The sequence below is a fragment of the Gordonia amicalis genome (assembly GCF_022059885.1).
Classification (GTDB): domain Bacteria; phylum Actinomycetota; class Actinomycetes; order Mycobacteriales; family Mycobacteriaceae; genus Gordonia; species Gordonia amicalis.
This window is the reverse complement of sequence record NZ_CP091855.1, coordinates 4,089,295-4,545,490: the sequence shown is the minus strand read 5'-3', so window position 1 is coordinate 4,545,490 and position 456,196 is coordinate 4,089,295. Positions and strand designations below refer to the sequence as shown.

The window sequence follows — 456,196 nt, the reverse complement described above, 5'->3', positions numbered from 1 at the left end:
CGATACGCTCATCCACGCCGAGTTCGGCGAAGGTGGGGGCGGTGTGGGTGTCGTCGACGATGGTCGTCTGCACGGCCGAATCGCTCATATGCGGTGGTTGCCTTTCTGGGCAGTCTCTTGCGCGCGTGTGATTCCTGCGCGCACGAGGAAAGCTCGAAAGTGCGCGCGCAAATGTCGTAGTGGCACCGGGGATCCGACCGGGCGTCGTGACACGAACTCTTGGCTCCCGCGAGAATCTCGCGAGCGGTTGTCGTCACATCCCATCGGCCGCATCCACACGCTCGCGCCGGAGAGCACGCGATGATCACGCAGCTCAGCGGGCAAGCGACGGGGGGTCCCGTCGGAGTGCACCGCAGTCGAGTGTACTTGGTGCTTCCGGAGCGGCCGCTACCATCACCTCATGGCGCATGCATCCGACCCCCTTGAGCCCATCCCGTCGTCCACGCCGGTTGCTGCGATCGAGAATCAGGACCGCGTGGTCGGGAAGCTGTTCGCGGTGCTGCTCGCCGGCGAATTCGCCGCCTTCCACCGACTCATCGAAGAGTCGGCGATGGCTCCCGATGTGCCGGGCAAGATCGCGATCGCGCGGCTGGCCGCCTCCGAGGTCGGCCACTTCGACCGGCTCGCCGAGCGCGTCGAGACGATGACCGGTCTCACCGCCGCCGAGGCCGTGGAACGCTATCGGTCGATCTTCGACCAGTACCACCGGGCCACCACCCCGAAGACCTGGTACGAGGCTCTGGTCAAGGCCTATGTCGGCGACGGGCTCGCCGCCGACTTCTACGTCGAACTGTCCGACATGCTCCCGCCCGACTCCCGCTCGGTGATGGCCGAGGTGATGGCCGAGACCGCGAACTCGGCCTTCGCCCGCGATCAGGTCCGGGCCGCGGTCGAGGCGGATCCGTCGATCAAATCGGCGCTGGTCCTCTGGGGTCGCCGTCTGCTCGGCGAGGCCATCACCCATGCGCAATGGGTGCTCGCCGCCGAGGAGGAGGTCACCGATCTGCTGTTCTCCGGGGCCTCGTCGCTGTCGGGGGTCGCTCGGTTCTTAGACGCGGTCGCGGCCAAACACGCCACGCGCATGGCCGATCTCGGACTCGACTGACCGGGCTCGCGCACCCCGCTGCTTTTCGCTGTCAGCGGAGCGGCTGTCCCGTCTGACAGCTGCTGGACTAGCCTTGTGCGGCAAGCGTTGTTGACACCGGAGGAGGGCGGCACATGGCCGTGGAAGTGAAGATCGGCATCACCGACAGCCCGCGTGAGCTGACCATCGCGACGTCGCTGACCAGCGACAAGGCCTACGCCGAGGTCGAGGCGGCACTCGGCGGCAAGCAGCAGCTGCTGGCCCTGGTGGACGAGAAGGGCGCCCGTTACCTGATCCCGGTCACCAAGATCGCCTACGTCGAGGTCGGTGCGTCGGAGAACCGTCGCGTCGGATTCGGTTCCTGACCGGACACAAGCCAACGAACAAGGGTCCTGTGCGCCCTCCGCGAATGATCGCGAGGTGCGCGCAGGACCCTTGTTCGTACGTCCGTGGTTCTCAGGCGGGACCGGGGTCGGAGTCCTCCGCCGGGGTCTCGGCGTCGTTCTGGGTCTCGGTGTTCTGGGGCGCCTGACGCGGGAAGTGGGACAGACCGCCCCAGAGGAGCGCGACGGTGGTGTCGACGGCGGTCTGCTTGTCGACGGGCCGCTTGGCCTCGAGCCAGTAGCGCGCGTTGACCTGACTGGCTCCGACGAGTCCGGAGGCGAGCATGCGCGAGCGGTACGGATCGAGTCCGGAATCGTGCATGACCAGGCCGTACACCGCATCCACACACGCCTCGGTGGCACCTTCGACGCGTCGGATGACGGCCGGATCGGAGGCGTCGGAGGAGAAGATCAGCCGGTAGCCGGAGTTGTCCTGGTCGATGAAGTCGAAGAACGCCTCCACCGCCGCACGCACACGCTTCCGGTTGTCGGTGGTGGTGCGCAGGGCGGTGTTCACATCGCTCACCAGCTTCTCGGCATGGGAGTCGACGACCGCGATGTAGAGGTCCAGCTTGGACGGGAAGTGCTGATACAGGACGGGTTTGCTCACTCCCGCGTGCACCGCGATCTCGTCCATCCCGGCGGCGTGGTAGCCGCGCTCGACGAAGATCTCACTGGCCGCGTCGAGCAACTGCATCCGCCGTGCGCTGCGCGGCAGGCGCGTACTGCGTCCGGGCACTGCGGACGCGTTGGTTGCGGTCGACATGGGCAAGATCGTACTCGGGAGACCTTCCTACGCAGTATCTGCGGTCCGCTGTGAGAAAGTTAGTCCGTGAGCCGCGCAGAGGATGGTGGCCCCGGCCTGGATCAGGGACCGGTGCGCACCAAGGATGTCGGCCCGAGATCGTCGGGACGTCCCAAGCCGGACCAGCCGCTGCGTGCGCGCTGGGACCCGACCGATGACAGCGGCCGTCCCCGCGTGGATCGCGATGCACAGCCCGAGTACAAGAAGCAGTCGGCTCTCGGCCGATTCGTCTCGACGTACGGCTGGCGCGCCTATGCCATCCCGGTTCTGACGATCCTCACGATCGCGCTGATAGTCGTGACCATCAAGGACAGCGGGAACGCCGATCTGGCACCGACCGCCGCGGTCAACCCCGACTCCGCTGCACGCAACCCGTACATCAGCACCGAGACGCGTCCGATCGGTGCCCCGACCGGCGACATCCAGGCGGCGGCACTGCCCGCCGGTACCCTCCCCCAGGGTGGCCCGTTCACCACGCAGGGCCGGCAGACCTTCCGGGTGCTGCGGGGTGCGGGCGAGAAGGTCGGCACCGGCGGCCAGGAGTACACCTACACCGTCGAGGTGGAGAACGGTCTCAACCCTCAGGACTACGGCGGCGACCCGACCTTCGCGAAGATGGTCGACACGACGCTGACCAATCCGCGCAGCTGGATCGGCGACGGACGCGTGAGCTTCCGGCGCATCGACCGCGGCGAGCCGGACCTGCGCATCACCCTGGTCTCCACCGGAACGACCCGCGAGCTGTGCGGGTACCAGATCAAGCTGGAGACCTCCTGCTTCTACCCGCCGCAGGGCCGCGTGACCCTGAACGAGGCGCGCTGGGTTCGCGGAGCATTGTCCTATGAGGGCGACGACGTCGCCTACCGGCAGTATCTCGTCAATCATGAGGTCGGGCACGGACTCGGCTACGCCGCACATGAGCCGTGCCGCGAGGACGGCGCGCTCGCGCCGGTGATGATGCAGCAGTCCTTCGGTACCGCCAACTCCGAGGTCATGGCCCTCGATCCGGACATGAAGGCCAATCGCGCGTTCGTCTGTCGTCCCAACCCCTGGCCGTTTCCCAGTCGCTGACCCACGGGAATGAGCCGGCCACCACGGTGGTTGTGCCAAGAGTCCGTGTACTCGCCGAATACTGGAGGCGTTCGTGTCGTCGCAAGGGTCGCTCACCGGGTCGTTGCCACCCCTCGTGGAGCCGGCAGCCGAACTGAGCAATGAAGAGGTGGCCCGCTACAGCCGCCACCTGATCATCCCGGACGTCGGGATGGACGGTCAGAAGCGCCTGAAGAACGCGAAGGTGCTCGTGATCGGCGCCGGCGGACTCGGCTCGCCCACGCTGCTGTATCTGGCCGCGGCGGGTGTCGGCACCATCGGCATCGTCGAATTCGACATCGTCGACGAGTCCAATCTGCAGCGCCAGGTCATCCACGGCCAGTCCGACATCGGGCGTCCGAAGGCAGAGAGCGCGCGGGACTCGATCCTCGAGATCAATCCGTACGTCACGGTGAACCTCCACGACGAGCGTCTCGAACCCGAAGGCGCTGTCGAGCTGTTCTCGCAGTACGACCTCATCCTCGACGGCACCGACAACTTCGCGACCCGCTACCTGGTCAACGACGCCGCGGTACTCGCGCACAAGCCGTACGTCTGGGGGTCGATCTACCGCTTCGAGGGTCAGGCGTCGGTGTTCTGGGAGGACGCTCCCGACGGCCGCGGCATCAACTACCGCGACCTGTATCCGCAGGCCCCGCCGCCCGGAATGGTGCCGTCGTGCGCCGAGGGCGGTGTGCTCGGCATCCTGTGCGCCTCCATCGGTTCGATCATGGGCACCGAGGCCATCAAACTCATCTGCGGTATCGGCGAGCCGCTGCTCGGCCGGCTCATGGTGTACGACGCCCTCGACATGACCTACCGCACCATCAAGATCCGCAAGGACCCCGAGGGTGAGCGCATCGCCGGCCTCATCGACTACGACGACTTCTGCGGCGTGGTGTCCAGTGAGGCATCCGACGCCGCGGCCGGATCGACGCTGACCGCCGTCGAACTCAAGCAGAAGATCGACGCGGGGGAGAAGCTCGCGATCATCGACGTACGTGAGCCGGTCGAGTGGGACATCGTCCGGATCGACGGAGCGACCCTCATCCCGAAGGGCGAGATCCTGTCGGGCGAGGGTCTGGCGAAGGTGCCGCAGGATCGTCCGACGGTCCTGTACTGCAAGACCGGCATCCGCTCGGCCGAGGCGCTCGCCGCACTCAAGCGGGCGGGCTTCGCCGACGCCACGCATCTCCAGGGCGGGGTGACCGCCTGGGCCAACCAGGTCGACAAGACGCTGCCGGTCTACTGACCGCGTCCGCGGGGGGCAGCGGTCGCCGCATCTCGGGCGCGGCACCGCGTGCCTCACCGAATCGGTCCACGGCGCTCGGTAATCTGGCCTGGTGAATACCGTCGAGCCGCCCGAACATGTGCTGAACACGTTCGGGCTCACCGCGCATCCGCCCGTCGCGATGGGCGACTCCTGGGTCGGTGGCTGGCGCGTCGGTGAGGTCGTGCTGTCGCTGGTGCCCGATCACGCGCGCGCCGCCTGGTCGGCCTCCGTCCGCGAGACGCTGTACGTCGAGGGTATGCGGATCGCACGGCCGTTCCGCGCGACCGACGGGCGCTACGTCGTCTCGGGATGGCGTGCCGACACCTACATCGCCGGGACCCCCGAGCCGCGGCACGACGAGGTCGTCCTCGTCGCCGACCGGTTGCACGAGGCCACCGCCGCACTGGAACGTCCGCGCTTCCTCCTGCAGCCCCCCGCGCCGCCGCACACCGACGTCGACGTCTTCACCGCGGCCGACCGTGCCGCGTGGGAGGACGTCCCGCTGCGGTCGGCGCGGGCCGCGGGGATGGCCGAGCCGACGGCACCCGACGGCGTGCAGAGCGTCGAGATGCTGAGAACCCTTGCGAAGCTTCGCAAGCCGGTCGACCTGCCGTCTCAGGTCGTGCACGGCGACCTGTTCGGCACCGTACTCTTCGCCGGTGCCGCCGCACCCGGCATCACCGACATCGTCCCGTACTGGCGACCGGCCCCCTGGGCGGCCGCGGTCGCGGTGGTCGACGCCCTCGCCTGGGGTGGCGCGGACACCGAACTCGTCCAGCGGTGGTCGGATCAGCCGGAGTGGCCGCAGATGATGCTGCGGGCGACCATGTTCCGGCTGGCGGTCCACGCGCTGCACCCGCGCTCCACCTCCGGCGCACTGCCCGGGTTGCAGCGGGTCGTCGAGCTGGTACGTTTGCTCGTATAACCGCAGCTCACAGCCCTGCGTCGGATCTGTCAGGGTTCTCACACCCCATCTGCGGCGAAGTGAGAACAACGTGACGGTCCGGTCACCTCGCGGAAAATCCCCGCAACACGCTCCCCACATGCTTGGTGTCAGTCGCACGACATCGGTGTCGGCGCCCGATACGACAGCCCGCTGTCGTGTCACAGATGACCGCCCGCACTGCTCGTGCAGTGACCACCAAGCATCGGAAGACGGGGACGCATGGCCTTCGCAGACCTCAGAGCACAGCTCACTCGTGACCACACCATCACCGACTGGGATCCCGAAGATCGGGTCGCCTGGGACAACGGCAACGCCGCGATCGCCAAGCGCAATCTGATCTGGTCGGTGATCTGCGAACACGTTGGCTTCTCCATCTGGTCGCTGTTCTCGGTGCTGGCCCTGTTCATGGGCCCCGAGTACGGCATCAGCATGGATCAGAAGTTCGTCATCGCCGCGACCGCGACCCTCGTCGGGTCGTGCCTGCGCATTCCCTACACCCAGGCGACCGCGAAGTTCGGTGGACGCAACTGGGCGATCTTCTCGGCCGTCGTGCTCCTCATCCCGACGGGCCTGACGATGATGCTGATGATGAACCCGGGCGAGTTCGGGTTCGGCTGGTTCCTGGCGGTCGCGGCCATCACCGGGTTCGGCGGCGGCAACTTCGCCTCCTCGATGACCAACATCAACGCCTTCTACCCGCAGCGTCTCAAGGGCTGGGCGCTCGGACTCAACGCCGGCGGCGGCAACATCGGTGTCCCGGTCGTCCAGGTCATCGGTCTGCTGGTCATCTGGCTCTTCGCCGACCAGCCCGAGATCGTCTGCGCGATCTACCTCGTGGCACTTGCCATCGCAGGTGTGGGCGCCGCGATCTACATGGACAACCTCGACCATCAGACGGCCAGCGGCAAGGCGATGATCGACTGCCTCAAGTACCGCGACACCTGGCTCATCTGCCTGCTCTACGTCGGCACCTTCGGCTCGTTCATCGGTTTCGGTTTCGCGTTCAGCCAGGTCCTCAACATCAGCTTCACCTCGGCCGGCGCTTCCAAGCCCGCCCTCGCGGCGGCCCAGATCGCCTGGATCGGACCGCTTCTGGGGTCGGTCGCACGTCCCTACGGCGGTAAGCTCGCCGACCGCATCGGGGGCGGCAAGGTGACGCTGTATTGCTTCATCGCGATGGCCGCATCGGCGTCGATCCTCGTGATCGCCGGTATGTCGGCCGATGCGAACGGCAAGGTGATCAGCGGAGGTGTCCTCGCGGCCTTCATCACCGGATTCATCTTGTTGTTCCTGCTCTCCGGGATCGCCAACGGTTCGGTGTACAAGATCATCCCGACGATCTGGGAGCACAAGGCGCAGTCGCTGTCGGGTCTGAACGCCTTCGGCAAGACCACCTGGTCGCGCAGCATGTCCGGCGCGCTCATCGGGATCGCCGGTGCGGCCGGCGGCCTCGGCGGTGTCGGCATCAACCTGGTACTGCGGTCCAGCTACAAGTCCAATCAGTCGGCCACACAGGCCTTCTGGGTGTTCCTCACCTTCTACGTGATGGCCGCGGTGGTCACCTGGTGGTTCTACGCACGGCGCCCGATCGTCGTCGGTGAGACCACCGATCTGCCGGTCGCGGACGCCGTGAGCGCCGGCACGGCCACCACCGGCGAGCCGGCCGCCAAGGAAGCGCTGGCCTGAGATCGCGCGCGGCGCAACTCGACCACCAGGCAAGGCACAGGGAGTAGACAATGAGCAGCGAGACCAACACGGGTTGCAGCACCGTCGTCGTGGTGGGTCACGGCATGGTCGGACACCGTTTCGTGCAGGAGATGCGGCAGCGTGACACCGACAACCGGTGGCGCGTCGAGATCGTCTGTGAGGAGACCGAACCGGCCTACGACCGCGTGGGTCTGTCCTCCTACGTCGGCGCATGGCAGCGGGATTCGCTGGCACTGGACGGCAACACCTACGACGGTGACGATCTCGTCGTCACCCATCTGGGTGAGGCCGTCACCGCGATCGACCGGCCGCAACGCCGCGTCGTCACGTCGTCGGGACGCGAGATCGCCTACGACGCACTCGTGCTCGCGACGGGTTCCTACGCCTTCGTACCGCCGGTCCCGGGTCACGACAACCCCAGGTGCTTCGTCTACCGCACGCTCGACGATCTCGACGACATCCGGGCGGCCGCCGACGCGGCCGGCCCGGGGGCCACGGGCGTCGTCGTCGGCGGTGGCCTGCTCGGACTCGAGGCGGCCAACGCGCTCAGGCTGATGGGTCTCAAACCGCATGTGGTCGAGTTCGCGCCGCGGCTCATGCCGATGCAGGTCGACGCCGGCGGCGGGGCGATCCTGGAGAACCTCGTCACCGACCTCGGTCTCGAGGTCCACACCGGGGTCGGCACCTCCGAGATCGCCGACGCCGAGAACGGCGGGCTGCGCGTCACGCTGTCGGACGAGTCGCTGATCGTCGCCTCGCTGGTCGTCTTCTCGGCCGGCGTCCGGCCCCGCGATCAGCTCGCCCGCGACGCCGGCCTCGCGGTCGCCGAGCGCGGCGGTGTGCTCGTCGACACCGATTGCGTCACCGACGACGAGAACATCTTCGCCATCGGCGAGGTCGCCGCGGTCGAGGGGCGCTGCTACGGGCTCGTCGCTCCCGGCTACTCGACCGCCGAAGTCGTCGCGGACCGCCTGCTCGGCGGCTCGTCGACCTTCCCCGGCGCCGACATGTCGACGAAGCTGAAGCTTCTCGGCGTCGACGTCGCGAGCTTCGGCGATGCGTTCGCGACCACCGAGAACGCCCTCGAGATCACCTACCACGACGCGGTGGCGGGCCGCTACGCCAAGATCGTCGTCAGCGACGACGCGAAGACCCTGCTCGGCGGCATCCTGGTCGGCGACGCCTCGGCCTACGCCCTGCTCAAGCCGATGGTGGGCCGGGAGATCCCCGGCGACCCGGCGGCTCTGATCGCGCCGGAGGGCGGCACCGGCGTCGGTATGGACGCGCTGCCCGACGACGCCGAGATCTGCTCCTGCAACGGGGTGTCGAAGGGGGCGATCTGCTCGGCGATCGCCGAGGGGGCCTGCGACATCGCGGCGATCAAGGGCTGCACCTCGGCCGGCACCACCTGCGGCGGTTGCCTGCCGAGCATCAAGCAGTTGCTCTCCGCGTCGGGCGTCGAGCTCAGCAAGTCGCTGTGCGACCACTTCTCCCAGTCTCGCGCCGAGTTGTTCGAGATCGTCGCGGTCACCGGCATCCGGACCTTCTCCGAGCTCATCGACCGCTACGGCACCGGGCAGGGCTGCGAGATCTGCAAGCCGACCGTCGCCTCGATCCTCGCCTCCACGTCGAGCGAGCACATCCTCGACGGCGAACAGGCCGCACTGCAGGACACCAACGACCACTTCCTCGCGAACATGCAGAAGAACGGGTCGTACTCGGTGGTGCCGCGCATGCCGGGAGGTGAGGTCACGCCCGAGCAGCTCATCGTGATCGGCGAGATCGCCCGCGACTACGGCCTGTACACCAAGATCACCGGCGGTCAGCGCATCGATCTGTTCGGCGCCCGCGTCGACCAGCTGCCCGAGATCTGGCGACGCCTCGTCGAGGCCGGGATGGAGTCCGGCCACGCCTACGGCAAGAGCCTGCGCACGGTGAAGAGCTGCGTCGGCTCCACCTGGTGCCGGTACGGCGTCCAGGACTCGGTCGGCATGGCGGTCTTCCTGGAGAAGCGATACCGGGGCCTGCGGTCGCCGCACAAGATCAAGTTCGGGGTCTCGGGATGTGCCCGCGAGTGCGCGGAGGCCCGCGGCAAGGACGTCGGCGTGATCGCCACCGAGCACGGCTGGAACCTCTACGTCGGCGGCAACGGGGGCCAGAGCCCCAAGCATGCGCAGCTGCTGGCCGGCGGAGTGGATGACGACACCCTGGTCGCTTACATTGATCGGTACCTCATGTTCTACATCCGTACCGCCGACCGACTGCAGCGCACAGCCCCGTGGCTGGAGTCTCTGGAGGGCGGTCTGGACCATCTCAAGGCGGTGGTCTGCGACGACAGCCTGGGACTCGCCGCCGAACTGGAGAACGCGATGGCCCGGCACGTCGCCGGATACCAGGACGAATGGGCAGCGGTGCTCGGCGACGAGGACAAGCTGAGGCGGTTCGTGTCGTTCGTGAACGCACCCGACGTGGTCGACCCGACCATCCGGTTCGCGGAGTACGAACGTAAGGTGCCGGTGCTGCTCGACATGCCGCAGGTACGTCCGGGGGCGGATGTGAACACCGGATCGGTCGTGGACGCGGCGCCGGTGAAGGAAGGAGTGCCGACATGACCATCGCACCAGACGAGACCGGACGGAGTTCCTTCGCTGTCGACGGGTCCGGCGCGGTCGAGGGAACCTGGGTGAGGGCCTGTTCGATCGACGACCTGATCGTCGGACGCGGGGTCGCGGTGCTCGGTCCTCGCGGAGAGCAGGCCGCGTTGTTCCGGCTGCTCGCCGCCGAGACCGACCGGGAGGCGGCACCCGGCCGCTCCCGCCTGTACGCGATCGGCAACATCGACCCGTTCGGCCGCGCCGCGGTGCTCTCGCGCGGACTCACCGGTGACCGCGCCGGCGAGCCGACGGTGGCCTCGCCGCTCGGTAAGCAGGTGTTCGCGCTGCGGACCGGTGTCTGCCTGGACGACGAGTCCGTCTCCGTGCCGAGCTACGGAGTACGCGTCGTCGAGCGGACCGTCGAGGTGTTCTTTCCCGCGTGAACGCCATCAATCATCCCGGTGACTCGACCGACAACGACCCGTTGCCCGCCGACCCGTTGCCCGCCGACCCCTTGCCACTGACCGGATTCACCATCGGTATCACCGCCGCCCGCCGGGCCGAGGAGTTCGCCGCGCTGCTGGAACGACGAGGTGCGCGGGTCGTGCAGGCGCCGACCATCCGCATCCTGCCACTGGTCGACGACACCGAACTCGAGCGGGTGACCGAGGAGATCATCGTCTCGCCGCCGCAGATCATGGTCGCAACGACCGGTATCGGGTTCCGGGGCTGGATCGAGGCGGCCGACGGCTGGGGCAGGGCCGAGGACGTGCTGCATTCGCTGTCGCAGAGCCGGTTGATCGCGCGCGGCCCCAAGGCAAAGGGAGCGATCCGCGCCGCGGGACTCCGGGAGGAGTGGTCGCCGGAGAGCGAATCCTCCTCGGAGGTGCTCGATCACCTGCTCGCCGAGGGCGTCGAAGGTGTGCGGATCGCCGTGCAGCTCCACGGCGCGACGAGCGAGTGGGAACCGCTGCCGGACTTCTGCACCGTCCTGCGCGCCGCAGGGGCCGAGGTCGTACCGATCCCGGTCTACCGCTGGAACATGCATCCGGATGTGGCGCGCATCGACAAGATGATCGCCTCGGTGCTGCGCGGCGACCTCGACGCGATCACCTTCACCAGTGCGCCGGCCGCGGCGTCGATCCTGACCCGCGCCAAGGAACTCGGGAAGCTGCAGCAGTTCGTCCACGCGTTGCGTACCGCGGTGCCGGTGATGTGTGTTGGATCGGTGACGGCCAGTCCACTGGAGGCGCTGCAGATCCCGACGACGTATCCGCGCCGGTTCCGGCTCGGTGCGCTCGCGCGCCTGATCACCGACGAACTCCCGCGCCGCACCCACGTGCTGCGTGTCGCCGGACACGACACCGCGATCCGCGGGCAGGCCGTCGTCGTCGACGGCGAACTGAAAGACCTGTCGGCGACGGGCCTGCTGCTCCTGAAACTGCTCGCGCGCAATCCCGGGCGGGTGGTGTCTCGGCAGGAGATGCTCGCTGTGCTGCCCGGCGACAGCTCCGACACCCACGCCGTCGAGGTCGCGGTCGCGCGACTCCGTGCGGCACTGGGGGATTCGAAGATGGTCCAGACCGTCGTGAAACGCGGTTACCGCCTGGCCGTCGACCTCGAGTACGACGCCGAAGACGAATGAACACATCCTGGGGAGAACACATGCGAGACAACCACGTACGGCTCCCGCACGGCGACCGCCTGCGCGACGTCAGTCCGGTGCTGGTCGCCCATGGCACCCGTAATCCGCACGGCGTCAACGTCATCGCCGAGATCGCCGAGGCCGTCAGCGCGCGGATCGGTGTGACCCGCACCGCGTTCGTCGACGTACTCGGACCCACGCCCAGTGAGGTGATCGCCGACCTCGACCGTCCGGCCGTGCTGGTGCCGGCCTTTCTGGCGTCGGGTTACCACGTCCGCAAGGACATCCCCGAACACGTCGCGCTGGCGGGCCGGTCCGACACCGTGGTGACCCGCGCGCTCGGCCCGGACCCGTCGATCGCGGCGGTGGCCCGCCTGCGGCTGGCCGAGGCCGGTTGGGAGCCGGGCGACGCGGTGGTCCTCGCGGCTGCCGGATCGTCGGACTCCAGTGCCTGCGGGCAGGTGTATCTGGCTGCGCGGCAACTGGAATCGCTGATCGGTGGGCGAGTGGAGGTCGGATTCATCGCCACTGCGCAGCCGTCGGTGCCGGAGGCGGTCGCATGTGCGCGCCGCACGGGTCGCCGCGTGGTGATCGCGAGCTACCTGCTCGCGCCGGGACTCTTCCACCAGCGTCTGGAGACCTACGGCGCCGACGCGGTGGCCGCACCTCTCGGCCCCGACCCGCGGATCGTCGACCTCATCGTCACGCGCATGCGTGCGGCGATCAGCCCGTATCGGCGCACCCCGGCCTGACGGGTCAGGGGATCTCCCACCGGCACTCGCGCAACCGGATCCGTCCGTCGTCGATCGGAACGCCCTCCGTGGCAAGTCGTTCCAGCTGACGTGTGGCGAGATGCGGTGCGGGACGACCGCTCGCGGGAACGACCCGGTGCCACGGCAGGTCGGCGGTGTCGGTGCGCATGATCCAGCCGACGATCCGCGCGCTGGACAGTCCGGCCGCGCCGGCGAGGTCGCCGTAGGTGCTCACCTGCCCGACCGGGATGGCCGCGACCAGCGCGCGGACGGTCTCCACCTGCTCCTCGGTGATCGCAGCCATCGGCGCAGGCCCTCAGAGCAGTGAGCGGATCAGGGTCGCGGTCAGTTCCGGTTCGAGGAACGGCACCATGTGCGCGCAGTCGGCGTGGTGCACCGTGACGTCGCCACCGCGTTCGCTCGCGCAGGCCTCCAGGAACGCGGGTCGGACGAACGGCGGCTGCACCTGGTCGGCGACGACGATGTGCGTCGGCACGCCCGGCGGCGGAAGTACTGCGGGCCTGGCCATTTCACTCCACGACGCGGCGGCCGCCGGGGCGCTGACCCGCCAGCCCACCCGGCCGTGCGGGCGGGGGATCAGGTGCTCGGTGAGCTCGGCCTCCATGATGTCGTCGGGAACATCCGCCCAGCCCTCGGACTTCTTGGCAGTGCGCGCGGCGTCGACGTTCGCGTAGTCCCAGTTGTCCAGACTGTCGGTGGCGACCTGGAGCGCGAACTCGGGGTCGAGGCCCTGCGCGGGATCGAGGAGGACGAGCCCCTTGACCGCATCGGGTCGGCGATTCGCCAGGTGCAGGGCGAGCGCACCGCCGAACGAGTGACCCGCGACGACGATCGGACGACCGTCGGGGACGTGTTCGTCGAGGACCGCCGACAGTGCACGTACGTGGTGCTCGATGCTCCACGGCGGACGCCACGGTGAGCGACCGTGGCCGATGAGATCGGGTGCGACGATGCGGACGCCACCCAGGTGCCGGGCCAGGGGCTCCCACCGGCGACCGTGACCGGTGAGCCCGTGGATCGCGAGAACCGTCGCGGTGCTCTCCGCCGAGCCGCCGCCGAAGACATACGTGTTGAGAGCTGTCACCCGTCCATCCTGCCGTATGCGCGGGGCCGGAGCCCGACCCACCCGCGTGACACCTCGGGGCCGACGGGGGCGTCGGTGGCACATGATTCGATGGAGCCCATGAGTCGGAAACCGGGCACCACGGCGCCACGCAGCGCCCTGCGCGCACGACTCGTCGCGGCTCCCGAGGCGGCGGACCGTCCCCGGACGTGGCCGGCGGTGATCGCGCAGGTCATCGACCCAGGCGCGAGCAATCCGGGCAGCGCGGAACAGCAGGCCTGGCGGCCGATCCGGGTCCACGGCGGACCCGGCAGCGGCAAGACGGCACTGATCGTCGACGCCGCCGTCGCGCGCCTGCTCGACCCCGCGACAGATCCGGAATCGGTGCTCGTCCTGGCGTCGAGTCGTCGTGCGGCGGTTGCGCTGCGTGAGGAGATCACCCGGCGCGTGCTCTCGGCCAACGCGGCCGGGCGGCGCGTGCTGGGCGGTGCGCTCCGCGAACCCCTCGTCCGCACCGTGCACTCCTATGCCTTCGCGATCCTGCGCCTGCAGGCGAGCGCGCACGGCAACCCGCCCCCGCGGCTCATCACCGGCTCGGAGCAGGACGTCGTGCTGCGTGAGCTGCTCGCCGGCGACATCGAGGACGGGGCGGAGTACTGGCCCGCGCATCTACGGCCGGCCCTGGGAACGGACGGTTTCGCGCAGGCCCTGCGTGACCTGATGATGCGGGCCGCCGAACGCGGCGTCGGACCGGAGGAACTCGCGGCGCTTGGCCGTGAACACAAACGCCCCGAGTGGACCGCCGCGGCCCGCGCCTACGCCCAGTACGAGCAGAACATGCTGCTGCGCGGCGCAGTCGGACTCGAGACCCCCGGTGCATCGGCGCCAGCCGTCGACGCGGCCGAGCTGATCGGTTCGGCGTTGTCGGCCTTCGCCACCGACCCGGAACTGCTGAGCGGTGAACGCCGCCGCATCCGCCACCTTCTCGTCGACGATGCGCAGCATCTGGATCCCCAGGCAGCACAGCTGATCCGGCTGGTCGGCACCGGCACCACCTCGACGATCATCGCGGCCGACACCGATCAGTCGGTCTTCGGTTTCCGCGGAGCCAGTCCGCGTTTCGCCGACGAGCTCGCCGACCCGGGCTCCGACCGTGACATCGTCCTCGAACACGACTTCCGCTCCCACCCCGACCTCGCTCGCCTGGGGCGTGCGATCGCCGCGCGGCTTCCCGGTGCGCGCCCCCACGCGTACCCGGAGCCGGTTCGGGCCGAGGGTGATGCCGACGTGCCGCGCGACGTCGCCGCGGTACGCGTCTACGGTTCGACGGCCAAGGAGGCCACCGCGATCGCCGATCTGCTCCGGCGGGCGCATCTGTTCGACGGCGTCCCGTGGTCGCAGATGGCGGTGATCGTGCGGTCGGTGTCGCTGGCGTTGCCGCCGCTCCGACGCGCGTTCCGGTCGGCCGGTGTCCCGGTCACGACACCGGCGAGCGATCTGCCGCTGCACCGGCAGCGCGCGGTGATCGCGCTGATGCTGGTGCTGCGGGTGGTGGCCGCCCGGCGCGAGGACCCGACGGCACGTGGTGAGGCGATCCCGGAGTTCGAGCTGTTCACCACCGAGGACACCCTGGCACTGCTGTCGGGTCCGGTCGGTGCCGCCGACCCCGGCGCGATGCGGCGTCTGCGGCGCGGCATCCGACGCCTCGACGAGAAGAGCGACCCGACGGCACAACCGGAGTCGCTGACCTCGCTCACCCGCGCCCTCCTCGACCCCGAACTCGGCGCACGGTACCGGCGCGCCCTCACCGAGACCGAGGCCGCCCCACTGGCACGAGTGCTCGACGTCGTGGCGGCCGGACAGCGGGCCCACGATGCCGGCCGTGGCGTCGAGGAGACGCTGTGGGCCGCATGGCAGGCCACCGGTCTGGAGCGGCGCTGGGCGGCGTCGGCGGTCCGCGGCGGTCCGGCCGGGGAGCAGGCCGACCGCGACCTCGACGCGGTGATGGCGATGTTCGAGGCGGCCGCCAACTTCGCCGACACGCTGCCCGCCGCCGGACCGGCCGGGTTCGTCCACTACCTCTCTCAGCTGCAGATCCCGCGCGACAGCCGAACCGCCACAGCGGCAACCGAATCGGTGACCGTACTGTCCACGCACGCCGCGGTGGGCCGGGAGTGGGAGGTCGTCGCGGTGGCCGGTGTCCAGGACGGTCTGTGGCCGTCGCTGCGCAGCCGGGGCGGCGTGCTCTCCACCGGCGCGCTGGTCGACATCCTCGACGGTATGGACGCCGGCGCGGTCGACACCGTCGCCCGTGGCGCCACGGCCCTGGCCGACGAGCGGCGGCTGTTCCTGGTCGCGTGCACGCGTGCGCGCAGCAGGCTGCTGGTGACGGCCGTGGAGGACGGCAGCGGCGACGCCTCGCCGTCTCGCTTTCTCACCGAACTGGCCGACCTCGTGGACGATCCCGACGAGGAGGCGCCGCAGGCCGAACTCCAGCTCGACCCGGGCGTCGACCGCGTGCTGTCGCTGCCGTCGCTGGTCGCCACGCTGCGGTCGGTGGTGATGGCCGGTGCGCACGAACCCGAACCGGATGAGCGGACGCGCGCGGCCGCCCGCCTGCTCGCCGTGCTCGCCGACTCCGACATCCCGGGTGCCCATCCGCGCGACTGGTTCGGGCTCGCCGCACCCAGCACCGACGCGCCGCTGTGGACACCGGACAACGGACCAGTCGTGCTGTCGCCGTCGAATGTCGAAGCGCTGAACCGCTGTTCGTTGCGCTGGGTGCTGGAACGCAACGGCGGCCGAGACGGCGACGGGACACCGGCGCTCACCGGCAGCCTGGTGCACACGCTGGTGCAGGCCGTCGCGGGACAGCTGGATCCGGCCGAGGTGACCGCGGCGCTACGCGGGATCTGGGACCGGGTCGACACGGGTGCGGGCTGGTATTCGGCGCGGGAACTCGAGCGTGCCGAGAACATGCTCGGCCATTTCCGCGACTGGCTGCGGATCTCGCGGGCCGACCTCGACGAGGTGGGCGTCGAATTGCCCGTCGACGCGACCATTCCCGGTGGTCCCACCGGCGAACCCGGCGAGGAGGACGCCCCCGACGTGCGGCTGCGCGGCCGGGTCGACCGCCTCGAGACCGATTCGGCCGGCCGCCCGGTGGTGGTCGACGTCAAGACGTCGAAGACCCCGATCACCAAGGCCGACGCCGACGAACACGCCCAGATGGCCGCCTACCAGGTCGCGCTGGCCCACGGGGGAGTGCCGCAGTTCGGCGATGTCGCACCCGGCGGGGCGCGTCTGGTGTACGTGTCCACCGCGAACCGTAATTCCGGTGCGGCCGAACGCGTTCAGTCACCGCTGACGCCGGAGCTGCTCGACGAGTGGATCGGCGTCGTGCGCCGGGCCGCTCGGGCCAGCATCGGCCCGACCTTCACCGCGACGCCCAACCCGGGCTGCGTGCACTGCAACCTCTCGACCAGCTGCCCCGCGAAGATCCCCGGAAAGGCGGTGACCGATGACTAGCGGAACCCAGACCGGTGGACTCGCGACCGGCCGGGCGATGATCGGCGCGAAGTCGCTGGCTGCGGCGCTCGGCCTCCCGGACCCGACCCCGGAACAGGTCGCGGTGATCGAGGCGCCGGTCGAACCGATGCTCGTCGTCGCCGGTGCCGGTGCGGGCAAGACCGAGACGATGGCGTCGCGCGTGGTGTGGCTCGTCGCCAACCAGGTGGTGGCGCCCGACGAGATCCTGGGACTCACATTCACCCGCAAGGCCGCCAGTGAACTCGGTGCGCGCATCCGCCGCCGGCTGTCGATGCTGTCGGGTGCACCGGCATTGCGGACCTGGGACCCGGACGGCTCGCTGGCCGCGCGCCTGCGCGGTGCGGACCCGGAGGTCAGCACCTATCACGCGTACGCCGGCCGGCTGATCGCCGACTACGGCCTGCTCCTGCCCGTCGAACCGTCGTCGACGCTGCTCACCGAGACCGAACTCTGGCAGCTCGCGTTCTCGCTCGTGTCGTCGTGGCCGGGGGAACTGAACACCAAGAAGGTTCCGGCCTCCGTCACCGAATCCGTCCTCAAGCTGTACGGCGAGATGTCCGAACATCTCGTCGACATCGACGATCTCGCCGAGGCGGGCTCGAAGCTGTACGAGCTCATCGACACCCTGCCGAAGGGGCCGAAGCAACGCGACAAGCCGACGCAGGCGCTGCTGAAGGTCCAGGAGGTGATCGACGAACGGCGCGAACTGATCCCGATGGTCATCGCCCTCGGCGAGACGATGCGGGTTCAGTCCGCACTGGACTTCGGCAGCCAGATGTCGCTCGCCGCACGGCTCGTCGTGTCCAATCCGGAGGTCGTGGCCGCTGAGCGCACGGCGTTCCGGGCGGTCCTCCTCGACGAGTACCAGGACACCGGGCACTCGCAGCGCGTGCTGCTCTCGACCCTGTTCGGCGGCCACGATCCGTCGCGCGATGCCGTCGCCGTCACCGCGGTCGGCGATCCGATCCAGTCGATCTACGGGTGGCGCGGCGCCTCCGCGGCGAATCTGCCGCGGTTCGCCCGGGACTTCCCGCGCCCCGACGGCACGCCCGCCGAGCGCCGCGAACTCCTCACCAGCTGGCGCAATGCCGCCCAGGGCCTTCGCCTGGCCAACCAGATCTCCGAGGAACTCCGCCGCCGCGGCATCCCGGTCTCCATCCTGCGGCCCCGGCCCGACGCCCCGCGCGGCACCGCGACCCTCGCTCTCACCGAGACGGTCATCGACGAACGGAACTGGATCGCCGACGAGATCGAGACGCGCTACCGGGCGGCCGAGACCGCCGGCGAGGCACCGCCGACCACGGCGATCCTGGTGCGGCGCAACGAGGATTCCGCACCGCTGGCCGCCGAGCTGGAGAGCCGCGGCATCCCCACCGAGGTCGTCGGCATCGGCGGACTGCTGCACGTCCCGGAGATCCAGGACATCGTCGCGACCCTGCGCGTGATGGCCGACCCGATGGCCGGCACCGCGGTGATGCGGCTCCTCACCGGTGCCCGCTGGCGGTTGGGGGCCAAAGACCTTGCGGCACTCTGGCGCCGGGCCACGACCCTGGCCGCCGAGAGTTACGCCGAAGCGGGTGGGGTCGTCACCAGCCGGGAAGAGCTCGACGCCGCGCTCGACGCGGTGCTGCCCACCGAGATCGTCGACCGGGCCGGGATCGCCGACGCCGTGATCGATCCCGGTGACCCCGGCGACTACAGCCCCGAGGGATACGCCCGCATCCGGGCGTTCGGCGCCCAACTGGAATCACTTCGGCGCCGCATCGGACAGCCACTGCCCGAACTCGTCGCCGACGTGGAGAACACCATCGGCGTCGGCGTGGAAGCACAGATCCGCGCACGGCGCATGCGCGGTGCGATCACCGGCCGCGAACATCTCGACGCGTTCGCCGACTACGTGAGTCACTACGCCGACCGTCCCGGCGCCAATCTGCCTGGGCTGCTGGCGTTCCTCGACGCCGCCGAGTCCATCGAGAAAGGCCTCGAACCGGGCCGGATCGAGGTTGCCGAACAGCGCGTGCAGATCCTCACCGTGCACGCGGCCAAGGGTCTGGAGTGGGATGTCGTGGCCGTCCCCCACCTGGCGAGGGGCATCTTCCCCAGTGCCAAGGCCGACACCACCTGGCTCGGCAGCGCGCGCGAACTCCCCGCCGACCTGCGCGGTGACCTCGCGATCCCCGCCGAGTCGGCCGACGGTGCGCCCGAGGGCTTTCCGCTGCTGAAGATCGACACGGTCGGCGACCGCAAACAGCTCGAGGACGCCCTGTCCGATCACAAGGCGGCGATCGGCGAACGACGCCTCGAGGAAGACCGGCGCCTGCTCTACGTCGCCCTCACCCGTGCCCGGCACGATCTGCTGATCTCGGCCCACCACTGGTCGGAGACCGGTGACAAGCCGCGCGGCGGTTCGGATTTCTTCGACGAGCTGATGGTTGCCGTCGACGAGGCGGTCACCGACCCGGCCGTCGACTCCACCGGTCTGTCCATCGCGGTCCGCACGCCGCCGCCCGCAGAGGACGCGACCAACCCGCTCGCCGAACGCGTTGTCGCGCAGCCCTGGCCGCGCGACCCGCTCGCCGGGCGCCGCGATGCGGTGCAGGCGGCCGCCGACCTCGTCCTGGCGGCCATCGCGGACCGCGAGGCGCCCGCGCTGTTCGAGACCCCCGCCACCTCGGCCGATCCGGAGACCCTGCCGATGCCACCGGATCCGGAGGACGAGGTCGCGGCCTGGGAGGCCGAGGTGGCGGCACTTCTGGCCGAACATCATCAGGCCAACCAGGCGCTCGTCGAGGTGACGTTGCCGACGCACCTCTCGGTCAGTCAGCTCGTCGAACTGGACGCCGACGAGGCCGAGTTCGCCCGTCGGCTCCGGCGTCCGACTCCCTTCCGGCCCAACCCGATGGCACGGCGCGGCACCGCATTCCACGCCTGGGTGGAACGCTGGTTCGGCGCCACCCGGCTGCTCGACATCGACGAACTGCCCGGTGCCGCCGACGCAACAGCGAGTCCCGACGCCGACCTCGACGCCCTTCGTGACGCATTCCTCGCCTCGCGCTGGGCCAATCGCAGCCCCACCGACGTGGAGGTGCCGTTCGAGACGGTGATCGGCGGCATCGTCGTGCGCGGCCGGATCGACGCGGTCTTCGCCGAGAAGGACGGCTCGTGGACGGTCGTGGACTGGAAGACCGGCGTCGTACCCGAACCGGCGAGACGGGAGTCGCTGTTCATCCAGCTGGCCGCGTATCGGATCGCCTGGGCGCAGCTCGCCGGTGTCCCGGTGGAGAAGGTGCACGCGGCGTTCCACTACGTGCGTGACGGACACACCCTGGAGGCCGACGACCTGCCCGACGAGGCAACCATCGCCGCCAAGCTCGCCAAATGAGCTATCGCGCCCCTCCGTGGGTTACATTTCAGCGTGTGAGCGAACTCCAGGAGCGCAAACGTGGCCGTGCGTAGCCGCTTCCGCGGCCGCTTCGGATCATCCGAGCTGGCCAACCGGCCCGACCACGCGCTGGTCGGTGTCGTCCGCATCCCCGAACTGCAGCAGAGCCCCAGCCGCGCCATCGGCCGGCGGGTGCTGTGGGCAACGCTGGCGCTGCTGTTCACCTCGGTGGTCGTCTGGCTCGACCGCGAAGGTTATCGCGACGCCCAGGACAACGAACTGTCCTACCTGGATGCGCTCTACTACTCGGCGGTCACGCTGTCCACGACCGGATACGGCGACATCACGCCGATCAGCCCCTTCGCTCGATTCATCAACCTCATCATCATCACGCCGCTGCGTGTGCTGTTCCTGATCGTGTTGATCGGCACCACTCTCGAGGTGCTCACCGAACGGTCCCGACAGGCGCTCAAGATCCAGCGTTGGAGGAATACCGTGCGCAATCACACCGTCGTCATCGGTTACGGCACCAAGGGCCGCACCGCGGTCGACGCCATGCGCGGCGACGGCATCAAGCCCTCGGAGATCGTGGTCGTCGACGCCGACCCCACCGTCCTGGAGTCCGCGGCCTCCAACGGGCTGGTCACCGTCCGTGGCGACGCCACCAAGTCCGACGTGCTCCGCCTCGCCGGTGTCGCACATGCCGCGAGCATCGTCGTGGCCACCAACCGGGACGACACCGCCGTCCTCGCCACGCTCACCGCACGCGAGATCAACCCGCGGGCCAAGATCGTGGCGTCGATCCGGGAGTCGGAGAACACGCATCTGATGCGGCAGTCGGGCGCGAACTCCGTGGTGGTGTCCTCGGAGACGGCGGGACGCCTGCTCGGCATCGCGACGATGACCCCGTCGGTGGTCGAGGTGATCGAAGACCTCCTCACGCCCGACGCGGGTTACGCCATCGCCGAACGCGAGGTCGACCCGACGGAGACCGGCGGCTCGCCGGCACACACCCGTGACATCGTGCTCGGTGTCGTCCGCAACGGGGTGCTGCACCGCGTCGACGACAGCGAGGTCGAGCAGATCGAGGTCGGCGACCGCCTCCTGTACGTCCGCAAGAGCCCCGGCGACGACTAGGGCTCGCCGACCATCCAGCACCGACCACGGAAAAGGGACACACCGACGTGCAGTTCGAACTTGTCCAGCAGCCGCTGCTGTCGCGCGCGACCTTCCACCGAGCCGACGGGATCCGCGACGACACCGAGCGGATGCTGGCGGGATGGTCTTCGGCGAAGGTGCTGCTGATCGACTCCAACGGCCGGTATCCGGTCGGGGATTCCGGTGCACTGCACTGGGTTCCGGCGGCCACCGTTGCCGATGCGCCGCCGGCCGACGCGGTGATTCTCGGTGTGGTCGACGGCATCGACCGGTGGACGCGCCGGGTCGACCACATCGACGGACCCACCGACGACGCGCGCCGCGGCGCGATCCATCTGACGCCGGACGAGGCGGGCCTGCTCGTCACCGCGCTGGGAATCCTGAATTGGCATGAGACGGCGCGTCATTCACCGGTCGACGGCTCGGCCACCCAGCCGGCGCGGGGCGGTTGGGTACGTCGTAGGGTCCAATCCGGCCGGGACGAGTTCCCGCGCACCGATCCCGCGATCATCACCGTGGTGCACGACGGCGCCGACCGGATTCTGCTGGGGCGCCAGGCCGTCTGGCCCGACGGCTGGTACTCGACCCTCGCCGGCTTCGTCGAGCCGGGGGAGTCGCTCGAACAGTGCGTCCTGCGGGAGGTGCACGAAGAGGTCGGCATCGTGGTGCGTGAACCGCGCTACCTGGGCAGCCAGCCGTGGCCGTTCCCGCGGTCGCTGATGCTGGGCTTCGCCGCGATCGGCGACCCGGCCGACGAACTGGCCTTCCTCGACGGCGAGATCGGCGACGCCCAGTGGTTCCACCGTGACGAGGTGCGCGAGGCGTTGTCGCGGGATGGATGGACGCGCGCCGATTCCGGTCCGGGCGGCGAAGCGCCCCGGCTGCAGTTGCCCGGCTCGATCTCGATCGCACGCACGCTGATCGAGTCCTGGGCCCAGGGAACGCAAGCGCCGGGCCGGTAGCCCGACAGACAGAAAACCCGGGTCCGGCGAGAGCCGGGCCCGGGTGATCGGGTCACGAGATCAGACGCCGAGCTTCTTCTTGACGTCGGCGATCGAGGGGTTGGTCGCGGTCGTGCCGTCGGCATAGAGCACGGTCGGGACGACGTGATTGCCGCCGTTGACGCTGCCGACGAACTCGGCGGCATCCGGGTTCAGCTCGATGTCGATCTCCTGCCAGGGGATCCCGCTGGCCTTCAGTCCGGTCTTGAGGCGGGCGCAATAGCCGCACCACGAGGTGGTGTACATGGTCAGTTCGCCGGTGTCGGAGGTGCGGGCGCCGGCCTCGTCGTCGATCACGTTGCTCATGCACCCATAACACCACGGTCATCGGGGCTGTTCCCGGCGGCGCCGTCGTCCCCGGCGTGGGACGCGTCACGCCGGCCCCGATCGCCGGCCCCGATCGCCGGTCCGGAGTGCGTCGGTGGGTGGTGACATAGTGGACCCCGTGCGCCACCCGACCTCTTCCGCGAACCCCGATGCCCGCTCCCGCGACGCCGGTGCGGTCGAGGGCCTCGACCCCGAGCAGTCTGCGGCCGTCCTCGCGCCGCGCGGACCGGTGTGCGTGCTCGCCGGTGCGGGTACGGGTAAGACGCGCACCATCACGCGCCGTATCGCGCATCTCGTCGACACCGGTCAGGTGAATCCCGGTCAGGTCCTCGCGGTGACGTTCACCGCCCGCGCGGCGGGGGAGATGCGGACCCGGTTGCGGAGCCTCGGCGTCGGCGGCTCCACCGGCAACGTCGCCGCCCAGACTTTCCACGCCGCCGCGATGCGGCAGCTGCGATACTTCTGGCCGCGCGCCTTCGGCGATGCCCGATGGGAGCTCCTCGACAACAAGTTCCCGCTCATCTCGCGCGCCGCACGCCGCGCCGGCCTGGACACCGCGACCGACACCCTGCGCGACCTGTCCTCGGAGATCGAGTGGGCCAAGGCCACCCTGATCTCGCCGGAGAACTACGTCGAGGCGGTCGGTCGTCTCGGTCGCGAGTCACCGGCACCCCCGCAGAAGGTCGCCGCGGTGTACGCGCACTACGAGGACTCCAAGGTCTCGCCCGACGGCGACCGTCTCCTCGACTTCGACGACCTGCTCATCTACATGACCCAGATCCTGACCATCGAACTCGGTGCGGCCGACGAATTCCGTTCGCGCTACCGGTGTTTCGTCGTCGACGAGTATCAGGACGTGACGCCGGTCCAGCAGGGCCTGCTCGACGCCTGGCTCGGCGAGCGCGACGATCTGACGGTGGTCGGTGACGCCAACCAGACGATCTATACGTTCACCGGCGCCTCGCCGAACTACCTGCTGGACTTCAGCCGTCGCTTCCCGGAGGCGACGGTCGTCCGACTGGAGCGGGGCTACCGGTCCACACCCCAGGTCGTCGACCTCGCCAACCGCGTGATCGGCGCCGCCCGCGGACGCATCGCCGGCACCCGGCTCCGGCTCATCGGCCAGCGCCCACCCGGCCCGGAACCGCAGTTCGCCGAGTACGCCGACGAACCGGCCGCGGCCACGTCGATCGCGATCGAGATCAAACACCTCATCAAGTCGGGTGTCTCACCGTCCGAGGTCGCGATCCTCTACCGCGTCAACGCCCAGTCGGAGAACTACGAGCAGGCGCTGACCGAGGCCGGGATCCCGTACCAGGTACGCGGCGGTGAGGCCTTCTTCGCCCGCACCGAGGTCCGGCAGGCGATGCGTCAGATCGCCACGGTTGCCGGCCGCGAGGTCAAGCCCGGTGTCACGACCATCGACGTCGTGCGCGCGGTTCTCGGCGAACTCGGACTCACCGACGAGGAGCCGTCGGGTGCCCAGGCGCGCGCCCGCTGGGAATCGCTGAAGGCGCTGGTGCAGCTGACCGAGGACATGGTCGCGGAGAACCCCGACCTCACGCTGCCGCAGTTGTCCGCGGAACTCACCACCCGGTCCGAGGCACGCCACCCACCGACCGTGCAGGGTGTCACGCTGTCGTCGCTGCACGCGGCGAAGGGACTCGAGTGGGACGCGGTCTACCTGGTGGGGCTGACCGACGGCTCGTTGCCGATCAGTCAGGCCATCAAGGGCTCCTGGGAGGACGTCGAAGAGGAACGTCGCCTGTTCTACGTGGGCGTGACCCGTGCGCGCGAACATCTGCACCTGTCGTGGGCGCTGGCCCGCAACGAGGGGGGCCGCGCACGCCGCCGGTCGCGGTTCCTGACCGATCTCATCCCCGACGATTCGCCGGCCTCGAAGATCGCCAAGGAACGTGCCCCCCGCAAGGGACCGACCTGCCGTGTCTGCGGCTCGCGGCTGATGGATTCGACGGCGACCCTGCTCGGCCGCTGTGCCGGATGCCCGTCCGACCTCGATGAGGACCTCCTGGTCGCTCTCAAGGAGTGGCGTCGCGATCGTGCGCACGAGAAGAAGGTGCCCGCCTTCGTCGTGTTCTCCGACAAGACGCTCACCGCGATCGCCGAACAACGCCCCACCGATACCGCTGCGCTGGTGTCGATCTCGGGGATCGGCGCGCAGAAACTCGACGAGTACGGAGAGGATCTTCTTGAGCTCGTCAAAACCGCAGGTCAAAAATAGGTTGTGCGCTTTCCGGCGCACCGTTTAGTCTGGTCTCCGTCAGCACGGGTGGGAGTATTCCTGCGTCCGTCAGGGGCCCATCGCTCATGTGGGAGCCACCGAGAAGAGAAAGGAGCGGATCAGTGAACGGAAGCATCGTGAACCAGGCCGGCGTCGCCGTGCCTGCGGCCAAGCCGAATCAGGCGCACGCCGTCGTTCTGCGCGCCCGTCGCAACCGCTCCTGGCTGCCTGCCGTCTGTGCACGTCCGGTCGCTATTCGAACGATGGCACCGGCAGCGCATCCGGCTGCAGCAGCGCACGTAGCGCCGCCCGCGGCAGCCGCAGCAGCAGCCCCCGCGCCGCATGGGTTCCCCGTACCGACACGAATTCCACGGAGTTAGACCTCCGAGACATTCGGGCCACGGGCGAATCGCAGAGGCGAAACCCGTGGCCCTCTTTTTTTGTCACCCGATCAACGCCCCACCAGGGGTTCGGACCGACATCCACATCGAGGACATGGGTCACCATTTCCCAACGAGCAGATGTGGAGAAAACCAATGACTGTCGATTGCGTACTCGAGTCCTGTCCATCGGCGGACCGCGCAGCGACCGCCCGGCTCGACCTGCCCTGCCAGGTGGCCGACGCAGATCTGTGGTTCGCCGACAATCCCCGCGACCTCGAGCGTGCCAAGGCCATGTGTGCCGATTGCCCGCTGCGGACCCAGTGCCTGCAGGCGGCCCTGGATCGCGCCGAGCCCTGGGGCGTGTGGGGTGGCGAGATCTTCGAGCGCGGTGCGGTGATCGCACGCAAGCGCTCCCGTGGCCGGCCGCGGAAGAACGCGGCGGCCTGAGTCGAACCGAAAGCGACGACGCCGCGAGCACATGCTCGCGGCGTCGTCGTTCTGCGTGCTGTGGGGGATCAATCGCCCAGGCCGGGGACCCATTCCTCCATGATCGCGCGGTACGGCGCATGCGCCTCGAGCTGCGAGGCTATGCCGACACAGCCGCCGAGTACACGGAACACCATCACGAACCGCTTGGGCACGTTGAGGTTTCGCGAGGTCTTGTAGACCTCACCGCGAACGTCGGTCGCCTTGCCGGCGGCGCGCTGCATCCACTTGCGCGTGAAGTGGAACGACTCCGAGTACAGCGGGTCGACGTAGGGCCGCAGGTAGGTCTCGAGGTCGGCGCTCGTGACCTTCGACGCATGCGACGGCCGGATGAACTCGGCCTCGACCATGAGCTCCTTGAGCTCCTCGTACTTCTTGTCCCGGGCGAGCCGCAGGATCGGCCCGGTCTCCGGAGGCAGACCGCCGGGGTAGTGGCCGACGGCGCCGAAGTCGAGGACGCCGAACCGGCCGTCGTCGGCGATGAAGAAGTTGCCCGGATGCGGGTCGCCGTGGAGCAGGCCGACCCGGTAGGGCGAGCTGACCTCGAACTCGGCCATCTTCGCGGCCGCATTGTCGCGGGTCTTCTGGTCGCCGGTCGTGATGATCTTCGACAGTGCGACACCGTCGACCCATTCCGAGACCACGACCTTGGGTGCGCTGGCGATCACCTTGGGAATCAAGAAGTCCGGATGCCCGTCGTACGCCTTGGCGAAAGCCCGCTGGTTCTCGGCCTCGCCGAGGTAGTCGAGTTCGGCCTCGGTGCGATCGATGAGCTCGTCCATCATCGCCTTGACGTCGGTGCCCGGCGACAGCCGCTGCAGGAGTCCCGACATGCGCGACAACGTCTTCAGGTCGGCCTTGAGTGCGTGGTCGGCGCCCGGGTACTGCACCTTGACCGCGACCTCGCGCCCGTCGGACCAGACGCCCTTGTGGACCTGACCGATCGATGCCGACGCCGCCGGCTCGTCGGAGAACTCCTTGAAGCGCTCGCGCCAGCGGGTGCCGAGCTGCTGGTCGAGGACCTTGTGGACCTTGTCGGCCGACATCGGCGGTGCATCAGCCTGGAGCTTGGTGAGCGCCTCCCGAAACGGCTCACCGAATTCGTCGGGGATCGCGGCCTCCATGATCGACAGCGCCTGGCCGACCTTCATGGCGCCGCCCTTGAGCTCACCGAGGACCGCGAACAGCTGTTCCGCGGACTTCTCGAGGAGTTCTTGGTTGACCTCGTCCTTGTCTTTGCCGACCATGCGTTTGCCGAGCCCCGCCGCCGCACGTCCGGCCATACCGATGGGGAGAGACGCCAACTTCGCGTTGCGACGACCCTGCCCCCGAGTGATGTCGGTCATAGCATCCTTTCCGCGTCACACAATAGACGACTTGAGCCGTTCGTCTCCCACCGGACGACAATCGCAGCTCGGGTGGGGTAACCATTCTCTACGGTCCACCCGTGCGGGATCATCGCGGAACTCCAACACCTGATTCAACAGCTGCGGTTCGTGTCGTCTCGCGGCGGGGGAGGGTCGCCGCAAGCTGTTCACCAGACGTTCGATCTGGCCGTGCGCGATCGCTGCGGTCGGCCGCACGAGCGCGGGATCCGCATCGCCCGGCGCGCGGATGAGTTGCACCGCCATCATCGGCCATTCCGGATCGGCGTCGGAACGATGGTGATCGGCGCACATCAGACAACTCGAGAGTCCGGGCAGGACGAGCGGGCCGACGATGCCGACGCCGTCGCGCACGCGCACCAGCAGATGCGGGATCCGTGCCCTCGTCAGTGCGAAGACGACCCGCGGGTCGTGGACCAGGAAGTCGCTGAGGATCACCAGTCGGGTGTCGACGGTGTCGAGCGAGCCGTCGGCTCGGCGCCGCATCGTCCGGTGCACCTGCAGGCCCTGTGCGCGCAGGGAGGCGCCCAGCAGGTCCGACAACGGCCCCTGGCCGTGGATCTGAATCCGGAAGTCCGCGAGATCCGAACTGTCCGAGGACGTTTCGGCTCGGGTGTCGGAGATGGTCCGTCCGGCTGCGGCCAGGCCGTCGAGGAGCGTCCGGATCTCGTCGTCGGCGAGCCCGGCCGCCGACGCGCGACGGTTGAGCAGTTCCGGTGTGCAGGGGCGCTCCAGCAACCGCAACATCGCGGCAACCGAATGCGCCGAGATACCGGCGTCGAGCTCGATGATCACGCTGCCGGCCGGATCGATCCCCACGTGTACCCGGTTGCCCGGCCGCACCAGGATCGGTGTTCCCGGACGGATGCGCGGGACCGTGATGGACATGGCGCAACTCTGCCAGCGAAAGGACCTCGCCGGCGTCGTTCGGGCCGGTTATCCACAACATGATCGGGTTCGGCGTCGATTGTGGAGTTATGAGCCGGTCTGCCCGGGGTTCGGGCCGTCGTCCCCGGAGTCGGCGTCTCCCTGTTCGACCCCGTCCTGTTCGGCGAGCGACTTCTCGAGCTGCGCGATCGCGTCGTCGAGGTCGGTGTCCTTGTGCAGCAGACGGTCGATGAACGCCGCCGGGTTGTCCAGGTCGTCGGAGTCGGGCAGCAGGTCCGGATGCGCCCAGACACCGTCGCGGGTCGACAGATCGGTGGCCTCGAAGACCCGGCGCCACAGCTCGGACGCCTCCCGCACCTTGCGCGGGCGCAGTTCGAGACCGACGAGGGTCGCGAAGGTCTGCTCGGCGGGGCCGCCGGAGGCGCGGCGGCGACGGATGGTCTCGGTCAGCGCGCCGGTGCTCGGGATGCGGTCGCCCAGTGCTCGGGTCACCACCTGCTCCACCCAGCCCTCGATGAGCGCCAGCAGCGTCTCGAGGCGGCCGAGTGCCGCCTTCTGCTCGGGCGTGGTGGTCGGCTCGAAAGATGTCGACGAGCTGATGAGCTCCTCGAGCTTCGACGGATCGGACAGCAGTTCGGTGGGATCGATGTTCGCCGTGGCGTCGGTGATCCCGCTGAAGTCGATGCTGATCCCGCGGGCGTACTCCTCGACCGTCGACAGCAGGCGCTGACGCAGCCAGCCGACGTGGGTGAACAGGCGGACGTGCGCGGCCTCGCGGGCGGCGAGGAAGACGATGATCTCCTGTCCGGGCTGCTCGAGACCCTCGGCGAACTTCGCGATCGCCTCGGGGAGCAGCACCGCAATCCCCTCGGGAGCCAGCGGCAGGCCGATGTCGGTGGAGGTGAGCACCTCCTTGGCGAGCTGGCCGAGACCCTGGCCGAGCTGGGTCCCGAAGGCCATACCGCTCATCTGCGTCAGCATGCCCAGCATCGGGCCGGCGAACTGGGCCGCCTCGGCGGGCAGGTTGTCCTGCCAGGTGCGTGCGAGTTGTTCGGCGACCGGGTTGCACAGACCCTTCCAGGTGTCCATGGACTCCTCGAGCCACTGCACCGGGGTCCACGCGACGGTCTGGGTGACGCCGCTGGGGAAGGTCGTCGCGTCGTCGAGCCAGACGTCGGCGAGGCGCACCGCGTCGGCCGACGCGGAGATCTCCTTGTCCAGAATCGGCGTGAACGAACCGATCTGCTGGCGGGCGAGATTCATGGCGACCTGATAGTTCACCGGACCGCCGCCGCCACCGGACATGCCGGCGCCCATGCCGCTGAACATGCTGCCGAGCTGGGAGAACATCTGGCCGAGCATGTTCGGGTCGAAGTTCGACGGATCGAAGTCGCCGAAGCCCTGTCCCTGGCCGCCCATGGCGAATCCGAACGGGTTGGCCCCGCCGAAGGGGTTGCCGCCGGGGTTGTCGCCCGGCTTGTTCTGGTCACCGCTGTTCTTGTCGCGGTCGTCGTCGCCGTTGCCGGACGCCGAGAAGCCGAAGGGCAGATCACTCATATGTCCACCGTACCGCCCGGACAGGCCCCTCAACGGCGTCGGATGTTCGCCGTGCGCGTAGCGCCGCCGCACGTGCGCGGCCCGCCTTCGGGCGGTGTGGCGGCATGACGCCGGCCTGTGCGGAGCACGACGTCGACACTGTCCTCAGAGGTCGGGGCACTATCGTGTGCGGAATGAGTTCGAGCCCTCGCTTCCGCCGGATCGCCACCGCCGCGGTCAGCGCCCTGGTGTTGCTGGCGTTGCTCGTCGTCGGCACGCAGGTGCAGGTGCCCTACGCCGCTCTCGGTCCCGGACCGACGCTGAACACATTGGGCATGACGAAGGTCGAGCAGGACGGCAAGGTCGTCGAGCGCAAGGTCGTGCAGATCGACGGTGCACCCCTCGACAAGACCACCGGCAACCTGAACCTGACCACGGTGTCGGTCAGCGACGGGCTCACACTCTTCGACGCCCTGGGTTTGTGGATGTCCGGGAAATACGCACTGACCCCGCGCGACGAGGTGTATCCGCCGGACCGCAGCACCGAACAGGTACAGCAGGAGAACGCCCAGCAGATGGCGGGGTCGGAGGAGGACGCCACCGTCGCGGCCCTGCGGTTCCTGGACCGTCCCACGGTCCTGCGCATCGCCGCTGTGGGCGCCGACGGGCCGTCGGCCGACGTCCTGCGCGCCGGCGACGTGGTCACCAGGGCCGGGGGAGTCGAGGTCGAGACCAGCAAGGAACTGCGCGACGTCGTGTCGAAGAATCCGCCGGGCACGGTGCTTCCGCTGGAGATCGTGCGGCAGGGCACGCCGCAGACCGTGACCGTCACGCTCGCCCCGCATCCCGGCGACGAGAAGGCCGGATTCCTCGGGGTCACGGCCGAGGTCGCCAACGCCGACCCGTCGCTCAAGGTCACCTACACCGTCGGCGACATCGGCGGACCGTCGGCGGGCATGATGCTGGCGCTCTCGGTCGTCGACCAGTTGGGTCCCGGCGAACTGACGCACGGCAAGTTCATCGCGGGAACGGGCACGATCTCGGCCGACGGTGACGTCGGTCCGATCGGCGGCATCACCCACAAGACACGGGCGGCCCACGACGCCGGTGCGACCGTGTTCCTGGTCCCGGCCCGCAACTGCGCGGAGGCGGTCTCCGACCGTCCCGACGGACTCGAACTGGTCAAGGTCGAGACGCTCGACGGCGCGGTCGACGCCCTCGACGCGATCGGTTCGGGACGCCCGGCCCCGTCCTGCTGACGGACCGGCGGTCCACCGGTCAGGACTCCGGCGCGTCCGGGGCGAAGGTCTCGTGCAGCGCTGCCCGTAGCTCGAGCGCGAGCTGGGGATGGGTGAGCAGCTCGGGCACCTCGTCGGGCACGGGTCGAAGCCGCAGGAGCGCCAGGTCGGGCCCGTTGCGCAGCACACCGACGACCAACCGGGCGACGTCCTCGTCCGCGTGCTGATCGGCTGTCTCGGTGACCACGTACTTCGGTGTACCGTCGTCATCCGGACCCGGTGGCGTGACGACGATCTCGAGCGCCACCGCCGCCCCGGCGACCGCTGCGGGCCAGATCGCGGTGGCCAGGAATTCGTCGAGGTCGTCGCACTCCTCCTCGACGGGCGTGAAGACCGACCGGTCGTCGTCGGCGACGACGCCGGGAACGCGCTCGACGAGCAGAGACGTCGGCACGAGCGCGTACACCGCAGGCGGCTGCCCCCAGCCATCGGCATCGAGGTGATCCATGATCTCGCTCAGCGAGCTTCCGAGATCGTCGGTGGAGAAGGCTCGTGGTGTCGTCGCGTTGTCGGGCATCCGACCATCTTGCCCCGGCGGGGCGCACCCGGGAACCGTGACCAACCCCGGATCGTTGTCCCACCGCCCGAGTGTGATCGGCATCCGGGCGGTGCCAGTACAGTGGACACCACGCCCAGGCTTGCGCGTCACGCAGGGCGTTGTCCGAATTGAGAGCTTTGGAGAGTGGGTCTGGTGGGCGCTCGAGGGCCGGCAGGAATGCCGACACTGTCACGCAGGAGCAAGATCGGCATCGGACTCGGCGTTGCCGTGCTGGTCCTCTTGCTCATCGGACCACGACTGATCGGTCTTGCCACCGACTGGCTGTGGTTCCGTGATGTGGGGTACTCGAGCGTGTTCAGCACGGTCATCTGGACCCGCGTCATCCTCTTCCTGATCACGACTCTCGTCGTCGGCCTGATCATCTTCGGCGCGGTGGCCCTGGCCTACCGGTCCCGGCCGGTGTTCGTGCCCACCGCGGGACCCAACGATCCGCTCGCGCGCTACCGGACCGCCATCATGACCAAGGTCCGGTGGTTCGCCGTGGTGCCGGCCCTGATCATCGGCGCACTCGCCGGTCTCGTCGCGCAGGGTTCCTGGGCCACGGTCCAGATGTTCCTGCACGGGACCTCGTTCGGCCAGACCGATCCGCAGTTCAACCTCGACATCGGCTTCTACGCCTTCGACCTGCCGTTCTACCGGTTCGTGCTGAATCTCCTGTTCGTCGTGGTCGTCGTGGCGTTCCTCGCCAACCTGGTCACCCACTACCTCTTCGGCGGCATCCGGCTGGGCCAGGGCGGGGGTTCGGTCACGATGGCCGCCCGTATCCAGCTCGCCGTTCTGGCCGGCACCTTCTTGTTGCTCAAGGCAGCGGCCTACTGGCTCGACCGGTACAACCTGCTCTCGAGTCAGCGCAAGGCCGAGATCTTCCCGGGTGCCAGCTACACCGACATCAATGCGGTCCTGCCGTCCAAGCTCATCCTGATGGCGATCGCGATCATCTGTGCCGTCGCGTTCTTCGCCGCCATCGTGCTGCGTGATCTGCGCATCCCCGCCCTCGCAACCGTGCTGATGCTGTTCTCGGCACTGCTGATCGGTGTGGGCTGGCCGCTCACCATGGAGCAGTTCTCGGTGAAGCCGAACGCCGCCCAGAAGGAAGCCGAATACATCCAGCGGGCGATCAACTCCACGCGGGAGGCCTACGGCATCGGGCCGGACAAGGTCATCACGCAGAAGGACTGGACCGCCGAGCCCGCGAATCCCGCACTCGTCAACGGGGACACCCCGACGCTGTCGAACGTCCGCATCCTCGACCCGAACGTGGTGTCGCCGACATTCATCCAGCAGCAGCAGCGCCAGAACTTCTACGGCTTCCCGACGCAGCTCGCCGTCGACCGCTACAAGATCGACGGCGAACTGCGCGACTTCGTGGTCGCAGTGCGTGAACTCGACCCGAGCCGCTACCTCGAGAACCAGCAGAACTGGCTGAACAAGCATCTCGTCTACACCCACGGCAACGGCTTCGTCGCCGCGCCGGCGAACCGGGTCAACGAGTCGGTCGACGAGAACGACATCGACGGCGGCGGTGACCCGTTCTACTACGTCAGCGACACCACGAACTACCAGACCGAGGCGTACAAGCGCGACGCCCCGATCAAGGTGACACAGCCGCGCATCTACTTCGGTGAGCTTCTCGCAAAGATCGATCCCGACTACGCGATCGTCGGCTCCGAAGGCGGTGAGCCCCGCGAACACGACATGGGCGACGCCAAGTACACCTACCAGGGGCCCGCGGGCGTCCCGCTGAGCAACTGGTTCACCCGACTCCTCTATGCGGGCAAGTACGCGGAGCGGAACTTCCTGCTGTCGGGCGAGATCACCTCGGCGTCGAAGATCATCTACAACCGCGACCCGCGGGACCGCGTCGAGCAGATCGCGCCGTGGCTGACCGTCGACTCCAAGACCTACCCGGCGGTCATGGAGGACGGCTCGATCAAGTGGATCGTCGACGGCTACACCACGCTCGACAACTTCCCGTACTCGCAGCCGACGTCGCTGCAGAGCGCGACCGCCGACGCCCAGGACCTCAACCCCGGTCAGACCGGACGTACGCAGGTCAACAAGACCGTGTCGTACGTACGCAACTCGGTGAAGGCCACCGTCGACGCCTACACCGGTGAGGTCAAGCTGTACGAGTTCGACACCGAGGACCCCGTCCTCAAGACCTGGATGAAGGTCTTCCCGGGATCGGTCGCCTCGCGTGCCGAGTTCGACAAGCAGACCTCGTTGCGCGAGCACGTCCGGTACCCGGAGGATCTGTTCAAGATCCAGCGGGCGCTTCTGACGCGCTACCACGTCGACACCCCGGGAACGTTCTTCCAGGCGAACGACTTCTGGTCGGTGCCGTCGGACCCGACGAGCCCCGACGCCGAACAGCGTGGACTCGATCAGCCGCCGTACTACTTCGTGGCCTCGGACCCGGAGAGCAAGCAGGCGTCGTTCCAGCTCACCTCTGTCCTCACACGACTCAACCGTCCGATCCTCGGTGCTTACATCACCGTTGCCTCGGACCCGGAGAACTACGGACAGATCACCGTCAAGGAGTTGCCGGGCAACAACCAGCGGTCGGGACCGAAGCAGGCGTTCAACCCGATGAAGACCGATGGTCGAGTCGCCGAATCGCTCAAGTCCCTCGAGAACACGGCAAAGGTGACGTTCGGCAACTTGCTGACGCTGCCGGTCGGCGACAACGGGATCCTGTACGTCGTCCCGATGTATGCGCAGGCCCAGGGCGAAGAGGCCTTCCCCCGGTTGTTCCGGGTGATCACCCGGTACGAGCCGAAGGAACGAGAGGCCCGGATCGGTTATGCGCCGACGACGGCCGAGGCACTGCGCCAGGTCGGGATCACGCCGGCCGCCGGTGTGGTTCCCGGTGAACAGCAGCCCACCCAGCCGGACCGGCCTCAGCAGCAGGGCGGGACGACGAGTCCGCAGCTGCCGGCTCCTCCGCAGGGTGGTACACCCGAGCGCGATGCCGCGGTGAAGGCGATCGGAGACGCGCTCAGCGCGCTGCGCGACGCGCAGACCAAGGGCGACTTCGCCGGTTATGGCGCGGCCCTCGATCAGCTGAACAAGGCTGTGACACAGTACGAGTCACTACCGAAGCAGAACTGAACCGGGTGGATCCGATCGACGCGCCCCACACGGGGGCGTGTCGATCGGGCAGTAGTAACGATCCGAGCGTTACGTGCGTCGGGTACCGCTAGCCGCGGTACTTGCGCACGTAGCGCTCTTTTTCGTCCGCGGTGTTGTCCGGTAGCACCGGGCTGTGGTGATACCGGTGACCGATGGTGAAGAAGATCGAGACGGTCAAGCCGAACGCTGCGACCGTGACCACTGCGAACAGGACTGCGAGGCCTGTGTTGCCGGAGGCCATGTGGACCAGCCACAGTGCAGCCGACAGGAAGCCGCCGAGCGCGGATACGAATCCGATGAAGCTCATCGGATGGTTGCCGTGGCTCTCATGGTGGAAGTGGGCGGACATGGTCCCTCCTCGGTGGTGGGTCGGCCGGGTTCGGGTAGCGCCGATTCTACGCCCGAAGGTGACTCGGCTCACAGTGATGGTGGTCCGCCGACGCAGGTCAGGTACGGCGCCGTGACCTGTGCTTAACGGTCTTCCGTGACCGCGATCACTCCTATACGCCCAGTTCAGCCGCGGTTTCGGGATCGATTTGCATCGCTGACGAGCGCATGTGTAACGTGGTGTTCACCAACGCGGGGTGGAGCAGCTCGGTAGCTCGCTGGGCTCATAACCCAGAGGTCGCAGGTTCAAATCCTGTCCCCGCTACCAACACAAGAACCCCCGCCCGGGACTCCCGGGCGGGGGTTCTTGCTATGTGCTTCTCATGTGTGCGGAGCCGATGCCCGAGCGACGGCCGGCCTGGCGCGGTGCTCGAACCGCAGGTGCGTGGAGCTCGCCCGGTTGCGGGATGGGGGCCGATCCAGATCGGCCGGCACCGGTCTCCGGAGCGGACCGAGGAATTTCTTCACCGAATCTCGCGCGAATCCGCCGCGGTTGTGCATGCCGACCTCGGCGCCGATCCCCAATCACCCCTTCTGACCAGGCGATTTGACGTTGGGGACCCACGTGCGTAACTTATGTCGAGTCAGCGCGCCACGGCGCCGCCCCGGAAGGCCTGAGAGGGTCCGGCCGGGGAGTGGAGACCGGGCTTCGCGCAGACCGCCCCCGAACTTCGAGTTCGAGACTTCGTGTCTTGGATGAGGTGTGCGGGGTTGCCAGATCCCCTGAGTTCGAGAAACTTCGGATTTGCGGACTGAGGATCGGGTCTGGTAGGTTGGAAGAGTTGCCCCGGAGACGGGGTTGACGCGGAAAGTCAGAACAAGTCTGCTGGTGAAAGCCCTTGTCGGGGTGAGTATCTGGTGGGTGTGTGTTCTTTGAGAACTCGATAGTGTGATGATGAATTGTCTGATGCCAATTGTGGCATCGTGCATTCTTTATGGATGTAGATGTTTATTGTGTGTGGCGCTCGGCCCCGTCTGGGTGTCACATGTTTTTGCTAGTTTTGGATTGGTCAGGTTTTGCTTTCCTGATTGTGTTGAAACGCTGGCACCTTTTGGGTGTTGGTTTTGTTTCGCTATTTTTTCATGGAGAGTTTGATCCTGGCTCAGGACGAACGCTGGCGGCGTGCTTAACACATGCAAGTCGAACGGAAAGGCCCGCTTGCGGGTACTCGAGTGGCGAACGGGTGAGTAACACGTGGGTGATCTGCCCTGGACTCTGGGATAAGCCTGGGAAACTGGGTCTAATACCGGATATGACCTTACATCGCATGGTGTTTGGTGGAAAGCTTTTGCGGTTCAGGATGGGCCCGCGGCCTATCAGCTTGTTGGTGGGGTAATGGCCTACCAAGGCGACGACGGGTAGCCGACCTGAGAGGGTGATCGGCCACACTGGGACTGAGACACGGCCCAGACTCCTACGGGAGGCAGCAGTGGGGAATATTGCACAATGGGCGCAAGCCTGATGCAGCGACGCCGCGTGAGGGATGACGGCCTTCGGGTTGTAAACCTCTTTCACCAGGGACGAAGCGCAAGTGACGGTACCTGGAGAAGAAGCACCGGCCAACTACGTGCCAGCAGCCGCGGTAATACGTAGGGTGCGAGCGTTGTCCGGAATTACTGGGCGTAAAGAGCTCGTAGGCGGTTTGTCGCGTCGTCTGTGAAATTCTGCAACTCAATTGTAGGCGTGCAGGCGATACGGGCAGACTTGAGTACTACAGGGGAGACTGGAATTCCTGGTGTAGCGGTGAAATGCGCAGATATCAGGAGGAACACCGGTGGCGAAGGCGGGTCTCTGGGTAGTAACTGACGCTGAGGAGCGAAAGCGTGGGTAGCGAACAGGATTAGATACCCTGGTAGTCCACGCCGTAAACGGTGGGTACTAGGTGTGGGGCTCATTTCACGAGTTCCGTGCCGTAGCTAACGCATTAAGTACCCCGCCTGGGGAGTACGGCCGCAAGGCTAAAACTCAAAGGAATTGACGGGGGCCCGCACAAGCGGCGGAGCATGTGGATTAATTCGATGCAACGCGAAGAACCTTACCTGGGTTTGACATACACCAGAAAGCTATAGAGATATAGCCCCCCTTGTGGTTGGTGTACAGGTGGTGCATGGCTGTCGTCAGCTCGTGTCGTGAGATGTTGGGTTAAGTCCCGCAACGAGCGCAACCCTTGTCCTGTATTGCCAGCGGGTTATGCCGGGGACTTGCAGGAGACTGCCGGGGTCAACTCGGAGGAAGGTGGGGATGACGTCAAGTCATCATGCCCCTTATGTCCAGGGCTTCACACATGCTACAATGGCTGGTACAGAGGGCTGCGATACCGTGAGGTGGAGCGAATCCCTTAAAGCCAGTCTCAGTTCGGATTGGGGTCTGCAACTCGACCCCATGAAGTCGGAGTCGCTAGTAATCGCAGATCAGCAACGCTGCGGTGAATACGTTCCCGGGCCTTGTACACACCGCCCGTCACGTCATGAAAGTCGGTAACACCCGAAGCCGGTGGCCTAACCCCTTGTGGGAGGGAGCTGTCGAAGGTGGGATCGGCGATTGGGACGAAGTCGTAACAAGGTAGCCGTACCGGAAGGTGCGGCTGGATCACCTCCTTTCTAAGGAGCACACAACATCACGTGTTTCTGCAGGCGTATGTTCTGCGGCGCGTGTGTGTTCGAGGGTGAAACATCAGACAGGCTCACCGCTTCCACACCTGTGGAAGTTTGGGGGGTTGCTGCTGGGTCGTGAGGCCGGCGGGTTCATCGCACACTATCGGGGTTCTGAGAGAACACGCGGCATGCTTTCGGGTGTGCAACGGGTTGTCTCTGACCTAACTGTTCGGCCAATCATGCTGGTGAGGTGTCCTGTGATGGGGCGCGGAGGTGTGGGTGGTGGGATGGTGTGTGTTGTTTGAGAAGTGCATAGTGGATGCGAGCATCTTTATTTCAAATCAACAATTTTTTGTTGGTCTGTGATTTAGCAGAAAGAATGTTTTGTGTTGTCTACATTCGATCCTCGCCGAACATGATCCTTTGGGGTTGTGTGCAGCTTTCGGGTTGTGTGGTGGGGGTGGTTTGTAGGTGTTGTTGTAAGTGTGTAAGGGCGTTCGGTGGATGCCTTGGTACCAGGAGCCGATGAAGGACGTGGTAGGCCGCGATAGTCCTCGGGGAGTTGTCAAACGAGCTGTGATCCGAGGGTGTCCGAATGGGGAAACCCAGCACGAGTGATGTCGTGTTACCCACCTCTGAATGTATAGGGGGTGTGGAGGGAACGTGGGGAAGTGAAACATCTCAGTACCCATAGGAAGAGAAAACAAAAGTGATTCCGTGAGTAGTGGCGAGCGAAAGCGGATGAGGCTAAACCATGCGCATGTGATACCGGGTAGGGGTTGTGTGTGTGGTGTTGTGGGGTTCATCTTCTTCCATCTGCCTGTGGAAGCGTGAGTCAGAAAATCGTGTGTTAGGTGAAGTGGCCTGGAATGGTCTGCCGTAGACGGTGAGAGTCCGGTAGCTGAAAACACATGGTCTTGCGTGATGTTCTCCCAAGTAGCAGCGGGCTCGTGGAATCTGCTGTGAATCTGCCGGGACCACCCGGTAAGCCTGAATACTTCCTGGTGACCGATAGCGGACAAGTACCGTGAGGGAAAGGTGAAAAGTACCCCGGGAGGGGAGTGAAATAGTACCTGAAACCGGACGCTTACAATCCGTCAGAGCCTGCGCCTTCGGGGTGGGTGATGGCGTGCCTTTTGAAGAATGAGCCTGCGAGTTAGTGCTCGGTGGCGAGGTTAACCCGTGTGGGGTAGCCGTAGCGAAAGCGAGTCTGAATAGGGCGTTTGAGTCGCCGGGTCTAGACCCGAAGCGGAGTGATCTACCCATGGCCAGGGTGAAGCGACGGTAAGACGTCGTGGAGGCCCGAACCCACTTCAGTTGAAAATGGAGGGGATGAGCTGTGGGTAGGGGTGAAAGGCCAATCAAACTCCGTGATAGCTGGTTCTCCCCGAAATGCATTTAGGTGCAGCGTCACATGTTTCTTACCGGAGGTAGAGCTACTGGATGGCCGATGGGCCCCACAGGGTTACTGACGTCAGCCAAACTCCGAATGCCGGTAAGTGAGAGTGTGGCAGTGAGACTGCGGGCGATAAGGTTCGTAGTCGAGAGGGAAACAGCCCAGATCGCCGGCTAAGGCCCCTAAGCGTGTACTAAGTGGAAAAGGATGTGGGGTCGCGAAGACAACCAGGAGGTTGGCTTAGAAGCAGCCACCCTTGAAAGAGTGCGTAATAGCTCACTGGTCAAGTGATCCTGCGCCGACAATGTAGCGGGGCTCAAGTACACCGCCGAAGCCGCGGCACTCACACAATAGCCCGTTCTCCGTTTACGGATGGTGAACCAGGTGTGTGGGTGGGTAGGGGAGCGTCCTGCATCCGTGGAAGCCACAGAGTGATCTAGTGGTGGAGGGTGTGGGAGTGAGAATGCAGGCATGAGTAGCGAAAGCAGAGTGAGAAACTCTGCCGCCGAATGACCAAGGGTTCCTGGGCCAGGCTAATCCGCCCAGGGTGAGTCGGGACCTAAGGCGAGGCCGACAGGCGTAGTCGATGGACAACGGGTTGATATTCCCGTACCCGTGTATCCGCGCCCATGCTGAATCAGTTGTACTAACCATCCAGATCCCCCAGGAGCACCTTCGGGTGCCGGGTGGGGTGATGCATGGGACCTTGGCTGGTAGTAGGCAAGCGATGGGGTGACGCAGGAAGGTAGTGGGGCCAGTCAGTGGTTGTACTGGTGTAAGCCTGTAGGGCGTGTTCTAGGCAAATCCGGAACACAGTGAGCCTGAGAGGTGATGCGTAGCCGTTGCGGTGAATTCCATGATCCTATGCTGCCGAGAAAAGCCTCTAGTGAGTTGGTACACGGCCCGTACCCCAAACCAACACAGGTGGTCAGGTAGAGAATACTAAGGCGATCGAGAGAACTGTGGTTAAGGAACTCGGCAAAATGCCCCCGTAACTTCGGGAGAAGGGGGACCCATCCTGGTGACGAGATTTACTCTCTGAGCTGGTGTGGGTCGCAGAGACCAGAGAGAAGCGACTGTTTACTAAAAACACAGGTCCGTGCGAAGTCGTAAGACGATGTATACGGACTGACGCCTGCCCGGTGCTGGAAGGTTAAGAGGACCGGTTAGTTCCTTTCGGGGAGCGAAGCTGAGAATTTAAGCCCCAGTAAACGGCGGTGGTAACTATAACCATCCTAAGGTAGCGAAATTCCTTGTCGGGTAAGTTCCGACCTGCACGAATGGCGTAACGACTTCTCTGCTGTCTCAACCACAGACTCGGCGAAATTGCAGTACGAGTAAAGATGCTCGTTACGCGCGGCAGGACGAAAAGACCCCGGGACCTTCACTATAGCTTGGTATTGGTGTTCGGTTCGGTTTGTGTAGGATAGGTGGGAGACTGTGAAGTGGGCACGCCAGTGTTCATGGAGTCGTTGTTGAAATACCACTCTGATCGTATTGGACTTCTAACCTCGGACCCTGATCGGGTTCAGGGACAGTGCCTGGTGGGTAGTTTAACTGGGGCGGTTGCCTCCTAAAAGGTAACGGAGGCGCCCAAAGGTTCCCTCAGCCTGGTTGGCAATCAGGTGTTGAGTGTAAGTGCACAAGGGAGCTTGACTGTGAGACGTACATGTCGAGCAGGGACGAAAGTCGGGACTAGTGATCCGGCACCGGCAAGTGGAAGCGGTGTCGCTCAACGGATAAAAGGTACCCCGGGGATAACAGGCTGATCTTCCCCAAGAGTCCATATCGACGGGATGGTTTGGCACCTCGATGTCGGCTCGTCGCATCCTGGGGCTGGAGTAGGTCCCAAGGGTTGGGCTGTTCGCCCATTAAAGCGGCACGCGAGCTGGGTTTAGAACGTCGTGAGACAGTTCGGTCTCTATCCGCCGCGCGCGTAAGAAACTTGAGGAAACCTGTCCCTAGTACGAGAGGACCGGGACGGACGAACCTCTGGTGTGCCAGTTGTCCCGCCAGGGGCACCGCTGGTTAGCTACGTTCGGAAGGGATAACCGCTGAAAGCATCTAAGCGGGAAGCCTGTTCCAAGATGAGGTTTCTCACCCCCTTTGCGGGGTTAAGGCCCCCTACAGACCATGGGGTTGATAGGCCAGAACTGTACGCACAGCAATGTGTTCAGGTGACTGGTACTAATCGGCCGAGGACTTACCAACAACACCCACACACCACAAAAACATTCTGTTTTGGTGTGTTCGCATCCACTATGCATCTTCTGAGACAACACACGAACAAACAAACACCAGCGGTTTGTGGTTGTTTCACAATGTTACGGCGGCCATAGCGGAGGGGAAACGCCCGGCCCCATTCCGAACCCGGAAGCTAAGCCCTCCAGCGCCAATGGTACTGCACCTTAATCAGTGTGGGAGAGTAGGACACCGCCGAACACAACTTCCACTGTGGCCCTTCACGACACCGTTCGTGAAGGGCCACAGTGCATTTCAGCGCTCGCGTCGGTTCAGGACGGATGCGGCGTCCAAGCCATGAGAATGCCCCGCGACCTAGTTGTCGCGGGGCATTTCTCGTTCATGCGTCCTCAGCTGAGGTGGTGCACCTCGGCCAGGCCGTAGACCGGAGTGTCGAGGCCCTCGTACCGAGCCTTCAGCTGAAGGGCCAGGTACAGCGAGTAGTGGCGGGACTGGTGCAGATTGCCTCCGTGGAACCAGAGGCCCGGCTGCTGCGTCGGCTTCCACATGTTGCGCTGCTCGCCCTCCCACGGTCCGGGGTCCTTGGTGGTCTCCGATCCCAGTCCCCAGACCTTGCCGACGCGGTCGGCGACCTCTTGTCCCATGAGGTCGGCGGCCCAGCCGTTCATCGATCCGAATCCGGTGGCGTAAACCACGACATCGGCTTCGAGTGCGGTGCCGTCGGACAGGACCACCGCGGTCTCGGTGAGATGATCGAGCTGACCGTGGACCAGCTTGATGGTGCCGTTGGCGATGAGTTCGCTGGCGCCGACATCGATGTAGTAGCCCGAGCCGCGTCGTAGGTACTTCATGAAGAGACCCGAGTCGTCGTCCCCGAAGTCGAGCTGGAAGCCGGCCGCCTCGAGACGGTCGTAGAACTGCTTGTCCTGCTCGCGGATCTGGTTGTACACCGGCACCTGGAACTCGTGCATGATCCGGTAGGGCAGCGAGGCGAAGGTGAGATCGGCTTTCTTGGTGGTCATCCCGGAGGCGACCGCCTCCTCGCTGTAGAGGCCGCCGAGAGCGATCGACCGTAGCGAATCCGACTTCACGATGTGCGTTGACGATCGTTGCACCATCGTGGTGTCGACGCCGGTGTCGACGAGCGCCTTGCAGATGTCGTGGGCGGAGTTGTTCGACCCGATCACGACCACCTTCTTGCCCGCGTAGGCGTCGGGTCCCGGATGCCGGCTGGAGTGATGCTGTTCGCCGGCGAAGATGTCCTGACCCGGAACGGTCGGGATCGAGGGCTTACCGGACATACCGGTGGCGAGAACGAGCTGCATCGGATGAAGAGTCAGGCGTTCGCCGTCGCGGTCGAGTTCGACCGTCCAGCGTTCCTGGTCCTCGTCGTAGGTGGCCGACAGGCAGGTGGTCTTGCTCCAGTACGGCACCTCCATGACCTTGGTGTAGAACTCCAGCCAGTCGCCGATCTTGTCCTTGGGTGCGAACACCGGCCAGTTCTCCGGGAAGGGGAGGTACGGGAGGTGGTCGTACCAGACCGGGTCGTGTAGGCAGAGAGACTTGTACCGCTTGCGCCACTGATCACCGGGCCGGTCGTGACGGTCCACGACGACCGACGGCACCCCGAGTTGCCGGAGGCGTGCGCCCAGCGCGATCCCGCCCTGTCCGCCGCCGATGACGAGGACGTAGGGCTGTGCCGTGCGGCCCAGCTCGCGCTCTTCGTCGGCCTTCTTCTCGGCCCAGGATCGGGTGTCGGGATCGGAACCATGTACGGCACCCAGCACGCGGGTGGGGCCCCGGCTCTCCTCGTACCCCTTCAGCTCCTGCATGGTGGTGAGGAGCGTCCAGGCGCGATCGGTGCCGTCGGCGTCCGGGCGGATACGTAGGTGACCCTCGCAGCGTCCGACGGCGGTCTCGAAGGAGATGAAGGCCGACGCCACACCGTCGCCGTCATCGGCGGCCTCCTCGGTCGTCGCGAAGCCCGCGGGACGGGTGTCGGCCAGACGAGCAAGGAGCATGTCGGTGATCTGCTCGTGGCCTTCGACGGTCTTGATGTTCCAGGTGAACGCCGTCAGATCGCGCCAATAGCTGTCGGTGAGGAACGCAGCTGTCGCCCGACCGACGTCGAGCGAGGCCAGCGCGGCTTCGAACTCCTCCAGCCACGCGTCGATCCGCTGCTGCGGGGTCCGGCCGGTGCTGACGACCGGCTCGAGCGTCTGGGTCATGGTGTCTCCTCAACAGTTCGGGTGGTCCACCCCCGAAAGTGACGCGGACCACAGTCTTGCTGAGGACAGCAGACGCCACGCCTATCCACCGCGGCAAGGGTTGCAGCCCGTTGCGACCCGACCCCTTCTTGCATCGATTCTGTGATGTGACGCACAATCTTCGTGATGATGACTTCCGACCACGTCTCCGATCTGGAGCCTGCGGTTCAGGCCGGCGACGATCCGAGGGAGTTCGCCCACGTCCTCAGCGCCGTCCACGACGCGGCGATGTCGGGTGGGCGGATGCCGGCACGTCCGCGGGCCGTGATCGACGACTCGTGGCAGCGGCTCCGTAAGGCGGGCCTCGACCCGGACGCGGACTCTGCCGTCGAAAGACGACTGGACGTGGAAGAACTCGAGGAGCGCCGCCGCCAATCGGGGCTTGTCGAGGTCGTCGACGAACTCGCCCGCGGTCTCGACTCGCTCATCGCCGACGGCGACAACATCCTGGTGATCGCGGATGCGCGGGGTCATGTGCTGTGGCGCAGCGGGTCGTCGAGGGTGCTCAGCCGCGCCGATCAGCTGGGCTTCATCGAGGGCGCCGACTGGGCCGAGAGCTCGGTGGGCACCAATGCGATCGGCACCGCCCTGATGTCCGGCCGGTCCATCCAGGTGTTCTCCGCCGAGCACTTCGTGCGCAGCCATCACTCCTGGACGTGCTCCGGCGCGCCGATCAAGGACCCGCGCACCGGTGACGTGCTCGGCGTCGTCGACGTGAGTGGGCCGGCGGCGACGATCCATCCCACCACGCTGGCGCTCGTGCACGCCGTCGCGCGGCTTGCCGAGTCCCAGCTGCGGGAACGGCATCATCGACGTCTGGACTGCCTACGCGCGGTCGCTGCCCCGATCCTGGCCCGCTCACCGGGTCCGGCGCTGGCCGTGGACGTCGACGGCTGGGTGGCGGCTGTCGACGCGGTGTCCCCGCGAGCCCGGCTGCTGTTGCCGCGTGGCGTGGGACCCGGCCGGACCTTCTTCGGTGCGCTCGGTGAGTGCGATGTGGAGGCGCTGCCGGGCGGCTGGCTGGTTCGGGTCGCCGACGCGGTGGATGCGTCGCCGACGCGGGTGTCGATGCGCACGGTCACGACCGCTTTCGGCGGTGAGTGCGTCGCGGTCTCGGTCGAGGGAGCCAGCGGCGGATGGACCCACCGGTGTTCGCCGCGTCACGGGGACATCCTCACCCACCTCGCCCGGCATCGCAGCGGGGTCGCCGCGGCGCAGATGTCGACGCACCTCTTCGGCGTCGATGACCGGACGGTGACCGTGCGCGCCGAGATGTCGCGGCTGCGCAAGCGGTTCGGCGGTCTCCTGGTGGCGGGGCCGTATCGCTTCGCCGACGGGGTCGAGGTGCGGCTGGACGGCTGAGTGCCGAGAACCGCCCCGGAAAACCAACCGATGGGGTCGCGCCGCGCGCATACCGTCGTCGGCTGCGTCCAGGAGGGCGGATCTCCGGGGTGGATTCGTTGTTCTCCGTCAGTCGAACTCGGCCAGGACCAGCCCTCGGTCATAGGCGAAGACGATTGCTGCCGCGCGATCCCGCAGGTCGAGCTTGGTGAAGATGTGGTTCACGTGGCTCTTCACCGTCACCTGCGAAATGCCGAGTGCTGAACCGATTTCGCCATTAGTCAGCCCGCGGGCGATCAGGCGCAGGACGTCGGTCTCGCGGTCGGTCAGGTCCGGCGCGGTCGAGGTCCGTTCGCGGCCGGCACGCCGGAAGCCGTTGAGTACGCGTTCGGTGACCGCGGGATCGAGGAAGGCGCCGTCGCGGACCACAGCCCGCACCGCCCAGATCAGCGCCTCGGCAGGCGAGTCCTTCAGGATGAAACCCGCGGCCCCCGCACGCAGTGCGCCGGACAGCAGATCGTCGTCGTCGAAGGTGGTCAGCACCAGCACCGGGGGCGGTTTCCGGAGTGTCCGCAGCATCGTCGTGGCCGTGATGCCGTCGATGTTGCGCATGCGGAGATCCATCACCACGATGTCCGGCCGGTGTTCGGCCACCGCCGCGAGAACCTCTGAGCCGTCTGCACATTCGCCGACGATGTCGAAACCGTCGCGGAGTCGGAGGATGCGCCGCAGTCCGGTGCGGATCAGTTCCTGGTCGTCGACGAGCAGGACGCGGATCGATTCGGCGACCGTGTCGGTGGGACCCGTGCCCGACCTGTTGCCGGTCGTCATACGCTCAGCCCGTCGGTCATGACCCGTGCCGGCAGTGTGGCGTGGACCATCCAGGTCCCATCGTCGTGCCGGGTCTCGAGTGTGCCGCCGAGCAGAGCGGCGCGTTGTGTCATGCCGTCGATGCCGGCGCCGCCCCGATCTCTCGCCCGCCCGCCGAGGTGTGGATTCTCGATGATGATCTCGACCGAATCGTCCACGGTGACGTTCACCGTGGCCCGGTTGGCGGTCGAGTGTTTGACGACGTTGGCGAGGGACTCCTGCGTGATCCGGTACAGGGCGGCCGAGACCGGATCGGGGAGCGAGGCGAGGTCGCCGGCCACCCGGTAGGAGACGTGGACGCCCGCCTTCCGGTAGTCGTCGATCAGCGCGGCGAGATCGCGGCCACCGGGCGCTGCGGTGGGCGGCTGTGACTCGTCGGCGCCGAGTACATGCACGATGGTCCGGATCTCGGACATGGCCTGCCGGCCCTGGCGTTCGGCGTCGGTGAGGGCGTCGATTGCCTCATCGACGTCGCGATCTTGTTCCAATGCGCGCCGCGCGCCGGTGACGTTGAGCATGGTGATCGACAACGAGTGTGCGATGACATCGTGGATCTCCCGGGCGATGCGGCGGCGCTCGTCGCTGGCGGCGCGGTCGGCACGCTCGCGCAGGACGCGGGCACGGTTGTCGGACAGGCGTTTCTGGATCAGGACCATGTAGCCGATCAGCCACCCGCACGCGACACCGAGTGCGTACAGCGCCGGGGACTCCAGACCACCGAAGATCCCGAACCCCACGACCAACGCGATACACAACGCCACCACGCGTATTCCGGTGCGCAGCGAGTACATCGCGGCACCGATGGCCGCCGACAGGATCAACTGCAGGGGCGCGGCGTCGTTGGGCACCGGATCCATCAGGAAGCACAGCGTGCTCGCGAGCACGGTGAAGCACACGAAGGACGACGGCGGCACACTCAGATCGAGGACGAGAGTGACGCAGGCGAGCACGAGCCCGGCGATCACCCAGCCAGGCCGATCGAACGGGTATCGCTGCGCCACCGAGACCACCGTGACGACCACACTCGCCGACAGGATGACCGCGGGATACAGCGGCGGATAGTCCCCGCCGGCGCGTTCGACCCGACGCCGCAGTTCGGCACCGAGGTCTGCTGTGAAGCTCGTCACCGTTCCAGAATAGGTCCGCAGCCCGCTCCCACCTCCGCCCACCGATGGATTCTGACCTCCACCCACGGGCGGAGGTCAGGTCATCCCACAGCATGGCGATTCGGGGTCTTCGTCTCTATAGCGTTGTGAGCAGCACGTTTACACCACTGGCGAGAGGACGAGACGATGACGCTGCACCCCGGACGCAACGGCCCGCAATGGCTCGCGTCACCCGCTGTTCCGGAACTACACGGCCTGTCCGCGGGACGCCCGGTGGTCGTCGGCGTCTCCGGAAGCGAGGCGTCGCGTCGGGCCATCAAGACCGCCGTGCGCGCGACCGGAGGGACGTCCGACATTCTTCTGGTCTGCGCGACACGACGCAGCCGGCGAGACGAGGCCCCGACCGGACTCCACGATGCCCTCAAGGGCGAGTCCTATCTGCTGACCGGGCAGGCCACGGTCGCCGAGCAGCTGCGGACCGCGCGCGAACTCGCGATCTGGCTCGGTGCGCGGTCGGTGGAGATCGTCACCGACTTCGGCGACCCGGTGACGGTGCTGCAGCACGCTGCCGATCGCTTCGGCGCCGGGGCGGTCGTGCTGGGCACGTCCGGTCGGCGGCCCGGGTGGACGGCGAAGAGCCTTGCCCGCCGACTCGATACCGAGGTGGATCTCGTCGTCACCGACGGGAGGCTGCATCACCACCGCCGGTTCGCGACGCGTGAGGCATCGCTCCGCACCATCCGCTGGACACCGGGATGGACCGTTCCGCAACGCGGCCTCGCCTCCCGCTGAACGCTTGGGAGGAGGTGCGCATGCGCATCACCGACGAGGCACGTCTCAGGGAGATCGTCGGGCATCCGATCCTGGTGGTGGGGACCGCAAGATCCTGTACTTGTCCCCTTCGACACGCTTCTCCGCAGGCTACTCGACCGCGTCGAGCACTGAGGTGGCAACCTCGTCCGCGGGCTCCAGTGGCAGTGTGTGGTGGGTTCCGCTGCCCAACATGATGATCCGCGCATCGGGTAAGTGCTCCCGAAGTCGCGCCGCGACACGGGGAGAGTGGTGTGCCCGGCTGTCGGGCGCGAAGATCGCGGTGACGATCTTGCCGCCCTGCAGCTTCGAGGATTCCTCTCGGGACGGGCGTTTCGGAACGATCGTGGGGCCGGTGGGGTACTGCGCTCCGGCGCAGTACATCTCGGTCCACGTGCGGTCGAGGGTGGCATCGCGGGTCTCCCACGACAGGAACCGGCGTTGCCGCCGCGGAGTCGGTGCGATGAGCGTCGGCACTGCGTGGGCGAGATAGCGCAGTCGGAGGCCGCCGAAACATGAGGTCGGGTCGAGGAGGACGAGTCGCCGCACCCTCTCTCGGTGGACGCCGGTCGCGTAGGCCAGCGCGATCATCGCGCCGTACGAATGGCCCACCAGGTCAACGGATTCGACATCGAGGGCGTCGAACGTCGCGTCCAGCCAGGTCGACAGTTCGTCGGTTGTGCGCGGCCGGCCGGGCCCGGGGCGAGAGCGTCCGGCGTCGCCGATGATGTCGACGGTGAGTACCCGACGCGACTCTGCGAGGCGGCCGACCACATTCACATACGACGCGGATGTCGCGCCACCGCCCGGGAGCAGGACGATGGGCGTGCCCGGCGAGGTGCCACAGGTGTTGACCCGAGTCACCCCGTGGCCGCTCTCGACCTCGAGGGGCCGACCTCCTCCGCGTGCGATGAGGGCGTCGTAGGCGGTGAAGAACCTGGTGCCGTCAGGCGAATCGGCGAACTCCTGCATGCCACCGACGTGCGTGCGCTCATCGCCCTCCTCGACCGTTCGCGGGCAGGGGAAATCGCAACCCCCGGCTGGCTTGCCGGGCACCTGGGACTCAACAGCGCGTCGACGACGGCGTTGATCGATCGGCTGGAAGGTCGGGGCCTGGTCTCCCGGGCGCGCGACGACGCGGATCGTCGACGGGTCACGCTGTACGTCACCGACGCGGCCCAGGAGATGGGTTGGGGCTTCTTCGGTCCGCTCATCGACCGGGTCCGGGCCGTAGCCGACGACTTCTCGGCGGCCGAGCTCGACACCGTCCGCGCCTTCCTCGACCACGTCACCGCGGCGGTGGGGGAGCTGCGCAACGCCTGACCGAGCGTGGTGCGTGACCGTTCGTCGCCTGCCGGTGACCGATCGGCGCAGGTTGAGAGATCCGATTCGGTGCCGGCCATCACACCGATACCCTCTAGGGGCGGCGTGGCACATGAGGTGTCCCGCCCTACGCGCGAGAACGGCGAAAGGATGGCCATGGGCCGGTACACCGAAGCATTCACCCAGGCGGTCGACGATCGTGAAGGCTTTTGGCTCGAGGCCGCCCGGGCCGTCGACTGGACCGTGCGGCCCACTCGCGCCCTCGACGACTCGGCCGCTCCGTTCTACCGCTGGTTTCCCGACGGCGAGCTGAACACGTCGTACAACGCCCTCGACCGGCACGTGCAGGCCGGAAACGGCGACCGCACCGTACTCATCTGGGATTCGGCGATGGTCGGCGAGGTCCGCCGTTACACCTATGCCGAACTGCTCGACGAGGTCTCGCGCTTCGCAGGTGTCCTCGCCGCCCGGGGCATCGCCGCCGGCGACCGTGTCGTCATCTACATGCCGATGATCCCGGAGGCCGCGATCGCGATGCTGGCCTGCGCGCGGATCGGTGCCGTCCACTCGGTGGTCTTCGGTGGGTTCGCCGCACCCGAACTCGCCACCCGCATCGACGACGCCGAGCCGGTCGCTGTCGTCACCGCCTCCGGTGGTCTGGAGCCGGGGCGCGCGGTCGAGTACCTGCCGATGGTGGCGAGGGCGATCGAACTGTCGGCCAGTGCTCCGCAGACCGTCATCGTCAAGGACCGTCCCGAGATCAACGGCTCCGCAGCCGATCACGACGGTTGGCTGGACTGGGATTCCGCGATGGGCGACGCCCGGGCCGTCGACCCAGTGCCCGTCGCCGCGACCGATCCGCTCTACATCCTCTACACCTCCGGCACCACCGGAAAGCCCAAGGGCGTGGTCCGCGACAACGGCGGCCATGCCGTCGCGCTGACCTGGTCGATGAAGAACATCTACGGCATCTCCGCCGGTGACCTGTGGTGGACGGCGTCCGACGTCGGCTGGGTCGTCGGCCACTCCTACATCGTGTACGCGCCGCTGCTGGTCGGTGCGACGACCGTGATGTACGAGGGCAAGCCGGTCGGTACGCCGGACGCCGGTGCCTTCTGGCGCGTCATCGCCGACCACGGCGTCAAGGCACTCTTCACCGCGCCGACCGCGATCCGCGCCGTCCGCAAAGCCGACCCGAATGCCGCGGAGCTGGCGAAGTACGACGTGTCCACGCTCCAAACGTTGTTCGCTGCAGGCGAGCGGCTCGACCCGGACACCTTCACCTGGGCCTCGGAGGTTCTCGGGGTGCCGGTCGTCGACCACTGGTGGCAGACCGAGACCGGCTGGGCCATTGCGGCGAATCTTCGTGGCCTGGAACCGATGCCGATCAAGGCGGGGTCGCCGACGGTCCCCGTCCCCGGTTATCAGGTGGGCGTCGTCGACGCCGAGGGCAAGCAGGTGGGCGCGAATGAGGAGGGCAACATCGTCATCACCCTCCCGCTGCCGCCGGGGACGCTGACCGGTTTGTGGCGCGACGAGGAGCGCTACCGCAAGTCCTACCTCGCCGCCTTCGAGGGGTACTACCTGACCGGCGACAGCGGATATCTCGACTCCGACGGGTACGTGTTCGTCCTGGGACGCTCGGATGACGTGATCAACGTTGCCGGGCACCGGCTTTCGACCGGAAGTATCGAGGCGGTCGTGGCGTCGCATCCGGCGGTCGCCGAATGCGCGGTCATCGGGATCCACGACGATCTCAAAGGACAGCGCCCGAGCGGTTACGTAGTGCTGAAGTCGGGTGTCGACATCGAGGCGGACACGCTGCGGAGCGAACTGGTCGCCATGGTGCGCAACGAGATCGGCGCCGTCGCGACCTTCCGCGATGTGACGGTGGTGCCGGCGCTGCCCAAGACTCGGTCGGGCAAGATCCTGCGCAAGACGATGCGCCAGATCGCCGACCACGAGGACTACACGGTCCCGTCGACCATCGAGGACCCGGACGTCCTGACCGCGCTCGCCGAGCAGCTCAAGGGTTGACGGGCGTCACGACGTGCGCGACCGCATCCTCCGCACCGCGATAGCCCTCGTCCCGTTCGTCGGGCTGGTCGGCACGATCGTCATGACGGTGATCGATGTGCTGTCACCTGGAGGCGAACCAGGCCGGGATCTGCTCGAGAACTCGGTGCTGTGGATGATCGGCGTACAGGGCTGGATGACCGGGTGCGGTCACATGTTCTTCGGCGAGCCGATCGCGGAGTCGATCGGCTGGCCGTCGAAGACGCCGTGGCAGTGGGAGGTCGGTCTCGCCAGCCTGGCGACCGGTGTGCTGGGTGTCATCGCCTCCGGTTTCGGTGACGAGTTCACCCTGGCCACGATCATCGCGTTCTCCGTGTTCTACCTGGGTGCCGCCGTCGGACACGTGCGGGAGATGGTGACGCACCGGAACTTCAAGGCGGGCAACGCCGGACCGATCTTCTTCTTCGACGTGCTGGTGCCGGTCTATCTGATCGTGTTGTACACGGTCGTCACGTAGCGGAGACTTGTCGCGTGCATGTGGACAAGCACGACGAACTCCCCGTCGATCCCGACGAACGGCCGCTGCATCTGCGCGTGCACGCCTTGGTGTGGGTGTTCGCGGGAGGGCTGATCGGTACGGGCGTGCGGTACTGGGCAGAGGAGACATTCCCCGCAGCCGAGGGGCACTGGCCGTGGGCGACGTTCGCGGTCAACATCATCGGCGCCTTCGTACTCGGTGCGCTCCTGGAACTGCTTGCGCGGCTTGGCCATGACGAGGGCTGGCGACAGCGGGTGAGGTTGTTCGGTGGCACCGGCATCTGCGGGGCACTGACCACCTACAGCACGTTCGCACTGGAGATCTCGGAACTGACCCGCGCGTCGGCGGTGGTGACCGCCATCGCGTACGCGGCGGTCAGCGTCGTGCTCGGTCTCGGCGCGGCAGCCTGTGGGATCGCTGCCGCCTCGGGGTTCGCGGCACGACGGAGGCGGCGATGATCGCCCTCGCCGTGGTGGTGGCGGGAGCGCTCGGAGCGGTGGTGCGCTTCGTCGTCGACGGTGCGGTCAAATGGAAGTGGCCCAGCATCACCCCGTGGGGAACCTTCGTCATCAACGTGACCGGTTCGGCGCTGCTCGGTGTGCTCGCCGGTCTGGTGATCTTCCAGGGGGCTCCGCATGAACTGCAGGCCGTCGTCGGCACCGGATTCTGTGGCGGTTACACCACTTTCAGCACCGCGAGCTTCGAGGTCGTCCGCCTGGCGGAGAACCGGCAGAGGCTGGTCGCGGCCGGGTACGCCGGAATCACGCTGACCGTATCGGTCGCCGCATGTGCCGTCGGTCTGGCACTAGTCGGGGCGGCCTGAGGTCGACCGGCGCCGAACGCATTCGTCCCCGCCACCTTCGTCGAGGCGGCGGGGACGAAAAGCGCACGGTCAGAGACTCACTTGAGCTCGGCGCTGCTCTTGTTCAGCACGCGGCGGGCGATGATGAGGTTCTGGATCTGCTGGGTGCCCTCGAAGATGTCGAGGATCTTCGAGTCGCGGGCCCACTTCTCCACCAGCAGGCGCTCCGAGTACCCGAGCGTGCCGGTCAGCTCGACCACCTTGTTGGTGATGTCGGTGACGGTGCGTCCGGCCTTGGCCTTCGACATCGACGCCTCGGTCGAGTTCGGTTGCTTGTTGTCGGCCATCCAGGTGGCGCGCATCGTGTGCAGGTAGGCCGCCTCGAAGTCGGCCTCCATGCGCAGGAACTCGGCGGCCGCGGCGTGCTGGTCGGCGGCGGGACGGTCGTAGTCGACCTCGATACCGGCCTCGTCGAGAATGCGGCGCAGTTCCTCGAGAGCGGCACGCGCGACACCGACCGCCATGCCCGCGACGAGGGGCCGCGTGTTGTCGAAGGTCTGCATGACCCCGCCGAACCCCTTCTTGGTGTCCACCTCGGGGGAGCCGAGCAGGTTCTCCTTGGGGATCCGGCAGTTCTCGAACCGGATCACCGCGGTGTCGGAGACGCGGATGCCCAGCTTGTGTTCCAGCCGAACGACTTCCACCCCGGGGTGCTCACGCGGGACCACGAAGCTCTTGATCGCGGCGCGGCCCAGGCTCTTGTCGACGGTCGCCCATACGACGATGTGGGTGGCGCGCGAGCCGGCGGTCACGAAGATCTTCTCGCCGTTGATGACGTACTCGTCGCCGTCGAGGGTGGCGGTGGTGCTCACGGCCGCCGAGTCGGAGCCGAAGCTGGGCTCGGTGATGGCCATCGCGGCCCACACCTTGCCGAACCGCTCCAGCTGTTCGTCGGTGGCCACCGCGGCGATCGCCGAGTTCCCCAGACCCTGGTAGGGGATGGACAGCATGAGACCGAGGTCGCCCCAGCCTGTTTCGATCACGTTGAGCGCCGACTGCATGTTGCCGCCGTTGACCACCGCGCCCTCTTCGCGCGGCTTCGCCTTCTTCTGCTGGCTGCGACCGCCGTCGGCACCCGCGCCGGCCTGGCCGGTCTCCGAGAGACCGTCGTAGAGGCTGGCCAGGGTGTCGAGTTCGACCGGGTAATCGTGTTCGCGCAGATCGTATTTGCGCGAGATGGGTCGGAAGATCTCCGCCGCCGCCTGATGTGCCTGGTCGATGGTGACGTGCAGCTTCTTCGGGAGTTCGAGATTGATGCTCATGTCAGTTTCCTTGGGTCACAGGCGGTCTAGAGGACGACGATGCCTTCGCCGATGCCGGCGCCGCGGAGGTCGCGGTACCAGCGCTCGACCGGGTGCTCCTTGGTGAAGCCGTGTCCGCCGAGCAGCTGGACGCCGTCGAGGCCGATCTGCAGGCCCTTGTCGATGGTGAGCTTGCGGGCGAGGGCGGCTTCGCGGGCGAAGCTCAGGCCCTGCTCGGCACGTGCGGCGCCGCGCAGCGTCACGAGGCGGATCGAATCGACCTCGGTGGCGATGTTGGCGACCATGAACGCGACCGCCTGCCGGTTGGAGATCGGCTCGCCGAAGGCCTCACGCTCGTTGACGTAGGGGATGACGTAGTCGAGGACCGCGCGGGCGGTACCGGCGGCCAGTGCGGACCAGCCGAGGCGTGACAGGCGCACCACGTCGCGGTACGCGGCGAAAGCGGCGTCGCCGTCGCCGGCCAGCAGTGCCGTCTCGGGAACGGCGACGTCCTGCAGGAGCAGGCGTCCCATGCCGGCGGCGCGGACACCCATGCCGGGATCGGCTTCGACGATCAGGCCCTTGGAGTCGGACTCGACCAGGAACAGCGCGGGTTTGCCGTCGAGCTGGGCTCCGACGACGAACAACTCCGACGACCCGGCGGCCGGGACGAAGGACTTCACGCCGTTGAGGCGGTAGCCGCTGGGTACGCGGGTTGCCTTGGTGCTCAACGCGAATGCGTCGAACAGTGGCTTGGGCTCGGCGATGACGACGGCCGACTGCGGCACGTTCTCGCCGGCGAAGTCGGGCAGGTAGGTGCGCTGCTGGGAGTCGGTGCCGAAGTTGGTGAGGGTGGTGGCCACACCACTCGGCGCCAGAAGCGGGAGGGCCAGGCCCATGTCGCCGTAGGCCATCGCCTCGGCGACGAGTGCGTTGGTGACCACGCCACGCTCGGAGGCCGCACCGTCGAAGGTCTCGGGCACGTTGATCATCGTGATGCCCAGCTCGGCCGAGCGCTTGACGATGTCCTCGGGCGCCGTGGCCGCGGCATCGGCGTCGTAGGCGGCGGGGCGCAGGATCTCGGTGGCGAACTCCTTCACCGTCTCCGCGATCATCTGCTGCTCGTCGTCGGGGGTGAGGTTGAAGTAGTTCTTGGGTGCGGTGGTCAGCCGCTTGGCGTCGCCCGAGCCGCCCTGGGCGGCCTTGAACGCGCGGTTGGCCGCACCGAGGGTCTGGAAGCCGGTCTTGGTGGCCTGGTAGGCGACCCGGTTGATGGGTTCGCGGATCTTGTACTTCTCCGCGAACTCCGAGCCGGTCACCGTCGTGAGGACACGCATCGCGGTGCCGATGAAGTTGCGGGGATGCGGGTTGCGGCCGACTGCGGAGGTGTCGCGCGGTTCGGTGTGAGTTGTCATGATCACCAGCCGTTCTTCCAGTCGCCCCGGTGAGGGGCTCTGCACAGGTATTTGCGGACCGATCTTACTCGGTGGTAAGTCCAAACCTTACTCTGCAGTAAGAAGTTTGTCACCTACTTGTCCGACGCCGGCGGGGGTGTTGCGCGCTAGGCTGGCCGGGTGACCGTGGAAGCCCGCTCCGACCTGCGCTTATCGTCCACCGGCGCGCTGGGTGCGGCGGTCGTCGGACTGGCCGGTGCCGCCGCGGTGGGAGCCGCGTGCGTGTTCACCCCGGCCGGGATCGACGCCGGTCCGGGGATCTGTCCGTTCGCGATGATGACGGGCCTGCCGTGTCCGGGTTGCGGTCTCACCCGTAGCTGGGTGGCGTTCATGCACGGCGACGTCGGAGCGGCGTTTCGCTTCAACGTCTTCGGGCCGATCCTGCTCGTCCTCACCATGGTGACCGTCGCCCTCGCGACCGCAACTCTGGTGTGGCGGCGGAAGTCTCCGCTCGGGAGCTGGCGCGACCTCGTGCTGGGCCGCGCGGGTGCAGTCCTGCTGGGCGTGTGGCTGACCTACGGGTTGGCGCGCATCGTCGACGCCGCCGCGGGCTGGGGGATCTTCCCGATCGTGGTCTGAAGAAGGCAGAGTGGATGCATGCAGATCACCCACTTCGGCCACTCCTGTCTGCTCGTCGAGATCGACGGGACCAAGGTGCTCTTCGACCCGGGCAACTTCTCGCACGGTTTCGAGGGCATCAGCGGTCTCGACGCCATCCTCATCACCCATCAGCATCCCGATCACTGTGATGTCGCGAAGCTGCCCGACCTCGTCGCGGGCAACCCCGACGCCGTGCTCTACGCCGACCCGCAGACCACCGCGCAGCTCAACGGCGACGACGTCGCGGGGGAGTGGACGGCTGCCCACAGTGGTGGCCTGATCGAGATCGGTTCACTCACCGCACGATTCACCGGCGGCCGGCACGCGGTCATCCACCCGGAGATCCCGGTCGTCGACAACGTCGCCTATATTCTCGGCACCCCCGAGAACCCGGGACAGTTCATGCACCCGGGTGACTCTTTCTACATCCCGTTCGAGCGCGTCGACGTCCTCGCGCTGCCGTCGGCCGCGCCGTGGATGAAGCTCAGCGAATCCGTCGACTACCTCCGCGCGATGGCCCCGCGGGTCGCGGTGCCGATCCACCAGGCGATCCTCTCCGACGCCGGGACCGGCATCCACTACGGGCGACTGTCGGACATGAAGAACGACGCGACCGAGTTCAAGGTCCTCGACAAGGAGACCGGTACGGAGCTCTAGGGACGAAGCTCTTGGGACTGCGCTCTAGGGACGGAGCGCGGCCAGCACCTTGTCGTGGAGCAGGCCGTTGCTGGCGACGGCACTGCCGCCGGCGGGACCCGGGGTCCCGTCGAGTGCGGTGAACCGCCCGCCGGCCTCCCGGACGAGGATGTCGAGGGGAGCGAGGTCCCAGAGGGAGACCTCCGGCTCGGCGGCGACGTCGACCGCGCCCTCGGCCACCAGGCAGTAGTTGAAGAAGTCGCCGTAGCCGCGGACCCGCCACACCTGATCGGTGAGGTCGACGAAACGGTCGCGGATGCCGCGGTCGGCCCAGCCGGAGAGGCTCGAGAACGCCAGGCTCGACGCGGAGAGGTCGCCGACCCCCGACACCGAGAGCTGACGGGCGTCCTCACCGTCGAAGCACGTGTGGGCGCCGAGTCCGCCGGCGGCCCACCAGCGTCGACGCAGGGCGGGTGCCGACACCACGCCGACCGTGGGCACGCCGTCGACGAGCAGGGCGATCAGCGTGGCCCAGACCGGGACACCGCGGACGAAGTTCTTGGTGCCGTCGATGGGGTCGATGACCCATTGGCGACCGGTGAGGGTCGCGTCACCGCCGAACTCCTCACCGAGGACCGTGTCGGCGGGCCGGCGGGCGGCCAACCGTTCGCGGAGCAGCGTCTCGCAGGCGAGGTCGGCGTCGGTGACGGGTGTCAGGTCCGGTTTGTCGTCGACGCGGAGGTCGACCGCCCCGAACCGGTCCGTGGTCAGCGCATCGGCGGAATCGGCGAGCGACAGCGCGAGTTCGAGGTCGTCGTCGTAGCTCTGTGCGGTTCTGGGGTTTTTCGGACCGGAGTCGGCGGACATGCCCGGTAGGGTAGCCGTCATGCTGCTCACCGTGACGTTCACCCTGTTGCTGGCCGCGCTGGTGGTGGTGCTGGTCGTCCAGTGGCAGCGAGGCCGGAATCCGCGGGCGATGTCCCCAGGTAAGGCCTCGCAGTATGTGCAGGGCACGCTGACGGTCGTCGGCGTCTCCGACGACCAGGTCGACCCGCAGAGCACGACGGACAAGAACGGCCAGCGCTTCTACACCATCACCGGGACCATCGTCGGACCGGAGACCAACCCGACCGAGGTCTACGGAACGCTTGTGCTCGGTCCCGACGATCCGTGGCCGCAGGTGGGCGACGACCTGCCGGTGATCTACAAGCCGCAGAAGGCCGTGACGTCCTGGCAGTTCGGTGTCCTGCCCGATCCGCAGCCGCCCGCGGGACCCGGCGGCATCTGAACTGCGGGGCCTGACACTGTCTGACCCGGCCCGCGGTCGGTACTCTGGATAACCGTGCATCCCGACGTGACCGCAGACCTCGAATCCCTCGACACCACCTTGACCACCGTGGAAAAGGTGCTCGACCTCGAGGAGCTCCGTCGTCGCATCGACGAGCTGGAGATGCAGGCCTCCGATCCCGACCTGTGGAACGACCAGGACCACGCGCAGAAGGTCACCAGCGAGCTCTCGCACGCCCAGTCCGAGCTGCGCAAGGTCTCCGAACTGCGTCAGCGCCTCGACGACCTGCCCGTGCACTACGAGCTCGCCGACGCCGAAGAGGGTGACGACAAGACCGCGGCCCTGGCCGACGCCGATGCCGAGCGGGCGAGCCTGCGCGCCGACATCGAGGCCATGGAGGTCAAGACGATGCTCGCGGGTGAGTACGACTCCCGCGAGGCACTGGTCAACATCCGCTCGGGCGCCGGTGGTGTGGACGCCGCCGACTGGGCGCAGATGCTGATGCGCATGTACATCCGCTGGGCCGAGCAGAAGGGGTACGGCGTCGAGGTCTACGACACCTCCTACGCCGAAGAGGCGGGCCTCAAGTCCGCGACCTTCGCGGTCAAGGCGCCCTACATGTACGGCACCCTCTCGGTCGAGCAGGGCACCCACCGCCTCGTGCGGATCAGCCCGTTCGACAACCAGAGCCGCCGCCAGACCTCGTTCGCCGAGGTGGAGGTGCTGCCGGTGGTCGAGACCACCGACCACATCGACGTCGACGAGAACGACGTGAAGGTCGACGTCTACCGCTCGTCCGGCCCCGGTGGTCAGTCGGTCAACACCACCGACTCCGCCGTGCGCCTGACACACATCCCGACCGGCATCGTCGTGACCTGTCAGAACGAGAAGAGCCAGCTGCAGAACAAGGCGTCGGCGATGCGGGTGCTGCAGGCCAAGCTCCTCGAACGCAAGCGACTGGAGGAGCGCGCCGAACTCGACGCACTGAAGGGTGACGGCGGTTCGAGCTGGGGCAACCAGATGCGTTCCTACGTGCTGCACCCGTACCAGATGGTCAAGGACCTGCGGACCGGCGTGGAGGACAACAACCCGACCGCGGTGCTCGACGGAGAGCTCGACAAGTTCATCGAAGCCGGCATTCGCTGGCGTATGGCGTCCGCCGAAGCGTGACCGTGCAGCCGGGAGCCGCGCTGCTGGCCGCCGGGCCGTCCCCGACCGAACTCCTCATCGGCCGGGTCTATGTCTGGCTGGCCACCAACGGACTCGAGATCGTGATCTGGATCCTGGGTGCGGTCCTGTTGGCCCGCGTCATCCGGTGGTTCGCCGGCAGATATGCCACGCGGGTCGAGTCGCGCTTCTCCACCAGCGACCTCATCGTCCAGACGGAGGACGCCAAACACCGTCGGGCGCTGGTCGATGTGGTGGCGTGGACGCTGATCGTCGGCATTGCGATCGTCGTCGTCATCCACATCCTGGGCGTGTTCGGGATCCCGCTCAGCGGGCTCACCGGACCGACCGCCGTGATCGGTGCAGCCCTCGGTTTCGGCGCGCAGCGCATCGTGCAGGACATCCTGGCGGGCTTCTTCGTCGTTGCCGAGAAGCAGTACGGCTACGGCGACGTGGTGAACCTGACCGTCACCGGCAACGCCCCGGCCGAGGGAACCGTCGAGGACGTGACCCTGCGGGTGACCAAGCTCCGCACCACCGAGGGCGAGGTCATCACCGTCCCCAACGGTCAGATCATCAAGGCCACCAACCTCTCCAAGGACTGGGCCCGCGCCGTGGTCGACGTGCCGGTGCCCTCCGAGGCCGACATCGGCCTCGTCAACGACACCCTCGATCGGGTGGGCCGCGAGTTCTACGAGCTGCCGCGCTGGCACGATCTGCTGCTCGACGCGCCGTCGTCGCTCGGCGTGATCAGCCTCGAACTGGACTCGATCACCGTGCGCATGGTGACGCGGACCCTGCCGGGCAAGCAGTTCGAAGTGGGCCGCGCCCTGCGCGTCCACATCATCCGGGCGCTGGCACGGGAGGGGATCAACGTGCCCCCACGCGACGTCCAGGCGTCGAGTGGGCCGCCGGCAACGTTGGCCGACCAGGTCGCGCGTGACCGGGGCGGGGACGAGTGATGGCCGAATCCCCACAGGGCTCGTCGCCGTCGGATCCGCAGGACGGACGTCGCTTCCGGTTCCGGTGGAATCAGCACATCGGTAGGACGTCGGTACGGATCAGCACCACGATCCTGTTCGCCGTGTTCATCCTCTGCTGTGTCCTCTACGGCTACACCTCGCAGCGCTACGGCGTGGTCGCGCCGGAACCTCCTCGGCCTGCACCGAAGACGTCGCAGGTCGTCGACACACCGGTCTATGAGGAACCGGTGCCGTCGACGTTCAGCGAAACCACGTCCAGTAGACCGTCGGAGTCGTCGACCAGCGAGCCGGGCATCGACGGCGGGACCGAGGGCGGTACACGCTCCACGTCGACGCCGTCCACCACCCGCCCGACGATCCCGGGTCTGCCGGGGGTGGAGATACCGCAGTTCGGCGCGCCGACGCCGACCACGCCCGTCCCGACACGCTGAGGTCGACACAACCGCTGCCGAAGGGGCAGGTCAGGAACATTCACGGTGTGGTGTGTCGCGCCTGAACGGACTCTCAGGCGTCGTCGTTACACTGGCTCATCGTGATCAAGCTGGAGAACGTCACGATGCAGTACAAGGCATCCTCTCGGCCGGCTCTGAAGGATTTGAGCTTCGAGGTCGACAAGGGGGAGTTCGCGTTCCTCATCGGACCGTCCGGATCGGGCAAGTCGACGTTCTTCCGACTGCTGCTCAAGGAGGACCGGCCGACGAGCGGCGACGTGTATCTCGGTGAGTTCCACGTCAACAAGCTCCGGGCCCGGGACGTGCCCAAGCTGCGACAGTCGATCGGCTGTGTGTTCCAGGACTTCCGTCTGCTGCAGAAGAAGACCGTCGCCGAGAACGTCGCCTTCGCGCTCGAGGTGATCGGCCGCCCGCGGTCGACGGTCCAGCGCGTGGTGCCCGAGGTGCTCGAGTACGTCGGCCTCGAGGGCAAGCACGACCGCATGCCCAACGAGCTGTCCGGCGGCGAGATGCAGCGAGTGGCGATCGCCCGTGCCATCGTCAACCGCCCGCTCGTTCTGCTGGCCGACGAACCCACCGGAAACCTCGATCCCGAGACCAGTGAGGAGATCGTCGACGTCCTCGACCGCGTCAATCGTCGGGGCACCACGGTGGTCATGGCCACTCACGACCGGCACATCGTCGACGCGATGCGGCGCCGGGTTCTCGAATTCGACAACGGGCAGCTCGTGCGCAACGACCCGCAGGGTGTGTACGGAATCGGCTGACGGCTCGGCCCACTCCCGACACACAACAACGACCCCCAAGGACGTCTGAGCAAGCATGCGAGCGAATTTCATCATCAGCGAGGTTCTCCACGGACTCCGCCGCAACGCGACCATGACCATCGCGATGATCATCACGACGGCGATCACGCTGGGCATGTTCGGCGGCGGTCTGTTGGTGATCCAGATGGCCGACAAGAGCCAGAAGATCTTCCTCGACCGGGTGGAGATGGAGTTCTACCTCAATCCTGAGATCACCGAACGCGATCCGCAGTGTGATGCGGACCCGTGTGCGCAGTTGCGCCAGGGACTCGAGAACGAGCCCGGGGTCACCTCGGTGACGTACCTGGACAAGGACGAGGCCTACAAGCGTGCGAAGGAGATCTTCGCCAACAACCCCGACCTCGCCGAGAACATCGTCGAGGGCACGCTGCCGGCGTCGTTGCGGGTCCGCGTCTCCGACCCGGCACAGTTCGACGCCGTGCTCACCAAGTACGCGGGCCGAAAAGACATGGGCGTGGACGCTTTCAAGGACGATCGCAAACTGGTGCAACGTATCTTCAGCGTGCTCGACGGCGTGCGGAACGCGACCTTCGCGATCGCATCGGTGCTCGCGATCGCGGCGATCCTGTTGATCATCAACACCGTTCAGATCGCTGCCTTCACCAGACGGACCGAGGTGTCGATCATGCGCCTGGTGGGCGCGACGCGGTGGTACACGCAGTTGCCGTTCCTGCTGGAGGCGGTGGTGTCCGCCCTGGCCGGTTCGCTGTTGGCGATCGGTGGTCTGCTGCTCGCGAAGAAGTTCTTCTTCGACACGGCGTTGAAGGAGTTGTACGGCGTCAGCTTCTTCGCCCGCATCGAGCTGACCGACGTGCTGTTCGTGGCGCCCTGGCTGATCCTCGGCGGAATTGTGTTGGCGGGTGCGACGGCATATGTCACCCTTCGTGTGTACGTCCGTGAGTGAGCGGACCCGCTGCTGCCGTTGTGGCGCGGCCAGTACGATTACCGGTTCGACGAGGAGGTGAGTGCGCGATGCCCAGGGAAAAGGGACGCAACGTGATTGCGACGAACCGCAAGGCGCGGCACAACTACACCATCCTCGACGTCTACGAGGCCGGCATCGTCCTCGTCGGAACCGAGGTGAAGAGCCTGCGCGCCGGAAAGGCGTCGCTCGTCGACGCCTTCGCCACCATCGACGACGGTGAGGTCTGGCTGCACGCCCTGCACATCGCCGAGTACGGCCAGGGCTCGTGGACCAATCACGCGGTCCGGCGTAAGCGCAAACTGCTGATGCATCGTCGTGAGATCGACAACCTGATCGGCAAGATCCGAGACGGCAACCTCACGCTCGTGCCGCTCTCGATGTACTTCAGCGATGGTCGCGTGAAGGTCGAGCTGGCGCTGGCCCGCGGTAAGCAGGCCCACGACAAGCGTCACGACATCGCCAAGCGGACCGCGCAGCGTGAGGTCGAGCGTGAGGTCGGCCGTCGGGTGAAGGGGATGTGACCTCACCTTCGGTGAGATAGCCGTCAGGCGGCCCGGTCGAGACGAGTGCCCTCGTCCGCGGGTGCGGTCGCGGGGGCCTCGACGGCTGCCACCCGTGCGCGACGGTAGGTCCGCTCGTACTGTTCGACGTCGGCACGTCGCAGCGGGGGAGTCATCGGATCCGACGAGATGATCATGTCGTCGGAGTGCTGCTCGCTGAGTGTGATCTGCAGCCGGAAAGCAGCGATGGACAGGGCGAACAGCACTGCCACCGCCAGGCCGAACGGCCATGCCGGCGCACCGATGCCGCCGGCCAGGGACACCACGAAGAGTCCCAGGAAAAGGAATCCGAGAAGCATCACCAGGTACCCGGCGAATGCGTACGACTTCGAGCTGGATGCATTGTGCACGTCCACCAACCTCCTTGTTGAGAATTGATCGCTACATCTCATGTATCGATACACCGACTGTAGCGCTACACTATATGTAGCGCTCGATGGGCGCGTGATATTCCTGAAGCACCGGATTCGACGACGAAGGGTTCCGCGGGTGCCTGCTGACAGCGGCTCGAAGATCATCACGGCTGCGCTGGAGTTGCTGCGCGCGAAAGGTCCGGCCGGGGTGACGATCGAGGCGGTCGCAGCTCATTCCGGCGTCGCCCGCACCACCATCTATCGGCGTCACCGCAACCGGGACGAGATGCTGACCGCCGCGCTCGTCGCCGTGGGAACGCCGCCGGCCCTCGACGAGGATCTGTCCGGTGAGCAGCGACTCAGGTGGGTGGTCCGGCAGGCGGCATCCATGGTGTCCGACGGCATCGGATTCGGCGGCATGGCGGCGCTGATCACCGATGCCGATCCCGCGTTCACCGAGATCTTCCGAACCGTGCTGTCCAAGCACCGCGCCGATCTCGCCGCCGTCATCGACGACGGCAAGGGCCGTGGTCTCGTGGCGTCGACCGTGGACCCGGACGCGCTGCTCGACGGGATCGTCGGGACGCTCGTGGCCGAAAAGGCCAGGTCGGGGAGTGTGGGCGACGACTGGGAGAACCGTGTCGTCGAGCTGTACGCCCCGCTCGTGCTCAGCCGGGAATAGACTCCGCTGTCCGACTTGTTAGACTGAAGTACTCGCTGACTTCGGTCGGCGGGTTCCTCCTCGGGGCTGATCGGTTTCGACTACGTGCGTCGAGGTAGGGGAAGCGTGTCGGTGCAGGCTGGAGACCACCGTATAAGCGTCGCAGCAACCAATTAAGCGCCGATTCCAATCAGCGCGACTACGCCCTCGCTGCCTAAGTAGCGACGGCTAGTCTGTCGGCCCGGATTTTGCTCCCGAATCCGGATGCCGGCATCATCTCAGGGAGCTCACCGTCCTCGCCGGTCGCGGGCGAGGTCGGAACATCAAACAGCGACTGGGATCGTCATCTCGGCTTGTTCGCGTGACCGGGAGATCCAAGTAGAGACATAGCGGACTGCACACGGAGAAGCCCTACCAACACGACGGAGGACCCGGGTTCAATTCCCGGCAGCTCCACGGCGAAGCGCCCCACCTGTTCGCAGGTGGGGCGCTTTTGCGTACAGCGGTTGGACACGTCACTCGCAACGGCACCGTAGGATTTGCTGGTCACTTCCGCAGCCCTTCCCATGAACTCGGAAACAGCGTGGGGTCAGTTCGGGAATCTGAGCTGACCTCAAACCTCGAGTTCGGCGAAAGCCGGGTGCTGGTTCTCCGGATGCCTATCTCAGTAGTAGTGCGCTCGACCGCCCACCGCGCGCCCGGTGGCACCGAGGATCGCCAGGATCGCGCCGATCACGGCGATGATGATGCCCAGGGTCCACAGGATCGGGATGCCGAAGATGAATCCGAGAACTAGAAGGATGATTCCGAGGATGATCACCGCGCACACTCCGGGGTTCGGTGTTACAGGATGCTCGACGCTGCTGCAAGCGATTCTCACCTTACTCCCGTCACATCCGGTGGTGCGCCAAATGATGCCGGACGTCGGATCCAGGTCTGCGGGCACGTGGGCAACACCCGATTGATACGGCGGATCTCGACAGCGGGCGGTCTCGGCCGGCGGCTCAAGCCGCCGTGGCGTCGGCCAGCGCGTTCTCGCGGTGACGGCGTCGCTTGCTGATGACGCCGTGGGTCGGGCTGAACAGGAAGACGAGCAGGAACAGGATGCCTTGCACCAGAACGACCATGCCGCCGGGCGAGGTGTCCTGGTAGTACGACACGTACAGGCCGATGACGCCGCACAGTGCAGAGGTGACCGGAGCGATGATGAGCATCCGGCTGAATCGGTTGGTGAGCAGCTGCGCGGTGGCGCCGGGGATGATCAGCATCGCCACCACCAGCACGATGCCGACGACCTGCAGGGCGGTCACGGCGGTCAGGGCGAGTAGGGCGAGGAGTGCAGCGCCGAGGAGTCTCGGACTCAGACCGATGGCGAAGGCGTGCGTGGGATCGAAGGCGTAGAGAGTGAAGTCGCGGCGCTTGAGCAGGAGGATGACCGCGACGATGGCGCCGAGGATGGCGATCTGGATGAGGTCGGACGTCGAGACGCCGAGCAGATTGCCGAAGATGATGTGGTTCAGATCGGTCTGGCTCGGCGTCACCGAGATCAGGACCAGGCCGAGCGCGAACAGCGTCGTGAAGACGATGCCGATTGCGGCGTCCTCCTTCACCCGCCCGCCGTCGCGGACCGCGCCGATCATCGTCACCGCGAGGAATCCGAAGACGGCCGCGCCGATGGCGAACGGGATTCCGACGATGTAGGCGAGGACCACGCCGGGCAGCACCGCGTGGGAGACCGCGTCACCCATCAGCGACCAGCCGATGAGCACCAGCCAGCAGGACAACAGGGCGCACACCACCGACGAGATCAGCGTCGCCCACAGCGCACGCGTCATGAACGCGTAGGCGAACGGGTCGAGGAGGTAGTCGACGATGCTCACGATGCCTCTCCTTGGCGGTCGCGTTCGAGCGGGTCGAGTCCGAAGGCGCGCACGAGATTGTCGGTGGTGATGACCTCTTCCGGAGCGCCCTGGGCGACGACCCGGCGCATCAGCAGGATCGCCTCGTCGGCGAGCGTCGGCAGGACCTGCAGGTCGTGAGTGGAGACCAGGATCGTCACACCGGAGTCGGCGAGTTCACGCAGGAGTGCGGTGATCGTGGCCTCGGTGCGCTTGTCGACGCCGGCGAACGGCTCATCGAGCAGGAGGATCGACGCCTCCTGGGCGATGCCGCGGGCGACGAAGGCGCGCTTGCGTTGACCGCCGGAGAGCTGGCCGATCTGGCGGTCGGCGTAGTCGGTGAGTTCGACGCGGGCGAGTGCTGCGTCGACGGCGTCGTGGTCGGCGCGTCTGGGGCGTCGGGTGAAGCCGAGATGGCCGTAGCGGCCGGTCATCACCACATCGCGTACCGACAGCGGGAACGACCAGTCGATGTCCTCGGACTGCGGTACGTACCCGACGAGGCCGGACTTGCGGGCAGCGGTCGGGCTCTTGCCCGCGAGGGTGACCGAGCCGGTGGTCGGGGTGACCGACCCGACGATGGTCTTGAACAGTGTCGACTTTCCTGATCCGTTCATGCCGATGAGGGCGCAGACGCGGCCGGTCGGCACCCGCACCGACGCGTGATCGAGTGCGAGGATTCGCCCGTAGCGCACGGTGACGTCGTCGACCTGGATTGCCTGCGAGGTGATCATCGGTTGTCTCCCGTCAGTCCCGACACGATGGTCCGGGCGTCGTGGCGGATCAGGTCGAGGTAGGTGGGCACGGGGCCGTCGGCCTCCGAGAGGGAGTCGACGTACAGGGTGCCCCCGAAGCGGGCGTCGGTGGCGCCGACGACCTGCTGCATCGCTGCGTCGGAGACGGTCGACTCGCAGAAGACAGCCGGCACCCGGTTCTTGCGCACGAAGTCGATGGTCGCGGCGACCTGCTGCGGGGTGGCCTGCTGCTCGGCGTTGACCGGCCAGATGTAGCGCTCGGTGAGCCCGGCGTCGCGTGCGAGGTAGGAGAAGGCGCCTTCGCAGGTGACCAGTGCGCGTTCGTTGGGCGGCAGGTGGTCGAGTGCGGAGACCAGTTCGGTCTGCACCTGCTGCAACTGTTTCTTGTACGACGCGCCGTTCGCCGCGAAGATCTCGGCGCCCTCGGGGTCGAGGTCGGTGAAGGCGTCGACCAGGTTGTCGACGTAGATGCCGACGTTGACCGGACTCATCCATGCATGCGGATTCGGTTTGCCCGCATAGGCATCCGAGGCGATGTCGATCGGTGCGATGCCGTCGCCGGCCACGACGTGCTCGACGTCGAGGCCCTCGACGAACTGCCCGAACCAGGCCTCGAGGTTGAGTCCGTTGTCGACGACGAGGGAAGCCGTCGCCGTGCGTCGGACGTCGCCGGGTGTTGGTTCGTAGCCGTGTATCTCCGCGCCGGGTTTGGTGATCGACTCGACGCGGAGACGGTCGCCGGCCACGTTCGACGCGATGTCGGCGAGCACGGTGAACGTGGTCAGCACGACCTTCTCGTCGGGGAGCCGGCTGGAGAGGGTGCAGCCCGAGATGAGAATCCCGATCGCAGCGATGAGTGCGCCGACTGGCAGGAGTCGGCGGGCAGCGTTCAACTTGGGCATGCCGACACTATAGTTTCGGGCCCCCGAACTTTCTACCTGGGTGGCCCGCATACCCCGTCATCCCCGAGATCCGCCCCCGAAAAGCGCCCTGCTCAGCGCGGTGGGCGACATATCGCCGCCGGTGGGTCCACGGCGGGCGGATACCAGGGGCGGATGTCGGGGTGGATTCCAGTTGGCGTCAGATGACACCCTCTTCACGCAACTCCTCGAGCTCCCCGGTCGACAACCCCAGCAGCTCGCCGTAGACGGTCTCGTTGTCGCATCCCGGGGCCGGGGGCCCGGCGTTGCGGATGCCGCCGGGGGTTTCACTGAACTGCGGCACGACGCCGGGTCCAAGGACCGTGCGCTGCGCCCGTTCGTCGTAGTGTTCGGCGATCATGCCGCGTGCCCGCAGATGTGGGTCGGCGACCACCTCGGCGACCGTGTTGACCGGTCCCACAACGACTCCCGCGGCGCTCAGGACCTCGGTGAGCTTGTCGGGCGAATACTGCGACGACCATTCGCCGATCAGTTCGTCGAGCTCGTCCTGGTTGCGACCGCGGGCGGCGTGGTCGGCGAACCGCTCGTCGGTCGCGAGTTCGGGCCGGCCCATCGCCTGACAGAGGCGTGCGAACACCGAGTCCTGGTTGGCCGCGATGATCACATGCGTGCCCTCGCTGGTGGGGTAGAGGTTCGACGGCGCGATGCCGTCGAGGCGTGTGCCCGACGGTCCGCGCACCACGCCACCGGCGTCGTAGTCCGCGATCGCCGACTCCTGAACGGCCACACAGGATTCGATGAGCGAGGTGTCGACGACCTGGCCCTTGCCGGTCACCGAACGACGGTACAGTGCCGCCAACGCGCCCTGCGCGGCGAACATCCCGGCGAGGGTGTCACCGAGCGAAAGTGCCAGTCGCGGAGGCAATTGCCCGGGGTAACCGTTGAGATACCGTAGGCCGCTCGCCGCTTCGGCGACGGATGCGTAACCGGCACGCGTCGAATCCGGTCCGGTCTGGCCGTAGCCGGACACACGTACGACGATGATGCCCGGGTTGCGCTCGGACAGCACCTCGGGGCCGATGCCGAGGCGTTCGAGGGTGCCGGGCCGGAAATTCTCGACGACGATGTCGGCGTGGTCGGCGAGCCGGAGGAAGATCTCGCGTCCACGATCGGAGCGCAGGTCGAGGGTGATCGCCTTCTTGTTGCGGCCGTGGATCGTCCAGTAGAAGCGATGGCCGTCGACCTCGGCCTGGCCCCAGGTGCGGATCGGGTCGGGCTTGCCCGGCGGCTCGATCTTGATGACGTCGGCGCCCATGTCGCCCAGGAGTCGGGCGGCATGCGGGCCCGCGATCAGGGTGCCCAGCTCGAGTACGGTGACGCCCTCGAGCGGTCCGGTCGGCGCTGCGGGCCGGTCCGGCGCGGCAACGGTGTTGTCGGTCATGGAAGACAGTGTGGCGGGTCACAACCGGCGACGCCATCACCAGGTGACCGATTCCCGGTTGGAACGAATCGCTACCGGCGTTTCATCGTCGCCGATCTCCCGCTATGGTGTGTGTCGTCGAACACATACTCGGGGAGGCTTTGAATGGTTGAACACGCATCGGGGACCGGGCTCTTGCCCGACATCCGTCTCGCCGACATGGCGGCGGGGGTCGCGTCACTGCGCAAGGACATCGGGACCGTTCTGCGTGTGCTGCCGGAGATGCTGCCCAAGCCGCCGACGACCAAGATGTCGATCGGCAAACGCTTCCAGCAGTCCGTCGACAAGTACCCGGACCGCGACTTCCTGCGCTTCGAGGGCTCGTCGATCACCTACCGCGAGGCCAACGCCCGCGCCAACAGGCTCGCCGACTTCCTGACCCGGGAAGGCGTCGGCAAGGGCGACGTGGTGGCGGTGCTGTCGAAGAACCACCCCGACGTCGTGATCGCCATGCTCGGCATCGTCAAGATCGGCGCGATCTGCGGCATGATCAACTTCCACCAGCGCGGCGCGGTGCTCGAGCACAGCCTGGGTCTGATCGGCGCCAAGGTCGTTCTCTACCAGGAGGATCTGGTCGAGGCTCTCGACTCGGTGCCGGAGAGTGCGCGTCCGTCAAAGGAATTCACGTTCGAGAAGCTGTCGTCGCTGACCGCGCCGTGCTCGCCGGTCAACCCGGCGGCGACGGAGACCGTCGAACTCGGGTCGACCGCGATCTACATCTTCACCTCCGGGACCACCGGATATCCCAAGGCCAGCAAGATGACCCATTACCGCTGGCTGGTGGCCATGAACGGTATCGGCGGTCTCGGCATCCGTCTCCGCGGTGACGACGTGATGTACACGGCGCTGCCCTTCTACCACAACAACGCGCTCACGATCTCGCTGTCGTCGGTGCTCGCCTCGGGCGCCTGCCTCGCGATCGGCAAGCAGTTCTCTGCGTCGCGGTTCTTCGACGAACTCATCGAGAACGACGCCACCGCGTTCAGCTACATCGGTGAGCTGTGCCGGTATCTCCTTGCGCAGCCGCCGAAGCCGACCGACCGCGCACACCGCGTGCGGCTCGCCGTCGGCAACGGACTGCGCCCTGACATCTGGGACGACTTCACCGAGCGTTTCGGCATCGACCGCATCGTCGAGCTGTATGCCGCCAGCGAGGCCAACATCGGCTTCGTGAATGTCTTCGGGTTGTCGAAGACCGCCGGATTCTCGCCGCTGCCGTACATCGTCGTCGAATACGACGAAGAGACCGGCGAGCCGTTGCGCGGCGGCGACGGACGGGTCCGCAAGGTCGGCAAGGGCGGTACGGGACTGCTTCTCGCGCAGATCAACTCGCGTGTCCCGTTCGACGGTTACACCGATCCCAAGGCCACCGAGAAGAAGATCGTCCGCGACGCCCTGAAGAAGGGTGACCAGTGGTACAACAGCGGCGACGTGGTCCGCGACCAGGGTTTCAACCACATCGGGTTCGTCGACCGGATCGGTGACACCTTCCGCTGGAAGGGAGAGAACGTCGCCACCACCGAGGTCGAGGCCGTCCTCGACGCGCACGACTCCGTCGAAGAGGCCGTCGTGTTCGGCGTGCCGGTGCCCGGCGTCGACGGCAAGGCCGGCATGGCAGCCGTGAGTCTCCGCGACCGTCAGGAATTCGACGCCGCGGGGTTCGCCGCGCACGTCCGCGATGGACTGCCGAGCTACGCGGTGCCGCTGTTCGTGCGGATCGTCCCCCAACTCGAACACACGTCGACCTTCAAGAACATGCGCACCGAACTGCGCAAGCAGGCCTACGGCGAGACCGGCGACGATCCGATGTACGTGCTCTCCGGCGACACCTACGTCGAGTTCTACGCGGAGTTCGTCGAGGAACTGTCGGGGTCGCGGCGCCCGGCCTGATCGAGCGCCTCGTAAACCCACCATTGATCGCCAGATCCTCCACCCATGGGGGTGCTGGGTTTGGCGATAAATGGTGGGTTTGTGGGTTGTCAGGCCCGACGCAGCGCGGAGAGCCGTTCGCCGACGAAGTCGAGGGCGGTGCGCTGCCACAGACCGATGTGGTCGAGCATGGCGTGACCGCCGTCGGGAACGTTGATGAACTCGGCGTCGACGCCCTGAGCCGACAGCTCGTCGATACCCTTCCGGGTTCGCTTGGCGAATGTGCGTTCGTCGGCGTCGCCGTGTACCGCCACCACCCGGGCGCCGGGCTGGATGTGCCGCCAGTCGGCGAACTGCCACCACGGGGCGAGCGCCAGGACGCCGATCACCCGGCGGTCGGTCGCCAGCTGGGCGGCGACCCGGCCGCCCATCGAATGTCCGATCGCCACCACGGGTGCGCCCGGGTGTCGACGGCACATCTCGTCGAGAGCGGCGCGCGCCGGCAGCATCGGACTGTTCTCCTCGCCGTTCCAGCCGTAGACGCGGTACCGCACCTGATGCACGCGCACCGCCCGTCCGTAGCGGAACCGCAGCGACCATGTGAACGGATACATCCGCAGCGCCGACGCCTGCCACGGGGTGAACGGCTTGCGGCTGTCGTCGGTGCCGCCGGGCAGTACCAGGACGACGAGGCCCGTCGAGTCGCGTCCCGGCGAGAACAGTCTCGGGGAGAACATGGCGGGTGGACCGGGGTTCAACATGGTCTGGCAGTCCTCCAACGGCGCGTCGGCGATCGTTCCACCCTAGCGATTCGATTCCGGGTGGAATACGGATCGCCTCTCGTCAGCCGTGCTGATCGGTGTCGTCGGAGAGTCGAATTCGGCGCAGGGTGGCAGAATCGCAATATGGCACATTCCCGAGCTGGAACATTGGCCCTGCCCGAAGACCTCATCGACGTGGACGCACTCGAGCGTGCCTATTACGACAACGTCCCCGATCCCTCGGACCCGTTGCAGCAGGTCGTGTTCGGGACGTCGGGTCATCGCGGTTCGAGTTTCGACACCGCATTCAACGAGGCGCACATTGTCGCGACAACCCAGGCGATCGTCGAATACCGGCGAGGCGCCGGAATCACGGGTCCGCTGTTCATCGGTTTCGATACCCACGCTTTGTCGATTCCGGCGTGGCGGACCGCGCTGGAGGTGCTCGCCGCCAACGAGGTGTCGGTGCTCACTGCCGAGGACGACTCGTTCACCCCGACTCCAGCGGTCAGCCGCGCCATCCTGACGTTCAACAAGGAGAACCCCGGTGTGCTCTCCGACGGCATCGTGGTGACGCCGTCGCACAACCCGCCCCGCGACGGCGGATTCAAGTACAACCCGCCGACCGGGGGGCCGGCGGACACCACGATCACCTCGGCGATCGCGGCGCGCGCCAACGACCTGCTCGCCTCACGCCTCGACGGGGTCAAGCGAATCCCTTTCGAACGCGCCCGGGCGAGCGAGTACGTCCAGGACTACTCGTTCCTGCACAACTACGTCGACGGCCTCGGCGACGTCGTCGACATGAAGGCCATCCGTGACGCCGACATCCACATCGGCGCCGACCCGCTCGGCGGGGCGTCGGTCGGGTACTGGGCCCACCTCGGTCTGCGCTACAACCTGGAACACCTCACCGTCGTCAACCCCACCGTCGACCCGACGTTCTCGTTCATGACGCTCGACACCGACGGCAAGATCCGGATGGATTGCTCGTCGGCGAACGCGATGGCGTCGCTCATCTCCGCGCGCGACTCGTTTGACATCGCCACCGGCAACGACGCCGACTCCGACCGCCACGGAATCGTCACGCCCGACGCCGGCCTGATGAATCCGAACCACTACCTCGCGGTGGCCATCGACTACCTGTTCACGCATCGCCCGCAGTGGTCGGCGCAGGCCGCGGTCGGCAAGACGCTGGTGTCGTCGTCGCTGATCGACCGGGTGGTCGCCGGAATAGGGCGGCCGCTCCTGGAGGTGCCGGTCGGCTTCAAGTGGTTCGTCGACGGGCTGCTGTCCGGCCGCGTCGCCTTCGGCGGCGAGGAGAGCGCCGGGGCGTCGTTCCTGATGTTCGACGGCAGTCCGTGGTCGACCGACAAGGACGGCATCATCATGGCGCTGCTCGCCTCGGAGATCCTGGCCGTCACCGGCAAGACGCCGTCGCAGCGCTACGCCGAGCTCGCGGAGGAGTACGGCGAGACCGCATACGCACGCATCGACGCGCCCGCCTCGCGCGAGCAGAAGGCGGTGCTGTCGAGGCTGTCGCCGGAGCAGGTCAAGGCCACCGAACTCGCCGGTGAACCGATCTCCGCGATCATGACCTCCGCGCCGGGCAACGGGGCGGCGATCGGTGGCCTGAAGGTCACCACCGAGAACGCGTGGTTCGCGGCACGGCCGTCGGGAACCGAGGACGTCTACAAGATCTACGCCGAGTCCTTCAAGGGTCCCGAGCATCTCGCGCAGGTGCAGAAGGAGGCGCAGCAGGTCGTCGACGCCGCACTCGGGAGCTGATCAGCCGCCCGCGGGGACGCCGATCGCCAGGCCCACCAGGTAGGTGGCGCCGGCGGCGACGACCCCGAAGCACAGCTGACGCAGCGCGCCCCGCACGATCGGATGACGGGTCACGTAGGCGGCGACGCCACCGGCGATGAGGAGTCCGACGGCACCCACCGACAGGCCGAGGATCAGCGACGAGAAGCCGAGTAGGTAGGGGATGAGCGGCACGATGCCGCCGATCGCGAACATGATGAACGACGAGACCGCGGCCACCCACGGGGACGGCTTGTCCGAGGGGGCGACGCCCAATTCGTGGATGATGTGAACGTTGACGGCGCCGTCGGTGTCTGCGTGGATCTCGTTCGCCGCGGTGGTCGCGGTCGACTCGGTCATCCCCATGTCGGTGAGCATGTCGATGAGTTCGTCGAGCTCGCCGCATGGGTTCTTCTCGATCTCGTTGCGCTCGACAGCGACCTCGGCGTCGAGCTGCTCGTTCTGCGTCGAGACCGAGGTGAATTCGCCGAGCGCCATCGAGAACGCGCCCGCGATGAGGCCCGCGACACCCGACAACACGATGGTGTGTGCGCTCGCACCGGCGCCTCCGACACCGGCGACCAGGCTGATGTTGGTGACCAGCCCGTCCATCGCCCCGAAGGTCGCGGCTCGCACACGGCCACCTGACACGTCCGCGTGCTCATGGCTGATCGGGTTCATGTCCTCGTCGAGCTCTCTGTCCGTCACCCGCCGAGCGTAACGACGCACGTTCCGGGCCGCTCACCGACCGGGGGCATCCACTCAGCGACTTATCAGTGCGGCGCGGATATTGTCGTAACGTGAGCGAAAAGCGTAAGTCGGGAGCCTCCGTGCCCCGCGCCACCAAGTCGAAGTATCAGCCGAGCGCGCCGTCGAGCACGATGACCTACGTCCTCGGCGGGATCGCGGTCCTGGTGATCGCGGGTCTGGTCATCGGCGGCATCTGGTGGAGTGGCCGCGACAAGGGCACTGCGGACCAGTCCGCGCTCGCGTCAAGCTCGACGATGATCGTCGGACCGGAGAACGCGCCGCTGATCGATCTGTTCGAGGATCCGTTGTGTCCGGTCTGCAAGCTCTTCGAGCAGCAGTCGGGGCCGGCGATCACCGCCGCGGTCACCGAAGGCAAGCTGCGTGTGCGCTATCACACGCTCAACTTCCTGAACTCCAGATCGGCGACGGGCGACTACAGCTCGCGGGCCGCGGGTGCCCTCACGTGTGTGGCGCAGGAGCAGAACACCGACCTGTTCCTCCGGTTCCACAGCGCGCTGTTCGGCGCCCAGCCGGCCGAGGACGGCACCGGCAACATCACCAGCCCGGAACTCGCGCGCCTTGCGACGGCGCAGGGTGCGACCCCCGCCACCGCGACGTGCATCACGAACAACGAGAAGGTCGCGCAGGCGGAGGCGAACGCCACGAAGTCGACCGACGAACTGAAGAAGGCCGCCGGCCAGGTGGGCACCCCGAGCGTTCTGCACGAGGGCAAGCCCGTCGAGAACCTGCTCGACGGCACCGGCTGGCTCGACGGAATCCTGGCCGGCAAGTCCTGATCCGGGAGGGACCGGGCCCTCCATCGGGCCCGGTTCCTGCGGATTTGGTCGCCGTCATGGCAGTGGTGTAACTTTCCTAGTGCCCTTGAACAGGGTGGAACAACAAAATACGGGGCTATGGCGCAGCTGGTAGCGCACCACACTGGCAGTGTGGGGGTCAGGGGTTCGAGTCCCCTTAGCTCCACAGAAAAGAAACCCGCTCTGACCTCGGTCGGAGCGGGTTTCTTTATGTCCTAGGCGATCTCGTCGCCGCGTGAAGTGTCCTAACTCTGTCCTACCGCTTTCGAGATCGCGTCCGAAGCGGCGGCAAGTCGGTCGTCGGACACGCGCCCGTAGACCGCCTGGGTCATCCGCTCGGAGTGGCCGTGCCAGGCGGCGACGACGTCGGCAGGGACACCCGCCGCGCGCATCCGTGAGACCGAGGAGTGCCGCAGGTTGCGCAGCGTGATCGAGGGCAACCCCGCCGCCTTGCGCCGGTCGGTGAACAACCGCGTGTAGTCGCGGACCGGCAGCGGCGACCCGTCGATGCGCGAGAGCACCAGATCGGCGTCGGTCATGGGCCGACCGACCGCCATACGCTCGCGCAGGTGCGCGGTCCGCATGGCCTTGATCATCGCCAGCTCGCGCGGCGGTATCGGCAGGTCGCGCACCGAGCGCGCGTTCTTGGGATCGCCGACGATGTCGCGCCCGTTGACATCGACCCGTGCCTGTCGGATGCGGAGCGTGCCCGCGTCGAGGTCGAGGTCGGACCACCGCAGACCGCCGACCTCCTCGCGCCGCAGACCGAGCAGGGTCAGGGCGAAACACCCGGCGAGGCGGTGATCGGCTACCGAGTCGAGAAACGCCGACATCTGCGCCGGTGTCCAGATGTCACCCTCGGCCACGGCCACGATGACCTTCTGCGCGGGCGCGTCGAGGTGCTGCGCCGGATCGAAGCTGACCCACCGCATCCGCAGCGCGTGAGCCATCACGGCCTTGACCGTCACGATCGCGCGACGCTTTGTCGAGGCGGCGAGCGGTGCCCCGGCCTTGGTCGTCATCGACAGCGACCAATCGACCAGCACCTCCGGCGTGAGCTTCTGCACCGCGACCGACCCGAACGCGCGACGGGCGTAGGCCAGGCTCTCGCGGTCGGCCCGGATCGTGTTCGCCCGCGTGCTGTCGTCGGCCTCGCGCACCTTGAGCCAGTGATCGGCGACGTCGCCGAACGTGCGCTCGGACCGCGCCGCCCACGTGCGCCCGTCCCACTGCTGGCGCTGCTCGCGTACCCATGTCTGTGCGTCGGCCTTGGTGGCGAACACCTTGGTCGGGCGCACCTGTTTGCCGGTCATCGGATCGGTGCCGAGGGTCGGACGTGCGCGCCACCCCTTGCCGTTCGGTAGGCGCTTGATCGAATCATCGGCGCGGGTGCCGCGCTTGCGGGGTTGAGCGGTGTTGTCGGCGGTGCTCATCGGTTCGTGTCTCTCTGTCGGGGTTGTGGGCGGCGTGGCAGGTCGTTGGCGTCGAGGAATCCCTCGGCCTTGGCCTTAGCGAGTAGTCGGTCGGCGGTGCGGGTCGAGACCGACAACTCATCGGCGACCGTCTGGCGTACCGGCAGGCCGAGCGCGAGGGCGCGGTCGGCGACCTGCGCGGCATCCCAGACACGAGGATCGGCGTCGTCTGGCCGGGTGCGCGTCTCGGTCTGGTCGCTGGGATAGGCGAGCGCGCCGCCGACGCGGGCGATCCACTGAGCGGCGGAGTAGGCCAGGCGGCGGGCCGGGACCTCGCGCAGCGCCGCATAGTCGACCGCTGACCCGTCGTCGGCGGTCATCGTCAGCTCGGTCAGGTAGGGCTCTCGGCCTGTAGTCGAGACGCGCACGACGTAGGTGCGCGGGTGGCCGCGAAGTCGGATGCTCACGCGCTCGCCGGGTTTCGGTGTCCGGAACGGGGTTCGGCCTCCGGGCGGCGGGTCGGCATAGGTCACCGACTCCACGTCGCCTCGGTCTCGCCGTGCTCTGCTCATGTTGGCGAGTCTACAGTCTCGACATTCGCCATGCGACCCGCCACGCTAGAGACATGACCACAACAGCCAACACCAGCGCCCCGACCCTCGACAGCCTGCGCGACGGTCCGCCCACCGTGAGCATCGAGACCGCCGCCGCCTACCTCGGCGTGAGCCGCGCCTACGGCTACCGCCTGGCCAAGGCTGGACATATACCGACGATCCGCCTCGGTGCGCGGCGTCTGCGCGTCCCCGCCGCCGCGCTCTACAAGCTGCTGACCGAGGGTGAGGGCGGGGAATGATCCCCGAAGTCCATGCGCGCCCGATCGGCATCAAGCAGATGATCACCTGGCGCGGTACCCGTCAGCCAGCGGAGCTGTCCGATGACATGCCGGTGAAGTGGGACCGGCTGATTACCGAGATGGAGACCTTCACCATGGTCACCCGTTGGGGTCTGGCCAACACGTGGGGATACGTCTACGCCGAGAACTACGCCGAGGCCGTCGCGTCATTCGAGACGACCAAGCGCGCCTACGCCGAGAGCCGGGCATCGCGGCCACTGCCGAATCACGCGCCCACCGAGATACCCGAGCCGATCGTCCTCGCCGCGCTCACTCGGTAAATCCAAAGCGCACCAAAGTAATTCAATCGGCCTCGACATATGGCGCGACCCCCGGCGAGACGTCCGGGGGTCGCAAGGAAGGTCTGACCATGACCAACAAAACCGACTCCGAGTCTACCTCGGATGACGGGCAGGAAACGGCACCCGCCGTGCCCCCTCGATACGTCACCGAGGTGCTGTGCCCGCACCTGCGCCAGACGGCGCGCCGCCGCCTCGGGCAGGTCCGGGGCCGCTACGTGAACCTCGATGACCTCGACACCCTCGGCCTGCTGTCCGGGCCACGACCGACGCTCGACGAGGTCGACACGTGGTGTCACCGGGTGCTCCGGCAGGTCTCCAGTTCTACACCGAGGACCTGCCCGTTGAGGACCTGCGGGCGATCGTCACAGGGATCGACCGACGCCGCCAGGTCGCATTGTCAACGCTTCAGGACGTGGCCACCTCGACGGGGAGTGAGTACGCGGTCCTGGCCGTGAAGCGCCTGCGGGACCGCAATACCGTGGCCCGTGCCGAGACTCGACGCGGTGCGCCCGCGTTGACGCTCACAGTCGGCGATCTCCTCGGACTCGGTGCGACCGAGGCGGATCTCGACCGCCTGGCGACCGCTGACGAGAGCACCCGCGCGGCGTCGGTGATGATCGCGGAGCGATGGACCGAGGCGGACCGGACGACCACCCGCCGCCCGGTACAGCCTGCCGGTCGGATCACTCTGACCCGTGCGTCCGAGGTCACCCGCGAACACATCGACTGGCTGTGGACGACAGAACGTCTGGACCCGAACACGTGCGTCGCAGCGGCGTTGATCCCGTTGCGTGGCCTGACGCTGGTCGCAGGCCGCGAGGGAGCGGCAAAGTCGCTGTTCACGCTCTGGCTTGCGGCGCAGGTGACGCGCGGCCTGCTCCCTGGCCACTACTTCGGTCGACCGCGTGACGTGGTGATCCTGGCAACCGAGGACACCGGTCGACTATCCGGCTCCGGCTGGAGGTAGCGGGTGCCGATCTCGACCGTGTTCATATGCCCGCTCACGTCCTCGATGACGGGACCGAACTGCCGATCTCGATCGCCGACGACATCGACCAGCTCGCCGAAGTCCTGGCCACTATCGAACCGGGCGCGGTGATCCTCGACCCGTTGAAGGACTTCCTCGGCGACGGCGTGAACACCGACCGGGAGGACGAAGTCCGGCCTGCGCTGACACCGCTGCTCAAGTTGACCGAGTCACTCGATGCTCCCGTGATCGGTCTGCACCACCTGAACAAGTCCCTCAAGGGAGACTTTCTGTCTCGGCTCACGGGGTCGGGCGCGTTCAAGAACGTGGCGCGCTCGATCCTCGGTATCGCCCACGACACCGAGAACGACGTGCGGGTCTTGGAACAGAAGAAGACCAATCTCGCTGCTGCCGCACATGGAGCCATGCAAGCGCGTGTCGAGTCGGTCGACGCCACGATCGGCGGGCGCACCGAGAGCGTGGGCCGGTGGGTAATGGACGGGGTCGCCGGGCATGGGCTTGACGCCGTGCTGGCTGTGAAGGAACAGGGTGGACACTCCCCGTCGAAGTCTGACGCGGCGACAACGTTCCTGCGCGGTTACCTCGGCGACGGGCAACCGCACCTGCGCGAGGACGTCCTCGCCGCTGCTGCGGTCATTGACGCATCCGATGTCACCATCGGCCGCGCGTTCCGCAAGCTCGGCGGCGTCGCCAAGCGTGCCAGTGAACAGGGAGCGCGCACGTTCTGGAGCCTCCCGACCGCCGACGCCTCGCCCTCGCGTGGGAGCGAATCTGACCATGATCTGAGTAAGGGAGATTAGGTAATGATCTCTCTTATTCGTGCAGGTCAGAGCGTCGCGACAGTCTCGACTTACTTAGATCATGGCTTGATGCAAGTAAGCACACACGCTGACCAGCGGCGACACCGCGAACGTGCCTACTCAGATCACGTCGGCGGTCGCTCCCACGCGAGGGGTGAAGCGGCGATGAGCTGACCGAGATCGGTACCGGCTCCAGTGCCTCGGCTGGAGCGGCGGTGCCAGATGACACCAACGCACCGCTACTCCCAACGGGAGCGGCGGCACCCACCACCGAGGAGACCGCTCGACATGACCACCAAGACCACCACCCTGACCGTCGCCGAGATCGAACGCGCGATCGTGGCGGCGCTGACCGAAACCGACCCCGAGGCCAGCACCATGACCAAGTTCCTGCCGATCCGGCGCGAGCTGGAGCGGCGACCCGATGTTGCCTATGCCGCACCGGTGACCGCACTGCTCTCGCTCTGGGGACGCGGCGAGGTCGAGATCGTGATGGTTCGGGGGTCGGCCTACGTGAAGCTGGCCGACACGTTCGACCACACCCCCGACCATCCCGCTGCCGTCGCGCGCGGCGAGCACCGCCGACTGATGGCGATCTGAGATGCCCGACTACACCGACCTCGGGCACCTGACCGCCGCTGCGATCCTGGCCGGTCGGCTCGACGCTGACGGCCTGGCCGAGGTCTGCCGAGCGGTGCTCGACCTCGACCGACCCCGCGCACTGGCCATCGTCCGCCCAAACCTGTCCGTCCCCAACCCCACTGGAGAGACCTATGCCCACCCCTGACGTGCCCACCACCGACGAGCGCACCCGCGCAGCTGCGGCGCTGGAGCTGCGCCGGACCGGCCTGCCCTACTACGAGATCGCCGATCGTCTCGGCTATGCCGACGAGAGCGGCGCACGCAAGGCAGTATCGCGGCTGCTCGATCGTCGGGAGGCTGAGGGCGTGGCCGAGCTGCGGGCGGTGGAAGGTGACCGGCTCGACGCGCTCCAGTCGGCAGCGTGGGACGCGGCGGTGTCCGGCGACCTCGACGCGATCAAGACCGTGCTGTCGGTGATCGACCGCCGGTGCCGCCTGTTCGGTCTCAACGCACCGATGCCCGTCGCGGTCGCCGCCGCCGTCGGGATCTCCGATGTCGGGTGGGCCGAACAGATCGCCGGGCTGCTGAGCAAGCTGGAGACCCCCGAGGAGGTCGTCGAAGCGGTCGCGGTCAGCGGCGGCGACGCCGGGCGGCGGATCGCCGCCGTGATCCGGGATCCCCGGCTTGACGCTGACGGGCGATCGGATGTTCCCGAGGGTGAACACCTCGGATCGCCTCTCCATCGCGCGAGCGGTGTACTCAGCGCCGGAAACGCCCGCTTGAGGCCCGAGGGGTGGTCGAACATCTGACCCGAGACCTGTTGCCTGACACCACAACACCGACTCTCGTTAGGAAATAGACACCATGCCCGTCCGGACCCGTTCACTGACCGCACTCGACGCCGCACGCGCCCGACGCAAGCCCCGCCCGGCGACGCCGCCGCCGACCTACTCGCAGGCCGAGCTGCGCGAGCGGCGGCGCAAGCACCTGCCCGTCACCTACGACGGTCGGTTCGACCTCACCGAGGAGATCCGCGCAATCGTCGGCCCGCTGGCCGATCGGATCGCCACCGACCCGCACCCGCTCACGTTCGCCGTCCAGGTCGATGACGTGGTCGTCGCGGTGGCCGGGTCGGTGCGGACCCTGGCGGTGCTGCTCGCCGAGCGCGAGGCTCGCCGCCGGTGCCAGAACGTGCCGATCGGCAACCGGGGCCAGGCCGTGCGCGCGCTGGTCGCGCTCGCCGACAAGCCTGCCGATCCCGAGATCACCGACGACGACATCCGGTCGGGTCGGTGGGCGGCGATCCTGACCGAGCACGCGGCGACGTACTCCGCCGACTTGGCCGACTACCTCGCGCACGCGATCCCGCCGGGCCAGACCCGAGGGCTGCTGTCTGTGTCGGAGCACACCGAGGACGCGCTACGCGAGATCGACACCGCCGCTACCAACCTCGCGCGGCGACTGTCCTACGTCGAGAACCTGCGCGAGCAGACCAACGACACCGGCACCAGCTCGACCGAGGCCGAGGCGGCACGGCAGACCTTGGCCGATCTCGGCATCACCCCCTAGACCGTCCACCCGAGGCGGCGCGGTTCCTGTCCCGCTGCCGCAGGTGTCGAGACACCGGCCCGACTGGTTGCGGACCGGGGCCGGTGTCTCGACACCCCGACCCGAAAGGATCACCCCATGACCGACACCCTGACCTACGCAAACATCACCCCTGATGAGCGGGCGCGGCTGCACCTGGCGATGCACGAAGCGGCGCACGCGGTGGCCGGCGTTTTGCTCGGCGCGACCGATGTCCGTGCTGCGATCGGCGACGGTCGCAGCGGCGGCGTGACCCGCTGCTACGGACTGCTCCCGGATCACGAACCGCTGGTCGCGTTCGCTGGACCGTGGGCCGAAGCTCGATGGCAAGCCGGTCAGCGTCCGCAGCTGCGCGAGGTCTGGCGACACCTCGACGGGTGCGGGCGGCGCGACCGCGACCAGATCGTCTCGACGTTCGGCGCCTCGGTGCCGCCGACCAGCGATCGGGTCGAGCGGCTGCTCGACATGACCTGGCCCGCTGTCGTCTCGGTCGCCCAAGTCCTGCACAAGACCTCCGAGGCCCGATACGACGACATCTGCGCCGCGCTCGACATCCCCGACACCGACAACGCCCACCACCTGGCCGCGATCGGATCGGGAACGTGGCCGGTGCGGATCACCCGGCCTCGGCTGTCTGCCGATTAGGCTTGTCGTCGTGGGGATAGTCCCCACGACAGGTGACGTGAACTCGGGTGTCCGCCTAGTCCCGCGTCCCGGACACACAACACCGCCGCTCCCGTGAGGCCATGGGAGCGGCGGTGTTGTCTGTTCTGGCGTTCAATCAGGCTTTGTCGGTCTTCTACGGGGGCGGACAGTAGCGTTGACCCCGTGGAGATTCGAAGCGAAGAGCAACTGAACCCGGTGGCAGACGAGGTATCTGCGATCACGGCGGTGGTAAGGCCAATCCTGACGGGCGTCCTGTACGCCCTCAAGGCCGACGTTGTAGCTGAGGCAGGGGGAAGAGAGAACGTAAAGCTGAAGATGCTCCCCCGTCTGCACCGAAAAGGGGACGGCGACACAGGGATCTGCTTCGAGTACGCCGTTCACGAAGCCATCACGAGCGGACATGCGGATGTTGCCGAACGTGTGGAAGACGCCCTCAAGCTCTGCAAGGTCAAGGGTCGGTCGAACTCGATACTCTTCGGCGCAGAGAAACAAGGCTCCCAGCAGCTGATCGACACGGCAGCTGAGCTGTTGACTGACGATTCGGCACTGTTGTCCGGTTCTCGCGGACGTCCCGTCAAGCTCAAGCGTCATCTGACGTCAGCAGCGTCGGCGTTCCGCCGAAAGGGTGCGCCCAGCGGACTGCCGCAGAGCGTGAGCGGTCTTTGGCGCGCTGACCTATTCCTCGGGTCAGCCGAGTCGGACTACTGGGTCGGCACGACTGTGAAGATCAATCCCACCGCATTGACAGGAGCGAAGGGGCTGCGCGTTGGGATCGTGCCCGCTGCGCAAGGCAAGTCCGACCGTGTACGGCTCGACGAGAAACGAAACCTGGTTGTATGTCCAGTTCCCTATGACGGCAGCTTCGTTGAGGCGTTTTACCTCGGATGGGAGGTGGTTACGGCCTTCATGGCCGCAGATGCCCAGCTCCCCAAGGAAGTAGCGTTGCCGCGACCCGCCGCTCGGACGGTTGCTCGATACCTGGCCGATCGGCGAGAGTTCACGGTCCTAGACGTTGTGGACGCCCTGGCGACCCTCGCCCAACCCGAGCTATTGCGCACCCAGACCGAGAGTGCCGGGATTGTTCTGAGTGGCGGCACGTCGGATCTGGTCACGACTGGCGCAGTTGTTGCGCCGATTCCAACCGTTGAGTGAATCTTGACTGAGATGATCCGAACGCCCGTTCGTCTGTCCTAACCGTGTCCTACGACGGCAGATCACCCGCCGACACTCGGTAGACAGATCAGACCCTGAAACCGCTGGCAGATGAGACGCGGCGAGACGCGAAAGACACCCGCCAACACCCCTATTCACACTGGCAGTGTGGGGGTCAGGGGTTCGAGTCCCCTTAGCTCCACAAGAAGACACCCTTTCCGATCCGTCGGAAAGGGTGTTTTCATTTCGGAGATCGTTGCTGCCCTGCCGTCGTTCACCGCCTCGATCCCGATGACATGCCAGTCGCGTTGTCGGTCGGCCGGCCCGGATGGGAACCGGCCCCGGCGTGCCAGGCCACCCCGGCGGCGATCACCCGATACGTGCCGTCGCGTTCGAGGACGAGCTGCGCGAGTGGTTCGAGCGTACGTCGACGTCGTACCCACCCGGGGTCCGCTGCCTGCGGGTGCGCGACATAAGGTGCCCCTGTGGTCGATTCGGCTGTCATCCGGGTGAGTGCGGTGGTCCTGCGGGACACCACCGGCGCAGTCCTGACCGTGCGCAAGCGCGGCACCGCCCGATTCATGTTTCCCGGGGGCAAGCCCGAACCCGGTGAGAGTGCGCTGCAGACAGCGATCCGGGAGTGCCGGGAGGAGTTACAGCTCGAGCTCGACCCCGCCCAGCTGGAGCCGCGCGGCGATTACCGTGCTGTCGCCGCCAACGAGGACGGATTCGACGTCGAGGCGGCGGTCTTCGTCCGCTCGGCACCGGTGGACAGGGCGACGTTGAGCCCCGCGGCCGAGATCGCCGAACTGCGCTGGCAGCCGCTGGACGGTTCGGTCTTGCCGCCGGATCTCGCTCCGCTCACCGAATGTGTACTGCCCGAATCGATCTGAGCGATCGGTCCTGAACGCAGAGTCGCCACCTCCGGATCAGAAGGGCTATCTCTGGCCAGCGCGTCGATTCGGGGTCGCGATCCTGCAACTGCGCCCACGACAGGATGAATCGCACGCGTCAGTGAACGCCTGGACCGGGCGCGTCCGGATCGGCCGGCGGTTCAGCCACGGTGAACGACAAAAGCCCGGGTAGTGCTCGCTGTATGTCCTCCGGGGAGATGGTCGGTAGGCCTTCGTGCCCGTGGATGTAGCCGATACCGGCGTAGACCAAGACGCCGGACAGCAAGCGGGCCTGAACCGTGCTCATCTCGAATTCCCGCAAGATGGCCTCGACTGCCTCGAAGATCTCCGTGTCGATGTTGCGCACCGTTTCGGCGACGGTGTCGTTGCTGCGCGCCCAATTCCGGATGGCACGTTCCACCGTCAGATGATCCCTGCTGACGAGCATCGTCGACAAAGCGATCAGGCGGCCCTCGGGCGGCACCTCGGAGAGCTCGTCCAGGTCGGCGACGCGTCGACGGTTCATCTCCTGCCAGCGCGCCGCCATCGCTTCCCACAAGGCGTCGAGGTCTCTGAAGTGCCAGTAGAAGCTGCCCTTGGTGACGCCCAACGTCGTGCACAACCGCGCGATCGTGACCCCGTGCACACCGCCGGCTTCGGAGGTGACCAGCGAGAATGCGGCGTCCACCCAGTCGGTGGCGCTCAGGCGTGCGCTCCGACGGGACTCGGTCATCGGTGGGGCGATCCTCTCTGGTCGGCGCGGACGATGTTCGCAACCGAGTACACCACGGCGACCAGCGGCGGTGTTGCATTCGTGGGGTCGCTTCGGCCGGGTCGAAAGAACCATACCGATGGTATGGTTCTCTCGTTTCAAGTCCGTTCGGGTTAGGGGATCGCGTGGGGCACAGCATCAATCGTCGGCAGTTTCTCTGGAGGACAACTGCCGCCGCCACCGCGTCGGCCGCGATGGCGGGCCGCCTCGGCGCAGGCTCGTCGAGCGCCGTGCCCGTGCCTGACATCGAGCTGCCGCCCGTCAAATTGCCGACCATCTTCCACTCGCCGGAGATGGCCCCGTACGTCGACGACCTTCGCGTGCCGAGCGCAATCACCTCATCGCCGTCGCAGCCGATCGAGATCATCGCCCGCACCACCAGCAGCCGGTTCCACCGGGATCAGCCGAAGGTGCCGACGATGGCGTACAACGACGAGTCGTACCTGGGGCCGACCATCGAGGCACACGTGGGCGAGCAGACCACCGTCCACTATCGCAGCGAACTCGGCAAGCACATCTTCGCGGCGGACCTCGACACGTCACTGCACGGCGTCGCCGAGCGGTACCGCGACGAGCCGGTCACCTCGATGCATCTCCACGGCGGTGCCACCCCGCCGGAATTCGACGGCAACCCCGAACGGCTGATGCTGCCGCATCACGGCACGGCCTTGTTCGAATTCCCCAATCGTCAAGAGGCCGGGCACCTCTGGTACCACGACCATGCGATGGCGATCACGCGCGCCAACGTCTACGCCGGGCTCGCCGGGATGTACTTTCTGCGCGACGACCACGACACCGGCACGCCCCAGAACCCACTCGGGCTCCCCGCCGGCGAGTACGAGATCCCACTGATCCTGCAGGAGAAGATCTTCCGCCCCGACGGGCATCAGTCACTGCGCTCGACGCCGGTGGTCCCGCAGGGGATGTGGGAGGGAGGCGCGGTCGGCGACCGCGGGCTGGTCAACGGCAAGGTGTGGCCGAAGATGACGGTGGCTCGTGGGCTGTACCGCTTCCGGCTGATCAACGCGGCGTCGTTCTCGGTGTGGAACCTCTTCTTCTCCAACCGCATGCGGTTCTGGGTCATCGGCAACGAGGGCGGCCTGCTCAACGCTCCGGTCGCGACCCGTTCGTTCCAGGCGGCGCCCGGCGAGCGGTTCGATCTACTGGTCGACTTCGGTTCGCTCGCACCAGGAGAGACCGTCGACCTCTGCAACGACCTCGTGCCGCCATTCCAGGCGGCGATTCTGGCTGAGGTCGCCATGCCGCGGTTCTGCCGGTTCATCGCAGGTGCCGATCGCGGTCACCGACGCGGTGTGCCGACCAGATTGCGCGGCGGCCACGGACAACCCAGACCGGTACCGCCGATCGCCACGCCGACGCGAGTGCGACGGGTGAGTGTTTCACAGCCCTACGCGCTGCGCGTCCCACCGGCCATCATGTCGCTGAACAATCTGCGCTACTCGGACCCGCAGATCGAGAAGCCGCGCGCCGGTACCACCGAGCGATGGGACATCATCAACATCACGCCGGATCCTCACCCGGTGCACCTGCATCTGGTGATGTTCCGTGTACTCGGAAGGCGTCCACTGCGGACCGTCGAGTACCAGGCCGCCCATCCGCAACCGCCGCTCGGAACCCGTTGGGCACCCGATCCGAGCGATTTCTACGCGGGACCGATGCGCGGTCCGGCGGCCTGGGAAGCGGGCTGGAAGGACACCGTGCACGCCACCGGTGGGCACGTGACGTCGATCATCGTCCGCTTCCCGACGGCCGACGAACTGGGATTCGACCCCGACGCGATCTTCTCCTCCGATCCGACACAGTCCTGGACACGCCCGTCACTCGGCCAGGAGGCCGACCGGCCGGCACCGTCTGCGCACCACAACCATGCCGGTGCGACGCCTGCGCACGGAATGGTCACCAAGGATCTGCAGGGGTACGTCTGGCACTGCCACATCCTCGACCACGAGGATCACGACATGATGTTGCGTTACCGGGTGGTGCCGTGACATAGGTCGGGTGGAGTTCTTCCGGACTCGTTCGGTTACTCGGTCGTCTTCTCGGCCGGCGCTTACGACTGAAATACCAAGTGCTGCAGCGTAAACGGATTCGCCAAGATGGAGGGTCGTACGTTCGGCGACGCGGGGTCGACCCGGCGTCGCGCCGTGCCGCCAGATCCAGTGTCCGACGTTGGTGATCCAGGAGCTTCCTCGGCGGCGAGTCGAGCAGCTGGTACCCCGACCTGGTCTACGACAACCATCCGATCGACGCCCCCGCAACCCCGAAAGACGGCTACCATCTGTCGAAAGACCTGGCGGACAAGACAATCGAATTCATCCGTGACGCCAGGGTCGTCGACCCGGACAAACCGTTCTTCATGTACCTGGCCCCACAGACCGGGCACGCCCCGCACCATGTCTTCACCGAATGGGCCGACCGGTACAAGCGCAGGTTCCGACCAGGGCTACGAGGCAATCCGTGCCGAAATCCTGCAGCGGCAGAAGGATCTCGGGTTGCTACCCGAGGACACCGAGCTCTCCCCGATCAATCCGCACGGGGAACCGGCCACCACCGGGCCCGACGGACAGTCGTGGCTCCTGCCCGACACGGTGCGACCTTGGCCAGTCTGCGATAGAGATAGGATCCCCGTCAGCTGGGTATCGCGGTAGATGAACGTCTCGTCGCGGTATGGGTTGTAATGGACAACCCGCCTCACTCATGGAGGGAAACATGAGCCGCAACCTGAACATAATCACCCCAGAGCTTTCGAAGGAGGTTATCGAAGACCTGAAGCGCAAGGGATACAACCAGACGGAGATCGCGAAGATGTTCAACGTGACCCGGCAGGCTGTGTCCTGGCACCTCAAGACATACGGTGGACAGATGTCCACCCGACAGATCGTGAACGAGGCGTGGCCGTGGAAGACCAACCACGCCCATACGAAGTCGGTTGTGTATCGACGGCTACGTGATCACGGCGAGTACATGCGAACCGGTGGCAAGGGCATGAACGACGACAAGCTCAAGCGACTGAGGCGCTGGTACAAGAAGATGTGGGACGAGAATCTCGTGGTCGAGTTCGAACCAGGGATACCGCCGATCAAGGGCGTCTCGTCTGTCGGGGACTTCGCGTACCGTCCACGTGCTATCGAGGACGACGATCTACTCATCCGAGTGAACGATCACACGAACCTAACCGACGAAGGCGAGACAATCTGGTGCTGGCCACCAGACATCGAGCGCCTGATTGACATATAGAAGTGGAGACCGACCCCCATGCCACTGACCAACCTCCTGTCGACGTTGCCAGGTGTTGTGCTTCAGGGAGATCCGGAAGTTATCTATACAAACCCAGTATGGTGACTTCGACGGCTCCGAGACCGTAACCACCAGATGGAGGTTCTGACCGTGAAAGCTGTGGCAGGCGAACGCTATGTCGACCACGAGGCGCAGGTGCGCGCCTGGTTCTCGATGGATTGACCGGCGCTGCTCAGCGGCGGCGGACGATGCAGCGGAACCCGATGTGGCAGGTGGAGGTTTCCGCGCTCTCGCCCTGCCTGGCTGCGGGCCGGTAGCGCAAGCAGTAGTTCGGGGCGCAGAGGTGCGAGCCGCCCTTGATGACTCGCCGGGGATGGGCCTCGGCGCCGGGCCCGGACGCGAGCGTGCGCGGATCGGCGGGCATGCAGCATGCCGTGGCCGGGGAGCTCCCACGTCTGTTCGGATCGTGGCGGGCGGCGAAGCGGTCCGTCGTCCATTCCCAGACGTTGCCGGTCACATCCACCAGGCCGTAACCGTTGGGCCGGAAGCTGCCCACCGGGGACGTGCCGACGTACCCGTCCTCCGCGAGGTTCTGCCACGGGAACTCGCCCTGCCAGGTGTTGGCCAGGTACCGCCCCTTCGGGGTGTATTCGTCGCCCCATGCGAACCGGGCCCGATCGAGGCCGCCGCGGGCCGCGAACTCCCACTCGGACTCGGTCGGCAGCTCCTTGCCCGCCCACCGGGCGTAGGCGAGCGCGTCATAGTGGGACACGTGGGTCACCGGATGGCGTTCGCGGCCGCCGACCGTACTTCCCGGACCCTCGGGATGGCGCCAATCCGCACCCGGCACCCACGACCACCACCGGCGATAGTCGTCGAGCGGTACGCGCCGAGCGGGCGGGGTGAACACCAACGACCCGGGTACCAGCAGCGCCGGGTCGGCATCGGGATACTCGGCCGGATCGGGCGCGACCTCCGCGGTCGTGACGTGACCGGTGTCCTTCACGAAACGCCGGAACTCGGCGACCGTCACCGGATGGGTGTCCATCCAGAACCCGCCGACACCCACCTGGTGGACCGGACGCTCCTCGGGGTAGAACTCCTCCGACCCCATCCAGAACATCCCGCCCGGAATCCAGCTCATGTTCTTCGGTGCGCGGCCGGTCGACGCTGCAGATTGCACACCTCGAGTATCCCGGAACCGGCGCGTTTCGAGTGCGGTCTCGGGACACCGTGCAGGTCTTGCCCTATCGGAATCGGAATCGGATGCCGGGGCGTCCAGTGCGTGTCCGACCCAGATGGTTTCCCAAAGCGGCCCGCGGGCTCACCCGCGGCGCTTGCGGCCCCAGAGCAGGTAGACAGCCGGCGCGATGCCGGCGGTCGAGCCGAGCGACAGTCCGATGACCCAGGCACGCTTGGGGCCGTTGATCTCGTCGGCCTGCCGTCCGGCGAGGTCTCGTAGTGCCCAAACTCGCGTACCGGCATCGACCGCGGCGACCGTCACGATCGCGGCCTTCGCGGTGGGGGACAGCTCTTTCCAGCTCTTCTTCTTGCTCATGGTCGAGAGCTTAGCCGAGCCGGTCCACGCTCTCGTGTAAGTGCTTCCGGCGGAAGCGATGCGACAGTTCAGGGGCCGTCGACCCAGAACTGGCCGCCGCACATGATCGCCTTTCCGGACGGATCCTGGGCGACCTTGTCGACCGCAGGGTCGCACGGCTCGCCGAGGTTGTGAACCGATCCGTCGTTGTCTGCGTGACGCGCCCAGCGGTAACCACCGGACGCGCCCATGTAGACGCAGACCAGACTCGTTCCGTCTGCGGCGGTCCCGAAGGAACGTGCCTCCGACTCGTAACAGAAGCCGCCCTCCGTCGGAGTCGACCCGGTCGGGGTCGGTGGGGCGGTGACCGGGGGAGGCGGTGCCGGAGGTGCCGGTCGCTCCTGGGTCGGGATGTTGCTGACCGTCACCGTCACCGGAGCGGGCACCGCACGGTCCTCTCGGCTTCTCGTGACGGCGTAGACGCTGAGCGCGACGAGTACGGCCACGAGGATCACGGCGAGCGCCGCGAGAGTCCAGACGATGGGTCTGGTGCGGTCCGGTTTCATGGCGCAGACGTTAGCTCAGACACGTCCGCGCAGAATCAGATTCCAGTACAGCGAGGCCGCACAAAACGGTCGAAGCCCCGGCGCTGCGACGTATTTCGTGGGTCGACGATGGTCAGCAACGACAACACCACTGCTCCGTCCCGGTCGGATCCCGCTGACGACGACCACGTGTGCTTGTGTCCACGACAACGGGCGATGTCACCGCACGTAGCGCAGGAACACGTCGTCACCGTGCGGGACGGCATGTTTGAGCCGGAATCGACGAGGGGCGTCGAGCGGACTGAGCACTGCCGCGGCCGGGTCGGTCACCGGGTTGCCCTCGGCGGTCACCTGGGGCGCCAGGGTCACGCAGAACTCGTCGACGAGGTCGGCTTCGGACAGTTTGTCGAGCAGGCTCGGCCCGCCTTCGCAGTTGATCCGTCGCAGTCCTCGTGCACGGAGTTCGCCGATCGCGGCGGGCAGGTCGATGCCGTCGTCTCCCACGGCGATGATCTCCGCTCGGTCCCGCACCGCGGAGGTGTCCGCCTGCGCGGAGGTGATGACTATCGGTCGATGCTCCGGCGGTACGTCGAGAGACCGTTCGGGCAGTGCGCAGGACAGCGAGACGATCGCCAGTCGCGGGATGTCCGAGCTTCCCGACCCGTGAGTGCGCGAACGCAATTCGGCCAGCTCGGGGGAGAGGGTCGCGGGACCGTACTTTTCGACGCGCGCGGTCGCCGCACCGACGAGCACGACGTCCGAGAGTGCGCGGAGCGCGTGGAATAGGGCACGGTCAGCCGGTGAGGACAACGGGCCGACCTTACCGCGGAAACTCACCGAGCCGTCGATGCTCATCACCATGTTGGTGCGGAGCCCTTCGGGAAAGTCGGCGTAGAGGCGTTCGGCGAAGGCCGGGGCGTCGAAGCCCGGACCGTGCTCCTCGTTGGTCGTGTCGCTCATGCGTCGTGTCCGGGCTCGATGTGGCGGGTGTCGGCGAAGCTGACCCAGGAATCGCGCGAAGGGTCGTCGACCAACACCGCGCCGTCGATCGGCTCGACGATGTGCGCGGTGTGGTCGCCGACGTCGATGCGATCGAGAATCCGTGCGGCGAACCACATTTCCGAGTCTTCGAGGATCGGCAGACCGTGCGGGCCCGCCGACCATCGGCATCGCTCGAACTTGTCGACCTCGTCGCCCGTCTGTCCTCCGAACAGTTCGGCGAGTTCCTTATGATCGCTCGGTATCAGGTGAACCGCGAGATACTCGGCGGCCGTTGCGACGCCGTGCGTGTGATTGGCCTGGGAGATCCCGATCAGGAAGCGCCGGGGGTCGATGCTCGTCTGGGTCGCGAACCCCACGAGACATCCTGACCGTCGACCTTCGGCGACGGTCGTGATCACGAACACCGGGTAGTCGATGACCTCGACCATCTTGTCGAATGCGTCCGTGCCGGCCACACTCACCTCTTTCTCTCGCGGTACACAGTGCCTTGGTGTCGTACCCGATCGGTGTGAGTCTCAACCGCCTCGGAGCGTCGGGTTACGCGGCGTCCTTGATCTGCTGACGCTGCGCGGTGAACATCTCGGCGAGGCTGCTGGTGACCTCCGAGCTGACCGACGGCGCGCTGTCGCTGAAGGTGTTGTGGGCCACCGAGAACGACACACCGCGCTCTTCGCCGACCGCCAGGGTGCCCACCATGTGGACCTCGATGTCGGAGATGGTGAACTCGCCGGTCATCCGGAATGCCTTGTAGTCGCCACTGATCGGCAGGTTCTGCTTCTCGAGCTTGATCGCGACCGGCACGGTCTCGCCGTCCTCCTCCAGATTCAGAGTGAAGGATTGGCAGGCGGAGAGGATCTCGTCGAAGTCCTGGTAGCTTCCGTCGGCGGGCTTGGTCACGTCGACGCTGTACTCGTCGAGACCGAAGAAGACCTCTCCCGAGTCGGCGGTTTCGCTGAGCTGGCGTTCGGCGTACTCGGCGGTGGTGTCGGGGCTCTCCACCAGTCGCGCGCACTTCTCGTTGTCGACGCTGGTGCCGTCGTCCTCGTCGGACTGCTCGGTGTCCAGTGTGAATTCGCCGGTGATGTCGGGGAATTCGGCCTCCGGGAGCAGCATGGCGACGGCCGACGCGGTCGGCACCTTCGGCTCGTCGGAATTGTTGTCGCCGCCCAGTGTGAACGCCAGGACGACCGCCACGACGACGATGAGCACGAGTAGGAGTCCGCCGCCGCCGATGAACCACCACTTCTTGCCGCCGCCGGACGACGACGGGGGAGGAGGCGGTTGCTGACCGTACGGCTGTTGACCGTAGGGCTGCTGCCCGAACGGTTGTTGCTGCCCATAGGGCTGTTGCCCGTACGGCTGTTGGCCATAGGGCTGCTGCTGCGGGTACGGCTGCTGGCCATGGGGTTGCTGCTGCGGGTAGGGCTGCTGCCCATGGGGTTGCTGACCATACGGCTGCTGACCGGGCGCGGGTTGTCCACCCTGCGGGCCGAGCCGGGTGGGCTCATTCGGGTCGTAGGGACTGCCCACGATTGGCTCCTTTTCTCAGCGGAACGCGACCCATGACTCAGTGCGGTCGTCGACTCGGGGAGAGTACCGCGCGCAAAGAGGCCCACGGTGGTGTCCGAGAAAACCGGATCGTGCGGGATGGCCGAATTGTCTTCGCAGGTCATCGATGGTTCGAGGGTGGAGAACCGGGGCGGATTCAAGCGGTTTCCACGGCGTGACGAACGCCGTATTTCATGCGGTCGAATGAGAATGCCGAGGGATGCTCATCGGCGGTCGTGACGACGTGGCGATCCTCGACGGTTCGACGATGGCGACGGCGAGCAACCCCGATCGTCCGCTGGTCCCCGGCTCGTCCCCGAACTGAAGGACACGGGGGTTACTTCTGGGCATGGGATCCGTGAACCGCCGGACACCGCGTGCGTGGCTGCGTTCCACTCGGTATGCGGTGGTGGGGTACCCGGCTCGGCGCTGCCGTGCCCGTGATCGACGAGCCGGGCAGAGGAGAACGGTCTCATGGCAAGTACTCCACGCCGGTTGCTGGCCGAGTTGTTCGGCACCTTCTGGTTGGTCTTCGGCAGGTTGTGGCAGCGCGATCTTCGCGGCCAAATACGTCGCGAGCGCCGGCGACGACAGAGATACCCTGATCCAGTTGGGCATCGGGTTGCTCGGCGTCGCGTTGGCGTTCGGGCTGACGGTCGTCACGATGGCCTACGCGGTCGGGCATGTCTCGGGCGCGCACTTCAACCCGGCGATCACGCTGGGTGCGGTCATCGGCGGTCGCCTCCCGGTCAAGGATCTACCGGGCTACTGGATCGTGCAGGTCGTCGGCGGGCTCCTCGCCGGCACCCTGCTCTATGCCATCGCCAACGGCAAGCCGGGGTTCGAGGCGACCGGCAACATGGCGGCCAACGGTTACGGCGACCATTCGCCGAACAACTACAGTCTCGTCGCGGTGCTGATCGCCGAGGCGGTCCTCACCGCGTTCTTCCTGCTCGTGGTGCTCGGTGCCACCGACGGCCGGGCGCCCGCCGGATTCGGTCCGCTGGCCATCGGTCTGACGCTGACGGTGATCCACCTGGTCTCGATTCCGATCAGCAACACGTCGGTGAACCCGGCGCGTTCGACGGCGGTCGCGTTCTTCAACGGCAACGGGGCACCCGGTCAGCTGTGGTTGTTCTGGGTCGCACCGCTGCTGGGCGGCCTCATGGGCGGCATCCTGTATCCGCTGATGTTCGGCAACGGGAAGTTCGCTCTGGGCCGGGCGTCCGACGACGGACCGGCCGCCGAGCCGACCCGGAGCTGACCGCCCACGGACGGGGCCACCGGTGGTGCGACCATTGACCGATGACCGCAACTCTCGTCGCCAAGGACGTCGCGGGCGGATACGCCCACCGCGTCCTGTTCGATCATCTCGACCTCACCGTCGCGCCCGGCGATGTGGTCGGGGTGGTCGGAGCGAACGGAGCAGGCAAGACGACGCTGCTGCGCGTCCTCGCCGGTGACCTCGCACCCCTGGCCGGAACGGTCACCCGTGCACCGGCCGACGCATTCGTCGGCTGGTTGCCACAGGAGCACGAGCGGATCCCCGGGGAGACCGTTCGTGAGTACGTCGGGCGTCGTACCGGATGCACGGCTGCCACGCGGGCGATGGACGCCGCCGCCGCGGCTCTCGCGGACGACTCCGCTCCGGCCGGTGCCGACGATCCCGCCGACGTGTATGCGGTGGCCCTCGACCACTGGCTCACCACCGGTGCTGCAGACCTCGACGATCGTCTGCCGGCAGTCCTCGCCGACCTGGGCCTCGCCACCGATGTCATCGACCCGGACACCACCCCGATGACCGCGCTGTCGGGTGGCCAGGCGGCGCGCGTCGGCCTCGCGGCGCTGCTGTGCTCCCGCTTCGACATCGTGCTGCTCGACGAACCGACCAATGACCTCGACCTCGACGGCATCGCCCGCCTGGAGGATGTCGTCGCCGGTCTCCGCGGCGGCGTCGTGCTCGTCAGTCATGACCGAGAGTTCCTGGCGCGCACCGTGACCCGGGTCCTCGAGCTCGACCTCGCCCAGCACACGAACACGGTGTACGGCGGAGGTTACGAGAGTTACCTCGAGGAACGCGAAGTGGCGCGTCGGCACAAACGCGAGGAGTACGAGGAGTTCGCCGCCAAGAAGGCCGATCTGGTGGCGCGGGCGCGCACGCAACGAGAATGGTCGAGCCAAGGTGTGCGCAACGCGATGCGCAAGGCACCTGACAACGACAAGATCCGACGTCGTGCCGCCACCGAGTCCAGCGAGAAACAGGCGCAGAAGGTCCGGCAGATGGAAAGTCGGATCGCACGCCTGGACGAGGTCGCCGAACCGCGCAAGGAATGGGTCCTGGAGTTCACGATCGGCTCGGCACCCCGCTCGAGCTCTGTCGTCTCGACCCTCAACAACGCCGTTGTGCGCCAAGGTGATTTCGTGATGGGGCCGGTCTCGATCCAGGTGAACGCGGGTGAGCGCATCGGCATCACCGGGCCCAACGGCGCCGGGAAGTCGACGCTACTCCGACTGCTCCTCGGCCACCTCGAACCCGATTCGGGTTCCGCGCAGCTCGGCGCCAACGTGGCGATCGGTGAGATCGACCAGGCGCGAGGGCAATTCACCGGTACGACACCACTCGCCGACCGCTTCGCCGAACTCGTGCCCGACCACACCATGGCTGACGTCCGGACACTGCTCGCCAAGTTCGGCTTGCGCGCCGACCACGTCGACCGGGCGGTCGGCGAACTGTCACCGGGCGAGCGCACCCGCGCCGGGTTGGCGCTGCTGCAGGCCCGCGGTGTCAACGTCCTGGTGCTCGACGAGCCGACCAACCACCTCGACCTCCCGGCGATCGAACAACTCGAATCGGCCCTCGACTCCTACGACGGCGCACTGCTTCTGGTCACGCACGACCGGCGCATGCTCGCGAATGTGCGCGTCGACCGGCACTGGCACGTCGAGGGTGGACAGGTCACCGAGCGGTGACGCCGGCCCGTCACGGTCCGAAGCGCTCGTCCGGTAGTCCTGCGGCTTTGCGTGCCCGCCAGTTCTCCAGATAGGGGAGGGCTCGGTCTCGATCGAGCGCGGAGCGGACCGCCGCTGCCGGTCGGCCGAGAGCCGTCAGATCGCCGTCGTCGACGGCCCAGCCGAAGGGGAAGGGCGTTCGCGTCGTGAAGTGGGACATCCAGAGCAACACAAGGTCTCCGGGATGGGCGAGTCGCGTGTAGTGGTGACTGCCGCGCTCATGATCGTCGATCAACCAGCCGCCGTCGGTCCGGTGTGCGGTGAAGTCGGGATCGTTCAGCCACTCCCATCGACCGTGATGGTCTCGTGGAGCGGTACCGAAACCAGCTGTCTGCAGCTGTCGGGCGAGTGCTGTCGGCGTCCACGGCGCGGGGAAGAAGGACCTGATGGTCACATCGAGTTCGAGGCGGTGAAGATCGGGCCCGCTGTTTCCGCGTTCGGTGATGACAGCGTTGACGATCATGGTCGACGGGGACGGCGACCCGTCATCGATCAGCGCCAGGTGAAGCGCGAGCATCCGGGAGAACCGGCGGTGCTCGTCGGGAGAGGTGAACGGCGGCAGGGGAATGTCCGGCACACGAGGCATCCCCCAGGGCACGCCGGTCGCCTTGTGGAGCGGCGCCGCCGACCACTGCCGTCGAAGTTCATCGGAGTCCACGAACCCAGCCTAAGGCGAGTTCTTGCGTGGGCATTGACATACAACCAATCGGTTGTATGTTGGAGCTGTGGCCGAAACCACTGGCGCATCGCCAGACGACGAGGAGAGGGCCGACGCCCTGTTCCACGCGCTGTCCGATCGCACGCGCCGCGACATCATGCGACGTGTGCTCGCCGGTGAACACTCGGTCTCGGTACTCGCCGCGAAATACGACATGAGCTTCGCGGCGGTACAGAAGCACGTCGCCGTGCTCGAGAAGGCGGGCCTGCTGACCAAACGACGTCAGGGGCGCGAACAACTCGCCAGTGGCGATGTCGCCGCGGTGCGTTCGGTGGCGTCGATGCTCACCGAACTCGAACAGGTGTGGCGCGGCCGTATCGCGCGCATCGACGATCTGCTCACGCTCGAAACACCACCAACTGCAACACCATCGGAGGAATGACCAATGCCCGTCATCGATGTGACCCCGGACCTCGACGCCCGCACGATCACCATCAACGCCGAATTCGCCGCCCCCGTCGAACGCGTCTGGCAGATCTATGCCGATCCGCGCCAGCTGGAGAAGATCTGGGGTCCGCCCACCTACCCTGCGACCGTCGTCGACCACGAACTCAAGCCGGGCGGGAAGGTCACCTACTACATGACCAGTCCCGAAGGCGAGAAGTTCGGCGGCTATTGGAAAGTCGAGACGGTCGACGAGCCGCGCGGATTCACCTTCCTCGACGGATTCGCCGACGCCGACCTCAACCCGCTCACCGACATGCCCGAGTCCCGCAACGCATACACGTTCGCCGAGAAGGGTGACAAGACACTCGCCACGTATATCAGCACCTACGACTCCGCCGAAGCGCTTCAGAAGGTGCTCGACATGGGCGTCGTCGAAGGTGCTTCCAGCGCAATCAATCAGATCGACGACTTCCTGAAGGTCTGACCTCGATACGGCCTCGGCTTGCGCCTCGGCCTACTCGGCCGGCGGTGGGACGGCTCGGCTTGCGCCTCGGCCTACTCGGCCGGCGGTGGGACGGCTCGGCTTGCGCCTCGGCCTACTCGGCCGGCGGTGGGACGGGTCAGATGTTGGAGTTCAGCGCTGGGAAGCCTTCGGGCAGTTCGGCGGCCGGCGCGTCGCTGAACTGTCCGGCGTCCAGGTCCAGGCCGTGTGTGTAAGCAGCCATCGAGATCGATCCGGCCGCATGTCCGTCGACCAGCAGATCCAGTGGCGACTCCTGCGCCAGACCCGCGACGTAGAGCAGCGGCAGGTAGTGATCGGGTGTCGGCACGGAATTCTCGAAGTCGGGATGGCCGTCGAGGCTCAGGACGTGAGAGGGGTTGTCCTGCAGCACTTCGCGCGCAGCGTCGTCGAATCGGTGGGCCCAGTCGTATCCGCTGTCGGCCTTGCTGAAATCGACCGCCCGCAGGTTGTGGACGATGTTGCCGCTGCCGATGATGAGCACGCCCTGCTCCCGTAACGGCGCCAGCTTTCGGCCGAGTTCGTAGTGGTGCTCGAAGTCCTTGAAGGCGTTGAGGGACAGCTGCAGAACCGGGATCGACGCGTCCGGGAACGTGTGCACCAGAACCGACCAGGTGCCGTGGTCGATGCCCCAGCTGTCCAGGTCGAGGCCGCACCACGTGGGTTTGACCACGTCGGAGACCATCTCGGCGACGTCCGGGGCGCCGGGTGCGGGGTACTCCACGTCGAACAGGTCCTGCGGGAACCCGTAGAAGTCGTGGATGGTGCGCGGACGCGGCATGGCCGTCACTGCTGTCGCGTTGGTGTACCAGTGTGCGGAGATCACCAGGATCGCCCGCGGCTTCGGAACCGCCTGCCCCAACGCCCGCCACGCCTCGGTGTACCGGTTGCGCTCGAGTGCGTTCATCGGGTTGCCGTGTCCGATGAACGCTGTGGGCATCGTCGGTCGGGCAGTGGTCATGAAGGCCGCCTCGGGTCGCGCGGGTCGGGTCACCGACGACGGTACGCCGCCGGCCGCCGGACAGCTTCGCAACACGAAGTACCGCCATTTGTGTGCCGTGTCCGCCGAGTTCGGACTCGCGACGACGGCCGATGCCAGAAGCTGACCGTATGGCAAAGCGCTGGTCGGTGGTCGTGGCACTACTGTTGGTCGTCGTGCTCGCGGCTTGCGGGTCGTCCGGTTCGTCCTCGGATTCGCCCACCTCGGCAGCCTCCGCAGACCCGGAGAAAGCCGCGGCGATCGAGCGGATCGCCGAAGACCTGATGGCGTCGAAGCACCTCAAGGCAGTGATCGTCCGCGTGACCCAGGACGGCGACGAGGTGATCACCAAGGCGTTCGGTGAATCCCAGACCGGTATCCCGGCCACCCCCGACATGAACTTCCGCAACGGTGCCGTCGCGATCGCCTACGTCGCCGCGGTCCTCCTGCAGCTCGTCGACGAGGGCAAGGTGTCCCTCGACGACACCATCGGCAGGTGGGTTCCGGAGATCCCACACGCCGACGAGGTGACCCTCGGTCAGTTGGCGACCATGACCTCCGGATACCAGGATTACGTTCTCGGCAACGAAGCCTTCGAGAGGACTGAACTCAACAATCCCTTCAAGGCGTGGACGATCGACGAGATGCTGTCCTACGCAATGGACAAGCGGTTGCTGTACGAGCCCGGCACCAATTGGAACTACGCCCACACCAACTACGTGATCCTCGGTCTGGCGCTGCAGAAGATCACCGGCAAGCCCGTCGAAGATCTGCTCCGCGAGAGGATCTCGGAGCCGCTGGGTCTGACGAACACCGTGTCGAACCTGACCGCGACGATTCCCGAGTCGGCCCTGCACGCATACTCCTCCGAACGTCGCGGAATCCTGAATCTTCCGCCGGATACGCCCTTCTACGAGGAGACCACCGGCTGGAACCCGTCGTGGAGCATCACCCACGGTGCCATCCAGACGTCGAACATCTACGACGTCGAGGCCACCGGGCGCAAGCTCTTCGCCGGCGAGACGCTCTCGAAGGAGGGCTACGAGACGATGATCTCGACCCGCCTCCGCGGGATCGCCCGGCCGTTGTCCGGATGCGCGACGTGCCGGGAGATGAACGAGCGCTACACCTATGGGATGGGGGTGGTCCTCGCCAGGGAATGGATCGTCCAGAATCCGCTGTTCAACGGCTACGCCGCCGTGGTCGGATACCTGCCGGAGGAGAAGATCTCCATCGCCGTCGCGGTGACCTACGAAGCGGAGGCGTTCGGCCCCGACGGTTCCTACGACAACGGTGGCAACCCGATCTTCTCGCAGATCGGGGCGATGATGGCGCCCGATCACGCACCGCCGATCCCGCGGGACTGAGCGCGGTACCCGACACATCCCCTGGGAGGGGACTTGCGCTCAGGCTGAACTCAAGGGTGTCGCCGACCCCGCATCGGTTCGTAGCGTCGGCCCCGTGGCCGACCAGACCCTGAGTATCAGCGCGCCCGGCGTACATGTGCCCGGCGAATCCGATTCAGCGGATTCGACATCCGCACGCGCCACGACGAAGAGTCGGCGACTGTACACGCTGATCCGGGCGTTGTCGCCGGTCGCTGTTCTCGTCCTGTGGCAGGTGGGCAGTGCGCTCGGCATCATCCCGCAGGAGCGTCTCCCCGCGCCGTCGTTGATCGCCGAGGCCGGGTGGGAGGTGCTGTCCAACGGTCAGCTTCTCGACGCCATCGCCGCGTCCGCGCAGCGTGTCGCCATCGGTCTCGCGATCGGTGTCCTGGTCGGAGTCGGACTCGGTCTGCTCGTCGGGTTGAGCCGTTACGCCGACTCCATCGTCGACCCCAACATGCAGGCCATCCGGGCGCTTCCGCTGTTCGGCCTGATCCCGCTGTTCATCCTCTGGTTCGGCATCGGGGAGATGCCCAAGGTCTTGCTGGTCGCCCTCGGTGCGCTGTTCCCGCTGTACCTCAACACCTCGGCCGCCATCCGGCAGATCGACCCCCGGCTCGTGGAAACCGCACGGGTGCTGGGGTTCTCGCGGGCCACCACCGTACGCGACCTCATCATCCCGGGTGCGATGCCGCAGATCCTCGTCGGCCTCCGCCAGGCTCTCGCGATCGCGTGGCTCAGTCTCATCGTCGCCGAGCAGATCGCCGCCACCTCCGGGTTGGGCCATCTGATCAACAACGCACGCGACTTTCTCCGCACGGACATCATCTTCTTCGGCCTGATCGTCTATGCCGCACTGGGTTTGATCACCGACGCCATCGTGCGCGCCCTCGAGCGCCACACGACCCGGTACCAGAACCGTTGACATGCAACGCACCGCCCCGTCCGTCACCAGCCCGACCAGGAGAGGGTCACCCATGACCGCCATCGCCACCCGCGACCTCGAGGTCACCGTGCCCACCGCCCACGACGAGGTGCGCACGTACGCCGCCGAGGTCGAGAACGCCGGCCTCGCTTACGGCGACAACCCGGTCCTGCGCGACGTGACCCTCCGCGTCGGCGCGCACGAGATCGTCGCGCTCATCGGCCGCAGCGGCAGCGGTAAGTCGACCTTGTTGCGCTTGCTCGCCGGTCTGTCACAGACCGAATCCGGCAGTGTCCGCACCGCGGGCTTCCCGGCGGTGTCGTTCCAAGAGCCACGACTGTTCCCCTGGCGCACCGTGCTGCAGAACGTCGCCTTCGGCCTTGTCCGGGAGAAGGTCGGCAGATCCGAGGCCAGGGAACGCGCCCGCAAGACCCTCGACGAGGTCGGCCTGCACGACAAGACCGGTGCCTGGCCGGCGCAACTGTCCGGTGGTCAGGCACAACGCGTTTCGCTCGCCCGCGCACTGGTCGCACGTCCGCAACTCCTCCTGCTCGACGAACCGTTCGGCGCGCTCGACGCGCTCACGCGGCGCACCATGCACGAACTCCTGATCTCGCTATGGCGCGACAACCAGTTCGGCGCACTGCTCGTCACACATGACGTCGACGAGGCGCTGCGCCTCGCCGATCGGGTCGTCGTGCTGGCCGACGGCCGGATCGTGGAGGACATCGCCGTCCCCAACCCGCGCGCCGGTGCCACCGGGGCCGACGACTCCGACGAGGCCGTCGACCCGGAGATCCCACGCCTGCGTGCCGAACTCCTCACCGCGCTCGGCGTCGCCGACCCTGCGCGTTGACACCCCGCTCCACCTCTCTCGCCCAGTTCAGCCCACACCGAAAGCGCCCACCTCCATGAGAATGACCGACGTTCCCGCACGCTCGCCTCGGACCAGGTCCTCGCGACGTCGCGCCCTGACCGCCGTGTTGGCCGCTGCCGCACTCACATTGGGTCTCGCCGGCTGTGTCCAGCGCGACGATGCCGCCGACTCCGTCGCCGATGAGACCGTCGAGGTCTCCTCGCTGCAGGATCTGACACTCCACGTCGGCGACCAGAAGGGCGGCACCGCGGCGCTTCTGCGCGCGTCCGATGAGCTCGAGAAGCTGCCGTTCACGGTGGACTTCTCCACCTTCACCTCCGGGCCGCCGCAGATCGAGGCGGCCACCGCGGGCAAGATCGACTTCGCCGTCGCCGGCAACACCCCGCCCATCTTCGGCGCCGCGTCGAACGCGAAGGTCAAGGTGGTGGCGGCGTTCTCGAACAATGCGAGCGGCGATGCGATTTTGATCCCCGGCGACTCGACCCTCACCTCGGTCGCCGACCTCGCCGGCAAGAAGGTCGCCGTCGCCAAGGGCAGCTCGGCGCACGGACACCTGTTGCTGCAGCTGAACAAGGCGAATCTGACCCTCGGTCCCGGCAAGGACGTCGAACCGGTGTTCCTGCAGCCCGCAGATGCGCTGTCCGCGTTCACCTCCGGCAACGTCGACGCCTGGGCCATCTGGGACCCCTACACCGCGATCGTGCAACTCGAGAACAATCCGAAGACCCTCGTGACCGCAGAGGGGGTGTCGAACGGCTACGGATTCGGCATCGCCGGTGACCAGGCACTGGCCGATCCGCGACGCAATACCGCGGTACGCGAACTGGTGGCCGGTATCGCACGCGCCGGCAACTGGGCCAAGGCCAATCCCGATGTGTGGGCGGAGAAGTACTCCGCCGACATCGGCATCGATCCGCGCGCCGGCAAGGTCGCTCAGGGTCGGAGCCTGCGACCGGCGATCCCGCTCGACGAAGGTGTCGTCGAATCCCAGCAAAAGCTGGCCGACGCCTTTGCCGAGTCGGATCAGCTGCAGGGCGAGGTCGACTTCGCCACCTTCGTCGACAACCGTTACGACGGGGCGCTGACGGAGTACTTCGCGCAGCCCGCGTCCTGACCGAAGTTCTCGACATCATCCGGCACGACCCACCCGAATGGAAGGGAAGTCTGATCGATGAGCCATTTCCACTGGTTCCTGCCCACCGCCGGTGACAGCCGCGGGATCGTCGGGGCGTCGCACGCCTCGGCCACCAAGCGGCACCCGCCGGGATACCGCGCGCCGGAGTTGCCGTATCTGATCGACGTCGCGCGCACCGCGGACCGACTCGGCTACGAGAGCGTGCTGACCCCGACCGGAACCTGGTGCGAGGACGCCTGGCTCACCACCGCCGCGGCGATCACCCACACCGAACGACTCTCGTTCCTGGTCGCCTTCCGCCCCGGACTCATCTCGCCGACCCTGGCGGCACAACAGGCCGCCACGCTGCAGCGATTCTCCGGCGGCCGGGTGGCGGTGAACATCGTGACCGGTGGCGACGAGGTCGAACAGCGCCGGTTCGGCGACTGGGTCGACCACGACCGCCGGTATGCGCGCACCGACGAGTTCCTGCAGATCGTCGAGCGGCTGTGGACGGGGGAGACGGTCGACTTCGACGGCGAGTTCTACAAGATCGCCGGGGCGTTCCTGCCGGACCCGCCCGAGACGAAGCCGCGGGTGTACTTCGGCGGCTCGTCGGACCCGGCGCTGACCGTCGCCGCGGCTCGCGCCGAGGTGTACCTGACCTGGGGTGAACCCCCGGCAGTGGCAGGGGCGAAGATCGCCGAGGTCGCACGACGAGCCGCCGCGGTGGGACGGATCCTGGAATACGGTGTGCGCCTGCACGTCATCGCGCGGGAGACGTCCGAGGAGGCGTGGCGAGTCGCCGACACGCTGCTGCAGGGGATCACCGACGAGGAGATCTCGACCGCCTTCGCGTTGCACTCGGGTTCGGATTCGACGGGCCAGCGTCGGATGGCCGAGCTCCACGGCGGGCGGCGCGATGCTCTCGAGATCCATCCGGGACTCTGGGCGGGTGTCGGACTGATCCGCGGGGGAGCGGGCACCGCGCTCGTGGGCAGCTACGACGACGTCGCGTCGCTGATCCGTGAATACGAGGCGCAGGGTTTCGAGCACTTCATCCTGTCGGGCTACCCGCACGTCGAGGAGGCCCACTGGTTCGCCGAGGGCGTTCTCCCCGCGATCCGGGAGAGGGTCGACGCGCTGGCATGACGGCGGTGGCGTCATGCCACGATGTTTCGCATGATTCTCGCCGAGTCCGCGTCCACGGACACCTCAGTGATCGTGTCGCTGTTCTGGATCGTGCTCATCGCGGCGGTGTCGCCGCTGTTGTCGAGGCTGTCCCGCGGCTACGTTCCCGACGCCGTGCTGCTGCTGGTGCTCGGGATCGTGATCGGCCCGCACGCGCTGGACTGGGCCGACCGCACGGGCATCGACATGCTCAGCCAGCTCGGCCTGGGCATGCTGTTCCTCCTGGCCGGTTACGAACTCGACCCGAAGCTGTTGAGCGGCAGGCCTGGTCGCGTCGCGCAGCTGTCCTGGTTGGTGAGTCTCCTCATCGCCTGGGGGTCGGTGGCCCTGGTCGCCACGGTTCTCGCGCTGGGTCTGGGTGAGGCCGGCTTCACCGCCCACATCGCGATCGCGATCACCCTCACCTCGACGGCGCTCGGCACCCTGCTGCCCATCCTCAAACAAGCCGGTCTCGACGGCACCCGCCTGGGACGTGCGGTCATGGCGCACGGGGCGGTCGGCGAGCTCGGCCCGGTGCTCGCGATGTCGCTGCTGCTCACCAGCCGGAGTTTCGGCGGTGCGGTGATCGTACTGGTGCTCTTCGTGCTGGCCGCTCTGCTGATCGCGGTTGCCCCGCAGCACATCCTCGCGCGCATCCCCGGCATCGGGACGGCGATCGGTGAGATGGCCGGCGGAACCGTGCAGTTGCCGGTGCGCGTGGTGGTGCTGCTGCTCGTGTCACTCATGACGGTGGCCGCGGTCTTCGACCTCGACGTCGTGCTGGGCGCCTTCGCGGCCGGATTGATCCTGCGCCGGCTCATCGGACCCGAACACCCGCATGTCGGTAGGTCGTTGGAGGTCATCGGGTTCGGAGTCCTGATCCCGATCTTCTTCGTCACCTCGGGTATGAACATCGACGTGTCCGCGGTCGCGTCCAAGCCCGGGACGTGGGTCGTGCTGGTGCTGGCCATCGCGATCGCCCGCGGCGGTCCCGTCTGGTTCAGCGCCCGTTTCCTCGACGACGGGCACTTCCTGAGACACCCGCGCGAGCGTGGTCAGCTGGCGCTGTTCGCCGTGACCGGATTGCCGATCATCGTGGCCGTCACCGAGGTCGCGGTGTCCTCGGAACTGATCTCCGCCGCGCTCGCCTCCACACTGGTGGCCGCCGGCGCGACGACGGTCCTGCTGTTCCCGCTGGCCGCCAGGCTCATCGGGAGATCCACTCCAGCAACCGATCCGACGACCACGTCGTGACGATCCGGTCCGGGTCGATGTCGTGCTCCACGGCACGACGCGCACCCAGGACCTTGAACTCGAGCTGGCCGGGCGCGTGCGCGTCGGAATCGATCGCGAACAGACAGCCGGCTTCGAGGGCGATCTCGATCAGCTCGTCGGGCGGATCCACGCGTTCGGGTCGTGAGTTGATCTCCACGATCGTGTCGTTCGCGGCGCACGCCTCGAAGACCGCGCGAGCGTCGAAGGTCGACGGCGGTCGGTGGCCGCGTCCGCTGAGCACCCGGCGGCCGGTGCAGTGCCCCAGGACATGGACGCGAGGGTCGGACACGGCGTTGACGAGCCGGGTCGTCATCGCGTCGTGGTCCATCCGCAGGTGTGAGTGGACGGAGGCGGTCACGGTGTCGAGGCGTTCGATCATCTCGTCCGACTGATCGAGCGCGCCGTCGTCGAGGATGTCGATCTCGATTCCCCGGAGAAGTCGAAAACCATTGCCGTGCAAGCTGTTCCACTCGTCGATGGCTTCGATCTGGGAGGCCAGTCGTTCGGCACTCAACCCGTTGGCGACCGTCAGGCGCGGCGAGTGGTCGGTGATCGCCAGCCAATCGTGGCCCAGGGCCCGTGCGGCAGAGGCCATCTCGGTGATGGGGGCGCCGCCGTCGCTCCACTCGGTGTGTGCGTGGAGGTCCCCGACGACGGCGGTGACCAGATCGTCGGCGCCCTCCGGCGGGAACGGCGGATCCTCGTCCTGAAGCCGGGCGAGATAGTCGGGGACCCGGCCGTCGACGGCCTGTCCGATGACGTCCGCGGTGGTCTTCCCGATGCCCTTCACCGTGGTGAGGGATCGGCCCGATGCCCGGTCGCGCAGGTCGTCGGCGGAGAGTCGTGCCGCGGCCTGGGCGGCTCGTCGGAACGCCTCCACCCGGTACGTGCTCTCTCGTCGCTGTTCGAGAAGCCAGGAGATGCGGGTCAGCGCCTCTACCGGGTCGACCGGAGGGGTCAGCGGTTCGAGCGGCTTCACACGTGCACCGGGTCGGAGACGAGTACCGCCCGGCGCAGAAGATGCAGCCGGGCGGCCGATCGGGTCGCCGAGGAATTCCTCACGCGTGACCGGTCAGTGTGCGGCCTCGAAGGCCTCGATGATGCTCTGCGGGATGCGGCCGCGGTCGCTGAGTTCGTAGCCCTCGCGGATGGCCCACTCGCGGATCGCCTTGGTGGTCTCCTTGTTGCGTCCGCCGCCGGCAGCGGCGGTGGAGGCCGTCGCGCGCTTGGTGACCCGGCCGGTCTGACGCGAAATGTCGAGGTATTTCGCGAGCGAATCACGGAATTGCTGAGCGTGCTTCGATGAAGTGTCGAACTCGTAATTCTTACCGTCGAGTGACCACCGAACAGTTTCGTACTGATCCAAAACCTTGCCGTCGAGATCGTCGATGACCTGAACGATTTCCTTCTTCGCCATGAAACGCTTTCCCCTCGATTTGTGTCATGCGACCAAGACGGTCGTGGGAGGTCTATTAAACCTTATCCACCCGGTTTGATCTTTTCATCGGTACACAGCTTAGACCCAAACTATGAGTAGCCGCTGAGAACCCCCCCGCTTAGACCATAAAGTATCGAAAGGCCTCAGGGAAGCCGGGACGCCAGATTATTAGGGATTAGGCGCAATACTGCTGTTCGATGATCGCGTTCGGTGTGTCTCGGTCCGAGTTGTCGTCCGTGATGTCCGAGTTGTGGGCGTGATGGTCGTCGCACTCCGAGCGGATTCGCCCGTTTCTTCAGGGGAGAGTGCCACCAGATCTTCGGGTGCGCGATCGGCTGCGTAGATGGTTCGGTAACCACCGTCGGTCACCGAGAATCCGGATTTCGAACGCGATTCGAGACAGAACATGCCAATCGTCTCGATGAGGCAAGAGAATCGCGAAATGGAAATTGTGTGCCCGAAGTCGACTATTGAAGAGCGATAGAGAACCGGATAGCGATTGGCGCACGCACCATGTTGCGGACCGTCCGAACTGAGGATTGCGTAATCGGGCGCCCAGTCGCAGGATGCCGACGCCGTGGACGGAGCCTCGCGCCGCCTCGAAGGTCCGGAGTCGGCCCCGTCGTTGATACGGCAGACCAGCGACGACCGTCCGTTGGTGCCGGTCGAGCAATTGACTGATCGATCGGGTGTGGAGAAATGGAAGCCGGACGAGTCCTGTAACGGTGAATCCGCGGTCACCGAACCCTGATGAAAGCGCGAATTGTCGACTCGTGGGGCCAATGCGACCACTCGGCCGATTGTCCAATCGGGAAGATTCTGTGCCGTGTCCTCACCGGTGGTGGACGTCGTCGACGACGACTCGACCTCGGTGAGGGTGGACAGTTCGTCGGTCGGTGGAATGACGATTCGTGACGGCGTGGTGTCGGTGGGCAACGAGCAACCCGTGATCGTCACGATTGCCGCGACCGTCACGGTTGCGAATGACGCGCAGATCACACGGCCGAAGTGAGTCGGCCGCGGACGTGGGACGGGTACGGGCCGCCGTGGTCGATTTCCGTACCCTTGCATTGTGTCGACCCCCAAGATCGTTCTGTTCTACGTCTTCGTCCCGCTGCCCGATCCGGAAGCCATTCGGCTGTGGCAGCTGTCGGTGTGCGAGTCGCTCGGGCTGCGGGGCAGGATCATCGTGTCACGACACGGAATCAACAGCACCGTCGGTGGCGACATCGCCGCGGTCAAACGCTACGTCAGGACCACCCGTTCCTACCCCGGGTTCGCCGATGCCGACATCAAATGGTCGGACGGCGCCGGCGACGATTTCCCCCGCCTGAGTGTGAAGGTGCGCCCGGAGATCGTGACCTTCGGGGTTCCCGACGAGATCGTCGTCGACGAGAACGGGGTGGTCGGAGGCGGTGTCCGGCTGACGCCCGAAGAGGTCCACCGACTCGTCGACGAACGCGGTGACGAGGTCGTCTTCTTCGACGGCCGCAACGAGATCGAGGCGCAGGTCGGGCGGTTCGACGGGGCGGTGGTCACCAAGGCGCAGACCACGCGCGACTTCATCCCACTGATCGAGAGCGGTGCCTACGACCACCTCAAAGACCGTCCGGTGGTCACCTACTGCACCGGGGGCGTCCGGTGTGAGGTCCTCAGCACGGTCATGCGCAGCCGTGGATTCAACGAGGTCTATCAGCTCGACGGCGGCATCGTGCGATACGGCGAGCGGTACCGCGACGGAGGGCTCTGGAAAGGATCTCTCTACGTCTTCGACAACCGCATGAGCACGGAGTTCTCCGATCGCGCCGAGGTGCTCGGACAATGCGTCGAATGCGGGGGTTCGACGAACAACGTCGCGAATCATCCCGACCGCGAGGGTCGGGACCTCGCCGTGATCTGCCCGGCATGTCTGGCCTGAGCACGTCCCGGACGGCCCGGCCGCCGGTGCCGGTGATCGTGGTCGCCGGTTTCCTCGGGTCCGGCAAGACGACCCTGCTCAACCATCTGCTGCGCACCGCGGGAGCCACCGGTACGAGACTGGGCGTCCTGGTCAACGACTTCGGATCGGTCAACATCGATGCACTGCTGGTGTCCGCCCAGGCCGACGGTGCGGTGAGCCTGAGCAACGGATGTATGTGCTGCACGGTCGACGCTGACGGTCTCGCCGACGCGCTGACCTCCCTGGTCCGCCCGAGCGCGAAGATCGACGCGATCGTGATCGAGGCCAGCGGGATAGCCGAACCGAGATCACTCATCCGGATGGTCACCGCGGTGACGGATCCGCGGCTTCGTTATGGCGGTCTGGTCTACGTGGTCGACGCCGCGCACATCCACGCGCTGCGCGAGGAACACCCAGAGGTCGACGCGCACATGGCGATAGCCGATCTCATTCTGGTCAACAAGTCCGACCTGATCACCGGCGCGGACCTGCGAACCGTCGAAGAGATTGTCGCGCAGCTGAACCCGACCGTAGCGGCGATGGTGACCCAGGAGGCCCGGATCGACCCGGCGCTGTTGTTCGACATCGACGAGTCGGCCGGGACCGACGAACCGCGAAGCGGACAGCTCACCCTCGACGAGCTGTTGCTCGAGGAACACGACCATTCCGGTCACGACCACCTGCACGCCGGGTACGAGGCGATCACCTTTCGGAGCGATGAACCGCTCGACCCGCGTCGGCTCGCGCGGTTCCTGGAGCGACCGCCGAGCGGATGCTTCCGGATCAAGGGCATCGTGCACTTCGACCGGCCGCGGTATCGGCAGAAGTTCGTCGTACACGCTGTGGGCGGGTTCGTCCGGGTGAGCCGTGAGTCGTGGGCGCCGCGGACGCCGTCGACCGAACTGGTCGCGATCGGTCGCGGTCTCGACGCCGAGGCCGTCAACGCCGAGTTGCAGGCCGCGATCGCGCGTCCGGAGGATGCGGAGGACGAGCACGGCATTCTCGGTGTCCTGCGCCACGTGCCCGACTGAGCGCGATACCCGCGACACGTGTGGCGCGGATCATGCGACACGCCGGTCCGGATGTCACATTCGGCTAACGAAATCCGGAACGCCCAGGTAGCGCATTTCGCAAACTCCGCTCGCCCTGTTTCACTGTTAAGTCTGTGACCAGTGTGACCAATGGTGCCTAACGGGAGGAGTGAGGCGAATGACCGGAGCTGAGACGCGCGGTCGCCGCCTCGAAACGCCGATGTTCCAGAAGATGATGAAGAAGCGCATGTTGACGACCGCCTTCGCCGTGACGGCAATGGCGTCGACCGTGATGGCGTCGAACCTGGTGGTGGCGCCTGCACAGGCCGTGCCGGCCCGTGGGACCGCGCTCGCGGGGAAGACGATCTTCCTGGACCCGGGGCACCAGGCGAGTGCTGCCGGTCGGAGCCTCAGCGCGCAGGTGTCCGACGGGCGCGGCGGCAAGAAGGACTGCCAGACCACCGGGGCCACGGGGGTGAACGGGGCCGAGGAGCACACCGTCAACTGGCAGATCACCCAGCTGGTCAAGGCCGGCCTGGAAAGCCAGGGCGCCCGGGTGGTGCTGAGCCGGCCCGACGACCTCGGGTGGGGTGGCTGCGTCGACGAGCGTGCCGCCGCGGCGAGCCGGTCCGGCGCAGCGGTCGCGGTCAGCCTGCACGCCGATTCGACGAGCCGGGGAGCGGACGGCGCCAAGAAGGGCTTCCACATGATCGTGCCGTCGCTGCCGATCCCGGACGCCACCGTGAACCGCGTGCAGTCGGGTGAGGGGCGCAAGGCGTCGACCGTCATGCGCGATTCCTTCATCGCTGCCGGCTTCCCGTCGGCCAACTACGCGGGGGTGAACAACGGCATCCAGACGCGTCCGGACATCGCCGCGGTCAACCTGACCAAGGTCCCGGCCGTCTTCATCGAGATGGGCAACCTGTCCAACCCGGCCGAGGCGGCCGCCCTGGCCGGACGCGATGGCCAGCTGAAGTACGCGACGGCCATCACCGACGGCATCCTGAAATACGTCAACGGCAATGCGGCCACCGGCGCCGGACCCGCACCCTCGGTGCCGCCGGCCGACGACGCCAGCGGGCTGTCCGCGGTGATCCCGTTCGTGCAGCAGCTGCTCGCCACCGAGGAGCCCGAGGCCGTCGTCCAGTTGCTGGCCACACAGGGACAGGATGTGTCGGCGCAGGTCCTCAAGGCGATGCTCACGATTCTGTACGGCCTGTTCGACGGGAAGCTGCCGATCGGCTGAGCCCGTCCGCCTCAGGCGGCTAACCTCGGCCCCATGGGCATTCGAGATCTCCTGGTGATGGACACTCCGGTGCCGTCGTTGCGCGGACGCAAGGTACTGATCACCGGGGCGGCGAGCGGGATCGGACGCGCGACCGCCGAGGCAGCCGCCGCACGGGGTGCCGAACTGGTGCTGACCGACCTACACGCCGATCAGCTCGACGAGGTCGTCGCCGGAATCCTCCGCGCCGACGGAACCGTGCTCTACCACCTCGCCGGAGACGTCTCCGACTACGACTGGGTGGCCAACTTCGCGCGGCAGGTCGACGCCGAGGTCGGCGTGATGGACGTCGTGATGAACATCGCCGGGATCTCGGCATGGGGCACGGTGGAGAATCTCGAGCACCGCCATTGGCGATCGCTCGTCGACGTCAATCTCATGGGCCCGATCCACATCATCGAATGCTTTGTGCCGCAGATGGTCCGGCGGGGGAGTGGCGGACACATCGTCAACGTGTCGTCGGCCGCGGGGCTGCTCGCCCTGCCGTGGCACGCCGCCTACAGCGCGAGCAAGTTCGGGATCCGCGGTGTCTCCGAGGTGTTGCGGTTCGATCTGCGGCGTCACGGTATCGGGGTGTCGCTGGTGTGTCCGGGCGGTGTGGACACCCCGCTGGTCGACACCGTCGAGATCGTCGGCGTCGACCGTGCCGACCCGCGAGTCAAGGCCGCCATCAACAACTTCCACAAGGTCGCGGTGTCACCCGAGACCGCGGCCGCGGCGATCCTCAAGGGGATCCGCAAGAATCGGTTCATGGTCTACACGTCGTTCGACATACGGTTCGGATACTGGTGGGCGCGGAAGTTCGCCCTGCCCTACGAGATCGCGATGCGGGTGGCCAACGATCGTTTCGACAAGCTCGCGCGGGTCAGCGGCACGACGCTCGAGGCGCGGGCACGCGACCACCATTCGGCGCAGTGAGCCGCGTCTTCCGTAAGACGCTGCGGGGCAGCGGCCCGCCGGGCGGTCACCGGGACTTCTTCGCGGCCGAGGTCGCCGGGTTGCGCTGGCTCGCCGACTCCGGCGCACCGGTGGCGAAGGTGCTCGCGGTGAGCGAGGACGCCATCGAACTCGAGTACCTCGACACGACGCGTCCGGATCGCGAGGCCGCCCGGGCCTTCGGAGCTGCGCTGGCGGGCATGCACGACGCCGGTGCCCCGCGGTTCGGTTCGCCGCCCGCGGGTTTCGACGGCCGGCTGTTCATCGGCCGGCGCCCGCTCAGTTCGATCGAATACGACTCGTGGGGCGAGTTCTACGCGCGGGAACGCGTCGAGCCGTATCTGCGTCCGGCGCGGGAGGCCGGCAATCTGACCGCTGAGGACGAGGATGCCGTTCGCGCCGCCTGCGAGCTGGTCGCGAGCGGAGCGTTCGACGACGACGAACCCGCGGCCCGCATCCACGGCGATCTGTGGAACGGCAACGTGCTCTGGACCTCCCAGGGCGTCGTGATGATAGACCCCGCCGCACACGGGGGTCACCGGGAGACCGACCTCGCGATGCTCGCGCTCTTCGGCTGCCCGCTGCTCGACGAGATCATCGACGGCTATCAGGAGACGCACCCCTTGGTGCCCGGTTGGCAGGACAGGGTCGAGGTCCACCAACTGCACCCGCTCGCGGTGCACGCCGCCGGGCACGGACCCGGCTACGGCACCGCTCTGGGCCGGGCCGCTCGGGCGTCCGCGGCGCTCGCGCGCAGATGACGCACGCGATAATCACCCGGTGTCTGATGACGATGTGCGGAGTGGTGTGTCCGGAAGTGTTCTGATCGTGTCGGCGACCCGCGCCGAGGCGCGGCATCTGCCGGCGGGTTCACGGTTGCTCATCACCGGGATCGGCAAGGTCCGGGCGACGATGGCGTTGAGTCGCGAGCTCGCCGCCGGTGCACCGGTCCGGCAGGTGATCAACATCGGCACCGCGGGGGTGCTGCGGGACGAAGTCGTCGGTCCCGGACGCGATCTGTTCATCCCGTCATCGGTGCTCGAACACGACATCAGCAGCGCCGAACTACGCGCCATGGGCTATGAGATGACCGACCGCTGGGAACTCCCGGACGGTGACGGAACGGTGCTGGCCTCGGGGGACACCTTCGTCGCCGACCCGGTGCGGCGGGCCCAACTGGCACGCCACGCCGATCTCGTCGACATGGAGGGATGCGCGGTCGCCCATGTGAGCGCGCAGTTCGGGATCCCGTGCCGGCTCGTCAAGGCCGTCACCGACAACGCCGACGAGGGTGCGATGGAGTGGCCCGAACTGGTCGACGCCGCGGCCCGAAAGCTGGGGCACTGGATCGAACTCAACGCCGGCGGCTGACGCTCGTCGGAGACCCCGCTGGTCACGACCGGTTGAAACCGCCTGGCGCGCGCGACCGGAGGTGGCGATTCGGCGCGCGTCAGGAGCGGGTGTCGGCGACGCCTGCCGGACCGCCGTCGGTGGCCGACTCGTACGTCTGGAAACCGGACGGGGCGGGGTCGGTACGAGGCGTGTCGGCCTGACCCGAGAGCGGTGCGTCCGACGGGGTGAGGTCGGGTGCGGCGAGATCCGCCACCGTCGGGCGCGCGGTTGCCGGGGTCCGCTGGGTCCGTTCGACGGTCGCCGTACGCGTCGACGAGGCCGGGCGTTCGGAGGCGGAGCCGGGACGGGAGCGCTGGGGGCGCGACTTGCTCGACGGCGCCTTGGCGGTCTGGCCGGGGCCGGCCTGCTGGGCCGTGCTGCTCTTGGCCCGACGATGCGTCGTCGCGCGCTCGGTCGACTCGCCGGTCTTGGCGCGGTCGTTCTTGTCTCGACTCGCGCGAGTCGACGCACCGCGGGACCCCGTCGGCTTCTCGCGACCACCGGAGTTCTTGTCGTCGTCGCCGCGGGTCAGGAACCATCGGACGAGCACCATGGCCAAGGTGACGAGGAAGACCGTCAGCATCCAGGGGAAATCCGCGGCGATCGGCAACAGCACCTTGAAGATCAGGCTCTTCAGACCGGACGACGCCTGCTCGGAATTGAGGCCGTACAGCGTGACGATGCTGACGAAGAACGCGATCAGCGGCGGCTGGGCGGCAGCGGTGAACAGTGCGCGGCGACGCACGGCCAGAGCAGCGAGGACGCAGCCGACGAGATAACAGAACTTGTAGATCCCGCCGAGCGAATCGTTGCTGCCGGCGTCGATCGCCGCACCGAGGGCCGTGATCCCGGTTGCCAGGAGAACGGCACCCCACCACGGCAGACCGCGGACCGCGGGCAGCACGGACTGCTGGTCCAGGGGTACCGCCGTCTGTAGGCGTTGCGGGGAAGGCACATGGTCACGGTACCGGTTCATCGGCGGAAAACGCTCCACCCCCGGACCGTGGCGTGGACGCGGCCGCCGATGTCGTCGCAGGTGTCGCGACGGATTCGGCGGACCTGCAGGTGTCGTGGATCACGCGGGGCCGCGGCGGTTCGGCGACCTCGCCCAGGGCGTCGAGTTCGGCCAGTCGTCGTGCGGTGACGCCCAGCCGGCTCTCGACCGACCCGATCGTCGAGTTGTAGGCGTCGACGGTGCGCTGCAGCGATGTGCCGAGCGAGCCCAGATGACCGAGTACACCGGCGAGCCGTTGGTGGAGTTCCATGCCGAGGGCATGGATGACCGCGGCGTCGCGGGCCATCGCGTCGTGGCGCCAGCCGAGGGCGACGGTCCGGAGCAACGCGATGAGGGTCGTCGGAGTGGCGATCACCACATTGCGTGCGAAGCCGTACTCGAGGACCTCGGAATCGGTGCGGACGGCGGCTTCGAGGACTGCGTCGGCGGGGAGGAACAGCACCACCATCTCCGGCGTGTTCTCGAAGGCCGTCCAGTAGGACTTCGCGGACAACCGGGCGATGTGTGCGCGCAGCGCCCGGGCATGCTCGCCGATCAGACGATCCCGGGCGGCGGCCTCGGTGGACTCGGCGGCACGCAGATACGCCTCGAGGGGCACCTTGGCGTCGACGACGATGTCGCGTCCGCCCGCGAGGTGGACGACGAGGTCGGGCCGGACCGTCGCGCCGGCCTTGGTCTTGTCCGGCAGCGACACCTGGGTGCTGAAGTCACAGTGTTTGGTCATCCCGGCGAGTTCGACGACCCGTTCGAGCTGCACCTCGCCCCAGCGGCCGCGCGAGTGGGAGCTGTGCAGTGCGTTGGCGAGCTGCCGGGTCTGGTCGTTGAGCGCGACGGATGCCGCGTGGATGCCGCGAACCTGCTCGGTGAGCCCGGCGTACGCGCCGATCCGATTGGACTCGACCCGACGCAGTTCGTCGGAGAGCTGGGCGAGGGTCGCGCGTAGCGGTTCCACGATGTGCTGCACCTGGCTGCCGATCGCCGTGGACTGCCGCCGTGCCGCATCCTCGGTGGCCCACGACAACGACGACGCCACCTCGCTGCGTCCCTCGCGCAGCATCTCCACCTCGGAGCGGGCGGCCGCCACCACCCCGGCGCTGCGCGCGGCATGCGCCCACCACCCGAGCGCGATGCCGAGCAGGACGCCGAACACGAGTGACAGGGCTGCAGCGATCATGCCCCGATGGTGGCGGATGCCTCCGACAAAACGCCGTCGCCGCAGCTCCGGCTCAGTCCTCCGCTGGTGCCTCGAAGTCGAGCAGCCACCTCTTGATGTCCAGTCCGTAGCGGAAGCCACCGAGCGTTCCGTCGCTGCGCTTGACCCGGTGGCACGGCACGAAGAGTGCGGCGGCATTGCGCGCACACGCGGTCGCCGCGGCGCGGATGGCGGCCGGTTCGCCCGCGCGCTCGGCGAACTCGGTGTAGGTGACCGGCCGCCCGGGTTCGACGAGACGCAGCGCGTCCCACGCCTTGTTCAGGAAGGTGCCGCCGGAGAGCTGGACCACCTCGACCCGGGACGGCGCATCGACCTCGCCCGCGTAGTACGCCGACACCGCGTCGGTGAGTCTCCCGAGCGTCACGGAACGCTGCAGTGACTCCGGACGCAACGATCGGTGGATGAGTGCGGAGAGATAGGCGGGATCGTCGGTCCACCCGGATGCGAGGACGCGCTCCGAGTCGTCGGCGATCACGGTGAACGGACCGTTCGGGGTGTCGAGGGTGGCGTAACCGGCGGCGGTGGCAGTGCCGGGGGTGACGGGGTCGTCGGCGGCCGTGGTGTGGGCGGTCGGTCCGTCGGTGACGGTGGGGGACGGTGCAGGCATGGCGTTCCTGTCGGGTCGGGGTTCGAGTCGAATCGGTGTCGGATGGGGCGTCATCGGATCAGGCGTCATCTGGGGTCCGCTCGTCATACGTCCTCGCCGGCGCCGGCGAGGCGGTGTCGCCACAGGTGCATCGTCGCGTACGACCGCCACGGTGCCCAGTGATGTGTGTCGCGCAGATCGAGTCCCAGGTCGGCCGCGGCCCGGGCGACGACCAGGTCGTTCGCGAGCAGGACGTCGGGATCGCCCGTCACTCGCATGGTGACGATGTCGGCGGTCCAGGGGCCGATTCCGGGCAGCTCGATCAGTTGCGCACGTAGGTCAGACGCATCGACCCCGGCATGCGGTTCCACCCGACCTTCGGCGAGCGCCTCGGCGACCCCGATGACGGCGTCGATCCGGCGGCGCGGTCCGCGCAACACTTCGCGTCCGTGGGCCGCGATGGCGGCCGAGGTGGGAAAAGCCTTCGGTACCCGATCGGCGCCCGAGGTGGCACCGTCGGGCAACGCTTCGCCGAGCGCGTCGACGAGCCGGTCGATCTGATGTCGTGCGGCCGCGAGACTGACCTGCTGTCCCAGCATGGTGCGGATGATCGTCTCCGCGGGGTCGAGACTGCCCGGCACGCGGAGTCCGGGCGCGGTCTCGACGACAAGGCGGAGAGTCGGGTCGTCGGCGAGGGTCTCCGCGGCGGCGGTGATGTCGGCATCGAGGTCGAGTAGCCGACGCAGACGGTTCACCGCAGCACCGAGGTCGCGCATGTCGAGTCGGGAGAGAACGACACCGACGTGGTCGTCATGGGGTTCGATCTCGGCGATCGCCGAGCCGTGCGGGAGGTTGATGACACGCCGGAACCGCCAACCGAGGGGTGCGTCGGAGTCGTCGATGACGGTCTCGACCCCCGCTGCCGCGTGTGCGGACAGAAACCAGCGCATCCACGTCCAGCGGTAGGGCGCGCGAAACGGCAGGCGCAGGCTGACACTGCCCGGAGCCGACGGTGCTTCGGCGTGTGGTCGGTCGCGACCGTTGCGGAGTCGCCGGAGTTCGGTCGGGGTGAGTCCGAAGACGGCGCGGATCGTGTCATTGAACTGCCGGATGCTGGCGAAGCCGGCGGCGAAGGCGACGTCGGACATCGGTAGCGTCGTGCACTGGATGAGCACCCGGGCGTTGGTGGCCCGGTGCGCGCGGGCGAGCGCGAGCGGACCGGCACCCAGGTGGTCGGTGAGGACACGGTTGAGATGGCGGGGTGAGTACTTCAGCCGTGCCGCGAGACCGCCGACACCCTCACGTTCGACGACCCCGTCCGCGATCAGCCGCATCGCGCGGGCGGACATGTCGGCGTTCACATTCCACAGCGGAGAACCGGGGACGGCGTCGGGAGCACATCGCCGGCAGGCACGGTAGCCCTGTTGCTGGGCCGCGGCCGCGGTCAGCACGAACGCGACATTGTGTGGTCGCGGCGTCTGCGCGGGGCACGACGGACGGCAGTAGATCCCGGTGGTCCGGACGGTGACGAAGAACTGGCCGTCGAAACGTGCATCCCGTGCCTGGAGGGCGCGATAGCAGCGGTCGAAGTCCGGAGCCGAGCCCGGGACGGTGTGTTCGACGGAAGCTGTGGTCACCTCTCCACTCTGACATTCGGCGGGATCGACTTCTGGCGGAAATCGGACGCGACGTGTACGGCCGAATCTGTGATCTGAGTAACAGTGCTGTGGCACGATTGCGCCATGTCCACACGGTTCGATGGCCGACGGCGAAGCCGGCACGACGACCTGCCCCTCGCCGGGCTGCCCGGATGGGGCCTGGAGATGATGATGGGTCTCTACGGCCCCGAGACCATCAGACGCGCACTAACCGAAGAGGCCGAACAAGGCATCGCGCCCGTGCCGTGGGATGGTCAGCGGGCCGACGAGTCGCCGATCCGGCCGTTCGACGCGCCGGAGTCGAGATGTGTGGCCGGGACGACATCCCGCCGGTCTTCAATCAGGTTGACGCCGAACTCGAGGCGCTCAATTCGCTGATCCGCTTCATCGGACGCAAACTGCGCCGACGCTGACCGGTCGCGGCATCCCTGAGCTGTTCGCATCCGCGGCGACCGTCATCCGTCGCGTCGACTCCGCGATGTCATCGTGGTGTGTGAGGATCCACGAGTGACTGACAGCTCGGACGACCAGCGTGCAGACGACGAAGCCGGAACCGGCAGCCCGGATTCCATCTCGGTGGGTGCCGACGCCGTCCTCGGGGATGATGCCGTACTCGGCGGCGTCGAGGAGAAGGCATACCCGACGCGCGCCCAGGTGATGATGGCCGGCCTGCGATCGTGCGCGACCGTGGGTCTGCAGATCGTGCTGGTGGCAGCCGCCCTGTGGGTGCTCTTCTGGGTGCTCGGCAAGTTCTGGGTGATCCTGCTGCCGGTCCTGCTCGCGATCATCGTGTGCACCATCCTGTGGCCGCCGGTGCGCTGGATGCGTAACCACGGCGTCCCGGCCGCGGCGGCGTCGTTGTTGATGATGCTGATCGGTCTCGGTGTGCTCGGAGGTGTCATCGGTCTGATCGTGCCGTCGATCGTCGACCAGGCTCCCGAACTCGCCAACCGGGCCACCGACGGTGTGAAGCATCTCCAGGACTGGGTTCAGGGGCCGCCGCTCAACATCGAGGACGAACAGCTCGACAACATCGTCAACGCCATCACGAGCAAGTTGCAGTCGAGTGCGTCGACCATCGCCTCGGGTGTGTTCAGCGGCGTGGGCACCGCGACATCGCTGCTCGTCACCGTCTTCACCACGTTCGTGCTGGTGTTCTTCTTCCTCAAGGACGGGCCGAAGTTCGTGCCGTGGCTCGACCGCTCGGTCGGCAAGCCCTCCGGCACCCACGTCGGTGAGGTCCTGACCCGGATGTGGAACAGCCTCGGTGGATTCATCCGGACGCAGGCGGTCGTCAGCTTCGTCGACGCCGCGCTCATCGGCCTCGGCTTGTTCATCCTCGGGGTTCCGCTCGCCGGCGTGTTGGTGGTGGTCACCTTCCTCGGCGGCTTCATCCCGATCGTCGGTGCGTTCGTCGCCGGAGCGCTCGCCGTGCTCATCGCCCTCGTGTCCAACGGCCTGACCACCGCGCTCATCCTGCTCGGCGTCATCCTGGCTGTGCAGCAGCTCGAGGGCAATGTGCTGCAGCCGTGGTTGCAGGCGAAGTCGATGGATCTGCACGCCGTGATCGTGCTGCTCTCGGTGACGTTGGGCGGCACCCTGTTCGGTATCACCGGTGCCTTCCTCGCGGTGCCGGCGGTCGCGTCGCTGGCGGTGGTGTTGCGCTACCTGAACGAGCGGATCGCCGAACGCGCGGGGGAGTCGCTGGCACCCGAAGGTGCGCCCGTCACCAAGCAGGTGGGCGTCCCCGACGAGGACCCGCCGAAGGAGCCGCCGAACCCGGTCAAGGGATTGCTGGACCGGGACTGACCGCCGGGTCCACGACGAGGTCCGACGCAGCGTCGGGCCTCGCGGCCGGTGCCGATAGACTGGTCGCCCGTGAGTCTCACCCTGGGAATTGTCGGTCTGCCCAACGTCGGTAAGTCGACCCTGTTCAACGCCCTGACCCGTAACGATGTGCTGGCGGCCAACTACCCGTTCGCCACCATCGAGCCCAACGTGGGCGTGGTCGAACTGCCCGACGCGCGACTGAAGCGTCTCGCGGAGATCTTCGGCAGCGAGCGCATCCTGCCCGCCACGGTGTCGTTCGTCGACATCGCCGGCATCGTCAAGGGTGCGTCCGAGGGCGAGGGCATGGGCAACCAGTTCCTCGCCAACATCCGTGAGGCCGACGCCATCTGCCAGGTGGTCCGTGTTTTCGACGACGGTGACGTCGTGCATGTCGACGGTCGCGTCGATCCGTTCGCCGACATCGAGGTCATCGAGACCGAACTGATCCTCGCCGACATGCAGACGCTGGAGAAGGCGCTCCCGCGTCTGGAGAAGGACTCGCGCAAGAACAAGGACCTCGTCGAGACCCTCGAGGCGGCCAAGAAGGCACAGGAGATCCTCGACAGCGGAAAAACGCTGTTCTCGCAGAAGGATTCGTTCGACCTGTCTTCGGTCCGCGAGCTGCACCTGATGACGGCGAAGCCGTTCCTCTACGTGTTCAACTCCGACGAGGGCGTGCTCACCGACGACGCGAAGAAGGCCGAACTGCGCGCCGCCATCGCACCGGCCGACGCGGTGTTCCTCGACGCGAAGGTCGAGAGCGAACTCCTCGAACTCGACGAGGAGGACGCCCTGGAACTGCTCGACTCCATCGGCCAGGACGAGCCCGGCCTGACTTCGCTCGCGCGCGCCGGTTTCCACACCCTCGGCCTGCAGACCTACCTCACCGCAGGTCCGAAGGAGGCGCGCGCCTGGACGATCCGCCAGGGCGACACCGCACCCAAGGCGGCCGGCGTCATCCACACCGACTTCGAGAAGGGCTTCATCAAGGCCGAGATCGTGTCCTTCGCCGACCTCGACGAGGCCGGATCGATGGCCGCCGCCAAGGCCGCCGGCAAGGTCCGCATGGAGGGCAAGGACTACATCATGCAGGACGGCGACGTGGTGGAGTTCCGCTTCAACGTGTAGCGGCGCACCGGCTCGCCCCGACGCCTATCGTGTTGGTGTGCCCAGATTTCTCGCGATCCTCAACGGCTCGGCCGGCGACATCGACAGGGTTGGGCTGACCGAGCAGCAGCAGGCCGACTTCATGGCGGCCTGGTCGGCCTGGGCACGAGCCCATCGAACGGCTCTGATCGATCCCGGTGCCCCACTGTTCCGGAAGCGTCGAGTGACCGCCGACGGCGTCGAGGAGTTCGAGGACGCCAAGGTTGCGTACGCGGTTGTCGAGGCCGATTCCCATGACGACGCGGTCCGCATCCTGGGCGAGCACCCACACCTGACACTCTTTCGTGGCAACTCGATCGAGGTCATCGAGTGCCCGGCGGTCCTGGGCTGAATGCGCCGGCGTTTCCGACGAGAGTCCATCCGAGATGAGGAAGCTCCGACAAACCTTCTTTCCGGGTCCAACGCCCAGCTGGTTGGCATGTTTGCGCAGGTGGCAGGCTATGCTCATGGGCATGCAAACGTTCCGCTTCTTCCATGTCTGACCAGCTGCCTCCGTGCCCGGAGTGTGCTCAGGAGTTCACCCACCCGCAGGGCGCGCTCCTGGTGTGCCCGATGTGCGGGCACGAGTGGTCGGCCGATGAATCGTCGGAAGTCGACGCCGCGGCCACGACCGAGATCAAGGATTCGGTCGGCAACGCCCTTGCCGATGGTGACACCGTGACCATCGTCAAGACCGTCAAGGTCAAGGGCGGTGGCGGCGGTGTCATCAAGATCGGCACGAAGGTGCGAAACATCCGGTTGATCTCCGACGGCGTGGGCGACCACGACATCGACGCGAAGGTCCCCGATTTCGGTCAGATGCAACTGAAGTCGAGCGTGGTGAAGAAGGTTCTCTGAGCCGATACCGATCCACAGCTTCGGGGAGTTACCGTGGCCGACATGGCCATCAAACTCGAGAACATCGGGATCGCGGTCCGCGACATCGAGGCGGCGATCGCGTTCTTCACCGACCTCGGCCTCAGCGTCGTCGGCCGGGACGAGGTGAGCGGCGAATGGGCCTCCACCGCAGTCGGTCTCGACGGAAACCACGCCAAGATCGCGATGCTGCGGACACCCGACGGGCAAGGCCGGCTCGAACTGTTCGAGTACCTCCATCCCGACGCCATCGAGACGACGCCGACGCTGCCCAACGAGATCGGCATGCACCGTGTCGCGTTCTCGGTCGACGACCTCGACGCGGCGCTCGAGATCGCCGCGCGGCACGGATGTCGTCCGCTTCGCGGGGTCGCGAACTACGAGAACATCTACAAGCTCACTTACGTGCGTGGGCCCAGCGGCATCATCGTGATGCTCGCGCAGGATCTGACGAAGAGCTGACGACCACCTATGGCGACCGTCATGCAGTAGCAGGAATCGATGGCTCGACATCGCCCTGGCGCCATCTGTCTCGCGGCCGGCGTTCGACGAATGTTCATTTGGTCGGCGGTTCGAGGTCTGTCAATATAGACGCATGTCGAATCAGGACCGGCTGCCCGACGTGGCGGACGAGGCGTGTTGTACGCCGTTGGTGCAGGAGCCTCTCAGCGTCGATGCGACGGTGGAGTTGGCGCGCATGTTCAAGGCGATGGGCGATCCGGTGCGATTGCGGTTGCTGAGCCTGGTGGCCAGCCATGCCGGCGGGGAGGCCTGCGTGTGCGACATCTCGGGATCGTTCGATTTGTCCCAGCCCACCATCTCGCACCATCTCAAGGTGTTGCGGCAGGCGGGTCTGCTGGACTGTGAGCGCCGGGGCACCTGGGTGTACTACTGGGTCATTCCTGCTGCGTTGCAGCAGCTCTCGTCCATTCTGAGCTCGGCGGATCCCACCGCGGACACGTTGGTGATCGCGTGAGTACCGCATCGAACACTTCCGAGCACCCCGCGGTCGTCGGCAAACTCTCCACCCTTGACCGGTTCCTGCCGGTGTGGATCGGGGTGGCGATGGTCGCCGGCCTGCTCCTGGGCCGGTTGATCCCCGGGTTGAACGATGTGCTGTCGGCCATCTCGATCGATGGCGTCTCGTTACCCATCGCGATCGGCCTGCTGATCATGATGTATCCGGTTCTGGCGAAGGTCCGCTACGACCGCCTCGACACGGTGACCGGAGACAAGCGACTCCTCATCGGATCGCTGGTCCTGAACTGGGTCGTCGGCCCTGCGTTGATGTTCGCTCTGGCCTGGATCTTCCTCGCCGACCTGCCCGAGTACCGCACCGGTCTGATCATCGTCGGGTTGGCGCGATGCATCGCGATGGTGATCATCTGGAATGATCTGGCGTGCGGTGACCGTGAAGCAGCTGCAGTGTTGGTGGCGATCAACTCGGTGTTCCAGGTCGTGATGTTCGCCGTCCTGGGCTGGTTCTACCTCTCGGTCTTGCCGGGTTGGCTGGGTCTGGAGCAGACAACGATCGATGCGTCTCCGTGGCAGATCGCCAAATCGGTGCTGGTCTTCCTGGGCATCCCGCTGGCCGCCGGATTCCTGTCCCGATATCTGGGGGAGCGGAACAGGGGTCGCGACTGGTATGAGTCGACGTTCATTCCCAGGATCAGTCCGTGGGCGCTGTACGGGTTGCTGTTCACTATCGTGATTCTCTTTGCCCTGCAAGGTGATCAGATCACCTCCCAACCGCTCGATGTCGTCCGCATCGCGATCCCGCTGCTGGTGTACTTCGCGGTGATGTGGGGCGGCGGTTATGCATTCGGTGCGGCCATGAAACTCGGGTACGAACGCACCACGACGATGGCGTTCACTGCTGCCGGCAACAACTTCGAACTGGCCATCGCGGTCGCGATCGCCACGTATGGCGCCACTTCGGGACAGGCATTGGCCGGTGTCGTGGGCCCGTTGATCGAGGTCCCGGTCCTCGTGGGGTTGGTGTACGTCTCGCTGGCGTTGCGCAAGCGCTTCATCGCCCCGCAGAAGTCCTGAGCTTGCTCGAGGGCTCGTCCCGCACCACACGCATAACCTCCTCTCACACCGAAAAGGAAGCCACGCCATGTCTGCACCGAGACCGAGTGTGTTGTTCGTCTGCGTCCACAACGCCGGCCGTTCTCAGATGGCCGCCGGGTTTCTCACCGCGCTGGGTGGCGGTCGGGTCGAGGTTCGCTCTGCGGGTTCGGCGCCGGCGGAAGCCATCAACCCCGTGGCCGTGGAGGCCATGGCCGAGGTCGGAATCGACATCTCCGACCAAGCTCCGAAGATCCTCACCCCCGACACCGTCGAGCGCTCCGACGCGGTCATCACCATGGGCTGCGGCGACGCCTGCCCGGTGTTTCCCGGGGTCGACTACCGCGACTGGGCACTCGCAGACCCCGCCGGCCAGGGTATTGACGCGGTGCGCCCAATCCGCGATCAGATCCGATCGCTGGTGGTCGACCTGCTCGCCGAGATCGTGCCCGCCGGCACGGAACAGAGCGTGCGATGAGCACATCACGATCGGTTCTGTTCGTGTGCGTGAGCAATCGAGGTAAGTCGGTCATGGCCCAAGGCCTGTCGAGCACGTTGGGCGCCGGCGCGATCAACGCCTCCTCCGCCGGAACCGACGCCGCGATCGGCAAGCATGTCAACGACCTGTCCGCTCAGGTGCTCGCCGAAGTCGGCGTGGACATCGACGGCCATACGCCACGCCAACTCACCGACGATCTGATGCGCGACGCCGACCTCACGGTCGTGCTGGGAACGTCCGCGCAAGTCACCCCGCCAGATGGGGCCGTCGTCGAGGTCTGGGAGACCGATGAACCCTCCGCACGCGGGATCGACGGCATCGAGCGCATGCGTCTGATCCGCGACGACATCGCCGCTCGCATCACCGACCTCACCGCGCGCCTGGCCGACCACGCCTGAGCCGGCGGCGGGCACCAGCAGCACTGCTGCTCGCCGACGGGTTCGGGAGATGTCAGCAGCAGGCGGTGGACGCACTCGGTGCGGGCTCGCCGGCCTCTGGGGCACCGGCAGTGCCACAACATGCCGGCGAGTCGGTCGAATCGCCGGTCGCGCTGTCGGCCAGCAGGTTTGGGCTGGTCCCGAAGGTGTCGGAGTCGGCCAGGACGGTGTAGACCTCCCACTTCTCACCTGCCGGACCCGTCACCCAGACTTTGTCCTGGGTGGCGAAACAACACGTGGTATTGATCTCTTCCTCGGTGAAGAGGCCTTCACCGCTGAGTCGGGCGATCTCGGCGTGCACCTGATCGCTGGACTCGACTTCCACACCGAGGTGGTTGATCGTGCCGCCCTTGCCCGGGTTCTCCAACAGCACCAGCTTCAGCGGCGGCTCGGCGACCGCAAAGTTCGCGTAACCCGGCTTCCGTTTGGCCGGGGCGACATTGAACAACTTCGAGTAGAACTCGACCGCTTGATTCAGATCATCAACGTTGAGTGCGAGCTGCATACGCGACATGACTACCTCCACCTGTGCGACTTATATCGAATTACTGACGCTGTCCAGAGTGCCAACCTCTTCGACATATGTCAATGATGTGGGTAGGATGGCCGTCATGCCCAAGGCGCTCCCGGTCATCGACATGATCGACCCCATCTGCTGCGAACCGGTGTCGGCCGCACCGCTCGACGATGACGCCGCACTGGAAATCGCCTTGCGACTCAAAGCGCTCGCCGATCCGGTGCGGATCAAGCTGATGTCGATCCTGCTCACCGACGGGGCCGGCGAGGTCTGCACCTGCGACCTGGCCACCGCCGTCGGACTGTCCGAACCCACGGTCAGCCACCACCTCGGTCAACTCAAGAAAGCCGGCATGGTCCGGTCCGAGCGTCGCGGCATGAACGTCTATTACCGTGCCCACGTCGACGCACTCCAGGCGCTGTGCCAGGTGCTCGACCCGGCGTGCTGCCGTTGAAAGTCAGATGCCTGCCCCGGTGATCGGCGGGTGATCTCGCTGGTGTCGGTCGATCGTCGTCGTAGGTGTGTCGTGGCTGTGAAGGTCCCGGCGCGGTGCAGGACGGCGCAGTCCCCAGTTGCCGCCTGAGGTCCCGATCGGCAATTCTTGCCAGATGAGTTCTCCCGTCGGACCTCCCCTCCGGTCTCGATCTCTCGCATCTGATGGACACCGCCTATCGGCAGGCCCGGTCGGGTCTCGAGGAGGGTGGCATCCCGACCGGTGCGGCCTTGTTCGCCGCCGACGGGAGCCTCCTCGGTGAGGGTCGGAATCGCCGTGTCCAGCAGGATGATCCGTCGGCGCATGCGGAGACCGACGCCTTCCGTGCGGCCGGTCGGCAACGGGACTACTCGTCGACGATCATGGTGACGACCCTCGCGCCCTGCTGGTACTGCAGCGGACTGATCCGGCAGTTCGGCATCGGATCGGTGGTGATCGGCGAGAACCGTTCGTTTCAGGGCGGAGAGGACTGGCTCGCCGACCTCGGGGTGTCGGTCACGATCCTCGACGACGAACGTTGCACGGCGATGATGTCGGAGTTCATCGCGGCCAATCCCGGCCCGTGGAACGAGGACATCGGCGTCGTCGACGACGAGGCTGACCGCGCATGACCGCGATTGGCGATCCTCACCGTCGGCTGAATGCAGCCGCGAGCGCTGCCAGGCGATCGAGATCCGCGGCGAGCGCACCCCTGCGGTCTCGATGGCCTTTGATGAGGAACCAGTAGATGCGGTCGAAACCCGGTGCGACATGGAGCAAGTCGTAGGTCTGAAGGATGCCGCGGAATCGTACGCCGGGAGCTGCCTCCCTCTCGGCGCCGACCCAGTGCGCGCCCCGACACTCGTGGCTCCACTCGCCGACCCGGGTCACGTCGGAGACGATGTCGAAGACGGCCTCGGGTGGTGCGTCGGCATACGACTCGGTGCGACCCTGGTGGGCGAGACGGCGTGTCATGACGGGTTCTTCGCCTCGACGGTCACCGGGCCGATCCTCGACGCCGGACCATGCCCCCACATGAGCTCGGCCCGACGCCGGTAGGCGCGTGCGAAGCCGTGGACGAGGATGAACCTGGGTACGGCCGGCACCACGCCGTAGATCCGTTCCCGGTCTTCATCTCCCAGACCGTCGACGACCCAGTGACCCTCGCGGCCGAGTTCGGCGAATCCCTTTGGCTTGACGAAGAATTCGTGTTCGACGTCCCGGAACTCCGCGGTGCTGATCGCGGCCGCGACCACCGGCATCGCCTCGAGTTCCTCGCGTTCGAGATGGGGGAGCAGTACTTCTGACAGCCGTTCCAGCGCGTCGAGCAGGGTGTCCCGTGCCTGTGGGTCCCGACGGTAGGCGGAGGTGGCTTCGATCAACGCGTCGACGGCCGGAGCGATCCGGAGATGATCGGCTTCCATGTCGTCGAGAAGGGGTGCGGCGTCGGGGTTTCTCGACCGGACGAGTGGCCACAACCCCTTGTCCTCGCCGGTGTGATGCATGTGGAGGAAGCCCATCATCCAGGTGATGTGGTCGGCGATGGCTCGTCGGCGGGCGTCGTCGGGATAAGGCGGTGCTCCGATGACGAGGCGGGCTCGCTGCAGGTCCCGTCGTAGTGCGCTGTGCACGATGCCCATGCTTCGTGTGTCGGCGGGTTCGCGTGTGGTGATGAACATGGCCCTGTCCTCTCGATCGAAGGGCTGAAGTCAATCGGGGCCGAGTAGTCGCACGGTGGCGTCGGCGATCCAGTTCCGATAGCGGGTGTGGCTCCACCCCGCGTTGTTGACGAGCAGGTCGTAGACCTCTGTGCTGATCACCGCCCACAATCCCTCGGCTTCATCGGTGGCGAGCGTGCGTCCGGCGACAGCCTCACCCGCTGCCCGCACATCTGAACGCTGACGGCGGTACGCCTCGACGAGCCTGGATGCGAGTTCGGGGTCGAAGGAGGCGCCTTCGCGCAGCGCCCGGTACAGACCAGCGGTGCGAGCGTAGATGTCGGCGGCCAGGGCGGCTCCGGCTGCGGCACGTTCACGGCGGTCGCCCGCGGACAGCGCGGCGAACTCCGGCCGCTGGGCGAGTGCGACAGGCCGATCGTCGCCGACGACCGCCACGTCGAACGCCGTGAGGAACAGCCGTGTCTTGGAGCCGAACTTCGCATAGACCGTCTCGAAGGACACGCCTGCCTCAGCAGCGATCTCGCGCACCCCGACGGACCAGCCGCGCTCGGCGAACAGGCGAGTGGCGGCCTCGAGGATCTGCGCGCGGGTCTGCTCCGCCTGGCTCCGCCGGAGGGTCGAGTCGTAACTCCTCCGGGTGGCCGTCGCTGCGGATGCGGGCTGATCGGACGAACCCATACCCGAAGTATGCGCCTGCTTTGTTTTCAATACAAGGGTTATCAGACGAAGTCTGCGCACCACCCGTCAGGCGGTCACGGAACCTGTCCGAACGGATTGATGCCGAAAGGGAGTCGAGATCCGTCCGGCCCGCCGTCGGAGCCGCCGCCCGACTCGGGCACCGTGGTCTGCTGCTTGTCGACGATGCTGCCGAGCTTCACCTTCACGGTGCGCGCGTCCGACCCCGAGCCGACGGTGACCGGCACGGTTTCACCCGGCGCGTGCGTGAGCACCTGCGCCATCAGATCGGCATAGTCGGCGACGGGGGTGTCGCCGACCTTCGTGATCACGTCTCCGCGAGAGATACCGGCTTTCGCCGCCGGTCCGCCGTTCTCCACCGATGACACGGTCGCGCCGTCCTCGGCGCCGATTGACGACAGCGAACCCGACACGCCGAGAACGGGTTTGGTCGCCTCACCGTTCTGCAGCAGCTGGTTCGCGATGCGCTTGGCAGTGTTGATCGGGATGGCGAAACCGAGTCCGAAGGACTGAGGTCCGCCGCTGGCTGCCTGCCCGGTGTCGACGGCGGAGTTCACGGCGACCACCTGACCCTGCAGATTCACCAGGGGCCCACCGGAGTTGCCCGGGTTGATCGGGGTATCGGTCTGCAGGCCGTTGTACACCGTGACCGCCGAACCGCTTTCGTCGGCGGCGGTCACCGTGCGCGACAATGCGCTGATGATGCCAGAGGTGACGGTGTTGGTCAGGGCGTCCGGGCTGCCGACGGCCACCACCTGCTCGCCGACCTGCAGCGCGTCCGAGTCGCCGAGCACCGCGGGGGTCAGTCCCGACGCACCGTCGAGCTTGATCACGGCGAGGTCGTACGACGGCGAACTGCCGGTGATCGTCGCGGGATGCTGCTTGCCGTCGCTGGTGGTGACCGTGATCTTGCTGGCGGAGCCGGCCCCGGCGACCACGTGGTGGTTGGTCAGGACGTATCCGTCCTGCGAGAGCACGATCCCGCTGCCCACGGCGGTTCCGCGGGCCGTCTGGACCTTGATGTCCGCCGCCGACCTCGACGCCACCTGCGCCGCGTAGGTCACCGACCCCGGCTTGACGTCGGCGGCGCTCACGGTGTTCGCCGGTTGCGAGCTCAGGGTCGGCGCCGAGGGACTGCCGTGCTGGTCGAGCAGGGCGCTGCCGCCGACTCCGATCGCGCCGCCGAGCAGGCCCGCCAGCAGGGCGGTGACGACGATCGGCTTCGTCACGCCGCCGACACGCGGAGGTGGACTCGCCGCGTGCGGCGAACCCGAATGCAGGCCGTCCCAGTGGGCATGCGGCGGTGGAGGACCACCGGGTGCGCCCAGCGGTTCAGTGGGGGTGTGGTCGGGGGACTGAGGTGCGCTCACAGCACCACAGTGCCGGGGCTTCTTGAGAGTAAGGCGGTGATTTCCTGCGAGTTTCCTGACAACTGGACGAGAGTGGCGATGACAGTCCCTGCCCGGAATCATCGGGTGCAAGATCGCGCGGAGCGACCATGATCATGGACGAAAGGAGAGCCATGATCGGCACGCTGAATGACCTGGTCGACTTCGTCGACCGGCACACCGACGAGACCGTCGACGTCTCCGGCTTCGCCCGGTCCCATGGGACGACTGAGTACCACCTGCGCCGGATGTTCGCCGCGCTCGCCGGAATTCCGTTCTCGGAGTACGTGCGTCGTCGTCGGATGACGCTCGCGGCAACCGATCTGGTGAGCAGTGACACCGGCCTGTTGGACATCGCCGTGCGCTACGGCTATTCCTCGGTCGAGGCGTTCGGCCGGGCATTCCGGTCGGTCCACGGTGCGTCCCCGGCGGACGTGCGGGTCCATGGCGGTCCTTTCGCAACACAAGCCGTACTCAGGTTCCGCCTGACCGTCGAAGGGAGCCGTCCGATGGACGTCACGATCACCGACCGACCCGCATTCGTACTCGCCGGGCACGCCGCACAGGTGCCGCTCATCTACCAGGGGGTCAATCCGCACATCCAGCAACACCTCGCGTCGATCGCCCCCGAGGAGCACGCTCGACTCAAGTCGCTCAACGACACCGAACCCGTCGGCATCCTCGCCGTCACCGACCAGAGCCGGCCCGACGCCCCGGAGGGAACACCGATCACGTACCTCCATGGTGTGGCCGTGCAGCAGGATTCGACGGTTCCGCCGGATCTGTCGACCATCGCGGTGGCTCCGGGTGCGTGGGCGACCTTCCGCTCGTCCGGGCCGTTCCCGGCGACCCTCCAGGAAACCTGGGCGGCAACGGCAACCGAGTGGTTCCCGTCGAACCCCTGGCGGTTACGTCCCGGGCCGACCTTCGTGCGCTACCTCGACTTGGGCGGAACCTACGCCGACGCGGAAATCTGGATGCCGATCGAGCGGGCGTGACCTGCGCGATTCATAGCTCGGAACCGCGCTGAGCGGGTTGGAGCCATGAAACGGGACTGGTCACCAGTTGTAGTCGAGGAACTTCCCGTCGAAGGTCACGACGACCCGGTCACCGCCCGGGTCGGCGCGACGCGAGATGTCGACCTTGAAGTTGATCGCGCTCATGATCCCGTCGCCGAACTCCTCGTGGATGAGTTCCTTGAGGGCGGGACCGTAGACGTCGAGGGCCTCGTAGAAGCGATAGATGGTGGGATCACTGGTCGCGGCCTCGTCCGGGGTGCGCGTCGGTTGCTGTCGCAGGCTCTCGGCGACGCCCTCGCCGAGACCGAGCATCTCGACGACCGCCGTGGCCTTGTCCGCGGGCACCGGGTGTTTTCCGAGGAGTGCCGCCACCGTCCACACCAGCGGCGCATCGATCTTGTCGGCGATGGTCGCCCAGGTGAGTCCCTGCCGGATCCGGGCCGCGACGATGAGGTCGGCGGCGTCGGACTTCGGCATGATCGGGGTGGTCATCGTGTCTCCTCGGTCGGCGCTGATGATGGCCCGTCGACGTGTGGAACTGGCGACGTCGCCGAATCCTGTTGGCACGTCGAGGGATACCTCCACCATGCACAGTTCCCGGCGGAATTCCAAGGTGCCGCTGGAACTCTTGCCAGATTTCACACGGGCGACACCGCGCCACGAGGAAGCGGTAATCCCCGAGAAACATCACCGCACCGAATCGCCCGGGAGAGGTCGATGTAACACCAGGACGTCCCGACGACACATCGTCGACATGTGGTCTCGATTCGATGGAGGCAAGAGTCACGAATCGAAACGCTCGGGAGAATCTCTTGTCTTATGTGAATCCGTCCGAATTCGCGGTGAAGATGGTCGACGCCGGTGAGGCGAAGGTGTTCCTGTCCACCCGCGACACGATCATCCGCGCCTACATGGCGGGCGCGATCCTGGCGCTCGCGGCCGCATTCGCCGTGACTGTCACCGTCCGCACCGGAGAACCGCTGCTCGGGGCGCTGCTGTTCCCGGTCGGCTTCTGCCTCCTGTACCTGATGGGCTTCGACCTCCTCACCGGGGTGTTCACGCTCGTCCCGCTCGCACTGATCGACAAACGACGCGGTGTGACGGTCAGATCGATGTTGCGCAACTGGAGTTGGGTGTTCCTGGGGAACTTCCTGGGCGCCTTCACGGTCGCGGTGATGATGGCGGTGATCGTCACCTACGGCTTCAGCGTCGATCCTGACGAGATAGGGCAGCAGCTCGGTCACATCGGGGAGAGCCGCACCGTCGGTTACGCCGAACACGGGGCCGCGGGGATGCTGACGCTGTTCATCCGCGGGGTCCTGTGCAACTGGATGGTGTCCACCGGCGTCGTCGGGGCGATGATGTCGACGTCGTTGCCCGGCAAGGTCCTCGCCATGTGGATGCCGATCATGCTGTTCTTCTACATGGGATTCGAGCACTCGATCGTCAACATGTTCCTGTTCCCGTCCGGCTTGATGCTCGGTGGTGACTTCTCGATCGGCGACTACCTCGTCTGGAACGAGATCCCCACGGTGATCGGCAATCTCGTCGGCGGGCTCACCTTCGTCGGGCTGACGATCTACATCACCCATGCGCGCACCGCCGCCGACCGTCGGCCCGTCTCCCACGATGAGACGACCGAGGTCGACGTCGCTGCGCCCGCGGAGATCGAGGCCGTCAAGACGGTCTGACGGGAGTTCCGGTTCCCGGGGGCGTGGTCGACGACCCCGGGACCCGCTCGCCGTGGAGCGCCCGGGCGTACCAGGCCCCGAGCCCCAGCAGGATCAGGCCGGTCACGATGAAGACGAGGACCCGGAAGATCCCGTCGAGGGCGGCGAGGTCGAAGAGGAACAGTTTGGCCATCGCCGCGGCGACGAGCACCAGGCCTCCGGTGAGTGCGGCGGTGCGTTCGCCGCCGGTGCGGCGCCGGGCGAAAGCCAGTGTCGCGCCGGCGAGGACGACCCAGCAGGTGGTCGCGACGACATGGCCGCCGAGGAACCCGTCGGGACCGGCGATCAGGACCCCGGAGACCACGCTGATGGCGGTGACCGCGTACACCACGACCACGGCAGCAGCGCTGTAGGCCACGCGGGCGAGGTCGCCGGCGGTGAGTCGGGTCCACCCGACGGCGATCACGATGGCCCCCGCACCGGCGAGCAGGCTTCCGATCACGATCGACAGCGAGGCGTTCTCCTCGACGAGACGGGCCTGTGCGAGGACATAGGGCGGCATGTCGTCGAGCAGGGCCGCGAATCCGATGCCCCAGATCACGGTGCTCCCGCCCAGCAGGACCAGCGACGTCGCCGACCATGAACGGGCGACCAGAGCGGTCACCGTGGCGAGGCCCAGCATCGCGGAGACGGCCACCGGCCCGTCGAAGCACACGAGGATCGCAACGAACAGCACGACGAGCGAGGTCGCGGTCCAGATCTGCGCGACGACGTCGGGCAGCGGCCCGAGGCGTTCGGTCCGCACCACCGAGCAGATCACGGTGATGCCGATGACGAGCACGGCGACCGCGGCCTCCAGTGCGACCGCACCCGCGGTGTCCATCACCTCGCCGGCGAGCAGCACCGGAACCGTCGTCGCCGACGCCAGACCGGCGAGCACCGCACGGAAACGGGTGGTGGGCATCGCCACCAGCGCACCTGCGAAACCGAGGCCGATCACGACGAGTGTGGCACCGGCGAACTGGAATCCGGTGTGCGCGGTGTTCGTGCCGCCCAGTGCGGACAGGCCGACGACGGTGAGGGGGATGGTCGGGGCCGCCAGTCGCACCGTGTGCAACCAGATCCAGTCGCGGCGCCACTGCACCCACGCCGACGCCGCGGCGAGCACGATCATGAACGCGATCAGGGTTATGTCGAGGCCCCCGGTCAGCACCGGGCCGAGGACGATGAGGGGGACCACCACGAGGAGTCCGAGATGCTCACTGCGCCAGCGGTAGGCGAGGACCAGGCCGCCGGCGGCGACGGCGCCGGCGACCGCCAGACCCGCCACGACGGGCAGCCACTCGTAGATCTTGGTGGCCGCCAGGACGTCGAGGTACCCGGCCGCGATGCCCGTTGCGGCCGTGGCGATCGCCCCGGCCCGCCCGCCTGGCTTGCGGCGCAACCAGATCGCGGTGGAGACGAGTGCAACCGCGAACATCGCGCCGCCCGCGACACGGAACTCCGGGCGCAGGATGCCGGCCTGGGCGGCCAGCACGAGCAGGAGGGCGATGCCGATCAGCGTGACGCCCACCCCGGCGGTGGCGAGGACCTTGCCGACCAGCCCCCGCTCGGCCGCTGCCGCGACCCGTTCGGACAGCGGGCGCGCGGGCGGACGCGGCGGCCGCGGAGCGCTCGGCGGTTGCGCCACCGGGGCGTACGCGGGATGCGGCCCCGGACGCGGAACCGGACGGGCGGGCGGCCCGAAGGAAAAGCTCCCATAGTTCGGCGGACGTCCGGGTGACGACCAGGCAGTCGGCGGCTGCTGCGCCATCGGCGTGGTCATCGGCGGCGTGGTCATCGGTGGAGTTGGCGCCGGAGGCGTAGGCGCCGAAGCCACGGTCGGTGGGATGAGGGGACTCGCCTGAGCCTGTTCCGCGGACTGCTGACCGGTCTGCGCGGCGGGGTTTTCGACGATCCGCCTCAGCTCGGCGAATTCGGCTGAGACCGTGGACATCTGGCGGGCGATGGCCTCGAACTCGGTGGAGATTCGCGCGAGTGTCGCGACCCCGGGCTCGCGTCCGAACATGCTGCTGGAAGTGGTCATGCACCGACCCTGTCCGCTCGCGCTCGACGGGACATGAGTAGTGCTACTCGGCGAGGTTGAGGGTTTCGTGCGGCGGGAGACGGGGGTATGCCTCCGGCATGAACGATGTGCACGATCCCACAGACCGCGGTCGGCAGGATGTGGAGAAGAGGTGGCAGGGCGCCGCCTGGTTCCTCTTCGCGTTGATGCTGGTGACGCTGTCGTTTCCGGCCATGGCCGCGTGACGACCGATGGATTGCCGGCCGGTGAGGTGAACGCCTGGAGGTGACTCGGGAGGGCCGGCCGACGAGGCTGGGGCATGATGTCTGCCATGTCGACCCCGTCGCGTACGAGCACGCTTGCCGTCGGCACCATGGTCCTGCTCACGGCCCTCTATTTCGCGCAGGGCCTGCCGTACGGGTTCTTCAGTCAGGCGGTGCCCGTCATCCTGCGGGAGGAGGGGTACTCGCTCACACAGATCAGCGTGTACGGATTGCTGTTCGCGCCGTGGGGCCTGAAGTTCTTGTGGGCGCCGTACGTCGACCGGTACGGGACACGACGCCGCTGGCTCCTGGCGATGCAGTTGACGTCCGCGACGACCGCGCTCGTCCTGGCCTGTCTCGACCTGTCCGGGACACTCGTCTGGTTGCTCGTCGGCATCGCGGTCATCAACCTGGTCTCCGCCACCCAGGACATCGCGACCGACGGACTGGCGGTGCAGAGCCTCGGACCCCGACAACGCGGCCTGGGCAACGGGATCCAGGTGGGCGCCTACCGGGTCGGCATGATCGTCGGGGGCGGCGGATTGTTGTGGCTCTTCTCGCTCGCGGGCTGGCGCAGTCTCTTCGTCGCGATGTCGGTGCTGCTCGTGGCGCTGACGCTGCCGGTGTGGTTTCTCGCCCGTACTCCCGCGGACACGACGACGACGCCGTCGGAGGACCGGGCGCATCGTTCGCGACCGTCGCCGGCACTGCTGCTGACGGGCTGGCTCGCCAGGCTTCGACGTCCCGGAGTCCTCGTGTTCATCCTGGTCGTCGGGGCGTTCAAGTTCGGCAACTCGATGGGATCGGCACTCGTCGGGCCGTTCATGTCCGACGTCGGGCTCAGCCTGGGGCAGATCGCTCTCGTGGAAGGCGCGTTGTCCTCAGCCGGTGCGCTCGCCGGTGCGGCCCTCGGCGGTTGGCTGGCGTTCCGCTACGGCCGGCGGCCGGCACTGCTGTTCGGCGGTGTCACCCAAACCCTCAGTCTGGCGCTCTATCTGGCGGCCGCGGCGGGCGCCGGCGGGTTCTGGCTCGTGGTGACCGCGAGTCTGGCCGAACACATCCTCGGTGGGGCGGCAACCGTCGCGGTCTTCACCCTCATGATGGATGCGTGCGAGAAGGGCTACGAAGGAAGCGATTACACGCTGTTCGCCTGTGCGGTCGTCGGCGTCCAGGGTGCGGCCGGGTTCGTGGCGGGCGTCGTGGGTGATCTGTTCGGATTCCCGGCGCTGTTCGGGATTGCCCTGGTGCTCTCGGGCATCGGCGTCGTCGTGATGATCAGGGCACTCGACCGCGGCATGGGGCCCGCGTCGATCCAGGCGCTGCGGAGAGCGGGCCCGCGGATCAGCGACGACCTGGTATGAGTGTCGCCAGGGCGTCGTCGACGACCCGTTCGAGGTCGTCCCCGAGGCTGCCGGCGAGGAACTGCTGCGCCAGCTCGGCCATGGCCCCGGTGAAGACGGCCGCCCGCACCCGCCCGGTGAGCGGATCGACCTCCCGGGCGTCGGCCTCGGCGAAGGAGAGTTCGAAGAGCATCTCCTGCGTCGCGGCGCGTCGTTGCGCGAGTACGGGATTGGTGCGTGCCTCGGTGAACAGGATGCGGCCGCGACGGGGATCCTCGGAGGCGTGACCGAGGACCGCGAGCATGCCGGCGCGGGTCCGGGCACGGACGGAACGGCCGGCAGTCGTCATCGCGGCCTCGACCACCGTGCCCAGTTCGGCGGCCGTGGCGTCGTAGACGGCACCGAGGAGCTCGTCGGTGTCGGTGAAGCTCTCGTAGAAGTACCTGGTGTTGAAACCGCAGTGACGGCACACCGCGCGCACCGACAGCTCGGTCTCGGGTCCGTCGCCCCCGAAGATGTCGAAGGCCGCGGCGACGAGGATCGCTCGTCGCTCTGCGCGGCGGTCCTCCAGGGGAACGCCGGCCCACCGGGTCGGACTGGACATCGTTTCACCATAGACGGACCGCACCGGACCTGAGCCAGGTCTGGTCACATGTGTAACCAAAGCGTTAAAGTGGACACAACCGTGACCACACGGCGACCGTGCCGCACGGCGTCGCCGTATCGGCAGCCGGAGCCGGGACCAGCCCGCCCCCCGTGTGTCGGTACCGAGAAAGGACGACCGATGAACGTGCCTCTGGCGCCCGTACGATTGCCGTCGACCGAATGGGTTCCGCTGGACCTGCCGCACGAGATGCTCGGATCGTGGCTCAACGGCAAATTCGACGAGAACGTCCGCGCGAAGTTCTTCCGGGGGATGGAGTTCGAGAGTCCGGTCGGTGATCCCGGGTGGTTCGGTCCCGACAGCGCCACCTGGTACGTCCACTCGCACACGCCGGCGCTGATCTTCGGCCTGCAGTGTGCGTCGTACCTCGAGCGTCTCGACCCCAGCATCTTCTGGATGGGGATGCATCACTCCCGTCTGGTCCGGCGGCGTGAGGACGGCACCCCGACCATGTCGATAGACCCCGACGGCGCCATGGCCCGCCTCGGGCACTCCCTGGCCTTCTTCATGGGCACCGCCTATGGATCGACGGAAACCGCTGAGCGACTGGCACGTACGGTGCGCGCCATGCACCACACGATCAAGGGGGTCCGCCCGGACGGCGCCACCTACGACGCAGACGACCCGGACTGGCTGCGGTGGAACTACGCGACGGTCGTGTGGGGTATCGCCACGGCGCACGAGATCTACCATCCCCGACCCTTGCGGGGAGTCGAACTCGACCGGTACTACGGGGAATTCGTGCGCGTGGGGCATTCGCTCGGTGGCACCGACCTGCCGGCCACCAAGGCGGAGACCCTGGAATGTCTCGAGTCGTATCTGCCGCGTCTCGCCCTCACACACGGCAACGCGATGGCCACGGGCGTCAACGTGAAGAATCCTGCGCAGGCGGCAGTGGACTGGGCGATCCGCGACACCATGCCCCGGTGGGCGAAACAGTTGATCTCCTATGTGCCGCCGAATCCGCTCGAGCGTCGGGCCCGGCGTTCGGCGGTCTGGACCATCATCAACTCGGCGCACCTGTCGATGGGGGAGGCTCCGGAGTTCGCCGCCGCCCGGCGTCGCGTCGCCGGCGGTACCGATGTGCCGCACACCCTTCCGCGCTATGAACTCGGCTCCGACCCCGAGCTCAGTCGCGCAGAGGTCGAGGCCACCTTCTCCCACTAGGCTTCTCACCGGCCACCGCGCCCGCGGGCGGCACATCCTCATCGAGGTGCCGCCCTTCGCCTTTCAAAAGACCCTTGCCACAACAACATTCGCTTTCGTGAATCCGGCGTGAGCCGCACTGAAGCGGAAACAGGGAATTCATCTCACGTCACGCCGGTGTAACAAAGTCAAAATACGTTTACCCCCCATACGCCAGATCGCTACCCGAGTAGCGGCGCGTATGTCATCGGGGGGTCACCAGGCGCGCAGGTGCGCCGGGTATCTGTCACGGCCTTGCCCGAGCCGACCTGAGACGTATTGAGAAAGGCCTCCGGATGCCGTTTGATTCTTTGCCGTCCGCCGTCACCCCCACACGCCGTCGGCGGTACGGCATCCTCATCCCCGCGGCACTGTCCGCCGTCGCACTCGCGCTCAGCGCCTGTGGCAGTTCGGCCAGTGACGACTCGGCCTCCAGCGCCGAGTCCTGCGTCGACACCTCGGGCGACACCATCAAGGTCGGCTCGCTGAACTCGCTGTCGGGCACGATGGCGATCTCCGAGGTCACCGTGCGCGACTCGATCAAGCTGGCCGTCGACCAGATCAACGACGACGGAGGCGTGCTGGGCAAGCAGATCCAGCTCATCGGTGAGGACGGTGCGTCCGAGCCCACCATCTTCGCCGAGAAGGCCGAGAAGCTGATCTCGAGCGACTGTGTCGCAGCGGTGTTCGGCGGTTGGACGTCGTCGAGCCGCAAGGCCATGCTCCCGGTGTTCGAGGACAACAACTCGCTGCTGTACTACCCGGTGCAATACGAGGGACTCGAGTCGTCGAAGAACATCTTCTACACCGGCGCCACCACCAACCAGCAGATCGTGCCGGCGCTGGAGTACCTGAAGGAGAAGGGCGTCAAGTCCCTCTACCTGGTCGGCAGCGACTACGTCTTCCCGCAGACGGCCAACCGGATCATCAAGGCCTACGCCGCAGCGAACGGCATCGAGATCAAGGGCGAGGACTACACCCCGCTCGGTTCGACGGACTTCTCGACCATCGTCAACAAGGTCCGCACCGCCGACGCCGACGCCGTGTTCAACACCCTCAACGGCGACTCCAACGTGGCGTTCTTCCGTGAGTACAAGAATGTCGGACTGACCCCGCAGGCGATGCCGGTCGTGTCGGTGTCGATCGCCGAAGAAGAGGTCGGCGGCATCGGCGTGGACAACATCGAGGGCCAGCTCACCGCGTGGGACTACTACCAGACGGTCGACAACCCGGTGAACAAGTCCTTCGTCAAGGACTACAAGGACGCCTACGGTGCCAACAAGCCCACCTCGGACCCGATGGAGGCCGCCTACGTCTCGGTGTACCTGTGGAAGAACACCGTCGAGAAGGCGAAGTCCTTCGCGGTCGCCGATATCCAGAAGGCCGCCGGCGGGGTCACTTTCGACGCACCCGAGGGTCTGGTCACCATCGACGGGGAGAACCACCACATCACCAAGACCGCTCGCATCGGTGAGATCCGCGGCGACGGTCTCATCTACACGGTGTGGGATTCGGGCCAGCCGATCGAGCCGGACCCGTACCTCAAGTCCTACCCGTGGGCCGAGGGTCTCAGCAGCTGACGCGACGTGACCCGTCTCGAGCCGCGCGCTCGAGGCGGGTCACGCCTGTGCCCCTCACCGACACCCACGACGAACGGATGGTGACGTGGAAACCGTTATCGGACAGCTCTTCACCGGGCTCAGTCTCGGTTCGATCCTGTTGTTGGCAGCACTCGGCCTGTCCCTGACCTTCGGTCAGATGGGCGTGATCAACATGGCCCACGGGTCATTCATCATGGCCGGTTCCTACACCGCTTACTCGGTACAGGAATACCTGATCAGCAATGCCGGTGTGTCCCTGATCGTCTCGCTCGTCATCGGCTTCCTCGTCGGTGGTCTCATGGGTGTGCTACTCGAGGTCACCCTCATCAAACGCATGTATGACCGACCGCTCGACACCCTCCTGGTGACGTTCGGCGTCGGACTCATCCTGCAGCAGCTCGCCCGCGACATCTTCGGTGCGCCTGCGGTCGACGTGACCGCGCCGCCGTGGCTGTCGGGCGGTGTCGACATCCTCGGTGCGGTGGTTCCCAAGACCCGCCTGTTCATCATGCTGCTGGCCGTCATCGCCGTGGTCGCGATCGCCGTCACGATGAAGTACACCCCGATGGGGCGTCGCATCCGTGCCGTCGTGCAACACCGCGACCTGGCGGAGACCAGTGGGATCTCCAGCCGCACCACGGACATCACGACCTTCTTCATCGGTTCGGGACTGGCCGGCGTCGCCGGTGTGGCGCTGACCCTCATCGGTTCGACCAGTTCGAACACCGGCATGACGTACCTGATCGACGCCTTCCTCGTGGTCGTCATCGGCGGCCTGGGCCAGATCAAGGGCGCGGTCATCGCGGCCATCGCCCTGGGCATCCTGAACTCGTTCATCGAATACAACACGACCGCATCGGTGGCCAAGGTCGCCGTGTTCGTGATCATCGTGATCTTCCTGCAGATCCGCCCCCAGGGCCTGTTCACGGTCCAGTCGAGGAGTCTCGTGTGAAGGACTATTTCAGCGGTCACTGGAAGACCTACGCCGGATTTGCCGTCGCGGCGGTGCTCCTGTTCGGAGTCGCGCCGGCGGTGCTCTCCGATTTCCGGCTCAACCTGCTCGGCAAGTTCCTGTGCTTCGGCATCGTGGCCGTCGGTATCGGTCTGGCCTGGGGTCGCGGCGGCATGCTGACCCTCGGTCAGGGTGTGTACTTCGGACTCGGCGCCTACATCATGGCGATGCATCTGAAGATCGCCGACGCGGAACTCCGCGGCGACGACGTCCCGGACTTCATGCAGATCGCCGGCATTCGGGAACTGCCCGGATACTGGAAGCCGTTCGCGTCGCCGGTGGTGACGATCCTCGGCATCCTGTTCGTGCCCACCGTGATCGCCGTCCTGCTCGGCCTGGGTGTGTTCAAGCGGAAGGTGAAGGGCGCCTACTTCGCGATCCTGTCGCAGGCGCTGGCCGCGGCTTTCGCGATCCTGCTCATCGGACAGCAGAGCACCGGTGGCAGCAACGGGCTCAACCGCTTCCGCAGCTTCTTCGGTCTCGCACTCAACGACCCGGTCAACCGGCAGTTGCTGTTCTTCATCGCGGCGGGCACCCTGCTCGTGGTCGTCGCACTCACCCGGCAGCTGATGTACAGCCGCTACGGCGAGCTGCTCGTCGCCGTGCGCGACCAGGAGGAGCGCGTCCGCTTCCTGGGGTACGACCCGGCGAACGTCAAGGTCGTCGCCTACGCGATCGCGGCACTGTTCGCGAGCATCGCCGGCGCCCTGTTCGTGCCGATCGTCGGCATCATTTCGCCCGCCGACGTCGGGATCGTCCCGTCGATCGCCTTCCTCATCGGCGTCGCGATCGGTGGGCGCACCACACTGCTCGGCCCGGTCCTGGGCGCGATCGCGGTCGCGTGGGCGCAGACCAGCCTGTCGGAGAACTTCCCGTCCGGATGGACCTACGCCCAGGGCGTTCTGTTCGTCGTCGTCGTCGGCTTCTTCCCGGCCGGACTCGCCGGACTCGGCGCTGTGTTCCGGTGGCGTCGTCAGAGACCGGCCGCTCCGTCGCCCACCGGTGACATCGACGAGCACACCACCAGCAAGGTAGGAGCCTCCTCATGAGCGGAACCGAGACGAGCACGATCGAACCGGTCGCCGGTGGCAACGCCGGAATGGAGAGCGACTACCTCCAGGTGCGCGGCCTCAGCGTCGAGTTCGACGGTTTCAAGGCCGTATCCGATGTGGATCTCACACTGCTGCAAGGAGATCTGCGCTTCCTGATCGGTCCCAACGGCGCGGGCAAGACGACCATCATCGACGCGATCACCGGCCTCGTCAAACCCACCGGCTCGATTCAGAAGTCGGGTGTGGAACTCGTCGGCAAGAAGGTGCACCAGATCGCGCGTCTCGGCGTCGGCCGGACCTTCCAGACCGCCAGCGTGTTCGAGGAACTGAGCGTGCTGCAGAATCTCGACATCGCCGCCGGGGCGGGACGGTCGGTGTGGACCATGCTGCGCCGCCGGCCCGCCGAGATCCCCGAGGGAATAGCCGAAGCCCTGGAGACCATCGGCCTGCAGGACCTGCGCGACACCCCCGCCGGTGTGCTCGCGCACGGGCAGAAACAGTGGCTGGAGATCGGCATGCTGCTGGTGCAGAACGCCTCGGTGCTGCTGCTCGACGAACCGGTTGCCGGGATGAGCCACGAGGAGCGCGAGGAGACCGGAAACCTGTTGCGCCGCATCGGCGGTGAGCGGACGGTCGTGGTCGTCGAACACGACATGGACTTCATGCGGGCGTTCGCGACGTCGGTGACGGTGCTCGCCCGTGGCCAGGTGCTGGCCGAGGGCAGTGTCGCCGAGGTGCAGGCCAATCCGAAGGTCCAGGAGGTCTACCTCGGAACCGCCGCCGGCGGTGAGGAACTCGAGGAGATCGCCGCCGAATCAGCGGACGGACCCACCGCGTCGACCGAGAAGAAGGGCTGACGGGAGATGCTGAAACTCTCCGGAGTGCACGCCGGATACGGCCGGACCGAGGTGATCCACGGGGTCGACATCGAGGTCCCCACCGACGGTGTCGTCGCGGTGATGGGCCACAACGGCGCCGGCAAGACCACGCTGCTGCGTGCCGCCGTCGGCCTCGTGAAGACCACCCGGGGCTCCATCACCTTCGACGATGTCGACATCACCAAGGCTCGTCCGAGCTCGCGGGTGAAGCACGGCATCGCCTATGTCCCGCAGGGACAGCAGAGCTTCGCCCACCTGACCACCGCGGAGAACCTGCAGGTGGTGGCCGACGGTCGCAAACGTGGCAAGGAACTCGTCGCCGAGATGCTCGACATGTTCCCGGCGCTGAAAGAACTGCTCGGTCGACGTGCAGGTCTGCTGTCGGGTGGTCAGCGTCAGCAACTCGCGATCGCCCGGGCCCTCATCACCGAACCGCGCATGCTCATCCTCGACGAACCCACCGAGGGCATCCAGCCCTCGGTGGTCGCCGAGATCGAACAGACCATCACCACCCTCACCCGGCGAGGCGGGCTCGGCGTGCTGCTCGTCGAGCAGCACATCGGGTTCGCTCTCGAAGCGGCACAACAGTATTACGTGCTCGAGAGCGGCCGGGTCACGTCGTCGGGTGAGGGCGGTACGGCGGCGGAGACCACCGTCCGTGAGGCCATGACGATCTGACGAGCGTCTCTGACGGCGCGGTCATATGCCCTTCACGTTGAGCAGCTGGGTCAGCACCGCCTCGACCTCGACCAGATCACGGGCGTCGTCCATGATCTGGTCGATCGGCTTGTAGGCGGCCGGGATCTCGTCGATCCATTCCTTGCCGTGCCGGTACTCGATACCGGTCATCGCCGCGGCGAGGTCGTCGAGGGTGAACAGCTTCTTCGCCTTGGTCCGGGAGAACCGTCGTCCCGCGCCGTGCGGGGCGGAGAACAATCCCGACTCGTTTCCGCGCCCGCGCACCACATACGACTTGGTGCCCATCGACCCCGGGATCAGGCCGTACCTCCCGGCACTGGCGTCGATCGCGCCCTTCCGGGTGAGCCACACCGTCTTGCCGCCGATCTCCACGTGCTCGGTGTAGTTGTGGTGACAGTTGATCCGCCGCACCTCCACCTCGTCGGCCGGACGAAACGAGTTGTCTCCCAACCATTCGCCGAACACCGTGACGAAACGGTCCATCATCTCGGCCCGGTTCTCGAAGGCGAACCGCTGTGCCCACCGCAACTCCCGGATGTAGTCCCCGAACTCCGGTGTTCCGGCGGCGAGATGAGCAAGCTCGGGGTGGGCGAGCGGGATGTGCCGACGCCTGCACAGCTCCTGGGCGATCTTGATGTGCTTCTGCGCAATCTTGTTGCCGACGCCACGGCTGCCCGAGTGCAGGAACAACCAGATACTTCCCGAGCCGTCGCCCTCGACCTGTTCGGACAACTCGATGAAGTGGTTTCCGCCGCCGAGTGAACCCAGCTGTTCGCGCCACTTCGGGGAGTGGGACAGGTCGACGTTCTTCTCCGCTGCGGCCTTCTCCAGCTCGGCGACCCGGGACTCGGTGTGCGGGTAGAGGACGGCCTTGTTGTAGTTGCCCGGTGACAGCGGGATCGTCGACTCGACGCGACGCCGCAGGTCGGCGAGGTCGAAGCCGGCGATGTCGTCCTTGCCGATGGAGGTCTGCACGCCGATCATCCCGCAGCCGATGTCGACGCCGACCGCGGCCGGGATCACGGCGTCGATGGTCGGGATGACCGTGCCGACCGCGGATCCCTTGCCCGCGTGGGCGTCGGGCATGAGCGCGACGTGCGGATGGATGAACGGCAGTGTCGAGATCCCGTGCGCCTGCGACCGCGTCGTGTCGTCGAGGATCGAGGCGAAGCTGAGTACCTTCGGTGCGATCATCTCGGGCATTGTGTTCCCTACGAGAGATGGACCGCGATCTCCGGTCCGAGGGTGTGCGGTGCGTGGAGGGGGAGACGGTCGCCGCTCCAGAACCGGCCCGGGTCGAACCAGTTGGAGCCCTTGGTGGTGTCGAGAATGCCCATGTCGCGGTAGGTGATCGCGACGACCTCGGCGCAATACGCGGCTTCGAGGCTCACCGGCTCCGGCGCCGAGACCTCGTGCTGCCGTTGGTCACGACGTTCCCGGACCTTGCGATCGAGGTAGGGGATGCCGCGCACCAGGTCGACGGAGTTGGGGATACGACCACGGAACCATCGTCCGGCGAGACGTGCGGTGGTCGGTAACGGGGTGCCGTCGAGTCGCGCGATCACCTTGAGCAGATGGTCTTCCTGCTCCCTGGTGACCTCGGGACTGAGCTGACGAATCCAGCACGCCTGCTCGTACCGCACCATCCACTGTTCGACGGCCTCGCGCGCATCGTGCAGCTGGACGCCGCGGTGGTTCGACCCGGTCCAGACGTCGGTGAGTTTGTCGCCGAGTTCGGCGTGCCAGAGGAGCGGCGGCAGATCGTCGATGCAGACAGCCATCGCGACATGGTTCACCGGCGCGTTGGTGAGGGTGCGGATGGCGCGGTCGGGGCCTGAATCGCCGCGGAACAGCCAGACGTCGCCGGTGCGGGTGGCCTCGAGCGCTGTGGTCAGCGAGACGCCGCCGGACTCGCCGGCGAGGTCGGCGCGGCGCGGTTTTCTCCTGGTGGGCACCTCAGCAGGGTAGAGCCTCGTCGGCCCTCGCAGCCATCGGTGGCGGTGACGATCGTTCCGATGCGACTTATCCTGCCCCCATGAGGAATCTGTGGAAGTGGCTCGGCCTCGCCGGTGCCGTCGGCGTGACGACCGGCGGGGTGCTGATCGCGCGGGACCAGCGGCAGCGCAACGCCTACTCGGCCGACGATGTCCGCGAACGTCTGCATCGACGCCTGGCGGAGGCCGACACCGCAGGTGGCGGAGACGAACGATCCTGAGGACACTGGTGGGCGAGGTCGGCCCCGCGGTCGGCCGGGCAAAGCCGAACCACAGATAGGGAACACCATGAGCGACAACAGCGGATTCGGCGGCGGACCGTTCAACTTCGGCCCGGAGGACTTCGACCGGTTCGCGCGTGAGGCGGGAGAGGGCCTGCGCGACGTCTTCGGGAAGCTCTTCGAGGGTCAGGCCGGTCCCGGAGCGTTCTCGATGTTCTTCGACGAGGCGGCCCGAGGCCGCACCCGGACGCAGCCGCGTCCGGAGACAGCCGGTGAGACCGGATCGGGTGTGTGGGCCGTGTTCGTCGTCGACGAGGACGGCGGGGCCCGCGTCGAGCAGGTCTATGCCACCGAACTCGATGCGCTACGTGCCAACAAGAACAACACCGACCCGCGTCGCAAGGTGCGCTTCCTGCCGTATGGCATCGCGGTCAGTGCTCTCGACGAGGCGCTCGACGCGGAACCGGGTGACGACGAGAAATCGGACTGAGCGCGGTCGGGGAAACGCATGAGGCCGGTGAGTCCGAGGTGGACTCACCGGCCTCATGGTTTCGGTGATGCAGTCACGGCACCTGAGGCGCCGGTACTGCTATCAGAGGTTCGCGCCGCAGGTCGGCCACGCGCCGGGGCCCTGGGTGGCGAGGACGTTCTCCGCAACGCGGATCTGCTCCTCACGCGAGGCGTCTGCCGGGTTACCGGTGCCACCGTTGGCCTGCCAGGTGCTCATCGAGAACTGCAGGCCGCCGTAGTAGCCGTTGCCGGTGTTGATGGACCAGTCGCCACCGCTCTCGCACTGGGCGACAGCGTCCCAGTTGCCGGAGTCGGCCGAGGCGGTGGACGCCAGCATGCCGAACGGTGCTGCGGTGAGTGCGCCGACGACAGCGGCACGGGCGACGAGCTTGGTCGTATGCGTCTTGGTCATTCGCATGGTCTTCGTTCCTCCTATCACCACCCGGGGTTGGCAAGGTGGTTGATTTCGGACCGGGGCCGACCATACGGCTTGGTAACGTTAAGGTCACGTCATCCTCGTGACCTGCGGAATTTTGGTAACGCACGGATAACGGTGTTAGCTTTGGGGTAAAAGCCCAGCGCACCGCGGCATTCCGCGGAGGGGCGCGGAGCCCGGTGTTCGGACGCGTTCGATGACGAAGGTCACACACAAAATGTGGTGCGGACCACTTGCTCGCGGGGTGTTTGCGCGACTAGGGACGCCGTCTCACGGCGATGCGTCCACCGCCTGCAGGGGCGTAGGCGACGCCCCGCGAGAACCAGCGCTCCGCGCGGTCGTCGGTCGGGAGCAGCTCGAAGTCGCTCAGCACGGTCCGGAGCACCACGTCCATCTCCATCGTCGCGAAAGCGGCGCCGATGCAGCGCCGGGTCCCGCCGCCGAAGGGCAACCAGGCCGCTGGCGGCGCGGTGCCCAGGAAGCGGGTCGGATCGAACCGTTCCGGATTGCCGAACTCACGGCTGTCGGCGTGGAGCAGGGCGATGGAGACCATTACGTTGTATCCACGCGGGATGCGCCAGCGGCCGAGTTCGAGGTGGTCGGCGACCACGTGCCGGGCGGCGAAGTCGATGACGGGACGGCTGCGCTGGGTCTCGAGAATGGTCGCGTGCCGGTACTCGGTGCCGCCGGCGTCGACCTCGGTGACGAGTTCGGCCAGGGCGTCGGGGTGGCGACGGAGGCGTTCGAAAGCCCACGCGAGAGTCGTGCCCGTGGTCTCGTGACCCGCGGCCAGCATGGTGAGCAGCTCGTCGCCGATCTCCTCGTCGTCCATGCCCGTGCCGTCCTCATAGGTGCTGCGCAGCATGAGGGCGAGGATGTCGTCACGCTCTTCCAGGCGTGAGTCGTTGCGCGACTTGGTGATCAGGTCGCCGATGTAGGTCTTGTACTCCGCATGCATGCGGCGGTAGCGGTGGTTGGGATCGAGTGCCCGCAGGGCGTGGGGGAGATTCGGGAAGGTGGCCGCGCGCGAACCGGTGACGACCATCGGCGGGATCATCCTGCGTAGATTCTCGAGGTCCTTGCCCTGAGCGCCGAACACCGCCCGCAGGATCACGTTCAGCGTGATCCGCATCATCGGCTCCATCGAGGCGAACTCGGTCCCGTTCGGCCAGGTCGCCGCCTCGGTCCGGACCTCTTCCTCGACGATCTGCTCGTAGGTCTTCATCCGCTTGCCGTGCAGCGGCGGGGTCAGCAGTTTGCGGCGGGCGCGATGCTGCCTGCCCTCGAGGGAGAAGATCGACCCGGTGCCCAGGATGCGACCCAGGTTGGGCTGGACGTTGATGACCTTGTCGCCTGCGGTGAACAGTTCGCGCGCGAGCGCGGCGTCGGAGATGACGACGGCCGGGCCGAAGACGGGCAGTTTCACCGTGAAGGCCGAACCGTGCCGTCGGTGGAGGAGACCGAAGAAGTGTCTCCGGGAGGTGACCGCGGCGACGCCCTGCACAGCCGTCGGTAGGCGGGTGGCGGGCGGCAGGATCGCGTTGCCACTCATGACAGGTGTGCTCATCGGGAGTCGAGGCCTTCCGGAGGAGGGTGGTACGTCGGCGTACCAGTGACGGTACGCGGGGGTATCAGGCAGGGCAAGAGGCTTATGCTCGCTGCGTGAACTCGCATCTGTGGCCGGAAGGCGCGTCGTCGACGCGGGAACGGCTCCTGGCGGCGATGCTCGACTGTGTGGCCGGGTCGGGATACCGCGAGACCACCGTCGCCGATGTCGTCCGTGTGGCGCAGACCTCGCGGCGCTCCTTCTATCAGGAGTTCACCGACAAGCAGGACTGCTTTTTCACGCTGCTGCGGACCACCAACACGTTCATGATCTCCGAGATCGCGGCTGCGATAGATCGCGCAGCGACCCCGGAAGTGCAGGTGCGGCAGGCGGTTTCAGCCTATGTTCGCACCGGGGAAGGGTACCCCGGCCTCACGCTCAGCTGGATTCGCGAATTGCCGGCCCTGGGCCGGGAGGCGAAGTCGGTGAAGGACGAGGCGATGGAGGACTGGATCAGGTTGTTCGTCAGCCTGACATCCACCCCGGAGATGGTCGCCGCGGGCGTGTCGCCGATCAGCCGGGAGCGGGCGGTGTTCCTGTGGGGCGGGGTGCGCGAGCTGACCGCCGACGCCGTGGAATCGGGCGCGCCGCTGTCGGAGATCATCGAACCCGCGACAGCGGCATGCCTCGCCCTGATCAGAGCCGGCGGAAGCTAGCTGTTCTTCCCAGGGAGGTTGTGGACGGCGAGTCGCTCGATGGGTGATTTGCCGTCGATGCCTGTGTGGGGTCTGTGGTGATTGTAGTGATGAACCCAGTCCTGGTAGGTCTGGGCGCGGGCCTCGTCTGACAGGTAGGTCTGGGCGTAGGCCCATTCCTGGTTCAGCGTCCGGTTGAATCGTTCGACTTTGCCATTGGTTTGTGGTCGGTACGGACGGGTACGTTTGTGCGTGATCTCGGGACCCAGGGTTTGCTTGAAAAGGTGTGAGCGGTAGCAGGATCCGTTGTCGGTGAGTACCTGTTTGACGGTGACTCCGTGACTGTTGAAGTAGGCGTTCGCACGCGACCAGAATCCGGCGGCGGTCTCTTTACGTTCGTCGCCGAGGATCTCGGAGTAGGCCAGTCGGGTGTGGTCATCAGACGGCGTGATGAACGAAGGCGTAGCCGCGACCGTTCTTCTTGTTGTTGCGGTTACCGATCGTGCGTCCGAGTTTGCGGTGTCCGCCGCCGTTGGGGATCCGGCCGAGTTTCTTGATATCGACGTGGATCATGTCGCCGGGCTCTGGATGCTCGTAACGGCGTGGTCGAGGCCGGCGGACGACCAGGCCCGTGTTGTGGTCGAGATGCCGTAGCAGCGGCATCTGATACCGGCGTAACACCGCTCCGATGACGGTGCTGCAGGGCAGTTGGAGGTGGTAGGCGATGCGGTGTGGTCCCCAGCGGCGGGTGAAGCGCAGGTTGATGATTCGCCGTTCGCAGCGTGTGGGGGTCCGATTGGGGCTGCGGTGGGGTCGGCTGGATCGATCAGCCATCGCCGCGGGCCCGCCGTCCCGATAGCGGTCGGCCCATTTCTTGGCTGTGGTGGGCGAGCACTGGAACCGTTCGGCGGCTCGGCGGATCGACCAGCCCTCATCGATGATCACCGAAGCGAGTTTCAGACGCCCCTTTGGGGTCAGTGAGGCATTAGCGTGGGACATGAGGACCTCTTGGTAGCGGCGTGTGTTGTGGTAACCACACCGATACCGGAGGTCCTCACCTATTCACTGGCGCCACACCGTCCACAACGTCCCTGGTCATTACAGCTAGCGCCAGGCGCCGCGCAGATACTGAGGCGGATACGGCGCCTCGTCGCGGGGGAGGCCCAGTTCGTGTGCGGCGCGCTGCGGCCAGGACGGTTCGCGCAGGCGACGCGTCCGAAGAGGACGGCCGTGGGACGACGGCGACGGCCTCGGTGAGGATCAGACCGAAACCGCCGGCGGCACGGACGCCGAGGTGGGCGAGATGCCAGTCGGTGGGTACACCGTCGCCGGCGAAACAGCTGTATCGACACGTCGGCGCGAGCCAGATCCGGTTGGGGATCTCCAGGTCGCGGAGCGTCATCGGCTCGAAGAGCGCGGTACTGGTCACAGTTGGAGTCACCCGTCCCGGCGGCCGGCAATTCCCGGACGGTAGGTTGTGACTCAGGTCGCAGTGCCGGCGGCATCCGGTGCGCAGTTCCGGCCGATCGAGGTTCTCTGGGAGAGGGGTCCGCGGATGAGCGAGACGACAGACCGGGTGACGGTCGAGGTGGACGGGCCGCTGGGTGTGATCACCCTGTGCGCCGCGCGGCGTCGGAACCCGTTGTCCACCACCACGATGAAGGCCGTGACCGCGGGACTCCGCCGCTTCGACGAGAACTCCGAGGTGCGGGTCATCGTGATCCGAGCGGAAGGCCCGGCGTTCTCGGCCGGTCACGACCTCGGTGAACTCGTCGACCGCACGCTCGACGACGAACGCGCCGTCTTCGACACCTGCGCCGAGCTGATGCGGACCGTCCACGAGGTGCGCCAACCGGTGATCGCAGAGGTCGCCGGAATGGCCTTCGCCGCGGGGTGCCAGCTGGTTGCGACCTGTGATCTCGCGGTCGCCGGACGCAGCGCGACGTTCTCGACGCCCGGCGTACGGATCGGGCTGTTCTGCTCGACGCCGATGGTCGCGCTGACCCGCGCCATCGGTCGCAAGCGGGCCATGCACATGCTGCTGACCGGTGAGGCGATCGACGCCGAGACGGCCGCCGACTGGGGGCTCCTCAGCGGTGTCGTCGAGGACGACGAACTCGCCACGACGGTCCGCGAGTTGGCACTGCGGATCGCCGGGTCGAGTGCCCGGACGGTGTCCATCGGCAAACAGGCCTTCTACCGGCAGATCGAACTCGACGAGGCCTCGGCCTACAAGGAGATGTCGGAGACGATGGCGACCAATGCGATGACGTGCGATGCGCAGGAAGGGATGTCGGCGTTTCTGCAGAAGCGGACGCCCGTGTGGACCGAATAACCCACAAACCCACCACTTTTGGGCAAAGCCACCACCTTCAAGGTGGTGGCTTTGCCGATCTGTGGTGGGTTTGCGGATGCGTCAGACGCTGGTCTCCGCGGTCGCCTTGGCGAAACGCGCCAGATGGGCGTCGGCGGTATCGAATTCGTACTCGATGGCGGTGAGACGCTTGAAGAAGTGACCGATGGCCAGTTCCTCGGTCATGCCCATGCCTCCGTGCAGCTGCACCGAGTTCTGCCCGATGAAGCGTGCGGCGCGGCTGATCGTCGCCTTGGCGGCGGAGACCGCGGCGGCGCGCTCGGCGGGTTCGGCGTCGAGCGACAGGATCGCGAAGTACTGGGCGGCCACCGACTGCTCGAGCTGCAGGTGCATGTCCACCATGCGGTGCTGCAGCACCTGGAAGCTGCCGATCGGGACGCCGAACTGCTCGCGCTGCTTGGCGTATTCGACGGTGTCGGTGAAGACCTTCCGCATCAGTCCGACGGCATCGGAGACCACGGCTGCGGTGGCGGTGTCCCAGGCCTTCTCGAGCAGGTCGATGGCACCGTCGCCCGCGATGAGTGCGTCTCCGGGGAGCCGGACGTCGGTGAACGTGATGTCGGCGGCCTGCCGGTCGTCGATGGTGCGCAGCCGCTGGAGTTCGAGTCCCTGCGGCGCGCCGTCGGCGAGGTCGATGAGGAACAGCGACACACCCGCGGGGTCGTGCGGCTCGCCCGAGGTCCGGGCACTGACGATGAGGTAGTCGGCGATGGGTGCGGTGGTGACGACGGCCTTGCTGCCGTTGAGCACCCATCCCTCGCCGTCGCGGTCGGCGCTCGTCTCGATGCGCGACAGCACGCCGCCCGAACCGTCCTCCAGTGCGGCGAGCGCGCTGAGGGCCTCGCCCGCGGCGATACGACCGGCGGCTTCGAGCGCGACCGGGTTACCGGTGGAGTGCAGCAGTCCGGCACCGAGAACCACCGAGTCGACGAACGGCTCGACGACCAGGGCGTGTCCGAGTGCCTCGGTGACGACCATCAATTCCTCGGCGCCGCCGCCGAATCCGCCGATCTCCTCGGGCAGGTAGGCGCCGACGACGCCGAGGTCCTCGACGAAGGCCTTCCAGATCTTGGGCTGCCAGCCCTCGCCGACCTTCGCGGCGTCGCGGCTGACCTGCAGGTCGTAGCGTGCGTCGAGGAACTTGTTGAGTCCGTCGGACAGCAGCTGCTGTTCGGGGGTGAGTGTGAAGTCCATCAGTTTTCTCCTGTGACCCGTCAGAGACCCAGAGCCGCTTTGGCGAGGATGTTTCGTTGAATTTCGTTGCTACCCGCGTAGATCGAGCCGGCGCGGTCGTTGAAGTAGTGCAGGGGAGCGACGGCCTGCCAGGGCTCACCGCTGACGTAGCCGTCGGTGGGTGGCGTGTACTGGAAGATCGGACCACCGGGGCGGGTCGCATGCGGTTGGAAGACGCGGCCGTGCGGACCCGCGGCCTCGAGCGCCAGGGTGGTGATCTCCTGGCTCAGTTCGGTTCCCAGGATCTTCAGCATCGACGCGATCGAGCCGGGGTCCTTGCCCGACGTCATCGCGGCGAGCGCACGATACTCGAGGACCTCGAGGATCTTCGCGCGGATCTGGAGGTCGGTGAGCTTGGCCGCGAACGCCGGATTCTCCGACAGCGGGCCCCCGTCGGGTGCGGTCACCGTTGCTGCGTCACGACCGAGCTGCTCGGCCATGACCTGCAGCGCCGGGGCAGCCGCGCCGCCGCCACGCTCGAAGACGAGGAGGTATTTGGCGACGGTCCAGCCGTCGTCGATCTTGCCGAGGACGTTCTTCTTGGGGACGCGCACGCCGTCGAAGAACACCTGCGCCTGGACCTGCTCGCCCGAGGCGAAGACGAGGTTCTGGACCTCGATGCCGGGCGAGTTCATGTCGATGAGCAGGAAGGTGATGCCCTGCTGCTTGCGCTCCTGGCGCGAGGTGCGGACCAGGCAGAAGATCCAGTTGGCCTCCGAGGCGTGGGTGGTCCAGATCTTGGAGCCGGTGACGACGAGGTCGTCGCCGTCGTCGACCGCGGCCATCGACAGCGACGCGAGGTCGGAACCGGACTCGGGCTCGGAGTAGCCCTGGCAGAAGAAGACGCTGCCGTCGAGGATGCCCGGCAGGAAGAAGTTCTTCTGTCGAATGGCAATCTACCGAATGTTCGCTTCGGAGCGTAGCCCGGCTCACGATTCGCTTTCCAGTGTGACGTCCGGGGGGTCGTCCGGGAGCGGTTCCGGCTTCGACGACGACAGCAGGACATCGGCCCAGCGGGTCGCCGGATCGATGTCGATGAGCAGTGCCTTCGCCAACAGGGTGAGCGGGACCGCGAGGATCGCGCCCAGTGGCCCGATCGCCCAGGCCCAGAAGATCAGCGACAGGAACGTCAGGGTCGTCGACAGTCCGGCGGCATCTCCGACGAACTTCGGTTGGATGACCGACTGGATGATCACGTTGATGACGCTGTAGACCGCGATCACGATGAGCATCTTCACGACCCCGCCGTCGAGCAGGGCGAGGAGCGCCGGCGGGACGAGTCCGATGACGAAACCGACGTTCGGGATGTAGTTGGTGATGAACGAGAGCAGACCCCACAGGATCGGCAACGGGACCGACAGCAATGCCAGCGCGATGCTGTCGAACACGGCGACGATCAGTCCGAAGACCGTCGACACCCACAGGTAACTCCGGGTGCCCTGCGCGAAGGCGCCGAATGCGGAGGCGATGTCGGGCCGCATGTCGCGCAGATGTGTCATCCGGTCGTCGAATCCCACCGAGTCGGCCGCCATGAACAGCAACAGGGCGAGTACGAGGACGAGGGCCGACGCGACGCTGAGAGTGCCGGCCAGCACGTCGGTGACCACGTTGACGACCTTGCCGGTGTCTACGTGCGAGATCATGTCCTGGACCTTGTCCTGGCTCACGCCGTGGCTCGTCAGGAAGTCCTGGAAGCTCGTGATGATCTCGTTGAACTCCTCGTCGTAGTCGGGCAGTATCGTCGCAAGCCGGGCCACTGAGAACACCAGCGTCGCGAACAGCCCGATCAGGATGCCGTAGACGAGCACGACGGTCGTCAGGAACGCTGCCCAGCCGGGAAAGCCCTTGGTGCGCAACCATCTCGGCACCGGTTGAACGGCGACGGTCAGCATCAGCGCCAGGAACGTCGGCGCGGCGAACGACGAGACCGCCTTGATGCCCCCGACCGCGACCACCAGGCCGGCGATGGTGATCAGCACTATCGTCCCGCGGGGGAGCGTCCAGGCCGGTGGGTCGGTGCGATAGGACGGTGCCTCGGGCGGGCGCGCGGTGGTCCTGGAGCGGTTCGTGCCCCGACGTGCCATGCTCTCGCCTCACTCTCGCCCACGACGTGGGTCGTGCCCGGAGTGCGCGACCGTCATCCAGTGTTCAGTACGACGATCTGCGGCGGAGCGCTTTCCGGCGACGACTCCGCGCCTGCTCGAACTGCGCACGGGCGCGTCGGCGGGGTGTCAGCCGCGGCTTCACCCTTGAACCCGGTGCGTGGCGCCCGGAATGACGTCGCATGCGACATCATTCTGCGCTGGTTCACCGGTAGCTCCCTCACACCTCAGGGTGCGATTGTGCTCTGTCAGCGACCCTTCCACTCCGGGGTCCGCTTCATCACGAACGCCATGATGCCCTCGAGGGTGTCGCCGCTGACGATCAGCGAGTCGAGCACGTTGGTGCTCGCGCGGACCGCCTCGACGGTGTCGGTGATCGCGTCGGACTGCTCCATCGTCGTGATCGACGCGCGGACGGAGGTGGGGGAGGCGGCGAGGATCTCCTCGGCCACCCCGCGGGCGGTCTCGAGAACCTTTCCGGCCGGAGCGATCCGGCTCACCAGGCCGGCCGCGGCGGCCTCGGTGGCGGAGATCCGGCGACCGGTCAGGATCATGTCGCGGGCGAGCGCGGGCGGGATCATCCGCGGAAGACGCACCAGACCGCCTGCGGCGGCGGCCAATCCGACCTTCACCTCGGGCAGTCCGAAGGAGGCCTCCTCGTCGGCGACGATGATGTGGCAGGCCATCGCGATCTCGCAACCGCCGCCCAGCGCGAACCCGTTGACCGCGGCGATGACCGGCTTGGGCAGGCTCGCGCGCGCGGTGAGACCGGCGAATCCGTTCTTGGGCACCGACAGTGCGGCCGGGCTCGTTGTCGCGGTGAGGTCGTTGCCCGCCGAGAACGCCTTGTCGCCCTTGCCCGTCAGGATCGCCACCCACAGGTCGTCGTCGGCGAAGTAGGCGTCGAAGACCGAGTCCAGTTCGGCGTTCGCCGCCGGGTTCAGCGCGTTGCGGGCGTCGGGACGATTGATGGTCACCTCGAGCAGGTGTCCGTCACGACGGATCTCGATGTGTTCGTAGCTGTCCCGGAAGGCCGGCGCGACCGCGGGGTACTTGGCGTTCATCGCCGCCTCGGTCAGCTTGACCCGGTTGCCCTTGTCGAAGGAGCGCACCACGATCTTCGTGCCCGCGGGATCGTCAGATGTCAACAGGTGATCGAAGAACTCGTCGTCGTCGGAGTCGAGATTGGCCACGAAGCGTGCACCGAGTCCGTCCGGCGCTGCGTGGTCGATCAGGCGACCGATCACGACGCCCGTCCGCTTGCCGCTCTTGCTCGGGATGACGGTGTAGGTCTCGAGGATCGCCGGCCCGTCGGCGTCGCCGATGGTGGGAACGCTGGGCACCGCGTCGAGCCGAGCCTGGATCTGTGCGCTGTTGTCGGCACGCCAGGGCGCTGGCGTCGTAGAGTAGACACCGGCCGCATGCTTGCTCAGCACGCCGCCGTTGGCGACGACGAGACCGAAGTCGCCGGGGGACTGCCGCACGCGCGTCACGACCTCGGCGATCGCGTGCAGCGAGTAGTTGTTGCCCGGGCCGCCGAAGAACGGCAGGCCGCCGGTGACGGTGAGGCCACGCGGGTCGTCGGTGGCGAGGCCGAGGCCGTCGAGGATGTTGAAGACCGCGATCGGGAAGCAGCTGTAGATGTCGATGACGTCGATGTCGTGGAGACCCACCTCGGCGACCTCGAGTGCGTGCCGGACCGCGGCCGGTGCGGCCGGCGCGGCACCGAGGTCGGGACGGTTCAGCGAGGTGCGCTCGACGGTCTCGGCGTGACCGTGCAGGAACACCCACTTCGACGGGTCGATGCCGGCGGCCTGTGCGGCCCGGATCGACATGACGACGACGGCGGCGGACTGGTTCACCTGGTCGCGGGCGACGATGTAGCGCGTGAACGGATCGGCGACCACTCGGTTCTCGGGGGTCACGGTCACCAACTCCGCGGCGTCGCGAACAGTCGGGGCGGCTGAATGCGGATTCGCCGCGGCGACCTTCGTGAACGGAGCGAACAGCTCACCCATCGCGGCGGCGTACTCCTCGCGGCCCAGACCGGTGTTGTGCCGGCGCGCATTCTCCAGCAGCGCGTACTGCGGGATCACCGACGCGAGACCATGGCGCACCTCGGCGACGGTGATGATGCCCTTCACGCCGAATCCGCGGTCCTCGAGCTGCCCGCCGACCTCCTCGGCGAAGCTCGGACGCTCATTGTCCGGCTTCGACTGCAGATGCCGCACGGTCGACATGACCTCGGCGCCGAAGATGACGACTGCCTCGGAGTCGCCCGCCGCGATGACGCCGGCGAGCTCGGTGAGCATCGTCTGCGGGGTCTGCCCGCCGGTGACGGCCTGCACGGCGCGACGCGGGTCGGCGCCGACGCGCTTGGCGACGGCGCGCGGCATGTTGTCCGGCCGACCCAGCGGCGAGGAGGACAGGGGACTGGAGATCTCGAACGAGCGGATCGCGGCGATGGTGTCGATCGACGAGGCCAGGTCGGACGCGCCGGCGTCGTCGAAGGCGGCGGTGACGGCGCGCGCCGCGAGGTCCGCTTCACCCAGCGCCTCGTACCCGGGATCGGTCAAACGCTCGGAAGCCTGGCCGACACCGACGACGACGGGGGTGTTCGGATCGAGATCAGCGATCGAGATTGGCATACGCACACAATGGCACAAACGCGTGACAGGCGTCTCAACGTGGTCCGGCATCGGCCATACCTGCGGGTTCGGTACCCAGTCTGCCGCGGCATCGAGTGCTTGGGAACGTTGCGTTCACCGCGGTTTCAATCGTGGCCGGAGGGGCGGGAGCCGACGACACTATCGGCCGACAAGTCTGTATCGAAAGGACGTTTGATGACCGCAACCGTGCCCGCAAGCACGTCGGCCGCCGGCACAACCGACGAGCGGCTCGACGAGGTGTTCGCCCCGATCTTCGCGCGTATCGCAGAAGGCGCGGTGGCTCGTGAAGACGATCGGCGACTCGCACACGACGAGGTGTCGTGGCTGCGTGAGGCCAAGTTCGGCGCGCTGCGCGTGCCGGTCGAGCTCGGCGGGTACGGTGCCTCGGTGCGCCAGCTGTTCCGGCTGCTCATCGACCTGGCCACGGCAGAGTCGAATCTCCCGCAGGCGTTGCGCGTGCACTGGTCGTTCGTCGAGGATCAGCTCGCCGCGCTGCCCGATCACGAGGCGGAGCGCTGGCTGCGCAAGGTCGCCGAGGGCACGCTCGTCGGCAACGCCATCACCGAGCCCGGTGTCGGTGCCATCGACCGCTACCAGACCCGACTCACAGCCGACGGGGACTCGTGGCGCCTCGACGGCACCAAGTACTACAGCACCGGCAGCTTGTACTCCGACCACATCCTCGTCGCCGCGGACCAGGACGGCGAGCGCGTGTCGGTGCTCGTCGACGCCGACGCCGAGGGCGTCACCCAGCACGATGACTGGGACGGCTTCGGCCAGCGTCTGACCGCAAGCGGCACCACCGAGTTCAGCGGCGTGCAGGTGTCGGGCGATCGCATCCTCGGCCCGGGCTACGGCGTCGAGGGCCGCACCTACGCCACCTCGTACCTCCAGCTCGTGCAACTGTCGGTGCTGGCCGGTATCGCGCAGCGTGCCACCGACGACGTGAGCGAGTGGGTTCGGGAGCGCACGCGCACCTTCACCCACTCGACCGCCGACCTGCCCCGCCACGACCCGCTGGTGCAGCAGGTCATCGGCCGGCTGACGGCGGCCGCCTACTCAGCGCGCACCATCGTCCTGGACATCGCCGATCAGCTCGACCGTCTCGCCGAGACCGCCTGGCAGGACGAGAAGCTCCTCGACGAGGTCGAGTTCGACGTCGCCCGCGCCCAGGCGACCGTCATCCCGCTGGTGCTCGACGCGACCACCCAGCTGTTCGAGGTCGGTGGCGCCTCGATCACCTACGAGCGGCTGCGCCTCGACCGCCACTGGCGCAACGCGCGGGTGATCTCGGTCCACAACCCGCTGATCTTCAAACTGCAGGCCATCGGTGACCACGTCCTCAACGGCACCGAGCTGCCCTACGCGTGGAGTGCCGGCCAGAAGTAGGCGGCTACGCTGGCCCCATGCAGCGGATGGCGGCGGCGGACGCCGCGTCGTACTGGATGTCCGAGCGCATCGCCAACGACCAGTTCCTGCTGTATGGCTTTGCCACACCGGCGATTTCGCTCGACGAGTGCGCCCGGCGGCTGCTGGCGCGGGCGCGGCACGTAGACGATCTGTGCCTACGGATCCACGACGTTCCCGCCAGCGCCGACCGGCCGTACTGGGTCTCGGCCGAACCCACACCCGACCAGGTCCGCGTCGGCACCACGCCGCGGACCTGGTCGTCGTGTCTGGACACCGTCGGCGCGCTCGTTGCCGACCAGCTGGTGCCGTCCCGCGCGGCCTGGCGACTGCACCTGTTCGGTCCGGTGGCCGGTCTGCCGACCGGCGATGGCCATCCGGTCACGGGAGTCGTCGTGGTACTCCAGATCTCCCACGCGCTCGGGGACGGACGTCGGGCGTCGCAGATCGCGCGGGACCTCTTCGACGCTCCGTACCTCGAGAGCGTCGCCGGCGGTGGTGGCGTCCCCGGGCTCATCCGTGACGTCGGAACGTTCGCGCTGGGCGCGTTGCGGTTTCCGGCTGAGTTCGTCTCGACGATCCGACGCGGAATGCAGGTCGCGCAGGTTGGGGGACAGGCGAATCCGGGGAAGCCGGGTTATCCGCTGACGACGCTGAACCGCAATCCCGGGTCGCGGCGGCTCCTGCGGGTCGTCGTGCTCGACCGCGAGCGTCTCACCGCGTCCGGGTCTCCGGTCACGGTGGCGGTGTTGGTCGCGATCTCCCAGGCGCTACCGAGATATCTCGGCGACGGTTGTGAACGTCTCGGTGTGGAGCTCACCGTCGGACGATCCGACAAATCGAAGGCGCGCAACAATTTTCGCAACGTGGGGATCGATCTGCACCTCGAAGCCGACGAACCGCATGAACGTGCGCGACTCATCCGCGATGAGATCGACGCCGCCCGTGCGGCCGATGCCGATCCGGTACGAGTCGCGCAGCGGCGGGTCTCAGAAGCAACGCCGGCGATCCTCGCACACTGGGGCATCCGGGCCGTCGACCTCGACACCCGGCCGGAGACGGTCACCGGTGTCACCGTGGTGTCCTCGGTGGATCGGGGTGCCGCCGACGTCGACCTCGATGGTGGAGAGATCCTGTTCACCACGGGCTTTCCCGCGCTGTCGCCGGTGCAGGGACTCACACACGGCGTGCACGGCATCGGCGACCGCGTCGCGGTGTCGGTGACCACCAGCCCGGAGATCATGCCCGACGTCGACCGGTACATGGATTTGCTGCGGGCCGGTTTCGCCGCGCCTCGTCGCTAGGGTCCTCGACCGACCGTCTCTCCTATGTCGAGCGGCGGTGTGTTTTCCCGCTCAACCGTTTCCCTTCCGCGGTGGGATTTCCTTCCCGCGGGCGCTGGCCATTGAGCGGAAAGGAGACGACCACGCGAGAATGCCTACTTCCGAAAGTCGTTGACAAACACTCTGATCCACCGGTCATGTGCGGGAGAGATGTCGGTGGCCGCTCGTATGGTGTTGTCATGGCCTTCGAGTTCGGCACCATCGACCCCGCCGGGGAGCACCCCGACACGGGGTTCGATGTGTTCGGTCCCCTGGCCGGACTCTCGCCGGAAGCACTGATCGACTCAGCGCGGTATTCGGCGTCGATGATTGCGGTCAACACCTGCCGCACGTTGATGGCCGCCAGCCTGTTGCACGAGATCCGTACCGGGGATGCGATGCGATATCGATTGCCGTTGACCGGCACCGCGCTGGCGTGTGGGCGCATCGACCTGCACCGATTCCAGATCGCCGAGCGGCGAACCGATTTCGTCGACGATGCCACCATGCCGACCGTGGATGCCGCGTTGGCCGAGGTGATCCTGGCCCGTGACCCGATGTCGACGGCCCGGTTCACCGCACTCGTCGACAAGGTCGTCCACACCCATGCCCCAGAAGCGGTGAAGCGCCGCAACGAACATGCCGCCCGCGACCGTGGGGTGACGATCCGTCCGGACCGGTATCAGTCCGGCCGGTCTCGGATCACCGGGCATCTGCCGCACACCGATGCCGCCGCCCTGAACGCGCAGCTGTCGGCGATGGCCGCCGCCGTGCACACGCGCGATCCGCGCACCACTGCCCAGCGCCGCGCCGATGCGCTACTCGCGCTCGCTCACGGCAGACGAGCCGTGGACTGTCAATGCCGGGACTGCGTATCTGAACCTCTCGCACACGACCTCGATACCGATTCGACGGTCGGCACGACCGCCGGTGACATGCCGGTGGCCGAACCAGCTGGTGAATCCGGCACCGGCACAACGGTCGCCGCCCCTGCCGTGACCGACCCTGCCGCGATCGACACTGCTCCAACTGACTCCGGAACCGCCGCAACGACGAAGCCGACCGAGGAGTGCACGTGCTCCTGCTCCACGTGCCGTGCTCCTCGCCCGACCTATCACATCATCGGGAACCTGACGACGCTGCAGGGTCTGGACGATGATCCGGGCATGCTCGACGGTCACGGCATCATCGACGCCCACACCATGCGCCGACTCTTCGGCGACGCCATCCACACCTTCATCATGACCGGTGTTCGCACCGAACCCTCGGAGGCCGATGTCCAGGCCGCCACCGCAGCCAGCTCGTACGTGCCGAGTAAGAAGTTGCAGGCACTGGTGCGTGCCGGTGAGTTGTGTTGCACCTTCCCCGGCTGTAACCAGCCGGTGTGGACCGTCGACCTCGACCACACGCACCCGTTCGACCATCGGCACCCCGACCGTGGAGGCAAGACCACCCAGCGGAATCTCAAGCCCTTGTGCCGATTCCACCACCGCATCAAAACCTTCGGCGCCTGGCGGGATTCCCAGGACGAGTACATGGCGATCTGGTTCGAAGCGCCGACCGGCCATGTGTACCTGGGGAATCCGTACACCGGGCGAGACCTGTTCAGCTCGTTGAAAACCCAGCCGCCCGACCACCCGGCCCGGAGGCGACTCGGCGACGGCCGCGTTGCCCGCACAGCCACCCACCGCCGACAACAGGACGAATGGGACCGGAAGAACCCACCACCGTTCTGACACCGCCTGGTGGGCGGGTTTCGACGCGACGCCTCGCTTCGCTCGGTGTCGGCTCAACCGGCATGGGGTTGCGTGGTGTGGCGGGTTTCGACGCGACGCCTCGCTTCGCTCGGTGTCGGCTCAACCGGCGTGGGGTTGCGTGGTGTGGCGGGTTTCGACGCGACGCTTCGCTTCGCTCGGTGTCGGCTCAACCGGCATGGGGTTGCGTGGTGTGGCGGGTTTCGACGCGACGCCTCGCTTCGCTCGGTGTCGGCTCAACCGGCGTGGGGTTGCGTGGTGTGGAAGTTTCGTGCGTCGGCTCGTGCCTCCTGCAACGAGCAGTGGGGACTGGCTCTCAGGCGTTCGGGCGGCCGTTGGTGTCCGCGGGGGAGGCGTCGCTGTTGCCGCCGGAACCCTTGGGGCCGCGGGTGAGTCGCTTGGGCAGACGCTCGGCGAGACCGCCGAGGGGTGCCACGGTCTGATTCAGCAAGTCCACGGTTTCGGCGAGTTCGTGCACGGTGTCCTGCATGGCGATCAGGTTGGGTGCCAGCTGACCCATCACCTCGGTCAGCTCGGTGAACCGATCCAGCGGACCGCCCGGCGCGATGGCGCGCTCGACCGCGCCGCCCTCGCCGACAAGCTGGTCGAGGAGGCCCGCCTCTGCGGCGAAGCGGTCGAGGATGCCGCCCGGAGCGGTGACCTTCTCGAGCATGCCGTCGGGTGCGGTGAGTTTGTCGACGACGCCGCCCTCGGAGGTGAGACGTTCGAGGATGCCCTCGTTCTCGGTGAACTGGTCGACCACGCCGCCGGGTCGGGTGAGGCGATCGAGGGGCCCGTCCTTGGCGGTCAGGCGCATCAGGATGCCGCGGTCGTCGGCCAACTGGTCGAGCAGGCCGCCCTTGGCGGTGAGTCTCTCCAGCAGGCCGTCGGGTGCGGTCAGCCGGTCGATGACCCCGCCGGGGTTGAGTAGACGTTCCAGGGGGCCGCCCGAGGCCAGGATTCGTCCGAAGGGCCGCTCCGGACCCAGCAGTTCGGACAGCTGGTTGAGGAGCGCGAGGGGCGTACGCGCTGCATTGAGCTCGTCCTCGGCGCCGATCGCCAGGCTGATCTCATGCTGAACACTGCCCGCGGTGATCCGTGCGATCGTCACCGCGGATTCGGCTGCGGCGAGGACCACTCCGGTCACCGTGAATCCCAGCCGGAGCGGCATCTCGAGCAGCAGACGAGTCGGATTGGTCCCGGGAGGTGCGCTTGGTTCGGGCAGAGACTCCATGGTTCCCGACACTAGGCCACCGGATCGCGATCGGGGGTGAGGGTCGGGTGATTCGCGGTCAGGTGACCCACCGCGGCGCCCCTACTCCTTCGCGGCCTTCGCAGCCGCCTTGGCCGCCTTCTTGAAGTCACGGACCTTCTGCAACGAGTCGGGGTCGACGACGTCGGCGACCGACCGGTATCCCTGCTTGCTGTAGTCGCCGGCGACCTTGGTCCAGCCGGAGGGTTTCACGTCGAGCTGTTTGGCGACGAGTGCGACGAAGATCTTCGCCTTCTGCTCCCCGAATCCGGGCAGCTCACGCAACCTCTTCATGAGGTCGGCGCCACTGGTCGCCTCGGTCCAGATCTGGGCGGCGTCACCGCCGTACTGTTCGGCGACGACCTTCGCCAATGCCTGCACACGTCCGGCCATCGAGCGGCCGTACCGGTGGATGGCCGGGGGAGTGGAGCACAGATCCGCGAAGGCCTCGGGGTCTGCGTCGGCGATCTCGACCGGGTCCATCGTCCCGAAGCGGTCCCGGATCTTGGCCGGACCTGCGAAGGCCCGTTCCATCGGGAACTGCTGATCCAGCAACATCCCGACGAGCAGTGCGAACGAATCGGTCGAGAGCAGTTCGTCGGCCGCGGGTTCCTGGGCGATCTGGATCTTCGGCATGGGAACGATTCTGGCAGACGCGGTGACCGCGCGGCTCTAGACTTCCCCCATGATCAGCGGGGAGAGCGGTTCGGGGCGATGGAGATCACGTGCGGGCATCGGTGCGGTGATCGTCGGCATGGTGGCGGCGCTGATCGGCGTCGCCGGGCCGGGGAGCGCGACGGCCATCCCCGATCACACCGAACCGAACTACGTCACGACGCTGGTCTGCGACAGCGTGAACCCGTGGCCGGCGGGGACGGTGAAGATCCGGGTCGACGTGTTCAACGACATCCGCTTCCCGGCCGACGGACTGCCCGGACCCGCGATCGCACTCATCGGCACCGACCGTGCGAAACCCGTTGCGCTGGAATACACCTACGACGTCACCGTGTCGTGGCGCAATCTGCGCACCGGACGCACCGGCACGGTCTTCGTGCCCGGTCGCGGCTTCACCGTCAAGTGGCAGGTGGACATCCATCCCGGACGCGGGCCCGTCGCGTTCACGATCAGGCAGAAGCTCGGCGCGATGGCCTTCAACCCGATGGTCAATCCGCAGTACTCGTCGTGCAGCGGGCGGGCGACGGCCTGAGCCGTCCGACCGCGGTGATCAGCGTCGGCGTAGGCGTTCGGCAAGACCGCCGATCAGCAGGTACTGCGCGGCGAAATAGCTGCCGAGCACCCAGGCCTCACCCGCCATCCGGAGACGAGGATCGGTGATCAGGTGTCGGCGGTTGATGATGACCAGATCCGACAGCAGGAACGCGACACCGCCGATCCGTAGCCGCGGCTGCGGATCGGACATGGCGCTTGCCGTCGCCGACATCGTCGCGAGCGTGTTGCCGTAGGTGCCCAGCACCGGCAGCAGGGCCGGCCGATGACGTGCCAGGACGGCGGCCGATTCGCCGAGCAGGCCGACCCGGGGGAGGAGCTGCCGCGCCGACGGCCGGGCGCCTGCCCGCCACATCGTCGCGATGTAACTCAACTGGGCGCCGGCGAACAACGACGCCCCGAGGCGCAGATAGCGGTCCTTGGCGACCGGCTCGGTCTCGAACTCCTCGAGGAACATCAGCCGGTCGCCCGCCATCGAGAACGCCAGCGCGCCCGCCAATCCGGCGGTGTCGACGGCGTCGCGCCCCCGTGCCCCGGCGGCCACCCGTCCGGCGAGCAGCAGCATCGGCAGCGGTTTGGTCAGAGCCGCCGCCCGCCGGTGCCCCAGCGCGCCGGTGACCGTGGCGGCCGCCGTCGTCGCCGCATAGGCCAGATCGAACAGTCGTCGGTCCGGAGGACGGCGACCCATCATCGACTCATTTCAGGATCTTGGCGATGAAGGCGCGGATGTCGTTGTCGGACAGCTTCGCCGACTGCGCACCGTCGAGGGTGAGGTAGGTGCGGGACTGCACCTGGCGATCGGCGCGTGCCTCGTTGAGGTACTTCAGCGACAACGGTACGACGACCGAGGTGTCCTGGAGCGACTGCGTCATGATCACCGGCCTGACGAAGCCGCGGCTGGGCAGAGCGGTGGCCTCGGTGAGCAGGCTGGTCAGCTCCGTGTTCCCCGACACCGGCTTGGCGAAGAGGGAACCCATCGCGAGACCGTCGACGTCCTTGCGGAACTCGGTGATGCATTCGTTGGCCGCCTTGGCCATCCACTTCTTGCCGGTGTCGGTGAGCAGCGCGTCGACGTCCAGTCCCGGGCGCGCGTTGCGGATCGCGCTCAGCGTGTAGAGCGCATCCGCGGCGAGTCCGGAGGGGATGCTCGCCGACGACGGCCCGAGATTGGCCAGGAGCGCACCGAATTCGGCCGGGATCGACGACGCCGCCGCGCCCTTGAAGTTCAGCGAGTTACGCTGCTGGAGTTTCGGTGCGATGCGAGCCAGCGTGATCGCGGCCGCGGCACCCTGCCCCTCGCCGACGACCGCCCACGAACGCGACAGGTTGTCGGAGACGTCGCGTGAGGCGCTGACCGCGTCGACGATGTTGCGGGCGGTGGCCTCGAGGTCGTAGTACTGCGGGGTCCCCGGTGTCCCGACGCCCGCGTAATCGGTGGAGACGACCGCGTAGCCACGGCCGAGCCACCGGCTCAGTTCGGTGGTGTCGTCCTTGATCGGACGCTCCGACGGGGCGCACTTGTCGGCGATGCCACGCGAGCCGTGGGCCCATGCGACCACCGGCCAGCCGCCGGCGGGTGCCCGCCCGGCGGGCACCATCAGCACGCCGGAGGACAGGTGGGCCTTGCCGTCGGCGCCGGTGCTCCAGTAGGTGAAGTCGTTGCCGGAGACGGCGCCGGCCACCATGCGGGCACGGGCGAGGTCACGATTGGCGTGGACGGCACCCGGTGCCTGACCGGGGCCGCGGGTGTCGATCGTCCCGGCGTTGTCGTCGGCGGGGGCGCCCGTCTCCTCGTCGGCGGCGTCGGGCGTCGAGGTGCTGGTCGACGGTGTGGTCGTGGTCGGTTCCGCGACGGCCTCGGCGGCGACGCCGAAGGTGGTCAGGCCCATGGTGAGGGCTACGGCGAGGGCGACCGTGCGGGCGATGGAGGCACTCCGACGGGTTGACGAGATGCCGTGCGTGTTCATGTGTCGTCTATTCGTTCTGTGTGTGGGGGTGGGAGTGTCGTCGGTGAGTGGGGGTCTCACGCGTTGACGACGCCGACTGCCGGGAGGAACCAGCAGTTCTGCGCGCCGTTCTGCGCGGTGCCGAAGACGGCGGAGAGGATGGTGCCCTTGCCGGTCTTCACCGGGGCGAGACGCACACCCGAGAGCAGCGGCAGGGCGGCGAGTGTGGCCTGGTTGCTGACGGGCTCGAGATCGGCGAAGCCACCCTGCAGGGTGCTGGTGTTGAACCAGGCGACCTGCATGGTGCCGCCCTTGCCGGCCTTCGGGGAGGCGGGCACGAACGCGTACGCGGTCTCGCCGTTCTCCACCAGGTTCAGCTTGTCCGGGATCGAGACCCCCGGGAGCATGTCGAGCAGCGGCTTGAGCTGGGTGAGCGGATCGGTCTTCATCGGCCAGGGGCCCGCGACGGCGCCGGCGCCCGCGGTGACCAGACCCAGAGGGTTGTCGGCGGTGGGGGCGGTGCAGAACGGCGCGACGGACGGGGTCAGGGTCTGGATGCCCAGAGTCCTGAGCAGGGCGATCGGATCGGTGGCGGCCACCGGATGGGGAGCGGCGTCGGGAGCCGAGGCCGGCTGCGGCCGCGACGCGTCGAATGGCAGTGCGCCCGCGCGTCCGGAGATGTCCTGGACGGACAACTGGCCGGTACTGCCCAGGACCGCCTGCGCAGCCTGCACGGCCATTTGGTCCACGCCGGCCGACTTCAACAGACGGATTGCTCCGGCGAGTTCGGCGTCGAACGGGATGGAGTATGCGCTCAGCATGTTCGGCGGTAGCAGGGGGAGGGAGGGCGCGGCCGAGGCCGGCGCGGTCGTGGTGACCGCAGCAGCGGCAATCGCCACGCCCACGAGGCCCACACCGCAGCGCCGGATTCCGCGTCGCCCGACGAATGGACGTGTGAACCGAGACGTGATGGACATGGCACTCCTTCAAACAGCCGAACACCCCGCCACGTGTGGCGGGTGTGACAGATGGGATTCAAGTTAAAAGAGACCACGAGTGTGACGACCTGGGCAAGTCGCGAGTCCGAGCTGTGACATCCGCGCGATCGGCGAGATACCGACATTCCCGGCGACCTGGCGTTTTCGGATTTCAGTGCCTGAGACGCGCGCCACATGCTTCGTCACCGGCGGCGGCCGGTGCGTTGGGGGGCGGGCACAAAACAACGGCACCCCGGCGGTGAGCCGGGGTGCCGCTGAACGAAAGTGGACGTGCGTCAGATGATGGCGAGGCCGATCACCGGGACGATCGTGCAGGACACGACCTGCCCCTTGGTCTTGGTGGTCACGTTCCCGTGGATCGCGGAGATGACGCGGCCCTTGCCGGTCCGGGCGATGCCGGTGAAGGTGCCGGGGCCGTCCTTGACGTTGATCTTCGGGTTCCGCTTGAGCGTCGTGGTGCCGGTGCGTCCGGTGTCGACGTTGAGCCAGCTCGCGATGAGCGGCTGGGCCTCGTTGTCGATCGCGGGTCCGGTGCCGAGTGCGGTGTAGACGTAGCCGCCCTCGCCGCGCTTGGGTCCGGGTGCCGGTGCTTCCTGCGGGCCCGCGGTGACCAGTGCGCGTCCGAGGGAACCGCCGCCGGGGATGCAGCCGAGACCGAAGGTCGGGTACAGGAACTCCTGGATCTTCGGAGCGTTCGGGCCCTTCGGGATCTCGGGATCGCCCGGCTTGGTCTCGGCGGCCAGTTGACGGGCGGCCTCCTTGCGTCCGGGTTCCCCGAGGAAGTCGGCGACCGAACGCCAGATCTTGGTGACCTCGGCGGGCATCCCGGGCGTGTTGGCGAAGCTCTCGGCCTGCTGGAGGAGCTGGGCGTTGACCTTGCCATCGGGGCCGGGAGTGGCGACCGAGCCGATGATCGCCGGTGCGAACGCGCCGAGCGAGTCCAGCACGCGCTGATCGACCTTGGGAGCGGGAGCGGCCTGGGCGACGGCCGGAAGGGCGAGGCCGGCCGCGACGACGAGCGCCGATGCACTGAGGAGAAGGCGGTGGCGGCGGGTCCGGTGCGGGCTAGAGGCGGTGGAACGCAACCTCGACGGCCGTGTGAAACGCACTGGTGAGTCCTATCGGTCGTGGCGCTGCGTCGGCCGGAAAGTGCGAGCCTCGTGCGCCTCGTGGTCGTGTGGGTCGTGGTCGTGTGGGTCGCCCGGGGTCTTCAGGTTCTTCGATCATCCCACCCCGGACGTCGCGGGTCATTCTAAGCCCCTCGGCATCTGCTGTGTCCAGGCAGTCCCGTCGGCTGCGACTGTGACGTATGTGGTTATTGATGCAATTGTTACCAAAGTGGTCATGGTCGGCGGCGCATCGTGCGTTTCGGTGGCACCTGGTTGGATGTGGGGGTGGACAGGACAGGGACAGTCGGTCGCAAGGAGTCGGATGTGAACCAACTGCAGGGCGTGAACGAGCTGCAGCCCGTGGGCGGCACCGGTCGTCGGCGTGGGTGGGCGGGGATCGTCTCCCGGACGATCGCACTCACCGTCGGTGTGGGGCTGGCGTTCACGACTGCGGTGGCCTGTGCCGACGAGTCGACGGCGGGAGGTGAGGTCACTCTGCTGACCCATGAGTCCTTCGAGCTGCCCGAGTCGGTCATCGACGGCTTCCGTCAGGAGACCGGGCTCACCCTGAAGATCGTGCGTTCCGGTGATGCCGGGCAACTGGCGTCGACCGTGTCCCTGACCCCGGGCGCACCCAAGGGGGACGCGGTCTACGGCATCGACAACACCTTCGCCTCCCGGCCGATCGAGGCGGGCGCCCTGGAATCCTATGTGTCACCGCTCGCCGCCGGCGGGGCCGCCGAGTACGCGGTCCCCGGTGCGGCCGACCAGCTGACCGCCGTCGACCGCGGTGACGTCTGCCTGAACATCGACAACACCTGGTACGAGTCGCGATCGCTGACGCCGCCGGCGAGCTTCCGTGACCTGACGAAACCGGAGTACGCATCGCAGACCGTGCTGACCGATCCGGCCACCTCCTCGCCGGGCACGGCCTTCCTGCTGACGACGGTCGGGGCCCTCGGCGACGGCTGGCAGGACTACTGGAAGCAGGTCGTCGGCGGTGGCGCGACCATCGTCTCCGGCTGGGAGGTCGCCTACAACCAGTTGTTCAGCGCCGGCGAGGGCAAGGGAGACAAGCCGATCGTGCTGTCCTATGCGTCCTCGCCCGCCGCGACGCCCGGCACCAGCGCCCTGCTCGACAGTTGCTTTCCGCAGGTCGAGTACATCGGCGTCCTCAAGGGCACCCGCAACTCGACGGGGGCACGCAAGCTCGTCGACTACATGCTGAGCCCGGCAGTGCAGTCCGCGCTGCCGGAGTCGATGTATGTGTACCCGGTGCAGCGGGACGTCGCCCTGCCCGAGGGCTGGCCGGCCCGAGCGGCGGTGCCGGCGTGGATGTCATCGATGCCGCCGGCCACGATCGCGGAGAACCGCGAGAGCTGGCTCGACCAGTGGCGTGCCGCTGTCGGAAGGTGATCGCCCGGTGACCCGGGTGACGGCGCGGCCCGTGGCGCGGACGGCAACCGTCGCCGGCCGGGTGGCGCTGCGTCTGATCCCGGCGCTGTTCATCGCCGTCCTGTTCGCCTGGCCGGTCCTCGCGCTCGTCCGCCGAGCCGTGCATCTGGCCGGCGCGTCGGGCGAACGACTCGGCGATCTCCTCACGCGTACCGATGCGTGGGCGCTCCTGGGCGTGACCCTCGGGCAGGCGGCGGCGTCGACCGTGCTCGCGCTCCTCGCGGCCGCGCCGATAGCGTGGCTGTACGCCCATGTCGGTGGGCGCGCATCGGTTCTCCTCGCCGTCGCGGTGACGGTGCCGTTCGTGTTGCCGACGGTGGTGGTCGGCGTCGCCTTCCGATCGTTGCTGAGCGGCCCGCTCTCCTTCCTGCACATCCAGTCCGGGCTCGGCGCGGTGCTGGCGGCGCATGTGTTCATCAACGTCGCCGTCGTCGTGCGCGTGGTGGGTGCGGCGTGGCGGAACCTCGACCCCCGACTGCTGGAGGCTGCGCGCACGCTGGGCGCCGGACGACTGCGCGCGACGCTGACCGTCGTGATCCCCAGGCTGCTACCCGCCACAGCCGGTGCAGCCGCGTTGATCTTCCTGTTCTGTTCCACCAGTTTCGGCGTCGTGATCATCCTGGGTGCGGGACAGTTGCGCACCCTCGAGACCGAGATCTACACCCAGGCCATCGGCTACTTCCGCATCCCGGAGGCGGTGGTGTTGTCGATGGTGCAGATCGTCGTCGTGTTCGCGGCCCTGATGCTCACCCGTGTGTTCGCCGATCCCGCCGGGACCGGCTCCGCCCGTGGCGGCGCCGAGCGGCGTCGTCGGGATGCGGCGTTCGCGAACGCTCGGTTCGTGCTTCCGGCGAGGTGGTTGGTGGGCGCGTGGACGGTGCTGCTGCTCGTCGGGCCGGTCGTGGTCCTGATGGCGCGATCGGTGCGGCCGACGGCCGGGGGTGACTGGACGCTCGCCGGATACCGGGCCCTCGCCGAACCGGTCAACGGGGTCACCCCGCTGGAGAGTCTCGAGTATTCGCTGGTGTCGGCGGCGTTCGCGACCGTCATCGCCGTCGTCGTGGGCATGCTCGCCGCGGTCGCGCTCCACCGTTCCCGCGGGGTGGTCGGTGCGATCGCCTCGGCCATCTCTCTCGTCCCGCTCGGGATCAGTGCTGTCACCCTGGGTTTCGGATATCTGATCGTGCTGGCGTCGATGCCCTACGCGATCGCGGCGTCGCCCGCGATCATCCCGTGCGTGCAGGCGCTGATCGCCATCCCGATGGTCATCCGCATCATCCTGCCCGCGCTCGAGTCGGTACCGGTCCGGCTGCGGCAGGCGGCCGCGACGCTGGGCGCCCGGCCCGCCCGGGTGTTCGCGACGGTCGATCTGCCGATCATCGGCCGTTCGACGGGTGCGGCCGCCGGGTTCGCCTTCGTGATGGCGCTCGGTGAGTTCGGCGCCACCAGCTTCCTGGCCCGGGCCGACACGACGACTCTCCCGGTGCTGATCGGATCGGCTCTCAACCGGCCGGGCGCCGCCAACCTGGCGACCGCGATGGCCGCGTCGGTGGTCCTCGTCGCCGCGACCACCCTCGCCGTGCTGGTGGTCGAGGTGTTCCGGCCGCGAGCGGAGGTGCCGCTGCTGTGACCGGAACCGAACGAGACACCGCGACCGGTTCCCACGCCCTGCTGGAGATCTCCGATCTCACCGTCGCGTACGGCGGGCACACCGTGATCGACGGATTGTCCTGGCGCGTCGGGGGAGCGGGTTCCCTGGTGACCGCGGTCCTCGGCCCGTCCGGTTGCGGCAAGTCGACGCTGCTCCGCGCCGTCGCCGGGCTGGAGCAGCCGACACGCGGGGTCGTGCGCTTCGGCGGTGAGGACCTCGCCGGGGTCGAGGTACACCGTCGGGACTTCGGCGTGGTCTTCCAGGACGGGCAACTCTTCGGCGGGCGCAGCGTCGCGTCGAACATCGGCTACGGCCTGAGGATTCGTCGGTGGTCGCGCCACCGGACCGCCCAGCGCGTGACCGAACTGCTCGACGTCGTCGGTCTTCCCGGCTACGAGAAGCGTTCCGTCGACACGCTGTCCGGCGGTCAGGCGCAGCGCGTCGCACTGGCGCGTGCGCTCGCCCCGCATCCGCGGCTCCTGCTGCTCGACGAGCCGCTGGCAGCGCTCGACCGTAGGCTGAGAGATGAACTGGCGGTGGAGATCTCGGAGATCGTACGGGCGGCGGGTGTCCCCACCGTCGTCGTCACGCACGATCACGCCGAGGCCGCGACCATGGCCGACGAGATCGCGGTGATGCGCGCCGGTGCGATGGTGCAGGTCGCCACACCGTCGCTCCTGTGGCGCCGACCGGTCGACGAGTGGACGGCGCAGTTCCTCGGGGTCACCACCGTGATCGACGCGCAGCTGCGCGCCGGGGTCGCCGACACCGTGCTCGGTCCGATCGCGCTCGACCTGCCGGACGGTTCGCACCGGCTCGGCCTGCGGCCCGAGTCGGTGGCGGTCGCCAGGGCGTCCCCCGACGGCCCGGACGACGACGCGGACACGAACTCCGCCACGGTCGTGCTCGTCGCCGAACTGCCCGCGGGTCCACGCGTGCGCATCGAGACCGCGGTCGGCGAGATCGATGCCGTGGCAGACGAACCCGTCGTCATCGGCGACCGCGTGCGTATCCGTCTGGTGCCCGAGCGCGTCGCGGTGATCGGGTGAGGGCGACCCGGTGACGGAGCGCTGATGACCGACACAGCGCGGCGCGAACTGCTTCTCCCGCCCGGCCTGATGGTGCTCGGCGCGACGTCGATGTATCTCGGGGCGGCGGTCGCCGTCGGCATGTTCGACGACGTCTCGCCGTCGGCGGTGGCCTGGTTGCGCATCGCCGGCGCCGCACTGGTGCTGCTGATCTGGGTCCGGCCACCGCGGTCCGCGTGGCAGCCCTCCCGCCTCCGGTTGGCCGGTTGCTTCGGTCTGATCACGGCGGGTATGAACATCACCTTCTACGAGGCCCTCGCGCACCTGCCGATGGGCACCACCGTCGCACTGGAGTTTCTGGGACCGATCACGGTGGCGGCCTTGGGTTCTCGGACCCGCCGGGACATCGCGGCACTCGTGCTGGCGGGGCTCGGGGTGGTCCTCATCGCCGACGTCCGATGGTCGGGAACCGGTGTGGGGGTGTTGCTGGCCCTGGCCGCGGCCGCCTGCTGGGCCGGCTACATCGTGCTCGGCAAGCGGGTCGCGGCGCGTGGTGCGGGCGTCGAGGATCTCGCCACCGGTTTCGTGATCGCCGCGTTGGCAACCTCACCGCTGGCGTGGTGGGTGCTGGAGGCGGTAGCCGGTTGGGGTTCTTCCGAGGCGGTGCGCGACGGTGCGTCGGCGGCCGCGCTGATCGGCCAGGGCCTGGTGCTGGGCGTGGCGTCGACCGCCATCCCGTACGCCCTGGATCAGGTCGTGTTGCGCGGCGTGGGCCGGGCGCGGTTCGCGATCCTGCTCGCCCTGCTCCCGGTGACCGCGGCGGTGATCGGCCTGATCGTGCTCGGTCAGGTTCCCCGGCCGCTGGAGGCCGTGGGGATCGTGGCGGTCGCGCTGGCGGTCGCGGTGCGGTCGGCAGACCCCGCGGAGCGGTCGATGAACACCGACGAGATCCCGCCGAGCTGATCGTTCAGGCGGCGCGCGCCTTCTTCAGCGCCTTGCTGAGCTCCTTCTTGGTCATGTCCGAGGTGTCGAGCTTGCGCATCCGGTGGATCACCACGGGACACCGCACGCACCGCGTGGAGCTCTTGCAGCACTTCTTCTTGGGCTTCAGAGAGCCCACCTTGACCGCGTCGACCTTGCCCATGCGGCGAGGTTAGCAGGCCCTAATAATGGGTGTTCCGACGCCTGTGATCGCGGTCTCACCACATAAACCGATACTCTGTAGCGTTGAATCCCAAGGTGATCTGCACTTGTCGCCGGTCAGAGCTGTCCGCCGCGAGTCACTGAGTAGTTTCGGCTCGCGCCGAGTGCCGGCCGCCGAAGCGGTCCCCAACCACATGAAAGAGAGCCTGTGAGCGCTGCCCCCACCTTCCGTAACGTCGCGATCGTCGCGCACGTCGACCACGGAAAGACCACCCTCGTCGACGCCATGTTGCGCCAGTCCGGCGTCTTCGGAGAGCGTGCCGAGGTCGTCGACCGGGTGATGGACTCCGGTGACCTCGAACGTGAGAAGGGCATCACCATTCTCGCCAAGAACACCTCGGTGCACCGGCGTCAGCCGGACGGCACCGAAGTGGTCATCAACGTCATCGACACCCCCGGCCACGCCGACTTCGGCGGTGAGGTCGAGCGCGGCCTGTCGATGGTCGACGGCGTCGTGCTCCTGGTCGACTCCTCCGAAGGGCCCCTGCCGCAGACGCGCTTCGTGCTGCGCAAGGCGCTGGCCGCCGAGCTGCCGGTGATCGTGGTCGTCAACAAGACCGACCGCCCCGACGCCCGCATCCAGGAAGTTGTCGACGAGACCCAGGACCTGCTCCTGGACCTCGCGTCCGACCTCGACGAGGAGGCCGCGAAGGCCGCCGAGCTGGTGCTCGAGCTCCCCGTGCTCTACGCCTCCGGCCGCGCCGGTGTGTGCAGCACCGAACAGCCCGCCGACGGTGAGATCCCGGCCGCGGAGAACCTCGACGCTTTCTTCGACGTCCTGCTCGAGCACGTGCCCGCCCCCAAGGGTGATCCCGAAGCGCCGCTGCAGGCTCACGTGACCAACCTCGACGCATCGGCCTTCCTGGGCCGCCTCGCGCTCGTCCGCATCCACAACGGCACGCTCCGTAAGGGGCAGCAGGTGTCCTGGTGCCGCGAGGTCGACGGCAAGCCCGTCGTCGAACGCGCGAAGATCACCGAACTCCTCGCCACCGTCGGCGTCGAGCGCGAACCGGCGGAGTCCGCGTCGGCCGGCGACATCGTGGCCGTCGCCGGTATGCCGGAGATCATGATCGGCGACACCCTCGCCGACCTCGAGAACCCGCAGCCGTTGCCGCGGATCACCGTCGACGAGCCGGCCATCTCGGTGACCATCGGCACCAACTCCTCGCCGCTCGCGGGCCGCGTGTCCGGTCACAAGCTGACCGCCCGCATGGTCAAGCAGCGCCTGGACACCGAACTCATCGGCAACGTGTCGCTGCGGGTGCTCGACATCGGCCGTCCGGACGCCTGGGAGGTGCAGGGTCGAGGTGAGCTCGCGCTCGCGATCCTCGTCGAGCAGATGCGTCGCGAGGGCTTCGAGCTGACCGTCGGCAAGCCGCAGGTGGTCACCCGCAAGGTCGACGGCAAGGTCCAGGAGCCGTTCGAGCACCTGACCGTCGACGTGCCCGAGGAGTACCTCGGTGCGGTCACCCAGCTGCTGGCCGCCCGCAAGGGCCGGATGGAGCAGATGAACAACCACGGCACCGGCTGGGTCCGCATGGAGTTCATCGTGCCGTCGCGTGGCCTGATCGGCTTCCGCACCGACTTCCTCACCGAAACCCGCGGCACCGGTATCGCCAACGCCGTGTTCGACGGTTACGACGCCTGGGCAGGCGAGATCCGCGCCCGCCACACGGGCTCGCTCGTGAGCGACCGTTCCGGCACGGTGACCCCGTTCGCGATGATCCAGCTCGCCGACCGCGGCACGTTCTTCGTGAACCCCGGCGACGACAGCTACGAGGGCCACGTCGTGGGCATCAACCCGCGTCAGGAAGACCTCGACATCAACGTCACCCGCGAGAAGAAGCTGACCAACATGCGGCAGTCCTCCGCCGACGTGATGGAGACGCTGGCCAAGCCGATGCAGCTCGACCTCGAGGCCGCCATGGAGTTCTGTGCCGCCGACGAGTGTGTCGAGGTCACCCCTGAGGTCGTGCGTGTGCGTAAGGTGCACCTGGACTCGTCGACCCGTGCCCGTGAGCGCTCGCGGGCCAAGTCCCGGGACGCAGCGGTCAGCTGACCGCCGAGCCGGTCTCCCGCCGACGGCGGGGGACCGGCATCGTCTGATCGACCGAGAAGCATCTTCATGGGGGTATCCGAGGTGAAACGGGCGAGACCACAGCGGGGTCGCGACGCCACGAACCGGAGCCGTGTGCTCGGGTTGCTCTCGTGCGGTGTCGCACTGCTCATCGCCCTGACGGCGTGCACGGCGGATCCGCCGCCGCCCGTCCGGGACACCGGGCCGCCGCCGACGCCGACCGAGTATCCGGTCGAGAAGACGATCTTCATCGCCACCGACTCGGTGGGAAACGGGTTCAACCCGCACATCGCGGCAGATCAGAACCCGGTGACCACGGCAGTCGCCGCGATGACGCTCCCGAGTGCTTTTTCTCCCGTACAGACGCCCGCCGGACCGGTGTGGGAGCTGCAGCGCCAGTTCGTCACCTCCGCCGAGGTGACGTCGCGTCAGCCCTTCACGGTGACCTACCGCATCCACACCGACGCCCAGTGGTCGGACGGACTGCCGGTCACCGGCGACGATTTCGGCTACCTGTGGCAGCAGATGTCGCGGCAGCCCAACGTGGTGGCCCCGGCGGGCTACCGGCTCATCGACTCGGTGCAGTCCCGGGAGGGCGGCAAGGTCGTCGAGGTGCGCTTCGAGCGGCCGTATCCGGCCTGGCGCGAGCTGTTCACCGGGTTGCTGCCGAGTCACGTCTTCAAGGGCGCTCCGGCCGGCTTCCAGACCGGCATGGACACCGGCAAGCCGGTCTCGGCCGGCCCGTACGCGATCGTCGGGATCGACAAGACCCGCGACGAGGTACGCCTGGCCCGCAACGACCGCTACTGGGTGACGCCGCCGCGGCTGGACCAGATCGTGCTCCGCCGTGCCGGTAGTAACGCGCAGATGCTCGACTCCGTGCGCTCGGGTGACTCCGAGATCGTCGCGCTCGGTGCCTCGCCCGCGACCGCCGCCGAACTGACCGCACTGCCCGGCCTGAAGACCGAACGCAGTCTCACCTCACGCTCGCTGGGCATCAGCGTCAACGCCCGCACCGACGCGATGAGCTCGGTGGAGGTGCGGCGCGCCATCCTCGGCCTCGTCGATCCCCGGCTGACCACGTTCGCCGGTGCGGGGGACTGGATCGTCGAGCCGTATGCGAACACCGTGTTCGCGCCGTCCGACCCGGGTTACACCCCGATCTCTCGCCCGCGTCCCGACCGGGCCGCGGTGGATGCGCTCCTCGCCGGCGCCGGCTACCGCCGGGCGGACCCGGAGACGACCGGACAGACCTCCCCGGTACCCGAACCGTCGACCGAGGCGCCCGCGTCCGGGACGCCGTCCGCGGCCGGCTCCTCCACCCCGTCCAACCCGGCCGCGACGCCGACCCCGGGGGCGGTCGAGGTCGCGGAGCTGCCCGAGGGCATCCTGCCGTTCCAGAAGGACGGTCAGGACCTGCTCGTGCGCGTGGGAGCGGTGGCCGGTGACCCGCGCGCCATCTCGGCCGCGTCGAGTGTCGTCGACCAGCTGCGCAGCGCCGGAATCCGCTCGCAGGTGGTGACGATGCCGAACAGCGAGCTGTACGGCTCGGCGCTGACCCAGAAGCGCGTCGACCTCGTCGTCGGCTGGACCGGGCTCGGTGTGCCGCCGGCGGCGTCGTTGGCCTCGACCGTCGACTGCAATCAGCCCAAGCCGAGTACCGAGCCGTCGCCCGCCACCCCGCCGACCCCCACCAGCATCGCGCCGAGCGGTGGGGACGTCGGCGACAGCTACGCCAGCAACATCTCCGGTCTCTGCGACCCGAGGTTGATCGAGCTCGCGCGCAACGCGCTGTCCGAGGAGGACCCGATCGGGACCCTCGACCAGGCGGAGCCGCTGTTGGCCGCGCAGGCGATCTACCTGCCGCTGTACCAGGATTCGATGATCGTCGGTGTCACGCCCGCGGTCCGCGACGTGCCGCTCACCGGACCGATCCAGGAGTCGATCTTCGGGACCGCGGTCGACTGGAAGCTCTCGTGACCGAGGCCAACCGGGCCGCGGACCGGCGGCTGCTGCTCGTCCACGCCCATCCCGACGACGAGACGATCATGACCGGTGGGACCATCGCCCGCTATCTCGCCGAAGGCGTCGACGTGCGCGTCCTGACCTTCACCCTCGGCGAGGAGGGCGAGGTCATCGGTGACGAATACGCACAACTGGTCGCCGACGGCGGCGCCGACCAGCTCGGCGGCTACCGGATCGCGGAGCTGACGCGCGCCCTCGCGGCACTGAGCCCAGCCGACGGTCCGGCCCTGACCCCGCGCTTCCTCGGCGGCGCCGGACGCTGGCGCGACTCGGGCATGGCCGGCGCCCCGTCGGCGAACCATCCGCGCGCTCTCGTGCAGGCACCGTTCGACGAGCCGGTCGGCGTGTTGGTCGAGCTGCTCCTCGACTTCGCTCCGCAGGTGGTCGTCAGCTACGACGCGTCGGGAACCTACGGGCACCCCGACCACAAGCTCGTGCATGAGGTCACCGCTGCCGCGGTCGCACGCGCCCGTGCGGCCGGCGGCGGCCCCGTGAAGCTGTACGAGTCGGTCACCGAGCGCAGCGCGCTCGAGAACGGCCTGGCGGCGGCTCCCGGTGTGCCCGATGGCTGGCGGATGCCCCATCCCGGTGAACTGCCGAGCTACCCCGACGAGCAGATCACCACCGAGGTCGACGTGGCGGCGTACCACTCCCACAAGGTCGCCGCACTCGCCGCACATGTGACGCAGGTGACCGTCGCGCCGTCGGGAACCGAGTTCGCGCTGTCGAACAACATCCTGCAGCCGATCCACCACCACGAGCACTTCGTCCTCACCGACCACGATCCGCGTGACGCTCTCGGCGGCGACCGGGAGACGGACCTCTTCGCCGGGATCGTGTGAGGACGGTGGGGAACATGTCAGCCCGCGGTACACGCAATCGCACCTCCGGGACTCCGGACCCGAAGAGTCCGACGCGGGGCGGTGGTGGCTCGATGATCGATCCGCACGTCCGTGACCGGCTCCTCCTGGCGCTGCTGATCCTGGACGGCTTCGCGGTGGGCCTTCTCAGCGTGGCGTTCGCGTACCAGCGTTTCGGCGGGGTCGCGCTGCCGGTGGCGGCCCTCGTCGCCGGCCTCCTCAACGCGACGCTGCTCTGGCTGGCGGCCGGGTACACCTCGTCGCCGGTGCGGTATGCCCCGCTCGGCGCCTGGGGGCTGGTGGTTCTCATCGCCGGCGGCATCCCCGGACCGGGCGGTGACGTCATCCTGAGCACGTCGGGGAACTACCTGGTCCAGACCCTGCTGCTCCTCGCACTGGGCATCGGGCCGGCCGCGGTGCTCAGCTGGACTCACCGGCTACCCGAGGCCGACGACTGACTTTCGCCGGGGCCGATCCTGCGGCGCGCAGGCCGACTACGGCCGAGCGTTAGAGTGTGGACATGGTTCTGCGCGCGTGGGCCGAAGACATCACGGCCCCGATCGAGCGCGTCACAGCGGCCCTGAGCCGTCTCCGTGACGACCCGACAGCCCTCGGCCCGGACGCCCTCGACGACGAGGGCTGGGTCGCGTTGCTGGGCGCCTCCGGCACCGAGCTCGAGGAACTGTGCGAACTCGCCGATGCGGTCCGGGGCCGGGTCACCGAGCCGGGCGTCCTGACCTTCGTCGTGAACCGCAATCTCGACACCGGGGTCGCCGCCCGCCTCATCTCGGATGAACGGCGATCCGACGATCCGACACTCGCCGATCTGGTCGGGGAGGCCGTCGAACTCGGCGCCACCGAGATCTGCATGCAGGGGCCGTTGCCCGCCGACCGGCCGGCCGGTGACTACGTGCGCCTGGTCGAAGAGATCACCGGCGCGGCAGACGGTCTGCACCTGCACGCGTACCGCGCGGCGGAGATCGCCGACGGGGCGGCCCGAACCGGGACGACGGTCGACGAACATCTCCGCCGGTTGCGCGCCGCCGGACTCGGGTCGATCCCCGGAACGGCCGCCCAGATCCTCGACGACACCGTGCGCGGGTATCTGTCGCCGACGGGCTCCGCACCGGCGCGTGAGTGGATCGAGGTCGTCGAGGCCGCGCACGGCGTCGGCCTGTTCTCGACCGCAACCATCGTCTACGGGCACGTCGAGACCCCCGAGCAGCAGGTCGCACACCTGCGGACCCTGCTCGGAATCCAGCGCCGCACGGGTGGTTTCAGCGAGCTGATCCTGATGCCGATGGTCTCGTCGAACACGCCGCCGCATCTGATCGACGCCGCGACGTCGACCGCGTCGCAACGGGAGACCCGCGCCCTCCACGCGGTCGCCCGCCTGATGTCCACCGGGCTGATCGACCATCTACAGGTTGCCTGGACCAAGCTGGGGTCCGACACCGTCGACCTTCTGCTGCGCGGCGGTGCCGACGACATCGGCGGCCTGCTTCTCGACGGCCGGCTCATGCCGCATGCGGGTCCGGAGGCGGGTCGTGTCCTCGACGTCGACACCCTCGTCGCCGTCGCCGATCGTGCCGGGCGCACGCCACGTCAGCGCACCACCCGCTACACCGAGCCGGAAACGCATCGGCTGCTCCCGCTCCCGCAGGTACGTTCGTGACGGGAACGGCGACGCAGGGGGGTGACCGGGTGGACGAAAACGACGGGGTGCACGACATCGACGTCGCCATCGTCGGTGCCGGCTTCGCCGGCCTCGGCATGGCCACGCAGCTCGCCCGTCGCGGCCGCGAGTCCTTCGTCGTCCTCGAGCGGGCCGACGCAGTGGGCGGTACCTGGCGCGACAACGTCTACCCCGGCATCGCGTGTGACATCCCCGCGCATCTGTACTCGTTCTCGTTCCGCCCACCGGCCGACTGGGCGTCGCGGTATCCGAGCGGCCGCGAGATCCGTGATTATCTCGAACAGACCGTCGCCGACGAGGGTCTCGCCGAGCACATTCTGCTGAACTGCGAACTGCGGCAGGCGACCTGGGACGAGGCTGCAGCCGGCTGGATGATCACCGCGGCCGGCGCGGACGGCTCCGGCCGGACGTTTCGTGCGCGGACGCTCGTCCTCGCCGTCGGCCGTTTGTCCGAGGCCAGGATCCCCGACATCGAGGGTCTCGTGGGGTTCCCCGGTCAGGTCGTCCACACCGCGGCCTGGCACGACGACGTCGCCGTCGACGGGGCCCGGGTCGGTGTCGTGGGCACCGGTGCGTCGGCGGTGCAGCTCGTCCCGCACCTGGCCGACGCCGCCGAAGAGCTCGTCGTGTTCTGCCGGACCGCTCCCTACGTGGTGCCGCGAGAGGACCGCCGCTACACCGCTGAGGAACGTGCCGCCCTGCTCGATCCGGAGGTCGCCGGCGAGGTCCGCCACCAGCTCCTCACCGAGGCCGACGGCGCGTTCCGGCAGCGACTGGGCCTGCATCCCGACATCGACGAGATCCGGGCGCGGGCCCGCGACCACCTCCACCGCCAGGTCGACGATCCGCTGTTGCGTGAGCTCCTGACGCCCGACTACGAGATCGGATGCAAGAGAATCCTGCTCAGCGACGACTTCTATCCGTCGCTGCAGCGGCCGAACGTGGTCTTCGAGCCGAGCGCGCTCGATTCCGTCACCGAATCGAAGGCCACCGCACGCAGCGGACGCACCTTCGACCTCGACGTCCTCGTGATGGCAACGGGTTTCGAGTCCGCGCGGCCGCCCGCGGCGAGCCGCGTCGTCGGCCGGGCGGGACTTCGCTTGTCCGAGCACTGGTCGTCGGGGATGACCTCGTACGCGTCGACCGTCGTCAGCGGATTCCCCAACATGTTCGTCCTCGACGGGCCGAATGCGGCGCTCGGCCACAACTCGGCGATCTACATGATCGAGACGCAGCTCGACTATGTGCTCGGCGCTCTGGAGTTCCTCGGGGACAGTGATGTGGGGGCGTTGGAGGTCTCGCCCGAGGCCGAGGCCGCCTACACTCGTGAGATCGACGAGCGCAGTGCGTCGACCGTGTGGCTGACCGGTTGCGACAGTTGGTATGTCGACCCGGACAGCGGACGTCTCACGCTGCTCTGGCCGGGCACCGCGGCGTCGTTCCGCGAACGCAACGGGACCTTCGACCCCGCGCCGTACCTGACCAGTCGTGATCCTTCGGAAGGGGAACGATGACCGACCTCAGCATCCCCACGGTGCGGGCCGAGGCTGTGGAAAATCCTGCCGCGGAACGTTCTTCATGTGAGGCGATCGATGCCGCCCTGGCCGCTGCAGAGGCCCGCGAGTCCATCGACATCGACCAGGCGGTCACGCTGCTGTCTTGTGCGGGTGCGGATCTCGTCCGCCTGCAGTCGATCGCCGGTGCGATTCGCGACGAGGGGCTCGACGCGGTCGGGCGTTCGCGTCAGGTCACGTACTCGCGCAAGGTGTTCATCCCGCTGACCCGGCTGTGCCGGGACCGGTGTCACTACTGCACGTTCGTGACGGTGCCCGGCAAACTCGCCCGCGCCGGCGAGGGGTTGTACCTCGAACTCGACGAGGTCGTCGACCTCGCCCGTCGGGGTGCCGAACTCGGCTGCAAAGAGGCTTTGTTCACGCTCGGTGACCGCCCCGAGGACCGGTGGCCCGAGGCGCGCGAATGGCTTGCCGCGCGCGGCTATTCGTCGACCCTCGACTACGTCCGCGCGGCCGCCGTGGCCGTGCTGACCGAGACCGGCCTGCTGCCACATCTGAATCCCGGGGTGATGAGCCTCGAGGAGATCCTGCGTCTGCGTCCGGTGGCCCCGTCGATGGGCATGATGCTCGAGACCACGTCGCGCCGTCTGTACACCGAGAAGGGGCAACCGCACTACGGCAGCCCGGACAAGGACCCGCTGGTCCGGATGCAGGTGCTGCGCGACGCCGGGACCGCGCGGGTCCCGTTCACGACCGGCATCCTCGTCGGGATCGGCGAATCACTGTACGAGCGAGCCGAATCCCTGCTCGCCATCGCGAAGGTGCACGCCGCGGGCGGTCACATCCAGGAGGTGATCGTGCAGAACTTCCGGGCCAAGCCCGACACCGCGATGCGATCCACCCCCGACGCGGAGATGACCGAGTTCCTCGCGGCGGTCGCCGTGGCGCGCATCGTCCTCGGACCGCACATGCGGGTGCAGGCGCCGCCGAACCTGGTGTCGCCGGCCGAGTGTGCCGCGCTCATCGCCTCCGGCATCGACGACTGGGGTGGGGTGTCGCCGCTGACCCCCGACCACGTGAACCCCGAACGTCCCTGGCCGAATCTGGATGCACTGGCCGCCCGCACCGCCGAGTCGGATTTCGTTCTCACCGAACGGATCACGGCGCAGCCGACGTATGTGCTCGACGCCGCGGACTGGATCGACCCGGCACTCGCACACCATGTGTCCGCGCTCGCCGACCCGTCGACCGGCCTCGCCGTCGACACGTGCCCGGTGCCGCGTCCGTGGCCCGCGGTGGCCTAGACCCCCGCGAGATCGTCCCCTCTGGGCAGAAGGGCTCCTGACCAGCGGTTCCGGCGGCGAAGTGGCGATGTCTTCGCTCGCTGGAGGAGTCGCGATCGAGCCGTGTCGGCATCAGCCGAGCACGGGTGCGAGCGCCTCGTAACCGCCGATCACATCGGTCGCGCGATGCAATCCGAGGTCGTGAAGCGCCGCGGCCGCCAGACTCGACGTGTAACCCTGCTGGCACAGGATGATCCACCGCACATCGTGGTCGACGGCTTGGGGGATGCGTGCGTCGCTGGCCGGGTCGCATCGCCATTCGAGGACGTTGCGCTCGATGACCAGTGACCCCTGGGCCTCGCCCTCCGCGGCGCGCTGGGCCGCCGGTCGGATGTCGACGAGGACGGCGCCGGCCGCGAGTTCGTCGGGCACCGATGCGGCGTCGATCCGTTCGATACGTTCGCGGGCCGCGGCGAGGACGTCGTCGATGGTGCGCGGAGCGGGCTTGTCGCTCATTCGGGTTCGTCGGTCAGGACCGTGCGGGTACGACGCAGGTGGCCGGCGTCGGCCACCTCGTAGTACGACATCGCGGTCAGCGGCGGCGAATAGGCGTGCACACTCAGCGTCGGGCCGGTCACCTCGACCGTCGGGTTCTTCACGACGTCGTGCACCCACCCGAGCGGGAAGGCGGCCTGGTCGCCGGCATCGAGAACGCGCACGGCCAGATCGTCCCCCGTCCAGTGGTACTCCCGCAAGGACCCCGACAGGACGGTCAGCGCACCGAGGGAGCCGGCATGGTCGTGGAGTTCGGTGGCCTCCCCGGGAGTCCAGCTGATGAGCCACAGGTCGAGGTCGTCGTCCGCATGCAGGCGCGTCGACCATCGGTGGGTGGTGTCCCACTCGGCCGGTAGAAGGGTGTCGTGACGGCCGTCGAGCACATCGGCCACCCCCTGGTCGGTGATGCGGAGAAGGTCGGCCGGCCGCAGGTGCGTCGGCAGGTGGGTTCGTGTCCGCGGCGCGATCGCGGTCACCGGGCCTCGGGTGCTCGGGGTGACGTTCTTCGGTGGGGAAGCGGCGATCGAGGTGCGAGCCAGGGTCGAGGTCATGGCAGATCCTTGAGAGGGGAGTGGATGTGTGGGTCGGGGCTGATCAGGTCAGCGACAGCACATACACATCGACCGCGAGGTCGGTTCGAGTCCCGGAACGGCCCATCGGCCGGAACGGGGACGGTCTACCGCGACCGGGTTCGACACGACGATCATGCCGCCGAGAATGCCCGACGCCTCGGCCGGAGTCGAGAATTGTCGGCACACTGAGCGAAAGTCGCCCGTCACGCCGGTGGGCACCCGGTCATCGATGTGATCCTCGTTACAGCAAGGCCTTCTGCATGTCCTGGAGCCGGGGGCCGATTTCGTCGTGGACACCACCGCAGCGGATACTGTGGGATGCGATTCGACCAGCCCTCGGATCGCGCCGGCGCCGACGCCGGAGAGTCGTTCGACGCCGAGCTGCTCACCCTGTCGCGCCGACAACGATCTTCCCTAGCGAAGGAGTGAGTGGTGACCTACATCATCGCGGAGCCTTGCGTCGACGTCCTGGACAAGGCTTGCGTGGAGGAATGCCCCGTCGACTGCATCTACGAGGGTGAGCGCATGCTCTACATCCAGCCGGATGAGTGCGTCGACTGTGGCGCGTGCGAACCGGTGTGCCCGGTCGAGGCGATCTTCTACGAGGACGATGTCCCGGATGAGTGGGAGCCCTACGTCAGCGCGAACGCCGACTTCTTCGACGACCTCGGCTCGCCCGGTGGCGCCAGCAAGGTCGGCAAGACCGATGCCGACCCGGCCTTCATCAAGGGCCTGCCGCCGATGAACCAAGAAGACTGACAGCCGACAAGACCGACGGTACGACGCAGACAGACAGTACGAAGAAGACAGAGCGGCCCGCAGTGAGCACACCCATTTCCCGCGCAGCAGCGCCGCTCCGCGTGTCGTCGACGCGCGTGAGCGGTCGGCTGCCCGATTTCCCGTGGGACACCCTCGCGGGTGCGAAAGCCACGGCGCAGTCCCATCCCGACGGCATCGTCGACCTGTCGGTCGGCACGCCGGTGGATCCGGTGCCGGCGCTCATCCGGGACGCGCTGGCCGACGCCTCCGGCTTCCCTGGGTACCCGACCACCATCGGCACCACCGAGCTCCGTGAGGCCGCTGCCGAGTCGCTGACGCGGCGTCACGGTGTCACCGGGCTCGACGAGTCGGGCATCCTCCCGGTGATCGGCACCAAGGAGGCGATCGCCGGCCTGGCGTCGACCCTCGGCCTGGGACCGGGGGACGAGGTCGTGATCCCAGAGGTGGCCTACCCGACCTACGAGGTGAGTGCGCTGCTGGCCGGTGCTCGGCCGGTGCGCGCGGATTCGACCGTCGCGCTGGGGCCGTCGAAGCCCGCGCTGATGTTCATCAACTCGCCGTCGAACCCGACGGGCAAGATCCTCGGCGTCGACCACCTGCGCAAGGTCGTCGGATGGGCACGCGAACGCGGCACCGTCGTGGTGTCCGACGAGTGCTACCTCGGCTTGAGCTGGGAGGGCGAACCGCTGTCGATCCTCGACCCGCGGGTGTGCGACGGCGACCACACCGGTCTGCTGGCCGTGCACTCGCTGTCGAAGATCTCCAACCTCGCGTCGTACCGTGCCGGCTTCTTCGCCGGTGACCCCGATCTCATCGCCGAACTCCTCGCGGTGCGCAAGCACGCCGGCTTGATGCTGCCGTTCCCGATCCAGGGGGCCATGACCGCAGCCCTCCGCGACGACGCGCACGTCGACGAACAGCGTGCGCACTACGCGGATCGTCGTCGTACGTTGCTGGCCGCGGTCGAGGCGGCCAGGTTCCGCATCGACCATTCCGAGGCGGGCCTCTACCTCTGGGCCACCCGTGACGAGCCGTGCCGCGACACCGTCGCCTGGCTCGCCGAACGCGGAATCCTCTGTGCGCCCGGTGATTTCTATGGTCCGGCAGGGCAGAAGCACGTCCGCATGGCGCTCACCGCCTCCGACGAGCGCATCGCGGCCGCGGCCGCGCGACTCACCGCGTAAACCCACCACAAACGGAGAAACCCAGCACCCGATGGGTGCTGGGTTTCTCCATGAGTGGTGGGTTTGTGGAACCTCAGTTGTGCTTGTGCAGCGCCTCGTTGAGTGCGATGCCGTCGCCCTTCCACGGCACGACCTCGACCGCGCCGGTCAGGCTGTTGCGCCGGAACAGCAGATTCGACTGACCTGAGAGGTCGCGCGCCTTGATCTGGGTGCCGTCGGGGCCGGTCACCTTGGTGCCGGCGGTGACGTACAGCCCGGCCTCGATGACGCAGTCGTCGCCGAGCGGGATGCCGCAGCCGGCGTTCGCGCCGAGCAGGCAGCGCTTGCCGAGCGAGATGATCTCCTTGCCGCCGCCGGAGAGGGTGCCCATCGTCGACGCGCCGCCGCCGATGTCGGAGCCGTCACCGACGACCACGCCGGCCGAGATGCGACCTTCGACCATCGACGACCCGAGGGTGCCGGCGTTGAAGTTGACGAAGCCCTCGTGCATCACGGTGGTACCGGCGGCCAGGTGGGCGCCGAGCCGGACACGGTCGGCGTCGCCGATGCGGACTCCGCCGGGGACGACGTAATCGACCATGCGCGGGAACTTGTCGATGGAGTACACCGTGACCGGGCCGCGGGCGCGCAGCTTGGTGCGCACCGACTCGAAGTCCTCGACGGCGCACGGGCCGTGGTTGGTCCAGACGACATTGGTGAGCATCCCGAAGATGCCCTCGAGGTTCGCGCCGTGCGGCTCGATGAGCCGGTGGGAGAGCAGGTGCAGCCGGAGGTAGACGTCGTAGGCGTCGACGGGGGCGGCAGACAGGTCGGCGATGCCGGTGCGAACCGCGATGGTCCGGACGCCGCGGGCCTCGTCCACACCCACCAGGTCGCGCAGTTCGGACGGCGTCGACTCCTCGTCGAGGACGACGGTCTCGGCGGTCTCGACGCCGTCGAGTTCGGGTGCGGGGAACCAGACGTCGAGCACGACTCCCGGGGTCGACCCCCCGTCGGTCACGGTTGCGATACCAGTTGCGTGTGCGCCAGTAGTTGTCACGACTCGTCAGTCTAGGTGATCGAGGACGGCGACTCCCGCCGCCCACCGGTCGTCCAGGCATCGCGGTACTCGGTGCGCGGCGTCATCCGAATGGCTCAAAGTCCTGGTGGGAGCGTGTTCGCCGCTCGTATCGTCGCAGCCATGACCGGCCACGACCGACCTTCCCCACCCGCCCCGCGGCGCAGACGCCGCCGGCTCTGGGTACTCGGTGGCGTGGGGTTCGTGGTTGTCGTCGGCGTCGCGGTCGCGGCGGTGATCTTCCAGCCGTGGCTGATCTTCGTCGACACCGAGGTCGACGACGAGATCCCGGTCGCCGTGACGCCGTCCACCTCGCAGGTCGGTCAGCCGCCGCCGGTCGCGCCGGTCGTGGTGTCACAGGGACGATTCATCAGCCACGAGCACTCCACCTCCGGAACCGTGTCGATCATCGAGAAGCCGGACGGCTCGCGGGTTCTCGCCATCGAGGACCTCGACACCACCACCGGACCCGATGTCCACGTCTGGCTGTCGCAGGCCGAGGTCGTCGAAGGTCTCGGCGGTTGGCGAGCCGCGGCCGACCCGCCACACGTCGACCTCGGGATGATCAAGGGCAACAAGGGCAACCAGGTCTACGAGATCCCCGCCGATGTCGACCTCGACGACAATCCGGCGGTGTTCCTGTGGTGCGTGAAGTTCAGCGTCTCCTTCGGCGCCGCCGAACTGACCTCACCGCCCGCCGACTGACCCCGCTACCGTATGTGCGTGAGCACCGCACTCGACCTCGCCGCCGATCCCGTCGAACTGACCGCCGCCCTCGTCGACATCGAGAGCGAGTCACGCAACGAGACGGCGATCGCCGATGCGGTGGAAGCGGCACTGCGGGAACAGACGACGGGCTTCGAGATCCTTCGGCACGGTAATCGTGTGCTCGCCCGGACCGATCGTGGTCGCGCCCAGCGTGTCATCCTCGCCGGGCACCTCGACACCGTGCCGGTGGCCGGCAATCTGCCGTCGCGTCGGGAGACGCATCCCGAGGAGGGTGACGTCCTGCACGGTTGCGGCACCGTCGACATGAAGTCGGGCGACGCGGTGTTCCTGCACCTCGCCGCGACGCTCGACGAACCCGCGCACGACCTGACGCTGATCTTCTACGACTGCGAGGAGATCGCTGCCGAGTTCAACGGCCTCAACGACATCGAACGTGAGCTGCCCGAATGGCTCGCCGGCGACGTCGCCATCCTCGGCGAACCCACCGCCGGTCTGATCGAGGCGGGATGCCAAGGGACGCTTCGGGTTCGACTGTCCACCTCGGGTACTCGATCGCATTCGGCCCGCTCGTGGATGGGTGACAACGCGATCCACAAACTCGGGGGAGTGTTGACGAAGCTCGCCGCATACGAGGCTCGTCGCGTCGACATCGAGGGGTGCGAATACCGCGAGGGACTCTCGGCGGTCGGGCTCGGCGGCGGTGTCGCGGGCAACGTGATCCCCGATGCTGCGCACGTCGACGTGAACTTCCGCTTCGCCCCCGATCGTTCCGTCGAACAAGCCCTCGACCACGTGCGCGAGGTCTTCGCGACCGACCTCGCCGATGGCACGGTCACCCTCGAGGTCACCGACGCGGCGGCCGGTGCACTCCCCGGCCTGGCGCACCCGGCGGCGGCCGCGCTGGTCGAGGCCGCTCAGGGGCGCTTCCGGGCCAAGTACGGCTGGACCGACGTCTCGAGGTTCTCCGCACTCGGCATCCCGGCGGTGAACCTCGGACCCGGCGACCCCAACCTCGCCCACCGCGTCGACGAACGGGTTCCGGTCGAGCAGATCCGCATGGTCACCGACCTGCTGCGCAGCTATCTGTCCTGAGCCGCCCGACGCCGGGCGGGGGTGGATCGGCCCGCTGCTAGCGTGAGCCGCATGTCGACCAATCCGGAATCGTCCGCGTCCGATCCCGCCGCCGACGACGTCTACTACGTCGGACCCATCCGCGTTCGCCCGAAGCAGCGCGGCAAGACGACGGACCGGCGACTCCTCGAGTGGATCGACCCGCGCGACGAGAACCGTCGCGCCGAACGCACGATGCGCGATTCCTGGCGGGTGCTGCGCATCCAGTCGGAGTTCGTCGCGGGCTTCGACGCCATGAGCGAGGTCGCGGAGGCGGTGACGGTCTTCGGGTCGGCGCGTCTCGCGCCCGAATCGCCGGAGTACGCACTCGGCGTGCGGGTCGGACGTGCGCTCGGGGAGGCGGGCTATGCCGTCATCACCGGGGGCGGGCCCGGTGTGATGCGGGCGGCCAACCAGGGTGCGCACGAGGCGGGCGCCCAGTCGATCGGCCTCAACATCGAGCTGCCCTTCGAGCAGGACCTCAACCCGTGGGTCGACCTCGGCATGAACTTCCGCTACTTCTTCGTGCGCAAGACCATGTTCGTGAAGTACGCGCAGGCCTTCGTCTGCCTGCCCGGCGGGATGGGCACGCTCGACGAACTCTTCGAGGCGCTCACGCTGGTGCAGACGAAGAAGGTCGTGCGATTCCCGATCGTCCTGGTGGGTCGTGATTTCTGGGGCGGGTTGCTCGACTGGATGCGCGACGTCCTGGCCGCGCGCGGGATGATCTCTCCCGAGGACCTCGACCTGCTGACCGTCGTCGACGACCCCGACGACGTCGTCGCGGCGATCGAGGCGGCCGCTCCCACCCAGCCCGGCGCGAAACAACCCGGCGCCGATGGCACGATTGCCCGGTGAGTGCCGTCTGTGTCTACTGTGCGTCCGGTCCCGTCGAGCAACGTTTCCTCGACCTCGCTTCCGAGGTGGGCGCGGCGATCGCGCGTGCCGGGCACTCGGTCGTGTCCGGCGGTGGCAATGTCTCGATGATGGGTGCGCTCGTCACCGCGGCGCGCGCGGAGGGCGGCACCACGATCGGGATCATCCCGAAGGCGCTGATCCAGCGCGAAGTCGCCGATCTCGGGTCCGACGAACTCGTCATCACCGAGACCATGCGCGAGCGCAAGCGCCTCATGGATGAGCGCGCGGATGGTTTCATCACGCTTCCCGGGGGTATCGGAACACTGGAGGAGCTGTTCGAGACCTGGACGGGCGGCTACCTCGGGATGCACGACAAGCCGGTGGTTCTGCTCGATCCTTTCGATTTCTACGCGCCGCTCCTGGGCTGGCTGCGAGAGTTGTCGACAACCGGGTTCGTCTCCCGGCGATCGCTGGACCGGCTGCTGGTCACGGCATCGATCGACGAGGCGATCGAGTTGGCGACACAGCGGTAGAACTTCCTACCGGCCGGTAAGGTAGCCCGGTGAGTGCGCGGGGCACTCACGACGCCCAGCGGAGAGCGGAGCCCACATGTCCCCAGACACCCAGCGCAAGGACGTCCAGAACGACACGACCAACGGTTCGACCAAGGATGCGGTCAAGACCGTCGGGGTCGCGGATCTCCTCCGCGGAGTGGTGAAGATGGCGCCCCACGCGAGCGGGATGATCAAGCACGCACCCGGCCTGATCCGTCGGCCACCGGAGGCCAAGAAGACCATCGGATCGGTGTTCCAGAAGCACGCGGCTGCGCATCCGGACCGCCCGTTCGTCCGCTTCGAGGGACGCACGACCACCTACGGCGAAGCCAATCGCCGTGTGAACCGTTACGCCGCAGTCCTTTCCGAGGCGGGCGTCGGCAAGGGTGATGTGGTGGCGCTGCTGTCCAAGAACAACGCCACCGATCTGTTGCTGATGTTGGCGACGGTGAAACTCGGCGCGATCGCCGGGATGCTGAACTACAACCAGCGCGGTCACGTCCTCGAACACTCGGTCGGGTTGCTGGACGCCAAGGTGCTCGTCCACGATCCGGACTGTGCCGAGGCCTTCGAGTCGATCCCGAAATCGGCGCTGCCCGAACACGTCTACGACTTCGCCCGGTTCGACGCGGCCGCGGAGGGCAAGCCGGACTCGGACCCGGAGATCACCGCGCAGCTGCCGGCGTCGACCAAGGCCTTTTACATCTTCACCTCGGGGACCACCGGAATGCCCAAGGCCAGCGTGATGAGCCACAACCGCTGGCTGGCGAGCCTCTCCGGCATCGGTGGTCTCGCGGTCCGACTGCGCCACAGCGACACCATGTACGTGCCGCTGCCGCTCTATCACAACAACGCCTTGTCGGTGTCGCTGTCGTCGGTGCTCGCATCGGGTGCGTGCATCGCGATCGGCCGCTCGTTCTCGGCGTCGAAGTTCTGGGACGACGTGATCCTCAACCGCGCCACCGCCTTCTGCTACATCGGCGAGTTGTGTCGCTATCTGCTGGCGCAGCCGGAGAAGCCCACCGACCGGCAGCACTCGGTTCACACCGTGGTCGGCAACGGGATGCGGCCCGACATCTGGGACGAGTTCCGCGAGCGGTTCGGTGTGGACCGCGTCGTCGAGTTCTACGGCGCCAGCGAGCTCAACCTGGCCTTCGTCAACGCCTTCACCGTCGACAAGACGGCCGGGTTCTGCCCGTTGCCGTACAAGATCGTCGAGTACGACGATGAGGGCAACCCCAAGCGCAACGACGACGGGCGGCTCACCGAGGTGGGCAAGGGCGGCACCGGTCTGCTGCTCGCGCAGATCTCCGACCGGGTACCGATCGACGGCTACACCGACGAAGAGGAGACCGAGAAGAAGATCGTTCGGGACGCCTTCAAGAAGGGCGACGCGTACTTCAACTCGGGTGACCTCGTCCGCGACCAGGGCTTCGCGCACATCTCCTTCGTCGACCGGCTCGGCGACACGTTCCGCTGGAAGGGTGAGAACGTGGCCACCACCGAGGTCGAGGGTGCGGTCGACTCCTACGACGCGGTCGCCCAGTCGGTGGTCTACGGTGTCGAGGTGCCCGGCACCGACGGTCGCGCGGGGATGGTGGCCATCAAGCTGCGCGAGGGCGCCGACCTCGACCCCAAGCGTCTCGCCGAACACCTCTACGAGGAGCTGCCGTCGTATGCGGTCCCGCTGTTCGTGCGGATCGTCGACGACTTCGAGCGGACCTCCACCTTCAAGAACCGCAAGGTCGAGCTCCGCAAGGAGGGCTACGCGGAGGCCGATGCCGATGGCGGACAGGTCTATGTCCTGCTCGGCAAGGAGAAGGGTTACGTGGAGTACTACGAGGACTACGCCGACGAGGTGGCGGCCGCCAAGGTTCCCAAGGGATGACCGTTTCGCCGACCCTGTGCGGTCGTCCGGTGGCCACCGACCGCGCGTTGGTCATGGCGATCGTCAACCGCACGCCCGACTCCTTCTACGACCGTGGCGCCAGCTTCGACGACACGGCCGCGCAGCGACGCGTCGACCAGGTGGTCGCCGAGGGGGCCGACATCATCGATGTCGGAGGCGTGAAGGCAGGGCCGGGCGAAGAGGTCGACGCGACCACCGAAGCTGCCCGCGTGGTCCCGATGATCGCGTGGATCCGTGAGCGCCATCCCGACGTGCTGATCAGCGTCGACACCTGGCGCAGCGAGGTCGCCGACCAGGCGTGTGCGGCGGGCGCCGATCTCGTCAACGACACCTGGGCCGGCTACGACCCCGAGGTCGTCGCGGTGGCGGCGGAACGGGGAGCCGGGATCGTCTGTTCCCACACCGGTGGTGCTGTCGTGCGGACCCGGCCGCACCGTGTCGCCTACGGCGACTCCGTCGACGCCGTGGTCGCCGACGTGCTCGCCGAGGTGACCGGTGCGGCGGAGCGGGCGCTGGCAGCGGGCGTGCATCGAGATGCGATCGTTATCGACCCGACGCATGATTTTGGCAAGAACACTCACCACGGGCTTGCTCTGTTACGCCATGTGAAAGATCTTGTTAATACGGGCTGGCCGGTCCTGATGGCGCTGAGCAACAAGGATTTTGTGGGGGAGACTCTGGGTACAGATCTAGAGCAACGGTTGGAGGGAACTCTCGCCGCGACGAGTCTGGCAGCCGCCGACGGCGCCCGGATTTTTCGCGTACACGAGGTCGCCGCCACCCGTCGCGTGGTCGACATGGTCGCTGCCATCGCGGGAACGAGACCGCCCGCCCGAACAGTCAGGGGACTTGCATGACCAAGCAGAAGCGACGTAACCCCATCAGTCGTGACAAGGCCGCCGTGTGGCCGACGCCGGCCGAGTCGCTCGCGGCCGAGCGGCAGTGGTCGACGACCCACACCTGGGAACAGCCGAAGTGGACCATCGAGGAACTCGTCGCCGCCAAGGGCGGACGCACCGTCTCGGTGGTTCTGCCTGCCCTGAACGAGGAAGAGACCGTCGCCGACGTGATCGCCACGATCATGCCGCTGTACGGCACGCTCGTCGACGAACTGATCGTCCTGGACTCGGGCTCCACCGACGCCACCGCCGAACGTGCACTGGCCGCCGGGGCGCAGGTCATCACCCGCGAGGAGGCGGTTCCGGAACTCGAACCCGTCAAGGGCAAGGGGGAGGTGCTGTGGCGCTCGATCGCCGCGACCACCGGCGACATCATCGCCTTCGTCGACTCCGACCTGATCGATCCGGATCCGATGTTCGTGCCGAAGATGCTCGGCCCGCTTCTGGTGAATCCCGAGATCCACCTCGTCAAGGGGTACTACCGCCGTCCGCTGCGTACCGGCGGCACCCAGGACGCCAACGGCGGCGGTCGAGTCACCGAACTCGTCGCCCGGCCGCTGCTGGCCTCGCAGAAGCCCGACCTCACCGCGGTCCTGCAACCGCTTGGCGGCGAATACGCCGGAACCCGCGAGATGTTGTCGTCGGTGCCGTTCGCGCCCGGCTACGGCGTCGAGATCGGACTCCTCATCGACACCTACGACCGCTACGGCCTCGCGGGGATCGGCCAGGTGAACCTCGGCGTCCGCACCCACCGCAATCGTCCGCTGATCGAGCTCGGCGTGATGAGCCGTCAGATCGTGGGCACGCTCATGCGCCGGTGCGGCATCGAGGACTCCGGCGTCGGGCTGACGCAGTTCACCGCCGAGCCCGACGGCTCGTTCACGCCGCACACCACCGAGGTCTACCTCGAGGACCGTCCGCCGATGAACACCCTCCGCTCGATGGGCTCCAAGGTGATGGCCTCCTAGCGGGCCGATCCACCCGACTCCGGCGACACCGTGACATGCCCTCGGCGTGACGCGGTGTCGCCGGATGCTTGTGTGGGCCGGACGGAGGCGGCCAGGTGCCGGCGGGGCCGCGGGACGACGGTCTGTCAGGATGGAATGTATGCAGACCCTGCTGCTGTACCTGCTGATCATGGCGCTCGTCGCCGGGGCAGTGTTCGCCGTCGTGTGGTTCGTCTTCGGGCGCGGGGAGGACCTGCCGCCGGTCGAACCCGAAACCACACTCACCCGTCTGCCGACGGTCGGGATAAGTGGCGACGACGTCCGGGCGCTGCGGTTCGCGCAGACGTTGCGAGGCTACAAGCAGTCCGAGGTCGATTGGGCGCTGGCGCGTCTCGCACGAGAGGTCGACGACCTCCGGTCGGTCATCACACGTCTCCGGGAGCGCGAGTCCGGGACAGGTGTGATCCACGGCTCCGCAGGCGTTCCCGAGACCGGAACGGGCGACACCACCGGCTCCGAGAACGGCCGGGAGCGGACGGTTTACGACGACCCGACCCCCAATCCCGCATCCCGCGAAGAAGGTCCGTCGGTACCCTCCGACCGATGACCGGATCACGCCGGAACAGCGCTTGTGTCGCGCACTCGCATTCGATTGAGACGACGACACGTATCATGTTCAAAGCAGGGACACTGTGAAGGGAGCTTGAGAATGGCGGCAATGAAGCCACGTACTGGGGACGGCCCCCTCGAAGCGGCCAAGGAAGGGCGTGGAATCGTTGTCCGGATTCCGATCGAGGGCGGAGGTCGCCTCGTCGTCGAGCTGACCGCCGACGAAGCCGCCGCACTGGGTGAAGAACTCCGCGGGGTCACCGGCTGAACGGAGATCTCGCCGACGTCGTCGAGTTGCTTCGATGCCCGGTGTGTGCCGGGCCATTCGAGACCGGTCTCCCGGGGACCGGACACGACGAGACTTCCCCGGCTGTAGCCGGGTCTGGGCCGTCGCCGCGTGGAGGGACACTCCGCTGCGGTGACGGTCACTCCTTCGACGTCGCCAAGCAGGGTTATGTCTCACTGCTCGACGGACGTTCGGGATCGTTGCGCGCCGACACCGCCGCCATGGTCGCGGCCCGCGCGCGGGTGCACGACGCCGGGTTCTTCGCTCCGGTCCTCGACGCGGTGGCGGACCGAACGCGCGAATTGGGTGCCGGCGTCGACAAACCCGTCGTACTCGATGCGGGAGCCGGTGGCGGCCACTACCTTCGCGCCGCGGTCTCCGCACTCGCCGACGCCTCGCCGTCCGTCGCGGCCCGCGGGCTCGGCATCGATCTCTCCAAATTCTGCGCGCGGGCCATCTCCCGCGGCACCCCACGCCATGCGGCGATCGTCGCCGACATCTGGCGTGGCCTCCCGGTCGCCGATGACGCTGTGACTGTTGCGCTCTCGGTGTTCGCACCCCGCAACGTGGCCGAATTCGCGCGGGTACTGCAACCCGACGGTGGACTCGTCGTCGTCAGTCCGGCCGCCGACCACCTCGCCGAGATCATCGAACCCATGCGGATGCTGCGCGTCGACTCCGGCAAATCCGAACGGCTCCAGGCCACATTCGCCGACGGCTACGAGATCCTCGATTCGTCGGCGATCCGTTCCGTCACCGAACTCGACGCCCAGACCGTGGGCGACCTGGTTGCGATGGGCCCGTCGGCCTTCCATGCCGACGACGCCGACATCCGCTCACGTGCAGACGCATTCGTGGGGAAAGGCGTCGTCGATGTGACACTGTCGGTGGTCGTCACGGTCTGCCGCCCGACCCCGCAGGGCTGACCCCCGCTGGACGGAGATGCTCGGTCAGCGCAGTACGGACCGGTATACCCCGAGAGTCTGTTCGGCAATCGTCGCCCAGGAGAACTCGGCCTCGGCCCGTTCGCGGCCGGCCACTCCCATCGCCGCCGCCCCGGCGGGATCGCCGACGACCGCGTTGACCGTCTGGGCGAGATCGTGTTCGAAGGTTTGCGGATCGACCGGGTCGTAGGGCACCAGACGGCCGGTGACGTGATCGCGCACGACCTCCGGGATGCCACCGACCTCCGACGCCACCACGGCGGTCGCGCAGGCCATGGCCTCCAGGTTCACGATGCCCAGCGGTTCATACACCGACGGGCACACGAAGACCGATGCGGCGGTGAGGATCTCGCGGATGCGGGGAAGCGGCAGCATCTCCCGAACCCAGTGCACACCCGGTCGTGAGGCCGACAGTTCACCGACCGCCGCCTCGATCTCGGCGCCGATCTCCGGGGTGTCCGGTGCTCCGGCACAGAGCATGAGCTGGATGTCGGGAGCGAACCGGTGTGCGGCCGAAACCAGATGGGCGACGCCCTTCTGCCTGGTGATACGTCCGACGAAGGCGACGATCGGGCGGTCGGGATCGATGCCGAGCGCGGTCAGCGTCGACTCCGGCCCGAACGGATCGTCGACCGGATACCACTGGCCGGTGTCGATGCCGTTGCGCACCACGTGGACACGTTCGGGATCCAGTCGAGGGTAGGTGTTGCAGACGTCGTTGCGCATTCCGGAACTCACCGCGATCACCGCATCCGCGTATTCGACTGCGTTGCGCTCGACCCAGCTCGACACGCGATAGCCGCCCCCGAGTTGTTCGGCCTTCCACGGCCGCGACGGTTCGAGCGAATGCGCCGTGAGGATGTGCGGGACGCCGTACAGCTGCCCGGCGACGTGGCCGGCGAGTCCGGTGTACCAGGTGTGGGAGTGCACGACGTCGGCGCCCTCGGCGCCGACGGCCATCCGCAGATCGGCCGAGAGTGTCGTGATCGCCGCATTCGCACCGGCCAGACCCGGATCGGGTGAATAGACCGCTGCGGTCTCCCGTTCGGCACCCATGCAGTGCACGTCCACGGTCGCGAGATCGCGTAGATGGCGGACCAATTCGGTGACGTGTACACCGGCGCCGCCGTACACCTCGGGCGGGTACTCCCGTGTCATCATCGCCACCCTCATACCGACGACGCTAGTGGCATCGCGGGCAGTTCGCCATCGCTGTGCGAACACGACCACGAATCCGATGGCGCCGTCGTCTGGCCGAGGCTCCCGATCGCGGTTAAGTTGGGGGAGTGAGATCACAGCCGCACGTCCTCGGCATCGTCCTCGCCGGCGGCGAAGGCAAGCGCCTTTATCCGCTGACAGTCGACCGGGCCAAGCCCGCGGTGCCCTTCGGAGGTGCCTACCGGCTGATCGACTTCGTGCTGTCGAACCTGGTCAACGCCGGATACGAGCGCATTTGCGTGCTGACACAATACAAGTCGCATTCGCTGGACCGGCACATCTCGCAGACGTGGTGGACGTCGGGTTTCCACGGCGAATACATCACCCCGGTGCCGGCCCAGCAGCGACTCGGACCGCGCTGGTACACCGGCAGCGCCGACGCCATCTTCCAGTCGATGAACCTCATCACCGACGAACAACCAGAGTACATCGTGGTCTTCGGTGCCGATCACGTGTACCGCATGGACCCGTCGCAGATGGTCGATGCGCACATCGAATCGGGCGCCGACGTCACCGTCGCCGGCATCCGCGTACCGCGCGCCGAGGCGTTCGCCTTCGGGTGCATCGACTCCGACGCGTCCGGCAGGATCACGCGTTTTCTCGAGAAACCCGCGGACCCGCCCGGGACACCGGATGATCCGGACTCGACCTTCGCCTCGATGGGCAACTACGTGTTCACCACCGAGGCACTCGTCGAAGCCTTGCGCGCCGACGCCGCCGACTCCGACTCCGACCACGACATGGGCGGCGACATCATCCCGGCGTTCGTTGAGCGCGACACGGCCTACGTCTACGACTTCAAGGACAACGAGGTACCCGGGGCGACGGAGCGCGACAAGGGCTACTGGCGCGACGTGGGGACCCTCGACGCGTTCTACGAGGCACACATGGACCTCGTGTCGGTGCACCCGATCTTCAACCTCTACAATGGTCGCTGGCCGATCCGCGGTGAGACGCACAACCTGCCGCCGGCCAAATTCGTCCAAGGGGGAGTGGCCGAGGACTCGGTGGTCGGCTCGGGCTGCATCATCTCGGCTGGGACCGTACGCAATTCGGTGCTGTCGTCGAACGTCATCGTCGAGGACGGTGCAATCGTCGAGGGCAGTGTCCTCATGCCGGGCGTACGCGTCGGCAAGGGCGCCGTCGTCCGCCGGGCGATCCTGGACAAGAACGTCGTCGTCGGCGACGGTGAGCAACTCGGCGTCGACCCCGACTCCGATCGGGAACGCTTCTCCGTCAGCGCCGGTGGCGTGGTGACCGTCGGCAAGGGGATTCGGGTCTAGCGCCGAACTTCTGCTCCCTGACGAGCGTCCGGAGCGAGCCACGAAGCGCCGGTGAGGTCGACTCACCAGGCCTTCGTGGCTCGTCGCTTGCGCTCCTCGCACCTCAGCCTGGATGCACCGATGTGGTGTGCCGGTGGTGGTGGAGGGTGTTGTGGGCGTGCGGTTTTGGGGGTGGTGGTATGTGGGCGTGGGTGGTCTGCCGATCTCGGAATGTCGGCTTGTTTCACTGGGTGTCCTGGTTGGGCCCGGGGGTGGGCGGGGTTGGTAGGGGTTTACGCGGGTTTTCGATGGTGGGTGTGGTCGAAGAGGTTCTGCCAGTACGGTTGCCAGGGCCAGTCGCGGGGTAGGTGCAAGGTCACGCGGCGTGCTGAGCGGGAGATGCGGGCGGCGATGCTGATCAGGGTGCGGCGCACGGTGGCGGTGGTGGCGGTGGTCATCCCGGCCACACATCCCGCGGCGCGGGAGAGGTTGAACGCGATGACTGCGCAGGTCAGCCAGGCGTTGTTCGCGGCGAACTGTGCCGAGGGCAGGTGGGCCAGGGGCCCGTTTTTGAGGTCGGCGTGGACGTTTTCGATGATGGCGTGTCCGCGGTGGATGGCGTCGGCGGTGACCGGATCGGGGTCGGGTTGGCTGGTGAAAAACGCGTGGTAGCGCCAGATCGGGAACAACTCGCCGGTCTGGGTGCTTTGTTCGTCGGGTACTCGCCGCACGATCAGGTGACCAGGCACTGGCTTCTTGCCGCTCATGTTGCCGGTGAATGCGGTGAACGGGGTGGCCGCGACCTGGGCGCGGTGGACCACGGTGTGGGTGTCGGGGTCATAGACCGGGCGGGTGTAGGTGATCGGTGTCCAGGCGGTGGCGTCGATGTTGGCGATGGCGCGCAGGACGTCGGGTTGGCGCCGCAGGGTGATCGAGACGTGCGCACCGTGGGCCAGGCAGGCGCGGACCATGTCGTAGGAGTAGAACGCGGAATCGGCACGCACCAGCACTGGTGGTGCAGTGGTGGTGGGCCTCAGACGGGTGAGCGTCTTCAGTGCTGAGGTGATCATTGACGCTGCGCCGTGCGAGGAACCGCGAGCACCGCGGCGTAGGCGCTGCCCACAGATCACCGGGGCCCGTCCTGGGGCGGTGAGCGTGGTCAGCAACACGTTGAGTCCGCGGGTGCCGGTGTAACCGACCTGCGCGCCCTGTTTGCCATAGCCGTGGACCTCGATGACAGTGTCATCGATGTCGAGCATCACCGAGGCGCTGGGATTACTGAGATCACCGAGCAGGCTGGTCTGTCGTGTCAGTTCGCCGAGAAACCGGGTGGCGACTGCGTCGAGTTGGCGGGTGTGGCCGTAGGTGAACATCCGCAGAAACGATCCCAGCGTGGACGGTGCGTAGGTGCGGTCGAACAGGGTACCCATCGCTCCGTGACGCAGCACACCCATGTCGGCGATGCTGTCCGCACCCATGACCATGCCGGTGACCAGCGCCGATACCTTCGCTCCTGGGTGGGCGCCTTTGTCGGTGGGGATCGTGAGCCACTCGTCGGCCAGGTCGGCCAAGCTGCACGAGGTGGCCAAGCCCATCACCGGCACGACCCCCGCTGCGGCGATCAGGTTCGGGTCGTCGAACGAGGCTGCTGCTACCGGGTTGGTATGAGAGAATCGCATCTGCGAGATGCCTTTCTTCGTGCCTGAATGTGTTCCTTAGACAAGTCCCATTCTTGCACTGCAGCAAGGCATCTCGCTTCTCAACACCCCATCAAACACCAGAAACCTCACCCCAAATCGGTGCATCCAGGCTCAGGCAGCAGGGGCGACGACCGAGCGCAGTGAGGGCGCCGCGTATCGAGGTCACCCGCTGCTGCGGTCCACGCTCTGCACTAGGTATCGCCAAGCGATACCCATTGCTGACCGTCCTCGTCGATTGCCCGCCGATCTCGCCTGAGGTTCGAAAACTCGTCCCGCTCAGCGGTGTCCAAGGGCAATCTGCCCTCGGAGCCATCTCAGGGGGACGAGAATTTCGGAGCTTGCGGACCCCCGCTCCCTGAGGAGCGTCCGGAGCTTGCGGAGGACGCAGAACCCCCGCTCCCTGAGGAGCGTCCGGAGCTTGCGGAGGACGCGTCACGAAGGGCTTGCGAGGTCGACTCACCAGGTCTTCGTGGCTAGCGCGGCCCGGATGAGCTCCGGGATGTCGGCGTCGGTGTCCGCCGGCAGATCGTCGATCGGCCACCACTGCAGGTCCACCGATTCCTCACTGCGTTCGAACGCCGGGAGGCTGCCGTCGGCAGTCGGGGCGGCGACCACCCGGTAGCGCACGTCGAGATGCCTGGTCGGCACGCCGAGTGAGCAGGTGATCGGGTGGGTGTGCAGGTGCACGATGCCACCACTGCCGCCGACGCGATCGAGGTCGAGACCCGGGATGCCGGATTCTTCACGGGCTTCCCGCAATGCGGCGCCGGCCAAGGTCTCGTCGGTCGGCTCACAGTGTCCGCCGAGCTGAATCCACCTGCCCACGCGCGGATGCAGAGTCAGCAGCACATGGCTTCGATCGGCGTCGAAGACGATGGCCGAACCGGTGAGATGACCTGCCGCACAGGCGCGCAGGCAGGCGTCGGGAGTGGCGGCGAGAAACGCGAGGTAGGCGTGCCGCAGGCTGTCCTGCGCCGAGTCCGGCGCCTGCCAGGCGGTCAGGGCCTCGACCGCCGAGGCGTGCAGCGACTCCGCGGTCACAGCTCGACCACCCACTCGTCGGTCGGCGCGGCGTCGCGCAGCGGGGCGGCCTCGAGCGGGTGCCCGATGGCGACGGCGCCCAACGGCTCCCACGACGAGTCGAGTTCGAGGACGCGTCGCACCGTCGGCGCGGCGAAGATCGTCGATCCGACCCAGCAGCTGCCGATCCCGCGGACCGACAGCGCGATGAGCAGGCTCGCCACGGCGCCGCCCGCGGCCACCGTGAACATGGTGTGCTCGGCCGCGTTGCGTCGCTCGTCGGGGTACTCGTGCACACCGTCGGGCACCAGGAACGGGATCACCAACTCGGGTGCGTCGTACAGAATCCGACCGCGACGGAGCCGCTTCTCGATCGATTCGGGTGTCTTGGCATCGGATTCGAGGTCGGCGCGCCATTCGGCGTTCATCGCATCGAGCAACGCACGACGCCGCTCGACCGACCGCACCCACACGAACCGCACCGGATGGGTGTGGTGGGGCGCGGGCGCCGTCAGGGCTTCCCCGAGTGCGGTCCGCATGTCGTCGGGATCGACCGGTCGGTCGTCGAAGGCGCGCACCGAACGTCGTGTGCGGATGGCCTGACGCCGCCCCAGGGCGATGGCCTCCTCCGTGCCGAGCCGGAACAGGTCCTCTTCGGCGGGCCGGATCAGATCGGCGGCGGTCGAACCGTTGTCGACGGGTGCGAACCCGCGGACGACGGCCACCGGGACAGCCGCGAGCTTGCCCTTGACCAGGTCGGCGGCCGCGGCCAGTTCGTCGGCGACCGCGATGTCGGTCACCACCAACGGATTCCCGTAGTCGTCGGTGCCACCGTCATACGGGTGGGTGACGGCGATGCCCGCCGAGCCGATCGCGACATCGGTCTGCCCGGTGCGCCACGCACGGCCCATCGTGTCGGTGATGATCACCGCGACCTCGAGGCCCGTTCGCTCGGCGATGGCGGCCCGCAACCGTGCCGCGCTGCCGTCCGGATCCTCGGGGAGCAGGGCCAGCTGGTCGGAGCGCACGTTGGAACCGTCGATCCCGGCTGCGGCCTGGACCAGACCCAGACGGCTCTCGGTGATGAGCGTGCGGTTCTTGCGGGCGAGCACGCGCACCGACTCGGCCTCGACGAGCTTGCGCCGCAGCGCATCACGTTCCTCCGGGTCGGCGGGTGCGTCGACCATGCGGCCCTCGGCCTTGGAGATGATCTTGCTCGTCACCACCAGGACATCGCCGGATTCCAGCCACGGTGCGGCGGCGAGGACCTCGGCGGCGACGTCGGATTCGTCGGTGAATTCGGGGAGCCCGGTGACGGGCCGGATCTCCAGGCCGTCCGGGGCGCGATGATCGGCGAGCTCGCTCACGCGGTGCCCACGTTCTGGTCCGGCAGCGCCACGTCGACGAGCGCGCAGGCCGCACGGATCATCTGCGCGGTGGCCTGCGGGTCGGTCATCAGCAGCGGGGCCGAACCGATCGAGATGCCGTCGACGCGTGCGTGGTCGCCCTCGGCGATCAGCCAGCCGTCGAGGATGCCGTTGCCGCTGCGGGCCCCGTAATGGGCGGCGATGGCCTCGGCCGACGATTCCACGCCGATCACCGACAGGCATTCGTCGGCCATACCGCGCAGCGGTCGGTTGTCGATGACCGGGGAGACGCCGACCACCGGGGCCGTCGTGGTCCGCAGTGCGCTGCGCATTCCCGGAACACTCACGATCGCACCGATGCTCACCACCGGATTCGACGGCGCGAGCACGATGACGTCGGCGTCGGCGATCGCGTCGAGGACACCGGGTGCGGGCGTGGTGTCGTCCGAGCCCACCTGCGCGAAGCCGAAGGTCGGGACCTGCGCCCGGTGGCGCACCCACCATTCCTGGAAGTGGATCGCGACCCGCTCGCCCTCGTCGCCGTCCGGTTTCGCGATCACCACGTGGGTCTCGTGCCGGTCGTCGGTCACCGGCAGCAGGCGCACCCCCGGGTTCCATCGGCGGCTCAGGGCGGCGGTCACATCGGACAACCGGTACCCGGCGTCGAGCATCTGGGTGCGGATCAGATGGGTGGCGAGATCACGGTCGCCGAGGCCGAACCAGTCCGGGTCCGCCCCGTAGGCGGCGAGTTCCTCTTTCGCGTGCCAGGTTTCACCGCGCCGGCCCCACCCACGTTCGGGGTCGATGCCACCGCCCAGGGTGTACATGCACGTGTCGAGGTCGGGGCAGATGCGCACGCCGTGCATCCACGCGTCGTCGCCGACGTTCACGATCGCGGTGATCTGATGTTCGCCGACACCGAGAGTGGGGTCGTCCGGATGCGGCGGGAACGGGGTGACACCCAGCAATTCGCGCAGTCCGAGGAGGAAACGGGCACCCCCCACGCCGCCGACGAGTACGGTCACCTTCACAGCAGGTACTCCTTCACACCGCCACTCTAGTGGTCGGCCGCGAGGGTTCGTACGCCGCTGTCATGCCCGTCCGGCGGGCTGGGAGGAGGGCTCGTGAGTGTGATCTTCGCTTCGCCTTCGCGTCATCGTCGTGTCGAGTCACAGATTTGTCGGCACGCGATGGTAAAGGGAATTCTTCGATTCAACTTGACCGGGACCGCCCTCGGCGTGTCTAATCACATCAGTGTCATTCCGAGTTTGAGATCGAGAACATTCGAAGTCGAGAACTACTGGCCTCCAAGGGATTCGATCATGTGTTCGAACTCGGCAGAGGGTCGGTGCCGGCATCGAGTGCCGTCGCTCGGGCGCTGTGTACAACGGATGCAGGGAGTTCGCGCACCCGGAGTACAAGTGGTGTGGCAGCAGTGGTGGGTACGGCAGCACGTCGTGTTCGCAAAGGACAGATTACGACCAACATCCCGAGCTAGGAGGCGCCGACGATGGCTTTGAACAACCCGATCGGCAATCCGCTTGAACCACATGATCGCCCGCAGTTCATCGCAGAGTCTCCCGTGATGACATCCGCCCCGGAGATCGGTACCCCAGAATTCCGAACCCTTGGCCCCGTTGACGATTCGATGATCGGCGGCACCGCGCGTGCGGCCTCAGTCGAATTCGCCGCCGACGCAACCGGTCTCGCCGGTGCCGACGCGGACGAGTCGGCGGGTCGTCGTCATCTGGCCCTGGTGCCCAACGACTTCGACGACCTGTTCGACGCGGTCGAGGAGCAGTGGCAGGACCGCGCACTGTGTGCGCAGACCGATCCCGAGGCGTTCTTCCCGGAAAAGGGTGGATCGACACGTGAGGCCAAACGCATCTGCCAGGGCTGCGAGGTCAAGGCGGAATGCCTGGAGTATGCGCTCCACAACGACGAACGCTTCGGTATCTGGGGCGGGCTGTCGGAGCGCGAGCGCCGTCGCATCAAGCGCGGCATCATCTGACCGACGTCGCCGGAACGGCGTCGTCAGAACACACGAATACCCCAGCGACAGCTGGACGCTCGACGGTCATCGTCGAACGCGATCATCGACCGCGGATCACTCAGGTCCGCGGTCGATCGTGTCTTCGTCGACGCCCAGGTGGGTCGCGACCTGCTGGACGAGAACCTCGTGGACCAACTCGAGAAGATCCGTGCCCTTCTTCGCGCGGGACTCCAGCGGCCGGCGGAACAGGATGATCTGAGCCCGCGTCGGAACCCCGTGGACGTCCATCCCCGCCGGGATCAGGCGTGCGAGCGGAACCGCGCCGTCGGCGGTCACCTCGTCGGGCCACTCGACGGTCTCGGGATCTCTGGGGAGCAGTCGCGGGATCTCGTCGACGGCGATGTCGAGTCCGGAGAGCTGATCGTGCCACTGCGCGTCGATCTCGGCGAAGGCCTCCAGCGCGACGGCGTCGAACTCATCGGATCGGGTGTTGTAGGCGGGGACGTTCTGCGGCAGCAGCGGGGAACGCAGGCCGCGCCCTCGCCGGTCTCGGTACCGTCCGACCCGTCGTCGGCCCCGACGAAGTCCCGGCTGGCCGTATGAGCCGCGCTGCGTCGGCTTCGGGTGGATGCGCATGGCGCGAGTCTAAGAGGTGGCAGTGGCTCGTGTCGCCCCCGCCTCGGCCCGTTGTGAGCGTGTCGAATCTGTGGTTGCGGACGGGGCGGGCTAATCTCGTCACGTGAAGCTTCCCCGTCTGTGCTGCCGACCCGGCTGCGCCCGATCCGCGGTGGCTACCCTGACCTTCGTCTACGCCGAATCGACTGCGGTGATCGGTCCGCTGGCGACCTCGGAGGAGCCGCATTCCTGGGATCTGTGCGACGACCACGCCCGGCGGATCACCGTGCCGCGGGGGTGGGAGATGCTGCGCAGTGAGCGGGGATTCTCGGTACCTGCCGAGGACCACGAACTGACCGCCCTCGCCGAGGCCGTCCGTGAGGCCGGCGCCGTCGCCGGTGGTGCGCGCCCGGGCTTCGTCGATCGCGGGTCCCTCGGCCGTGGTCCGGACCGGATGCCGGTGGACTCCCTGGACGCCTTCGACTCGCGGGCACGGGACGAGGCACGTGCGGCCGATGCCGCCTACGAGGCCGCCCTCGCGGATCGCCGGAGCGGCCGCCATCGCGCCGGGCCGGTCGACTCGCCGTCGCAGCCGCCGGCCGTCCCGGGAGTGCCGCGCCACCAGACGCGGCCACGGCCAGGCCGCCGCGGTCATCTCCGCGTACTCCCGGATCCGGTCGACTGAGCGGACACCACCACGCGGGGGGCGTGGAACCCGTTGTCGCCGTCGGGGGCCGCGGATCATTCGTGCTCCGGCCCGGACCCGGCCTCCCGCCCGAACCCGGTCCGAGGATCGATCGGGTGACTGTGTCGCGTACCCGGGCGTGTGTCCCCGCACCTGGCTACGCTGGTTCCATGCGTACCGGTACACCCGACCTTGACGATGCCGAGGAGTTGTTCTCCGCGGACGTCGACGGACTGCTGCGGGCCGTCGCGCTCGCCGGAGCGCAGGTCCGTGCCACCGCCGAGGCCGTCCGCGAGGGTGTCCTCGCCCCTCTCGCGGATCTCCGGCCACGCAGCGTCGTGGTCGTCCACGGTTCCAGTGAGGTCTCGCATCGCGCGGCCGAGCTGGGTGTCGCCACCCTCGCAGCGCGTGTCGACGTACCGGTCGTGAGCGGTCCCGTCCTGCCGGGCTGGGTCGGTCCTCTCGACGTCGTGATCGTGGCCGGCGAGGATGCCGGCGACATGGCGCTGGCGGATGCCGCCGCGCGCGCCCAGCGTCGTCGGGCGGAGGTGGTCGTGGCCGCGCCGATCGCCGGCCCCCTGCGGGATGCCCTGGGCGGCAACGGGATCGACCTCTCTCCGCGGTTCGACGTCGAACCACGCTTCCGTTTCGTCGGTTTCGTCGCGGCACTGCTGGCGGTGTTCGGCGCACTGACGCAGGTCCGTGTCACCGGCCCGACGCCCGTCCTCGACGACCTGGCCGACGCGCTCGACGCCGAGGCCTCCGGATCGCATCCTTCCCGCGAGACCTTCCACAATCGCGCCAAGTCGCTGGCGGTCCGCGTGCAGGGCCGTCCCGCCGTCTGGACGTCGGATTCGTCGGCGGGTTCGGTACTGGCCGCTCATGCCGCCTCCAGCTTCGTCGGGTTCGCCGGGATCATCAGCGCAGTCGCCGAACTCGGCGACGTGGCGAGGATGTCCCGGCTCCTGGAGTCGCGGCCGGGCGGAGCGCCGGCCGCCGACTCGATCTTCTACGACCCGGAGTTCGACGGTCCGGCACAGGAGCCGGCTCCCCGCATCATGGTGGTGTCGACCCCCCGACGCGAGTGGTACACCCGGCAGCGAGTGATGGGACTGGGCGACGTCGATCTGGTTGTCGGTGCCGACGAGGCAGCCGGGGTGCCGCCGGGTGGCGGCCAACCGTGGGACGACCGGCGTCCGGCACCGGGTGAGGACCCGGTGGCCGACGGCCCGGGGGACGTTCTCGGTTTTTTGGTCGTGGCGTTGCGGGTCGAGATGGCGGCGGTGTATCTCCGCCTGATTGGGAACACGGTGCAATGAGGATTCTCGACGGAGTGGTGCGCCCCTATGCGTGGGGTTCACGGACGGCCATCGCGTCTATTCAGGGTAGGCCTGTCCCGTCCGCCCATCCGGAAGCCGAGCTGTGGTTCGGCTCGCACCCGGCGGGTTCGGCGCGATGTGTCGACCCCTCCGGTCCCGAGCAGGACCTCGTCGAGGTGATCGACGCCGATCCGCTGGCGACACTCGGCACGGCCAGTGCGGCCGAGTTCGGCAATCGGCTCCCGTTCCTGCTGAAAGTCCTCGCCGCCGAAGAGGCGTTGTCGCTGCAGGCGCACCCCTCCGCGGAACAGGCGCGAGAGGGGTTCGAACGGGAGAACGCGCGTGGCCTCGCCATCGACGCCCGCGACCGCAACTACCGCGATCCGTGGCACAAGCCGGAGCTGATGGTCGCCACCACGCCCTTCGATGCGCTGGCCGGTTTCCGCGATCCGCACAAGACCATCGCCCTGCTTCGCGAACTTCAGGTCAGCGAACTCGACCATTATCTGGGAATGCTTGTCGGGCAACCTGATTCAGAGGGGCTCCGGGCGGTGTTCACCACCTGGTTGACACTGCCGGAGTCGCTGATACGTCAGCTCGTGCCCGCGGTACTGCACGGCGCGATCGAGGTGCTGAGCGCGGGACGCACGGAGTTCGCCGCCGAACTGCGCACGGTGTGTGAACTCGGTGAGGACTATCCGAACGATCCCGGTGTGCTCGCCTCGTTGCTGCTCAATCACGTGCACCTCGAGCCGGGGCAGGGTCTGTACCTGCCGGCCGGCAATCTGCACGCGTACCTCCGTGGCACCGGCGTGGAGATCATGGCCAACTCCGACAACGTCTTGCGCGGCGGCCTCACGCCCAAGCACATCGATGTGCCCGAGCTGTTGCGCGTCCTCGATTTCACCCCGGTCGACTCCGCCCAGCTGGCACCGCCGGTGCGCATGATCGGCGCCGAACGCGTGTACCTCACCCCCGCGCCAGAGTTCCGGCTGTCCCGAATCGAGCTGGACGGCACCGGGTTGCATCATTCGTCGTCGATCTGTTTTGACATGCCGGGACCTCAGATCCTCGCGGTGCTCAGTGGTGCGGTCGAGGTTCGTCCCGCAGATGGCGCGCCGCTGACAGTGCAGTCCGGTCGTGCCCTGTGGATCACCGACGACGACCCGGATGTGATCGTGCGGGCCGCCTCGGCGCGCGCGGTGTTCTACCGGGCGCTCGTGCCGGTCGCGGTGTCGGCTGCCGACGGGGTGCCCGCGTCCGCGCCGGCCGCGGCGACAGCCGCTGAGTGATACCGCGGTGACCGCCGGTGAGTGATACGGGCTAGCGCCGAACGGGTCCGGCGGGTGTCTGTGCCGCGGGTTCGGGGTAGCCGCCGATCAGGTTCCACTCGTCCGGGGTCGCGACCATCGTCACCAGGATCGGTTCTCCGCCGGTGTCGAGTGAGAGGTCCTGTGGCGCACGCGGATTCTGCATCAGGGCGACGGTGTGCCCGCCGGCCGGGTCGTCGACGCCGGGTGCGGACACGATCATCCGCGTCGTATCCGGTTGTGGGGATGGAGGACTGACGCCGTCGACGATGACGAGCGCCGGTCCCGGGCGGGCCGGTGTGCGGTCGCCGGCCAGTGACAGTGCGCTCGGGTCGGCGACCGCGGTGACCAATGGCGTCCAGCGATGCGGGCGGTCGGTGTGGACCCGGACCGAGGCACCCACGGCGACCGCGCGCAGCGCCATCTGCGCGACGACGTGGATTCCGGCGGCAACGGAGACGGCGGCGATGCCGGGGCCGACGAGTCGGGTGGCGACGGCGCGGCCCGCGTGGTCGGCTCCGATGAGCTGACCGCATCCTCCGGCGGGGAGGCGAACCGATCCCAGGAAAGCCTGGGCCGCGTCGCCGGTGAGGGTCGGCAGGGCCCGGTCGAGGCGGGTGGGCGTCGCGATCGGAAGGCTGACCGCGAGGGCGTCGAACTGGCGTCCGTCGAGTGGTTGCAGACCGGCCGGCCACGACGGCACCGACCGGCGCGCATCCGGGAACTCGTTGAACCGGACGAACGCGGACACCTCGACCTCCCGTCGTCCATTGCGGTGGCGGCGGTCGGCGGCGATGTGCCGGAGTCGGATGGTGAGTGTCGTCGAGACGGCCGAGTTGACCCAGACGTCGCGGACGACGGCGGGCAGCGCTTCCGGATCGACTGCGGCACTGCGGATGCGGAGCCCCGACACCCCGACCGATTCCCACTCCTCGACCAGGGAGTCGATGCCGGCTCCCTCGGTCAGCTGGGTGGTGACGGAGGTGATCTGAGCGGCGGACAGGATGGTGGTGGTCAGTCCGTGCTCGGCAAGGCGTTTGGCGACGCGGCGCGTGGTGACCGTCGCGGTGCGCAGGGCACCGGTCGCGCCGCCGCCGCGCCGCGCCACGGCGTCGGGGCACTCGAGCGGGTCGAGCCGGAGCACGACGAACACCGAGCGCTGGGCGGTCGCCGACAGCGGTCCGAGGGTGCGGTCATAGGTCGCTGGTGCCACACCGGAACCCCACACGCGCACACCGTGACTGATGACCTCGATGGAACTGAGCGCGATGTCGTAGCGGTCGATGCATTCGGCGAGGACGTCGAGCGGAACCAGTTGGCCCGTCTCGTCGGCGAGCGTGCTGTTGCCGGGGGTCAGGTAGGTGACCCCGGGACCGCCGGGGTCGACCCGGACCACGGTGACCAGGGTGTCGCCCACCCAGCGGGCGCCGATGGTCGTGGGTGCCGACGAGCGGCGTGCTGATGGGCGAGTCGACGACCCGGACAGCGGGACGTCGAAGGGGGCCGGGTTGAGGTCGGCGGGGCTCCGGCGCATCCGCAACCAGGAGAACGACATCCGTGCGCCCACCCGCCCGAACAGAGACCGGCCGCCCACGCTGACCAGTCCGGCTGCGACCACCACGGCCACGATCAGGGCCGCCGAACCCCACACGCTGCCGGACAACGCCCACACGACGAGGCCGAGAGCCACGATCACCTCGATCACCAGGAGTGTGCGAAGCCCCGTCGCACGCGTGTTCCGATCCACGATCCCCCCTCGATCCCGGTGCCGCCCCGAATGCGGCGCCGCCCGTCGGTGTGTCCACAGGCGGCAGAGCCCCGCACGTGAGGGGCCTGATTGTCGGTTAGGCTACTACCGCGCGGCAGGGGGTATGCCGCGGGAGATCACAACCGGTCCACAGCGGCGCCCGTTCGCGGGTGGGTGGGATCGGTGCGGACAGGGGGAGTCGTGGCACGTCAGCTCACGACCAAGGCGCAGGTCAACGGCTATCGTTTCCTGATCAAGCGGCTCGAGCACGCGCTCGTGCGCCGTGATGTGCGAATGCTGCACGACCCGATGCGATCCCAGTTGCAGGCGTTGGTGGTCGGCACGATTCTGGGCCTGCTCGTTCTCGGCGGTTGCGGGGTGTACGGCCTCGTCCGGCCGCAGGGTTCGGTCGGGGACGCGACCATCATCGTCAGCAAGAACAGCGGAAGCACCCATGTCCTCGTCGAGGACACGCTGCACCCCGTGCTCAATCTCGCCTCGGCCCGGCTGATCACCGGGAGTTCCGAGAAGCCGACGTCGGTGGCGGACACCAAACTCAAGTCCTATCCGCGTGGCCCTCTGCTGGGTATCCCGGGTGCACCCGCGTCCCTGCCGGGTTCGGCGCACAAGGGCACCTCCATGTGGACGGTGTGCGATTCGTCGACCGTCGCGTCGGATTCGTCGAGCGAGTCGATCCGGCAGACGGTCATCGGCGAGAAGCCCGCGTTGGGTTCGTCGACCGTCGAGACCGCGCGCCCGGCCGACGCGGTGCTCGTCCGTGCCGGCGACGACACTTTCCTGGTCTATCAGTTGTTCCGGGACGGCGCATGGAGCCCGGTTCGCGCGGAGGTCGACACCGGCAGCGCCCCGGTCATGCGGGGTCTCGGACTCGACGGAGTGACGCCGCGGCGGATGACCCCCGGCCTGCTCAACAGCTTCCCGCTGGTCGATCCGCTGACGCTGCCCGCCATTCCGGGCGCCGGACAGCCGGGCGCGGTGGACTCGGCGACCGTCGGCTCGGTCGTGAAGTCGGTCGGCGTCGACGACGAGACGACCTTTCACGTCGTGCTCCGCGGCGGTGTCCAGGAGATCAGTGCCCCGACGGCCGAGATCCTGCGTCTGGCCGACCGCGACGGCGCCGCTCCCGTCAGAACGGTGGCGCCCGGCGAGCTCGCGACGCTGAAGGTGGTGGAGGAGTTGCCGATCGGCGACTTCCCGCAGGCCGACCCGTCGTTGCTCGGTCTCGCTGCCGATCCGACGCTGTGCCGCAGCTGGTCTCGTGAAACCGACGAGCCTCGGGCCGAGACCGCGTTGCTGGCCGGGCGTGCCCTTCCGCTCGCGTCCGATGCGGTGCCGGTCCGGCTCACCTCGGCCGACGGTGCCGGACCCGGTCTCGACGAGGTCTATCTGCCGCCTGGGTCGGGGGAGTATCTGCAGGTGACCGGTAACGAGGCCGACAGTGCCCGCACCGAATCGATGTTCTACGTGAACGATTCGGGTGTACGGTTCGGGATTCCCGACCTCGAGACCGGCGGGATCCTCGGGCTCGGTGACTCGCCGGCGCGTGCACCGTGGTCGGTGGTGTCACTGCTCGCGCCCGGTCCGACGCTCTCCCGGGAGGCCGCGCTGGTCGCTCACGACGGATTGAAGACGGCCGAGATCGCGCCGGCCGGGGGATAGTCGACACGCCTGCGGTCGTGTCGCGGTGGTCGACGGCCGCGCTCACCTGCGCGGTTGTGTTGTCGCGGGAGGCCGTTCAGCGGTCTCTGGCCGGCGGTTGTCCGACCTCGGGCGGCACGGTCGGCATCACCAGAGTGGTGAGATCACCACGGTCCGCGGAACGGATGGTGGCGGGCTGAGTGTCGCCTCGGAAGTCGATGAGTACCTCGGCACCGATCGCGGAGCTGATCCCGGGATACAGTGTGATCATCTCGAACCAGATGTCGAGCGATGGACCCCACACCGTCGCCGGTATCCGAATGTCGTTTTCCGACTCCAGATCCCGCAGCGTCACCGTCGACTGCTCGACGACCATGCCGATCTGATCCGCGTTCCGTTCCTCGAGCGCGTTCAGGAACGCCGTGGTGGGTATCGCGGCGCGAGTCGTCACCGGCGGGAGCGCGTCCAGCATGGCGCGATGGTCGGGGAAGGGTTCGGCGAGCAAGCGGCAGGACCGGTCGCCACGGCCGGTGAGTCGCAGCCACATCTCGTTCTCGTTGGCCTCGATCTCGACTCGCGGGCTACGCCGGAGGTCGGCGAGGGCCCTGCGCAGATCGCCGCCGTCGACCGTTTCGGCCCAGGTCGTCGGTCGGGAACCGGTCGGTACGACGGTGCGGGTGGCCAGGCGGTAACGGTCGGTGGCGGTGACGGTCAGACCGTCCGGGCCGGCTTCGAAGCGCACCCCGCCGAGCACCGCGATGTCCGGGTCGGCGGTGGCCGCGGTGACGACCTGCCCGATCGCCGCTGCCAACACCGGACCGCTGAGTGCCGCGACCGGCTCGACGGACCGGGCGAGGAGGGTGTCCTTGATCTGGAGTGCTTGTCGCCGAGCAGCCGCGGCATCGTCGACGACGATGTCCACGTGTTCGTCCACGAGACGGATCGCTTCGACCGGGTCGGCGTCGAGTGCCTTGCCGACCGCCGCGAGCGACATACCGATCTCGCGTAACCGGCGAAGCAGGACCGCGCGGCGGAGCTGGTCTTCGCCGTAGAGCCGATACCCCGTGGTCGGTGTTATCTGAGCCGGTGGCAACAGCCCGGCGTCGTCGTAGAAACGGAGGGCGCTGGCGGTCAGCCCGCATCTCTGTGCGAATGAACCGATCGGCATCAACTCGGGATTGGTCACCGTCACATCATTCGGCTTCCAGCTACCTGAAGGTCAAGCACTGAGCCGGCGATCAGGTCAGGGGGCCGCCGACGATGTTGCCGACGATGCCGCGGATGATGTTGGTGCCGTCCTCGCTGCGCAGTTCGTCGTACCAGGCGGCGGTCTTCTCCGGGTCCTTGCCATGGGTGACGTCGCTGCGCTTGCGGGCGCGGAGCACCAGATCGCCGGCGCGTTCGGTGCGCGCAGCCTGGTAGGCGTCCAGGGCGGCGATCGGATCGTCGGGGTGGTCGCGGAAGGCGAACTGCAGTGCGACCGCGTCCTCCATCGCCGAACATCCGCCCTGTCCGATGTCGGGGGTGGTGTTGTGCGCGGCGTCGCCGAGCACGGCGACGCGTCCCTTGACCCAGATGTCGAACGGGTCGAGGTCGAGGATCTCGACGCGATTGGTGGTCGCGGGATCGAGTTCCGCGATGAGGGTCTGGACGCCGGGCGCCCAGTCGGCGAACTCCGCGGCGAGCACCTCGCGCGCGGTGCCGCGTTCGAACGGAACGCCCTCGGGCATCGGGACGTCGAAGAAGAAGTAGAAGCGGTTGCCCGCCACCGGCATCACCGACACACGCCGTGAATCACCCACGTAGGTGGTCCATTCGGTGGCCGGGCCGATCTTCTCGTCGACCTCGACGAGTCCGTTGAAGTTGACGTACCCCGCGTAACGGCGCGCAACCGGGCCGCCCAGTACGTATTCGCGGGCCAGTGACCTCGCGCCGTCGGCGCCGATCACGATGTCGCCGGAATCGGTGGTCCCGTCGGCGAATTCGACGGTGGCACGATTCTCGTCGCTGCGGACCGCCACCATCTCCTTGCCGAAGTGGATGTCGTCGAAACCGTACGCGTCCATCAACATCTGCTGCAGTTCGGCCCGCGCGATCGGGTACGGACGCTGACCCACCTCGTCGATGAGTGGCTGCATGCTGAAGCGGCACATGGTGTCACCGGTGAAGCCGTCGACGTAGCTCATCGAGTCGAGGATCCCGCCGATCTCGGCAGTCTCCTTCTCCAGCCCGAGGTGGTTGAGGCACTTGACGCCGTTGGACCACACCGAGATCGCGGCACCGACGGGCTTGTTCTCGGTGACCTGCTCGTAGACCTCGACCTCGAATCCCAGCTGTTCGAGAGCGATGGCCGCCGACATACCGCCCATACCTGCGCCGACGATCACTGCCTTCACGCTCACCACCGCTTTCTCCGATGTCACCCGCCGGCCGCTTCTCACCGACACGACACAAGGCTAAGACGCGACCGACGCTGGTGCGCGACCAAACATCTCGTCCGGCCTACGAGAGGACAGCAGGGGGAGGGGAGTCACTGCGAACGGCGGGAGGCCACGAGGGCGGTGACCATCTCCTGCCACTGTGTGGTGATGGTCTCGAGATCGAGGCCGACCTCGACCATCAGATACCGGACCGATCCGGCGGCGAGCGGTGCCTGCACGGCCAGCGACATGAAGTCGAGCTCGTCCGCGAAACCCAACTGCCGCAGCAAGATCTGTACGTGCTGGGTCGACGCGCGACCCACCGGGTGGGTCATGAAGTCGTCCGCGGCCGCCCCGGCCTCCAGCAGGATGTCGAGGTGGTCGCAGGTGAGTTTGAGTCGGGCGCGGCCGTAGGCCAGCAACCGGTCGAGCGGGGGTGCGCCGGGACCCAGGGGTTCGGGTCCGGACAGGTAGGCCTGCTGCATCTCGGATTCGGAATGGTCGAGCAGTGCGAGCATCAATCCGGTGCGGTTGCCGAAGCGTCGGAACACCGTGCCCTTGCCCACACCTGCCTCGCGGGCGACCGCTTCCATGGTGACCGCCGCCGCGCCGTGGTGATCGATCAGGTTTTTGGCGGCAGCCAGCAACAGACGCCGATTTCGCGCGGCGTCGGCACGTTCGGTCCCCGAGGTGTTGAAGGAGATATGGAGCGGGGAGTGGTCTGGCCCGTTCGGCACGTGATGAGGGTAACTCTTTACCTCGGCCAGGAATCAATCGGACCCGGGTCCGGTTACTTGATGCGTATTCACGGTCCCCTCCGGGCCGATGCCCTCGTCGAAAGGAATGACATGTCGGATCGAACTGTCGAACTGGTTGCGCTCGTCGGAAGCCTTCGTGCTGCCTCCGTCAACCGGCAGCTGGCCCAGGTCGCTGCCGACAATGCTCCCGCCGGGGTCGACATCACGGTCGTCGACGATCTCGGTTCGCTGCCGTTCTACAGCGAGGACATCGACGTCGAGGGCGCCCTCCACGACGGTGTGGTCGCCCTCCGTGAGTCCGTGGCGAAGGCGGACGGAGTGCTCATCGCCACCCCCGAGTACAACGGCACCATTCCGGCCGCGCTCAAGAACGCCATCGACTGGCTGTCGCGTCCCTACGGCGCCGGGGCTCTGGGCGGCAAGCCGGTGGCGGTGCTGAGTGCGGGCCTCGGCCAGTACGGCGGACAGTGGACCCGTGAGGACACCCGCAAGTCGGTCGGCATCGCCGGCGCTCGCGCGATCGAGGAGGCCGACCTCGGTCTGCAGATCCCCGCGCTCCCCGAGGGCGGCCTCACCGATCCCACGATCGTGGCGAAGGTCGTCGCGTCGGTCGCCCGCCTCGTCGACGAGGTCGCCATCAGCGCCTGACCTGTTCTCTGGTTCTTCGACGCCGCACCGGGCCACGCCCGGTGCGGCGTCGTCTTGTCGGCGAGCTGGGGATTGTGGACATCCGGTGCACATGTTGTGGAGCAGTCCTGGACAACCTGTGAGCGACACGCCGTACGGGCCCGTGACACGCCGGAATTTCGAATCCTGCACCCCTCCGACCTGCATGTCTTCCACCGATGTTATTCACAACCCCTTGTGGTGAACAGAAATGTCAGCCACTAGGTGTAGTGTTTGCGGTACCAGTCAGGCGGACAAGAGGAAGTGGATCTACTCCTCCGGAAACGCCAGGAAGACGGTGACGTAGATCACCATCTTCACGCTGGGAAACTGCACGTCACTGGCGATTCCAACGACCGAGGAGAACCTCTCGATGTCTTCCATCACCGTCTACACGAAGCCGGCATGTGTCCAGTGCAACGCCACCTACAAGGCCCTGGACAAGCAGGGTCTGTCCTATGAGGTCGTCGACATCAGTCAGGACCCGGAGGCCCGCGACTATGTGATGGCGCTCGGTTACCTCCAGGCCCCGGTCGTCGTCGCCGGCGACGAGCACTGGTCGGGCTTCCGTCCCGACCGCATCAAAGCGCTCGCCACTGCTGCTGCCTGATCTCCGCAGTCTGCTGTCACCGTCGACCGGGGTGCGGGTGCGATCCGAAGGGGAAGCCGGATCCGCCGCGTCGGGATGTGACAGTCGAGAGTGACTCCGGTCTCGGATCGGGAAATGGTCACGAGGGTTCCGGTGTTGGAATCAGAAGGCGTCGGTGATCGGCGCCGTCGATCAGAACGCAAACGAACAGACGTTCCACACGGTCATCGTCAGCAGGGTTGGAGGGAGACATGTCGGCCACGTCGCCGTTGATCGTCTACTTCTCCTCGGTCTCCGAGAACACCCACCGATTCGTCGAGAAGCTGGATATGCGCTCGGTGCGTATCCCGCTGACCGGAGCAGCCGGTGAATTCCGTGTCGACGAGCCCTACGTGCTGATCTGCCCGACCTACGGGGGAGGCAAGGCGACGGGCAAGCCCGGCGGTTTCGTCCCCAAGCAGGTCATCCGCTTTCTCAACGACGAACACAACCGATCCCTCATCACGGGGGTGATCGCGGCCGGCAACACGAACTTCGGTGAGGAGTTCTGCTACGCCGGCGACATCATCTCGCGCAAATGTCGCGTGCCCTACCTGTACCGATTCGAATTGATGGGCACCACCGACGACGTCGACCGCGTGCGTACGGGACTGGCCGACTTCGCCCAGGGTCCCGCGTTCGCGGCAACCGGTTCCCTCCACGCCGCACCCGCCTGACAGTCGGCCGGGCGCGCCGCCACCGGACTGTCACACCCCGCCCATACTCTGCCCATGAGGCACTTGGTAAGCCCACCACTATCCGCAGGAGTCATCTGTCGTGTCGCCCACCGCCGCCGTCTCGGACACCTCTTCAGCAAGTAAGTCGGGCGTGCATGCCGGCCCGTCGGGTCATGAGCCCGGCGAGCTGGACTTCCACGCGCTCAACGCGATGCTCAACCTGTACGACGCCGACGGCAAGATCCAGTTCGACAAGGATCGTGAGGCCGCGCGCCAGTACTTCCTGCAGCACGTCAACCAGAACACCGTGTTCTTCCACGACCTCGACGAGAAGCTCGACTACCTCGTCGAGGAGAACTACTACGAGCCCGAGGTCCTCGCCAAGTACGACCGCGAGTTCGTGAAGGGCCTGTTCAAGCACGCCTACGACAAGAAGTTCCGGTTCCCGACGTTCCTCGGGGCGTTCAAGTACTACACGAGCTACACGCTCAAGACCTTCGACGGCAAGCGCTACCTGGAGCGCTTCGAGGATCGTGTCTGCATGGTGGCGCTGACGCTGGCCGACGGCGACACGGCACTGGCCCGTGACCTGGTCGACGAGATCATCTCCGGTCGCTTCCAGCCGGCCACGCCGACCTTCCTCAACTCGGGCAAGAAGCAGCGCGGCGAGCCGGTCTCGTGCTTCCTGCTCCGCATCGAGGACAACATGGAGTCGATCGGCCGCTCGATCAACTCGGCCCTGCAGCTGTCCAAGCGCGGTGGCGGAGTTGCGCTGCTGCTCTCCAACATTCGTGAGCACGGCGCTCCGATCAAGAAGATCGAGAACCAGAGCTCGGGTGTCATCCCGATCATGAAGCTGCTCGAGGACTCCTTCTCCTACGCCAACCAGCTCGGTGCGCGTCAGGGCGCGGGTGCGGTCTACCTGCACGCCCACCACCCCGACATCTACCGCTTCCTCGACACCAAACGCGAGAACGCGGACGAGAAGATCCGCATCAAGACGCTGTCGCTCGGCGTGGTCATCCCGGACATCACGTTCCAGCTGGCCAAGGCCAACGACGACATGTACCTGTTCAGCCCGTACGACGTCGAACGCGTCTACGGCGTGCCGTTCGCCGACATCAACGTCACCGACCGCTACCACGAGATGGTCGAGGATCGTCGTATCCGCAAGACCAAGATCAAGGCCCGCGAGTTCTTCCAGACCCTCGCCGAGCTGCAGTTCGAGTCGGGCTACCCCTACATCATGTTCGAGGACACGGTGAACCGGTCGAACCCCATCGACGGCAAGATCACCCACTCCAACCTGTGTTCGGAGATCCTGCAGGTCTCGACGGCGTCGACCTTCAACGACGATCTGTCGTACTCCCATGTGGGCAAGGACATCTCGTGCAACCTGGGGTCGCTCAACATCGCCAAGACGATGGACTCGCCGGACATCGGCCAGACCATCGAGACCGCGATCCGCGGACTCACCGCGGTGAGCGATCAGACCTCGATCACCTCGGTGCCCTCGATCGAGCACGGCAACAACAACTCTCACGCCATCGGTCTCGGCCAGATGAACCTGCACGGCTACCTGGCCCGCGAGCGCATCTTCTACGGCAGCGAAGAGGGCATCGACTTCACGAACATCTACTTCTACACGGTGCTCTTCCACGCACTGCGCGCGTCGAACCGGATCGCCCGCGAGCGCGGCCAGGCGTTCACCGGCTTCGAGAAGTCGAAGTACGCGTCGGGTGAGTTCTTCGACAAGTACACCAACAAGGCATGGGAGCCGGAGACCCAGAAGGTGCGGGACATCTTCGGGCAGGCGGGCATCCACATCCCGACCCAGGACGACTGGCGCGAGCTGAAGGAAGCCGTGCAGCGCGACGGCATCTACAACCAGAACCTGCAGGCGGTTCCGCCGACCGGTTCGATCAGCTACATCAACCACTCGACCAGCTCGATCCACCCGGTCGCGGCGAAGATCGAGATCCGCAAGGAAGGCAAGATCGGTCGCGTCTACTACCCGGCGCCGTACATGACCAACGACAACCTGGAGTACTACCAGGACGCGTACGACATCGGGTACGAGAAGATCATCGACACCTACGCGGCGGCGACCCAGCACGTCGACCAGGGCCTGAGCCTGACCCTGTTCTTCAAGGACACCGCCACCACGCGCGACGTCAACAGGGCGCAGATCTACGCATGGCGCAAGGGGATCAAGACGCTGTACTACATCCGTCTGCGCCAGATCGCCCTCGAGGGGACCGAGGTGGAGGGCTGCGTGTCATGCATGCTGTGACCCCCTGCTCCGCAATGCCTTTCAGCAATCCCGGCCCCCACACGACCCGTTAGACGAGGAACAGTCACATGACCTCCACCGAAAGCCACAGCCCCGCCGACGGCGCACCCATCAAGCTGGTCAGCCGGGTCTCGGCGATCAACTGGAACCGCGTCCCCGACGACAAGGACGCCGAGGTGTGGGATCGCCTCACCGGCAACTTCTGGCTACCGGAGAAGGTGCCGGTGTCCAATGACATCCCGTCGTGGGGCACGCTGACCGAGTACGAGAAGCAGCTCACCATGCGGGTCTTCACCGGCCTGACGCTGCTCGACACCATCCAGGGCACCGTCGGCGCGGTGTCGCTGATCCCGGACGCCACCACTCCGCACGAGGAGGCGGTGCTCACCAACATCGCGTTCATGGAGTCGGTGCACGCCAAGTCCTACAGCTCGATCTTCTCGACCCTGTGCTCCACCAAGGAGATCGACGAGGCCTTCCGCTGGTCGGAGGAGAACGAGCAGCTGCAGCGCAAGGCGCGCATCGTCATGGACTACTACCGTGGCGAGGACCCGCTCAAGCGCAAGGTCGCCTCGACACTGCTCGAGTCGTTCCTGTTCTACTCGGGCTTCTACCTGCCGATGTACTGGTCGAGCCGCGCCAAGCTCACCAACACCGCCGACCTGATCCGCCTCATCATCCGCGACGAGGCCGTTCACGGTTACTACATCGGCTACAAGTACCAGCGCGGTCTGGAGACGCAGTCGCCGGAGCGTCGTCAGGAACTCAAAGACTACACCTTCGAGTTGCTGTTCGAGCTGTACGACAACGAGAGCGACTACACCGAGTCGCTCTACGACGAGGTCGGGCTCACCGAGGACGTCAAGAAGTTCCTGCGCTACAACGCCAACAAGGCGCTGATGAACCTCGGCTACGAGGCGATGTTCCCGAAGGACGAGACCGATGTGAACCCGGCGATCCTGTCGGCGCTGTCGCCGAACGCCGACGAGAACCACGACTTCTTCTCGGGGTCGGGTAGCTCGTACGTCATCGGCAAGGCCGTCAACACCGAAGACGAGGACTGGGACTTCTAAGATCCCGCCCGATATATAGCCCGGAGCCGCGCTCAACGCGGGTTCGGGCTATAAATCTGTGGCGGTCAGGCGGTCGTAGAGATCGCCGAGTTCGTCGATCGCCTCGGCGATGTCGGCCGGCGCCACCCCGGTGGCACGCAGCGCGGCGCGCAGATCCGCGCCGTCGAGCGCGGTGAGGGGATTCATCCGCGGGACCGAGGGCAGCGGCGGCCGCGTCGACGCGGTGCCGTAGAAGTCGTCGGGCCGCAGCGTTCCCGACGATGAGTCGTCGTCGGCGACGGGGGAGGGCGCGGGGCGCGAGTCGATCTCGGCGAGCAGGTCGCGCAGGTCGGTACCCATCACGGTCAGCAGCGTCAGCGGCGACCGATCGATCTCGGCGGCGATCTCATAACTGGTCACCAGGGCGTGGACGCACCTCGGTGCCTCGTCCGGACAGGTGCAGTCGGTCGCGACGTCCGCCGATTCGGTGGGGACGAGCAGCTCACCGAGGATCGGTGGCTGCTCACCGCGGGTGAGTCGCATGAGTTCTTCGACGCCGCCGCGGTCACGGAGCAGACCGGCGAGAGTCGGGGTGTCGACGGTCCGGGTGGTGATGATGACGTCGAACGGTTCGAGTTGGGTGCCCTCCACCGAAGCCGTCACCTGGCCTGCCCCGATCCGCAGACCACGCACATGCCGGTCGCGGAAGTACCTGCGCGCCTTGGTGACATGTCGGCTGTCGGCGACCGCCTCACCGTCGGCGCCACGGCCCTCGACCACGTCGACGAACGCCCGCGACCACGGGGTGAGACCGTACCCGCGGACCGCGATGGTGCCCCGTTCGCCTTTACGCTGGGTACCCTTCTTGCGCACGGTCATTCGCTCACCGCCTCATCGCGGAGCCGGAACAGTTCGAAGAGTTCGTCATCGGCGAGGTCGGACACCCAGTTCTCGCCGGCCGCGACGGTCAGCCGGGACAGTTCGCGCTTCTTGGCGATCATGTCGTCGATCCGTTCCTCGATGGTGCCGACGCAGACGAAGCGGTGCACCGACACCTTCTGGTTCTGGCCGATGCGGTACGCGCGGTCGGTGGCCTGATCCTCGACCGCGGGATTCCACCAGCGGTCCACGTGGATGACGTGGTTGGCAGCGGTCAGGTTGAGGCCGGTGCCGCCGGCCTTGAGGGTCGCAAGCATCACCGGGGGACCGTCGTCGGACTGGAAGTCGGCGACCAGACGATCGCGTTCGGTGCGACCGAGACCACCGTGCAGCAGCGGGATCTCGGTGCCGAACTGTTCGCCGAGCCAGCCCGACAGCATCTCGCCGAATGCCGCGAACTGGGTGAAGACGAGTGCGCGGTCGCCCTCGTCGGCGACGGTGGAGACGATGTCGGCCAGCAATTCGACCTTGCCCGAGCGGTGTTCGCCGTCGCGGACGAGGTCGGTGCCGTCGGCGAGGTAGTGCGCAGGGTGGTTGCACACCTGCTTGAGCCGGGTGAGGGCGGCGAGCACGTTGCGACGACGCAGGGTTCGCTGTTGTTTGTCGCGCAGTGCCGCCATGAGTTCGTCGATGACGGCACGGTAGAGCGCGGCCTGTTCGACGGTGAGGTTGGCGCGCACCGCGAAATCCGCCTTCTCCGGCAGGTCGGCGGCGATGGCCGGATCGGTTTTCTCGCGCCGCAGGATGAACGGCCGCGTGATGGCGGACAGGCGTCGGAGGGCGCCGGGGTCGCGGTCCCGCTCGATGGGTTCGGCGTAACGGGCCCGGAACACCGAGGCGGACCCCAGGAGGCCGGGGTTCACCAGGTCGATCACCGCGCGCAGATCCTCGAGTCGGTTCTCCACGGGAGTGCCGGTCAGCGCGAGGCGACGGTCGGCCGGGATCGTCCGTATCGCCTTGGCGGCAATGGTGTTCACGTTCTTGAGGTGCTGGGCCTCGTCGACGACGACGCGGTGCCACGGATGTGCGGAGAGCAGTTCGAGGTCGCGGCCTGCGATCGCGAACGTCGTGATGACCGCGTCGACGGAGTCGCGGATGGCGGTGAAGGTGGCACCCGATGCCCGTGAAGGACCGTGATGGATGGCCACCCGAAGGGTCGGCGCGAAGCGCGCGAACTCACGAGACCAGTTGCCGACCAATGACATCGGGCAGATCACGAGGGTCGGCCCGGGTGTCTCGGCATCGTCGGCGACGACGCTGCGTTCGTGACACTCGAGTGCGATCACCTGCAGGGTCTTGCCCAGACCCATGTCGTCGGCGAGTACACCTCCGACGCCGAGGTTCGACAGGTGGGCCAACCAGTCCAGGCCGCGCTGCTGGTAGGGACGCAGGATCGCTTCCAGGTCGGCTGGAGGCGTGACGGGCTCGGGTCGGATGGCACCGCCCTCGGCGACATCGTCGAGCCACGAGAGTCCTTCGACCCGGGTGACGGGCACCGGAAGTCTGTCCGACTCGCCGGTCACGAGTCCGAACAGTTCGCCGAAGTCGGCAGGTGGCGCGGATGCGGCGAGCGCACGCTGGGTCGCGACGAAGGCGGCGGCACGCGTCAAAGCCGAACCCTCCGCGCGGACCCACACGCCGCGGACCCGCACCAGATCACCCTTCTGGCCGGACAAGTCGTCGAGATCCGCATCGGTCAGGGTGATGGCGTCGGGCGAATCTCCCAGTGCCAGTCGCCATTCGAATTCGCGGATCTCGCGGAGTCCGACCATCGCCGCCGGTGCGCCGCCGCCGGGCGGCGCCAGTGCACGCAGCGTGAGGCTCGGCCGGACCTCGGCGATGGTGCGGGGAAGCAGCACCGGAATCCCGGCGGCGCCCAGGGCTGCAGCGCCGGTGGCGAACAGTTCGGCGGCGACGTCGGTGGGCAACAGGAAGTCGAGGGAGCCGCGGTCCGGGTCGGCTCGATCGAGTTCGGGGAACTCCCGTACCGCGGCGGCCAGTGCCGTGGTCAGCTCGTCGAGTTCGTGGGCGTCCAGACGATGGGGTGCGACCGGCTCGATCTGACCGTCGATGCTGCGGCGGCAGACCTCCAGCCGCCATCGTGAGGCGTCGGCGACCTCGTCGCGGGTCGGCAGGTCGAACGTCTCGTCGTCCCACGCATCGTCCCAGTGACTGTCGGCGAGGTCGTCGTACTCGGGTTCGTGGAGCCGGAAGATGAGTGACTGGTCGTCCCGTGGCACGCCGGCATTCCATCGGGACCAGCTCCCGGCGGCGGCCGAGAGTCGTTCGGGGGAGCAGGGCGGACCGGCGTCGGTCCCGGGTAGGAGTGCACGGACGACCGGTGACGCCGGACGTGGTTCACCGAGCCGGGGGATCGAGCGGGCGATCGTGGTGCGGCACTCGTGATCGACGAGCTCGGCGAGGAAATCGTCGAGTGCGGCGTGGGAGCCGTTGTGCAGCAGTGCATCCGGCGCGCTACCGAGCACGACGGCGTGCCAGCTGCGCCACGTCGGCGTCGGGATGGCGACCCAGCGGAGCAACCATTCCCCGGCGACCTGCTCGGCCGACGGGGCGACGGCACCGGCGGTGACGAAGGCGCGCACACCGTCCAAGAGGTATCGGTACCACCGGACGTCGCCCGGGACCGTCACCGACCTCGACGCATCGAGCAGGGACACCGCCGAGGTCAGACCGAGTGTCGCCGCCCGGACGAATCGTCGCCGGTTGCCGTCGTCGACGATCGGGATCTCGCTGCGGAACCGGCGGCCGGACACGGCGTCGCGAAGCGGCTCGGGAAGGTCGGCCGGTTCGCCATCGATCCACACGGCCATACCGACACCGGGCCGCCACAGGACGTGGAGGGGTGCGAGGGAACGGGGCGACGGGGCGGAGTCCGGTGGAATCGGCCCACTGAGCTGCGGTTCTGATGGCATCGAGGATCGCCCGCCAGTCTAGCGACGACCCCCGACAGTGCCGGTTTCCGCATCGTTCGGCGGGGGTATGGACGAGGACTGGAGATCCGGCGCAGAGGCAACCGGCCGTGGCACGAGGAGGACGCGATGGGGCAGTCGAAGGACAGCGGAAAGGCCGAACACGAGGCGGGCACCGCCGAGGTGCGCCAGGACCCGCCCGGGCCGAGGGACCACGGACGCGAGGGCGGCATGGCGACCAGGGAGAACGCGCCCGACGCGGTTCAGCGCTCGGACGACTCCGCGGAGGACTGATCGCAGATCGCAGACGAACTGACCGGGTACGCGGCTCGACCGCGTACCCGGTCAGTTGTGTCAGAAGGTCAGGAAACCTCGCGCAGCAGACCCGTCGCGACGTCGAAGACGAATCCGCGCAGCGAACTCGTCTTGGTGATGAACGGACTGTTCTCGATGCGGGTGAGCGACTGGCGGACGTCCTCGTCGATGTCGGTGAACGACTCGGCGGCCCACTCCGGCTTCTGGCCGATCTCGGTCTGGATCTCCCGCTTGAACTCGTCGTCGGTGAAGGTCAGCATGCCGCAGTCGGTGTGGTGGATGAGGATGATCTCGGTGGTGCCGAGCAGTCGCTGGCTGATCGCGAGGGAGCGGATCTCGTCGTGGGTGATGACGCCGCCGGCGTTGCGGATGACGTGGGCTTCGCCTTCGTTGATGCCGAGGACGCGGTAGACGTCGAGGCGGGCATCCATGCAGGCGACCACCGCGACGTGCTTGCTCGGCGGCAGCGGCAGGGGACCCGTGAAGGTCGTGGCGTATTCGGCGTTGTTCGCCAGGTACTGATCGGTGACACTCATGCGTCAACAGTGATGGGTTGCGGCGGCACGGGCGAGGGTTTGGCCAGGCCTGATCGAAACGGTGGACGCGGTCGACGGTGTCCTCGTCGCAGAATGCGTGGTCGGTGCCGGAAAACGGCACTCGCGCCGCACTCTCGCGGCCGGGCGTGACTCACGAGTTCCCGTCGAGCGAACCCTTCACGTCGTTGAGCACCAGCCACGCGGCGGCCAGGCCCGACGAGTCGTACCAGACGGCGTCGTCGACGGCCAGGACGCGCTTCCACATGGAGGCGCCCAGATTCAGCCACTCGTCGCTCAGCAGGACCTCTTCGCCGTGTTTCTGACCCTGCTCGCCCTCGAAGCTCACATAGATGAGGTCGCCCTCGGCCTCGCGGAAGTCCGCGTCGTCGACGGGGAACGAATCAGGGACGCGCTGCGGACCGGGTCGTTGGACGCCGATCTCGCCCAGGATCTGCCCGGCGAAGGTGTCCATGCCGGCGATGGTCTCGGAGTCGTCGCCGAACCGGACCAGCGACACCTGGGTGTGCGAGGCGTCCATGCGCCTGCCGGTCTTGGTGGCCTCGGTGGTGAACTCGGCGAGCCGCTGACGGCCCGCGTCGCTGCGGTTCACCGCGTCGGCGACTGCTCGGAACTGCTTCTGCCAGTCGCCGGCCGGGATCGTCACGGAACGCACTGCACCGAAGGGTTTCGACGACGGGGCGGTCCCGGGAGTGGTGAGGACGAGGTCGGCGTCGGCCTTCGACACCGCTGCGGCGTCCGGGGTCGTCCCGATCGCCGGCACGGCCGTCAGCTGCGGTCCCAGATAGGCGGGCACCGAGCCGGGTGCCGCGGTCACCGCCGTCACCTTGTCGCCGATACCGAGTGCGCACAGCGCGTCCAGGAGCGCCGGATCGGTCACGACGATGCGGGCGGCGTCGGTCGTCCCGGCGTCGGCCGGCGTGGGCGCGAGACATGTCTTCGAGAAGTCGCGGTCGGCGGAGACGATGTTGACCTCCGCGACGCGCGTCACGGTGGTCGAGATGGGGGAGCCCTCGGGAGTGGTCAGCGGCTCGTCGCCGGAACAGGCGGCCGACGCGAGCGCGACCACACCGAGAAGGGCTGCCCAGACCGGCCGGCGACCCCGAATACGACGAACACGTACATCCGTGGCACCGTTACCCCTGCTCTGCACCCGCCCAACCTAGCACCGGCCCACAGGGGTCGAGCGTAGGCTCGGATGGGGCCGCGAGACCGTCGGCCGCCGACGCCGCCCAGGCTGTCCGGAACACCTGGCGCGTCGTACGGAAATGGGTTTGAGCACGGCCGATGTGGTGTGTCGGGCGTCGAATACGACAGATCGTAGGACCCGGTCGGCTCGGGCGCCGGTGAGGGTTTAGGATCAGTATTCAGCGCTCGGTTTGTTCATGTGCCGACCGACGTCCGAAGGGGTTCGGCGTCGCGCTCGGGCAAGAGGAGGATCTGTGACCGCGGTAGACCAACCCACCACGCAAGTGGCTCCAGTGCGTCCGTTCCCGGAGCGCTATCAGCCCAAGGGTTCGTTCATCTACAAGCTGCTGACCACGACCGATCACAAGCTGATCGGCATGATGTACATCTCTGCATGTTTTGCGTTCTTCCTCATCGGTGGCCTCATGGCGCTGCTGATGCGTGGCGAGCTCGCACAGCCGGGCATGCAGTTCTTGTCGACAGAGCAGTTCAACCAGCTCTTCACGATGCACGGCACCGTGATGCTGCTGATGTACGCGACGCCGATCGTCATCGGCTTCGCCAACTTCGTCCTGCCGCTGCAGATCGGTTCGCCCGACGTCGCCTTCCCGCGACTCAACGCGCTCGGCTTCTGGCTGTTCGTGTTCGGTTCGACCATCGCGATCGCCGGCTTCATCACCCCCGGTGGTGCTGCCGACTTCGGTTGGACCGCCTACACGCCGCTCACCGACGCCGTGCACAGTCCCGGCCTCGGTGCCGACCTGTGGATCATGGGTCTGGGTGTGTCCGGCCTGGGCACCATCCTCGGCGCCGTCAACATGATCACCACCGTGGTCTGCCTCCGTGCACCCGGTATGACGATGTTCCGGATGCCGATTTTCACCTGGAACATCCTGGTGACCAGCGTGCTCATCCTGCTGATCTTCCCGCTGCTGACCGCCGCCCTGATGGGCCTCGAGGTCGACCGCCAGTTCGGTGCCCACATCTACGACCCGGCCAACGGCGGCGTCATCCTGTGGCAGCACCTGTTCTGGTTCTTCGGACACCCCGAGGTGTACGTCATCGCGCTGCCGTTCTTCGGCATCGTCTCGGAGGTCTTCCCGGTCTTCTCGCGTAAGCCGATCTTCGGTTACTCGGGACTGATCTACGCGACCCTGGCCATCGCCGCCCTGTCGGCGGCCGTGTGGGCGCACCACATGTACGTCACCGGCGCCGTGCTGCTGCCGTTCTTCTCCTTCATGACGTTCTTGATCGCGGTTCCGACCGGCGTGAAGTTCTTCAACTGGGTGGGAACGATGTGGCGAGGTCACATAACGTTCGAATCGCCGATGCTGTTCGCGGTCGGCTTCATCGTGACCTTCCTCTTCGGTGGTCTGACCGGTGTTCTGCTCGCGAGCCCGCCGCTGGACTTCCACCTCTCCGACAGCTACTTCGTGGTCGCCCACTTCCACTACGTGCTCTTCGGCACCATCGTGTTCGCCACCTACTCGGGTATCTACTTCTGGTTCCCGAAGATGACCGGACGCATGCTCGACGAGCGCCTGGGCAAGATCCACTTCTGGCTGACGTTCATCGGTTTCCACATGACGTTCCTGGTGCAGCACTGGCTGGGCAACGAGGGCATGCCGCGTCGTTACGCCGACTACCTGCCGTCGGATGGCTTCACGACGCTGAACACCATCTCGACCGTGGGCGCGTTCATCCTCGGCCTGTCGACCCTGCCGTTCCTGTGGAACGTGTTCCGCAGCTACCGCTACGGCGAGGTCGTGACCGTCGACGATCCGTGGGGCTTCGGCAACTCGCTGGAGTGGGCGACCTCGTCGCCGCCGCCGCGCCACAACTTCACCGAGCTGCCCCGCATCCGTTCGGAGCGTCCGGCCTTCGAGCTGCACTACCCGCACATGATCGAGCGGATGCGTGCCGAGGCTCACGTCGGTCCGGGTCACGACGCGGGCAAGGATCGCCAGATGGAGGAGGCTCGTCGCGAGCCGTTCACCGTCGGATCGCACGAGGGGTCGCCGGATCCCGATCCGCGCTGACCGGTGAGCAAAGACTCAACAGGCAGTACCGGCACGACCGTTCTCTTCACTGTCACCGGTCCCGACCGGCCAGGTGTCACCTCCGTTCTGATGGGTGCCCTGGCCGGTCAGGCCGTTGCCCTGCTCGACGTCGAGCAGGTGGTCATCCGCGGTCAGCTGACGCTCGGCGTTCTCGTCTCGGCGACCAGGGACCCTGAAGGTCTCCAAGAGGTCGTCGAACAGGCCATGGCCTCCATCGGGTTCGACGTCCGTGTGGAGATCGGTGTCGGAGCCGGCAAGAGCTCGCCGTCTTCGCACGCGGTCGTCATCCTGGGCAGCCCGGTCACGGCCACCGCGTTCAGCGCGGTCGCCGCGAAACTGGCGAGCCAGGGTGGCAACATCGATTCGATCCGTGGCATCGCCGACTACCCGCTCACCGGCCTCGAACTGATGGTCAGCGTCGCGGGCCGGGGCGGGGTCGCTGCCGACGCCGCGCTGCGTAAGGGACTGGCCGAGGTCGCGGCCAGGCACTCGGTGGACATCGCTGTCGAACGGGGCGGTCTCGCCCGACGAGCCAAGCGCCTCATCGTCTTCGACGTCGACTCCACGCTCATCCAGGGCGAGGTCATCGAAATGCTGGCCGCACATGCCGGCCGCGAGGCCGAGGTCGCCGCGGTGACCGAAGCTGCGATGCGCGGTGAACTGGACTTCGCTCAGTCGCTCCACGAACGGGTCAAGGTATTGGCCGGTCTCGACGCGAGCGTGCTCGACGAGGTTGCCAAATCGCTGGAGCTCACCCCGGGCGCGCGGACCACGATCCGGACGTTGCATCGTCTCGGGTTCCATTGTGGGCTCGTGTCCGGTGGCTTCCGGCAGGTCATCGACGGTCTGGCACACGAACTCGAGCTCGACTTCGTGCGTGCCAACACGTTGGAGATCGTCGACGGCAAACTGACCGGCCGCGTGATCGGCGAGGTCGTCGACCGGATGGGCAAGGCGCAGGCGCTGCGCTCGTTCGCCGACCAGGTCGGCGTGCCGATGGAGCAGACGATCGCGGTCGGCGACGGTGCCAACGACATCGACATGCTCAGCGTCGCCGGGCTCGGCATCGCGTTCAACGCCAAGCCCGCGTTGCGAGAGGTCGCCGACGCGACGCTCAACCACCCGTTCCTCGACGCCGTGCTGTTCATACTCGGGGTGTCACGCGACGAGATCGAGGCCGCGGACGCCGCCGACGGTGTGTACCGGCGGGTCCCGCTGGGCTGAGATCGGGTCTCGAGGGGCCCGATCCGTCGGGTTCGTTCAAGGCGGGGGTCCGGATGGCGAGAGACGATGGAGATCCATTCGTTCCTGCCATGAAAGGACCTCCGATGACCATCTCGACGAGTGTCGCGAAGCTCGCCATGATCTCCCTCGACTGCGCCGATGCCGGTGCGTCGGCAGCCTTCTGGTCCGAGGTGCTCGGCTGGAAGATCGGCGCATCGGGCGAGGGGTACGCCATGATCGTCGGTGACGGTCCCGCCGTCGGCTTCGGCACGGTGCCCGACTATGTTGCACCGGCGTGGCCGAATGAGCACGGCTCCAAGCAGTTCCACTTCGACCTTGCCGTCGACGATCTCGACGCCGCGCAGACGCGCTGCGTGGAACTCGGCGCCACCGTACCGTCGGAACAACCGGGGGAGACGTGGCGTGTGCTGCTCGACCCCGCCGGGCATCCGTTCTGTCTGACGAAAGCCGAGAACTGGGGATGATGCGTGACCGATGACCTGACACCGACAGTCGAACAGTCGTCGTCCGAGGAGGTCGACGATCGGCCGGTGCCCGTCCCGGTGGTGCCGGAGGCGATCGTCGCCGATCACCGACGTCTCGTCGGGTACGTCGGCGGCGGTGAGGATCCCGAGGATCCCGCCGATGTGCTGGCTATGGCGATGGTGCTGCGCATCGAGAAGAACGACCCGCCGAATCGCACCGATCTGCTGGCCGCAGCTGCGCGGGCCGTCGCGCTGCTGTGCCTGGACCACCGCGCCGCCGGCGACGGACCGTGGGTATCGGCGATGGACGACTGGTGCAGCGCCCGGATTCGCAAGATCGCCCGGCGCGCCCGTGGAGCGCAATGGGCTGCGGCGCAAGAGGTGTGGGGTGTCACCGCGACCGAAGGCGACGCCGAGGCGCGCGCGTTCGTGCCCGGTCGTGTCGGTGATCTCGACCGCCGGGTCAAGAAGCTGCAGATCGGTGGGACCGAGGTCGACGGCGACATCCCCACCGAGGCGCCGGAACACGGTGTGGTGCTGTGGACCAACCCCGGACTGGACATGACGGTCGGCAAGCTCGCCGCGCAGGTCGGGCACGCGTCGATGCTCGCCGCCAAGCTGTTGACCGCCGACGAGGCGATCCGGTGGCGGCTCGACGGATGCCGGCTGGCGGTGCGTCGGGCCACGCCCGAACGATGGCGAGAACTGCTCGACGCCGATGCCGCCGGAACCGCGGTGGCGGTCCGCGATGCCGGGTTCACCGAGATAGCGCCCGGTTCGGTCACCGTCATCGCCGAGGTCATCGGAGACCTGATCACGAGACAGGGGAGCAGATGAGCGCGACGGAGTTGCCGGACTGGGCGAAAAGCCTTGACCTTCAGCCACACCCGGAGGGCGGCTGGTATCGCCAGACCTGGCGGAGCGAGGTCGGCCTGCCTCAGGCGGTGCTGCCGGCCGGTTACACCGGTGACCGGGCCGCCGGGACCGCCATCTACTTCGTCCTGATGCCCGGCGAGCAGTCCGCGTGGCACACCGTTCGCGGGACGGAGATCTGGCTGCACCACCGCGGGGCGCCCGTGCAACTCGACCTCGGCGGAGACGGCGATGCGCCGGGTGATCCGACCCCGCTCATGGTCGGACCCGACATCGCCGCCGGACATCAGCCGCAGGCGCTGGTCCCTCCGGGCGTGTGGCAACGGGCGCGGCCGATCGGGGACGAGGCGGCGCTGGTCAGCTGCATCGTGGTGCCCGGATTCGACTTCGCGGACTTCCGGCTGGCTTGAAACAGACTGTCACGCCGTGAGTGTGGCTTCAGCGCTGTAGGGGCAGCGGGCGATGTCGGGATGCGGGTCCATCAGGTCGTCGAACGTGCCGACGGGACAGGTTCCCGCCTGACCGTCCATGTCACCACGAACTCCTCGAAATAGGCGAGGGATAAAAAATCCATGCCTAGACTATTCTGATGGATCGGTGGTGTTCATCAGACGAGGAGGAAATTCGTGCTGAGTCCCTACGACGAGCTGCCCGTGCATCAGACGTCGCAACCGTTGTCGGTGGTGAGTGACACCAACACCGGCTTCGACGACGGGTACTACTTCGGTGCATTCTCCGCGGAGGCGAAGACCTTCTGTTTCCAGGGTCTGCGCATCTCTCCGAACACGGATCTGATCGGGGGGTATGTCGGTCTGAACCGGGATGGCCTCCAGCGCACCGTGCGATTCAGTCGCACGTGGCGGGAGAAGTGCGAACTCGAGGTCGGGCCCTATCGCGTCACCGTGGTGGAGCCATACCGCCACATCCGGTTGGAGCTCGCGCCGAACGAATCCGGTCTGTCGTGTTCGCTCGACTGGTTCGGCATGTCGCCGGCCTATCTCGAGGCGCATCACCTCGCGACCAATCGGGGACGCCCGACCACCGACCAGTCCCGCTACTCGCAGCCGGGAACGGTGGAGGGGTGGATCGAACTCGAAGGTCAACGGATCGAGGTGGGTGGGCCGAATTGGTATGGGAGCCGCGATCACTCATGGGGTGTCTACTTCGAGCGCCCGCCCATCGCCCCGAATCCGCAGCTCCTTCCTCCTCCCGCGCCGGAAGGTGTTGCGCGATCGCTGCGGTTCTGGACCCTGTTCGGGTCGGGGGATCTCTCCGGTTTCTACGCCATCCACGAGGACGCCCGGGGGCGTCAGGTGCCCATGAACGACACTTTCGGAACCCCCTTCGAAGGCCGGCTCGTCGTCGGATGGGACCAGGAGACCTACGAGTTGGTCAGCGGGCGTTGTGAACTCGAGCTGGTGCCGGGTACCCGGCTCCTGCGTCGAGGTCGAGTGATCCTGCACGACGCCGACGACGGCGAGTGGGTGCAGGAAGTGGAACCTGCTTGCCCGCCGTGGATCACCTCGACGATCGGATACCAGGCCGGTTCCTGGAGGGACGGAGGCTCGATGCGGACCTACCACGGACCGGGGGTCTCGCTCGAGTGGGACGACGTGGACGCACGGGACCAGCCGTTCGACCATGTCCGCCATGACGGCGTCGTCCAACGGGATCTCATTGGGAAGGAATACCTGGTGCGCACCAGGACAATTGCCCCGGACGGGCGCGAGTGGTCGGGCGCGGGTCAGACCGAACTGTTCCTCGATGGCCCCTATGCGCCACTCGGCCTATAGGTCAACGGAGCCTCATGTCGATAGGTCATAACTACCGATAAATCGACTTCAGTGGTGTGCTCATGCCGTGAGTGTGGCTGTGAACGAACGACCAACTGCCGGCGGCGAGCGCGTGACTCGTGGGCGCTCAGTCGAGCGCGGCGACCGGCGAGATCGCCGGGGCGAGGTGTCCGAGGGTGCTCAGCGACACGGCGCGACTCGGTGCCAGCGAGGCGACGATCAGCTCATCGGCGTCGGCATGTCCGGCGAACCAGCTCAGGTACTTCCGCACCTCGTCGGGCGTCCCGACACCGGCGTAGGTGAGCATCTCGTCGATCTGCCGGCCCTGAGGCATCGAGAGCACGGCGTCGGCTTCCTCGTCGGTGAAGGTCCGTCCGCGACCGTAGAGCAACGAGACACGCTGGCGCCGGGCGACCTGCAGTTGCTCCTGAGCGACATCCGGGTCGTCGTCGGCGATCACACCGACGCCGGCGATCACGTACGGTTCGGCGAGGACCTCCGACGGCCGGAACTCGCGGCGGTACAACTCGACTGCCTGAGTCAGTGCCTGCGGAGCGAAGTGCGACGCAAAGGCGTAGGGGAGTCCCAGAGCGGCGGCGAGCTGCGCACCGAAAAGGGACGAGCCCAGGATGTAGAGCGGCACATGGGTACCGGCGCCCGGCGTCGCGCGCACACCTTCGATACGGGACTCGTCGCCGAGGAACGCCTGCAGTTCGAGAACATCATGCGGGAACCGCTCCGCCGATGCGTGCGTGCGACGGAGAGCCTGGAAGGTCTGCTGGTCGCTGCCCGGCGCGCGGCCGAGTCCGAGGTCGATGCGGCCGGGGTGGAGTTCGGCGAGCGTGCCGAACTGCTCGGCGATGGTGAGCGGGGCGTGGTTGGGCAGCATGACGCCGCCGGCACCCAGGCGGATGGACGAGGTGTGGGCGGCGATGTGCGCGATGAGCACCGCCGGCGCCGACGACGCGATCGCCGACATGTTGTGGTGTTCGGCGTACCAGATCCGCTTGTATCCCCACTTCTCCGCATGCTGCGCGAGATCGACACTGGCGGCGAGACTTTGCGCGACCGTTTCGTCGCGGCCGACGGTGGCGAGATCCAGGATGGACAGGGGAAGGTGTTGAGCGGTCACGTAGTCCCTCAACCCGGCGAACCGGTCCGAGTATTCCCGCGCCCGTCTCCGACACGGCTGATCCGAGCCGGTCGACTCCGCCGCCGTGAGGCAGGATAGGGGCGTGACCGAATCCGATCCCGACCTCTTGATCGACTTCCGCGACGTCGCGATAGTCCGCGGTGGCAAAACGCTTGTCGGCCCGCTGTCCTGGCAGGTCGAGCTGGACGAACGCTGGGTCATCATCGGCCCGAACGGTGCCGGGAAGACGACCCTGCTGCGCCTCGCCGGTGCGGAGCTCCACCCGACGTCGGGTACGGCTTTCGTGCTGAACGAGAAGCTCGGCCGGATCGAGATCCGGGAACTCGCGACTCGGATCGGCGTCGCCAGTCCCGCGCTCGTCGATCGTGTGCCCGACTCCGAGGTCGTCAGCGACGTCGTCATCTCGGCTGGTTACGCGGTGCTGGGTCGCTGGCGCGAGGCCTACGACGAGATGGATCGGGACCAGGCGGTCGAGTCGCTGGAGTCGATGGGCGCCGAGCATCTCGCCGAACGCACCTTCGGCACCCTTTCGGAGGGTGAACGCAAACGTGTGATCATCTCCCGTGCGCTCATGACCGACCCCGAGCTGCTGCTGCTCGACGAACCGGCCGCCGGTCTCGACCTCGGCGGGCGCGAGGAACTCGTCGATCGCCTCGCCACGCTTGCCGCCGACCCCGACGCTCCGGCCATCGTGCTGATCACCCATCATGTGGAGGAGATCCCGGAGGGGTTCACGCACGCGCTGATCCTGTCCGAGGGCGGCGTCGTCGCACAGGGCCTGCTCGAAGAGGTGCTGACCAGCGAGAACCTGACGGCCGCCTTCCGGCAGCAGATCATCCTCGACAAGGTCGACGGACGGTACTTCGCTCGACGCCGTCGCCGCGCGGGCGGTCACCGTCGAGCAGGAGGCAACCGATGACATCCACCGATCAGGGACCCGAGGTCGTGTCCGCACCGATCCGCGACGCCGCGACGGTGGTTCTGGTCCGGAACTCCGCCGACGGCATCGAGGTGTTCCTCCAGCGTCGGGTGAAGCAGATGGCGTTCGCCGGCGGCATGACCGTCTTCCCGGGCGGCGGCGTCGACAAGCGTGACGCCGGTGCCCACGTGGCCTGGACCGGTCCGGACGCGGCGTGGTGGGCCGACCGGTTCAACACCGACGACGAGCTGGCGCAGGCACTCGTCTGCGCGGCCGTCCGGGAGACCTTCGAGGAATGCGGCGTCCTGCTCGCGACCACCGCCGACGGTGTCTTCGCCGATCCGGGAGCACTCGCCGACGATCGACAGAGGCTCGTCGAGAAGTCGCTGTCGTTCGCGGAGTTCCTCACCGCGCGGGGCCTCACCCTGCGCGCCGATCTGCTGAGTCCGCTCGCGCACTGGATCACCCCGGTCAACGAGAAGCGCCGCTACGACACCCGCTTCTTCCTCGCCGCCATGCCCGAAGGGCAGGAGGCCGACGCCGAGACCACCGAGGCCGAGGTGGCGCGCTGGGTCAACGCCCGAGGCGCGATCGACTCGTGGGCCGACGGCAAGCACTTCCTGATGCCGCCGACCTGGGCGCAGCTGCACTACGTCAGTGGCTTCGCGACCGTCGACGAACTGCTGGCCGCCGACCGGGCCATCGAATGCATACTCCCCGACACCACCCCGGGCGCCGGTCTCTCCGGCCTCGGTTTCCCGGGCTCCGACGAGTACTTCCGCACGCTCGGCGACCAGACGCCGCCCGACATCACTCTCTGACGGATCACTGCTCGTCGAGGTCGACTGCCTCCACAGAGTCCTCGTCCTCGCCGATGTCCTCGCGATCAGCCCATTCGAGCAGCGTGTCGAGACGGTGGGCGACGTCGTCGATCTCGGCGTGCAGATCGCCTAGTTCGGCGAACCGTGCGGGCACGGTGGCGATCGTGAAGTCGTCGGGTGCGATGTCGTCGATCTCGTCCCAGCGCACCGGCGTCGACACCGTCGCGCGCTGGTTGCCGCGTACCGAATAGGCCGACGCCATAGTGTGGTCGCGCGTGTTCTGGTTGTAATCCACGAAGACGGCGGCCGGGTCGCGGTCCTTACGCCACCACGTCGTCGTCACGTCCTTCGGGGCCCGGCGTTCCACCTCGCGGGCGAAGGCGAGGGCGGCGCGCCGGACTTGCGGAAAGCCCCATTCGGGTGCGATCCGCACGTAGATGTGGAGACCGCGCCCGCCCGACGTCTTCGGGAAACCGCGCATGCCGAGTTCGTCGAGAACCTCCGCGACCACGTGTGACACCCGCTGGATGCGCGAGAACGGGCAGTCGGGCATCGGATCGAGGTCGATGCGCCACTCGTCGGGGGATTCGGGGTCGGCGCGGCGCGAGTTCCAGGGATGGAACTCGACCGTCGACATCTGCACGGCCCAGATCACCGACGCCAGCTCGGTCACGCACAGTTCGTCGGCGGTCCGTCCGTAGCGGGGGAAGTAGATCTCGGTGGTCTCCAGCCAGTCGGGTGCGCCGGCCGGGACACGCTTCTGATGTACCTTGTTGCCGCTGACGCCTTTGGGGAAGCGGTGCAGCATGCACGGGCGGTCGCGCAGCGCCCGCACGATGCCGTCACCCACCGACAGGTAATACTCCGCGAGGTCGCGTTTGGTCTCGCCGCGTTCGGTGAAATAGATGCGGTCCGGACTCGAAAGGCGGACCGTTCGGTCGCCCACCTGCAGCTCGATCGGCTCACCTGCGGAACCCGCACCCTTCGCCATGCGCCCACTGTAAGGCGCAACCGCGCGTGAGCGGGGTTGTCCGGCCTGGGACACCGGGCCGACTTACCAGACGGTAGCCTTCGAGGATGCCTGAGTTCGTGACACTCGAGACGTCCGACGACCATCCCGGCGTGGGCACCATCCTCCTGGCCCGCCCGCCGATGAACGCGTTGAGCCGCCAGGTGCAGGCCGAACTGGCCGCAGCTGCCGAGGAGGCGACACTGCGCGACGACATCAAGGCCGTCGTCGTCTACGGCGGACCCAAGGTCCTCGCCGCCGGCGCCGACATCAAGGAGATGAACGACCTCACCTACGCCGAGATGAGCAAGGTCGCCGGTCGCCTGCAACGCGACCTGGGCGCCATTGCCTCGATCCCGAAGCCGACGGTCGCGGCCATCACCGGTTACGCACTGGGCGGCGGCCTCGAGGTCGCACTCGGCGCCGACCGCCGGATTGCCGGCGACAACGCGAAGCTCGGTGTGCCCGAGGTCCTGCTGGGCCTCATCCCCGGTGGCGGCGGCACGCAGCGTCTCGCGCGGCTCATCGGCCCGGCCAAGGCCAAGGACCTCATCTTCACGGGCCGTTTCGTCGGTGCCGAGGAAGCACTCGCCATCGGTCTGGTCGACGAGGTCGTCGCCCCCGACGAGGTGTACAACGCCGCCCTCGCCTGGGCGGGACAGTTCACCGACGCCGCGTCGGTTGCCATCGCCGCCGCCAAGAAGGCCGTCGATCAGGGCCTCGGCGTCGACCTCGACACCGGCCTCAAGATCGAGGAACAGCTCTTCGCCGCGCTGTTCGCCACCGACGACCGTGCCATCGGCATGAAGTCGTTCGTGGAGAACGGCCCCGGTAAGGCGAAGTTCACCGGGCGCTGAGCGGAGCGAACTCCATCGGGGCGCTGAGCGGAGCGAACCTCACCGGCCCACAACGACATCAGCAGTGACCGACCCACGCGACAAGGAAGCGATCATGACCACCGACGCCACTCCGGGTATCGATCCGGCGCCGAATCCGCATGCCACCGAGGAGCAGGTGCAGGCCGCACTGAAGGACACCAAACTCGCCCAGGTGCTGTACCACGACTGGGAGGCCGAGACCTACGACGAGAAGTGGTCGATCAGCTTCGACGAACGCTGCATCGATTACGCGCGTGGCCGTTTCGACGCCATCGCCGCCGACGAGCCACTGCCGTACGGGCGGGCGATGGAACTCGGTTGCGGGACCGGCTTCTTCCTGCTGAACCTCATGCAGTCCGGTGTCGCCGAGAAGGGTTCGGTCACCGACCTGTCGCCTGGCATGGTCAAGGTCGCGCTGCGCAACGCCGAGAATCTGGGCCTCGATGTCGACGGGCGGGTCGCCGACGCGGAGAAGATCCCCTACGGTGACAACACCTTCGACCTCGTCGTCGGACATGCTGTGCTGCACCACATCCCGGATGTCGAGCAGGCGCTGCGCGAGGTGCTCCGGGTGCTCAAGCCGGGCGGCCGTTTCGTGTTCGCCGGTGAGCCGTCGACGATCGGCGACTTCTACGCACGCTGGATGAGCCGCGCGACGTGGTTCGCCACCACCAACGTCACCAAGTTCGGTCCGCTCAAGAGCTGGCGGCGCCCGCAGGAGGAGCTGGACGAGTCCTCGCGCGCCGCGGCGCTCGAGGCCGTCGTCGACATCCACACCTTCGATCCCGACGAGCTGGCCGGTATCGCCCGTTCCGCCGGTGCGGCCAAGGTCTCCACCGCCACCGAGGAACTGGCCGCGGCGATGCTCGGCTGGCCGGTCCGCACCTTCGAGGCCGCTGTCCCGCCGGAGAAGCTCGGCTGGGGCTGGGCGCGGTTCGCCTTCGGCGGCTGGAAGCGTCTCACCTGGCTCGACGAGAACGTCCTGCGCAAGGTCGTGCCGCCGAAGTTCTTCTACAACGTGGTCGTCACCGGCACCAAGCCGGAGTAACCGGACCTATGTAGAAAGCGCGGGACCATCGCGCGCATTCTCGCTACCGATCGGGTCGCCCCGTGCCACCATGGGCTATGGCCACGCTCCTCACATCCGACGAGTTCGACCTCCGATTGCTCTTCGCCGAGCCGGTGGCGGAGGTGAAGAAGTTCCTCCGGGAAGTCGTCGACAAGCGGGAACCGATCGCGCTCGAGGTCGAGGGCACGGCCCACTTCCTGAATCTCGGCAACGTCAAACACTTCACGCTGGTCGACCAGGATCCCGGCGACGAGTCGCTGGGCACCGATGACGGCAAGACGGTGGTGCTGGCGATCTCCGAAGTGCGCGGGTAGCGCCGACGAACCTGGCCGCGGGTACCCGGGCCCGGCGACGGTAGCCTGCAAGGATCATGGGCTACTCCTTCAGTCTCGACGACGTCGGCTTCCTGCGGTCGCGGCACGGCGAGAAGGCGCTGGAAACGGTGTCGGGTCTCGCGCTCACGTCGTCGTCGATGCTGTCCGACATCACCGAGGTCCGCAGCCGGTATGCACCGCACGACGCCGCGTTGATCGAAACCGTGCGCTGTCGTCGGCGGGCGACGACGAAACTGCGGGATCCCGCCGAGCTGCTGCTCACCGACGACGCACTGCAACAGGCGACCGCCTCGGTGGTTGCCGAACACCGCGCCGCCGAGATCGCCGGCCGTTTCCCGGCGTCGGTCGTCCACGACATGACCTGCTCGATCGGGGCCGAGCTCCGAGAACTGGTGCGCGCCAGCGGGATCTCGGGAGCTATCGGCAGCGACCTCGACCGGGTCCGGCTCGCGATGGCACGCCACAACGTACCCGACGCGACGCTCCTGGTCGCCGATGCGCTGACCCCGACCTCGAGTGCCGACGTCCTGCTCGCCGACCCGGCCCGCCGCTCCGACGCCGGCCGGATCTTCCGGCTCGACCAGCTGACCCCGCCGCTCCTCGAACTGCTCGCCACCTATGCCGGTCGCGTGCTCATCGTGAAATGTGCTCCCGGACTGGATCATCAGATGCTGCGCAACAGGTTCGGTTTCGACGGTGAGGTCCAGGTGACCTCGCTCGACGGCGGCGTCCGGGAAGCCTGCCTGTGGTCGGGGCCGGGGATCGAGACCCGACGCCGGGCAACCGTGCTGCGCACGCGACCCGACGGGTCGGTGTCGCTGTTCGAGATCACCGACCACGAGGACGACGAGGTGCCGGCCGGCGAGGCGGGGGAGTGGATCGTCGATCCGGACGGCGCCATCGTGCGCGCCGGACTCGTCAAGCATTACGCGCACCGTTTCGGTCTCTGGCAGCTCGACCCGCAGATCGCTTATCTGACCGGCGATTCGGTGCCGGCCGGGGCACGTGGCTTCCGGGTGATCGAACAGGTCGGGGTGACCGAGAAGGTCCTCCGCAAGGCTCTGGCCGTCCATGATTGCGGACCGCTCGAGATCCTTGTCCGCGGGTTGGACGTCGACCCGGACCAGCTCCGCAAGAAGCTCAAACCCAAGGGCGATCGCCCACTGTCGGTGGTGCTCACCCGGATCGGACGCAAGGGGACCGCGTTCATCTGCGAACCGGGTGTGCGCTTCTGAGCGACCACGCACAAACAGAATGCGGGCTGAGTGCCGGTTTCCGGCACTCAGCCCGCATTCTTGTTCGGACGCTTATCCCAGGTTCGCCTTGCTGTCGAAGAAGTACACCTCACCGAGGTTGGTCGCGGTGGCGACCTGACCCGAGTAGGAGATCGAGACACCGGTCGCGAAACCCGCGGAGTTCGGTAGCGGCAGAGACCGTTTGGTCGTACCGTCCGCGGTGGAGACCTCCACCAGCGACAGCGTGTCCTTGCCGGCGTCCCGGACAACGCTCCACGCGGTCTTCTGCTGGGTGAGCGCCGACAGGCTCACCGTGGCGAGATCGGTGCGCTGCCAGAGGCGTTCGGCACGGTCACCCGCGTCGCGGTAAAGGGTGAGCGGGGCGCCGAGCGAACCGGTGGGGATGATCAGGCCGTCGGGCGACACGGTCATCGTCGCGAAGCCGTGACCGCCGATGTCCTGCGTCCACTTGGTCGACCCGTCCTCGGTGTTCAGCGCGACGATCTTGCCGTCGCGCGAGAACGCATAGAGCGTCGCACCGTCGGCGGACAGGGTCGGCGTACCGACGACTCCGCTCGGGACATCGGCCGTCCAGGCGGTCCGCACCTCGCGCTTGCCGCCCACCTTGTTGTACTTCATCGACCGGATCTGCGACGACGCGGCGCCCTCGGGAAAGAAGTTGAGGTAGAAGCGTTCTCGGCCGGTGTCGACGGCGGCGGGCGCGGGAATCGCGCACTGCGGTCCGTTGCGCACACAGTCGCCGAAGCCGAGGAGCGGCTGCTCCGGATCGGCGTCGTCGCGCAGCTTCACCTCGGGGGCGACGAGTTCGTTGCGCTGGGTGTCGATCAGCAGGATCTGGCCCTGGGTCGTGGTCACCAGCACTTCATTCGGCGCGGCGAACTTCGCCGACAGAGGGACGCCGATCACGCCGGCACGCCAGCGGATCGCGCCGCCGGCGTTGAACGCCAGGAAAGTGGTCTCCTCGCCGAGGTACGGCTGGTCGTACTGGTCGACGAGCATCGCGTTGATCTCGACCCCTGCGCGCATGTCCTTGCAGAAGTTCTTGCGACCCGACCGGCCGTCAAGCACCAGCACGTTGCAGCCCTGGGCGGCATTCGACGTGACGCCGACATTGCCCTTGCCCGAGATGGTGACGGGCGCGGTGACCGGTCCGCCGGTGGGACGCGTCCAACTCAGGGCGAGGTCGTCGGGGACGTCGGCGTAGGCGAAGTTCGCATTGCCGGCGACGCCGCCGTAGCTGGGCCAGCCGACGCTCGGGATCGATCGGACGTCGATGTGTCCGTCGGAGCAGCCGGCGAGCACCAGCGAGCACGCGGCGGTGACGGCGACGAACAGGCGGGTCACCGCGGATCTGCGGTGTCGGGACACCTGCGGTCGTGCCAAGGCCATCGCGCTCCTCATCGTCGGTCCTCACGGGCACTGCACGTGCCAGGAGTGAGCCTATCGTGTGCGAAAAACGGGTCGTTTAGGGTTTGTCCCATGACCACCATGTGGAACGCCTCCTACCGGTCCCGGCGCCGCGCGGGCCGTCGCCGCGATCCGGAGCAGGCACGATTCCTCACTCTCGATTCGCTGCGCTGGGTGAAACGCAACCGGGCGTACACGCCGTGGTACCTGGTCCGCTACTACCGTCTCGCGAAGTTCCGCCTGGCCAACCCGCATGTCGTACTGCGGGGCATGGTCTTCCTCGGGCGCAACGTGGAAATCCATTGCACGCCCGAGCTCGCCCGGATGGAGATCGGGCGCTGGGTGCACATCGGCGACGGCAACTCGATCCGCTGCCACGAGGGCAGCCTCAAGATCGGCGACAAGACCGTCTTCGGCTGCAACAACGTCGTGAATTCCTACCTCGACCTCGAGATCGGCGGTTCGACGCTCATCGCCGACTGGTGCTACATCTGCGACTTCGACCACAAGATGGACGACATCACGCTGCCCATCAAGGACCAGGGCATCGTCAAGGGTCCGGTTCGGATCGGGCCGGACACCTGGGTCGCCGCCAAGGTGTCGGTGCTGCGGAACACCATCGTCGGCCGAGGCTGTGTCCTCGGTTCGCACGCGGTGGTCAAGGGGGTGATCCCCGACTACTCGATAGCGGTCGGTGCCCCGGCCCGCGTGGTCAAGAACCGCGTGGACGACTGGGCGAAGAACGCCGAGCAGCGTGCCGAACTCGAACGCGCCCTGGCCGACATCGAACGCAAGAAGGCGGCGGCGGAGAAGGCTGCCGCGCAGAAAGCCGACAAGTAGATCTGTCGGCACGTCACGGTTCGGTCGGCTCGACTGCCGCGGGCACCGGGGACGCAATCGTTGCCGACGTGGTCTCTGCCGACCCGAGTTCGCCGGCCGGGGTCGTCGTCTCGGTCGCGTCGGGCTCGTCGACGGTCTCCGTCCATCGCGAGCCGCTCCGGTCGACGAGCGTGACCGTGCCATCGGGTTCGCTGATCTCCAGCGTCGACGTGTCGGGAAGCCAGCGGACCAGGCTGTCGGACGAGAACTGCGCCCGGTACTCGACATCGGTGGTCTCCACGTCCCGGATCGTCACCTCGGTGTCGTCGTAGTAGAAAGCGAACTCTCCGGAGCCGCTGAGGGTCCCGCCGGCCGGCAGCTCGGAGACGGTCGAGGAACTGGCCGTCGGGTCGGCGGAGTCCTCGGTGACGCTCGGGACGGGCGACTCATCGGCCGTTGTCGAGGTCGTCTCTTCGGCTACCGACGCCTCCGGTGCGGCGAGGAATGCCACCGCGCCCGCAGGTGCGGTGACGGTGCCCGGGGGTTTGCATTCGATACCGACGGGGAGCCCCAGATCAGCGCCGATCTGGTGACTGAGGCTGACTGCCGACGGGAAGTTCCCGGCCTTGACGGTCAGGGTCACGGTGGTATCACCCGCCAGGAGGGCAAGGAGTGCTCCGATCAGGGTCGACGAGAACTCATAGTGTGCTGGATCCCCTAGTCCCGAAGTCGCCGGCACGGAGATGGGATTGATCGTGGGGAGGGACGGGAACCGGAGTTCGTAGATGTACCCCGCGGTCACGTTCGCCGGTGGGTTCGGCCAGCTGAGGGTGACCGTGTCGGAGATGAGCGGCCGAACCGTGTTGGTACAGGTGAACGATGGGTTCGACGGTCGTCCGGTGGTCACCGAACCGGTGGCGGTGGCCTGACCGGTGAGCGCGCTCGCCTCGCCCGTGCCGTGGACGTTCGATACGCTCAGTGCGACAACGGTTGCGGCGGCGGTCCCGGCTACGATTCGTTGCCCGGCAGGCGAATTGCGCCATCCCCGTCGAGGTGCGAACGCGACCGCGAGCAGGAACACGACCGCGACAGCCTGCAGTGTCAGGGTGTACGGATTCTTCAGCCAGGCCGCCACATAGCCGAGAATCGGCGTGGTGCCGACGATCCGCTGTACCTCGGTGATCACGTACGTCTGCGGGTCGGGGGCGCTGTTCGCATCGCCGCGCAAGGTCAGCGAGACGGAGTTGCCGACTGGCTCGCCGGTTGCGGTGACGCGGTGGGTCACCCGGACGCCATCGTCGCGGATGACACTGACCACGTCGCCCGGATGCACCGACGTGGCGGGCACCGTGCGGCTGAGTCCCAGTGATCCGGTGGGAATCGTGGGCGCCATCGAACCGGTCTCGAAGATCACCGGGCGCACCCCGAGGATCAGCGCGAGAGCTGTTGCGGCCAGACAGATGCCGCCCAGGATCGCGCCGACGGTCAGCAAGCGGTCACCCCGACGGCGCTGCTGCTGCGCCGCGAACTCGGCGGTCGGGAAGTTCTCCGATCCGGTGCTGTCCATCACGGGCCCGTCGCATCGAAGGTGAAGGTGACGGACCCGCTCGTGCCGGCGAGAGATCCGGCTGCCGTGGACGGCAGGGTGAGCTGCATGCAGAGCGCCTCGGTGCCGGTCGTGGCGGCCAAGGGACCACGGCTCGTGGCGAAGGCGACGGCGCCGGCGGTGATCGCGAGATCGGACGCGATCTGGGTACCGCCCGAACAGGTCGATCCGCTGACGGTGCCGCCGCTGACCACGCGCAGTCTCATGGCCCGCCCCAACACGGTGGAACTGGAGACCTTGGCGTCGTAGCGGAACTGCACCGACCCGGTGTTCTGAACGTTCACCACATAGGCGGTCGTGTTCCCGGGAAGGAGGGCTCCGGGGAACGCGAAAGTGTGTGCGACCGAACCGTTGGCCTTGATCTCGAGGTTCGCGGTGGTGAATGTGCCCGACGTGGTCGCTGCAGTTGTCGACCACAGTGCCGTGGTACCGATAGCGCCGGTCGTCAGCAGGACTCCGCACGTCAGCAGCGCACGCACTCGGCGTGACGTGCCCGGTGACCACCTCGGACGATTCATGCAATCGTCTCCGGACCGGATGGTGCCGTGCCGCATTCTTCCTCGTCCTGGCGCTCGCGCCGATCGGCGATGAATTGCCATGCGCCGTAGACGAACAGCGTGCCCGCCAGTACGAATATCAGCACCGTGCGACGCTGCCCGATGAACCAGTTGTTGACCCAACCGAAGTAGGGCGCCGAGTACCAGAGCGTGCCACGCACCTGGACGGGGCGGACCGGGTCTTCGTCGGCGCCGCCGTTGGCATCACCCTGGGTGATGAATCGTGGCTCGCCGTCGTCATCCCGTGTCACCTCGATGACCCGGTGCGTGATGACTTCCGGTGAACCCGAACGGATCTGATACGTGATCACATCGCCGACACCGATCTCATCCGCCGGGCGGGGTTTCACGACGATGAGCGTGCCCGGGGGATAGTCCGGCTCCATCGAGCCGGTGAGAACCGTATAGGGCTGTGCTCCGGCGATCTTCGGGATGAGGATCGTCAGGCACATGATCGCGACGGCCCCGATGAGCAGCAGCCAGGACAGAACCTGCCAGAGGTGGTGGAGGACGCTGCGTCGCTCGGCCGGTTGCTCGGCAGAACTGTCTGTGGCTTCGAGAGATTCATCCCGGCCGAACTTGACGGTAGGACTCTCGTCGACAGCGGGTGCTGTGGGTTCGTTCATGGCCGGGTCTGCTCCGCTGCGAAACTGAAGTTGATGGTGAACGTCGCCGGTTGTGTTCCGGTCACCGAGACGAGCTCGGCGCGGACGCACCAGGAGGTGGAGGCACTCTTGGCGAGAGGCGTCCACGGCGAGGTGAAACCGGTACCGGGACTCGACGTGTCCTGCGCGGTGAACGCACCGGTCAGCGGAGTTCCGGTCCCGGGACAACTCGCCCCCGGGGCACCTGAGAGGTTCACCGTGACCGTCGCGCCGGGCGTCGACACCGACGGTCCGGCAGACGCGAGCCGGAACCGCAACGGCGTCGAGCCGGCGTTGGTGATGGTCAGGACGGCCTGCTGGGCCTGGCCCGGAATCACATTGGTGCCGTTCAGCGCAGGAAATGTGAACGACGAACCGCCGCCGGTACCCGGTGCCAAACCGATTGTCCCGGTGGTGATGTCGGTGTCAGAGACATCTGCCTGCTCGGCCCACAGCGCCCCGGTGGTCCGCACCGATCCGAAGAGCAGTACGGCCACCAGGATCGCCAGGGCGGCGTAGAGGACGCCCCGCCGCTTTCGGGCTTCGGACATCGAATCAGCCGTTAGGGCCGCACCTGATTCAGTGCGATCTTCATTCCGCTGACATTGATCGTGCCGTTGGTGAATTCGGTGTCTGGTGTCGTCGACGAGAATGCGACGGTCACGGTCACCGCGAGAACCTGACCGTTTGTGACGACCACGGGCGTATTAGGAGTACCGCCGGCCACCTGAGTCGTCGTGGTCACATAAGTCGTCGACGGGGTGGTGGAACCGGTGCCGACCCCGGTGACCGACAATTCGGCTTTCATGTTCTTGCCAGTGGCCGTCACGGTGCAGTTGGCGCTGTATTCCCAGGTATCGCCCGGCACCATCAGATCGGTGGTCGTGTCGATCGCGACCACAGGTACGTCCCCGGAAACATCGGTCCACGTGCCTGCGGGACAGTTGAGCCCGAAGTCGCCCGTGGTGATCGCATCGCCGGCCACGTCCTCTTCATCACTCCACAACGCATACGATCCCATCCCCCCGAGGAGTAGGATCGCCCCCGCACCGACCGATATTGCGCCTTTGGTTTTCCGATTCATGATCGTGCCCCTCCGAGGGAAATGTCATACCCCATCACCTTGGAGATGAGGAACGAACGTCACGCTAACGAATAAAAAAAGGGGCCGTACTTGAAACGGATGTTATTCCTGTGACTGGTGACACTTTTGTTACGGAAAGTGCAAATTAGTGCTCGACCGGTTTCCCGGGGTCGCGTTCCGGTAACGGTCGCATCGGAATATCCGGGCGCCCAACCGGATGACGCACTCGCCGTTTGGCGGCCAGATGCACCGACTCCGTGCGTTCGGCCACCTCGGCCCAGGAGAATTCGGCCGTGAGCCGGGCCCGCGCACGTAAGGCACGTTGCGCTGCCGCATCCGGATCCGACAGCGTCGCCCGCACCGCGGTGGCAAGACCTGCCACGTCAGCCGGTTCGAAAGTGAGGCCGGTATCCGGTTCCTGCACCGCTTCACCCAGACCGCCGGCGGTCGAGACGATCAGCGGGATACCGGTGGCCGCCGCCTCGAGGGCGACGATGCCGAACGGCTCGTACCGACTCGGCAACACGATCGCGTCGCACCGATGCATGTGGGTCACCAGTTCGTCGTGGTCGACGGCGCCGATGAACCGTACCGCCTTGCTCACCCGGTGCTTGCGAGCCTGTTCCATCAGCCAGTCTCGCTGTGTACCGTCACCGGCGATGGTCAGCGTGGTGCCCGGATGGCTGCGCCGGATGCGGGGGAGTGCGGCCAGCAGATCCTGCACGCCCTTCTCGTACTCGAGTCGCCCCGCGAACAGCAGTTCCGCGGGACCGGTCGTCCGCGTTCGTGGCGCGAACGGCCATGTGCGGATGTCGATCCCGTTGTGGATCACCGCGATGTCGGCTGCGTCGTAGCCGAAGAGACGATTCACCTCGTCGCGCATGGACGCCGAACATGTGATGAGAGCATCGGATTCGGCGACGAGCCACCACTCGACCGAGTGCACCTGCCGGTTCGTCCGGCCGCTGACCCAGCCGCTGTGCCGGCCGGCCTCGGTGGCATGGATCGTGGAAACCAATGGCACGTCGAAGAATTCGGCAAGAGCAATCGACGGGTGGGCCACCAGCCAGTCGTGTGCGTGCACGACTTCGGGAATCCATCGAGTCGAAGAATCCGCGAATGCCCTTTCACCGGCCAGGATCTTGAGACCGGCTCGGATGAACGAGTGCCCCATGGCGAGAGTCCAGGCCATCATGTCCTGCCCGAACTCGAACTCCGGCGGATCCTCGGCGACCGCGATCACGCGTACACCCTCGACGACGGTGTCGGTCGTCGGATGGCTCACCGCATCGGTCCCCGACGGGCGGCGGGTCAGGACCACCACATCGTGTCCGGCGGCGGCCATCTCGGTGGCGAGGTGATGCACATGCCGGCCGAGGCCACCGACCACCACGGGTGGGTACTCCCACGACACGAACAGCACTCTCATCAGATGCCCCCCTCGGCACTACACCCATCTGCGGTCATGATCGCGTGCAACCGGCGCGCGTCGAGTCCGGGAAAGAGATTGTCGGCCCGCGCCCAGTTCTGCGCGAGCGTCGCCGCCGCGTCGTCGCGACCGCGCATCGCGGCATCGCTGATCTCCCGCGTGGCGTGTGCGTGGGTGTGCGCTCGGGAGACAGCGTACTGCGCGGCGGTGTCCTTCGACACCATGAACGGCCAGTCCGAGGACAACGTCAGCAGTGCCTCCCGCACGATCTGATCGGCAACGCGGCTCCGTTCGCCTCCGTGGGCGAGGAGTTTGGCGACGGCATCGAGAGCGGTCTCGGTGACCTCCGCGTTGAGCGTGACGAGATGCTGAACCTGCGGGCCGTTCCACACCCGCCAGTCCTTGCCCGATCCCCACGACGACGCCGGGAGATCGACCGGCTCGCCGACGAGTCCGGATCGGGTTGCGCCGGCGAGGGTTCCGACCTTCACCCCGACCTCCGGAAGACGGCGTAGGACCCGTTCGAGCCACACCGGACCTTCATGCCACCAGTGTCCGAACAGTTCGGTGTCGAAGGCTGCGACGACGAGTGCGTCCCGGCCGATGCGCGCGGATTCCTCGATGAGGCGGTCGCGGACGTGTCCGACGAAATCCTCGACGTGGCGGTCGATCACGGCGTCGACGCGCGCGGGGTCGTAAGGCTTCTTCTCGTCGCCGGGTACCGAGCGTCCGGTGACGCGGAACCGCTTGAGTCCCGATTCGTGGTCGTAGGTGTGGAAGTCGCGGTAGGCGGCATGGCCGGGGTAGCCCGACTTCGGCGACCACACCCGGTAACTCACGGTCAGGTCACGCCCGTAGGCGATGACGCCGCTGTCGCCGACGGGCCGCCCGAGAGCGGTGTCGCCGTGCAGGGTCGGGCCGTCGACCATGAAATGCCCGACGCCGGCGCGGGCGTACTCGAATTCCATGCCCGGAGCGAAGGCGCACTCGGGGGCCCAGATCCCGACCGGGTCGAAACCCCAACGCGCGCGGGCGTCCGCAAGTCCCTCTCGGAGGAAGAACATCCGTAGGCGAGGATCGAGGAGCGGGGCGAAAGGATGCGCGAGCGGTCCGCCGAGGATCTCGGCGACCCCGCTCGAGGCGACGTGGCGGATCAGCGGCGAGGCCCCGTGGCGCCACTTGGTCTCGAAGGTGTCCAGCGCACGCTGGGCGGCGAGGTACTCGCGGCGGCCGGCGTCGGCGCGGTCGGTATCGCTCGACGTCGCGGCCTGGATGGCCCGCAGCTGCCAGTCGGCGAGCCACTCGTACATCGACGACGCACAGTGCGGGTCGTCGAGCTGCGCGACCAGGACCGGGGTGAGGCCGAGGGTCAACTGGTCGGTGAAGCCGTCGGCGGCCAGCCGCTCGAGCACATCGAACAACGGCAGATACGACGACGCCCACGACTGGTAGAGCCATTCCTCGCCGACCGGCCAGCGACCGTGATTGGCCAGCCAGGGGAGGTGTGAGTGCAGGACGAAGGTGAACTGTCCCGGAACCTCTGTGGTGCTGATGGTCATTCCTCAGTCCCGGATCGCCACCACGAACAGGTCGAGCGAGGCGTCGATGTCGGAGTCGCGCGCGTCGAGTACCGCGAAGTCCTCCGCGACGACGGCGGCGACGTCGTCGACCAGGTCGGCGGGCCATGGTTGGCCGGCGAGGGCCCGCTCGATCTGGGCGTCGATCAGCGATCCGCCCCACTTGTCGTCGAGTGCGGCCAGGCGGGGGCCGTGGTGCACGCCGAGCATCGCCTCGAGGGTGAACCCGCCCTCGACGATGAGTTCGGTGAGTTCGGCGGCGTTCAGCTCACGGGTGTGGAACGGGTTGAGCGGTGTGTCGCGACCGGGGGAGAAAGTGATCCGGTTGGGGGTCGAGATCAGCAGCTCGCCACCCGGACGCAGCACCCGGCGGCACTCGGCGATGAACGCGGCCTGGTCCCAGAGGTGCTCTATCACCTGGAAGTTCACCACGAGATCCACCGATGCGTCGGCCAGCGGGAGGTCGATCAGATTGCCCTGGTGCACGACGAGTCCGGGGTAACGGCGACGCGTGTGTTCGACCGCAGCGGTGTCGTAGTCGACGCAGACCACAGACGACGCCCCGGCGTCGGCCATCATCGCGGCGCCGTAACCCTCGCCCGAGCCCGCCTCGAGGATCTCGCGGCCCGTGCAGCGGTCCAGGATGTGGCGGTACGCGATCTCGTGGCGGCGAAACCAGTAGTTCTCCGCGGGGATGCCCGGAACCGTCCGTTCACCGGTCAGTGCCAGTTGCCGGTCGGTGTCGAGGGCCTCCAGACCGGTCGTCCCGGCGGTCGGCGGAGAACCGAGGTCTGCGTCAGTCATCTGCACGAGCGTAGGGCATGGGGTCGCGGCCTCCCGGTTCGTCCCGGCGCCGATGACCGAACAAGCGATCGGCCGTCGTCGCCGCTGGGCTCACCCGCAGGTCCGGTGCCGCTCCATAGTGTGAGGTAGTCGGTGTTTAGTGAGAACATAGGAAACGCTAAAGTGGGGGAGACCCATGGCCTTACCCGCCGGTAAGTTGCCGAACCCGACGCAGGAGGTCGACGTAGACCCATGACAAACATTGTCGTACTGATCAAGCAGGTTCCCGACACGTGGTCCGAGCGCAAGTTGTCCGACGACGACTACACCCTGGACCGTGAGGCAGCTGACGCCGTGCTGGACGAGATCAACGAGCGCGCCGTCGAAGAAGCGCTGAAGATCAAGGAGGCCGACGGCGGTGAGGTCACCATCCTGACTGCTGGTCCCGACCGGGCCACCGACGCCATCCGTAAGGCACTGTCGATGGGTGCGGACAAGGCGATCCACATCAAGGACGATCTGCTGCACGGTTCGGATGCGGTTCAGACCGCCTATGTACTGGCCCGCGCGCTGGGCACGGTCGAGGGTGTCGAGCTCGTCATCGCCGGTAACGAGGCCACCGACGGCCGTGTCGGCGCGATCCCGGCGATGATCGCCGAGTACCTCGAACTGCCGCACCTGACGCATCTGCGCAAGCTGACCCTGGAGGGCGAGACCCTCAAGGGCGAGCGTGAGACCGACGAGGGCATCTTCCACGTCGAGGCGCAGCTCCCGGCGATCGTCAGCGTCAACGAGAAGATCAACGAGCCCCGCTTCCCGTCCTTCAAGGGCATTATGGCCGCGAAGAAGAAGGAAGTCACCGTCGTCTCGCTGGCCGAGATCGATGTCGAGCCGACCGATGTGGGCCTGGCCAACGCCGGCAGCGTCGTGAACTCCTCGACCCCGAAGCCGCCGAAGACCGCCGGCGAGCGCGTCACCGACGAAGGCGACGGCGGCACGAAGGTCGCCGAGTACCTGGTCGGTCAGAAGATCATCTGATCTTCCCCACCAGACAATCCGGCGAACCCCAGACATTCAGGAGAAAACCAACATGGCAGAAGTACTCGTGCTCGTGGAGCAGGACGCCGAAGGCGCCCTGAAGAAGGTCACCAGCGAGCTCATCACCGCCGCCCGCGCCCTCGGTACCCCGTCGGCTGTCGTCGTCGGCAAGCCCGGCTCGGCCGATGCGATCATCGACGGCCTCAAGGAAGCCGGCGCTGAGAAGGTCTACGTCGCCGAGTCCGACGACGCGGCCACCTACCTGATCAACCCGCAGGTCGACGTGCTGTCCTCGATCGCCGAGAGTGCTGCTCCGGCAGCGATCCTGGTCGCGGCCACCGCCGACGGCAAGGAGATCGCCGGCCGTCTCGCCGTGCGTCTCGGCTCGGGTGTCCTCGCCGACGTCGTCGACGTCAAGGAAGGCGGGGTGGGCATCCACTCCATCTTCGGTGGTGCGTTCACCGTCGAGGCGCAGGCCAAGGGCGACACCCCGGTCATCTCGATCCGCCCGGGTGGTGTGGAGGCCGCTCCGCAGGCCGGTGCCGGCGAGCGTGTCGATGTCGAGGTCCCGGCTGCGGCCGAGAACGCCGTCAAGATCACCAAGGTCGAGCCGAACATCGGTGGCGATCGTCCCGAGCTCACCGAGGCCTCGATCGTGGTCTCCGGTGGTCGCGGTGTCGGTAGCGCCGAGAAGTTCTCGGTCGTCGAGGAGCTCGCCGACGCCCTCGGTGCCGCCGTGGGTGCTTCGCGTGCCGCGGTCGACTCCGGGTACTACCCGGGTCAGTTCCAGGTCGGTCAGACCGGTAAGACCGTGTCGCCGCAGCTCTACGTCGCCCTGGGTATCTCGGGTGCGATCCAGCACCGGGCCGGTATGCAGACCTCGAAGACCATCGTCGCGGTCAACAAGGACGAAGAGGCGCCGATCTTCGAGATCGCCGATTACGGCGTCGTGGGCGACCTGTTCAACGTCGCACCGCAGCTGACCGAAGAGGTCAAGAAGCGCAAGTGATCTGCTGATCACGCAGAACTCCGGTGGCCCCCGACGTTCGCGTCGGGGGCCACCGTGCGTTCGCGTTCCGTTCACCCGGAATCCCGGTGCGTCTCGTGTTCACCCGGTTCGCCCCGACACGTCACGCCGACGTGGCCGTGGCGACGCAGACGCTGGCTTTCATTCGGGGCATGAACGCTCTGCAGTCCATCGCCTCGTCCGCTGCAACCGCTTCCGCCGTCTCGACCACCTTGTTGACCGCCGGCCCGGTCCGGGTGCTCGTGTCCGAAGACCCGGCCGACATCGTTGCCGTCCAACAACTCCGCTACCGGGTCTTCGCCGACGAGCCCGGGTTCTCCGATCGCATCGGCGACGCCGTCACCGGACGCGACGCCGATCGTTTCGACGAGTTCTGTGAACACCTCGTCGTGCGGCACGACGACCACGGCGTCATCGGATGCGCACGGCTGCTGGCCCCGCCACGCGCGATCGCCGCCGGCGGCTGGTATTCGTCCACCGAGTTCGACCTCGGAGCCGTGGCCGACATCTTCGCGGAGACAGTCGAACTGGGTCGTGCCTGCGTCCACTCCGAGCATCGTGACGGGTCGGTCACCGCGCTCATGTGGGCGGCCCTGCTGCAGTACATGGATCAGGCCGGCTACCGCTATCTGATGGGTTGTGTATCGGTGCCCCTGCACAGCCCGGGGGAGTGGATGCCCGGGTCGGTCTTGCGCGCGGTCCGTGACCGGCTGCGTGAGGACTACACCGACCCCGTCCTGCATGTCTCTCCACTGACGCCCCCACGCATCGGCGGGCGGTTGCTCGAGGACATCACGCCGTCGGACACCGTCGGCATGCCGCCCCTGATGCGCGGATACCTGCGGATGGGTGCCCGTATCTGCGGCGAACCCGCCGTCGACGACGTCTTCGATGTCGCGGACTTCCTCACGGTGCTCGATCGGGAAGGTACCAACCGGCGCTACCTCGAACGCCTGCGATCGAGCGCCCAGCGCCTCGGCTCGGCCGCCCCGTCGCGATGATCCCGCTGTCGGCGGAACCGGCGCGGCACCCGTGGTTCCCGGTCAGCACCTGCGGAGACAGTTGCCTCGGTCCCCGGGGCACGAGGCGTGTCGCACTGCTCGTCGACGCGGTGGTCGTGGGTCAGCGACTGTGCCGCCTCGCCGCCGTCGTCTGCTGGATCGTCGGGATGCTCGTCGCCGACGAGGCGGTGGCGCGCCTGCGGCATCGGCCACGGCGAGCGCTTCGGGCGCGGGCCTCGGGCCCGCTGCTCGCCGCGCTCGGTATCCGGGTCGTCGTCGACGACCGGCGACGCGACCCGCGCGCGACCGGGCTCATCGTCGCCAATCACATCTCGTTCCTCGACGTCCTCGCGCTGGCCCTGGTGAGCTCGGCGCATGTGGTGGCGAAATCGGACGTCGTCGACATGCCGGTCGTCGCGGGGATCGCGCGCAGATTCGGCGTGATCGCCGTCGACCGTGGAACGCTGCGCGGACTCCCGGCGGCGGTGGGCGGGGTCTGCGCGCGCCTGGCCGCCGACTCCTCGGTGATCGTGTTCCCGGAGGGGACCACCTTCTGCGGCCGCACCGGCGGTGAGTTCCGTCCGGCGTTCTTCCAGGCCGCGATCGACGCCGCGGTGCCGGTGCTCCCGGTCCGTCTGAGGTTTCTCGGGCCGGACGGACACGCCGCGACCGACCCGAGTTTCATCGGCGACGACTCTCCCCTGGACACCCTCCGGAGAGTGCTGCGGGCCCGCGGACTGACCGTGGTCGTCCGTCTCGAGCCCGCCGAAGCGCCGGGAACCGACCGTCGCGAGTTGGCGCGTCGCTGCGAACGCGTCCTGAGTTCGGCGGAAAGTGACATCGACTGTTCTCTGATATAGGTTCCTTCGGAGCGGCCGCGCACGCGGCCGAGAAGATCGCCGTATGTCGAAGGAGTCCGACGATGACGTCCACCCTGACCCGGGAAGCGGCCCGCGCCAAGTTCTTCGAGCTGCGGGAAGCGGAAGGGCTCGTCGACGACGCGGTCCTCGACACCGTCTGGGCGGGGCTCGCGACGCTGCGTCCCGAAGAGATGCTGGGGGCGTGGAAGGGTGGCGAGTTCACCACCGGCCACGCCATCAACGGGGTGCTGGGGAAGGCCAATTGGTTCGGCAAGACCTTCACCTCGCGCAGTGATGTGCAGCCGCTGGTCTGTCGCGACGAGAACGGCAAGCTGTTCTCCAACGTCGCACTCGGCAAGGGCGAGGCGAGCCTGTGGGCGATCGAGTTCCGCGGCGAGATCACCGCGTCGATGGTTTACGACGGCCAGCCGGTCATCGATCACTTCAAGCGCGTCGACGACACCACCGTCATGGGCATCATGAACGGCAAGGGCGGCGTCATCGACGGACGCCACCTGTACTTCTATCTCGAACGCGTCTGAGGCAGGCACGCGGTCGCGGAATTTGTCGACGTCGGCCGCGCGTTTATCCTTGCTAGCGATGCCCCTGCCAACCCGAGTGCCTCCGCGCACGTCCGTCTACCTCGACCACGCCGCTTCGACGCAGATGCTGCCCGAAGCCGTCGAGGCGATGACCGCTGTCTTCAGCACGCCGGGTAACGCCTCCTCCCTGCACGGATCCGGCCGCACCGCCCGACGCCGCCTCGAGGAGGCGCGCGAGGCGATCGCCGCGGCGGTCGGTGCGCGGCCGTCGGAGGTCATCTTCACCGGGGGCGGTACCGAATCTGACAATCTCGCGGTCAAGGGGATCTACTGGGCCCGTCGCCGGGCCGATGAGCAGCGTCGCCGCATCATCGTGTCGGGGGTCGAGCACCACGCGGTCCTCGACCCCGCGCAGTGGCTCGCGGCCGACGCCGGAGCCGAGCTGGTGGTGCTGCCGGTCGACGCCGACGGCGTGGTCTCACCCGCCGATCTCCGTGCCGAACTGGAGGCACACGCCGACCAGACCGCCCTCATCTCGGTCATGTGGGCCAACAACGAGGTCGGTTCCATTCAGCCCATCGCCGAGATCGTGGCGCTCGGCGCCGAGTTCGGCGTGCCGGTGCACTCCGACGCCGTCCAGGCCGTCGGCCACCTGCCGATCGACTTCACCGCCAGCGGACTGTCCGCGCTGAGCCTCGCCGCCCACAAGTTCGGCGGACCGCAGGGCGTCGGTGCGTTGCTGCTGGGTCGTGAGGTCGCCTGCGTCCCGCTACAGCACGGTGGAGGCCACGAACGTGACGTGCGGTCGGGCACCCAGGACGTCGCCGGGGCCGCCGGCATGGCCGCTGCGCTGACCTGGTGTGTCGAGCACATGGAGGAGAACACGACCCGCGTACGCGCCCTCGCGTCGCGGCTCACCGACGTCCTGCTCGGCGTCGAGGGCACGGTGCGCAACGGGGCCGATGTGGACGCACGCCTGCCCGGAAACGTGCATGTCTCCTTCGCCGGCTGCGAAGGAGACTCCCTGCTGATGCTGCTCGACGCCAAGGGCATCGAGTGCTCCACCGGTTCCGCCTGCACCGCGGGTGTCGCGCAGGCGAGCCACGTGTTGCTCGCGATGGGACTCGACATGGCCGACGCCCGCTCGTCGCTGCGGTTCTCGCTCTCCCACACGACCACCGACGCCGACATCGACGCGGTGGCCCAGGTCATCGACGAGGTCGTGGATCGTGCTCGCGCCGCCGGCCTCGTCTCCGCACCCGGCGGAAAGGTCTCCTGATGCGCGTACTCGCAGCGATGAGTGGCGGCGTCGACTCGGCGGTCGCGGCCGCGCGTGCCGTCGACGCCGGACACGAGGTCGTCGGCGTCCACCTCGCTCTCTCGACCGCACCGGGAGCACTGCGTACCGGCTCCCGCGGCTGCTGCTCCCGGGAGGACGCCTCGGATGCGCGCCGTGCCGCGGACGTGCTCGGAATCCCGTTCTACGTCTGGGATTTCGCCGACCGGTTCAAGGACGACGTCATCGACGAGTTCGTCGAGGCCTACGCCGCCGGACGCACCCCCAACCCGTGCCTGACGTGCAACGAGAAGATCAAGTTCGCCGCGCTCGCCGACAAGGCGATCGCCCTCGGCTTCGACGCGCTGGCCACCGGTCACTACGCCCAGCTCGTCGACGGTGAGCTGCGCCGGGCCGTCGACGACGACAAGGACCAGTCCTACGTGCTCGCCGTCCTCACCCGCGAGCAGCTCTCCCGTGCGCTGTTCCCGGTCGGGGACACCCCGAAGGCCGAGATCCGGGCGGAGGCCGCGCGCCGCGGTCTCGCGGTCGCCGACAAGCCCGACTCGCATGACATCTGCTTCATCCCCAGCGGTGACACCCGCGCCTTCCTCGGCGCCAAGATCGGGATCCGTCCGGGCGCGGTCGTCGACGCCTCGTCCGGTGAGCGCCTCGCCGACCACGAGGGTGTCCACGGTTTCACCATCGGACAGCGCAAGGGGCTCGGCATCGACGCCCCCGCCGCGGACGGCAAGCCCCGCTACGTCACCGAGATCGACCCGGACTCGGGCACCGTCACGGTCGGCACCGCGGAGGATCTGCAGGTCTGGGGCATCACCGCCACCCGCGCGGTGTGGACGTCGGGCATCACCCCCGACGAGCCGTTCGAGGCCGTGGTCCAGGTCCGCGCCCACGGCGGGCTCGCGCCGGTGACCGCGACGCCGACCACCGTCGACGGCGAACCCGCGATCGACATCGTCCTGCACGAACCGCTGACCGGCGTCGCACGCGGCCAGGCCGCCGTGCTGTACCTGCCCGACGCGGAGCGCGGCGATCAGGTCGTCGGATGCGGACGCATCGCGTCGACCACGTCGCGACCGACCGCTGTCGCGGCTCGGTGACCACACCCGATCTGCCCACCGGTATCGGCACCGGCGTGGGCTCGATGCCCGGCACCGATCCGCGCGCGGCCGCTGCCGTCGTCAACGGTGAACTCGACCTCGCGCACCTCGTCGAACTCCCCGGTCGCGGAGCGGGCTCGGACCTGATCGGCCGGATGGCCGCGATCCTCGTCGACCTCCCGATGGACACCGCGACCTGGGGATACCGGTTGGCGCAACGGGAGTCGCAACTGACCCGGCGAGCGCGTGACTACCTCAAAGAGGATCTCGACGTCGCCGAGGAGCTGTGGGAGACAGCGGGATTCGTCGGTACCGGCCGAGCCTACAAGGTCCAGGTCGCCGGTCCGTTCACGACGTCGGCGTCGGTCGAACTGCCCAACGGTCATCGTGTGCTGAAGGATCCGGGCGCGGTCCGCGACATCGTCGCGTCCACCGCCGAAGGAATCCGCGAACACGTCGGCGAGGTCACCCGGCGCCTGGGCGCACAGGTCGTGGTCCAGATCGACGAACCGATGATCGGCCGGGTCATCGACGGAACCGTCACACCCCTCACCCGATTCGACCCGATCCGGGCGATCCCGGCGGTCGAGGTGGCGCGGGCCCTCACCGAGCTGATCGATCACGTCGACGCCCCGGTGGTGCTCCACGACTGCAGCCGTCCCCGTTGGGATCTCCTCGAACACCTTCGGGGCGTGGCGTATTCGATAGACGTCACCGCACCCGGCGACGCCGACCTCGACGGCATCGGGATGCTCATCGATCGCGGGGATGTACTGGTTGCCGGTCGGGTGCCGTCCACCGCGCCGAAACAGCCGGTCAACGCCGAGACCGTGGCGACCGGCCTCGCCGCACTCACCGACCGAATCGGCCTCAACCGGAAAGTGTTGTCGGAGAGCGTCATCGTCACACCGACCTGCGGTATGGCCGGAGCGTCGGAGAGCTGGGCGCGCAAGGCTCTCGCGGTGGTTGCCGAAGCGGGTCAGCTGCTCGCCGGCGACCCGACCGCCCTCTGACGACCCGGAACGACTGCGGAACCCGGGCGGCCGGAACTATCCTGCGGGCATGCCGCATCCGATCATGTTCGACGACGCCGACCCGATCCTGGGTCGCGTCCGCGAGATCGCGCTCGCGCTTCCCGACGCCACCGAGGTCGTGGCGCACGGTCGCCCGACGTTCCGGTGCGGCAAGATGTTCGCCAACTACGGCGGCGGTCTGAAGGGTGGCAAGATCCGCTACGACCACTCGGTCCTGTTCATCCCCGACGAGTCGGAGAAGCCCGCGCTCGAAGAGGATCCGCGGTTCTACGTGCCGGCCTACTACGGCCCCTACGGGTGGCTGGCCCTGATCCTCGACGGTGACGGGGACCCCGACTGGGACGAGGTCGCCGAACTCCTCGACGCCAGCTACCGTCAGGTCGCGCCGAAACGGTCGCTGGCGAAGCTCGACTCGACCGCTCCGTGATCCGAGAGCAGCGGCTTCGCCACTTCTCCCCGAGGTGTTGACGTCGCGCGCGACGTCATTCCGTAGGGGCGGTGCAGTTGCCCGGTGAGCTCCGGGCTCGTTGTCCGGGTACTCCGATACCCTCGGTGCGTGGCAGAAACAACGGAGTCGGGGCGGCCGGCGACCGAACAGTCGGGACCCGAGGGAGACCTGCGGGAGCAGTGGACGGAGCTCGCCGAGGAGATCCGCGAGCATCAGTTCCGGTACTACGTGAAGGATGCGCCGGTCATCTCCGACGGCGAGTTCGATGCTCTCCTACGACGCCTGCAGGACCTCGAGGACAGTCACCCCGAGCTCGCGACGCCCGACTCGCCGACAAAACTGGTCGGCGGCGGTTTCTCCACCGCGTTCTCCCCGGTCGACCATCTCGAGCGGATGATGTCGCTGGACAACGTCTTCGACTACGACGAGATGACCTCCTGGGTCCAGAGGGTCAACTCCGACGCCGGTGCCGAGGTCGAGTTCCTCTGCGAACTCAAGATCGACGGTGTCGCCCTGGCGCTCGTATACCGCAACGGAGTCCTCGAACGCGGTGTCACCCGTGGCGACGGTCGCACCGGTGAGGACGTCTCGCTCAACGCGCGCACCATCGACGACATCCCGCACCGACTGACGGCCGCCGACGGCTATCCGATCCCGGACGTCCTCGAGGTGCGCGGCGAGGTCTTCTTCCGTGTCGAGGATTTCGAGGCGCTCAACGCGTCCCTGGTGGCCGATGGCAAGCCGCCGTTCGCCAATCCACGCAACTCGGCGGCTGGGTCGCTGCGGCAGAAGAACCCGCAGGTCACCGCTCGTCGAAAACTGCGGATGATCTGTCACGGCATCGGCCACACCGAGGGGTGGCGGCCGGAGTCGTTGCATGATGCCTATCTCGCGCTCGGCGCGTGGGGACTTCCGGTGTCCACCCACACCACCAAGGCCTCGACCGCCGCCGAGATCCTCGACAAGATCTCCTACTGGGGCGAACACCGCCACGACGTCGACCACGAGATCGACGGCATCGTGGTCAAGGTCGACGACTTCGGCGTCCAACGCCGCCTCGGTTCCACCTCGCGCGCACCGCGGTGGGCGATCGCCTACAAGTACCCGCCGGAAGAGGCCACGACCAAGCTGCGCGACATCCAGGTCGGCGTCGGGCGCACCGGTCGCGTCACACCGTTCGCGGTGCTCGAACCGGTCCTCGTCGCGGGTTCGACGGTCTCTCGCGCGACCCTCCACAACGGCTCGGAGGTCAAGCGCAAGGGTGTGCTCATCGGCGACACCGTGACCATCCGCAAGGCCGGCGATGTGATCCCCGAGGTGCTCGGGCCGGTGGTCGACCTGCGCGACGGTTCCGAGCTCGAGTTCGAGATGCCCGAGCGCTGTCCGGAATGCGGTACGCCGTTGCGTCCGGAGAAGGAATCCGACGTCGACGTCCGGTGCCCGAATCAGGAGAGTTGCCCGGCTCAATTGCGGGAGCGGCTCTTTCATCTCGCCGGTCGTGGTTCGTTCGACATCGAGGCGCTCGGTTACGAGGCAGCCACCGCGCTGCTGTCGGCAAAGGTGATCCGCAACGAGGGTGATCTGTTCTCCATCTCCGCCGACGACCTCGCCCGCACGGAGTTGTTCACCACCAAGGCGGGCGCGTTGTCGGCGAACGGGAAACGCTTGCTGGCCAACCTCGACAAGGCCAAGGACGTGGCGTTGTGGCGCGTGCTGGTGGGTCTGTCGATCCGCCACGTCGGGCCCACCGCGGCGCGCGCGCTGGCCACCGAGTTCGGCTCACTGGAGGCCATCGAGGCCGCCGACGTCGAACAGCTCGCCGACGTCGAGGGCCTCGGCATGACTCTCGCGCAGTCGATCCACGACTGGTTCACCATCGACTGGCATCGGGAGATCGTGGAGAAGTGGCGCGCCGCAGGCGTTTCCATGGAGGACGAGCGTGACGACTCGATCGCGCGGACCCTCGAGGGCAAGACCATCGTCGTGACCGGATCGCTGGTGGACTTCTCCCGCGACGGCGCCAAGGAGGCGATCCTGCAGCGTGGCGGCAAGGCATCGGGATCGGTGTCGAAGAAGACCGACTACGTGGTCGTGGGTGACTCGCCGGGGAGCAAGGCCGACAAGGCCGAGCAACTCGGTGTGCCGGTCCTCGACGAGGACGCGTTCAAGCGTCTCCTGGAGACCGGCAGTCCCGAGTGACCCCCTCGCGGCCGGATCGAAAGAACGCGGCACGACCCTTCGCTGCCTGAGGTGTGAGGAGCGCAAGCGACGAGCCTCGAAGGCCTGATGAGATCGCGTCGTCGACCCTTCGAGACGCGTCCTCCGCAAGCTCCGGTCGCTCCTCAGGGAGCAGGGATTCCGCTTCGTCAGTCCGCTCCGGACGCTCCTCAGGGAGCAGGGATTCCGCTTCGTCAGTCCGCTCCGGTCGCTCCTCAGGGAGCAGGGATTCCGCTTCGTAAGTCCGCTCCTCAGGAGCGAATTCTTTTCGTTGAGCAGCGCTAACCGTTGAGCGCGGCGTCGAAGGCGCGGTACGCCCGCGGATCGAACAACACGAACCGGATCTCGGTCATCGCGGTGTCCACGGACCGGACGGTGTCGATGGCCCGGCGTGCGCCATCGGCCATGGGCCAACCGTAGACGCCGGTCGAGATGGCCGGGAAGGCGATCGTCGTCGCACCCAATTCGTCTGCCACGCGGAGGGATTCGCGATAGCAGGCGACCAGGAATTCGGATCGGTCCTCATCGTGGGAGTGCACCGGTCCGACCGTGTGGATGACCCAGCGTGCATCCAGATCGCCGGCGGTGGTGGCAACTGCTTCGCCGACGGGGAGTCCGCGCTTGTAGCGTCCGGCCCGGAGTTCCTTGCACTCGGCGAGAATCGCGGGACCTCCACGCCGATGGATGGCGCCGTCGACCCCGCCACCGCCGAGGAGTGTCGAATTGGCGGCATTGACGATCGCGTCGACCGACTGAAGGGTGATGTCTCCTTGCGTGAGTGTGATGGAGGTCATGCCTCCATCATCCTGCTAACCGTCGGCGCGCAACACCGTACTGACGATCCCGGCGAGGTAGCCGAGTCGGGCGACCTCCGAGGGCCGGAAATCCGGCCCGCCGATGCGGCCGAGCAGGATCGCCTTGTCATTGGAGCCGATCGGCGCCGCGGCGAGGCGGGTGTCCATGTCCTGCCATGCACCCGGCACCCAGTCGCCTTCGGCGTCGAGTTGCGCCGCATGCTCCAGAGGCAGCCAATCAGCCCTGGTGAGTGGGGTTTCCGGGGCGCCGGAGGAGCCGAACAGCTGTAGGACGCCGCCGCTGGCCCTGGTGATGACCATCGCCCACGACACCCGCAGCACGCGCGGGGCGTTGTCGACGAGGACCTGGAGGCGATCCTTGCGCTTCGCGGTGGCGACCTGGTCGACGAGCTCGAGTTCGCGGTGGGTGTCGAGCACGCCGGAATACGGGCGGATCGAATCCACGCGAACGCCGTTGACCTTCTCGGCTGCCGTGATCAGGCTGTCCGGCAGCGCACCGGGTGCCACCTCGACGACCAGGTCGTCGACGGCATAACCGTTGCCGCGTTCGACCACTTCGAGTGACAGGATGTCGGCACCGACCGAACCGAGCTGCACGGCGAGCACGCCGAGACTGCCGGGACGGTCCTCGAGCTGGACGCGCAACAGGTAAGACACGTGGGTCATTCTCGCACCCGTGGCGACGGCGCGCGCAGCGCCGGGGGCGACCGGGTGCGCCGCGCCGGAGGCGACCGGGTGCGCCGCGCCGGGGGCGGGGCGGGTGTGTCCGGGAGGTGCAACCGGTGGCTGGGGTGAGTCGGGTTGGCGCGTTCCCATAGGCTGGAGAGGCGCATCTGCGTCGCATGGGCGTCGGGTGAGCGACATGACCGAGCAAGTGATGGTGAGAGAGGACGCTGACGGTGGCTGGCGAACCGAAGTCCATATCGCGTGAAGAGGTCGCGCATCTGGCGCGACTGTCGCGACTGGCGCTGAGCGAGGACGAACTCGATGTCTACGCCAAGCAGCTGGACTCGATCCTGACCCACGTCGCGTCGGTGTCGGAGGTGGCCGCCGACGACGTGCCCGGAACCGCGCATCCGGCCGAACTCGCCAACGTGCTGCGTCCCGACGTCGTCGTGCCCGGCCTGAGCACCGACGCCGCGCTGTCCGGTGCGCCGGCCGTCGAACAGGACCGTTTCGCCGTTCCGCAGATCCTGGGAGAAGAGCAGTGAGCCCCGATTCGCACGCCGCAGCTCCTCGTCCCGCCGGTGACCTGACCGGTCTGTCCGCGGCCGAACTCGCCACCAAGATCGCGACCCGCGAGGTCAGCTCGGTCGAGGTCACGCAGGCCCACCTCGACCGCATCGCCGAGGTCGACGGCGAGCTGGGTGCCTTCCTGCACGTCAGCGGCGCCGAGGCGCTCGTCGCCGCCAAGGCCGCCGACGACGCGATCGCATCGGGCGAGCCCGTGTCGTCGCTCGCCGGGGTGCCGATCGCGCTCAAGGACGTCTTCACCACCACCGACGCCCCCACGACGTGCGGTTCCAAGATCCTCGAGGGTTGGGTTCCGCCCTACGACGCCGCGGTCACCGAACGGCTCCGCGCCGCAGGCATCCCGATCCTGGGCAAGACCAACATGGACGAGTTCGCCATGGGCAGTTCGACCGAGAACTCCGCCTACCAGCTGACCCGAAATCCGTGGGACCCCACCAAGATCCCCGGCGGGTCGGGCGGCGGTAGCGCCGCGGCGCTCGCGTCGTATGAGGCCCCGCTCGCGATCGGTACCGACACGGGCGGCTCGATCCGGCAGCCGGCCGCCGTCACCGCGACCGTCGGCGTCAAGCCGACCTACGGCACCGTCTCCCGCTACGGACTCGTCGCATGCGCGTCGTCGCTCGACCAGGGTGGCCCGTGTGGCCGCACGGTCCTCGACACCGCGATGCTGCACGAGGTCATCGCCGGACACGACCCGCGTGACTCCACCTCGATCAACGTGCCGGTACCCGACGTGGTCGCGGCCGCTCGCGAAGGTGCGGAACAGGACCTCAAAGGTGTAAAGATCGGCGTCGTCACCGAACTGCAGGGCGAGGGCTACCAGTCCGGCGTGCTCGACTCCTTTCACCAGGCGGTCGAACTGCTCACCGAGCGCGGCGCGGAGGTCGTCGAGGTCAGCTGCCCGCACTTCACCTACGCGCTCGGCGCCTACTATCTGATCCTTCCGTCAGAGGTGTCGTCGAACCTCGCACGCTTCGACGCCATGCGGTACGGACTACGCGTCGGCGACGACGGTTCGCATTCGGCCGACGAGGTCATGGCGCTGAGCCGCGAAGCCGGTTTCGGCCCAGAGGTGAAGCGCCGCATCATGATCGGCACGTACGCGCTGTCCTCGGGCTACTACGACGCCTACTACGGTCAGGCGCAGAAGGTCCGCACCCTGATCTCGCGCGACTTCACCGCCGCCTTCGAGAAGGTCGACGTACTGATCTCGCCGACCACCCCGACCACTGCCTTCCCGATCGGGGAGAAGGTCGACGATCCGCTCGCGATGTACCTGTTCGACCTCTGCACGCTGCCGGTGAACCTGGCTGGCATCGGGTCGATGTCGGTGCCGTCCGGACTGTCGAAGGACGACGGCATGCCCGTCGGCCTGCAGATCATGGCGCCCGCACTCGCCGACGACCGGCTCTACCGGGTCGGCGCGTCGTATGAGGCGGCTCGCGGCCCGATCATCTGACGCCCCTTGCTCCCTGAGGTGCGAGGTCACCGCGGCAGGCCGCTGACCGGTCGCGCCTGCTCGGTCCCGTAGCGGTGACCGACGCCCGTCGGTCCGTCGAGCGCGGCCAGCAGGTCGACGCTGGACTGCAGGAATCCGACGACCGGCAGCCAGGGGACCTCGGGTACCCGTCGACCGCCGAGCACGGTGTCGTCGGGATACGCAGGCGGACGCCACAGCGAGCCGAGCGACCAGCGGACCACCGGATCGCTGCGATTGGCCACGACGATCCGCGGCGTCCTCGACGCCTGCGCCACCGTCCCCGCGGGCGGCGCGGTCAGGACGGTCTCCGCGAGCAGTGACGGGTGATGGTCCTCGAGCCAGACCCGGGCGGCGTCGGCCCCCACCGCGCCGAGGCTCTGGCCGTAGAGCACCAACCGGGGCCGGTCGCCCGCGGGCCGGTTCGCCAGAACCTTCGCGAGTTCGCGGACCAGCGTGATCGACGATTCCGTCGCGGTCGCGTCGTCGGAGATGAACGCCTTCCACGACGGCACGTCGGCGTAGGGGAGTGTCAGTATCCGGACGTCGCCGTCGAAGCGGTCGACGAAACCGGCGACCGCGGCCTGGTCGACCCAGCCCGACCCGGTGGGGACCGCAACGATCACCGCACGAGCCGCCAGTCCGCCGCTGTGCATCCAGGACCTCACCAACCGTTCTGCCGGATGATCGAATTCCGGTGCCGCGAGTTCTCCGCGCAGCAGAGTCCCGAACTCGGAGACGACGATGGTGCGCGGCGACGGTTGTCCGCGGTCGGCACCGGCGTCGGCCGGGGCGAGGAGTCCGGCGGCGAGCGCGACCGCCGACGCCGCGATCACCGCGGTGACGCGGGGGATCAGCACGATCGCGGCGACCGCTGCAGCGGGTGCGACCGTGGCCGCAACCCACCAGTCGGGCCCAACGGGCGGCGCCCCGACCGCGGCGCGGATCAAGCTCTGCCACCACACCGACAGTCCCGCACCGCCGGCCGCGATCAGCACCCCGGCACCGAAGACGACGCGACGGGTCTGCGTGTCCGGGTGCGGGCGTCGTCGGGAAGCCCATCGTGACAACAACATTCCCACGACCGCGCCCACGGCGGCGAAGCCGGACGTCACGACCGCGGTCGTCGTCGCGTCGCGCGGAAGCGTTCCGGGATGGAGCGCCAGGAGATACGAAGAGACGATACTGACCACGAGAACCGGGGGAGGCAGGGCTCGCCCGGCGTCCATCGACGCGCGAGCGGCAGGCGCGCTGGTCATGAGAACTCCTCGGTGGGTTGCCGATCGACCAGCGCGCGTTCGACCGTGGTGGACACCAGCTGGGGAATCGATTCCTGTCGGGTCGGCGGTCCACCGAACTGGCGCCAGGTGTTCCAGGCCAGACCGATGCGGGCTACGCGGGCCGCGGTCGCGCAGGCGGGATCATCGCAGGAACGCTGCATCGCCTCGATCAGCATGCGGTCCAAAGCGAATCGCGCCCACGATCCCAGCGGTCGGCCGTCTGCCGCGGCAGCACGCAACAGGTCGTAGCCGAAATCGTGTGTGCGGCGCAGTGGTGTGAACCGGTCCGGGAGCGGTACCGGCGACGAGCAGCCGCCGTCCGGGTCCGTGGGCACACCGGTCACGACCGTCGGCGTGTATCCCATGTGCATCTCGAAGGATGCGGGCAGGACGTCCATCGTCGTGGCCGGCGCCGGTCCGGTCAGTGCGACGACGGCAGCGGCATATGGATTGTCGGCGTCCTCGGGGTGCGAGATCACCGGCCCCGCGCTGGAACCGGTGTCACCGGCAACTGCTTGCGCCGTCGACATCCATTGTCCGGCAAGGAGAACAGCGAGTGTCATCGCGGCGACGAGAGTTCGGATCCGGCCCCGTCGGTGCACCGGGCCCGATCCGTGATCAGGGTGAGAAGTGTTGTCCGAAGGCCATTTCCGCAGTGATCCGGGAGGGTCCATGGCCTTTGACGCTAAGGGGTGAAACCGCCGGTCCACATCGCTCCGACGGGCGGTTCGTACTCACCGGCGGGACGGGGATGCCGGGCTGCGGATACTACTCGGGAACGAGGCCGTCTCCCCCGAAAGTATGAGGACTGCCGGGCCCCTCGGAGCCTAGGGTGAACCTCATGTTCGGTTTACGCAAGCATCTGCGCGCGGCCGGCGGCGACTTCGTCGACTGGGCGTCCACCGCGCCGGTCGCCCAGGACCCCGCGGTGCGTGCCTATTTCTCCTCGCGGGTCAACTGGTTCTTCCTGATCGTGGCCCTGATCATGTATTCGATCGCCTGGCCGACGCTGCCGGTGACGCACTCCGTGCCGACGTTCGTCCTGCCCGTCGTCGCGGCGTTCGCCGCGCTCCCCATCGCGCTCGCCTGGTCGGCGCCGCTCGTCGGCTGGGCGGTCTCGGTGGTCTCGGCGCAGGTCATCGGTCTCGTCGTGCCCACGCGCAACGATTGGGAACTCACCATCCAGGTCACCCATTTCATCGAGCTGCTCGTGCTGACGGCCATGGTGATGCTGCGCTGCCCGTTGCGATGGATTCCGCTGGTGTGGCTCACGACCTCGCTCGTCGTCGCCTACGCGGTGCACCCCGCGTGGATCGTCGGGATCTCGGTGCTCGCGGTCGTCGTGGCACTGCTCCGCGGACTGATGGCGTCGCGGCGGCAGCTCGCCGCTCGCACGAGACAAACCGAGGAGGCGGAGGCCGAATCCGCGGTGCTGCAGGAACGCGCGCGCATCGCCCGCGACCTGCACGACGTGGTGGCACACCGCATGTCGATGGTCGTCGTGATGTCGCAGACCGCGCGCTACCGGATCGACGACGTCTCGCCTGCGGCGGCAGCCGAATTCGACGCCATCGCCGATGCCGCCCGGACCTCACTCGACGAGGTCCGGCAGCTGCTCGGGGTGCTGCGGGTCGAGGGCGCCGAGACCACCGCCCCCAATCCAGTCCTGGCGCAGATCGATTCGCTCGTCGCCGAGACTTCTCGGGCCGGCTCCGAGGTCACGCTGATCCGCGAGGTCGACGATGCCGGGGTGGGGGAATCGGCGGCACTGGTGATCTACCGGATCGTTCAGGAGTCGCTGGCCAACGCCACCCGGCACGCGCCGGGCAGCCGCACGCTGGTGAGTGTGACACCGGGTGAGCACGGCACCGTCGAGGTGGCCGTGGTCAATTCGGCGCCGACGGCCGAACCGCTCGGGATCGGCGGCAACGGCGTCGGTATCCCCGGGATGCTCGAACGTGCGCAGGCCGTAGGGGGTTCGCTCGTCGCGGCACCGACGGTCGACGGCGGGTTCGCGGTGCGTGCGCGCATCCCGATGACGCCACCACGCGACGGAGTCGTCGCCGGCGCACCGTCGTCGGTGACCGTGCCGAAGGTCTCCTCGCCGGTCTCCGACCAGTAGCGTGTCAGGCGTGCCGATCAACGCGGAATCGCAGCAAGCACAGGGCAACACCGGTCCGATCACCGTCGTCGTCGCCGACGATCAGGCGATGGTGCGTCAGGGTTTCTCGGCGTTGCTCGCCGCCCAGCCCGACCTGTCCGTGCTCGGGGACGCCGCCGACGGGGTCGAAGCGGTCGAGGTGTGCCGGCGTGCGCGTCCCGACGTCGTCCTGATGGACGTGCGGATGCCGCGCAAGGACGGGTTGTGGGCCGCCGAACAGATCCTGTCGGCCGGGCTGGAACCGCCGACCCGCGTGCTGATGCTCACCACCTTCGACATCGATGACTACGTCTACGAGGCATTGCGGATCGGTGCGTCCGGCTCCTGCTGAAGGACGCGCCCGCCGACGAACTCGTGCGTGCGGTGCGCGTGGTCGCCGCCGGCGAAGCGCTGCTCGCGCCGTCGATCACCAAGCGACTCATCACCGAGGTGACCGCACGCCGTCGACGCCCCAGCCGCAACCCGGCACTCGAACACCTCACCCCGCGCGAGCGGGAGGTACTCGACCTCGTGGCCGACGGCAAGTCGAACGCCGAGATCGGCGCCGATCTCTACGTCACCGAACAGACCGTCAAGACCCACGTGAGCAGTCTCCTGGGCAAACTGGCGCTGCGGGACCGTGCGCAGGCCGTGGTGTTCGCCTACGAGAACGGGATCAAGTGATTTCGTGGTCAGCGGGTCGGGCCCGCGGGCACTAGATTGGGGGTGTCCGTCGCGCTCGAGAAGGAGGGTCTCACCACATGGCCAAGAGATTCGGCATTCTCACCTCCGGCGGTGACTGCCCCGGTCTGAACGCCGTCATCCGCGGTGCGGTGCTCAAGGGTGAGACCGTCTACGGTCACGAGTTCGTCGGCTTCAAGGACGGCTGGGCGGGCCTCGTCTACGGCGACATCATGGAACTGAACCGATCCACGGTGCGCGGTCTGTCCAATCAGGGTGGAACGATCCTGGGGACGAGCAGGTTCGGTCCGTACACCGAACCCGACGGCGGCGCGGACAACATCAAGAAGGTGCTCGAGAACCTCGGCGTCGACGGTGTCATCGCGATCGGCGGCGAGGGCACGGCGTCGGCGTCGAAGCGACTGTTCGACGACGGCATCAACATCGTCGGCGTCCCGAAGACGATCGACAACGACATCGACGCCACCGACTACACGTTCGGATTCAACACCGCCGTCGAGATCGCGACCGAGGCCATCGACCGCCTCCGGACCACCGGCAACTCGCACAGGAGGTGCATGGTGCTCGAGGTGATGGGGCGCCATGCCGGCTGGATCGCCCTGCACTCGGGTATCGCCGGCGGCGCGCACGTCATCCTCATCCCCGAGAACCCCGAGAGTCTCGATCAGATCTGCGCCTGGGTGACCAGTGTCAAGGCGCGCGGTCGTGCACCGATGGTCGTCGTCGCCGAGGGTTTCAAACTCCCCGAGATGACGGAGGCGTACTCCACCAAGGGGCGCGACGAATTCAACCGGCCACGCCTCGGGGGAGTCGCGGAGGTGCTGGCGCCGCTCATCGAGGAACGGACCGGCATCGAGACCCGGGCCACGGTCCTCGGCCACATCCAGCGCGGCGGTGTGCCGTCGGCCTACGACCGGGTTCTCGCCACCCGCATGGGCATGGCCACCGCGGACCTCGTCGCCGAGAAGGGCTGGGGACAGATGGTCGCCCTGCACGGGACCCGGATCGACCGGATCACCTTCGACGAGGCGCTCGGCGAACTGAAGACCGTGCCCCTGGATCAGTACAAGGAGATCCGGGTCATCTTCGGCTAGGTGTACTGACCCGCCAGGTTGGGTACGCGGTCGGCGGGTGAGTCGCCTCTGAGTGCGGTGTGGCTGCGTTCGTGATTGTAGATGCGCAGGAACTCGTCGAAGGCGGCCACGCGTTCGGTCTCGCTGTTGTAGGGGCGGGCGTAGGCCCATTCCTCTTGCAGTGTGCGGTTGAATCGTTCCACCTTGCCGTTGGTTTGCGGCCGGTACGGTCGTGTCCATTTGTGTTTGATCCCGTTGTCGGCCAATCGTTTCCGGAACATTCTGGACCGGTAACAGGACCCGTTGTCGGTCATCACCCGTGTGGTGGTGACGCCGATCGAGGCAAAGTGGGCCAAGGCCCGGGTCATGAACGCGGTCGCGGTTTCCTTCTTCTCATCAGCGAGGATCTCCGAATAGGCGTATCGGGAGTGATCATCGACGGCGTGGTGCAGGTAGGCGTATCCCAGGTTGGGGCGGCCCTGCACGGTGCGGGGCCGGGACGGATCGCGATGGGCACTGGAGTTGCGGCCGCCTCGGGCGCGGCCGTGCACGCGGTGCCCGCCACCGTCGGGGATCCTGCCCAGCTTCTTGATGTCGACGTGGATCAAGTCCCCGGCAGCTTCGCGTTCATACCGGCGAACCTCACGTCGTCGTGCACGCACCGGTGCTCCGGTGGCCGGGTCGGTCCACGACAACCGCACACACTGGTACCGGGTGAGGATGCGGTGGACTGTGGACACGTTCAACCCCAGGTGGAACCCGATCCGAGCTGGTCCCCAACGGCGCGACACGCGTAACCCCACCACCCGGCGTTCCCGGCGACGGGTGGTGCGATGCGGGCATGAGCGGGGCCGGCTTGAGCGGTCAACCATCCCTGCGGGCCCGTGGTCGCGGTAGCGGTCGGCCCACCGTTTGGCCGTGGTCACCGAGACATTGAAACGGTCCGCGGCACGCCGCAGCGGCCACCCATCCTCGACAACACACCGAGCCAGACGCAGCCGGCCAGTCGGGGACAACGGTGAATTACGGTGAGACATGAAGACCTCCGGGTTGAGGAGCGGTTCTTAGACAGCTCCACACCTCACTCGGAGGTCTTCCCTATGTCACGCCGACTCGCCGAACCCCGTACCTAACGTCCCGGGTCAGTACAGCTAGACCACGGTGACGGCCGGTGCGGGTTCGCGGGGGATGACGATCCACAGCGCCAGGTAGATGAGCACCTGGGGGCCGGGGAGAAGCATCGACAGCACGAACAGGACACGCACCAGGGTCGGGTCCCAGCCCCATCGTTCGGCGATACCACCGCAGACACCGCCCAGCCATGCGTTCGAGCGTGATCGCGTCAGTCGCGGTGCGGGGGAAGCGGGTTGTGCGGTGGTCATCGGGACTCCTCGGTCGGTGAACTGATGTCTTCGACGGTAGGTTCGACGACCGGTTCCCGGCATCGGTGATCACCCTGAACGTATCCCTGGGATATCGCCGCATAAACTGGCAGCCATGACTTCCGCCGCCGTCGAACTGTTGGAGTACGACGAGGTCATCGCCGCTTTCGATCCGGTGATGGGCCTCGAGGTGCACGTCGAGCTGGGTACCGCGACCAAGATGTTCTGCGGATGCCCGACCGACTTCGGCGCCGACCCCAATACCCAGGTGTGCCCGGTGTGCATCGGTCTGCCCGGCTCGCTGCCGGTCGCCAACGCCAAGGCCATCGAATCGGCGATCCGTATCGGCCTGGCGCTGAACTGCTCGATCCGGCCGTCGAGCAAGTTCGCGCGGAAGAACTACTTCTACCCGGACCAGCCGAAGAACTACCAGATCTCGCAGTACGACGAGCCCACCTCATACGACGGCTACCTCGACGTCCTGCTCGGCGACGGCACCACGTGGCGCGTGGAGATCGAGCGCGCACACATCGAGGAGGACACCGGCAAGTCGCTGCACATCGGCGGCGCCACCGGGCGAATCCACGGCGCGAGCCACTCGCTGCTCGACTACAACCGCGCCGGTGTGCCGCTCGTCGAGATCGTCACCCGTCCCATCGTGGGCGCGGGCGACCGCGCACCCGAGGTGGCCCGCGCGTATGTGACGGCGCTGCGTGATCTGCTCAAGTCCCTCGACGTGTCGGACGTGCGGATGGACCAGGGCTCGATGCGCTGCGACGTGAACCTGTCGCTGATGGCCAAGGACGCGACCGAATTCGGCACCCGCACCGAGACCAAGAACGTCAACTCGCTCAAGAGCGTCGAGGTCGCCGTTCGCTACGAGATGCGCCGCCAGGCCGCGATTCTGCAGGCCGGGGGCGAGATCGTGCAGGAGACCCGGCACTTCCACGAGGCCGACGGCACCACCTCGGCCGGACGCCGCAAGGAGACCGCCGAGGACTACCGCTACTTCCCGGAGCCGGATCTGCCTCCGGTCCAGCCGGATTCGGCGTGGATCGAGGAACTCCGAGCCACGCTGCCCGAGTTGCCGTGGTTGCGTCGCGCGCGCATCCAGGAGGAATGGGGTGTGTCCGACGAGGTCATGCGCGACCTGGTCAACGTGGGTGCCGTCGACCTGATCATCGCCACCGTCGACGCCGGCGCGTCACCTGAGGCGGCCCGCGGATGGTGGGTGTCGTTCCTTGCGCAGCAGGCCAATTCGCGTGGCGTGGAACTCGCCGACCTGTCCGTCACGCCGGCGCAGGTCGCCGAGATCATCGGACTCGTCGACGAGGGCAAGCTGACCACCAAGCTCGCCCAGCAGGTCGCCACCGCGGTGCTCGACGGCGAGGGCGAACCCGCTCAGATCGTCGCCGATCGCGGCCTCGAGGTCGTCCGCGACGACTCGGCCCTGCAGAAGGCCGTCGACGACGCACTGGCCGCCAACCCCGACATCGCCGAGAAGATCCGCGGGGGCAAGGTCGCCGCGGCCGGCAAGATCGTCGGCGACGTCATGAAGGCCACCCGCGGACAGGCCGACCCGGCACGGGTCAAGGAACTGGTGCTCGCGGCCTGCTCGTAGTCGGTGGCCCTTGCTGCCGGCTGAGCCGGTACCGAGCGCAGCGTCGGTGGCGCTTGCTGTCGGCTGAGCCGGTACCGAGCGCAGTGCCGGTGGCGCTTGCTGCCGGCTGAGTCGGTACCGAGCGCAGTGCCGGTGGCGCTTGCTGCCGGCTGAGTCGGTACCGAGCGCAGCGAGGAACCGCGTCGAAGCCCGGTGCGGTCGAAGCCCGCTCAGGTCCGGTCGTTGCCCCCTCCCTGCGGGAGGAAGCGGAACACGCGGTCGTCGGTCGGCTTCGGATTGCCGACCTGCTTGTTGACGGTGGCCACCTGCAGGAGTCCGTTGGGAAGAGCGGCCATCCGGCCGAGCGCGCCGTAGCGGCGGTCGAGGGCTACGACGGGAGGGGTGATCGTCGGGTCCTCGCGGGTCGGTTCGCGGATGCCCTCGATCCGCTGGGTGCGGGTCGTCGAGACGAAGATGCTGCCGCCGACCACGCCGCACCCGGCGATCTGCGGCTTGTCGGGCCACGTCCAGAGCACCTTGGGGCCACCTTCTTCGATGACCTGCACGCGGTCCTCGGTGGCCTTCTGGTCGGCGACGTAGATGGTCCCGGTGGATGCGTTGGGGCACAGGGCGACCGATGATCCGAAGCCCGAGGCCAGGATCTGCGGGCGCGGGCTCACACCCGAGGTGAACGAGGTGATCAGCAGCAGCTTCCCGGCCAGTGACGACGCGTCGTCAGCGGCGGCCGGGTACCCGGCGTCGCCGGTGGCGACCACCAGCTCGGTGGGCGAGCGGAAGTACATAGAGCCCATGTTCCCGGTGGCCCCCTTGGGGATTCCGGTCAGGATCGGCTTCGGCACGTCGCCGGGGGCGAGACGGACGACCCGGTTGTCCGACGGCGTGGTGATCAGTGCGTAGATCAGGCGGTCCTGGGAGTAGGTGGGGGAGAAGGCGAAATCGATGAGTCCGCCGTCGCCCGACGCGTCGACCGGCGCCTGACCGAGGACCCGTTCGGGGCCATAGCGCTTGGTGGTGATGATCTTCCCGGTCGTGCGTTCGGCGACCACCGTGACCTCGCCCTGCTCGTCCCCGGGCATCACCCCACCCGTCGACGCGAGACAGGTCGCGATCACCGCGGGATCGGGGTCGACGCACGGTCCCGTCGGCGGCGGCTGGGTCTCCCGCGGCGTCTCCGGGGGCGGCGTCGGCTCGGCCTGGCCACTCGGACGGTTGTTGGGACTGAACGCGCCGGCCTCCCGCTGACGGTCCTGTTCGGTGAAGTTCGCGCAGCCGCCCAGAGCGAGCGCGATCACCGCCAGAACCGCCACCAGCATTCGGCCCGTCGGCCGCCCCTTCCACATGGCGTCCACAGTAATGGTGTGCCGACTCACCCCGTCGGGGTGCGGGGACCGCACACCGCGAGCCTCTAGAGTCGGGCATGTGAGCGAACGCGACACGCCGAGCGACAGGGAGCCCGATACGTCGAGCCCGTCCGCGACCAGCCCATACGACGAGCCGACCGGTCAGATCCCGGTGACGGACCATCCACCGACCGCCGTACCGCCGCCCGCGGTCGACCGGGACGACTTCTACAACCGGCACGCACGGCGTTCGCCGGCACCGTATTCGCGGGTCGACGAACTCGACGACATCGATCCCGGCGATGTGGAGACCCGCCAGATCAGGGGCACCGTGGACAACCCGCCACCGGCACCTGTACACGAAACCGTGCGCACCCCGGAACCTGCGAGCAGCCCCGTACCTGCTCGCTCCCCGGAACCTCGGGGCACCGCGGGACCTGCGAGCACTCCGGAGTCCCGGAGCCCGCAGTCGGACGGCGAATTGACCGTCGCGTTCGGGCGCCGCCCGGCCGCCCAGACCGGTACCTCCGTCGAGATCCCCGCCGACGACACCGCGACCAGGCCCGAACCCGCGTTGCCACCGGTCGGCACCGGCCGCTACGACTTCCTCGACGACGAGGACGACACCGGCCGTTACCGCGCGCACCCGGACGAACCGCGTTCGTCGGACACCGCTTTGCTCGACGACGAGTCACCGGGTCGGCGACTGTTCGGTCGTCGACGGAGCCGGGCGCATGAGGACGAGTACGACACGAGGTCGGTGGCCGACGACGAACTCGAGGACGCTGTCGCGAAGTCGCGGCGCGGCACCATCGACCTCGGCCTGTTGCTGCTGCGGATCGCGCTCGGCGCGTTCGTCGGCGCACACGGCCTGCAGAAACTGTTCGGCCTCTGGAACGGGCCGCGGCTCAGCGGATTCGAGCAGATGCTCGTCGACGGCGGGTTCAACGCCGACTACGCGCAGATCCTCGCGATCGTCGGCGCACTCGCGGAGACGGTCGGCGGCCTCATGGTGATCCTCGGCTTGCTGACCCCGATCGGCGCGTCGGCGATCCTCGGCACGATGCTCGTCGCCGCGGCGTACCGGGTGTCCTCGGCCGGCGGCTTCGAATTCTTCGCCGCGGCACAGGGAGCGGAGTACGAGTTGTTCCTCGCGGCCACCGCGGCCGCGGTCATCCTCACCGGTCCCGGCCTGTACTCACTGGACTACCCGCGGGGCTGGGCCCGTCGACCGTTCGTCGGGTCCTTCGTGTGGCTGATCGTCGGCATCGGGGCGGCCGCTGCCGTCTGGATTCTGGCGAACGGCACCAACCCGCTCAACTGAGTCGCACGACGAGCAAGCTCCGACACAGGATGCGGGGTGCGTACCGGACTCCGGTACGCACCCCGCATCTTCTGCTGAGAGGCGTCAGTCGACCTGACGGACCGCGCCCTTGTCGGCCGAGGTCGCGAGCTTCGCGTACGCGCGCAGCGCGGTCGTGACCGTGCGCTGACGGTCCTTCGGCTGCCACGGACGCTCGGAGGCCTCCATCTTCGCCCGGCGCTCGGCGAGCACGTCGTCGTCGACGAGCACCTCGAGTCGACGCGTCTTGACGTCGATGAGGATCCGGTCGCCGTCCTCGACGAGTCCGATCGCGCCCCCCGACGCCGCCTCCGGCGACATGTGGCCGACCGACAGACCCGACGATCCGCCGGAGAACCGGCCGTCGGTGATGAGCGCGCACTTCTTGCCCATGCCGGTGCCCTTCATGAAGGCGGTCGGGTGCAGCATCTCCTGCATGCCCGGACCACCCGCAGGGCCTTCGTAGCGCACGACCAGGACCTCGCCGGCCTGGATGGTCTTCGAGAGGATGACCTGGACGGCATCCTCCTGGCTCTCGACCACGCGGGCCGGACCCTCGAAGTGCCACAGGTCCTCGTCGATGCCGGCGGTCTTGAGAACGGCACCGTCGGGCGCGAGGTTGCCGCGCAGCACGCACAGCCCGCCTTCGACGGTGTAGGCGTGCTCGAGGTCGCGGATGCAGCCCCCGGCGGCGTCGGTGTCGAGTGAACTCCACCGGTTCGCCGTGGAGAACGGGGTCGTCGTCCGCACGCCACCCGGCGCCGCGTGGAACAGTTCGACGGCCTCGTCGAGAGCCTTGCCGCCGCGGATGTCCCAGTCGTCGAGGGCCTGAGCCATCGTCGGCGTGTGGACGGTCGAGGTGGTGTCGTCGAGCAGTCCGGCGCGACGGAGTTCACCGAGGATCGCCGGGATTCCGCCGGCGCGGTGGACGTCCTCCATGTGGTAGTCGGAGTTGGGGGACACCTTCGACAGGCACGGGACCCTGCGGCTGATCTCGTCGATGGTCGACAGGTCGAAATCGGCGACCTCGCCCTCCTGTGCCGCGGCGAGGATGTGCAGCACGGTGTTGGTCGAGCCGCCCATCGCGACGTCGAGCGCCATCGCGTTCCGGAAGGCGGCCGGGGTCGCGATGTTGCGGGGCAGGACCGAGGCGTCGTCGTCGCGGTACCAGCGGTTCGCGGCGTCGATGACCACCTTGCCCGCGCGCTCGAACAACGCACGCCGCGCCTCGTGGGTGGCCAGCGTGGAACCGTTGCCCGGCAGGGCGAGTCCGAGAGCCTCGGTGAGGCAGTTCATCGAGTTGGCGGTGAACATGCCCGAACACGAGCCACAGGTCGGGCAGGCCGACCGTTCGACCTCGTCCAGCCCGGCCTCGTCGACGTCGCTGTTGGCCGACGCGGAGATGGTGGTGATGAGGTCCGAAGACGGATGAGCGACATCGCCGACGACGACGGCCTTGCCGGCCTCCATCGGTCCGCCGGAGACGAACACGGTCGGGATGTTCAGGCGCATCGCGGCATTGAGCATGCCGGGGGTGATCTTGTCGCAGTTGGAGATGCACACCAGCGCGTCGGCGGTGTGGGCGTTGACCATGTATTCGACCGAGTCGGCGATGATCTCGCGGCTGGGCAGCGAGTACAGCATGCCGCCGTGACCCATCGCGATGCCGTCGTCGACGGCGATGGTGTGGAATTCGCGGGGGACGCCACCGGCGGCGCGCACTGCGTCGGCGACGATCTCGCCGACATCCTTGAGGTGCACATGCCCCGGCACGAACTGCGTGTACGAGTTGGCGATCGCCACGATCGGCTTGCCGAAATCGTCGTCGGTCATCCCGGTGGCGCGCCACAGGGAGCGGGCGCCGGCGGCTTCGCGGCCGACGGTGGTGGTGCGTGACCTCAGGGCTGGCATGGCTTCCTCATATCGATCGTCGGGTCGGGCGGAGTCGTTCCGGCCGAACGCCTTCGGGCTCCTGGGCCGGAGGCGTTCGCCGCGTCGGACTCGTGGCGTCAACACCGGGATCCCGAGGGTGTTTTTCACAGGGCCGTGTGCCCCGGGAACTGGGTTGAACGGGGCGTCGCACGCTGAGGGTGGGCGTCGCGAGTCGCCGAGAGACCAGGCTACTCCGCTGTGACATGCGGAAACAAAACGATTCGGCCGTGGACGGACGCTCGCGATGCCGGGTGGCGGCGTCAGATTCCCAAGACCGCCTTGGCGATGGAGAAGTAGACGATGAGACCGGTCGCGTCGCAGAACGTGGAGATGAACGGGGTCGAGAACACCGCCGGGTCCACGCGGATGGATTTCGCGACCAGCGGCATCACCCCGCCGACGGTCGCGGCCATCGTGCAGATCGACACGATGGTCAGGCCGATCACCGTGCCGATGTCGATGCCGTACACCAGTGCGGCGACGGCGAATCCGACGACGCCGAGCAGCGAGCCCATCGTCAGACCGACCCGGATCTCCTTGCCGGCGACGCGCACGACGTCGCGGGTCGTCACGTCGTCGGTCGCGAGGGCGCGGGTGACGGTGGTCGCGGCCTGCGAACCGGTGTTGCCGCCGATCCCGGTGAGCAGTGGGATGAACAGCGCGAGGGCGACCTTCTGTTCGAGCGTGCCCTCGAAGATCTCCAGAACGTTCACGGTGAGGATCGCCGACACCGCGAGGACGAACAGCCACACGATCCGGGCGCGGGTGATCGACAGTATCGACGCATGCAGGTACGGCTCGCGAAGTGGTTCGCGGGCACCGGCACGGGCTTCGTCGGTGTCGCGGGCCTGTTCGACGACTTCGACCGCGTCGTCGATGGTGAGGACGCCGACGAGTCGGTTGTCGCGGTCGACGACGGGCATCGCGAGGATGCCCCGATCGACGCACCGCTGGGCGGTGGACTCCGCGTCGTCGTCGGAGTGCGCGAACATCGGCTTGCGCATCAGACCGGCGACGGGTGCCTCCGGATCGGCGAGTAGCAGGTCACGAAGACTGACGACGCCGCTCAGCGTGCGGGCATCGTCGAGCACGGGCACGGTGTAGATGGTCTCGGCGGCGTGCCCGCGCTCCTTCACTCGGCTCAGCGCCGCGCCGGCGGTCTCGTCGAGTCGGGCGTGCACGAACTCCGGGCTCATCCGCCGCCCCACCGAACCGCGGGGATAACCCAGTACGACGGCGGTGACGTCGCGTTCGGCCCGGGTCAGTTGCTGGATGAGTGCCCGGGCGACACCGGCGGGCAGTTCGTCGAGGAGTTCCGCGCGGTCGTCGGGGTCGAGGTGATCGAACGCGGCGACCACTTCGACCGTCCCGAGGTCGTCGATGAGCCTGCGCTGGGAGTCGGCGGAGAGATCGTCGAAGACCTCGACGGCGAGATCCTTGGGCAGGAGGCGGAACGCCACGCCCCGCGACTGGTGGGGGAGACGGTCGAGGAGAGCGGCGATGTCACCGGCGGGGATCGCGGACAGCGCGGTCGCGACCGCGCCGAGTTCACCGTCGGAGATCAGGTCGTCGAGTTGGTTCGCGTCGAGCGTCGCGTACGTCACCCGACGAGCCTAACGGCCGAGTCCGTGTCAAAGCCGTTCGCGCAGCGTCGATTCTGTGCCTCTGGGGCGTGCCGGTTCTACTCGTCGGGGCTCGCGGCCGCCTCGAACGGATCCGGAATCCGTCCTCCGCTGACGATCGACAGCGCGGGCAGGTCGCGGAAACCGATGGCGGGGAGGCGAACTCGCTCACCGTTGTGGAGGACGGCGCGCACCGAACTCCACTTGGGGAACTGCAGGCCCGCGATGTCGGACCAGGCCACCTCGGTGGTCGAGAATCCGACCGCACGCAATCCGTCCTCGGTGACGATCGTGCGCAGACGATGAATCCAGAACCACAGCACGGCCGGCACCACGAAGGCGAAGGCGAACCACGGCGAGGCGCCGATCAGCAGGACCACGACCAGTGCGAGCATCGGCACGGTGAAGTAGGCGAGCCGATTCATCCGGAAGGTCACCGGGTAGGTGATCTCGAGGGAGTCGTCGGCGGCCGCCGCGTCGCGTGGTGTCCGGGAGCTGCGCGGAGGCTGGGCGGCAGGGTCGCTGGAATCAGTCGGCACGTCTCCATTGTGCCAACCCGGCCGCGGCGAGTCCGGCGTCGGGTGTACCCGTGAGTAGTGGGTGAGACGTCCGTCACCACCTGTGCCTTCCCATCATGTGGGACGGCATGGTCCGGAGTTTGACTCAGAACGACGCGCGGTCCTACCGTGATCAACGTGATGATTAACGGGATCCTCGTAGTAATCGGCTGGCGCGTCGCCTGACCGGTCACTTCGCAGACCCCTACCGGCATCGACGCGCCACCCTCGAACAGCGGAAGCTGTCGGGGGTTTTTTCATGTCAGGTAGTCACATCACCCCACCACCGAAATACAGACAAGATGAGGATCGTGCAGTGAGCGCACCAACAGCACGCAACGACGCCGGCCGCAGTGAGCCGACGCGTAACGCCGGACTGCGTCAGCAGTCGCCCGCGGCGGGCAACATCCGTGCGGTAGGTCAGCACACCGTCGCGCCGGAGCGCGTCAGCGGTGCGCAGTCGGTGGTCCGATCCCTCGAGGAGCTCGGTGTCGAGGTCGTCTTCGGCATCCCCGGCGGCGCGGTCCTGCCGGTCTACGACCCGCTTCTGGACTCCACCAAGGTCCGTCACGTCCTGGTCCGCCATGAGCAGGGTGCCGGCCACGCCGCCACCGGTTACGCCCAGGTCGCCGGTCGCGCGGGCGTCATGATGGCCACCTCGGGCCCGGGTGCCACCAACCTGGTGACCCCGCTGGCCGATGCGCAGATGGACTCGGTGCCGGTCGTGGCCATCACCGGTCAGGTCGGTCGGTCGCTGATCGGCACCGACGCCTTCCAGGAGGCCGACATCTCCGGCATCACGATGCCGATCACGAAGCACAACTTCCTGGTCAGCCGTGCGATCGACATCCCCAAGACCATCGCCGAGGCGTTCCACATCGCCGAGAGCGGACGTCCGGGTGCGGTTCTCGTCGACATCCCCAAGGACATCCTGCAGAGCCAGACCACGTTCTCGTGGCCGCCTCAGATCGACCTGCCCGGCTACCGTCCCGTCACCAAGCCGCACGGCAAGCAGGTCCGCGAGGCGGCTCGGATGATCAACGCCGCGAAGTCGCCGGTTCTCTACGTCGGTGGCGGTGTGATCAAGGCCAACGCGTCCGCGGAGCTGCTCGAGCTCGCCGAGCTGACCGGCATCCCGGTCGTCACGACCCTGATGGCGCGCGGCGCGTTCCCCGACAGCCACAACCAGCACCTGGGTATGCCGGGTATGCACGGCACCGTGGCCGCCGTCGGTGCGCTGCAGCGAAGCGATCTGCTGATCACGCTGGGCGCACGGTTCGACGACCGGGTGACCGGACAGCTGGATTCCTTCGCCCCCGACGCCAAGGTCATCCACGCCGACATCGACCCGGCCGAGATCGGCAAGAACCGGCCGGTCGACGTCCCGATCGTCGGCGACTGCAAAGCCGTCATCGCCGAGCTGACCGAGACGCTGCGCGACGAGCGGGCGACCAGTGGCGCCACGCCGGATCTGTCGGAGTGGTGGACCTACCTCGACGGCATCCGGAAGACGTACCCACTGAGCTACGACCGTCAGACCGACGGTTCGATGTCGCCGGAGTTCGTCATCCAGGCGCTGGGCAAGGCCGCCGGACCCGACGCGGTCTACTGCGCCGGCGTCGGCCAGCATCAGATGTGGGCGGCGCAGTTCATCTCCTATGAGAAGCCGCGCACCTGGCTCAACTCCGGTGGTCTGGGCACGATGGGCTACGCCGTCCCCGCTGCCATGGGCGCCAAGGCCGCCGCACCCGACACCGAGGTGTGGGCCATCGACGGCGACGGTTGCTTCCAGATGACCAACCAGGAACTGGCCACCTGCGCGATCGAGGGCATCCCGATCAAGGTCGCGCTGATCAACAACGGCAACCTGGGCATGGTCCGGCAGTGGCAGACCCTGTTCTACGAGGAGCGGTACTCCAACACCGATCTGGCGACGCATTCGCGGATGATCCCGGACTTCGTCAAGCTGTCAGAAGCGTTGGGCTGCGTCGCTTTCCGCGTCGAGCGTGAGGAGGACGTCGACGACGTCATCGCTCAGGCACGCGCGATCAACGACCGTCCGGTCGTCATCGACTTCATCGTCGGCAAGGACGCCCAGGTGTGGCCGATGGTCGCCGCGGGCACCGGCAACGACGAGATCATGGCGGCCCGCGACATCCGGCCGCTGTTCGACGACGACGAGTCGGCGTCGGACCCGGTCGAGATCCACGAGACGATGAACGCCCCACGCGGGACTGTGGACCAGAAGGTCGACAACGCTCCGGCCGACCGCGCAGCAGAGAAGGACCAGAAGTGAGCACCACCCATACCCTCAGCGTCCTGGTCGAGGACCGGCCGGGCGTCCTCGCCCGCGTCTCCGGATTGTTCTCGCGTCGCGGGTTCAACATCGAGTCGCTTGCCGTCGGACCGACCGAGCTCAAGGGGATCTCGCGGATGACCATCATGGTCTCCGTCGAGGACTTCCCGCTCGAGCAGGTCACCAAGCAGCTCAACAAGCTGGTGAACGTGATCAAGATCGTCGAGCAGGACCCGGCCAACTCGGTGTCCCGCGAGCTGATGATGGTCAAGGTCCGTTCCGATTCGACGGTGCGCACCGAGGTCATCGAGGTGGTGAACCTGTTCCGCGCCAAGGTCATCGACGTGTCGCCGGAGTCGCTCACCATCGAGGCCACCGGTACGTCGGAGAAGCTCGAGGCTCTTCTGCGGATGCTCGATCCTTACGGCATCCGTGAGATCGCCCAGTCCGGTGCAGTCGCGCTGGGTCGCGGACCGAAGAGCATGTCGGTCAATCGCTGACCGATACACTCCGCTGGAAACAGCGGCGAAGAATTTAGAAGTCCCTCGGCGAGAGAGAAAATCGCGAGGGGCGCCACAAATCGAAGGGAAACAAAGTGGCCATCGAACTGTTCTACGACGACGACGCGGATCTGTCGATCATCCAGGGTCGCAAGGTCGCGGTGATCGGCTACGGCAGCCAGGGCCATGCGCATTCGCTGTCGCTGCGTGACTCGGGCGTCGACGTCGTCATCGGTCTGCGTGAGGGCTCCAAGTCCAAGGCCAAGGCCGAGGAGCAGGGCCTCAAGGTCCTCACCGCAGCCGAGGCTGCTGCCTGGGCCGACGTCATCATGGTCCTCGCGCCCGACACCTCGCAGGCACAGATCTTCACCGAGGACATCGAGCCGAACCTCAAGGACGGCGACGCGCTGTTCTTCGGTCACGGCCTGAACATCCACTTCGGCCTGATCAAGGCTCCGGCCAACGTCACCGTCGCCATGGTCGCCCCCAAGGGCCCCGGCCACCTGGTGCGTCGTCAGTTCGTCGACGGCAAGGGCGTCCCCGCGCTCATCGCGGTCCACCAGGACCCGAAGGGTGAGGGCCAGGCCCTCGCACTCAGCTACGCCAGCGCCATCGGCGGTGGCCGTGCCGGCATCATCAAGACCACCTTCAAGGAAGAGACCGAGACCGACCTCTTCGGTGAGCAGGCCGTGCTCTGCGGTGGCACCGAGGAACTGGTCAAGGCCGGCTTCGAGGTCATGGTCGAGGCCGGTTACGCGCCGGAGATGGCCTACTTCGAAGTGCTGCACGAGCTCAAGCTCATCGTCGACCTCATGTACGAGGGTGGCATCGCCCGCATGAACTACTCGGTCTCCGACACCGCCGAGTTCGGTGGCTACGTCTCCGGTCCGCGCGTCATCGATGCCGACACCAAGGAGCGCATGCGCGCCATCCTCAAGGACATCCAGGACGGCACCTTCGTCAAGCGCCTCGTCGCCAACGTCGAGGGCGGCAACAAGGAGCTCGAAGGCCTGCGCAAGCAGAACGCCGAGCACCCGATCGAGGTCACCGGCAAGAAGCTGCGCGACCTGATGAGCTGGGTTGATCGTCCGATCACCGAGACCGCCTGAGTCTCAGCCACTCTGACAGCAGGCCCGCACCTCTTCGGAGGTGCGGGCCTGCCGTCGTCTGCCAACGACAGAGCCACCCTTTTTCGGCATTTCCACCACCCCGCGAGGTGGTGGAAATGCCGAAAAAGGGTGGCTTTGCGTAAGGCCCAGGGAAAGCGCGACGCCCCGGGTGGTAACCCGGGGCGTCGCGAGGGAAGTTCGATCAGGCGTCAGGCGACGCGGTATCCCTTGTAGTCGGGGAGCGAGGCCACCCGATCGAGGATCGGTTTGATGTTGGTACCGGTCTCCGGGCCGAAGCAGCCGAGGAAGTAGTAGGCGTTCACCATGCCGACGAGGCGGTCGCCGACGACGACCGGGCTACCGGAGTCGCCCTCGATCACGCACAGCTGGCTCAGATGGACGTCGCCGTCGGAGAACCAGGCGATGCCGCAGGTGTTGCCGGTGGTGCGGCCTTCCTTGCAGGCAATGGTGGGGAAGCCGATCGGCCGGGTGTCGACCGATCGGATCGTCACGCCACGCACGGTCCGGAGCGGCACCACGCGCGAGGCGTCCATCTCGATGATCGCCATGTCGAGGTCGGAGGCCGAGTAGGTGATGGTGCCGGCCTGTCCACGGTCCTGGAAGGTCTCCGAATAGACCTTCTGGCCCGGGTTGCCACAGTGGCCCGCGGTGATGCCGATCAGTTTGCCGGTCTTCGAGCGGCCGATCGTCGTCAAGGTGCAGGCCGCAGCCGAGTTCCCACCTTTGAGAACCAGGATTCCTGAGCCGCCCCCGAGGAAGATCTTCGCCGGGGCCGCGACCGCGACGCCCGCTCCCCAGCCGGCCAGCACCGTCGCAGCCAAAACCGCCAACAGTGCCGTCAGCTTCTTCGTCATCCGCTCTCCACTTCTGATTTCGCAAATGCGCCGAAACGCCTGCCGCAACTCGTCGCGGCAGGCGGTCAAACACACCGTACCGGGAGCCACCGTCGTTCGCGCCCGCGTGGGATCGACCCGCGGTCGGTTTGCAACCCTTCCGTGATGCAGGCAACAGCGTGTCGTAATGCCCGTCACACTCTACCCAGCCGCACGGAGGCGACTGCTCTATTGGGGTAGACCGCCTGTTCTGAGCCATCGTCCAGACCTTTAAGCTGTGGTACGGAGAGTCTCCGACGCTCCGTCCCGCCAAAGGTGAGAAATCGCACCTGCCCCGAACCTGGAGAAAAGACTGTGAGCTCTGCTGGCCGCCCGGTTGTACTCATCGCCGACAAACTGGCGCCGTCCACCGTGGAAGCACTCGGTGACGGTGTCGAGGTGCGGTGGGTCGACGGCCCGGACCGTCCCAAGCTGCTCGAGGCCGTCGTCGACGCCGACGCCATCCTCGTGCGTTCCGCGACGACTGTCGACGCCGAGGTCCTGGACGCCGGCAAGAAGCTGAAGATCATCGCGCGCGCCGGTGTCGGTCTGGACAACGTCGACGTCCCCGCCGCCACCGCTCGCGGTGTCATGGTCGTCAACGCGCCGACCTCCAACATCCACACCGCTGCCGAGCACGCGATCGCGCTGCTGATGTCGGCGTCGCGCCAGATCCCGGCCGCTGACGCCACCCTGCGTGAGAAGACCTGGAAGCGTTCGGCGTTCAACGGTGTCGAGATCTTCGACAAGACCGTCGGCGTCGTCGGTCTCGGACGCATCGGCCAACTGGTCGCCGCACGCCTGGCCGCCTTCGAGACCCACGTCATCGCGTATGACCCCTACGTCTCCCCGGCCCGCGCCGCTCAGCTCGGCATCGAGCTGGTCAGCCTCGACGAGCTCCTCGAGCGCGCCGACTTCATCACCGTGCACCTGCCGAAGACCCCGGAGACCCTCGGCCTCATCGGCGCCGAGCAGCTCGCCCGCACCAAGAAGGGTGTCGTCATCGTCAACGCCGCCCGCGGTGGCCTGATCGACGAGCAGGCACTGGCCGACGCCATCAACTCCGGTCAGGTCCGCGCCGCCGGCCTCGACGTCTTCGCCACCGAGCCCTGCACCGACTCGCCCCTGTTCGACCTCCCGCAGGTCGTCGTGACCCCGCACCTCGGTGCGTCCACCAGCGAGGCTCAGGATCGCGCGGGCACCGACGTCGCCAAGAGCGTGCGTCTCGCCCTGGCCGGTCACTTCGTGCCCGACGCCGTCAACATCACCGGCGGCGCGATCGACGAAGAGGTCGCACCGTGGCTCGAAGTCGCCCGCAAGGCCGGTGTCCTCGTCGGCGCCATCAGCAAGGAGCCGCCGACCTCGCTGGTCATCGACGTCCGCGGCGAACTGGCCGCCAAGAACGTCGAGGTGCTCGGACTCTCTGCTCTGCGCGGTCTGTTCTCGGCCGTCCTCGACGAGCCGGTCACCTTCGTCAACGCCCCGGCCGTCGCCGAGAGCCGCGGCGTCACCAGTGAGGTGACCACCGCTCCGGAGAGCCCGAACCACCGCAGCGTCGTCGACGTCAAGGCCGTCTTCGCCGACGGTTCGATCCACAACGTCTCCGGCACGCTCACCGAACCGCGTCTCGTCGAGAAGATCGTCAACATCAACGGACGCAACTTCGACCTCCGCGCCGAGGGCCACAACCTGATCGTGAGCTACGCCGACCGTCCCGGTTCGCTCGGCAAGATCGGCACCCTGCTCGGCGATGCCGGCGTCGACATCCTCGCGGCAGGCCTGTCGCAGGACGTCGAGGGTGGAGGCGCCACCATGATGCTGCGCGTGAGCAGCGTCTTGGCCGACGAGGTCGTCGAGGCCATCGGTGCGGCCGTGGGCGCCACGCTGATCGTCCAGGTGGATCTGTCGTGAAGCTCGCCGTCATCGCCGGCGACGGCATCGGCCCCGAGGTCATCGGGGAGGCGCTCGGCGTCCTCGAAGCGGTCGTCCCGTCGGTGAGCACCACCGAGTTCGATCTCGGCGCTCGCCGCTACCACCGTAACGGTGAACTCCTCACCGAGGCCGACCTCGAGTCGCTGCGTCGTCACGACGCAATCCTGTTGGGAGCCATCGGCGATCCGTCGGTGCCGCCCGGAATCCTCGAACGCGGTCTCTTGCTCACCATGCGCTTCGCACTGGACCACCATGTGAACCTGCGTCCGTCGCGCCGGTTCCCGGGTGTGTCCTCGCCGCTGGCGGGCGACCCCGAGATCGACTTCGTCGTGGTCCGTGAGGGCACCGAGGGGCCCTACACCGGCAACGGCGGTGCGATCCGCGTCGGCACCCCGCACGAGGTGGCGACGGAGGTCAGCGTCAACACCCGCTTCGGCGTAGAACGTGTGGTGCGCAACGCGTTCCAGCGCGCGCAGCAGCGTCGTAAGAAGCTCACCCTGGTCCACAAGACCAACGTGCTCGGCTTCGCCGGATCGTTGTGGAGCCGCGCGGTCGAGGAGATCGGCGCAGAATTCCCCGACGTCACCACCGATTACTGCCACGTGGACGCGGCGACCATCTACCTGGTCACCGATCCGGGCCGCTTCGACGTGATCGTCACCGACAACCTGTTCGGCGACATCATCACCGACATCGCGGCTGCCGTCAGCGGTGGCATCGGACTCGCGGCGTCGGGCAACATCGATGCCACCGGCGCGAATCCGTCGATGTTCGAACCGGTTCACGGCTCGGCACCCGACATCGCCGGCCAGGGCAAGGCCGATCCGACCGCGGCGATCCTGTCGACGGCGCTGCTTCTCCAGCATCTCGGCGAGGACGACGCCGCGGCACGGATCGAGAAGGCCGTTGCCGATGACCTTGCCGAACGCAGCGGACCGGTGAACACCAGCGAGGTCGGCAAGCGCATCCGCCAACGGCTCAGCTGAGACGTTTGGCGGATCGCCACAGCTCCACCGGATACGGATCATCCCACCACCCGACTCGGGTGGTGGGATGATCTGTTTCCGCTGGGTTTGCGGGGCGGATCAGACCTCGGCCAGTTCCTCGACCTGCAGGTCCTGATCGTTGGGGACCAGGGGGGCGGCGACCAGCGGCGCGAGCGCGGTGACCGCGAATGCCGCCGGGAAACCGGCAGCGGCGATCAGCGCACCCAGTACGGGCGTGGTCGCGGCGGTGACCAGGAACTGGCCGGTGTTCTGTACCGCGAGTCCGCGCCCGCTCCAGTCGGGACCCGCGAACTCGGCGATGGCGGTGAACGCCAGCCCGTTGTCGGCCACCGAGATGATGCTCGCCACCGCCATCAGTGCGGGGGCGACCGGGCTGTCGAACCAATCCGCCAGTGCGAGAGCGCACATCGAAGCGACCCCGGTCACGGCGATGATGCGAACGGGGCGCATCCGTGACAACCACGCGTCCGACCATCGGCCCGCGGCGATCCGGCCGAACGCGCCGATCACCTGGGTCACGGTGATCAGCAGGCCCGCTGCGGCCGGTGACCAGTCGTGCGCGACGATCAGCCAGGTGGGCACGAAGGTCCACATCATCGACTGCGGGATGACGAGCAGCATGCTGACGGCGTGGACGCGCGCGAGGAACGAATTGCCGCGGTACGGGTTTGGACTGGTGGCCGGAACATCGCCGGTTCCGCTCGGGGCCGCACGCCGCGGCGGGTCGCTGATCCCGACGAGCACGGCCAGCAGCCCCGCGGCCGTGATCACGGCCGGGATCGCCAGTGCCGCAGCGGGTCCCTGAGTCGCGGCGACGACCGGCATCGTCAGTGCGCACACGCCGATGCCCAGGGGTTGCGCCATCTGGCGGATGCCCATCGCGGTGCCACGTTGATGAGCGGGGAACCAGCCCACCACGATTCGGCCGCTGGCCCCGTTGGCGGCACCGGAGCCGATCCCGCCCACCAGGAGAGCCGCACCGACGACGACATACGACGCGTCGGCGGCTGCGGCCACGGCCGCTCCGGTGGCGCCGGCCAGCGAGATCGACAGGGAGATCGTCAGGATCCGGCGTTCGCCATAGCGGTCCAGCAGGATTCCCCACAGGATGGTGGCGGTGGTGAGGCCGATCGTGGGGATCGCGGCCAGGGTAGACGCCTCGGTCAGGGTGAGTCCGGCGTCGGTGTGCAGTGAGGGGATCAGATATGCGATGCCGCTGACGACGCAGGTGGTGGTCAGTGCGGCGAGAAGTGAACTACCGAGGATGACCCACCGTCTGGTGTCGGAAATGACTCTGGCGTCATCCATGGAACTCACCTCTCCCGTTGCACACGTGAACTCGCCTCTATCGAATCTCAGAATATGGAACAAACTGTTCACATTCTAAAACTGCTGGCCGGGTCCGCCAACTCGGCTCCCAACGGATGGGATCGGTCGGTGCGATAGGGTCTGGACATGCGCTTAGGTCGAATTGCGAGTCCCGACGGAGTGGCTTTCGTGTCCGTCGAAGGGGAGGGCGACGACGCCGTCGCCAAGGAGATCGCCGAGCATCCGTTCGGCACCCCGACGTTCACGGGACGTTCCTGGAAAATGGCCGACGTCCGTGTGCTGGCCCCGATCCTGGCCAGCAAGGTGATCTGCATCGGCAAGAACTACGCCGCCCACGCGGCCGAGATGGGTGGTGAGGCGCCCGCGGACCCGGTGATCTTCATCAAGCCGAACACCTCGATCATCGGACCCGAGGTCCCGATCGTGCGTCCGCCGTCGTCGGAACGCGTGGACTACGAAGGTGAGCTCGCCGTCGTCATCGGCCGGCCCTGCAAGGATGTCAAGGCCGCACAGGCCAAGGACGTCATCCTCGGCTACACGATCGCCAACGACGTGACCGCCCGGGATCAGCAGAAGATCGATGGACAGTGGACGCGCGGGAAGAGCTACGACACCTTCTGTCCGCTCGGTCCCTGGATCGAGACCTCCTTCGACCCTTCCGACGTCGAACTCGTCACCGAACTCGACGGTGAGGTCAAGCAGCGGACGCGGACCTCGTTGATGCTGCACGACATCGGCGAGATCGTCGAGTGGATCACACGGATCATGACCCTGCTCCCCGGCGACGTGATTCTCACGGGCACGCCCGAGGGAGTGGGACCAATGGTTGCCGGACAGCGGGTCTCGGTGACCGTCAACGGAATCGGCACGCTCTCCAACCCGGTGGTGGACAAGGCATGACAGCTCCCAATACGGCACGCGTCAACGGCATCGACATCTCCTACAGCGTGGCCGGGAGCGGCCCGCTGGTCGTGATGGTCATGGGCACGGGCAGTCCCGGCCGCGTGTGGAAGGCCAATCAGGAACCGGCACTGGTGAAGGCCGGCCACACCGTCGTCACGTTCGACAACCGTGGCATCGCCCCGTCGTCGGAATGTCCCGAGGGTTTCGGCCTGGATGACATGGTCGCCGACACCGCCGCGCTGATCGAACATCTCGGCCGTGGTCCGGCGATCGTCGTGGGCACCTCACTGGGCGCCCGGATCACCCAGGAACTCGCCCTGGCGCGGCCCGACGTCGTCAAGGCCGCTGTTCTGATCGCCACCTACGGCCGCAACACGCCTCTGCAGGAAGCGATCTCGGCCGGTGAGCGTGCGCTCTACGACAACAAGATCAAGCTGCCGCTGGAGTACGAGGCCGCGATCACGGCTCATCTGAACCTGTCGCCGCACACGCTCGACGACGACCGCTCCGCACGGGACTGGCTCGACATCATCGGGTTCTCGCCGCAGACGGTGACCCCGGGGGTGCGCGCTCAGCTCGAGCTCCACAACAAGGAGTCGGACCGCCTCGCGGCGTATCGCAACATCACGCGCCCGACACTCGTCGTCGGGTTCGCCGACGATCGCACGTTGCCGCCCCACCTCGCGCGTGAGGTGGCCGAGGCGATCCCGGGTGCGGAGTACGTACAGATCGAACGTGCCGGGCATTTCGGCTATCTCGAACAACCGGCCGAGGTGAACCGCGTCCTGGTCGACTTCTGCGGGCGTTTCCGGGACTGAACGCGCCGGTCAGGGCTCGACGGGGTTTCGATACCCTGACGGTCATGACCAGTAGTGAAGCCGTACGAGTCCGATTCTGTCCGTCACCGACCGGTACACCCCATGTCGGACTCGTACGGACCGCGCTGTTCAACTTCGCCCAGGCGCGTCATGACGGTGGAACCTTCGTGTTCCGCATCGAGGACACCGACTCCTCCCGTGACAGCGAGGAGTCCTACCTGGCCATCCTCGATGCCCTGCGGTGGCTCGGAATGGACTGGGACGAGGGACCCGAGGTCGGTGGACCCTACGGTCCCTACCGTCAGTCGGAGCGTCGTGACATCCACGCCGGCGTCGTCGCACGCCTTCTCGAGGCGGGGGAGGCCTACGAGGCCTTCTCCACCCCCGAGGAGGTCGAGGCGCGTCACAAGGCGGCCGGACGTGATCCCAAGTTGGGCTACGACAACTTCGATCGCGACCTCACCGACGAACAGCGCGCGGCCTACCGCGCCGAAGGTCGCAAACCGGTTGTGCGCCTGCGGATGCCGGACACCGATCTCTCCTGGGACGACCTGGTCCGCGGTACGACGACGATCAAGGCGGGCACCGTTCCGGACTTCGCGCTGACGCGTGCGTCGGGCGACCCGCTGTACACCCTGGTCAATCCCGTGGACGACGCCATGATGAAGATCACCCACGTGCTGCGTGGCGAAGATCTCCTCTCGTCGACGCCGCGTCAGCTCGCGCTGTACGAGGCACTCATCCGCATCGGTGTCGCAGAGTTCGTCCCGGAGTTCGGCCATCTCCCGTTCGTGATGGGCGAGGGCAATAAGAAGCTGTCCAAGCGCGACCCGCAGTCGAACCTCTTCCATCACCGCGACCGTGGATTCATCCCGGAAGGCCTGCTCAACTACCTCGCGCTGCTCGGCTGGGGCTACTCCAGCGACACCGATGTCTTCTCACTCGACGAGATGATCGCCGCTTTCGATGTGCGGCAGGTGAACTCGAATCCGGCGCGCTTCGATCAGAAGAAGGCCGACGCGATCAACGCCGAGCACATCCGCCGGCTCGAGACCGATGACTTCACTGCGCGCCTCAAGGAGTTCCTGATCGGTCACGGACACCTGTCGGAGCCGGTCGACGATGTGAGATTCGCCGCACTCGCCGAACTCGTGCAGACGCGCATCCAGGTACTCGCCGACGCCTGGGACCTCATCAAGTTCGTCTACGTGTCCGACGACGAGTTCACGATCGACGAGAAGGCCGCGAGCAAGAACCTGGGAGCCGACGCAGTGGCCGTTCTCGACGCCGCCATCGCCGCCATCGAGCCGTTGACGTCCTGGACCACCCAGGAGCTGCAGGACGCCCTCAACGCGGCTCTGGTCGACGGTATGGAGCTCAAGCCACGTAAGGCGTTCGGTCCGGTGCGCGTCGCCGTCACCGGTTCGCAGGTGAGTCCGCCGCTCTTCGAGTCGATGGAGATCCTCGGTCGCGACAAGACCCTCGCCCGTCTGGCCGCGGCTCGTGAGATCGCTGCGAAATAGGCCTCTGAACTGCACGTTTGTGGACTTCCGGTAACCCTTTGCTATTGTCTTTCTCGGCACTTTTCCTCAGGGAAAAGGGAAGTCCGTGGGGTATGGTGTAATTGGCAACACAGCTGATTCTGGTTCAGCCATTCTAGGTTCGAGTCCTGGTACCCCAGCGAACTGAATGAGTTCGAGACCGTGCTAGGGTCTTGATCGCAACAAAGTTCCAAGGCCCCGTCGTCTAGCGGCCTAGGACGCCGCCCTCTCAAGGCGGTAGCGCGGGTTCGAATCCCGTCGGGGCTACAGAAACACCCTCCCTCTGCATCGCAGCGGGAGGGTGTTTTTCTTTGTGGTGCAGACGATCTCGCCCGTGTTGCGATGATCACATCGCGACACGGGCGAGGGGGATCCGCCTATCGGGTGGGCGGATTCACAGGAACTGGGCGGTGCTTCCCGACGCCGGCATCTCCGGGATACCGAGTTTGCGGTGATCCCACGAACGGGTGCGTGTGGGCACCAGACGGACGGCCACACGCTTGTGCATCATCTGCTCGACGAAGGGGCGCGATTCCTCGGTGTAGGGCGCCGTGTAGCGCTCCCAGACGCTGATCCCGACCTTCAGGCAGGAGTCGGGGTCGTCGAGGATCTCGGCGGTCCCCTCGAAGCTCACGCCCCGCAGCGTGTCGTAGGTGTCGCCGTCCTCGATCATCACCGTGCAGCGGTTGTTGCGGCGGAGGTTGACCGCCTTCTGCGACTTCGACTTCGTCTCGAACCAGATCTCGCCGTCGATGACCCCGTACCACATGGCGACGAGGTGGATGCCACCGTCGGGGCCCGTGGTGGCGAGGGTGGCCGTGCGGCTGCGCGCGACGAATTCCTCGATCTCGGCGTCGGACATGACGATCTGGTTGCGTTGGTTGACTCCCATGTGACGAAGCTATCCGACCCGTCCGCTGCGCGGAACGGTCACGCCGGGAACGCCTGCGGCGGCGGGTCAGGCGCGGGAGGTCTGCAGCCGCTTGTGGATCGCATCGGCGGCGGCGAGGAGATCGGCGGCCCAGCGGGCGCCCGGCCGACGGCCCATGCGGTCGATGGGGCCGGAGACCGAGATCGCGGCGACGACGTCACCGTTGCCGTCGCGCACGGGCGCCGAGACGCTCGCCACGCCCGCCGCGCGCTCGCCGGCACTCTGGGCCCAGCCGCGGCGTCGGATCTCGTGCAGGGCTCGCTCGCTGAACACGCTGTCGTGCAGCAGCGCGCGCTGCGTCGCCGGGTCGGCCCAGGCGAGCAGGACCTTGGCTGCGGAGCCGGCGCTCATCGGGAACCGTGTTCCGACGGGCACGGTGTCGCGCAGGCCGGTAGGCGGTTCCATCGCGGCCACGCACACGCGTTCGGCACCTTCGCGGCGGTAGACCTGGACGGATTCGCCGGTGATGTCACGGAGTCGGGGAAGGACCATCAACGCGGACTCGGTCACGGGATCATGGGCGGAGGCGGCGAGTTCGCCCAGTGCCGGCCCCGGTTGCCAGCGTCCGGTGATGTCTCGTGCGAGGAAGCGATGGGTCTCGAGGCCGACCGCGAGCCGGTGTGCGGTGGCGCGCGGGAGTCCGGTGCGCCCACACAACTCCGAGAGATTGCACGGGGCCTCGGCGATGGCGTGGAGTACCGCCACGGATTTGTCGAGTACGCCGATTCCGCTGCTGACCGCGGATGCGCTATCCTGTCCCATAGGACGATACTAGCTGTCCAAATAGTGAGATGCACGTTTCAGCGCGAGCTGAGCGCGCACCGTCCGCCGAACCCGAGAAGATATCGAGTGCAGCCATGAGCAACAGCCCAGCCCAGCCGCTAACTCTTGCCGAGAAGGTCTGGCGCGACCACGTTGTCGTGCCCGGTGAGGCCGATGCGTCCGGAAACAACAATCCGGACCTGATCTACATCGACCTGCATCTCGTCCACGAGGTCACCAGTCCGCAGGCCTTCGACGGCCTCCGACTGGCGGGTCGCCCCGTGCGACGCCCCGACCTGACGATCGCCACCGAGGATCACAACGTCCCGACGGTCGACATCGACAAGCCGATCGCCGATCCGGTGTCGCGCACGCAGGTCGAGACCCTTCGCAAGAACTGCGAGGAGTTCGGTATCCGGCTGCACCCGATGGGAGACGCCGAACAGGGCATCGTGCACGTGGTCGGTCCGCAGCTGGGTCTGACCCAGCCCGGAATGACCGTGGTGTGCGGTGACAGCCACACGGCCACCCACGGTGCTTTCGGTGCGATCGCCATGGGGATCGGCACCAGCGAGGTGGAGCACGTCCTCGCGACGCAGACCCTTTCGCTGCGCCCGTTCAAGACGATGGCGATCAACGTCGACGGCCGCCTGCCCCCCGGCGTCACGGCCAAGGATCTGATCCTGGCGATCATCGCGAAGATCGGCACCGGCGGTGGACAGGGCTACGTCCTCGAGTACCGCGGCGAGGCGATCCGCAACCTGTCGATGGAAGCGCGGATGACCGTGTGCAACATGTCGATCGAAGCGGGCGCCCGCGCCGGCATGATCGCTCCCGACGAGGTCACCTACGAGTTCCTCAAGGGTCGTCCGCACGCTCCGAAGGGTGCCGAATGGGATGCGGCTGTTGAGTATTGGGACAGCCTGCGCACCGACGACGACGCCGTCTTCGACGCCGAGGTCCACATCGACGCCGGCGAGTTGACCCCGTTCGTCACCTGGGGGACCAACCCGGGGCAGGGTGCGCCGTTGGGAGCGACCGTCCCGGACCCCGCCGACTTCGGTGACGAGGTCGCATCGAGCGCCGCGTCGAAGGCCCTCGAGTACATGGATCTCCAGCCGGGTACGCCGTTGCGTGACATCAAGGTCGACACGGTGTTCGTCGGATCGTGCACCAACGGTCGCATCGAGGACCTGCGCGCGGTCGCCGACATCCTCAAGGGCCGCAAGATCGCCGACGGCATGCGGATGCTCATCGTGCCCGGTTCGATGCGCGTGCGCGCCCAGGCCGAGGAAGAGGGCCTCGGGGAGGTCTTCCTGAACGCCGGCGCCGAATGGCGACAGGCCGGATGCTCGATGTGTCTGGGGATGAACCCGGATCAGCTTGCGCCCGGTGAGCGGTGCGCCTCGACGTCGAACCGCAATTTCGAAGGGCGGCAGGGCAAGGGCGGACGCACCCACCTGGTGTCACCGGCCGTCGCGGCCGCCACCGCGATCCGCGGGACGCTGTCCGCTCCGGCCGATCTCGGTTGAGTAACCCCCAGACCACATTCCAGACAACTTCCGAACAGGGACTTTCATCATGCAGCCGTTCACCGAACACACGGGCATTGGCGTCCCGCTGCGCCGCAGCAACGTCGACACCGACCAGATCATCCCGGCCGAATACCTGAAGCGGGTGACCCGCACTGGCTTTGAGGACGGTCTCTTCGCCGGGTGGCGCACCGACCCGGGCTTCATCCTCAACAACGAGCCGTGGAGCAACGGCTCCGTTCTGGTCGCCGGGCCGGACTTCGGCACCGGCTCCTCGCGCGAGCACGCGGTATGGGCGCTGTCCGATTTCGGGTTCCGCGTGGTGATCTCGTCCCGGTTCGCCGACATCTTCCGCGGGAACGCCGGCAAGGCCGGACTGGTCGCCGCCCAGGTCGAACAGTCCGACGTCGAGTTGCTGTGGAAGCGACTCGAGGAGAGCCCCGGGATGGAAATCACGGTGAGCCTTGTCGATAAGAGCGTCACGGCAGGAGACCTCGTGGTGCCGTTGGCAATTGATGACTACACCAGGTGGCGCCTGATTGAGGGTCTCGACGACATCGGATTGACGTTGCGGCAGGTAGACGCGATTTCCGAGTACGAGTCGAAGCGTCCGTCGTTCAAACCGAGGACTCTCGCGGACTGACCGGAGACCCCTCTCGAGGCCGCGCGGACGGTCCGGTCCCGCGACGCGGAGACCCTGTGAGCTGCTATGCGATTTCGCAACACGGCGTCCTAATTGGCGTGGAAGATGGACGTTTTCAAATTCGACGTTTACCGTGTGTGGGTAGCTGGCCGAAAACCGGTCAGATCAGCTTGCGGAGGTACTCATGAACAAGGCGGAGCTCATTGATGAGCTGACCAAGAAGCTCGACGCGGATCGCAAGACTGCGACTGAAGCCGTCGAGCTCGTCGTCGACACGATCGTTCGCGCGGTCAACAAGGGCGAGAGCGTGACGATCACCGGCTTCGGTGTTTTCGAGAAGCGGAAGCGTGCGCCGCGCGTCGCTCGCAATCCGCGCACCGGCGAGACCGTGAAGGTCCGTGCTACTTCGGTTCCCGCGTTCCGTCCGGGTGCTCAGTTCAAGGCCGTCGTGGCCGGCAAGCAGAAGCTCGCCGCCACCGGTCCGGCTGTGAAGCGCGGCAGCGGCACCACGGCGGCCAAGAAGGCTGCTCCGGCCAAGAAGACCGCGGCCAAGAAGGCTGCTCCGGCCAAGAAGACCGCGGCGAAGAAGGCTCCGGCCAAGACCACGGCGGCCAAGAAGACCACCGCGGCAAAGAAGACCACGGCGGCCAAGAAGACCGCGCCGGCCAAGAAGACCACGACCGCGGCGAAGAAGGCCGCTCCGGCCAAGAAGGCTGCTCCGGCCAAGAAGACCGCAGCCAAGAAGGCTCCGGCCAAGAAGGCCGCGGCGAAGAAGGCTCCGGCCAAGAAGTCGACGCGCCGCTGAAGACCGGCCCGGTAGGGCACACCGCTTTTCAGATCAACCCCTGGTGACTTCCCCACCAGGGGTTGATCTGTGTTCGGAGGGACTCTCAGTCGGACGGAAGCGGACTCGCGATGTGATCGGCCGCCACGAGCCGGCCGTCGTGGAGCGAGCACACCCACACGCTGCCCTTGCGGTTCGAGGCCTTCGGCAGGGTGATGCCGTCGCGCTCGGCCCACCAGTCCATCAGCGGTGGGATCACCTTGCCCTGACTGCACACCGCCAGGGTGTCCGGCATTTCGGACGCCAGCTCCCGGATTCGGCGTTGTGCCGCGGTCGGATCCGCGCGATAAACCTCCTCGGAGAGGTCCGGCTCGCTGCAGGACTCGACACCGAGACGGGAGCGTAGCGGCTCCAGTGTCTGCTCACAGCGCACTCGATCCGCGGAGTGGATCCGTTGCGCACCGAAGGCCAGCAGCAGCGGGACGAGCGCCGCTGCCTGGGTGCGACCGAGGGCGTCGAGCGGGCGGAGGCGGTCGTCACCTTTGTAAACAGAGCGCCGCCCCGCCTTGGCGTGGCGCACCAGCAGCAACGTGTGCAGATCGGCCGGCAGTCGCGTGAACTCGCGCAGAATTTCGCGATCCAGGTCATAGCTCAGCGTCTTTCGCGCTTTCTCGACCGTGAGCCAGCGTAATTCGTCGACCTCGTCGTCGGGGGTGAACGCACCGTTGTCGCCTCGCGCGGACCAGTAGCGCACATGCTTGCGCCCCGACCCGAGGTCATAGTGAACATCGCCGAGGTGCCGTCCGAGGACGACGTGTTGCCCCGTCTCCTCGGCGATCTCACGGACCGCGGTGTCGACGAGGGTCTCGCCCGGCTCACCCCTCCCCTTGGGGATGGTCCAGTCGTCGTAGCGCGGCCGATGGACAACGGCGATCTCCAGGTCTTCCGGAGCGGTGGAGCCCGACGTACCCGGCCGCCAGACGACGGCGCCGGCGGCCCACACACTTTTCCGAGGCACCGTCTTCGTCATCGGGAATCGCTGCCCGGATGCGGCGTCAAGGCGGAGCCGGTCACGAATTGATCTCCGGCCGACGACGATTGCGGCGCATCATCTGTCGCTGATGGTCGCGGACCTCCTCGCCCGCGGCAGGGGAGGCCACCCAACTGCCGTCGGTCTGCAGGACCCAGCATCGCGTGCGCGGGTCGAGCGCCGAGGCGAAGATGTCGCCGAGTTCACCGGCGAGGCGCTTGTCGCGCACGTTCACCATCACCTCGATCCGACGATCCAGGTTGCGATGCATCATGTCGGCGCTGCCGATCCAATACTCGTTCTGGGCACCGAAATGCAGGATGCGGGAATGTTCGAGGAACTGGCCGAGGATCGACCGGACGTGGATGTTGTCGCTGACGCCGGCAATCCCCGGACGCAGAGCGCTGATCCCGCGGACCACGACATCGACCGGGACCCCTTCCTGCGAGGCCCGGTACAGCGCGTCGATCACCTGCTCGTCGACCAACGCATTGGCCTTGAGCTGCACGCGAGCGCGGTCGTCGCCCGCGCGGAAGAGTTCGATCTCGCGGTGGATGCGCTCGATGATGCCCGCCCGGATGCCCTGGGGGGCAACGAGGATGTTGCGGTACTCCTTCTTGCGTGAATACCCGGTCAGTGTGTTGAACAGGTCCGTCAGGTCCGCGCCGATGTCGGGGGCGGCGGTGAGCAGGCCCACGTCCTCGTACAGCCGCGCGGTCTTCGGGTTGTAGTTGCCGGTACCGATGTGGCAGTAGCGCTTGATCGTCGAGCCCTCGCGGCGGACCACCAGACATGTCTTGCAGTGCGTCTTGAGCCCCACCAGTCCATAGACGACGTGGACACCGGCCTGCTCGAGTTTGCGCGCCCACTTGATGTTGGCCTGCTCGTCGAAGCGTGCCTTGATCTCCACCAGCGCCACGACCTGTTTGCCCGCCTCGGCGGCATCGATGAGCGCATTGACGATCGGGGAATCACCCGAGGTGCGGTAGAGGGTCTGCTTGATCGCGAGAACCTGTGGGTCGGCCGCCGCCTGTTCGATGAACCGTTGCACGCTCGTGGAGAACGAATCGTACGGGTGATGAACGAGGACGTCGCCCTCGCGCAACGTCGAGAAGACACTCTTGGGTGTCTCGCGCTCGCCGAACGCCGGGTGGGTGGCCGGCACGAACGGACGATCCTTCAGATGCGGCCGATCCAGGTCGTAGATCTCGAAAAGCGATGACAGATCGAGCAGACCGGGCACCTGGATGACATCGGCCGGGTTGACGTCGAGCTCGCGCAGCAACAGCTCGAGCATGTGCTCGCTCATGTCGTCGGCCACCTCGAGACGCACCGGTGAACCGAACCGGCGTCGGGCGAGTTCACGCTCGAGGGCCTGCAGGAGGTCCTCGTCGCGGTCCTCCTCGACCTCGAAATCGGCGTTTCGGGTGATCCGGAAGGCATGATGTTCAACTACTTCCATGCCCGGGAACAACGTGCCGAGATTGGCCGCGATGAGATGTTCCATCGGCAGGAACACCGCGCTCTTCGTGTGCGTCCCGTCGTCCGGGCCGCGGTAGGGCGCGAGCTGATCGACCCGGATGAAGCGGTTCACGTTGTCCGGGACCTTCACTCGGGCGAAGTGCTCGCCGCTCTCGTTGATGTCCTTGACGGTCACCGCGAGATTCAGCGACAGGCCACTGATGTAGGGGAACGGGTGAGCCGGGTCGACCGCGAGCGGGGTGAGGACGGGGAAGACCTCGTCCTGGAAGTAGTCGACCATCCGGGCACGCTGGTCATCGGTGAGCTGTGACCAGGACACGACATAGATGTCGTTGTCGGCCAATGCCGGTCGGACCGAGTCGAGGAAGACGCGGGCGTGACGGTCGGCGATGCTCTGGGTCCGCCCGGCGATGCGCATCAGCTGCTCCCGCGGGGAGAGTCCGTCTGCCGATCGGACCGACAGGCCCGTCTCGTCGCGGCGTTTGAGGCCCGCGACCCGGACCATGAAGAACTCATCGAGGTTGGAGGCGAAGATGGCGAGAAACTTCGCGCGTTCGAGCAACGGCAGCGAGGTGTCCTCGGCGAGTGCCAGCACCCGGGAGTTGAAGTCGAGCCAACTCAATTCTCGGTTGAGATACCGATCCTCGGGCAGGTCCGCGGACTCGTCGGGGACGAGCGTTGCGGCCGGCGGGGCATTGGGGATCGGCGTGGTCGTGACCGTGGCGGTCGTCGATGAGGTGTCGTCGGCAGGGCTCACCCATCAATGATGACCCATACTCGGAGCCCGTGGCATGAGCAGGACCCGTGAACCCCGTCGTCCACGGCACGATGTCCCTGTCGCCGTCACACGACAAGCGGAGTCATGCGGCAGTCACAGACGACGCAGAGCCTCGGCGGTGTGGGGGCCGATGCCGAGTGCGCGTGCGGCGACGAGATCGGTTGCGGTGTCGACGTCTGTGCGCAGATCGATCCACCGGGTGTGTGCGGGGTCGAGTTCGACGGCGCCGGCGGCCCGGTGCGCAGCCGCCGAACCCGGGCCGAATCGAGGTGCGTCGTCGAGAGCACCGGTCTCGTCGGGGAGGAGATTGCCGTGCAGGAGAACCGTGCCGGTACCGTCGCGGTCGGTCAGGAAGCTGAGACGGTGTGCCGGCGCCTCCCGCAGGACCGCGCGCAGCGAATCGCTGGTCGCGGCCGGCAGGTCGGCCTGCACGAACACCAGCCGCGTCGAATCCGGCCATGTCTCACGGGCCCACCGCGCACCGTGGCCGAAGGCGCTGTTGAGGCCCGAACCGGTCGTGGGCGAGTCCACCTCGGGTAGTCCGTGCGTGCCCGCCCGTCGCGCCGCGTCAAGTACCTCGTCGTCCGGACTGACGACCACCACTCTCGAGACGCCGGCACCTCGAAGGGCCTCGACGGTGTCGAGAAACATCGCCAGGACAAGAGAGCCCCGCGTGGTCGGTTCGTCGTGGCCGGTGGCGGCCGACAGCGTGGCCACCAGCCGCGACTTCGCGCGCTGGAGACTCTTGACGGCCAGCACGGCCGCGACCGTCGCCCCGCCGGCCGCGGGGCTCCCCGTGGCGGCGCTGAGGTCGACGCTCATGTCGACGGCGCTGTGGTCCATGCTGACCATCATGGTGCACCGCGCGATGGTGGGTGACATTCCGGGTCGGTCAGCCGGTGCGTGGCATTAGGGTGGGCAGGTAGTCGTTCGGTCCGAAGAGACGGACCCGGGGCAGGAGGAGTGCGGTGCGCGCGGCGGTCATGGGTGCTGGTTCCTGGGGTACGGCGGTGGCGAAAGTCCTCGTGGATGCGGGAACCGAGACGGTCATCTGGGCACGACGCCCGGAACTGGCGGATGCGATCAACTCCGAACACGTGAACCCGAACTATCTGTCGGACATCACGTTGCCCGGCGAGCTGACGGCCACCAGTGACGCGGTGGACGCACTGACAGGTGCAGACATCGTCGTGTGCGGCGTGCCGTCGCAGTCCCTGCGGGAGAACCTGACGCAGTGGACCCCGCACATCGGTTCCGACGCATCGCTCGTGTCGCTGGCCAAAGGCATCGAGACCAGCACGCTGTTGCGGATGAGTGAGGTCATCGCCGAGGTCACCGGCGTCGCCGATGACCGGATCGCCGTGCTCACCGGACCCAACCTCGCGCATGAGGTCGCCGAGGGGCAGCCGGCGGCGACCGTCATCGCAAGCGTCGACGAGTCCCGCGCCGTCACCCTGCAGAGCGCGTTCAGCACCCGCTATTTCCGGCCGTACACCAACACAGACGTCATCGGCTGCGAGATCGGTGGCTCGGCCAAGAACGTGATCGCGCTCGCCTGCGGCATCGCGAGCGGAGTCGGATTCGGTCAGAACACGCTCGCCACGATCATCACGCGCGGCCTTGCGGAGACCATCCGTCTCGGGGTGGCCGTCGGCGCACAGATCGAGACCCTGGCCGGGCTCGCAGGAGTCGGCGATCTGGTCGCGACCTGCTCGTCGCCGCTGTCCCGGAATCGGACCTTCGGAGCCCGACTCGGCGAGGGCGCGACGATGGCCGAAGCGCAGGCGGCCACCAACGGACAGGTCGCCGAGGGTGTGAAGTCGTGTTCGTCGGTGCGCGCGCTCGCCGAGAAGCACCAGGTGCCGATGCCGCTGACCGACGCGGTGCACAAGGTGTGCCATGACGGGCAATCGGTCGCCGACGCGATCAACTCCCTGCTCGGCCGCAGCGCCAAGCCGGAGATCTACCGGGACTGACCTGAAGCGTCAGCCGAAGTCGAGCGGACCGCGTTCGAGCGTCTGGTCGATGAGGCCCGAGATGTCGGTGATCGGACCGTTCCCGGCATTGGACGGAACCCACAGTGCGACGTAGGGACGATGATCGACGCTCACGTAGGCCTGTCCGGAACCGTCGACGGTGTCGGTGATGAACCACTGCACACCGGCCCGGCCGGCCGCGTGGATCTCCTGCAGGTTGCTCGTCGGGGACAGCTCGGCCGGCCGCGTCACGCCGCAGCGCAGCGTCAGGTCGTCGCCGGACGCTTCCGCGGGCCAGGTCGCGCGGTCCCCGGAGATCTCCTTGTCGCCGAATCCTTCGAACCGCTGGGGCGCCGCGTCGAGCAGACGCGTGCAGTCCGCAGACGCGCTGCCGTCCGAGGCGTATGACTCGACGGGGTTCACCGTCTCGGGCCGCAACGCGGCGAAAGCGATGAAGCCCGCGATCACCATCACCGGGATGGCGACGAGAGTCGCGATGAGCGCGGGACTCAGGCGGGAGCCGGCACCATACCGTTCGTCGACCGCAGGGTCCTCCGGGCCGGCGAGGTCACCGGCCGCCGGATCGTCCGCCTTGTCGTTCTCGGGATCCTGAGGGGTGTCATCCGAACCTGCTGACGTCACGCCACCACCCTAGGAGCCGGCCGCGTCCCGGCCGAAGCCGGGACCGGCAAACCCGACTCAGCGGGTGTGGTCGACCACCGGGCAGGTCAAGGTGCGGGTGATCCCGGCTACCTTCTGGATCTGGGGAACCACACTCTCGGTGAGCTGCGTGGCATCGGCGGCATCCACCCGGACGATCACGTCATAAGGTCCGCTGACCTCTTCGGATGAGGCGACCCCCGAGATCTCGGCGATGGTCGCCGCCGCGAGGGCGGCCCGACCGACCTCGGTCTGGATCAGTATGTACGCCTGAACCACGGGCATCCTCTCCGTTTGTGCCCCCATCGCCGACACGGGTTCGAATCCGGCGGCAGTGGGCGCTGCGCGGCGAACACCGTTCGCCGTGAGCCCAATACACTGTGGCACACATTGTCACCGACAATCCCGTTCGCGCGCGACTCGACGGGGACCCGACGAGAGTGAGACCGGACAAGTGACCTCCGACGACGTCGGCACCGAGCGCCTCGACATTGTCGACACCGACCACACCGACTCTGTCGACACCGACCACACCGACACCGTGGGGGAGATCGGTGAGCGTGCGGTGATCGCCGCGCTCACCGCAGCGGCGACCGCGGCCGGACCCGCCGACGACATCGTGATCGGCTCGGGCGACGACGCGGCCGTCCTCGAGATCGGCGGGTCGGCGGTGATCAGCACCGACACGGTCGTCGAGGGACGGCATTTCCGGTTCGACTGGTCGACGCCGCAGCAGGTCGGGGCGCGGGCGGTGGTCCAGAGTTCGGCCGACGTCGCCGCGATGGGCGGCCGGACGACCGGGCTCGTGGTGTCCATCGCCTGCCCGTCGGCCACTCCCGTGAGCGTCGTCCTCGACCTCAACGACGGAGTCGTGGGCGCCGCACATGCCCTGGGCGCACGGGTTCTCGGTGGTGACCTGGTCGCCGCGGAGCAGGTGGTGGTGAGCGTCACCGCCGTCGGGGCGCTCGAAGGTCGCCGGCCGGTCTCGCTGGGTGGTGCCCGCAGCGGCGATGTCCTCGCGGTGAGTGGTCCGCTGGGCGCCAGTGCAGCCGGTCTGGCGGTGTTGTCGACCCCGGGCATCGACGAGTCACTGTGGTCGGAAGTCGTTGCTCTGCATCGTGTTCCGATGCCCGACCTGAGCCAGGGGCCCGTCGCGGCCGCGGCCGGAGCGCATGCGATGACCGACATCTCCGACGGGCTCGTCGAAGAACTGATCACCATGTCGCGTGCCGCGCAGTTGGCGATGGCCGTCGAGGTCGACGCGGTGCCGCGGCGTCCCGATCTGGCCCCACTGGCCACAGAACTCGGTGTCGAGGTGGACGAATGGGTGCTGACCGGCGGTGAGGATCACCACCTTCTCGCCGCCTTCGACGTCACGTCCGTGCCCGACGGCTGGACGGTGATCGGGTCGGTCCGGGAGGCCTCTTCGCCGACACCAGAGGTGTGGGTCGACGGCCGGCGCGTCGGCGGACCGGACGGGCCCGATCTACACGGGTGGCAGTCGTTCGCCGTTCCGCGCGGATGATCCGACGGACCGTGCGGTTCCGCCACCGGAATCGCCCCGCTCCATGACACTGTGGACATGGTCTCGCGATCGGATGCCGCCGACGACGCATCGTCGTCGATCCTTCTCGCGACCGTCGTCAATCCGGCCGGACTGACGCTGGCGAAGACGGTCACTCCCGAACGAGTGCCGGCGTTCGCGTCGGCGGGTCTCGGGGCCAGCCCGTCATGGCATGCGTTCGCGATCGATCAGACCGGTATCGCGTTCAGCGACGAGGTCGGAGTGGTGGGGGATCAGCGCATCCGGATCGATCTCGACGCCCGGGTGGTGGTCGACCCGACCTTGAGCTGGGCACCCGGAGAGTTCTTCGGCCTCACGGGTGATCCGGTGCCGCAGTGCGCTCGCGGCACACTGCGTCGCGTCGTCGCCGATCTCGCCGACGCCGGACTGCACGCCATGGTGGGTCACGAACTCGAGTTCGTGCTCGTCGCATCGGACGGGACGCCGCTGCCGTCCGCCCTGTGGACGCCGTACGGTGCGGTCGGCCTCGTCGAACTCGAGGGGTTCGTCCGGGATGTCCTCATCTCGTGTCGGGCCGCGGGGATCATCGTCGAACAGTTTCATCCCGAACACGCGCGCTGGCAGTTCGAGGTGTCACTCGGTCCGTCCGACCCCATCACCGCGGCCGATCGACTCGTGCTCACCCGAATCCTGATCGGACGGCTCGCCCGCAAACACGGTCTGCGTGCCAGCTTTTCACCCAAACCGTTCGTGGACGAGGCGGGATGCGGTGCCCATCAGCACATCTCGCTGCACCGCGGTGATCGGCCACTGCTGTCCGGGGGAACCGGGGTCGCCGGGATGACGCCCGACGGCGAGCGCGCGGTCGCGGGCATCCTCGACGCGATCCTCGAGCTGCAGGGTGTGCTGTGTGGATCGGTGGTGTCCGGGCTGCGCATGCTGCCCGGGCAGTGGGCCGGCGCCCACGCCTGCTGGGGTGTGGAGAACCGCGAAGCGGCGGTGCGACTGGTCCGTGCGGATGCGGTGGACATCGCGAGTGTCGTTGGTACGCAAGAGGATGCTCCGGGAACGCGGGGTCGGGGCGCCAATGTCGAGGTGAAGATCATCGATCCGTCCGCAAACGTCTACTTCGCCACCGCGGCCATCCTGGGCGCGGCCGCGGCCGGGATCGAACGCAGGGCCACCCTGCCGCCCGAGGTCGGCGTCGATCCCCGCACCCGCCCACTGGGTGAGCGAAGGCCGCTGTCCACCGATCAAGGTGAGGTCGTCGACCGGATGGAGGTGTCCCCGCTGCTTCGCGGGATCCTCGGCGACCCCGCGGTCGACGCACTCGTGGCGGTCCGGCGGTACGAGGTCACCCATTTCCCCGATCACACCCCCGAGACACTGACCGAGCGGTTCCGGCTGGCCTGGAGCGTGTGACCGGCGCGGGTGGGCACGGGTCGGTATCTGCACGTGGCTAGAGTCTCCGTATGGCGATCTACGCACTCGACGACCGCGTGCCCGTCCTGGGCGACGAGACCTATGTCCACCCCGACGCGGTGGTGATCGGAGCCGTCACGCTCGGCGACGGTGTCTCGGTGTGGCCGGGGGCCGTTCTGCGGGGCGACTACGGCACCATCACCATCGGTGAGCGCAGCAACATCCAGGACGGCACGGTCATCCACTGCACAGTCTTCGAGCCGACCGTGATCGGCGCGCGGTGCGTGGTCGGACACAATGCGCACATCGAGGGTGCGACCATCGGCGACGACTGTCTCATCGCCTCCGGCTCGGTGGTCCTGAACGGGTCGACGATCGGCAGCGGTGCGATCGTCGGGGCAGGGGCCGTCGTCCCGTTCAAATTCGACGTGCCGCCGCGTCGTATGGCACTCGGTGTGCCCGCGCGACTACGGGAGAACTACGAGGTCCCCGAGGGACACACCGAACTCAACAGCGAGATGTACTTCCAGAACGCCAAGTACTACCGCGAATCGCTGCGGCGACTCGACTGACACACATGATCCACCGATGGGACTGATGGGGAGACCGGAGTGACCGCACCGACCAAACCGCTCGCCGAGATCATCGACCCCGGCTGGGCCGAGGCCCTGGCCCCGGTCGAGCCGATCATCACCGAGATGGGCCGGTTCCTGCGCAACGAGATCGCCGAGGGCCGCCGCTATCTGCCCGCCGGACAACACATCCTGCGGGCCTTCACCCGGCCGATCGACGACGTGCGGGTGCTCATCGTCGGGCAGGACCCGTACCCGACCCCGGGGCATGCTGTCGGCCTGAGCTTCTCCGTGGCCCCCGACGTGCGTCCGATTCCGCGGTCCTTGGCCAACATCTACACCGAGTACTGTTCGGATCTCGGGTATCCGATGCCGACCAACGGAGATCTCACCCCGTGGGCCGACAACGGCGTCCTGTTGCTGAACCGGGTGCTGACGGTCGCGCCGGGGGAGCCCGCATCTCACCGCAAGAAGGGCTGGGAAGCGGTCACCGAATGCGCGATCAAGGCGCTTGTCGCCCGTGACGAACCGCTCGTCGCGATCCTGTGGGGCAAGGATGCGGCCGGGCTTCAGGAGTGGTTGCCGGACGTCCCGGCCATCGTCTCGGCACACCCGTCGCCGCTGTCGGCGTCGCGCGGCTTCTTCGGTTCGCGGCCGTTCAGCCGGGCCAACGAAGAACTCGCCGATCTCGGCGCCGATCCGGTGGACTGGCGGCTGCCCTGAGTTCCGCTCTCGTCTCCGAGAGAACCCGGGACAACCACCCATCTCAGGGAGCGGTGGCCTACTCGGTAAGCCGAGAAGATCAGCGCGTCTTGCCGAAGTCCGGCGCGCGCTTGCCGACGAACGCGTCGACGCCTTCGATGCCCTCGGCGAGGCCGGACCGTTCGGAGATGGAACGTCCCTCGATGGTGAGCTGTTCGATCAGCGAGTTCTCCGACGACACGGCCAGCAGGCGTTTGGTGCCGGAGTCGGCGGAGCGGGGCCCTGCCGCGATCGTCTCGGCGTTGGCGCGGGCCACGGTCTCGACGTCCTCGTCGGCGACGATCTCCGACAGGATTCCCCAGTTCAGCGCGTCGTCGGCGGAGAGGACGCGGTCGGTGAGGATGATCTGGCGTGCCCGCGCGGCGCCGACCGCGCGGGGAAGGGTCCAGGTGAGCCCGCCGTCGGGGGTGAGTCCGATGCCGCGGTAGGCGGGACGGAGTTTGGAGGAGGTGCCGCCGATGGCGACGTCGGCGTGCAGCACCAGCGACATGCCGGCACCGGCAGCCCAGCCCTTGGCGGCGGCGACAACCGGGACCTCGGCCTCGTAGAGGGCGTTGACAAAGGCGTGGAAGTTGTCGGCGATCAGACGCAGATAGGTGGGTCGATCGTCGGCGGCGGCGAAGGCCCGCACGTTGCCGCCGGCGCAGAAGTTCTTGCCCGCACCGACGAGGAGCACCGCGCCGACGTCGCGACGACCGCGTGCCACCTCGCGCAGCGCCTGGGTGCCCGCGGCGATCCCGTCGTCGTCGAGTGAGTTGCCCGCGCCCGCAGCCGACACCGCGATCGTCAGGACGCCGTTGGCCTCACTCACGGGAGCCGACGCGTCGGGCTGGGGGGTTTCGGTGGTGGGGATTGCGTGGAAGTCATGCGCGGAACATTATCTCGCACACACCAAAGACCCGACGCCGGGGAGCTTACGCTCGGTGGCATCGGGTCTCGTGCTCTCGAACCCCATCACCCGCGTACGGGTGATGACGATCAGACAGCTGCGGTCTTGCCGGCCTTCAGGCAGGAGGTGCAGACGTTCTTGCGCTTGCGGTTGCCCGGGGCGACCTCGACGCGAACAGACTGGATGTTCGGGTTCCAGCGGCGGTTGGTACGGCGGTGCGAGTGAGACACCGACTTGCCGAAGCCCGGGCCCTTGCCGCAAATGTCGCAGACGGCAGCCATCGTCGAACTCCCTTGATAGATGAATATGGTCTCGTGGTCAGCCTCGCGGATCGGCACCACCGGAAGTGTGCGCGTGGACCGAAAGGCAACCCTGCAAGGATAACCAGCTCGGGTGGGCGTGGCCAAATCCGGGTCGCGGTGCCCCGCCTCGAGGCGCGGACGTCTCCGGGTCGTCGGGGACGCCGAGTAACCTTGCACACATCCTTCCAGACCGTCCCCTCGGCCCGCGGCGCAGCCCCGTCGTATGCCCAGGTCAGAGCGAGAAAGAGTCACCGCGTGATCGCCCGCACCATCAACCCGCAGCTGCTGCGTGACTGGGCCCGTGTCTGTGTCGACCAGCTCGAGGATCTGCGAGGCGAGATCAACGACCTCAACGTCTTCCCGATCCCGGACTCGGACACCGGCAGCAACATGCTGTTCACCATGCGGGCGGCTGCGGACGCCGCCGAGGCCGCACCGGACGACGCGTCGTTGCCGCAGGTCGCCCGCGCGATGGCCGACGGTGCGGTGGCGCAGGCACGCGGCAACTCGGGCATCATCCTGTCGCAGGTCCTCGTCGGCCTGGCCGACGGCGCCGAGATCCTCGGCGACACCGAATCCCTGACCTTCGGTGATCTGGCGACGCTCGGCCTCCGCCTCGGGTCGCTCGCCGCGACCCGCGCGGTCAGCGAACCGCGCGAGGGAACGGTGCTGACCCTGGTTCGAGTGGCCGCCGAGGCGGCCGCCGCACATGAGAAGGAGACCGCCGCCGACATCGTCCGCGCCGTCGCCGACGACTGCGCCGAGGCGCTCGAACGTACGCCGGAGCAGTTGTCGGTCCTCGCCTCCGCGGGGGTCGTCGACGCAGGCGGACGCGGGTTCCTCGTGATCGTCGATGCCATGGTCCGGGTGATCACCGGGGTGGCCAACCGCCGGCGCCGTTACCGGGGCATCCTCACCGACAGCACGACCCTCGGACACGGGGTCGACGACGCCTGCGTGGAGAGCAGCGATCAGGACTTCGAGGTGATGTACCTGCTCGACGGCGCGGCGGGTGAACAGATCGCCGAACTCCGCGAGCGTCTGAACGAACTGGGCGACGCCGTGGTCATCGTCGGCGACAGCTCGAGCGGCGAGGGCGAGCGCTTCTCCGTCCACGTCCACACCTGTGAGCCCGGTCCCGCGGTGGAGGCCGGCGCGGGACTCGGCCGGCTCTCGGATGTCCGCATCAGCTGCTTCGCGCTCGATGCCATTCGCGCACAAGTCGATTCGAGCGAACCTCCGCCGCGGCACAAGCGTGCCGTGGTGGCGGTGGCGCTCGGCGACGGTGCGGCCGACCTCTTCGCCGAGGCCGGGGCGACCGTGCTGCGCGCCGACGGCGGGCTGACCGCACAGGCCTTGGGACGGTCGATCCGCGACACCGACAGTGCCCACGTGGTGGTCATGGCCAACGGCGCGTTGAGTTCTCAGGATCTCGTCACCGTCACCACCGAAGTGCGTTCGACGCAGCGTTCGGTGCTGATGCTCCCGACGTCGTCGATGACCCAGTGCCTGGCGGCGCTCGCGGTGCACGATCCGAGTGAGACCCCCGACATCGACGCCTATGCGATGGCCGAGGCCGCCGCCGGTGCGCGGTGGGGGTCCCTGCAGCTCGCGACCACGAAGATGATGACGCTGGCCGGGATGTCGGACGTCGGTGACGTCCTCGGGCTCATCGGCGACGACGTCCTGGTGGTGGCGCCCGACCAGACCTCGGCTGGAACCGCCCTGATCGACCTGATGCTCGCGACCGGTGGTGAGCTGGTGACCGTGCTCGCCGGCACCGCCGTCGACGAGTCCGCGCTGGAGGCCGTCGCGGAACAGATGCGCCGCAGCTACCCGGGTATCGAACTCGCGGTCTACCGCACCGGGCAGCGCAGCGATCTGCTGCAGGTGGGTGTCGAGTGACCGAACTGGCGCTGGCGGATTCGCTGTCCGACGTTCTCGGCCCTAAGCCGGCGGAGAAGCTCGCCGCACTCGGCGTGACCACCGTCGGCGAACTGCTGCGCTACACGCCCCGTCGCTACATCCGCCGTGGTCTCGTGGCCGACCATCAGCGGCCCGAACCCGGCGAGTGGCTGACCATCGTCGGCCGGATCACCAAGTCCGATCTGATCCAGATGAAGAGCCGCCGTGGACAGTTCCTGAAGGTCAAGGTCACCGACGAGAACGAGGTCTACGAGGCGAGCTTCTTCAATCCGAAGTTCATCAGGCATCAGCTGCGCCCGGGTGCCCGGGTGATGATGGCCGGTACGGTCAAGTACTTCCGCGAGCAGATCCAGTTGTCCCACCCGGAGTGGATGATCCTGCCCGACGGCGATCCCGAGATCGATCACGTCGTCGGCTCCAAGATGCTGACCGAGATGTACGCGATCGAGGAGGAGGTCACCCGGGAACATGGCGGTGCGCATCCGTTGGTCGCGATGTTCGACCGCGAGATCCTCCCGATGTATCCGGCCACCAAAGACGTACAGACCTGGGACATCCTGGGCGCCGTGCGGCGGGTGCTGGACCATTGCGCGCCGATCCCCGACGCGCTGACCGACGCGCAGCGCCGGGAACGCGGACTGGTCTCCACCGACGAGGCGATCCGCAAGATCCACCTACCCGACTCCGAGGACGATGTGAAGGTCGCCTCGCATCGGCTGAAGTTCGACGAGGCGCTGGCGATCCAGACGGTGCTCGCACAGCGACGGCTCGCGGGCCGCAGTGAAGCGGCTCCGCCGTGCCCGCATGTGCCCGGCGGTCTCGAGGACAAGCTGCGGGAGCGTCTTCCGTTCACGCTCACCGAGGGGCAGCTCGCGGTGGGGGAGGAACTCGCCGAGGACCTGGCTCTGGCGCAACCGATGTCGCGGCTGCTGCAGGGTGAGGTCGGTTCCGGTAAGACCCTCGTCTCGCTGCTCGCGATGCTGCGGGTCGTCGACAACGGATACCAGTGCGCGATCCTCGCACCCACCGAAGTGCTTGCGGCGCAGCATCACCGAACGATGAAGAAGATGCTGGGTGACCTGGCCGAGGGTGGTGAGCTGACCGCGGCCGAGGGGGCGACCCGTATCGCCCTGCTGACCGGATCGATGAAGACCAAAGGCCGGCGCGAGACGCTGCTCGACGTGGTCACCGGCTCGGCGGGCATCGTCATCGGTACGCACGCCCTGCTGGAGGAGAAGGTCGAGTTCTTCGACCTCGGCCTCGTGGTGATCGACGAACAACACCGGTTCGGTGTCGAACAGCGTGATGTGTTGCGCGGCAAGGGGCGTGACGGCCGTATCCCGCACTTCCTGGTGATGACCGCGACGCCGATCCCGCGCACCGTCGCGATGACCGCCTTCGGCGATCTCGAGACGTCGGTCCTGCGCGAGTTGCCGCGCGGCCGCCAGCCGATCTCGACGTCGGTGGTCCCGATGGGCAGGCAGAACTGGGTCGACCGGGTGTGGTCACGTGCCAACGAGGAGATCGACGCCGGCCGACAGGTCTACGTCGTGTGCTCGCGCATCGGCGACGACGACGCCCCGGAACCCGCAGCCGACGACGACGAGAAGGGTCCGAAGACCACGTCGGTCGTCGAGCAGTACGAGGCTCTCGTGGCCGGTCCGTTCGCGCATCGGCGAGTCGAGATGTTGCACGGTCGCCTGGCGCCCGAGGAGAAGAACGCGATCATGGACGCGTTCGGACGGGGCGAGGTCGATGTCCTGGTGTCCACCACCGTCATCGAGGTCGGTGTGGACGTGCCGAACGCGACCACGATGGTGATCGTCGACGCCGAACGGTTCGGGGTGAGCCAGCTTCATCAGCTGCGTGGACGTGTCGGTCGTGGCCAGCACGCCGGCCTGTGTCTGCTGATGACGCACAGCAAGGACATCTCCCAATCGATGCAGCGTCTGCGTGCCGTGGCGGGGTCCAACGACGGCTTCGAACTGGCCCGTGTGGACCTCGAACAACGCCGCGAAGGTGACCTGCTCGGGTCGCTGCAGTCCGGCGTCAACACCTCGCTGCGGTTCCTGTCCTTGCTCGAGGACGTGGAGGTCATCGAGGATGCGCGCGGACTCGCCGAGGACGTGGTGAGCGAGGACATCACGCTTCTGCACCACCGCCCGCTCGCGGACCTCGTCGACGGGATTCTGGTGCCGCAGAAGATCGCGTATCTCGACAAGTCCTGACCGTCGGCTGATCCCGCCGTCGTGTTTCCCTCACGCCGAGCAGATCCGGTCAGCGCGAAGGAAACCGCCCATCGCGAGGTGAACCGCTGCGCGGAAACAGGTTTCACGTTTCGTGGAACCTCGCCGCCCGGCGCTGCGTCAAAGTCCCATGGTCCTCCGCGACGCGACGTTCCGATCGCCGACGCTCCGGCGGCTCCGCATGCGGGTGCGGTGGATCGCCTGGAAGTCATCGGCATCGGGGTCGTGGTCGGCCCGACAGTGGTCGCTGCTGGTCTTCGCGGTCGTCACGGCGATCGTGGTCGCGGTGGGATCAGGTGGATTCGGTCCGCAGTCCGACATCGACTCGCGAGTGCGGACGCTGGCGCGAGAAGCTCTGGCGCGCTTGGCGTCCATCCCCGTGCACGCACAGCGTCCCGACCGCGACGACTACGACCGAAGCGCGTTCGGCGCGGCGTGGACGGATGCGGTGGCCGTGGCCGGGGGTGGCAACGGATGCGACACCCGCAACGACATCCTGGCCCGAGATCTACAGGACATCCGGGCGGGACCGGTGTCGAGTTGTCCGCGCGCGGTTCTCGCGGGGGAGTTCCGGAGCCCGTACAGCGGCGAGTTCGTGGTGTTCCGCCGCGACCGCAACGCGTCGAGTGTGCAGATCGACCACATCGTGCCGCTGGCCTACGCATGGGACATGGGTGCGTGGTCGTGGGAACTCGGCCGACGACTGAGCTTCGCCAACGACCCGGCCAACCTCGTCGCCGTCGACGGCCCCTCGAATCAGGACAAGAGTGACTCCGAACCGGGCCGGTGGATGCCACCGGTCCGCGGGTTCTGGTGCCAGTACGCGATCCAGTTCGTGATGGTCAGCGCGACATACGGTTTGACGGTCGATGCCGAATCGCGTGAGGTGCTGACCGACGCGTTGCGGTGCGGACAGTGAGGCGGCGAGCTCAGGCCGAGAACGTCGGTTTGCCTCCGGTGGGCCGTTTGAGCTGCGAGAAGGCAGACGTGGCCCCGAGCGTGACGATCGCGGAGTAGAGGGCCTCGGCCTCGTCACCGGTCGGGATGTCGGAGAGCACCGGGCCGAAGAAGTGGGTTCCGTTGATCCCGGTGATCGGGCTGCCGCCGGTCTCGCCCAGGACATCCTGACTGCGTTGGTGCGCTGTCCTCAGGGCATCGTCGAACGAGTCGTCGTCCATGGCCTCGGCCAGTTCACCGGGGAGTCCGGCCTCGACGAGGATCTCCGAGACGACCGCGGGGGTCATCTCGTCGCCCGCGTGGTGAAAACGCCGGCCGACCGCCGAGTAGAGGGGCCCGATCGCGTCCGCGCCGTTCTTCGCGACGGCGGCCATGAACACCCGGCCGAGCCGGCGGGAGGTGTCCAGTTGCCGTCGCTGCTGGTCCGATGCGGGTTCCCGATCCTCGTTGAGGACGGCCAGACTCATGACGTGCCAGTCGACCGAGTCATCGTGTCTCCCGGCCTGGTCGGCGAGCCACCGCGATGCGGCCCACGCGAAGGGACACACCGGATCGAAGTAGAAGTCGAAGCGGTTCATGACAACTCCTGTCGTGTCAGGGATTCTGTTCTGGGATCGGCGGGGGTCAGGACTGGTTCGACAGTGCGTCGATCGCGGCCTGCAGCTTCGTGGCGGCATCACGTGCGACGGACTCGAGTTCGGGCTCACCCGAGACCTGAACCATCAGATCCGGATTCATCGCCTCGACGAGTGTCGTGCCGGGATGGTCCGGGTCCGACCGGACGACGACGTTGCACGGCAGCAGCAGTCCGATCTGGCGTTGGACCCCGAGTGCTCGGTTTGCCAGAGGCGGATTGCAGGCGCCCAGGATCAGGTACTGCTCCATGTCCTCGTCGAGCTTCTTCTTCATGGTGGCCTGGACATCGATCTCGGTGAGGACTCCGAAACCCTGGTCGGCGAGTGCGGCGCGGGTGCGCTCGACCGCTTCGTCGAAGGGGACGGCCAGCGTGGTGTTCAGTGCGAGGGACATTGTGTTCCTTTCGGTTCGGACCCGGCCCGGGCCAGACGGTTGTCCGCTGGCCCGGGACGGAATCCGGTTCGGGTTGTCAGTGCGCGAAGCTGATCTTGGGCAGGATGCGGCGCAACCAGGCGGGCGACCACCATGCCGCGCGACGCGTGATCCGCAACAGCGCCGGAAGGAGTGTGAGACGGATCAGGACGGCATCCAGCAGAACGGCGACACCGAGGATGATCCCCATCTCCTTCGGGGGAAGAGGTTCGGCCAGGGCGAAGGTGAAGAACACCGCCACCATGACCGCTGCCGCGGCGAAGATGATCCGGCCGGAGTGCGCCATCCCGTCGATCTGTGCCTGTGTGGCGTTGTCGGACCGCTCGAAGTGTTCCTTCGCGGTGGCGAGCAGGAAGACCGTGTAGTCCATCGCGATCGCGAAGATCATCGCGAAGAAGAACACCGGTCCCCACCCGTCGAGGAAGCCCTGTGGTGTGAAGCCCAACAGGTCCGCGAGGTGCCCGTCCTGGAAGATGAGCTTTGCGACGCCGAAGGCAGCTGCCGTCGACAACAGGCTGACCACGGTGCCGATCAGGGCGATCAGAGGTGCCTGCAGCGAGACCAGGAGCAACAGGAAGCCCAGGATGAGGATGACGGCGACAACCAGCGGGAAGTAGTCGTTCAGGGCCTGCTGGAGGTCCAGGTTCTCAGTGGGCGCGCCACCGACCAGTGCACCGTCGGGCAGGGTGCTGCGCAGGTCGTCGACGATCGTGCCCATCTGCTCGTCGGACGGGTCGACCGACGGGAGTGCCTGCATCAGAACGTAATCCGAGCCATCTGCGGAGGGCATCGGGGGAGTCACCATCTCGATTCCCGGCGACTGAGAAGCGGCCTGGGCGGTCTGCTGTGCCTCGTTGGCAGGTGCGACGATCTGCAACATCCCGGGTGCGCCCTCACCCATCTGTGACTGGACGAGTTCGTAGCCCTGACGCACCGGTGCATCCTCGGGGACGACGGTGATCGACGGCATCGCGACCTTCAGGCCGAAGACCGGGATCGCCAACGCGATGAGAACGGCGAGGGAACCGGCGGCCACGGTCCACGGGTGACGGTGCAGGAAGAGTCCCCAGCGGGCGAACACCGGTGAACGGTGCTGCTGACGGCGGGCATACGGCATCGACACCGCATTGACCCGGGGACCCAGCTTGCCCAGCGCGGCGGGCAGAAGTGTCAGGGTTGCCGCCAGGACGAAGACGACGGCGAGCATGATGCCCACGGCCATCGTTCGCACCGCGGGTGCGGGAACCAGCAACACGGCCGACAAGCTCACCAGGACGGTGATGCCGGAGAGCAACACCGCTTTTCCTGCGGTGTCCATGGTCTCGGCGACCGCGGCACGCATGTTGTCGCCGTAACCGCGCATGGCATCGCGGAAGCGCGACACGATGAACAGTGCGTAGTCGATGCCCAGGGCCAGAGCGAACATCATGGCGAAGTTGATCGCCCACACCGAGATCGGGGTGACCTGGTTCAGCAGGACCAGTCCGCCGGCGGACGCGACGAGTCCGGCGATGGTCAGCAGCAAGGGAAGTCCGGCCGCGACCAGCGACCCGAAGGCCAGCACCATGATCGTCAAGGTGACCGGCCAGGAGAACAGCTCGGCCTTGATCATCGCGTCGTGATTGGCCTTGTTGAAGTCACTCCACAACGCGGACGCACCGGTCGGGTAGACCTCGACACCGTTCCCGGACAGCCCGGTCAGCTCGTCTTTGTGTTCGTCGACTGCCCGCACCATGTCGTCGGTGTTGGCAGCAGCGCCGATGATGACGATGCCGGTGTGACCGTCGGGACTGATGGACATTCCCGGTTGTGGTGGCACGACCTGGGCGAATCGGTCATCGGTCGCCGCGAGTTCGGTGATCTTTCCGACGACGGCCTGGACCGCGGGACTCTCGACGCGATCGCGGTCGGAATGGACGACCACCTGCACCGCAGCCGAGGAGTTGCCGCCGAAGTGCTGCTGGGCCAGTTCGCGGACCTGGACGGACTCGGACCCGTTCGCCTGCCATCCGGCGCCGGCGAGTGAGGAGAACACCGAGGGCGCCGCCGCTCCCAGAACCACCAGGAGGAGCACCCACACACCGAACACCCAACGGGCGCGGCCGGCCATCGTCGCGCCCCAGCGACCGAGGATTCCGGCTGCGGAACCTGTTGGGTCAGGTGTTGCTTCGTCTTCGGACAGGGCCGTCTTCGGCGCCATGAGATTCCTTTCGTCTGATACCCGTAGGGGTATTGGATCTGGCGCGAAGATACCCCGGGGGGTATGGTGGCGTCAAGGATCCACAGCTCCGACTACCGAGAGCTGTGGGTGTTGAAACATGAGGAGGAATCACCATGGCCGCAGACGAGAGGCCGCGCTTGACCGTCGGGGAAGAGGCGATGGGGGCTGTTCTGAATCGGCTGAAGCGTGCTCAGGGCCAGCTTGCCGGGGTGATCGCCATGATCGAGGCGGGCCGGGACTGCGCGGACGTGGTCACCCAGCTCGCGGCGGTGTCGCGAGCGCTCGACCGGGCCGGCTTCAAGGTCGTGGCGTCGGGGATGCGGCAGTGTGTCGAGACCGCCGACGGTGAGCAGCCGCCGTTGTCCGAGGCTGCACTGGAGAAGCTGTTCCTCGCGCTGGCGTGACGGGCGGTCCGGGGCCGGTGGCCGAGTAGGAGCGAACGAAAGAGGGGGCCGAGGCATCGGCCCCCTCTTTCGTGGATGTGGGTGTTTTCGTGGGTGGGTGAGCAGGGCGCTCAGCGGGGGTATGTGGCGCGAGGGAGTCCCGCCTTCGACATGAGCAGGCTGGCGGGGCACCATCCGACGGCGCTGTAGAGCAGCAGATTGGCGGCCACGAAGAGGGTGAGCACGGTCCACCACGGGGACACTGTCAGTACGAGGATGACGCTGATCGTCACCATCACGCCCGCGAGCGCGGGCACCATTCTCTCCACCGTCAATCGGGGCTCGTGAGTACCGGTTGCGCGTGTCATGGGGTCTTCCTTCTGCTGGGGACGTGTGAACGCCCGGGATCGATGGCAATGCCACTATACCCCCTGGGGTATAGTGGCGGCGTTGTCTCGAACTCGAACGTAAGGACCGAGAGCATGTGTTCACCGGTGAAGTGCCCAACGTGTGGCAAGACGACCTGGTCGGGGTGCGGTCGTCATGTCGACGCCCTCAAACGCCGCATTCTCGACTCTCAGTGGTGCGACGGGCACAAGCAGGCGCCGTCCCCGCGCTCGAAGTGGTGGTCCAGAGCCTGACCGGACCGGATAGCTCTTTGGGGACGTGCTCGGCCCGGCGCTACTCTTGAGGACGGCATACATCCCGCGGCGGCATCGTCGCGGCGACCACCCGCGAAGTCGAGGATGTTGATGAGCGCACCCACCGCAGAGCCCTCCGTCGCAAGAGACGAGTCCGGAACCGAGAAGGTCGTCCTCGGACTCGCGCGAGCGGCGAAATCGGCATCCCGCTCGCTGGGTGGTCTCACGTCGGCGGACAAGAACGAGGTCCTGCTCGCGGCAGCTGACGCCATCGAATCCGCGTCGGAGACGATCCTCACCGCCAACGCCGAGGACATCGCGCGCGCCGAGGAGGCGGGCACCGAGGCGAGCCTGCTCGATCGCCTGCGTCTCGACGAATCCCGTGTCGTCGGCATCGCGAACGGTCTGCGTCAGGTCGCGGTCCTGCCCGATCCGATCGGTGAGATCGTCTCCGGCAAGACGCTGCCCAACGGACTTCAACTCCGACAGGTACGGGTTCCCCTCGGTGTCGTCGGCATCGTCTACGAGGCGCGGCCCAACGTCACGGTCGACGCCTTCGGGATCGCCTTCAAGTCGGGTAACGCGGTGCTGCTCCGCGGTTCGTCGTCGGCCGCGTCGTCGAACGCCGAACTCGTCCGCGTCCTGCGAGAGACCCTGTCCGCGAAGGGCGTCAGCGCTGATGCCGTGTCGCTGCTGCCCAGCGAGGACCGCTCGAGCGTCACCGCGCTCATCCGCGCCCGCGGACTCGTCGACGTCGTGATCCCGCGCGGCGGTGCCGGTCTCATCGAGGCCGTCGTCTCCAACGCGACCGTCCCCACCATCGAGACCGGCGTGGGCAACTGCCACGTCTACGTGCACGCCCTCGCCGACCTCGACGTCGCCGTCCGCGTCATCCTGAACTCCAAGACCCGCCGGCCGAGTGTCTGTAACACCGCCGAGACGGTCCTGATCGACAAGGCGGTGGCGGCCGACGCGCTGCCTCGCATCACCCAGGTCCTGCAGTCCCAGGGCGTCGTGATCCACGGTGACGAGCCGGGCATGGAACCGGCCACCGAGGACGACTGGACCAAGGAGTATCTGTCGATGGACATCGCGATGAAGGTCGTCGACGACCTCGACGCCGCCGTCTCCCACATCGACTCCTACGGCACCGGTCACACCGAGGCGATCATCACCACCGACCTCGCCGCCGCGGACGAGTTCACCCGCCGCGTGGACGCCGCCGCCGTCATGGTGAACGCCTCCACCGCCTTCACCGACGGCGAGCAGTTCGGGTTCGGCGCCGAGATCGGCATCTCCACCCAGAAGCTGCACGCCCGCGGCCCGATGGGCCTGCCCGAGCTGACCTCGACCAAGTGGCTGGTCTGGGGCAACGGCCACGTTCGGCCGGCCTGATGACGGGCTCCACGGAGTACACCGGTTCCGGACCACAGGTCGTCCCGTCGTTCACCTCCGTCGACGACGTCGTCGCACGGCTCCGCGACACCGGCTACCTCGCCGACGACGCCACGGCGACGTCGACCTTCCTCGCCGACCGGCTGGGCAAGCCGCTGCTCGTCGAGGGACCCGCGGGTGTCGGCAAGACCGAACTGGCCAAGTCGATCGCCGCAGCCACGGATGCCGAGCTCGTCCGCCTGCAGTGCTACGAGGGCATCGACGAGGCCCGCGCGCTCTACGAGTGGAACCATGCCAAGCAGATCCTGCACATCCAGGCGACGGGCAACCGCGCCTGGGAAGAGGCGAAGACCGACATCTTCTCCGACGAGTTCCTGCTGCCGCGGCCGCTGCTGAAGGCGATCTCGCGCGAGGGTTCGACCGTGCTGCTGATCGACGAGGTCGACAAGGCCGACGTCGACATGGAGGGGCTGCTCCTCGAGGTGCTCAGCGACTTCGCGATCACCATCCCCGAGATGGGAACCGTTGCCGCGCAGCGCCGACCGATCGTGCTGCTCACCTCGAACGCCACGCGTGAACTGTCCGAGGCGCTCAAGCGTCGCTGCCTGTACCTCTACATCGACTTCCCCGACGCCGAGCGGGAGAAGGAGATCCTCGCGTCGCGGGTGCCGAACCTGTCGGCGTCGCTGAGTGCAGAACTGGTCCGGATCGTCGGTGTGCTGCGGACGCTGGACATCCGCAAGAAGCCGTCGGTGGCCGAGACGATCGACTGGGCCCACACGCTGCTCGCGCTCGGTGCGGGAGAACAGGCCGACGCCAAGCGCGGCGGACTCGACGACGGCCTCATCGCCCGCACCCTCGGTGTGGTGCTCAAACACCGGCCCGATCTGAAGACGGCTCTCAAAGAACTCAAGCTGGGCTGATGACGACTCCGCTCGTCGCGCACCTCACCGATTTCGTCGATGAGCTGCGTCGTCGCGGGATCGTCGTCGGGCCGTCGGCGCTGATCGACGCGGCGAGTGCGATGGAGGTGCTCGATCTGCTCGAGCGGTCCCGCCTCCGTGAGGGTCTGGCGACGACGCTGCTCGTCGACCATGCGCATCGAGGGGTTTTCGACCGTGTCTTCGACCTGTGGTTCCCGGTCGGCGCGGGAATGCGCACCGTCACCGAGGATCTGCCGCGCGACGAGGACGGAAACCTCGACGTCGAGGCGGTGCGGGACGCGCTGGCGGAGATGCTGGCCGACGATGCGGCGGCCGGTGACGGGCGGCTCGAGCAGGCGATCGCGATGATCGTCGACGAACTGGGGCGCTACGGGTCGACGAAGGGCGAGGCCTTCTCGGCGTATCAGGCGATCTCCGCGGTCAACCCGCAGACGTTGATCGCCAAGATCGCCGCGGCGATGGCCGGTGGCGACGGTGCCCGACCGGGTACCGAGCCGCTGTACCGGCAAGCCGCGCGTCAGAAGGCCACCGACCTGCGGGCCGCGATCGAGCGTGAGACGCAGCGTCGGATGGCCGATCGCAACGGCCGGGACAAGGTCGGCGCGTATGCGGTGCCGCCCCTGCCGGAGAACGTCAACTTCCTCTCCGCGGGCGCCAAGGAGCAGGTGGAGATCCGCAAGACGATCGAGCCACTGGCCCGGTTGCTCGCCGCCAAGCTCGAGACGCGGCGGCGTCGTGCCCATCGCGGGGCGGTCGACGTGCGCAAGACACTGCGCGCGTCGATGTCCACTGGCGGCGTCCCGATCGAACTCAGTCACCGCAAGCCGCGTCCCGGACGCCCGGAGCTGATCGTCATCTGCGATGTGTCGGGGTCGGTCGCCGGGTTCAGCCAGTTCACGCTGCGGCTGGTATATGCACTGCGGCAACAGTTCTCGAAGGTACGGGTGTTCGCCTTCGTCGACACCGTCGACGAGGTCACCGACTTCTTCGACCATGGCGAAGAGGATTTCGGTGCTGCGATGCACCACATGATCTCGACCGCGCGGATCTCCACGCGCGACGGACATTCGGATTACGGCAACATGCTCGCCGGTTTCGTCGCCGACCACGTCGAGACGCTGACGCACCGGGGCGCCCTGTTGGTGCTCGGCGACGCGCGCAACAACTACCACGACGCGCACGCCGACGCGCTCGCGGAACTGGTCGAACGCGCCCGGCACGCGTACTGGCTGAACCCCGAGGCCAAGGAGCACTGGGGAACCGGTGATTCGGTCGCCACCGACTACGCGGAGGTCATCGACATGTTCGAATGCCGCAATGCGACGCAGCTGGGAACCGTCATCGCCGACCTGCTGCCGGTCTGACCCGGCCGTCACCGCGTAGACTGACCGTCCATGTCAACCGACCGCCACCGCGCGCGCCGCATCGGCGTCATGGGTGGCACGTTCGATCCGATCCACAACGGGCACCTGGTGGCGGCCAGCGAGGTCGCCCACCGTTTCGAGCTGGACGAGGTGATCTTCGTCCCGACCGGGCGTCCGTGGCAGAAGCTGGGCGAGCACACGATGGTCAGCCCACCCGAGGACCGGTACCTGATGACGGTCATCGCGACGGCGTCGAATCCGCAGTTCAGCGTGAGTCGCGTCGACATCGACCGTGACGGTGACACCTATACCGTGGACACGCTGCGTGATCTGCGGAAACAGCTGCCCGATGCGCAGCTGTACTTCATCACCGGGGCCGATGCGCTGGAGTCGATCCTGTCGTGGCAGGACTGGGAGGAACTGTTCGAGCTGGCGCGGTTCGTGGGTGTGAGCCGGCCGGGGTATGAGCTCGACGCCACGCATCTGGCGCAGCATCTCGCCCAGATGCCGGATGACACGCTGCACCTGCTGGAGATCCCGGCGCTGGCGATCTCGTCGACCGAATGCCGCACGCGTGCGGCACAGAGACGACCGGTCTGGTACCTGGTGCCCGACGGCGTCGTGCAGTACATCGCCAAGAGGAAGCTGTATCGTGCGCCTCGGGCGTCGTCGCCCGGGGTGTCCGCGCCGGGAGCGGAGCGAGCGGGCGGTAATGATCCTGCGCCGGGAGCGGAGCGAGCGGGCAGAGTTGATCCTGCGCCGGGAGCGCCTGCGGCCTCGGCCGGTAAGTGAATTTTCGAGAGGACTTGTGTGACTGCGTCAGCTGAAGCGTTGGAGATGGCCAAGGTGGCTGCTCTGGCGGCCGCGGAGAAGCTCGCCCATGAGGTGACCGTGATCGATGTGTCGGAACAGTTGGTGATCACCGACGCCTTCGTCATCGCGTCGGCGGACAACGAGCGACAGGTCAATGCGATCGTCGACGAGGTCGAGGAGAAGTTGCGGGAGGCCGGGCACAAGCCGCTGCGCCGCGAGGGTACCCGTGAGGGCCGGTGGGCTCTGCTCGACTACGCCGACATCGTGGTGCACATCCAGCACACCGACGAACGACGCTTCTACGCACTGGAGAGTCTGTGGAAGGACTGTCCGGTGGTCGAGGTGGAAGGGCTTTCGTGAGCGGCGGTCCCGACAATCACGACACCTCGGTCGAGCGCCTGACCCCGGTCGTCCGGCGCCTGATCCTGTTGCGTCACGGGCAGACCGAGTACAACGCGGGCAGCCGCATGCAAGGCCAGCTCGACACCGACCTCTCCGAGCTTGGTGTGCGGCAGGCGAATTCGGCTGCCATCGAACTGGCCAAGCGGCAGCCCCTGGTGATCTGGTCGTCGGATCTGAAGCGTGCACGGGAGACCGCGGAGGCGCTGGCGCAGCGCACCGGGCTCTCGGTGACAGTCGACCAGCGCCTCCGTGAGACCCATCTCGGCGAGTGGCAGGGTCTCACCCATCTCGACGTGGACGCGGCGATGCCGGGAGCGCGTGTGGTGTGGCGCGACGACGCGACGTGGACGCCGCCGGGTGGCGAGAGCCGCGTCGACGTGGCGAAGCGTTCCACCCCGCTGGTGGACGAGCTGATCGAGCAGCTGCCGGAATGGGGCGTGGGTGACAACCCCGAGGCTCCGGTCGTGCTGGTGGCCCACGGCGGGGTGATCGCGGCGATGACCGCTGCGCTGCTCGGACTGCCGGTGGACAACTGGCCGGTTTTCGGTGGGTTGGCGAACACCAGCTGGGTTCAGCTGTCCGGGCACGGCATGCCCGGCGAGCTCCCGCGCTGGCGTCTCGACGTGTGGAATGCGTCGGCCGAGGACTCCGATCCAGCCGTGCAGTGACCGATCCGGCTCTCGATGCCCCTGCGGGGGAGCGCTGTGTACTGGTCCTGTCCGACTCGCTGGCCTACTACGGCCCGGTCGGCGGGCTGCCCGCGGACGATCCGCGGATCTGGCCGTCGCTGGTCGGCGCCGACGTCGGTCTGCCCGTGCGGTTGTTCGGCCGGATCGGCTGGACGAGCCGCGACGTGTGGTGGGCGCTGACCCAGGACCCGAACATCTGGGCCACGGTGCCGCATGCCGACGTCGTCGTGCTGGCATTCGGGGGGATGGACACGCTGCCCTCGCCGCTGCCGACCGCGCTGCGGGAGCAGATCCGATATGTGCGGCCGAATCGGTTGCGGCAGTTGGTGCGGAACGCGTATTCATGGGTGCAGCCGCGCGGCTCGCGTCTGGGCTGGCCGCTGGCGTTGCCGCCGAAGGTGACCGTCGAATACCTGGACAAGATCCGAGAGGCCCTCACACAGCTACGCCCGGAGCTGCCGATCGTCGTGTGTCTGCCACCGACCCATCGCAGCCCGTATTACGGCTACGTCCACACGGGTCGTATCCCGACGACGGCGGCGATCGCGCGGTGGGCGGAGAGACACGGGTTGCCCTGCGTCGACTTCTACCCGGTGACCCGGGACGCGTTCGACGATCCGGCCGCGGAGATGAACCCGGACGGCATCCACTGGGGCTTCTCGTGCCATCGCCGGATCGCCGATGCGGTGGCGCCGGTGGTCGAGAAGAGCCGCGCGAACCGATAGTCGACGGACGCCACGACTCCCGTGTGAGGTCGGGCCGGTGAACCGGCTAACGTAGACGGGTGCCTGTCGTCGTCGTCACAGATTCCTCTTCTCGGTTGCCGGAGTCGGTCACCGAGCATTACGGGATCCGGCAGGTGCCGCTGCACGTGACGGTCGAGGACAAGGACTACCGCGAGGGCATCGACCCCATTCCGGAGGATGTCGTCTCGATGCCCGGCGTGACCACGTCTGGAGCTAATCCCGCCGAACTCACCGAGTACTTCGAATCCGCGCTGGAGGCCAGCGAGGGAGCGGGTGTGGTGAGCGTGCACATGTCCCGGAGATTGTCCGGCACCTGGGGTTCGGCACGGCTGGCGGCGGAGAAGTTCTCTGGGCAGGTCCGCATCGTCGATTCCCGATCTGTCGGTCTCGCAGTGGGTTTGACCGCCATCGCCGCGGCCCAGGCGGCCGCCGGTGGGGCCGACCGCGACCGCGTCTACGAGTCCGCGATCCGGCAGGCCGCGACGGTGGACTCACTGCTGTGCGTACAGCAGCTCGACAACCTGCGTCAGAGTGGCCGGATCTCCGCGGCCGGAAGACTCTTCGGGTCGGCGCTGTCGATCAAGCCGATCCTGCACATGGTCGACGGCACGCTCCAGCTCAAGGAACGCCATCGCACGTTCTCCAAGGCGCTCGACAAGATGGTCGGCGCCGCGGTCGAGTCGGCGGGAGGTCGCGCGGTCACCGTCGGAGTGCAGCACTGCGAGACCCCGGACGTCGCGGCCGAACTTCTCGCCACCCTGCGCAACCGGCTGCGGATGGTGACCTCCGAGCTGACCGTCGACCTCGGGCCGATCCTCGGTTCCCACGTGGGTCCCGGGGCGGTGGGCGTCGTCATCGCGTCGCATCTCGAACCGATCGAAGGGCTCGAGGAGGGCTGACGGCGCCCGTTTCCTGTCGACAGCCGCGCTCCTGTCCACAGATCTCGTGGTCGGCGTCCACAGCTCACGTGATCGGTTCTGAACACCCCTAGCGTGTGACGCCATGAGCGCATCAGGACGGCGGAATCCGCTGGACCGGTTGGGGCCGGTCGTCGAGCGGCCGGCGAGCCGGGACGACTTGTCGCCGGCCGCGGCCGGCTCCGACCCACCGCCGGGTGCCGGTGACCCTGCCGCGGCAGCCGTGGCGGTCGAGGAGCCCGAGCATCCGGGGTGGGGGATCGGTGGGATGCCGACGTGGCTGGATGCGCCGCCGCCCACGTCGCCGACGCGTGGGCATTTCGACGATGTGCTCGACCCCGACGACGATCGGTCGGGTGAGGACCGGGACGAGGACGAGGATCCCGTTCCGCGCCGACGCTTCGCCGTGGCACCGCCCGCGGCGATCGCGTTGATCGCGGTCGGGGTGATCGCCTGTGTCGTGGCCGGATTCGGACTGTTCCGCGGAACGGATTCCGCACCAGTCGTGGATTTCGGCGCGACGGCCGGTTCGTCGTCGATGCCGGATGCATCGGTGCCTCCGGTCAGCGCGCCACCGAGTACGACGCCGGCCCGGTTGGTGGTGAGCGTCGTCGGACTGGTGAACAGACCCGGACTGGTGCGTCTCGCTCCGGGAGCCAGGGTCGCCGAGGCGATCGACCAGGCCGGTGGGCCGCGCAAGGGCGCGGACCTCTTGTCGCTCAATCTCGCTCGGATTCTGCGCGACGGAGATCAGATCCTCGTCGGTTATGCCGCGGGCGAGGGGCGGATGTCGCTGCGTAGTGCGGTGGTCGGAGCCGAAGGTGGTGTGCCTGCACCGGGCCCGTCGGTCGGGCGGGGAAGTCCGCCACCGGCATCGTCGGCTGCCGAACCGGGCGGCCGGGTCAACCTCAACACGGCGACCGAGGCCGAGCTGGATGCGCTCCCCGGCGTCGGTCCGGTGACGGCGAAGGCGATCCTCGACTGGCGAGAACGCAACGGCCGCTTCACATCTGTGGACCAGCTCGCCGAAGTCGACGGGATCGGTCCGGCCCGGCTGGCGAAGCTGGTGAACCTCGTGACGGTCTGAGGCGATGGACTTCCGGCTGCTGGTGCCGGCGGTGATGGTGTGGTCGGTGACGGCGTGCGGGCTGGTGGCCCCGGTCGGTGTCGGCGTCGGCGTCGCGATCGTCTCGGCGGTGGTGGCCCTCGCCGGGGTGCTGGCATGCGGTGCTCACCGGCTCGGCTGGGAGGCGGTGGGGCTGGTCGTCGTAGGAGCGGGTTTGGCCGCGGCTTGTGCGACATCCCTCTCGCTCCGGCAGGAGGCCCGTGCCGATCATCCGCTGTCGCATGTGTCGGGGAAGGCGACGGTGGTCATGACTCTTCGCAGCGATCCGTTGCCGATCGGCCCGACGGGGCAGGGACGCATCCGCGCGCGCGTCGACGTCGAACAGATCGGTACCGAGCGGGTCTCGACCGCGCCGGCAGACCTTCGTGGTGCAACGCAGGCATGGGCGGGGTTGCTGCCCGGTCAACGAGTCGTCGCCGTCGTGAAGGTGCGGCCACCACCGGACCGAACTCTTCTCGTCGCGTCCCTCACCGCGTCTTCCCCGAAGCTCGTCGGCGGACCGCCCGCGTACCAGACCGTCGCGGGATCGATCCGGCAACGCCTACAACTGGTGGCGACCCGCGCCCTCGGTCCGGAGGCCGCGGGTCTGCTGCCGGGGCTCGTGCTCGGCGACGAGAGCGGGGTGGACGAGGGACTGCGCGATGACTTCCGGGCCGCGGGCCTGAGCCATCTCACCGCGGTGTCCGGAGCGAATTTCGCGATCGTCTGCGGCGCAGCGCTTCTCATCGTCCGCAGCATCGGGGTGCCGCCGCGCTCGTCGGCGATCGTCGGCCTCGTGGTGATCGTCGGTTTCGTGATGCTCGTCCGGCCGACACCCAGCGTGTTGCGCGCGGCGCTGATGGGTGGGGTCGGGGTGTTGGCTCTGTTCGCGTCGCGACGCTCGCAGTCGCTGCCTGCTCTGGGGGCCGCAGTGATCGGCGGTCTGCTGTGGTGGCCGGAGTTGGCGCTGCAGCCGGGCTTTGCGCTGTCGGTGGCGGCCACCTGCGCCATCGTGCTGTGGGCGCCTCGTCTCCGGGATCGGTTGCGGGCGTGGCGTTGTCCGCCGGGATTGGCGGAGGTGATCGCGATGGCGGTCACCGCGCAAGTGGTGACCGCGCCGGTCGTCGTGCTGGTGACAGGTCAGTTGTCCGTGGTCGGGATCGTGGCCAACCTTCTCGTCGCACCCGTGGTCGCGATCATCAGCGTCGTCGGTACCGCTGCCGCCCTCATCGGTGCGATCGGTCCGCCCGACGGCCTCGGTGCCGGGATCGCCGAACTCTTGGTCCGAGCTCTGGGGCCGGAACTGTGGTGGATGATCTGGTGCGCGCACGCCTTCGGCGGGCCGGGGTGGGCGAGTGTGGAGGTGCTGGGGTGGGCGAGTGTGGAGGTGCTGGGGTGAGGGGAAGATGAGGCAGATGCCCCACGCGGGTGAGGCGTATGGCGGACGACTCTGGGGTCATGAACACACGAACACCCCGAGAGGTCGTCACCGATGTCCGCGCTCACCCGCGACTCGCTGACGGCGACGATGAACGTTTCGCCGGATACGGCGTCATGGGCCTGCCGTTCAGGTCGGGCCACTATCTGGCTCTGCGTGACATGGTCGCCAGTTCCATCGGTCCGGCGTACCGGTCCGTATGGCACCGAGATCCGAACGGACACTGGACGATCTATACGACAACAGAACCCGAGCGGAGCTGCCCGCGGTATTTCGATGCGGGCGCGACGACCCGTCAGGTTCCGGCGATCGATGTCGGGTGGACCGATGACCACACGTTCGAGGTGACACTCGGCAACACCCTCACCTGGCAGGTCGAGCTGACCTCGTCACCCACGACGCGCGTGATGACTGCGCTGAGCGGTGCGACGCCCGCAGCAGCGTGGCGCAGCCGGGCGGTGCTGCACGCGGTGGGACCGATGGCAACCATCATGCTGCGTGCCGGCCGAGTCCGGATGTGTGCACGGACCCCCAACGGGCCCGAGTTCCGGGGAACACCTCTGTACATCTGGCGCGTCGCCGACAGCCGGGCATCGCTCAACGGCGAGACTCTCGGTGCTCCCGGACCATTCGACGAGCAGGTCCGGATCGGCGACATCCCGCTTCCGCAACGCGGTCTGTTCTTCGTCGGTCGATCGGCGTTCGACACTCCGAGCACCACCACGACCGACCCGGACTCACTTCACCACACGGGAGCAGTGCGATGACCACCACCGAAACCGGCGCTACGACAGGAGTTCTCGTCCGCCTCGGATGCCTCGCCTACGGTGTGATCGCCTACGTTGCCTTCCTGATCGTGTTCCTGTGGGCGATCGCCTTCGTCGAGAATGCCTCGATCGTCGTCGGAGGCGTCGAGATCGTCCCGCGGACCGTCGATCGGGGCGGACCGTCGACGGGGGTGGCCCTGGCGGTGGTGATCGACCTGGCGTTGCTGACTTTGTTCGCCGCGCAGCACAGCGTGATGGCGCGAAGGTTTCAAGAAGAGGTGGACCAGGATCGTGCCCACCCCGATCGAACGCAGCACCTACGTGCTGGCGGCGACAGCCTGTCTCGCCGCACTCCTGTGGTGGTGGCATCCGGTCACGGCCACCATCTGGGATGTCTCGGCGCCGATTGCGCGGGCGCTTCTCGTCGGGGTGTCCGTGTTCGGCTGGCTTCTCGTCCTCACCTCGACGTTCCTCATCAACCACTTCGACCTGTTCGGGCTGCGGCAGGTGGTCGCCAATGCGCGCCGGCGTCCGCTCCCGCCATATCGGTTCATCACGCCCCTCTGGTACGGGGTCGTGCGTCATCCGATCTATCTGGGCTTCGTGATCGCCTTCTGGGTGACGCCGACGATGACCGTCGGGCACCTTCTGTTCGCCTGCGCGACAACCGGTTACATCTTCGTCGGCATACATCTCGAGGAACGGGACCTGATCCGGGTCTTCGGGAACGACTACGTCGAATACCGCCGTCGCGTGCCGATGCTGCTGCCGGGGTTGCGTACACGTCGGGCGTCGCACCCGGTGCATGTGCCGGTCAGCTGACACCCGGGCCGAAGAGCGCGACAATGAACGTCATGGGTGCGCAGGATGTGCTGCCTCGTCGTGTCGAGGTGCTGGCCGGGCTCTCGGTCGCGATCGCGATCTCGGGCTCGGTCAGCCGGCCGAGCACATGTTGCGCTCGGCGGTCATCGCCAGTCGGTTGGCTCACCGGCTCGGGCTCGACCGTCACCAGCAGGACACCGTCTACTACACGACGCTCGTGATGTGGATCGGGTGCCATGCCGACTCCGCGGAGTACGCCCACTGGTTCGGCGACGACATCGCGGTGCGGCGCAACGCCTACCTCGTCGACTGGTCGGGTCTGCCGTACCTGCGGTTCGTCGTCGGCAATCTCGGTCGGGGAGAATCCCTCCCCAGACGGATGCGGACGATGGCCGAACTCTTCCGGGATGCGCGCGGCCAGATGTCGCTGCTCGTGCACTCACACTGCCTGTCGGCGGCCGCCCTGGCCGGCCACATCGGACTCGGTGCCGACGTCGAGCACGCGATCACGTTCACTTTCGAACGATTCGACGGGGGAGGACTACCCGGCGGGGTGTCGGGCGCGGGTATCCCGATCGAGATGCGGGTGGCGCAACTGGCCGACATGGCGGAGGTTCACCACCGCATGTACGGGGTCGAGGGCGCGGTGGCGATGGCCCGGAGTCGCCGGGGCGGTCATTTCGATCCCGACGTCGTCGACGCGTTCGTCGACGACCCCGCGACACTGTTCCCGGCCGACTCCGACGATCCCTGGGAGCTGGCGCTTTCCATCGCACCCGACGCGGAGTTGCGCCTCGACGATCCGGATCTCGACCACCTCCTACTCGCCATCGGTGATTTCGTCGACCTGAAATGTCCTTTTGCGCTGGGTCATTCGCGCGATGTGTCGGCATTGGCCGAGTCGGCCGCCGGACACCTCGGTCTCGACCGGCACGACATCGCGGTGATCCGTCGTGCCGGCTGTCTCCACGACGTCGGCCGGATCGGGGTCTCCAACCAGATCTGGTCGAAAGCCGGTGACCTCACCGCGGCCGAGTGGGAGCGAGTACGTATGCACCCGTATCTCACCGACCGCGTCCTCACGCGCATTCCCGGGCTCCGAGACGAGGCTCGCATCGCCCGGACCCATCACGAGCACCTGGACGGCACGGGCTATCCCCTGGGACTCGGCGGGCCGGCGCTCGGACGACCGGAACGCATCCTCGCCGCGGCAGTCGCATATCGATCGGCGATCGAACCGCGGCCCTATCGGGATGCGATGTCCACGGAGGACGCGGTGGCGCGGCTCGGACGCCGCGCCGCTCGCGGGGAGCTCGACGCCGACTGCGTCGAGGCCGTCCTCGCCGCCGCCGGCCACGCCCGGACCCGGGCACGGCGCACCGACGCGCTCACACCTCGCGAGCGGGAAATCCTTGGCCTCGTCGCGCGAGGGTTGTCCAATCGGGAGATCGCGTCGAAACTGGTGCTCAGCGAGAAGACGGTGCGCAATCACGTCGAGCGCACCTACACGAAGATCGGGGCATCCAACCGGGTCGGCGCGAGCCTGTACGCCCTGGAGAACGGACTCGCGGGACCGTCGTGAGTCCGCGGCCGGAGCCCGCAGCCGGAGCCCGCCCCCGAAATGCGCCCCCGGGATCCGCCCCCGAACAGCGCCCCGGAAATGCGCCCCCGGAATGCGCCCTCGAGGGGACAGCGGGAGACAATACGTCGTCGACGCCGCTTGACAGGGTGCTTGTCAGGGGCGGTTTTCGGCGCGGGGCAGGTCGATCACACGGCGCTGAGACCGTCGCAGTAGCCCCCGCGGCGTTGTCGGCCGGATCTGGCACGATGAGCACGTGACCGATCGCCTGCACCTGCTCCTCGGAGACGACGACTTCCTGACCGGTCGGGTGATCTCCGCGGTGGCCGAGGCCACGTCCAAGGAGGCGGGCACTCCGGTCCCGGTGACCCGGGTGCGCGCGGGCGACGTCAGCGAACACGAGCTGGCCGAATTGCTGAGCCCGTCGCTCTTCGCCGAGGAGCGGGTCGTCGTCATCGAGGCGGCCGCCGACGCGGGCAAGGAACCTGCGGCCCTCATCGCCGCGTCGGCCACATCCCTGCCCGAGGGCATCACGCTGATGGTGATCCACCACGGTGGGGGGCGCGCCAAGTCGATGGTGCCGGCGCTCAAGAAGGCCGGCGCGGTGGAACACGCGACCACCGCACCGAAGTGGCCGTCGGACCGGATGACGTTCGTCCGCGACGAGTTCCGGTCCCTCGGGGTGAAGGTCAGCGCCGACGTCGTCGAGCAGGTCGTGGAGAGTGTGGGTTCCGAGCTGCGTGAGCTCGCCGCCGCGTGTGCCCAGCTCGTCGCCGACACCGGTGGCAAGGTCAACCGCGAGACCGTCCAGCTCTACTACCAGGGTCGGTCCGAGGTGACCGGCTTCGAGGTGGCCGACAAAGCGGTCCTCGGTGACCGGGCCGGTGCACTCGAGTCGCTGGCCTGGGCTCTGCATCACGGCGTGCCGCGCGTCTTGCTGGCCGATGCCCTCGCCGAGGCCGTGCACGCCATCGCCCGTATCAGGCCGATGGGGTCGATCGATCACTTCGCGGCCGCTTCCGAACTCGGCATGCCGCCGAACCGGGTGAAAAGCGTGCAGGCGAAGGCCAAGGCGTGGGATTCGGAGTCGATCGCTCACGCGATCGGCGTGGTCGCCAAGCTCAACGGCGACGTCAAGGGCCAGGCCGCGGACGCCGATTACGCATTGACGCACGCCGTTGCGGCCGTCGCCGACCTCAGGCCTGACGGGCGTCGTCGGAGCTGAGGTTTCGACGCGGCTCTCGCTGCGCTCGTGGCCGGCTCAACAGGCGGAGGGGGGCTCTCGCTGCGCTCGTGGCCGGCTCAACAGGCGGAGGGGGGCTCTCGCTGCGCTCGTGGCCGGCTCAACAGGCGGAGGGGGGCTCTCGCTGCGCTCGTGGCCGGCTCAACAGGCGGAGGGGGGCTCTCACTGCGCTCGTGGCCGGCTCAACCAGCGGGAGGGGGCGGCTCAACCGGCGAAGGGGCGGCTCCACAGCGGGCGACTCTGCGAGTAACAGGGCCCATCGTCCGAAGGCGCCCGAGAACGACGATCACCCCGGCAACCGCGTGGATGCCGCCGGGGTGATCGTACGTATGAGGATATGGCGGCGCGCCGCGCCGAGGCGACCCGGAGGTCGGAGTGGGTCAGCTCAGAGCTTGTTGACCGCGAGAGCGATGGCCGACTTCTTGTTGGCGGCCTGGTTGGCGTGGATGACACCCTTGCTGGCGGCCTTGTCGAGCTTGCGGCTCGCGGCCTGCCCGAGCTCGGCAGCCTTTGCCTTGTCGCCGGCCTCGACGGCCTCGCGGAAGCTACGGATCGAGGTACGCAGCGCCGACTTCACCGACACGTTGCGCTGCCGGTTCTTCTCGTTGGTGCGGTTGCGCTTGATCTGAGACTTGATGTTCGCCACGCGTGTTACCTCTGTCGTTGCTGGTGGATATGACTGTCTGTTCTGGGTCGGGGCGGCGGACCGGGTGGTCCGGGCTCGCCCCGCGCGGTGTCGGCGCGTGAAGTATCTTCACGGCGTCACCGCAACAGCGGACAACATTACCAGCCGGGTTCGGCCAGCCCAAAATCCGTTGCGCGCGCGACGCACGCCGGAAAGAATCATCGTGCATGAAAGTCTAGGCTCGATTCATCATGTCCGTCGTTTACGTACACATAGGTCTCCCCAAGACCGGCACCACGCACCTGCAGGATCGACTCTGGCGCAACCGTGACCTGGCGTTACAGACGTCGGGGCTGCTCTATCCGGGCAATGTGATCTCCGATCACTTCCACGCCGCGGTCCACCTCCAGTCGGAGCGCTACCTCGACTGGGCCGACCCGGCCTTCGCCGGCGTGTGGCCCAAGCTGCTCGGGCAGATGCGGGCCTGGCCGCAGACGTCACTGCTGTCCCACGAGCTGTACAGCACCGCAACCAGCGAGCAGATCGAGCGGCTGCTGGCCGGTCTGTCGTTCGCCGACGAGGTCCACGTCATCGCCACCGTCCGCGACCTCGGTAGGCAGCTCCCGTCGGTGTGGCAGGAGAACGTCAAGAATCAGCGTCGTGCCTCCTTCGACGAGTTCGTCGACGCGGTGGCTTTCGCGGCCGAGTCGAACTCGGTGGACGAGGCGGCCACCGAGGACGCCGGTCCGCTCGTCGAGGACGAACCGTTCTGGGAGTTCCAGGACCACGTCGGCATCCTCGCCAAATGGGCGAAGTTCGTCGGGCCCGGACGGGTGCACGTGGTGACCGTGCCGCGCGGCCGGCCGGCGACGGGCGACACCCTGTGGGATCGCTTCCTCCGGGTCATCAACGTCGACCCCGCACCGCTGAGCATCCCGGTGCCGAGCCTCAACAGTTCGTTGTCGGCCGCTCAGGCCGAGTTCCTGCGCGGTCTCAACCAGCGCCTCCAGCCCGAGACCATCGAATGGCGTCGCTACGAACGCATCATCAAGGGGCAGCTGATCGGCGAGATCCTGTTCGAAGCGCGGTCGGGCGCGCCGCAGGGGCTGACCGTCGAACATCGGCAGTGGGCCGCTGCCCAGGCGGCCACGATGGTGGAGTCGGTGCGCAACGCCGGATACGACGTCGCCGGCGACCTCGCCGACCTCGAGGTGTCCGCGGAGGGCGCCGCCGACGCGCCGATGCCGTCGGACCGGGAGGTGCTCGACGTGGCGCTGGACACGATTGCGTCGATGGTGCTGGCGGCGCCGCTGCCCAAGGTGGGGCCACCGGTCAAGACCCGCGCGGCCAATGTCCTGCGGCGAGTCAAGCGCCGCGCTCTGGCGATGCGTCGCTCGCGCTGAACTGCGGTCGCGTGCCCTGCGCGACACGGGTGGCCAACCGTCGTGCCGATTACGCGGTTATGCGGCACCATGGCACTTTATGACCCCCGCATCGACAAGTGCGCCCGCCAAGAAGGCGGCGCGTAAGTCCGCATCCGCGAAGACGACGACGTCGAGCTCGTCCGGGAAATCGGCGTCGGGCCGCACCGGCGCGACGAAGGGTTCGGGATCGGCCGCCAAACCGACGAAGTCGAGTGGCGAGGGAAACTTCACCGGAAACTTCGGTGGATACGCAAAAGGCCCGTACGGCAAGGCATATGACGAGATGTTCGATGCCGCGGGGGAGGTGCGTACGCCCTACCGCGGCATCTACAAGGCGATGGCCGACGAGGACCAGTCCGATGTGGTCGAGGCCCGCGTCGAAGCACTGGGCCGCGCCTACCTCGACCAGGGCGTGACCTTCTCGCTGTCCGGCAAGGAGCGTCCGTTCCCGTTGGACATTGTGCCGCGCGTGATTTCGGCCAGTGAGTGGAGCAAGCTCGAAGCGGGCATCACCCAGCGTGTGCAGGCGCTCGAGTTGTTCCTCGACGACATCTACGGCGAGCAGGAGATCCTGCGCGACGGTGTGCTGCCGAAACGCCTCGTCCACTCGTGTGAGCATTTCCACCGACAGGCGGCAAACATCCGGCCGCCCAACGGTGTTCGCATCCACGTCGCCGGCATCGACCTGATCCGGGACGAGAACGGCGACTTCCGTGTCCTCGAGGACAATCTGCGCTCGCCGTCGGGTGTGTCGTACGTGCTCGAGAACCGTCGTGCGATGGCACGCGTGTTCCCCGACCTCTTCTCCAAACACCGGGTCCGTGCGGTGGCCGACTATCCGAGCCATCTGCTGCGGGCACTGCGGGCGTCGGCCGCGTTCAACGAGGCCGACCCGAACATCGTCGTGCTGACGCCGGGTGTGGCGAACTCCGCCTACTTCGAGCACTCGCTGCTCGCGCGGCTGATGGGCGTCGAGCTGGTCGAGGGCCGAGATCTCTTCTGCCGCGACAACGTCGTGTACATGCGGACCACCGAGGGCGAACAGCGCGTCGACGTCATCTACCGCCGGATCGACGACGACTTCCTCGATCCGATGCAGTTCCGCCCCGATTCGATGCTGGGTGTCGCCGGATTGCTCAACGCGGCCCGCGCCGGCAACGTGGTCATCTCGAGCGCGGTCGGCAACGGAGTGGGCGACGACAAGCTGATCTACACCTACGTCCCGGAGATCATCCAGTACTACCTCGGGGAGAAGCCCAGCCTGCAGAACGTCGACACCCTGCGCTGCTGGCTTCCCGAGGAATGCGAGGAAGTGCTCGACCGGATCGACGAACTCGTCGTGAAACCCGTTGAGGGATCGGGCGGATACGGCATCGTCTTCGGGCCGGAGGCCACCAAGGCGGAGCTGGACACGCTGGCGCGCAAAGTCCGCAACGATCCGCGCGGCTGGATCGCGCAGCCCGTCGTGCAGTTGTCGACGGTGCCGACGAAGATCGGCAACGAGATCCGGCCACGTCACGTCGACCTGCGTCCGTTCGCCGTCAACGACGGTGAGTCCGTGTGGGTCCTGCCCGGTGGGCTGACGCGTGTCGCACTGCCGGAGGGGTCGCTGGTGGTGAACTCCAGTCAGGGTGGCGGTTCCAAGGACACCTGGGTGTTGGCCAGCCGGACGTCGGAGGCCGAACGCGAACTGTCCGGGGCGAAGGTGGTCACCTCCAGCGGCGTCGCCGCGGCCCGACCCGCCGACAGCGCCCCCGACCCGGTCCACACACAGACCCAGCAGCAGCAGCAGGGCACGACATCCCGGTCGCAGTCGTCCGGCGGGCCGTGTCAGCAACTCGGCGACATGATCCAGCAGCAGGGCGGTGATCCCCGATGATGTTGGCGCGCAACGCCGAATCCCTCTACTGGATCGGCCGGTACGTGGAACGCGCCGACGACATGGCGCGCATCCTCGACGTCGCGATCCATCAGCTGCTCGAGGACACCACCGTCGACGTCGACCAGCAGGCGCGACTGATCATCCAGGTGCTCGGCCTCGAGGCCCCCGAGACCGACGAGGAGCTCGACGTCTGGACGCTGACCGAGCGCGTCGCCTACGACGCCGACGCGGTCGGGTCGATCGTCGACCTGATCCGTGCGGCACGCGAGAATGCGCGGGGCGCAAGGGAAGTCACGTCGAGCGAGCTGTGGGAGTGTCTGAACACCACCTACAACGGGCTCGACGCCGCCGAACGCCGCTCACGTCGCCTGGGACCGCACGAGTTCCTCTCGTACGTGAAGAACCGTGCGGCGATGTTCGCCGGCCTCGCCGACGCCACCCTGAGCCACGACGACGGTTATCGTTACCTGCTGCTCGGCCGATCGGTCGAGCGGGTGGACATGACGATCCGGATGTTGTTGTCGCGTGCGGGGGATCGCACGTCGTCGCCCGCATGGGTCAACGTGCTGGTGTCCGCCGGCGGTCACGACACCTTCCTGCGCACCTACCGCGGCGTCCTCGACGCGGAGAACATCGTCGAGTTCATGCTGCTCGACCGTCTGTTCCCGCGGGCGATCTTCCATGCGCTCAGCGTCGCCGAGCGCAACCTCGCCCAGCTCGAGAAGGGCCCCAGCCGCGTCGGCGCACAGGCCGAGGCCCAGTTGCTGCTCGGTCGGGCGCGGAGTTCGCTGGAGTTCCTCGAACCGGGTGAGCTGCTCGACGGGCTGCAGGAACGGCTCGTCGATCTGCAGGACACCTGCCGTGCCGTCAACGAGGCGGTCACCAAGCAGTACTTCCATGTGTCGCCGTACGTCTCGTGGGCCGACGCCCGGGTCAGCGACGGGCAAGTCATCGAGGAGAGTGAACTGTGAGCTGGCGTCTACGCGTCGTCCATTCCACCGGTTTCGCGTACAACGGTCCCGTCACCTCGTCGTACAACGAGGCCCGGCTCACGCCTCGAAGCGATGCCCGGCAGAACGTCATCGTCAACCGTGTCGAGACGGTCCCGGCCACCAGGTCGTACCGCTACACCGACTATTGGGGAACCGCGGTCACCGCCTTCGATCTCCACGCGCCCCACGAGGAACTCGAGGTGTCGGGGATGTCGGTGGTCGAGACCGATCGCGGGCAACGGCCGGGCGAGGACGAGCAGGCGACCTGGGAGGACATCACCAGCGACGCCGTGATCGACCGCTATGACGAGATGCTGTCCAACACCACGTACGTGCCGAGAAACCGTCAGCTGATCTCGGCGGCCAAGAAGGTGGCCAAAGGCCTGACACCGGGGGAGACGGTCGAGGCGATCTCGCGGTTCGTCCACGACGAGATGGAGTACGTTCCGGGCACCACGGGCGTGCACACCACCGCCGTCGACGCCTGGAACGAGCGCAAGGGCGTCTGTCAGGACTACGCACATCTCACCCTGGTGATGTTGCGCGGCCTGGGGATTCCCGCTCGCTACGTGTCGGGTTACCTGCATCCGGAACCCGATGCCGCGATCGACAAGACGGTCCAGGGCCAGAGCCATGCGTGGATCGAGGCGTGGACCGGTGGCTGGTGGGGTTATGACCCGACCAACGACACCTCGATCAGCGAACAGCACGTGTCGGTGGGCGTGGGTCGCGACTACGCGGACGTCTCGCCGCTCAAGGGTGTCTACACCGGCGGCGGCGCAACGGATCTCGACGTCATCGTGGAGATCACCCGGTTGGCGTGATCCTGGTTGCTGACGGCCGGTCCGTGCTGCCGGAGAGGGCGATCGCAGGTAGCGCGATGGTGAAGGCTGCGCCGTGCCCGAGACCATTGCTCTCGGCGATCAGCGTTCCGCCGTGGTCTTCGACGATCGAGCGCGCGATCGTGAGGCCGATTCCGCTGCCTCCGACGTCTCTTGTACGCGAGGAATCAGTGCGGTAGAACCGGTCGAAGACATGGGAAAGATGTTGTGGTGCAATACCGTCACCCTCGTCCACGACCGCGATGTGGACGGTCCGACCAGCCGATACCCGCGCCGCAACGGTCACGCGGTCACCAGGTGAACTATGTCGTAGGGCATTGCTGAGCAGGTTGAGGAGAACCTGACTCATCCGGTCGAGGTCGATGTCGAGGTAGATGCGTGATGTGGGGGCGGCCATGGCCATCTCCACACCGGCCTCCGCGAACAGGTCGATGGCTTGGCCGCGCGCGGTCTCGAGGAGTCTGTCGAGGGCGACCGGCCCTCGGTGGAGGGGTAGCTGGTGCTCGTCGGCGCTGGAGACGGCGGCGATGTCCTCGGCCAGTCGTTGCAGCCGGGTCGTGGCCGAACGCACCACGTCGAAAGTCTGTGAATCTGCGGGCCGTACACCGTCTTCGATCGCATCGGTGACGGCGCCGATGGTGGTCAACGGAGTGCGCAGTTCGTGCGCGAGGTCGGAGAGCATGCGTTTGCGGACGTCTTCTTGTGAGTTCAACCGCTCTGCGAGTTGATTGATGGCGTCGCTGAGTTGGGTGAATTCGTGGCCTAGTCGGTGATCGGATACCCGTGAGCGGTAGTTACCCGCGCCGATCGCCACCGCCGACTGCGCGACACTGGCCACCGAACGCTGGACCCGACGCGCGAGGAACCAACTCACCGCCGTGGCCAGCACCGTCGAGGTGATCAGTGCGACGCTCATCGAGACGATGATCGAGAAGGTGAACGCGGATTCGAGATGGCGGGCCGGGGCGGAGCCGACCGCGGGGTTGTACTGGCCGAGGTGTCCATGGAAGGCGTGCGGGGCGAGGAACAGCAGCACGAGCGCTACGCTGATGCCGCCGCCGCCGATCACGATGGCCTGGGCCAGTAGCAGGCGGGAGCCGAAGCCGTCGGGGAACCTGAGCCGGCGACGATCAATTCGCATGGTCTACTCCCGGAGGTCGGCCACTTCCCATGCGGTATCCCACGCCGCGCACGGTACGAATGAACTGTCCGGTCGCGGCGCTGTCGCCGAGTTTGCGGCGGAGGCTCGCTACGTGGACTTCGACGACGTGAGTGTCACCAACCCAGTCCGACCCCCAGATTTCGGCGAGCACCTGTTCCCGGCGCAAGACCATGCCCGGCCGCCGGCTGAGGACCTCGAGCACATCGAATTCGGTACGCGTGAGCTCGACGATTCTTCCCGATACCTGGACTTCACGAGACTGTGGATCGATGGAGAGATCGCCGAGCCGGCGTGAGTGCGCCCCGACGGAGTCGGTCGATTCTCGTGGTCTACGCAGCATGGCGTCGATACGAGCGACCAGTTCACGTGGGCGGAACGGTTTGGTGACGTAGTCGTCGGCTCCCACCGCCAGACCGATCAGAGTGTCGACCTCGTCTGCGCGCGCGGTGACCATCACGATGTAGGCGTCGGTGAAGGTACGCAGTTGTCGACAGACTTCGACGCCGTCTATCGATGGTAGACCGAGGTCGAGGATCACCACCACCGGAGTCACCGCGCGCGCTGCGGTGATTCCCTCGCGGCCGTCATGCGCGATGGTGACCTGAAAGCCGCTGCGCTGCATATAGCCGGCCACGACCTCAGCGATGTCGGGCTCGTCTTCGATGATCAACGCATGCTGGCCCTGCGCTTGGCGGACTGCCGGAACGAGTGGGTCGTCGACGAAGCGGTTATCGTGCACGCCTTCCATGGTGGCGGGCAATACCGAACGGGCCAACCCGGTGGGCGTTCTTGAGCAGATCTTGAACTTGTCTGTCGATCAGCTTGAGCTTCGGTCGGCAAGGTGGAGTTGTCGCCGATCGGAGCGTTGTCATGACGCAGTCCCTCTCACACTGTCGATGTTGTTGCGGCCGGCGGCCCCCTTTCCAACGACGCAGAGGATGCTCGGGTGACCGTTTCATACAACCCCATCACCAGTGACCCATTCGCCGCCGTATCTGCCACCGAAGCCACCTCTCGCCATGCAAGCTTGAGCCGTCAACTAGTAGGTGGCACTCCGGTGCTCCGGATCTCCGAACCTTTCGCCGGAGCAGGACACGGATTCTGGGCCAAGCTCGAGGGATTCAACCCAGGCGGAATGAAGGACCGCCCGGCGTTGCACATGGTCGAACGCGCCCGTGCACGAGGCGATTTGGCCCCAGGCGCGCAGATTGTCGAATCGACCAGCGGAACCCTGGGTCTGGGATTGGCGTTGGCTGGCATCGTCTTCGGTCATCCGGTGACATTGGTGACCGACCCGGGACTGGAGCCGATTCTGCGGCAGATGCTGGCAGCCTATGGCGCTCACGTCGATATCGTGACCGAGCCCCACCCGACCGGCGGATGGCAACAGGCACGACGTGACCGGGTGCGTTCGCTGCTGCAACTCGACGACACCGCGTGGTGCCCCGATCAGTACTCCAACCCGGACAATGTGACGGGATACAACCCGCTCGGGGTGGAGCTGATCGCACAGCTGCGGCACGTCGATGTGCTGGTGTGTTCAGTGGGTACCGGCGGGCACTCCGCGGGTGTGGCGCACGCCCTGCGACAGTTCAACCCCGATCTGGAGGTCGTGGGTGTGGACACGGTCGGCTCGACGATCTTCGGGCAACCCGCACAATCGCGAGTCATGCGCGGCCTCGGCTCGAGTATCTATCCGCGCAACGTGGACTACGACCAGTTCAGTGAGGTTCACTGGGTGGGGCCGGCCGAGGCGGTGTGGGCATGCAGGACCCTCGCCGCCACGCATTATGCGACCGGTGGGTGGAGCGTCGGCGCCGTGGCCCTGGTGGCAGGCTGGCTGGCACGAACCCGATTGGCCGATACCCGGATCGCGGCAATCTTCCCGGATGGACCCGCGCGTTACTACGGAACCGTCTACAACGACGAGTACTGCCGCGCACACCACCTGCTCGACGTGCCGGTGCCGACCGGGCCTCGCACCATCGATGATCCGTTGAACGAGGTGGCGACCAGTTGGACGCGGTGTGGTTCTGTTGTCGATCCGACTCGCATTCGACGCGCCGAGCCTGCGAGCTGATAGATGCGCCGGTTGTATCGCACTTTCCGCAGTTTTGACCGTCCTAGCCAGGTGTTGATGGTCAACCAGTTCACCATCAATCTCGGCTTCTACATGCTCATGCCCTACCTGGCGGCCTATCTCGCCGGACCGTTGGCGTTGGCCGCGTGGGCGGTCGGACTGGTCTTGGGTATCCGGAACTTCTCACAGCAAGGCATGTTCCTGGTCGGAGGAACACTGGCCGATCGCTGGGGTTACAAGCCACTGATCGTTGCGGGCTGTCTCATCCGAGTCATCGGATTCATTTTGCTGGCATGTGCCACGTCGTTGCCCGCGATTCTGATTGCCTCGGCGGCAACGGGATTCGCCGGTGCATTGTTCAACCCGGCGGTGCGTGCCTACCTGGCCGCTGATGCCGGGGAGCGTCGAGTCGAGGCGTTCGCCGTCTTCAACGTCTTCTACCAGGCCGGAATCCTCTTGGGGCCGCTCGTCGGACTGGCATTGACCGCACTCGACTTTCGGCTCACTTCCCTGTGTGCGGCGGGAATCTTCGCGATTCTCACGATCGTTCAGATCAAGGCACTACCGTCGGCCAAACCGCCCGCGAGCGACAACTCGGTTGTTCAAGACTGGCGAACTGTGCTGGTCAACCGCCGATTCTTGCTCTTTGCGGTGGCTATGACCAGCTCGTATGTGTTGTCGTTCCAGATCTACCTCGCCTTGCCCCTTCATGCCGATCGGATCGCGGACAGTCCAACGGCGGCAACCGGAGTCGTCACTGCAATGTTCGCGGTGACCGGGTTGGTGGCCATAGCGGGGCAGCTGCGCATCACCTCCTGGTTCGCCAGGAAATGGGGCAACGCCGGGAGTCTGAGTGTGGGTATGGCTGTGATGGCGGCAGCTTTCCTGCCACTGATCGTGACCACCACCACCGATCAGGGCAATCTCGCCGTCAACATCGCCGCACTGCTGTTGACTGCCGCGATACTTGCCGCGGCAACCGCAGCGGTCTTTCCGTTCGAGATGGACACGATGATCGGACTTGCGAACGGCAAACTGGTCGCGACCCATTACGGCCTCTACAACACGATCGTAGGAGCGGGAATCCTGTTGGGTAATGCCGTGACGGGATGGCTGTACAGCGTTGCTGCGACCCAGGGCAGAGCGGAGCTGATCTGGGTCGTGCTGCTATTGACGGGTACGGCTTCGGCATCAGCGCTGTTCGTGCTGAACCGTCGTGGTTGGCTCGCCCTCGACGTCGGTCTCGGTCGGGAAGTTGCGACGAGCCAGTAGGTCTCGCGGGTGGGTTACCGCCAGCCGAAGCGTTCGCGGAGTTGCTCGGCGACGGCATCGAAACGTGCACGATCGAGGACGGCGCCCTCGCGTCGGATTCCGTCGGCGTCGACGACGAGGACCCGATCCAGGCGAACCCAGCTGGGGCGGTTCGACGAGTCCCAGCCGCCGGACCCGACACCGAACCAGTCGTCGTCGGCGGCGCGTCGGTCGTTGCTCGAGAGCATCAGCCCTAGGACGTCGTCGGTGGTCTCGGCGCGCGCATCGCGGCCGACCACGAGGACTGGTCGGTCCTTACCCTGCGTGGGGTCCTCCTCGTAGGCGACCCAGGTCCAGACGATCTCGCCGGGATCGGCGTCGCCGTCGAGGTCCGGGACGTAGCTGATCGTGCGCGCCAGCTCCCGACTCGGTCGGAGAGCGGCGGGGCGATTGGTGCGGGTCATGCGGAAGTTTCTCCCATCAGGAACTCGTCCACCGCGTCGGCGGTCAGCGCGGCGGTCGGCTTCTTCTTCGGGTTCAGGTCGTGACCGACCTTCTCGAGTTCGACGATCCGCGTCGGCGCGTCGATCAGGCCGATGGCCTCGGCCATCTCCTCGGTGGTTCCGAACGGGTCGGTGCTGCCGTGGACGACGAGGGTCGGCACCGTGATCGACGGCAGGTGTTCGGTGCGCAGCCGGTCGGGCTTGCCCGGTGGGTGCAGCGGATAGGAGCTGAGCAGGAGACCGTCGGCGAGGGCCGGCCCGTCCTCGGCAACGGCCATCGACGCCTGGCGGCCGCCATAGGAGTGACCGCCGACGAACAGCGGGCCGTCGGACTCGGCCCGGAACATCGCGCAGGCGGCGCGGATGCCGTCGCGGTCGGCCGGCGACGTCGACGGACTGGGAGGTCCCTTGGGGCGGCGGCGGCGATAGGAGAGGTCGATCCGGGCGACGACATACCCGCGCGAACTCAGCTCGTCTGCCAGCGCGCGCAGGATGACGGCGGAACGGTTCCCGCCGGCGCCGTGCGCGAGGACGATCGTGGCGCGCGGTGTGCCGTCGGGACGGTGCACGTCGGCGGCGACGTCGTCGGTCTCGACGATGGTGATGGTGGTCCCTGGCTTTTCCGACTCGTCGGACTCGGCTGTCACGGCTGCCACGGTAGCGCCCCGCCATCCGCCTGGGCACCATTCGCGGCGCTCATGAGAACATGGTGGTCAACGCCCGTGTCCATCCTCGAGGAGTAGTTCCAATTCCCACCTTCGCCGACCAGACCTTCACCGACCCGGCGCGCATCCGGAACTTCTGCATCATCGCCCACATCGACCACGGAAAGTCGACGCTGGCCGACCGGATGCTGCAGCTCACCGGCGTGGTGGAAGAGCGCCAGATGCGGGCGCAGTACCTCGACCGCATGGACATCGAGCGTGAGCGCGGTATCACCATCAAGGCGCAGAACGTACGCCTGCCCTGGCAGCTCGACGGTGACGACTACGTCGTGCACCTCATCGACACCCCCGGTCACGTCGACTTCACCTACGAGGTGTCGCGTGCGCTCGAGGCGTGTGAGGGTGCGGTGCTGCTCGTCGACGCGGCCCAGGGCATCGAGGCACAGACCCTCGCCAACCTCTATCTGGCGATGGAGAACGACCTCACCATCATCCCGGTGCTCAACAAGATCGACCTGCCCGCGGCCGACCCCGACCGTTACGCCGCCGAGCTCGCCCACATCGTGGGTTGTGAGCCCGAGGACGTCCTGCGGGTGTCGGGCAAGACCGGTGTCGGCGTGTCGGAGCTGCTCGACGAGGTCATCCGCAAGGTGCCGGCACCCGTCGGCGACGCCGACGCCCCGGCGCGAGCCATGATCTTCGACTCGGTCTACGACACCTACCGCGGCGTCGTCACCTACGTCCGTGTGGTCGACGGCAAGATCGTGCCCCGCGAGAAGATCCAGATGATGTCGACCGGCGCCACGCACGAACTGCTCGAGGTGGGCATCGTGTCACCGGAACCGAAGGTCACCCAGGGTCTCGGTGTGGGCGAGGTGGGCTACCTCATCACCGGTGTGAAGGACGTGCGGCAGTCGAAGGTCGGTGACACCGTCACCACCGCCCGGCACGGCGCGACCCAGGCCCTGACCGGCTACCGCGAACCGCGGCCGATGGTCTACTCGGGCCTGTACCCGATGGACGGCTCGGACTATCCGGTGCTGCGTGAGGCGCTGGAGAAGCTGCAGCTCAACGACGCCGCGCTCACCTACGAGCCGGAGACGTCCGTGGCGCTCGGGTTCGGATTCCGGTGCGGCTTCCTCGGGCTGCTCCACATGGAGATCACCCGCGAACGTCTCGAGCGCGAGTTCAATCTGGACCTCATCTCGACCGCTCCCAACGTGGTGTACCGCGTGGTGATGGAGGACGGCTCCGAGCATGTCGTCACCAACCCGTCGGACTGGCCGGAGGGCAAGACCCGCCACATCTACGAGCCGGTCGTGAAGACCACCGTGATCGCGCCGAGCGAGTTCATCGGCGCCATCATGGAACTGTGCCAGTCGCGCCGCGGCGAGCTCGGCGGCATGGACTACCTCTCCGAGACCCGCGTCGAACTCCGCTACACGCTGCCCATGGCGGAGATCATCTTCGACTTCTTCGACTCGCTGAAGTCGCGGACCCGCGGTTACGCCTCGCTCGACTACGAGGAGGCGGGCGAGCAGGAAGCGGACCTGGTGAAGGTCGACATCCTGCTGCAGGGTGAGGCCGTCGACGCGTTCAGCGCGATCGTCCACCGCGACGCCGCCTACGCCTACGGCAACCGGATGGCGCTCAAGCTCCGGGAACTCATCCCGCGCCAGCAGTTCGAGGTTCCGATCCAGGCGGCCATCGGCTCCAAGATCATCGCGCGCGAGAACATCCGGGCGATCCGCAAGGACGTGCTCGCGAAGTGCTACGGCGGCGACATCAGCCGTAAGCGCAAACTGCTCGAGAAGCAGAAGGAAGGCAAGAAGCGGATGAAGACGATCGGCCGCGTCGACGTCCCGCAGGAGGCGTTCGTCGCGGCGCTCTCCACCGATGCAGCAGGTGACAAACCGAAGGGCAAATAGATGGCGGGGCAGGACAGCGCAACCAATCCGGTACTGGCACAGAGCGATCTGCCCTACGAGCTGCCGGACTTCACGTCGATCTCCGACGACGATTTCCTGCCTGCCTTCACCTCGGCGATGGCGTCGCATCTCGCCGAGGTCGAGGCCATCGCGTGGGACCCCGCGGAGCCGACGTTCGCCAACACCGTCGAGGCGCTGGAGTTGTCGGGCCGTGACCTGGCTCGCGCGTCGGGAATCTTCTTCAACCTCGTCGGCCCCGACACCAACCCCAAGCGCAACGAGATCTCCCAAGAACTCTCGACGCTGCTCACCGATCACGGCAACACCATCGCGATGAACCCGGTTCTGTTCGGCCGGATCTCGGAACTCGCCTCCCGGACCGACGAACTCGACCTGACCGAGCCGCAGCGTCGTCTCCTCGACAAGCGGTACCGCGAGTCGGTGCGCGCCGGCGCCGGTCTGCCCGCGGCGGAGCAGGAGGAGATGCGTCAGATCGCCTCTCGGCTGGCGTATCTCACGACCACGTTCTCGCAGAAGATCCTCGACGACACCAACGAGTCGGCGGTGCTCGTCGACGACGCGGCCGACCTCGACGGGTTGTCCGCAGGCCAGATCACGGCCGCCCGACGAGCGGCCGCCGATGCCGGTCACGAGAGCGGATACCTGATCACCCTGGAACTGCCGACCAGTCAGGCCGTGCTCACCGAGCTGACGAACCCCGCTGTGCGTCAACGGGTCTTCGATGCGTCGGTGAACCGTTGCTCGCGCGGCAATGACCACGACACCCGTGACCTCGTCCTCGAGATCGTGCGTCTGCGTGCCCGCCGCGCCGAGCTCCTCGGTTACCGCGACCATGCCGAGTTCGTGATCGCCGAGCAGACCGCACCCGACCCGTCGGCGGTCGACGACATGCTCCGTGAGCTGAACGAGACCGCGATGCGTGCCGGTGGTCGGGAACTGACGCGGCTCACCGAGTTCGCCGGCGACGTCGAGATCGGTCCCGCCGACCTGACCTTCTGGCTCGAGCGCGAGAAGCAGGCCAGATCGTCGGTCCCGCTCGACGGTTTCGCCGACTACTGCGAACTCGACACCGTGCTCACGCGGGGCGTCTTTTACGCCGCGAACAAGCTGTACGGCCTGCAGTTCGTCGAACGGACCGGCCTGCCCGTCTATCACCCCGACGTGCGCGTGTGGGAGGTGCGGGACGACGCCGGCACCGGCATCGGCCTGTTCCTCGGTGACTTCTACGCGCGGCCGTCGAAGCGCGGCGGTGCCTGGATGAACAACATCGTCGACCAGTCGTCGGTGTTGCAGACCCAGCCGATCATCGTGAACGTCCTGAACCTGACGAAACCCGATGAGGGGCAGCCGTGTCTGCTCAGCATCGATCAGCTCACGACCCTGTTCCACGAGTTCGGACACGCACTGCACGGTCTGCTGTCGTCGGTCGAGTACCCGTCGCAGTCGGGGACATCCGTGCCGCGCGACTTCGTCGAGTTCCCCTCTCAGGTCAACGAGATGTGGGCGCTGCATCCGGAGGTGCTCGCCAACTACGCGCTGCACCACGCGACCGGCGACCCGATCCCGGCCGAGCTGGCCGCTGCCGCACGCGAATCCGCGGGCGCCGAGACCGCACACGGGACCCTCGAGTACCTGGCGGCGTCGTCGCTGGACCTGGCCTGGCACCGGCTGACGGTCGAGGAGGCCGCTGCCGTCACCGATGTCGAGGCCTTCGAGGCGAAGGCCCTCACCGAGGTCGGCCTGCAGACCGATCTGATCCCGCCCCGCTATCGCAGCGCCTACTTCAACCACGTTTTCGGCGGCGGATACTCGGCCGGTTACTACAGCTACATCTGGTCGGAGGTCCTCGACGCCGAGACCGAACAGTGGTTCCTCGCCTCGGGCGGCCTGGAGCGCGAGAACGGCCGGCGGTTCGCCGAGGCGACGCTGTCGCGCGGTGACAGCGTCGACCCGCTCGTGTCGCACGAGACGCTGATCGGCCGCAAGCCGCAGATCGAGCCGCTGCTGCGTCGTCGTGGCCTTGCTGCCTGATCGGGGCCGGTCATGACGAGCAACCATCGCCGGAACCTGTCGCGGTTCGCGATGCTCAGCATCGTGACCGCCGTCGCGGTCTTCGGGCTCAAACTGCTCGCCTGGTGGGTCACCGGATCGGTGGGGCTGTTGTCCGACGCGCTCGAGTCGATCGTCAACGTCATCGCGGCCGTGGGTGCGTTCGTCGCTCTTCGGGTCGCGGCGAAACCGCCGGACCAGCGTCACAACTTCGGGCACACCAAGGCCGAGTACTTCTCGGCGGTCTTCGAGGGTGTGCTGATCGTCGTCGCAGCGGTCATCATCGTGGTAACCGCGGTGGACCGGCTCATCAACCCGCGTGAGCTCGAGGAAGTCGGACTCGGCCTCGGCATATCCGTGGGCGCCACGGTCCTGAACGCGGTGGTGGCCTGGATTCTCATCAGCGCCGGCCGGAAACACCGCTCGTTGACCCTCGAGGCCGACGGCAAGCACCTGATGACCGATGTGTGGACGACGGTGGGCGTCGTCGTGGGCGTGTTCCTGGTCGCGTGGACCGGTTGGCTCCCGCTCGACCCGCTGATCGCCATCGCGGTCGCCGTCAACATCATGGTCGTCGGCACCCAACTCGTGTGGCGGTCGGGCGCCGGTCTGATGGATTCCGCACTACCGGCAGAACAGCGCAACGCGATCAACGACGTGCTCGACCGGCACCGCGCCGACGGTATCGTCTTCCACGACATCCGCACGCGCGAGGCGGGTCACCAGAGATTCGTGCAGTTGCACATGCTGGTGCCGGGGGACTGGTCGGTACAGCACGCCCACGACCTCACCGAGGTCGTCGAAGACGATCTGCATGCCGCGGTCCCCGATCTGAACATCACGACACACCTCGAGCCGGTCAACGATCCGCGGGCCTACGAGGACTGGCGGCTGGAGTAGCAGGACGTGTGCCGGCCGACCGCAGGTGTGGCCTGGGCAGAGTTTCGATCTCACTGATTTGAAATCCGATGACGATCACGCTGGTTGCTAGCGTGGTTCGGTCCGCCGGTCACAGCCCGTACCGGCCGGTCCCGTTGAGTCTTGGAGGAAGAGTGAGCGCTGGCCCGGCCGCGCGGCGCGGCATCCGTCGGACGAGCACCGCTGTGCTGGTGAGCTTGCTGGCAGCGGTGATGGTGGTCGTCGCGGGTTGCGGTGGCGGATCGACCGACGAACCCGGCGGAGTGGACATCTCCAGCGGTGATCGACACCTCGATCTGGTCGCCTACGCAGTCCCCAAGATCGGCTTCGACGAGATCATCCCGGCCTTCCGCGAAACCCCGGCGGGTGAGGACCTCGGCTTCTCGGTGTCGTACGGCGCGTCCGGTGACCAGTCGCGCAAGGTGGCCCGTCGTGTTCCGTCCGACGTGGTGAACTTCTCGGTCGAGCCCGACATCACCCGACTGGTGAAGGCTGGTCTGGTCGACGAGGACTGGAAGAAGCAGGCTCCCAACAACAGCACCCCGTTCGGGTCGGTCGTCGCGCTGGTGGTTCGCAAGGGCAACCCGAAGAACATCCGCGACTGGGCGGATCTGCTGAAGCCCGGCGTGCAGGTGGTCACCCCGAATCCGGGCAGCTCCGGCTCGGCGAAGTGGAATCTGCTGGCACCGTACGCCGCGATCAGCGACGGCGGTCGCAACCCGCAGGCCGGCCTCGACTACGTGGCCGAACTGGTGCGTGACCACATCAAGGTGGTCCCCAAGTCGGGTCGCGAAGCCACCACGGCCTTCGAGCAGGGCCAGGGCGATGTGCTGATCAGCTACGAGAACGAGGCGATCATGCTCGACCGGGCGAACGCCACCGCCGGCCCGGACAATGAGGTCGAGTACGTGATCCCGCCGCAGACGTTCAAGATCGAGAACCCGGTCGCGGTGATCAACACTTCCGACGACCTCGCCGGCGCGCGGTCGTTCGTGGACTTCCTGTTCACCCCGGAGGCGCAACGAATCTGGGCCGAGCAGGGCTTCCGGCCCGTCGACCCGGCGGTCATCGACGAGACCCGGAACCTGTTCCCGGGTGACATCGCGAAGCTGTGGACGATCGCCGAACTCGGCAAGGTACTCGGGGAGGGAACCGCCGAGGAGAACGACGGCACGGACCTGACGGGTTGGAAAGCCGTGGACGACGCCCTGTTCGGGAAGAAGGGCGCCATCACCAAGATCTACGACTCAGGGGGTGTGCAGTGACCTCGGTCGATCCTGTCGGAACACCGGTCACGGCCCCGGACACCGGCTCGCCGGTCCCCGATGCCGGACCGCCGCGCGGATTCCTCGGACGCTCGCGGACGTTCGCCGGCGTGAGCCCGATGACCATCGGCATCGCCTGGCTCTGGCTCAGCATCATCGTGCTGCTCCCACTGGCCGCGATCACGGTGCAGTCCTTCGACGACGGCTGGAGCGGTTTCTGGGAGGCCATCTCCGCGCCCGTCGCGGTGGACGCCATCTGGATCACGGTCCTCGTGTCCGTGGTGGCCGCGCTCATCAACGTCGTGTTCGGCACCCTGATCGCGTGGGTGCTGGTGCGCGACGAGTTCCCCGGTAAGGGATTCGTCAACGCGATCATCGACCTGCCGTTCGCACTGCCGACGATCGTTGCCAGCCTCGTGCTGCTGTCGCTGTACGGGCCGAACAGTCCCATCGACATCCAGCTCAACGCCACCAAGCCGGCACTGGTGATCGCGCTGACCTTCGTCACCCTGCCGTTCGTGGTGCGCCAGGTACAGCCGGTGCTCATCGAACTCGACGTCGATGTCGAGGAGGCCGCTGCGGTGCTCGGCGCCAACAACGCCACGATCTTCCGCAAGATCGTCCTGCCGGCACTGCTGCCGGCGATCCTGACCGGTGCCGGCCTCGCGTTCACCCGTGCGATCGGTGAATTCGGTTCGGTGGTGCTCATCGGCGGCAACATTCCCGGAGACACCCAGGTGGCGTCGCAGTACATCCAGCAGCAGGTCGAGATCGACGCACCGGTCGACGCGGCCGCGATCTCGGTGGTACTGCTGCTGATTGCCTTCGTCACCCTGCTCGTCCTGCGTGTCGCGGGCCGGTGGCAGTCCAAGCGGGAGGACGCAGACCGATGAAGGTTTCACCGCTGACCAGGTACGGGCTGCGCACCGTCGCGCTGGTCTACCTGTTCATCCTGCTGGTCGTCCCGGTCGGCACCATCTTCTATCGCTCCTTCGAACACGGCATCGTCCAGTTCTGGGAGTGGATCACCACTCCCGCGGCCATCTCTGCGCTCCAGCTCAGTCTGCTCATCGTCGCGATCGTGGTGCCGCTCAACGTGGTGTTCGGGGTGATCACGGCGCTGGCACTGGCCCGCGGCCGGTTTCCCGGCAAGGGTCTCCTGCAGGCGGTCGTCGACCTGCCGTTCGCGGTGTCGCCGGTGGTCGCCGGTGTCGCGCTGATCCTGTTGTGGGGCCACGGGGGCTGGTTCGGCGGCGTCGAGAGTCTCGGATTCCGGATCATCTTCGGCTTCCCCGGCCTGGTGCTGGCCACGCTGTTCGTCACCCTGCCGTTCGTCGCCCGTGAGGTCGAACCGGTGTTGCGTGAGATCGGCACCGAACAGGAGGAGGCGGCCGCGACGCTGGGAGCGAACTCGTGGCAGGTCTTCTGGCGGATCACCCTTCCGGCGATCCGCTGGGGTCTGACCTACGGCATCGTCCTGACCGTCGCCCGAGCGCTCGGTGAATACGGTGCGGTGACCATGGTCTCGTCGAACTATCCCGGTGTCTCCCAGACGCTGACCCTGTTGGTTCACTCCCGCTACACCGACGACTACAACGAGTTCGGCGCCTACGCGGCGGCGACGCTGCTGATGTTCGTCGCCATCCTGGTGCTCGTGCTCATGTCGCTCATCGAGCGCCGCGCCAAGTCCCGTCTCGTCGACGCCAGTGAATCCACCTCGGGCGACGCCGAACTCACCGAAGTCGACCTGACCCCGCCGCACGGGCCGGAGTCCGTCGACGCCAAGCAGGTCGTCCACTCGAACGCCCACAACAAGGAAGGCGTGTGACATGTCCATCCAGGTGATCGGTGCGAACAAGCGCTACGGCGACTTCGCCGCCCTCGACAACGTCTCCATCGACATCCCGGACGGGCAGCTGACCTCGCTGCTGGGTCCGTCGGGTTCGGGGAAGTCGACTCTGCTGCGCGCGATCGCCGGCCTCGACACACTGGACTCGGGCATCGTCCGCATCAACGACAACGACGTGTCGCAGAAGTCGCCGCAGAAGCGCGACATCGGATTCGTGTTCCAGCACTACGCCGCGTTCAAACACCTCACGGTGCGCGACAACATCGCCTTCGGCCTCAAGATCCGCAAGCGGCCCAAGAAGGAGATCGACGCGAAGGTCGACCAGTTGCTCGAGGTGGTCGGACTGACCGTCTTCCAGCAGCGGTTCCCGGCACAGCTGTCGGGCGGTCAGCGGCAGCGTATGGCGCTGGCCCGTGCACTCGCCGTCGACCCCAAGGTGCTGCTCCTCGACGAACCGTTCGGTGCGCTCGACGCGAAGGTGCGAGATGACCTGCGCCGCTGGCTACGTCGACTGCATGAAGAGGTCCACGTCACCACCGTGCTGGTCACCCACGACCAGCAGGAGGCGCTCGACGTGAGCGACCGCATCGCTGTCCTGAACAAGGGGCGCATCGAGCAGGTCGGCACTCCCGACGACCTCTACGACCGCCCGGCCAACGAGTTCGTCGCGTCGTTCCTCGGATCCACGGTGCGTCTGAACGGCGAACTCGTCCGCCCACACGACATCCGGATCGGACGTACCCCGGAGATGGCGTCGCCGGCGGCCGACGCGTCCCTCGACACCGGTGTGATCAAGGCGACCGTCCTGCGTGTGGTCAACCTCGGTTTCGAGACCCGGGTTGAGCTCGTCGCCGCGACGACGGGAGACGAGTTCGCGGCCCAGATCACCCGAGGGGACCAGAACGCCCTCAACCTGAAGACCGGCGAGACCGTGTACGCGCGGGCCACCAAGGTCGCCGCCCTGACCGAGGTCTGAGGGCACGATAGATCCTGCATCCGCAGGCACCGGCTACGGTGACCGGCCGATGCATGGTGCCGTCAGCCGGTCGAGGACGGACTGCAGTAGCCCGGCGGCGATCTGAACGCAGTCACGCATCCCGACCCGGACGTGTCCGGTGGACCTTCCGGGCGAGGCTTCGCTGTGCCCCGATCCGGCGATGATCGGGCACGAATCCGCATGTCAGCACGTCTACCACGTTCGTCAGTCAAACGTTTGTGAACCCCCGTTCTGCGCGATCGAGGGAATCCGGTGGGGAAAAGTACTGGAAAAGTCTTCCGTAGTTAGTAGTAACTATGTAGTCTCGCTCACAGCCCGACGGAAGGTGTTGTCGGGATCACGCCCCCATCTCGGAGGAATGATGGTCTGGAAACAACCGATCCAACGTGCGCGAAGCCTTCCCCAGGCGGCCACGTCGAGCACCGCAACCCACGCATCGGTGATGCTGCTTGCCAGGAGTGGCCAGTGAGCGTGTCATTTGCCACCGTGAAGGGACCACCTGGGCTGATTGTTTGCCATAGGGATGGGACCACCTGGATTGCCAGTTATGGGACCACCGGCGTGTCGCGCTGGTGGTCCTTCATTTTGTCCGTTGACTCGGCCGTGACGATGTTCACGGAAGGGGCCGACGGCATGGGCTACCGGGAGGTTGCAGTGGAAGAGATCAGAGAAGTCCTGCGGTTGTGGTTGGGCCTTGCGGTGGGGTTACCGGCGCCGGGTCTGCGCACGATCGCCGCGCGTGCGGGTGTCGATAGGAAGACGGTGCGACGCTACATCGCGGCGGCGCAGGCGGCGGGGTTGACGCGCGATGTCGGTGCGTCGGCACTGACCGATGAGTTGCTCGGTGCGGTGGTGGCCGGGGTGCGTCCGGCGCGGCCGAAGGGTCATGGCCAGGCGTGGGAAGCGTTGGTGCCGTTCAGCGAACAGATCACGCAGTGGGTGAGGGGAGGAACGCCGGAGAATCCAGAACCGTTGACGGTGACGAAGATTCACATCCTGCTGGCCCGTCAGGGGTGTGTGGTCCCGTATCGGACGCTGGTGCGGTTCGCGACCGAGTGCTGTGGGTATCGCCGCACCACGACCACGGTGCGGGTGGCCGATGGGGATCCCGGGGTGGAGTGCCAGATCGACTTCGGCTACCTCGGGATGCTCGATGATGCGGCAACAGGTAAGCGCCGCAAAGTGTTCGCGCTGGTGTTCACCGCCGTGTACTCGCGGCACACGTTCGTGTGGCTCTCACACACCCAAACCCTGTCAACGATCCTCGAGGGCTGTTCAGCGGCGTGGGAGTTCTTCGGCGGCGTGTTCGCTGTGATCATTCCGGACAACATGAAACCTATTGTCACCCAGACAGACACCCTCAATCCGAGGTTGTCTCGGGGCTGGTTGGACTACGGCCAGCATGCCGGGTTCGTCACCGACACCGCCCGAGTCGCCACACCAACCGACAAGCCGCGGGTAGAACGCACCATCCACTACGTGCAGAACAACTTTTGGGCCGGTGAGCGATTCTCGAGCCTGCCCGATGCCCAGGCCGCCGCGGTGGCGTGGTGCCAGAGCACCGCGGGGCTGCGGATTCACGGCACCACCGCCGCCGCGCCAGCGGTGCTGTTCGACACAGACGAGCGCGCCCACCTGTTACCGATACCGGCCGACTACGACGTACCGATCTTCAAAACTGTCAAGGTGCACAGAGACTTTCACGCCTCGGTCGGCAAAGCACTGTACTCACTGCCCGAAACCTGGATCGGCTCGACACTGGACGTTCGCCTGGACAGCGAAGCGGTGAAGTTCTATCACCGCGGCGAGTTGGTCAAGCAACACCCGCGCCAGCCCGCCGGTGGGCAGAGCACCGACCCCAACGACTACCCCGCAGACAAGGCCGCCTACGCGCTGCGCAACATCAGCAAGCTGCAGGCCACCTGCGAGCATCACGGCCCCCATATCGGGCTCTACGCGGCCCGTATCGTCGACGACCCGCGCCCGTGGTCTCGGGTGCGGGCGGTGTACACCCTGCTCGGCCTGGTGCGCACCTACGGGCCCGGACCTGTCGATGCTGCCTGTGCCACCGCCCTGGAGTTCGATGTCATCGCCGTGCCCAAGATCGCCTCGATGCTTGAGCAGGCCACCGAGAACACCACCCCGGACATGCCCGTGGCCGCCGGGTCGGAATCGTCTCGCTTTGCCCGCGACCCCTCCGAATACGCAACCAACAGAACACAGTTGACACTTGTTCCTGACCCCGACAACACCATTCAGGAGTGAACCGATGACCCGAACCACCAACAGTGTGCCCGAACCTGTCGGCGCCGACATGCTCGGCCTGCTCAAAACCCTCAAACTCGGAGCCCTCGCCGACACTGAATCACCCCAGGTTTGATGCCGCTTCCTTCTGAGTCAGGAAGGATGGGCACATGCCTAAGAAAATCGATCCGGAGGTCCGTTCGAGGGCCTTGCGGTTGCTGGAGGCCCACGGCGGCGAGTACACGTCGTTGACTGCCGCGGCCGAAGCGATCGCCAAGCAGGTCGGTGTCGGCGGGGAGACGGTACGTCGATGGGCCGTACAAGCCCAGATCGATGCCGGCGCCCGCTCCGGGACCACTACGAAGGAGTCCGCCGAGATCAAGCGCCTCAAGGCCGAGAACAAGCAGTTACGAGAAGACGTTGCCATTCTGAAAGCAGCGACAACTTTCTTCGCGGGGGAACTCGACCCCCGCAACCGATGATCGTGGCGTTCATAGATCAGATGCGCGCCAACGGGTTTGCGGTCGAGTCGATCTGCCGGGTCCTGCGTGGGCAGGGCTGCCAGATTGCCGCACGAACCTACCGGGCATGGCGATCACGCACGCCTGCCGCACGGACGGTCTCTGATGCCCACGTCGTCGATGCGGTGCGCACTGTCGTCTGGCGCACCGGTGACGACGGCCGGCGGAAGATGACTCCCGAGGGCCTCTACGGGCGGGTGAAGATGCGCGCCCATCTGCATCGCACAACTCTGCCTGGGGTGTCCTATGGTGCCGTTGATCGAGCGATGAAAGTGTTAGGCCACCAAGGAATTCGACGGTCGAAGGGAGTCCGAACGACCGTCAGATCCGCTGATGGTGTCCGCGCGGAGGATCTGTTGAACCGACAGTTCAGTGCTGCCGAACCGAACCGGGTTTGGGTGACCGATTTCACCTACTGCCGGACCTGGGCTGGGTGGGTGTATGTGGTGTTCATCATCGACGTGTTCTCCCGTCGAATCGTGGCATGGCATGCCTCGACATCGAAGTCGGTGGAGTTGGTGACAGTCCCGCTTCGGATGGCACTGTGGCAGCGCAATCGGGAAGGGCATCCGGTGAAAGCTGCTGAGCTTATTCATCATTCGGATGCCGAAGTCAGTACACATCGGTTACACTGACTGAGCGTCTGCGACTCGAAGACATCGCAGCGTCGATCGGATCGGTCGGGGACGCCTACGACAACGCGCTGGCCGAGTCGGTGAACGGCTTGTACAAGACCGAGTGCATCCGGACCACGATCTTCCACTCCGGCCCGTACCGGACGATCTCCGACGTCGAGTTCGCGACCGCTGGTTGGGTCGACTGGTACAACAACAGCAGGTTGCACTCGAGTATTGGCCAGATTCCCCCGACCGAGTTCGAAACGCTCCACTACGCTGGCCTCGGCCCCGAGGACCAGCCCACATTGGAGGCGGCACAAAACCTGGGGTGATTCACACCCTGCCCCAACGCGCAGCCCTGGCCCGCCAACACAAAACCTCGCACCTGACGTTCCTGCAACAATTGCTCGCCGATGAAGTCTCACGGCGTGAATCCAGCTCCGCCGCCCGACGATCAGCCAAGGCAGGTCTCGACCCCAGCATGCGGATCGACAACTGGCGCGCGGCAGACGATCTACTCTACGACCGCCCCCTGCTCGAGGACCTCACCACCCTGCGGTTCATCGACGCCGGCCACTCCGCGATCCTGCTCGGCCCCGTCGGAGTCGGCAAAACACACCTAGCAAACGCGTTGGGCCACATGGCCATCGGCCGACGCACAACAGTGCTGTTCGCGCGAGCGGACAAACTGTTCCACCGACTCAAAGCCGCCCGCCTCGACAACAGCGTCGACACCGAACTCCGCCGCATCACCGCCGTCGACATCCTGATCATCGACGACTTCGCACTCACAGCGCTCGACGCGACCGAAACCAACGACTTCTACGAACTCATCGTCGAACGCCACCAGCAGACCAAGACCTACCATCGTCACATCCAACCGAGAACCCGCCGAATGGCTCACCATGACCGCCGACGCGCTACTGGCCCAATCGGCCATCGACCGACTCACCTCACGCGCGCACACCCTCGTCATCGAAGGCCCCTCCTACCGCCAACGACACCGACCCGGACTTGACCGACCCAACCCCGCAGAGCATCCTCAATAACGCGCCAAGGTGGTCCCATCCTCGTGGCAATCCAGGCGGTCCCATAGCAGTGGCAAATAACAGTGAGCGTGGTGACTACTGCGCACCAACGAAACACCCGACCGGTGTCGAATGTCGTTGCGACCGTGCGCCGGACGTGCTCGAACTCGGGAAACCGCGTCGTTGACAGTCTCAACACATTGGGGCGGTCCGTGCGACTTGCGGCTGCGGTGGCCACATTCTCGGCCACGGACATCGTGCGCTTGCGCCTCCCGGTCGGGGAGGTCATCGACCAGATATGGCGACTGTTCAAGGTGACCGCACTGCCGGCGCTGCTGATGGCGATCCCGATCGGTGGTGAGGTATCGGTGCAGGTCGGCGGGATCATGGATCAGGTCGGCGCCAACTCGCTCGCGGGTGCAGCCAGTGGACTCGGAGTGGTGGGACAAGGTGCCCCGATGGCCGCGGGACTGCTGATGTCGGGAGCTGCGGCCTCGGCGATCGCCTCGGATCTCGGTGCGCGCTCGATCCGCGAAGAGATAGAGGCCATGCGGGTGATGGGTATCGATCCCGTGCAGCGTCTGGTGGTGCCGCGATTCCTGGCGATGCTCATCCTCGCGCCCGCGCTGTGCATCATCATCGTCGCTTCGGGTGTCGGTGCGGGACTGGCGATCTCGGCCAACGTCAACAACGTGGTCCCGGCCAGCTTCTGGCAGACCTTCGGCGCCTTCGCGACGCCGGTCGACCTGGGCTTCTCGGTCCTGAAATCGGTTCTGTTCGCCATGATCGTCGTCATCATCGCGAGTCTTCGCGGCCTCGAGGCAAAGGGCGGACCGAAAGGTGTTGCCAACGCCGTGAACGCGTCGGTCGTCCTGTCGGTGTTCTGCATCTTCATGACCAACCTGATGGTCTCGCAACTGCAGACCATGTTCTTCCCGGCCCAGTTGGCGTGACATGACTACCACAGAGAAACGACGGGCGTCGTCGTATGGTGGCCGGTCGATGCACGTCCGCCGTCGGGTCGCCGGGGTGTTGACAGATGTGGTGCTGGGGCTCGGTCAGATCACGGTGTTCGTCGGCAAGACGATCTCGTTGCTGCCGGTGACCATTCGGCAATACCGCAAGCAGACCGCGAAGACGATGAACGACATGGCCTGGGGTTCGGGCTCGTTGATCGTCGACGGTGGTGTCGTCAGCCTGATGTTCTTCCTCGGCATCGCGGTCGGCGCGGTGGTCGCCATCATGTCGTTCATGGCCTTCGACCTTCTCGGGTTCGGGGCACTGACGGGGATCACCGGGTCGTTCGGCAACATCCGGGTGATCGCTCCGATCATCACCGGCATCGGGTTTGCCGCCCAGGCGGGCTGTCGGATGACCGCGGAGATCGGCGCGATGCGGATCTCGGAGGAGATCGACGCCACCGAGGCGATGGGACTGCGTGCCATCCCGTTCGTCGTCGGGACGCGGCTGATCGGCGGGATGCTCGTCGTCCTGCCGAGTTATCTGTTGGCGCTTGTCGTCTCATTCTTCACCGGCGGTCTGATCGTCAAACTCTTCCATGATCAGCCCGACGGCACGTACGACCACTACTTCGCCCAGTTCGTCACCCTGCCCGATCTGCTGGCCTCGGTGGCGAAGGCGCTGCTGTTCTGTGCAGTGGTCACGCTCATCCACTGCTACTACGGCTACTTCGCATCAGGCGGTCCAGCCGGCGTGGGTCAGGCATCGGGGCGGGCGATCCGCGCGAGTCTGGTGGCCATCCTCGTACTGAACTTCGTACTTACCGTGGCGATCTGGGGGCTGAATCCCGTTCTGCCGTTTAGGGGTTGAGATGGCGAGACACACCAATCAGGATTTCATTCGAGGTGACCTACGGGGTCAGTTGCGCACACTCGCCGTCGCGGGTGGTGTGTGCCTGGTCGTCCTCGTCGTCGCGTTGACCGCGACGTCGGTGATCTTCCCGAAGGCGAAGGAGCCCGCGGGCACAGTCATCCATCTGGTGGTGCTGGCGTTGGGCCCGGGGATCAAGAAGGGGTCCAGCGTGCTGTTGCGCGGAGCCCAGGTCGGGGAGGTGACCGGTGTGCAGGCGCCCGTCCCCGGTTCGGTGAACGTCGACTTGGTGCTGACCGATGCCGGGGCACGTGGGCTGCTCACCGATTCCTTCGACGTCGACTTCCGCCCGGAGAACTACTTCGGGATCACGGCGGTGAACCTCGTTGCGAGAGAGGGTGGCTCGCCCATCAGCGAGGGACAGGTGATCCGGAGGCAGTCGTCGCCCGACTTCACGATGTCGACGATGCTCGAGAACGGATCGCTGGTCGTGGACGGCGCGCTGACCAAGGAGATGATCGCCGGTCTCAACGAGGTCATCCGGTATGCGAACGGCCTGGCCCCGTTGATCCAGGCCGGTGTCATCGTCGCCGACAGCGTGGCCCAGACGCAGAGGCAGCTGCCGACGACACTCCTCCGGAAGACGAACGACACACTCGAGGAGTTTCCCGGGTTCGGCCGCGAGGTCCTCGGTGCGATCTATGCCTTCTCCCGCAACGAGTACAACACCGGACCCGAGTACGTGACCAAGGCCGACGACGTGCTGCTCGGCAAGACCGATCGCGGGTTGCAGCTGGCGGCCGATCGGCTTTTCGGTGCTGCCGGATCCCTGCTGTCCTCACATGACTCGGAGCTCGACGTGTTGACCACCATGCTCAAGTACATGTTCGACCCGCTACCGACGGCTCTCGGCGGTGGAGATGTCGTCGACGACACCGTCACGATCACCAGACGGCTGGAGTCGGCGTTCACCGGAACCCCCGATCAGAAGACACTGCAGCTGCAGATCGTGCTGGGGCAACTCCCGGCGGTCAAGAGTTCGCTGAACCAGATGGGCATCGCGTCCGTTGCAGGAGGCCGTTGACATGTCACAACGAACCAGAACTCTGCTGACCGCATCCAAAGTCGCTGTGGTGGCACTGATCACGGCGATGCTGTTCATCCTGGTGATCAACGCCATGCGCAACCCGGTGGACACCGCGACCAACAGGTACAGCGCGGAGTTCACCGACGCCTCCCGGCTGCACGTCAACGGTGACGTCCGGATGAAGGGCATGCGCATCGGGAAGGTCGAGGCGGTCGAACTCGACAAGGCCTCAGACGGAACTCCCGTGGCGCATGTCGAATTCTCGATGGACGAGAAGTTCACCCTGACCGACTCGACCGAGTTGGCGATCAAGTACCAGAGCCTGACGGGGGTTCGCTACCTCGATGTCGCGCAGAACGGGGTGCCCGGTCGGCCGGTCCGGACGATCTCCGCGAGCCAGACGACGCCGTCGTACGACATCACTCTGCTGTTCAACGGATTACAGCCGGTGCTGTCCACGATGAACACCGATGAGATCAACGAGTTCAGTCAGAACGCCATCGCGCTCCTGCAGGGCGACGGCGAAGGTCTCGGGCCGATGCTGGACAGTGCCCAGAAACTGGCCGACTACGCCTCGGATCGACAGCAGGTCATCTCGACACTGACCACGAACATGGCCAGGATCGCCGACTCGATGGGCGGACGTTCCAAGAACGTCCTCGGCTTCATGCAGGCCGCCGACATCCCGATCAGTTCGGCGATGACGGTCCTCGACGAATTCCAGAAGACGGCCACGACCGGCCCTGCGCTGATGGAACCCATCTGGCGACTGATGTCCGCGATGGGCTTGAACGAAGGTTTTGATGTGGACAAGTTCCTGAAGAACGCCTACGGGTCGATGGCCGAAGCGGCCTCGTCGTTCACCCTGATGCCCAGTGCGCTCGCCGGACTCACCGTCTCGCAGAACACCGGGGCCAACCGCACGTGCAGCAAGGGCCAAGCGCAGCTACCCAGCGATGTGAAGGTGCTGCTGGCGGGAAGTGAGGTGGTCCTGTGCAACGAGTAGGACTTCGCAAGGCCGTCGGTGGCGACGCCGCTCTCGGGATCGGGTTCGTGGTGATCGTGGTCGTGACGCTTCTCGTGCTGGGTCTGCTGTACATGCGGCCCCCCGCGCAGAAGACCTTCTCTTTCGAGACCACCGATGCTTCCGCGGTCACCGCGGGCCAGGATGTTCGCGTCGCCGGGATCAGCGTCGCAAGGTGCAGTCGGTGAAAATGCGTGAGCAGCGCGTCGCGGTCACCGCCCGGGTCGACGCGAACACCGAGATCGGTGACCGCTCGCGGGTCGAGGTGCGAATGCTCACTCCCGTAGGCGGTTACGCGGTGACCCTGATCCCCCTGGGATCGAGGCCGCTCGACGGTCCCATCCCGACCGAGCGGGTGGCGGTGCCCTATTCGATCGGTGACGTGCTGCAGAGCGCCCCCACACTGACCGGCAAGGTCGATGCGGGGGAGGTCAATGCAAGCGTGCACCAGGTCGCCGAGGCGCTCACGGGTAACTCGACGTCGTTGAGATCGATCGTCGACGGCATGAATGCGATCAGCGGTGTTCTCGATCGACAACGAGAGCAGGTGCATCAGATCGCCGGCCTGGCCGGCGAATACATGCAGACGTTCAACGGAAGTCGAGAGTTCGTCTTCTCCCTGATCAACAAGATCGATCAGGTGGTGGCCGCCTACAACAACTCGTCTGTCGGCTTCAACCGGACCTACTGGTTGCTGGCTGACGTCTTCGGCAAGCTCACTCCGTTCCTGCGGTTCTATCGGGACAACTCGGAGTTGGTCAGCACCAACTTGCATCGACTCCGCGACAGCATCGGCAACGCGCAACAGCACCTCGATCCGATGCTGGACAACCTGATGGCGATGCGTGCCCGGCTCGCCGAGTGGGTGACGCCCGAGGGGATGAAGCAACTCGGTGGCGGCACGCAATGGGTGCGCGGGATCTGTGTTCCCATCGCGGGAAGGGACTGTTGACATGACCGGACAACGATTGAAGAGCGTTGCGATCGCAGTGGTCGCAGCAGTCGGCATCGTCGGCTCGGGTGTACTCGTCGCCCAGTCCGGGGACACCGTGAAGCTCGCCGCGGACCGTGGGGACGGGCGAGAGGGCTACTGCGCGGACCTGCCCGACGTCATCGGCTTGTACGTGGGCAACCCGATCACCCAGATGGGTCACCAGATCGGCGAGGTGACGTCGGTCAGGGGCAACGGCGCGACGGTCCGGGTGATGTTCGACCTCGACGGCGGGCGAGCATATCCGGCAGACGTGAAAGCGGTCACCCGATCGAAATCACTGCTGGCAGATCGCAGTCTGGAACTGGTCGGCAACTACGTCGGCGGTCCGCAACTGCAGCCGGGTCGGTGCATCACTTCCGACCGGTCGTTCACGCCGAAGAGCATCTCGGAGATCTCCGGCTCGGCGTCGGACTTCATCGAGGCACTGACCGACGCGGGTTCGCCCGACGTGCAGGACGCCGTCACCGGCCTCGACGAGGCGCTCGCCGGCACGTCCCCGGATGCGGCGAACATGTACCGGCATGCCGCGGAGGCCGCCCGCAACCCCGACCAGGTGATCTCCGATATCGGCACCACCATCTCCAACATGGCCCCGCTGACGGATGAGGCACTCGCGCAGTGGAACACGATCGATGCCCTGCTGTCGAAGGCGCCCGTAGCGGCAAGTCAAGGCGCGGAGCTGTTGTCGAAGGAGTGGGTTCCCGACTTCAACGACGGAGTCGGTTGGCTGGTGACCGTGCTGTGGGACATCCACATCAATTACGGCGACACACTCTGGCCGACCTTGAAGGGGCCTGTGCGCGACATCATCGAGACCGCAGCCACCCGGGCGCCCGATCTTCGTCGTCTCTACGAGACGGTCCCGTCCATCGCGGCAGTCCTGAAGCAACAGGCCAGGGCCTCAGGCGGACTCGCCGTCCCGTACCGATCCCCGAAGATCACCGACGGCAGGACCTCTACCGACCTGTTCACCTTCATGCTGTCGACGGCGGGTGCGAAATGAGAACTCGGGCGGGAATCCGTGCGCGGTTGACTGCGGTGGTCGCCGTGGCGACGATGACGGTCGGCGTCGGCGCGTGCTCCCTCACGCCCAACGATCTGCCCTCGGTACGAGCCGGTGTGAGTAGCGACTACTCGATCACCCTGCAGTTCGCGAACATCCTCAACCTTCCGCAGGGAGCGGACGTGATGATGAACGGTCTGAGGGTCGGTACCGTCGAATCCACCTCCCAGACACCGTAGGGTGTCGACGTCGTCGCCGGCTTGGCCGGGGATACCAAGATCCCGGTGGGCTCGACCGCGATCATCCGGCAGAACACGCTGCTGGGCGACACCTACGTCGCGTTGACGCCGGCCCAGGATGACGGAGCGAGCGGCGCGGGATTCCTGGGCGATGGCGGGATCATCGGCCTGGACAAGACCACGTCGCCGCCCCCACTCGAGGACACGATCGCGGTGCTGGCCTACTTCGTGAACGGCGGCACCATCCAGAAGGTGCAGGACACCATGGCGACGTTGAACCAGACCATGCCCCCCTGAGCCGGGTCCGTGACCTGGCGGCCACCGTCTCGATCGACCTGACCGACCTCGCTCGGGAACCACCGAGATCGATCGACTCATCGCCGGCCTCGATGACACATCGAAGGTGTTCGCCGACAAGCGAAAAGAGATCGGTGCGGTGTTCACCGACGACGGTGTCCACTATTTCACCGGTGTGGCGAAGAGCGCAGTGGCCCACATCTCCACTCTGCTCCCGTCCATCGGTTCGGTCTTCATCGGCGGCCTGTGGCTCGTCCCGATGCTGGAATCGGCCGCCACCCTCGTGGAATCGGGACGCGGCGAGTTCGACGCCGCGACCGGCGCCGAAGCGGCGACAACGGTGACGAACTTCCTGCGGAATACCCTGCTGCCCTGGGCATCTCGACCACAGGGCGACATCAGGACGGTGAAGGCCGCCGGCGGGCACGACGAGCTCGTCGACGACGCGACGACGATTCTCCGGATGCTGGGGGCGATTCGATGATCACCAAAACTCGTATCTCGGTGATCGCGATGATCGCGCCGGCCGTGGTGTCGGTCGGCTACATCATGAATGTCGGTCTCCACGTACGCACTCCGAATCTGCGGTCGGCGACCATGGTGGTGCCCGACACGAACGGCATCCTCGTCGGATCGCGAGTGCTGATGCGCGGCATCGAGATCGGGCATGTCACGGGTATCGCACAGGTCGTCGAGGGGGTTGAGGTCGCGTGGGACTACGACGCCGACGTCCAGATCCCCGAGAGCAGCATCTTCCGTCTCGACAATCTGTCGGCGCTCGGCGAGTCCTACGTCGCGGTGATGCCCGACGGCAAGGCCGGTCCGTTCCTGAGTGAGGGGCAGCGCGTCGACCAACGGCGCGTGCTGGTCCCCACCACGTTCAAGGAACTGTCCCAGCGGCTGACGGTCCTGCTGCGGCAAGTGGATCCGACCAAGGTCCGGCGCATCGTAGGGGAGGTGGACGCGGGCCTGCCCGATGGCGCGGAGGTCCTGACCAGCATCAGTCGGGCGGGGTCGTTGTTGGCCGGCGAACTGACCGAGCAATCCGATGCTTTCGTAACCCTCCTGAGTACCTTGCAACCGCTGATCATGAGCACCGGAAACGTACCGGCCCAACTGGCCGCCACGACGCCGCTGGTTCCGCGCTTCGGACGTGAGTTCAACGTCACTCTCGAAGCCATCGCAGACGTCACCGTCCTTCGGTGTGGGCACCGAGAAGGGAATCGGCGAGGGGGCGGGGCCGGTGGTCGACGAACTCCAGGCGTTCCTGGACGCCAACGCGAAGGACCTGAACACCATCGGCGTCAACCTGCTGCCCGCGGCACGTGCCGGTGCCGCATCGCTGAACGGAGTCGACATCAGCCGCGTGCTCGACAGCTTCCTGGCGGCGACCCGGGACAAGGGCGTTCTCACTCTCACCGTGCCCACGGGAGGGCGTTGATGGTTTGAGTTCACGCTCGACCGGCCCGACGGTCGGGACGACCCACATCCGAATCCGTTCCACACGACGAAGAAAGCAGGTCATCGACATGGCATCGTCGACTTCCACCGACAAGCACACCCCCCTCACCGATCAGGCAGTCACCGACGCCGCAGACACCTCCGCCGCAGCTGACAGCGATACCGAAAAGGTTGTCGTCGAGGGACAGTCACGGACTTCGGCATCAGGCAAGCTCTCGGGCCTGCGGCAGAAACCGATCATCGTACAGCAATTGTTGACCGGTGGCGCCCTGGTGATCCTGCTGGTCGTCGTTGCGGTTCTGAGCTGGCGCTTGATGGACAAGTCCGACGACTACTCGGCACTCGAGCAGACCCGGGCGAATGAGGCCCGTGCCGAACAGGTCGCACTGGACTACGCCGTCGGTGCGGCATCGATGAACTTCCAGGATCCGGCCGAGTGGCAGAACCGCCTGACGGCGGGCACCACACCGGAACTCGCCGACCGGCTCCGTAAGGCGTCGACGTCCATGGAACAGCTGATCAAACCGATGCAGTGGACGTCGTCGTCGGAGAAGTTGACGGCGAAGGTGCAGTCGGAGCGTGACGGTGTCTACCAGGTGGCTGCATTCGTCAGTGTGCTCACCAAGAACGTGCAGGCGCCCGCCGGCATCGAGTCGACGGCCACCTACAGGATGACCATCGACTCCAACAATGACTGGGTCATCAGTGAGATCAGCGGCATCCCCACGTCGCTCGGCGGCGGATCAGGTCCGAAATAGTCCGAGGCCAGAATCATTCGCGCGGTCCGCGGGAATGATCCTGCCGGCCCTGCGTCAGTGATTCGCCGGCTGGAACGTGTGCTGGTGCTCGGCCTCCTCGGCGCGGATGACGTGCATGACCGCGTTGATCAGCGCCAGGTGGGTGAACGCCTGCGGGAAGTTCCCGAGCTGCTGACCGGTCTTCGCGTCGATCTCCTCCGCGTACAGCTTGAGCGGACTCGAGTAGGACAGGAGACGTTCGCACAGCGTCTTGGCCCGCTCCAGCTCACCGATCTCGACCAGTGCCGACACCAGCCAGAACGAACAGATCGTGAAGGTGCCCTCCTCGCCGGTGAGGCCGTCGTCGGTCTCCTCGACCTTGTAGCGCAGCACGAGACCGTTGTCGGTGAGTTCGTCGGCGATCGCGAGAACCGTTGCGCGGACGCGGTAGTCGTCGGGCGGCAGGAACCGCAGGAGGGGTACGAGGAGCAGCGAGGCGTCGAGGGCGTCGTCGCCATAGCGCTGGGTGAAGACCCCGCGGTCGTTGACGCCATGGGCCAGGACGTCGGCCTTGATCTCGTCGGCGATCGCCGCCCACTCCCGGGCATGGGTGACCTCGCCGTGCATGGTGGCGAGGCGGGAGCCGCGATCCAGTGCCACCCAGCACATCACCTTCGACGAGGTGAAGTGCTTCGGTTCGCCGCGGACCTCCCAGATGCCGCGATCGGGGTTGCGCCAGTGCTTGATCGCCTCCTCGACCTGCGCCTTGAGGACGGGCCAGAGGGTCTCGGGGACGGACTCGTGGGACTTGATGTTGAGGTACACCGAGTCGAGCATCGTGCCCCAGATGTCGTGCTGCGCTTGGTTGTACGCACCATTGCCGATCCGGACCGGGCGTGCGCCGTCGTAGCCGGAGAGGTGGGTGAGTTCCTCCTCCTCGAGGGTCCGCTCGCCGCCGACCCCGTACATCACCTGCAGCGGATGGCGTTCACCGTTGGTGATGCCCGAGACATCGGCGATGAAGGAGAAGAAGTCGTCGGCCTCACGGTCGAGGCCCAGCGTGTACAGACCCCACAGGGCGAACGTCGAATCACGCACCCACGCATAGCGGTAGTCCCAGTTGCGTTCGCCCTGAGGGGTCTCCGGCAGCGAGGTGGTCGCGGCAGCCAGCAGGGCGCCGGTCGGGGAGTAGGTGAGTCCCTTGAGGGTCAGCGCGGAGCGCTGCAGATGGGAGCGCCACGGATGGTCGGGGAAGGTTCCGATGTTGATCCACTGCCGCCACGATTCGGCCGTGGACCACATCTTCTGGGCCGCCTCGTCCCAGTTCTGCGGTGCCGGGAACCGAGACCAGCTCAACGCGACGAACCGATTGTCGCCCTCGACGAGGCGGGTGCGGGCACGTGCCTCGCGGCCCTCGAGCCCGAGGCGGAGGTCGGTCGTGAGCTTGAGGGTCGGGGTGTCGGCGTCGGTGTCCCGGGCGGTGGCGATGGCCTCGCCGTACGCCGGACCCGAGTACTCCCACTTGGTCGTCCCGCGGTGGTAATCGAACGCCGGCTCACAGCTCATGTGCAGTTCGACAGTGCCGGATACACAGCGCACCGTGCGGAGCAGGATGTGCTCGGCATCCCAGTCGGTGGGCGTGCGGCGATGGGTACGGGAGCGTCGGTCGTTGTCGTGCCACGGGCCCATGACCAGGGCATCGCGCACGATGATCCAGCCGGTGTCGGTCTGCCAGGTCGTCTCGACCATCAGGCTGCCCGGCAGGTACCGGCGATCGACGGGCACGTTGACGCCGTACGGCGCGAGGCGGAAGTGGCCGGCGCTCCGGTCGAGCACCGCCCCGAAGACGCTCGGCGAATCGGGTCGCGGCACGCACATCCACTCGACCGAACCGTTGCGGGCGATCAGGCAGTTCGTCTCGGTGTCGGACAGGAATGCGTAGTCGCCGATGGGTGGGAAGGCGCTCCCGTGCGCCGGGTTGGTCGGGGCCATCGGCGCCGGTCCCGGGACGCTGACTCGTGCGGCGTCGGTGCCGGTGCCCTGTGCGGAGGTCGCCGTCGGCAGGGACGTTACGGTGGAGTCATCTGCAACAGACATGGGATCTATCATTGCGACGGGCGCTGTCCGACGCCAGTCGGTCTCGACGGGGCCGGGCAGAAGGATGATCCGAATCGGACGGACGAGGTGATGAGGTGACGGCGTTCTTCGCCTGGTGGGACGGTGTGGAGGAGTGGCTGACCGGCCTTTCCTTCGTTCCGCAGCTCTTGGTCACCGTCGCCGTGGTGATTCCGGTCGCGATCCTGATCGCCTATGTTCTCAGTCTCATGGTCGATCTGGCGGCGACGCTGTTCGACCGCAGACGCTTCGCCGACGACGATGGGACCGGACTGTGAAACTACTGCGCTCGCCGGTCACCCTCGCGCTGCTGGCGCTGCTGGTCCTCGTCGTGATCGCCTGGCTCGTCACGATCTAGGAGTCGTCAACGTGACGCGATGACGGCCCGATCCCGAGCGGCCGCGCGATAGAGGCTGCAGATGCCCCCGACGACATCGGGGTGCGCGCCGAGCGGGCCGGCCACGAGCATCTCCTCGACCAGCGCGTCGAGAGCGGTCTCGACCCGCTCGATCAGCAGACCCGCCGACAGGAAGTACGGACTGAGCGCGACGCGCTCGGCACCGGCGGCACGGAGCCGGCGGACAGCCGAGGCGACCGCGCGGTCACCTGAACCGAGTTTGGTCGCGAAGACCACCTCGACCGGTCGATGCAGGTGGGTCGAGAGCTCGAGGGCCCTCCGCCGGACGTGACGGTCGGCGGACTCGTCGGAGGAACCCACCGCCGACAGGATCACGCCGTAGCGCTCGTCGAGGCCTGCTTCGAGCAGACGGTCGGCGAGGGCCGCGGTGAACGACCGCGTTCCGATGACATCGGTCTGATACGCGAACGGCCGGTGCTCGGCGATGATCGCCGGCAGGTCGATCTTGTGGTGATAACCCGCGGACAGCAGCAACGGCACCACAATAGGATCGCCGCCCGCCCCATCCCCGCCGGCGTCGTTCCCGGTCCGACCGAGGACATCGCCGACGAGCGGCTCGTCGAGGTCGAGGTAGGACAAGACCACCTCGACGCCCGGCAGGGTCGCCGCGACGGCGTCGCGCACACGGCGTGCGGTCGCGCCGAAGCGCGGGTCGCGACTGCCGTGTGCGACGAGGACGAGAGCCGGATTCACACCAACTCTCTGAGGTGCAGCGGCGCGAGCGCGTCGCCGACCAGGCCGGCTGCGAGGGTGTTGCCACCCTGCGGGTCGATCAGCAGGAAGCTGCCCGACTCGCGGTTCACCTGATAGTCGTCGGCCGGGATCGGCTCGGCGGTCTGCACCGAGATCCGCACGATCTGGTTGAGTTCCACCGATTCCGGAGCCTGCTCCAGCGCGAGGTTCTGTTCGTCGAAGAGCGCGTCGAGCCCGCCGACGATGGCCTGCGTGGTCTTGGTGCCGTGCTTGAGGAGCAGGCGGGCACCGGGGCGCAACGGTTTCTCGGCGAGCCAGCACACGGTGGCGATGAACTGCTGCACCGGCTCCGGAGCGTCCGCCGCAGCCGCGATCAGGTCGCCGCGCGAGATGTCGACGTCGTCGGCGAGCAGGATCGTGACGCTGCGTCCGGTGTGCGCGGTCTCCAACGGTCCGTCGGCGGTGTCGATCTGGCTGACGGTGGTCCGCTGACCCGACGGCAGGACGACGACCTCGTCACCGACCGACACCCGCCCGGCCGCGATCTGACCCGCGTAACCGCGGTAGTCGGGGTACTCGGAGGTGCGGGGACGGATCACGTACTGCACCGGGAAACGTAGTCCCACCGGGGCACGCTCGGTGAGGTTCGGCACCGTCTCGAGGTGCTCGATGAGGGTGGGGCCATCGTAGAACGGGGTGTTCTCCGAACGGTTCGCGATGTTGTCGCCGTGCAGCGCCGAGACGGGGATCGAGGTGACCTGCTCGTCCGACCAGCCCAGCGAGCGCGTCAGATCGGCGAACTCGGCGGAGATCTCGGCGAACACCGACGCCTGATCGGAGACGAGGTCGATCTTGTTGACCGCCAGCACGAGCTGCGGAACACCGAGCAGGGCCATCACCGCGGCGTGGCGACGGGTCTGCGAGACGACGCCGTTGCGGGCGTCGACGAGCAGGATCACCAGCTGTGCGGTGGAGGCGCCGGACACCGTGTTACGCGTGTACTGCACGTGTCCGGGGGTGTCGGCGAGCACGAAAGAGCGTGCGGGCGTTGCGAAGTAGCGGTACGCCACGTCGATGGTGATGCCCTGTTCGCGTTCGGCCCGCAGGCCGTCGACGAGCAGCGACAGGTCGGGCCCCTCGAGTCCGCGGTCGACCGAGGCCTTGGTCACTGCGTCGATCTGATCGGCCAGAACGGACTTCGTGTCGTACAGCAGGCGACCGACGAGCGTCGACTTGCCGTCGTCCACACTGCCCGCGGTGGCGATGCGGAGAAGGTCGGGTGCATGCCTCATGTCAGAAATATCCTTCGCGCTTGCGGTCTTCCATGGCGGCCTCGGAGACCCGGTCGTCGCCACGGGTGGCGCCGCGCTCGGTCAGCCGCGACGCGGCCACCTCGTCGAGCACGGCCTCGTTGTCGGCGGCGTCGGAGAGCACCGCGCCGGTCGACGAGCCGTCGCCGACGGTGCGGTAGCGCACCGAGAGACGTTGCAGCTCTTCGCCTTCACGGGGTCCACCCCAGACGCCGGGGGTCATCCACATGCCGTCCCGCAGGAAGACGTCACGTTCATGGGCGTAGTAGATCGAGGGGAGCAGAACCTGCTCGCGGGCGATGTAGCGCCAGATGTCGAGCTCGGTCCAGTTCGACAGCGGGAACACGCGCACGTGCTCGCCCGGTGCGTGCCGGCCGTTGTAGAGATTCCACAGCTCGGGACGCTGACGCTTCGGGTCCCACTGGCCGAAGGCGTTGCGCAGCGAGAAGATCCGCTCCTTGGCGCGCGACCGCTCCTCGTCGCGGCGGCCACCGCCGAAGACCGCGTCGAAGCGGTTCTCGGTGATCGCGTCGAGCAGCGGGATGGTCTGCAGCGGATTGCGGACGCCGTCGGGGCGCTCGGTCAGCCGGCCGTCGGCGAGGTAGTCCTCGACCTTGGCGACGTGGAGCCGGAGGTTGTGACGCTCGACGACGTTGTCGCGGAACTCGAGGACCTCGGGCAGATTGTGGCCGGTGTCGACGTGCAGCAGCGAGAACGGCAGCGGCGCAGGCCAGAACGCCTTGAGTGCGACGTGGAGCAGGACGGTGGAGTCCTTGCCGCCGGAGAAGAGGATCACCGGGCGCTCGAATTCGCCTGCCACCTCACGGAAGACGTGAATGGCCTCGGATTCGAGGGCGTCGAGCGTGGTGAAGTCGTCGGCCTCGGCGGAGACGGTTGCGTCGTGGACGGGTTCGGTGACGGTCATGCGTGGAGCCCACATTCTGTCTTGGCGCGGCCGGCCCAGCGGCCACTGCGCGGATCGGATCCGGGTTCGGGTTTGGCGGTGCACGGTGCACAACCGATCGAGGGGTAGCCCTCGTCGACCAACGGGTTGACCAGCACTCCGTTGGAGTCGATGTAGTCCTGCATCGTCTCGTCGGACCACGGTGCGATCGGGTTGATCTTGACGAGCCCGAAGCCCTCGTCGAACGAGATGAGCGGCGCATTGGCCCGGGTCGGCGCCTCGACGCGGCGGATGCCGGTGATCCAGGCGTCGTAACCCGCCAGACCCGCCTTGAGCGGGACGACCTTGCGCAACCGGCAGCACTCACCGGGGTCGCGTGCGAAGAGGTTGCGGCCCAACAGTTCGTCCTGTTCGGCGACGGTGTGCTCGGGGGTCAGGTTGACCATGTCCACGCCGTACACCTGCTCGACGGCGTCACGGGTGCCGATGGTCTCGGCGAAGTGGTAGCCGGTGTCGAGGAACAGGACCTTGACCGGGTCGCCGCCGAGGAGTTCGCGGTCGACGTTCTTGACCGCGAGGTCGACGAGGGCGGCGTCCTGCATGTTCGACGCAACGACGAAGTTGGTGCCGAAGGTCTCGGCAGTCCACCGGATCAGTTCCTCCGGGGTGGCATCGGGGCCGAGGTCGGCCGCGCCCTTCGCCGCGATCGCGCGGAGCTCTTCCTCGCTGTACCGGCGGCCGGTGGCCGGCGCCGAGGTGCCGATCGTCATCGGAGAGCCTCCTCGTCGGCACGAACGGCCCACTGCGCGAACCGTTCACCCTCTTCACGCTGGTCCACGAAGTTGCGGACCACGCGCTCGATGTAGTCGCCGAGCTCGGTGCCGAGCACCTTGTGCTGGCGCAGCTTGCGACCGAAACCGGAGTCCAGGCCGAGGCTGCCGCCCAGGTGGACCTGGAAGCCGTCGGTCTGGTTGCCGTCGGCGTCCTCGACGAGCTGTCCCTTGAAACCGATGTCGGCGATCTGCGACCGTCCGCAGGAGTTGGGGCAGCCGTTGATGTTCACCGTGATCGGCACGTCGAGCTGCGAGTTGATGTCCGCGAGCCGCTCGTCCAGCTCGGGGGCGAGGACCTGCGACTGCTTGCGGGTCTCGGTGAACGAGAGTTTGCAGAATTCGATACCGCTGCACGCCAGGAGATTCCGTCGCCACTGCGTCGGGCGGCCGTGCAGACCGAGCGGCTTGAGCTCGTCGATCAGCCAGTCCACCTTGTCGTCGGGGACGTCGAGCACGATCAGCTTCTGATACGGGGTGAAGCGGACGCGGTCGGAACCGACCGCGGCGACGGCCTCGGCGGTCTTGGTCAGGATGGTGCCCGAGACGCGGCCGGCGATGGGGGAGAAGCCGATCGCGTTCAGTCCGTTGCGCAGCTTCTGCACACCGATGTGGTCGATCGGGCGCTCGGGCTGTTCCGGAGCCGGGCCGTCGATCAGCTTGCGGCCGAGGTATTCGTCCTCGAGCACCTGACGGAACTTCTCGATGCCCCAGTCCTTGATGAGGAACTTCAGACGGGCCTTGGCGCGGAGACGTCGGTATCCGTAGTCGCGGAAGATCGAGACCACGGCCTCCCACACGTCGGGCACCTCGTCGAGCGGGACCCAGGCGCCGACGCGCTGGGCGAGCATCGGGTTGGTGGACAGTCCGCCACCGACCCAGAGGTCGAGACCCGGGCCGTGCTCGGGATGTACGACGCCGACGAAGGCGACGTCGTTGATCTCGTGCACCACGTCCTGCTGGCCCGAGATCGCGGTCTTGAACTTGCGCGGCAGGTTCGAGTACTTCGGGTCGCCGATGTAGCGACGGACGATCTCGTCGATGGCCGGGGTGGGATCGAGGACCTCGTCGAGGGATTCACCGGCGAGCGGCGAGCCCAGCACGACGCGGGGGCAGTCGCCGCAGGCCTCGGTGGTCTTGAGTCCGACACCTTCGAGACGTTCCCAGATCGTCGGGACGTCCTCGATCCGGATCCAGTGGTACTGGACGTTCTGGCGGTCGGAGAGGTCGGCGGTGTCGCGGGCGAACTCGGTGGAGAGCTCGCCGAGCGTGCGCAACTGCTCGACGTTCAGCGCGCCGGCGTCGCAGCGCACGCGCATCATGAAGTGGCTGTCTTCGAGGAGGTCGATGTTCTCGTCGCCGGTCCAGGTGCCGTCGTAGCCCTCGGCGCGCTGGGTGTAGAGGCCCCACCAGCGCATCCGGCCGCGCAGGTCCTGCTTGTCGATGGAGTCGAAACCCTGCTTGGAGTAGATGTTCTCGATGCGGGCGCGCACGTTGAGCGGGTTGTCGTCCTTCTTGACCTGCTCGTTCGGGTTCAGCGGCTCGCGGTAACCGAGCTTCCACTGGCCTTCGGCGCGGCGCTTGACCGGGCGCGCCTTGCGGGCGGGACGAGTTCGCTTCTCGGCGGCCGGAGCGGGAACGGCATCGGGCACAGCTGGGGCATCAGTTGTGGACGTCATGAAATCTCCTGTGCCGGCGCACAGGGGCCGGCTTCAATCGCACGAAAAGGTGGGCTGAAACGTGCCGGCATCCCTGGATTCAGGGATCAATCGGGGCCGAGACGTCGCTAGACGCGACAGAAGGCGCTGTTGACGCGCTTGAGATCAATGTGGCGACGCGCTGCGAGCCACACCCCGGGGAAAATCACGGGGTCCATAGTGCCACGACCATCATCGCCTCGTCTACTTGGGGTTATTTTCCATCATGATGATGGAAACGCGCCGGTGCCGGCGGGGCCGGAGGTCCTACCTGAGCCGGTCAAGCAGCCCGGCCGCCTGGTTGTTCCCCGGCCCCACCGACGAGGGGGACAGAACGCGACGATTTCGGTGCAGACGCCGAGGTCGGCATGATGGAACGGTGAACGTCGACATCGAAGCGCCCGCCCGAGAGCTCACCACCGAGCTCGTCGCCGGGGCCTGCCGCGACGTCGACCCCGAGGTGCCGTTCGGTCTCTACCTGCACGTCCCGTTCTGTGCCACCCGCTGCGGCTACTGCGATTTCAACACCTACACCGCGGGGGAGCTGGGTTCGACGTCGTCGCCGGAGTCGTGGCAGCAGGCCGTGGCCGCGGAACTGGAGTCGGCCGCGCGGCTGTTGCAGCCGGCGAGGAAGGTGTCGACGATCTTCGTCGGCGGCGGCACGCCGTCGCTGCTCGGTGCCGACGGTCTCACGCGATTGCTCGACGCGGTGCGCGCCCACTTCGACCTCGCTCCCGACGCGGAGGTCACCACCGAGTCGAACCCGGAGTCGACGTCGCCGGAGTTCTTCGAGCAGCTGCGCGCCGCCGGGTTCACCCGGATCTCGCTCGGCATGCAGTCCGCGGCCCAGCATGTCCTCAAGGTCCTCGACCGGGTCCACACGCCGGGACGGGCGGTCGCCGCGGCGCGCGAGGCCCGGGCGGCCGGCTTCGAACACGTCAACCTCGACCTGATCTACGGCACGCCCGGCGAGACCGACGCCGACCTGCACGCCACCCTCGACGCCGTGCTGTCCGCGGGTGTCGACCATGTGTCGGCCTACGCGCTCATCGTCGAGGACGGCACGGCCCTGGCGCGCCGAATCCGGCGCGGCGAGATGCCCGCACCGGACGACGACGTCCTCGCCGACCGCTACAAGATCCTCGACGACCGGTTGAGCGCCAACGGTTTCGGCTGGTACGAGGTGTCGAACTGGGCACTCGACGACGCCGGTGCGTGCCGGCACAACATCGCCTACTGGAACAGTCACGACTGGTGGGGGATCGGTCCCGGCGCGCACTCGCATGTCAACGGGGTGCGCTGGTGGAACGTGAAGCATCCGGCGCGCTATGCGCAGACGCTCGGTGAGGGTGTGTTGCCCGCCGCGTCGTCGGAGGAACTCACCGCCGAGGACCGCCACATGGAGGCGGTCATGCTCACCACACGGTGCCGTACCGGACTGCCGGGCGGGCTGCTCGACGACACCGAACGCGCGAACGCCGACGCACTCTGCGCCGACGGCCTGCTCACCTCGACCGGGGACGCCTACGTCCTCACCGACGCCGGCCGGCTCCTCGCCGACGGTGTGATCCGCTGCGTCCTCTGGGGCTGATCCGCTCCGCAAACCCTCCACTTTTCGGCAAATCCACCGCCGCGTCGCGGGGTGGGTTCGGCGAAAAGTGGTGGATCTCGCCGGCTACCAGGGGCGAGTCGGCCTCGTCCAGCCCGGCGACTGGGGGCCTCGACGATGGGCGCCGCCGCCGCTGTGCGGATCGGAGGCGCCACGGTTCGGCCGGACCGGTTCGGACGGGACGTCGACGACGCGGGGACGCGCCGGGATCTCGGCGGTGTCATCGAGCTGCTCCTCCAGAGGGCGGGCGCCCTCGGAGAGATCGAGGGCGTCGAGGTCGAGGGTGCGCGCGTGGATGATGTTGCGGTTCCGCAGCGCCGAGCGCACGGCGCGATGCAGTCCGTCCTCGAGGTAGAGCTCGCCCTCCCAGCGCACGACATGCGCGAACAGGTCGCCGTAGAACGTCGAGTCCTCGCTCAGCAGCTTGTCCAGGGCCAAGACCTTGGTCAGCGTGATCAGCTGGTCGAGCCGCAGCTGACGCGGCGGGATCTTCGCCCAGCCCCGCGTCGACAGCTTGTGGTCGGGATAGGGCTTACCCTCCCGTACCCCCTTGAAGATCATGTGACTCCGCGCCGGTTTCGTAGTATGGAACCTACCCAGTATGGGACGTACCCGACTCTATGGCCCAACTCCATGGACCGGGACTCGGATCAGGAGGTGTACCGCGTGTCCACTACGGACGACCGTAGGTTCGAGATCCTCCGCGCGATCGTGACCGACTACGTCGAATCGCAGGAGCCCATCGGATCGAAGGCACTCGTCGAACGACATCAGCTAGGGGTGTCGAGCGCCACCGTTCGCAACGACATGGCGGTGCTCGAGGCCGAGGGGTACATCACCCAGCCGCACACCAGCTCCGGCCGTGTCCCCACGGACAAGGGCTACCGGATGTTCGTGGACCGCATCAGCGAGATCAAACCGCTCTCCTCCGCCGAACGACGGGCCATCCTGTCGGTGCTCGACTCCGGAGTCGACCTCGACGACGTGCTGCGGCGCTCGGTGAAGCTGCTGGCCCAGCTGACCCGTCAGGTGGCGGTCATCCAGTACCCGGTCCTGTCGGTTTCGCGCGTTCGGCATCTCGAGGTCGTGTCCCTCTCGCCGTCGCGACTGCTGCTCGTGGTGATCGTCGACAACGGCCGGGTCGAACAGCGCATGGTCGCGCTGAACGAGGATCACGACGAGGGGGACATCGCGCGCCTGCGCGACATGTTCTCCGCGGCACTCCACGGCAAACGACTGGAAGAAGCGTCGGCGGCGGTCGCGGAACTCGCCAACTCCGCACCCGACGACATCCGCGGCGCGGTCCTCAACATCGTGATGGTTCTCGTCGAGACCCTCGTCGAACGCGGCGACGACCGTCTCGTGTTGGGCGGCACCTCGAACCTCGCGCGGTCGGCGGCCGACTTCACGCCCGTCGTCGGCGGCATGGACACCGTCCTCGAAGCACTCGAGGAGCAGGTCGTCGTGCTCAAGATCCTCGCCACGACGCAGGACATGGGCCAGGTCACCGTGCAGATCGGAGAAGAGACGCAGACCGAGAACCTGCGTGGAACCTCGGTGGTGTCCACAGGGTACGGTGCATCGGGAACCGTGTTCGGCGGCGTCGGTGTGCTCGGCCCCACACGAATGGACTATCCGGGAACCATCGCCTCGGTCGCAGCCGTTGCCAAATACATCGGTGAGGTGCTCGCCGAACGATGACCGCCGCCCCGGCGACGGACGTCGGGTGAGGGCCTCGACCGGTCGTCGGCAGAATCGAGTGGTTCCACTGCGTACCGCGCGGACGTACGTCCATCCCGATGAGGCACGCACCGCGCGGGCATCACCCGAGACCGCTTGGGTACCAAACTGAACCGAAGGATCACTACAACCGTGGCACGTGACTATTACGCAATCCTGGGTGTGGCGAAGGGTGCCAGTGACCAGGAGCTCAAGCGCGCCTACCGCAAGAAGGCCCGCGAACTGCACCCCGACGTCAACCCGGGCAAGGAAGACGAGTTCAAGGAAGTCAGCACCGCCTACGAGGTGCTGACCGATCCGGAGAAGCGTCGCATCGTCGACGCCGGAGGCGATCCCCTGGCGGGTGCGGGCGCCGGCGGTTTCGGCGGGGGTGGCGGCGGCTTCGGCGACGTCTTCGAGGCGTTCTTCGGCAACGGCGGCGCCTTCGGTGGCGGCGGCGGATTCGGCTCGGGGCGCGGTCCCCGCTCGCGCGTCCAGCCGGGTGAGCCCGCGCTGGTCAACGTCAAACTCGATCTCGCCGAGTGTGCCAAGGGCGTCAACAAGGAGATCACGGTCGACACCGCGATCCTGTGCGACGCGTGCACCGGGTCGGGAACCAACGGCGACAGCAAGCCGGTTGCCTGCGACACCTGCAACGGGGCCGGCGAGATCCAGTCGGTGCAGCGGTCGTTCCTCGGTCAGGTGATGACCGTGCGCGAGTGCCCCACCTGTCACGGCGTCGGCGAGGTCATCCCCGACCCCTGTCACAAGTGCGGCGGCGATGGGCGTGTGCGCTCGCGCCGCACCATGACCGTCCGCATCCCGGCCGGTATCGAGAGTGGCATGCGGGTCCGCCTCAGCGGTCAGGGCGAGGTCGGTCCCGGAGGCGGGCCCGCCGGCGATCTCTACGTCGAGGTCACCGAACGCCCGCACGAGGTCTTCCTGCGTGACAAGGACGACCTGCACTGCACGGTGAAGGTGCCGATGGTCGACGCCGCGCTCGGCGCCGAGTTCGACGTCGAGACCATCCTCGGCGACCCGGTCACCGTCACGATCGCTCCGGGAACGCAGCCCGGTCAGGTCGTCAAGCTGCGCGGCCAGGGCATGCCGCACGTCAGCGCCGGTGTCCGCGGCAACCTGCACGTCCACCTCGACGTGGTCGTCCCGACCAAGCTCGACGGTGCCCAGACCGACGCCCTCAAGAAGTTCAAGACGGTGGCGCAGGACGAGATCGAGGTGGTCAACACCTCGGCCGCGTCCGCCCCGGGCGGCCTCTTCTCACGACTGCGCAACGCGTTCGCGGGCAAGTGAGCCCACCGCTTTTCTGGGCGGACTCCGTCCCCGCCCCGGGAGCCGACCTCGTTCTCAGCGGGCCAGAGGGCCGGCATGCGGTGACGGTCGCACGGCTTGGGGCGGGGGAGCGCATCCTCGTCGGGGACGGCGCCGGTTCGGTCGCCGGGTGCGAGATCCGGGAGATCACCGGGAAGGACACCCTCGTCGCCTCGGTGCGTGAGTTCTCGTTCCAGGCGCGCCCCACCCCGCAGGTGACCGTCGTCCAGGCGTTGCCGAAGTCCGAACGGTCCGAACTCGCCGTCGACCTCGCGACCGAAGCGGGCGTCGACGTCATCGTGCCGTGGCAGGCCATGCGTTGTGTCGCCCGATGGACGGGCAAGGCGGACAAGGGTGTTGCCAAGTGGAGGGCCGCCGCGTCGGCCGCCGCGAAGCAGAGTCGACGGCCGTGGATCCCCGAGGTCGCCGAGCTCGCCTCGACCATCGACGTCCGCGCGCGGTGTGCCGACGCGGTCGCCGGCGGTGGAGTCGTCGCCGTGCTGCATGAGGAGGCCGCCCGGCCCCTTGCCGAACTGCCGCTCGCCGATGCGAGCGAGATCGTGCTCGTCGTGGGTCCCGAAGGCGGACTCGACGACACCGAGGTCGCCGACCTCACAGCTCTCGGCGCGCATTCGGTGGTGCTCGGCCCGGAGGTCCTGCGGACCTCCACGGCGGCAGCCGTCGCGCTGGGTGCGATCGGCGTGCTGACCCGACGGTGGTCGCGGTGAGTGCCGTCCGACGCTGCGCCGTGCGCCGCACCAAGATCGAATACGGCACCGAGCTTTCACAATTCGGCCACCTCTACGTGCCGCGTGACGTTCTCGACCCCGCCACCCCGGCCCGTGTGGTCGTGCTCGTCCACGGCGGTTCGTGGTCGGTGGAGTACGGCTCCACGATCCAGACCGCGGTCGCCCGCACGATGGCCGAGCGCGGCGCGGTCGTGTGGAACATCGAGTATCGCCGCGTCGGGGAGCCCGGCGGCGGCTGGCCGAACACCGGCCGCGATGTGGTCGGCGCGATCCGTGCCCTCGACGGCCCGGTGCGCGAGGCGCTGCAGGAGCAGGAGGTCGATCTCGCCGCGGTCGACTTCTCCACAGTCGGCGTGGTCGGGCATTCGGCCGGCGGCCAGCTCGCGGTGTGGGCCGTCGGCAAGCTGGGGGCGCGGACCGCCTCGACCACCATCACCACCGTCGTCGCCCAGGCGGCGGTCCTCGACACGGTCTCCGCGGCGGACAAACAATCCCTGCGGGCCCTCATGGGGCGGCCGTACAGTGAGTCGCCGCGCCGCTACGAGGAGGCCTCGCCTCTGCTCGCGCCGGTCTTCGACGCGCACGTGGTCGCGATCACCGGCGACGAGGACGACCTGGTACCCGACGTGGTGAGCCGCCGCTACGTCGACGACGCGATCTCCCGCGGACAGTCGGCCGAACTGATCGTCGTACCGGGCGAAGGTCACGAGGCCTTCGTCGACCCGGGCACCGGGTGCGCCCGGCAGACGATCCGGGTCCTGGGGATCTGAAGCACGCGGTCCGGCGGTGACGTGGCCGTGCTGAGAAATATTGCCTGCTGACCGGCCGTTGCATAGCGATACACTGTTCACACAGCTGTGTGTTTCCTTCAGTGAATTCTCACTGTGAGGTGACGGACGCGCAGCCCACAACCGCAGACCACCAGGAGTGATTTCATACGTGAGTGACGACAACCCCGACCCGAGCGCGCAATCCAGCCGTACGCAGCCGCGCCGGTCTGGGGTCACATCCACCGTCGAAGTCTCTCCCGGAGTGGTGTTCGGGCTGCTCGGCGCCAGTGACGTCAACCTTCGGACGCTCGAGCAGCTGCTGCCCGCCGACATCCACGTGCGTGGCAACCAGGTGACGCTGACCGGCGAGCCCGCCGATGTCGCCGCCTCCGAACGTGTCATCGCCGAACTCACCGACCTCGTCGGACGTGGCACCCCGCTGACCCCGGACCTCGTCCGGCACAGCGTGTCGATGCTCTCCGACGGCAGCCAGGAGTCGCCCGCCGAGGTGCTGTCGCTGGACATCCTGTCGCGCCGCGGCAAGACGATCCGACCCAAGACGCTGAACCAGAAGCACTACGTCGACGCGATCGACAACCACACCATCGTCTTCGGTCTGGGGCCGGCCGGTACCGGCAAGACCTACCTCGCGATGGCCAAGGCCGTGCAGGCGCTGCAGTCGAAGTCGGTCAACCGCATCATCCTCACTCGTCCCGCCGTCGAGGCCGGCGAACGTCTCGGCTTCCTGCCGGGCACGTTGAGCGAGAAGATCGACCCGTACCTGCGCCCGCTCTACGACGCGCTGCACGACATGATGGACCCCGAGGCGATCCCGAAGCTGATGGCCGCCGGGGTCATCGAGGTTGCGCCGCTGGCCTACATGCGCGGGCGGACCCTCAACGACGCTTTCATCATCCTCGACGAGGCGCAGAACACGACGAGCGAACAGATGAAGATGTTCCTGACGCGCCTGGGCTTCGGCTCCAAGGTCGTCGTCACGGGCGATGTCACCCAGGTGGACCTGCCGGGCGGCGCGAAGAGCGGCCTGATGGCGGCGACCGCGATCCTCGAGGGCATCGACGACATCCACTTCTCCCGTCTCACCAGCCAGGACGTCGTCCGGCATCGTCTGGTCGCCGACATCGTCGACGCCTACGGGCGCGCGGAGGAATCCCAGCGAGCCGGTGCACGCATCGATACCGCGATCGGCGGCAACCGCGCGGCGCGTCGTGCGGCTTCCCACGGACGTCGCTCATGAGCATCGAACTGGCCAACGAGTCCGGGGTCGAGGTCCCGGCCGAGCTGATCATCGACGCCGCACGTTTCGCCGTGAACGCGATGGACGTCAACCCCGGCGCGCTCCTGTCGGTCCTCTGCGTCGACGAGGACACCATGGCCGACATGCACGTGCAGTGGATGGACCTGCCCGGACCCACCGACGTGATGAGCTTCCCGATGGACGAGCTCGTCCCGGGCGGCCGACCCGACGCCACCGATCTGGGACCGGCCATCCTCGGCGACATCGTCCTGTGCCCCGAGTTCGCACGGAAGCAGGCCCGCGAGGCGCGCAGGTCCTTCGAACACGAGCTCGCGATGCTCACCATCCACGGTGTGCTCCATCTCCTCGGCTACGACCACGCCGAACCCGAGGAAGAGCGCGAGATGTTCGGGCTGCAGAACGAGATCCTCGACGCGTTCTATGCCGAGCGGAACCGACGCGCGCAGGAACAGCGGCAGACCGATCGTGATTCGCGGTTGCTGTCCAACATCGGATTCACCGGGACCGAACAGGGAACCGGGGACGCGGGGGCGACCGGACGGTCCGAGGAGGACTGAGCGTGTCCTCCGGTTATTGGTTCATCGTGGCCGCAGTCGTTCTGATCGGGCTCGGCGGACTGTTCGCCGCCGTCGACACCGCCGTGTCCACCGTCTCGAACGCCCGCGTCGACGACATGGTCCGGGAGGGCCGCGGCGGTGCACGACGCCTCGCGATCATCCTCGACGCCCGCGCCACCTACGTGGGACTCGTGGTCCTGCTGCGCGTGGTCTGCGAGACCGCGGCCGCCGCACTCATCGCCCTGTCCGCGGCCGAATGGCTCGGCGTCGGTTGGGGACTCGTCGTCGCCATCACCGCGATGACGGTCATCTCCTATGTCGCCATGGGCGTCGGGCCGCGCACCCTGGGCCGGCAGCACGCGTACACCATCGCACTGTCGATGTCGTATCTGTTGTTCGCGCTGGGCATCCTGCTCAAGCCCGTGACGCGGCTGCTCATCCTCATCGGTAACGCGCTGACCCCGGGTCGCGGCTACCGGAACGGCCCGTTCGCCACCGAGATCGAGCTGCGTGAGGTCGTCGACCTCGCCGAGGCCCGCGGAGTGGTGGCGGCCGGCGAGCGCCGGATGATCCACTCGGTGTTCGACCTCGGCGACACCAGCGCGCGCGAGGTCATGGTGCCACGTCCGGAGATGGTCTGGATCGAGGCCGACAAGAACGTCCTGCAGGCCACCAACCTCGCGACCCGGTCGGGACATTCGCGTATCCCGGTCATCGGCGAGAACACCGACGACGTGCTCGGGATCGTGTACCTCAAGGACATGGTCGAACGGACGGTCGCCAAACGCACCGACCCCACCACGCTGCGCGTCTCCGAGATCATGCGCGACGCCGAGTTCATCCCGGACTCCAAACCGCTCGACAAGGTCCTCGCCGACATGCAGCTCACGCGCAACCACATGGCGATCCTCGTCGACGAATACGGTGGCATCGCCGGCCTGGTGACGATCGAGGACGTGCTCGAGGAGATCGTCGGTGAGATCACCGACGAGTACGACACCGACGAACTCGCACCGGTCGAGGACCTCGGCGACGGGTCGTACCGGGTGTCGGCGCGTCTTCCGGTCGAGGATCTCGGTGAGCTGTTCGACGTCGAGATCGAGGAGGAAGAGGTCGAGACGGTGGGTGGACTCGTCGCACTCGAACTCGGCCGCGTCCCGCTCCCCGGCGCCCGGGTCAAGTCCCACGGCCTGCAGCTCGTCGCGGAGGGCGGTCCCAATCGCAAGGGGCGCCAACGCATCATCACCGTCCTCGTCACCCGGGTACCCGGGGAGGGCGCCGACGGACCGGACCCGCAGCGGCACGAATCCTCGGGCGGTCGTGGGCACTCCGGCCGTTCCGGACGTCATGACCGCACCGCGGCGCGTGAACACGAGGACGAATCCCATCGCAGTACACACGAGCAGACGACAGCAAGGATGAATCAGTGACCGAGACCCTCGCAGACGAGGATCAGAAGCTCGTGGTGCTCGCTCGCGGCGCGCTCGCGCGTGCCGAAGCGCGATCGGGAGCCGCCGTTCGCGACGGCGACGGTCGGACCTACGCGGGTGCCGAGGTCCGCACCAAGACCCTCACACTCAGCGGTCTGCAGGTCGCGGTCGCCTCGGCGATCTCGAGCGGGGCCGGCTCCTTCGAGGCGGCCGTCCTGGTCAACGGCGACGCCGACGATCCCGGTCTCGCGACCCTGCACGAACTGAGTCCGCAGGCCTACGCGTACGTCACCGATGCCGCCGGGCGGCCGCAGCAGCGACTCGGTGGCGCCGATGTCTGAGTCCGGCTCCGCTCCTGAATTCCGCTCCGGTTTCGTCTGTTTCGTCGGGCGCCCCAACACCGGCAAGTCGACGCTCACCAACGCGCTGGTGGGGGAGAAGATCGCGATCACCTCCAACCGGCCGCAGACCACCCGCCACACGATCCGCGGAATCGTCAACCGGCCCGACGCCCAGCTGATCCTCGTCGACACCCCGGGACTGCACCGGCCCCGCACGCTGCTGGGGCAGCGGCTCAACGACCTGGTGCGCGACACGTACTCCGAGGTCGACGTGATCGGTGTGTGCATCCCGGCCGACGAGGCGATCGGCCCGGGTGACCGCTGGATCATCTCCCAGGTCCGCGAGATGGCCCCGCGCACCACACTTCTCGGCGTGGTCACCAAGATCGACCGGGTGGGTCCCGAGCAGGTTGCCAAGCAGCTCGTGGCGCTCTCCGAGATCCTCGGCCCGGACGCCGAGGTGGTCCCCGTGTCGGCGAAGTCCGGCAAGCAGCTCGACGTCCTCAGCGACGTGCTCGTCGGTCTGATGGAGGAAGGTCCGGCGTTCTATCCCGACGGTGAGCTCACCGACGAACCCGAGCAGGTCCTGATGGCGGAATTCATCCGCGAGGCCGCCCTCGAAGGCGTCCACGACGAACTGCCGCATTCGCTCGCCGTGGTCATCGAGGAGGTCATCGATCGCGAGGACCGGCGCCCGGACCAGCCGCCGATGGTCGACGTCCACGCCGTGCTCTTCGTCGAACGGGACAGCCAGAAGGGCATCATCATCGGGCGCAAGGGGGCGCGTCTGAAAGAGGTCGGTACAGTTGCGCGCGCACAGATCGAGCGGCTGCTGGGGACCAAGGTGTACCTGGATCTGCACGTGAAGGTCGCCAAGGACTGGCAGCGCGACCCCAAGCAGCTACGCCGACTGGGCTTCTAGAGGAGAGAATGCCGGCACCGTCCTCGCGACGGTGTTCAGACGGCGGGCACGCGCCTGCGGGGGAGGTACGTCGATGGGAACGCACGAGTCGCACAAGGTCTCGGACTCCGACGCCGACACTGGTCGCGGAGCCCATGAGGCACCCGAGGTCGAACAGCCGACCGGCCGGACGATCGCCGGCGTACTCGGGTCACCCCGGTTCTGGCTCGCCCCACTGGTCCTCGTGGCGGTGCTGTTCTCCCTCATGGCCGCGCTCTACATGTCGGCCGTCGTCGACCCGCAACGCCACCTCCACGACTTCCCGGTCGCCCTCGTCAACGAGGACTCCGGCGGTGAGGTGACCGGCGCGGACGGAAAGGCCACCGAGCAGAACATCGGGAACGAGGTCGCGAACGGGATCATCTCGTCGGCCGCTGACAGCGGCATCGTCGTCCGGCGCACCGACCGCTCGACCGCGATCGGTGAACTGAACAGCGGCAAGGTGTACGGCGTCGTCGTCATCGGCTCGAACTTCACCAATCGCGCAGTCGCGCTGGGACGTTCGACGGTCCTTCCGGCGCAGCCCACGCGTCCGGCGATCGACATCTTCATCAACCGCGGCTCGGGCGCTTTCGCGTCGTCGATCACCTCGACCTTCGCCGAGCAACTGACCGAGCGGGTCAACGCCGAGGTCGGCGCGCAGCTGACCGCACAGGTCCGAGATCAGCTCGACCGCAACGACGTCACGTTCACCGGTGCCGCACAGCTCGCGCTGGCCGATCCGGTCGCGGTCTCGGTGTCGGAGCCCACGCCGCTGCCCCAGGGTGCCGGAAACGGACTGTCGGCGTTCTACCTCACGCTTCTCCTGGTGCTCGCCGGCTTCACCGGCGCGATGATGGTGAGCATCGTCGTCGACGGCATGCTCGGTCAGACGCCCATCGAGTACGGCCCGTTCTACCAACTCCGTGAACGTCTGGCGATCAGCCGCTGGGCGACCCTCGCCGCCAAGTGGACGATCATGTTCCTCGTCGCGGTGGTCCTCTCGACCCTGTTCATCGTGGTGGGCGCCTGGGTGGGCACGTCCCTGCCGAATGCCTTCGTGCTGTGGGTGATCTCGATCCTCGGCATCTTCGCCGTCGGCGTGAGCGCGAGCGCGATGATGGCCGTCTTCGGCAACGCCGGTCTGCTGTTCAACCTCCTGTTCTTCGTGGTCTTCGGCCTGCCGTCGTCGGGCGGGACCCTGCCGCTGGAGGCCAGTCCGCGGATCTTCGAGTGGATCGCCGCGATCGAACCGATGCACGTCATCTACCTCGGGGTGCGGTCGGTCCTGTACTTCGACGCCGACCTGTCGGCGGGGCTCGCGCGGTCGGTCGTCCAGTGCCTGATCGGACTGTGCATCGGTGTCCTGCTGGGTCTGCTCGGCACCAAGTACTACGACCGCAAGGGTTGGCACCGCTACCCGGGGGGCATGACGCTGCCGCCCAAACTCGACAAGATCGTGAACGCTGGATGAGCAGGCCGCTGTCGCCGCGCCCCCCGAGGCGGAAACCTGGCAGGGTGGAGGCATGGGGTTCCCGGTGGAGATGTCGATCGAGGAGATGTCGGACGCTCTGCACGACCTGCGAGACGAGCTCGACCGCGCGGAGAAGCACGCCGGTCCGCTGATCTCCGCGGTCGCCGTACAGCATCGGCAGAGTGCACGCAATCTCGTGCATTACGTCACCGTCCGTCGTCGTGACCTGCGACCGCTGCAGGCGTCGATGGCCGCTCACGGGCTGTCGAGTCTCGGCCGGATGGAGTCGATCGTCTACTCCTGGATCGAGACGGTCATCGAAACCGTTGACGCACTCGCCGAAGGCCGACGGCGACAACCGATCTGGGGCGATCTCTCCGACGGCGTGCGGGTTCTCAGCGCCAACCGGGACCGACTGCTGGGGAGTGTGCACCCCGGCGGGGTCGACGACGTCACCGCCGATCGGTCCGGCGACGAGCACGGTGAGCGGACGAGTCGGGTGATGGTCACGATGCCGACGCAGGCCGCCGACGAGCCGGACCTGGTGCGACGCATGGGCGCGGCCGGCATGGATGTGGCGCGGGTGAACTGCGCCCACGACGGACCCGCGGAATGGGCGCGGATGATCGAGTCGGTGCGTGCACTCCCCGGACGGGTGCGCGTGGCTATGGACCTGGCCGGACCCAAACTCCGGACCGGGCCGCTCGAGCCGGGACCGAAGGTCGTGAAGGTCAAACCCGTTCGCGCCGACGACGGGACCGTCGAACGGCGGTCACGGGTGCGGTTGAGCACAACCCCCCACGATGCCGAGCACGACCTTCCCGACGGTATCGATGCGGTAATCCCGGTGGACGACCTCGGCAGCCTGTCCGACGGTGACCGGCTCGTGTTGCGCGATGCGCGGGGCCGGCGTCGACGCCTCGACGTCGTCGGGGCCTCCGAGGACGGGATCGACGCCGAATGCGACCGCACCGTCTACTACCGGACGGGCGCGTCGATCAGGGTCAAACGGTTCGGCGGCGGAACACTCGTCATCGGTGAACTGCCGGAGAAGCCACAGCATCTGCTGATCCGCACCGGCGATGAGATCCGACTCCGGCGCGACCTGTCGCCCATGCCCGCGACCAGGGTCGGGCCGCATCGGATCGGGTGTGAACTCGGAGACGCCTTCGACGACGTGGAGCCCGGACACCGGGTGCTGTTCGACGACGGGAAGATCGCCGGACGGGTGCGTGAGAGGCTCGACGACGAGATCGTCGTCGACGTCGAACGCGCCGGCCCGAAGGGTTCCAAACTGCGTGCGGAGAAGGGCGTCAACCTCCCGGACACGACCCTCCACATTCCCGCGCTGACACCGGATGACCGCGCGGCTCTCGAGTTCGTGGCGACGCACGCGGACATGGTCAACTACTCGTTCGTCCGGTCGCCGGAGGATGTCGCCGACCTCATCGCCGAACTCGAGCGCCTCGACGCCCGGAACGTCGGGATCGTCCTCAAGATCGAGACCCGCGCCGCGTTCGAATCGCTGCCGCAGATGCTGCTCGAGGCGATGCGGTGGGACGAGGTCGGGGTGATGATCGCGCGCGGAGACCTCGCCGTCGAGGTCGGTTTCGGGCGGCTCGCCGAGGTCCAGGAGGAGATCCTCTGGCTGTGCGAGGCCGCCCACATCCCGGTCGTGTGGGCGACGCAGGTGCTCGACGGTCTGGCGAAGACAGGCGTGCCGACGCGCGCGGAGGTCACCGACGCCGCGATGAGCCGCCGCGCGGAGGGGGTCATGCTCAACAAGGGCCCTTACATCGTCGAGGCCATCGAAGCGCTGACCTCGATCCTCGACCGGATGGGCGGTCACGTCGAGAAGAAGCGGTCGCTGCTGCGACCCCTGACCTCTTTCGACATCGGCTTGGACTGACGTCACTGGTGGTCCCGGGGCGTGTGTGAGGGGCTGGTCTACTGCGGTCTTGGGGCGTGTGAGGGGGCTGGTCTGCTGCGGTCTCGGCGCTTGTGAGGGGGCTGGTCTGCTGCGGTCTCGGCGCTTGTGAGGGGGCTGGTCTGCTGCGGTCTCGGGGCGTGTGAGGGCTGGTCTGCTGCGGCCCCGGGGCGTGTGAGGGCTGTCTGCTGCTCCTTGAGTAGCCCCGGAGCTTGCGGAGGGGCGTATCGAAAGGACCTTGCCAGTGTCGGTACCCGGTGGTGTCGGTACACAGTGGGACAATCGGCGGGTGAGGTTCTACCGGGATGAGGCCGTCGTGCTCCGTCAGCACAAGCTGGGCGAGGCCGACCGCATCATCACCCTGCTGACCGCGGAGCACGGGCTCGTGCGTGCGGTCGCCAAGGGGGTGCGTCGGACACGGTCGAAGTTCGGTGCCCGTCTCGAACCCTTCGCGCACATCGACGTACATCTGTATCCGGGCCGCAGCCTCGACGTCGTGACGCAGGTGCACAGTCTGCACGCCTTCGCCGACGCGATCGTCGCGGATTACGGCCGCTACACGACGGCCTGCGCGGTCCTCGAGACCGCAGAACGGCTCGCCGGCGAGGAGCGCGCCCCCACCCGCCAGTTGCACCGCCTGACGGTGGGTGCGCTGGAGGCGCTGGCCGACGACCGCCGGCCGCGGGAACTGATCCTCGACGCGTACCTGCTGCGCGCCATGTACAGCGCCGGTTGGATGCCAGCGTTGGAGGAGTGCGCGCGCTGCGCCACCCCCGGCCCGCACCGCGCCTTCCATGTCGCCGCCGGTGGGGCAGTGTGCCTGCATTGCCGTCCGCCGGGCTCGGCCACGCCGTCGCCCGGCGTTCTCGATCTCATGGAAGCACTGTTCCGCGGTCAGTGGGACCACGTGGAGGAGTCCTCGAACTCGCTGCGCCGCCAGGCCAGCGGCCTCACGGCCGCGCATCTGCAGTGGCATCTCGAACGTCAGCTGCGAACCCTGCCGCTCATCGAACGCACCGCGCCTCATAGGCTGATGGAAACGGGTGTCGAACCAGGTGCGGTCGGCGGGATGCGGGACAACGGGGTGAGGAGAGTCGACGATGGCGTTGCGGCCGGGTAGTTCGTCGAAGGGTCGCAAGCCGACGAGCCCACGCACGGAGGTTCGCCCCCCCGATCCCCATCCCAGTGGAGCGCGACCCCCGGCCATCCCCGCCCAATTCGTGCCCAGGCACGTCGCTCTGGTCATGGACGGCAACGGCCGCTGGGCCACTGACCGCGGACTGCCGCGCACCGAAGGACACAAGCGCGGCGAAGCAGTCCTGATGGACACCGTGTGCGGTTGCATCGAGTTGGGCGTCGGCTGGCTGTCTGCGTACGCCTTCTCGACCGAGAACTGGTCACGCAGCCCCGACGAAGTCCGCTTCCTCATGGGCTTCAACCGCGACGTCATCCGTCGCCGGCGCGACGAGATGCACGAGATGGGTGTCCGCGTCCGCTGGGCCGGCCGCCGACCCCGCCTGTGGCGCAGCGTCATCCGTGAACTCGAGATCGCCGAGGAGCTCACGAAGGACAACACCGTGATGACGCTGACGATGTGCGTCAACTATGGTGGCCGCGCCGAGATCGCCGACGCCGCCCGCGAGATCGCCCGGCGCGCTGCGCGCGGAGAGATCGACCCCGAACGCATCTCCGAGTCGACCTTCGCCCGCTACCTCGACGAGCCCGACATGCCCGACGTCGACCTGTTTCTGCGTCCCTCGGGTGAACAGCGCATCTCGAACTTCCTGCTGTGGCAGTCGGCGTATGCGGAGATGGTCTACCAGGAGAAACTCTTTCCCGACTTCGACCGTCGGGACCTGTGGGATGCCTGCCTGGAGTACGCCTCCCGTGACCGGCGCTTCGGTGGGGTGAAGCCGTCGTGACCGATGCCGCCGCGCTGCTCGAGCGTGCCGCCGTCATCGTGGCAGAGCTCGGCCCCACCGACCGCCCTGATGCGGAATCCGTTGTGGTGCAGGTTGGCCCGACTCGAGCGTCGCTTCGCGTGCTTACGCTCGCGGACGGCCTCGACGTGCTCGCCGTGACCCAGATGGTCGCCATGGACCTGCCGAACACCCCGACCCTGCGTGACGATGTGGAGACCTTCGGCGCGCAGCTGAGCTTCGGCAGTCTGCGTCGTTCCGATCCGACCGGTGTCACCACAGATGTGTTGCAGTACTACACATTTCCCGCCGGTCGGCTCGACGACCTGCCGTTGCTGACGGTGCTGCACATCGTGCTGGCAGCGGGTGTCGACGCCGCCGAGCGGCTGGTGGCCACGTAGCTGGTCGCGCTCGTCGCTCCGCGATCTCATTGCGCCCTTGCCCGGCGATCGGGCACGAGGGCAACCACGACTCGACGGCAGGCCGCTGGGTCAGTTGTCCTGGCACCCTTGGCAATCGGCGCAGAGGCCGAAGACCTCGACCGTGTGGTTGATGTCGGTGAAGCCGTGTTCGGCGGCGATCGTGGCCGCCCACTTCTCGACCGGATCGGCCTGTACCTCGACCGTGGTGCCGCAGTTGCGGCACACCAGGTGATGGTGATGTCCGGACGAGCAGTGGCGATAGCGGGTCTCGCCGGAACCGTCCCACAGAACATCGATCTGACCGGCCTGGCTCAGTGCTTGCAGGTTGCGGTAGACGGTGGTCAGGCCGATGGATTCGCCCCGGCCCTTGAGGATCTCGTGGAGTTCCTGGGCCGAGCAGAAGTCGTCGGTGCCGGCCAGCGCGTCGGCGATGGCCGCGCGCTGACGCGTGGAGCGGATTCCGGTGACCGGCTGCGGGCCGGTGGCCTCGACGCCGGTCACTCGTTCACCACCGACGGGCCGCGGTTGGTCTCGTTCGCGTGGACCAGTGCGTCGACGACGATGTGGGCGACGTGGTCGTCGAGCAGTTCGTAGGTGATCTCGCGGCCGTTGCGGTGGCCGCGGACGACGCCGGCGTCCTTGAGTACGCGGAGGTGCTGGCTGACGAGCGGTTGGCTCAGACCGAGGTGTCCGACGAGTTCGTGCACGCACTGGACACGTTCGCGCAGGGACAGGACGATCGCGACGCGGGTGGGGGAGGCGAGGGCTCGCAGGAGATCGGCAGCGGCCTCACGGGCGGTGGCGTCGGAGTCCGCGACCGGCCCGGACGCGCCGAACTGCCCGGACCCTTCGATCGGTTCGGTCGACATGTCACTCCTCCCGGACTGCTCGCGTCACAGCACTGCCGCCATTCTAACGGAAATCGTTTTCAAACAGCGAGGGCGGACTCAGCCCTCGGCTCGCTGCCGCACGCCGACCGCCGGAACGCCGTCGGGGCCGTTCGTCGCGAGCGCGTAAGTGGCGACCGCATGGGCGACGGCGGCGGCGTTGACGGCCAGTGATTCGGTGTTGACGTTGTCCACGGTGTCGCGCGGGCTGTGATAGTTCGGATCGAAGGGCTCGCCGGCCGTACCGCCCCACATCTCGGCCTGTTCCTTGCTCTTCTTCCGCTCGGCGCCGGTCGCCACGCCACCGGACGGTATGCCGGCCGCGATGAACGGTCCGTAGTCGGATCGACCGTCGAAGTCGTTCGGGCCCAACGGGATTCCGCGATCGGCGTAGAACTTCGCGAAGACGCGTTCGATGCCGTCGGAGCCGCCGGGCCCGGCGCCGGCACCCTGGTGTTCGGAGTCGTCGCCGTCGTAGGTGAAGTACCCGCCGTTCGGTGAGGCGAGCATGTCGAAGTTCAGGTAGAGCGCGATGGCGCGTCGCTCGGCGGCGTCGAGTCCACGAACGTATTCCGTGGAGCCGACCAGCCCGTCCTCCTCGCCACCCCAGAAGGCGAAACGCACCCGGTGGGGAACGCGCGGCGACGACCCGAGTCGCAACGCGGTCTCGAGAACTGCCGCGCTGCCGCTCCCGTTGTCGTTCATGCCGGGTCCCTCGACGACGCTGTCGAGGTGGGCGCCCGCCATCACGACGTCGTCGGTGGCCCCGGTGCGCGTCTCGGCGACGACATTGCGGGTGGTGACGGGGGTCGTCTCGGCATCGACCGACAGGCTCACCTCTGATGACGACCGCACGCGCTGCCCGTCGTCGGAGCTGATCCCGACCACCGGGATCCCCGGCCGGTCGTCGGGTCCGAGGGTCGAGCCGAGCATCGGCTTCGGCTCGTTGTTCACCACCACGACCCCGACCGCGCCGGCCGTCTCGGCGGTGCGCGCCTTGTCGGCGAAGGTGCACTGACCTCGGGTGACCACCGCGACGGAGTCGCGCACGGCCGGCGGATAGTCGCCGGGTGCGCATCCCAGTGCGCCGACCTCCACCGGTTTTCCGGTCACGGACTTGCCGCCGGTGCCTGCCGAGTACTCGAGAACGTGCGCATCGATCTTGTCCCCGTCGGCCGTCAGTTCCACGGGCCCGGCGTCGAATCGCTGGTAGCCGAACTCGGGTGTGGTGACCTCGAACCCGGCGGTACGCAGGAGCCCGGCGACGTAATCCACCGACGCGGCATGTCCGGGTGTGCCCGACGCCCGGGTTCCGCCGTGGTTGTCCGCGGTCTGCTGGAACGCCCGGACATGGCCCATGACACGGTCGAGGGTGACCGCGTCGGCCAGCCCATCCGGAGTGACCTCGACGACCGGCGGGCCGACCGCCGGCGTCGACACCGGAGCCGAGGACACGCTGCGTGCCGGACCCTCGCGTTGGTCTCCGCCGCAACCGGCGAGAAAGGCCACCGCGGCCGCGGTCGCGGCGACGACGGGCAACAGTCGTGCTCGAGTGATCACCCTGCCACTGTGACAGTTCCGGGGAGACGGCATCGGCCGGGCCGCGATCGGCCTGCTGGGGCGACTGGTTTAGTCGAACGGAGGGCCCGCTCGGTAGTCTGTAGGGGTTGCCGTGCGCGCCCGACCCCACCCGGTCGCACGCGCATGCGCAGAACAGTTCGAAGCCGAGAACCTCAACCCGTGGAGAGCAGTTAACCGTGGCCGCCCAGTCCAAAGTGGAATCCGTCGTCAACCTCGCCAAGCGCCGGGGTCTGGTCTACCAGTGCGGTGAGATCTACGGCGGCACCAAGTCGGCCTGGGATTACGGCCCGCTCGGCGTCGAGCTCAAGGACAACATCAAGCGGCAGTGGTGGCGGAACATGGTCATCAGCCGTGAGGACGTCGTCGGTCTCGACTCGTCGGTCATCCTGCCGCGTCAGGTCTGGGAGGCCTCGGGCCACGTCGAGGTGTTCACCGATCCGCTCGTCGAGTCGCTGCACACCCACAAGCGCTACCGCGCCGATCACCTGATCGAGGCCTACGAGGCCAAGCACGGGCACCCGCCGGAGAACGGCCTCGCCGACATCAACGACCCGGAGACCGGCCAGCCCGGCAACTGGACCGAGCCCAAGGCGTTCAGCGGGCTGATGAAGACCTTCCTCGGCCCCGTCGACGACGAAGAGGGTCTGCATTACCTCCGTCCGGAGACCGCGCAGGGCATCTTCGTGAACTTCAAGAACGTGATGACCACCGCGCGCAAGAAGCCGCCGTTCGGCATCGCGCAGATCGGCAAGAGCTTCCGCAACGAGATCACACCGGGCAACTTCATCTTCCGCACCCGCGAATTCGAGCAGATGGAGATGGAGTTCTTCGTCAAGCCGGGCGAGGACGAAGAGTGGCACCAGTACTGGATCGATCAGCGTTTCAACTGGTACGTCAACCTGGGCATCGATCCGGAGAACCTGCGACTCTACGACCACCCCAAGGAGAAGCTGTCGCACTACTCCAAGCGGACCGTCGACGTCGAGTACAAGTTCGGGTTCGCCGGCAACCCCTGGGGTGAGCTCGAGGGCGTCGCCAACCGCACCGACTACGACCTCACCACCCACAGCAAGCACTCCGGCGAGGACCTGTCGTTCTTCGACCAGGCCACCGGCGAGCGCTACACCCCGTACGTCATCGAGCCCGCAGCCGGCCTGACCCGTTCGCTGATGGCGTTCCTGTGCGACGCGTACACCGAGGAAGAGGTGCCGAATGCCAAGGGCGGCACCGACACCCGTACCGTGCTGCGCCTCGACCGTCGTCTCGCCCCGATCAAGGTCGCGGTGCTGCCGTTGTCGCGCAACGAGAAACTGTCGCCGAAGGCACGCGACCTCGCCGCAGAACTGCGCAAGCACTGGAACGTCGAGTTCGACGACGCGCAGGGCATCGGCAAGCGTTACCGCCGCCAGGACGAGATCGGTACGCCGTTCTGCGTGACCGTCGACTTCGACACCCTCGACGATCAGGCCGTGACCGTGCGTGAGCGCGACACCATGAGCCAGGAGCGTGTCGCCCTCGACAAGGTCGCCGAATACCTCGGCGGCAAGCTGCTCGGCGCCTGACCACCGCCCGCCACACCTGGTACCCCCGGTGTGGCGGGACGGGCACGATTCCGCCTGACCTGCGGTTGTCTGTCACAATTGAGGGCGAGTTGTCGCGCGGAGGAGGGCATGGGGCCCGTCATGCGCGCGACGAGAGAGTGAGTGGAGTCGTGTCTGTCAGCGGGAAAGTCGTCCATTACGACGCGAATCGGGGATTCGGGTTTCTGGCGCCGGAATCGGGCGGTGCCGATGTGTTCCTTCACATCAACGACATCGACATCGACGAGGACTCGCTGAAACCGGGTGCCAAGGTGACCTTCGACATCGAGGAGACCGACCGCGGTTCCAAGGCGATCAACGTCGCCGTGACCGAAGAGGCTCCGGCCGACGATTCGGCGGGTGCACGTGCGCATCGCCGCGACGATCACCACGGACGTGGCGACCGCGGCGATCGTGGTGACCGCGGGCATCGTCGTGACGATCACGGTCGGCGTCCGCGCGGTGGCGGTGGCTCGCTCGACGCCGGCGCGTTCACCGAGGAGCTGACCGAGCTTCTCCTCGACGCCGACGACGACCTGACCGCACGCCAGATCGTGGCCATCCGCCAGCGGGTCACCGATTTCGCGGTCGGCCGGGGCTGGGTGCTTGACTAGCAGTCAATCCGGTTCCGGCGCCGCCGGCCATGTCCTTCCGGACATGGCCACCTACGGCGACGAGGCCGTCGAACGTTTTGTCCCCGAAGGTGCCAAGGTCGCGAGCCTGCCGGGCACCCGGACGGATCACCGCAGCGCCTTCGCCCGCGACCGCGCTCGCGTGCTGCATTCCGCCGCATTGCGTCGCCTCGCCGACAAGACACAGGTCGTCGGGCCCCGCGAGGGCGACACCGCGCGTACCCGCCTGACCCATTCGCTCGAGGTCGGGCAGATCGGTCGCGGTATCGCCATCGGGCTGGGCGCCGAACCCGACCTCGTCGAACTCGCGGGCCTCGCCCACGACATCGGGCACCCGCCCTACGGGCACAACGGCGAGCGCGCGCTCGACGAGGTGGCCGCCGACCACGGCGGCTTCGAGGGCAACGCGCAGAACCTGCGCATCCTCACCCGGCTCGAGCCGAAGCTGCTCGACGCCGAGGGCCACAGCGCAGGGCTCAACCTGACGCGTGCCTCGCTCGACGCGACGTTGAAGTACCCGTGGACTCGACGCACCCCCGGCGGGAAGTTCGGCGCCTACGATGACGACGCCGCGACGCTCGACTGGGTTCGCCGGAACGCGCCCGGAACCCGGAAGTGCATCGAAGCCCAGATCATGGACTGGTCCGACGACGTCGCCTATTCGGTGCACGATCTCGAGGACGGCGTCATCGGCGGCCGAATCGACCTGCGTAGCCTCGGCGACCCGCAGGACCGACGGGAGATGGCGGAGATCGGCGCCAAGGAATTCCCCGGCCTGGACCCGGAGGCACTCGTCGACGCCGCCCGGCGACTCCACGAGATGGACATCGTGCGGGCGGTCGGAGTCTTCGACGGCACCCTCGACTCGTATGTCGCCCTCAAACGTCTCACCAGTGAGCTCATCGGACGATTCGCGTCGGCCGCCATCACCGGTACGCGCGCGATGGTGGGGGACCGGCCGGTGTCACGCTACGACGCCGATCTCGAGGTGCCCCCGCTCATCGCCGCCGAGGTCCCCATGCTCAAGACCATGGCGCTGCGGTTCATCTTCTCCAACGAACGACACAAGGCGACCCAGCAGCGGCAGCGCGAGCGGATTCACCGCGTCGCCAACTGGTTCGTCGAAGCCGCTCCCGGTGGACTCGACCCGATCTTCGTGCCCCGGTGGAACGCCGCGGCCGACGACGCGGCCCGGATGCGGGTCATCGTCGATCAGATCGCGTCGATGACCGAGGGCCGTCTGGAGCGCACGGACAAGCAGAACTCCGGGGCTCAAGCGCACCTGGGGTGAGGCCGTGGGCGGGGCGGCGTCTGAAAAGCGCCCCTGGTTTCCGCCCCGCGCTGAAAACCGCCCCGGGAAAGCGCCCCGGGCATCCGCCCCGCTCCGATAACCGCCCCGGGAAAGCGCCCCCGGTTTCCGCCCCGCTCCGATAACCGCCCCGGGAAAGCGCCCCCGGTTTCCGCCCCGCTCCGATAACCGCCCCGGGAAAGCGCCCCCGGTTTCCGCCCCGCTCCGATAACCGCCCCGGGAAAGCGCCCCCGGTTTCCGCCCCGCACCGATAACCGCCCCGGGAAAGCGCCCTCCACAGCTCCGGCGGCGACATATGGGTCGCGGCGCGGCGCTGTGGGGTTGTTTCCAGGGGCGGTTTTCCGGCCGGGGCGGATACCCGGGGCGGATATGAGGGGTGCTTTTCCGGCCTGGGCGGAAACCCGGGGCGGCTATCAGGGGCGGTTCTCGGCGCGGAGCGGAACTCGGGGGCGGAAACCAGGGGCCCTTCTCCGGGGTGGTTTTCGGGCCGGGGACCTGCCGAGACGCCTGATCCCTCTCGCGGACGGCGTGTGTCGAGTGCCCGGCCGGACCGATCGACCGGGGTCACTACACTGGACGCGTGGCAGGCCGAATTCCCGATCGTGACATCACGGCGATCCGTGAGCAGACGAGGATCGAGGACATCGTCGGCGACTACGTCGCACTGCGGCGAGCAGGTGCCGACAGCCTCAAGGGTCTGTGCCCGTTCCACGACGAGAAGTCGCCGTCGTTCCACGTTCGTCCCAACCACGGCCACTTCCATTGTTTCGGCTGCGGGGAGGGCGGCGACGTCTACAGCTTCCTGCAGAAGCAGGAGCACATCAGTTTCGTCGAGGCCGTGGAGCAGCTCGCCGACCGGCTCGGCTATCAGATCAACTACGAGGGCGGCGGCACCGCGATCAAGCGGGACCGTGGTACGCGTGCCCGGCTCGTCGCCGCCAACGCCGCCGCCGCGAAGTTCTACCAGGCCGCACTGCAGACCCCCGAGGCGCAGGCGGCGCGGGACTATCTGTCCGAGCGGGATTTCGACGCCGCGGCCGCCATCCAGTTCGGGTGCGGCTATGCGCCCGCCGGCTGGGACACGATGACCAAGGCGTTGTTGTCGCAGGGCTTCGAGTTCAGCGAACTCGAGGCGGCCGGTCTCTCCAAACAGGGCCGCAAGGGACCGATCGACCGATTCCATCGGCGACTGCTCTGGCCGATCCGCAATCTCGGCGGGGACATCATCGGCTTCGGCGCTCGCAAGCTGTTCGACGACGACAACCTCGGCAAGTACATGAACACGCCGGAGACCATGCTGTACAAGAAGTCTCAGGTCTTGTTCGGTCTCGACCACGCGAAGAAGAGCATCGCCAAGGGGCATCAGGTGGTCGTGGTCGAGGGTTACACCGATGTCATGGCGATGCATCTCGCCGGCGTCACCACCGCCGTTGCCTCGTGTGGCACCGCCTTCGGGGAGGATCACCTCGCGCTGATCCGGCGCCTGATGATGGACGACTCGTACTTCCGCGGTGAGGTCATCTACACCTTCGACGGCGACGACGCAGGAAAGGCCGCCGCGCTCAAGGCTTTCGAGGGAGAGCAGTCCATCTCGGGTCAGACCTTCGTGGCGATCGCACCGGAGGGCATGGACCCGTGCGAGCTCCGTCAGGCCAGGGGAGACGCCGCGGTGCGCGACCTCATCGCCCGCCGGGTGCCGATGTTCGAGTTCGCGATCAAGACGCTGCTGACCGAACACGACCTCGACACCGCCGAGGGTCGCGTGCACGCCCTGCGTGACACGGTCCCGGTGGTCGCCCGCATCAAGGACGTCGCGCTGCGCGACGAATACGCCCGCCAGCTCGCCGGCTGGGTCGGCTGGGAAGAAGTGAGCCAGGTCCTCGGTCGGGTGCGCGAAGAAGGCGCAAAGATCCGGAAGGCCAAGGGCGGCGCCGATTCCGGGCGAGGCGGTCGACGCGGTGCTCCCGCGCGCAACCGGCCGGAAGCGGAGACGGCACCGACGTCCGCACGCCCCCAGCCCAACGACCCGCGGCTGTGGCCCCAGCGTGAAGCCCTCAAGGCCGCGCTGCAGTACCCGGCGATTGCTGGGACCGTCTTCGACTCGCTACCCGTCGAATGCTTCGACGAGCCTGCGTATGCCATTGTGCGACAGGCGATGATCAGCATCGGCGGCACGTCGTCGGGTCTGGGCGGGGCCGCCTGGGTCGACTCCGTGCGCAACGCCGTCGACGACCCGGTCATCGACCCGCTGGTCACCGAGCTCGCCGTCGAGTCGATGCGCGTCGACGAGGACAACATCGCCCGCTACATCACGAGCGTCCTCGCTCGACTGCAGGAAGTGTGGGTCGGTTCGCAGATCGCCGACATCAAGTCACGACTGCGTCGGATGGCACCCAGCGACGACCCGGACGGTTACAACGCCGTCTTCGGCGACCTCGTGGCCCTGGAGGCCTATCGCCGTAGCCTGCTGGAGCAGGCCCTCGACCCGACCGTCGACGTCGGCTGAGTCGCTCTCGGCAAAGGCCTTCCGCCGGGCGCGATGAGTCGGAACGGTTCAGGCGGTCTGTACATCGACCACGTCTGAACGGAGAACACCATGGCGACCACCATCTATTCGGCGACCGCGTCCCTCGACGGGTTCATCGCAGGTCCCGGCGGAGACATGTCCTGGCTGACGCGGTTCTTCGGCGAGGACGAGGACAATTCAGCCGCCCGGCGGCTCCGGGACCAGACGGGCTCCCTGCTCGTGGGGAATCGCAGTTTCGGGGGCGACGACCCGAACAAGGGCACCGACCGCGAAGGTGCGTTCGAGGGCGAATACCAGGGCCCGACAGTGGTTCTCACGCACAATCCGCCCGCCGACCCGGTGGAGGGCGTCACCTTCGTCACCGACCTGCACCGTGCTGTCGCGGAGGCCACGAGGATGGCGGGAGATGGGTACGTCACGGTCATCGGCGCCGACGTCGCGCGGCAGATGATCGACGCCGGCTTGCTCGACGAGGTCCTCGTCTTCCACGTCCCGGTCTTCCTGGGCGACGGGGTCCGGATCTTCGATCGTCCCGGTGGCGGCGAGGTGCGGCTGACGCGGATTCCGGGCGAGACCGAGTTCTGGTGCCGGGTCGAGAGGTGAGCGGGGCCGGGTGTCGCGCGTGTGAGAGCCTGAATCCATGACGATGGTGTCGATCGGCGATCTCACAGTGAACTACTCGGAACAGGGGAGCGACGAATCAATCTCGGCGCCAATCGTTCTGGTGCACGGACTGGGTGAAGACGGTCGGAGTTGGGCGCACACGCAGCGCGACCTCGCCGACCGGCACACCTTCGCCGTCGACCTGCGCGGCCACGGCTCGACGACGGTCGGGGAGGCCGAGGGGACCCTGGAGCAGCTCGGCCGGGATCTCGTCGGGTTCCTCGAGGCCGTGACCGGGCCGGCCGTCGTCGTCGGCTTCTCCGCCGGTGGGACGATCGTCCTCTGGGCGGCTGCCGAGCGGCCGGATCTGGTGAGCCGGGCGATCGTGCTCGGTACGTCGTCGGTGGTGGGGCGAGCCGCGGCCGAGTTCTACACGCATCGCGCCGGTCAGGCCGCCGACACCTCGAGCGACGAGTTCCGGGCGGCGATGCGCGACGACACCGTCTCCGGGCTGGTGTCCGCCCATGATCGTGTCGACGAGATCGCGGCCAGGAGACTCGAGGCGATCGGGGAGGGTGCCGGCTATGCCAACGCTGCACGCGCGATGGCCCGGGTGCGCGAGCAGCCGCTGACCCCACGGCTTTCCGAGATCCGTCAGCACGTCGATGTGATCGCCGCGCAGGGCGACACACTCTGCCCGGAGAAGGCCGCTCGCATGATCGTCGACGGTCTGACGGACGTGACCTACCGCGTGATCCCGGACGCCGGGCACCTGATGAACGTCGACAACCCCTCCGCGGTGACGGCCGCGCTGCGGGAGGCGATCGCGGGCGACGACTGATCGTCGCCGAATGGTGGGGAGTGCGGGACTTGAACCCGCGACCAATCGATTATGAGTCGACGGCTCTAACCAACTGAGCTAACTCCCCGTACGGGCACCCGGCCCGCGGGAGGAGATTACCGCACTGTGCTTCGGTGGCTGCAGCCAACTGTCATGGAAAACGGTCGACAGTCGACGGCGCTACACTAGCGCAAAATCGGACACGGCGGACGGGAGGGTGCGCGGATGACGGTCGGGGAGGCGTCTCACGGTGGCGGTGAGCTGCCGGAGAGTCTTGTCGACGTGGCCGGCCGCCGTATCCGGGACGCCATTTTGAGTGGTGCTCTCGCGCCGGGTGCGAAGATCGTCGAAGAGACGTTGTGTGCCGATCTCGGGATCAGCCGGGCACCGGTACGTGAGGCGTTGCGGCTGCTCGCCCAGCAGGGGCTCGTCGAACACCAGCCACGTCGTGGGGTCCGGGTCGCGGAGTGGTCGCCCCGGGACATCCTGCAGCTGTTCGAGCTGCGCCAGGTGCTCGAACGGTATGCCGTCGAGGCCGCCCTGCCGTTGACCGATCCGGCATCGCAGCTCGCGCCTGTTCGTGCGGCGATCGATGCGATGCGCCGTGCCACAGACGATCTCGCGCGCGATGACGCGCACCGTCGATTCCATGCCGCCGTCGTCGGACTGGCCGGGAATCGACAGCTCGACATCACCCTCGAACCGATCCTGCTGAAGTTACAGCTGCCGATGGCGGTCAACCTGCGAACCGAGACCGCCGACCACCACGGCCCCGACGACGGGTTCCACCGGCACCAGGCGATCCTCGACGCACTCGAACGCAATGACGCCGCGGCGGCGATCGCGGCCCTCCACGATCACGGCCACCTCCACTACCTGGACCTGGTTTCGGCCACAGCCGGGGACGAACAGCCGCGCTGACCAGCTAACACAATCGACACACAGCCGTTCCGCAGGCGCCATGATTCTGTCGACAATCGACGGTATGACTCTTTTGGGCGGGCCCACCACCGGTCCCACGGTTGCCGAGATCCTCGACTCGCACCTACACGGGAGCGGATCCCCGACGCGGACCGCACGCATGGTCCTCGACGCCATCGAGGCGCGGGGTGACGACGGGACCTGGCTGTCGACCGTGCCGCGCGACGAGGTGCTCGCCGCGGCGGCGGAACTCGAGAGTCGTCCCGACGCACGCGACCTCCCGCTCTACGGCGTGCCGTTCGGCGTCAAGGACTCCATCGACGTGGCCGGCGTCCCGACGACTCTCTCCTGCCCCGGGTACGCGTACGTCCCCGACACGACCGCGCCTGTCGTACAGCGCCTGCTCGACGCCGGCGCGCTGTTCATCGGGAAGACCAATCTGGACCAGTTCGCCACCGGCCTGAACGGCACGCGGACCCCGTCCACGATGCCGCGCGGGGTCTACGGCAACGAGATGATCTCCGGCGGTTCGAGTTCCGGCTCAGCCCTCGCGGTGGCACACGGCGACGTCCCCTTCGCCGTCGCCACTGACACCGCCGGATCGGGGCGGGTGCCTGCTGCACTCAATGGCATCGTCGGATACAAACCGTCGCGCGGTCTGATCAGCACGGTGGGGCTGGTCCCGGCCTGCAAGTCCCTCGACTGCATCACGGCGATGACCGCGACCGTCGACGACATGGATCGTGTCATGAGCGTGATGATGGGCCGCGACGACGCTGATCCGTGGTCCCGCGACCGCGGACCCGGATTCGACGGCTCGACGATCACGGTCGGCCTCCCGCCGGTCGAGGAATTGGAGTTCTTCGGCGACGACGCCATGCGCGAGGCGCACCTCGCATTCCGAAACCGTCTGGCACATCTGGCCTTACCGGGTGGCGTCGAGATCGTCGACGTCTCCTTGGTGCCGTTCCTGGCGGCCGGGGAGCTCCTGTACTCGGGACCGTGGGTCGCGGAGCGACTGGTCGTCTTCGGGGGCTTCCTCGCCGAGAAGCCCGACGAGATCCATCCCGTGGTCCGCGACATTCTTCGCAGCGGCGAGAAGTACACCGCCGTCGACGCTTTCGCTGCGCTGCAGCGATTGCAGGAGCTGCGGGCCGAGGTCGGTCGGGTGTGGAAGGGGATCGATGTCCTCGTGGTACCGACGATCGGGCGGACGTTCACCGTCGAGGAGGTCCTGGCGCAACCGATCGCGACCAACACGATGCTCGGTCATTACACGCATTTCGGAAATCTCCTCGACCTCACCGGGATCGCCGTTCCGCAAGGTGTGACATCCGACGGTCGGCCCCACAGCGCGATGCTTCTCGGGGCCGCACTCACCGACGACACCGTGCTCCAGTTGGCGGCCGCTCTGCTCGACGAACCGCGCGACCGGTCGTCGTCGGCCGGTGAGGTCCGCACCTCGACCACGCTTCCCGCGTCCTGAAACCCGCGAACACCCACCTCGGAAGGCCATTCGATGCCCACGACCGTCATCCTCGACGCGCTGCCCGGTCCGATCGAACTCGACCTGGACCAGACCGCGCTGATCATCATCGACATGCAGCGGGACTTCCTGTTGCCGGGCGGTTTCGGCGAAACCCTCGGCAACGACGTCTCGCAACTGCAGCGCGTCGTAGAACCCCTCGCTGCTCTGCTCGACGCCGCGCGGGCGGTCGGGATGCTCGTCATCCACACCCGGGAGGGGCATCTGCCAGACCTGTCGGATTGCCCGCCGGCCAAGCTCAACCGCGGCCAACCGTCGAAGCGGATCGGCGACCCGGGGGCGTTCGGGCGCATCCTGATCCGCGGTGAGTACGGGCACGACATCATCGATGAACTCGCCCCGCTCGACACCGAGGTCGTCATCGACAAGCCCGGCAAGGGGGCGTTCTATGCGACCGAACTGTCGAAGGTGCTGGCCGACAACGAGATCACGCAACTACTGGTGACCGGCGTGACCACCGAGGTGTGCGTCCACACCACCACGCGTGAGGCCAACGACCGAGGTTTCGAGTGCGTCGTCGTATCCGATTGTGTCGGTTCGTACTTCCCCGATTTCCAGCGCGTCGGCCTGGAGATGATCGCGGCGCAGGGAGGCATCTTCGGCTGGACCGCGCCCGGCACGGCGATCATCCCGCTGCTGAACGGGCGAGCGCCTGTGGAACCCGCCGTCTGAGAACGATCCAACCTACCCAGACGAGACATCGGCGTCTCGTTTTCCCCATCAAACCCCAGCAGTCCGGAGGAATTCATGAGCGCCACCACCGATCCAGCCCCGACCACCGACCCGCCGTCACCGGCTGCAACCCCGAAGGTCGCGTGGTGGACGCGCGGAGACACCAACGCCTTCTTCGGTCTCGGTTTCAACATCCTCGTCAACGTGCTGACGTTGACCGGCTTGATGATCGGCGTGATCGGTCTCAGCCCGGACAACGTCCTCGGCACCGTGCTGCCCGCGCTGGGCGTCGCGCTGATCCTGGGCAACCTGTACTACACGTTCCTGGCCCGACGCCTCGCCGCGCGGGAGGGACGCGACGACGTGACGGCCCTGCCGTACGGGCCGAGCGTCCCGCACATGTTCATCGTGGTGTTCGTGGTGATGCTGCCGGTGTATCTGAACACCAAGGACGCCATCCAGGCGTGGCAGGCCGGTCTGGCGTGGGCGTTCATGATCGGTGTCATCGTCATGATCGGTGCCTTCGTCGGCCCCTACGTGCGCAAGCTGACGCCGCGCGCCGCGATGCTCGGCACCCTGGCCGGTATCTCGATCACGTTCATCTCGATGCGTCCGGCAGGGCAGATCTGGGAGGCCGCGTGGATCGGTCTGCCGGTGCTGGCGATCATCCTCATCGGCTTCTTCACCGATGTGAAGCTGCCCGGCAACGTGCCCGTCGGACTCGCCGCGCTGCTCGTCGGTACGGCGATCGGCTGGGCAGGCGGGTTCATGTCGGTGCCGGACCTGACCGCGGCCGTCGAAGACATCGCCGTCGGCATCCCGGACCAGCGATTCGACCTGTTGTTCAACGGCCTCGGTGATCTCGCTCCGCTACTCGGTACGGCAATACCGCTGGGCGTCTACAACTTCACCGAGGCGATGAGCAATGTGGAGAGCGCGGCGGCCGCCGGGGACAACTACAACCTCCGCAGCGTCCTGTTGGCCGACGGCGCCGGTGCATGCATCGGTGCGGCGTTCGGTTCGCCGTTCCCGCCGGCCGTGTACATCGGTCATCCGGGTTGGAAGGACGCCGGTGGTCGCGCGAGCTACTCGCTGGCCAGTGGAGCAGCGATCGGCCTGCTGTGTTTCCTCGGTCTGTTCGGGGTGCTGAACTACCTGCTGCCGGTGCCGGCGATCGTGCCGATCCTGCTGTTCATCGGCTTGCTGATCGGGGCACAGGCCTTCCAGGCGGTGCCGCGCCTGCACGCGGTCGCGGTGGTCGCGGCGCTGCTGCCGAACCTGGCCGAGTGGGGGCGCGGACTCATCGACAACGCGCTCTCGGCGGCGGGGACCACGGTCGACGAGGTAGGCATGGAGGCGATGAACAGTGCCGGCGTGATCTACGAGGGCCTCAAGACGCTCGGCGAGGGAGCGGTGCTCGTCGGGCTGATCCTCGGCACGATCGTCACCTTCATCCTGGAGAAGAAGTTCCACTTCGCGGCCATCGCCGCGGCGGTGGGGGCGGTGCTCTCGTTCATCGGCCTCATCCACGCGCCGGAGGTGTCGTGGGCGGCCGCGCCCGAGGTCTCGCTGGGCTACCTGTTCTTCGGGGCGGTGTGCTTCGCCTACTGGTTCCTGCCCGGTGCGCGGACGCCGGTGGAGGTCGACGAAGCCGACGTCGTCGCCGGTCACTGAAGTCGTAGGATCTGCGGCAGTTGTGTCCGATGTCCGGACACAACTGCCGCCACGTCGTATGCCGTTGACCTGCCGTTTTGTCGTCCGGCAGCGGCATGCGCTAGAGTCTGTCCTCGGTTCAAGTGAAGCGCCCGCGGCGCCGAACGAGGGCCGAGCAATCCCCCATAGCTCAATTGGCAGAGCATTCGACTGTTAATCGAACGGTTACTGGTTCGAGTCCAGTTGGGGGAGCAGAGAAATAGCAGGTCAGGCCCGGTTTCCACCGGGCCTTTCTTGTTTCGTGCGGAATACGTGCGGAATGTCCGAGCGGGTCGCCGACATACAAGTCGGCCCCGCTCGGTGTTCGTAGCACCGCCGGGGCCTCGATCCACGGAGGTCGCCGTGAACCGTTCCCACACCTTATCCGCCTGCGCCACCGCAGTTGTGGCGCTGGCCTTCTACTTCATCCCGCTCGCCGTGATGGCCGTGTGCATCGAACTTGGTTGGCACGCATGACCGCGCCGACGACCGTCTCGGCCGAGACCCTGATCCGTCACGCCTGGGACCTCTACGAACAAGACACCGAGTGCGACCACGCTGCCAACCTTCGCGAGGCAGTATGGCGGCTCGAGGAAGCCGTCGACTACGACCGTGGCGACGTCGAGCAGTTAGCCCGCCGCGTCGTTCAGGCCCTCTGCATCGCGACCGGCGACGAGGTCGACGACCTTCTCGCACCGATGCCCGCGGTGGCGACATGGCTGGGGCTGGACCAGTGAGCGCCTACAACGCCGGCGTCCGAGCCGCCGAGAAGGAACTCGCAGAACGTCAGGCCGCATCGGGCGACGACAAGACCCGCGTCGCCGAACAGATGTTGAGCACAATGACCCTCCGTGACGACGACGATTTCGAGCGCGGTTACCGTGACCAGCTCGCCTACGTCCTCGACCGCTGGTGCAAACACTGCAGACGCGTCTTCCAGACACCCAACCACTGGCGAGCCTGCCCCGACTGCCTGCACATCGAGTACGCCGATGGCGAGAACTACACGATCCACGATCACGCAAGCACCGAGGCGATGAGTGATCGCTGGGAGCTTCACACCCTCATCGGCTCCGCTGGCGGTGAGTATCTCTGGTTGTACGACACCGAACATGCGGATGAGAAGTGCCCCGGACGGACCCCGCCGGCGCACGAGCGGCTGGGCAAGCTGCCAGCCGAGTTCGCGGTGAAGGTTCGGCGCACCCGGTGCGGGCGTATGACCCGCTCGGGCAAGCCATGCCGCAACGGTCCCTGGTGCAAAGTCCACCGCCAGTGAAGGGTCGGACCTGAAATCCAGACCCCCTTGCCGTTAGTCACATTGTGATCAAGGGCATCCGCGTCAACCACTGCTGTAACGCCCGTGGTTGCCCGACCTGGACTGGCGTAACGCTAGTGCAGGCCCACGGCTGTAACGGCCGTGCAGAGAACTCCACCTCGAAAGAGGGGAAATTCCCCACTTTCCCTCATGGGGGTGAGTCTGACTCACACCCAATCAGCCCTGACGGTCAACCACGTACTTTGTGGTTCCCCCGGAATCGTGGAGGACTCCTCTATGCGGCTTCGGGCTCGGTGACTGCGGTGTTCTCGTAGTCGACCGGACTCATCATCCCGATCGCGCTGTGGCGACGCTGGTGATTGTAGAAGCCGTAGCACCACTCCAACACGACCGCCTGCGCCTCCATGATAGTATGGAACTCGTTGCGTGACAACACTTCCCACTCCAAAGAAGAGAAGAATGCCTCCGCTGCGGCGTTGTCGAAACACGATCCGACCCGGCCCATCGACTGCCGGATACCCATCTTCTGGCACAGCCTGGTGAACCGTTTCGCGGTGTACGTCGACCCACGATCGGTGTGGAAAATCAGCTTCTGCGCATCGTCATCACGCCATATCGCCTGCATACCGCCCCGCGTGGCGACCGCCATCTCGATCGCCGCACACGCCAACGCTGCATCCGGGTGACGACTGGTGGCCGCCCCCAGCAGGCGGCGACTGTAGAGGTCGATGACCGTGGCCAGATACAGCTTGCCCGCCGCGGTCGGGATCTCGGTGATGTCGCCGACCCACCGCTGATCGGGGCACTGTGCGGTGAAATCGCGACCCAACAAATCGGGGAACTTCGGGGCGGTCTTGTCCTGACGGGTCAGCCCGTTGCGCCGGCGGATCCGCCGCGCGACCAGGCCCTGACGACACATCGAATCAGCGACAGTCTTCTCGGTCACCGTCCACCCGTCAGCACGCAGATCCGCATGCAGGCGCGGTGACCCGTGCAGGCCGCGGGCCTTGTCGAACGCCACCGCCACGGCCCGGTCGATGGTGTCCCGGCGATAGTCGCGGGTGGTGTGCAAACCCGTTGCCGCACCCGGCGATTGGGTCCGCTTATGCCATTTGTAGAACCACGCCTCGCTGACCCCGAGCAGCCGGCAGGACACCGCGTGTGGCACCCGATAGCTGGTCCTCTGGTCGGCGATAAAGCGTGCCACGCTCACTTCGTCGCCTCCTTCACCCACAGGACCACTGATCGCTTGAGGACATCACGCTCCATGCGCAGCTCGGCGACCTCGTCACGCAACCGTTTGAGCTCAGCAGCGTCATCAACGGTCAGCTCGCCGCGGCCCTCCCGCTCGGCGCGCGCCCGGTTGACCCAGTTACCCAAGGTGCCCTCGTTGACCCCCAGGTCTCGAGCGACCTGGGCGATCGGCTTACCTGTCTCCTCGACGATCCGGACCGCCCCATCACGAAACTCCCGGTCGTACTTCTTCCGCTTCTCTGGCATCGTGCTCCTCATTATCGATGCCTCTACGGTTCGGGGGGAACCTCACTTCACGGCGATGGTTGCCGGGTTCGACTCCCGGCCAGGGCACGACGCACGCAACCGAACTCCGACCGCGTGCCCGGCGTTATCCGCAGAGCCCGCCGCAACCACCAGCCTGCTCCCCGTAGCCCAGTCGTACGCCGGGGACGTACGCCACCACTCGCGTCGTCGCGAAACGAGAGCCTGGTGCCACAGCGGTACCGCCTACCCATGGGGGTCAGGTGGCAATCGGACGTGGCCTGACGCGATCAAGGGCGTGGGTTCGTGGGTCGAACGGGATGGGGTCAACGACACCGGCACCCGAAGGGTGCTCCGCCGGAACCGATCTCGAGCAGCTGCTGCGGGAGGCCCACGGACAGTGCAAGATGTGCCTTCCCAGCGTCGAACCGGAGTGGCGCAAGTTGCGGTTGCGTGCTCACCAGAAGATGACAGGATCTCGGCGTGACGAGGCGATGGTTCTGGGTATGTGTCGGCGCGGCCGCGGCGGGCGGGTTGCTCGCTGGAGGACTGTTCGGGTGGTTCGTGCGCGGAGGCTGGACATCCCAGTGGGTTGCTGCGAGCGGCGCATGGGTCGGCGCGATCGGCACCATCCTCGCCGTTGCGACAGCTCTCGGAATAGCGATCCGCGACGGACGAATCGATCGAGAGGACCGCTACGACCGTGATGCACGCCAAGCCCGCAACGTCTTGACCACTCCCGGGGTGGAGAAGGTGTTCGGTCGTCCAGAAAATGCGTTCGCGTTCACTGTCACCAACTACAGCGAGCTACCGATACGGAACATCCTGCTCGAGGAGATCCGGGTCGCATGGCATCGAGAGACGAAGGAGGCCGGCCGCCCGGTCTATCGCTCGGTCCCCTGGACGATGACCGACAACGGCGACCCGCGGAACATCAAGGCGTGGCCGCTGCTGGTCGCAGGAGAAAGCCACACCTTCGTAGTTGACCTCGACACCGGCAAACCGTTCCGCGAGAGCTACCGCTCAATCGGCACCTACCAGGTCAGCCTCTCGCTGACCGACATCAACGGGCACCGGTGGAGGAACGTCAACGGACAAGTGACACTGCAACAACGTGCCGAACCCCTCGGGAAGGGCGCAGAAGACCCAGGCTCCTCGGCCGGTTAGTCTCAGGCCGGCTCGAGCCGGGTACCGCGGACCACGAACCGAGACTTGAAATCGTGTCCCCGCCAGCTGAACCGGCCGGCGTCGGAGGTGCGACCAGCCCACTGCAGGGCCCGGAACAGCTGACCCGACGACACCGGCACGTCAGCGCCGGCGCGCAGGGCGCGTTCGAAGTCGCTGACCCCACGAGGTTCGGGTCGCGGTCCACGAGTCTCAGGCCGCCGGCGCTCCCAGTTCACCACCGCGGCAGCATCCCACCGCTCGCGCTCGTAGGCGTGGTGAGCGGAGAGCAAGTCCCGCAACTCCGACGACCCGCCGGCACGGCGCGGCATCAGTCGCCGTCCTGGTCGAACACCTCGACGACTCCGTCGAGTACGACCTCCTCGGGGCCGTATCCCCAGGACGCCGGGTAGCTCGGGCCGGGCTGGACCGTGAGAGGGAACCGGTTCCCGGAGCCGGTCGACGTAAACACGTGACGCTGGACCGGTTCGGATCGACGTTCGGCCGACGGCTTCCAGAGGTCGGGGTACTCGTCACTCATCGCTGTCTCCCATCGGGGTTGGTCAGAGGGCTGCGAGGCCCGGGCCGCCGCCGGTGCGCCAGCGCGTGTTCGCAGCCTTCTGATGCGTCCACGACTTCGCCGCGGTCTGCTTGGGCCGCAACGACGCCGCCCACTGACCGACCTGCTTCTCCAACAGCCGGATCTCGGCGGACAGCTCGGTGACCCGCCGCGTCGACACCTCCGCCTTGGCCAGCTCGGCGGCCAGGACGGCCCGCAACGCGGCCACCCGATCGGTCTCGGCCTCGAGCATCGACAGCAGATGCTCCTCGGCCTCGTCGAACTCGTAGCCGTCCTCAAGCAGGCCGCGCAGGGACTCAACCAGGCGCGAACCGGGCGTCTTCCGAGGGGTCACAACCGCCTCCCACCTGCGGCAACAGCCGCGAGGGTCTGGGGCTGGGCATCATGCATGCGCCCACCCGGAATAGCCATGTCTCCCGGCTGCGGCGTGTGGGTGGGGCTGGGCCATCCCCCTGGGGTGGTCATGGTGTGGCTCCGGGGTGGGGTTCGGCAGGGAGTCGGAGTTGAGCTCGTCTGCGGGCTTTCGCGGCGGCGCTTTCCTGGAGTGTCTTCACGTTGTGACAGGGCACGCACGCGGCTTGGCAGTTGCCGTCGGTCTCGGCGTCGGCTGGGTTGGCGAAGCTGGCAACGTTCACGATGTGGTCGCAGATGGTCGCGGTGTTGATGCAATGTTCTGTGCGGATTTGGCATTGATGTTTGTCGCGGTTGAGGACTCGTTGGCGGCGGTTGCGGTGGTCGGTGGTGCTGGTGCGTCGGCTGCTGCCGGTTCCCCAGTGGTGGCTGGCAGGCATGGGGTTCCTTCGGGGTGGTTGGGTCGGCATCGTGGCGCAGGTCGCGGCTCGCGCTAACAACGGGCGGTCGTGGCTACGCCTTGCCGACGTTGGGTCGGGTTGACGCCACGATGCCGATGGGGTCTAGGTGATGCTGAGGGCGACGTAGGTGGGTAGTCCGGTGGTGCCGTTGGCGACTGCGAGGCCGACTGTTCGGCCGGTGGTGCGTGGGACGACGCGGCCTTGGGCGTCGGACTGCAGGGACTGACCGGCGGTGACGGCGGCGCCTGCGGTGACGGGTACGACTCCTTCTCGCAGTAGGGTTCCGAGTTGCCCGGACGGGATGTCGGCGGATGCGACTCCGAGTGGTGAGGCTCCGTCGCCGCAGTGGGTCACGGGGAAGTTGCCGTCGTAGGTGCCGCTGGGTGCGACGAGGCGACTGCCGGTGACTGCGGTGGTGGCTCGGGCGGTTATGGCGGCGGCCGGCCGAAACAGTGGTTTCGATTCGTTGGTCATCGGGTGTCCTTTCAGGCGGCGGTGCGACCGGGTCGGGTAGCTGCCTCGTTCGTCTGGACGTTGTTGCGTTCCGCGGCAACCTCTTCGAGGTGGGTGTGGTGGGCGGTGTCGAGGATGGAGCGCGCCGCGCTGGGGGTGTTGAGGGTGAGAGCGGCGGCGGTGGAGTGCCATCGGCCGGCGCGTGCCCCGCCGGTCCCGTTGGGTGCGAGCAGTGCTCGAGCAACGAGGGCGAGGTGGTCGGCGTTGGGGGTGTACATGGCTGCCCGGATGGCGTTGCCGACGTGCCAGGGTTGCGGGACTCCGAGGACTTCGAACCGGTCGGTGAGGATGTCGACGACCGCGGAGATTCGGTCGAGGGTGACCTTGTGTTCGCCGAGGGCCTGCCATGCCCGGATGGTGTTGTCGTCGGCGTCGGTGAGGATGTCGACTCGGTCACCCGGTGCGACGATGTTGGCGGCGTCAGCCACTGCGGTGCACGCCTGCTGGAACGCGGGCCGGAGGGATTCGACGAGTTCGTCTCCTGCGGGTCCGGCGAGGACGTGTGCGAACCGTTGGGTGAGTTCGTGTTTGGCGGTGATCTTGAGGTCGCCGGGTTGCCGGTTGGGTTGGACGAGGGCGGCGTCGAGGACGCTGCCGGCGTTGTCGGCGGTGAGGTCGCCGCGACGGCAGAGGGAGGCGAGGTCTCCGGGCTGGGGTGGGTCCCAGTGGTTGACGGCGTCGATGGTGGCGATGATGTCGACGAGTTCGGTGGGGATGGTGCCGCCGAGGCCGGTGGTTTGCTCGACGAGGTTGGCGATGTCGCCTGCGGTTGCGGTGCTCACTTGGTGCCCTTCGCGCCGTAACCCCAGGACGCCGGGTAGTCGGTGGCGGCGGCTTTCGGTTCGGTCTTCGGTTCGGTGTCGGCGGGTGGGCGGACGCGGGCGACGAGCTGCTGCCAGGCGTCGTCGTCGAGCTCGGAGAGCATCTGCTCGACTCCGGCGACGAGAGCGGACAGTGGGTCCTTGGTCTTGCGGGGAGCGGGCGTGGGTGCAGTCATCGGGTTCTTCCTTCGGCGTATTCGGTGACGGTGTGTCGGTTGAAGACCCAGCGGCCGGCGATGCGCTGGGCGTCGAGGTCGGCTGCGAGTCGACGTGCGTGCCGGGGGGTGATGCCGAGGATGGTCGCCGCCTCCTGGGCGTCGATCCCCTCGATGGGTCTTGACTTCGATTGTGGTGCAGTCGGTTCGGGTGAAGGTCCGTGTGCGGACATGATGAGGTGGTGGTGAAGGTTGGCGAGTGCCAGCGGAACCGGTTGCCCGACCAGGCGCCGCCGGCGCCGTAGCTCCTCGATGGCCCACAACGCGGTTTGCGCCTGCGCGGCGGTCAGGGTCACCATCACGCGCACCGAGTTCTCGACGATCGGCCCGGGCCTTTCGGTGTCCGAGCGGCGACGACTGCCGACTCCTGACCGCGCTGAGAACTCGCCCAGTCGCGACACGCGTCGAGGGCCGGGCAGCTCCGACACATACGGGCCGCCGCCTCATGACGGAACCTGGTGTCGTCTGGGTCCTCGTTCGGGTCGCGGGGGTCGAACAGGCCGGGTGATCCGACGCACGCCGCGCCGCGAAGGTTCGGCATGCCCCGCAGGATCGCGGCCAGCAGACCGAGTTCGCCGCCGTCTCGACGGCCGCCCGTTGCGCGGCTCATCCCGGCCTGCGCTCGTCAGCATGAACGACCGCTGGGTTCAACTCCGCGGTTGTCCAGATTCTGCGGCCCTCCGGTCGCGGGTTCGCGCGGCCGATTGCGTTGCGCTGGCGCCGTTGTGCCCGCTGCTTCGCACGGTGGGTGGGCCACGGACACCCCGACCGGCCGTAGTGCGCGCTCATTCGCTCACCTTCCCGATTCGGGTGGCCCAGGCATTGCGGGCGGCGTCCGCGAGGCGTGTTCGCATCTCGTAGTCCCCGCCGCGTTCCTCGACGACCTGGAGCATCGGTTTGATGACGTGATCGGCGAGGGTGTCGATCGCCGCGGCGAACACCAACATCAGGTGGTCGGTGTCGCGGATGTCGCCGAAGTAGTCCTGCACGATGTCGTTGGCGGGCCGGTCGGACGAGGCGACGTCGAACGCGAGCCGGCATCCCCAGATTTCCTTCGCGGCGATCGAGGGCATCGACAGGATGCCGTGCAGTTCTGCTGTCTCGCCGTCGGTGCGGTAGCTGGGGATCGCGCCGAGGGTCGATGACCACGGTTCGTGGATGCGGGTCCAGTCGCGTTCGGTGTCGGCCTGAGACCGCATCTCGGCGAGCTTGTCTGGTTGCTCATCGCGGTGGCGTTCGAGGTCGGCGAGGAGTTGTCGGGCGGCCGCGGCACCTGACTCGATCAGGTCGAGGTCGGCGTCGTGCTGGGCGTCGATCCGACGTTGGAGGATGTGGTCTGCCTCGGTGATGAATTCGTCGTCAGTCATGGTCAGTGCTCCTGGTTCAGGATTTCGAGGACTCTCGGGGTGAGTCCCGGGGTGTTTTCGGTGGTGTCGCCGGGGATCGTTTCCCCAGGTGACTTGGCAGCGCTGGGGTCCAGGGTGGACGCACGGTCCACCCCCTCTGAACTGGGGTTTTCGTGGGTGGACCCCCGGTCCAGGGTGGACCGCCCAGCGAGCCGATAGCGGGTCCCTCGGTCGACCCGGATCTCGGTCACCGTTCCGTTGGCGACGAGGTCGGCCAACGCCGCGGAAACCTGGTCACGCCAGTCCGACCGAGCCCGCGACCGCAACTCATTTCGGGGTAGCTCCCCGTCACGTTCGAGCCACCTAAGAACGCCGGCCTTGGCGCGTTCGAGTTTGCGCTCGGACACCACCTCGTCACGTTCAGCGACGGCGTGCGCCTTCGCACGATTCGAGCGGCGCGCGGCGTCACTCATAACGGTCTGAATCTGCTCACGGGTCCGGGTCGATCGGCGCATCAAGGCACCGGCCAGCTTCCAATCCTCGTCGGTGATGGCGTCAGTGCGTCCGTCGAGAAGCATGAACCCGGCGGCGACCTTCAATCGGGTGAACATTGCGTGTCCGTCGAGCGGGTCCACTTCGCCTGAGTCGGTGAGCACATGCCAGCGATGCTCAGCCAGAGCGTCACGGGCAACGTCCGGGATTTCGATAGTCCCACCGACCCCATCGACCTCGACCGAGATCGGATCTGGGAGCGGAGGTCTCGCGCGGGGTGCGTCAGGATCGCTGACGGGCACCCAGAGTGTCCGTTGTGCGGTGCCCGCACGGTCTCCGAGTAGGGCCTCGGCGCGCTCAGGCTGGACCCCCACGGAGATGATGGCGCGGTAGGAGTGCGCGGGCGCATATCGGCGTGCCGCGGCGTTCAACTGTCCGATGGGCTCACCGGACCAGACCTGTCTGATAGTCGACATGATCGTCGACCCCTGCCGCTTGGCGAGCGCGGCAAGACCATCGACCTCGTGAACGTCGATGACAGCGGAGCGGCACGCTTGGTTGCCGTCCTTGTCAGTAGCGAACAGAGCGGCGAGTCCTTCGCCTGAACCGATCGACCACCGTTCGACGTTGCCGCCGCGCGGGAATCGCACCGCGTGCTGCGCGGCTCGTTCGCCGCGTCCCTTCCCTGCTCCTGACTGGCCGACGAACGCGATGCACAGGTTGAGCGATCCGCCGTCGGGGAGTTGAAGGTCGGGATCGGTGGATGCGATGGCGTTGCCGATGACGCCAGCCAGAACAGCGACGGGGCCGGCGCCGCTCGCGCGGGCATAGTCGCGGATGTGACGCAGAACAGGGCGGGCTTCCCAGAAGTCGGTCATACGCTCACCCGCCGTTCGACGTACGCGCCGGATCGCAGCGCCTGGTCTCGGTTACGGACCCGACGGGCCACGGCCGACCAGTCCTCAGCCTGGGCGACCTCTACCGCTGCAGCCTTTGACTCCCGGCGGCGGTCGTCGATTGCGGCAACGCAGTCCTCGAGGACGGCGCGGGTGCCGGCGTGCAGGACCGCGAGCATCTTCGCCCGGTCGCTGTCGGCAAGATCGCACCATGCAGGCGATCCGGCTGCGGGCGCAGGACCGCCGTGCGTGCCAACGATGCGCTGGACGTACGCACGGACCTCGGTGTAGGCGTCACTCATGGGCGCACCGCCTTGCGTCGACACTTCGGACCTACCACCGCTGCAACAGATTTCGGTGCTGTCAGCGGGTGCCCGCAGACGCGGCATGGGATCGACACGGTGTAGCCGAGGTCGGTCGCTGCCTGTACGACGGCGCGTTCGTAGATTTCGTCGGCGGTCGGTGACGTTGTGCGGGCATCGGGGCTAGACTGGTGGTAATCCCGCTCCCACGTGGATTTTCGTCGAGCCCCGGTCCGCCCGCCAGCGCCGGGGTTTCGTCTTGTCTGGGTCATTCCACGTCACCGCCAACGGTGTCGCCGTCGTCAGCGAGCCCGAGATCCGCGTGGTCTTCGATCTGCTCGTAGTTGGCGTGCCTCATGCGGCACCGCCAAAGGGCCTCATTGCAGCATCAACCTCGTTGAGGTCGACTCGAATCACTTTGCGGCCGTTGCGGTATCCGCAGATTCGTCCGTCAGCAATCATCTGCCGAATCGTGCGATCACTGACGCCGAGATAGTCGGCGGTTGTGTTGATTGATGCCCAGCGTCGGGGCAAGGCGGCGGTCTTTCCCACCGGAACCTCCAAAGACGAAAAATGGAGAACACCAAGCTTCGCCACAGATGTGCTGTGGTTCTGCTCGACGTTCTCCTCGCCTTAGGGGAAATCGGCCGACCAACCAGGGTCTTTAAAGGAGGGGCCCGAAGGGCCTCCAACGCCGTTCGACCGTTTGGGAAATCGGTTGTCGCTCACTCGACGCGGGGAGGGGCCGTAAACGGCGGCTGACCTGATCCCTGACGCGATACCTACTCGGGTCTAGCGGGTTAGTGTTCAGTTGTCCGACACAATCTTCCGTGTCTAGAACAAGAACAGCACGGTTTTCCGCGATCGGCAAGTTACTCGTTCGGCGTGTCCGGTACTGCTACTAGCAGCGATAGCGCTTCGGCGATCTTTCGATCGCGACCTTTCGCGGCGTGCTGATACTTCATCGCGGCTGATACCGTCGAATGTCCAAGTCGCTGTTGTAATTCCGCGAGCGTGGCACCAGTGAGGGCGGCGAGGACCGCGCCGGTGTGGCGGAGGTCGTGGAACCGGAGATCGTCGCGGCCTGCGGCCCGTCGGGCGGGGTAGTACCAGCGATAGAGCGAGGTCGGGGTGAGGTACCCGCCGTTGCCGGCCTCGAATAGCAGCGCATCGCGTCCGCGGCCGACGTGTTGCTCGAGGTGCTCGGTAGCGAGCGGGATCAGGTGGGGTGGCATGTGGACCACGCGGACGCCGGCCTCGGACTTGGGCGTGGTCACGACGTACTGACCGTCGGCACGTCTGATCGCTGCGCGCGTGACTGACACGGTGCCTTGGGCAAGGTCGATGTCACTTCGACGCAGCTCGATCAGTTCGCCGTACCGCAGGGCGCACCAGGCGGCGAACTGCACCATGAGGCGCAGCCGTTCGGGCATGTTCTCCACGATGGTCATGAGTTCTTCGACTGTCGCCGGCGTTGTGCGTGACTTCCGCTGGGCTGACCCGGCACCCTCGACCCGGCATGGGTTGGCGTCGATGTACTCGGCGCTCACTGCCGAGGACATGATGGTCCGCATCAGGCTGTAGGCGTGCGCCCGCATCGTGGCCTTGGTCGGGAGGAGGTGGGCGTGCCACTGGCGGATCATCGCGGGCGTGATGGCATCGAGGGGTGAGTCACCGAACTCGGGCACGAGGTGCTTGTTGAGTAGTTCGCGGTAGTGGTCGCGGGTGCGGGTCTTGAGTGGCCGGCCGCGGACTGTGCGGGTGTCGAGCCATTCGTCGGCGTAATCGCCGAAGAGCGGGACCACGGGGCGGTCAGCATCGACTGGGTTCCAGAGGTCCCGGTCGATCTCGCGGCGACGGTCCGAGAGCCACGCCTCCGCGTCGAGCTTCGTCTCGAACGTCGATGGCGCTTTGTGCAGTGCCCCGTCGGGGCCGGTGTAGTTGGCTTGCCACCGGCCGCTAGGAAGCTTGCGGAGTCCGCCGAATGCGCGCCGGGTCCGTCTCTGTGCCATGCGAAACCCTCTCGGCGTGCAGAATACGTGCAGAATCAGCCTACATAATCTGCCGCTTGCTTCCGGGCTCTTCCGGCGCTACTGTCAAGCGTGTTGGCAGGTCACAGACGTGAAATCGCTGACTAGCGGCCCGATCGGCACTCCGCTTCGTTCACTGGTTCGAGTCCAGTTGGGGGAGCAACAACGACAGCCCGCCACTTGCGACAGCAGGTGGCGGGCTTCTTCGTGGGCCCGCAAAACCACCCTTTTTCGGCAGAATCACCGCCGCGCGCGTCGGGGTGGAAATGTCGAAAAGGGGTGGGTTTGCCGGGGCTGGCCCGACCTGCCGTCCCACCGATGAGTTCCGCTGCGGTGGTGAGTCTGTCCTGCATAGATCCCTCATGCCGGACGACGACAGGAAACGACAAACCATGCCGCAGCTACTCAGAGTGCAGAATTTCGCGGTCTCGCAGGACGGGATCGGTGCAGGTGAGAATCAGACCTTCGAGAGGCCCTTCGGCGACACCGTCGAGCCCTGGGAACTGATGTCGTGGGCGGGCGCCACTGCCAGCTGGCCCAACCGCACCGATCCCGGCGGGACCCGGGGCCTCGACGACTACTTCACCCGGGACTTCACCCACAACATCGGCGCGGAAATCATGGGCCGCAACAAGTTCGGTCATCAGCGCGGCCCGTGGACCGACCACGACTGGCAGGGGTGGTGGGGCGACGAACCGCCGTTCCGAACCCCGGTGTTCGTCCTGACTCACCACCTCCGACCGTCGTTCACCCTGGGTGAGAGCACTTTCCACTTCCTCGACGCCACACCGGCGGAGGCAGCCGAGAAGGCGAAAGCGGCAGCCGACGGCAAAGACGTCCGGATCGGTGGCGGCGTCAGCACCGTGCGGGAGTTCCTCGACGCCGATCTCATCGACACGCTGCACATCGCGGTCGCGCCCGTCACCTATGGGAACGGACTGCGCCTGTGGGATTCGCCGGAGGACCTGGAGGATCGCTTCGAGCACGAGGCGATCCCGAGTCCCAGCGGAGTCACCCACCATTTGTTCTGGCGGAAGTAGTTTTTCGCCAAGCCCCGGAATGTCTGCTGCGAGCGGGGTAGTTGTAGGGGTCATGACGGAACTAGCCGACAAGGCCGCGACTCTGCTCCAACTCCACAAACCGGGCGACCCGGTGATCCTGCCGACGGTGTGGGACGCATGGTCGGCGAACCTGGCGGTGTCCGCCGGGTTCACCGCACTCACCGTCGGCAGTCACCCGGTCTCCGATTCGATCGGCAAACCCGACAACGAGGGAATCGCCTTCGACGAGCTGACGACTCGGATCAAACAGATCACCGCAGCAGTCGACGTCCCGATCTCCGTCGACATCGAATCCGGCTACGGCGAAGACCCGAAGACGCTGATCGAGGGACTCATCGACGCCGGGGCCGTCGGCCTCAACATCGAGGACACCGTCCACAGCGAAGGCGGCCGACTCCGCGAGGCGCAGGAACACGCCGACTTCGTGGGCGCATTGCGCGCAGCGTCGGACGCCACCGATGTCCACGTCGTCATCAACGCCCGCACCGACCTGTTCATCAAGCAGGTCGGCGACGAGTCCGACCGCGTCGACCGTGCCATCGCCCGGATGAAGCTCTGCGCGGAGGCCGGAGCCGACGTGCTCTACCCGGTCGGCTTCCACGACGACGCCACGCAGAAGAGACTTGCCGACGAGTTGCCGCTTCCGGTCAACGCCATCGGGCACCCGACCAAGAACAACAAGGCGGCACTCGCCGCGCTCGGCGTCGGACGCGTGAGCTTCGGCCCGCTGTTCCAGAAGGTGCTCGCCGAACGGGCGACCGAGGTGCTCGCTCCCTGGAAGTAGGGTCGGACCGAGCGAATCGGGCGCGGGTGTCAGAGGTCGGGTTTACCGTCGGGACATGGCACTCAGCAAGAGCGAACGAGAAGCGTTTCTGGCAGAACCGCATGTCGCGGCGCTGTCTGTGGAAGCCGAACCGGGGAGGGCGCCGCTGACGGTGCCGATCTGGTACCACTACACACCCGGCGGAAGACCGTGGGTGCTCACCGGCACCGAGTCCCGGAAGCTGAATCTCATCCGGGCGGCGGGACGGTTCACCCTCATGGTCGACGAGGTGTCGCCGCGGCTGAAGTACGTATCGGTGTCCGGCAACGCCGTCGACATGGTCGCCGGAACCCGAGACGACCTGCGCGAGTTGGCCTCTCGGTACCTCCCGCCGCAGGCCGTCGAACCGTACATCGAGATGGCGGAGAAGGAGCACGGCCCGCAGACCAAGCTGTACCTCGATCCCGAGCAGTGGGTGTCACTGGACCTCGGCAGCCTCGGAGATCTGCCGGTCATATGACGCCGGACACAGTGCCCGACGCGGCATCGCTACATTGAACCCATGCCGAAGCCTCGTCAGACCTCCGACGCCCCCGACGCCACCCCGGCGACGACCGACGTCGAAGATGGCGTGACCCCGCTCGACGGCGAGCAGTTCCTGCAGGCCAACCGCACGAACCGGGAGAAGTTCCGGGCCGAGGCGGAGGCCAGGGCGGCAAAGGCCGCACGCAAGGCGGGGCATCGTAGGGAAGCAGACGACGCCGTCGTCGAGGGCGAGACCGAGCCGGACAGCACGGAAGCACGGGCCACGGGGGAGTCCGCTGAGGACCGCACACCCCGCAAGCTCGACCGGAAAGCCGCCACCAGCAAGAACAATCGCTGGACCGGCTGGGCGACCGGTCTCGGCAAGAAGACGTGGGCGGTCGTCGCGTTGACGGCCGTCGCCGTTGTGCTCACGGCGTCGACCGCGGTCCTGGCCGTCGCCTACGTCGACGCCGACCGCCGGGCCGACACCGCGGTCAGCACGATCGACACGACGATCCTCGACACCGCCCGCAAGTACGCCACCGAGATCACGACCTACAACTCGGCCGACTATTCGGACCTCGACCGTCGAATCCGGGAGATCTCGACCCCCGCGTTCACCCAGACCTACATCGAGTCCTCGCAGGACGCCCGTCGCGGCTCCACCGAGGCAGAAGCGGTGTCAACCGCGAAAGCCGACAACGCCGGCATCATGTCCCTCGACGAGGGAAAGGCCGTCGTGCTCGTCACCCTCGATCAGACCATCAAGTCGCCGCAGACCGCGAAACAGTTCCCCGAGGGATTCCCGTACCAGTCGCGGGTGAAGGTGACGTTGGTCCAGAACGACGGTCGCTGGCTGATGGACGACTTCGCGGTGCTGTAGGGCTGGTTTCGACGCGACGCCTCGCGTCGCTCGGTGTCGGCTCAACCGGCAGGGGGTGCGGCCCATCGCTGCGCTCGTCGCCTACTCAAGGCTCCTATGTCAAGCGGCGGTCGGGCTTGCTGGTTGAGCCGGTAGCGAGCGGAGCGAGCCACCGCGTCGAAACCTCGCGCCATGCTGGTTGAGCCGGTCGGTGGGGTGTGGTGGCGAACAGGTTTCGACGCGACGCCTCGCGTCGCTCGGTGTCGGCTCAACCGGCAGGGGGTGCGGTGAGCGGGGTTTCGACGCGACGCCTCGCTTCGCTCGGTGTCGGCTCAACTGGCAGGACGACGCTCGGCGTCGGCTCAACGAGCGGGGCTTCGACTCAGCCGTTCTCTCCCAACAGGATTCGCGTCGACAGCGCCTCGATGCGCTCAGGGGAGGGTTGTGGTCTCAATCGCGTCAGGTCGGTGACGACGTTGAGCGCGGCGTGCACCAGGAAGCGGGCGTGGGTGATCGAGAGGTTTTCGCGTTCGCGGCTCACCCAGGTCGCCCACTCTTCCACGGTGATGCGCTGCTGGTTGCGGAGCGCGTTCCGCGCCTCCGGGGTGGCGTGGCCGATCTCGGTCTCGTAGACGCTGATCAGATCGGTTGTGCTGCAAGTCAACCGGACGTATCTGTGAACCATGCCGACGATTGCCTCGCGTGGTGTCGTCGAGTTGGCCAGGGCGTCGGAGATGGCGCTGGTGACGCGATCGGTCGCCCGCCAGAACGCGGCCTCGAGGATGGCGACCTTGCTCGGGAAGTGGCGGTACACGCCGGATGCCGGTAGGTCGGCGGCATGGGCGATGTCTTCGATGGTCACGTCGCGGAATCCGCGGGCCGCGAAGAGGTTGATCGCCTCGGTCAGGATGATCTCGCGTTTCGCGGCCGGCGCGAGGCCGTGAACGCCGGAGGCCACCGGTTCCACCGGATCGGGGAGGTCGACGTCGAGGAGGCTCATCGCGGCGTCGGGAATGAGGCTGGTGACCTCGCGTGCGGGCAGCGAGGCGCGGTGGGTGGTCGGACTGGCGGCGACGCTGGTCATCGCGGCGGCGATCAGATTCGCGTCAGCATCACCGAGCCCGGGACGAAGACGTCGCGCAGCCGCTCGGACGCGCCGGTGCTGATGGACGACGACATCCCGGACGATGGCGCGATCGTCCGGCTCGAGATACCGGGACTCCCACCGGTAGAGGCCACCCTTGCGACGGTTCTCGAACGAGGCGGCCGTGATCGCCACGAGAAGGGAGCGCAGCTCGTCGTCGCCACCGGTCTCCACCGCGTCGAGTGCGGACCGCAGCGACTGCGCGAGTACGGCGGTCGTCTCGGCGAACAGTGCGTACTTGTTCGGGAAGTGCCTGTACAGCGCGGGCGCGGAGATCCCGACCGCGTCGGCGATGTCCTCGAGACGGACCGCGTGATAGCCGCCGTCACTGAATGCCTTGGCCGACGCGTCGACGATGAGTCGTCTCCGGTCGGCGGGGCGGCGGCGTCGGGTGCCCGGAGCATCGGTCTGGGACGTCTCGGAAGGCGGCGTCCCCGGGCGCACGGTCATGGCGACCCACTCTAGCCGGATACGACGTTCACGAGACACATTCCGGTGCCTCGACCAAAAACACCAGGAAGAATCGTTGGAACGCGAGAATAAGTTAACCAAGATTCTCGTGATCTGCGTCGCACTGTGGTAAAAATCTAGGCGATGGCACAGATGGGATCACCTGTGTCTATTTGTCCGGTCACCAGTGGGGAGAACAGTGAGCGACGAGACCAGCCAGAGCGCAATCGTGACCTCGGTCGACGACCGCGGGGTTGCGCGGCTGACGATTTCCGTCCGGGGAAGATGAACGCTCTCGACACCGAGGCGAACCTCGGCATCAGGGCTGCGATGGAGCAGTGGTCGTCGAGTGACGACGTCCGGGTCATCGTGATCGACGGTGCGGGCGGAAGCTTCAGCGCCGGGGCCGATGTCGTCTCCATCAACTCGCAGTCGACCGCCAACGGGTCGTCGGGGCTCGACCCCGACCAGGCCCGCGGGATCATCTCCGCCGGTTCCGAGCTCGTGCGCGCGGTGCGGTCGGTCCAGGTCCCGGTCATCGCCTCCGTCGACGGACCGGCCGCGGGAATCGGCGCCTCGCTGGCTCTGGCCGCCGACCTCATCTACACGACCCAGCGGTCGTACTTCCTGCTCGCCTTCATCAACATCGGTCTGATGCCCGACGGTGGCGCGTCGATGCTGTTCACCTCGGCCGTGGGCCGGGTCCGCGCCAATGAGCTCGCCCTCCTCGGTGAGAAGCTCCGCGCGCCGGAGGCTCTCGCCGCGGGCCTGATCAACGGGGTCTACGACGATCGCGCCGCACTCGACGAAGCTGTCGACAAGGTCGCCGCGAAGCTGGCCGGCAAGAGCCGCTCCGCGCTGCGCCTGACGAAGTCGGCCCTCGACGCACACACGATGTCCGGCTTCGAAGCGGCCATCGAGCGGGAACTCGAAGGCCAGACCGAACTGCTGCAGTCGCCGGAGTTCCAGGCCGCCATCGCCGCCTTCGCGGGCGCCCAGAAGTGAACCTCGGCCCACGCCGAACACTCACCACCACACACGTTTTCACCCATCGCTCGACACGATGAAAGACAACAAGGAGACCGATCGTATGACCGCGACCGTCGACACCGTCACCGACCTCGCCACCGAACCGCTGCGCTCGCGCCGCAACCACTGGATCAACCAGGTCAAGCGCCACGCCTTCATGAACCCCGACGGCCCGGCCCTGAAGTTCCTCGGGAAGGTCACCACCTGGAAGGAGCTCGACGAACGGACCCGCGCCTTCGCCGCGGCGCTGACCCGTCGCGGCGTCGGGTTCGGTGACCGGATCCTCATCGTCCTGCTCAACCGCACCGAGTATGTCGAAGCGACGTTGGGTGCCAACCTGATCGGCGCCATCCCGGTGCCGGTGAACATCCGCATGAGCCCCGCCGAGATCGCCTTCCTGGTCAACGACAGCGGCGCCAAGGTCGTCGTCACCGAAACCCTGCTCGCCCCGCTCGTCGATGCCGTCGCGGCCTCGACCAATGCGATCGACCACATCGTCGTCGTGGGGGGATCCGACAAGGACAACCACCTCGATTACGAGGCGCTCGTCGCCGAGGACTCCTCGGATCTGCCGGAGATCGACGTCCCCGAAGAGACCGTCGCGCTGATCATGTACACCTCGGGCACCACCGGAAAGCCCAAGGGCGCCATGCTCACCCACACCAACCTGCAGGCGCAGGCAGCCACCTGCATGCAGGCGCTGCACACCCGGTCCGACGACATCGGCTCGTGCGTCGCGCCGATGTTCCACATCGCCGGGCTTGGTGCCATGACGCCGCTGTTCTACATGGGGGCACTGTCGGTCATCCACCCACTCGGAGCGTTCGACCCGAACGACATGCTCGACACCATCGAGCGAGAGGGCACCACCTCGATCTTCCTGGTGCCGGCTCAGTGGCAGGCCGTGTGCGCCGCCCAGCAGGCCAAGCCGCGCGACCTGAAGCTGCGCGTGATCAGCTGGGGCGCGGCCCCGGCCTCGGACACCGTGCTGCGCGCGATGAACGAGACCTTCCCGGACGCGCTGAACGTCGCGGTCTTCGGTCAGACCGAGATGTCGCCGATCACCTGCGTACTCGAAGGCAAGGACGCCCTGCGCAAGATCGGCTCGATCGGCAAGGTCGTGCCCGCGGTGACCGCCCGCGTCATCGACCCGGAGGGCAACGACGTCGCCCAGGGTGAGGTCGGCGAGATCGTCTACCGCGGACCCAACATGATGAAGGGCTACTGGCAGAACGAGCAGGGGACCGCCGACGCCTTCGCCGGTGGCTGGTTCCACTCCGGCGACCTCGTGCGTCAGGATGAGGAGGGGTTCCTCTACGTCGTCGACCGCGCCAAGGACATGATCATCTCGGGTGGCGAGAACATCTACTGCGCCGAGGTCGAAAACGTGCTGTTCGGTCACCCGAGCATCAGCGAGGCGGCGATCATCGGTCGCGCGCACGAGAAGTGGGGCGAGGTGCCGGTCGCGGTCGTCGTCCCCGCCGCAGGCGTCGAGGATCTGACCCTCGCCGACCTCGAGCCGTACCTGAACGAGAACCTGGCCCGCTTCAAGCACCCCAAGGACCTGGTCATCGTCGAGGAACTGCCGCGCAACGCCGGTGGCAAGGTCGTCAAGCCGACCCTGCGTCAGACCTACGGGTCCAAGGACGCCGGTCTGGCGAACTGACCGCTTCGATCGTTTCTTCGGCCCGTCCGGGCCCGCGCTGATCGGCGCACACACTCCGACCTGGGCGCGTGTTCCCAAGCGCCCAGGTCGCCGTGTTTCCAGCGTCTCGACGGTCCGTCGAACGGCGTAGGGAGTCGATGGAACACGGACTAGGACACGTTCCAATTTTGTGGTTGAGTGACTACAGTCACAAGCGTCGGCAACGACGCGGGTAGACCTCCCGGGGCGAGACGTTGCCGGGTCGAACGGAGGAGATCAGTGAAGACCAAAGGTGCGCTGCTGCGCGAGAACAACAAGCCGTGGGCGATCGAGGAGATCGAGATCGGTGACCCCAAGGCGCACGAGATCAAGATCAAGATGGAAGCAGCAGGCATGTGCCACTCCGATCACCATCTGGTGACCGGTGGCATCCCCATGGCGGGTTTCCCGATCCTGGGTGGGCACGAGGGTGCCGGCGTCGTCGCCGAGGTCGGCGAGGGTGTCACCGATTTCGAGGTCGGCGACCACGTCGTGCTGTCGTTCATCCCGTCGTGTGGCAAGTGTCCGTCGTGCCAGTCGGGCATGGCCAACCTGTGCGACTTCGGCGCCATGCTGCTGCAGGGCGAAGCCGTGTCGGACAACACCTTCCGCATCCAGACGGCAGCCGGCGAGAACGTCTACCCGATGACCTTGCTGGGCACCTTCGCGCCCTATATGGTGGTGCACGAGGCGTCGGCGGTGAAGATCGACAAGGACATCCCGTTCGAGGTCGCCGCTCTGTGCGGCTGCGGCGTCCCCACCGGCTACGGCTCGTCGACCCGCAGCGGTGACGTCCGCCCCGGCGAGGACGTGGCCATCGTGGGCGTCGGCGGCGTCGGTACGGCAGCCCTGCAGGGGGCGGTCATCTCGGGTGCCCGCAACGTGTTCGCCATCGATCCGGTGGAGTGGAAGCGTGAGCAGGCGTTGAAGTTCGGGGCCACCGCGGCATTCGCATCGGTCGAAGAGGCCGCCATGGCCATCGCGGAGACCACCCACGGCGGTATGTGCCAGAAGGTGATCGTCACCGTCGGTGAGGTCCACGGCAAGGATGTCGATCTGTGGATGGGGATCACCGGCAAGGGCGGCACCTGTGTGCTGACCGGTATGGGCAACATGCTCGAGAGCGACGTGACCCTGAACCTCGCCATGCTGACGCTGCTGCAGAAGAACCTGCAGGGCTCCATCTTCGGCGGCGCCAATCCCAAGCTCGACATCCCGCAGCTGCTCTCGATGTACAAGATCGGCAAGCTCAACATCGCCGACATGATCACCCGCCAGTACCGCCTGGACCAGATCAACGAGGGCTACCAGGACATGCTGGAAGGCCGCAACATTCGCGGTGTCATCCGCTACACCGAAGAGGATTGGTGAGCCCTGTGCCCACCGGCCGGCACGCGTCCACGGGTAACGTGACCCGATGTGTCGGTCCTTGAATCTCTGACGGAATGGCCCGTCGACAATGTGTCGGCGGCGATCATCACCCGTGACGGGGTCGCCGAGGAATTCGGCGACCCCGCTCGCGACTATGAGCTCGCCTCGGTCACCAAACTCCTCGTCGCGGAGGCGGTTCTGGTGGCCGTCGAGGAGGGGGCCGTCGAACTCGACGACCCCGCCGGTCCGCCCGGTGCCACTGTCGCGCATCTCCTGGCCCACGCATCGGGACTCGCCTTCGACTCGCGGGACATCGAGGCGGGGGTCGCGGAGAAGCGCATCTATTCGAGTGCGGGGTTCGAGATCCTGGCCGAGACCGTCGAACAGGCGGCGGGCATCGCGTTTCCGGAGTACCTCGCCGACGCCGTCAGCGCGCCTCTCGGACTCGAATCGACCGAGCTCCACGGACCGGCCGGCCACGGTGCACGATCCAGCACCGCAGATCTGGCCCGTTTCGCGCAGGAGCTCCTCGCACCGCAGATCCTCGCCCCCGAGACGCTCGCCGATGCGACATCGGTGCAGTTCCCGGGACTCGACGGGTTCGTGCCGGGATACGGGAGGCATCGTCCCAACGACTGGGGCCTGGGCTTCGAGATCCGGTCGAAGAAGTCTCCGCACTGGACCGGGGCGGGCAACTCGCCGCGGACTTTCGGGCACTTCGGCCAGGCTGGGACTTTTCTCTGGGTCGACCCCGACCTGCAGGCCGCCTGCGTCGTCCTCACCGACCGGTCGTTCGGACCGTGGGCGAAGCCGTTGTGGAGTGAGTTCAACGATCGAGTCGTCAGTGAACTTTCGTCACAGAAATGAAGTTTTCTCGCACGAGAAACTAGCGCAACACGTGCATCTTGAGGCACAATAAATCCCACGAGTGTGATATCCGGAGTCGCGAGGTGTGTTGGGGAAGACGTTCCTCGTCGACAACGGAGGTGAAAAGGTGCGCAATCTGAACCAGTTTGCGGACATGACAACGGGAGTGGTCTACATCCACTCGGCGCCGGTGGCGCTGTGCCCGCATGTGGAGTGGGCTCTGTCGTCGACCCTGAATGCACGCGCGAACCTGAAATGGTCGGCACAGGACGCCGAGCCGGGTATGCAGCGTGCGACTGTCGACTGGGCGGGGCCGGTCGGGACAGCGGCACGTTTGGTGACCGCTCTGCGCGAGTGGTCGGCGCTGCGGTTCGAGGTCACCGAGAACCCGAGCGAGGGTGTCGACGGCGAACGCTACAGCTACGTGCCGGGTCTCGGGCTCTGGCGCGGATCGACCAGCGCCAACGGCGACGTCATCGTCGGCGAGAACCAACTGCGCTCGCTGATCGAATCGCAGCCCGACCGTGCCGGACTCGCCGGCGAACTCGAAGCCGCCCTCGGCACGGCCTGGGACGACGCCCTCGAGCAGTACCGCATGGGCGGTGCCGGGGCCGAGGTCACCTGGCTGCAGCAGCGGGTCGGCTGAGGAGCGCCCTCCGCAAGCTCTGGGGCTACTCAGGGAGCGTGAACTTCCCAGGGAGCGCGGTGAGTACATCCCGCGATCTCAGGGACACACGAGAAACGCCACCGGTGAGAACCGGTGGCGTTCTTCGTATGTCTGTCGACGTGTGGGTCCGTCAGGCGGTCACAGCGGGATGTTCTTGTGCCGACCGCGTCGGGCGGGTGCAGCCGCGAGTGCCTCGGCGATGATGCTGCGCGTGCGGGCCGGGTCGATGATCTCGTCCACGACGCCGATCGACTGGGCCCGTCCCACGCCACCGGCGATGGCCTCGTGCTCGGCGGCCAGGCGATCGTGGAGGGCGTCACGCTCATCGTCGGGTGCGGCGGCGAGTGCCTTCTTGTGCAGGATGCCCACGGCGGCCTTGGCACCCATGACGGCGACCTCGGAACCGGGCCAGGCGAACACCGCGGTGGCACCGAGCGCACGCGAGTTCATCGCGATGTAGGCGCCGCCGTAGATCTTTCGGGTCACGAGCGTGACGCGGGGAACCGAGCACTCGGCGAAGGCGTGGAGCAGCTTCGCGCCGCGGCGGACGACACCGTTCCATTCCTGGCCGACACCCGGCAGGTAACCGGGGACATCGGTGAGGACGATGAGGGGGATACCGAAGGCGTCGCAGAGGCGGACGAACCGGGAGGCCTTCTCGGCGCTCTCCGAGTTCAGACACCCACCCATGCGCAGCGGGTTGTTGGCGATGACGCCGACGCTGCGGCCCGACAGCCGACCGAATCCGACGACGATGTTCGGCGCCCACTTCGCCTGCAACTCTTCGAAACTCGAGATCTCGGTCTCGCCGTCGGCGGCCAGCGCCGTGTCGAGCAGCTTCTCGACGACCGGGTGGACGTCATAGGCGCGACGGGCGGATTCGGGCAGCAGGGCCTTGAGGTCGGTGTCGCCGGCGGCGGCCAGCTCACGGTTGAAGTGGCCCTGCTGGGTGAAGGTCGAGACGAGACGGCGTGCGCGCCACAGGGCGTCGGGCTCGGAATCGGCCACGATGTGGCAGACACCGGACTTCTTGCCGTGTGTGGTGGGACCGCCGAGCGACTCCATGTCGACGTCCTCGCCGGTGACGCTGCGGACGACATCGGGTCCGGTGACGAAGACGCGACCGGCCGGAGCCATGATCACGATGTCGGTGAGGGCGGGTCCGTACGCCGCGCCGCCGGCCGCGAAGCCGACGACCACCGAGATCTGCGGGATGTACCCGGAGGCCCGGACCATGGCCTCGAAGACCTGACCCACCGCGTGCAACGCCTCGACCCCCTCGGCGAGGCGTGCGCCACCCGAGTGCCAGATACCGATGACCGGCGCCTGCTCGGAGATGGCGGTGTCGATGGCGTTGACGATGTGAGCACAACCGACGACACCCATGGCACCGCCCATGACGGTGCCATCGGTGCAGTAGGAGACCGTGCGAACGCCGTTGACCAGGCCGACCGCGGCCTGGACACCGGACTTGTCGCGAGGGTGCAGCAACGACATGGTGCCTTCGTCGAAGAAGTTCGTCAGCCGCAACAGGGGGTCGCGGGGATCGGCGGCTTCTTCGCGGCCGGGCATGGGAGCCAAGGTCGTCATCGCAGTCTCCTCCAGGGGTGTCGGGCGTGGTTCGTCTCGGGCGCTGCCGAGATCGGCGAGGAGGCCGAGGACTCAGTAGTGACCGAAGGCGAGCGCCACGTTGTGCCCACCGAAACCGAACGAGTTGTTGATCGCGTAGTCGATCTGTCCGTAGCGCGGCTCACCGTGGACGACGTCGATGTCGCATTCCGGGTCTTGGTTCTCGAGGTTGAGGGTCGGCGGGATGACGCCTTCCTCGACGCTCTTGATGGTGAGGACCGACTCGAGAGCACCGACGGCACCGATCGAGTGTCCGAGAGCGGACTTCGGTGCGTACACCGCGGCATGCTGACCGATGGCGGCGATGATGCCCGCGGACTCGGCGGTGTCGCCGATCGGGGTCGACGTCGCATGCGCGTTGATGTGGGTGATGTCGGACTTCTGGAGACCGGCGGTCTGCAGGGCGCGAGTCATCGCGCGGGCATTGCCCTGACCGCTGGGATCCGGGGCCACCAGGTGGAATCCGTCGGAGGTGATGCCGGAGCCGAGGAGACGCGCGTGGATGTGCGCACCGCGGGCCCGAGCGTGCTCCTCGCGTTCGAGGATGAGCATCGCGGCACCTTCGCCGAAGACGAAGCCGTCGCGGTCCTTGTCGAACGGACGAGAGGCGGCTGCGGGGTCCTCGTTGCGGGTGCTCATGGCACGCATCATCGAGAATGCCGCGATCGGCACCGCGTCGATGCGTCCCTCGACGCCACCGGTGACGACCATGTCGGCGTCACCCATGACGATGTGGCGCCACGCGTGTGCGATCGCCTCGGCCCCCGACGAGCACGCCGAGACCGGGGTGATGACGCCTGCGCGGGCGCCGACGTTCAGACCGACGACGGCGGCCGGACCGTTGGGCATGGCCATCGACACGGCGAGCGGGGACACCTTGCGGTAGTTGCCCGTGCTTTCCATGGCCTTGACGGCGTCGACCATCGCGTCGCCGCCACCCTGACCGGTGCCGACGACCACGGCGAGACGGTCGGGGTCGACCTCGGGTTCGCCGGCCTGCGTCCAGAGACGCTTGCTCAGCACGTGGGCGATGCGCTCGACATAGGCCATCCGGCGGGCCTCGACTCGGGTGACCTCGTCGGTCGGATCCTTCAGCAGACGACCGCCGATACGAACCGGCAGGTTGTACCTGGTGATGAAGTCGTCGGTCAGGACGCGGATGCCCGACTCACCCGCCAGCAGTGCTTTCCACGTCGAGTCGAGATCTTCGCCGAGCGAGGTGGTCGCCACCATGGAGGTGACGACCACGCTCGGGAAGTTCCCACCCAGCGTCGAGTAGTCGCGGAGGGAGGGGGAGCTCATCAGTTCTGGTCTGCCTCGACCTGAGCCTTGATGGCAGCCGCAGCCTCGGGGTTCTCGCTCTCGAGCTTCTGGATGTACGAGACGGCGTCGCCGACGGTGCGCAGACCGGCCAGGTCCTCGTCGGGGATCTTCACGCCGTACTTGTCCTCGGTCTGGACGGCGATCTCGACCATGGACAGCGAATCGATGTCGAGGTCGTCGACGAACGACTTCTCGAGGGTCACCTCGGACGGCTCGATGCCGGTGACTTCCTCGATGATCTCGGCGATGCCGGCAATGAGTTGTTCCTGGGTGGCAGCCACTGTGTGGTTCCCTTTCCGTGTATCGGGTAGATGAGTTTCCGGAGCGCAGGACGGACCCGAGAGAGTCCGCGCGCTTGGACAGATCGGCGTCGGGGCCGATCTTCCGGGGGTCGCGGACTAACCGCGACCGCTATCCAAGTTCAGTGATCTTCGCGATGTCGCCGGGCTCCTTGAGCGCCAGCGATGGGGTGCCCTTCAGCTCGCGCTTGGCGATCCCCACGAGCGTGCCCGCCGGCGGCAGTTCCACGACGGCGGTGGCCGAGTTCTCACGCAGGTACGCCGAGCAGAGATCCCAGCGGACCGGCCTGGTCACCTGGCCCACCAGTTTTGTCAGTGCTTCGGAGCCATTCGTTACAGGCTGCCCGTCGGAGTTCGACAGCAACGTGCGATTCGGGTCGGACGGGGTGATCTTCGCGGCCGCCGCGGCGACGGCGTCCTGCGCCGGAGCCATGAAGTGGGTGTGGAAGGCGCCGGCGACCGCGAGCTTGCGGATACGGGCCTTCTCCGGCGGGGACGCGATGAGCTCGTCGATCTTGTCGACGGCTCCGGCCGCGACGATCTGGCCGACCGCGTTGCGGTTGGCCGGGACGAGTTCGAGTTCCTCGAGGCGGGCGAGCACGGCGGCTTCGTCGCCACCGAGAACGGCGGCCATGGTGGTCGGTACGAGAGCGCAGGCCTTGGCCATCTCGGCACCGCGGATCGCGGCGAGGGTGACGGCCTCGTCGGCCGAGATCACACCGGTGATGGCGGCGGCGGCGAGCTCGCCGACCGAGTGGCCGGCGACGACCGCGTCCGCGGGCAGCTCGCCGTTCTTGCGGGCCTCGTCGAAGGCGAGCAGGGCGGCGACCACGACCAGCGGCTGGGTCACCGCGGTGTCGGTGATCTCTTCCGCGGTGGCGGTGGTACCGAGTCGTTCCAAGTCCAGTTGAGTGAGCTTGGACCACGTGGCGATCTGATCACGGGTACCGGGCAGGTCGAGCCACGGCGTGAGCATGCCGGGTGTCTGGGAACCCTGGCCGGGAGCAAGCAACGAAAGCACGTGACCAGAGAACACCCTTTCCCCGCCCTATGTGGGTGTAGAGAAGCATGAACCTTGTCGCAGGGTTTTGTAGGGTTCCCACAAACTTCACCGAAGTGCCACCTGCTTCGTCATCAGGCTGAGATTCGTTACCGAAACGTGTTCTTAAGGCTCATATCAGCATAAATGGCGAATCGGACATGTTACTCGTGTGGCCTATGGGGCAGAAGACTCCGTTTTGTGCCGTAAGTGTGTCAAACGACCGACGGTCGTCGCGATCCGTAGTACATACGCGTCGCGGGGGTTCGTCGGGTCGCGCCGTGTGATTTCCGCAATCTTCTTCAGCCGGTACCGGACCGTATTTGGATGTATGTACAGAACGCGCGCGCAGGATTCGACCGATCCGCCGGAGTCGAGATAGGCCTCGAGCGTCGTCGTCAGAGTGGAGCCTCCCGCCGACAGCGGACGGACCACCGATTCGACCAGAGCGGTCACCGCTGACTCGTCACCTTTGAGTGCACGTTCGGGTAACAGTTCGAGACTGTGGACCGGTCGCGGTGCACTCGGCCAGCCCACCACCGCCTCGATCGCGGCCATCGCCTCGGCGGCACTGGTGTGGGCGCTGCCGAGGTTCGGCATGGTCGGCCCGATGACCACCGGGCCGTCGGCGAAGTGCGTGAGGAGAGCCGAGACGAACTTCTCCGTCGGCCGTGCCGGTCCGCTCACGATCGCGACCAGCACCGAGCCCTGGACCACCGACAGCGCCGACCGGTCGAACTGCCGTGCCGTGTTGTGGATGGCCAGTGGCACCGAGACGTTCTGTTCGGGCGGCGGAGTGCCCACGATCACCGTCGCCGGGGCGTCCGAATCCCAATTCAGGGCGGCCGCCCGAGAGAGGAGCTGCGGTCCGGTGTCGCCGCGAACCACCGCGTCGACGACCAGGGCCTCGAGTCGGGAGTCCCAGGCGCCACGCGACTCGGCGGCCGAGGCGTAGATCGCCGCTGCGGCGAAACCGATCTCCCGTCCGTAGCGCAGGACCGACTCGGTGAGTGCACGGAGCTGGGCGTCGTTCCGGGCGAGCAGCGGCAGCCACTTCTCGAAGAACTCCATCGCCACGCGGACCATCTCGACGGTCTGCAGCAGGGTGATGCGGCGGGCGAGGTCCTGCGGTACCACCTGGAACGCTTGGACCGTGAACTTCACGTTGCCCTCGGGATCCTGGATCCACTCGACGAAGTTCACGACCGCGGTCTGCACGACCAGCTGCACACTCGCGCGCTGCGCGGCGTCGAGGTCGCCGAAATAGGGCAGCTGGTCCTGCATCGAGTGGACCGCCTCGGTGGCGAGGCGGCCGCTGTACTGCTTGACCCGCCGGAGCAGCGTGTCGGGCAGCGCGTCGTGCACGGTGGCGGGGGCCGGCACATGGGCACCCCGCGCACCGAACACGTCAGCCGGCGGTGTTGTGGGCTGATTCACTCGCGCGTCGGACACGACCTCAATCTAGTCCCTGTTCAGGCCATGCCGGGATCGCCGGTTCCCCTCGAACGGCGGCGGCCCGGTTTCCGGGTCAGGCCACGCCCGGATCGCTGGTCTGCTCGGGAGCGGCGGCCACGTCGTCGATCTTGTACTTGTCCGCTGCCTGCTTGGCCACCGACATGTCGAGGTGGCCGTCGCGGGCGAGCGCGACGAGGACCGCGACCACGATCGACTCGGCGTCGACGTTGAAGAAACGCCGCGCGGCCGGGCGGGTGTCGGAAAAGCCGAACCCGTCGGTGCCGAGCGTCAGGTACGTACCGGGCAGGTACGCACGGACCTGCTCCTGGACGCCGCGCATGTAGTCGCTGACGCCGACGAACGGTCCGGCCGCGTCGGCCATCAGTTCGGTCAGGTAGGCGGGCGCGGGCTCGGTGCCGGGATCGCGCAGTGCCTCCCGGTCGGCGCGGATGCCGTCGCGGGCCAGCTCACTCCACGATGTCACCGAGTAGACGTTCGCGCCGACGTTCCACTCCTCGGCGAGCAGTTCGGACGCACGCAGCGCGTCGGGCATCGTGACGCCGGAGACCAGGATGTTGGCCGGGTACTTCTTGTTCTCGGGAGCCTTCTGGAACAGATATCCGCCCTTGACGATGCCCGTGGCGTCGAGGCCCTCCGGCTTCGCCGGCTGGCTGATCGGCTCGTTGTAGACGGTGATGTAGTAGAAGACGTTCTCCGGGTCCTCGCCGTACATGCGCGTGAGACCGTCGTCCACGATGTGGCCGAGTTCGTAGGCGAACGCGGGGTCGTAGGCGATCACGGCCGGGTTGGTCGCGGCGAGCAACGGCGAGTGGCCGTCGGCGTGCTGCAGGCCCTCACCGGTGAGCGTCGTGCGGCCCGCGGTGGCGCCGATGATGAAACCGCGCGCCATCTGGTCGCCGGCCGCCCAGAAGCTGTCGCCGGTGCGCTGGAAACCGAACATCGAATAGAAGATGTACAGCGGGATCATCGGTTCGTGGTGGGTGGCGTACGACGTGCCGACCGCGGCGAAGCTGGCCGTCGAACCGGCCTCGTTGATGCCTTCGTGCAGGATCTGCCCCTCGGAGCTCTCCTTGTAGGCGAGCATCAGTTCGGCGTCGACCGAGGTGTACAGCTGGCCGTTACGGTTGTAGATCTTCAGGGTCGGGAACCACGAGTCCATGCCGAAGGTGCGGGCCTCGTCGGGGATGATCGGCACGATGCGCTTGCCGATTTCCTTGTCGCGCAACAGTTCCTTGAAGACACGGACCAGCGCCATGGTGGTCGCGACCTGCTGCTTGCCCGAACCCTTCGCGGTGGCCTTGAGGGCCGAGGAGGTGTCGGCCTTGAGCACCTTGGACTTCGTGCGACGGCTCGGCAGGAACCCGCCGAGGGTCTTGCGGCGGTCCAGCATGTACTGGAGCTCCGGAGAATCCTCGCCGGGATGGTAGTACGGCGGCAGATACGGATCCTTCTCGAGCTGCTCGTCGCTGATCGGGATGCGCGTGCTGTCGCGGAACGCCTTGAGGTCGTCGAGCGTCAGCTTCTTCATCTGGTGGGTCGCATTGCGTCCCTCGAAGTGCTTGCCGAGCGTGTAGCCCTTGATCGTGTGGGCCAGGATGACCGTCGGCTGGCCCTTGTGCGTCATCGCCGAGGCGTAGGCGGCGTGGATCTTTCGGTAGTCGTGGCCGCCGCGCTTGAGGTTCCAGATCTCGGCGTCGGAGAGGTCCTTGACGAGCTCCTTGGTCCGCGGGTCGCGGTTGAAGAAGTGTTCGCGGACGAAGGCGCCGTCGTTGGCCTTGTAGGTCTGGTAGTCGCCGTCGGGCGTGGTGTTCATCAGGTTGACCAGCGCGCCGTCACGGTCGGCGTGCAGCAACGCATCCCACTCGCGGCCCCAGATGACCTTGATGACGTTCCAGCCGGCGCCGCGGAAGAACGACTCCAGCTCCTGGATGATCTTGCCGTTGCCGCGCACCGGGCCGTCGAGTCGCTGCAGATTGCAGTTGACGACGAAGGTCAGATTGTCGAGACCCTCGGTGGCCGCGAAGCTGGCGAAGCCGCGCGATTCCGGCTCGTCCATCTCGCCATCGCCGAGGAACGCCCACACATGCTGGTCGGAGGTGTCCTTGATGCCGCGGTCGTGCAGGTAGTGGTTGAAGCGCGCCTGGTAGATCGCGTTCATCGGGCCGAGACCCATCGAGACGGTCGGGAACTCCCAGAAGTCCGGCATCAGGCGCGGGTGCGGATACGACGGCAGACCGCCGCCCTCACCCGCGTGGCTGTGTTCCTGGCGGAAGCCGTCCATGCGGGCCTCGTCGATGCGGCCCTCGAGGTAGGCGCGTGCATAGATGCCGGGGGAGGCGTGGCCCTGGATGAAGATGTGGTCGCCGCCGCCGGAGTGGTTCTTGCCGCGGAAGAAGTGGTTGAAGCCGACCTCGTAGAGCGACGCCGACGACGCGTACGTCGAGATGTGGCCGCCCACACCGACTCCCGGGCGCTGGGCGCGATGCACCATGATCGCGGCGTTCCAGCGGATCATCTGACGGAAGCGGCGCTCGACCTCCTCGTCACCGGGGAACCAGGGTTCTGCCTCGGTGGGGATGGTGTTCACGTAGTCGGTGGAGGTGAGCGCGGGGATCGACACCCGCTTCTCGCCGGCGCGTTCGAGGAGCCGCAGCATCAGGTAACGGGCGCGTCCGGGCCCCGCGGCGTCGAGAAGGGCGTCGAACGAATCGAGCCACTCGGTGGTCTCGTCGGGGTCGATGTCGGGCAGATAGGACGCGACTCCTTCGCGGATGACGCGGACCCGGTGTCCGCTTCGTCCGGCAGCACGTCCATTGGAGCTCGAGTCGGCTTGGCCGGCGTGCTCGCTGGGAATCGTGTCCTGCGTCGCCTGGTCCATCTGGTCGGTCACGGTGATGCCTACTCCCTCTGACAGGCCGGACTCGGGGTGGTGGTCCGACTGCATGGCGTACGACACTGCAACTCCTTTTGTTGTGCGGTGTCACCCCTCATCGTGCCCCATGTGAGGGGGCTTGGCACCGCTGGATCTGTGTAGGCTGTCGCGATCGCGAAGGTGCTGTAGCGTCCTTGCAGCGTTACCGATGAGTAGGGGGATGGCGATGCTGGGCACAGGGGAGGCCGGGCCCGGCCGCGGCGGACATCGGGGTGTCCGGGTGAGCGCGACCATCGGCATGGCATTCGGGGGAATCATGCTGTCGGCGTGCACGTCCACGGTCGGAGGTGCCGGTGTGCCGGCGCCCGGCGAGGTGGCGGTCTACCGGTCGGAGGTGTCGGCCTCGGCGGCTGCGCAGGTACGTGCCGAGGGCGTCGAACTCTGTCGGGAGTCGATGTCGTCGATGGTCGTGATGCTGCGCGGCTACAACACCTTCATCAAGCGGCTCAACACGACGCATTCGTATCCGGAGGTCGGGGACCTCGCCGACAAGGCGCGGGCGAGCCTCATCGCGGGTGCCGACCAGATCCGGCCGAAGATCACCGACACCTCACCGCCGGAGATCGCGTCGCCGGCGCGGACGTTCCTGGATGCGACGACGCGTCTCGAGAACGCGATCCGCAAGGAACTGCGCACCGAACTCAACCCGGTGTCGGGGCAGTGGACGCGCGACAAGGCGCGCCTTCTCGAGGTCTGCGGGGAATACACGCCCGTCCCGGCGGCCTCCTCGGCCACGCCCCGGACCTCGGTTCCCGCTGGCCCGGCTCCGACGAGTCCCGGTCGCTGATGCGCCGTCGCCCGGTGTCGGGGGTTCGTGCGATCGTGCAACCGTCGTCTGAAAAGAAACGCCCGAAATCGAGTGACGTCGGTCGGCTTGCAATGTGAGGCTCTAGGCTGTTGCCTATGCTGACAGGCGAGTTGGCGAAAAGAGACGTACAGACCGGCGACGAGAAAAACGTCCCATCACCCTCAGGAGGTCACGCGCGGTGGTAGCCGCCACAGACGGTACGGGCAGCAACGCCCAAAAACTGGGCTTGAAGGCAGGCTTGGTCGTGCAGGAAGTCGGTTGGGACGATGACACGGACGACGAGCTCCGGGCCGACATCGAGGACGCGATCGATGCCGAGATGGTCGATGAGGATGCCGACGACGTCGTCGACGTCGTGGTCCTCTGGTGGCGTGAAGGCGACGGAGACCTCGTCGACGCGCTGATGGACGCCATCGGACCGCTGGCCGAAGACGGATACGTGTGGGTGTTCTCGCCCAAGACCGGGAAACCCGGATATGTGGATCCGAGCGAGATCGCCGAGGCGGCCCCCACTGCGGGTCTCACCCAGACATCGGCGATCAGCCTGGGGGATTGGTCGGCCGCCCGACTCGTCCAGCCCAAGGCACGCTCGGGCAAGAAAGCATGAGCGATGCTCTGCCCACCGCGCCGCTGAGCGTCGGTGATCGGGCACCTGATTTCGAACTGCGGGATCAGAACAACCAGCTCGTGTCCCTGAGCGCGTTGCGTGCCGAGCGCAACGTTCTCGTGGTCTTCTTCCCGCTCGCATTCACCGGCACCTGCCAGGGCGAGCTGGGCTACATCCGCGACCAGCAGCCGCGTTTCGAGAACGACGACGTGACCACGGTGACGGTCTCGGTGGGACCCTCGCCGACGCACAAGGTGTGGTCGGCGGCGCAGGGCTTCTTGTTCCCGCTGCTGTCCGACTTCTGGCCGCACGGTGAGGTGGCGAAGGCCTACGGCGTGTTCAACGAGGAACGCGGCTACGCGAACCGTGGCACGTTCCTCGTCGACCGCGAGGGTGTCATCGTCTACGCCGACATGGTCGGGCCGGGCGAGGTGCGCGAGAACGACGTCTGGGACCAGGCTCTCAGCTCGGTCGGCTGATCCGTCCTATGGCTCCAAGCCGCGCTGAGCGCGGGTTGGAGCCATAGATCTCGGTGCGCGCAAAGGGATTCGAACCCCTGACCGCTGGTGTGTAAGACCAGAGCTCTACCGCTGAGCTATACGCGCGTGCGCCGCCTCCGCGGCGGCACTTGCGAGAACGAATCTAGCGGGTCGACGCCGAACGCCCAAACTGCGGAGCGGTGACCGGCGAACCTCACCTCGACATGCAGACGTCGATCGAGGTCTGCATGTCGAGGCCGAGGTCCACCGGTCACGCAGCGGATCAGCGATTCACGCGAAGACCGGCGGGAGTGCGAGGACCATGACGGCGCCCCAGATGACGTGCGTGATCGCGGGCGCGAGGACACCGGCGGTGCTGCGTCGGAGGATGGCGCAGACGGTGCCCAGGACGGCACCGGCGAAGCCGAGCATCACATTGCCGCTCGCCATGGTGACGAGCACGTAGATGACTGTCGACACCAGCACCGGGTTGTGGGGGCGGGCCGCCGAGTAGACCGCCCCGCGGAAGAACAGCTCCTCGGCGAGTCCGTTGATCATGGTGATCGCGGCGACGACGGCGAGGCTGCCGTAGTCGGCGAAGGCGAGCACCTGGTTCGCCAGGTCGCTGACGCCGGGGATCATCCGGGCGATGAGACCGCCGACAACGAACGCGGCACCGACCGCGAGGCCGACGACGACGCCCAGTCCCACGGCGCCGAGACGATCCGGGGGCCGGGACGTCGTCGGGCTGTAGGCACCGAGTCGCAGTTTGCCGGAGGTGAATGCCCCGGCGATCCACACCACGGCCATTCCGGCCGTCAGCGGGTAGAACGCGGTGTCGCCGGGCTCCACACGCATCGAGACGCCGAGCAACACGGCCCCGATGACGAGGAAGACGCCGACGATCCAGCGGCGTCGGACGTAGTGGGAACCCGGATCGGGATCCCGATCCGTGGCTATCGAGTTGTAGAGGTCGCGCGCCAGTGCAGTCACCAGCACTCATCACCACCTAGGTCGGTCGTCTATGGACACGAATCATTCAGGGACGGCTCGACAGAAAAGCTCCGGCGATCTTCGCCGACACCCGCAGCGTGCCACCGATCGTCTCACCGATGGTGCGTTTGACGCGCAACCAATCGCCGCCGGCCCAGGCGGGGTCGGTATCGGCCAGATGGTGCAGGTCGTTCAGATCGCAGACGGAACGGGGATACGGGGACTCCACAGATGCCCGCACGGCATCGCGCATGGGCGTCAGACCGCCCTCCGGTGGTGGCACCAGTTCGCGGATGCGATGCTCCGACGCCGTCATCGGATGGTTGAGCGACGTGACCAGCTCCTCGGTCAGCGACGCCGGAACCGGCACGAACATGCCACCCAGCCGGCCCGCGACGCGGGTACTGACGCCGAAGACCGGAAGCCGCAGCCGCGGGAAGCGGACCGCGGAGATGTACTCGTGCAGGATCGAGATGTAGCGGGCGTGGTCGGGGCCGGATATATCGTATTCGCCCGGCGGGAGCGATGATTCACATGCCGCGACGAGGTAGTGGATGGCGTCGCGGATGGAGATCGGGTCCATCTCGTTGGTGATCCAGTCGGGCTCGGGGATCACCGGGAGGCGGTCGGCCATGTAGCGGATGATCTCGAACGACGTCGACCCGGCGCCGATGATCACCGCCGCACGCAACCAGACGAGTTCCGGGCCGCCTTCGACGACCAGCCCCTCGGCGACGTCGGCGCGGCTCTGCAGATGCGACGAGAGGTCGCCTCCCCCCGGCACGAAGCCACCCAGGTAGATGATCCGGGCGACGTCGGCATCGCGTGCCGCCTCGGCGACGTTGCGTGCCGCATCCCGATCGCCGCTGGCGAAGTCGGCCGTCCCGATGGCATGGACCAGGTAGTAGATCGCGTCGATGGGGCCGGCGTCGGACATCGCCTTCTTCACCGAGATCGGATCGTCGACGTCCATGGCGACCTTGGTGACGTTCGGCGACCAGCCGAACCGGTCGAGCTTGCGGGTGTCCCTGGACGTGACCACCACCTCGTGGCCCTGCCTGAGCAATGCGCATACGAGTCGGGAGCCCACGTACCCGGTCGCCCCCGTGATGAGTAGCCTCATGCCTTCGACCGTAGAGAAGAATCGGCGATCCGGTCGGACGAGCAGGTCAGCGCAGCTAGGGCTGGGCGGTCATCGCGCGCCGATAGCGTTCGGCGACCTGGTCGTGATAGTCCGCGGCGGCGCCGAGTTCGACGCGCAGTTCGGCGGGTTCGATGACGGTGAAATCGGCCCCGAAGGCGTACATCCAGCGCGCGATCGACGTCAGCGACGTGCTGTAGACGGTCACCTCGCAGGTGTGTTCGTCGCCCGACTCCAGAGTGCCCCACGATTGGTGGATCATCGGTGCGACCTCGTCCAGCGGCAGGTGGATGCGTACCCGGGCCGTCGCCCGTTGCTGGAGTGCGCCGAGACCGCGGGCGACGAAGGCTGCCGCGCCGCCCTCGGGCGGCTCGCGCGGTGTGAATCGCGGTCCGGTGGGGATCTTCGGGTCCATGCGATCGACGCGGAACGAACGCCAGTCGGCGCGGGCGAGGTCGAAGCCCACGAGGTACCAGCGATTCCCGTTGCGCACCAGACGATATGGCTCGACCTCGCGTCGGCCCTCCTCGCCGTCGTTGCGCCGGTAGTCGAAACGCAGGCGTTCGTGGCGATGACAGGCCGTCGCGATCTCGGTGAGGCGATCGGCTGGGACAGCGCTCGATGGCGCCTCCCTGGGTATGGCCTCGATGCGCAGCGCGTCGAGACGGTGCTGGAGTCGCGAGGGCATGACCTGGCGCAGTTTGGCGAGAGCCCCGGCGGACGCCTCGGCCATGTCGGCGACCGCTCCAGTGGTCACCGCGTCGAGCCCCAGGGCGACGGCGAGCACCTCCTGGTCGTCGAGGAGCAGGGGCGGCATCTCCGCACCCGCGCCGAGGCGATACCCGCCGCGTGCACCGACATTCGCGTCGACCGGATAGCCGAGCTCGCGAAGCTTGTCGATGTCGCGACGCACCGTGCGGGTCGTGATGTCGAGGCGTTCCGCGAGTTCCCTGCCCGACCATTCCCGTCGCGTCTGCAACAACGACAGCAGAGCGAGCAACCGGGCCGAGGTTTCCAACATGAAGACATCCTGCCGCACGATGCGGACAGGTTCTGTCCTTGTTCGTCGGAGCGCGGGTTTCGGAACGGTTCGACGTGGTCAATGTGGCCGCTGAGCGCAACTGCCCGGCTAGGGTTGTCCCGGTCCGGTGTCCCGCCGGACGCACGACCGCAAGGAGCACTCTCATGGCCACGACCATCCTGCCGCTCGACGAGGTCACCGCGGGTCTGATCGCCCAGTGGGCCGCGATCGCCGACGTTGCCGGCGGACTCACCGATGAACAGTGGTCGGCTGCTTCGGTGTTGCACGGATGGACCAACGCCGACATCGTCGCGCACATCATCGGCACCGAGAGCATGCTCGACGGCCGCGACGTCGAGGCCACCCGCACGGTGAGTGCGCTCGACCACGTGCGCAACCCGATCGGCGAACTCAACGAGAAGTGGGTCGACCACTACCGCCCCAAGTCGCGTGCCGAGGTTCTCGCGGCGCTCGAGGAGATCGTCGGGATTCGTACCGCAGCGCTGCAGGCGATGACGCAGGAGCAGTTCGAGGCTCCCTCGATGACCCCGGCCGGAGCCGACACCTACGGGCGCTTCATGCGAATCCGCATCTTCGACTGCTGGGTCCACGAGATCGACCTGCGCGACGGCACCGACGGTTCGGCCGTCACCGACCCCGTCCCCGCGTCGTGGGCGCTCGACGAGATCGGGGCGTCACTGCCGTTCGTCGTCGGCAAGCGAGCCGACGCGCCCAAGGGCAGCAAGGTGCTGTTCGACATCACCGGCCTGTCCCCCCGGACGGTCCGGATCGCGGTCGGCGACCGGGCGTCGGCGGTCGAGGAGTTCGAGGGCGGCGACGCCTCTGCCGATGTGCGGCTCCGGATCGACGCGGCGAACCTGGCCCGGTGCGCCGGTGGCCGGCGGGACGCCGATCCGGGCGCGGTGGAGATCGACGGCGATGAGGCACTGGGCAACGCGATCCTCAACCGGATGAACTACGTGATCTGACCCGGAGCGGAGATGTGACGAGCTCAGGAGGGTTTCAGTCAGCAACAGGTATCGCCAGGCGATACCTATTGCTGACTCCGCCGCACAAGCGGCGAGCAGCGGGGCTACTCATCGACGGTCGCCTTCTGGATGAGCAGGTTCTGGTTCGGTGGTCCTGACTGCGCGCCGGGCTTGGCGGGCGTGAACCCGCCCGCGACGATCCTGTCCAATACGGCAAGACCGGCGGGGTCCATGGTTCCGACGATCGAGTAGGTCAGCGGGAGATCGGTGTCGTCGGCGAGCATGAAAAACGTCGTCGACCCGGTGGCGCCCTCGTCGTCGGGCAGATCGAGGATGCCGACGGTACCGCGCGGATATGTCACCTGCGGGACGCCGTTGTCGTCCGTGCCCACCGACGGCAGATCCTCGGGCAGTTCATCAGGACTGGTCCAGCCGGGATTGGTGCCCTCCTTGCCGCCCGACGACCCACAGATCAGGTATTTGGCCGACGCACGGTGGCACTTGCTGCCGTCGTAGAAGCCGGACTTGATCAGCGAGACCATGGCACCGACGTTGCACGGCGCCTCGGCCCGGTTGAGGGTCATGCTGATGGTGCCCTGCGCGGCGATCGGGATCGTCGCGTCCACGGTGCCGGTGTTGGGCTGGGTCGATGCGGGCGGCGGCTGGGTGATGCCGCCGACCACCGGCCGCGTCGGATAGTCACAGGCGACGGTGCCCGCGGGCATGGCCTGGGTCGAGGTGTCGGGGCCCGGCGGATCCTCGCCACCGCCCGACAGCGCGACGACGATGCCGGTGACCGCGAGAGCGATCACCACCACACCGACGCCGATGGCGACCGCCAGGTTGCGTCCGGTGTGCGACTTGCGTGGAGGCGGAGTCGGGGGGATGCCCCACTGGTTGGGCCCCGAATACGATTGCGGCCCGGAATAGGACTGTGGCCCTGAGTAGGACTGCGGTCCTGAGTAGGACTGCGGTCCTGAGTACGACTGGGGTCCCGAATGCGATGGCCCCGAAAATGATTGGGGGCCCGAGAATCCCTGCGGCCCGGAATGGCCGGGCGGGGAGCCGTATCCGCCACCCGCGCCGGGCGCATGCTGCGGGCCCGAGGCGGTCGGGCCAGAACTCAGGCCGCGGACCATCGTCGGGTCCGATGCCATGGAGCCGCCCGGCGTTTGGTGGGCGGCCGGCGGGTGCTGTTGCGGTGGACGCGGCGCATACGTCGGCGGGGTCAGGCCCGACGGTGGGATCGGCTGCGGCACGACAGTGGGCGGGGCTTGCTCGGCCGGAGGTGTCTGCGCTCGGGCGGCCGATGCGGACCCGCTGCCAGACAGCGCGTCGGAGGCCGCGTGGATGAGTTCGCGCGCACTCGCATAACGATGCGCGGGGTCCTTGGCGAGGCCTCGGGCGATCACCGGGTCGAGCGGTCCGCCCGTCTGCGGTGGCGGCTTGGTGATGTGCGCGGTCATCAGCCCCTGGTCGGTCTTCGCCGGGAAAGGGAGCTGCCCGGTGACACATTCGTAGAGGACGCAGGCGAGGGAGTAGTTGTCCGATGCCGGGCCGGCCGGCTCGTCGCCGAACCGTTCCGGCGCCATGTACGCCAGCGTGCCCAGCGCGGTCCCGACCTGTGTCAGCCGGCTGTCGGTGGTGCCCTGCGCGATACCGAAATCGACGAGGTAGGCGAAATCGTCGGCGTCGACGAGGATGTTGTCGGGTTTGATGTCGCGGTGAACCAGACCGTCGCGGTGCGCCGCGTCGAGCGCCGCCGCGACCTGACCCAGGATGTGGACCGCCCGAGCAGGTGCCAGAGGACCGGAGTCGAGGACCTTGCGCAGGTCCTGACCGTCGACGAGGCGCATGTCGATGAACAGGACGCCGTCCTTCTCGCCCCAGTCGTGGATCGGGATGACGTGCGGATCGGACAGTTTGGCCGCGGTCTTCGACTCGCGCTCGAATCGTTCGCGGAAGTCGTTGTCGTGGACCAGATGTGGCGGAAGCAGCTTCAGGGCGACACGGCGTTCCCGGACGGTGTCGTAGGCCTCGTACACCTCACCCATGCCGCCGCGACCCAGCAGTCTGTCGATGCGGTACGGGCCCAGCGTGGTGCCCGCTCTCGACGATGGATCGGTCACGTCATCCTCGGTTCTTCGATCGTCAGATCCTCAGCCGGCAGTCGAAACCACCCTAACGACTGTCGAGCGGGTTCGTACATCGACCGGACGCGGGACCGGCGACGGCTCACGCCCTGCTCGACGCGACGTCGGCGTCCGTCAGTCCCGGACCGCGTGCGAAGTCGCGCGCCTTGGCGCCCGAGAGGATCTGCGCAGGTAGCGGATCGCTGAGCAGGGTGCGGACCAGTGTCGCCGACGCGTCGAGCGGGGCGTCGCTGCCGACGATGACGATGTTTCCGGTGCGGCGCCCCTTGAACATCGCGGCGTCGGCGATGAGCAGCAGGTGCTCGAAGACCGACGCCACGGTTGCGGCCTCGGCGCGAGCGCCCGCCAGATCGCGGCTGTCCCCGCAGTTGGCGAGATACAGCCCGCCCGGCACGAGCACATCGCGGACGGCGGCGGTGAACTCGCGGGTCGTCAGATGGGCCGGCGTGCGGTCACCGGCAAATGCGTCGCGCACGATCACCTCACGCGTGCCCGGTTGCAGGGAGGTCACCACCTCACGCGCGTCGCCGACCCGGATCCGCAGCCGGGGGGCGCGGGGGAGGTCGAACCACTCGCGCACCAGTCGGGCGAGCTCACCGTCGACCTCGACGGCCACCTGCCGGGCATCGGGGTACTGGTGGTCGAGATAGCGGGCGAGTGCGCAGGCGGCACCGCCGAGGTGCAGGACGCGCAGTCGATCCGAGGTGGGGTGGCGTTCGGCGATGACGGCGGCCATCTGGCGCAGGTACTCGAAGTCGAGCACGGTCGGGTCGTCGGGATCGATGTGCGAGCTGTGCGCCCCGTTCACGGTCAGCAACCAGCCGCCGGCGATGGTGTCACGTGCCAGTTCGGCGACACCGGTGTCGATGACGTGCCGACCCGGCGACGGTTCTGCAGATGACCTGGCCACGGGTCGAGTCTGGCACGACCGGATCATGGAGGAGATAGGGGCCGCTACCATCGCGCGGTGCCCCTCGCCTGTGTGTCCAAGACCAGTGAGCAGCGAAACCGACCCGGACGACGTTCGTTGTCGACCGCAGCCGGTCTCGTCGTCGGCCTCCTCCTCGACGAGGCGCTGGGTGACCCGTCCCGGGGACACCCGGTCGCGGGTTTCGGTCGGCTGACGTCGGCGCTGGAACGCCGCATGTACCGCGACTCGCGCGCGGCGGGCGCCGGCCTGGTCGCGGTGGCGGCCGGCGGTGTCGTGGCAGCGGGACTTGCCGCATCGACCGGACGCCGGGCACCGACAGCGGTGGCGCTGACCGCGGCGTCGACCTGGATCGCGCTGGGCGGGACCTCGCTGTGCCGGGTGGGTGATGCGGTCGCCGACGCCCTCGAATCGGACGACATCGACGCCGCGCGAGCCCTCATCCCGAGCCTCTGCGGGCGTGACCCCGAGTCACTCGACGAGAGCGGGATCTGTCGAGCGGCGCTGGAGTCGATCGCCGAGAACACCTCCGACGCGACCGTCGGACCGCTGTTCTGGGGTGCGGTCGCCGGTGTTCCCGGAATCCTCGGCTACCGTGCGATCAACACTCTCGACGCCATGGTCGGGTACCGCAACGAGCGCTATCGCGACTTCGGTTGGGCGGCCGCGCGACTCGACGACATCGCCAACATCCTCCCCGCACGCCTCGCGGGTGCGCTGATCGTCCTGGTCTCCGGCGCGCCTCGACGCGCTGCCGAAGCCTGGCGCCGCGACAGCCGTGCACATCCGAGTCCCAACGCGGGGGTCGTCGAAGCGGCCTTCGCCGGTGCCCTCGGGGTGCAGCTCGGGGGCCGGACGGTGTACCCGCACGGCGTCGAACAACGGCCGAGGCTGGGACGGGGGCCGGCGCCACGACCCGGCGATCTGCGAGCAGCTGTCGAGCTGTCGCGTCGGGTTCAGCGTGCAACGCTGGCCGCGTGTGTCGCGGGTTGCCTGGCTCGGGCCGCGCTCAGCCGCCGTAGCGCCGGCTGAGCTTGTCCCGCACGTCGCCGTCCTGACTCCGGGGGTCGGGCTTCACGTCGCGGACGTCGCCGACCGTGTCCTCGGCAACCGGACCGTGGCCGATGCGTCCGACGTTGTGGACCATCGTGGTGCCGCTCGCGGCGCGCAGTTCCTCGCGGATCTGCCGGCGTCGCTCGGCGCGCGAGGCGGCGGTACTCGGCTCGGGCCGAGGCGCGGACTCCGCGGCGGGGGCCGCGCCGGTGTCCTCCGCGACCGGAGCCGCGTTCGCGGCGGCGGCCCGACGGCGCGAACGGATCTCGGCGATCAGGAAGTACAGGACACCGAGGGGCGCCATGATCCCGAAGGCGAGCCACTGCAACCCGTACGAGAGGTAGGGGCCGGTGTCGAGCTGGGGGAGCGGGATCTCGCCCAGCGAGCCCGGCTGATCCGGGGACAGCTGCAGATAGAAGTCGTCCATCGGCGTCGACGTCGCGGTCGCGACCAGACCCGGGTTGATCGACGGCACGGTCAGCACGCCGTTGTCGGCGCGTGAGCCGCGGTCGGCGCTGACACTCTCTGCCGCGCGGATCCGTCCCTGAACGGTCTGCTCACCGGCCGGCGGCGACGGGATGGCCGGGACACCGCCCTCCACCGGGCGGACGAAACCGCGGTTGATCAGGATCACCCGATCCGAACCGGTCACGGCGAACGGGGCGAGGACCACGACCGCCGGACGTTCCTGGATGTTGCGCAACCGCACCAGTGCCTGCCGGTCCTCGAGATACCGGCCCGTCACCGCGACCTGACGCCACTCGGTCGACGGGTCGAGGGTCGACGACGGTGCCACGTCGGCCAGTGGGACGGTCTCGAGCGAGGACGCGGTACGGATCAGGTCGTTGCGGCGTTCGGTGTCCGAGTTCTTCCCGAGCTGCCACGGCGCGAGGAGTGTGAAGCAGGCCACTGCGAACGCCACGACCACGACTCCGAGGGCAATCCACCCTGGACGCAGGATTGTTCGCAGTACGTGCACAGCTCCCAGGTTACCGAGCACGGGTAGCGTGATCGAAATGCGAGACTTCATCTGCTTGAACTGCGGCCAGCGTCTCTCCTTCGAAAACAGTCTCTGCCTGAACTGCAAGAGTGCGCTCGGGTTCTGGCTCGAGTCCCGCTCCATCCAAGTGCTCGACGACAAGGGGCGTGCCCAGGTCGACGGCGTCCTCATCGAACGGTGCGCGAACATCAAGGTGGCGCAGTGCAATTGGCTGGTGAAGTGGACGGGCAATCCGGAGCTGTGCCAGTCCTGCCGGCTGACGCGCACTCGTCCGGGTGACGACGATCCGGACGCGCTCGTCGCGTTCGGCCAGGCCGAGACCGCGAAACGGCGGCTCGTCCTCGAACTCGCCGAACTGGGACTGCCGATCGAGGACCGTGACGAGAATCCCGACACGGGACTCGCCTTCGACCTCCTGTCCAGCGCTCGGCAGAACGTCATCACCGGTCACGCCAACGGGGTCATCACCCTCGACCTCGCCGAGGGCGACGACGTCCACCGCGAACAGATGCGCGTCGAGCTGGACGAGCCGTACCGCACGGTTCTCGGACACTTCCGGCATGAGATCGGTCACTACTACCAGCTCGTCCTCATCACCGACGACCGCCGCCCCGGCTTCGAGGAGCTGTTCGGCAACCCCGACGACGACTATCAGGCCGCCCTGGACCGTCACTACAAGGAGGGTGCGCCCGAAGGATGGCGGAAGAACTTCGTCTCCTCCTACGCCACGATGCACCCGGCCGAGGATTTCGCCGAGACCTTCGCGCACTACCTGCACATCCGCGACACCCTCGACACCGCCGCGGCGTTCGCGATGGCACCGTCGGGTACGACGCTGGACAGTGTGCCGCCCGGCGATGTCGGCTTCGATCGGATCATCGACGAGTGGCTACCGCTGACGTGGGCGCTCAATCAGATCAACCGGTCGATGGGTCACCCGGACCTCTACCCGTTCGTGCTCCCGGCGCCGGTGCTCGAGAAGATCCGCTTCGTGCACAACCTGGTGGCGCCGGTCGGCTGAGACCGGTCGCGCTGGGCGTGGCGTCAGTCCACGCCCAGCTGCAGGCGCACCCAGTCGATCAGTCCGGGGACGGCGCTCTCGATCTGCTCGCGGGTGGCGACGAAGTCCTCGGTGCCGCCGTAATAGGGGTCGAGGAGGGCGAGGTCGTCGGCGGGTGCCGACGGATCGAACGATCGCAGCAGTCGCGTCCGGTCACCGAGCCGCTTGCGTTCGAGTTCCCGAAAGTGGCCGTCGTCCATCGCCAGGAAGAGATCGGCGTCGAAGTGTTCGGGTCCGAGCAGCGCCGCCACGTGCGCGTCGGAGTAGCCGTGGGCCAGCAACTCGGTGCGGGCGCGGTTGTCGGCCGGTTCGCCGACGTGGAAACCGGTTGTCCCGCAGCTGGTGACGCGTACCTTGCCGCCCAGTCCGGCGTCGTCCAGAGCCGTCCGGAAGATGTTCTGCGCCATCGGTGACCGGCAGATGTTGCCCGTACACACAAAACAGACGTGTAGTTCTTCAGTCACTGGTGCCCACCTCAGCTCGACATGCCGACGCGCTCGGTGGTCCAGGGCGTCGGTCACATACCCAGGACGTCGCGCAATTCGGCTGTGGAATCAACCGTCCAGGCTGCGCCCTGTTCCTCCCCGTGCAGAGAATAACCCCATCTGACCAGGAGCGCTGAGATGCCGAACGCCGCTGCGCCGTGCACATCGTGGCTGCGATCGCCGATCATCACCACCGGTGCGGTCACGTGACCGGTGTCGGCATCCACGGGAAGTCCCAGCTCCGCGATCGCATGAGCGATGACATCGGACTTGTGGCGGCGCGAACCGTCGTCGCTGGCGCCGGCGATGTACTTGAAATGGTCGGCCAGGCCGAAGTGCTCGAGGATCCTGCGCGCGGTGGTCTGGTTCTTCGACGTCGCGATCGCCATCGTGCGCCCCGACGCGGCGAGATCGGCCAGGACGTCGGCCATCCCGTCGTACACCGAGTTCTCCCGCCAGCCGATCTCGGTGTAGCGCTCCCGGTAGGCGCGCATCGCCTCGTCGGCGACCGCGGGTGCGAGCCCCAGACTGTTGAGGGTGTCGAGCATCGGCGGCCCGACGATGCCCGCGACGACCTCGGGACCGGGCTCGGCCGCGCCGACGGCGGCGAGGGCGTGCCGGAAGCTGTTGGCGATACCCGCGAAGCTGTCGGTGATGGTGCCGTCGAGATCGACGAGCAGGACGGTGTCGGGATGGCGGGGATCTGGCGGCGTCAACACGCGTCCATCGTGCACGTAAGGTCAGTAGACATGACAGCTGGGTATGGCGTGGCATCCACATCCGACCTGTCCGACCCGGACCGGCACGGCGATCAGGACGCGGCGCCCGGGCTGGCGGACTTCGCGGTCAATGTCCGCGGCACGCCACCACCTTTCGTCCTCGACGCCATCATGCGCGGTCTCGGCGATCTGGCCCGGTACCCCGGCCACGACGACGAGCGGCGCGCGGTCGACGCCATCGCCGCCGCCCACGGCCGGTCGCCCGACGAGGTGTTGCTGCTGTCCGGCGCGGCCGACGGCTTCGAGATGCTGCCGCGACTGGGGGTGCGCCATGCCGCCCTCATCCAGCCGTCGTTCACCGAACCGGAACTCGCGCTGCGTGCCGCCGCGGTGCCCATCACCCAGGTGACGCTCGACGAGCCGTGGCGGCTCGACCGGGCGGTCGTACCCGACACCGCCGACCTGGTGATCCTGGGCAACCCCACCAACCCGACGTCGGTGCTGCACCCGCGGGAAGCGATCGGGGCGCTGCGTCGTCCGGGACGCATCATCGTCGTCGACGAGGCGTTCGCCGACCTCACCCTCGGCGCGGACGGCACCCTCGAACCACAGTCACTGGCCTCGTCCGACTGGCCGGATCTCATTGTGATCCGGAGTGTGACAAAGACTTTCGGTCTGGCCGGGCTACGAGCCGGTTACCTGCTCGCCGCACCGGGGATCATCTCGCGCCTGCGTGCGGGACGTCGGCCGTGGGCGCTGTCCACACCGGCTCTGGCCGCACTGACCGCGTGCCTCGGCGACGAGGGGCATCGCTACTGCTCGGACCAGGCCCGCCGGGTCGCGGCCGAACGCGCCGAGATGGTCGACGAACTGACCCGGGTCGGGCTCGTCGTCGTGGCGGAACCGGCCGCGCCGTTCGTCCTCGTCGAGGTGCCACGGGCGACGGACGTCAAACGGCGTCTCGTCGATCACGGGTTCGCGGTGCGCAGTTGCGCCAACTTCGTCGGACTCGGCGACGACCATCTGCGGCTCGCGGTACGTCCGGTCGAGCAGGTCCGTGCGTTGACCGCGGCGATCGAGCAGGTAAGAGAGGAGATGAGGGATGGGAACCGAGTCGACATCTGAGGGCATCACCGTCGGCGACGTGGTCGACGCCGTCGAACGCGCGTATCCGCCGGCGCTCGCCGAGTCCTGGGATGCGGTGGGGCTCGTGTGCGGCGACCGCTCCGAACCGGTGCGTCGGGTGCTGGCGTGCGTCGACGTGACGGACGCCGTCGTCGACGCGGCCGTGGCCGAGAAGGCGGACCTGGTGATCGCGCATCACCCGCTGCTGATGCGCGGGGTCACGTCGGTGGCCGCCGACACCCCCAAGGGCCGCATCGTGCACCGCCTGATCCGCCACGGCATCGCGTTGCTGTCGGCCCACACCAACGCCGACCGGGCGCGGCCGGGCGTGTCCGACGCACTCGCCGACCTGCTCGGTGTGGTCGACACCGTGCCCATCGAGCCCAAATCTGCTGCGCCCCTAGATAAATGGGTGGTGATGGTGCCCGAGGGCAACGTCGAACAGGTCAGTGAGGCGATGTTCGCCGCCGGCGCGGGTGCGATCGGCGACTACCGCGACTGCTCGTGGACGGTCGTGGGCACGGGCCAGTTCGAGGCGCAGGAAGAGGCGACGCCGACGATCGGCGAGATCGGCACCCGAACCCACGTCGACGAGGCGCGGGTGGAGATGGTCGCCGCGCGATCCATCCGCGGATCCGTGCTGCGGGCACTGCGCAACGCGCACCCGTACGAGGAACCGGCGTTCGACGTCTTCGAGCTCGCCGACCTCGGCAGCGACCTGGGCCTGGGTCGGGTCGGTTCGCTCACCGAGCCGATGACATTGCGCGACTTCACCGCGGTTGTCGCACGGGCACTGCGCGCCCCGTCGGGAATCCGGGCGGCCGGCGATCCGGATGCGCTCGTGCGCACGGTCGCGGTGTGCGGCGGTGCGGGCGATTCACTTCTCGGTCGTGTCCGCGGGCTCGGCGTCGACGTCTATGTGACCGGCGACCTGCGGCACCATCCGGCCGACGAGAGTCTGCGCGACGGTGGGCCGGCCCTCGTCGACGCGGGCCACTGGGCCACCGAGTTCCCGTGGTGCGGCCAGGTCGCGGAACTGCTCGGCAAGGAATTCCACGTGCCGGTGACGGTGTTCGACACACCGACGGACCCCTTCGGGCTGCACAGCTTCGGCTGACCCCCGAGGGAATGCCGACCAAAGCCCATCCGCCGCCGGAACGCCGGGACCACCCGCGTACGGTAGGGGGACTTCAGAGACAGGAGGCCGCAATGAAAGTCGACGCCGGTGTGCAGCGACTGCTGCTCGATCTCGCGGACTCCGATGCCGAGATCAACCGACTCGAGCATCGCCGCAAGAACTTGCCCGAGGACACCGAGATCGCCGAGCACGACAAGGCGATCGATGCTGCCCGCGACGATCTGGTGCGTGCGGAGATCTCCGCCGAGGACCTGAGCCGCGAGTACCGCCGCATCGAATCCGAGGTGACCGGGATGACCAACCGTGAGGCCAAGGACTCCAAACTCCTGACCGCCGGCGGGTTGGCACCCAAGGCGCTGTCGGAACTGCAGCACGAGCTCGCCGGACTCGGACGCCGCCGCGCGGTGCTCGAGGACGAACTGCTGACGCTGATGGAGCAGCAGGAGGCCGTCGAGGCCGAACGCAGCCGCGCCGCCGCGACGATCTCCCACCTCGAGGAGAAGGTCGCCGACGCGCGGACCCGCCGCGACAAGTCGCTCGCGACCATCGACGAGGACCTGGCCCGTGTACGCGACAAGCGGGACTCGCTCGCCGCGGAGATCGACACCGACCTGCTGGCCGTCTACGACAAGCAGCGTGCCAACGGTCGGATCGGTGCGGGGCTCCTGCGTGCACGTCGATGCGGCGCCTGCCGGATGGAACTCGACCGGGGCACCATCGCCTCGATCAGCGCGGCACTGTCCGACGAGGTCATCCGCTGTGAGGAATGCGGCGCGATCCTGGTGCGCACCGCCGAATCGGGAATCTGACGCCTTGAGCGCGGGTTCCGAGCGCGTGTCGACGCCGGGCGCGGGTTCCGAGCGCGTGTCGACGCCGGGCGCGAGCTCCGAGCGCGTATCGACGCCGGGCGCGAGCTCCGAGCGCGTATCGACACCGGGCCGGAAATCGCCGTCCTGGCAGGGACAGCTGAGTTCGCCGACGAGATTCATCCTGTTGCGGCACGGGCAGACCGCGTTGTCGGTGGATCGCCGGTACTCCGGGCGCGGCAACCCCGAGCTGACCCTGGAAGGTCGGCGCCAGGCGCGTGCGGCGGCCCAGCGGGTCATGCGTGAAAAGGACATTTCGGCGATCGTGACCTCGCCGCTGAGCCGCGCCCGCGCCACTGCGGAGGAGGTCGCCGCGGTGACCGGGGTCGACATCGTCGAACATCCCGGACTCATCGAGAACGACTTCGGCGAATGGGAGGGCCTCACCTTCGTCGAGGCCGCCGAACGGCACCCCGAGATCCACCGCAAGTGGCTGTCGGACATCACCGTGCCCGCGCCGGGTGGCGAGAGTTTCGCGCAGGTCGCCGAGCGGGTGTCCGAAACGAAAGACGATCTGCTGCAGCGTTATCCGGGACAGACGATCGTGCTCGTCTCGCACGTTACCCCGATCAAGCTGATGCTGCGGGAGGCGCTGGGCGTCGGACCGGAGCTGCTGTTTCGGCTCCACCTCGACCTGGCGTCGGTCTCGATCGCGGAGTTCTTCCCCGACGGTGGTTCCGTGGTCCGGCTCGTCAACGACGCCGCGCACTGCCACTGACGGTCGGGGTGCTCTGCGCCATCGGATGAAGAGCTGTGCCGGGGCTGCCGTATCCTGGGTTCGCGAACGAGTCGGCCGGGCGGCCGCGGTGAGCGGAACGGGCGGAAGACCGCCACGCCGCGCACCGAGGAAAGTCCGGACTCCACAGAGCAGGGTGGTTGCTAACGGCAACCCGGGGTGACCCGCGGGACAGTGCCACAGAGAACAGTCCGCCGGCCGCGAGGCCGGTAAGGGTGAAACGGTGCGGTAAGAGCGCACCAGCGGCGCGGGTGACCGCGTCGGCTCGGTAAACCCCACCCGGAGCAAGGCCGAAGCACGCACCTCACGGTGCGTGTGCGCGGGTGTTACGAGGGCTGCTCGCCCCAGCCCGCGGGTGGGCCGCTCGAGGTACCCGGCGACGGTGTGCCCAGATGGATGGTCGCCGCCCGCGATGGTCGAGAGGCCTCGCGGGTACAGGATCCGGCTTACGCGCCGACTCGTTCGCCTTCGGCCCGCGGTTTCGGTTCACCGGGGGATCCGCGCGCTAGGGTTCGACACGTGACACGCTTCCTCTTCGCCCCCGACATCGACTTCGCCGGCATCCGCGATCAACTCGGGGTGGACGAGTCATACGGCGACGACGCGCTCGCCGAGGCGCGGGAGGCCGTCGACCGGTTCGCCGACACCCGCGAGGACCACACCGGCGTCCCGTTCGTCACCATCGACCCGCCGACGTCGCGGGACCTCGACCAGGCCGTCCATCTCGTCGCCGACGGGGACGGGTTCGTCGTGGACTACGCCATCGCCGACGTCGCGGCACTCGTGATCCCCGAAGGCGCGCTCGACCAGGAGAGCCGACGCCGCGGGACCACCGTGTACTTCCCGGACGGCTCCGTGCCCCTGCATCCGCGGGAACTGTCCGAGGGGATCGGATCGCTTCTGCCCGAACAGGTTCGGCCGTGCGTGCTATGGACGATCCGGGTGGCGGGGGACGGCACGGTCATCGATGTGCGGGTTCGGCGATCGCGGATTCGATCCGTGGCGCGCTTCGACTACGCCGGTGTCAGCGCGGATGCCGAGGCCGGACGGTTGCATCCGTCGATCGCGGCGTTACCGGCTTTCGGCGAGCTCCGGCAGAAGGTGGCGCTCGACCGCGGCGCCGTCGAACTGGATCTGCCGGACCAAAAGGTGTCACGTACCGAGGCGGGGTGGCGGTTGGACCTGCAGGCCCACACGCCGGCGGACATGTGGAACTCGCAGCTCTCCCTGCTCGCCGGGATGTGCGCCGGCTCGATCATGGCCGAGGCCGGCGTCGGGTTGTTGCGGACGTTGCCGCCGGCCGACCCCGACGCGGTCGAGGACCTGCGCGCCGCCGCACGAGCGCTGGGCGTCGAATGGCCCGAGGGGTTGGCGGTGGGCTGGTTCCTGGCCGGACTGCCCGGCAATAGGACGAGCACCCTGGCCCTCCAGTCGGCCGCGAGTGGTCTCATGCGCGGCGCCAACTATCTCGCACTCGACGGCACCGACGAGGCGCGCGCGATCCCGGACGACAAGAAGCGGCACGGCGCGATCGCGGGCGTCTACGCCCACGTCACCGCACCCCTGCGTCGGCTGGGTGACCGGTTCGCCACCGAGGTGTGCCTTGCCGTCACCACCGGCGACGACGTGCCCGACTGGGTGACGCGTGCCCTGCCGACCCTCCCGAAGATCCTGCGCTCGGCCGACACCCTGAGCTCCACGGCCGACCGGGCGGCCATCGACCTCGCCGAGGCGGTCATCCTGGGCGGCCGCGTCGGGGAGCGCTTCGACGCGGTGGTGATGTCGGCGGCCAGCGAACGCAAGCCGGCCCAGATCTTCATCGCCGATCCGCCCGTCGTCGCGGGTTGCGAAGGTGATCTGCGTCCGGGCACCCGACTCGAGGTCGAGCTGGTGACCGCGGACGAGGTGACGAGAACGGTCAGGTTCCGGCCGGCGTAGGGCGATGCGACTTCGTTTCGACGCCGGGTCACCGGGTGGTTTCGACACGGTTACTCGCTGGGCGGGTTCAAGGGATCAGCCCTGCGCTCGTGACCGGCTCAACCAGCAGCGGGACGGCTCACAGGTCCTTGGCGGCCCTGCGGTACTCCGCGACGGCGCGGTCGGACGCGGCCTCGAGACGCGCGTCGAGACGGCCGACGATGAACATGTCGGCGGCGCTGAGCTTTCCGTCCTCGACGATCGTGGCGAGCTGGGCGCGGTTGATGCGGATGTCGTTGTGGTCGCCGAGGGCGGACTGGATCTTCTTGGCGACCGCGCCGATCGCACGGTACTTCTTCTTGTTCAGCGGCTCGGTCGCATCGATGCTGTAGCGCAACCGCTTTGCGCGTTTACGGATCGTGTGCAGCTGTTCCTGCCACTCGTCCGATCCTTCGGTGAGGCCGGCGAGTTCGGCCTGGGCTTTGTGGATGTGCTTGCGGCTCTTCGCGATTGCCTTGTCGACGACCTCGGTTGCGGGGAGTTCCGCGTCGGGTCCCGGCGGGGGAGAGGCGAGGAGGGCGTCGACGGAGTCGAGGAGGGTGAAGTAGCGCTTCGACGACATCGCCGCATGCGCCGCGCGGATCGCGCGATCGTGGGTCCGGGTCTCGGCACCCGCAAGGGCGGCGAGCAGCTCGGGCGAGGCGTTCTCGCCGCGCAGCAGGGACTGGTCGAGTTCGAGCTGGACCTCGGAATCCCGTGCATCACCGAGGATTCGGGCCAGCAGCTTGAGTTCGGCACCGATGTGGGCGGTGCGTTCGGCGTCGAGAACCGTCGGGTATCCCGACAGCACGCTGCGCAGGCGACGGCACGACACCCGCATCTGGTGGACGGCGTCCTCCGCGTCCTCGCGGACGAGCGGGTCGTAGGCGATCAGGCTGTTTCGGTGCATCGCGATGTCGGTGATGACGAGTTCGAGCGCGGTGGGGCGCTTGGACAACCGGGGTTTGTGGACGGTCGGCGTCGAACCGATCGCGCGGGCCAGCTTCGACGCACTCGACGACGAGCGGCCGCCACCGGCGCGCAGGACCTTGTCGGCGGCCTTCAACAGCTTGCCGGTGCCGCCGGAGAGGAGTTCGAACTCCCATTCGGCCCACTGCTGGGAGTGCCCGCCCGGCAGCAGGGACTGGGTGGTCACCAGATCCTCGGCGAGTTCGGCGAGCGGCTCGTCGTCGACGCCGAGCAGGCGCGTCACCGTGCGCGTGGTCGAGATGACGGCGACGGGCGTGAGGGGCCGGCAGCGGGTCAGTGCGAGGACCGGGGTCACCAGTGCCTCGGGGACGTCACCGTCGGCCGGGGCCTCGTCGAAACCCACGTGGAGTTCGCGACGTGTTCCGGGGATGTCGGTGGGGCGCTTGAGATGCCAGCCCTGATCGGTGCCGCCGGTGCGGCGTCGCATGGTGATCCTGTTGCCGGCGAGGTCGAGGTTCTCGGTGTCGAAATAGGTGGCATCGAGCGAGAACGTCTCGGGTGCGGTGGCCGACACCACTCCGGGTAGTGCCCGTAGATCCGGGGCCACATGGCCGGGGTCCACGTCGAACTTGAGTTCCACCTCGACCTGCTCGGATGCGGCCACCTGTTCCTCCTGACGCCTACGACGATGTCGAGTCTAGTGGCCGCGGGTGCGGCGGCCGATCATTCCGCGAAGCGGTCGGTCGCTTCCAGCAGGTGATGGCGGATGCCTTCTTCGAAGGACGCGTGACCCGCGTCGTCGACGATGCGCAGGTCGGCGGCCGGCCAGGCGCGGTGGAGATCCCAGGCGCTGCGCATCGGGCACACGACGTCGTAGCGACCCTGGACGATGACGCCGGGGATGTGCGCGATGACGTCGATGTTGTCGAGGAGCTGCCCGTCGTCGAGGAAGCCGTGGTTGACGAAGTAGTGGTTCTCGATCGAGGCGAAGGCTAGGTCGAAGCGGTGGGCGTCATCGGGGTTCTGGCCCGATTCCTCCTCTGAGCGGGGGAGGAGGTAGCTGGTGGCCTGTTCCCAGCCGGTCCAGGCGCGGGCCGCCGCCCGGGCGACCGCGGCGTCGTCGGAGGTCAGCAGACGGTGGTACGCGGCGACCAGATCGCCGTCGCGCTCGTTCTCCGGGATCGGGTCGAGATAGGTCTCCCAAACGTCGGGGAAGATGTGCGCGGCGCCGCCGTTGTAGTACCAGTCGATCTCGCTGCGGCGCAGCAGGAAGATGCCGCGCAGAACGAGTTCGGTGACCCGGTCGGGATGCGTCTGCGCGTAGGCGAGTCCCAGCGTCGACCCCCAGGAGCCGCCGAAGACCTGCCAGCGGTCGATGCCGAGATGGGTACGAAGCCTCTCCATGTCGGCGATGAGGTGGGGCGTGGTGTTCACGCTCAGATCCGCGCCGTCGGCGATGTGCGGGCGGGACTGTCCGCAACCGCGCTGGTCGAACAGCACGATCCGGTACTTCGCGGGGTCGAAGAAGCGTCGCTGGGTCGGCGAGGTCCCACCGCCGGGGCCGCCGTGCACGAAGACCACGGGCTTCCCCTCCGGGTTGCCCGTGGTCTCCCAATAGATCTGCTGGCCGTCGCCGACATCCAGGTGACCGGACTCGTAGGGCTCGATCTCCGGATAGAAGTCACGCATGGACGCCAGCGTAGGCGCCGAAGCTCAGTAGCTGTGCTCAGGGCCGGGGAACACGCCGCGACGGACCTCGTCGGCGTACTGCTCGGCGGCCGAACGCAATTCGGAGCCGACGTCGGCGAACCGCTTGACGAACCTCGCGGTCTTGCCGTGGGTGAGGCCCGCCATGTCCTGCCACACGAGGACCTGGGCGTCGGTCTCGTTGCCGGCGCCGATGCCCACGGTCGGGATGGTGAGCTTGCGGGAGATCTGTCCGGCCAGCTCGGCGGG

The 456,196-nt window shown here is 67.3% G+C and carries 431 protein-coding genes, 7 tRNA genes, 3 rRNA genes, 2 other RNA genes, 11 pseudogenes and 1 other annotated feature (2 of these 455 running past the window's edge); of the genes and pseudogenes, 283 read left to right on the top strand and 171 right to left on the bottom strand.

Features of this window, described 5'->3' with window-relative positions:
• A protein-coding gene (locus IHQ52_RS20975; RefSeq protein ID WP_024498904.1) for a DEAD/DEAH box helicase crosses the window boundary here: on the bottom strand, positions 1 to 88 show its beginning. 1,523 nt of this gene lie to the left of the window's left edge; 88 of the gene's 1,611 nt are visible here — the first part of the coding sequence; it begins with the start codon at positions 86 to 88; its stop codon lies off the left edge, out of view.
• A 312-nt stretch (positions 89 to 400) separates the two neighbouring features.
• On the opposite strand from IHQ52_RS20975, the gene IHQ52_RS20970 reads away from it, so the two are divergent.
• Both IHQ52_RS20970 and IHQ52_RS20965 read left to right on the top strand, forming a co-directional pair.
• The gene (locus IHQ52_RS20970; RefSeq protein ID WP_096274414.1) at positions 401 to 1,105 is read left to right on the top strand and encodes a ferritin-like fold-containing protein; all 705 of its coding nucleotides are present in this window, start codon (positions 401 to 403) and stop codon (positions 1,103 to 1,105) included.
• A gap of 113 nt (positions 1,106 to 1,218) precedes the next feature.
• Entirely contained in the window at positions 1,219 to 1,449 is a 231-nt protein-coding gene (locus tag IHQ52_RS20965; protein ID WP_005197051.1) for a DUF3107 domain-containing protein, read from the top strand.
• Between the two features lie 91 nt (positions 1,450 to 1,540).
• On the opposite strand, the gene IHQ52_RS20960 is transcribed toward IHQ52_RS20965, so the two are convergent.
• A complete protein-coding gene (locus IHQ52_RS20960; protein ID WP_024498905.1) occupies positions 1,541 to 2,233 on the bottom strand; it encodes an HTH-type transcriptional activator FasR in 693 nt (230 codons plus the stop codon).
• A 66-nt stretch (positions 2,234 to 2,299) separates the two neighbouring features.
• Between IHQ52_RS20960 and IHQ52_RS20955 the strand changes: the two genes are divergently transcribed.
• From IHQ52_RS20955 to IHQ52_RS20920, 8 genes are all read left to right on the top strand, one after another.
• Positions 2,300 to 3,343, top strand: a complete 1,044-nt coding sequence (locus IHQ52_RS20955) for a DUF3152 domain-containing protein (RefSeq protein WP_006437398.1) — start codon at positions 2,300 to 2,302, stop codon at positions 3,341 to 3,343.
• A gap of 73 nt (positions 3,344 to 3,416) precedes the next feature.
• The gene (gene moeZ / locus IHQ52_RS20950) at positions 3,417 to 4,613 is read left to right on the top strand and encodes an adenylyltransferase/sulfurtransferase MoeZ (protein ID WP_006437397.1); all 1,197 of its coding nucleotides are present in this window, start codon (positions 3,417 to 3,419) and stop codon (positions 4,611 to 4,613) included.
• A 91-nt stretch (positions 4,614 to 4,704) separates the two neighbouring features.
• The gene (locus IHQ52_RS20945) at positions 4,705 to 5,559 is read left to right on the top strand and encodes a TIGR02569 family protein (RefSeq protein ID WP_006437396.1); all 855 of its coding nucleotides are present in this window, start codon (positions 4,705 to 4,707) and stop codon (positions 5,557 to 5,559) included.
• Positions 5,560 to 5,799: 240 nt separating this feature from the next.
• Entirely contained in the window at positions 5,800 to 7,266 is a 1,467-nt protein-coding gene (locus tag IHQ52_RS20940) for a nitrate/nitrite transporter (protein WP_006437395.1), read from the top strand.
• Between the two features lie 50 nt (positions 7,267 to 7,316).
• On the top strand, positions 7,317 to 9,899 hold the full coding sequence (gene nirB / locus IHQ52_RS20935) for a nitrite reductase large subunit NirB (protein WP_006437394.1): 2,583 nt from the start codon (positions 7,317 to 7,319) through the stop codon (positions 9,897 to 9,899).
• Complete coding sequence (locus IHQ52_RS20930) at positions 9,896 to 10,324, top strand: nitrite reductase (NAD(P)H) small subunit (RefSeq protein WP_006437393.1); 429 nt, start codon at positions 9,896 to 9,898, stop codon at positions 10,322 to 10,324. Before nirB ends, IHQ52_RS20930 begins: the two co-directional genes overlap by 4 nt.
• Positions 10,321 to 11,526 carry a uroporphyrinogen-III synthase gene (locus IHQ52_RS20925; protein ID WP_006437392.1) on the top strand — a complete coding sequence of 402 codons (1,206 nt, stop codon included), beginning with the start codon at positions 10,321 to 10,323 and terminating at the stop codon, positions 11,524 to 11,526. Before IHQ52_RS20930 ends, IHQ52_RS20925 begins: the two co-directional genes overlap by 4 nt.
• A 20-nt stretch (positions 11,527 to 11,546) precedes the next feature.
• A complete protein-coding gene (locus tag IHQ52_RS20920) occupies positions 11,547 to 12,278 on the top strand; it encodes a sirohydrochlorin chelatase (RefSeq protein WP_006437391.1) in 732 nt (243 codons plus the stop codon).
• Between the two features lie 4 nt (positions 12,279 to 12,282).
• On the opposite strand, the gene IHQ52_RS20915 is transcribed toward IHQ52_RS20920, so the two are convergent.
• Together IHQ52_RS20915 and IHQ52_RS20910 are read right to left on the bottom strand one after the other, a co-directional pair.
• On the bottom strand, positions 12,283 to 12,582 hold the full coding sequence (locus IHQ52_RS20915; protein WP_006437390.1) for an MGMT family protein: 300 nt from the start codon (positions 12,580 to 12,582) through the stop codon (positions 12,283 to 12,285).
• Positions 12,583 to 12,594: 12 nt separating this feature from the next.
• On the bottom strand, positions 12,595 to 13,383 hold the full coding sequence (locus IHQ52_RS20910; protein WP_006437389.1) for an alpha/beta fold hydrolase: 789 nt from the start codon (positions 13,381 to 13,383) through the stop codon (positions 12,595 to 12,597).
• 99 nt (positions 13,384 to 13,482) lie between these two features.
• Here IHQ52_RS20910 and IHQ52_RS20905 point away from each other — a divergent pair, with 99 nt between their 5' ends.
• Genes IHQ52_RS20905 through nudC form a run of 4 tightly spaced genes read left to right on the top strand, consistent with a single transcriptional unit; the run spans position 13,483 to position 22,413 of the window.
• Positions 13,483 to 16,890, top strand: a complete 3,408-nt coding sequence (locus IHQ52_RS20905) for an ATP-dependent helicase (protein ID WP_040004881.1) — start codon at positions 13,483 to 13,485, stop codon at positions 16,888 to 16,890.
• Positions 16,883 to 20,293 (top strand): ATP-dependent helicase, encoded by a 3,411-nt coding sequence (locus tag IHQ52_RS20900; RefSeq protein WP_006437387.1) that lies wholly within the window; start codon positions 16,883 to 16,885, stop codon positions 20,291 to 20,293. The genes IHQ52_RS20905 and IHQ52_RS20900 overlap by 8 nt, the downstream gene beginning before the upstream one ends.
• 60 nt (positions 20,294 to 20,353) lie before the next feature.
• Positions 20,354 to 21,430 carry a potassium channel family protein gene (locus IHQ52_RS20895; RefSeq protein ID WP_006437386.1) on the top strand — a complete coding sequence of 359 codons (1,077 nt, stop codon included), beginning with the start codon at positions 20,354 to 20,356 and terminating at the stop codon, positions 21,428 to 21,430.
• 47 nt (positions 21,431 to 21,477) lie between these two features.
• Positions 21,478 to 22,413, top strand: coding sequence for an NAD(+) diphosphatase (nudC, locus tag IHQ52_RS20890; protein ID WP_006437385.1), 936 nt, complete (start codon positions 21,478 to 21,480; stop codon positions 22,411 to 22,413).
• A gap of 60 nt (positions 22,414 to 22,473) precedes the next feature.
• On the opposite strand, the gene IHQ52_RS20885 is transcribed toward nudC, so the two are convergent.
• Positions 22,474 to 22,758, bottom strand: a complete 285-nt coding sequence (locus tag IHQ52_RS20885; RefSeq protein ID WP_006437384.1) for a mycoredoxin — start codon at positions 22,756 to 22,758, stop codon at positions 22,474 to 22,476.
• Positions 22,759 to 22,888: 130 nt separating this feature from the next.
• On the opposite strand from IHQ52_RS20885, the gene IHQ52_RS20880 reads away from it, so the two are divergent.
• Positions 22,889 to 25,021 (top strand): ATP-dependent helicase, encoded by a 2,133-nt coding sequence (locus tag IHQ52_RS20880; protein WP_006437383.1) that lies wholly within the window; start codon positions 22,889 to 22,891, stop codon positions 25,019 to 25,021.
• Between the two features lie 536 nt (positions 25,022 to 25,557).
• Positions 25,558 to 25,851: a WhiB family transcriptional regulator gene (locus IHQ52_RS20875; RefSeq protein ID WP_006437381.1), complete on the top strand. Its 294-nt coding sequence runs from the start codon at positions 25,558 to 25,560 to the stop codon at positions 25,849 to 25,851.
• Between the two features lie 68 nt (positions 25,852 to 25,919).
• Here the strand turns inward: IHQ52_RS20875 and IHQ52_RS20870 are convergent, their stop codons facing one another.
• The 3 genes from IHQ52_RS20870 to IHQ52_RS20860 all read right to left on the bottom strand — a co-directional run bounded on the left by IHQ52_RS20870 (position 25,920) and on the right by IHQ52_RS20860 (position 29,720).
• Positions 25,920 to 27,236 carry an ABC1 kinase family protein gene (locus IHQ52_RS20870; RefSeq protein ID WP_006437380.1) on the bottom strand — a complete coding sequence of 439 codons (1,317 nt, stop codon included), beginning with the start codon at positions 27,234 to 27,236 and terminating at the stop codon, positions 25,920 to 25,922.
• Positions 27,237 to 27,251: 15 nt separating this feature from the next.
• A complete protein-coding gene (locus IHQ52_RS20865; RefSeq protein ID WP_006437379.1) occupies positions 27,252 to 28,163 on the bottom strand; it encodes a hypothetical protein in 912 nt (303 codons plus the stop codon).
• A gap of 87 nt (positions 28,164 to 28,250) precedes the next feature.
• Complete coding sequence (locus IHQ52_RS20860) at positions 28,251 to 29,720, bottom strand: zinc-dependent metalloprotease (protein WP_006437378.1); 1,470 nt, start codon at positions 29,718 to 29,720, stop codon at positions 28,251 to 28,253.
• Between the two features lie 173 nt (positions 29,721 to 29,893).
• Between IHQ52_RS20860 and IHQ52_RS20855 the strand changes: the two genes are divergently transcribed.
• On the top strand, positions 29,894 to 30,958 hold the full coding sequence (locus tag IHQ52_RS20855; protein ID WP_006437377.1) for a YlbL family protein: 1,065 nt from the start codon (positions 29,894 to 29,896) through the stop codon (positions 30,956 to 30,958).
• A 19-nt stretch (positions 30,959 to 30,977) separates the two neighbouring features.
• Here the strand turns inward: IHQ52_RS20855 and IHQ52_RS20850 are convergent, their stop codons facing one another.
• Complete coding sequence (locus IHQ52_RS20850; RefSeq protein WP_006437376.1) at positions 30,978 to 31,514, bottom strand: PPA1309 family protein; 537 nt, start codon at positions 31,512 to 31,514, stop codon at positions 30,978 to 30,980.
• 198 nt (positions 31,515 to 31,712) lie between these two features.
• On the opposite strand from IHQ52_RS20850, the gene IHQ52_RS20845 reads away from it, so the two are divergent.
• Positions 31,713 to 34,667, top strand: coding sequence for a UPF0182 family protein (locus IHQ52_RS20845; RefSeq protein ID WP_006437375.1), 2,955 nt, complete (start codon positions 31,713 to 31,715; stop codon positions 34,665 to 34,667).
• 88 nt (positions 34,668 to 34,755) lie between these two features.
• Here IHQ52_RS20845 and IHQ52_RS20840 read toward each other — a convergent pair whose 3' ends face one another.
• Positions 34,756 to 35,037 (bottom strand): hypothetical protein, encoded by a 282-nt coding sequence (locus tag IHQ52_RS20840; RefSeq protein WP_006437374.1) that lies wholly within the window; start codon positions 35,035 to 35,037, stop codon positions 34,756 to 34,758.
• A 229-nt stretch (positions 35,038 to 35,266) separates the two neighbouring features.
• Between IHQ52_RS20840 and IHQ52_RS20835 the strand changes: the two genes are divergently transcribed.
• The 4 genes from IHQ52_RS20835 (at position 35,267) to rrf (ending at position 41,508) form a co-directional block, all read left to right on the top strand.
• Positions 35,267 to 35,343 (top strand) — tRNA-Met (locus IHQ52_RS20835).
• 812 nt (positions 35,344 to 36,155) lie between these two features.
• Positions 36,156 to 37,676, top strand: a 16S ribosomal RNA gene (locus tag IHQ52_RS20830).
• A gap of 471 nt (positions 37,677 to 38,147) precedes the next feature.
• Positions 38,148 to 41,277: ribosomal RNA gene (locus IHQ52_RS20825) — 23S ribosomal RNA — on the top strand.
• Positions 41,278 to 41,391: 114 nt separating this feature from the next.
• Positions 41,392 to 41,508 (top strand): 5S ribosomal RNA (gene rrf / locus IHQ52_RS20820).
• The 16S, 23S and 5S rRNA genes sit together here, the layout of an rRNA operon.
• A gap of 149 nt (positions 41,509 to 41,657) precedes the next feature.
• Here the strand turns inward: rrf and IHQ52_RS20815 are convergent.
• On the bottom strand, positions 41,658 to 43,496 hold the full coding sequence (locus IHQ52_RS20815; protein WP_006435852.1) for a flavin-containing monooxygenase: 1,839 nt from the start codon (positions 43,494 to 43,496) through the stop codon (positions 41,658 to 41,660).
• 165 nt (positions 43,497 to 43,661) lie between these two features.
• Between IHQ52_RS20815 and IHQ52_RS20810 the strand changes: the two genes are divergently transcribed.
• Positions 43,662 to 44,897 carry a GAF domain-containing protein gene (locus IHQ52_RS20810; RefSeq protein WP_040004657.1) on the top strand — a complete coding sequence of 412 codons (1,236 nt, stop codon included), beginning with the start codon at positions 43,662 to 43,664 and terminating at the stop codon, positions 44,895 to 44,897.
• A 108-nt stretch (positions 44,898 to 45,005) separates the two neighbouring features.
• Here the strand turns inward: IHQ52_RS20810 and IHQ52_RS20805 are convergent, their stop codons facing one another.
• Both IHQ52_RS20805 and IHQ52_RS20800 read right to left on the bottom strand, forming a co-directional pair.
• Complete coding sequence (locus IHQ52_RS20805) at positions 45,006 to 45,707, bottom strand: response regulator (RefSeq protein WP_182155801.1); 702 nt, start codon at positions 45,705 to 45,707, stop codon at positions 45,006 to 45,008.
• Positions 45,704 to 46,873 (bottom strand): sensor histidine kinase, encoded by a 1,170-nt coding sequence (locus IHQ52_RS20800; protein ID WP_182155799.1) that lies wholly within the window; start codon positions 46,871 to 46,873, stop codon positions 45,704 to 45,706. Before IHQ52_RS20800 ends, IHQ52_RS20805 begins: the two co-directional genes overlap by 4 nt.
• Positions 46,874 to 47,038: 165 nt before the next feature.
• Between IHQ52_RS20800 and IHQ52_RS20795 the strand changes: the two genes are divergently transcribed.
• A complete protein-coding gene (locus tag IHQ52_RS20795; RefSeq protein ID WP_006435854.1) occupies positions 47,039 to 47,644 on the top strand; it encodes a universal stress protein in 606 nt (201 codons plus the stop codon).
• 129 nt (positions 47,645 to 47,773) lie between these two features.
• On the opposite strand, the gene IHQ52_RS20790 is transcribed toward IHQ52_RS20795, so the two are convergent.
• Entirely contained in the window at positions 47,774 to 48,634 is an 861-nt protein-coding gene (locus IHQ52_RS20790) for an alpha/beta fold hydrolase (RefSeq protein WP_006435855.1), read from the bottom strand.
• Between the two features lie 9 nt (positions 48,635 to 48,643).
• Between IHQ52_RS20790 and IHQ52_RS20785 the strand changes: the two genes are divergently transcribed.
• The 5 genes from IHQ52_RS20785 (at position 48,644) to IHQ52_RS20765 (ending at position 52,362) form a co-directional block, all read left to right on the top strand.
• Positions 48,644 to 48,985 carry a MarR family winged helix-turn-helix transcriptional regulator gene (locus IHQ52_RS20785; RefSeq protein ID WP_006435856.1) on the top strand — a complete coding sequence of 114 codons (342 nt, stop codon included), beginning with the start codon at positions 48,644 to 48,646 and terminating at the stop codon, positions 48,983 to 48,985.
• 156 nt (positions 48,986 to 49,141) lie between these two features.
• Complete coding sequence (locus IHQ52_RS20780; protein ID WP_006435857.1) at positions 49,142 to 51,022, top strand: propionyl-CoA synthetase; 1,881 nt, start codon at positions 49,142 to 49,144, stop codon at positions 51,020 to 51,022.
• A gap of 13 nt (positions 51,023 to 51,035) precedes the next feature.
• Positions 51,036 to 51,518 (top strand): DUF6790 family protein, encoded by a 483-nt coding sequence (locus IHQ52_RS20775; RefSeq protein WP_006435858.1) that lies wholly within the window; start codon positions 51,036 to 51,038, stop codon positions 51,516 to 51,518.
• Between the two features lie 14 nt (positions 51,519 to 51,532).
• Positions 51,533 to 51,997: a fluoride efflux transporter CrcB gene (gene crcB / locus IHQ52_RS20770; RefSeq protein ID WP_006435859.1), complete on the top strand. Its 465-nt coding sequence runs from the start codon at positions 51,533 to 51,535 to the stop codon at positions 51,995 to 51,997.
• Positions 51,994 to 52,362 carry a fluoride efflux transporter FluC gene (locus IHQ52_RS20765; RefSeq protein WP_006435860.1) on the top strand — a complete coding sequence of 123 codons (369 nt, stop codon included), beginning with the start codon at positions 51,994 to 51,996 and terminating at the stop codon, positions 52,360 to 52,362. Before crcB ends, IHQ52_RS20765 begins: the two co-directional genes overlap by 4 nt.
• Positions 52,363 to 52,439: 77 nt before the next feature.
• Here IHQ52_RS20765 and IHQ52_RS20760 read toward each other — a convergent pair whose 3' ends face one another.
• Positions 52,440 to 53,663: an acyl-CoA dehydrogenase family protein gene (locus IHQ52_RS20760; RefSeq protein WP_006435861.1), complete on the bottom strand. Its 1,224-nt coding sequence runs from the start codon at positions 53,661 to 53,663 to the stop codon at positions 52,440 to 52,442.
• A 26-nt stretch (positions 53,664 to 53,689) separates the two neighbouring features.
• Entirely contained in the window at positions 53,690 to 55,057 is a 1,368-nt protein-coding gene (locus tag IHQ52_RS20755) for an acyl-CoA dehydrogenase family protein (RefSeq protein WP_040004673.1), read from the bottom strand.
• A 159-nt stretch (positions 55,058 to 55,216) separates the two neighbouring features.
• On the opposite strand from IHQ52_RS20755, the gene IHQ52_RS20750 reads away from it, so the two are divergent.
• Together IHQ52_RS20750 and IHQ52_RS20745 are read left to right on the top strand one after the other, a co-directional pair.
• A complete protein-coding gene (locus IHQ52_RS20750; RefSeq protein WP_006435863.1) occupies positions 55,217 to 55,675 on the top strand; it encodes a DUF2752 domain-containing protein in 459 nt (152 codons plus the stop codon).
• An 18-nt stretch (positions 55,676 to 55,693) separates the two neighbouring features.
• Complete coding sequence (locus tag IHQ52_RS20745) at positions 55,694 to 56,353, top strand: MBL fold metallo-hydrolase (RefSeq protein WP_006435864.1); 660 nt, start codon at positions 55,694 to 55,696, stop codon at positions 56,351 to 56,353.
• Between the two features lie 24 nt (positions 56,354 to 56,377).
• Here IHQ52_RS20745 and hisN read toward each other — a convergent pair whose 3' ends face one another.
• Positions 56,378 to 57,199 (bottom strand): histidinol-phosphatase, encoded by an 822-nt coding sequence (gene hisN / locus IHQ52_RS20740; RefSeq protein ID WP_051995381.1) that lies wholly within the window; start codon positions 57,197 to 57,199, stop codon positions 56,378 to 56,380.
• 19 nt (positions 57,200 to 57,218) lie between these two features.
• Between hisN and IHQ52_RS20735 the strand changes: the two genes are divergently transcribed.
• The 7 genes from IHQ52_RS20735 to smpB all read left to right on the top strand — a co-directional run bounded on the left by IHQ52_RS20735 (position 57,219) and on the right by smpB (position 62,495).
• Positions 57,219 to 57,620: a hypothetical protein gene (locus tag IHQ52_RS20735; protein WP_006435866.1), complete on the top strand. Its 402-nt coding sequence runs from the start codon at positions 57,219 to 57,221 to the stop codon at positions 57,618 to 57,620.
• A gap of 54 nt (positions 57,621 to 57,674) precedes the next feature.
• On the top strand, positions 57,675 to 58,790 hold the full coding sequence (prfB, locus tag IHQ52_RS20730; protein ID WP_006435867.1) for a peptide chain release factor 2: 1,116 nt from the start codon (positions 57,675 to 57,677) through the stop codon (positions 58,788 to 58,790).
• Entirely contained in the window at positions 58,787 to 59,749 is a 963-nt protein-coding gene (locus IHQ52_RS20725) for a mechanosensitive ion channel family protein (protein ID WP_006435868.1), read from the top strand. The genes prfB and IHQ52_RS20725 overlap by 4 nt, the downstream gene beginning before the upstream one ends.
• Positions 59,749 to 60,201: a hypothetical protein gene (locus tag IHQ52_RS20720; RefSeq protein WP_006435869.1), complete on the top strand. Its 453-nt coding sequence runs from the start codon at positions 59,749 to 59,751 to the stop codon at positions 60,199 to 60,201. The genes IHQ52_RS20725 and IHQ52_RS20720 overlap by 1 nt, the downstream gene beginning before the upstream one ends.
• Positions 60,202 to 60,302: 101 nt before the next feature.
• A complete protein-coding gene (ftsE, locus tag IHQ52_RS20715) occupies positions 60,303 to 60,989 on the top strand; it encodes a cell division ATP-binding protein FtsE (protein ID WP_006435870.1) in 687 nt (228 codons plus the stop codon).
• 55 nt (positions 60,990 to 61,044) lie between these two features.
• Complete coding sequence (ftsX, locus tag IHQ52_RS20710; RefSeq protein ID WP_006435871.1) at positions 61,045 to 61,953, top strand: permease-like cell division protein FtsX; 909 nt, start codon at positions 61,045 to 61,047, stop codon at positions 61,951 to 61,953.
• 68 nt (positions 61,954 to 62,021) lie between these two features.
• Entirely contained in the window at positions 62,022 to 62,495 is a 474-nt protein-coding gene (gene smpB, locus IHQ52_RS20705) for an SsrA-binding protein SmpB (protein WP_006435872.1), read from the top strand.
• 23 nt (positions 62,496 to 62,518) lie between these two features.
• Here the strand turns inward: smpB and IHQ52_RS20700 are convergent, their stop codons facing one another.
• The gene (locus IHQ52_RS20700; protein WP_006435873.1) at positions 62,519 to 62,890 is read right to left on the bottom strand and encodes a hypothetical protein; all 372 of its coding nucleotides are present in this window, start codon (positions 62,888 to 62,890) and stop codon (positions 62,519 to 62,521) included.
• A 133-nt stretch (positions 62,891 to 63,023) separates the two neighbouring features.
• Between IHQ52_RS20700 and IHQ52_RS20695 the strand changes: the two genes are divergently transcribed.
• Both IHQ52_RS20695 and ssrA read left to right on the top strand, forming a co-directional pair.
• On the top strand, positions 63,024 to 63,569 hold the full coding sequence (locus IHQ52_RS20695; protein ID WP_006435874.1) for a TetR/AcrR family transcriptional regulator: 546 nt from the start codon (positions 63,024 to 63,026) through the stop codon (positions 63,567 to 63,569).
• 62 nt (positions 63,570 to 63,631) lie between these two features.
• Positions 63,632 to 64,007: a transfer-messenger RNA gene (ssrA, locus tag IHQ52_RS20690) on the top strand.
• Between the two features lie 205 nt (positions 64,008 to 64,212).
• Here the strand turns inward: ssrA and IHQ52_RS20685 are convergent.
• The 5 genes from IHQ52_RS20685 to IHQ52_RS20665 all read right to left on the bottom strand — a co-directional run bounded on the left by IHQ52_RS20685 (position 64,213) and on the right by IHQ52_RS20665 (position 68,523).
• Positions 64,213 to 64,368, bottom strand: coding sequence for a DUF6131 family protein (locus IHQ52_RS20685; RefSeq protein ID WP_085950442.1), 156 nt, complete (start codon positions 64,366 to 64,368; stop codon positions 64,213 to 64,215).
• 184 nt (positions 64,369 to 64,552) lie between these two features.
• A complete protein-coding gene (locus IHQ52_RS20680; RefSeq protein ID WP_006435876.1) occupies positions 64,553 to 65,428 on the bottom strand; it encodes a metal ABC transporter permease in 876 nt (291 codons plus the stop codon).
• A complete protein-coding gene (locus tag IHQ52_RS20675) occupies positions 65,425 to 66,180 on the bottom strand; it encodes a metal ABC transporter ATP-binding protein (RefSeq protein WP_006435877.1) in 756 nt (251 codons plus the stop codon). The genes IHQ52_RS20680 and IHQ52_RS20675 overlap by 4 nt, the downstream gene beginning before the upstream one ends.
• Complete coding sequence (locus IHQ52_RS20670; protein ID WP_006435878.1) at positions 66,177 to 67,103, bottom strand: metal ABC transporter substrate-binding protein; 927 nt, start codon at positions 67,101 to 67,103, stop codon at positions 66,177 to 66,179. The genes IHQ52_RS20675 and IHQ52_RS20670 overlap by 4 nt, the downstream gene beginning before the upstream one ends.
• A gap of 178 nt (positions 67,104 to 67,281) precedes the next feature.
• The gene (locus IHQ52_RS20665; RefSeq protein ID WP_024498210.1) at positions 67,282 to 68,523 is read right to left on the bottom strand and encodes a CaiB/BaiF CoA transferase family protein; all 1,242 of its coding nucleotides are present in this window, start codon (positions 68,521 to 68,523) and stop codon (positions 67,282 to 67,284) included.
• Positions 68,524 to 68,667: 144 nt separating this feature from the next.
• Between IHQ52_RS20665 and IHQ52_RS20660 the strand changes: the two genes are divergently transcribed.
• On the top strand, positions 68,668 to 70,452 hold the full coding sequence (locus IHQ52_RS20660) for a long-chain-acyl-CoA synthetase (protein WP_024498211.1): 1,785 nt from the start codon (positions 68,668 to 68,670) through the stop codon (positions 70,450 to 70,452).
• Positions 70,453 to 70,541: 89 nt separating this feature from the next.
• On the opposite strand, the gene IHQ52_RS20655 is transcribed toward IHQ52_RS20660, so the two are convergent.
• Positions 70,542 to 71,192, bottom strand: a complete 651-nt coding sequence (locus IHQ52_RS20655) for an alpha/beta fold hydrolase (protein WP_024498212.1) — start codon at positions 71,190 to 71,192, stop codon at positions 70,542 to 70,544.
• A gap of 144 nt (positions 71,193 to 71,336) precedes the next feature.
• Between IHQ52_RS20655 and pgm the strand changes: the two genes are divergently transcribed.
• Positions 71,337 to 72,980: a phosphoglucomutase (alpha-D-glucose-1,6-bisphosphate-dependent) gene (pgm, locus tag IHQ52_RS20650; RefSeq protein ID WP_024498213.1), complete on the top strand. Its 1,644-nt coding sequence runs from the start codon at positions 71,337 to 71,339 to the stop codon at positions 72,978 to 72,980.
• Here pgm and IHQ52_RS20645 read toward each other — a convergent pair whose 3' ends face one another.
• Positions 72,981 to 73,679, bottom strand: a complete 699-nt coding sequence (locus tag IHQ52_RS20645; RefSeq protein ID WP_035760335.1) for a VIT1/CCC1 transporter family protein — start codon at positions 73,677 to 73,679, stop codon at positions 72,981 to 72,983.
• A 119-nt stretch (positions 73,680 to 73,798) separates the two neighbouring features.
• Here IHQ52_RS20645 and IHQ52_RS20640 point away from each other — a divergent pair, with 119 nt between their 5' ends.
• The gene (locus IHQ52_RS20640; RefSeq protein WP_006435885.1) at positions 73,799 to 74,545 is read left to right on the top strand and encodes a DsbA family protein; all 747 of its coding nucleotides are present in this window, start codon (positions 73,799 to 73,801) and stop codon (positions 74,543 to 74,545) included.
• Positions 74,546 to 74,656: 111 nt separating this feature from the next.
• Positions 74,657 to 74,729: transfer RNA gene (locus tag IHQ52_RS20635), tRNA-Ala, on the top strand.
• Between the two features lie 79 nt (positions 74,730 to 74,808).
• Here IHQ52_RS20635 and IHQ52_RS20630 read toward each other — a convergent pair.
• Together IHQ52_RS20630 and IHQ52_RS20625 are read right to left on the bottom strand one after the other, a co-directional pair.
• Complete coding sequence (locus IHQ52_RS20630) at positions 74,809 to 75,996, bottom strand: tyrosine-type recombinase/integrase (RefSeq protein WP_238063900.1); 1,188 nt, start codon at positions 75,994 to 75,996, stop codon at positions 74,809 to 74,811.
• Positions 75,993 to 76,547 (bottom strand): hypothetical protein, encoded by a 555-nt coding sequence (locus tag IHQ52_RS20625; RefSeq protein WP_238063898.1) that lies wholly within the window; start codon positions 76,545 to 76,547, stop codon positions 75,993 to 75,995. The genes IHQ52_RS20630 and IHQ52_RS20625 overlap by 4 nt, the downstream gene beginning before the upstream one ends.
• 53 nt (positions 76,548 to 76,600) lie before the next feature.
• Here IHQ52_RS20625 and IHQ52_RS20620 point away from each other — a divergent pair, with 53 nt between their 5' ends.
• From IHQ52_RS20620 to IHQ52_RS20575, 10 genes and pseudogenes are all read left to right on the top strand, one after another.
• Entirely contained in the window at positions 76,601 to 76,828 is a 228-nt protein-coding gene (locus IHQ52_RS20620; RefSeq protein WP_238063896.1) for a helix-turn-helix transcriptional regulator, read from the top strand.
• Positions 76,825 to 77,148: a hypothetical protein gene (locus tag IHQ52_RS20615; protein WP_238063886.1), complete on the top strand. Its 324-nt coding sequence runs from the start codon at positions 76,825 to 76,827 to the stop codon at positions 77,146 to 77,148. The genes IHQ52_RS20620 and IHQ52_RS20615 overlap by 4 nt, the downstream gene beginning before the upstream one ends.
• Before the next feature lie 634 nt (positions 77,149 to 77,782).
• Positions 77,783 to 78,957 (top strand): annotated as a pseudogene (locus tag IHQ52_RS20610) (AAA family ATPase).
• 288 nt (positions 78,958 to 79,245) lie between these two features.
• Positions 79,246 to 79,557, top strand: coding sequence for a hypothetical protein (locus tag IHQ52_RS20605; protein ID WP_238063884.1), 312 nt, complete (start codon positions 79,246 to 79,248; stop codon positions 79,555 to 79,557).
• A gap of 1 nt (position 79,558) precedes the next feature.
• Positions 79,559 to 79,744 carry a hypothetical protein gene (locus IHQ52_RS20600; RefSeq protein ID WP_238063882.1) on the top strand — a complete coding sequence of 62 codons (186 nt, stop codon included), beginning with the start codon at positions 79,559 to 79,561 and terminating at the stop codon, positions 79,742 to 79,744.
• Entirely contained in the window at positions 79,731 to 80,348 is a 618-nt protein-coding gene (locus IHQ52_RS20595; RefSeq protein WP_238063880.1) for a hypothetical protein, read from the top strand. The genes IHQ52_RS20600 and IHQ52_RS20595 overlap by 14 nt, the downstream gene beginning before the upstream one ends.
• Positions 80,349 to 80,403: 55 nt before the next feature.
• A complete protein-coding gene (locus tag IHQ52_RS20590) occupies positions 80,404 to 81,108 on the top strand; it encodes a hypothetical protein (protein ID WP_238063878.1) in 705 nt (234 codons plus the stop codon).
• Between the two features lie 117 nt (positions 81,109 to 81,225).
• Positions 81,226 to 81,771, top strand: coding sequence for a hypothetical protein (locus IHQ52_RS20585; protein WP_238063876.1), 546 nt, complete (start codon positions 81,226 to 81,228; stop codon positions 81,769 to 81,771).
• 183 nt (positions 81,772 to 81,954) lie between these two features.
• Positions 81,955 to 82,944 carry a hypothetical protein gene (locus IHQ52_RS20580; protein ID WP_238063874.1) on the top strand — a complete coding sequence of 330 codons (990 nt, stop codon included), beginning with the start codon at positions 81,955 to 81,957 and terminating at the stop codon, positions 82,942 to 82,944.
• Between the two features lie 485 nt (positions 82,945 to 83,429).
• Positions 83,430 to 83,837: an NUDIX hydrolase gene (locus IHQ52_RS20575; RefSeq protein ID WP_024498224.1), complete on the top strand. Its 408-nt coding sequence runs from the start codon at positions 83,430 to 83,432 to the stop codon at positions 83,835 to 83,837.
• Between the two features lie 118 nt (positions 83,838 to 83,955).
• Here the strand turns inward: IHQ52_RS20575 and IHQ52_RS20570 are convergent, their stop codons facing one another.
• On the bottom strand, positions 83,956 to 84,570 hold the full coding sequence (locus IHQ52_RS20570) for a TetR/AcrR family transcriptional regulator (RefSeq protein WP_024498225.1): 615 nt from the start codon (positions 84,568 to 84,570) through the stop codon (positions 83,956 to 83,958).
• A gap of 233 nt (positions 84,571 to 84,803) precedes the next feature.
• Here IHQ52_RS20570 and IHQ52_RS20565 point away from each other — a divergent pair, with 233 nt between their 5' ends.
• The 3 genes and pseudogenes from IHQ52_RS20565 (at position 84,804) to IHQ52_RS20555 (ending at position 87,867) form a co-directional block, all read left to right on the top strand.
• Positions 84,804 to 86,618 (top strand): multicopper oxidase family protein, encoded by a 1,815-nt coding sequence (locus tag IHQ52_RS20565; protein ID WP_238064301.1) that lies wholly within the window; start codon positions 84,804 to 84,806, stop codon positions 86,616 to 86,618.
• A gap of 197 nt (positions 86,619 to 86,815) precedes the next feature.
• Positions 86,816 to 87,230 (top strand): annotated as a pseudogene (locus tag IHQ52_RS20560) (sulfatase-like hydrolase/transferase); the annotation flags it as partial.
• 109 nt (positions 87,231 to 87,339) lie between these two features.
• Positions 87,340 to 87,867, top strand: a complete 528-nt coding sequence (locus IHQ52_RS20555; protein WP_035760339.1) for a hypothetical protein — start codon at positions 87,340 to 87,342, stop codon at positions 87,865 to 87,867.
• 232 nt (positions 87,868 to 88,099) lie between these two features.
• Here IHQ52_RS20555 and IHQ52_RS20550 read toward each other — a convergent pair whose 3' ends face one another.
• From IHQ52_RS20550 to IHQ52_RS20525, 6 genes are all read right to left on the bottom strand, one after another.
• Positions 88,100 to 89,011: a formylglycine-generating enzyme family protein gene (locus IHQ52_RS20550; RefSeq protein ID WP_051349582.1), complete on the bottom strand. Its 912-nt coding sequence runs from the start codon at positions 89,009 to 89,011 to the stop codon at positions 88,100 to 88,102.
• A gap of 180 nt (positions 89,012 to 89,191) precedes the next feature.
• Entirely contained in the window at positions 89,192 to 89,425 is a 234-nt protein-coding gene (locus tag IHQ52_RS20545; RefSeq protein ID WP_024498229.1) for a hypothetical protein, read from the bottom strand.
• Between the two features lie 68 nt (positions 89,426 to 89,493).
• A complete protein-coding gene (locus tag IHQ52_RS20540) occupies positions 89,494 to 89,970 on the bottom strand; it encodes a hypothetical protein (protein ID WP_024498230.1) in 477 nt (158 codons plus the stop codon).
• Between the two features lie 198 nt (positions 89,971 to 90,168).
• Complete coding sequence (locus IHQ52_RS20535) at positions 90,169 to 90,909, bottom strand: pyrimidine reductase family protein (RefSeq protein ID WP_238063872.1); 741 nt, start codon at positions 90,907 to 90,909, stop codon at positions 90,169 to 90,171.
• Positions 90,906 to 91,379, bottom strand: a complete 474-nt coding sequence (locus tag IHQ52_RS20530) for a flavin reductase family protein (protein ID WP_210738077.1) — start codon at positions 91,377 to 91,379, stop codon at positions 90,906 to 90,908. The genes IHQ52_RS20535 and IHQ52_RS20530 overlap by 4 nt, the downstream gene beginning before the upstream one ends.
• A 109-nt stretch (positions 91,380 to 91,488) precedes the next feature.
• Complete coding sequence (locus IHQ52_RS20525) at positions 91,489 to 92,481, bottom strand: hypothetical protein (RefSeq protein WP_096274355.1); 993 nt, start codon at positions 92,479 to 92,481, stop codon at positions 91,489 to 91,491.
• Between the two features lie 492 nt (positions 92,482 to 92,973).
• Between IHQ52_RS20525 and aqpZ the strand changes: the two are divergent.
• Together aqpZ and IHQ52_RS20515 are read left to right on the top strand one after the other, a co-directional pair.
• A pseudogene (aqpZ, locus tag IHQ52_RS20520) lies at positions 92,974 to 93,763 on the top strand (aquaporin Z).
• Between the two features lie 41 nt (positions 93,764 to 93,804).
• Positions 93,805 to 95,469 (top strand): ABC-F family ATP-binding cassette domain-containing protein, encoded by a 1,665-nt coding sequence (locus tag IHQ52_RS20515; protein ID WP_096274353.1) that lies wholly within the window; start codon positions 93,805 to 93,807, stop codon positions 95,467 to 95,469.
• A gap of 10 nt (positions 95,470 to 95,479) precedes the next feature.
• On the opposite strand, the gene IHQ52_RS20510 is transcribed toward IHQ52_RS20515, so the two are convergent.
• Positions 95,480 to 96,166, bottom strand: coding sequence for a hypothetical protein (locus tag IHQ52_RS20510; protein WP_096274351.1), 687 nt, complete (start codon positions 96,164 to 96,166; stop codon positions 95,480 to 95,482).
• Positions 96,167 to 96,233: 67 nt separating this feature from the next.
• Between IHQ52_RS20510 and IHQ52_RS20505 the strand changes: the two genes are divergently transcribed.
• Both IHQ52_RS20505 and IHQ52_RS20500 read left to right on the top strand, forming a co-directional pair.
• Positions 96,234 to 96,608, top strand: coding sequence for an ArsR/SmtB family transcription factor (locus IHQ52_RS20505; RefSeq protein ID WP_096274349.1), 375 nt, complete (start codon positions 96,234 to 96,236; stop codon positions 96,606 to 96,608).
• A gap of 3 nt (positions 96,609 to 96,611) precedes the next feature.
• Positions 96,612 to 97,097, top strand: a complete 486-nt coding sequence (locus IHQ52_RS20500) for an SRPBCC family protein (protein WP_006435901.1) — start codon at positions 96,612 to 96,614, stop codon at positions 97,095 to 97,097.
• Between the two features lie 136 nt (positions 97,098 to 97,233).
• Here the strand turns inward: IHQ52_RS20500 and ygiD are convergent, their stop codons facing one another.
• Complete coding sequence (gene ygiD / locus IHQ52_RS20495; protein ID WP_445614944.1) at positions 97,234 to 98,073, bottom strand: 4,5-DOPA-extradiol-dioxygenase; 840 nt, start codon at positions 98,071 to 98,073, stop codon at positions 97,234 to 97,236.
• 170 nt (positions 98,074 to 98,243) lie between these two features.
• Between ygiD and IHQ52_RS20490 the strand changes: the two genes are divergently transcribed.
• The 6 genes from IHQ52_RS20490 to IHQ52_RS20465 all read left to right on the top strand — a co-directional run bounded on the left by IHQ52_RS20490 (position 98,244) and on the right by IHQ52_RS20465 (position 104,837).
• Positions 98,244 to 99,479 (top strand): serine hydrolase domain-containing protein, encoded by a 1,236-nt coding sequence (locus IHQ52_RS20490; RefSeq protein WP_238063871.1) that lies wholly within the window; start codon positions 98,244 to 98,246, stop codon positions 99,477 to 99,479.
• 109 nt (positions 99,480 to 99,588) lie between these two features.
• A complete protein-coding gene (locus IHQ52_RS20485; RefSeq protein WP_024498241.1) occupies positions 99,589 to 100,422 on the top strand; it encodes an ABC transporter permease in 834 nt (277 codons plus the stop codon).
• Between the two features lie 52 nt (positions 100,423 to 100,474).
• A complete protein-coding gene (locus IHQ52_RS20480; protein ID WP_024498242.1) occupies positions 100,475 to 101,278 on the top strand; it encodes an ABC transporter ATP-binding protein in 804 nt (267 codons plus the stop codon).
• Between the two features lie 61 nt (positions 101,279 to 101,339).
• Positions 101,340 to 102,413: an ABC transporter substrate-binding protein gene (locus IHQ52_RS20475; RefSeq protein WP_035760331.1), complete on the top strand. Its 1,074-nt coding sequence runs from the start codon at positions 101,340 to 101,342 to the stop codon at positions 102,411 to 102,413.
• A 57-nt stretch (positions 102,414 to 102,470) separates the two neighbouring features.
• On the top strand, positions 102,471 to 103,565 hold the full coding sequence (locus tag IHQ52_RS20470) for an LLM class flavin-dependent oxidoreductase (protein WP_024498244.1): 1,095 nt from the start codon (positions 102,471 to 102,473) through the stop codon (positions 103,563 to 103,565).
• A gap of 30 nt (positions 103,566 to 103,595) precedes the next feature.
• Positions 103,596 to 104,837, top strand: a complete 1,242-nt coding sequence (locus IHQ52_RS20465) for a cation:proton antiporter (RefSeq protein ID WP_238063870.1) — start codon at positions 103,596 to 103,598, stop codon at positions 104,835 to 104,837.
• Here IHQ52_RS20465 and IHQ52_RS20460 read toward each other — a convergent pair.
• Together IHQ52_RS20460 and IHQ52_RS20455 are read right to left on the bottom strand one after the other, a co-directional pair.
• A complete protein-coding gene (locus IHQ52_RS20460; RefSeq protein ID WP_006435905.1) occupies positions 104,791 to 105,837 on the bottom strand; it encodes a PHP domain-containing protein in 1,047 nt (348 codons plus the stop codon). The genes IHQ52_RS20465 and IHQ52_RS20460 overlap by 47 nt on opposite strands.
• Positions 105,838 to 105,930: 93 nt before the next feature.
• Positions 105,931 to 106,275, bottom strand: a complete 345-nt coding sequence (locus IHQ52_RS20455; RefSeq protein WP_096274344.1) for a histone-like nucleoid-structuring protein Lsr2 — start codon at positions 106,273 to 106,275, stop codon at positions 105,931 to 105,933.
• An 847-nt stretch (positions 106,276 to 107,122) separates the two neighbouring features.
• Here IHQ52_RS20455 and IHQ52_RS20450 point away from each other — a divergent pair.
• The 7 genes from IHQ52_RS20450 (at position 107,123) to IHQ52_RS20420 (ending at position 112,858) form a co-directional block, all read left to right on the top strand.
• The gene (locus IHQ52_RS20450) at positions 107,123 to 107,308 is read left to right on the top strand and encodes a hypothetical protein (protein ID WP_006435907.1); all 186 of its coding nucleotides are present in this window, start codon (positions 107,123 to 107,125) and stop codon (positions 107,306 to 107,308) included.
• Positions 107,309 to 107,368: 60 nt separating this feature from the next.
• Complete coding sequence (trhO, locus tag IHQ52_RS20445) at positions 107,369 to 108,214, top strand: oxygen-dependent tRNA uridine(34) hydroxylase TrhO (protein WP_096274340.1); 846 nt, start codon at positions 107,369 to 107,371, stop codon at positions 108,212 to 108,214.
• Entirely contained in the window at positions 108,202 to 109,266 is a 1,065-nt protein-coding gene (locus tag IHQ52_RS20440) for a CobW family GTP-binding protein (protein ID WP_096274338.1), read from the top strand. Before trhO ends, IHQ52_RS20440 begins: the two co-directional genes overlap by 13 nt.
• Positions 109,267 to 109,486: 220 nt before the next feature.
• Positions 109,487 to 110,512, top strand: a complete 1,026-nt coding sequence (locus IHQ52_RS20435; RefSeq protein ID WP_096274336.1) for an N-acetylmuramoyl-L-alanine amidase — start codon at positions 109,487 to 109,489, stop codon at positions 110,510 to 110,512.
• A 33-nt stretch (positions 110,513 to 110,545) separates the two neighbouring features.
• Positions 110,546 to 111,469 carry an SDR family oxidoreductase gene (locus IHQ52_RS20430; RefSeq protein ID WP_096274334.1) on the top strand — a complete coding sequence of 308 codons (924 nt, stop codon included), beginning with the start codon at positions 110,546 to 110,548 and terminating at the stop codon, positions 111,467 to 111,469.
• Positions 111,466 to 112,248: a fructosamine kinase family protein gene (locus IHQ52_RS20425; RefSeq protein ID WP_096274332.1), complete on the top strand. Its 783-nt coding sequence runs from the start codon at positions 111,466 to 111,468 to the stop codon at positions 112,246 to 112,248. Before IHQ52_RS20430 ends, IHQ52_RS20425 begins: the two co-directional genes overlap by 4 nt.
• Before the next feature lie 46 nt (positions 112,249 to 112,294).
• Entirely contained in the window at positions 112,295 to 112,858 is a 564-nt protein-coding gene (locus IHQ52_RS20420) for a nucleosidase (RefSeq protein ID WP_006435913.1), read from the top strand.
• A 79-nt stretch (positions 112,859 to 112,937) separates the two neighbouring features.
• Here the strand turns inward: IHQ52_RS20420 and IHQ52_RS20415 are convergent, their stop codons facing one another.
• From IHQ52_RS20415 to IHQ52_RS20400, 4 genes are all read right to left on the bottom strand, one after another.
• Entirely contained in the window at positions 112,938 to 113,834 is an 897-nt protein-coding gene (locus IHQ52_RS20415) for a DUF6542 domain-containing protein (RefSeq protein ID WP_040004678.1), read from the bottom strand.
• A gap of 4 nt (positions 113,835 to 113,838) precedes the next feature.
• Entirely contained in the window at positions 113,839 to 115,068 is a 1,230-nt protein-coding gene (locus IHQ52_RS20410) for a DNA recombination protein RmuC (protein WP_006435915.1), read from the bottom strand.
• 52 nt (positions 115,069 to 115,120) lie between these two features.
• A complete protein-coding gene (locus tag IHQ52_RS20405; protein WP_006435916.1) occupies positions 115,121 to 115,714 on the bottom strand; it encodes a methylated-DNA--[protein]-cysteine S-methyltransferase in 594 nt (197 codons plus the stop codon).
• 83 nt (positions 115,715 to 115,797) lie between these two features.
• Positions 115,798 to 117,330 carry a DNA-3-methyladenine glycosylase 2 family protein gene (locus IHQ52_RS20400; RefSeq protein ID WP_159405329.1) on the bottom strand — a complete coding sequence of 511 codons (1,533 nt, stop codon included), beginning with the start codon at positions 117,328 to 117,330 and terminating at the stop codon, positions 115,798 to 115,800.
• Positions 117,331 to 117,858: 528 nt separating this feature from the next.
• Here IHQ52_RS20400 and IHQ52_RS20395 point away from each other — a divergent pair.
• The 9 genes from IHQ52_RS20395 (at position 117,859) to IHQ52_RS20355 (ending at position 124,170) form a co-directional block, all read left to right on the top strand.
• The gene (locus IHQ52_RS20395; RefSeq protein ID WP_096274326.1) at positions 117,859 to 119,160 is read left to right on the top strand and encodes an AI-2E family transporter; all 1,302 of its coding nucleotides are present in this window, start codon (positions 117,859 to 117,861) and stop codon (positions 119,158 to 119,160) included.
• Positions 119,161 to 119,229: 69 nt separating this feature from the next.
• Positions 119,230 to 120,309 (top strand): redox-regulated ATPase YchF, encoded by a 1,080-nt coding sequence (gene ychF / locus IHQ52_RS20390; protein ID WP_006435919.1) that lies wholly within the window; start codon positions 119,230 to 119,232, stop codon positions 120,307 to 120,309.
• A 37-nt stretch (positions 120,310 to 120,346) separates the two neighbouring features.
• On the top strand, positions 120,347 to 120,679 hold the full coding sequence (locus IHQ52_RS20385) for a YciI family protein (protein WP_006435920.1): 333 nt from the start codon (positions 120,347 to 120,349) through the stop codon (positions 120,677 to 120,679).
• Positions 120,680 to 120,822: 143 nt separating this feature from the next.
• On the top strand, positions 120,823 to 121,185 hold the full coding sequence (locus IHQ52_RS20380) for a zinc ribbon domain-containing protein YjdM (protein WP_006435921.1): 363 nt from the start codon (positions 120,823 to 120,825) through the stop codon (positions 121,183 to 121,185).
• Between the two features lie 42 nt (positions 121,186 to 121,227).
• Positions 121,228 to 121,665, top strand: a complete 438-nt coding sequence (locus tag IHQ52_RS20375) for a VOC family protein (RefSeq protein WP_040004680.1) — start codon at positions 121,228 to 121,230, stop codon at positions 121,663 to 121,665.
• 133 nt (positions 121,666 to 121,798) lie between these two features.
• On the top strand, positions 121,799 to 122,179 hold the full coding sequence (locus tag IHQ52_RS20370; protein WP_006435923.1) for an ArsR/SmtB family transcription factor: 381 nt from the start codon (positions 121,799 to 121,801) through the stop codon (positions 122,177 to 122,179).
• Positions 122,176 to 123,255: an ACR3 family arsenite efflux transporter gene (gene arsB, locus IHQ52_RS20365; RefSeq protein ID WP_006435924.1), complete on the top strand. Its 1,080-nt coding sequence runs from the start codon at positions 122,176 to 122,178 to the stop codon at positions 123,253 to 123,255. The genes IHQ52_RS20370 and arsB overlap by 4 nt, the downstream gene beginning before the upstream one ends.
• Before the next feature lie 67 nt (positions 123,256 to 123,322).
• Positions 123,323 to 123,751 carry an arsenate reductase ArsC gene (locus tag IHQ52_RS20360; protein ID WP_182155795.1) on the top strand — a complete coding sequence of 143 codons (429 nt, stop codon included), beginning with the start codon at positions 123,323 to 123,325 and terminating at the stop codon, positions 123,749 to 123,751.
• Positions 123,748 to 124,170 (top strand): arsenate-mycothiol transferase ArsC, encoded by a 423-nt coding sequence (locus IHQ52_RS20355; protein WP_159405330.1) that lies wholly within the window; start codon positions 123,748 to 123,750, stop codon positions 124,168 to 124,170. The genes IHQ52_RS20360 and IHQ52_RS20355 overlap by 4 nt, the downstream gene beginning before the upstream one ends.
• A 52-nt stretch (positions 124,171 to 124,222) precedes the next feature.
• Here the strand turns inward: IHQ52_RS20355 and IHQ52_RS20350 are convergent, their stop codons facing one another.
• Positions 124,223 to 124,723, bottom strand: a complete 501-nt coding sequence (locus tag IHQ52_RS20350; protein WP_006435927.1) for an ArsI/CadI family heavy metal resistance metalloenzyme — start codon at positions 124,721 to 124,723, stop codon at positions 124,223 to 124,225.
• A gap of 97 nt (positions 124,724 to 124,820) precedes the next feature.
• On the opposite strand from IHQ52_RS20350, the gene IHQ52_RS20345 reads away from it, so the two are divergent.
• Both IHQ52_RS20345 and IHQ52_RS20340 read left to right on the top strand, forming a co-directional pair.
• The gene (locus IHQ52_RS20345) at positions 124,821 to 125,180 is read left to right on the top strand and encodes an Rv2640c family ArsR-like transcriptional regulator (RefSeq protein ID WP_182155793.1); all 360 of its coding nucleotides are present in this window, start codon (positions 124,821 to 124,823) and stop codon (positions 125,178 to 125,180) included.
• A gap of 203 nt (positions 125,181 to 125,383) precedes the next feature.
• Positions 125,384 to 125,830, top strand: a complete 447-nt coding sequence (locus IHQ52_RS20340) for a nucleoside deaminase (RefSeq protein ID WP_182155791.1) — start codon at positions 125,384 to 125,386, stop codon at positions 125,828 to 125,830.
• A 16-nt stretch (positions 125,831 to 125,846) separates the two neighbouring features.
• Here IHQ52_RS20340 and IHQ52_RS20335 read toward each other — a convergent pair whose 3' ends face one another.
• The 4 genes from IHQ52_RS20335 to IHQ52_RS20320 form a co-directional block, all read right to left on the bottom strand.
• Positions 125,847 to 126,173, bottom strand: coding sequence for an SRPBCC family protein (locus tag IHQ52_RS20335; RefSeq protein ID WP_006435930.1), 327 nt, complete (start codon positions 126,171 to 126,173; stop codon positions 125,847 to 125,849).
• On the bottom strand, positions 126,170 to 126,877 hold the full coding sequence (locus IHQ52_RS20330; RefSeq protein WP_159405332.1) for a hemerythrin domain-containing protein: 708 nt from the start codon (positions 126,875 to 126,877) through the stop codon (positions 126,170 to 126,172). The genes IHQ52_RS20335 and IHQ52_RS20330 overlap by 4 nt, the downstream gene beginning before the upstream one ends.
• Before the next feature lie 30 nt (positions 126,878 to 126,907).
• The gene (locus IHQ52_RS20325) at positions 126,908 to 127,555 is read right to left on the bottom strand and encodes a TetR/AcrR family transcriptional regulator (RefSeq protein WP_040004665.1); all 648 of its coding nucleotides are present in this window, start codon (positions 127,553 to 127,555) and stop codon (positions 126,908 to 126,910) included.
• Between the two features lie 74 nt (positions 127,556 to 127,629).
• Positions 127,630 to 128,943 (bottom strand): S1C family serine protease, encoded by a 1,314-nt coding sequence (locus IHQ52_RS20320; RefSeq protein ID WP_159405333.1) that lies wholly within the window; start codon positions 128,941 to 128,943, stop codon positions 127,630 to 127,632.
• Positions 128,944 to 129,095: 152 nt separating this feature from the next.
• Between IHQ52_RS20320 and IHQ52_RS20315 the strand changes: the two genes are divergently transcribed.
• Positions 129,096 to 129,959, top strand: a complete 864-nt coding sequence (locus IHQ52_RS20315) for an AraC family transcriptional regulator (RefSeq protein ID WP_006435934.1) — start codon at positions 129,096 to 129,098, stop codon at positions 129,957 to 129,959.
• A 60-nt stretch (positions 129,960 to 130,019) separates the two neighbouring features.
• On the opposite strand, the gene cynS is transcribed toward IHQ52_RS20315, so the two are convergent.
• Positions 130,020 to 130,472, bottom strand: coding sequence for a cyanase (cynS, locus tag IHQ52_RS20310; RefSeq protein WP_006435935.1), 453 nt, complete (start codon positions 130,470 to 130,472; stop codon positions 130,020 to 130,022).
• 320 nt (positions 130,473 to 130,792) lie between these two features.
• Here cynS and IHQ52_RS20305 point away from each other — a divergent pair, with 320 nt between their 5' ends.
• Positions 130,793 to 131,671: a formate/nitrite transporter family protein gene (locus tag IHQ52_RS20305; RefSeq protein ID WP_006435936.1), complete on the top strand. Its 879-nt coding sequence runs from the start codon at positions 130,793 to 130,795 to the stop codon at positions 131,669 to 131,671.
• Here IHQ52_RS20305 and IHQ52_RS20300 read toward each other — a convergent pair.
• Entirely contained in the window at positions 131,658 to 133,736 is a 2,079-nt protein-coding gene (locus tag IHQ52_RS20300) for a DUF2339 domain-containing protein (protein WP_182155789.1), read from the bottom strand. The genes IHQ52_RS20305 and IHQ52_RS20300 overlap by 14 nt on opposite strands.
• A gap of 98 nt (positions 133,737 to 133,834) precedes the next feature.
• Here IHQ52_RS20300 and IHQ52_RS23620 point away from each other — a divergent pair, with 98 nt between their 5' ends.
• Together IHQ52_RS23620 and IHQ52_RS20295 are read left to right on the top strand one after the other, a co-directional pair.
• Positions 133,835 to 133,960, top strand: a complete 126-nt coding sequence (locus IHQ52_RS23620) for a hypothetical protein (RefSeq protein ID WP_255219186.1) — start codon at positions 133,835 to 133,837, stop codon at positions 133,958 to 133,960.
• A gap of 86 nt (positions 133,961 to 134,046) precedes the next feature.
• On the top strand, positions 134,047 to 135,339 hold the full coding sequence (locus IHQ52_RS20295; RefSeq protein WP_182155787.1) for an MFS transporter: 1,293 nt from the start codon (positions 134,047 to 134,049) through the stop codon (positions 135,337 to 135,339).
• Here the strand turns inward: IHQ52_RS20295 and IHQ52_RS20290 are convergent.
• Positions 135,320 to 135,922 carry a TetR/AcrR family transcriptional regulator gene (locus tag IHQ52_RS20290; protein WP_006435939.1) on the bottom strand — a complete coding sequence of 201 codons (603 nt, stop codon included), beginning with the start codon at positions 135,920 to 135,922 and terminating at the stop codon, positions 135,320 to 135,322. The genes IHQ52_RS20295 and IHQ52_RS20290 overlap by 20 nt on opposite strands.
• Positions 135,923 to 136,102: 180 nt before the next feature.
• Here IHQ52_RS20290 and IHQ52_RS20285 point away from each other — a divergent pair, with 180 nt between their 5' ends.
• The 6 genes from IHQ52_RS20285 (at position 136,103) to urtE (ending at position 142,388) form a co-directional block, all read left to right on the top strand.
• Positions 136,103 to 137,149: an oxygenase MpaB family protein gene (locus tag IHQ52_RS20285; RefSeq protein ID WP_238063869.1), complete on the top strand. Its 1,047-nt coding sequence runs from the start codon at positions 136,103 to 136,105 to the stop codon at positions 137,147 to 137,149.
• A gap of 314 nt (positions 137,150 to 137,463) precedes the next feature.
• Positions 137,464 to 138,747, top strand: coding sequence for an urea ABC transporter substrate-binding protein (gene urtA / locus IHQ52_RS20280; RefSeq protein ID WP_238063868.1), 1,284 nt, complete (start codon positions 137,464 to 137,466; stop codon positions 138,745 to 138,747).
• 85 nt (positions 138,748 to 138,832) lie between these two features.
• Complete coding sequence (urtB, locus tag IHQ52_RS20275; protein WP_238063862.1) at positions 138,833 to 139,720, top strand: urea ABC transporter permease subunit UrtB; 888 nt, start codon at positions 138,833 to 138,835, stop codon at positions 139,718 to 139,720.
• A complete protein-coding gene (gene urtC, locus IHQ52_RS20270; RefSeq protein WP_238063855.1) occupies positions 139,717 to 140,829 on the top strand; it encodes an urea ABC transporter permease subunit UrtC in 1,113 nt (370 codons plus the stop codon). Before urtB ends, urtC begins: the two co-directional genes overlap by 4 nt.
• Complete coding sequence (gene urtD / locus IHQ52_RS20265) at positions 140,826 to 141,689, top strand: urea ABC transporter ATP-binding protein UrtD (RefSeq protein ID WP_238063851.1); 864 nt, start codon at positions 140,826 to 140,828, stop codon at positions 141,687 to 141,689. Before urtC ends, urtD begins: the two co-directional genes overlap by 4 nt.
• A gap of 6 nt (positions 141,690 to 141,695) precedes the next feature.
• Entirely contained in the window at positions 141,696 to 142,388 is a 693-nt protein-coding gene (urtE, locus tag IHQ52_RS20260; protein WP_238063845.1) for an urea ABC transporter ATP-binding subunit UrtE, read from the top strand.
• Between the two features lie 21 nt (positions 142,389 to 142,409).
• Here urtE and IHQ52_RS20255 read toward each other — a convergent pair whose 3' ends face one another.
• Positions 142,410 to 143,612: an RtcB family protein gene (locus IHQ52_RS20255; protein ID WP_238063836.1), complete on the bottom strand. Its 1,203-nt coding sequence runs from the start codon at positions 143,610 to 143,612 to the stop codon at positions 142,410 to 142,412.
• Between the two features lie 8 nt (positions 143,613 to 143,620).
• Entirely contained in the window at positions 143,621 to 144,364 is a 744-nt protein-coding gene (locus tag IHQ52_RS20250; RefSeq protein ID WP_182155783.1) for a guanylate cyclase, read from the bottom strand.
• Positions 144,365 to 144,444: 80 nt separating this feature from the next.
• Here IHQ52_RS20250 and IHQ52_RS20245 point away from each other — a divergent pair, with 80 nt between their 5' ends.
• Together IHQ52_RS20245 and IHQ52_RS20240 are read left to right on the top strand one after the other, a co-directional pair.
• Entirely contained in the window at positions 144,445 to 144,624 is a 180-nt protein-coding gene (locus tag IHQ52_RS20245; RefSeq protein ID WP_006435950.1) for a hypothetical protein, read from the top strand.
• Between the two features lie 67 nt (positions 144,625 to 144,691).
• Complete coding sequence (locus tag IHQ52_RS20240) at positions 144,692 to 145,114, top strand: hypothetical protein (protein WP_006435951.1); 423 nt, start codon at positions 144,692 to 144,694, stop codon at positions 145,112 to 145,114.
• Positions 145,115 to 145,216: 102 nt separating this feature from the next.
• Here IHQ52_RS20240 and IHQ52_RS20235 read toward each other — a convergent pair whose 3' ends face one another.
• Positions 145,217 to 145,552, bottom strand: a complete 336-nt coding sequence (locus tag IHQ52_RS20235) for a transglycosylase family protein (protein WP_182155781.1) — start codon at positions 145,550 to 145,552, stop codon at positions 145,217 to 145,219.
• Between the two features lie 274 nt (positions 145,553 to 145,826).
• Positions 145,827 to 147,137, bottom strand: coding sequence for a cytochrome P450 (locus IHQ52_RS20230; RefSeq protein WP_182155779.1), 1,311 nt, complete (start codon positions 147,135 to 147,137; stop codon positions 145,827 to 145,829).
• A gap of 95 nt (positions 147,138 to 147,232) precedes the next feature.
• Between IHQ52_RS20230 and IHQ52_RS20225 the strand changes: the two genes are divergently transcribed.
• Positions 147,233 to 147,832, top strand: a complete 600-nt coding sequence (locus IHQ52_RS20225; RefSeq protein ID WP_238063834.1) for a TetR/AcrR family transcriptional regulator — start codon at positions 147,233 to 147,235, stop codon at positions 147,830 to 147,832.
• Here the strand turns inward: IHQ52_RS20225 and IHQ52_RS20220 are convergent.
• Both IHQ52_RS20220 and IHQ52_RS23810 read right to left on the bottom strand, forming a co-directional pair.
• A pseudogene (locus IHQ52_RS20220) lies at positions 147,829 to 148,810 on the bottom strand (IS481 family transposase). The gene IHQ52_RS20225 and the pseudogene IHQ52_RS20220 sit on opposite strands and share 4 nt — an antisense overlap.
• Before the next feature lie 55 nt (positions 148,811 to 148,865).
• On the bottom strand, positions 148,866 to 149,213 hold the full coding sequence (locus IHQ52_RS23810; protein ID WP_374978469.1) for an oxidoreductase: 348 nt from the start codon (positions 149,211 to 149,213) through the stop codon (positions 148,866 to 148,868).
• Positions 149,214 to 149,366: 153 nt separating this feature from the next.
• Between IHQ52_RS23810 and IHQ52_RS20210 the strand changes: the two genes are divergently transcribed.
• Entirely contained in the window at positions 149,367 to 150,146 is a 780-nt protein-coding gene (locus tag IHQ52_RS20210; RefSeq protein WP_182154723.1) for an enoyl-CoA hydratase, read from the top strand.
• An 81-nt stretch (positions 150,147 to 150,227) separates the two neighbouring features.
• Here the strand turns inward: IHQ52_RS20210 and IHQ52_RS20205 are convergent, their stop codons facing one another.
• From IHQ52_RS20205 to IHQ52_RS20190, 4 genes and pseudogenes are all read right to left on the bottom strand, one after another.
• Entirely contained in the window at positions 150,228 to 151,379 is a 1,152-nt protein-coding gene (locus tag IHQ52_RS20205; protein WP_182154721.1) for an acyl-CoA dehydrogenase family protein, read from the bottom strand.
• A 20-nt stretch (positions 151,380 to 151,399) separates the two neighbouring features.
• Positions 151,400 to 152,302 (bottom strand): annotated as a pseudogene (locus IHQ52_RS20200) (acyl-CoA dehydrogenase family protein); the annotation flags it as partial.
• Positions 152,303 to 152,347: 45 nt separating this feature from the next.
• Positions 152,348 to 153,502: an AI-2E family transporter gene (locus IHQ52_RS20195; RefSeq protein WP_182154719.1), complete on the bottom strand. Its 1,155-nt coding sequence runs from the start codon at positions 153,500 to 153,502 to the stop codon at positions 152,348 to 152,350.
• A gap of 266 nt (positions 153,503 to 153,768) precedes the next feature.
• Positions 153,769 to 156,168: an acetyl-CoA acetyltransferase gene (locus tag IHQ52_RS20190; protein ID WP_182154717.1), complete on the bottom strand. Its 2,400-nt coding sequence runs from the start codon at positions 156,166 to 156,168 to the stop codon at positions 153,769 to 153,771.
• Positions 156,169 to 156,363: 195 nt separating this feature from the next.
• Between IHQ52_RS20190 and IHQ52_RS20185 the strand changes: the two genes are divergently transcribed.
• The 3 genes from IHQ52_RS20185 to IHQ52_RS20175 all read left to right on the top strand — a co-directional run bounded on the left by IHQ52_RS20185 (position 156,364) and on the right by IHQ52_RS20175 (position 160,654).
• Positions 156,364 to 157,578 carry an acyl-CoA dehydrogenase family protein gene (locus IHQ52_RS20185; protein WP_182154715.1) on the top strand — a complete coding sequence of 405 codons (1,215 nt, stop codon included), beginning with the start codon at positions 156,364 to 156,366 and terminating at the stop codon, positions 157,576 to 157,578.
• Positions 157,579 to 157,595: 17 nt separating this feature from the next.
• Complete coding sequence (locus tag IHQ52_RS20180; RefSeq protein ID WP_238063832.1) at positions 157,596 to 158,900, top strand: WS/DGAT domain-containing protein; 1,305 nt, start codon at positions 157,596 to 157,598, stop codon at positions 158,898 to 158,900.
• 218 nt (positions 158,901 to 159,118) lie between these two features.
• Positions 159,119 to 160,654: an HNH endonuclease signature motif containing protein gene (locus tag IHQ52_RS20175; protein ID WP_238063828.1), complete on the top strand. Its 1,536-nt coding sequence runs from the start codon at positions 159,119 to 159,121 to the stop codon at positions 160,652 to 160,654.
• A gap of 334 nt (positions 160,655 to 160,988) precedes the next feature.
• Here IHQ52_RS20175 and IHQ52_RS20170 read toward each other — a convergent pair whose 3' ends face one another.
• Both IHQ52_RS20170 and IHQ52_RS20165 read right to left on the bottom strand, forming a co-directional pair.
• On the bottom strand, positions 160,989 to 161,906 hold the full coding sequence (locus tag IHQ52_RS20170; RefSeq protein WP_238063827.1) for a hypothetical protein: 918 nt from the start codon (positions 161,904 to 161,906) through the stop codon (positions 160,989 to 160,991).
• Between the two features lie 81 nt (positions 161,907 to 161,987).
• Positions 161,988 to 162,560: an HhH-GPD-type base excision DNA repair protein gene (locus IHQ52_RS20165; RefSeq protein ID WP_238063826.1), complete on the bottom strand. Its 573-nt coding sequence runs from the start codon at positions 162,558 to 162,560 to the stop codon at positions 161,988 to 161,990.
• Positions 162,561 to 162,678: 118 nt separating this feature from the next.
• Between IHQ52_RS20165 and IHQ52_RS20160 the strand changes: the two genes are divergently transcribed.
• Positions 162,679 to 163,131: a hypothetical protein gene (locus tag IHQ52_RS20160; protein WP_035760524.1), complete on the top strand. Its 453-nt coding sequence runs from the start codon at positions 162,679 to 162,681 to the stop codon at positions 163,129 to 163,131.
• A gap of 18 nt (positions 163,132 to 163,149) precedes the next feature.
• Here the strand turns inward: IHQ52_RS20160 and IHQ52_RS20155 are convergent, their stop codons facing one another.
• From IHQ52_RS20155 to IHQ52_RS20140, 4 genes are all read right to left on the bottom strand, one after another.
• Positions 163,150 to 163,839, bottom strand: coding sequence for a lysoplasmalogenase family protein (locus IHQ52_RS20155; protein ID WP_238064299.1), 690 nt, complete (start codon positions 163,837 to 163,839; stop codon positions 163,150 to 163,152).
• Positions 163,840 to 163,846: 7 nt separating this feature from the next.
• Positions 163,847 to 165,118, bottom strand: coding sequence for a lipase family protein (locus IHQ52_RS20150; protein WP_238063824.1), 1,272 nt, complete (start codon positions 165,116 to 165,118; stop codon positions 163,847 to 163,849).
• A gap of 56 nt (positions 165,119 to 165,174) precedes the next feature.
• A complete protein-coding gene (locus IHQ52_RS20145; RefSeq protein WP_024499025.1) occupies positions 165,175 to 166,074 on the bottom strand; it encodes a hypothetical protein in 900 nt (299 codons plus the stop codon).
• Positions 166,075 to 166,370: 296 nt separating this feature from the next.
• Complete coding sequence (locus tag IHQ52_RS20140; protein WP_024499024.1) at positions 166,371 to 167,204, bottom strand: Rv1157c family protein; 834 nt, start codon at positions 167,202 to 167,204, stop codon at positions 166,371 to 166,373.
• 324 nt (positions 167,205 to 167,528) lie between these two features.
• On the opposite strand from IHQ52_RS20140, the gene IHQ52_RS20135 reads away from it, so the two are divergent.
• The 4 genes from IHQ52_RS20135 to IHQ52_RS20120 are packed head-to-tail and all read left to right on the top strand — an operon-like array spanning position 167,529 to position 172,301.
• Entirely contained in the window at positions 167,529 to 168,620 is a 1,092-nt protein-coding gene (locus IHQ52_RS20135) for a thiamine ABC transporter substrate-binding protein (protein WP_024499023.1), read from the top strand.
• Between the two features lie 7 nt (positions 168,621 to 168,627).
• Positions 168,628 to 170,289: an ABC transporter permease gene (locus IHQ52_RS20130; protein WP_024499022.1), complete on the top strand. Its 1,662-nt coding sequence runs from the start codon at positions 168,628 to 168,630 to the stop codon at positions 170,287 to 170,289.
• On the top strand, positions 170,286 to 171,359 hold the full coding sequence (locus tag IHQ52_RS20125) for an ABC transporter ATP-binding protein (protein WP_238063822.1): 1,074 nt from the start codon (positions 170,286 to 170,288) through the stop codon (positions 171,357 to 171,359). The genes IHQ52_RS20130 and IHQ52_RS20125 overlap by 4 nt, the downstream gene beginning before the upstream one ends.
• Positions 171,360 to 171,383: 24 nt before the next feature.
• Positions 171,384 to 172,301 (top strand): EamA family transporter, encoded by a 918-nt coding sequence (locus IHQ52_RS20120; protein WP_024499020.1) that lies wholly within the window; start codon positions 171,384 to 171,386, stop codon positions 172,299 to 172,301.
• Positions 172,302 to 172,305: 4 nt separating this feature from the next.
• Here IHQ52_RS20120 and IHQ52_RS20115 read toward each other — a convergent pair whose 3' ends face one another.
• The gene (locus IHQ52_RS20115) at positions 172,306 to 172,482 is read right to left on the bottom strand and encodes a hypothetical protein (RefSeq protein WP_191834462.1); all 177 of its coding nucleotides are present in this window, start codon (positions 172,480 to 172,482) and stop codon (positions 172,306 to 172,308) included.
• A gap of 207 nt (positions 172,483 to 172,689) precedes the next feature.
• Between IHQ52_RS20115 and typA the strand changes: the two genes are divergently transcribed.
• The 7 genes from typA to cofG all read left to right on the top strand — a co-directional run bounded on the left by typA (position 172,690) and on the right by cofG (position 182,017).
• Positions 172,690 to 174,600: a translational GTPase TypA gene (typA, locus tag IHQ52_RS20110; protein ID WP_024499019.1), complete on the top strand. Its 1,911-nt coding sequence runs from the start codon at positions 172,690 to 172,692 to the stop codon at positions 174,598 to 174,600.
• Positions 174,601 to 174,666: 66 nt separating this feature from the next.
• Positions 174,667 to 176,598, top strand: a complete 1,932-nt coding sequence (locus IHQ52_RS20105) for an ABC transporter family substrate-binding protein (protein ID WP_024499018.1) — start codon at positions 174,667 to 174,669, stop codon at positions 176,596 to 176,598.
• Positions 176,599 to 176,666: 68 nt separating this feature from the next.
• Positions 176,667 to 177,485 (top strand): N-acetyl-1-D-myo-inositol-2-amino-2-deoxy-alpha-D-glucopyranoside deacetylase, encoded by an 819-nt coding sequence (gene mshB / locus IHQ52_RS20100; protein WP_420871249.1) that lies wholly within the window; start codon positions 176,667 to 176,669, stop codon positions 177,483 to 177,485.
• Positions 177,486 to 177,577: 92 nt separating this feature from the next.
• Positions 177,578 to 177,961, top strand: a complete 384-nt coding sequence (locus IHQ52_RS20095; protein ID WP_024499016.1) for a hypothetical protein — start codon at positions 177,578 to 177,580, stop codon at positions 177,959 to 177,961.
• 62 nt (positions 177,962 to 178,023) lie between these two features.
• Positions 178,024 to 179,178, top strand: coding sequence for an FO synthase (locus tag IHQ52_RS20090; protein WP_024499015.1), 1,155 nt, complete (start codon positions 178,024 to 178,026; stop codon positions 179,176 to 179,178).
• A gap of 98 nt (positions 179,179 to 179,276) precedes the next feature.
• Complete coding sequence (locus tag IHQ52_RS20085; protein ID WP_238064298.1) at positions 179,277 to 180,713, top strand: flavin-containing monooxygenase; 1,437 nt, start codon at positions 179,277 to 179,279, stop codon at positions 180,711 to 180,713.
• Positions 180,710 to 182,017 (top strand): 7,8-didemethyl-8-hydroxy-5-deazariboflavin synthase CofG, encoded by a 1,308-nt coding sequence (gene cofG, locus IHQ52_RS20080; protein ID WP_024499013.1) that lies wholly within the window; start codon positions 180,710 to 180,712, stop codon positions 182,015 to 182,017. The genes IHQ52_RS20085 and cofG overlap by 4 nt, the downstream gene beginning before the upstream one ends.
• A gap of 111 nt (positions 182,018 to 182,128) precedes the next feature.
• Here cofG and IHQ52_RS20075 read toward each other — a convergent pair whose 3' ends face one another.
• Positions 182,129 to 182,512: a rhodanese-like domain-containing protein gene (locus IHQ52_RS20075; RefSeq protein WP_024499012.1), complete on the bottom strand. Its 384-nt coding sequence runs from the start codon at positions 182,510 to 182,512 to the stop codon at positions 182,129 to 182,131.
• Positions 182,509 to 183,102, bottom strand: a complete 594-nt coding sequence (locus IHQ52_RS20070) for a cysteine dioxygenase (RefSeq protein WP_024499011.1) — start codon at positions 183,100 to 183,102, stop codon at positions 182,509 to 182,511. The genes IHQ52_RS20075 and IHQ52_RS20070 overlap by 4 nt, the downstream gene beginning before the upstream one ends.
• Positions 183,103 to 183,552: 450 nt before the next feature.
• On the opposite strand from IHQ52_RS20070, the gene fdxA reads away from it, so the two are divergent.
• On the top strand, positions 183,553 to 183,882 hold the full coding sequence (gene fdxA, locus IHQ52_RS20065; RefSeq protein WP_024499009.1) for a ferredoxin: 330 nt from the start codon (positions 183,553 to 183,555) through the stop codon (positions 183,880 to 183,882).
• 62 nt (positions 183,883 to 183,944) lie between these two features.
• The gene (gene dapC / locus IHQ52_RS20060; RefSeq protein WP_024499008.1) at positions 183,945 to 185,087 is read left to right on the top strand and encodes a succinyldiaminopimelate transaminase; all 1,143 of its coding nucleotides are present in this window, start codon (positions 183,945 to 183,947) and stop codon (positions 185,085 to 185,087) included.
• Positions 185,088 to 185,160: 73 nt separating this feature from the next.
• Here the strand turns inward: dapC and dapD are convergent, their stop codons facing one another.
• Positions 185,161 to 186,126: a 2,3,4,5-tetrahydropyridine-2,6-dicarboxylate N-succinyltransferase gene (gene dapD / locus IHQ52_RS20055; RefSeq protein ID WP_081712447.1), complete on the bottom strand. Its 966-nt coding sequence runs from the start codon at positions 186,124 to 186,126 to the stop codon at positions 185,161 to 185,163.
• A 141-nt stretch (positions 186,127 to 186,267) separates the two neighbouring features.
• On the opposite strand from dapD, the gene IHQ52_RS20050 reads away from it, so the two are divergent.
• The 10 genes from IHQ52_RS20050 to IHQ52_RS20005 all read left to right on the top strand — a co-directional run bounded on the left by IHQ52_RS20050 (position 186,268) and on the right by IHQ52_RS20005 (position 194,971).
• A complete protein-coding gene (locus IHQ52_RS20050; protein ID WP_051349624.1) occupies positions 186,268 to 186,849 on the top strand; it encodes a DM13 domain-containing protein in 582 nt (193 codons plus the stop codon).
• Positions 186,850 to 186,867: 18 nt separating this feature from the next.
• A complete protein-coding gene (dapE, locus tag IHQ52_RS20045; protein ID WP_159405370.1) occupies positions 186,868 to 187,965 on the top strand; it encodes a succinyl-diaminopimelate desuccinylase in 1,098 nt (365 codons plus the stop codon).
• Positions 187,966 to 188,016: 51 nt separating this feature from the next.
• Positions 188,017 to 188,841: an LOG family protein gene (locus tag IHQ52_RS20040; protein ID WP_006435999.1), complete on the top strand. Its 825-nt coding sequence runs from the start codon at positions 188,017 to 188,019 to the stop codon at positions 188,839 to 188,841.
• Positions 188,838 to 189,374 (top strand): LOG family protein, encoded by a 537-nt coding sequence (locus IHQ52_RS20035; protein ID WP_006436000.1) that lies wholly within the window; start codon positions 188,838 to 188,840, stop codon positions 189,372 to 189,374. Before IHQ52_RS20040 ends, IHQ52_RS20035 begins: the two co-directional genes overlap by 4 nt.
• Before the next feature lie 76 nt (positions 189,375 to 189,450).
• The gene (locus IHQ52_RS20030) at positions 189,451 to 191,283 is read left to right on the top strand and encodes a long-chain-acyl-CoA synthetase (protein ID WP_006436001.1); all 1,833 of its coding nucleotides are present in this window, start codon (positions 189,451 to 189,453) and stop codon (positions 191,281 to 191,283) included.
• Complete coding sequence (gene folP, locus IHQ52_RS20025) at positions 191,280 to 192,161, top strand: dihydropteroate synthase (protein WP_238063819.1); 882 nt, start codon at positions 191,280 to 191,282, stop codon at positions 192,159 to 192,161. The genes IHQ52_RS20030 and folP overlap by 4 nt, the downstream gene beginning before the upstream one ends.
• Positions 192,158 to 193,171: a glucosyl-3-phosphoglycerate synthase gene (locus IHQ52_RS20020; RefSeq protein ID WP_006436003.1), complete on the top strand. Its 1,014-nt coding sequence runs from the start codon at positions 192,158 to 192,160 to the stop codon at positions 193,169 to 193,171. Before folP ends, IHQ52_RS20020 begins: the two co-directional genes overlap by 4 nt.
• Before the next feature lie 139 nt (positions 193,172 to 193,310).
• Complete coding sequence (locus IHQ52_RS20015; protein ID WP_006436004.1) at positions 193,311 to 193,757, top strand: DivIVA domain-containing protein; 447 nt, start codon at positions 193,311 to 193,313, stop codon at positions 193,755 to 193,757.
• A 102-nt stretch (positions 193,758 to 193,859) separates the two neighbouring features.
• Positions 193,860 to 194,027, top strand: a complete 168-nt coding sequence (locus tag IHQ52_RS20010; protein ID WP_004019232.1) for a DUF3117 domain-containing protein — start codon at positions 193,860 to 193,862, stop codon at positions 194,025 to 194,027.
• A gap of 41 nt (positions 194,028 to 194,068) precedes the next feature.
• Entirely contained in the window at positions 194,069 to 194,971 is a 903-nt protein-coding gene (locus tag IHQ52_RS20005) for a putative RNA methyltransferase (RefSeq protein ID WP_182154703.1), read from the top strand.
• Positions 194,972 to 194,995: 24 nt separating this feature from the next.
• Here IHQ52_RS20005 and glgA read toward each other — a convergent pair whose 3' ends face one another.
• Positions 194,996 to 196,162 carry a glycogen synthase gene (gene glgA / locus IHQ52_RS20000; protein ID WP_220455547.1) on the bottom strand — a complete coding sequence of 389 codons (1,167 nt, stop codon included), beginning with the start codon at positions 196,160 to 196,162 and terminating at the stop codon, positions 194,996 to 194,998.
• A gap of 113 nt (positions 196,163 to 196,275) precedes the next feature.
• Between glgA and glgC the strand changes: the two genes are divergently transcribed.
• Positions 196,276 to 197,490 carry a glucose-1-phosphate adenylyltransferase gene (gene glgC / locus IHQ52_RS19995; RefSeq protein ID WP_006436007.1) on the top strand — a complete coding sequence of 405 codons (1,215 nt, stop codon included), beginning with the start codon at positions 196,276 to 196,278 and terminating at the stop codon, positions 197,488 to 197,490.
• A gap of 272 nt (positions 197,491 to 197,762) precedes the next feature.
• On the opposite strand, the gene IHQ52_RS19990 is transcribed toward glgC, so the two are convergent.
• From IHQ52_RS19990 to cofD, 4 genes are all read right to left on the bottom strand, one after another.
• The gene (locus IHQ52_RS19990; RefSeq protein WP_024498686.1) at positions 197,763 to 199,148 is read right to left on the bottom strand and encodes an IS1380 family transposase; all 1,386 of its coding nucleotides are present in this window, start codon (positions 199,146 to 199,148) and stop codon (positions 197,763 to 197,765) included.
• 477 nt (positions 199,149 to 199,625) lie between these two features.
• Positions 199,626 to 200,210: an NUDIX hydrolase gene (locus IHQ52_RS19985; RefSeq protein WP_024500583.1), complete on the bottom strand. Its 585-nt coding sequence runs from the start codon at positions 200,208 to 200,210 to the stop codon at positions 199,626 to 199,628.
• Positions 200,207 to 201,556 (bottom strand): coenzyme F420-0:L-glutamate ligase, encoded by a 1,350-nt coding sequence (locus IHQ52_RS19980; protein ID WP_024500582.1) that lies wholly within the window; start codon positions 201,554 to 201,556, stop codon positions 200,207 to 200,209. Before IHQ52_RS19980 ends, IHQ52_RS19985 begins: the two co-directional genes overlap by 4 nt.
• The gene (gene cofD, locus IHQ52_RS19975; protein WP_024500581.1) at positions 201,553 to 202,587 is read right to left on the bottom strand and encodes a 2-phospho-L-lactate transferase; all 1,035 of its coding nucleotides are present in this window, start codon (positions 202,585 to 202,587) and stop codon (positions 201,553 to 201,555) included. The genes IHQ52_RS19980 and cofD overlap by 4 nt, the downstream gene beginning before the upstream one ends.
• 716 nt (positions 202,588 to 203,303) lie before the next feature.
• On the opposite strand from cofD, the gene IHQ52_RS19970 reads away from it, so the two are divergent.
• A complete protein-coding gene (locus tag IHQ52_RS19970; RefSeq protein WP_232513138.1) occupies positions 203,304 to 203,567 on the top strand; it encodes a WhiB family transcriptional regulator in 264 nt (87 codons plus the stop codon).
• Between the two features lie 96 nt (positions 203,568 to 203,663).
• Here IHQ52_RS19970 and IHQ52_RS19965 read toward each other — a convergent pair whose 3' ends face one another.
• On the bottom strand, positions 203,664 to 204,185 hold the full coding sequence (locus IHQ52_RS19965; RefSeq protein ID WP_006436012.1) for a metallopeptidase family protein: 522 nt from the start codon (positions 204,183 to 204,185) through the stop codon (positions 203,664 to 203,666).
• Positions 204,186 to 204,288: 103 nt separating this feature from the next.
• Here IHQ52_RS19965 and IHQ52_RS19960 point away from each other — a divergent pair, with 103 nt between their 5' ends.
• The 3 genes from IHQ52_RS19960 to manA all read left to right on the top strand — a co-directional run bounded on the left by IHQ52_RS19960 (position 204,289) and on the right by manA (position 207,460).
• The gene (locus IHQ52_RS19960; RefSeq protein WP_174324715.1) at positions 204,289 to 204,849 is read left to right on the top strand and encodes a DUF3499 domain-containing protein; all 561 of its coding nucleotides are present in this window, start codon (positions 204,289 to 204,291) and stop codon (positions 204,847 to 204,849) included.
• A 170-nt stretch (positions 204,850 to 205,019) separates the two neighbouring features.
• On the top strand, positions 205,020 to 206,168 hold the full coding sequence (locus tag IHQ52_RS19955) for a hypothetical protein (protein WP_006436014.1): 1,149 nt from the start codon (positions 205,020 to 205,022) through the stop codon (positions 206,166 to 206,168).
• On the top strand, positions 206,165 to 207,460 hold the full coding sequence (gene manA, locus IHQ52_RS19950) for a mannose-6-phosphate isomerase, class I (protein WP_238063817.1): 1,296 nt from the start codon (positions 206,165 to 206,167) through the stop codon (positions 207,458 to 207,460). The genes IHQ52_RS19955 and manA overlap by 4 nt, the downstream gene beginning before the upstream one ends.
• Positions 207,461 to 207,491: 31 nt before the next feature.
• Here manA and eccE read toward each other — a convergent pair whose 3' ends face one another.
• The gene (gene eccE, locus IHQ52_RS19945) at positions 207,492 to 209,225 is read right to left on the bottom strand and encodes a type VII secretion protein EccE (RefSeq protein WP_182155232.1); all 1,734 of its coding nucleotides are present in this window, start codon (positions 209,223 to 209,225) and stop codon (positions 207,492 to 207,494) included.
• A 201-nt stretch (positions 209,226 to 209,426) separates the two neighbouring features.
• On the opposite strand from eccE, the gene eccB reads away from it, so the two are divergent.
• A complete protein-coding gene (gene eccB / locus IHQ52_RS19940; RefSeq protein WP_238063815.1) occupies positions 209,427 to 210,905 on the top strand; it encodes a type VII secretion protein EccB in 1,479 nt (492 codons plus the stop codon).
• A gap of 76 nt (positions 210,906 to 210,981) precedes the next feature.
• On the opposite strand, the gene IHQ52_RS19935 is transcribed toward eccB, so the two are convergent.
• The 3 genes from IHQ52_RS19935 to IHQ52_RS19925 form a co-directional block, all read right to left on the bottom strand.
• Positions 210,982 to 212,070, bottom strand: coding sequence for a DNA polymerase III subunit beta family protein (locus tag IHQ52_RS19935; protein WP_040004684.1), 1,089 nt, complete (start codon positions 212,068 to 212,070; stop codon positions 210,982 to 210,984).
• 52 nt (positions 212,071 to 212,122) lie between these two features.
• Positions 212,123 to 213,280, bottom strand: coding sequence for an FAD-dependent urate hydroxylase HpxO (hpxO, locus tag IHQ52_RS19930; RefSeq protein ID WP_040004685.1), 1,158 nt, complete (start codon positions 213,278 to 213,280; stop codon positions 212,123 to 212,125).
• Positions 213,281 to 213,414: 134 nt separating this feature from the next.
• Positions 213,415 to 214,041, bottom strand: coding sequence for a TetR/AcrR family transcriptional regulator (locus IHQ52_RS19925; protein ID WP_006436020.1), 627 nt, complete (start codon positions 214,039 to 214,041; stop codon positions 213,415 to 213,417).
• 111 nt (positions 214,042 to 214,152) lie between these two features.
• Between IHQ52_RS19925 and IHQ52_RS19920 the strand changes: the two genes are divergently transcribed.
• The 5 genes from IHQ52_RS19920 to nrdF all read left to right on the top strand — a co-directional run bounded on the left by IHQ52_RS19920 (position 214,153) and on the right by nrdF (position 219,399).
• Positions 214,153 to 214,710 (top strand): NAD(P)H-dependent oxidoreductase, encoded by a 558-nt coding sequence (locus tag IHQ52_RS19920; protein WP_238063812.1) that lies wholly within the window; start codon positions 214,153 to 214,155, stop codon positions 214,708 to 214,710.
• Positions 214,711 to 215,101: 391 nt separating this feature from the next.
• Positions 215,102 to 215,338 carry a redoxin NrdH gene (locus tag IHQ52_RS19915; RefSeq protein WP_006436022.1) on the top strand — a complete coding sequence of 79 codons (237 nt, stop codon included), beginning with the start codon at positions 215,102 to 215,104 and terminating at the stop codon, positions 215,336 to 215,338.
• Positions 215,339 to 215,568: 230 nt separating this feature from the next.
• Positions 215,569 to 216,033, top strand: coding sequence for a class Ib ribonucleoside-diphosphate reductase assembly flavoprotein NrdI (gene nrdI, locus IHQ52_RS19910; protein ID WP_006436023.1), 465 nt, complete (start codon positions 215,569 to 215,571; stop codon positions 216,031 to 216,033).
• Between the two features lie 100 nt (positions 216,034 to 216,133).
• Positions 216,134 to 218,326 (top strand): class 1b ribonucleoside-diphosphate reductase subunit alpha, encoded by a 2,193-nt coding sequence (nrdE, locus tag IHQ52_RS19905; protein WP_096274238.1) that lies wholly within the window; start codon positions 216,134 to 216,136, stop codon positions 218,324 to 218,326.
• Positions 218,327 to 218,394: 68 nt separating this feature from the next.
• Positions 218,395 to 219,399 carry a class 1b ribonucleoside-diphosphate reductase subunit beta gene (gene nrdF, locus IHQ52_RS19900; RefSeq protein WP_096274236.1) on the top strand — a complete coding sequence of 335 codons (1,005 nt, stop codon included), beginning with the start codon at positions 218,395 to 218,397 and terminating at the stop codon, positions 219,397 to 219,399.
• A 48-nt stretch (positions 219,400 to 219,447) separates the two neighbouring features.
• Here the strand turns inward: nrdF and IHQ52_RS19895 are convergent, their stop codons facing one another.
• Positions 219,448 to 220,257, bottom strand: a complete 810-nt coding sequence (locus IHQ52_RS19895; RefSeq protein WP_006436026.1) for an SWIM zinc finger family protein — start codon at positions 220,255 to 220,257, stop codon at positions 219,448 to 219,450.
• Positions 220,254 to 223,148, bottom strand: coding sequence for a DEAD/DEAH box helicase (locus IHQ52_RS19890; RefSeq protein WP_374978476.1), 2,895 nt, complete (start codon positions 223,146 to 223,148; stop codon positions 220,254 to 220,256). Before IHQ52_RS19890 ends, IHQ52_RS19895 begins: the two co-directional genes overlap by 4 nt.
• A gap of 228 nt (positions 223,149 to 223,376) precedes the next feature.
• On the opposite strand from IHQ52_RS19890, the gene IHQ52_RS19885 reads away from it, so the two are divergent.
• Positions 223,377 to 223,541 carry a hypothetical protein gene (locus IHQ52_RS19885; RefSeq protein WP_096274232.1) on the top strand — a complete coding sequence of 55 codons (165 nt, stop codon included), beginning with the start codon at positions 223,377 to 223,379 and terminating at the stop codon, positions 223,539 to 223,541.
• Between the two features lie 68 nt (positions 223,542 to 223,609).
• Here the strand turns inward: IHQ52_RS19885 and IHQ52_RS19880 are convergent, their stop codons facing one another.
• Complete coding sequence (locus IHQ52_RS19880) at positions 223,610 to 224,098, bottom strand: beta-class carbonic anhydrase (RefSeq protein WP_096274229.1); 489 nt, start codon at positions 224,096 to 224,098, stop codon at positions 223,610 to 223,612.
• Positions 224,099 to 224,249: 151 nt separating this feature from the next.
• The gene (locus IHQ52_RS19875; RefSeq protein ID WP_096274977.1) at positions 224,250 to 225,224 is read right to left on the bottom strand and encodes an ABC transporter substrate-binding protein; all 975 of its coding nucleotides are present in this window, start codon (positions 225,222 to 225,224) and stop codon (positions 224,250 to 224,252) included.
• A gap of 334 nt (positions 225,225 to 225,558) precedes the next feature.
• On the opposite strand from IHQ52_RS19875, the gene ctaD reads away from it, so the two are divergent.
• From ctaD to IHQ52_RS19845, 6 genes are all read left to right on the top strand, one after another.
• A complete protein-coding gene (gene ctaD, locus IHQ52_RS19870; protein ID WP_096274227.1) occupies positions 225,559 to 227,343 on the top strand; it encodes an aa3-type cytochrome oxidase subunit I in 1,785 nt (594 codons plus the stop codon).
• A gap of 3 nt (positions 227,344 to 227,346) precedes the next feature.
• Positions 227,347 to 228,588: a phosphoserine phosphatase SerB gene (gene serB, locus IHQ52_RS19865; protein WP_096274225.1), complete on the top strand. Its 1,242-nt coding sequence runs from the start codon at positions 227,347 to 227,349 to the stop codon at positions 228,586 to 228,588.
• Between the two features lie 104 nt (positions 228,589 to 228,692).
• A complete protein-coding gene (locus IHQ52_RS19860) occupies positions 228,693 to 229,073 on the top strand; it encodes a VOC family protein (protein ID WP_006436033.1) in 381 nt (126 codons plus the stop codon).
• 3 nt (positions 229,074 to 229,076) lie between these two features.
• Positions 229,077 to 229,910, top strand: a complete 834-nt coding sequence (locus IHQ52_RS19855; RefSeq protein ID WP_394854775.1) for an aminoacyl-tRNA hydrolase — start codon at positions 229,077 to 229,079, stop codon at positions 229,908 to 229,910.
• Entirely contained in the window at positions 229,907 to 230,356 is a 450-nt protein-coding gene (locus IHQ52_RS19850) for a cupin domain-containing protein (protein ID WP_096274223.1), read from the top strand. Before IHQ52_RS19855 ends, IHQ52_RS19850 begins: the two co-directional genes overlap by 4 nt.
• A 216-nt stretch (positions 230,357 to 230,572) precedes the next feature.
• Positions 230,573 to 231,739, top strand: a complete 1,167-nt coding sequence (locus tag IHQ52_RS19845) for an Rv3169 family protein (protein ID WP_096274221.1) — start codon at positions 230,573 to 230,575, stop codon at positions 231,737 to 231,739.
• Between the two features lie 127 nt (positions 231,740 to 231,866).
• On the opposite strand, the gene IHQ52_RS19840 is transcribed toward IHQ52_RS19845, so the two are convergent.
• The gene (locus tag IHQ52_RS19840; RefSeq protein WP_006436037.1) at positions 231,867 to 232,871 is read right to left on the bottom strand and encodes an LLM class flavin-dependent oxidoreductase; all 1,005 of its coding nucleotides are present in this window, start codon (positions 232,869 to 232,871) and stop codon (positions 231,867 to 231,869) included.
• 103 nt (positions 232,872 to 232,974) lie between these two features.
• On the opposite strand from IHQ52_RS19840, the gene IHQ52_RS19835 reads away from it, so the two are divergent.
• Together IHQ52_RS19835 and IHQ52_RS19830 are read left to right on the top strand one after the other, a co-directional pair.
• Complete coding sequence (locus tag IHQ52_RS19835; RefSeq protein WP_006436038.1) at positions 232,975 to 233,811, top strand: ABC transporter ATP-binding protein; 837 nt, start codon at positions 232,975 to 232,977, stop codon at positions 233,809 to 233,811.
• Positions 233,808 to 234,632, top strand: a complete 825-nt coding sequence (locus IHQ52_RS19830) for an NUDIX hydrolase (protein WP_096274219.1) — start codon at positions 233,808 to 233,810, stop codon at positions 234,630 to 234,632. The genes IHQ52_RS19835 and IHQ52_RS19830 overlap by 4 nt, the downstream gene beginning before the upstream one ends.
• A gap of 4 nt (positions 234,633 to 234,636) precedes the next feature.
• Here IHQ52_RS19830 and ligD read toward each other — a convergent pair whose 3' ends face one another.
• The gene (gene ligD / locus IHQ52_RS19825; RefSeq protein ID WP_024500556.1) at positions 234,637 to 235,623 is read right to left on the bottom strand and encodes a non-homologous end-joining DNA ligase; all 987 of its coding nucleotides are present in this window, start codon (positions 235,621 to 235,623) and stop codon (positions 234,637 to 234,639) included.
• An 86-nt stretch (positions 235,624 to 235,709) separates the two neighbouring features.
• Here ligD and IHQ52_RS19820 point away from each other — a divergent pair, with 86 nt between their 5' ends.
• The 4 genes from IHQ52_RS19820 to IHQ52_RS19805 all read left to right on the top strand — a co-directional run bounded on the left by IHQ52_RS19820 (position 235,710) and on the right by IHQ52_RS19805 (position 239,158).
• Positions 235,710 to 236,498: an enoyl-CoA hydratase-related protein gene (locus IHQ52_RS19820; RefSeq protein WP_006436041.1), complete on the top strand. Its 789-nt coding sequence runs from the start codon at positions 235,710 to 235,712 to the stop codon at positions 236,496 to 236,498.
• A 94-nt stretch (positions 236,499 to 236,592) separates the two neighbouring features.
• Complete coding sequence (locus IHQ52_RS19815; protein WP_024500555.1) at positions 236,593 to 237,567, top strand: class I SAM-dependent methyltransferase; 975 nt, start codon at positions 236,593 to 236,595, stop codon at positions 237,565 to 237,567.
• A 77-nt stretch (positions 237,568 to 237,644) separates the two neighbouring features.
• Positions 237,645 to 237,902, top strand: coding sequence for a hypothetical protein (locus IHQ52_RS19810; protein ID WP_006436043.1), 258 nt, complete (start codon positions 237,645 to 237,647; stop codon positions 237,900 to 237,902).
• Between the two features lie 56 nt (positions 237,903 to 237,958).
• A complete protein-coding gene (locus IHQ52_RS19805) occupies positions 237,959 to 239,158 on the top strand; it encodes a THUMP-like domain-containing protein (protein WP_024500554.1) in 1,200 nt (399 codons plus the stop codon).
• A gap of 72 nt (positions 239,159 to 239,230) precedes the next feature.
• Here the strand turns inward: IHQ52_RS19805 and IHQ52_RS19800 are convergent, their stop codons facing one another.
• On the bottom strand, positions 239,231 to 240,568 hold the full coding sequence (locus IHQ52_RS19800; protein ID WP_024500553.1) for an outer membrane protein assembly factor BamB family protein: 1,338 nt from the start codon (positions 240,566 to 240,568) through the stop codon (positions 239,231 to 239,233).
• A gap of 90 nt (positions 240,569 to 240,658) precedes the next feature.
• Between IHQ52_RS19800 and IHQ52_RS19795 the strand changes: the two genes are divergently transcribed.
• Entirely contained in the window at positions 240,659 to 241,426 is a 768-nt protein-coding gene (locus tag IHQ52_RS19795; protein WP_024500552.1) for an acyltransferase, read from the top strand.
• A gap of 13 nt (positions 241,427 to 241,439) precedes the next feature.
• Here IHQ52_RS19795 and IHQ52_RS19790 read toward each other — a convergent pair whose 3' ends face one another.
• The 8 genes from IHQ52_RS19790 to IHQ52_RS19755 form a co-directional block, all read right to left on the bottom strand.
• Positions 241,440 to 242,972, bottom strand: a complete 1,533-nt coding sequence (locus IHQ52_RS19790; protein WP_024500551.1) for a S24/S26 family peptidase — start codon at positions 242,970 to 242,972, stop codon at positions 241,440 to 241,442.
• Positions 242,972 to 243,529 (bottom strand): hypothetical protein, encoded by a 558-nt coding sequence (locus tag IHQ52_RS19785; protein WP_024500550.1) that lies wholly within the window; start codon positions 243,527 to 243,529, stop codon positions 242,972 to 242,974. Before IHQ52_RS19785 ends, IHQ52_RS19790 begins: the two co-directional genes overlap by 1 nt.
• Positions 243,526 to 244,194, bottom strand: coding sequence for a signal peptidase I (locus IHQ52_RS19780; protein ID WP_024500549.1), 669 nt, complete (start codon positions 244,192 to 244,194; stop codon positions 243,526 to 243,528). Before IHQ52_RS19780 ends, IHQ52_RS19785 begins: the two co-directional genes overlap by 4 nt.
• Positions 244,191 to 244,763: a hypothetical protein gene (locus IHQ52_RS19775; RefSeq protein ID WP_024500548.1), complete on the bottom strand. Its 573-nt coding sequence runs from the start codon at positions 244,761 to 244,763 to the stop codon at positions 244,191 to 244,193. The genes IHQ52_RS19780 and IHQ52_RS19775 overlap by 4 nt, the downstream gene beginning before the upstream one ends.
• Positions 244,764 to 244,774: 11 nt before the next feature.
• The gene (locus IHQ52_RS19770) at positions 244,775 to 245,296 is read right to left on the bottom strand and encodes an alternate-type signal peptide domain-containing protein (protein WP_024500547.1); all 522 of its coding nucleotides are present in this window, start codon (positions 245,294 to 245,296) and stop codon (positions 244,775 to 244,777) included.
• A gap of 145 nt (positions 245,297 to 245,441) precedes the next feature.
• Positions 245,442 to 246,725 (bottom strand): glycosyltransferase family 4 protein, encoded by a 1,284-nt coding sequence (locus tag IHQ52_RS19765; RefSeq protein WP_024500546.1) that lies wholly within the window; start codon positions 246,723 to 246,725, stop codon positions 245,442 to 245,444.
• Positions 246,725 to 248,284, bottom strand: a complete 1,560-nt coding sequence (locus IHQ52_RS19760) for a 1,4-alpha-glucan branching protein domain-containing protein (RefSeq protein ID WP_024500545.1) — start codon at positions 248,282 to 248,284, stop codon at positions 246,725 to 246,727. The genes IHQ52_RS19765 and IHQ52_RS19760 overlap by 1 nt, the downstream gene beginning before the upstream one ends.
• Positions 248,285 to 248,287: 3 nt before the next feature.
• Entirely contained in the window at positions 248,288 to 249,106 is an 819-nt protein-coding gene (locus IHQ52_RS19755) for a class I SAM-dependent methyltransferase (RefSeq protein ID WP_024500544.1), read from the bottom strand.
• A gap of 231 nt (positions 249,107 to 249,337) precedes the next feature.
• On the opposite strand from IHQ52_RS19755, the gene IHQ52_RS19750 reads away from it, so the two are divergent.
• From IHQ52_RS19750 to ligA, 10 genes are all read left to right on the top strand, one after another.
• Positions 249,338 to 250,123, top strand: coding sequence for an electron transfer flavoprotein subunit beta/FixA family protein (locus tag IHQ52_RS19750; protein WP_024500543.1), 786 nt, complete (start codon positions 249,338 to 249,340; stop codon positions 250,121 to 250,123).
• Positions 250,124 to 250,175: 52 nt separating this feature from the next.
• Positions 250,176 to 251,132 carry an electron transfer flavoprotein subunit alpha/FixB family protein gene (locus IHQ52_RS19745; protein WP_006438818.1) on the top strand — a complete coding sequence of 319 codons (957 nt, stop codon included), beginning with the start codon at positions 250,176 to 250,178 and terminating at the stop codon, positions 251,130 to 251,132.
• Positions 251,133 to 251,218: 86 nt separating this feature from the next.
• Positions 251,219 to 252,151 (top strand): GNAT family N-acetyltransferase, encoded by a 933-nt coding sequence (locus tag IHQ52_RS19740; protein ID WP_096274975.1) that lies wholly within the window; start codon positions 251,219 to 251,221, stop codon positions 252,149 to 252,151.
• Positions 252,148 to 253,011 carry a lysophospholipid acyltransferase family protein gene (locus tag IHQ52_RS19735; RefSeq protein ID WP_024500541.1) on the top strand — a complete coding sequence of 288 codons (864 nt, stop codon included), beginning with the start codon at positions 252,148 to 252,150 and terminating at the stop codon, positions 253,009 to 253,011. Before IHQ52_RS19740 ends, IHQ52_RS19735 begins: the two co-directional genes overlap by 4 nt.
• Before the next feature lie 62 nt (positions 253,012 to 253,073).
• Positions 253,074 to 253,553 (top strand): DUF4334 domain-containing protein, encoded by a 480-nt coding sequence (locus IHQ52_RS19730; protein WP_024500540.1) that lies wholly within the window; start codon positions 253,074 to 253,076, stop codon positions 253,551 to 253,553.
• Between the two features lie 58 nt (positions 253,554 to 253,611).
• The gene (locus IHQ52_RS19725) at positions 253,612 to 254,832 is read left to right on the top strand and encodes a cysteine desulfurase family protein (RefSeq protein ID WP_051349694.1); all 1,221 of its coding nucleotides are present in this window, start codon (positions 253,612 to 253,614) and stop codon (positions 254,830 to 254,832) included.
• A complete protein-coding gene (gene mnmA, locus IHQ52_RS19720) occupies positions 254,832 to 255,950 on the top strand; it encodes a tRNA 2-thiouridine(34) synthase MnmA (protein ID WP_024500538.1) in 1,119 nt (372 codons plus the stop codon). Before IHQ52_RS19725 ends, mnmA begins: the two co-directional genes overlap by 1 nt.
• The gene (locus IHQ52_RS19715) at positions 255,947 to 256,963 is read left to right on the top strand and encodes a uroporphyrinogen decarboxylase/cobalamine-independent methonine synthase family protein (RefSeq protein ID WP_024500537.1); all 1,017 of its coding nucleotides are present in this window, start codon (positions 255,947 to 255,949) and stop codon (positions 256,961 to 256,963) included. Before mnmA ends, IHQ52_RS19715 begins: the two co-directional genes overlap by 4 nt.
• 49 nt (positions 256,964 to 257,012) lie before the next feature.
• Positions 257,013 to 257,411 (top strand): MmcQ/YjbR family DNA-binding protein, encoded by a 399-nt coding sequence (locus IHQ52_RS19710; protein WP_024500536.1) that lies wholly within the window; start codon positions 257,013 to 257,015, stop codon positions 257,409 to 257,411.
• A gap of 129 nt (positions 257,412 to 257,540) precedes the next feature.
• Entirely contained in the window at positions 257,541 to 259,631 is a 2,091-nt protein-coding gene (ligA, locus tag IHQ52_RS19705; RefSeq protein WP_024500535.1) for an NAD-dependent DNA ligase LigA, read from the top strand.
• A gap of 299 nt (positions 259,632 to 259,930) precedes the next feature.
• Here the strand turns inward: ligA and IHQ52_RS19700 are convergent, their stop codons facing one another.
• Positions 259,931 to 260,443: an O-acetyl-ADP-ribose deacetylase gene (locus IHQ52_RS19700; RefSeq protein WP_024500534.1), complete on the bottom strand. Its 513-nt coding sequence runs from the start codon at positions 260,441 to 260,443 to the stop codon at positions 259,931 to 259,933.
• A gap of 15 nt (positions 260,444 to 260,458) precedes the next feature.
• Positions 260,459 to 261,130: an ACT domain-containing protein gene (locus tag IHQ52_RS19695; protein ID WP_024500533.1), complete on the bottom strand. Its 672-nt coding sequence runs from the start codon at positions 261,128 to 261,130 to the stop codon at positions 260,459 to 260,461.
• A 233-nt stretch (positions 261,131 to 261,363) separates the two neighbouring features.
• On the opposite strand from IHQ52_RS19695, the gene gatC reads away from it, so the two are divergent.
• Together gatC and gatA are read left to right on the top strand one after the other, a co-directional pair.
• A complete protein-coding gene (gene gatC, locus IHQ52_RS19690; RefSeq protein WP_006438859.1) occupies positions 261,364 to 261,675 on the top strand; it encodes an Asp-tRNA(Asn)/Glu-tRNA(Gln) amidotransferase subunit GatC in 312 nt (103 codons plus the stop codon).
• A complete protein-coding gene (gatA, locus tag IHQ52_RS19685; protein WP_006438860.1) occupies positions 261,672 to 263,177 on the top strand; it encodes an Asp-tRNA(Asn)/Glu-tRNA(Gln) amidotransferase subunit GatA in 1,506 nt (501 codons plus the stop codon). Before gatC ends, gatA begins: the two co-directional genes overlap by 4 nt.
• A 26-nt stretch (positions 263,178 to 263,203) precedes the next feature.
• Here the strand turns inward: gatA and IHQ52_RS19680 are convergent, their stop codons facing one another.
• Together IHQ52_RS19680 and IHQ52_RS19675 are read right to left on the bottom strand one after the other, a co-directional pair.
• Positions 263,204 to 264,454: an alpha/beta-hydrolase family protein gene (locus tag IHQ52_RS19680; RefSeq protein WP_006438861.1), complete on the bottom strand. Its 1,251-nt coding sequence runs from the start codon at positions 264,452 to 264,454 to the stop codon at positions 263,204 to 263,206.
• Entirely contained in the window at positions 264,451 to 265,038 is a 588-nt protein-coding gene (locus IHQ52_RS19675) for a hypothetical protein (protein ID WP_232513000.1), read from the bottom strand. The genes IHQ52_RS19680 and IHQ52_RS19675 overlap by 4 nt, the downstream gene beginning before the upstream one ends.
• A gap of 278 nt (positions 265,039 to 265,316) precedes the next feature.
• Between IHQ52_RS19675 and IHQ52_RS19670 the strand changes: the two genes are divergently transcribed.
• The 3 genes and pseudogenes from IHQ52_RS19670 to IHQ52_RS19660 all read left to right on the top strand — a co-directional run bounded on the left by IHQ52_RS19670 (position 265,317) and on the right by IHQ52_RS19660 (position 268,411).
• Entirely contained in the window at positions 265,317 to 266,597 is a 1,281-nt protein-coding gene (locus IHQ52_RS19670; RefSeq protein ID WP_040005118.1) for a sensor histidine kinase, read from the top strand.
• Between the two features lie 88 nt (positions 266,598 to 266,685).
• Positions 266,686 to 267,299 (top strand): annotated as a pseudogene (locus IHQ52_RS19665) (response regulator).
• Positions 267,300 to 267,376: 77 nt separating this feature from the next.
• Entirely contained in the window at positions 267,377 to 268,411 is a 1,035-nt protein-coding gene (locus tag IHQ52_RS19660; protein WP_006438866.1) for a 6-phosphofructokinase, read from the top strand.
• Here IHQ52_RS19660 and IHQ52_RS19655 read toward each other — a convergent pair.
• Both IHQ52_RS19655 and IHQ52_RS19650 read right to left on the bottom strand, forming a co-directional pair.
• On the bottom strand, positions 268,408 to 269,427 hold the full coding sequence (locus IHQ52_RS19655; protein ID WP_238063810.1) for an IS481 family transposase: 1,020 nt from the start codon (positions 269,425 to 269,427) through the stop codon (positions 268,408 to 268,410). The genes IHQ52_RS19660 and IHQ52_RS19655 overlap by 4 nt on opposite strands.
• 114 nt (positions 269,428 to 269,541) lie before the next feature.
• The gene (locus IHQ52_RS19650) at positions 269,542 to 269,772 is read right to left on the bottom strand and encodes a PspC domain-containing protein (protein WP_006434774.1); all 231 of its coding nucleotides are present in this window, start codon (positions 269,770 to 269,772) and stop codon (positions 269,542 to 269,544) included.
• A 115-nt stretch (positions 269,773 to 269,887) separates the two neighbouring features.
• Here IHQ52_RS19650 and gatB point away from each other — a divergent pair, with 115 nt between their 5' ends.
• Positions 269,888 to 271,393 carry an Asp-tRNA(Asn)/Glu-tRNA(Gln) amidotransferase subunit GatB gene (gene gatB, locus IHQ52_RS19645; protein WP_006434775.1) on the top strand — a complete coding sequence of 502 codons (1,506 nt, stop codon included), beginning with the start codon at positions 269,888 to 269,890 and terminating at the stop codon, positions 271,391 to 271,393.
• 209 nt (positions 271,394 to 271,602) lie between these two features.
• Here the strand turns inward: gatB and IHQ52_RS19640 are convergent, their stop codons facing one another.
• Positions 271,603 to 272,706: a PQQ-dependent sugar dehydrogenase gene (locus IHQ52_RS19640; protein ID WP_006434776.1), complete on the bottom strand. Its 1,104-nt coding sequence runs from the start codon at positions 272,704 to 272,706 to the stop codon at positions 271,603 to 271,605.
• A 106-nt stretch (positions 272,707 to 272,812) separates the two neighbouring features.
• Between IHQ52_RS19640 and IHQ52_RS19635 the strand changes: the two genes are divergently transcribed.
• Positions 272,813 to 274,057, top strand: coding sequence for a DoxX family protein (locus IHQ52_RS19635; protein ID WP_096274215.1), 1,245 nt, complete (start codon positions 272,813 to 272,815; stop codon positions 274,055 to 274,057).
• Positions 274,058 to 274,141: 84 nt separating this feature from the next.
• On the opposite strand, the gene ilvD is transcribed toward IHQ52_RS19635, so the two are convergent.
• The 3 genes from ilvD to IHQ52_RS19620 all read right to left on the bottom strand — a co-directional run bounded on the left by ilvD (position 274,142) and on the right by IHQ52_RS19620 (position 278,168).
• The gene (gene ilvD, locus IHQ52_RS19630; protein ID WP_006434778.1) at positions 274,142 to 275,986 is read right to left on the bottom strand and encodes a dihydroxy-acid dehydratase; all 1,845 of its coding nucleotides are present in this window, start codon (positions 275,984 to 275,986) and stop codon (positions 274,142 to 274,144) included.
• 281 nt (positions 275,987 to 276,267) lie between these two features.
• Positions 276,268 to 277,611 carry a magnesium transporter gene (mgtE, locus tag IHQ52_RS19625; RefSeq protein ID WP_024500522.1) on the bottom strand — a complete coding sequence of 448 codons (1,344 nt, stop codon included), beginning with the start codon at positions 277,609 to 277,611 and terminating at the stop codon, positions 276,268 to 276,270.
• Positions 277,612 to 277,688: 77 nt separating this feature from the next.
• Complete coding sequence (locus IHQ52_RS19620) at positions 277,689 to 278,168, bottom strand: PH domain-containing protein (protein ID WP_096274213.1); 480 nt, start codon at positions 278,166 to 278,168, stop codon at positions 277,689 to 277,691.
• Positions 278,169 to 278,502: 334 nt separating this feature from the next.
• On the opposite strand from IHQ52_RS19620, the gene IHQ52_RS19615 reads away from it, so the two are divergent.
• The 3 genes from IHQ52_RS19615 to ilvC all read left to right on the top strand — a co-directional run bounded on the left by IHQ52_RS19615 (position 278,503) and on the right by ilvC (position 282,091).
• On the top strand, positions 278,503 to 280,482 hold the full coding sequence (locus IHQ52_RS19615; RefSeq protein WP_006434781.1) for an acetolactate synthase large subunit: 1,980 nt from the start codon (positions 278,503 to 278,505) through the stop codon (positions 280,480 to 280,482).
• Positions 280,479 to 280,982, top strand: coding sequence for an acetolactate synthase small subunit (gene ilvN / locus IHQ52_RS19610; protein WP_006434782.1), 504 nt, complete (start codon positions 280,479 to 280,481; stop codon positions 280,980 to 280,982). The genes IHQ52_RS19615 and ilvN overlap by 4 nt, the downstream gene beginning before the upstream one ends.
• A 95-nt stretch (positions 280,983 to 281,077) precedes the next feature.
• Positions 281,078 to 282,091 carry a ketol-acid reductoisomerase gene (gene ilvC / locus IHQ52_RS19605; RefSeq protein ID WP_006434783.1) on the top strand — a complete coding sequence of 338 codons (1,014 nt, stop codon included), beginning with the start codon at positions 281,078 to 281,080 and terminating at the stop codon, positions 282,089 to 282,091.
• A 209-nt stretch (positions 282,092 to 282,300) separates the two neighbouring features.
• Here ilvC and IHQ52_RS19600 read toward each other — a convergent pair whose 3' ends face one another.
• Entirely contained in the window at positions 282,301 to 282,966 is a 666-nt protein-coding gene (locus IHQ52_RS19600) for a chymotrypsin family serine protease (protein WP_006434784.1), read from the bottom strand.
• Positions 282,967 to 283,299: 333 nt separating this feature from the next.
• Here IHQ52_RS19600 and serA point away from each other — a divergent pair, with 333 nt between their 5' ends.
• A complete protein-coding gene (gene serA, locus IHQ52_RS19595; protein WP_006434785.1) occupies positions 283,300 to 284,895 on the top strand; it encodes a phosphoglycerate dehydrogenase in 1,596 nt (531 codons plus the stop codon).
• A complete protein-coding gene (locus IHQ52_RS19590) occupies positions 284,892 to 285,902 on the top strand; it encodes a 3-isopropylmalate dehydrogenase (protein ID WP_006434786.1) in 1,011 nt (336 codons plus the stop codon). The genes serA and IHQ52_RS19590 overlap by 4 nt, the downstream gene beginning before the upstream one ends.
• A 99-nt stretch (positions 285,903 to 286,001) precedes the next feature.
• Here the strand turns inward: IHQ52_RS19590 and IHQ52_RS19585 are convergent, their stop codons facing one another.
• Positions 286,002 to 287,231 carry an MFS transporter gene (locus IHQ52_RS19585; protein ID WP_006434787.1) on the bottom strand — a complete coding sequence of 410 codons (1,230 nt, stop codon included), beginning with the start codon at positions 287,229 to 287,231 and terminating at the stop codon, positions 286,002 to 286,004.
• Positions 287,232 to 287,378: 147 nt separating this feature from the next.
• On the opposite strand from IHQ52_RS19585, the gene IHQ52_RS19580 reads away from it, so the two are divergent.
• The 5 genes from IHQ52_RS19580 to IHQ52_RS19560 all read left to right on the top strand — a co-directional run bounded on the left by IHQ52_RS19580 (position 287,379) and on the right by IHQ52_RS19560 (position 290,781).
• Positions 287,379 to 288,152: a fumarylacetoacetate hydrolase family protein gene (locus tag IHQ52_RS19580; protein ID WP_006434788.1), complete on the top strand. Its 774-nt coding sequence runs from the start codon at positions 287,379 to 287,381 to the stop codon at positions 288,150 to 288,152.
• Positions 288,149 to 288,973, top strand: a complete 825-nt coding sequence (locus IHQ52_RS19575; RefSeq protein WP_006434789.1) for an alpha/beta fold hydrolase — start codon at positions 288,149 to 288,151, stop codon at positions 288,971 to 288,973. The genes IHQ52_RS19580 and IHQ52_RS19575 overlap by 4 nt, the downstream gene beginning before the upstream one ends.
• Before the next feature lie 44 nt (positions 288,974 to 289,017).
• Positions 289,018 to 290,496 carry a glutamate--tRNA ligase gene (gene gltX / locus IHQ52_RS19570; RefSeq protein WP_006434790.1) on the top strand — a complete coding sequence of 493 codons (1,479 nt, stop codon included), beginning with the start codon at positions 289,018 to 289,020 and terminating at the stop codon, positions 290,494 to 290,496.
• 86 nt (positions 290,497 to 290,582) lie between these two features.
• Positions 290,583 to 290,654: transfer RNA gene (locus IHQ52_RS19565), tRNA-Gln, on the top strand.
• A gap of 54 nt (positions 290,655 to 290,708) precedes the next feature.
• Positions 290,709 to 290,781, top strand: a tRNA-Glu gene (locus tag IHQ52_RS19560).
• Positions 290,782 to 290,908: 127 nt separating this feature from the next.
• Here the strand turns inward: IHQ52_RS19560 and IHQ52_RS19555 are convergent.
• Together IHQ52_RS19555 and IHQ52_RS19550 are read right to left on the bottom strand one after the other, a co-directional pair.
• Complete coding sequence (locus tag IHQ52_RS19555) at positions 290,909 to 291,406, bottom strand: PPOX class F420-dependent oxidoreductase (protein WP_024500520.1); 498 nt, start codon at positions 291,404 to 291,406, stop codon at positions 290,909 to 290,911.
• Between the two features lie 66 nt (positions 291,407 to 291,472).
• Positions 291,473 to 292,207 carry an IclR family transcriptional regulator gene (locus IHQ52_RS19550; protein ID WP_006434791.1) on the bottom strand — a complete coding sequence of 245 codons (735 nt, stop codon included), beginning with the start codon at positions 292,205 to 292,207 and terminating at the stop codon, positions 291,473 to 291,475.
• Positions 292,208 to 292,302: 95 nt separating this feature from the next.
• On the opposite strand from IHQ52_RS19550, the gene leuC reads away from it, so the two are divergent.
• The 3 genes from leuC (at position 292,303) to IHQ52_RS19535 (ending at position 295,187) form a co-directional block, all read left to right on the top strand.
• Entirely contained in the window at positions 292,303 to 293,739 is a 1,437-nt protein-coding gene (gene leuC, locus IHQ52_RS19545) for a 3-isopropylmalate dehydratase large subunit (protein ID WP_096274211.1), read from the top strand.
• A gap of 49 nt (positions 293,740 to 293,788) precedes the next feature.
• On the top strand, positions 293,789 to 294,382 hold the full coding sequence (leuD, locus tag IHQ52_RS19540; RefSeq protein ID WP_006434793.1) for a 3-isopropylmalate dehydratase small subunit: 594 nt from the start codon (positions 293,789 to 293,791) through the stop codon (positions 294,380 to 294,382).
• A 184-nt stretch (positions 294,383 to 294,566) separates the two neighbouring features.
• Complete coding sequence (locus IHQ52_RS19535; RefSeq protein ID WP_024500519.1) at positions 294,567 to 295,187, top strand: HU family DNA-binding protein; 621 nt, start codon at positions 294,567 to 294,569, stop codon at positions 295,185 to 295,187.
• A gap of 85 nt (positions 295,188 to 295,272) precedes the next feature.
• Here IHQ52_RS19535 and IHQ52_RS19530 read toward each other — a convergent pair whose 3' ends face one another.
• The 3 genes from IHQ52_RS19530 to cofC form a co-directional block, all read right to left on the bottom strand.
• Complete coding sequence (locus IHQ52_RS19530; RefSeq protein WP_024500518.1) at positions 295,273 to 296,196, bottom strand: NUDIX hydrolase; 924 nt, start codon at positions 296,194 to 296,196, stop codon at positions 295,273 to 295,275.
• 40 nt (positions 296,197 to 296,236) lie between these two features.
• Positions 296,237 to 298,435: an RNA degradosome polyphosphate kinase gene (locus IHQ52_RS19525; RefSeq protein ID WP_006434796.1), complete on the bottom strand. Its 2,199-nt coding sequence runs from the start codon at positions 298,433 to 298,435 to the stop codon at positions 296,237 to 296,239.
• 114 nt (positions 298,436 to 298,549) lie between these two features.
• The gene (cofC, locus tag IHQ52_RS19520; RefSeq protein WP_006434797.1) at positions 298,550 to 299,299 is read right to left on the bottom strand and encodes a 2-phospho-L-lactate guanylyltransferase; all 750 of its coding nucleotides are present in this window, start codon (positions 299,297 to 299,299) and stop codon (positions 298,550 to 298,552) included.
• Positions 299,300 to 299,424: 125 nt separating this feature from the next.
• Between cofC and IHQ52_RS19515 the strand changes: the two genes are divergently transcribed.
• Positions 299,425 to 300,432, top strand: coding sequence for an NAD(P)H-dependent glycerol-3-phosphate dehydrogenase (locus IHQ52_RS19515; protein WP_024500517.1), 1,008 nt, complete (start codon positions 299,425 to 299,427; stop codon positions 300,430 to 300,432).
• A gap of 9 nt (positions 300,433 to 300,441) precedes the next feature.
• On the opposite strand, the gene IHQ52_RS19510 is transcribed toward IHQ52_RS19515, so the two are convergent.
• Positions 300,442 to 301,074: a DUF3515 domain-containing protein gene (locus IHQ52_RS19510; RefSeq protein ID WP_006434799.1), complete on the bottom strand. Its 633-nt coding sequence runs from the start codon at positions 301,072 to 301,074 to the stop codon at positions 300,442 to 300,444.
• Between the two features lie 57 nt (positions 301,075 to 301,131).
• Entirely contained in the window at positions 301,132 to 301,377 is a 246-nt protein-coding gene (locus IHQ52_RS19505) for an Lrp/AsnC ligand binding domain-containing protein (protein ID WP_006434800.1), read from the bottom strand.
• 205 nt (positions 301,378 to 301,582) lie between these two features.
• Between IHQ52_RS19505 and IHQ52_RS19500 the strand changes: the two genes are divergently transcribed.
• The 4 genes from IHQ52_RS19500 to IHQ52_RS19485 are packed head-to-tail and all read left to right on the top strand — an operon-like array spanning position 301,583 to position 305,334.
• Positions 301,583 to 302,617, top strand: coding sequence for a thiamine-phosphate kinase (locus IHQ52_RS19500; RefSeq protein WP_051349696.1), 1,035 nt, complete (start codon positions 301,583 to 301,585; stop codon positions 302,615 to 302,617).
• Between the two features lie 57 nt (positions 302,618 to 302,674).
• Entirely contained in the window at positions 302,675 to 304,039 is a 1,365-nt protein-coding gene (locus tag IHQ52_RS19495; protein ID WP_051349695.1) for a type I glutamate--ammonia ligase, read from the top strand.
• 50 nt (positions 304,040 to 304,089) lie between these two features.
• On the top strand, positions 304,090 to 304,611 hold the full coding sequence (locus IHQ52_RS19490; RefSeq protein ID WP_006434803.1) for a gamma carbonic anhydrase family protein: 522 nt from the start codon (positions 304,090 to 304,092) through the stop codon (positions 304,609 to 304,611).
• A gap of 39 nt (positions 304,612 to 304,650) precedes the next feature.
• Positions 304,651 to 305,334, top strand: a complete 684-nt coding sequence (locus IHQ52_RS19485) for a uracil-DNA glycosylase (protein ID WP_024500515.1) — start codon at positions 304,651 to 304,653, stop codon at positions 305,332 to 305,334.
• 79 nt (positions 305,335 to 305,413) lie between these two features.
• On the opposite strand, the gene IHQ52_RS19480 is transcribed toward IHQ52_RS19485, so the two are convergent.
• Together IHQ52_RS19480 and rpmB are read right to left on the bottom strand one after the other, a co-directional pair.
• Complete coding sequence (locus IHQ52_RS19480) at positions 305,414 to 306,184, bottom strand: enoyl-CoA hydratase-related protein (RefSeq protein ID WP_191834454.1); 771 nt, start codon at positions 306,182 to 306,184, stop codon at positions 305,414 to 305,416.
• Positions 306,185 to 306,351: 167 nt separating this feature from the next.
• Positions 306,352 to 306,543 (bottom strand): 50S ribosomal protein L28, encoded by a 192-nt coding sequence (rpmB, locus tag IHQ52_RS19475; RefSeq protein WP_004023092.1) that lies wholly within the window; start codon positions 306,541 to 306,543, stop codon positions 306,352 to 306,354.
• A gap of 276 nt (positions 306,544 to 306,819) precedes the next feature.
• On the opposite strand from rpmB, the gene IHQ52_RS19470 reads away from it, so the two are divergent.
• The 3 genes from IHQ52_RS19470 (at position 306,820) to IHQ52_RS19460 (ending at position 311,655) form a co-directional block, all read left to right on the top strand.
• Positions 306,820 to 308,469, top strand: coding sequence for a DAK2 domain-containing protein (locus IHQ52_RS19470; RefSeq protein ID WP_024500514.1), 1,650 nt, complete (start codon positions 306,820 to 306,822; stop codon positions 308,467 to 308,469).
• Positions 308,466 to 310,718, top strand: coding sequence for an ATP-dependent DNA helicase RecG (gene recG, locus IHQ52_RS19465; RefSeq protein ID WP_024500513.1), 2,253 nt, complete (start codon positions 308,466 to 308,468; stop codon positions 310,716 to 310,718). The genes IHQ52_RS19470 and recG overlap by 4 nt, the downstream gene beginning before the upstream one ends.
• A 148-nt stretch (positions 310,719 to 310,866) precedes the next feature.
• The gene (locus tag IHQ52_RS19460) at positions 310,867 to 311,655 is read left to right on the top strand and encodes an HNH endonuclease family protein (RefSeq protein ID WP_024500512.1); all 789 of its coding nucleotides are present in this window, start codon (positions 310,867 to 310,869) and stop codon (positions 311,653 to 311,655) included.
• A 10-nt stretch (positions 311,656 to 311,665) separates the two neighbouring features.
• On the opposite strand, the gene IHQ52_RS19455 is transcribed toward IHQ52_RS19460, so the two are convergent.
• From IHQ52_RS19455 to IHQ52_RS19445, 3 genes are all read right to left on the bottom strand, one after another.
• Positions 311,666 to 312,271 (bottom strand): mycothiol-dependent nitroreductase Rv2466c family protein, encoded by a 606-nt coding sequence (locus IHQ52_RS19455; RefSeq protein WP_006434809.1) that lies wholly within the window; start codon positions 312,269 to 312,271, stop codon positions 311,666 to 311,668.
• Positions 312,272 to 312,317: 46 nt separating this feature from the next.
• A complete protein-coding gene (locus tag IHQ52_RS19450) occupies positions 312,318 to 312,722 on the bottom strand; it encodes a DUF302 domain-containing protein (protein ID WP_006434810.1) in 405 nt (134 codons plus the stop codon).
• Positions 312,723 to 312,798: 76 nt separating this feature from the next.
• Positions 312,799 to 314,961, bottom strand: coding sequence for an MMPL family transporter (locus tag IHQ52_RS19445; RefSeq protein ID WP_006434811.1), 2,163 nt, complete (start codon positions 314,959 to 314,961; stop codon positions 312,799 to 312,801).
• A 134-nt stretch (positions 314,962 to 315,095) separates the two neighbouring features.
• On the opposite strand from IHQ52_RS19445, the gene IHQ52_RS19440 reads away from it, so the two are divergent.
• Positions 315,096 to 315,386, top strand: a complete 291-nt coding sequence (locus tag IHQ52_RS19440) for a metal-sensitive transcriptional regulator (protein ID WP_374978496.1) — start codon at positions 315,096 to 315,098, stop codon at positions 315,384 to 315,386.
• A gap of 110 nt (positions 315,387 to 315,496) precedes the next feature.
• Here the strand turns inward: IHQ52_RS19440 and IHQ52_RS19435 are convergent, their stop codons facing one another.
• Positions 315,497 to 315,733 (bottom strand): YgaP family membrane protein, encoded by a 237-nt coding sequence (locus tag IHQ52_RS19435; protein WP_006434813.1) that lies wholly within the window; start codon positions 315,731 to 315,733, stop codon positions 315,497 to 315,499.
• 384 nt (positions 315,734 to 316,117) lie between these two features.
• Between IHQ52_RS19435 and IHQ52_RS19430 the strand changes: the two genes are divergently transcribed.
• From IHQ52_RS19430 to holA, 14 genes and pseudogenes are all read left to right on the top strand, one after another.
• Positions 316,118 to 317,401, top strand: a complete 1,284-nt coding sequence (locus tag IHQ52_RS19430; RefSeq protein WP_006434814.1) for a glutamate-5-semialdehyde dehydrogenase — start codon at positions 316,118 to 316,120, stop codon at positions 317,399 to 317,401.
• Positions 317,401 to 318,324 (top strand): AAA family ATPase, encoded by a 924-nt coding sequence (locus IHQ52_RS19425; RefSeq protein ID WP_006434815.1) that lies wholly within the window; start codon positions 317,401 to 317,403, stop codon positions 318,322 to 318,324. The genes IHQ52_RS19430 and IHQ52_RS19425 overlap by 1 nt, the downstream gene beginning before the upstream one ends.
• Positions 318,324 to 319,709 carry a vWA domain-containing protein gene (locus IHQ52_RS19420; RefSeq protein ID WP_006434816.1) on the top strand — a complete coding sequence of 462 codons (1,386 nt, stop codon included), beginning with the start codon at positions 318,324 to 318,326 and terminating at the stop codon, positions 319,707 to 319,709. Before IHQ52_RS19425 ends, IHQ52_RS19420 begins: the two co-directional genes overlap by 1 nt.
• A 30-nt stretch (positions 319,710 to 319,739) precedes the next feature.
• Entirely contained in the window at positions 319,740 to 320,501 is a 762-nt protein-coding gene (gene nadD / locus IHQ52_RS19415) for a nicotinate-nucleotide adenylyltransferase (protein WP_006434817.1), read from the top strand.
• An 18-nt stretch (positions 320,502 to 320,519) separates the two neighbouring features.
• Positions 320,520 to 320,882, top strand: coding sequence for a ribosome silencing factor (gene rsfS / locus IHQ52_RS19410; protein WP_006434818.1), 363 nt, complete (start codon positions 320,520 to 320,522; stop codon positions 320,880 to 320,882).
• Positions 320,879 to 321,592: a histidine phosphatase family protein gene (locus IHQ52_RS19405; protein WP_006434819.1), complete on the top strand. Its 714-nt coding sequence runs from the start codon at positions 320,879 to 320,881 to the stop codon at positions 321,590 to 321,592. The genes rsfS and IHQ52_RS19405 overlap by 4 nt, the downstream gene beginning before the upstream one ends.
• Entirely contained in the window at positions 321,589 to 322,338 is a 750-nt protein-coding gene (gene octT / locus IHQ52_RS19400; protein ID WP_096274201.1) for a diglucosylglycerate octanoyltransferase, read from the top strand. Before IHQ52_RS19405 ends, octT begins: the two co-directional genes overlap by 4 nt.
• Before the next feature lie 59 nt (positions 322,339 to 322,397).
• Positions 322,398 to 323,258 carry a DegV family protein gene (locus tag IHQ52_RS19395; protein ID WP_006434822.1) on the top strand — a complete coding sequence of 287 codons (861 nt, stop codon included), beginning with the start codon at positions 322,398 to 322,400 and terminating at the stop codon, positions 323,256 to 323,258.
• 103 nt (positions 323,259 to 323,361) lie between these two features.
• A complete protein-coding gene (locus tag IHQ52_RS19390) occupies positions 323,362 to 324,363 on the top strand; it encodes a ComEA family DNA-binding protein (RefSeq protein WP_191834453.1) in 1,002 nt (333 codons plus the stop codon).
• Positions 324,364 to 324,367: 4 nt separating this feature from the next.
• Positions 324,368 to 325,780: a ComEC/Rec2 family competence protein gene (locus tag IHQ52_RS19385; protein ID WP_191834452.1), complete on the top strand. Its 1,413-nt coding sequence runs from the start codon at positions 324,368 to 324,370 to the stop codon at positions 325,778 to 325,780.
• A 59-nt stretch (positions 325,781 to 325,839) separates the two neighbouring features.
• Entirely contained in the window at positions 325,840 to 326,586 is a 747-nt protein-coding gene (locus IHQ52_RS19380) for a hypothetical protein (protein ID WP_191834451.1), read from the top strand.
• A pseudogene (mddA, locus tag IHQ52_RS19375) lies at positions 326,583 to 327,408 on the top strand (methanethiol S-methyltransferase). The gene IHQ52_RS19380 and the pseudogene mddA overlap by 4 nt, the downstream one beginning before the upstream one ends.
• 23 nt (positions 327,409 to 327,431) lie before the next feature.
• Positions 327,432 to 328,990, top strand: a pseudogene (locus tag IHQ52_RS19370) (HD domain-containing phosphohydrolase).
• A gap of 253 nt (positions 328,991 to 329,243) precedes the next feature.
• Positions 329,244 to 330,212, top strand: a complete 969-nt coding sequence (holA, locus tag IHQ52_RS19365; protein WP_096274198.1) for a DNA polymerase III subunit delta — start codon at positions 329,244 to 329,246, stop codon at positions 330,210 to 330,212.
• Positions 330,213 to 330,615: 403 nt separating this feature from the next.
• Here holA and rpsT read toward each other — a convergent pair whose 3' ends face one another.
• Positions 330,616 to 330,876, bottom strand: a complete 261-nt coding sequence (gene rpsT / locus IHQ52_RS19360) for a 30S ribosomal protein S20 (protein WP_006434830.1) — start codon at positions 330,874 to 330,876, stop codon at positions 330,616 to 330,618.
• 230 nt (positions 330,877 to 331,106) lie between these two features.
• On the opposite strand from rpsT, the gene IHQ52_RS19355 reads away from it, so the two are divergent.
• From IHQ52_RS19355 to IHQ52_RS19340, 4 genes are all read left to right on the top strand, one after another.
• Positions 331,107 to 332,258 carry a sulfotransferase family protein gene (locus IHQ52_RS19355; protein ID WP_096274196.1) on the top strand — a complete coding sequence of 384 codons (1,152 nt, stop codon included), beginning with the start codon at positions 331,107 to 331,109 and terminating at the stop codon, positions 332,256 to 332,258.
• A gap of 79 nt (positions 332,259 to 332,337) precedes the next feature.
• The gene (locus tag IHQ52_RS19350) at positions 332,338 to 334,158 is read left to right on the top strand and encodes a circularly permuted type 2 ATP-grasp protein (protein WP_096274194.1); all 1,821 of its coding nucleotides are present in this window, start codon (positions 332,338 to 332,340) and stop codon (positions 334,156 to 334,158) included.
• Positions 334,155 to 335,132, top strand: coding sequence for an alpha-E domain-containing protein (locus IHQ52_RS19345; RefSeq protein WP_006434834.1), 978 nt, complete (start codon positions 334,155 to 334,157; stop codon positions 335,130 to 335,132). The genes IHQ52_RS19350 and IHQ52_RS19345 overlap by 4 nt, the downstream gene beginning before the upstream one ends.
• Complete coding sequence (locus IHQ52_RS19340) at positions 335,129 to 335,977, top strand: transglutaminase family protein (protein WP_006434835.1); 849 nt, start codon at positions 335,129 to 335,131, stop codon at positions 335,975 to 335,977. The genes IHQ52_RS19345 and IHQ52_RS19340 overlap by 4 nt, the downstream gene beginning before the upstream one ends.
• Here the strand turns inward: IHQ52_RS19340 and IHQ52_RS19335 are convergent.
• Positions 335,961 to 337,136, bottom strand: a complete 1,176-nt coding sequence (locus IHQ52_RS19335) for a sensor histidine kinase (protein WP_096274192.1) — start codon at positions 337,134 to 337,136, stop codon at positions 335,961 to 335,963. The genes IHQ52_RS19340 and IHQ52_RS19335 overlap by 17 nt on opposite strands.
• Positions 337,126 to 337,905, bottom strand: coding sequence for a response regulator transcription factor (locus tag IHQ52_RS19330; RefSeq protein ID WP_096274190.1), 780 nt, complete (start codon positions 337,903 to 337,905; stop codon positions 337,126 to 337,128). The genes IHQ52_RS19335 and IHQ52_RS19330 overlap by 11 nt, the downstream gene beginning before the upstream one ends.
• A 198-nt stretch (positions 337,906 to 338,103) precedes the next feature.
• Between IHQ52_RS19330 and IHQ52_RS19325 the strand changes: the two genes are divergently transcribed.
• Positions 338,104 to 339,237, top strand: coding sequence for a PLP-dependent cysteine synthase family protein (locus IHQ52_RS19325; protein WP_096274188.1), 1,134 nt, complete (start codon positions 338,104 to 338,106; stop codon positions 339,235 to 339,237).
• Between the two features lie 3 nt (positions 339,238 to 339,240).
• Complete coding sequence (locus tag IHQ52_RS19320) at positions 339,241 to 340,509, top strand: MFS transporter (RefSeq protein WP_096274186.1); 1,269 nt, start codon at positions 339,241 to 339,243, stop codon at positions 340,507 to 340,509.
• Positions 340,510 to 340,523: 14 nt separating this feature from the next.
• Here the strand turns inward: IHQ52_RS19320 and IHQ52_RS19315 are convergent, their stop codons facing one another.
• Together IHQ52_RS19315 and IHQ52_RS19310 are read right to left on the bottom strand one after the other, a co-directional pair.
• Complete coding sequence (locus IHQ52_RS19315; protein ID WP_096274184.1) at positions 340,524 to 340,952, bottom strand: type II toxin-antitoxin system PemK/MazF family toxin; 429 nt, start codon at positions 340,950 to 340,952, stop codon at positions 340,524 to 340,526.
• Positions 340,949 to 341,647: an alpha/beta hydrolase family protein gene (locus IHQ52_RS19310; RefSeq protein WP_096274182.1), complete on the bottom strand. Its 699-nt coding sequence runs from the start codon at positions 341,645 to 341,647 to the stop codon at positions 340,949 to 340,951. The genes IHQ52_RS19315 and IHQ52_RS19310 overlap by 4 nt, the downstream gene beginning before the upstream one ends.
• A gap of 50 nt (positions 341,648 to 341,697) precedes the next feature.
• On the opposite strand from IHQ52_RS19310, the gene lepA reads away from it, so the two are divergent.
• From lepA to IHQ52_RS19195, 22 genes and pseudogenes are all read left to right on the top strand, one after another.
• Positions 341,698 to 343,584 (top strand): translation elongation factor 4, encoded by a 1,887-nt coding sequence (gene lepA, locus IHQ52_RS19305; protein ID WP_006434838.1) that lies wholly within the window; start codon positions 341,698 to 341,700, stop codon positions 343,582 to 343,584.
• On the top strand, positions 343,585 to 345,636 hold the full coding sequence (locus IHQ52_RS19300) for a M3 family metallopeptidase (RefSeq protein WP_096274180.1): 2,052 nt from the start codon (positions 343,585 to 343,587) through the stop codon (positions 345,634 to 345,636).
• Between the two features lie 12 nt (positions 345,637 to 345,648).
• Complete coding sequence (locus tag IHQ52_RS19295) at positions 345,649 to 346,554, top strand: cation diffusion facilitator family transporter (RefSeq protein WP_096274178.1); 906 nt, start codon at positions 345,649 to 345,651, stop codon at positions 346,552 to 346,554.
• Positions 346,555 to 346,706: 152 nt separating this feature from the next.
• The gene (locus IHQ52_RS19290) at positions 346,707 to 347,837 is read left to right on the top strand and encodes a sulfate ABC transporter substrate-binding protein (RefSeq protein ID WP_394854754.1); all 1,131 of its coding nucleotides are present in this window, start codon (positions 346,707 to 346,709) and stop codon (positions 347,835 to 347,837) included.
• Positions 347,834 to 348,730 (top strand): sulfate ABC transporter permease subunit CysT, encoded by an 897-nt coding sequence (gene cysT, locus IHQ52_RS19285; RefSeq protein ID WP_096274174.1) that lies wholly within the window; start codon positions 347,834 to 347,836, stop codon positions 348,728 to 348,730. Before IHQ52_RS19290 ends, cysT begins: the two co-directional genes overlap by 4 nt.
• Complete coding sequence (gene cysW, locus IHQ52_RS19280; protein WP_024500483.1) at positions 348,727 to 349,665, top strand: sulfate ABC transporter permease subunit CysW; 939 nt, start codon at positions 348,727 to 348,729, stop codon at positions 349,663 to 349,665. Before cysT ends, cysW begins: the two co-directional genes overlap by 4 nt.
• Before the next feature lies 1 nt (position 349,666).
• A complete protein-coding gene (locus IHQ52_RS19275; protein ID WP_006434844.1) occupies positions 349,667 to 350,662 on the top strand; it encodes a sulfate/molybdate ABC transporter ATP-binding protein in 996 nt (331 codons plus the stop codon).
• A gap of 630 nt (positions 350,663 to 351,292) precedes the next feature.
• Positions 351,293 to 352,948, top strand: a complete 1,656-nt coding sequence (istA, locus tag IHQ52_RS19270; protein ID WP_238063808.1) for an IS21 family transposase — start codon at positions 351,293 to 351,295, stop codon at positions 352,946 to 352,948.
• A gap of 149 nt (positions 352,949 to 353,097) precedes the next feature.
• A pseudogene (locus IHQ52_RS19265) lies at positions 353,098 to 354,397 on the top strand (IS3 family transposase).
• Positions 353,370 to 353,501: a sequence feature (AL1L pseudoknot), on the top strand. Its footprint overlaps the pseudogene before it by 132 nt.
• Positions 354,370 to 355,114: pseudogene (locus tag IHQ52_RS23805) on the top strand (ATP-binding protein). Before IHQ52_RS19265 ends, IHQ52_RS23805 begins: the two co-directional pseudogenes overlap by 28 nt.
• Before the next feature lie 125 nt (positions 355,115 to 355,239).
• Positions 355,240 to 356,046 carry an MlaE family ABC transporter permease gene (locus IHQ52_RS19250; RefSeq protein WP_182156455.1) on the top strand — a complete coding sequence of 269 codons (807 nt, stop codon included), beginning with the start codon at positions 355,240 to 355,242 and terminating at the stop codon, positions 356,044 to 356,046.
• 49 nt (positions 356,047 to 356,095) lie between these two features.
• Entirely contained in the window at positions 356,096 to 356,923 is an 828-nt protein-coding gene (locus IHQ52_RS19245; RefSeq protein WP_238064297.1) for an MlaE family ABC transporter permease, read from the top strand.
• A 52-nt stretch (positions 356,924 to 356,975) separates the two neighbouring features.
• Entirely contained in the window at positions 356,976 to 358,007 is a 1,032-nt protein-coding gene (locus tag IHQ52_RS19240) for an MlaD family protein (RefSeq protein WP_238063806.1), read from the top strand.
• 1 nt (position 358,008) lies between these two features.
• Positions 358,009 to 359,016, top strand: coding sequence for an MlaD family protein (locus IHQ52_RS19235; protein ID WP_238063804.1), 1,008 nt, complete (start codon positions 358,009 to 358,011; stop codon positions 359,014 to 359,016).
• Positions 359,004 to 359,222, top strand: a complete 219-nt coding sequence (locus tag IHQ52_RS19230; protein WP_006434849.1) for a hypothetical protein — start codon at positions 359,004 to 359,006, stop codon at positions 359,220 to 359,222. Before IHQ52_RS19235 ends, IHQ52_RS19230 begins: the two co-directional genes overlap by 13 nt.
• Positions 359,210 to 359,986 (top strand): Mce/MlaD family protein, encoded by a 777-nt coding sequence (locus tag IHQ52_RS19225; protein ID WP_238063802.1) that lies wholly within the window; start codon positions 359,210 to 359,212, stop codon positions 359,984 to 359,986. Before IHQ52_RS19230 ends, IHQ52_RS19225 begins: the two co-directional genes overlap by 13 nt.
• Before the next feature lies 1 nt (position 359,987).
• Positions 359,988 to 361,031 (top strand): MlaD family protein, encoded by a 1,044-nt coding sequence (locus IHQ52_RS19220; RefSeq protein WP_006434851.1) that lies wholly within the window; start codon positions 359,988 to 359,990, stop codon positions 361,029 to 361,031.
• Complete coding sequence (locus IHQ52_RS19215; protein WP_238063800.1) at positions 361,028 to 361,270, top strand: MlaD family protein; 243 nt, start codon at positions 361,028 to 361,030, stop codon at positions 361,268 to 361,270. The genes IHQ52_RS19220 and IHQ52_RS19215 overlap by 4 nt, the downstream gene beginning before the upstream one ends.
• A 45-nt stretch (positions 361,271 to 361,315) precedes the next feature.
• Positions 361,316 to 361,567 carry an Mce/MlaD family protein gene (locus tag IHQ52_RS19210; protein ID WP_238063791.1) on the top strand — a complete coding sequence of 84 codons (252 nt, stop codon included), beginning with the start codon at positions 361,316 to 361,318 and terminating at the stop codon, positions 361,565 to 361,567.
• A gap of 106 nt (positions 361,568 to 361,673) precedes the next feature.
• Positions 361,674 to 362,051, top strand: coding sequence for a hypothetical protein (locus tag IHQ52_RS19205; protein WP_006434853.1), 378 nt, complete (start codon positions 361,674 to 361,676; stop codon positions 362,049 to 362,051).
• Positions 362,052 to 362,164: 113 nt separating this feature from the next.
• The gene (locus IHQ52_RS19200) at positions 362,165 to 363,016 is read left to right on the top strand and encodes an MlaD family protein (RefSeq protein ID WP_317735997.1); all 852 of its coding nucleotides are present in this window, start codon (positions 362,165 to 362,167) and stop codon (positions 363,014 to 363,016) included.
• An 80-nt stretch (positions 363,017 to 363,096) separates the two neighbouring features.
• Positions 363,097 to 363,786, top strand: a complete 690-nt coding sequence (locus tag IHQ52_RS19195) for a hypothetical protein (RefSeq protein WP_238063789.1) — start codon at positions 363,097 to 363,099, stop codon at positions 363,784 to 363,786.
• Positions 363,787 to 363,840: 54 nt separating this feature from the next.
• On the opposite strand, the gene IHQ52_RS19190 is transcribed toward IHQ52_RS19195, so the two are convergent.
• Positions 363,841 to 365,862, bottom strand: coding sequence for a glycoside hydrolase family 15 protein (locus IHQ52_RS19190; RefSeq protein WP_040004521.1), 2,022 nt, complete (start codon positions 365,860 to 365,862; stop codon positions 363,841 to 363,843).
• Between the two features lie 95 nt (positions 365,863 to 365,957).
• On the opposite strand from IHQ52_RS19190, the gene IHQ52_RS19185 reads away from it, so the two are divergent.
• Complete coding sequence (locus IHQ52_RS19185) at positions 365,958 to 366,158, top strand: hypothetical protein (RefSeq protein ID WP_006434857.1); 201 nt, start codon at positions 365,958 to 365,960, stop codon at positions 366,156 to 366,158.
• An 86-nt stretch (positions 366,159 to 366,244) separates the two neighbouring features.
• On the opposite strand, the gene IHQ52_RS19180 is transcribed toward IHQ52_RS19185, so the two are convergent.
• The 5 genes from IHQ52_RS19180 to IHQ52_RS19160 are packed head-to-tail and all read right to left on the bottom strand — an operon-like array spanning position 366,245 to position 371,714.
• Positions 366,245 to 366,991, bottom strand: a complete 747-nt coding sequence (locus IHQ52_RS19180) for a sirohydrochlorin chelatase (protein ID WP_238063787.1) — start codon at positions 366,989 to 366,991, stop codon at positions 366,245 to 366,247.
• On the bottom strand, positions 366,988 to 368,283 hold the full coding sequence (locus tag IHQ52_RS19175) for a sulfate adenylyltransferase subunit 1 (RefSeq protein WP_238063785.1): 1,296 nt from the start codon (positions 368,281 to 368,283) through the stop codon (positions 366,988 to 366,990). Before IHQ52_RS19175 ends, IHQ52_RS19180 begins: the two co-directional genes overlap by 4 nt.
• 1 nt (position 368,284) lies before the next feature.
• Positions 368,285 to 369,226 (bottom strand): sulfate adenylyltransferase subunit CysD, encoded by a 942-nt coding sequence (cysD, locus tag IHQ52_RS19170; protein ID WP_040004522.1) that lies wholly within the window; start codon positions 369,224 to 369,226, stop codon positions 368,285 to 368,287.
• Complete coding sequence (locus IHQ52_RS19165) at positions 369,223 to 369,975, bottom strand: phosphoadenylyl-sulfate reductase (protein ID WP_238063782.1); 753 nt, start codon at positions 369,973 to 369,975, stop codon at positions 369,223 to 369,225. The genes cysD and IHQ52_RS19165 overlap by 4 nt, the downstream gene beginning before the upstream one ends.
• A complete protein-coding gene (locus IHQ52_RS19160; protein ID WP_238063781.1) occupies positions 369,972 to 371,714 on the bottom strand; it encodes a nitrite/sulfite reductase in 1,743 nt (580 codons plus the stop codon). The genes IHQ52_RS19165 and IHQ52_RS19160 overlap by 4 nt, the downstream gene beginning before the upstream one ends.
• A gap of 397 nt (positions 371,715 to 372,111) precedes the next feature.
• Between IHQ52_RS19160 and hemW the strand changes: the two genes are divergently transcribed.
• A complete protein-coding gene (gene hemW / locus IHQ52_RS19155) occupies positions 372,112 to 373,323 on the top strand; it encodes a radical SAM family heme chaperone HemW (RefSeq protein WP_006434863.1) in 1,212 nt (403 codons plus the stop codon).
• Positions 373,324 to 373,407: 84 nt separating this feature from the next.
• On the opposite strand, the gene IHQ52_RS19150 is transcribed toward hemW, so the two are convergent.
• Positions 373,408 to 373,902, bottom strand: coding sequence for a type II toxin-antitoxin system VapB family antitoxin (locus IHQ52_RS19150; RefSeq protein ID WP_238063779.1), 495 nt, complete (start codon positions 373,900 to 373,902; stop codon positions 373,408 to 373,410).
• A 105-nt stretch (positions 373,903 to 374,007) separates the two neighbouring features.
• Here IHQ52_RS19150 and hrcA point away from each other — a divergent pair, with 105 nt between their 5' ends.
• The 14 genes from hrcA to IHQ52_RS19080 all read left to right on the top strand — a co-directional run bounded on the left by hrcA (position 374,008) and on the right by IHQ52_RS19080 (position 388,176).
• Positions 374,008 to 375,042, top strand: coding sequence for a heat-inducible transcriptional repressor HrcA (gene hrcA, locus IHQ52_RS19145; RefSeq protein WP_006434865.1), 1,035 nt, complete (start codon positions 374,008 to 374,010; stop codon positions 375,040 to 375,042).
• A gap of 171 nt (positions 375,043 to 375,213) precedes the next feature.
• Positions 375,214 to 376,371 (top strand): molecular chaperone DnaJ, encoded by a 1,158-nt coding sequence (gene dnaJ, locus IHQ52_RS19140; protein WP_096274170.1) that lies wholly within the window; start codon positions 375,214 to 375,216, stop codon positions 376,369 to 376,371.
• On the top strand, positions 376,368 to 377,117 hold the full coding sequence (locus IHQ52_RS19135; RefSeq protein WP_006434867.1) for a 16S rRNA (uracil(1498)-N(3))-methyltransferase: 750 nt from the start codon (positions 376,368 to 376,370) through the stop codon (positions 377,115 to 377,117). The genes dnaJ and IHQ52_RS19135 overlap by 4 nt, the downstream gene beginning before the upstream one ends.
• Entirely contained in the window at positions 377,114 to 377,908 is a 795-nt protein-coding gene (locus IHQ52_RS19130) for an alpha/beta hydrolase family protein (protein ID WP_006434868.1), read from the top strand. The genes IHQ52_RS19135 and IHQ52_RS19130 overlap by 4 nt, the downstream gene beginning before the upstream one ends.
• A gap of 169 nt (positions 377,909 to 378,077) precedes the next feature.
• Positions 378,078 to 379,166, top strand: coding sequence for a PhoH family protein (locus IHQ52_RS19125; RefSeq protein WP_006434869.1), 1,089 nt, complete (start codon positions 378,078 to 378,080; stop codon positions 379,164 to 379,166).
• On the top strand, positions 379,163 to 379,744 hold the full coding sequence (ybeY, locus tag IHQ52_RS19120; protein WP_006434870.1) for an rRNA maturation RNase YbeY: 582 nt from the start codon (positions 379,163 to 379,165) through the stop codon (positions 379,742 to 379,744). The genes IHQ52_RS19125 and ybeY overlap by 4 nt, the downstream gene beginning before the upstream one ends.
• Positions 379,745 to 379,746: 2 nt before the next feature.
• A complete protein-coding gene (locus IHQ52_RS19115) occupies positions 379,747 to 381,174 on the top strand; it encodes a hemolysin family protein (protein ID WP_096274167.1) in 1,428 nt (475 codons plus the stop codon).
• Positions 381,171 to 381,515, top strand: a complete 345-nt coding sequence (locus IHQ52_RS19110) for a cytidine/deoxycytidylate deaminase family protein (RefSeq protein ID WP_006434872.1) — start codon at positions 381,171 to 381,173, stop codon at positions 381,513 to 381,515. Before IHQ52_RS19115 ends, IHQ52_RS19110 begins: the two co-directional genes overlap by 4 nt.
• Positions 381,508 to 382,437 carry a GTPase Era gene (era, locus tag IHQ52_RS19105; protein ID WP_006434873.1) on the top strand — a complete coding sequence of 310 codons (930 nt, stop codon included), beginning with the start codon at positions 381,508 to 381,510 and terminating at the stop codon, positions 382,435 to 382,437. The genes IHQ52_RS19110 and era overlap by 8 nt, the downstream gene beginning before the upstream one ends.
• 73 nt (positions 382,438 to 382,510) lie before the next feature.
• Positions 382,511 to 383,929 (top strand): YhgE/Pip domain-containing protein, encoded by a 1,419-nt coding sequence (locus tag IHQ52_RS19100; RefSeq protein ID WP_006434874.1) that lies wholly within the window; start codon positions 382,511 to 382,513, stop codon positions 383,927 to 383,929.
• Positions 383,930 to 383,981: 52 nt separating this feature from the next.
• Positions 383,982 to 385,838, top strand: a complete 1,857-nt coding sequence (locus IHQ52_RS19095; RefSeq protein ID WP_096274165.1) for a pyruvate kinase — start codon at positions 383,982 to 383,984, stop codon at positions 385,836 to 385,838.
• 307 nt (positions 385,839 to 386,145) lie between these two features.
• Positions 386,146 to 386,976, top strand: a complete 831-nt coding sequence (gene recO / locus IHQ52_RS19090) for a DNA repair protein RecO (RefSeq protein ID WP_006434877.1) — start codon at positions 386,146 to 386,148, stop codon at positions 386,974 to 386,976.
• Entirely contained in the window at positions 386,957 to 387,778 is an 822-nt protein-coding gene (locus tag IHQ52_RS19085; RefSeq protein WP_006434878.1) for an isoprenyl transferase, read from the top strand. Before recO ends, IHQ52_RS19085 begins: the two co-directional genes overlap by 20 nt.
• A complete protein-coding gene (locus tag IHQ52_RS19080; protein ID WP_096274163.1) occupies positions 387,775 to 388,176 on the top strand; it encodes a hypothetical protein in 402 nt (133 codons plus the stop codon). Before IHQ52_RS19085 ends, IHQ52_RS19080 begins: the two co-directional genes overlap by 4 nt.
• 90 nt (positions 388,177 to 388,266) lie before the next feature.
• Here IHQ52_RS19080 and IHQ52_RS19075 read toward each other — a convergent pair whose 3' ends face one another.
• From IHQ52_RS19075 to IHQ52_RS19065, 3 genes are all read right to left on the bottom strand, one after another.
• On the bottom strand, positions 388,267 to 388,698 hold the full coding sequence (locus IHQ52_RS19075; RefSeq protein ID WP_006434880.1) for a Fur family transcriptional regulator: 432 nt from the start codon (positions 388,696 to 388,698) through the stop codon (positions 388,267 to 388,269).
• On the bottom strand, positions 388,695 to 389,066 hold the full coding sequence (locus IHQ52_RS19070) for an ArsR/SmtB family transcription factor (RefSeq protein WP_006434881.1): 372 nt from the start codon (positions 389,064 to 389,066) through the stop codon (positions 388,695 to 388,697). The genes IHQ52_RS19075 and IHQ52_RS19070 overlap by 4 nt, the downstream gene beginning before the upstream one ends.
• Before the next feature lie 78 nt (positions 389,067 to 389,144).
• A complete protein-coding gene (locus IHQ52_RS19065; RefSeq protein WP_081598182.1) occupies positions 389,145 to 390,677 on the bottom strand; it encodes a M28 family peptidase in 1,533 nt (510 codons plus the stop codon).
• A 164-nt stretch (positions 390,678 to 390,841) separates the two neighbouring features.
• On the opposite strand from IHQ52_RS19065, the gene IHQ52_RS19060 reads away from it, so the two are divergent.
• The 6 genes from IHQ52_RS19060 to IHQ52_RS19035 all read left to right on the top strand — a co-directional run bounded on the left by IHQ52_RS19060 (position 390,842) and on the right by IHQ52_RS19035 (position 398,157).
• A complete protein-coding gene (locus IHQ52_RS19060; protein ID WP_006434883.1) occupies positions 390,842 to 392,227 on the top strand; it encodes a glycine--tRNA ligase in 1,386 nt (461 codons plus the stop codon).
• A 149-nt stretch (positions 392,228 to 392,376) separates the two neighbouring features.
• Positions 392,377 to 392,859, top strand: a complete 483-nt coding sequence (locus IHQ52_RS19055) for a cold-shock protein (protein ID WP_006434884.1) — start codon at positions 392,377 to 392,379, stop codon at positions 392,857 to 392,859.
• 43 nt (positions 392,860 to 392,902) lie between these two features.
• Positions 392,903 to 394,168 carry a deoxyguanosinetriphosphate triphosphohydrolase gene (locus IHQ52_RS19050; RefSeq protein ID WP_238063777.1) on the top strand — a complete coding sequence of 422 codons (1,266 nt, stop codon included), beginning with the start codon at positions 392,903 to 392,905 and terminating at the stop codon, positions 394,166 to 394,168.
• 598 nt (positions 394,169 to 394,766) lie between these two features.
• Positions 394,767 to 396,692 carry a DNA primase gene (gene dnaG / locus IHQ52_RS19045; RefSeq protein ID WP_238063774.1) on the top strand — a complete coding sequence of 642 codons (1,926 nt, stop codon included), beginning with the start codon at positions 394,767 to 394,769 and terminating at the stop codon, positions 396,690 to 396,692.
• A 90-nt stretch (positions 396,693 to 396,782) separates the two neighbouring features.
• The gene (locus IHQ52_RS19040) at positions 396,783 to 397,316 is read left to right on the top strand and encodes a dihydrofolate reductase family protein (protein ID WP_238063766.1); all 534 of its coding nucleotides are present in this window, start codon (positions 396,783 to 396,785) and stop codon (positions 397,314 to 397,316) included.
• A gap of 37 nt (positions 397,317 to 397,353) precedes the next feature.
• Positions 397,354 to 398,157 carry an alpha/beta fold hydrolase gene (locus IHQ52_RS19035; RefSeq protein ID WP_006434887.1) on the top strand — a complete coding sequence of 268 codons (804 nt, stop codon included), beginning with the start codon at positions 397,354 to 397,356 and terminating at the stop codon, positions 398,155 to 398,157.
• Positions 398,158 to 398,168: 11 nt separating this feature from the next.
• On the opposite strand, the gene IHQ52_RS19030 is transcribed toward IHQ52_RS19035, so the two are convergent.
• Positions 398,169 to 398,245: transfer RNA gene (locus IHQ52_RS19030), tRNA-Ile, on the bottom strand.
• 137 nt (positions 398,246 to 398,382) lie between these two features.
• Here IHQ52_RS19030 and IHQ52_RS19025 point away from each other — a divergent pair.
• The 7 genes from IHQ52_RS19025 to IHQ52_RS18995 all read left to right on the top strand — a co-directional run bounded on the left by IHQ52_RS19025 (position 398,383) and on the right by IHQ52_RS18995 (position 404,264).
• Positions 398,383 to 399,078 carry a GntR family transcriptional regulator gene (locus IHQ52_RS19025; protein WP_006434888.1) on the top strand — a complete coding sequence of 232 codons (696 nt, stop codon included), beginning with the start codon at positions 398,383 to 398,385 and terminating at the stop codon, positions 399,076 to 399,078.
• Positions 399,079 to 399,142: 64 nt separating this feature from the next.
• On the top strand, positions 399,143 to 400,564 hold the full coding sequence (locus IHQ52_RS19020) for an allophanate hydrolase (protein WP_238063765.1): 1,422 nt from the start codon (positions 399,143 to 399,145) through the stop codon (positions 400,562 to 400,564).
• Positions 400,565 to 400,597: 33 nt separating this feature from the next.
• Positions 400,598 to 401,296, top strand: a complete 699-nt coding sequence (locus IHQ52_RS19015) for a cysteine hydrolase family protein (RefSeq protein WP_006434890.1) — start codon at positions 400,598 to 400,600, stop codon at positions 401,294 to 401,296.
• Between the two features lie 75 nt (positions 401,297 to 401,371).
• Positions 401,372 to 402,970 carry a SulP family inorganic anion transporter gene (locus IHQ52_RS19010; RefSeq protein WP_238063762.1) on the top strand — a complete coding sequence of 533 codons (1,599 nt, stop codon included), beginning with the start codon at positions 401,372 to 401,374 and terminating at the stop codon, positions 402,968 to 402,970.
• 158 nt (positions 402,971 to 403,128) lie between these two features.
• Positions 403,129 to 403,201 (top strand) — tRNA-Asn (locus IHQ52_RS19005).
• 260 nt (positions 403,202 to 403,461) lie between these two features.
• Positions 403,462 to 403,725: a hypothetical protein gene (locus tag IHQ52_RS19000; protein ID WP_238063753.1), complete on the top strand. Its 264-nt coding sequence runs from the start codon at positions 403,462 to 403,464 to the stop codon at positions 403,723 to 403,725.
• On the top strand, positions 403,704 to 404,264 hold the full coding sequence (locus IHQ52_RS18995; protein ID WP_238063751.1) for a hypothetical protein: 561 nt from the start codon (positions 403,704 to 403,706) through the stop codon (positions 404,262 to 404,264). Before IHQ52_RS19000 ends, IHQ52_RS18995 begins: the two co-directional genes overlap by 22 nt.
• 274 nt (positions 404,265 to 404,538) lie before the next feature.
• Here the strand turns inward: IHQ52_RS18995 and IHQ52_RS18990 are convergent, their stop codons facing one another.
• Together IHQ52_RS18990 and IHQ52_RS18985 are read right to left on the bottom strand one after the other, a co-directional pair.
• Positions 404,539 to 405,477 carry an IS3 family transposase gene (locus IHQ52_RS18990; RefSeq protein ID WP_094601264.1) on the bottom strand — a complete coding sequence of 313 codons (939 nt, stop codon included), beginning with the start codon at positions 405,475 to 405,477 and terminating at the stop codon, positions 404,539 to 404,541.
• On the bottom strand, positions 405,474 to 405,764 hold the full coding sequence (locus IHQ52_RS18985; RefSeq protein WP_005195137.1) for a transposase: 291 nt from the start codon (positions 405,762 to 405,764) through the stop codon (positions 405,474 to 405,476). The genes IHQ52_RS18990 and IHQ52_RS18985 overlap by 4 nt, the downstream gene beginning before the upstream one ends.
• Before the next feature lie 480 nt (positions 405,765 to 406,244).
• Here IHQ52_RS18985 and IHQ52_RS18980 point away from each other — a divergent pair, with 480 nt between their 5' ends.
• Positions 406,245 to 406,928 (top strand): hypothetical protein, encoded by a 684-nt coding sequence (locus IHQ52_RS18980; protein WP_238063750.1) that lies wholly within the window; start codon positions 406,245 to 406,247, stop codon positions 406,926 to 406,928.
• A 2-nt stretch (positions 406,929 to 406,930) separates the two neighbouring features.
• Here IHQ52_RS18980 and IHQ52_RS18975 read toward each other — a convergent pair whose 3' ends face one another.
• The 14 genes from IHQ52_RS18975 to IHQ52_RS18915 all read right to left on the bottom strand — a co-directional run bounded on the left by IHQ52_RS18975 (position 406,931) and on the right by IHQ52_RS18915 (position 414,914).
• Entirely contained in the window at positions 406,931 to 407,257 is a 327-nt protein-coding gene (locus IHQ52_RS18975) for a hypothetical protein (RefSeq protein WP_238063748.1), read from the bottom strand.
• Positions 407,257 to 407,466, bottom strand: a complete 210-nt coding sequence (locus tag IHQ52_RS18970) for a hypothetical protein (RefSeq protein WP_238063746.1) — start codon at positions 407,464 to 407,466, stop codon at positions 407,257 to 407,259. The genes IHQ52_RS18975 and IHQ52_RS18970 overlap by 1 nt, the downstream gene beginning before the upstream one ends.
• Positions 407,467 to 407,488: 22 nt before the next feature.
• Positions 407,489 to 407,839, bottom strand: a complete 351-nt coding sequence (locus tag IHQ52_RS18965; RefSeq protein ID WP_238063744.1) for a hypothetical protein — start codon at positions 407,837 to 407,839, stop codon at positions 407,489 to 407,491.
• Positions 407,840 to 407,966: 127 nt separating this feature from the next.
• Positions 407,967 to 408,296, bottom strand: a complete 330-nt coding sequence (locus IHQ52_RS18960; RefSeq protein ID WP_238063742.1) for an HNH endonuclease — start codon at positions 408,294 to 408,296, stop codon at positions 407,967 to 407,969.
• Positions 408,297 to 408,419: 123 nt separating this feature from the next.
• Positions 408,420 to 408,791: a DUF2190 family protein gene (locus IHQ52_RS18955; RefSeq protein WP_238063740.1), complete on the bottom strand. Its 372-nt coding sequence runs from the start codon at positions 408,789 to 408,791 to the stop codon at positions 408,420 to 408,422.
• Positions 408,792 to 408,802: 11 nt separating this feature from the next.
• Entirely contained in the window at positions 408,803 to 409,612 is an 810-nt protein-coding gene (locus IHQ52_RS18950; protein ID WP_238063738.1) for a hypothetical protein, read from the bottom strand.
• Entirely contained in the window at positions 409,609 to 409,827 is a 219-nt protein-coding gene (locus IHQ52_RS18945) for a hypothetical protein (RefSeq protein WP_238063736.1), read from the bottom strand. The genes IHQ52_RS18950 and IHQ52_RS18945 overlap by 4 nt, the downstream gene beginning before the upstream one ends.
• Positions 409,824 to 410,165 carry a helix-turn-helix domain-containing protein gene (locus IHQ52_RS18940; RefSeq protein WP_238063734.1) on the bottom strand — a complete coding sequence of 114 codons (342 nt, stop codon included), beginning with the start codon at positions 410,163 to 410,165 and terminating at the stop codon, positions 409,824 to 409,826. Before IHQ52_RS18940 ends, IHQ52_RS18945 begins: the two co-directional genes overlap by 4 nt.
• A gap of 486 nt (positions 410,166 to 410,651) precedes the next feature.
• Positions 410,652 to 411,233, bottom strand: coding sequence for a hypothetical protein (locus IHQ52_RS18935; RefSeq protein WP_238063732.1), 582 nt, complete (start codon positions 411,231 to 411,233; stop codon positions 410,652 to 410,654).
• A gap of 2 nt (positions 411,234 to 411,235) precedes the next feature.
• On the bottom strand, positions 411,236 to 412,582 hold the full coding sequence (locus IHQ52_RS18930; RefSeq protein ID WP_238063730.1) for a hypothetical protein: 1,347 nt from the start codon (positions 412,580 to 412,582) through the stop codon (positions 411,236 to 411,238).
• On the bottom strand, positions 412,579 to 412,902 hold the full coding sequence (locus IHQ52_RS18925; protein WP_238063727.1) for a DUF2742 domain-containing protein: 324 nt from the start codon (positions 412,900 to 412,902) through the stop codon (positions 412,579 to 412,581). Before IHQ52_RS18925 ends, IHQ52_RS18930 begins: the two co-directional genes overlap by 4 nt.
• On the bottom strand, positions 412,899 to 413,174 hold the full coding sequence (locus IHQ52_RS23800; protein WP_420871204.1) for a DUF6011 domain-containing protein: 276 nt from the start codon (positions 413,172 to 413,174) through the stop codon (positions 412,899 to 412,901). Before IHQ52_RS23800 ends, IHQ52_RS18925 begins: the two co-directional genes overlap by 4 nt.
• Positions 413,175 to 413,256: 82 nt before the next feature.
• Positions 413,257 to 413,454 carry an excisionase family DNA-binding protein gene (locus IHQ52_RS18920; protein ID WP_238063725.1) on the bottom strand — a complete coding sequence of 66 codons (198 nt, stop codon included), beginning with the start codon at positions 413,452 to 413,454 and terminating at the stop codon, positions 413,257 to 413,259.
• Between the two features lie 320 nt (positions 413,455 to 413,774).
• Positions 413,775 to 414,914 (bottom strand): tyrosine-type recombinase/integrase, encoded by a 1,140-nt coding sequence (locus IHQ52_RS18915; RefSeq protein WP_238063723.1) that lies wholly within the window; start codon positions 414,912 to 414,914, stop codon positions 413,775 to 413,777.
• A 410-nt stretch (positions 414,915 to 415,324) separates the two neighbouring features.
• On the opposite strand from IHQ52_RS18915, the gene IHQ52_RS18910 reads away from it, so the two are divergent.
• From IHQ52_RS18910 to IHQ52_RS18895, 4 genes are read left to right on the top strand one after another with little or no spacing between them, the layout of a single operon-like run.
• Positions 415,325 to 415,972 (top strand): dihydrofolate reductase family protein, encoded by a 648-nt coding sequence (locus tag IHQ52_RS18910; RefSeq protein WP_238063722.1) that lies wholly within the window; start codon positions 415,325 to 415,327, stop codon positions 415,970 to 415,972.
• A gap of 52 nt (positions 415,973 to 416,024) precedes the next feature.
• On the top strand, positions 416,025 to 416,777 hold the full coding sequence (locus IHQ52_RS18905; RefSeq protein WP_238063721.1) for an isocitrate lyase/PEP mutase family protein: 753 nt from the start codon (positions 416,025 to 416,027) through the stop codon (positions 416,775 to 416,777).
• A 55-nt stretch (positions 416,778 to 416,832) separates the two neighbouring features.
• Positions 416,833 to 417,276 carry a pyridoxamine 5'-phosphate oxidase family protein gene (locus IHQ52_RS18900; protein WP_006434894.1) on the top strand — a complete coding sequence of 148 codons (444 nt, stop codon included), beginning with the start codon at positions 416,833 to 416,835 and terminating at the stop codon, positions 417,274 to 417,276.
• Positions 417,277 to 417,318: 42 nt separating this feature from the next.
• Positions 417,319 to 418,164 carry a hypothetical protein gene (locus IHQ52_RS18895; RefSeq protein ID WP_238063720.1) on the top strand — a complete coding sequence of 282 codons (846 nt, stop codon included), beginning with the start codon at positions 417,319 to 417,321 and terminating at the stop codon, positions 418,162 to 418,164.
• Positions 418,165 to 418,525: 361 nt separating this feature from the next.
• Here the strand turns inward: IHQ52_RS18895 and IHQ52_RS18890 are convergent, their stop codons facing one another.
• Positions 418,526 to 419,737: a TetR/AcrR family transcriptional regulator gene (locus tag IHQ52_RS18890; protein ID WP_238063719.1), complete on the bottom strand. Its 1,212-nt coding sequence runs from the start codon at positions 419,735 to 419,737 to the stop codon at positions 418,526 to 418,528.
• 199 nt (positions 419,738 to 419,936) lie between these two features.
• On the opposite strand from IHQ52_RS18890, the pseudogene IHQ52_RS18885 reads away from it, so the two are divergent.
• From IHQ52_RS18885 to IHQ52_RS18865, 5 genes and pseudogenes are all read left to right on the top strand, one after another.
• Positions 419,937 to 420,742 (top strand): annotated as a pseudogene (locus IHQ52_RS18885) (enoyl-CoA hydratase-related protein).
• Positions 420,743 to 420,827: 85 nt separating this feature from the next.
• Positions 420,828 to 422,432 (top strand): fatty-acid--CoA ligase FadD5, encoded by a 1,605-nt coding sequence (fadD5, locus tag IHQ52_RS18880; protein ID WP_006434898.1) that lies wholly within the window; start codon positions 420,828 to 420,830, stop codon positions 422,430 to 422,432.
• 258 nt (positions 422,433 to 422,690) lie between these two features.
• Entirely contained in the window at positions 422,691 to 423,821 is a 1,131-nt protein-coding gene (locus IHQ52_RS18875; RefSeq protein ID WP_024500437.1) for an NDMA-dependent alcohol dehydrogenase, read from the top strand.
• Positions 423,822 to 423,869: 48 nt separating this feature from the next.
• Positions 423,870 to 424,688, top strand: a complete 819-nt coding sequence (locus IHQ52_RS18870; RefSeq protein WP_006434900.1) for a serine hydrolase domain-containing protein — start codon at positions 423,870 to 423,872, stop codon at positions 424,686 to 424,688.
• 127 nt (positions 424,689 to 424,815) lie between these two features.
• Entirely contained in the window at positions 424,816 to 425,334 is a 519-nt protein-coding gene (locus tag IHQ52_RS18865; protein ID WP_006434901.1) for a DUF3145 domain-containing protein, read from the top strand.
• A gap of 159 nt (positions 425,335 to 425,493) precedes the next feature.
• Here the strand turns inward: IHQ52_RS18865 and IHQ52_RS18860 are convergent, their stop codons facing one another.
• The 6 genes from IHQ52_RS18860 to aceE form a co-directional block, all read right to left on the bottom strand.
• A complete protein-coding gene (locus tag IHQ52_RS18860; RefSeq protein ID WP_006434902.1) occupies positions 425,494 to 426,945 on the bottom strand; it encodes an acyl-CoA carboxylase subunit beta in 1,452 nt (483 codons plus the stop codon).
• A gap of 72 nt (positions 426,946 to 427,017) precedes the next feature.
• A complete protein-coding gene (locus IHQ52_RS18855) occupies positions 427,018 to 428,286 on the bottom strand; it encodes a KasA/KasB family beta-ketoacyl-ACP synthase (RefSeq protein WP_006434903.1) in 1,269 nt (422 codons plus the stop codon).
• Complete coding sequence (gene acpM / locus IHQ52_RS18850) at positions 428,286 to 428,588, bottom strand: meromycolate extension acyl carrier protein AcpM (protein ID WP_006434904.1); 303 nt, start codon at positions 428,586 to 428,588, stop codon at positions 428,286 to 428,288. The genes IHQ52_RS18855 and acpM overlap by 1 nt, the downstream gene beginning before the upstream one ends.
• A 130-nt stretch (positions 428,589 to 428,718) precedes the next feature.
• A complete protein-coding gene (locus IHQ52_RS18845; RefSeq protein ID WP_006434905.1) occupies positions 428,719 to 429,627 on the bottom strand; it encodes an ACP S-malonyltransferase in 909 nt (302 codons plus the stop codon).
• Between the two features lie 195 nt (positions 429,628 to 429,822).
• Positions 429,823 to 431,097 carry a PucR family transcriptional regulator gene (locus IHQ52_RS18840; RefSeq protein ID WP_006434906.1) on the bottom strand — a complete coding sequence of 425 codons (1,275 nt, stop codon included), beginning with the start codon at positions 431,095 to 431,097 and terminating at the stop codon, positions 429,823 to 429,825.
• 76 nt (positions 431,098 to 431,173) lie between these two features.
• Entirely contained in the window at positions 431,174 to 434,077 is a 2,904-nt protein-coding gene (gene aceE / locus IHQ52_RS18835) for a pyruvate dehydrogenase (acetyl-transferring), homodimeric type (RefSeq protein ID WP_096274159.1), read from the bottom strand.
• Positions 434,078 to 434,219: 142 nt separating this feature from the next.
• Here aceE and IHQ52_RS18830 point away from each other — a divergent pair, with 142 nt between their 5' ends.
• From IHQ52_RS18830 to IHQ52_RS18820, 3 genes are all read left to right on the top strand, one after another.
• Positions 434,220 to 434,840 carry a hypothetical protein gene (locus IHQ52_RS18830; protein WP_024500435.1) on the top strand — a complete coding sequence of 207 codons (621 nt, stop codon included), beginning with the start codon at positions 434,220 to 434,222 and terminating at the stop codon, positions 434,838 to 434,840.
• Between the two features lie 199 nt (positions 434,841 to 435,039).
• The gene (locus IHQ52_RS18825; RefSeq protein WP_006434909.1) at positions 435,040 to 435,468 is read left to right on the top strand and encodes a DUF3052 domain-containing protein; all 429 of its coding nucleotides are present in this window, start codon (positions 435,040 to 435,042) and stop codon (positions 435,466 to 435,468) included.
• A complete protein-coding gene (locus IHQ52_RS18820; RefSeq protein ID WP_096274157.1) occupies positions 435,465 to 435,947 on the top strand; it encodes a peroxiredoxin in 483 nt (160 codons plus the stop codon). The genes IHQ52_RS18825 and IHQ52_RS18820 overlap by 4 nt, the downstream gene beginning before the upstream one ends.
• Before the next feature lie 54 nt (positions 435,948 to 436,001).
• On the opposite strand, the gene IHQ52_RS18815 is transcribed toward IHQ52_RS18820, so the two are convergent.
• From IHQ52_RS18815 to IHQ52_RS18800, 4 genes are all read right to left on the bottom strand, one after another.
• A tRNA-Val gene (locus IHQ52_RS18815) sits at positions 436,002 to 436,073 on the bottom strand.
• A gap of 165 nt (positions 436,074 to 436,238) precedes the next feature.
• Positions 436,239 to 436,946: a CPBP family intramembrane glutamic endopeptidase gene (locus IHQ52_RS18810; RefSeq protein ID WP_096274155.1), complete on the bottom strand. Its 708-nt coding sequence runs from the start codon at positions 436,944 to 436,946 to the stop codon at positions 436,239 to 436,241.
• Between the two features lie 40 nt (positions 436,947 to 436,986).
• Positions 436,987 to 438,063, bottom strand: a complete 1,077-nt coding sequence (locus IHQ52_RS18805; RefSeq protein WP_096274153.1) for an NAD(P)H-binding protein — start codon at positions 438,061 to 438,063, stop codon at positions 436,987 to 436,989.
• A gap of 55 nt (positions 438,064 to 438,118) precedes the next feature.
• Entirely contained in the window at positions 438,119 to 439,102 is a 984-nt protein-coding gene (locus IHQ52_RS18800; protein WP_096274973.1) for a helix-turn-helix transcriptional regulator, read from the bottom strand.
• A 164-nt stretch (positions 439,103 to 439,266) separates the two neighbouring features.
• Between IHQ52_RS18800 and IHQ52_RS18795 the strand changes: the two genes are divergently transcribed.
• Positions 439,267 to 440,091 carry a maleylpyruvate isomerase family mycothiol-dependent enzyme gene (locus tag IHQ52_RS18795; protein ID WP_096274151.1) on the top strand — a complete coding sequence of 275 codons (825 nt, stop codon included), beginning with the start codon at positions 439,267 to 439,269 and terminating at the stop codon, positions 440,089 to 440,091.
• Positions 440,092 to 440,195: 104 nt separating this feature from the next.
• Here IHQ52_RS18795 and IHQ52_RS18790 read toward each other — a convergent pair whose 3' ends face one another.
• A complete protein-coding gene (locus tag IHQ52_RS18790) occupies positions 440,196 to 442,220 on the bottom strand; it encodes a protein kinase domain-containing protein (RefSeq protein ID WP_238063716.1) in 2,025 nt (674 codons plus the stop codon).
• Between the two features lie 106 nt (positions 442,221 to 442,326).
• Positions 442,327 to 443,154 (bottom strand): spermidine synthase, encoded by an 828-nt coding sequence (locus IHQ52_RS18785; RefSeq protein ID WP_096274146.1) that lies wholly within the window; start codon positions 443,152 to 443,154, stop codon positions 442,327 to 442,329.
• 72 nt (positions 443,155 to 443,226) lie between these two features.
• Between IHQ52_RS18785 and IHQ52_RS18780 the strand changes: the two genes are divergently transcribed.
• Positions 443,227 to 444,204, top strand: coding sequence for a cobalamin biosynthesis protein (locus IHQ52_RS18780; RefSeq protein WP_096274972.1), 978 nt, complete (start codon positions 443,227 to 443,229; stop codon positions 444,202 to 444,204).
• Here IHQ52_RS18780 and IHQ52_RS18775 read toward each other — a convergent pair.
• Positions 444,182 to 445,204 carry an SURF1 family cytochrome oxidase biogenesis protein gene (locus tag IHQ52_RS18775; RefSeq protein ID WP_198362467.1) on the bottom strand — a complete coding sequence of 341 codons (1,023 nt, stop codon included), beginning with the start codon at positions 445,202 to 445,204 and terminating at the stop codon, positions 444,182 to 444,184. The two genes, IHQ52_RS18780 and IHQ52_RS18775, sit on opposite strands and share 23 nt — an antisense overlap.
• Before the next feature lie 37 nt (positions 445,205 to 445,241).
• Between IHQ52_RS18775 and IHQ52_RS18770 the strand changes: the two genes are divergently transcribed.
• Entirely contained in the window at positions 445,242 to 446,246 is a 1,005-nt protein-coding gene (locus tag IHQ52_RS18770) for a zinc-binding metallopeptidase family protein (RefSeq protein WP_024500431.1), read from the top strand.
• Between the two features lie 23 nt (positions 446,247 to 446,269).
• Here the strand turns inward: IHQ52_RS18770 and IHQ52_RS18765 are convergent, their stop codons facing one another.
• Positions 446,270 to 446,749 (bottom strand): low molecular weight protein-tyrosine-phosphatase, encoded by a 480-nt coding sequence (locus tag IHQ52_RS18765; RefSeq protein WP_096274142.1) that lies wholly within the window; start codon positions 446,747 to 446,749, stop codon positions 446,270 to 446,272.
• Between the two features lie 53 nt (positions 446,750 to 446,802).
• Positions 446,803 to 447,489 carry an HAD-IA family hydrolase gene (locus IHQ52_RS18760; RefSeq protein ID WP_198362466.1) on the bottom strand — a complete coding sequence of 229 codons (687 nt, stop codon included), beginning with the start codon at positions 447,487 to 447,489 and terminating at the stop codon, positions 446,803 to 446,805.
• A gap of 30 nt (positions 447,490 to 447,519) precedes the next feature.
• Between IHQ52_RS18760 and cobC the strand changes: the two genes are divergently transcribed.
• From cobC to IHQ52_RS18730, 6 genes are all read left to right on the top strand, one after another.
• A complete protein-coding gene (gene cobC, locus IHQ52_RS18755; protein WP_096274138.1) occupies positions 447,520 to 448,614 on the top strand; it encodes an Rv2231c family histidinol phosphate aminotransferase CobC in 1,095 nt (364 codons plus the stop codon).
• Entirely contained in the window at positions 448,592 to 449,731 is a 1,140-nt protein-coding gene (locus tag IHQ52_RS18750) for a Nif3-like dinuclear metal center hexameric protein (protein WP_096274136.1), read from the top strand. Before cobC ends, IHQ52_RS18750 begins: the two co-directional genes overlap by 23 nt.
• Before the next feature lie 92 nt (positions 449,732 to 449,823).
• Positions 449,824 to 450,561: a zinc ribbon domain-containing protein gene (locus IHQ52_RS18745; protein ID WP_024500428.1), complete on the top strand. Its 738-nt coding sequence runs from the start codon at positions 449,824 to 449,826 to the stop codon at positions 450,559 to 450,561.
• Positions 450,562 to 450,718: 157 nt separating this feature from the next.
• Positions 450,719 to 451,336, top strand: coding sequence for a histidine phosphatase family protein (locus IHQ52_RS18740; protein ID WP_035761026.1), 618 nt, complete (start codon positions 450,719 to 450,721; stop codon positions 451,334 to 451,336).
• Positions 451,337 to 451,403: 67 nt separating this feature from the next.
• An RNA gene (gene rnpB, locus IHQ52_RS18735) (RNase P RNA component class A) lies at positions 451,404 to 451,819 on the top strand.
• A gap of 54 nt (positions 451,820 to 451,873) precedes the next feature.
• Positions 451,874 to 453,292, top strand: coding sequence for an RNB domain-containing ribonuclease (locus IHQ52_RS18730; RefSeq protein ID WP_024500426.1), 1,419 nt, complete (start codon positions 451,874 to 451,876; stop codon positions 453,290 to 453,292).
• A gap of 118 nt (positions 453,293 to 453,410) precedes the next feature.
• On the opposite strand, the gene IHQ52_RS18725 is transcribed toward IHQ52_RS18730, so the two are convergent.
• The 3 genes in view from IHQ52_RS18725 to panB are tightly spaced (at most 59 nt apart) and all read right to left on the bottom strand, a layout consistent with a single transcriptional unit that may run on beyond the window.
• Positions 453,411 to 454,904 carry a CYTH and CHAD domain-containing protein gene (locus tag IHQ52_RS18725; RefSeq protein WP_096274134.1) on the bottom strand — a complete coding sequence of 498 codons (1,494 nt, stop codon included), beginning with the start codon at positions 454,902 to 454,904 and terminating at the stop codon, positions 453,411 to 453,413.
• Between the two features lie 59 nt (positions 454,905 to 454,963).
• Positions 454,964 to 455,929 carry a prolyl aminopeptidase gene (pip, locus tag IHQ52_RS18720; protein ID WP_096274132.1) on the bottom strand — a complete coding sequence of 322 codons (966 nt, stop codon included), beginning with the start codon at positions 455,927 to 455,929 and terminating at the stop codon, positions 454,964 to 454,966.
• A gap of 24 nt (positions 455,930 to 455,953) precedes the next feature.
• Positions 455,954 to 456,196 carry the 3' portion of a 3-methyl-2-oxobutanoate hydroxymethyltransferase gene (panB, locus tag IHQ52_RS18715; protein ID WP_006434930.1) on the bottom strand. It continues 612 nt past the right edge of the window, so 243 of the gene's 855 nt are visible here — the last part of the coding sequence; its start codon lies off the right edge, out of view; its stop codon occupies positions 455,954 to 455,956.

Excerpts from the sequence above, each read along its gene's own strand:
- IHQ52_RS20970 (WP_096274414.1), top strand. The coding sequence starts at position 401 with ATGGCGCATGCATCCGACCCCCTTGAGCCCATCCCGTCGTCCACGCCG.
- IHQ52_RS20965 (WP_005197051.1), top strand. The coding sequence starts at position 1,219 with ATGGCCGTGGAAGTGAAGATCGGCATCACCGACAGCCCGCGTGAGCTG.
- IHQ52_RS20960 (WP_024498905.1), bottom strand. The coding sequence starts at position 2,233 with ATGTCGACCGCAACCAACGCGTCCGCAGTGCCCGGACGCAGTACGCGC.
- IHQ52_RS20940 (WP_006437395.1), top strand. The coding sequence starts at position 5,800 with ATGGCCTTCGCAGACCTCAGAGCACAGCTCACTCGTGACCACACCATC.
- nirB (WP_006437394.1), top strand. The coding sequence starts at position 7,317 with ATGAGCAGCGAGACCAACACGGGTTGCAGCACCGTCGTCGTGGTGGGT.
- IHQ52_RS20930 (WP_006437393.1), top strand. The coding sequence starts at position 9,896 with ATGACCATCGCACCAGACGAGACCGGACGGAGTTCCTTCGCTGTCGAC.
- IHQ52_RS20920 (WP_006437391.1), top strand. The coding sequence starts at position 11,547 with ATGCGAGACAACCACGTACGGCTCCCGCACGGCGACCGCCTGCGCGAC.
- IHQ52_RS20915 (WP_006437390.1), bottom strand. The coding sequence starts at position 12,582 with ATGGCTGCGATCACCGAGGAGCAGGTGGAGACCGTCCGCGCGCTGGTC.
- IHQ52_RS20905 (WP_040004881.1), top strand. The coding sequence starts at position 13,483 with ATGAGTCGGAAACCGGGCACCACGGCGCCACGCAGCGCCCTGCGCGCA.
- IHQ52_RS20900 (WP_006437387.1), top strand. The coding sequence starts at position 16,883 with ATGACTAGCGGAACCCAGACCGGTGGACTCGCGACCGGCCGGGCGATG.
- IHQ52_RS20885 (WP_006437384.1), bottom strand. The coding sequence starts at position 22,758 with ATGAGCAACGTGATCGACGACGAGGCCGGCGCCCGCACCTCCGACACC.
- IHQ52_RS20875 (WP_006437381.1), top strand. The coding sequence starts at position 25,558 with ATGACTGTCGATTGCGTACTCGAGTCCTGTCCATCGGCGGACCGCGCA.
- IHQ52_RS20870 (WP_006437380.1), bottom strand. The coding sequence starts at position 27,236 with ATGACCGACATCACTCGGGGGCAGGGTCGTCGCAACGCGAAGTTGGCG.
- IHQ52_RS20865 (WP_006437379.1), bottom strand. The coding sequence starts at position 28,163 with ATGTCCATCACGGTCCCGCGCATCCGTCCGGGAACACCGATCCTGGTG.
- IHQ52_RS20860 (WP_006437378.1), bottom strand. The coding sequence starts at position 29,720 with ATGAGTGATCTGCCCTTCGGCTTCTCGGCGTCCGGCAACGGCGACGAC.
- IHQ52_RS20855 (WP_006437377.1), top strand. The coding sequence starts at position 29,894 with ATGAGTTCGAGCCCTCGCTTCCGCCGGATCGCCACCGCCGCGGTCAGC.
- IHQ52_RS20850 (WP_006437376.1), bottom strand. The coding sequence starts at position 31,514 with ATGCCCGACAACGCGACGACACCACGAGCCTTCTCCACCGACGATCTC.
- IHQ52_RS20845 (WP_006437375.1), top strand. The coding sequence starts at position 31,713 with ATGCCGACACTGTCACGCAGGAGCAAGATCGGCATCGGACTCGGCGTT.
- IHQ52_RS20840 (WP_006437374.1), bottom strand. The coding sequence starts at position 35,037 with ATGTCCGCCCACTTCCACCATGAGAGCCACGGCAACCATCCGATGAGC.
- IHQ52_RS20815 (WP_006435852.1), bottom strand. The coding sequence starts at position 43,496 with ATGACCCAGACGCTCGAGCCGGTCGTCAGCACCGGCCGGACCCCGCAG.
- IHQ52_RS20810 (WP_040004657.1), top strand. The coding sequence starts at position 43,662 with ATGATGACTTCCGACCACGTCTCCGATCTGGAGCCTGCGGTTCAGGCC.
- IHQ52_RS20805 (WP_182155801.1), bottom strand. The coding sequence starts at position 45,707 with ATGACGACCGGCAACAGGTCGGGCACGGGTCCCACCGACACGGTCGCC.
- IHQ52_RS20795 (WP_006435854.1), top strand. The coding sequence starts at position 47,039 with ATGACGCTGCACCCCGGACGCAACGGCCCGCAATGGCTCGCGTCACCC.
- IHQ52_RS20790 (WP_006435855.1), bottom strand. The coding sequence starts at position 48,634 with ATGCAGGAGTTCGCCGATTCGCCTGACGGCACCAGGTTCTTCACCGCC.
- IHQ52_RS20780 (WP_006435857.1), top strand. The coding sequence starts at position 49,142 with ATGGGCCGGTACACCGAAGCATTCACCCAGGCGGTCGACGATCGTGAA.
- IHQ52_RS20765 (WP_006435860.1), top strand. The coding sequence starts at position 51,994 with ATGATCGCCCTCGCCGTGGTGGTGGCGGGAGCGCTCGGAGCGGTGGTG.
- IHQ52_RS20760 (WP_006435861.1), bottom strand. The coding sequence starts at position 53,663 with ATGAGCATCAATCTCGAACTCCCGAAGAAGCTGCACGTCACCATCGAC.
- IHQ52_RS20755 (WP_040004673.1), bottom strand. The coding sequence starts at position 55,057 with ATGACAACTCACACCGAACCGCGCGACACCTCCGCAGTCGGCCGCAAC.
- IHQ52_RS20745 (WP_006435864.1), top strand. The coding sequence starts at position 55,694 with ATGCAGATCACCCACTTCGGCCACTCCTGTCTGCTCGTCGAGATCGAC.
- hisN (WP_051995381.1), bottom strand. The coding sequence starts at position 57,199 with ATGTCCGCCGACTCCGGTCCGAAAAACCCCAGAACCGCACAGAGCTAC.
- IHQ52_RS20735 (WP_006435866.1), top strand. The coding sequence starts at position 57,219 with ATGCTGCTCACCGTGACGTTCACCCTGTTGCTGGCCGCGCTGGTGGTG.
- IHQ52_RS20720 (WP_006435869.1), top strand. The coding sequence starts at position 59,749 with ATGGCCGAATCCCCACAGGGCTCGTCGCCGTCGGATCCGCAGGACGGA.
- ftsX (WP_006435871.1), top strand. The coding sequence starts at position 61,045 with ATGCGAGCGAATTTCATCATCAGCGAGGTTCTCCACGGACTCCGCCGC.
- smpB (WP_006435872.1), top strand. The coding sequence starts at position 62,022 with ATGCCCAGGGAAAAGGGACGCAACGTGATTGCGACGAACCGCAAGGCG.
- IHQ52_RS20675 (WP_006435877.1), bottom strand. The coding sequence starts at position 66,180 with ATGATCACCTCGCAGGCAATCCAGGTCGACGACGTCACCGTGCGCTAC.
- IHQ52_RS20670 (WP_006435878.1), bottom strand. The coding sequence starts at position 67,103 with ATGCCCAAGTTGAACGCTGCCCGCCGACTCCTGCCAGTCGGCGCACTC.
- IHQ52_RS20665 (WP_024498210.1), bottom strand. The coding sequence starts at position 68,523 with ATGACCGACAACACCGTTGCCGCGCCGGACCGGCCCGCAGCGCCGACC.
- IHQ52_RS20660 (WP_024498211.1), top strand. The coding sequence starts at position 68,668 with ATGGTTGAACACGCATCGGGGACCGGGCTCTTGCCCGACATCCGTCTC.
- IHQ52_RS20655 (WP_024498212.1), bottom strand. The coding sequence starts at position 71,192 with ATGTTGAACCCCGGTCCACCCGCCATGTTCTCCCCGAGACTGTTCTCG.
- pgm (WP_024498213.1), top strand. The coding sequence starts at position 71,337 with ATGGCACATTCCCGAGCTGGAACATTGGCCCTGCCCGAAGACCTCATC.
- IHQ52_RS20645 (WP_035760335.1), bottom strand. The coding sequence starts at position 73,679 with ATGAACCCGATCAGCCATGAGCACGCGGACGTGTCAGGTGGCCGTGTG.
- IHQ52_RS20630 (WP_238063900.1), bottom strand. The coding sequence starts at position 75,996 with ATGAGCACCGCCGACAACACCGCTCAACCCCGCAAGCGCGGCACCCGC.
- IHQ52_RS20625 (WP_238063898.1), bottom strand. The coding sequence starts at position 76,547 with ATGAGCAGAGCACGGCGAGACCGAGGCGACGTGGAGTCGGTGACCTAT.
- IHQ52_RS20620 (WP_238063896.1), top strand. The coding sequence starts at position 76,601 with ATGACCACAACAGCCAACACCAGCGCCCCGACCCTCGACAGCCTGCGC.
- IHQ52_RS20615 (WP_238063886.1), top strand. The coding sequence starts at position 76,825 with ATGATCCCCGAAGTCCATGCGCGCCCGATCGGCATCAAGCAGATGATC.
- IHQ52_RS20605 (WP_238063884.1), top strand. The coding sequence starts at position 79,246 with ATGACCACCAAGACCACCACCCTGACCGTCGCCGAGATCGAACGCGCG.
- IHQ52_RS20600 (WP_238063882.1), top strand. The coding sequence starts at position 79,559 with ATGCCCGACTACACCGACCTCGGGCACCTGACCGCCGCTGCGATCCTG.
- IHQ52_RS20595 (WP_238063880.1), top strand. The coding sequence starts at position 79,731 with ATGCCCACCCCTGACGTGCCCACCACCGACGAGCGCACCCGCGCAGCT.
- IHQ52_RS20590 (WP_238063878.1), top strand. The coding sequence starts at position 80,404 with ATGCCCGTCCGGACCCGTTCACTGACCGCACTCGACGCCGCACGCGCC.
- IHQ52_RS20585 (WP_238063876.1), top strand. The coding sequence starts at position 81,226 with ATGACCGACACCCTGACCTACGCAAACATCACCCCTGATGAGCGGGCG.
- IHQ52_RS20570 (WP_024498225.1), bottom strand. The coding sequence starts at position 84,570 with ATGACCGAGTCCCGTCGGAGCGCACGCCTGAGCGCCACCGACTGGGTG.
- IHQ52_RS20565 (WP_238064301.1), top strand. The coding sequence starts at position 84,804 with ATGGCGGGCCGCCTCGGCGCAGGCTCGTCGAGCGCCGTGCCCGTGCCT.
- IHQ52_RS20555 (WP_035760339.1), top strand. The coding sequence starts at position 87,340 with ATGAGCCGCAACCTGAACATAATCACCCCAGAGCTTTCGAAGGAGGTT.
- IHQ52_RS20550 (WP_051349582.1), bottom strand. The coding sequence starts at position 89,011 with ATGAGCTGGATTCCGGGCGGGATGTTCTGGATGGGGTCGGAGGAGTTC.
- IHQ52_RS20545 (WP_024498229.1), bottom strand. The coding sequence starts at position 89,425 with ATGAGCAAGAAGAAGAGCTGGAAAGAGCTGTCCCCCACCGCGAAGGCC.
- IHQ52_RS20540 (WP_024498230.1), bottom strand. The coding sequence starts at position 89,970 with ATGAAACCGGACCGCACCAGACCCATCGTCTGGACTCTCGCGGCGCTC.
- IHQ52_RS20535 (WP_238063872.1), bottom strand. The coding sequence starts at position 90,909 with ATGAGCGACACGACCAACGAGGAGCACGGTCCGGGCTTCGACGCCCCG.
- IHQ52_RS20530 (WP_210738077.1), bottom strand. The coding sequence starts at position 91,379 with ATGGTCGAGGTCATCGACTACCCGGTGTTCGTGATCACGACCGTCGCC.
- IHQ52_RS20515 (WP_096274353.1), top strand. The coding sequence starts at position 93,805 with ATGACCGCAACTCTCGTCGCCAAGGACGTCGCGGGCGGATACGCCCAC.
- IHQ52_RS20500 (WP_006435901.1), top strand. The coding sequence starts at position 96,612 with ATGCCCGTCATCGATGTGACCCCGGACCTCGACGCCCGCACGATCACC.
- ygiD (WP_445614944.1), bottom strand. The coding sequence starts at position 98,073 with ATGCCCACAGCGTTCATCGGACACGGCAACCCGATGAACGCACTCGAG.
- IHQ52_RS20490 (WP_238063871.1), top strand. The coding sequence starts at position 98,244 with ATGGCAAAGCGCTGGTCGGTGGTCGTGGCACTACTGTTGGTCGTCGTG.
- IHQ52_RS20480 (WP_024498242.1), top strand. The coding sequence starts at position 100,475 with ATGACCGCCATCGCCACCCGCGACCTCGAGGTCACCGTGCCCACCGCC.
- IHQ52_RS20475 (WP_035760331.1), top strand. The coding sequence starts at position 101,340 with ATGACCGACGTTCCCGCACGCTCGCCTCGGACCAGGTCCTCGCGACGT.
- IHQ52_RS20470 (WP_024498244.1), top strand. The coding sequence starts at position 102,471 with ATGAGCCATTTCCACTGGTTCCTGCCCACCGCCGGTGACAGCCGCGGG.
- IHQ52_RS20465 (WP_238063870.1), top strand. The coding sequence starts at position 103,596 with ATGATTCTCGCCGAGTCCGCGTCCACGGACACCTCAGTGATCGTGTCG.
- IHQ52_RS20455 (WP_096274344.1), bottom strand. The coding sequence starts at position 106,275 with ATGGCGAAGAAGGAAATCGTTCAGGTCATCGACGATCTCGACGGCAAG.
- IHQ52_RS20440 (WP_096274338.1), top strand. The coding sequence starts at position 108,202 with ATGTCTGGCCTGAGCACGTCCCGGACGGCCCGGCCGCCGGTGCCGGTG.
- IHQ52_RS20435 (WP_096274336.1), top strand. The coding sequence starts at position 109,487 with ATGTTCCAGAAGATGATGAAGAAGCGCATGTTGACGACCGCCTTCGCC.
- IHQ52_RS20430 (WP_096274334.1), top strand. The coding sequence starts at position 110,546 with ATGGGCATTCGAGATCTCCTGGTGATGGACACTCCGGTGCCGTCGTTG.
- IHQ52_RS20410 (WP_006435915.1), bottom strand. The coding sequence starts at position 115,068 with ATGATCGCTGCAGCCCTGTCACTCGTGTTCGGCGTCCTGCTCGGCATC.
- IHQ52_RS20405 (WP_006435916.1), bottom strand. The coding sequence starts at position 115,714 with ATGCCTGCACCGTCCCCCACCGTCACCGACGGACCGACCGCCCACACC.
- IHQ52_RS20380 (WP_006435921.1), top strand. The coding sequence starts at position 120,823 with ATGTCTGACCAGCTGCCTCCGTGCCCGGAGTGTGCTCAGGAGTTCACC.
- IHQ52_RS20375 (WP_040004680.1), top strand. The coding sequence starts at position 121,228 with ATGGCCATCAAACTCGAGAACATCGGGATCGCGGTCCGCGACATCGAG.
- IHQ52_RS20370 (WP_006435923.1), top strand. The coding sequence starts at position 121,799 with ATGTCGAATCAGGACCGGCTGCCCGACGTGGCGGACGAGGCGTGTTGT.
- IHQ52_RS20360 (WP_182155795.1), top strand. The coding sequence starts at position 123,323 with ATGTCTGCACCGAGACCGAGTGTGTTGTTCGTCTGCGTCCACAACGCC.
- IHQ52_RS20355 (WP_159405330.1), top strand. The coding sequence starts at position 123,748 with ATGAGCACATCACGATCGGTTCTGTTCGTGTGCGTGAGCAATCGAGGT.
- IHQ52_RS20350 (WP_006435927.1), bottom strand. The coding sequence starts at position 124,723 with ATGTCGCGTATGCAGCTCGCACTCAACGTTGATGATCTGAATCAAGCG.
- IHQ52_RS20345 (WP_182155793.1), top strand. The coding sequence starts at position 124,821 with ATGCCCAAGGCGCTCCCGGTCATCGACATGATCGACCCCATCTGCTGC.
- IHQ52_RS20340 (WP_182155791.1), top strand. The coding sequence starts at position 125,384 with ATGGACACCGCCTATCGGCAGGCCCGGTCGGGTCTCGAGGAGGGTGGC.
- IHQ52_RS20335 (WP_006435930.1), bottom strand. The coding sequence starts at position 126,173 with ATGACACGCCGTCTCGCCCACCAGGGTCGCACCGAGTCGTATGCCGAC.
- IHQ52_RS20330 (WP_159405332.1), bottom strand. The coding sequence starts at position 126,877 with ATGTTCATCACCACACGCGAACCCGCCGACACACGAAGCATGGGCATC.
- IHQ52_RS20325 (WP_040004665.1), bottom strand. The coding sequence starts at position 127,555 with ATGGGTTCGTCCGATCAGCCCGCATCCGCAGCGACGGCCACCCGGAGG.
- IHQ52_RS20315 (WP_006435934.1), top strand. The coding sequence starts at position 129,096 with ATGATCGGCACGCTGAATGACCTGGTCGACTTCGTCGACCGGCACACC.
- cynS (WP_006435935.1), bottom strand. The coding sequence starts at position 130,472 with ATGACCACCCCGATCATGCCGAAGTCCGACGCCGCCGACCTCATCGTC.
- IHQ52_RS20300 (WP_182155789.1), bottom strand. The coding sequence starts at position 133,736 with ATGACCACTTCCAGCAGCATGTTCGGACGCGAGCCCGGGGTCGCGACA.
- IHQ52_RS23620 (WP_255219186.1), top strand. The coding sequence starts at position 133,835 with ATGAACGATGTGCACGATCCCACAGACCGCGGTCGGCAGGATGTGGAG.
- IHQ52_RS20295 (WP_182155787.1), top strand. The coding sequence starts at position 134,047 with ATGTCGACCCCGTCGCGTACGAGCACGCTTGCCGTCGGCACCATGGTC.
- IHQ52_RS20290 (WP_006435939.1), bottom strand. The coding sequence starts at position 135,922 with ATGTCCAGTCCGACCCGGTGGGCCGGCGTTCCCCTGGAGGACCGCCGC.
- IHQ52_RS20285 (WP_238063869.1), top strand. The coding sequence starts at position 136,103 with ATGAACGTGCCTCTGGCGCCCGTACGATTGCCGTCGACCGAATGGGTT.
- urtA (WP_238063868.1), top strand. The coding sequence starts at position 137,464 with ATGCCGTTTGATTCTTTGCCGTCCGCCGTCACCCCCACACGCCGTCGG.
- urtD (WP_238063851.1), top strand. The coding sequence starts at position 140,826 with ATGAGCGGAACCGAGACGAGCACGATCGAACCGGTCGCCGGTGGCAAC.
- urtE (WP_238063845.1), top strand. The coding sequence starts at position 141,696 with ATGCTGAAACTCTCCGGAGTGCACGCCGGATACGGCCGGACCGAGGTG.
- IHQ52_RS20255 (WP_238063836.1), bottom strand. The coding sequence starts at position 143,612 with ATGCCCGAGATGATCGCACCGAAGGTACTCAGCTTCGCCTCGATCCTC.
- IHQ52_RS20245 (WP_006435950.1), top strand. The coding sequence starts at position 144,445 with ATGAGGAATCTGTGGAAGTGGCTCGGCCTCGCCGGTGCCGTCGGCGTG.
- IHQ52_RS20240 (WP_006435951.1), top strand. The coding sequence starts at position 144,692 with ATGAGCGACAACAGCGGATTCGGCGGCGGACCGTTCAACTTCGGCCCG.
- IHQ52_RS20235 (WP_182155781.1), bottom strand. The coding sequence starts at position 145,552 with ATGCGAATGACCAAGACGCATACGACCAAGCTCGTCGCCCGTGCCGCT.
- IHQ52_RS20230 (WP_182155779.1), bottom strand. The coding sequence starts at position 147,137 with ATGAGCACACCTGTCATGAGTGGCAACGCGATCCTGCCGCCCGCCACC.
- IHQ52_RS23810 (WP_374978469.1), bottom strand. The coding sequence starts at position 149,213 with ATGACGCTCCGCGACCTGGAGATCCCCAACCGGATCTGGCTCGCGCCG.
- IHQ52_RS20210 (WP_182154723.1), top strand. The coding sequence starts at position 149,367 with ATGAGCGAGACGACAGACCGGGTGACGGTCGAGGTGGACGGGCCGCTG.
- IHQ52_RS20205 (WP_182154721.1), bottom strand. The coding sequence starts at position 151,379 with ATGGACTTCACACTCACCCCCGAACAGCAGCTGCTGTCCGACGGACTC.
- IHQ52_RS20195 (WP_182154719.1), bottom strand. The coding sequence starts at position 153,502 with ATGGCACGTCGGGGCACGAACCGCTCCAGGACCACCGCGCGCCCGCCC.
- IHQ52_RS20190 (WP_182154717.1), bottom strand. The coding sequence starts at position 156,168 with ATGCCAATCTCGATCGCTGATCTCGATCCGAACACCCCCGTCGTCGTC.
- IHQ52_RS20185 (WP_182154715.1), top strand. The coding sequence starts at position 156,364 with ATGACCGCAACCGTGCCCGCAAGCACGTCGGCCGCCGGCACAACCGAC.
- IHQ52_RS20180 (WP_238063832.1), top strand. The coding sequence starts at position 157,596 with ATGCAGCGGATGGCGGCGGCGGACGCCGCGTCGTACTGGATGTCCGAG.
- IHQ52_RS20175 (WP_238063828.1), top strand. The coding sequence starts at position 159,119 with ATGGCCTTCGAGTTCGGCACCATCGACCCCGCCGGGGAGCACCCCGAC.
- IHQ52_RS20170 (WP_238063827.1), bottom strand. The coding sequence starts at position 161,906 with ATGGAGTCTCTGCCCGAACCAAGCGCACCTCCCGGGACCAATCCGACT.
- IHQ52_RS20165 (WP_238063826.1), bottom strand. The coding sequence starts at position 162,560 with ATGCCGAAGATCCAGATCGCCCAGGAACCCGCGGCCGACGAACTGCTC.
- IHQ52_RS20160 (WP_035760524.1), top strand. The coding sequence starts at position 162,679 with ATGGTGGCGGCGCTGATCGGCGTCGCCGGGCCGGGGAGCGCGACGGCC.
- IHQ52_RS20155 (WP_238064299.1), bottom strand. The coding sequence starts at position 163,839 with ATGGGTCGCCGTCCTCCGGACCGACGACTGTTCGATCTGGCCTATGCG.
- IHQ52_RS20150 (WP_238063824.1), bottom strand. The coding sequence starts at position 165,118 with ATGAACACGCACGGCATCTCGTCAACCCGTCGGAGTGCCTCCATCGCC.
- IHQ52_RS20145 (WP_024499025.1), bottom strand. The coding sequence starts at position 166,074 with ATGTCCATCACGTCTCGGTTCACACGTCCATTCGTCGGGCGACGCGGA.
- IHQ52_RS20120 (WP_024499020.1), top strand. The coding sequence starts at position 171,384 with ATGACCGACACAGCGCGGCGCGAACTGCTTCTCCCGCCCGGCCTGATG.
- IHQ52_RS20115 (WP_191834462.1), bottom strand. The coding sequence starts at position 172,482 with ATGGGCAAGGTCGACGCGGTCAAGGTGGGCTCTCTGAAGCCCAAGAAG.
- IHQ52_RS20105 (WP_024499018.1), top strand. The coding sequence starts at position 174,667 with ATGGGGGTATCCGAGGTGAAACGGGCGAGACCACAGCGGGGTCGCGAC.
- mshB (WP_420871249.1), top strand. The coding sequence starts at position 176,667 with ATGACCGGTGGGACCATCGCCCGCTATCTCGCCGAAGGCGTCGACGTG.
- IHQ52_RS20095 (WP_024499016.1), top strand. The coding sequence starts at position 177,578 with ATGATCGATCCGCACGTCCGTGACCGGCTCCTCCTGGCGCTGCTGATC.
- IHQ52_RS20090 (WP_024499015.1), top strand. The coding sequence starts at position 178,024 with ATGGTTCTGCGCGCGTGGGCCGAAGACATCACGGCCCCGATCGAGCGC.
- IHQ52_RS20085 (WP_238064298.1), top strand. The coding sequence starts at position 179,277 with ATGGCCACGCAGCTCGCCCGTCGCGGCCGCGAGTCCTTCGTCGTCCTC.
- cofG (WP_024499013.1), top strand. The coding sequence starts at position 180,710 with ATGACCGACCTCAGCATCCCCACGGTGCGGGCCGAGGCTGTGGAAAAT.
- IHQ52_RS20075 (WP_024499012.1), bottom strand. The coding sequence starts at position 182,512 with ATGAGCGACAAGCCCGCTCCGCGCACCATCGACGACGTCCTCGCCGCG.
- IHQ52_RS20070 (WP_024499011.1), bottom strand. The coding sequence starts at position 183,102 with ATGACCTCGACCCTGGCTCGCACCTCGATCGCCGCTTCCCCACCGAAG.
- IHQ52_RS20050 (WP_051349624.1), top strand. The coding sequence starts at position 186,268 with ATGACCGGCCACGACCGACCTTCCCCACCCGCCCCGCGGCGCAGACGC.
- IHQ52_RS20040 (WP_006435999.1), top strand. The coding sequence starts at position 188,017 with ATGTCGACCAATCCGGAATCGTCCGCGTCCGATCCCGCCGCCGACGAC.
- IHQ52_RS20030 (WP_006436001.1), top strand. The coding sequence starts at position 189,451 with ATGTCCCCAGACACCCAGCGCAAGGACGTCCAGAACGACACGACCAAC.
- folP (WP_238063819.1), top strand. The coding sequence starts at position 191,280 with ATGACCGTTTCGCCGACCCTGTGCGGTCGTCCGGTGGCCACCGACCGC.
- IHQ52_RS20020 (WP_006436003.1), top strand. The coding sequence starts at position 192,158 with ATGACCAAGCAGAAGCGACGTAACCCCATCAGTCGTGACAAGGCCGCC.
- IHQ52_RS20015 (WP_006436004.1), top strand. The coding sequence starts at position 193,311 with ATGCAGACCCTGCTGCTGTACCTGCTGATCATGGCGCTCGTCGCCGGG.
- IHQ52_RS20010 (WP_004019232.1), top strand. The coding sequence starts at position 193,860 with ATGGCGGCAATGAAGCCACGTACTGGGGACGGCCCCCTCGAAGCGGCC.
- glgA (WP_220455547.1), bottom strand. The coding sequence starts at position 196,162 with ATGAGGGTGGCGATGATGACACGGGAGTACCCGCCCGAGGTGTACGGC.
- IHQ52_RS19990 (WP_024498686.1), bottom strand. The coding sequence starts at position 199,148 with ATGCGATTCTCTCATACCAACCCGGTAGCAGCAGCCTCGTTCGACGAC.
- IHQ52_RS19965 (WP_006436012.1), bottom strand. The coding sequence starts at position 204,185 with ATGCGCATCCACCCGAAGCCGACGCAGCGCGGCTCATACGGCCAGCCG.
- IHQ52_RS19955 (WP_006436014.1), top strand. The coding sequence starts at position 205,020 with ATGCGTACCGGTACACCCGACCTTGACGATGCCGAGGAGTTGTTCTCC.
- manA (WP_238063817.1), top strand. The coding sequence starts at position 206,165 with ATGAGGATTCTCGACGGAGTGGTGCGCCCCTATGCGTGGGGTTCACGG.
- IHQ52_RS19920 (WP_238063812.1), top strand. The coding sequence starts at position 214,153 with ATGTCGGATCGAACTGTCGAACTGGTTGCGCTCGTCGGAAGCCTTCGT.
- IHQ52_RS19915 (WP_006436022.1), top strand. The coding sequence starts at position 215,102 with ATGTCTTCCATCACCGTCTACACGAAGCCGGCATGTGTCCAGTGCAAC.
- nrdI (WP_006436023.1), top strand. The coding sequence starts at position 215,569 with ATGTCGGCCACGTCGCCGTTGATCGTCTACTTCTCCTCGGTCTCCGAG.
- nrdF (WP_096274236.1), top strand. The coding sequence starts at position 218,395 with ATGACCTCCACCGAAAGCCACAGCCCCGCCGACGGCGCACCCATCAAG.
- IHQ52_RS19895 (WP_006436026.1), bottom strand. The coding sequence starts at position 220,257 with ATGACCGTGCGCAAGAAGGGTACCCAGCGTAAAGGCGAACGGGGCACC.
- IHQ52_RS19890 (WP_374978476.1), bottom strand. The coding sequence starts at position 223,148 with ATGGCCGTGTGGATCGATGGCGAACCGGCCGACCTTCCCGAGCCGCTT.
- IHQ52_RS19885 (WP_096274232.1), top strand. The coding sequence starts at position 223,377 with ATGGGGCAGTCGAAGGACAGCGGAAAGGCCGAACACGAGGCGGGCACC.
- IHQ52_RS19880 (WP_096274229.1), bottom strand. The coding sequence starts at position 224,098 with ATGAGTGTCACCGATCAGTACCTGGCGAACAACGCCGAATACGCCACG.
- IHQ52_RS19860 (WP_006436033.1), top strand. The coding sequence starts at position 228,693 with ATGACCATCTCGACGAGTGTCGCGAAGCTCGCCATGATCTCCCTCGAC.
- IHQ52_RS19850 (WP_096274223.1), top strand. The coding sequence starts at position 229,907 with ATGAGCGCGACGGAGTTGCCGGACTGGGCGAAAAGCCTTGACCTTCAG.
- IHQ52_RS19830 (WP_096274219.1), top strand. The coding sequence starts at position 233,808 with ATGACATCCACCGATCAGGGACCCGAGGTCGTGTCCGCACCGATCCGC.
- ligD (WP_024500556.1), bottom strand. The coding sequence starts at position 235,623 with ATGGCGAAGGGTGCGGGTTCCGCAGGTGAGCCGATCGAGCTGCAGGTG.
- IHQ52_RS19820 (WP_006436041.1), top strand. The coding sequence starts at position 235,710 with ATGCCTGAGTTCGTGACACTCGAGACGTCCGACGACCATCCCGGCGTG.
- IHQ52_RS19815 (WP_024500555.1), top strand. The coding sequence starts at position 236,593 with ATGACCACCGACGCCACTCCGGGTATCGATCCGGCGCCGAATCCGCAT.
- IHQ52_RS19810 (WP_006436043.1), top strand. The coding sequence starts at position 237,645 with ATGGCCACGCTCCTCACATCCGACGAGTTCGACCTCCGATTGCTCTTC.
- IHQ52_RS19805 (WP_024500554.1), top strand. The coding sequence starts at position 237,959 with ATGGGCTACTCCTTCAGTCTCGACGACGTCGGCTTCCTGCGGTCGCGG.
- IHQ52_RS19800 (WP_024500553.1), bottom strand. The coding sequence starts at position 240,568 with ATGGCCTTGGCACGACCGCAGGTGTCCCGACACCGCAGATCCGCGGTG.
- IHQ52_RS19795 (WP_024500552.1), top strand. The coding sequence starts at position 240,659 with ATGACCACCATGTGGAACGCCTCCTACCGGTCCCGGCGCCGCGCGGGC.
- IHQ52_RS19790 (WP_024500551.1), bottom strand. The coding sequence starts at position 242,972 with ATGGACAGCACCGGATCGGAGAACTTCCCGACCGCCGAGTTCGCGGCG.
- IHQ52_RS19785 (WP_024500550.1), bottom strand. The coding sequence starts at position 243,529 with ATGAATCGTCCGAGGTGGTCACCGGGCACGTCACGCCGAGTGCGTGCG.
- IHQ52_RS19780 (WP_024500549.1), bottom strand. The coding sequence starts at position 244,194 with ATGAACGAACCCACAGCACCCGCTGTCGACGAGAGTCCTACCGTCAAG.
- IHQ52_RS19775 (WP_024500548.1), bottom strand. The coding sequence starts at position 244,763 with ATGTCCGAAGCCCGAAAGCGGCGGGGCGTCCTCTACGCCGCCCTGGCG.
- IHQ52_RS19770 (WP_024500547.1), bottom strand. The coding sequence starts at position 245,296 with ATGAATCGGAAAACCAAAGGCGCAATATCGGTCGGTGCGGGGGCGATC.
- IHQ52_RS19765 (WP_024500546.1), bottom strand. The coding sequence starts at position 246,725 with ATGAGAGTGCTGTTCGTGTCGTGGGAGTACCCACCCGTGGTGGTCGGT.
- IHQ52_RS19760 (WP_024500545.1), bottom strand. The coding sequence starts at position 248,284 with ATGACCATCAGCACCACAGAGGTTCCGGGACAGTTCACCTTCGTCCTG.
- IHQ52_RS19755 (WP_024500544.1), bottom strand. The coding sequence starts at position 249,106 with ATGACTGACGCAGACCTCGGTTCTCCGCCGACCGCCGGGACGACCGGT.
- IHQ52_RS19750 (WP_024500543.1), top strand. The coding sequence starts at position 249,338 with ATGACAAACATTGTCGTACTGATCAAGCAGGTTCCCGACACGTGGTCC.
- IHQ52_RS19745 (WP_006438818.1), top strand. The coding sequence starts at position 250,176 with ATGGCAGAAGTACTCGTGCTCGTGGAGCAGGACGCCGAAGGCGCCCTG.
- IHQ52_RS19735 (WP_024500541.1), top strand. The coding sequence starts at position 252,148 with ATGATCCCGCTGTCGGCGGAACCGGCGCGGCACCCGTGGTTCCCGGTC.
- IHQ52_RS19730 (WP_024500540.1), top strand. The coding sequence starts at position 253,074 with ATGACGTCCACCCTGACCCGGGAAGCGGCCCGCGCCAAGTTCTTCGAG.
- IHQ52_RS19725 (WP_051349694.1), top strand. The coding sequence starts at position 253,612 with ATGCCCCTGCCAACCCGAGTGCCTCCGCGCACGTCCGTCTACCTCGAC.
- mnmA (WP_024500538.1), top strand. The coding sequence starts at position 254,832 with ATGCGCGTACTCGCAGCGATGAGTGGCGGCGTCGACTCGGCGGTCGCG.
- IHQ52_RS19710 (WP_024500536.1), top strand. The coding sequence starts at position 257,013 with ATGCCGCATCCGATCATGTTCGACGACGCCGACCCGATCCTGGGTCGC.
- IHQ52_RS19700 (WP_024500534.1), bottom strand. The coding sequence starts at position 260,443 with ATGACCTCCATCACACTCACGCAAGGAGACATCACCCTTCAGTCGGTC.
- IHQ52_RS19695 (WP_024500533.1), bottom strand. The coding sequence starts at position 261,130 with ATGACCCACGTGTCTTACCTGTTGCGCGTCCAGCTCGAGGACCGTCCC.
- IHQ52_RS19680 (WP_006438861.1), bottom strand. The coding sequence starts at position 264,454 with ATGACCAGCGCGCCTGCCGCTCGCGCGTCGATGGACGCCGGGCGAGCC.
- IHQ52_RS19675 (WP_232513000.1), bottom strand. The coding sequence starts at position 265,038 with ATGACACTCGCTGTTCTCCTTGCCGGACAATGGATGTCGACGGCGCAA.
- IHQ52_RS19670 (WP_040005118.1), top strand. The coding sequence starts at position 265,317 with ATGTTCGGTTTACGCAAGCATCTGCGCGCGGCCGGCGGCGACTTCGTC.
- IHQ52_RS19660 (WP_006438866.1), top strand. The coding sequence starts at position 267,377 with ATGGCCAAGAGATTCGGCATTCTCACCTCCGGCGGTGACTGCCCCGGT.
- IHQ52_RS19655 (WP_238063810.1), bottom strand. The coding sequence starts at position 269,427 with ATGTCTCACCGTAATTCACCGTTGTCCCCGACTGGCCGGCTGCGTCTG.
- IHQ52_RS19650 (WP_006434774.1), bottom strand. The coding sequence starts at position 269,772 with ATGACCACCGCACAACCCGCTTCCCCCGCACCGCGACTGACGCGATCA.
- gatB (WP_006434775.1), top strand. The coding sequence starts at position 269,888 with ATGACTTCCGCCGCCGTCGAACTGTTGGAGTACGACGAGGTCATCGCC.
- IHQ52_RS19640 (WP_006434776.1), bottom strand. The coding sequence starts at position 272,706 with ATGCTGGTGGCGGTTCTGGCGGTGATCGCGCTCGCTCTGGGCGGCTGC.
- ilvD (WP_006434778.1), bottom strand. The coding sequence starts at position 275,986 with ATGCCAGCCCTGAGGTCACGCACCACCACCGTCGGCCGCGAAGCCGCC.
- IHQ52_RS19600 (WP_006434784.1), bottom strand. The coding sequence starts at position 282,966 with ATGACGAAGAAGCTGACGGCACTGTTGGCGGTTTTGGCTGCGACGGTG.
- IHQ52_RS19585 (WP_006434787.1), bottom strand. The coding sequence starts at position 287,231 with ATGGATGACGCCAGAGTCATTTCCGACACCAGACGGTGGGTCATCCTC.
- IHQ52_RS19580 (WP_006434788.1), top strand. The coding sequence starts at position 287,379 with ATGCGCTTAGGTCGAATTGCGAGTCCCGACGGAGTGGCTTTCGTGTCC.
- IHQ52_RS19575 (WP_006434789.1), top strand. The coding sequence starts at position 288,149 with ATGACAGCTCCCAATACGGCACGCGTCAACGGCATCGACATCTCCTAC.
- gltX (WP_006434790.1), top strand. The coding sequence starts at position 289,018 with ATGACCAGTAGTGAAGCCGTACGAGTCCGATTCTGTCCGTCACCGACC.
- IHQ52_RS19555 (WP_024500520.1), bottom strand. The coding sequence starts at position 291,406 with ATGGGAGTCAACCAACGCAACCAGATCGTCATGTCCGACGCCGAGATC.
- IHQ52_RS19550 (WP_006434791.1), bottom strand. The coding sequence starts at position 292,207 with ATGGGACAGGATAGCGCATCCGCGGTCAGCAGCGGAATCGGCGTACTC.
- leuC (WP_096274211.1), top strand. The coding sequence starts at position 292,303 with ATGAGCAACAGCCCAGCCCAGCCGCTAACTCTTGCCGAGAAGGTCTGG.
- leuD (WP_006434793.1), top strand. The coding sequence starts at position 293,789 with ATGCAGCCGTTCACCGAACACACGGGCATTGGCGTCCCGCTGCGCCGC.
- IHQ52_RS19535 (WP_024500519.1), top strand. The coding sequence starts at position 294,567 with ATGAACAAGGCGGAGCTCATTGATGAGCTGACCAAGAAGCTCGACGCG.
- IHQ52_RS19530 (WP_024500518.1), bottom strand. The coding sequence starts at position 296,196 with ATGACGAAGACGGTGCCTCGGAAAAGTGTGTGGGCCGCCGGCGCCGTC.
- cofC (WP_006434797.1), bottom strand. The coding sequence starts at position 299,299 with ATGGACCACAGCGCCGTCGACATGAGCGTCGACCTCAGCGCCGCCACG.
- IHQ52_RS19505 (WP_006434800.1), bottom strand. The coding sequence starts at position 301,377 with ATGCCCGTGGTTCAGGCGTACATACTGATCCAGACCGAGGTCGGTCGG.
- IHQ52_RS19495 (WP_051349695.1), top strand. The coding sequence starts at position 302,675 with ATGGTCTCGCGATCGGATGCCGCCGACGACGCATCGTCGTCGATCCTT.
- IHQ52_RS19490 (WP_006434803.1), top strand. The coding sequence starts at position 304,090 with ATGGCGATCTACGCACTCGACGACCGCGTGCCCGTCCTGGGCGACGAG.
- rpmB (WP_004023092.1), bottom strand. The coding sequence starts at position 306,543 with ATGGCTGCCGTCTGCGACATTTGCGGCAAGGGCCCGGGCTTCGGCAAG.
- IHQ52_RS19460 (WP_024500512.1), top strand. The coding sequence starts at position 310,867 with ATGGTCCTCCGCGACGCGACGTTCCGATCGCCGACGCTCCGGCGGCTC.
- IHQ52_RS19455 (WP_006434809.1), bottom strand. The coding sequence starts at position 312,271 with ATGAACCGCTTCGACTTCTACTTCGATCCGGTGTGTCCCTTCGCGTGG.
- IHQ52_RS19450 (WP_006434810.1), bottom strand. The coding sequence starts at position 312,722 with ATGTCCCTCGCACTGAACACCACGCTGGCCGTCCCCTTCGACGAAGCG.
- IHQ52_RS19445 (WP_006434811.1), bottom strand. The coding sequence starts at position 314,961 with ATGGCGCCGAAGACGGCCCTGTCCGAAGACGAAGCAACACCTGACCCA.
- IHQ52_RS19440 (WP_374978496.1), top strand. The coding sequence starts at position 315,096 with ATGGCCGCAGACGAGAGGCCGCGCTTGACCGTCGGGGAAGAGGCGATG.
- IHQ52_RS19435 (WP_006434813.1), bottom strand. The coding sequence starts at position 315,733 with ATGACACGCGCAACCGGTACTCACGAGCCCCGATTGACGGTGGAGAGA.
- IHQ52_RS19430 (WP_006434814.1), top strand. The coding sequence starts at position 316,118 with ATGAGCGCACCCACCGCAGAGCCCTCCGTCGCAAGAGACGAGTCCGGA.
- IHQ52_RS19425 (WP_006434815.1), top strand. The coding sequence starts at position 317,401 with ATGACGGGCTCCACGGAGTACACCGGTTCCGGACCACAGGTCGTCCCG.
- IHQ52_RS19420 (WP_006434816.1), top strand. The coding sequence starts at position 318,324 with ATGACGACTCCGCTCGTCGCGCACCTCACCGATTTCGTCGATGAGCTG.
- nadD (WP_006434817.1), top strand. The coding sequence starts at position 319,740 with ATGTCAACCGACCGCCACCGCGCGCGCCGCATCGGCGTCATGGGTGGC.
- IHQ52_RS19390 (WP_191834453.1), top strand. The coding sequence starts at position 323,362 with ATGAGCGCATCAGGACGGCGGAATCCGCTGGACCGGTTGGGGCCGGTC.
- IHQ52_RS19385 (WP_191834452.1), top strand. The coding sequence starts at position 324,368 with ATGGACTTCCGGCTGCTGGTGCCGGCGGTGATGGTGTGGTCGGTGACG.
- IHQ52_RS19380 (WP_191834451.1), top strand. The coding sequence starts at position 325,840 with ATGAACACACGAACACCCCGAGAGGTCGTCACCGATGTCCGCGCTCAC.
- IHQ52_RS19355 (WP_096274196.1), top strand. The coding sequence starts at position 331,107 with ATGTCCGTCGTTTACGTACACATAGGTCTCCCCAAGACCGGCACCACG.
- IHQ52_RS19350 (WP_096274194.1), top strand. The coding sequence starts at position 332,338 with ATGACCCCCGCATCGACAAGTGCGCCCGCCAAGAAGGCGGCGCGTAAG.
- IHQ52_RS19345 (WP_006434834.1), top strand. The coding sequence starts at position 334,155 with ATGATGTTGGCGCGCAACGCCGAATCCCTCTACTGGATCGGCCGGTAC.
- IHQ52_RS19335 (WP_096274192.1), bottom strand. The coding sequence starts at position 337,136 with ATGCGAATTGATCGTCGCCGGCTCAGGTTCCCCGACGGCTTCGGCTCC.
- IHQ52_RS19330 (WP_096274190.1), bottom strand. The coding sequence starts at position 337,905 with ATGGAAGGCGTGCACGATAACCGCTTCGTCGACGACCCACTCGTTCCG.
- IHQ52_RS19320 (WP_096274186.1), top strand. The coding sequence starts at position 339,241 with ATGCGCCGGTTGTATCGCACTTTCCGCAGTTTTGACCGTCCTAGCCAG.
- IHQ52_RS19315 (WP_096274184.1), bottom strand. The coding sequence starts at position 340,952 with ATGACCCGCACCAATCGCCCCGCCGCTCTCCGACCGAGTCGGGAGCTG.
- lepA (WP_006434838.1), top strand. The coding sequence starts at position 341,698 with ATGGTGGTCAACGCCCGTGTCCATCCTCGAGGAGTAGTTCCAATTCCC.
- IHQ52_RS19300 (WP_096274180.1), top strand. The coding sequence starts at position 343,585 with ATGGCGGGGCAGGACAGCGCAACCAATCCGGTACTGGCACAGAGCGAT.
- IHQ52_RS19295 (WP_096274178.1), top strand. The coding sequence starts at position 345,649 with ATGACGAGCAACCATCGCCGGAACCTGTCGCGGTTCGCGATGCTCAGC.
- cysW (WP_024500483.1), top strand. The coding sequence starts at position 348,727 with ATGAAGGTTTCACCGCTGACCAGGTACGGGCTGCGCACCGTCGCGCTG.
- IHQ52_RS19275 (WP_006434844.1), top strand. The coding sequence starts at position 349,667 with ATGTCCATCCAGGTGATCGGTGCGAACAAGCGCTACGGCGACTTCGCC.
- istA (WP_238063808.1), top strand. The coding sequence starts at position 351,293 with ATGTTCACGGAAGGGGCCGACGGCATGGGCTACCGGGAGGTTGCAGTG.
- IHQ52_RS19245 (WP_238064297.1), top strand. The coding sequence starts at position 356,096 with ATGCACGTCCGCCGTCGGGTCGCCGGGGTGTTGACAGATGTGGTGCTG.
- IHQ52_RS19235 (WP_238063804.1), top strand. The coding sequence starts at position 358,009 with ATGTCACAACGAACCAGAACTCTGCTGACCGCATCCAAAGTCGCTGTG.
- IHQ52_RS19220 (WP_006434851.1), top strand. The coding sequence starts at position 359,988 with ATGACCGGACAACGATTGAAGAGCGTTGCGATCGCAGTGGTCGCAGCA.
- IHQ52_RS19215 (WP_238063800.1), top strand. The coding sequence starts at position 361,028 with ATGAGAACTCGGGCGGGAATCCGTGCGCGGTTGACTGCGGTGGTCGCC.
- IHQ52_RS19200 (WP_317735997.1), top strand. The coding sequence starts at position 362,165 with ATGGTGGTGCCCGACACGAACGGCATCCTCGTCGGATCGCGAGTGCTG.
- IHQ52_RS19195 (WP_238063789.1), top strand. The coding sequence starts at position 363,097 with ATGGCATCGTCGACTTCCACCGACAAGCACACCCCCCTCACCGATCAG.
- IHQ52_RS19190 (WP_040004521.1), bottom strand. The coding sequence starts at position 365,862 with ATGTCTGTTGCAGATGACTCCACCGTAACGTCCCTGCCGACGGCGACC.
- IHQ52_RS19175 (WP_238063785.1), bottom strand. The coding sequence starts at position 368,283 with ATGAGGCATGCACCCGACCTTCTCCGCATCGCCACCGCGGGCAGTGTG.
- cysD (WP_040004522.1), bottom strand. The coding sequence starts at position 369,226 with ATGACCGTCACCGAACCCGTCCACGACGCAACCGTCTCCGCCGAGGCC.
- IHQ52_RS19165 (WP_238063782.1), bottom strand. The coding sequence starts at position 369,975 with ATGACGATCGGCACCTCGGCGCCGGCCACCGGCCGCCGGTACAGCGAG.
- IHQ52_RS19160 (WP_238063781.1), bottom strand. The coding sequence starts at position 371,714 with ATGACGTCCACAACTGATGCCCCAGCTGTGCCCGATGCCGTTCCCGCT.
- IHQ52_RS19150 (WP_238063779.1), bottom strand. The coding sequence starts at position 373,902 with ATGATCTTCAAGGGGGTACGGGAGGGTAAGCCCTATCCCGACCACAAG.
- ybeY (WP_006434870.1), top strand. The coding sequence starts at position 379,163 with ATGAGCATCGAACTGGCCAACGAGTCCGGGGTCGAGGTCCCGGCCGAG.
- era (WP_006434873.1), top strand. The coding sequence starts at position 381,508 with ATGTCTGAGTCCGGCTCCGCTCCTGAATTCCGCTCCGGTTTCGTCTGT.
- IHQ52_RS19100 (WP_006434874.1), top strand. The coding sequence starts at position 382,511 with ATGGGAACGCACGAGTCGCACAAGGTCTCGGACTCCGACGCCGACACT.
- IHQ52_RS19095 (WP_096274165.1), top strand. The coding sequence starts at position 383,982 with ATGGGGTTCCCGGTGGAGATGTCGATCGAGGAGATGTCGGACGCTCTG.
- IHQ52_RS19085 (WP_006434878.1), top strand. The coding sequence starts at position 386,957 with ATGGCGTTGCGGCCGGGTAGTTCGTCGAAGGGTCGCAAGCCGACGAGC.
- IHQ52_RS19070 (WP_006434881.1), bottom strand. The coding sequence starts at position 389,066 with ATGTCGACCGAACCGATCGAAGGGTCCGGGCAGTTCGGCGCGTCCGGG.
- IHQ52_RS19065 (WP_081598182.1), bottom strand. The coding sequence starts at position 390,677 with ATGCCGTCTCCCCGGAACTGTCACAGTGGCAGGGTGATCACTCGAGCA.
- IHQ52_RS19050 (WP_238063777.1), top strand. The coding sequence starts at position 392,903 with ATGGCCACCTACGGCGACGAGGCCGTCGAACGTTTTGTCCCCGAAGGT.
- IHQ52_RS19040 (WP_238063766.1), top strand. The coding sequence starts at position 396,783 with ATGGCGACCACCATCTATTCGGCGACCGCGTCCCTCGACGGGTTCATC.
- IHQ52_RS19035 (WP_006434887.1), top strand. The coding sequence starts at position 397,354 with ATGACGATGGTGTCGATCGGCGATCTCACAGTGAACTACTCGGAACAG.
- IHQ52_RS19025 (WP_006434888.1), top strand. The coding sequence starts at position 398,383 with ATGACGGTCGGGGAGGCGTCTCACGGTGGCGGTGAGCTGCCGGAGAGT.
- IHQ52_RS19020 (WP_238063765.1), top strand. The coding sequence starts at position 399,143 with ATGACTCTTTTGGGCGGGCCCACCACCGGTCCCACGGTTGCCGAGATC.
- IHQ52_RS19015 (WP_006434890.1), top strand. The coding sequence starts at position 400,598 with ATGCCCACGACCGTCATCCTCGACGCGCTGCCCGGTCCGATCGAACTC.
- IHQ52_RS19010 (WP_238063762.1), top strand. The coding sequence starts at position 401,372 with ATGAGCGCCACCACCGATCCAGCCCCGACCACCGACCCGCCGTCACCG.
- IHQ52_RS19000 (WP_238063753.1), top strand. The coding sequence starts at position 403,462 with ATGACCGCGCCGACGACCGTCTCGGCCGAGACCCTGATCCGTCACGCC.
- IHQ52_RS18995 (WP_238063751.1), top strand. The coding sequence starts at position 403,704 with ATGGCTGGGGCTGGACCAGTGAGCGCCTACAACGCCGGCGTCCGAGCC.
- IHQ52_RS18985 (WP_005195137.1), bottom strand. The coding sequence starts at position 405,764 with ATGCCAGAGAAGCGGAAGAAGTACGACCGGGAGTTTCGTGATGGGGCG.
- IHQ52_RS18975 (WP_238063748.1), bottom strand. The coding sequence starts at position 407,257 with ATGCCGCGCCGTGCCGGCGGGTCGTCGGAGTTGCGGGACTTGCTCTCC.
- IHQ52_RS18970 (WP_238063746.1), bottom strand. The coding sequence starts at position 407,466 with ATGAGTGACGAGTACCCCGACCTCTGGAAGCCGTCGGCCGAACGTCGA.
- IHQ52_RS18960 (WP_238063742.1), bottom strand. The coding sequence starts at position 408,296 with ATGCCTGCCAGCCACCACTGGGGAACCGGCAGCAGCCGACGCACCAGC.
- IHQ52_RS18955 (WP_238063740.1), bottom strand. The coding sequence starts at position 408,791 with ATGACCAACGAATCGAAACCACTGTTTCGGCCGGCCGCCGCCATAACC.
- IHQ52_RS18945 (WP_238063736.1), bottom strand. The coding sequence starts at position 409,827 with ATGACTGCACCCACGCCCGCTCCCCGCAAGACCAAGGACCCACTGTCC.
- IHQ52_RS18940 (WP_238063734.1), bottom strand. The coding sequence starts at position 410,165 with ATGGTGACCCTGACCGCCGCGCAGGCGCAAACCGCGTTGTGGGCCATC.
- IHQ52_RS18935 (WP_238063732.1), bottom strand. The coding sequence starts at position 411,233 with ATGACTGACGACGAATTCATCACCGAGGCAGACCACATCCTCCAACGT.
- IHQ52_RS18930 (WP_238063730.1), bottom strand. The coding sequence starts at position 412,582 with ATGACCGACTTCTGGGAAGCCCGCCCTGTTCTGCGTCACATCCGCGAC.
- IHQ52_RS18925 (WP_238063727.1), bottom strand. The coding sequence starts at position 412,902 with ATGAGTGACGCCTACACCGAGGTCCGTGCGTACGTCCAGCGCATCGTT.
- IHQ52_RS23800 (WP_420871204.1), bottom strand. The coding sequence starts at position 413,174 with ATGACCCAGACAAGACGAAACCCCGGCGCTGGCGGGCGGACCGGGGCT.
- IHQ52_RS18915 (WP_238063723.1), bottom strand. The coding sequence starts at position 414,914 with ATGGCACAGAGACGGACCCGGCGCGCATTCGGCGGACTCCGCAAGCTT.
- IHQ52_RS18910 (WP_238063722.1), top strand. The coding sequence starts at position 415,325 with ATGCCGCAGCTACTCAGAGTGCAGAATTTCGCGGTCTCGCAGGACGGG.
- IHQ52_RS18905 (WP_238063721.1), top strand. The coding sequence starts at position 416,025 with ATGACGGAACTAGCCGACAAGGCCGCGACTCTGCTCCAACTCCACAAA.
- IHQ52_RS18900 (WP_006434894.1), top strand. The coding sequence starts at position 416,833 with ATGGCACTCAGCAAGAGCGAACGAGAAGCGTTTCTGGCAGAACCGCAT.
- IHQ52_RS18895 (WP_238063720.1), top strand. The coding sequence starts at position 417,319 with ATGCCGAAGCCTCGTCAGACCTCCGACGCCCCCGACGCCACCCCGGCG.
- IHQ52_RS18890 (WP_238063719.1), bottom strand. The coding sequence starts at position 419,737 with ATGACCGTGCGCCCGGGGACGCCGCCTTCCGAGACGTCCCAGACCGAT.
- fadD5 (WP_006434898.1), top strand. The coding sequence starts at position 420,828 with ATGACCGCGACCGTCGACACCGTCACCGACCTCGCCACCGAACCGCTG.
- IHQ52_RS18860 (WP_006434902.1), bottom strand. The coding sequence starts at position 426,945 with ATGACGACCTTGGCTCCCATGCCCGGCCGCGAAGAAGCCGCCGATCCC.
- IHQ52_RS18855 (WP_006434903.1), bottom strand. The coding sequence starts at position 428,286 with ATGAGCTCCCCCTCCCTCCGCGACTACTCGACGCTGGGTGGGAACTTC.
- IHQ52_RS18830 (WP_024500435.1), top strand. The coding sequence starts at position 434,220 with ATGCTGGGCACAGGGGAGGCCGGGCCCGGCCGCGGCGGACATCGGGGT.
- IHQ52_RS18820 (WP_096274157.1), top strand. The coding sequence starts at position 435,465 with ATGAGCGATGCTCTGCCCACCGCGCCGCTGAGCGTCGGTGATCGGGCA.
- IHQ52_RS18805 (WP_096274153.1), bottom strand. The coding sequence starts at position 438,063 with ATGAGGCTACTCATCACGGGGGCGACCGGGTACGTGGGCTCCCGACTC.
- IHQ52_RS18800 (WP_096274973.1), bottom strand. The coding sequence starts at position 439,102 with ATGTTGGAAACCTCGGCCCGGTTGCTCGCTCTGCTGTCGTTGTTGCAG.
- IHQ52_RS18795 (WP_096274151.1), top strand. The coding sequence starts at position 439,267 with ATGGCCACGACCATCCTGCCGCTCGACGAGGTCACCGCGGGTCTGATC.
- IHQ52_RS18770 (WP_024500431.1), top strand. The coding sequence starts at position 445,242 with ATGCGAGACTTCATCTGCTTGAACTGCGGCCAGCGTCTCTCCTTCGAA.
- cobC (WP_096274138.1), top strand. The coding sequence starts at position 447,520 with ATGACAGCTGGGTATGGCGTGGCATCCACATCCGACCTGTCCGACCCG.
- IHQ52_RS18750 (WP_096274136.1), top strand. The coding sequence starts at position 448,592 with ATGGGAACCGAGTCGACATCTGAGGGCATCACCGTCGGCGACGTGGTC.
- IHQ52_RS18745 (WP_024500428.1), top strand. The coding sequence starts at position 449,824 with ATGAAAGTCGACGCCGGTGTGCAGCGACTGCTGCTCGATCTCGCGGAC.
- pip (WP_096274132.1), bottom strand. The coding sequence starts at position 455,929 with ATGCGTGACTTCTATCCGGAGATCGAGCCCTACGAGTCCGGTCACCTG.